Genomic DNA, 450,075 nt, shown 5'->3' on the forward strand with positions numbered 1-450,075 from the left:
GCTCCGACCAGCGCGACCGTGCTCAGGTGGATGCCGAAGATCTGCGGCGGCAGGTCGAACCACGGCACGCCCCAGGACGACACGTACCACCAGGCGTTCGGCCCGGTCGCGGCCAGCGCGACGATCACCATCAGCCCGGCGAAGAACGCCGCGCGGTTGCGTCGCGACAGCAGCACGGTCGTACTGGTCGAAAGCGCGGTGAGCGCGGCTAGCGGGCCGCCGATCGCGACCAGCATTCCGAAGTGGTGGGTGTGCTTGGTCGGTGCGAGCGCGAGGACCACAAAGGACAGTGCGCTGATGCCCAGCAGCCGCCGGCTCGGGCCGAGCGCGGCGCCGCGGATGTTGCCGCGGCGCAGCAGCACGACCACGCAGGTCGCCAGGCACAAGAAGACCAGCAGCACCGGGAAACGGCGGGTCATCGAGCCGTCCGGGCCGTCGCTGAACAGCATCGAGTACCGGTCCAGCTCGTCGTACCAGGCTCCGGTCGGGCCGAGCGAGGACCGCAGCCGCACCGATTCCAGAGCGCCGCGCAGCGTCTGGTCGCAGAAGATCAGCGCGAGGATCACCAGTCCGGCGGCGGCGATCGGGGCGATCACCGGGACCCAGCCGAACCGGCGGGCGTGCCGCAGCACGATTTTCGCCAGCGGCTTCAACCCGACCACGAACGGCAGCACCGCCATCAGCCCGTGCGGGTTCACCGCGACGCACAGCGCGGCGACGGTCAGGCCGATCGCCGCCGGGCCGAGCCGCCGGGTCGCGACCGCGCGTTCCACGCAGCAGATCGTGATCAGCGAAAGCAGCGCGACCAGGTTCTCCGGGCGCAGGCCGTTGTCGTAAGGCAGCCAGAACGCGAGGAAGACCGCGCCCGCCGCCCAGCCGGCCGCGCTGCTGATCCGTACCTGCCTGCCGAGCCGTGGCAGCACGCCCCGGCTGATCAGCATCCAGCAGGCGACGCCCATCAGCAGCGACGGCAGCCGCATCCACGGGGTCAGCGTGCTGATTTTGGTCATCCACGCGTAAATGTCGACGAACCAGGCCATCGGCGCGTCCGGCGCGGCGAACCAGCGGTAGTACTCGCCGATGTACCCGGCGTCGCCGCGGACTCGTGCCATGGTCGTGAAGTAGCCGTCGTCCGCGGTCATCGCGCCGATCAGCCACCAGACGACCAGCGTGCCGAGCACGGCGACGTCCAGGAACTTCAGTCGCCACCAGCCGCGCACGGCCAGCCGGGGCGCGCGCCGGCCGGTCATCCGGTCCATCCGGTACAGCGCGAGCACCGCGGCGAGGAAACAGAGGACGGACAGCACGATCGCGACCAGCTTGATGCCGGTCGCGCTGCTGGCCCACCGGTTGTCGACCTGCGCGGAAACCGACAGGCCGCTCGTTGCGTCCTGGTTGGTCAGGTCGGAGTAGATGCCGGTGACCTGCGGCCGGTGGTCGTCGGTGACGTCGACCATCCGGGTCCCGCCGACGGACGCGGTAGTGCGCTGGGCGTCGGTGTGCACGGTGATCAGGCAGTCGCCGGCGGGCAGTGGCGCCGCGCCGAGCTGCTGGCCCTGCGAGGACAGGGTGAGCTGCCCGTTGCCGACCTGCAGCGCCATCCCGGTGACCGTGCCGAGGCTGGAGTTCGGCGGGTTCGTGTTGAACAGGTTGGCGGTGCTGCCGGTGCGGTCGACCAGCGAACGAGCGGTCGCGCACGGCACCTTCGCGTCCAGCGAGATCGGCGCCTGCGCGGTCAGCGGTGCGGAGACCGCCTTGGTGCCCTGCGCGGTCGGCCAATCGAGCGTGGTTTGCTCCAGCGTGACGGGCAGCAGCGGGACCGCGATCGCGAGGATCGCGCCCGCGATGCCGAACACCGCGGCGAGCAGCCGCACCCGGCGCGCGGCAAGTTTCGTGCCGACAGCTTTCGGGGGTGCCGTGTCGGCTGCGACGGATTCGAGGTCGACCACGCCAGGCAGGCTATCCAAGAGCGGTCGCGCTTCCCGCTGGGGACTCACTCGCGGACGGCACCACCTGGTCGAAGCGCTATTCGCGCTCCGAATAACCACGGTGGGTAAGGGAATTGGCTCCGCCATTGCGGCGAACGGGTGACAAAGATCGTCTCGTCGCCCAGGTCGGCGGGCAGTTCGGCCGGGCCGTTCGCGGACCGGAAACAGGACGGAACTCGGTTATCGGAATCCTGCCGGTCGAGCTCGTGAACTCAGCTCGGCGAAAGCGTGAACGGCGGCGCGGAAACCGTCCAGCCGTAATCCGCGACCGGATTGCCCGCCACTGAAGTGCGCACGTGCTGACTGCGCCGGACGGCACCGCTGACCTCCGTCGCCGTGCTCGCCTGGACCGCGGCGATGTCCGCCGCCGAGAGTTCGCCGTGGAAGCGGTCGGCCGGTTCGGCGACCGACTGGCTGGTCGCGGCCGCCGTGTGCAGCGGGCCGAGGTCGCCGGACACGAGGTGCCGTTCGGTGGTTTCCAGGTGGGGCGCGTCGAGGGTGCCGGTGAACCGGCCGAGGGTGTGCTCGTCCGAGTTGGCCACGACCGAGCCCGCCGGGCCGAGGTCCACCGCGTCCGCGGACGTGCGGTCGAGCCGCGTGCCGGCCATCAGGTCGCCGGTGAACTGGCCGGCCAGGCCCGTCGCGGCAGCGGTATTGCTGCTGGACAGCGCGTCGACGCCGTTCGGCAGCCGGACGCCGTGGCGCATCGACTGGTCCAGGCTGGTGACCTCCCCGCCGGGGAACGGCTGGGTGCGGCGCAGGCCGAGGTCGTTGCCGGTCACGGCGCGGGCGGGCGTGCCGAGCCGCACGTCGTGCGTCTGGGACTGGCCGGCCGCGTCCGGGCCCAGTGTCTGGCCCAGTGCGGAGGAAGCGGAAACCGGCAGGTCGCGGGTGGCGACCGTCTCGTCGCGGGTGAACTGGAGGTCGGAGGTGGAGCCGTGCTGGTGCAGGTCGATCGGCAGTCCCGGGCGCGGGGTGTCCGCCAGCGCGGAGGCCGGGCCGGCGAGCAGCAGCGCGAGGGGTGCCGCACCGGCGGCCATCCGGGGCAGATATCCGGGCGTCCGCTTTGTGTGCTTGCCCATGTGCCGGACCCTACTGCGCCACCAGCGGAGACGCAGCTGACTTCCGGGTAGCTTCACCCACATGACCACCACTTCTGTGATCACCGGGGCCACCGCGGGCATCGGCGCCCAGTTCGCGCGCCGGCTCGCCGCCGAAAAGCACGACCTCGTCCTCGTCGCCCGCAACGAGGAACGGCTGGCCGAGCTGGCCGGGCAGCTGCGGGACCAGCACCGGGTCGAGGTGACCGTGCTGCCCGCCGACCTGTCCGAAGTGGACGGCCGGAACAAGGTGGCCGAGCTGCTCGGGCAGCGCCCGGTGGACTTGCTGATCAACAACGCCGGCTTCGGCCTGAGCGGCGACTTCTGGAAGATCCCGGCCGAGGACCTGCAACGCCAGCTGGACGTGAACGTGACCGCCGTGCTGCAGCTGACCCGCGCCGCGCTGCCCGGCATGGTCGAACGCGGCCGCGGCGACATCATCAACGTCTCCAGCGTCGCCGGCTTCTTCTCCGGTCGCGGTTCGACCTACACCGCCAGCAAGAACTGGGTCACCTCGTTCACCGAAGGCATCGCGATGTCGCTGCCGAAGGGCGTGCGGATGATGGCGCTGTGCCCCGGTTTCACGCACACCGAGTTCCACGAGCGCGCCGGCCTGCGCCCGGAAGGACCGAAGGCGTTCTGGCTCGACGTCGCGCAGGTCGTCGACGAGGCGCTGGCCGACCTGCGGCGCGGCAAGGTGATCTCGGTGCCGAGCCTGCAGTACAAGGCGCTGGTGGGCATCAGCGGACTGCTGCCGCGTCCGGTGCTGCGCAAACTGGCCGGCGGGTTCGGCAACCGCAACCGCACCTGATCCGGGGTAGGGCTGTCCCTACCCCGGTTATGGTCGTCCGCACCAGGGTTCCCGTCCGGTTTCCTTCTTAGGGTTTTCCCATGACGACTGGGGAAGCGGTGCGGCTGGAAGCAGTCCGCAAGGAATACGGCCGGGTCACGGCACTGGACGGGGTGAGCCTGTCGTTCCCGCGCGGCGGGTTCACCGCGGTGATGGGCCCGTCCGGGTCCGGCAAGAGCACTTTCCTGCACTGCGCGGCCGGACTCGACCGGCCGACCAGCGGTTCGGTCCTGCTGGACGGCGACGACCTGGCGAAATTCTCCGAAGCCCGGCTCACGAAACTGCGCCGGGACAAGGTCGGATTCGTCTTCCAGGCGTTCAACCTGCTGCCCGCGCTGACCGTCGAGCAGAACGTCGTCCTCCCGCTGCGGCTGGCCGGTCGCCGCGCGGACCGTCGGCAGGTCGCCGACATGCTCGGCCACGTCGGGCTGAGCGACCAGCGCAACCACCTGCCCGGCCAGCTGTCCGGCGGGCAGCAGCAGCGCGTGGCGATCGCCCGGGCGCTGGTCAGCCGTCCGGCGGTGCTGTTCGCGGACGAGCCGACCGGCGCGCTGGACACCCGCACCGCGGCGGAAATTCTTTCCCTGCTTTCGGAATCGGTGCGCGGCGGGCTGACCGTCGTGATGGTGACGCATGATCCGGTCGCCGCTTCGTATGCCGACCGGGTCGTGTTCCTCGCGGACGGTCGCGTCGCCGGCGAACTGGCCCGGCCGACCGCGACCATGGTCGCGGAACGGATGACGCACCTCGGCGCCTGGGCCGAGCGGATGTCGGTGGGCGGCCGCTGATGTTCACCCTTGCCCTGCGCACCTTGCGGCATCGGACCGGCGGCTTCGTCGCCGCTTTCGTGGCGGCTTTCCTCGGTGCGGTCATCGTTTCCGCTTGTGCCGGCTTGATGGAGACCGGGATCCGGTCCGACACGCCGCCGCACCGGCTGGCCTGGGCGTCGGCAGTCGTTTCCGGAAAACCGGATTTCGAACTGCGCAAGAGCGCCGGCAAACCGAAGACGCAGACCGTCGTGCTGCCCGAGCGGGTTCGGCTGGACCGTTCGATGGCGGACCAGATCCGGGCCACGCCTGGCGTGTCCGCGGTGGTCGGCGAAGTGAATTTCCCGATATCGCTGGGAAAGCAGCCGTTGACCGCGCACGGCTGGGAGTCCGCCCGGCTTCCCGGTCCCGCGCTCAGGGCGGACGAAGTCGTGCTGCCCGCTTCGACCGGTGCGAAAGTCGGGTCCACAGTGGACCTCGCGGTGCGCGGCTCGATCGGGCGGTACCGGGTCGCGCGCACGAGCGGCCAGCCGGACGCGTTCTTCGCCGACGATGTCGCCGATCAGCTGTCCGGCCACCCCGGCAAGGTCGACTATTTCGGCGTCGTCACCGACAATCCGGCCGCTTTGCGGCTCGGTGCCGACGTCTCGGTCCTGACCGGCGACGAACGCGGTCTCGCCGAATTCCCCGAAGCGCAGTCCAGCGGTGCCCGGCTGATCCCGTTGGCCGGCTCCATGGGCGGCCTTTCGCTGGCGGTCGCGGTGTTCGTCATCGCCAGCACGCTGATGCTTTCGGTCCGGCAGCGGCAGCGGGAATTGGCTCTGCTGCGCGCCATCGGCACCACGCCGCGCCAGCTGCGCCGCATGGTGCTCGGCGAAGCGCTGGTCATCGGAGTGCTCGCGACCGGGGCAGCAGCAGCCGCCGGTCCGCTGTTCGGCGGCTGGCTGTTCGGCAACTTCACTTCCGGCGGGTTCATCTCGCCCGCCGTCCAATACCACCAGGGCTGGCTGCCGATGCTTGTCGCGGCCGGCGCGACGCTGCTGGCGGTCGGGCTTTCCGCGCTGGTCGCGGGGTTCCGGGTGGGCCGGATCCGGCCCACCGAGGCATTGGCCGAAGCGGCCGTCCCGCGCCGCTGGCTGACGCCGGCCCGGCTGATCGTGGCCGCCCTGTGCTTCGCCGGCGGGACCGCGCTGGCCATTGTCACGCTCGCGGTGATGACCGGTCCGATCGCGGCGAGCACCGCTGGTCCGGCGGTGCTGCTGTGGGCGATCGGGGTCGCCATGATCAGCCCGGGCGTCACCAAACTGACCGCGATCGCGCTGCACGGCCCGGTTCGTCTGATCAGCGGCGTCACCGGCTGGCTGGCGATCACGAACACGCGCAACGCGGCGATTCGCGTGGCCGGCGCGGTCACTCCGATCATGTTGGCGGTCGGCATCGCGACGGCCAACATGTACCTGCAGACCACGACGACCGCGGCGGCGCAGGAGTCGTTCGCCGAAGACCTGCGTGCCGACGCCGTCCTCTCGGGTCCGACTGGCATCTCGCCGGAAACGCTCGACCGGGCCCGTCGGGCGGACGGAGTCGCGGCCGCCTCGCCGTACCTGCTCAGCCGCGGCTTCATCACCGAGCCGTTCGACGACAACCAGACCAAGAAGGGCTACCCGGCGATCGGCCTGACCGACGCCAGCACCAACGCCGCGACGGTTGTCCGCGGCGATCTCGCACACCTCACCGGCGACACGATCGCGCTCCCGGACACCGCCGAGGTGTCCCGCTCGGTCGGAGAATCGGTCACGCTCCGCCTCGGCGACGGGACCGAACGGCCGCTGCGCATCGTCGCGATCGTGCACCAGCGGCCGGACGCCGAGCAGCTCCTGTTGCCCGCCGACCTGCTCGCCGCGCACACCACCGCCGGGCTGCCCCGGCAGGTGCTGGTCCGGGCCGCGCCAGGCGTCGACCAGGCCCGGCTGGCGCAGAGCCTGACCGCCGCGACCGCCGGCCTGCCGGTCACCGTCGGCGATCGGGCGACGCTGACCGCCGCGGCCGCGAAGAACGACGAGACCGGCGTGTGGGTCAACTACCTGCTGGTCGGGATGGTCGTCGGCTACACGGTGATCTCGGTGGTGAACACCCTGGTCATGGCCACTTCGCGGCGGCGACGGGAGTTCGGCCTGCAACGGCTCGGCGGGTTCACCCGCGGCCAGGTGCTGCGGATGGCCGGCGCCGAAGGCGGCCTGATCGCCGCGATCGGCGTGCTGCTGGGCACCGTGGTGTCGGCGGGCGCGATCGTGCCGTTCAGCCTCGTCGCGACCGGACGGGTGCTGCCGACCGGCCCGTTGGCGATCTACCTGGTGATCGTCGCCGCCGCGGTGACGCTCGCTCTGGTCGCCGCGGTCGGGCCGGCATGGGTGGCGACCCGGGCGCGTCCGGTGACCGTCGTCGCGACCGGGGAGTGACGCGCGGAAGTTGTCGGTGCGGTGTGTAAGACTCTCGGCCGTGGCGTACCCCGGGTTGGATCAAAGTGCGAAGCTCGAACTGGCCAGGCTGGTCAACGAACTGGCCGTCGTGCACGGCAAGGTCACGTTGGCGTCGGGCAAGGAAGCCGATTACTACATCGACCTGCGGCGCGCGACCCTGCAGCACGCCGCGGCCCCGCTGATCGGCAAGCTGCTCCGCCAGCTCACCGCGGACTGGGACTACGTCGCGGCCGGCGGCCTGACTCTCGGCGCGGACCCGGTAGCGCTGGCCATGCTGCACTCCGCCGCGGCCGAGGGCGTCGTGCTCGACGCGTTCGTGGTCCGCAAGGCGATCAAGGAGCACGGCATGCAGCGCCGCATCGAGGGCGTGGAGGTCCGCGGCCAGCGAGTGCTGGCCGTCGAAGACACCTCGACCACCGGCGGCAGCGTGCTGACGGCAGTCGAAGCGCTGCGCGAAGGCGGTGCCACGGTGGTCGGCGTGGCGACCGTCGTGGACCGGGACACCGGTGCCCGCGAGGCCATCGAGAACGCCGGGCTCGAGTACCGGTACCTGCTGAACAAGGACGACCTGGGGTTGTAGCGACGGCGGCGGTAGCGCCCGAGCGGGCGTGACCGCAGTCACGCAGAATGGGTGCGTGACGAATCCGTACCTCGTGGTGTCCCCCTGATGAAAGGGGGTGCCGTGACCACGACCAGTGTGCAGCTCGACGACGCCACCCTTGTCGGTCGTGCGCGGGACGGCGACGTCCGCGCGTACGAGCAGCTCGTGCTGCGCTACCAGGGCTTGATGTTCCGGCTCGCGCTGAAAATGCTGCACCATCGCGGCGACGCCGAGGACGTCGTGCAGGAAGTGTTCCTCAGCGCGTGGCGCAAGCTGGTGCAGTTGCACGACGACCACGCGTTCGTCGGCTGGCTGTACCGCAGCACCACGAACCGCTGCCTCAATGTGATCCGAGCGCGGAAGCCGCAGGCTGACGTCGACCTCGAGCTGGCCGAATCGCCTCGACGGGATGCGCAGCCGGAGCACGCGGCACAGGTCAGCGGGCAACTGGAAGCGCTCAACTCGGCATTGCAGACGCTCACCCCGCAGCAGCGCGCCTGTTGGCTGCTGCGCGAGGTGCACGGCCGGTCCTACGACGAGATCGGCGAGATCGTCGGCGCGAACCCCACCGCGGTCCGGGGCCGGATCGCGCGGGCCCGTGCGCAGCTGGCGGAGGTGATGAAGGCATGGCGGTGAACGAGGACTACGCCCTGCCGTGCGGACGCGACATGGACACCGTCTGGGACCAGCTGGACCTGGACGCCGACGAGCACGCCCGGAACTGCGCGCACTGCCGCACCGCCCGGGAGGGCCTGCTGGCCCTGCGCTCGGCGACGCGGGAGCTGATCCAAGAGCCCGATCCGACGCCGCCGGACCTGGTCGGCCGGATCATGTCGGCGGTGCGCGCCGAGGTGCGGCGCGGCCAGATGCTGGACCTGCCCTCGACCGAACCCGGCGGGGTGGAGGTCAGCTCGCAGGCCATCGCGGTGGTGCTGCGCTACGCGGCCGATTCCGCCGGCGACGTGCGGGCGCGCCGGGTGCGGGTACACCAGGTCGGGGTCGACGATTCAGGAGCCGCGCAGGTCGCGGCCGAACTCACCCTCGCGGTGCGGCTCGGGAACACCGACGGGGCGGAAACGTTGGCCCGCGTACGGGAGCTGGTGTCCGCGGCCGCGACCGCGCGGATCGGCATCGAGCTGGTCAGCCTGGACCTGCTGGTGGAAGACGTGTACGAGGACGGGGAATGACCGCCGAATACGTGATCGCCGCCCCGGTGGTCGCGGGCGTCGCTGCCCGGGCGGCCGCCGAAACCGCCGGGGTGGTGCGGCTGGAGCCGGGCCTGCGCGGCCTCGCGACGGCCTTGGCGCGGGTCGCGCGGGACCGCTGGAAGGGCCTGGAAGCCGCGCCCGCCGAGGGCGTCCGGGTCCGGATGGCCGACGAACGGCTGACCGTGGAGGTGGACGTCGTCGTCTCCGCCGTCGACCAGGCCGCCGCGGTGGGCCAGGCGGTGCAGCGCTCGGTCCGGCGGGAGGTCGCCGAGCAGACCGGCCGTACCGTGGACGCGGTCCGGGTGTCCATTGTGGACATCGAGATGGAGGCGCGGTGACCGATCCGCGTACGCTCGCCGGAAAAGTCGCGGACGCGGTGGCCGGCATCGACGGGCTGCGTCCCGCGACCAACCTCGCCGCGGAGATCAGCTGGCTGCCCACCGACCCGTCCGGCGGCGCGGTCGACCTGACCGCGACCGAAGTGGAGGTCCGGCTGGTGGCCCTGCAATTGCCGTTGCCGCCGCTGCTGGCGCTCGCCGAGACAGCGGTGCGCGAGGCACTCGACGGCACGGAATGGGCGGACGCGCACGTGCGGCTGGTGGTCACCGAGCTGGCGGGCTCCGCGTTCGGCAGCTGAGCTTCGCTCGGCGGGTGAGGTTTCCTCAGCAGCGGCGCGACGGACCCGGTGCGCGATGCTGAAGTCCGTGAAGGGCCCCTTGCGGGAATCAGATTCCGGCAAGGAGCCCCTCACGGAGCGGCCACTGTTCGCGCGGTGAGGCTCCTGCCCGGCGGCGTGTTCGCTCGGTGAGCACTTTCCCTGCGGGAAACGGTTTTTCCGGGTGCGAATGGACCCTTCCCCGCCTTCTTCCTACCCGGAGTGATCCCTCCGCTACCGGCTGAGTGAACAGGTTGCTCCGGTGGGTCGAACATCACACGAGGTCACTCCTTTTCCCGCTCCCGACCCGGTGAACCGGAGTAACGTCGCTGGTAGGTGCACTGGAAGGGGGACGAAGGTGGACGCAACTCTCGCGCACATCCTCGCCGACGCCACGGTCGCCGTGCACATCGTCGCGCTTGCCTTCATCGGCTTCGGCGGCTTCCTGGCCTGGCGGTGGCCGAAGGTCATTTTCGTGCACGTGTTCTTCGCATTCTGGGGTGTGCTGGTCAATGTCACGCCGATTCCTTGCCCGCTGACCGCCCTGGAAGACTTTTTCCGGCACCAGCAGGGACTCGGAGACTTGCCCGGCGGATTCAACGCCTACTACCTCTACGGCACCGTCATCCCGCGCTCCCTGCTGCCCGCGGTCGTCGTGGTGGCGCTGACGGTGCTGGTGATCTCCTACGTCGGCGCCTACCACCGCTGGCGCGCCCGTCACCACGGTCCGGCGCACCGCGTGAGCCTGGGCTGAGCGAGAATCGTCCTTCGTGACGACGGAACAACCCGAAGCAGGGCCCACCGAATGGGGCAGCCGCGCGGAGGTCGGGGTCGGCCCGTGGGAAGGTCCTTGGCCGGACGACCCGCGCTACGACCCGGAACTGCTGGCCGAAGGCGATCGCCGCAACGTGGTCGACGCCTACCGGTACTGGCGGCGCGAGGCCATCGTGTCCGATGTGGACACCCGGCGGCATCCGTTCCACGTCGCGATCGAGAACTTCCAGCACGACCACAACATCGGCACCGTGGTGCGCACCGCGAACGCCTTCGCGGCGGCCGAGGTGCACATCGTCGGCCGCCGGCGCTGGAACCGCCGCGGCGCGATGGTGACGGACCGTTACCAGCACCTGCGTCACCACGAGGACGTCGCGGGCTTGCTGACGTTCGCCGAGTCGGCGGGCTTGGCTCTGGTCGCGGTGGACAACACGCCGGGCTCCGAGCCGGTGGAGACCGCGGAGCTGCCGCGCGAGTGCGTGCTGCTGTTCGGGCAGGAAGGCCCTGGCTTGTCCGAAGCTGCCCAGTCGGTCGCGGTGAAGGTGGTGTCGATCGCCCAGTTCGGCACGACCCGGTCGATCAACGCGGGCGTCGCGGCGGGGATCGTGATGCACGCCTGGGTGCGCCAGCACGCGGATCTTTCGAAGGCTTGGTGATGCGATGACCTCGGCGGAGCGGGCAGCGGCGGCGGAACGGGCAGTGCTCGCCCGGCACGTCCGTCGCCTCTGGGCACTGCCGGGTACCGCGCTGGGCCGCAGCGGCTGGCCGCCCACGTTCGGCCAACGCCTGCACTGGCACTGGAACTACTGGTGGCAGGCGCATCTGCTGGACAGCCTGGTCGACGCCCAGCTGCGCGCCCCGGACGAGCAGCGGGCGCGACTGATCAGCCGGTTCGTCACGACGGTGCACCGGCGGAACTTCGGCACCTGGGTCAACGACTACTACGACGACATCGCCTGGCTGGGCCTGGCCCTGCAACGAGTCCGCGAACTGCGCCTCGTGGAGTCCACTGTGGACGAGGCGCTCGCCGCGATCGGCCGTCGCCTGCACGAGGGCTGGACCGACGATCTGGGCGGCGGAATCTGGTGGCGGCGCGGCGATGCCTTCAAGAACGCCCCGGCCAACGGGCCCGCCGCGATCTTCCACGCCCGGGCAGGCGACCGCGATCGCGCCGCGGCGATGACGCGGTGGCTCACCGAGACGTTGGTGGACCCGGCGACCGGCCTGGTCTGGGACGGCATCCGGGCGGACACCGGCGAGCTGGTCACGTACATTTTCTCCTACTGCCAAGGCGTTTACCTGGGGGCTTGCCTGGAACAGGCCGCTTGGGACGAGGCCGCCCGGACGGTCCGCGCGGTCGCGGAACACGTTGCGCCGCAAGGAATCATGCCTGGCTCCGAGGGCGGTGACGGAGGGTTGTTCTCGGCGATCCTGGCCCGCTATCTGGCGCTGGCCGCGAAGACGTTGCCCGGTGCGGAGGCGGAAACCGCGGCCCGGCTGGTGCGCCAGTCCGCCGACGCCTGCTGGAGCGGGGCGGTAACGACCACGGGCGGCCCGTTGTTCAGCTCGGTGTGGGCGGACCCGGCCGGACTCCCGCCGGGGAAAGCGGAACGAGACTTGTCCGTGCAGGTCGGCGGATGGATGCTGCTCGAAGCGGCGGCGACGCTGGACTAGCGAGCGGGCAGCTCACCATCGGGCCGCTGGGCAGGTCGCTCCGGCAGTCGCGCGAAACCTCAGCACCCGCAGGAAGCCCGGTGCAGAAACCGGGGCGCCAACCGTACCGATTCCGGCCTGCGCTCCGGCTCCCGGCAGCGCGCGAGCAGCAACTGCACCGCCCGCCGCCCGATCTCCGAGATCGGCTGCGCCATCGTCGTGACGCCGGGCGAAACCGTGCGCGCCCAGTCCATGTCGCCGTAGCCGACGACCGCCAGCTCCGACCCGATCCGGATGCCGCGCCGGTGCGCCTCCCACTGCACCCCGATCAACATCGCCTCCCCGGCGACGATCAGCGCGGTCGGCGAAGGCCACCCGTCCAGCAGCTTCGATGCCGCTCGTGCCGCTCCGCCCGCCGAAGACTGTCCGCAGGCCACCAGTTCCGGGTTGTACCGCAGGCCGGCGCGGCCGAGGCCCAGCCGGTAGCCGAGTGCCCGTTCCTCGCTGACCGTCGTCCCCTCGGTGCCGGTGATCAGCCCGATCCGCCGGTGCAGCCGCGTCGCCAGGTGTTCCACCAGCGCGGACATCGCCTGGAAGTTCTCCGAACCGACCTGGTCCACGTCGTTGCGTCCGGCGACCCGGTCGACCAGCACGGTGGGCACCCCGGTCCGCACCAGCTGGTCGACGACCTCCTCGTCGCCAGGAGCGGGCACCAGCAAGACGCCGTCCACCCGATCGGCGCGCAGGGCGCGCAGGACCTCGGCTTCTTCCTGCACCGAATCGCCGGTGTCGGCCAGCAGCAGGTCGCAGCCCGCTCGCGCCGCCGCGCCGCGGATCGCGCGCAGCAGCTGGTCGTGGTACGGGCTGGCGTGCCTCCCCAGTGCCACCCCGAACCGATGGGTGACCGGCAGCTCCCAGTTCGGGACCGCCGGCGCCAAAACGGTCATGTCCCCGGCCCTTGTCGTCGTTACCTACCCAACGGTAGCCACTGTTGGGCGACTGACGAGAGGAAGCGAGACGATCGGGTCCCGAGAATCACTGGAGTGAGTGAATGGCCCACCGTGGCAACTACCGCCCGCAGCCGCAGGAAGCGCGGTGCCGCAAGGTCGGCGGCAACCGTACCGTCTCGGCCGGCCGGGACGGATCCGCCAAGCGGGCGAGCAGCAGCCGCACGGCCCGGCGGCCGATCTCCTCGATCGGCTGCGCCATCGTGGTCAGCGGCGGGTCCACCAGATCGGCCCACTCGACGTCGTCGTACACCACCACCGGCAGGTCCTGGCCGATCCGCAGCCCGCGCCGCCGCGCCTCGTGCAGTACGCCGACCATCATGCTGTCGTTGGCCACCACCAGCGCGGTCGGCGGATCCGGCAGCGCCAGCAGCGTGCTCAACGCGAGCCCGCCGCCGTCGCGCGACGACTGCCCGCAGGCCACCAGGTCCGGCGCCCAGCTCAGGCCGGACCGGCCAAGGCCCAGCCGGTAGCCGAGCACGCGTTCGTCGCTGGTGGTCAGGCCGGGCGCGCCGGAGATCATCCCGATCCGGCGGTGCCCGAGCGACGCCAGATGCGCGGTCAGCGCGGACGTCGCCTGGATGTTCTCCGACCCGACCTGGTCGATGTCGGTCCGGGTGGTCAGCCGGTCCATCAGCACGGTCGGCACGTCCAGCGAGACCAGTTCGCCGAGTACCGATCCGTCGCCCGGCGCGGGGGTGATCAGCAGCCCGTCGACCCGGCGCGAACGCAGCGCGCGCACCACGTCCCGTTCGGTGCCGGCGGTGTCGTGCGTGTCCGCGAGCAGCACGGTGTACCCGTTCGCCGACGCCTCCCGCTCGATCGCGTGCATCAATGCCGCGAAGTACGGGTTCGCGACCAGCGAGATCGCCATCCCGATCGACCGGGTGCCGCCGGTGACCAGCGAGCGGGCGATCGCGTCGCCGGTGTAGCCGGTGGTCTCGATGGCCCGCAGCACCGCGGCTTTCGTTTCCTCGGCCACCGCCCGGGTGCCGTTCACGACGTGCGACACCGTCGTGATGGACACGCCCGCCATTTCGGCGATGTCGCGCTGGGTCGGGCGGGCGGAACGGGGTCGCGGCATGTCAGTCCTTCACCAAGTGCTTCTGCGAGCAAGTTGGCAAGCGTTTGCGCAAACGCTTGCGTCCAGGCATGAGTCTGTCTACCTTGCCGTCCATCGGCAAGCTCGCACCTCGATTCGGAGGGCATGTCCATGAGACACCGGAGTCTCACCGCACTCGCACTGGCGGCTGTAGTCGCGGCTTCCACCGCCGGGTGCACGGTCGAGCGCCACTGGGGTGGCAGCTCGAAGACCGGCGGCAACGGCAAGGCCAAGGTCGGTCTGGTCACGAAGACCGACACCAATCCCTACTTCGTCGAACTGCGCAATGCCGCGGCCGCCGCGGCGAAGGCCAACGGTGCGGACTTCAGTGCGCTCGCCGGTCAGTTCGACGGTGACAACGACGGCCAGGTCCGCGCGATCGAGAACCTGATGCAGCAGGGCGTCAACACCATCCTGATCACGCCGAGCTCGTCCACCGGCGTGCTCAAGGCCATCAAGGACGCCCGCGACGCCGGCATCCTGGTGATCGCGCTCGACACCGCCACCGAACCGGCCAACGCGGTCGATGCCACCTTCGCCACCGACAACTTCGCGGCCGGCGAGCAGCAGGGCGCGTACGTGAAGGCGGCGCTCAAGGGCGCGGACCCGAAGTTGCTGATGGTCGACGGCACCGCCGGCAGCACGGTCGACACCCAGCGGCACGGCGGATTCCTCAAGGGCATCGGGCTCAAGGACGGCGCGCCGGAGATCCGGGGACGCGCCAATGCCAACGGCGACCAGAGCCTTGCCCAGCAGGGCATGGAGAACCTCCTCCAGCGCACCACCGACCTCAACGCGGTGTACACGATGAACGAGCCGATGGGCCGGGGCGCCTACGCGGCGTTGAAGGCTCGCGGCCTCACCGGACAGCTCACCGTCGGGTCGATCGACGGCGGCTGTGAAGGCGTGCAGAACGTCAAGGACGGCCAGTTCGCGGTCACCGTCATGCAGTTCCCGCGGAAGATGGCCGAACAGGGCGTGCTCGCCGCGGTCGAGTACGCCAAGACCGGCAAGAAGCCGTCCGGGTTCGTGAACACCGGCTCGATGGCGATCACCGACCATCCGATGCCCGGTGTGCCGAGCAAGGACACCGCCTGGGGCCTGCAGAACTGCTGGGGAGGAACGAAATGACCACCGTGCCGGTCACCAACCGCGAGCGGGAAACGCTCGGCGAGTTCTTCCTCCGCGCGCCCGCGGTCGGCCCGGCGCTCGCGCTGGTCGTGGCGATCGTGGTGTTTTCCCTTTCCACCGACACGTTTTTCGATCTGGACAACATGTCCACGGTGGTCCAGCAGTCGCTGGTGGTCGGCACGCTCGCGCTGGGCCAGACGCTGATCATCCTGATCGCCGGCATCGACCTGTCCAACGCGTCGTCGATGGTCGTGGCGACGCTGGTGATGGCGAAACTGGCCGCGGCCGGATCGAACGGTTTCTTCGCACTCGTCGTCGGCGTCGCGCTGACCATCGTGGTCGGCCTGTTCATCGGCACCTTGGCGACCCGGATCAAGCTGCCCGCCTTCATCATCACGCTCGGCACGTTCACCGGCCTGACCGCGGTGGCGAAGCTGCTCGCCGGCGGGCAGGCGGTCCCGGTGGCCGACGGACTGCTGACCTGGCTCGGCACCAAGCGGTACCTTTTCGGCGGCATCCCGATCACCTACGGCATGACGCTGGCGCTGATCATGTTCCTGGTCGTCTGGTACGCGCTGACGAAAACCGCGTGGGGCAAGCATGTTTACGCGGTCGGCAACGCACCGGAGTCGGCGCGGCTGTCCGGCATCAAGGTCAACCGCACGGTGCTTTCCGTCTACCTGGTCGCCGGCCTGTGCTTCGGCATCGCCGCGTGGCAGGCGCTCGGCCGCACGCCGAACGCCGACCCGAACCAGTTCCAGCTCGGCAACCTCGACTCGATCACCGCGGTGGTGCTGGGCGGCACGAGCCTGTTCGGCGGTCGCGGTTCGGTGCTGGGCACGCTGTTCGGTGCGCTGGTCGTCGCGGTGCTGCGCTCGGGCCTCACGCAGATGGGCGTGGACGGCAATTACCAGGACCTCGCCACCGGCGCGCTGCTGATCGCCGCCGTGGTGGTGGACCGGATCGCACGGAGGCAGCAGCAGTCATGACTACTTCGGAGCAGCCCACCCTCTCCGCGCGCGGCCTGGTCAAGCGCTACGGCCGGGTGACCGCCATCGACGGCGCCGACTTCGACCTCTACCCCGGCGAAGTGCTCGCCGTGGTGGGCGACAACGGGGCCGGGAAGTCCAGTCTCATCAAGGCATTGTCCGGAGCGGTGGTGCCCGACGAGGGCGAGATCAAAGTGGACGGCAAGACCGTCCACTTCAAGTCTCCGCTGGATGCCCGGCACTTCGGAATCGAGACGGTGTATCAGGATCTGGCGGTCGCGCCGGCGCTCGACATCGCGTCGAACATGTTCCTGGGCCGGGAAAAGCGGCTCAAGGGACCGTTCGGGATCGGCCTGCGCAAGCTCGACACCGGTGCCATGCGCACCGAGGCGCAGCGAATCCTCGACGACCTCGGGATCAAGGTCAAATCCATTACCCAGCTGGTGGAAACGCTCTCCGGCGGGCAGCGGCAAGGCGTGGCGGTGGCTCGCGCGGCGGCGTTCGGCACCAAAGCGGTGATCATGGACGAGCCGACTGCCGCGCTGGGCGTCGCGGAGTCGGCGAAGGTGCTGGAGCTGATCGGCCGGATCCGCGACCGCGGCCTGCCGGTGGTGCTGATCAGCCACAACATGCCGCATGTGTTCGAGATCGCCGATCGGATCCACGTGCATCGACTCGGCAAACGGGTCGCCGTGGTGTCGCCGAAGACGCACAGCATGAACCAGGTCGTCGGCCTGCTCACCGGTGCGCTGAAGCTGAACGACGACGGCGAAGTGGTCGAGGTCGCGTCCACCACCCACGCCGGGCTGACCTGACGTGCGAGTGCTGCTGGCGGGGTTGTGCACCGTCGATGTCGTCCAGCGGGTCGCGGCATTCCCGGAACCGAGCGAGAAGGTGCAGTCACTGCAGGTGGACGTCGCGGCTGGCGGGCCGGCGACGAACGCCGCGGTGACGGTAGCCGCGCTCGGCGGGCAAGCGATCCTCGTGACGGCGCTCGGCGCACACCCGCTGGCAGCGCTCGCCCGCGCCGATCTGGAAGCCCGCGGCGTCGATCTGGTCGACCTCGCTCCGCAGCGCTGCGAAGCGCCTCCGGTCAGTGCGGTCGTGGTGCGCGATCGAGACGGCGAGCGCACCGTCGTCTCGCGCAACGCGGCCGCGGACCCGCCGCTGGAATTGTCCGGCCTGGCCGCCCTTTTCGACGGCATTGACGCCGTTCTCGTCGACGGGCACCATCCTGAGCTAGCGCTTGCGGTGGCCGAAGAAGCCCGCCGACGCGAAGTTCCGGTCGTGCTCGACGCGGGCAGCTGGAAGCCGGTACTGGACCAGTTGCTGCCGCTGGTCCAGGTGGCCGCCTGTTCCGCGGGATTCCGTGCTCCCGCACCGAGTCTTGCCGAACGCGGAGTGCCGGTCACCATCGTCACCGCGGGCCCGGAGCCGGTGCGGTGGAGCACTACGGAAGACTCTGGGCAGGTCCCCGTGCCGCCCACCCGGGCGCGGGACACGCTGGGGGCCGGCGACGTGTGGCACGGTGCGCTCGCGTACGCGGTGGCAAGGCGGGACGGAGACGTTCCCGGCTGGATCGGCTACGCGAACGCGGTGGCCGCGGAGCGCGTACAGCACGTGGGTCCGCGGTCGTGGACCAAGGCGGTCGGGAAACTGGCCGGGAGCAGAGAAGAAGGAGTGCGATGACGGCGTTCGAGGACCTCCTGGCGCGGGCCGAGAAACTGGCGAAACCGCGGGAACGGCATGTGCTCGGCATCATCGGCGCGCCCGCTTCCGGCAAGACCACGCTGGCCTGGGCGATCGCGAACGCGCTCGGCTCGCGGGCCGCGGTGGTCGGGATGGACGGTTTCCATCTGGCCCAGGTCGAGCTGCAGCGGCTCGGCCGTACCGACCGCAAGGGTGCGCCGGACACCTTCGACGCGGCCGGCTACGTGCAGCTGATCCGCCGGCTCGCCGAAGGACGCGAGACGGTCTACGCGCCGGAGTTCCGCCGCGAGATCGAGGAACCGATCGCCGGTGCGGTCCCGGTCGCGCCGGAGGTGCAGCTGGTCATCACCGAGGGCAACTACCTGCTGCTGCAGGACGACCCGTGGAGCGGGGTGCGCCAGTACCTCACCGAAGCCTGGTTCCTCGCTCCGGACGAGCCGGAGCGGATCGAGCGGCTGGTATCGCGGCACCGCCGCTACGGCCGGTCGCTGGTCGAGGCCCGGCAGCGCGCGCTCGGCTCGGACCAGCGCAACGCGGACCTGATCGCGAACACCCGCGATCGGGCCGACCTGGTGCTGGAGAACCTGCCGCTGACGAATTTCGCACTCTGACCAGGTGATGTTCGAGGATCCGGCGACGACTGACCCGTACGCCGGCGCGGTCACCTGGGACCGGGCCGGCGCGCTGCGGGTCGCCGTGCTGTTCCCGCCGTACGTGCTGCTGGTCCGTGCGCATCTGCAGGGCATGGTCGAGCTGATCGACCAGTGCGCGGCGGAATCCGACGGCACCGGCATCGACGCCCGGCTGGCGCTGCCGGTCCGGCGGGTCCGCGACAGCAGGGACGAGTCCAGGCCAGACGCCGAGGTGCTGGCCGACATCCGGGCTCGGCAGGCGTGGGCGCTGTCGGTGCTGCCCGACCGCGGCGGCGTCGTCGAGCTGGCGACCGCGCAGGAGCAGTGGTGGTTCGGGCACGCGCTGCTGGACGTGAGCACCGCGATTCTGGCGCTGCTCGGGGAGTGGCTGCGCGGCAAGGACGTCGGCGGGCTGCCCTGCCCGGACGACGAGACGTGGGAAGTGTGGCACCGGCAGATGAACTGGCTCAACGCCCAGTTCGTCGATCCGCTCCGGCCGGCTGCCTGACCTTTTCCCGGCCGGGCTATAGCTGTCGCTGGTCCGTGAAGGGTCCCCTCACGGAATCTAGTTCCTTCAAGGGGTCCTTCACGGACCCCAGCGCGCCCGTGAAGGACCCCTTGACGGGCATCGCCCAGAAAATCGCACTAGGAGGCATCGATGGGGGTCCTGATCGTCACCGGCGGCAGCCGGGGCATCGGCGCGGCGGTGTGCGAGCTGGCCGCCGAACGCGGCTACGACGTGGTGGTGAACTTTTCCGGCGACCCGTCCCCGGCCGAACAGGTCGCCGAGCGGGTGCGGTCCCGCGGTGCGCAAGCGCTTGCGTTCCGGGCCGACGTGTCGGACGAACGGCAGGTCAGCGCCCTGTTCGAGGCGGCGGCCGAGCTCGGCCCGCTGGCCGGGCTGGTGAACAACGCGGGGGTTACCGGCAACACGCCGGGCCGGCTGGACGAGCAGACCGTCGAGACGTTCCGCCGGGTGCTGGACATCAACGTCACCGGCGTTTTCCTGTGCTGCCGGGAGGCGGTGCGGCGGTTGTCGACCCGCTACGGCGGTCCGGGCGGCGCGATCGTGAACGTCTCGTCCATCGCCGCGCGCACCGGGTCAGCGGGCGAGTGGGTGCACTACGCGGCGTCGAAGGCGGCGGTCGACACGCTCAGCGTCGGGCTGGCCCGGGAGGTCGCCGACGAGGGCGTCCGGGTCAACGTCGTGTCGCCCGGCCTGATCGACACCGGCCTGCACGTGGCCGCCGGGCTGCCGGACCGGCTGGAGCGGCTCAGCCCCGGCATCCCGCTGCGCCGTCCCGGCCAGCCGGAGGAGATCGCCGGCGCGGTGCTGTGGCTGCTGTCTCCGGAAGCGTCCTACACCGTCGGTTCGGTACTGGAGATCGGCGGCGGCCGCTGAATCTCGGGAAGTGAGACGCCCGGCGACGAGCAGATCACGATTGGCGCCGGAAGTCGGTCAACTCGGCGGTCGCCGTTGTCCCGGTGTGTCAGGCTGGAGCGAAGGGGTTGAAAGGACGGCCGGGAAAGTCATGCCCAAGCTCACGTCTGTGCACCATCTGGCGCTCACCGTGACCGATGTGGACCGCAGTGTTCCGTGGTACGTCCGGGTGCTCGACCTCGAGGAGAGCCACCGGCGGGAGGACCCGGAAACCGGGGTCCGCAAGGTCGTTCTCCGCTCGGCGGGCGACGGCTTCTCCGTGGTGCTGGTGCAGCATCCGATCGCCGTGCGGCCCGCGTTCGACGAGCGCCACACTGGTCTGGACCATGTCGCGTTCTCGGTGTCCTCCCGGGCCGAAGTGGCCGAATGGGAGAACCGGCTGCGCGAGTACGGAGTGTCGTACCTCCCCGCCACCGAATCGCACACCTTCGAGGGATCGTCGGTGATCGTGTTCCGCGATCCGGACGGCATCCAGCTGGAAATCTGGTCCGACCCGGCCTGAGCGATCAGGCGCGATCGTCGGCGGGCTCGTCCACCGGGCGGCGCATTTCCTGGCGGTAGCGCAGCACGCCGTACCCGGTGCCGACCACGAAGAACGCCACGCTCACCCAGAGCGCCGCGGTCTTGACCCACGGGATCGCATCCAGCAAACCGGCCCCGTAGTAGCCGAGCAGCACCAGCGTCGGCACCCACAGCAGACCGCCGGTGAAGGTGGCGAGCATGAAACGGCGCGCGTCCATCCTCGCCGCGCCCGCGATGAGCGGGGCCAGCGTGCGGATCCACGGGATCCACCTGGCCGCGACGATCGCGAAGAAGCCCCGTCGGTCGAGGAATGCTTGCGCCCGTTCGAGGTTGTGCCGGTTCAAGACCCGCCCGCCGCGGCGGGCGATCAGCGTGGTGCCGGCGCCGCGGCCGATGTAGTAGCCGATCTGATTGCCGACCACCGCGGTGAGCAGCGCGGCCGCGGACAGCAGCCAGGCGTTGACGTCCGATCCGTGCTGGGCGAGCACCACTCCCGCGCCGAACAGCAGGGAGTCGCCGGGCAGGAAGAGCCCGATGATGAGCGCGCATTCGATCAGCACGAAGGACAGCACGATGACCCAGACGAGCACCGGGCCGGCGGTGTCCAGCCAGCTCAGGCCGATCCCCGCGGCGTGCGCGGGCAGGGCGGCGTCGAGGTTCACGCGAAGAGCCTACGTGGCTGGGATCGGCTGCAGTACGCAACCATCGAATCCTCCGCATTCGGTGACTTTGGGTACGCCAAGGTAAACGAACCGTTCACCCGGATTGCCCAGAACAACGAACGGGCCGCCCGGAACAGTTCCCGGACGGCCCGTGCGCGTTTTCAGAACTGCGGCAGGGACTCGCCCTGCACCGCCTCGATGTCCAGCTCCACCTTGACGGTCGTGCCGATCGCGGCCACGCCGGCCCGCACCATCGCGCTGTAGTTGATCGCGAAATCGTTGCGGTGCAATTGCGTTTCGGCGTGGAACGCGGCGCGCACGCCGCCCCACGGGTCCGGCCCGTGCCCGGTGTAGCGCAGGTCGAGCGTGACTTCGCGGCGTTCGCCGTGCAGCGTCAGCACCCCGCGCAGCGCCCAGCTGTCCGTGCCGAGCTGGGACAGCCCGGTGCTTTCGAACGTGATGAGCGGATACGCGTCCGCGTCGAGGAATTCCCCCGAGCGCAGGTGGTCGTCGCGCATCTTGATGCCGCTCTCCAGGCTGCCCGCCTTGATCTCGGCGTGCACGGTGGACTTCTCCACCGGGCGGGCCACCTCGATCCGGCCGGCGACGTCCGGGAAGCGCACCTTGATGCTGGCGATGCCCATGTGCCGCGCGGTGGCGACCACCGAGGAGTGCATCGGGTCGATCGTCCAAGGCCCGGCGGGCGGCAGCTCGATCGCGCCGGAAACCGGCACCAGCGCGATGTCGCCGAGCAGGCCGGCCCCGTCGGAGCCGATCTGCACGGTGCGAGCCATCGGCGTGTACCCGGGGGCAGTGATCACCGCGGTGTAGACGCCCGGGGGCAGCGGATCGGTGACCACTGCCCCCTTCGCGTCCGTTACCTGCCGCGCGACCTGCCGGCCGTTGAGGTCGGTGACCGTGAGCACCGCGTTCTCGACCGGCCAGCCGCCGTTCGAACGCAGTTGCGCGCGCAGGCCCCCGCTCATGCGCGGTCGACCAGGTCGTCGAGCGCCTGCTCGTAGCTCAGCCGCACGTCGTGCTGGGCCTCGCCGTCGGCCAGCGTCACCTGGCTGGTGGCCGGCGGGTAGCCGCTGGCCACCACGGTGTACGAGCCGATCGGCAGGTCGCTGACCACATACCGGCCTTCGCTGTCGGTGCGGGCCACCGCCGAGACGTTGCCGTTCTCGTCGAGCACGGTGATCCGCGCGTCCGGCACGATCCGGTCGCCCTCGGTCCGCGCGACGCCCTGGAGCAGCACCGAGCCGGCCAGCTCCACGTCGTGGCGCAGGATGCCGCTGTCCGGCACGGTCAGCGTGACCGCGACCGGGCGGTAGTGCGGGCCGCTCGCGACCAGCGTGTACTGCCCGGCGCCGACGCCGCTGAAGGTGTAGACGCCGTCCGCGGCGGTGATGTACGCGCCGTTGACCTCGCCGCGCGAGTCGGTGAGCGTCACCGTCGCGTTGGCCAGCGGGTTGGCGGTGCCGATCGCTCGCACCACCCCGGTCAGCTCTCCGGAGCCGGTCAGGGTGACGTCCAGGTTGGCCGGGTGTCCGCCGACGATCACGCTGGACGCCTGCGGCTGGTGCCCGGGAGCGGACACGATCAGCACGTAGGTGCCCGGTCCCTGGGTCGGGATCGAGTAGCTGCCGTCGCCGTTGCCGGTCGCCCGCGCCACCTGACGGCCCTGCTGGTCGATCAGGGTGAGCGCGGCCGCGGCCACGTGGCTGCCGTCCTGCCTGCGCACATGCCCGGTGATCGGCAGGCCGCCGGTTCCGGTGGTCATGCCGAGCTCGGAATCGGCCAGCGAGTTGCTGATCGGCATCGGCTTGGCGTCTGCGATCGCCTGCGCGTCACCGTGGCCGTTGCCGTTGGTCAGCGAGTGTCGTCCGCCGACCCCGACCAGCGCCGGCTCCCTGGGCGACTCCTCGAACAGCGAGCCTGCCTTGACAGTCTCCTCCGCGGCCGGGGCCGCGAGCGCCGGCGTGCTCTCCTCGTCGAGATCCAGCAGCGCCTCGCCGCCCTCGACCGCAGCGGCGGCCGGGTTCATGCCGGCCAGCGGGATCTCCTTCATGAACAGCAGCACCAGGGTGGCCAGCAGCGCGACGCCGCCGGCGACCCAGAACACCGTGCTGATGGAGTCGGTGAAGCCGGTCAGGACCGGGATCTTCACCGCGTCCGGCAGCGACTGGATGACGCTGGTGTTGCTGGAAAGGTCGCCGATCTTGCTGCCCGCGCCGGCCGGCACGTGCCCGCCGAACGCCTTGGTGATGTTGCCCGGCAGCACGTTGAACAGAATCGTCAGGAACACCGCGACACCGGCGGTACCGCCGATCTGGCGGAAGAACGTGGCGGACGCGGTCGAGACGCCCATGTCCTTGCGCGGCCCGGCGTTCTGCACCGCGATGATCAGCGTCTGCATGCACTGGCCGAGGCCGAGGCCGATGATCAGCGCGGCGAGCAGCGGGTGCCACAACGCCGAGTCGTACTTCACGGTGGCGAAGAAGAACGCGCCGCCCGCGATCAGGATGGTGCCGATGACCGGGAAGATCTTGTAGCGCCCGGTCTTCGAGGTGATCCGGCCGGAGATGATCGACGCGGACATGATGCCGACCATCAGCGGCAGCATCAACAGACCCGACTCCGTGGGCGTGTAGCCCTGCACGACCTGCAGGTACTGCGGGATCATGGTGATCGCGCCGAACATCGCCACGCCGACGATCACGCCGCCGACGATGGCGACGGTGAAGGTCGAGTTCTTGAACAGCCGCAGCGGGATCAGCGCGGCGTCCTTCATCAGCTTCTCGATCACGATGAACAGCACGACGCCGACGCCGCCGATGATGTACATCCAGATCGACTTCTGGTCGCCCCAGCCCCACTTCTGGCCCTGTTCGGCGACGATCAGGAACGGCACCACGGCGACGACCATGGCGAGCGCGCCCCACCAGTCGATCTTGTGGGTGTGGCGGTTGTGCGGGACGTTCAGGACCTTCGCCACCACGAAGAACGCGATGACGCCGATCGGCACGTTGATCAGGAAGACCCAGCGCCAGCCGTGCAGGCCGGCAAGCGTGTCGAAGCCGGCGAAGAAACCGCCGAGCACCGGGCCGAGCACCGTCGAGGTGCCGAACACGGCCAGGAAGTAACCCTGGTAGCGAGCGCGTTCCCGCGGCGGGACGACGTCGCCGATGATGGTCATCGCAAGCGACATCAGACCGCCGGCGCCGATGCCCTGGACCGCGCGGAACGCGGCCAGCTGGTACATCGACTGGGCGAAGGTCGAGGCCGCCGACCCGGCGACGAAGATGGCGATCGCGGCGAGGTAGAACGGCTTGCGGCCGTAGATGTCGGAAAGCTTGCCGTAGATCGGCGTGGCGATCGTCGAGGTGATCAGGTACGCGGTGGTGACCCACGCCTGCAGGTCGAAGCCGTGCAGGTCGTTGGCGATCCGGACGATCGAGGTACCCACGATCGTCTGGTCCAGCGCGGCGAGGAACATGCCGCACATCAGGCCGCTGATGATCGTGACGATCTGGCGGTGGCTCAGCCGCGGAGTGCTGTCGCCTTCTGCGGCGGCAACGGCTCCCCCTCTCGGCTGAGGCTGTTGTTCAACGGTGGAAGTCATGTGTTCGAGGCCCCCTTGGCCTGTGCCGGAGCTGCGAAATCGGACAGCGCCGGGTTGTTCGTTTCGATACCGGTGTTGAGCCGCGCGAGCAGGTTGTGCAGCGTCTCGCGCTCCTCCTGGCTCCAATCGCCGAGCACCTCGGCCAGCCACCGGGCACGGTGCTTGCGGTTCTCGTCGAACACGCGAAGCCCTTCCGCGGTCGGGGCGAGCAGGCAGGCGCGGCCGTCCTCCGGGTCGGCCTGCCGTTCGACGAGTCCGTGCTGGACGAGCGAGCTCGACTGCCTGCTGATGGTGGAGATCTCCGAGTGCAGGAATTCGGCGAGCTTGCTGGTGCGTTGCGGGCCTTCGTGGACGAGGCAGAAGAGGATCGCGTACGCGGCCCTCTCGATCCCGTCCGGCCCGTGTTTGGCGACCTGGGACTTCGCCTTGGTGATCAAGCGCATGAACCGGACCAGCTCGTGTCCGAGCTGGTCGGCAAGGTCGAGTTCGGCCTCGGGCCTGACGGCGGAGTTAGGTGCCATGTGTGGATCTTCCTCGGGGTGGAGCAAACCATTGGTTGGCGACTGCAACTAGTTGCCGTTAGCAAGAGTGTGCCCGTACGGCGGTTTCTGCAAGCGCTCGACCCGTGGTTGTGTCACAACACACTTTAGTTGCCGCATGCAAGCAGATTTTAACCGGAGGGGTGACGTCCGGTTTCTCCTGGTTTGATTTCGCTGGTCACCGGGTCGCCCGGCGGGAACAGATCCGTCCCGGCGGGGTTGAAGTGGGTATGACCGACGACACAGCGCTGTACGACCTCATCGCGACGGCCCGCCAGGGCGTGCTCGCGACGCTCAAGCGGGACGGCCGCCCGCAGCTGTCCACGGTGACGCACTACTTCGACCGGGAGGAGCGGCAATTGCTGGTGTCGATCACGGAGACCCGGGCGAAGACGAAGAACATGCGCCGGGATCCGCGGGTCAGCTACCACGTGGCCGCGTCGAACGGCTGGTCGTACGCGGTGGCGGAGGGGCGGGCGGCGCTGTCGCCGGTCGCCGGGTCCGAGCACGACGCGACCGTGGAAGCGCTGATCGACCTGTATCGGAAGGTCGGCGGCGAACACCCCGACTGGGCGGAGTACCGGGCGGCGATGGTGGCGGACCAGCGGCTGGTGCTGACGGTGCGGATCGACCGGGTTTACGGCCTGGTCCGCTGAGGACCCGGTGCGGCGGGCGAGTGCTCGCCGCACCGGGCTTCGCGTCAGTCGGCCGGGCCGGACTTCGCTGTCGGTGCCGCCGCCTCGCCCGGCATTCCGGCTTCGATCCGGTCCGCGATCTCGTCGATCTGCTTCAGCAGGCTGTCGGTCGCCTCTTCCCCCAGCGCCGCGCGCATGTACAGCCCCTCGCCGACCAGGATCACCAATTCCGCGGTCAGCGGGTCCTCGATGTGCTCCAGCATCACCTCGCGGGTGCGCTGGAGGCACCGCTGCGACACCTCCGCCGCCACTGGGTCGTTCAGCATCAGCCGGAGCGTGGCCATCGTGGTGCGGTGCAGGGCTAGATCGCTGGTGACGTCGGTGATCGCCGAGCGCAGGTAATACCGCACTACGCCCTCCGGCGCGGTGCGCGCGCGTTCCAGGTCCTCCTCGGTCAGCCGCTCCAGGCGTTCGAGGAGGCCGTCGCGCAGGGCGTCCTTCGAGCCGAAGTGGTAGAGCAGGCCGCCCTTGGACACGCCGGCGTGCGCCGCCACCGCGTCGAGCGTGATCTCGACCGGGCCGCGGTCGGCCAGGATGACCTCGTACGAGCCGAGGATGCGTTCGCGAGCTGAGGGCTTGGGCATCGCCTTGACTATACCGTCCAGACGGTTTACCTTCTCTTCAGGATCGAAACTGTACCGTCTGGACGGTACAAGAAAGGAAGAGTGCGCCATGGTGCGGCGCGGTGGCCAGTGGTGGGCCTTGGCAGTGCTGGTGCTGCCGGTCCTGTTGATCAGCGTGGACACGACAGTCCTGGGCTTCGCCCTGCCTTATCTCAGCGAGGACCTCTCGCCCACCGGCGCGGAGCAGCTGTGGATCGTCGACGTCTACTCGTTCGTCCTGGCCGGATTGCTGGTCTTCATGGGCACGCTGGGCGACCGGATCGGCAGGCGGCGTCTCCTGCTGATCGGCGGCGCGGCCTTCGGGGCGGCTTCGGTGCTGGCGGCGTTCGCGACCTCGCCGCTGATGCTGATCCTCGCGCGGGCGCTGCTGGGAGTCGGCGGTGCGACGCTGATGCCGTCCACGTTGTCGTTGATCCGCAGCATCTTCACCGAGGACCGCAAGCGCCGGACCGCGGTCGCGATCTGGAGCGCGGCGTTCTCCGGCGGCATGGCGGTCGGCCCGGTGGTCGGCGGGTGGCTGCTGGAGCACTTCTGGTGGGGCTCGGTCTTCCTGATCAACGTGCCGGTGATGGTCCTGCTGCTGACCGCCGGCCCGCTGGTGCTGCCGGAATTCCGCGACCCGAATCCGGGCCGGTTCGACCCGTGGTCGGCGCTGTTGTCGCTGGCCACGATGCTGCCGGTGGTGTACGGCGTGAAGATCGCCGCGACCTCGGGCATCAGCCTGACCGCGGTGGCCGCGATCGTCGTCGGTCTCGCGCTGGGCGCGCTGTTCGTCCGCCGGCAACGGCGGCTCGAGCAGCCGATGCTGGACCTCGCCCTGTTCTCCGACCGCACGTTCGCCGGTTCGGTGATCACCAACCTGCTCGGCGTATTCGCACTGGTCGGGCTGCTGTTCCTGTTGCCGCAGTACCTGCAGCTGGTGCTCGGCCTGTCGCCGCTCGTCGCCGCGCTGTGGATGCTGCCCGCGACGCTCGCCGGCGTGGTTGGCGCACTGGCCGCGGCCTGGCTGGCCCAGCGCGTCCGAGTTCCGGTCCTGATCACCATTGGCCTGCTCTTCGGTGCGGCCGGCTTCCTGGTGTTGACCACCATCGGCACCGAGGCCGGAGTGGCCGCGGTAGTCGTCGCCTTCGTCCTGGTCGGCGGCGGCATCGCGCTGTCCGAAACGCTGACGAACGATCTGGTGATCTCCGCTGCTCCGGTCAACCGCGCCGGCGCGGCTTCGGCGATCTCGGAAACCGGCTACGAACTGGGCGGCGCCCTGGGCACCGCCCTGCTGGGCAGTCTCGCGGCGGCGGTCTACCAATCCGGCCTGCCCGCCACCGCGCCCGCCGCCGCCCGCGACACCCTGGGCGGCGCGGTGGCCACCGCGCACGCCTTGCCTGCCGTGGACGGTGCCGAGCTGCTGGCCACCGCTCGCGAGTCCTTTGTGACAGCGCTGCACACGAGTGCCTGGGTCGGTGCCGCCATCCTGCTGTACACCGCGGCGCAGGCGTACTTCCTGCTGGGCCGCCGCCGTAGCAGCGACCGCGACGGCGCGACTCCGGTCTGCCCGGAGGAAGCCGCGATGTGCTCGTGATCAGCGGCGAATCGACGCGGTGGCCCGAGGTTCGCTCCCGGGTCTCGGGCCCCGCATCCGGTTGTGCTCACCGCGGCTTGCTCGGCTCACCAGCCTGGCAAGACTGCGGATTTCGGCACGGGTTGTTGGCGGCCTGAGCGAGCTCGGCGGCCGCCGACACCGCCCCGTTCGCCAACGGAATGCTCCGCCGCGGAGTCGAAAACGTTGCGGACTCAGTGCTTCCGGTCACTGCGCGGCCATCCGATTCGACGCTGCCGCAGCGGCCCGGCGTGCGCAACGTTCGCAGTTGCCGCGCGGAAGCCTGTGTCTGTACCGTTTCCCGCGCCGCGGATCCGAGACCTCAGCCCAAATCGGCGCTGGCCGCCCGGAGTTCTTTCAGCGCGGTCAGGAGAAACTCGGCCGCATCCGCGTCCCGGTCGCTCTCCGACCATTTCGCAAATCCGCGCTTGAACGCCAGCACGCCAAGCTCGCTCGCCAGAGCCGCAGTAGCCCCCGTCACGCCACGCGCCGCTAGCGCGGTCGCCATCGCGTCGGCGAGGCCGACGCTCTTGAGCGCGTCCCGCGCCTGGAGTTCAGCACTCGCCGCGACGGCGGCCTTCAATCGCGGGGCCAGTTCCCGGTTCATCGGCCCCAGCGCGGTCGAGGCGCGGCGGAGGCCGGACGCGATGGCTTCGAGCGGGCTCGCGGTGGCGGGCGCCTCGGCGATGCCTTCGGCCAGCAACTGGCTCAACGTCTCCTGCCCGGCCACCAGCAGCTCGCGCTTGTCCGGGAAGTGCCGGAAGAACGTGCTCTTCGTGACGCCGGCCCGTTCGGCGATCTGCGCGACCGTCGTGGCGTCGTAACCCTGTTCGGCGAACAGGTCGACGGCGGCCACGACCAAGCGTTCGCGCGCTCCTGGCTCCCACCGTCCCATGCGATTCATTCTAAGTGATGAGACTGTGGTCCCATCACTCTGGTAGCGTATGACGGGACAAGAGTCCCATCACTTCAGGAGCACGTCATGCGCGTCTTTGTCACCGGGGCCACCGGGCTCATCGGTTCCGCCGTCGTCGGCGAACTGCTCGGCAACGGCCATTCCGTCCTCGCGCTCGCCCGGTCCGAGGCGTCCGCGGAGGCCGCCAAGAAGGCCGGTGCCGAGCCGGTTCGGGGTGCGCTCGCCGATCTGGACGTCATTCGCGACAGCGTTTCCCGGGTCGACGGGGTAATCCACCTGGCCTTCGCCAACGCCTTCACCAGTGCTGAAGCCCTCGCGCAGGCGGTCGCCGAGGAGACTGCCGCGCTCAAGGCGCAGGCTGAGGCGCTGGTCGGAAGCGACCGGCCGCTCGTCGCGGTATCGGGCACCCCGTACGTGCCGGGCCGGGCGTCTACCGAGGCCGACCCCCTCCCGACGGACGGCCCGGTCGGCGGTCGCGGCCGCACCGTTACCGAGGTGCTGGCGTTCGCGGACCGAGGTGTGCGGACCTCCGCGATCCGGTTGCCGCGCACCGTCCACAACGAGGGGACCGGCGGATTCGCCGGCCTGCTAACCAATATCGCCCGACAGACCGGAGTGTCCGGCTACCCGGGCGATGGCACCCAGCGCTGGCCCGCCGTCCACGCCCTCGACGCGGCAGTGCTGTTCCGGCTCGCCCTCGAACAGGCCGCGCCGGGCACCGCTTGGCACGCGGTCGACGACGAGGGCGACCAGGTCCGCGACATCGCCGGCGTCATCGGCCGGCGGCTCGGGCTGCCGGTCGAATCGGTGCCGGCGGAGACGTACGGGCCGCTCGGCCAGATATTCGCGGCGGATCAGCCTTCGACCAGCGCGCGCACCCGGCAGGAATCGGGGTGGGTGCCGAAGCACTCGAGCCTGCTGGCGGATCTGGAGAACATCCAGCCCTGACCGAGAAAGGAGGGCGGGTCCATGGTGCTCTGGCCATCCTCGTGGACCCATCAAGATCGGAACTAATATTCCGCACTGCGGACTTCTCGGTCTACCATGCGGATATGAGCAACGATGCCCTCCTCCAGCGGCTTCGGGACGACCTCGGCCCGGCCGCGGTGCTCACCGACGCTGACGTCACCGACGCCTACGCCCGCGACATGATGCCTCTCGCTCCCGTCGGCAAACCGCTGGCAGTCGTGCTCCCGGCGGACACGGCGGGAGTGCAGGCGACGGTCCGCGCCTGTGCCGAGGCGAAAGTCCCCATCGTGCCGCGCGGGGCGGGCAGCGGGCTGTCCGGCGCGGCCAACGCCATCGACGGTTGCGTGATCCTCTCGCTCACGAAGCTGAACGAGATCCTGGAGGTCGACGCGGGCAACCGGCTCGCCGTCGTCCAGCCGGGCGTGGTCAACCTCGACTTCCGGTCCGCGGTCGAAAAGCACGGTCTCTTCTACCCGCCGGACCCGTCCAGCTACGACTGGTGCACGATCGGCGGCAACCTCTCCACCAACGCCGGCGGCCTGTGCTGCGTGAAATACGGCGTGACCACCGACTCCGTGCTGGGCCTTGAGGTGGTGCTCGCGGACGGGTCGCTGCTGAAGACCGGCCGGCGCACCGTCAAAGGCGTCGCGGGCTACGACTTGACCAAGCTGTTCGTCGGCAGCGAGGGCACGCTCGGCGTGATCACCCAGGCGACCGTCTCGCTGCGGCCGCTGCCGCAGGCGCCGGCCACGCTGGTCGCTGGATTCAGCACTACCGAGGCCGCTGGCGAAGCGGTCGCGCGGGCGGTGCGCGAGGGCCTGGTGCCCTCCCTGCTGGAGATCATGGACGCGGCGTCGATCAAGGCGTCCGAGGCTTACCTGAACACGGATCTCGGCGCTGGTTCGGACTGTCAGGCTCTGCTGCTCGGCCAGTCCGACGCCGGCGGCGAGGCCGCGCGCCGCGAGCTGGCACTGCTCGAACAGATCTGCACCGACTGCGGGGCCGACCTGGTGTACGCCACGGACGACCTCGAAGAGGGCAAGATGCTGCTGCAGGCCCGCCGCGTGGTCCTCACCGCGCTGGAGACCTACGGGGTCTGGCTCACCGACGATGTCAGCGTCCCGCGCACCCGGATCGCCGAACTGATCCGCGGCTGCGAGCGGATCAGCGAGAAGGTCGGCCTGAAAATCGCCGTGGTCGGGCATGCCGGCGACGGGAACATGCACCCGACCATCGTCTACGCGCCCGATTCCGAGGAAGAGTTCGCCCGTGCCCAGCAGGCGTTCGACGAGATCCTCGAGGTCGGCCTGTCCCTGGGCGGCACCGTGACCGGCGAGCACGGCGTCGGCAAGATCAAGCGCGAGTGGCTGGCCCGCGAGATCGGGCCGGTCGGCATCCGCGTGCACCGCCAGATCAAGCAGGCGCTCGACCCGGAGAACCTGTTCAACCCGGGTTCGATGTTCTCGATGACCGACTGACCCGGTCGAAAATCCGTGAAGGGCCCCTTGCCGGAATCAGATTCCGGCAAGGGGCCCTTCACGGATCAAGCGGAGAAGCGCGCCGGCGGTCAGTCGCGCACGCGCGGGATGACCTGCGTGGCGTCACCCGAGTTGTCGTCCGGGCCGGCCTTCTTCTCGCGGCGGCCGCGCAGGAACTCGATGGCGATCGGCACCACCGACACCAGCACGATGACGATGAAGATCGCGTCGACGTTGTTGCGGATGAAGCCGATGTTGCCCAGCAGCGATCCCAGCACGGTGATGCCCGCGGCCCACAGGATGCCGCCGAGCACGGTGTAGGTGAAGTAGCGCTTCGGGTCCATCCGGCCGATGCCGGCGATCCAGGTGATGAACGTCCGCACGAACGGCACGAACCGCGCCAGCACGACCGCCTTCGGGCCGTGCTTTTCGAGGAAGCCGTGCGTCTTGTCGACGTACTCCTTCTTGAAGAACTTCGAATCCGGCCTGCTGAACAGCTTCGGCCCGGCGAAGTACCCGAGGTAGTACCCGGCGACGTTGCCCGCCAGCGCGGCCACCGTCACCAGCGCGCACACCAGCCACAGCGGCGCCTTGAGCGTGCCGTTCGCGATGAACAGGCCCGCGGTGAACAGCAGCGAGTCGCCGGGCAGCACCGGGAAGATGCTGCTTTCGATGAAGATGATCAAGCAGAGCACGGAGATGACCGGCACCGTCAGGCCGTTCAGCAGGTACTGCGGGTCCAGCCACGACGGCAGCAGGGACATGGTCGTCACTGTGTTCTGGGCGAGAATCACACCGAAAACGGTACAGGGTGACTCACGGTGGCCGCGCCGGGCAAGGATTCGCAGGTCATCGGTGTGGGATCGGAGTGAAGAACTCGGCCCGGAAGGCCGCCCGGAGAATGCCCGTCTGGGCAAAAGCGGGACCCGGGCTGGTCGGCGAGACAGGAGGGCCGGGAGGACCCGGTTCAGACCAGGGTGATCAGGCCGATGACCGATCCGGCCGCCAGCCCGAGCAGCACTGCCAGCAGCAACACCCAATACGCGGGCAACGGCCCGCTCTGCTGCGCGGGTACCGGTCGCTGCACCGTCGGGTCCGCGGTACCGACCGGCGGAATCGAGCCGGTTGTCCGGTTGGCCGCGTCCAGGGCGGCGCGTTCGCGGGCCAGCGAGTCCGCGCCGGCTCCGGACAACAGGCCGTAGTTGGGCGGCAGTTCCGTGGTCGGACCAGTCGCCGACGCCGCGGGTCCGGACGCCTGCACCGGACCGCCGAACGATCCGGTCCCTGTCGCGCCGAACGATCCAGTGCCCGCCGGCGGGGTGCCGCCGGCGGCGAACGATCCGGTGCCAGTGGTCGGCTGGCCGGGGCCGCCGCTCGCGCTGAACGATCCGGTGCCAGTGGTCGGCTGGCCGGGGCCGCCGCTCGCGCTGAACGATCCGGTCCCGGTCGCGTCGGCGGCCGGCCCTGGGCCAGTGGAACCCGGCCCCTCAGCCGGGCGCGGCACGGTGTGCGGAGCGAAGACGGCTTGTGCACGCAGTGCGTCCGCCAACAGCCGTTCCGGGTCCTTCGGCTCGCTCATTCGCTCCGTCCGCCTGTCCGACCAACTAGCTCGTCACCTACCCAAGGTAGCCCGGCCCACCTCGGCTACCCATTCGCCCCGGCGCAGGACGGCCGACGGGCGCAGGTCGTCGTCCAGTACCACCGCGTCCGCGGCCAGGCCGGGGCGCAGCGAGCCGGTGCGGTCGGCGATGCCCAGCAGTTCCGCCGGTCGCGCCGACGTTGCCCGGACGGCGTCCAGGACGTCGAGTTTGGCGCCCTTCACCAGGTTGCGGAAGGCGTTGTCCATGGTCAGCGTGCTGCCCGCCAGGGAACCGTTGTCCAGCGTGGCGACGCCGTCGTTGACGTTCACCTCGAGCCGGCCCAGCGTGTACCGGCCGTCGGCGGCGTCGGTGGCCGACATCGCGTCGGTGATCAGCACGGTCCGGCCGCGGCCGGCGTGCTGGGCGGCCAGCCGCACGACGGTCGGATGCAGGTGGACCAGGTCGCAGATCAGCTCGACGGTCACGCGTTCGTCGTCCAGCAGCACGCCGACCGGGCCAGGTTCGCGGTGGTGCAGCGGTCGCATGCCGTTGAACAGGTGCGTCGCGACGGTCGCGCCCGCGTCGATGGCCGGGACCAGCTGGTCGGCCACGCCGTCGGTGTGCCCGATCGCGGCGATCACGCCGGACTCGGCCAGCTGCCGGACCGCCTTGACGCCGCCGTTCAGCTCCGGGGCGAGGGTGACCATCCGGATCGCGCCGTGGCCCGCGCGCAGCAGCTTCTCGACCAAACCGGTGTCCGGTTCACGGAGAGTGTCTGGATCATGCGCGCCGCAGCGAGCGCGGGAGATGAACGGGCCTTCCAGGTGGATGCCCGCCAGGTCGCCCTCCTGCACGAGTTCGCGCAGCGCGGCGATCTGCTCGGTGAGCAGGTCGATCGGGTCGGAGACCAGGCTCGCCAGCATGGTCGTGGTGCCGTGCCGCCGGTGCGCGCGGATCGCGCCCCGGATCTCGTCCGGATCCAGTGTGGAGAACGAGCCGCCGCCCCCGCCGTGGCAGTGCGTGTCCACGAAACCGGGTACGACCAGTGCTCCGTCGACGTCCACCGTCGCGGTGTCCGGGCTGCTCGGCGGCGTGCCGGTGCCCACCGCGACGATCTGCCCGCCCGACACGGCGAGCCAGCCGTCGTCGAGTACGCGGTCCGGGGCCACGACGCGGCCGCCCGTGATGACGAAGTCTCCGGCGTGCTTCACGGGAGCCAGCATATATTGGTCTGGACCAGAGAGGGCGAAGCCGCGCGAGATTGGTCCGCCCAGGTCACTGTGGCGACTGCATCGCCTTCTGCAACGCCTCCAGTGCGCGGCTGGCGGTGGACTTCACGGTGCCCTTCGAAATGCCCGCGGCCTCGGAGATCTCCGCCTCGGTCAGCCCGCCGTAATAGCGCAGGACGAGCACCTCGCGCTGGCGCGGCGGAAGCTTGGACAAGGCGCTGACCACGGCCTGGTGCTCGCTTGACAGCATCGCCAAGCTCTCCGCGGACCGGGCGTTCACCGCGTGCGGCGGCACGTACTCGCGAGCGGTCTTGCGCCGCCGCAGCACGCTGCGCGACCCGTTGACCACCGCGGTGCGCAGATAACCGACCGCGGCCTGCGCGTCGCGCAACCGGCCCCAGTTGCGGTGCAGGCCGGTGAACGCCTCCTGTACGACGTCCTCGGCCGTGGCCGGTTCGTCGACCAGCAGGATGGCGAGCCGCACGAGCCGCATCCGGTGCTGGCGGTACAGGTCCTCCAAGGTGAGCGGCGCGGTCGGCGGCTGCACCGGGACCGGCCCGTCCATGGTCCGCAGGTGGCCGAGGGTCGCCTCGACGCTGCGTTCCGCGTTCCCCTCCAGCATGTATCCCCGCCTGTCCTCGACGTGTCCGGTCAGCAGGCCTGCGGGATGCTCGATCGTCACAGCGTTCACACAGGTACTGACGCGTGCCTAGCCTATCGGGTTGGCCACTGGCCGCCATCGCTCGCATGGTGCCTCCGAGCGCGGCGTCACGGGTAGCGTCTGCGGCGTCACCGTCGTGTTCACCCCGGGAGAAGCGCATGGCCTGGTACCTCGTCGAGATCCGCTACGTCCAGGAGAAGGTGGCCGACGTCCGGCCGCGGCACCGGGACTTCCTGAAAGAGCACGCCGAGGCCGGCCGGGTCGCGGTCGCCGGGCCGCTCGCCGACAACACCGGCGGCCTGATGCTGTGGCAGGCCGAGGACGAGACGGAGCTGGGCAAGCTGATCGACACCGACCCGTACGCGCTGGAGGGCGTGGTGGCCCAGCGCACCGTCCGCGAGTTCAAGCCGGTCCTCGGCGACTGGGTGCCGGCGCAGAACTAGAGCTCGAGGACGGCGGGCCCGCGGTCCACGCAGATCCGCACCCGCCCGCCGTCCGCGGCCGGCACCTCGCAGGTGCCGCAGAACCCTTGCCGGCACGAGTACGGCACGTCCGGCAGCACTTCGCGGAGCACGTCGAGCGTCGAACGGTCGGCGGGCACGTCCAGCGTGCGGCCGCTGCGGCGCAGCACGACCTGGAATGGCTTGCCGGCCACGATCGGCGGCGGCGCGAATCGCTCGTAATGGATCGCGGCGGCGTCGGTCCGGGCCAGGTCCACGCGGACGCTGGTGATCATCGGCAGCGGCCCGCAGCAGTACACCGACGCGCCGGCGGGCATCTCCTCCAGCAGTTCGGCGCCGGACGCCGGGATGCCGAACTCCTTGTCCGGCCGGATCCGCACCCGCTCGGCCGGGAGTTCGTCCAGGAACGGCATCGACTCGCGGTCCCGGCCGGTGTAGACCAGCCGCCAGTCCGCGCCGCTCGCCTCCGCGCGCTGGACCATCGGCAGGATCGGCGTGATCCCGATGCCGCCGGCCACGAAGTGGTAGGCAGGCGCGGCGACGAACGGGAACGCGTTGCGCGGCCCGCGCGCGGTCACCCGGGTGCCGGCGGTGAGCGCGTGCGCCTCGGCGGACGCGGAACCGAGCAGCCGCACGGCAATCCGGTAGTGCGACCGGTCCGAAGGGGACCCGCACAGCGAGTACTGCCGGACCGCGCCGGACGGCAGCACCAGGTCGAGGTGCGCGCCAGGACGCCAAACCGGCAGCGGGGCGCGGTCGGGACGGACGAGCCGCAGGCTCACCACACCGGCCGCCTCGGCCCGCGTCTGCTCGACGAGCAACGGAAGCCGCCGGTCCACTTCCCGCACCGGCGGCCGTCGCCGCCCGGAAAACTCCGCCAGCCACCGGTAAGCCGCGCTCACCGCGACCAAAGTGGACATCAGCCGGTCCCGCCTGCCGCTGCCGTCGAGGCGGGGCGGGAACTGCGGAGCGGTCATCGCGGCGCGTCGGCCGCCTGGGCCGCGGGAGAGCTCGCCAGGTACGCCACCGCTTGGTCGGTGTTCCCGGTTTCCGTGGGGTGATAAGACTTCCGGAAGTAGGGCCGGATCTCGTGCAGCAGCCCGCGCGGCCCGGGCAGCAGGCCGCGCCGGGACGCCCGCAGGTAGCCCCGCCAGCTCGCCCGGCCCGGCCGGGTCGGGTCGTTCTTCATCAGGAACCTGGTTCCGCGCACGAAAACCCACGCCAGCACCGGAGTCACCACGAGCATGCTGCGCACCCGCCGGACGTAGCGGCCGTCGAGATGGCAGAACAGGTCGTAGGCCACCGACCGGTGCTCCACTTCCTCCGCGCCGTGCCAGCGAAGGAGATCCAGCATCGTCGGGTCCGCGTGCGCGGCGTCGAGTTCCTTCGCGTCCAGCACCCACTGGCCGAGGAACGCCGTGTAGTGCTCGATCGCGGCGATCAGCGCGAGCCGTTCGATCAGCCATTCCCGGCTCGATCCGCGCCGGTCGCCGAGCAGCCGCCGGAACATCCATTCCATCTGGGAGAGGTAGGGCCGCACCGAAACCCCGGCGGATTCCAGGTGGCCGGCCGCACCGTCGTGCGCCTCGGCGTGCATCGCCTCTTGGCCGATGAAGCCGAGCACGTCCTCCTTGAGCCGCTCGTCGCGGATCAGCGGGACGGCCTGCTTGAACACCTCGACAAACCAGCGTTCCCCTTCGGGCAGCGCGAGATGCAGCACGTTGATGCTGTGCGTGGCCTGCGGCTGGCCGGGGATCCAGTGCATCGGCAGCTTCGAGAAGTCGAACTCCACGTCACGCGCGTGGAGCACGATCTGCTCGTGCTCGCCGGTCATGACCGGCCGCTCAGCTCGTAGTCGCTCGGGTCGACCTTGCGGGTTTCCAGCCAGTACTTCCAGGTGAAGCCCGGCCAGATGGTCCGGTTGACGCCCTTCGAGTCGAGATACCAGCTCTTGCAGCCGCCCTGCGTCCACACGCCCTTGACGAGCTTTTCCTGGATCTGCTCCTGGAATTCCTCCTGCACAGACGGGCGCACGTCCAGCGCGGCCGCGCCGCGGGAATCGGCCAGCCGGATCGCGTCCACCACGTAACGGGACTGCGATTCGATCATGAACACCACCGAGTTGTGGCCGAGCGCGGTGTTCGGGCCGAGCAGGAAGAACAGGTTCGGGAAGCCGGAGACGGTGATTCCCTTGTGCGTCTGGATTCCGTCGGTGGCCCAGGATTTGGCCAGATCGCGGCCATCGACGCCGGTGATGTCCAGGTACTCCAGCGCATCCGTCACCTTGAACCCGGTGCCGTAGATGATCGCGTCCACCTCGTGCTCGACGCCCGCGGTGTCGACGATGCTGTGCGCGCGGACCTCGGCGACGCCGTCGGTGACCACGTCGACGTTCGGCCGGTCCAGCGCGGGGAAATAGTCGTTGGACAGCAGGACGCGCTTGCAGCCCATGGTGTAGTCCGGGGTGACTTTCCGGCGCAGCGCCGGATCCTTGATGCCCTTCGCGATGTGCCGGCGTCCGATGACCTCGGCGGCCTCCATCAGCTTCGGGTGCCCGTTGAACCCGATCGCGCGGGATTCGAGCATCCAGTACAACGCGTTGCGGTAGAGCCGTTGCGTGCCCGGGACGCGCTTGAACAACTGCCTGGCCCAGCCCGGCATGGCGTGGTCCGGCTTCGGCATGATCCACGGCGGGGTGCGCTGGAACAGCGTCAGCTCGCCGACCTCAGGCGCGATCTTCGGCACGAACTGGACCGCGCTGGCCCCGGTGCCGATCACCGCGACGCGCTTGCCCGCGAGGTCGAATTCGTGGTTCCACTGCGCGGAGTGCCAGGTCTGGCCCTTGAACTTGGCGATGCCCGGCAGTTTCGGGATCTGCGGGATGTGCAGTCCGCCGACGCCGGCGACGAGGAACTGGGCGGAGAACTCGGTGCCGCCCTTGGTTTCGATCGTCCAGCGCCGCTCGCGCTCGTCCCAGTGCGCGCCGGTGAGTTCGACGCCGAACCGGATCTTGTCGCGCAGCCGGTAGGAGTCCGCGACCTTCTTGAGGTAGTCGAAGATCTCCGGCTGCGGCGAGAACGACCGGCTCCAGTCCGGGTTCTGCGCGTAGGAGAACGAGTACATGTGCGACTGCACGTCGCAGGCGCAGCCGGGGTACGAGTTGTCCCGCCAGGTGCCGCCGACCTCGTCGGCTTTCTCCAGGATCACATAGTCCCGGATCCCGGCTTTTTCGAGCTGGATCGCCTGGCCGAGCCCGGAAAAACCGGTGCCTACGATCACGACCTTGAACCGCTCGGTCATTTGTCGGCCTCCGCTGCGCTGGGGGTCTGGCGTGCTTGATGTTACCTCAAGTAACAGTTACTCGAAAGTACTCGCTACTCGCCAGTACTGCGTTAGGGGGTTTGCCCCGCGGCGACCGGCGGTTTCGTCCCTGATTGCCGCGTGCCGCCGCCGCGAAGCCCGAAAACCGTAGTCGACCTGGGAATACCCGATGGCAACCTGAATCGGAAACCGTGAATTCCCGCAGCCGGACAGCCGGTTCGGCACGATCGCGATCTCGGCGTCGTGCTGCGAATGTCTGCCGCTGAGCAAGCGGCGGATCGACCGGAGACCTAGTAAACGCCGCCGAGCTTCGAATGGTCCCAGCTCGCGATCTTCGTCGGGCGCAGAATCAGCCCGATCCGCTTCGGCGCCTGCCGCGCGATGAGCGCGCGCAGCTCGTCCGGCACCGGCGCGCCCGGCTCGGCCCCGGAGTACCGCATCATCAGCGCGGTGCCCATCTGCGTGACGGTTTCGATGTCCTCGACGATCTCGACATCCGCCTCGAAGGAGAGCCCGCGCAGCTGGTCGTACGACTCGCCGCTTTCGACCAGCACGGTCGCCTGCGGCAGCCGGCGGAGGTTCTTGCCCTTCTGCGAGCTGCCGTACGTCCACGTCGCGACCCCGCCCTCGTGCGGGTAGTACCAGAGGGCGGTGAGGTGCGGCCGGCCGTTCGGGCCGATCGAGGCCACGTTGATGACCTTCTGCTCGGTCAGGTAGGCCTGCACCTCGTCCGGTGTCATCCGGATCTGGTCGCGACGGGACATGGCGCTCCTCAGCTGTGCTTCGTGGCGGCGCGCCCGCCGTGGCCGGTGACCGACGATTCGTACGCGCCGCGCTCCTCGACGTCCTTCAGTGCGGCGCGGTCCGCGGCCGGCACCCGGGTCCGCGAGCCGAACTCGATGATCGGCGGCAGGAACGAGCGCAGCAGCTTCAGTCCGCCGACCCAGCGTGGCACGTGGATCGTCCGGGCGCGGCGCAGAATCCCGGCTTCCAGGTCGTCGAGCGCGACATCCAGCGGGTAGGTCTTGCCGATCAGCCCCGGCATCGACGAGCGCAGCTTGCCGAACACCGGGTGCGCGTCGGCGCTTTCCACCAGGTCGGTGCGGATCCAGGTGGGGTGCGCGACGCCGACCTTCACGCCGAGATGCGCGATCTCGGCGCGCAGGCTGTTGCAGAACGCTTCCACGCCTGCCTTCGCGGCGGCGTAGTTCGCCATGCCGGGTGCGTGCGTGATCGCGGCCAGCGAGGAAATGCCCAGCAGGTAGCCGCGGCGCTCGATGACGTGCGGGAGCGTGACCCGGAACGTGCGCCACACGCCGAGCAGGTCGACCTCGATGACCTTCTCGAACGCGGCTGGGTCCACCGAGCGGACGAAGCCGGCGGTGGCGATGCCGGCGTTCGCGATGACGATGTCGATGCCGCCGAAGTGCTCGACCACGCCCGCGGTGGCGCGTTCCAGGTCTTCCCAGCTGGTGACGTCGGCTTCCCACGCGTGCGCGTTCGGCCCGATCCGCTTGGCGACCGCTTCCTGCTCCTGCGCTTCCAGCCCGACGAGCGCCACCTTCGCGCCGCGCGCGGCGAGCCGTTCGGCCAAGCCGGCTCCGATCCCGCGGGCGGCTCCGGTGATGAGCACGACCTTGCCCTCGACCTGCTTCTGCTGAGCCACGGTGCCCTCCTGAGCCGGTTTTCGCCTGTCAGAAGGGCACCGTACCTCAACCTACCCCGGGTAAGCTACTGTTCGGTAAGTACTAGTTCGACGCTTCGCTCAGTGCGGTCAACTCGGCGGGCGTCAGCTCCAGCGACACCGAGGCGAGCAGGTCCACCAGCTGCTCCGGGGTCCGCGCACTGGCGATCGGCGCGGCGACCGTCGGCTGCTGGCGCAACCACGCGAGCGAGACGCTGGTGACCGAGACCTGGTTCGCGGCCGCGATTTCGTCCAGTGCGGCGAGGACGCGTTCGCCGCGCGCGTCCAGGTACTCCAGAGCGCGCGGAGCACGCGGGGAATCGCCCGGCTGGTCCTTCGACCGGTACTTGCCGGTGAGGAATCCCTTGGCCAGTCCGAAGTACGGCAGGGTGGCGAGGTTCTCCCGGGCGACCAGCGGGGCCAGAGTCCGCTCGTACTCGCGTTCCATCAGGTTGTAATGCGGTTGCAGGGCAACGTATCGGGCAAATCCGTTCCGGTCTGAAACGGACAGTGCGGAGGCGAGCCGGTCGGCCGTGAAGTTGGACGCCGCGAGGTAGCGCACCTTTCCCGAGCGCACGAGCTGATCGAACGCGGCGAGGGTTTCTTCCTGCGGGGTGTCCGGGTCGTCGGTGTGCGCGTAGTACAGGTCGATGTGGTCGGTCTGGAGCCGGCGCAGCGACGCTTCGGCCTGCTCGGCGATGTTCGCCGCGCCGAGGCCGGGCCGCTGCTCGTCGGCGCCGGGCTTGCCCGCCCCGACCTTGGTGGCGATGACCAGATCGTCGCGCCGGCCGCGGCGGGCCAGCCAGTTGCCGATGATCGTTTCGGAACCGCCCCCGCCGCCGTAGATATTGGCGGTGTCGAGGAAGTTGCCGCCCGCCGCGGTGTAGGCGTCGAGGACGGTGAAGGACGTGGGTTCGTCCGCGGTGAAGTTGAAGACGTTGCAGCCGAGGTTGAGGCCGAAGATGTCCAGATCCGTGGTACCGAGCTTGGTCATGCTTTCGAACCTAATCCGGTTCCGGGCGCGTTCGCGCCGGGAGACGGAGAAACGAAGGTGCTACCACCGATGCTACCTGAGGTAGGATAGTCGGTGTGAAGGTTAGCGTGAGTCTTCCGGAGGAGGATGTCGAGTTCCTCGACGCGTACGCGGCTGAGCAGGGCATCGAGTCGCGGTCGGCGGCGCTGCACGCGGCGGTGTCGGTGCTGCGGGCCGGGCAGTTGGCCGACGCGTACGAGGATGCCTGGACGTCCTGGGACGACTCGGGCGAAGCGGAAACCTGGGATGTCGCGGTCGGCGACGGACTGGAGTCCTGAGTCGTGCGACGGGGGGAAATCCGGTTCGTCCAGCTCGATCCGGTGCGCGGCGCGGAGGCGAGCAAGACCAGGCCCGCGGTGATCGTCAGCAATGACACGGCGAACTCCACCGCTCAGCGGCTGGGCCGCGGGGTGGTGACGGTAGTGCCGGTAACGTCCAATGTGGATCGGATCTACCCGTTCCACGTGTTCCTGCCAGCGGCCGAAACCGGGCTGCAGCGTGATTCCAAGGCTCAAGCCGAACAGGTCCGGTCGGTGGCGGTCGAGCGCGTCGGCCGTCGTTGCGGGAAGCTCGACCTCGAGTATCTCCGCCAGTTGGACAAGGCTCTGCGGCTGCATCTCGGGCTCTGATCCGGCGGCTGGGAGGAAAACCGGGCCTTCGTGCGTTGGGCACGATCATGGCTATCGAAGTGGGCAGGATCGGGATCTGGCGTCCGGTGTCGCAGATCGACGGCGCGTTCGCGGCCGAGGTGGAGAAACTGGGCTACGGCGCGATCTGGCTGGGCTCGTCGCCGGGCGGGGACCTGGCGATCGTCGACGAGCTGCTGGCCGCGACCGACCGGATCACCGTCGCGACCGGAATCGTCAACATCTGGGCGGACGCGCCGGAGGCCATCGCGAAGGCGTTCCACCGCATCAACGAACGACACCCGGACCGCTTCCTGCTCGGCGTCGGCGCGGGACATCCGGAGGCCACCCAGCAGTACGTGAAGCCGTACGCCGCCCTGGTCGACTACCTCGACCGGCTGGACGCGGCCGGCGTGCCGCAGGCGTCTCGCGTGCTCGCCGCGCTCGGCCCGAAGGTGCTGAAGCTTTCCGCCGATCGGGCGGCAGGCGCGCACCCGTATCTCGTGACCCCGGAACACACCCGCGCCGCACGCGAAGTGCTCGGCTCCGAGCCGCTGCTGGCGCCGGAGCAGAAGGTGATCATCGATACCGACCTCGACCGGGCGCGGGCGCTTGGCCGGGAGCGGGTGAAGATCTATCTCAAGCTGTCGAACTACGTCGCCAACCTGCGGAAACTCGGCTTCTCCGATGCGGATGTGGCAGGCGACGGCAGCGACCGGCTGGTCGACGCGCTCGCTCTGCACGGCGACGCCGCGACCGTCGCGGCGGGCGTCCGCGCGCACCTCGAAGCAGGTGCGGACCACGTGAACCTGCAGGTGCTCAACGAAGACCCGTTCCCGGCATACCGGGCGCTGGCGGCCGAGTTGCTCTGACCCGTTCGGGGACATCGGGACGAAATCCAGCCCGTCGCGCGTTGGCGACGGGCATGGGTATCGAATTGGGCAAGCTCGGCGTCTGGCGGATGGCGGCCGGGGTGGACGCGGCGTTCGCCGCCGAGGTGGAGAAGCTCGGCTACGGCACGATCTGGCTCGGCGGCTCGCCCGGCGGCGACCTCGCGATCGTCGACGAGCTGCTGGCCGCGACCGACCGGATCACCGTCGCGACCGGGATCGTCAACATCTGGGCGGACGCGCCGGAGAGCATCGCGAAGGCGTTCCATCGCATCGAAGGCAAACACCCCGGCCGATTCGTGCTGGGCGTCGGAGCCGGGCATCGCGAGCACACGCAGGAGTACAAGAAGCCGTACGTCGCGCTGGTCGAATACCTCGACGCGCTCGACAAGGCCGGAGTGCCGAAGGAATCGCGGGCACTGGCGGCGCTCGGTCCGAAGGTGATCGAACTCGCCCGCGACCGCACCGCCGTCGTGCACCCGTATCTGACGACCCCGGAACACACTCGCGCCGCGCACGAGAGCATCGGGTCCGCGGCATTGCTCGCGCCCGAGCAGAAGGTCGTCTTCGACACCGACCCGGAGCGGGCCCGGGCGACCGCCCGCGAGACGGTCGCCTTCTATCTCGGCCTGTCCAACTACACCGCGAACCTGCGCAAGCACGGCTTCTCCGAAGAGGACGTCGCCGGCACCGGAACCGACCGCCTGGTGGACGCGCTGGCGCTGCACGGTGACGGAAAAGCACTGGCAGCGGGCCTGCAAGCGCATCTGGACGCGGGCGCTGACCACGTCAGCGTGCAGGCGCTGGGCGCCGATCCGTTCCCGGCGTACCGGGCGATCGCGGCCGAGTTGCTCTGAATCGCTCCAGTCGGTTTCGTCTCGTACCGGGCGGGACCGGTCCGGCCGCCCGGTCCACCTCGTACGATGCCGGAAGAAGACCAGTCGTCCCGAGGAGGAACCGATGCCCATCGCCACCCCCGAGGTGTACGCGGAGATGCTTGACCGGGCCAAGGCGAACGAGTTCGCCTACCCGGCCATCAACGTGACCTCGTCGGAAACCGTGAACGCCGCGATCCGCGGGTTCGCCGAGGCGGAAAGCGACGGGATCATCCAGTTCTCCACCGGCGGCGCGGAGTTCGCGTCCGGGCAGAAGGTGAAGGACATGGTGACCGGCGCGACCGCGCTGGCCGAGTTCGCGCAGGTCGTCGCCGCCAAGTACGACGTCAACGTCGCGCTGCACACCGACCACTGCCCCAAGAACAAGCTGGACGGCTTCGTCCGCCCGCTGATCGAGATCTCGGCCGAGCGCGTCCGGGGCGGCGGGCTGCCGCTGTTCCAGTCCCACATGTGGGACGGGTCGGCGATCGACCTCGACGAGAACCTCGAAATCGCCAAGGACCTGCTGGCCAAGGCGGCCGCGGCGAACATCATCCTCGAGGTCGAGATCGGCGTGGTCGGCGGCGAGGAAGACGGCGTCGAGGCGGAGATCAACGAGAAGCTGTACACCGCCGAGGGCGACTTCGTGAAGACGGTCGACGCGCTCGGTTCCGGCGACAAGGGCCGCTACCTGCTGGCCGCGACGTTCGGCAACGTGCACGGCGTGTACAAGCCGGGCAACGTGAAGCTGCGCCCGGACGTGCTCAAGCGCGGCCAGGAAGTGGTGTCGGAGAAGCTGGGCCTCGCGTCCGGCTCGAAGCCGTTCGACCTGGTCTTCCACGGCGGCTCGGGCTCGCTTCCGGAGGAGATCCGCGAGGCGGTGTCGTACGGCGTGGTGAAGATGAACGTCGACACCGACACGCAGTACGCGTTCACCCGCCCGATCGTGGACCACTTCTTCAAGAACTACGACGGCGTGCTGAAGGTGGACGGCGAGGTCGGGAACAAGAAGGTCTACGACCCGCGCAGCTACCTGAAGGCCGCTGAGGCCGGCATGGCGGCGCGAGTGGTGGAAGCTACCCAGGCGCTGGGCTCCGCGGGCAAGAAGCTGGGCTGACCGATTTCCGGTGTGGCGGGGCCGTTTCGACGTTGTCGGAGCGGCCCCGTTCGCGATCGCGGCCCCGGTTGCCGCTTCCCCGTCGCGCCGGCTGGCGGGAACCGAATGAGGGAGGAACCATGGCCTACACCGGAGTAGTCACCACCGGCGGTCCCGCCGACGTGCGGGAAACCACCGGCCTGACCATCTCGAAAGTCTCGGTCGGCACGATCGACAACAACGCTTACCTGCTGCGCTGCCGCGCCACTGGCGAACAGCTCCTGATCGACGCCGCGGCCGACCCGGAGACGTTGCTGGCGCTGGCCGGCGACGGCGGGCTCGCCTCGATCGTGACCACTCATCAGCACTGGGACCACTGGATCGCGCTCGCCGAGGTCGCCGAGGCCACCGGTGCCCGTACCTACGCCGGCCGCGCCGACGTGGACGGGATCAAGGCGCGGATCGATGTCCCGGTGGACGACGGCGACGTCCTCCACGTCGGCGAGGCCGAGCTGACGGCACGGCATCTCGCCGGCCACTCGCCGGGCAGCATCGCGCTCGTTTACCGGGACCCGGAGGGGATTCCGCACGTCTTCACCGGCGATTCGCTGTTTCCCGGCGGAGTCGGGAACACCGAAAAGGACCCGGCGCGGTTCGCGTCGCTGATCGACGACGTGGAGAAGAAGATCTTCGGCGAGCTGCCGGACGAAACGTGGGTGTATCCGGGCCACGGCAAGGACACGACGCTCGGCGCGGAGCGGCCGAGTGTGCCGCAGTGGCGGGCTCGGGGTTGGTGAAACCGGCTATCCGGTAGCCGAAAGCGCCGCCGGGAATGCCCGCCCAGCAAGCGGATCCGGGAACGCGGCGTGATCGCGCACCGGGCCAATGCAGCGGGATGAGGCGGAACGCGCCGGGCAGCGCGGTCCTACGCCGCGTCGGCCCGCCGTTCCGTCCACCACTTGCGAGCCGGAGCTGCCCCGGCCCACAGCGCGAACACCGCCACCAAGGTCACCGCCGCCGTCCAGTACGCCGCCGGCGGCGCCGATTCGGTGTGCGCGTCGCCGAGCAGCCACGGCCGTAGCTGCGACTGCACCCAGAACGCGCCGTAACCCAGCCCGGTCACCAGAATCGCGCCGACGACCGCCGGACGTGCAGCCAGGAACGCCAGATCCACTGCCAAGCCGACGGCAAGCAGGTAGAACGGCACGGTCGAAACCGGGAAGCCCAGCGCCAGCAGCAGCACCCACATCACGGACCGGTACGCGACGTACGCGCCGGCCACGGTCAGCCCGGCCCAGCGGCGGCCGACGGTCTTGCGGGCGAGCACGATGATCAGCGCGGCGACGCCGATGCCCCACAACGGGTACACCCACTCCGGGATCGGCATCGTGAAGTGCAGCACCGCGGGCCGGTCGACCGGGTGGCCGATCTGGTTGGCGGCGAAGGAAAGCAGCGACGGCTCGGCCTCCGGCGTGCCGCGCTCCCAGGCGCGCAGGCCGATGATGCCGTACTCCTGCTGGCCGTTCGGGAAGAACGTGTTCTCCAGGAAGAACGCCCACAGCGCCAGCAGCACCCCGGTGCGGAACCGGCCGGGCGGGGACAGCCGCAGCCAGCCCAGGAGCACGCCGGCCTGCATGATGCCGGTGCCCAGGTAAAGCATCAGGTGCGACGGGCTCCACGCGGTCAGGTCGAGGCCGTTGACCCGGTGGTTGATCACGTCGAGCGGCGCCGCGACCAGGAACACGATCAGCCCGGCCTGCATGAGCCGAAGCGAGCGCCGGTCGCAGCCGAGGCCGGTGTAGCTGTGGATCGCCACCAGCACCACGATGATCACCGTGCCGACGGTGTTGATCAGGTGCGGCGGGGCGAGGTCGTCGCGCAGCCACTTGAAGTGCCACGACATGTCCCACGACGAGCCGAGCAGCTTGAACGCGAACGCGGTCAGCCACATCCCGTAACAGAACCGCAGCACCCAGTCCGGAGTCGGCTGTCCCGGGGCGCCGCGTTGCCAGTGCGTCGCGAAGAAAAGCCTGGTCTTGCCCACGGGTCCGCGCGGGATCGCGGGGCCGGCGACATCTTCAACCGCCTTCGTCATGCGCGTCATCATCCCTTGTCGGCAGGCTTGGGCAGGCAGGAAGGGGCAAAAACCCGGGTTCACCCCTACGGGTGGCGGGGCTGGCCCGCTCGCGTCCGGCACGGCAAGGTGTCGGCCCATGATGCCGAAACGGGCCGTCGCGGCCGTGCTGATCGCTGCCCTCGTGCTGGCCGGCGGAGGCGTGCTGACCAGCCTGTTCCTCTGACCCGCGAGGCCGTGGGCAGAATGGCGGCATGACGCACAACCTGCTGGGCCCCGACCCGACGCTGCTGCCCGAGCACACCGCCGCGCAGGCAGCGCTCGATTCGGGCACCGACCCGTCCGCCGTGGCCGCCGAACACCCCGACTTCAGCGAGGCGTGGGCCGTGCTGGCCGAGCGTTCGCTCGCTGGCGGCGAGACAGTCGCCGCGTACGCCTACGCCCGCACCGGCTATCACCGCGGCCTCGACCAGCTGCGCCGCGCCGGCTGGAAGGGCTTCGGCCCGGTGCCGTGGTCGCACCGGCCGAACCAGGGTTTCCTGCGCGCGCTCGCCGCGCTCGGCATCGCCGCCGGACGGATCGGCGAGACCGAGGAACACGAGCGCTGCAGGACCTTCCTCGCCGACTCCGACCCGGCCGCGGCCGAGGCGACCGGCCTGAAGTGACCCGGGTCCGGCCGTGCCCTCGAACCGACGGGCACGGCCGGGCATTGTGGCACCTTCGGGTGACAGCTGAGGTGTTGCCAATTGGTGACACCTACAACTGCGGCCATGCGAGGCACGGCCATGCTCACCCCCCGGATCCGCACCCTCGGCGCCGCGTTGCGCGAGGCCCGGATCGACGCCCGGTTCGGACTGCGCGAGCTCGCGCGGCGCATCGGCGTCAACCCCGCCCTGGTGTCGAACTGGGAACTGGGCCAGCGAATCCCCGCGCTGGAAGACGTCGCGGGCATCCTCGGCGCGCTCGGCATCGTCGGCGACGAGAAACAGCGGATCCTGCAGCTGGTGCGCGGCGCGGCGGAACCGGGCTGGTTCACGCCCGGCACCCAGTCCGAGCCGGACCACCTGGCCGGGCTGCTGGCCTGCGAGCGGGTCGCGACGTCGGTGATCGAATGGCAGCCGTTCCTGGTGCCGGGCCTGCTGCAGACCCCGGATTACGCCCGGGCGCTGTTCCTCGGCGACGGACTGCCGCTGAAGGAAGCCGAACGCCAGACCGAGGCCCGGATGACGCGCCGCCCGCTGGTGGTCGGCCCCGGCGCGATCCCGTTCGAGGTGCTGCTCGGCGAAACCGCGGTCCGCAACCCGGTCGGCAGCGCCGCGATCATGGCCCGGCAGCTGCGATTCCTGGCCGATCTGATGGCCACGTCGGCCAAACTGACGCTGCGTGTCGTTCCCGCCCACGGCGGCGCCCACCCCGGCCTGGCCGGACGGTTCTGCGTGTATGACATGCAGGCGGCCGCGCCGATCGTCTACTTCGAGCATCAGCGCTCAGGCGCGTTCATGCTGGACGAGGGCAGCCAGACGCACCACGATTCGGCGGACCGAATCCGGGCCAAGTCCCTGGACGAGCAGGCGTCGGCGATATTCCTGCAGCGCAGCGCGGAGCGGTTTCGCGACATCGCGCTGGGGCGGCCGCCGACCGAACCTGGAACTCGTCCGTGGGAGAGGCGAAGAGATCCACCGGCGGACCTGAACTAAGCCGACCGACCCGGACATCACGCGGGTGCCCCGGCCATCGCGCTACGAGACACGCCGATCCTCAACGGCGCAGATCTCGCTGGAGAAGAAGCGGCGAGGCATCGAAGCCCCACCGCTGATAGCCCGGTACCGCGCGCTCGGACGAATGCACCGTCACCCGTTCCAGCCCGAGTTCGGCCGCGAACGCAAGCGTCGCCTCGATCAGCTGACCGCCCAGCCCGCTATCTCGTTCCTCCGGCACGACGTACACGCATTGCACGTCACCAGAGGTCCGGGAGAACGACCGTGGGGTCGGCACGCGCGGGGTGATCGCGAGGAATGCCATTCCGAGCAACTGGTCTCCGCGTGCCGCGACGAAGCACCGGTGGCTGTCCTGGTGCGCGTGCGCCCACTCGGTGAACTCCTGGACGAACTCGGCCCGGTCCAGCTCCGGCGAGCCGTCCTGCTCGGCGACCCAGTGCCAGCGCAGGGCGGCGACCGCTGGGTAGTCAGCCGGGTCCGCTGAACGGATCGTCGGTGTGGCTTGCGCGGGAGACACGGTTCGACACCACCTGAGGAGAGGACCCGGCCGGCTGGGGGAGGGAGCCGGCCGGGTCCGGAGTCGGTCAGGCGGCGGCGAGGACGATGTCCCGGGGCGAAGCCGGCATCGACCCGACCACCCGGTTCCGGCCGCCGTTCTTCGCCGCATACACCGCGGCGTCGGCCGCGGCCATCACTTCTTCGATGCTCGCCCCGTCCAGCGGGAACGCTGCCACGCCGATCGACGCCGTGCGTCGCTCGATCGCGACTTCTTCGCCTTCGTTCGTCTGCGTCGGGATCACCAGCTCGCTGATCCGCTGCCGGATCCGTTCCGCCGTCACGATCGCGTCTTCCTTCGACGTCGAGGGCAGCAGCGCGACGAACTCCTCACCGCCGAACCGGCCCACCAGGTCGTGTGCCCGAGTCTCCTGTTTCACCACCGCGGCAACGGCTTTCAGCACATCGTCGCCGGCCAAATGGCCGTAGGTGTCATTGATCCGCTTGAAGTGGTCGAGGTCGATCATCAGCGCGCCGAAGCTGCCGTTGTCGCGCTCGGCCCGGGAAATCTCGCGCTGCGCGCCGTCCTGCCAGGTGGTCGCGTTCAGCAGCTGGGTCTTCTGGTCGGTGGTCGCGAGTTCTTCGAGCCGCTTGATCAGCATCGACCGCTGCAGCACGTACAGCGGGAGGATCACCAGCACGGACAGCAGCGGCTCCTGGCTCAGCACCATCACCAGCAGCCCGCCCACGCACAGCGTCGCCAGCTCGAGCAGGTTGTCGTCCATTCCGCCGAGACACGACTCGACCGTCGCCTTGGCCGGGTTGGCCAGGTACAGGCCGAGGCCGGTGAGCAGGGTGTTCACCGCGAAGTAGGTGAGCCCCGCGGAACACACCGCGGTGACACTCAGCGCCGGCACCGCCAGCGTGACTGTGCCGGCGGCGCACGCCGACAGTGTGGCGGTGGTGATGTTCGCGGCGACGCGGTGCGCCTCGCTGGGCCGGGTGCCGGACCAGCTGCGGAACGCGAGGTAGCAGTACAGCGTCACGCTCAGCGCGGCGATGAGCTGCCCTGGCAGCAGCACGCCGGCGGGCAGCAGCCATACCGAGGTCATGTTGACGTGCGGGCCGGCGGCCAGCGTGCGGCGTTGCCGTTCAAGCCGCCTGCTGAGTTCGGTCTGGAGGATGGCAACGACGGCGATCAGCGCGAAGGTTTTCAGGTGCCAGCTCGAGACATGTTGAGTGAATGTCGCGTGCACTGCCCAGCCGGTCGCGAGCGCCATCATCGTCAGCGTGACGGCGATCCACCGGCCCGGACGCTGCCAGAGCGCCCACTGGCCGGGACGGAGAGTGACGGAAGCTGCTGAAAGTTCACCTGAAGAGTGCATTTTCCCCCCAAAACCTTGCGCTAATGCCCGGTGACAATCTCCTCACCCTTAGTTTCAGCCCGTTTGCCGTCTGTCCACAAGAGCCTTCGGTGTGTACATTTTTCCCGAACACGCCGGAACGAAGGGTGACCAGCGATGCGCACAAAGGACCAGTGAACGACCTCAGGCACCGTTAGGTCGCACAGGTTGAGGCCACGCGCCGGACATGTCAGGCATGTTCGGCGCGTGCGCCCTCGCTCTTCGCCGCCGGCTCCTCGGTCCCCCCGGCGCTCGCCCGCTGCCAGGCGATCGCGAGCGGAATCGTGATCAGCAGCCCAGCCAAGCCGAAGATCCCCACCGTCGTCTGCGCGGTGAGGTGGTCCGTGAGCACCCCGCCGATCAGCGGCGTCACGCCCATCGTCGTGGTCAGTCCGGTGTTCGACAGCCCCATCGTCTGTGCCCGGCTCTCGTCCGGCACCGCGACCGTCAGCGAGGCAGTCGCCTGCAGCAGCGCGATCGTCCCGAAGCCGCCGGAGATCACGAACAGGATCAGCGAGGCCACCGGGCCCGGCTGCAGGAAACACCCCAACAGCGGGATCGCGGCGAGCGCGGTCATCGGCGCGATCAGCTTCGGCCGGATCGAGGCGGGCACCCATCGGGTGTAGGCGAAGGTGAACAGCACGCTGCCGATCGGGTCGGCGGCGAGCAGCAGGCCAAGCATCACCTTTCCGCCACCGGCGGACGCGACGTACGGGGCCGCGATGCCCTCGTACACCGGCATCAGCCCGGCTATCCAGGTGAAGATCATCAGCGAGCGCATCGCGCGGCTCGCGAAGGCGACCTTGCCGCCCGTGCTGAGCGAAGCGAAGAAGGGCTTGCGCTTGTCGCCGCTAGCCGCCGCGGGGCGCACCTTCAGACCGAAGCGCAGGCAGAGCGCGGAGATGACGAAGGTGGCCGCGTCGAGGGTCAGCGCCAGGCGCGCGTCCAAGGTCATCAGGAGTGCGCCGCCACCGGCGAAGCCGAGCAGCTGTGCGGACTGCACGGTCATGCTGCGGATGCCCATGCCGACGACGAAGCGGTCGCCTTCGAGCACCTGAGGCAAAAGCGCTAGCTGAGCGGCTTTGAACGGCGGATTCAGCAGAGAAACACCGCCGACGAGTACGCAGAGCGCCCAGAACGGCAGGCCGGGAATCGCGACACAGAGGATCAGGACAGTGCGGATCGAGTCGACGGTGACCATGACGGTGCGGCGGGGGAAGCGGTCGGCGAACCCGGTCAGGAAGATCCCGCCGAGCAATGACGGGAAGAAGGTCAGCGCGTAGGTGAGGCCGGTCAGCGTGGCCGAGCCGGTGTTGGCGAAGACCAGGACCGACAGCGCGACCCGGGCCAGCTGGTCGCCCGCGATCGACAGCAGTTCGCCGAACCACATCGCGCGGAACTCGGAGACTCCGAACACCTCGCGGTACGTGACCCGGTCCGGTGCTGTCGTCATGCGTGTTCTCCCCGCTGCAGTGTGCAGGCCGTGCCGCACTAGTGACCAACCGGTGACCGTAGATCCTCCTGGTCACGGGCCGGTCACACGAAGTGAGTTGTCAAGCTCAGTGTCCCGTGACTGTTGGTGATTCTCTAGGTTCTTTCGCCGGTATCCGACAGGTCACGGTCAGTTCTCCCAGTGTCCAGACGATAGCGCTCCGCACCCGCTTCGGGGCCTCGACCTGACCGCTGTGGTTCGCGCCACACCGGATGGCGGTTCGTCCGCGGAGTGGAACGGTCGCCGTCGCGGGTCTGGCCGGGCGTAGCTTCGCCCAGGTGACCGCCTTGCCGCAGTTCACGCTCGCCATCGTGGGCGCCGGACCTCGCGGGGTCGGCGTCCTCGAACGGCTGGCCGCGAGCGCCGCCGAACTGCTCGGCGAGCGCCGCGTCGAGGTGCACCTGATCGACCCGTTTCCGGCCGGTCCCGGCCGGGTGTGGCGGTATGACCAATCGCCGCTGCTGCGGATGAACTCGATGCCCGAAGACGTCACGGTGTTCACCGACGACTCGGTCCTGATGGACGGCCCGGTCCTGCCCGGTCCGTCGCTGATCGACTGGGTCCGGCAGGTGCGCTCCGGCACGCTCGAGTACCCGGTGCCCGACGACGTCCGCGCCGAGTTCGAGACGCTCGTCTCCACCGACTTCCCGACCCGGCGCCTGCAAAGCCGGTATCTGGAGTGGTTCTACCGGAAGGTGCGCGCCGAACTGCCGCCCGGGATCACCGTGGTGGAGCACCTCGCGAGGGCCGTGGGCATCGACGAGGACGACACCGTGCGGCTTTCCGACGGCTCGAGCGTCGCCGCGGACGCGGTCGTCCTGACCGTCGGCCACCTCGACGCGCTCCCGGACCGAGCCGAACGCGCGCTGGAATCGTTCGCCGGGCGGCACGGCCTGGCCTACTACCCGGCCGGCTACACCGCCGACGTCGACTATTCCGCGGTCCCGGCCGGAGAACCGGTGCTGGTACGCGGATTCGGGCTCGCGTTCGTGGACCTGATGCTGCTGCTCACCGAGGGGCGCGGCGGCCGGTTCGAGGACCTGCCGCGCGGCGGTCTGCGCTACCACCCCAGCGGTGCCGAGCCGGTGCTGCACGTCGGCTCGCGGCGCGGGGTGCCCTATCACGCCAAACCCGGCTACCGACTGCGCGGAAAACCGGTGCAGTTGCCCAGATTCTTCGACCGAAGGGCGATCGAGCCGCTGTCGCGTCCGCTCGATTTCCGGGCGGACGTGTGGCCGCTCATCGCGAAGGAACTCGCCTGGGCGTATTACACCGAACTGTTCACTGGACATCCGGACCGGGTGCGGGTCGATTTCGCGGTATTCGCGGACAAGTTCGCCGACCTGGCCTGGGGGACGGCCGAAATGGACGGATTGATCGCCGCTGCGGTCCCGGCGCTGGAGGATCGGCTCGACCTGGAGCGGCTGGACCGCCCGTTCGACCGGGAGCGGTTCGCCTCGGCGGAGGAATTCGGGAAAGCCGTGCGGAATTACGTCGAAGCCGATCTCTCCCGGCGTGCCGATGTGCACCACAGCGCGGATCTCGGCGCGTTCCTGGCGCTGCTGTCGGTGATCGGACAGCTGCCCGCTCTGCTCTCGACCGGACAGCTGACCGCGGCCTCCCAAGTGTCCGATATGGATGGCTGGTTCCACGGATTCTTCTCTTACTACGCAAGCGGTCCGCCCCCGCGCCGGCTCGCGGAACTGCTCGCGCTGGCGGACGCGGGCATCGTGTCCTTCTTCGGTACCGACGTGGTGATCGACGCGGACGAGCCGACTGGCACGTTCGTGGCGTCGAGCGCGAGCCACCCGGACACCGTCACCGCGCGTACGCTGATCGAGGCGCGACTCCCGGAGGCGAGTGTCCCGCGCGTGTCCGATCCGCTGTTGCGGCAGCTGCGTGACAGCGGTGCGCTGGCCGAGGAGACCGTGCCGGATGTCGCTGGCGAAACGCTGCCTTCCGGGCGGATCGCCACCACGCTCTGCGATTTCCGGCTGCTCGCCGCGGACGGCACTCCGCATCCGCGACGGTTCTCCGTCGGCCCGCACACCAGCGTTCGATCGGCGGCAGCGTTCACGAGACCGCGGACGAACGCGATCTCCTTCCGCCAGAACGACGCGCTGGCCCGGGAAATCCTGCGACTGGCTAACCCTTGACGGTCGGCGCGATCTGCTCGGCCCACTGCCACGGGGCACCGGTGTCGCCGGGCAGCGAGTTGAAGTACTCCCAGCCGTCGATGCCGCCGAAGTCCGAGTACTTCCGCACCAGGCCGCCAACGGTGTTCTTCAGCGTCGGCAGATCGACATAGCCGCTGCAGTTCGCCGGGTTGGTGACCGTGCCGGCGACGACCTTGCTGGCCGGCACGACGCCGTGGCCGATGATCCGGTCGTAGCCGGAGGTGTCGGCCAAGGAGCCCCAGCCGCAGTAGAACTGCGTGTTGAACCAGGAGATCTGATCGCCGCGCTCGCGGTAGAGCTGGTCGTAGTCGAGGCCGGAAAGCCCGCTGCCGCCGCTGAGTTCGGTCGCCACCGGAGCGAGGGTGATCAGAAAATTCGGGCCGAAGTCGCCGCGCAGCGCGTCGATCACCCGGTTCAGCGCGGCGTTCGACATCTGCTCTTCCACGTCGAGGTCGATGCCGGACAACCCGTGGTCACGGATCAGGTTGCGCAGCAACGGATAGTACGTGTCGAACTGCGTTTCCAGCCGTTGGAAGCTGCCCTTGGCCGCGCCGCCGACGAAAGCGAGCACGTGCACGCCTTTGCCTTGCATGGCGGCGAGATCGCTCCACATCTGGGCGAACTTCGGATCCGAGGGCGGATTGTCGTTCAGTGTCATCGTCGCACCGTCGTTGAGGTGCACCGCGCCGACGATCACGTCGGTGACGCCGGTGTTGTGCTCGGTGAGCCCGAGCGGGGACACGTACGACCCGTTATTGTGCGTAGTTTGGTAGTACACAACAACTCTGCGGCCGGTCGCGGCCGTCGCCGAGGTCGCTCCGCAGAGCACCAGGAACACCGCCAGCACCGCCGCCGTGATCTTCCTCATGACCGGAGACCATAAATCCGGCGGCGGCGCCCACGGTAGCCCCGGAAGGTCAGCAGCGGCCGAGCATGTCCGTCAGCGCAGACTTCTCCGCCGAGTTCACGGTAAGCTTGAACTTGTACTTGACCGCGACCCACATCTTGGCGTACGTGCACCAGTAGCCGACCGACGGCGGCTTCCACTGGTCCGGCGACTTGTCGCCCTTGGCCTGGTTGACGTTGTCGGTCACCGCGATCAGCTGCGGGTCGGACAGGTCGTTGGCGTAGGCCTGGCGCTGCGCCTGGGTCCACGACGAGGCACCGGTACGCCACGCGTCCGCGAGCGGCACCACGTGGTCGATGTCCACATCGGACGGAGAGCTCCAGGTCGCGTCGTCATACGGCGAGGTCCACGTGCCCGAGGTCGGGTAGCAGTCGGAGCCGACCTGGACGTTCGTGCCGTCGCGCTTGAGCACCAGCTCGCGCGTATTGCAGCTGTTGCCCTGGTCGATCCAGTGCGGGAACTTGTCGCGGCTGTAGCCGGTCTGCGAGCCGTCCGGCTTCACGGTCAGCTGGGTCAGCTCGCTCTTGGCGGTGTCCGCCGACGGGATGCCGGGCGGGGTGGCGTCCGCGACTCCGGCGGTGACCGCGCCGAACATCGCGACGGCGGCCAGAACCGTGAAGGAGTTGCGAGCTATGCGATTGGTCGGCATATTGCTGCCTCCGTGGTCAGGTACGGGACTTATGCACCTTTGACCACGAAAGTGGCGTATGCAACACCGTCAGGTGACACGAAACCGACCTTCAGTGAACGGAAAGTCACCGTGTGTCCGCTGGAGTCCGGATTTCGGTCAGTCGCGCGGGTCAGCCGCGAACCGCCCGGAGATCGACGGTGTGCCGGTACCAGGTCCGCCGCTTGATCTCGCGCTCGTTCGGAACACCTTCGGTGACCAGCGAAGACGTCGGCACGCAGCCAAGCTGGAATGCCCGGCCGCGGTAGGTCGAAGATCGTTTCAGCAGCCGGCCGCGGGTGATCCGGGCGGTCACGCCGGATTCGTTCGGCGTGACCTCTATGCCGGAAACTTCGCCGTCGAATGCCACCTGTTCGTCGCAATACGCCTGGCCCTTGACATGGCGCAGGGTGGCGTGCCCGAGGAGGACGCCGCCGGTGTCGTCGCGGACCAGCGCGATCTCGGTGTCATGGCCCTTCCAGGCGAGCGCGAACGCTTCGTCCGGGTCGGCGGGCAGCCGCCAGTGCGCGGCCGCCCGGGAGCCGGACTCGGTGGCGACGAACCCGACCGACACGCCGGGGAGCAGTTCGCGGCGCATGAGCCGCGCCACCACCGCGGCGAGGTCCGCGTCAGCGCCGAGGACGACCAGCCGGTCGTATTCTCCCAGCAAGGGGTCGATTTCCGCCTTGCCGGGGCGGGGTCCGGCGTGCGCCAGCGGGACATCGCCGAGCCGCGCGGCGAGGTCCGCCGCGGCGCTGCAAGCCACCACTATTCCGCGCACTCCGGGGTCCTCCGTTAAAGTCATGCACCGGCATTTACCAGCGCCACTCGTGTCCCCAAGCCGGGGCCACAATTTCCTGTTGCCGAACACCTGGAGTGTCACATGCCGGCCATCGTGCTCATCGGTGCCCAGTGGGGGGACGAAGGCAAGGGCAAGGCGACCGACCTGCTCGGCGACCGCGTCCACTGGGTCGTCCGCTACCAGGGCGGCAATAACGCGGGCCACACGGTCGTCCTTCCGAACGGCGAGAACTTCGCCCTGCACCTCATCCCGTCCGGGATCCTGACGCCGGGCGTGACCAACGTCATCGGCAACGGCGTGGTGATCGACCCGGGCGTGCTGCTGTCCGAACTGGCCGGCCTGGAAGAGCGCGGCGTGGACACCGGCAAGCTGCTGATCTCGGCCGACGCGCACTTGATCATGCCGTACCACGTGGCGATCGACAAAGTCACCGAGCGCTACCTCGGCAGCCGCAAGATCGGCACGACCGGCCGCGGGATCGGGCCGTGCTACCAGGACAAGATCGCCCGGGTCGGCGTCCGCGTGCAGGACCTGCTGGACGAGAAGATCTTCCGCCAGAAGGTCGAGGCGGCGCTCGAGTTCAAGAACCAGGTGCTGGTCAAGGTCTACAACCGCAAGGCGCTCGACGCCAACGAGGTCGCCGACGAGGTGCTCGCCGCGGGCGAGAAGTTCGCGCACCGGATCGCCGACACCCGGCTGCAGCTGAACCAGGCACTCGAGCGCGGCGAGACGGTGTTGCTGGAAGGTTCGCAGGGCACGTTGCTCGACGTGGACCACGGCACCTACCCGTTCGTCACCTCGTCCAACCCGACGTCCGGCGGCGCGGTTTCCGGCTCGGGCATCGGACCGGGCCGGATCACGACCGTGCTGGGCATCCTGAAGGCGTACACAACCCGCGTGGGGTCGGGTCCGTTCCCGACCGAACTCGACGACGAGTCCGGCGAATACCTGCGCAAGCAGGGCGGCGAGTTCGGCGTGACGACCGGCCGTTCCCGCCGCACCGGCTGGTTCGACGCGGTCATCGCGCGGTACGCGGTGCGCGTCAACGGGATCACCGACTACTTCCTGACCAAGCTGGACGTGCTGTCCGGGCTGGAGAAGGTGCCGGTGTGCGTCGGCTACGAGGTGGACGGCGTGCGGACGTCGGACATGCCGATGACCCAGACGGACGTGCACCACGCGGTTCCGGTGTACGAGGAGCTGCCGGGCTGGTTCGAGGACATTTCGAACTGCCGGACGTTCGACGAGCTGCCGGCCAACGCGCGGGCGTACGTGGAGCGGATCGAGGAACTGTCCGGTGCCCGGGTCTCGGCGATCGGGGTCGGTCCGGGCCGGGACCAGACGATCGTGCGGCACGAGTTCGCCTGATGCCTCGGTTTCGGGCGTTGCCGAGGGCAGTCCGAAGCCTTGCGGAGCTTGGTGTCCGTGAGGGGCTCCTTCCGGGACTCTGATTCCCGTAAGGGGCCTTTCGCGGACGTACCCAGCGTCCTTGGCACCGACGACGAGGGCCGGCGGCGTGTCTGGCGGGCCAGCTCAGCTCATCCGGTTCCGGAGCGTCGTTGACACCGACATCTCCTCCAAATCGAGTTCGCGCAACACCTTCCGCAGGACTTCGTCGTCCAGGCGGCCGGCGCGGTTCTCCTCGATCATCGCGGCGCGCTGGGTGATCAGAAGTTCCCGCCGCGCCTTGGCGAACTGTGCCTGCGGACTCGCGCGGCGTTCTTCTCCGGACAGGGTGATGGCCGCCTGCGCGAACCGGAAGCGGGTGTCGACCACGCGTTGCAGCCGTTCTTCGAGCCGTTTCAGTTTCTCCGGTTCGATGTCCAATGTGGAGAGCTGGGTACGGGCGAGTTCGCGAAGCCGTTCGTGCGCGGCCTTCTTCGCGACCTCCCGGGCGGCCAGTTCTTCGGCCTGGTCGCGCGCGTCCTCATCCGGGTCCTGGACTTTGAGCAGCCGGATCAACGGCGGCAGCGTGAGTCCTTGGATCAGCACGGTGCCGACCGCGACGGTGAACGCGAACAGCTGAATCTCCGCGCGGCCAGGCGTATCCGCCGGCACGCCGGTCGCGGCGGCGATGGTGACGACGCCGCGCATGCCGGTCCAGGAGATCACCGCCAGCGACCGCAGGGCGGGCGGATCATGGCTGGCACGGCGGAGAAGTTGCAGCGATCGCGGCAGATAGCTGGACAGGAACACGAACGGGATCCGGATCAGCATCGTCGCGAACAACACGATGATCGCGGACCACGCCAACGTCCAGTTGTCCCGCGCGGCGTGTTGCGCCCCGTCGAGGACGAAGGGCAGTTGCAGCGCCATGAGGGCGAACACGAATCCTTCGAGCAGGACGTCGATCGAGGCCCACACCGACCGGTCCTGCACTCGCGTCGCTGGTGACGCGCGAAGCGACCGATGTCCGAGGAACAGCCCGGCGGTGACAACGGCCAGCACGCCCGAGCCGCTGAACTCGGCGCCGAACGGATGCAAGTGCTCCGCGGTGACATAGGCGGCGAACGGCACGACGATCCCGAACGCCGATTCGAGCAGCGGGTCGTCCAGCTTCGTGCGGATGAGCTCGACGATCGCGCCAGCCAGCAAGCCGACCAGAATTCCGACGACCGACGCGACCGCGAAGACGGCGAAACCGTGCCCGAGCGAGCTGGCGGTGCCCACTACGGCGGCAAGCGCGACCTTGAAAAGAGTCAGCGCCGCGGCGTCGTTGACGAGGCTTTCGCCGGTCAAAACGGTCATGGTGCCGCGGGGCAGTCCTAGTTTCCGCCCGATCGCGACGGCGGTGACAGCGTCCGGCGGGGAGACGACGGCACCCAGGATCAGGGCGGACGCCCAGGGGAGGTCCGGCAGCAGCAGGTGCACGACGAAAGCGATCACGAACGCGGTGACGACGACGAGCAGGACGCCCAGGGCGACGATCGGCTGAAGTTTCGCTCGAAAGTGCGACACCGAACTTTCGAGAGACGTCGAGTAGAGGAGCGGCGGCAGGACGACGGTAAGGATCAGCTCCGGCTCCAGCTCGATCCTCGGAAGGCCCGGGATGAGCGCGACGGCCAGGGAAACCACGACGATGAGCAGCGGGGCGGAGAGGGCGAAGCGCCGGGCGATCGCGGTCAGGCCGAGCGAGCCGGCTAGGACGGCTACCAGCGTCAGGGTCTCCATGGGTCGCAGTCTGACTCATGGAACGGGGTGATCGGGGTGGGACTGGGGTCGTGTCGGGGTGATGGTGGGCTGGCGCGGAGTGGTGCGGCCGGTACCCCGAAGCCGGATTGCGCCGGTCTTCCGGCTTCGTATCGGCCGCAGGAGGGGTGCCTTGCCTGGGTTGGCCAGCTTGGTAGTGGCAGGTGCGGTGCGGTCGTGTCTTAAATAGACAGTCGCCGCCTGGTCGTGCCGGCACCGGTGCCGCCGGTGCCGGCACGACCAAGCGGGTCAGCTCAGTTCCTTGAGCTCCCGCTCCACCGCTGCCAGTTCTTCCGCCGACCCCTGCACCTTCGGGCCGGTGAACCACTTCCGTGCCGACAGGACCCACCACAGGGCTGCGCCGCCCAGGACGACCAGGAAGGCGATCGGGGTGTAGTTGAACGTGTCCACGGTGATGGGGCTTGCTTGGGGGAGCATGAAGAGCACGAAGATCACGACTACCCAGGCCGTCGCGACGATGCCGATCGGCTTGCCCCACCGGCCCAGGTTCCACGGGCCTTTCTCGAAGCTGTCGCCGCGCCGGACCCGGAGGAAGACCGGGATTACGTAAGCCACATACAAACCGACCGTCGCGATCGACGTGACTGCGGCGTAGGCCGTTGCGCTCCACAGGTACGGCAGCGCCAGCACCAGCGCTCCGCCGACGGCGAGCCACACCGCGTTCGTCGGGGTTTGGGTTCGCTTGTTGATGCTGTGCCAGATCTTCGAACCCGGGATCGCGCCGTCGCGGGCGAAGGCGTAGATCATGCGGGAGTTCGCCGTCACGGAGGCCATGCCGCAGAACAGTTGCGCTCCGATGCAGATCAGCAGGAGGAACTTGCCGGTGACTGCTCCGGTGGCGTCGATGAAGATCTGTGCTGGCGGGACTCCGGTCGCCGAATTGACCGCTCCGTCGTAGTTCTGGATCGCGAACGTCAGGCCGATCAGCAGGATCCATCCGGCGACCAGGGACACCAGGATCGAGTTGATGATGCCGCGCGGGCCGGCCTTCGCGGCGTTCTTCGTTTCCTCCGTCATGTGTGCCGAGGCGTCGTAGCCGGTCAGCGTGTACTGCGCGAGCAGCAAACCGAGCAAGAACACGTACGGCGCCGAACCCCAGCCGGTCTGGTTCACGAAGCTGCCGAATACGAAGGACGCTTGCTGGTGCTTCGCCGGTACGAACACGAGCACGCCGACGATGACCAGTACGCCCAGCAGATGCCACCACACGCTGACGCTGTTCAGCACCGCCACCACGCGCACGCCGAACGTGTTCAGCACCCCGTGCACCGCAAGAATGATCACCAGCAGCAGGATCGTGTGGCCGGGCGTCGCGCTGAAGCCCCACTGCAAATCCAAGAACGCGTTCAGGAACAGCGCCGCGCCGAAGTCGATGCCCGCGGTGACCGCGATCTGCCCGATCAGGTTGAACCAGCCGGTGAACCACGACCACGCCGGGCCGTTGCGGGTGGCCAGTTTCGCCGCCCAGTAATAGAGACCGCCCGCGGTCGGATAGCTCGAGCACACCTCGGCCATCCCCAGCCCGACCAGCACCACGAACAGTCCGACCAGCGGCCAGCCCCAGATCATCGCGGCTGGGCCGCCGGTTTTCATGCCGAAGCCGTACAGCGTCAGGCAGCCGGACAGGATGGAGATGATCGTGAACGAGACGGCGAAGTTCGAGAACGCCGACATCGTGCGTTTGAGCTCCTGCGCATAGCCGAGCGCGTGCAGGCGAGCGCTGTCTTCGTCGGGTTGTCCGGTCCGTTGTTCGGAGACATCCATCGGGCACCCACCTGAAAGGTATGTGGACAGACCATTGAGGGTGCGGAGAAGCTAGCTCTCCACGTTCGCGGGTGTCAAGGTTTCGCAGGTCGCTGACGGGAAGCTCCTCCGAACGGCGCATGCCGACCGGAATCGGGTAAAGGGTCATGGGGCCAGTATCTCGAACGCTTGTTCGACATTGCATCACTCGAACCGGTGGTCTGGCCGGAAGCCCGCTGCCGCCGTGTCGAAAACCGGCGACCGGCTCCGTCCCGGGCGCGAAAGCACGACGAACCGGAGGGCATCATGACGCTGCGGCGACTGGACAACATCGGCATCGTGGTCGAGGACTTGGCCGAATCCATCGACTTCTTCCTCGAACTCGGCATGGAACTCGAGGGCAAGGCAACAGTCGGCGGGCCGGTGGTCGACGCGATGGTCGGGCTCGACGGCGTGCAGTGCGACCTGGCCGTCGTCCGGACCGGGGACGGGCACGGGCGGCTGGAGCTGATGAAGTTCCACGCGCCGATTTCCCCCGCCGTCGACCACAACGCGCCGGTCAACGCGCTCGGCATCCGGCGCATCATGTTCGCCGTCGAGGGGATAGAGGACATCGTCGCGCGGCTGCGCGCCCGCGGTGCCGAGATGCTGGGCGAACTGGTGCGGTACGAGAACAGCCACCGGTTTTGCTATCTCCGGGGTCCTGGCGGTGTCATCATCGCGCTGGCCGAGGCCGTCCACCAGAACTGAAGAAGGGAACCCTCGCCATGGCTGTCGCCGACGATCTCGACCGAGCCACCGATTCGCAGTGGGACTGGGTCGCCGAGCAAACCCGCGCCTACCTCGCCACGAACGGCGCGGAAGGACACGAATCCCGCGGCCTGTTCACCCTCCTGCTCGCCACGACCGGCCGCAGGACCGGCCTGCCGCGGCGCACCTGCTTGATCTACGGCACCGAGGGAGACGAATTCGTTGTCGTCGGCTCGAAAGCCGGTGCCGACCACGATCCGGAGTGGGTCAAGAACTTGCGGACGAACCCGAGCGTCGGCGTGCAGGTCGGTTCGCGCCGGTTCACCGCACACGCGCGCGTCGCCTCGCCGGCCGAGCGCGAAAAGCTCTGGCCGAAAATGGCGCGAATGTTCCCGCTGTATGACGAGTACGCGGAGAAGACCGACCGGGTGATCCCGATCGTCGTGCTCACCCCGCAAAACTGAGCCAACGCCCGCCGGAGACGCGGACGTCCTCCGGCGGGCCGGGAAGGTCAGCGGAAGTCGCGCACTGCCTGCAGCGCGGTGTCCGGCTGGTCGGCGAAGAAGCCGTCGACGCCGGCCTTGAGGAAAGCCGCCTCCTCGGTGAATACGTCGCCGAAGTCGTCCGGGCTGGCCGACGAGCGCAAATTCACTGGCAGGAAAGGGTTTTCGTTGCGGAAGGTGTACGGCTGCACCTGCAGGCCGGCGCGGTGCGCGTCGGCGGTCAGCGTGGTCGGGTCGCCGAGGTTGCCCTTCGCGTCACGCGGGATGATCTGGCCCTTCTCCGGGCCGAGGTACGCCGCGTAGGTCGCGATCTCGCGCAACCCAGCCGGCGTGACCAGGTCTGCGTAGGTGCGCTTGTCGCCCTTCGCCACGAGGTCGGCGGGCGCGCCCTTGCCTTCGGTCAGCTGCAGCAGCGGCACCCGGACCTGCTCGCTCAGCTCCTTCAGGTTCGACACCTCGAACGACTGGATGATCACCGGCGCGTTCGGCCGGTTCAGGCGGTTGTGGTCGAGGATCGACACCAGCTTCGGCTCGGTCGGGTTCCCGATCGACGCGAAGTAGGTCGAATGCTTGACCTCCGGATAGGTGCCCAGCGGGCGGTGCAGCTCGCGGCCGAGGTCGCGGGTCAGGTCGAGCACTTCCTGATACGTCGCGATCCGGTAGCGGCCGTTGTACAGCTGATTGTTCGGCCGGTTCGCCGGGATCCGCTCTGTGGCGTAGAGCGTTTTCAGCTCGGCCAGCGTGAAGTCCTCGGTGAACCAGCCGGTCATCGACATGCCGTCGATGACCTTGGTGGTCTTGCGCGAGGCGAACTCGGGATGGTCGGCGACGTCCGTGGTGCCGCCGATCTCCGGCTCGTGCCGGGCGACGAGCTGGCCGTCCTTGGTCGGCACCAGGTCGACGTCGACGTAGTCCACGCCCATCCGGTAGGCGAGTTCGTACGAGGCGAGCGTGTGCTCCGGGCGGTAGCCGGGCGCGCCCCGGTGTCCGACGATCACCGGGCCATCGTGCCCGGGTCGGCGCGCGGCCGCATGCGCAGGCCCCGGTTCGCTCGCCCCGGCAGGGCCGAGCGCGAGGCCGGCGCTGCCGAGCAGCGCCAGTCCGGACAGGGCGAGCACGCCGAGACGGTTGCGGTTCATGGCGGGGACCCCTCTCTGCCGGACGGGCCGCCGTTGCCGGCGGTCCGCCATGACTCCGCGACACCCTCGCTGGCGCAAGCGTCGGACAGATGGCACCGGACGGGCGGAAAGCCGACAACCAGGTAAACCGTGCATAGAGTCCATTAACGACAGGTCGGACCCGGTGTCGGTGACGGCGCGCAGCCCGGCCGAAGCGCCCACCGTTACTCTGTCCGACGTGCGCGTACTGGTAATCGGCTCCGGCGCCCGGGAGCATGCACTCGTCCTCGCGGTGTCTGGCGATCCCGCGGTCACGGCGCTCGCTTGCGCCCCCGGCAATGCCGGCACGGCCGCGGTCGCGGAGCAGCTCGGGGTCGAGCCTGCCGAGCCGGAGGCCGTCGCCGCCCTGGCCAAGGAATGGAAAGCCGACCTCGTCGTGGTCGGGCCGGAGGTGCCGCTTGTCGCGGGCGTCGCCGACGCGGTGCGCGAAGCGGGCATCGCCTGCTTCGGGCCGTCCGGCGCGGCCGCGCGCATCGAGGGGTCGAAGGCGTTCGCGAAGGACGTCATGGCGGCCGCAGGCGTGCCGACTGCTCGCAGCGAGGTCGTCGACACCCCCGCCCGGCTCGACGCGGCTCTGCAGCGCTTCGGTCCGACCTGGGTGGTGAAGGACGACGGTCTCGCCGCCGGCAAGGGCGTCGTGGTGACCGAGGACATCGAGGTCGCGCGCAAGCACGCGCTGATGCTGCTCGACGGTGGCCACCCGGTCCTGCTGGAGTCCTTTTTGGATGGACCAGAGGCGTCGTTGTTCTGCTTCGTGGACGGCCGCACCGTGGTGCCGATGCTGCCCGCGCAGGACTTCAAGCGGGTCGGCGACGGCGACACGGGCCCGAACACCGGCGGCATGGGTGCCTACGCGCCGCTGCCGTGGGCGCCTGCGGACCTGGTGGACGACGTAGTCGCGCGGGTCGTGCAGCCCGTCGTGGACGAGCTCGCGGACCGCGGCAGCCCGTTCTCCGGCCTGCTGTACGCCGGTCTCGCACTCACCTCGGAAGGCCCGCAGGTGATCGAGTTCAACTGTCGCTTCGGTGACCCGGAGACGCAGGTGGTGCTCGCACTGCTGCGTACCTCGCTGGCTTCGGTGCTGTACGCGACGGCGACCGGCAAGCTCGCCGAGCTGCCGCCGCTGGAGTGGTCGGGCGGCGCTGCGGTCACTGTTGTGATCGCTGCCGACGGCTACCCGGGCAAGCCGCGTACGGGCGACGTGATCACCGGCGGAGAGATCGAAGGCGTACTGCACGCGGGTACGCGGCGTCGCGAAGACGGTGCGGTCATCTCGGCCGGCGGGCGAGTGCTGTCCGTGGTCGGCACCGGCAAGTCGCTGAAGGCGGCACGTAAGCACGCGTACGAGACCGTGGAGCGCGTACACCTCGCTGGCTCGCACCACCGCACGGATATCGCACTTCGCGCGGCGAACGGGGAGATAAGCGCTCCCGCCTGAGCACGTTCTCGCCGAAGTTCGCCTCGGGTTCACGCGCCGGTTGGTAACCTCGAAACGGATCCGTACGGTCACCGTCCGTATCACGGGAGGGGTTAGCGACATGCCGGGAAGCACACCGCTCACCGACCTGGCTTCGTCAGTGCCGGCTGTGCCGGGCGTGGCGGACATCGTCGTCGAGCCGGCCAAGCTGCTCGACGTCGCGCGGGTGGTCGAGGAGCAGGTCACCGCGCTCGAAGACAGGTTGCTCACCCGGCTCGGCGAGCTGCGGGTCGACGCACCGTCTTCGGACACCGTGAGCATGAATGCGGTGACGGCGTGGAACTCGGTGATCGCCGAAGGCGATCAGTCGTATGTGGCGCAGGTGCGCATGTATGTCGCCAACCTGCACAAGCTCGTCGGACAGCTGCGCGAAGCAGCGAAGACGTATCAGGCCAGCGAAGCGGACAAGGCGGCTGCGTTCGGGGACCGCGGTGCGCACGGCACCCACTAAGCCGATCCTCGCCGTTGTCGCGGTACTCGGCCTCGCGGGCTGCTCGTCGGGCAACGGCGGCACGGCGTACCCGGTCGAGCCCGCGATCAGCTCGCTGGCGCAGCAGTCGAAAGCCGCGGAACTGCCAGCCCGGCCGAAGGACCTTTCACTAGCGGACATCGACCCGTGTCAGCTGCTCGGCCAGGCACAGCTCGACGAGCTCAAGATCACCAGCGTGCCGCGCAAAGCCGCTGCCGCGCAAGACGGTCCCACCTGCGTGTTCGACTCGACCCAGGCTGAGCCGTTCCACGCGCTGCACCTGCGGATCGTCAACGCGGACGTGCAGGAATGGCTCACCGGCAAGCGCCGCAAGAACAGCATGACCACCGCGCCGGCCCCGGTCGAGGGCTATCCGGCGATCACGAACTACCGCGCGGCTGGCACGCCCGCCGACTGTGAAGTGCTCGTCGGCGTCGCGAAGGGGCAGACCATGGCGGCGCAGGAGTTCGCGATCACCACGGGCGCGTTCAGCCAGCCGCAGTTGTGCCAGCTCGCCACCCAGGCCGCCGGCCTGGCCGTGCAGGGCCTCAAGAACCGGACCTAGGGAGGGCGCGTGGAGATCTCCGAACTCGCGGGCAGGATCCGCGACCACCGTTTCGACGGGTGGACCGACACCGCCATCGCCGACGAGATCGAAAAGTTCGGCACTGGCGACGGAATCGCCAGCATCGGCACCGCGGTCGAAGCGTTGCAGCAGGTCGCGACCGCGCTCGCGGGCACCGATCAGACGCTGCGCGAACAGCTCGCGAAGCTCGGGGTGGATTGGCAGAGCGAGGCGGGCGGACAGGCCGGGCAGGTGCTGTCCGAGCATGCCGGTTTCTCTCAGGACGCCATGCAGAAGGTCGCGCACACCGCGGAAATGCTTTTCGCGCAAGGAGAAGCGTTCAGCCGCACCAAGTACAAGCTGCCGGATCCGGCCGCGGTGCGCAAAGGCGCGGAAAGCCTCACCCTGGTGGATTCGGTGGCGAGTTTTCTCGGCTTCGAGACTGACCACGCGGCGGCGGTGTCGGCGGCGGACAACGCGCGCAGCCAGGCGGTCGAGGCGCTGAACGCGTACGCCAAACAAAGCGGCGAAAACCTGTTGTCCACCGAGACGCTGAGCCAGCCGCAGTCGCTGACCATGGTCCAGCCTGGCACCGGCCCGAGCCCGGTGGACCGCGCGGCCGCCGCAGTCGACGTGACGCCGGACGGCGAAGTGAAACCCTCTGCGGCGTCGGTGAAATCGCAGTACGTCGCGCCGCAGCCGGTGAGCCACCTGGTGGATCCGCCGACCCCCGCTTACGGCACCGCAGCGCAGGCCCCGGCTCCGCCGGTCAGGCCGGCCGCGCCGGTCGTCGCGGCCAGTTACGCGCCGCCGTCTCCGCCGCCGGGTTGGGAGAACGCGCCCGCGCAAGGCGGGGTGCGTGGGCCGGACGCATCGCCTCGGCCGGTCGGCGGGACCACCGCGCCGGTGGAGCCGGGAATTCCGGGCGGCCCTGGTGGATCGCGGATGCCGGGCGGAACATCGGTGCGGCCAGGCGAGTCCGGCACGTTCCTGCCGACGGGGCCGCGCGGGTCCGGTCCGGGCAGCGGGCCGGACACCGGCCGCGGCTGGCCAGGTCCGGAGAGTTTCGGACGGCCGACCGGCGACCGGTCGGGAGGGTATCCCAGCGGGACGGGCAATTCTGGCTTCAGCGAGAGCGGAAACCCGGGCGGGGCTGGTAATTCTGGCTCAGGTTCGGGTGGAAACGCAGGCGGGACAAGCAATCTCGGCGGACAGCAGGGCGGAAGCCACACTGGCGGCGGTGATCAGGCGTTGCAGCGCGGCCGTCTCGTCGGCAGCGCGCCGACCCCGCCGTCGTCGCCGGCACCGGACCTAGGCGGTGGCCCCGCGGTGCCGCGCGGCGGCGGAGCGTCGGCCGGCGAGATGGGTGCCGGAGCAGCAGCATTGGGTGCTGGCGTGGCAGGCGGTGCGCTCGCCGGCGACCGGGAGCGGCCGGGCCGCAGCCAGGACGGGCAGTCGCGGGGCGGACCGGTCCGGCCGCTGCCGGTCGGCGAGTTGCCCGAGGAAGAGGCGGTAGCGCTGCGGAAAGCCGAGCAGGTCGCGCCGAAACCAGCGGCGGGCGACGCGAAGTTCCTCTCCCCGGCTGCGCCGCAAGAAGGCATCGAGGAAGCCGAGCACGTGCGCCGGTTCGGAGTGGACGACAAGGATCTGTTCGCCGACGGCCGGATGGTCACGCGCGACGTGATCGGCGACGGCACGGGAGAAGTGCGCTGACCGTGAGCCTGGTACTGACCGCTCTCGAATTCGACGTCCTGTGGGAATCGCTGGAGCTGGGCACCCGCCCGGCCGCGCTGGCGGTTCCGTCGCCGGGGCGTACGCACACCGAACGAGCCGAGCTGATCGACTCGGTGTGGGACTCCCTGGCGCAGCGGCGACTGGCGCGCGGACGGCGGCCGTCCGGCACCGTGCTCGACCAGTTGCACCTGCTGGCGAGCCCGCGCGAGGCGGTGGACGTCTGGGTGTGGGCCGACCGGGAAATCCACGGACGCGCGGTGAGCCGCGGCAGCCAGGCGGTGCTCGCGGTCGTCGAACGGGAAGAGGTGTGGCTGATCCCCGCCGATGCCGGCGCGCTCGCCGATGCCGTGGTGCCGGTCGCCGGAGCGCTCGACGCGGGCGTGGGCCAGTCGATCTCGGTGCCGCACGACACGCTCGTGAACGCCGATCTGGCCGCCGCGGGCGATCCGAAGTCACTGGTCACCGCGTTGGAGGACCGGGGCGTCGCACTGTGGGAGGCACAGGAACTCGCCGGAATGCTGATGGGCCAGGAGGCGCGCGGCCAGTTCTGCGCCGAGCGAGTGCTGCGGGACGGCACGGTGCGCCGCTCGCCGCAGGTGGCGGGCTTTTACGACACCGATTCCGGGCGGTATCTGTTCCAGCTCACCGAGGACGCGGACGGGCACGCGTGGGCGACGGTGAGCCCGGCGGACAACGCGGTGCTGATGGAACGGGTTCGGGAGTTGCAGGCCGGGATTTGAGTCTTTCGACGCGTTCTCGAAATCGATTCGCGCGGTCGGGACATCCTCGCCGATGCCGCGGTCGATGCGAGAGTCACGCGAACCGGTGACCGACTCCTGCGGGTGACATCAGTGCTGGTGACGTCCGAATTGCCGGTGTTCTCCGAGGCGCCGCGACCGCACGGGCACCCGCTGTTTGAGCAGCTGGTCGCGCGACGGGTGGAAGTCGGGGAGAACTGCACACGGCACGCGCCCGAAGTCTTAGAGTAAGCATGGGAACCGGCCGGGGCAGGGACGCGTCGAACTGGCCGGAAGCGAGTGTCGCGAAGGGGATGACGAACGGTGCCTGTCTACGATCCGGGTTCCATGGCCAACGCCGCCAAGGACGTGGAGAAGCTGAAGCACGAGTTCGAGAAGTCCAAGGGGCATCTCACCGGCGTCGACCACGAACCGGAAAGCCCGTTCGGCACGATGGGCGGCTCGCAGGGCGTGCACGGCGCGGTCGGCACGTTCAAGCAGGGTGTGCACAACGAGTTCGACTCGGCCGGGAAGCTGATGGAGGCGACCGGCTTCATCCTGCGCAAGGCCGCGGGCCTGATCCAGGAGACCGACCAGGTCGCGGTGACCGACCTGACCGTGCACGAGGACCGCTGAGCACGCACCGACACGGGTGAGGGGGCACGAACATGGGGATGATCGACTTTCCGCCGAACTGGCAGGGCATTGTCGACAAGGCCAAGAAGGTCGACGGCATCAATCCCGCGTCGATCGCAGCGGCAGGGAAGCAGTTCACCGACGCCGCGACTCAGGCGGGTGATCACAGCAACGCATTCAGCGCGGCGACCAAATCGCTGGGCGAAGGTGTGTGGAAAGGTCCGGCGGCGGACGCGTTCGTCGACTACGTCACGCAGATCACCAAGGCGGGCGACCAGGTACAAGCCCACCTGACCGACGTCGGCAACGACCTGAACAAGTTGTCCACTGACCTGGGCACGGTCAAGAGCAAGGTCACCGACGCGGTGAAGAACGCGCACGACGCGATCCAGAAGGTCATCGACTCCGAGACCGCGAAAGCGCAGGCCGCGCAATCCGCGCAGGCGGCGCACGACAAGGATCCCAAGAACCCGGCACCCGCCCAGTCCGCGGACGCGATCATCGCCGTCGCGAACACGCAGAATCAGCAAACGGCGACCGCTGCCGAGCAGACCATCGATCCGCTGCTGCAGCAGGCCGACCAGATGGTCAAGGACTCGCAGACCTTGATGCAGACGCAGATCAAGGGCGGCTACTCCGAGGTCCCGCTCCCTGGTTCCGACGGCACCGTGCCGCAGAGCACCGGCGGCCTGCACACCGGGCACGGCGGCGGTGGTGGAGGCGGCGGCGGTCACCACGGTGGTGGCGGCGGAGCGAGCGGTGGCGGCGGCGGCCTCGGCCCGAGTGGCGGCCCGCCCTCCTCGCCCCCGCCCGGCAACGTGCAGCAGTGGATCCAGGAAGCGATCCAGGCGCTGCAGGCCGCGGGCGTCAACGTGAGCGACGCGGACATCAAGAATATCTGGGCGATCATCCAGCACGAGTCCGGCGGCAACCCGAACGCGATCAACAACTGGGACTCGAACGCGGCGGCCGGCCACCCGTCCAAGGGCCTGATGCAGTGCATCGACTCCACGTTCAACGCGCACAAGCTGCCTGGGCACGACAACATCTACAACCCGGTCGACAACATCATCGCCGGCGTGCGGTACTCGCTCGACCGCTACGGCTCGATGTCGAACGTGCCGGGTATCGCGGCCATGGCGCACGGCGGCGCGTACCGCGGCTACTGACCTGCCTCCGGGCGGGCCTGTCGAGTTAGCCTGGCCGCATGGTCGACATCGGTGCTTTCGGCGGGCCCGCACTGCGGGCAGGCGTGCCTCCTTTCCATGTGATGGACGTGCTGTCCGCGGCGCAAGCGCGCCAGCGCAGCCACGGCGACCTCGTGTCGTTGTGCGCCGGGCAGCCGTCCGCGCCCGCTCCGGCGGCAGTCCGCCGGGCGGCGCAAGAGGCGCTGGCCAGCCAGACCCTCGGCTACACCGAGCAGCTCGGCATCCCGGAGCTGCGTGAAGCCGTCGCCGGGCACTACCGGCGCACTTACGGCCTCGACGTCGCCGCGCAAGACGTCGTGCTGACCACCGGTTCGTCCGGCGGGTTCCTGCTGTCGTTCCTCAGCGCGTTCGACCCGGGCGCACGGGTCGCGATGGCTCGGCCGGGTTACCCGGCGTACCGGAACCTGTTGAACGTGCTCGGCTGCGAAGTCGTCGAGTTCGCCACCACCGCGGACACCAACTTCCAGCCGACCGTCGAACTGCTGGACCAGCTCGGACCGCTCGACGGGCTGATCGTCGCCAGCCCGAGCAACCCGACCGGCACCGTGCTGCCGCCGGGCGAGCTGGCCGCGATCTCCGGCTGGTGCGCGTCGCACGGGGTGCAGCTGATCAGCGACGAGATCTATCACGGCATCTCGTACGGCAAACAGCTCGACTGTGCCTGGCAGTACGGCCACGAGGCGCTCGTGCTCGGCTCGTTCTCGAAGTACTTCGCGATGACCGGCTGGCGGCTGGGCTGGATGCTGGTGCCGCAGCGACTGCACCGCGCGGTCGACGTCCTGACCGGCAACTTCACCATCTGCCCGCCCGCGCTTTCCCAATACGCGGCAGTCGCGGCGTTCACGCCGGAGTCCTACGCCGAGGCGGACGCGCACGTCGAGCATTACCGGCGCAACCGCGATCTGCTGTTCGCTGGCCTGCGCGAGATCGGCCTCGACAAGCTGGCTCCGGCGGACGGCGCGTTCTACGCCTACGCCGACGTCTCCGACCACACCACCGACAGCCTGAGCTGGTGCCAGCGGCTGCTCGCCGACACCGGCCTCGCGATCACCCCGGGCATCGACTTCGACCCCGTCGACGGCGGTCGGTACGTGCGGTTCTCGTTCGCCGGAGCCACTGAGGACGTGACGGAGGGGGTGCGCCGGCTCGGCGGCTGGATCGGGTGAGGCGCAGCCCAGCTGTCCGTGAAGGGCCCCTTGAGGGACTTAGCTTCCGGCAAGGGCCCCTTCACGGACTTCCACGGCGACCAGGAGAGAGGGCTCAGGGGAACCCGGAGATACCCCTGAACGTTGGCTTCGGGTAGAGAGTTTCCGCTGCGCGGATGGCACGCTGGAGGGCACCGGGCCGACGCGGCACGGAAACGGCATCGGAGGAGCCATGTTCTGGAAGATTGTCGGAGCGCTCATCGTGGCCTGGATCGCTTTCATGGTGATCGGGTCGGTGATCGGCTTCGTGTTCAAGGCCGTGCTGTGGATCGGCATCATCGGCGGCGTGGCGTTCCTGGGCACCGCCGGGTACCGCGCGATCACGGGCAAGAAGTCCAAGCAGATCGGCCACTGAGCCTGCCGAAAGAGACCACGGCTCCCGCACCGGAGACAGTGCGGGAGCCGGTTTTCATTCCGCGACGGCCGCGCGAGCGGCTTCGGCGCCGTCCCACAGTTCGGCTCGCAGGCCGGCCGCGCGGGCGCCGTCGATGTTGATCTGGCGGTCGTCGAAGAACAGGCAGTCGGCCGGTTCGGCGCCCAGCTTGTCCACCAGCAGGCGGAAAATTTCGGCGTCCGGCTTGGCGACCTTCACGTCGCCGGAGAACAGCGTGTGCCTGAACAGGTTCGCCCACTCCTGCTCGCGCACCCAGGCACCGAACGCCGCGGGCGCGTTGGACAGCAGCGCCAATGAGGCCCCGGCCTCGGCCAGCGATTCCAGCAGTTCGAGCGAGCTCGGCGCGAGCTGGCCCCAGCCGGCGACGTCGAGCGCGGTCAGCTCAGCCGACAGCGCCTCGTTCACCGCCACGCCCAGCTGGTCGCCCAGCGACGTCCAGTACTCCAGGTCCGAGCAGCCGCGGTCGTACGATTCGCGCACGCTCCAGTAGGCCGGTTCGAACGCCTCGTGCGAGACGCCCATCGCGGCAGCCAGCTTCGGCAGCGCGGGGGTGCGGACGCTGAGCACCTCGCCGTAGTCGAACACGATCCAGTTCGTCACTCGAGTCCCCCGGGGGTCAGGCGCCGGCTTTGATCCGGCGCAGTGCTTCGGTGATGTCGGCCGAGGTCAGGTCGCGGTGCGTGACCAGCCGGACCTTGCCCGCCATCGGCAGGGCCTGGATGCCGAGCGAGCCCAGCCAGGACAACGCGGTCGGCACGTCCGGCACTCCGGCCAGCACGATGTTCGTGTCCGGCGTCCGCACCTCCCAGCCGTGCTCGGACAGCCCGGCCGCCATCCGCCGGGCGAATTCGTGGGTTTCGGCCAGGTCGTCGATTCGGTCCAGGCCGACCAGGCAGGCCGCGGCCAGCACGCCGCCCTGGCGGACGCCGCCGCCAAGCATCTGGCGCATCCGGCGAGCCCGCTCGACGAAATCCGCGCTGCCCGCGACGACCGAGCCGACTGGTGCGCCGAGGCCCTTGCTGAAGCACGCCGACACACTGTCGACGCCGACCGTCAATGCGGCGGGCGGCACTTGCAGCGCGACCGCCGCGTGCCAGATGCGCGCTCCGTCGAGGTGCACGGTGAGGCCGGCCTGTTTCGCGACCGACAGCAGTTGCGCGTGTTCGTCGGGCGGGGTGACCGCACCGCCCGCCGCGTTGTGCGTGTTCTCCAAGCACAGCAGCGTGGTGCGGAGCGTGAAGTACGGGCCGGGGTTGCCGATCGCGGCTTCCAGCGTTTCCGGCAGCGGACGTCCTGGCCCGGCGTCGTGTTCGAGGATGTCCGGCATCCCGCCGGCCAGCCAGGCGGCGGAGCCGAGTTCGTTGGTGAGCACGTGCGCGCCGCGGGTGGCGAGAAACCGGTCGCCGCGCTGCAAGTGGACGCTCAGCGCGATGAGGTTCGCCATCGTCCCGCTCGGCGTCCACAGTGCGGCCGGCATCCCGAGGATCTGCGCGGCCCGGCGTTCCAGCTCGGCGATCGTCGGGTCGGTGCCGATGACGTTGTCGTCGACCTCCGCCTCGGCCATCGCGGCCCGCATGACCGCATCCGGGCGGGTGACGGTGTCGGAACGGAAGTCGATCAGCTGCCCAGTGTTGGTCACAGTCCGATCACATCACACTGGTGCGGGCCGCATCAATGCGGCGGGGGGTGGAACGCGTGCCGCCGGACGTGCAACCGTGGACGCCCCCGGATCCGTCCCTTACTCGGACATGGCCAGAGCGGAGCTGCGAAGCGCGTGGACCAGCGCGACGAACAAGAGTTCGCGGAATATTTCGCCGCGAGGAGGGACGCCGTGCGCCGGACCGCGTACTTGATGTGCGGGGACTGGCACAAGGCCGACGACCTCGCGCAGACCGCGTTCGTCGCGCTGCACCGGAGGTGGAAGAAGATCAGGGACCGCGGCGCGACCGACGCGTACGTGCGCAAGACGCTGGTACGCGCCGTCATCGACGAGTCGCGGCGGCCGTGGCGGCGGGAGCGGCAGACCGAGGAACTGCCGGAACCGGTGGACGACGGTCCCGGCCTCGCCGAGCGCGTCGCGACCCGCGAGGACTTGCTGGCGGCGCTCAAAGAGGTGCCGCCGAAACAGCGGGCCGTGCTGGTGCTGCGGTTCTTCGACGGGCTGGACGTGGGGGCGGCGGCGACAGCGCTGGGCTGCAGCGAAGGCAATGTGAAGAGCCAGACCGCGCGCGGGCTGGCGAATCTGCGTCAGGTGCTGGACCGGGAGGTGGAGACCAATGGATGAGCGCGAGGCCGAGTCGTTGTTCTCCGGCGTTCCGGGCGAAGTGCCGGAGCCGACGTTCTCGGTGGAGGACGTGATTCGCCGGTCGAAGCGGGAAACTGTGCGCCGGCGCAACCGGATCACCGCTGGTGCGGGCGCGGTGCTCGTCGCGGCCGGACTGGGCACTTGGGGCATTGTGGGCGTTACCGGTGAAAAGTCTGCTTCGGTGGGCAGTTCCGCTGCCGCGCCCGCGCAACCTGGCGGACCGGCCGCACGTCCACTGAGTACTGGGGATTACTTCCCGGCTCAGCCGTCTCGGCAGGGAGACAGCGGAGACGGGAGGACCGGCCCTCGGGCCGAAGGCACCTCCGGGTGCGCACGGGTGGACTGGGAGCTCGCCATTGCCCTCGCTGGCGAGCTCCCAGGCCACTTGACCGCCGCACAGGCTTCCCCAAGCAGCGTCTGTACGACGGACTCGCGCGGCGCTGGGTTCCCGCTTCCGGACGGCAAGATCGCCGCAGCCCTGTTCGCGCGCGGCGCGGTGGTTTCGGTGCCCGCGCAGCCCTCCGGCGCGGTCGTCGTGCAGCAGGCAACCGCCAGCGGCGGGACGCTCGTGCTGGTCAGTGTGCCCGGCACGACCGGCCGCCCAGCGCCGTACGCGGCCGACCTGGCGCGCTTCGCCGCGGCGCTGGCTCCCCGGTTCTGACCGGCGGCCCACGGCGCGGCTGGCAGAATATCTGCCCATGACGGCAGCAGCGACGACTCCGAAGGGCGAGCGCCGGCGGGCCGCGCTCGTCGAAGCCGCTGCCGAACTGCTGGCCGAGGGCGGGTTCGACGCCGTGCGCCACCGGGCGGTCGCCGAGCGGGCCGGTCTCCCGCTGGCGTCCACCACCTACTACTTCGACTCGCTGGAAGAGCTGGTGACCGCCGCGGTCGAGCACCACGGGCAGACCGAGCTCGAGAACGGCCGACGGCAACTGGAGGAGCTGGCGACCCGCAACCGCGGTGTGCAGGCGACTGTCGACCTGGTCCTGGACCAGCTGCTCGGCCCGCCGCGCGAGGACCCGGTCGCGGACGCCGAGGCGGTCCTCCTGCGCTACGAACGCTTGGTCGCGACCGGGCGGCGGCCATATCTGCGACCGTTGATGCGGACCATGTCGCAGCAGCTGAGCGAACTGCTGACGGAGATCTTCTCCCGCTCCGGCACCCCGATCGGCGAGGAAGAGCTGGAGCGGCTGGTCGCGCTGGTGGACGGAGCCGTGGTCAACGCCCTGATCGCGGTCGACCCGGCACCGCGCGCCGCGGCGGGGCGGATGTTGCAGAACGCGCTGGCGCCGGACGCGCAAGGCCTGTCCGGAAAGTGACTTTCCGTGAAGGACTCCTTGCGGGACTCAGATTCCCTCAAGGGGCCCTTCACGGACGTCGGCCAAGCTCGCGTCGGCGGCGGATTTGGCCAGCAATGCCAGCATCGCGGCTTCCGCCCCGGCCGGGTCGTGCGCGGCGATCGCGTCCAGCACCTCGCGGTGGCTCGGCACCGGGTCGTCGGTAGCGCCGTGCTGGTGGACCAGCTTGTCCCGCTCCGCCAGCCCGATCGCGATGACCCGCTCGATCTGCAGCAAGAAATTGTTGTGTGCGGCGGTCAGCAGGCCCCGGTGGAAGGCCAGGTCCGCTTCCACGCTCGCCTCGGTGTCCGGCGCGGCCGTCATCGCGTCGAGCGCGGCGGTCATCGCGGCTAGGTCCTGCTCGGTCGCGCGCTCCGCGGCCATACGCGCGGCCGCGGGTTCCACCACGGCGCGCACCTCGGCCAACTCGTCCAGCAGACCGGCGTTTCCCCGGGCGGTGGTTTGCCAGCGCATCACGTCCGCGTCGAGGAGTTGCCAGTTCTCACGCGGCTGCACGAAGGTGCCGTGTTTCTGCCGCGCGTCGATCAATCCCTTGGCGGTCAGCACTTTCAACGCTTCCCGCAGCGCGGTCAGGCTGATGTCCAGCTCCTCGCGCAGCGCGGGGAGATCCAGCACCATCCCCTCGCGCCACTGTCCGGACAGGACTCGCGCGGCCAGTGTTTCCACGGTCTGGCCGTGCAAGCCTCGGGGCTTCACCGGAGCGGCAGCACGCAGGTCGGCGAGCCGGTGGGTACCGCGGTGACGGCGGCATTTCCCAGCTCTGCCAACGGGAAGACCGACAGTGCGTCGTCCCGGTTCGCGGCCACGTAGCACCTTCCGTCGGCCACCGCGAAGTTCCACGGGTACGCACCGCACGCCTGCTCGGCGGTCGCGTGCAGCGGGTCGCCGGCGAACTTGGTGATGCATTCCGGGCCGCGGTTCGACAGGTAGACGCCGGAATCGAGGACTTCCAGGTGGGCCACCAGGGAGTCGCCGCCGGCCACCGTCGACGGAGTGGCCGCGACGAACTCGAAGGCGCCCGGCGATGTTTCCCGCATGGTGATCAGTTCGCCGGAAAGTTCCGCGGCCACGTAAGCGATTCCGTCCGCGCCTCGGACCAGCTGGCGCGGCCCGGTTCCCGGCGGGAGCGGCGAAACCGCCAGCGGCGTCAGCTTTCCTTCCGGCGACAACGAGTAGCTGCGGATTTCGTCGGTGCCGAGGTCGACGGCGCTCACCACGGAGCTGTCCGCGGATGACACCGCCATGTGCACGTGCGGGCCCTCCTGCCGGTCCGCGCGCGGGCCGCTGCCGCTGTGCTGGACGAGGTCCGTGCGGCCGTCGATCCGGCCGTCCTCGCGCAGCGCGAACACCGCGAAACTGCCGGCACCGTAGTTGGCGCACAACAGGAATCGCCCGTTCGGCGTCACCGCGAGGTGGCACGGGCTGGATCCGCCGGAGTCGACCACGTCGAGCGCGATCAGCTCGTCGGCGACCGAAATGGACGTGATCTCGCCGTGCGCCGTTTCGTTGGTCGCGTAGACCATCGGCAGCGTGGGGTGCTGGGTCAGCCAGGTCGGCGACACCATCGGCAACGTCGATTCGAAGGTCAGCTCGCCCGCTTCGGAACGCCGGAAAACCGAGATGCCGAGACCTTTCCCGCCGGTTTCGGCGGTGCGGCAGCCGACGAGTACGACGTCGCTCACTAGTTCTCCCTCGCCAACGCGGCCACTCGGGCCCGGATGTCCTCGGCTGAACCACGGGTCAGCGCCGACCCGATCCCGCAGGCGACGGCGCCCGCTTCGAGCCAGCGTGGCACGTCCTCCAGCGCGATTCCACCCGTCGGCACCAAAGGCGCCTGCGGAAGCGCGGCCCGTACGTCCTTGACCCACTGGGGGCCGAGCGCGGAAGCAGGGAAAACCTTTACCGCGTCAGCACCTTCCTCCAGCGCGCGGACGATCTCGGTGACCGAACCGGTGCCCGGAAGAGCGGCGACACCGTATCGATGAGCGGTACGGAGCACCTCGGTGTGCAGCGACGGCGACACCAGGAACTGTGCGCCGGCCCGGATCGCCGCGGTGGCCGACGACTCGTCGAGCACGGTGCCGGCGCCGATGGTGGCGTCCGGATACGCGGCGGTCAGTTCTTCGATCGCGACGAGTGCGCCGGAGTTGGTCAGCGGGACCTCGACGGACTTCAACCCGGCGTCGAGCACCGCCCGGGCAGCCGCGACGGCGGACGCGGCGTCTGGGGTGCGCACGATCCCGACGACGCCCTGGCGGACCGCTTCGCGGGTGATCTCCCACCGGTATCCCATGCTGATCAGCGTAGCAGCGGAGCAATTAATTACTAATTAATCTTGCCTGGCGGCGAGGCGTCCGGCATGCTGCCGAGCATGCGTACCGCGGTGGTGACCGGGGCGGCGTCCGGGATCGGAGCCGCGACCGCCGGTCAGCTCAGTGCCGATGGCTACCGGGTGATCGGAGTCGATCTCGCCCCGGTGCCCGGCGGCGTGCAGGGCGACGTGACCGAGGACGAAACCTGGCGGCGGGTAGTCGAACTGGCCGGGGAAGTCGACGCACTGGTCAGCAACGCCTACCTGCCTACGCAGGGCGCTCTGCACGAAACCGGCCGCGCGCAGTGGCAGCGGCAGCTGGACGTGAATCTGACCGCGTCGTACCTGGCAGTGCGCGCCTGCCTGCCCTCGTTGCGCGCGCGACGCGGTTCGGTGGTCCTGGTTTCCTCGGTACACGCGCGATTCGGGTTGCCCGGACATCCGGCGTACGCGGCCAGTAAAGGCGCGCTGGTGTCGCTGAGCCGGCAGCTGGCGGTCGAGTACGCACCTGAGGTGCGGGTGAATTCCGTGCTGCCCGGCCCGGTTCGCACCGAAGCCTGGGACCGGATCAGTCTGGCGGATCAGGAACGCAGCGCTCGCGCGACGCCCGCTGGAAGGCTGGGCGATCCCGCCGAAGTCGCGACGGCGATCGCGTTCTTGCTTTCGCCGGCAGCCTCGTTCGTCACCGGCGCGGAGCTGACCGTCGACGGCGGCTGGTCGGCCGCGAAAGATTCCGCTTAGGAGGCGGCGTGCAGATCACCGGAATCGAAACCTTCCTGGTCGCACCGCGCTGGCTGTTTCTTAAAGTCAGCACCGACGAGGGCATCGCCGGCTGGGGCGAGCCGGTCGTCGAGGGCCGCGCCGAAACCGTCCGCGCTGCGGTGCACGAGCTGGCTGAGCTGCTGGTCGGGAAGGATCCGCTGCGCATCGAGGACCACTGGCAGGTACTGCGGCGCGGCGGGTTCTATCGCGGCGGACCGGTGTTCTCCAGCGCGCTGGCGGGCTTCGACCAGGCGCTGTGGGACATCGCCGGCAAGGCCCGGAGCGCGCCGGTGCACGAGCTGCTCGGTGGCCCGGTCCGCGACCGCGTCCGGGTGTATTCGTGGGTCGGCGGAGACCGTCCAGCAGGGATCTTCGACGCGGTGTCCGCACAGGTCGAGGCCGGTTTCACCGCGATCAAGATGAATGTCTCCGGTCCGATGGGGCCGATCGCGACACCCGCCGACTCGGCCGCGGTGCTGGCCCGGGCCCGCGAGGCTCGCGAAGCCCTCGGACCCGACCGAGACCTCGCGATCGACTTCCACGGCCGGGTTTCGCCCGCGATGGCGCGGCGGCTGGTGAAGATGCTCGAAGAAGTGCAGCCGATGTTCGTTGAGGAACCGGTGCTGCCGGAGCTGCCCGCTGAGGTGCTGGCCTCCGTGGTGGACGCGTCGACAGTGCCGATCGCACTGGGCGAACGACTGTTCTCGCGTTGGGAGTTCAAGCCGGTGCTGGACGCGGGCGTCGCCGTGGTGCAGCCGGATCCGTCGCACGCGGGCGGCGTCTCCGAACTGCGCCGGATCGCCGCGCTGGCCGAGGTCTACGGCGCGAACCTCGCACCGCACTGCCCGCTCGGGCCGATCTCGCTCGCCGCCGCCCTGGAGGTCGCGTTCGCGACGCCGAACTTCCTGATCCAGGAACAGAGCCTCGGGATGCACTATCACGACGGACGCGAGCCGGTCGCGTATCTCGCGGACGACTCTCTGTTCCGCTTCACCGACGGCTACGCCGCGCGCCCCACCGCGCCCGGCCTCGGCATCGAGGTGGACGAGAAAGCGGTCCGCCGCGCGGACGAGACCGGCCACGCCTGGCGGTCCCCGATCTGGCGGCTGCCCGACGGTGCCTTCACAGAGTGGTGACCGCCTCGCTGACCTGCACAGGTATCGTGACCGCGTGACGCTCAAGCCCAGCATTCCGAACGTGCTCGCCGCCCGCTACGCCTCGCCGGAGCTGGTGGCGCTCTGGTCGCCCGAACGCAAGGTCGTGCTCGAGCGGCGGCTGTGGCTCGCCGTGCTGCGCGCCCAGGCCGAGCTGGGCGTCGAGGTGCCCGATGGCGTGATCGAGGACTACGAGCGCGTCGTGGACCAGGTCGACCTCGAGTCCATCGCCGCTCGCGAGCGCGTCACCCGGCACGACGTGAAGGCCCGGATCGAGGAGTTCAACGCCCTCGCCGGGCACGAGCACGTGCACAAGGGCATGACCTCGCGCGACCTCACCGAGAACGTCGAGCAGCTGCAGCAGCTGCGCTCGCTCGAACTGGTCCGCGGCCGCGTCGCGGCGGTGCTGGGCCGGCTGGCCGCGCTCGCCGTCGAGCACTCCGACCTGGTGATGGCCGGCCGCTCGCACAACGTCGCGGCGCAGGCGACCACGCTCGGCAAGCGGTTCGCCACCGCGGCCGACGAGCTGCTGGTCGCGTTCTCCCGGCTGGACAACCTGATCGACCGGTACCCGCTGCGCGGCATCAAGGGCCCGGTCGGCACCGCACAGGACATGCTCGACCTGCTCGGCGACGAGTCCACTTTGGACCAGCTGGAGACGAAGATCGCCGAGCACCTCGGCTTCGGCAACCGGTTCGTCAGCGTCGGCCAGGTGTACCCGCGGTCGCTCGACTTCGACGTGCTGTCCGCCGTGGTCCAGCTCGCCGCCGCGCCGTCCAGCCTGGCCAAGACGATCCGGCTGATGGCCGGGCACGAGCTGGTCACCGAGGGCTTCAAGCCCGGCCAGGTCGGCTCGTCGGCCATGCCGCACAAGATGAACACCCGCTCCTGCGAGCGCGTCAACGGCCTCGCCGTGATCCTGCGCGGCTACTTGTCGATGATCGGCGAGCTGGCCGGCGACCAGTGGAACGAGGGCGACGTCTCCGATTCCGTGGTGCGCCGCGTCGCGTTGCCGGACGCGTTCTTCGCGCTCGACGGCCTGCTGGAGACCTTCCTCACCGTGCTCGGCGAATTCGGCGCCTTCCCGGCCGTGGTCGAGCGTGAGCTTGATCGCTATCTGCCGTTCCTCGCGACCACCAAGGTGCTGATGGCTTCGGTGCGCCGCGGCGTCGGGCGTGAGACCGCTCACGAGGCGATCAAGGAAAACGCCGTCGGCGTCGCACTGGCGATGCGCGAACGCGGCGCGGAAAACGACCTGCTGGACCGGCTCGCGGCCGATGAGCGGCTCCCGCTCGACCGCGCTGAGCTGGACGAACTCCTCGCCGACCGGATTTCCTTCACCGGGGTCGCCCCGCGTCAGGTCGAAGAGGTCGCGGCTCGGGTGGAAGAAGTGCTGAAGCGATTCCCGGACGCGGCGGGCTATGCGCCGCAGCCGATTCTGTGAGCGCGCGCACCTCGTCCACTTGCTGAGACGAGATTACTCGATCGAGCGAAGCTTTTAGTCTTCCCGCCGAACCCGGAAGCGCCCGGCCGCCCAACCCGGCCTGGCGCTTTCCTTTGCGCACCCCGGCTATTCAGGAAGAAGTCATGCGAAAGCTCATTGCCACGCTCGCCGCCGTCGCCGCCACCGCGGGCCTGACGGCGTGCGGGTCCTCCTCGGACGCCGCCGGGGCCACCCTGCGCGTCGGCACCCTCACCGACGCGCCGCCGAGCATCTACCTCGAGAACGGCCAGTTCACCGGGTACGACAACGAACTCCTGCGGGACATCGCCAAGCGCGAGGGCTTCCAGGTCGAGTTCGTCGGCACCGAATTCTCCGGACTGCTCGCCAAGGTCGCCAGCGGCCAGCTCGACATCGGCTCCTCGACGATCTCCGCGACCGCCGCGCGCAAGAAGACGGTGGCCTTCAGCAACGGCTACGACTCCAGCTTCACCACCGTCGTCAGCAAGAAGGGCGCCGCGCTGCCCGCCGCGAACTCGTTCGCGGGCAAGCGAGTCGGCGTCGTGCAGGGCTCGGTGCAGGACGAATTCGCCGGCAAGCTGGCCGGTGCGCAGGTCGTGCGGTTCCCGGACTACAACGCCGGATTCGCGCAGTTGAAGACCGGCAGCCTGGACGGCTGGGTGGTGCCGAAGGACATCGGCCAGAAGTACCTCGACCAGAACCCGGCCGTTCCGCTGGAGTTCGGTTACACGGTGGCGGACAAGGACACTCCGTCGGCGTTCGCGGTCTCCAAGTCGAACCCGGAGCTGCTGAAGAAGATCAACGACGGGCTGGCCAAGGCGATCGCCGACGGCACCGCGGCGCGGCTGCACGCCCAGTTCTTCAAGGAAGCACCGGTCGCCAAGGAACTGGAAAAGGGCGGGCCTGGCCTTCCGGTGGCGAATTCCTGATGCGCGGGCACACTGTGGGCATGAAAAAGCTGATCAGCACCGCAATCGCGGGGGTACTGGCGGTCGGGCTCGCCGCGTGCGGCGGCGGCAGCGGCGAGCAGACCCTGCGGGTCGGCACGCTGAGCGATTCCCGGCCGAACGCCTACCAGGAGAACGGCCAGTTCACCGGCTTCGACAACGAGCTGCTCAAGGACATCGCCGCCAAAGAGGGCCTGAAGCTGGAGTTCGTGTCGACCGATTTCTCCGCGTTGCTCGGCAGCGTGGCGAACGGCCGGTTCGACATCGGCAGTTCGGCCATCGCGCAGACCGACGAGCGCAAGAAGACGGTCGCCTTCAGCGACCCGTACAACTACCAGTCGCTCGGCATCGAGGCCAAGGCCGGATCTGGCGTAACCGATGAAAACTCGTTGGCGGGCAAGCGGATCGGCGTGGTGCAGGGCACTGTGTCGGACAGCTGGGTGGCCGCGAACGCACCGAAGGCGCAGGTTGTGCGGTTTCCGAACGACGCGGCCGCGCTGAGCGCGTTGAAGTCGGCGGCGGTGGACGGCGCGGTGTTCGACCAGGTCTCGGCCGAGGACTATGCGCGCAAGGACGCCGACCTCAAGGTCACCAAGGCGATCACCACCACGATTCCGCACGGGTACGCGGTGAAGAAGGGCAACGCCGAGCTGCTGGGCAAGCTGAACGACGGCATCAAGAAGGCCATCGCGGACGGTACCTGGCAAAAGGTGCACCAGGAGTTCGAGCCGAACATTCCGGTGCCGGCGGATTTCAAGACGAAGTAGCCTGATGGACCAATTCATCAACACCTTCTTCGACTGGGACTACATCTGGCAGGTCTTCCCGGACCTGCTCAAGACCGGTCTGCTGAACACGCTGATCCTCGCTGTGGCGTCCGCTCTGATCGGCACTGTGCTCGGCATGGTGCTGGCCGTCATGGGGCTGTCCGCGAAGCGCTGGTTGCGCTGGCCTGCCCGGATCTACACGGACATTTTCCGTGGCCTGCCCGCGATCCTGACCATCCTGGTGATCGGCCAGGGGATCGGGACGCTGGCTCGCGGGATCGTCGGGACCAATCCGTACCCGCTCGGCATCGCCGCGTTGAGCCTGATCGCCGCCGCCTACATCGGCGAGATCTTCCGCTCCGGCATCCAGAGTGTCGACAAAGGACAGTTGGAGGCCAGCCGCGCGCTCGGCATGAGCTACGCCAAGGCGATGCTGCTGGTGGTGATCCCGCAGGGCGTGCGCCGGGTGCTGCCCGCGCTGGTGAACCAGTTCATCGCGCTGGTGAAGGACTCGACGCTGGTGTACTTCCTCGGGTTCCTCACCTCGCAGCGCGAACTGTTCCGGATCGGCCAGGATCTGGCCGCGAACACCGGGAACCTGTCGCCGCTGGTCGCCGCCGGGTTCGTCTACCTGCTCATCACGGTGCCGCTGACGCACTTGGTGAACTACATCGACAAGCGGCTGCAGACCGGTCGCAAGGTCACGACGGAAAGCAACGAAATGCTCGCGGGCGGGGCGATATGAGTACGGCAGTGCGTTCTTCCTCGGTGGAGCTGCGCGACATCCACGTCAGCTTCGGCACGCTGGAAGTGCTGCGCGGGGTGGACCTGACGGTGCCCAGCGGCAGCACCACCTGCGTGATCGGCCCGTCCGGTTCCGGCAAGTCGACGCTGCTGCGCTGCGTGAACCGGCTGCAGGAACCGGACAGCGGCGATCTGCTGCTGGACGGGGAAAGCGTCATCGCGGCGGACCCGGACCAGCTGCGCCAGCGGGTCGGAATGGTGTTCCAGCACTTCAACCTGTTCGGCCACCGCACCGTACTGGACAACATCGTGCTGCCGTTGCGCAGCGTCAAGGGCCTGTCCAAAGAGGACGCGGTGGAGATCGCGCGGGCCCGGCTCGCCGAGGTCGGCCTCGCCGACAAGGCCCCGTACCGGCCGACCGCGCTGTCCGGCGGCCAGCAGCAACGGGTGGCGATCGCCCGGGCGCTGGCGATGGAACCGGAAGTGATGCTGTTCGACGAGGCGACCAGCGCGCTGGACCCGGAGCTGGTCAAGGGCATCCTGGACCTGATGGCAGGCCTGGCCGAGCGCGGTCTGACGTTGCTCGTGGTGACCCACGAGATGGGTTTCGCGCGGAGCGTCGCCGACGAGGTCGCCTTCATGGACGCCGGACGGATCGTCGAGCAGGGCACGCCGGAGCAGGTGTTCGAGACGCCGTCCAGCGCGCGGTTGCAGCAGTTCTTGTCGCAGGTGTTGTGACGGGATAATCCCAGCGTGTTCGCGTCGCGCACCGGGTAGCGTCGAAACCATGGCGACGATCTCGCAGCTCATCTACTACCCGGTCAAAGGCTGCGCTGGCATCTCCGTGCCGGCCACCGAGGCGACTGCGGCCGGGCTGGCGCACGACCGCGAGTTCATCGTCGTCGCCGAGGACGGAGACTTCCGCAGCCAGCGGAGGTTCCCGGTGATGGCTGCGATCAAGCCCCGGCTGACCGGCACGCGCCTGGAGCTGTCCGCGCCAGGCGTCGAAGACCTGGTGGTGGAGGTGCGCGAGGACGGTCCGCGGCACCCGGCGAGCACCTTCGGCTGGAACGGCGAGGGCGTGCACCAGGGCGCGGACGCCGCCGAATGGTTCTCCGCGGTGGTCGGCGAGCCGTCGGCCCTGCTGCGCGTGGCGCCCGGGCATGAGCGGGTGACCAGCGGCGAGACCGCCGGCACCGCGCGGTTCGCGGACGGGCACGCGATGCTGGTGGTCTCCGAGTCTTCCCTGGACGGCCTGAACGAGCGCATCGCCGAGAACGGCGGCGAGCCGGTGCCGATGGACCGGTTCCGGCCGAATCTCGTGGTGCGCGGCTGGCTGGAGCCGCACGCCGAGGACTCGGTGCGCCGATTGACGGCCGGCGGGGCGGAGCTGGGCTACGCGAAGCTGTGCGTCCGCTGCGCGGTGCCGATGGTGGACCAGGAGACCGGCGAGCGCTCCGGTCCGGAGCCGATCCGCACGCTCGCGAAGTACCACCGCGACCCCGACGGCGGCGTGCTGTTCGGGATGAAGGCCGCGGTGATCCGGCCCGGTCAGCTGGCGGTCGGCGACGCGGTGATCGTGCACTCCTCGGTCGGTCCGATCTTCAACACGGCGGCGGCGGAAGCGCCGTTGACCGCCACCGCGAGCCTGCCCGCCGAGTCGGTGTAGACCAGGTTCGCGCCGGGCGGCACGTCGCCGAAGGTCTGTCCGATCGTCGCCGGCACGGCGACGTGTTCGCTGTGCACGGTGACCGCGCCGGTCAGGCCGGTCAGCTCCAGGTCCGCGGGGGTGGCGGCGAGCTGCACGTTGCCGAAGTGGTCGACGGTCAGCACGTCTGAGACGAGTTTTTCGGGGAACGCGGCGACCAACGGGTCCGGCAGCCGCACGAGGTCCTCGACAGCGGAGCCGAAGGATCCCGGGTCCGCGCCTAGCGCGATACGCGCGGCGGTTGGTGCGAAGACGTCGCGGCCATGGAACGTTGCGGACACCGGGACACTGTCGATCGTGTACGCCGCGTACACGCCACCTAACGCCTCTGCGGCCGGGATAAGCAGGCCGTTGTCCGGGCCGACCAGTACGCCGTGCGCGGCGACCACCACGATGCCACGGCGGTCCGTGCCGACGCCTGGGTCGACCACCGCGAGGTGTACGGCTTCCGGAAGCGAAGGCACGGTCTGCGCGAGCACTGCCGCACCCGCGCGCACCTCCTGAGGCGGAACGAGGTGGGTCACGTCGAGAACGCGTACGTCGGGCGCTATCCCCGCGATGACCCCGTGGCACGCGGCGACGAAGCCGTCATGCAGCCCGTAGTCGGTCGTGAACGAGATCCAGCGGTAGGCCATGACCTGCATCATCCTCGCTGCCGAGGCCCGCGGGTTAGGGTGCAGCAGTGACGACGCTCGCCGATTACCCGAAGATCGCCGCCGGCAAGGTCCGGGACCTGTACGCGGTCGGAGACGACCACCTGCTCCTCGTGACCTCAGACCGCATCTCCGCCTACGACTTCGTGCTGGACACGCCGATCCCCGACAAGGGCCGCGTGCTCACGGCGATGAGCGTGTTCTGGTTCGAACAGCTGTCGGACCTGGTCTCGAACCATCTCGTCGCGTACGACGACGCGCGCATCCCCGCGGAGGTGCGCGGGCGCGCGCTGCTCGTACGCAGGCTCGAAATGCTTCCGGTCGAAGCTGTCGCGCGCGGGTACCTCACCGGCTCCGGGTACGCGGACTACCGGCGTACGGGGGCAGTGTGCGGTGTCGAGCTGCCTGCGGGCTTGGTCGAGGCATCGAAGCTGCCTTCGCCGATCTTCACGCCCGCGACGAAGGCCGCGATCGGCGAGCACGACGAGAACGTGTCGTTCGACGCCGTGGTCGCGACGATCGGCGCGAAGCGCGCGGAGGAAGTACGCGAGGCGACGCTCGCCATCTACCGCCGCGGTGCGGAACTGGCGGCGGAACGCGGAATCCTGCTCGCGGACACGAAGCTGGAGTTCGGGGTGGACGAGACGGGCGCGCTGGTGCTGGCGGACGAGGTGCTGACGCCGGATTCGTCGCGGTACTGGCCGGCGGACGGATACGAGGCGGGAAGGACGCAGCCGTCGTTCGACAAGCAGTACGTGCGCGATTGGCTGACCGGGCCGGAGTCTGGATGGGACCGCGCGTCGAACGAACAGCCGCCGCCGTTGCCGGAGGAAGTGGTGGAGGCGACGAGGAAGCGGTACGTGGAGGCGTACGAGCGGATGACGGGGTTGTCGCTGAAGGAGTGGCTGTAGGGAGGTAGCCGGCGAAGGCCCGGCCGAGGCCCCCAGGGAGAGAACCCCGAAAACTGTCAGCACCCCGTGACAGACTGCAACCATGACCACACCGTACGCAACACCGCGCGCGAGGGCGTTGGGCCTGGAGCTACGCGCGGCACGGGAGAGAAGAAGCCTGGGTGTAAGAGAGCTGGCCCGGTTGCTGGGGATGACGCCCGGCTTCGTGACGAACTGGGAACGAGGACTGCGGCTGCCGAAGCCGGAGGACATAGGGGCGGTACTGGCGCACTGCCGGGTGATCGGTGCGGACCGCAGGCGAATAGTGGAGATGGCGCGCGGAGCGCGAGAGCAGGACTGGATAGACAGCGGCGGAGAAGAGCCGTACCTGGAGTGGGAGCGCACAGCGGAGGCAGTGTTCGGCTGGGAGCCGGAAGTGGTGCCGCCGCTGTTGCAGACGAGCGCGTACGCGCGCGAGCTGCTGTACGCGCAGTACGCCGACGAGGTGGAGTCGCGGGTGGCCGGGAGGCTGGCCCGCCGTACGGTGCTCGAATCGGGAGTGCGGTGCGTGCTGGTGCTGGGAGAAGCGGCGCTGCGCAAGAGGGTCGGCGGCGCGCAGGTGATGACGGAGCAGCTGCGACACCTGCGCGCGGCAGTAACGGACGCCCGGGCCGACGTGCGCGTGGTCCCCGCGGGACGGCGGCCGGACCTAGGCCGGGCGTTCACGATCTTCGACTTCGCGGACCTGCCATCGATCGTCCACGAGCGGCTGCTGCGGGAGAGCGCGAGCAGCTCGAGTCCGGCGCGGGTGGCGAAGTATCGCGAGGTAGCCGGGATGCTGCTCGAAGTGGCACTGCCGAAGGCCGGAACGGAAGCCCTGCTGGACTCCGTGCTCCGGGGAAGGTAGCTGTGTTGATTGCCCCGGCTGTGTTTGATTGCCCCGGCTCCGCCGGGGCGGGCGGGAGCGCTTTTAAGTCGGCGTCTGGAGGGAGCGGCGCGCCCGGCCGGGGGGCCGGTCACGCCGCTCCCTCCAGACGCCGACGCGATCCCGCGGCTTGGGCGGGGGGAAGGGTGGCGGGGCGGTGGGGTGGGGTGGCGTGGGGGGCGGAAATGCGGCTGGGTGCGTTTCTGCTGGCACACTGGCGGTGTGCTTCTCCTCATCAGCGGCAGTTTGCGGGCTGGATCGGTCAACGCTGCTGTCATCGCGACTGCTGCCGGGTTCGCCCCGTCCGCTGTGTACGGCGGAATGGCGGGCCTGCCGCACTTCAATCCGGATCTTGATCGGGATCCGTTGGCTGGTGAGGTCGCCGCGTTGCGCGGGGCGATCGCCGCGGCGGACGGGGTGCTGTTCTGCACTCCGGAGTACGCGGGCGGGCTGCCGGGGGCGTTCAAGAACGTGCTCGACTGGACGATCGGCGGCGGGGAGATGTACGGCAAGCCGGTGGCGTGGATCAACGCGTCCTCGGTCGCCGCGCCGACTGGCGGCGCGGATGCGCATGAGTCGCTGCGGAAAACCTTGACGTACGCGGGAACCCGCATTGTCGACGAGGCTTGTGCGCGGATTCCGATTCCTCGGCACGCGGTCGAGGACGGGGCGCTCATCGACCCCGATCTGCGAGGTCGGGTCGCGGTCGCGGTGCGGCGCCTGGTCGAGGCGGCGAAACCCGCTACCCCGTGAGGCGGTGCGTCCAGCGGAGAACGCTGTCCCGGCAAGCCTCAGCCAGCACCCCGGCGATCGGCGTTGTCGCGCATGTCGGTAAGGCTGCCTGGCGGGCAAGGTAACTGTCCGCCGCATAAGTCTCACGCGTAGTTCACGGAGGCGTCAGGCGGTCGCCACACGGCTGCGGCGCAATGGAGGCGTGGATGCTCGCCTGCTGGTCTCGTTGTCCGGGGTCACTACGCGCACGCTGCACCGTGGTGCGCATCTGGCGGCCGAACTCGAACGCCGTCACGTCCCGCTCTCGATCCTGCATGTAGCGCGCACTGAGGACGGACCTGTGACGGCCTGGGTCCGTACGCGCGCCGAAGCAGGCGACTCCGTGTTGCTCAACGGCTACGACCACCGCGTCACGCCGACGCATCGCGCGGTGCACCTGGGGCGTAAGGCGGAGTTCGCGGCGCTCCCTGCGCATGAAGCGCGCCTGAGGCTCATCGCGGCGAAGGCGGCGCTCGACGCTACCGGTGTGGCTGTCGACGGCTTCGCGCCTCCGCGCTGGCTCGCGTCCGCTGGCACAGTGCAGGCACTGCGCGAGCACGGCTTCACGTTGTGCGCCGACCAGGCCGCTGTCCGCGACTTGGTGACCGGCGAAATCCGGCGCGCGCGGGTACAGGAGTTCTCGAGCCAGTCGCAGCGTACGGAGACGGTTCGCTGCTTCGCGCTGATCCTCGCGACTGCGCGCGCGGCCAGGCGCGGTGGACTCGTACGGCTCGGCATCGACGCTGCCGACCTGAGTCGGCCTGGCCTGAGGCAGGCACTGCTGGACGCGGTCGATGTCGCGCTGGAAAACCGCGCCTTCGGCAGCACGTACGGCTCGCTGCGGCACACCGCGGCGGCGTAGCGGCCACCCGAGAAGAATCCTTTCGAGGACCTACCGCCTCTAGTTGAGGTGTCGGCCATCCCGGCCGGCACGCCATACTGGAGGTCGAAGTGATTGTTGCCGGAATCGTCGTGGTCGCCTTGCTCGCTTGCACCTGCGCGGTCGCGCTGCGTCGGCGGAGCCGGTCCCGTGGCTGACTGGGCGAGCGAGAAGCTGGTTGACGCGGCCGTCGGCGGCGATGCCGAATCGATCGCCGCGCTGGTGTCCGGTTCTTATCCGCATGTGCGGCGGTTCGCGCACAGCCTGTGCGCCACCCAGGAAGACGCCGAGGATGCCGCGCAAGAAGCGTTGATCGTGCTCTACCGCAAGATCGGCACGCTTCGCGCGTCCGGTGCGCTGGCGGCGTGGATGTTCCGCATCGTCCGGCACGAATGCCTGCGCCGCGTCCGGCTGATCCGGTGGCGTCCGGAGCTGCCTTCCGCTGTGCCGTCAGCGGAAGACGCCGTGCTGCAGCGGCTCGAAGCCGAACGGATCGCGGCCGCGATCGCGGCGTTGCCGCCGGATCAACGGCAGGTCTTGATCATGCGGGACATCCAGGCCCACCCCGGGCGCATGGTGGCCGATGTCCTCGGCCTGAGCGTCGCCGCGATGAAATCCCGGCTGCACCGTGCCCGCGCGGCCATGCGGGACCACTTGACCTGTGGAAAGGAGCCGCGATGAACGACCATGGCACTTCCGTGCCGCGCCACCTGCTCCGCGGCCTGCTCGGATTCGGTGCGCTGGCCGCCGCCTTCGCGCTGCTCCCGGCGTTCGGCCCGGTCGGCCTGCTGCTCGCACCGGCCGGGCTGATCGCCCTGCGTGGCTGTCCGACCTGCTGGTTCGTCGAGTTGGCGGCGACGATCTCGGCAGGCCGGCTCCGCCGCGAATGCGTCGACGGCCGATGCGAACTCGTCCGTCCGGACTGAGCTCAGAGCTCGGTCGAAACGCCTCGGTCGAGCACCTTCACCTCGGTGCCTTCCGGCGCGAGGTGCTGGAACATCCCGTACGCCATCGCCGGGTTGGCGAGGATTGCCTCGTGGATCGGCACCGACCGGCGCGGCGCGACCGCGCGCAGGAAGTCCACCGCTTCGCCGAGCTTCAGCCACGGGGCGGCGGTGGGCAGGCCGAGCACGTCGACCTTTTGCTCGGGCACGAACAACGAGTCGCCCGGGTGGTAGAACGCGCCGTGGTCGATCAGGTAGCCGATGTTCGGGATCACCGGAATGTCGGCGTGGATCACCGCGTGCTCGCCACCGACGACCGACACCGCGGTGCCGCCGATCGTGAACGCGCTGCCCGGCTGGGCGACCTCGAACTCGAGGTGCAGGTTCTCGACCGTCTCGGCCGAGCCGGGGTCGACGATCAGCTTGGCGTCCGGGTTCGCGGCCAGGAGGGCCGGGAGGCGGTCGGCGTCCAGGTGGTCGAAGTGCTGGTGGGTGATCAGGACCGCGGACAGTTCACGCTCGGTCTCGAAGCCGGGCGAGAACGTGCCAGGGTCGATCAGGATGCGTTCGCTGGGGGTTTCGAGCAGTACGCAGGAATGTCCGAAATGGACGATCCGCATAGGGGTCTCCTTGTTTGGTCGTTCGAGTTCACCTTACGCCCGGGGGTCCGCCGCCCGGATGGCCCGTGAACGGCTCCTTGAGGTCCTTGGTGGCCCGTGAAGGACTCCTTCAGGGACTTGGATTCCGTGAAGGGGCCCTTGACGGACGCTGCTCGGACGCTGCTCGGGCGGGCGGGCGGGGGCAGGCGGTGCGTGCGGCGATGCCGGACCGATCGAGGACTTTCCGCCTCCCCGCTCGGGTGCCATGCTGGCCAGAGCCCGGGCAGCTGTTGGCAGTACGCCAGCAACCTCGTAGCCTGGGGGGTGAACCGAAGACGGGGAGACGCCGATGACCGCGGTCCAGCCGAAGCCGACGCACGTCGGTGAGACGTTCGATTCGCTCAGCCCGGCCACTGACGAGGTGGTCGGCACCTACCCGGTGAACACGGCCGAGGAGGTCAGCGCGGCAGTCGAGCGCGCCCGGGCGGCCGCGCGCTGGTGGGCCGACCTCGGCTTCGCCGGCCGCGCCGAGCGGCTGCAGCGCTGGAAGGGCGTGCTGACCCGGCGGCTGCCGCAGCTGTGTCAGGTCGTGCGGGACGAGACCGGCAAGCCGATCGCGGACGCGCAGCTGGAGAGCGTGCTGGCGATCGAGCACATCGCGTGGGCGGCTAAGAACGCCCGCAAGATCCTCGGCAAGCATCGCCGTTCGTCCGGTCTGCTGATGGCCAACCAGGCCGCGACCGTCGAATACGTGCCGCTGGGCGTCGTCGGCGTGATCGGGCCGTGGAACTACCCGGTGTTCACCCCGCTGGGCTCGATCGCGTACGCGCTGGCCGCGGGCAACGCCGTCGTCTTCAAGCCCAGCGAGTACACCCCCGGCGTCGGCAAGTGGCTGGTCGACGCGTTCGCCGAGATCGTGCCCGAGCAGCCGGTCCTGCAGCTGATCACCGGCTTCGGCGAGACCGGTGCCGCGTTGGTCGGCTCCGGCGTGGACAAGATCGCGTTCACCGGCTCCGCGGCCACCGGGAAGAAGATCATGGCCGCCGCCGCGAACACGCTCACGCCGGTCGTGATCGAGGCCGGCGGCAAGGACGCGCTGCTGGTCGACACCGACGCGGACCTCGAAGCGGCTGCCGACGCCACCGTCTGGGGTGCGTTCTCCAACTCCGGTCAGACCTGCATCGGCGTCGAGCGGGTCTACGTCCACGAACGCGTGGCTGACGAATTCGTCGCGAAGGTCGTCGAGAAGGCGAAGGACGTGCGCGCCGGCTCCGACGAGGATGCCCAGTACGGCCCGATCACCATGCCCTCGCAGCTCGCGGTGATCCGCCGGCACATCGCCGACGCCATCGAGCGCGGCGGGAAAGCGGTGGTCGGCGGAGTGGAAAGCGTCGGCGACCGGTACGTTCAGCCGACCGTTCTGGTCGACGTTCCGGAAGACTCCGAGGCAGTGCGCGAGGAGACGTTCGGGCCGACGGTCACCATCGCCAAGGTCCGCGACATGGACGAAGCGATCGAGAAGGCCAACGCGACCAAGTACGGCCTCGGCTCCACGGTGTTCTCCCGCTCGCGCGGCGCCGAACTGGCTGCCCGGCTGCGCGCGGGCATGACCTCGGTGAACGCGCCGCTGTCCTTCGCCGGCATCGCGTCGCTGCCGTTCGGCGGCGTCGGCGACTCCGGTTTCGGCCGGATCCACGGCCCCGAAGGGTTGCGTGAGTTCGCCCGGCCGAAGGCGGTGGCCCGGCAGCGGTTCACCGCTCCGCTCACGCTCACTTCCTTCTCCCGCAAGGAGTCGACCGACGCACTGGTCGCCAAGCTGGTCACCATCCTGCACGGCAAGCGCTAAAGGAGAACTGTGTCCGGCTTCGGCGATTTCCAGCACGAGATCTACTTCGCCGGGTTAGCGGGTCGGGTACCGGATTTGCCGATGGCGTACGCGGAGCTGGAATCCCGCGCGGCACAGGCGCTTCCGCCGTCCGTGCTGTCCTACGTGGCCGGTGGAGCGGGCGACGAGCGGACCCAGCGGGCGAACGTCGAGGCGTTCGAACGCTGGGGTCTGGTGCCGCGGATGTTCGTCGGGGCCAGCGCGCGCGACCTGTCGGTGGACCTGTTCGGCCTCAAGCTGCGATCACCGCTGTTCCTCGCACCGGTCGGAGTGATCGGCCTGTGCGCGCAGGACGGGCACGGCGACCTGGCGACCGCCCGGGCCAGCGCGCGAACGGGCGTGCCGATGGTCGCGTCGACGCTGAGCGTCGATCCGATGGAGACGCTCGTCCCTGAACTGGGGGACACTCCGGGGTTCTTCCAGCTGTACACGCCGACCGACCGGGAACTCGCCGCATCGCTCGTGCGGCGTGCCGAAGCGGCGGGTTTCCGCGGCATCGTCGTCACGCTCGACACCTGGGTCACCGGCTGGCGTCCGCGTGATCTGTCGACGGCGAACTTCCCGCAGCTTCGCGGGCATTGCCTGGCCAACTACTTCACCGACCCGGTGTTTCGGCAGCGGCTCGGCAAGTCTCCCGAGGACGACCCGGCGGCCGCCATCGGGTTGTGGGCGCAGCTCTTCGGCAACCCGCTGACCTGGGAAGACCTGCCCTGGCTGCGGTCTCTGACGAAACTGCCACTGCTGGTCAAAGGCATTCAGCATCCCGACGACGCGCGCCGCGCCATCGACGGCGGGGTCGACGGGATCTACTGCTCGAACCACGGCGGCCGGCAGGCCAACGGCGGTCTCCCGGCGCTCGACTGCCTGGCCGAAGTGGTCGACGCCGCGGACGGCACGCCAGTCCTGTTCGACTCCGGTGTCCGTTCCGGAGCCGACGTAGTCAAGGCGCTGGCCTTGGGCGCGACTGCGGTGGGTGTCGGCCGCCCGTATGCCTGGGGCTTGTCGCTGGCTGGCGAGGACGGCGTGGTCCATGTGCTGCGCACCTTGCTCGCTGAGGCCGACCTGATCATGGCGGTGGACGGCTATCCGACGCTGGCCCACCTCACTCGGGAAGCGCTGCGTCGGGTCGGGTAGTCGCGAGACTCAGACGAACAGCTAGCCAATCATCTCCGGACCGTCGCCACTGGCGGAGAATCCACAGTGGACGCTGAGCTCGCGAAGTGCGGTTACCGGGAAGAGCGTTCGCGCTAGCCTCGCCCATCCGGCAGATCGACGACAGCGTGGTTACCATCGGCGTCGTATGTGGTTGCCAGGAAAAGCCAGGCGGGTGCCCGCCTTGGTGTTCGCCGTCAGCGCGATAGTGCTCGTCGCGTTCGCAGCAGCTGCCGTCAGCACCTTCAATCAGGTCGACCTGCAGGTCTACCGCTTCGGCGCGGACGCAGTCCTCGGTGGTGGGGACCTTTACGGCACTCTCCCCGCCACGACAGCGGGTTCCATGCTGCCGTTCATCTACCCGCCGTTCGCCGCGATTCTCTTCTCTTCCTTGGCGCTCCCGCCGCTGTCTGTCGCGTCCATTTTGCTGGATTTTGTCTCCGTCGCGTCGCTCTGGGCCGTCCTGTACGCCGCAGTCCGCCGCCTGTGGCAGGGCTGGGATCGTTGCACCGCGGCAGTGACGGCGTCCGCGTTCACCGTTGTGGCGCTTGCCTTCGAGCCGGTACGCACGACCATTTCTTTCGGGCAGATCAACCTTGTGCTGATGGCGCTGGTCGCAGTCGATTGCCTCGCTCCCAACCCGCGCTGGCCGCGCGGAGTGCTCGTCGGCCTGGCCGCCGCGATCAAGGTGACTCCGGCGGGGTTCTTGCTGTTCTTCTTGCTCGCCAAGGATTTCCGCGCCACGCGAAACGCCCTGCTCGCCGGTGCCGGAGCGACGTCGCTCGGTTTCCTGGTGGCCCCGCGCGCCTCCGTCGAGTACTTCTTCGGCGGCGGCCTCACCAGCGCCGGCGGCTTCAGCGGCTCGCCCTACGCGACCAACCAGACCATCGAAGGCGCGCTTAACCGTCTCGCCCTGCCGCGCTACACCCACGACCTGCTATGGCTGGCTCTGTCCGCGTTCGTCCTGATCGCCGCCGTGATCGTCATGCGGCGCGTCGACGGCCCGCTCGCCTTCGTCGTCAACGCGACGGCCGTGCTTGTCCTGTCCCCGATTTCCTGGTCGCACCACTGGGTTTGGGCGGTGCCCGCAACGCTCATCCTCGCCGCCCGGGTCCGCACCCGCTATGGCGCCGCGGCGTTGATCGCGGGTGCCGCGGTCTTCATCGCCGCGCCGCACACCTTCCTGCCCTCTAGCGGGATGAGGGAACTCGCATGGGTACCGTGGCAGCACCTCGTCGGCGACTCCTATGTCATTCTCGCCTTGGGTTTCCTTGCGTGGCAACTGTTCACGCCGCAACTCGCCCGTTCCCCGGTGGAAGAACCAGTCTGCGTCGGTTAGCCGGAGCCGGGCCAGACCAGCGTCACCAGATCCCGGCCGGAAGACCCAAGATCTGGTGGCACCGCGGGATCCACGCCCATCTCCAGCAATGCCTGTTCGACGTCCCCGGCCGCGGACAACGGCAAGCACAATCGCCGCCGGGCGACGTCGACCAAGGTCGTGAACTTCGCGTACTCGGGCTCCGGCGGCCGTTGCCACGCCACGACTTGCGGCTCGATTCCCACTTCCGCGAGCGCCGCGAGACAGTCCTCGACCGTCGGTCCGGTCGGCCGTGCGATGCCGTGAAACCGTTGCCACAACGGATTTAGCTCGGTCAACGGATGCCGCGCGGCCAGCTCGACCACGACTCGCCGGCGCGCGGCCGCCGTCAGTGCTGCCGCGAACGGCGCGAGGTCGGGAACGTTGTAGACCACATTCCCGCACACCACGACGTCCGCCGTGCCAGCCTCCGCGGCGAGGTCGGGCCACCGGCCGGACAACAGCCGATGCTCCACCCCCGCCGCCCGTTCGGCGAACGCGGCGAGCAATTCGTCGTCGGTGTCCAGCGCCGTCACCGCGGTGACCTTCGACCGGCTGACCAGGGGCAGGCTCGCCGCCCCGGCCGCCGCGCCGATGTCGAGCACGGTTCCCGGTTCCCGCAACGCCTCGACGGCAAGCCGATGCGTCGCTCCGATCGGATCGGCGATCTGCCGGTCCGCCCGCCGCCGGAACACCTCGCGCGGCAGCACCCACGGCGATTCCGGCGGATCGATGGTGGCCGGGATCGCCCAGCTGGCCAGGAGATCCCGCCACCGCTGCAAAGCCGTCATGCTGCCGTCGAGCGCCCGAGAATCAGGTCAGCCGCCTTCTCCGCCACCATGATCGTCGGCGCGTTGGTGTTCCCGCGCGGCACCACCGGCATCACCGACGCGTCCACCACACGCAGGCCGTCGACGCCGCGGACGCGCAGCTCCGGGTCGACCACCGCGTGCTCGCCGCTGCCCATCGCGCAGGTGCCGACCGGGTGGTAGAGCGTCTGGGTGTTCTCGCGGATGTGCTCGGTGAGCGCCTCATCCGACAGCTCGTGCGTCGCCGGGAGGAACGGCCGGTCCAGGAACTTCGTCAGCGGACCCGAGCGGCCGATCTCGATCAGTGACCGCAGTGCCGAGCGCATCGCTTCGAGGTCGGCCGGTTCGGAGTAGTAGCCGGGGTCGATTTCCGGCTTCCACGCCGGATTCGCCGACTTCAACCGCAGCTGGCCGCGGCTGGCCACGTCGACCAGGGTGGCCGCGGACGTGAACCCCGAGCAGTCCGGTTCGCGCAGTCCGTTGTCGTAGAACAACGTCGGAGCCACGTGGATCTGCATGTCCGGCGCGGGCAGTCCGTCCCGCGTCGAATAGAACGCCCCGGCCTCGCCGATGTTCGACGCGAGCGGCCCGCGCCTGGTCAGCTGGTAGCGCAGGAGGCCGGCCGGCGTCGCGCCGTCGGTCAGGTCGGTGGTGCCCTTGGTCGACCAGATCACGCCGACCGCCGGGTGGTCGTGCAGATTCCCGCCGACGCCGGGCGACGCGGCGACCACGTCGATGCCCAGCTCGCGCAGGTGCTCGGCCGGTCCGACGCCGGACAGCATCAGCAGCTGGGGCGAGTTGATCGCGCCGCCGGAGAGCAGCACCTCGGCGTCCGCGCGGACGGTTCGCTCGACTCCCTTGTCCAGGTAGGAAACCCCGACCGCGCGAGTGCCCTCGAAGACGATCCCGGTGGCTTGCGCGTGCGTCCGGACGGTCAGGTTCGGCCGTTCCAGCGCCGGCCGGAGGTAGGCATCCGCCGTTGACCAGCGTCGGCCGCGCTTGCAGGTGACCTGGTAGAGCCCGGCCCCCTCCTGAGACTCGCCGTTGAAGTCGTCGGTGTGCTTCAGGCCCCAGGCGACCGCGTTGTCCACCCAGGCGTGCGACAGCTCGTGGGTGAACCGCCGGTCCTCGACGTGCAGCGGACCGTCCGTGCCGTGCAGCGGGCCGCCGAAGCGCTGGTTGCCCTCGGCGCGCTTGAAGTAGGGCAGCACGTCGTCCCAGCCCCAGCCGGTTGCCCCGTGCGCATCGCGCCAGCCGTCGTAGTCGGCGCGGTTGCCGCGGATGTAGATCATCGCGTTGATCGACGAGCAGCCGCCGAGCATCCGCCCGCGCGGCCAGTACGCCGGCTTGCCGGTGTGCTTCTGCTCGACGGTCTCGTAGTTCCAGTCCCACTTGGTCTTGAACAGCGAGGAGAACGCGGCCGGGATGTGGATCTCGTCCGCGGTGTCCTCGCCGCCCGCCTCGAGCAGCAGCACCCGCGCCGCCGGATCCGCGCTGAGCCGGTTCGCGAGAACGCAGCCCGCGCTGCCCGCGCCGACGATGACGTAGTCGAAGGAGTCCTGCACGGCCACGCTGCCTCCCGAGGTTGTTGACCACCTGTCAACTACACATCATGGCGCAGGTCACCCTACGCGCAAGTCCGCCGGGAAGCCGACCTCGCGCGACCGGGTGGCTCAGGTCTCGCCGCGGGCACCGGTCTGTCCGCCGCCCGGCCCCGTGAAGTACCCTGCTACTGCACCCACGACCTGCAGAAATAAGGAGCAGCCAGCCGTGGCTCGAGTCGTTGTCGACGTCATGCCCAAACCCGAGATCCTCGACCCGCAGGGCCAGGCGGTGGCGCGCGCGCTGCCGCGGCTGGGCTTCGCCGGGGTCGCCGACGTGCGCCAGGGGCGGCACTTCGAACTCGAGGTCGACGACGACGTCGATGACGAGACGCTGGCCAAGATGGCCGAAGGCTTCCTCGCCAACCCGGTGATCGAGCAATGGACGATCCGGCGGGTGGAGGCGTGAGCGCCCGGATCGGCGTCATCACCTTCCCCGGCACGCTGGACGACGGCGATGCCGCCCGCGCGGTCCGGTACGCCGATGCCGAAGCGGTTTCGCTGTGGCACGCCGACGCGGACCTCAAGGGCGTCGACGCGGTCGTCGTCCCGGGCGGCTTCTCCTACGGCGACTACCTGCGCGCCGGCGTGATCGCCCGCTACGCACCGGTGATGACCTCGGTCATCGAGGCGGCCCGCAAGGGAATGCCCGTGCTCGGCATCTGCAACGGCTTCCAGATCCTGTGCGAGGCGGGCCTGCTGCCGGGCGCGATGATCCGCAACGTCGGCCTGCACTTCGTTTGCCGCGACCAGTGGCTGCGGGTGGACAACAACACCACCGCGTGGACCACGCGGTACGAACAGGGCGCGGAAATCCTCGTGCCGCTCAAGAACAACGAGGGCTGCTACGTAGCCGACCAGTCCACTTTGGACATGCTGGAGGGCGAGGGCCGGGTGGCGTTCCGCTACGTCGGCGGCAACCCGAACGGCTCCCGCAACGACATCGCGGGCGTCACCAGCGAGAACGGCCGGGTGGTCGGCCTCATGCCGCACCCGGAGCACGCGATCGACGCGCTCACCGGCTCGTCCGACGACGGCCTCGGCCTGTTCTACAGCGCGGTTGACGCGCTCGTGAACGCCTGATCCGCACCAAGGTCCGTGAAGGGCCCCTTGCGGGAATCTGATTCCCGCAAGGGGCCCTTCACGGCTTTTACTTGCCGTGGTCGCTGGAAAGCCAGCGGTCCGTGCGCACCCGTACCAGCACCGCCTGTGAGCGGCGTCGGCCCCAGGCCGGATGCGTCGCTCACGCCAAACGCCGGCTTAACGGCGATCCCGCCCGCCTCGGCGGAGCCGAGGCAGACAACACCGACCTGACCGCCAACCGGCGTCACCCCCAGGCTCGAAAGATCATCCGCCTGGCGACAATGCCAGATTTCACTCCGGCATCCTCTTCAGCTGGCCGCCGCGACAAGCCGCGCGTACGGACCGTCCGCGGCCAGCAGGTCCTGGTGCGGTCCGAGTTCGGTGATCCGGCCGCCCTCGACCACCGCGACCCGGTCCGCCGCCGCGGCGGTGTGCAGCCGGTGCGCGATCGCGATCACCGTGCGGCCTTCCAGCACCGCGTTCAGCGACCGCTCCAGCTCCCGCGCCGATCCGGTGTCCAGCAGCGACGTCGCCTCGTCCAGCACCAGCGTGTGCGGGTCGGCAAGGACTACCCGGGCCAGCGCCAGCTGCTGCGCCAGCCCGGCCGGCACCGCGTACGCGCCCGACCCCAGCTTGGTGTCCAGCCCGTCCGGCAGCCCAGCCGTCCACTCCGCCGCGCCGGCGGACGCGAGCGCGTCGAGCAGCTCCTGGTCGGTCCACTCGCGGTCGCCGCGCCGGGCCGGCAGCGCCAGGTTCTCCCGCAGAGTCCCGGAGAACGTGTGGTGTTCCTGGGTCAGCAGGAGCACCTCGCCGCGCAACACGTCATCCGCCAGCGTCGACACCTCGGTGCCGCCGACGCTGACCGAACCCGATGTCGGCGCCGAGATTCCGGCCAGCAGCCTGCCCAGCGTCGACTTGCCCGCCCCGGACGGCCCGACGATCGCCAGCCGTTCGCCGCGCGGCACGCTCAGGTCGATGCCGTGCAGCACCTCGCGGTCCTCCGTGTAGCCGAACCGCACGTCGCGCACCTCGATGTCGCGCCCGCGTGGCACCGCGGTGACCTTCTCGGTTTCTTCGGCCGGCTGCACGCCGAGCACTCGCCGCGCCGCGGCCATCGCGACCTGCAGGTCTTCCAGCCAGAACAGTGCTTCGTTCAGCGGCGCGGTCATCGCCTGCGCGTACGCCAGCATCGTGGTGATCGTGCCCAGCCCGGCCCAGCCTTGCGAGTACGCGAGCAGGCCCAGCAACAGCAGCCCCGCGATCGGCAGCACGTAGCTGACCTCCAGCGACGGCAGCCAGCGCAGCTGCAGCCAGCGCATCCGGCGCTCGCCCAGCACCGCCTGGTCCAGTGCCCTGTGCCCGGTGCGCAGCCGCCGGTCGGTGAGGCTCAGCGCCTCGGCCGTCCGCGCGCCTTCCACCGTCTCGTGGGTCACCGACTGCAGATCGCCCCAGCGCGCGAGCATCCACTCCAGTGCCTTCGGGATCCGCCGCTGATACCAGACGTTCACCGGCAGTAGCACCGGAATCGCCACCAGCAGCGCGAGCGCCAGCAGCGGCGACGTCACGATCATCGCGACCGTCGTGAACAGCACCGTCACGATCGCGATCAGGATCTCCGGCGCGGCGAACCGGACCGCGTGGTCCAGCCGGCTGATGTCGCTGGTCGCGCGGCTGAGCAGGTCACCGGTGCCCGCCGCTTCGACGGTGCCGAGCGGCAGGTCCAGCGCGCTCGTGACGAACCGCTCCCGGGTCTGTGCGAGCACCCGCTCGCCGAACATCCGGCCGCGTAGCCGGGCGGCCTTCTTCGCCAACGCCTGCAGCACGAGCACCACTACGAACGCACCCGCCAGCAGGTCCACTCGCGTCGTGGTGCCGTGCCCGACCACGCCGTCCACCAGCTGGCCGAGCAGCTGCGGCCCGGCCAGCCCGATCACCGTGGCGAGCGAGAACAGCCCGAGCATCAAGGAGAACTCGCGCCGATGTTCGAGCGCGGTACGCCACGCCCAGCGCCGTACGTCGCGTTTCGACGCCAGCGGAAGCCGCGTCGTCATACCGTCACCGCCTTCGCGCTTACTACTTCGTCGGCCACATTCCTCCACAGTGGACTCTGGCTGAACACCACGGTGGTCCGGCCGGTCCGCAGTTCCTTGGCCCGCTGGGTGATCCGGGCCTCGGTATGCGCGTCGACCGCCGAGGTCGGCTCGTCCAGCAGCAGCACGTCCGCGTCCGTCGCCAGTGCCCGGGCCAGGCTCAGCCGCTGCCGCTGCCCGCCGGACACCTCGCGGCCGCGCTCGCCGATCACCTCGTCGATGCCCTTGGGCAGCGCCTCGATGATGTCGTCGGCGTCCGCGGCGTGCAGTGCGTCCAGGAGGTCGACGTTCCGTGGATGTTCCGGTGCGAGCTGCTCGCGCAGCACCCCGGAAAACCACAGGTCCTGGTTGTGCGCGTACACCACCCGGGCGCGCAGTTCGGTCAGCGAAACCCGATCGGCGGGCACTCCGCCGATCAGCACCTGCTCGCCTTCGTCCGGATCGGCGAACCGGGCCATTCGCTCGGCGATCGCCTCCGCCTCGGCACCCAGGTCGACCACAGTCAGTTTGCCCGGCGTGACCCGGATGCCGCTCACCGTGTCCACCAGCTCCAGCGGCCCGTCCGGCAACGGTTGCGGCGACGCCGGCTCCGCCATTTTCGGTTGCAGTGTCAGCAATCCGCACACCTTGCGGGCCGCGACCAGACCGGAGCTGAGCGCGCTGATCGCCTCGGTCGTGATGGTCACCGGCACTACCAGGAACGCCGAAACGCCGTAGAAGGCCACCAGCGAGCCGACACTGATCGTGCCGTCGAGCGCGAGCCGCGCCCCGAGCCAGATGATCGCGACCGTGACCAGGCCGGGCAGCAGCACCTCAGCGGCGGCGAGCCAGGACTCGCTGCGGCCGACCTCGATACCGGAGCGGCGGACCAGCTGGCTGGCGTCGCGGAACCGGCGCAGGAACCGCCGCTCGCCGCCGACGCCGCGCAGGATCCGCAGCCCGGACACGATGTCCGCGCCCAGCGCGTTCACGTCGCTCAGGTTCTCCCGCTGGGCGAGCTTGCGCTTTTGCAGCGGAGCCAGCAGCGGGCCGATGCCGACCATCGCCAGCGGGACGCCCACCAGCGCGATCGTGCCCAGCAGCGGTGAGGTGCCGAGCATCGCGACGCCGATCACCACGAACGTGACGATCGATCCGAACGAACGGCCGATGACCTCGAACGCGTTGCCGACCCAGTTCATGTCCGACGAGGTGACCGCGACGACGTTGCCGGTGCTGGCTGCCTCGCGCAGCGTCGCGCCGAGCCGCGTGGTGTGGTCGGTGACCACGCGCTGCGTCGTGCCCGCGCCGTGCAGCCACAGGCCGTAGGCGGCGAAGTGCAGTGCGGTGCCGAGCAGCGCCTGCACCACGCCGAGCACGCCCGCGAGCAGCGCCCAGCGCCACAGCGCGGGAGTGTCACCGGCCTCGATGGCGCTGATGCCGTGGCCGATCACCAGCGGCAGCAGCGCCATTGGCAGCGACCAGCCGGCCCCGGCGAGCGCCGCGCCGAGGGCAAGCCACGGCCGTGCCCGAAGGACCGCCAGCAGGTACCGCACCGGCGTCGGCCGGGACGGCAGACGGATGTCGGGAAAGGGATATGTGGCGGAAAGCACGATCACTGACGGTAAGCCGTCCGGTGCGTCCGGCGCGACTGATTTATCCCCGGTGAACGCCGGGCGGCCGGGGGATGCCACCTGCGGGTGTGACCCGGCCGACACGTAGTCTGGAGCCTGTGGCGAACCCTGACACGGACAGTCGGACAAACACTGTGACCAGCACTGTTGTTAGTACAGACACCACCGCAGCGGCCGCGGCGACCCCGGAAACGAGCCAGCCGTACGTCGAACTCGGCCTCGCCGACGACGAGTACGCGCGGATCCGGGAGATCCTCGGCCGCCGGCCCACCGACGCCGAGCTCGCGATGTACTCGGTGATGTGGAGCGAGCACTGCTCCTACAAGTCCTCGAAGAAGCACCTGCGCTACTTCGGCGAAACCGCCACCGACGAGATGAAGGCCAAGATGCTGGCCGGCATCGGCGAGAACGCGGGCGTCGTCGACATCGGCGACGGCTGGGCGGTCACCTTCAAGGTGGAGAGCCACAACCATCCGTCCTACGTGGAGCCGTATCAGGGCGCTGCCACCGGCGTCGGCGGCATCGTGCGCGACATCATGGCGATGGGCGCGCGCCCGCTCGCGGTGCAGGACGCGCTGCGTTTCGGCCCCGCCGACGCACCCGACACCAAGCGCGTGCTCCCCGGCGTGGTCGCGGGCGTCGGCGGCTACGGCAACTGCCTTGGCCTGCCGAACATCGGCGGCGAGCTGGTTTTCGACCCGTCGTATGCGGGAAACCCGCTGGTCAACGCGCTCTGCGTCGGTGCGATGCGCACCGAGGACCTGCACCTGGCGTTCGCGTCCGGCGCTGGCAACAAGATCATCCTGTTCGGCGCGCGCACCGGCCTCGACGGCATCGGCGGCGTGTCCGTGCTCGCCAGCGACACTTTCTCCGGCGACGAGTCCGCGGCCGGCCGGCGCAAGCTGCCGAGCGTGCAGGTCGGCGACCCGTTCACCGAGAAGGTGCTCATCGAGTGCTGCCTCGACCTGTTCCGCGAGAAGCTGGTCATCGGCATCCAGGACCTCGGCGGCGCCGGGCTGTCCTGCGCGACGTCCGAGCTGGCGGCGGCCGGCGACGGCGGCATGCACATCTACCTGGACCGGGTTCCGCTGCGCGCCACCGGGATGACCCCGGCCGAGGTGCTCTCGAGCGAATCGCAGGAACGCATGTGCGCGGTCGTCGCGCCGGAGAACGTCGAGGCGTTCATGGCGGTGTGCGCCAAGTGGGACGTCCTCGCCACCGACATCGGCGAGGTCACCGACGGCGAGCACCTCGTCATCACCTGGAACGACGAGATCGTGGTCGACGTGCCTGCGCACACCGTCGCGCACCAGGGCCCGGTCTATGACCGCCCGATCGAGCGCCCGGCGTTCCAGGACGGCCTGGTCGCCGACACCTCGGCGAAGCTGCCCCGCCCGTCGACGCCCGACGAGCTGCGCGCGGACTTCCTGAAGCTCATCGCGTCGCCGAACCAGGCGTCGAAGGAATGGGTGACCTCCCAGTACGACCGCTACGTGCGCGGCAACTCGGTGCTCGCCCAGCCGTCCGACTCGGGCATGATCCGGATCGACGAGGAGAGCAACCGCGGCGTCTCGGTGTCCACCGACTGCAACGCGAAGTTCGTCTACCTCGACCCGTACCGCGGCGCGCAGCTCGCGCTGGCCGAGGCGTACCGGAACGTGGCGACCGGCGGCGCGACCCCGGTCGCGGTGTCCGACTGCCTGAACTTCGGCGCGCCGACCGACCCGGGCGTGATGTGGCAGTTCGAGCGGGCCGTGCACGGCCTCGCGGACGCCTGCGTCGAGCTGGGCATCCCGGTCACCGGCGGCAACGTCAGCTTCTTCAACCAGACCGGTGACACGGCGATCCTGCCCACTCCGGTGATCGCGGTCCTCGGCGTGATCGACGACGTCACCCGCCGCATCCCTACCGGCATCGGCGCGGAAGCGGGCGAGACCCTGCTGCTGCTCGGCGAAACCCACGACGAGCTGGACGGCTCGGCCTGGGCCCGCGAGCTGCACGGCCACCTCGGCGGCGTCCCGCCGAAGGTGGACCTGGCCCGGGAGAAGCTGCTGGCCGAGGTGCTGGTGGCCGGTTCGCGCGACGGCATGATCTCCGCCGCGCACGACCTCGCCGACGGCGGACTGGCGCAGGCCCTCACCGAGACTGTCCTGATCGGACAGTGCGGGGCCCGGGTCTTCCTCGACCGCGACCAGGACCCGTTCGTGCAGCTGTTCTCCGAGTCGTCCGGCCGCGTCTTGGTGGCCGTCCCGCGCACGGAAGAGCTGCGGTTCACGGAAATGTGCACCGCCCGCGGCCTGCCGTGGCGCAAGACCGGCGTGGTCGACCCGGAGTCGGGAACGCTGGAACTGCAGGGCGTCACCGAGTTCACCACCCAGGAACTGCGCGAGGCGTGGGAGAGCACGCTGCCGGCGCTGTTCAACTGAGGCGCTAGCCGGCCGTGAAGGGAACATTGAGGGACTCAGAGTCCCTCAATGTTCCCTTCACGGCTTTGCGGCCTGGTCCGCCACCGCGACCCAGCTGTTGTTCCCGGACCGCGCCAGCTGCCACCCCTTCGGCAGCCGCACCTCGGCGTCGTCCACAAAGGACGTATCGGTGAACACCGCTTCCTTGGCGAACACCGTCTCCTTGAACGTCGTCCGCCCCGCGAACCGGGTTCCGGTGAAGTCTGCCCGCTCCGCGAACTCGGTTCCGGAAAACCACGCCCGGTCCTGAAAAACCGCGTCCCGGCAGTGAAAATTGCCTACCAGCCGCCCAGGACCGGTGCCCGCCGCGGTGAAAAACGCCGCCCCGGTGAACACGCAGCCGCTGAAATTGGTGCTGCTGTACAGCGAAGCGTTCCGCAGCAGCAGTCCGCCGATCCGGCGGCGGGAAAGATCGAAGTATTCCAGCGCCGCCCCGGTCAGATCGAGATCCGGTCCCGGGCCGGGCGCGTCAGCGGGCGGCAGCAGATCGCCGACCAGGCGTTGCGCGGTGAGCCGGACCTGCAGTTCGCGTTCTTCGTCCGGAGTGCCGGGGTTCCCGGAGTAACGGCCGTGCGAATACGGCCGCCGGAGGTAGGAGCACAGCACGTCCAGCACGGTCTGCCGGTACTCCGGGCGGCTGCGCGCCAGCCCGGCCAGTGCGTGCAGAGCGCCGACACGCACCTGGTCGGCGTCGTGGCCGAGCAGTTCCACCGACTTGGCGAACCGCTCGTCCGAGATCCGTTCCCGGTCGACGTCGTGCCGCTGCTGTTCGATCGTCTGCCGGGCCTCTTCGACCCGGCGGCGGCGATCGTTGAGCCACAGTGCGTACAGCGCCACCACTGCACCGCCGGCGAGCCCGCCAGTCTTCAGCGCGTCACTGCGGCTGGTGGCGGGGTCGGCGAGCAGCCAGCCGCCGACCCCGCACAGCAGAACCACGGACGCGACGAACGTCCACAGCAGAGGCGAACGCACGAATCAGAAGGCGAAAACGGTGAAGGAGCTGATGCAGAGGTTGCCGTTGTTCGGGTCGAGCAGCATCAAGCCGTTGGCCGTCTTACCGGACATCGAGCCGCCGAGCGTGGCGGTCGACAGGTACGGGTTCGCGTTCAGCTGCTTGATCGTGAGCTGCGGGTCGCTGCTCACCGCCTCGTCGATGTTCTTCTGCGCGGACCCACTGCTCTTGGCGCTGGCGCACAGCATCGCGGACGCACCGGCGCTGTCCTTGGCGTTGAGCTTGCCGATGAAGTTGTCGGCGAGCTGCTTAACCTGGGCGGTGTCCGCACCGCCGCTGCCCGGAGTACCGCTGTCGGTCGGCTCGGACGGGTCGTCCGACGGCAGCTGCGCCGACGACGAAGCCGGTGCCTGCTGCGACGGCACCGGAGCTTGCGACTGGTTCTGCGCCTGGTTGTCGCTCTTGTCCTTGCTCAGGAAGAAGCCCGGCGCGACGAAGCCGGTGATGCCCAGTGCGGCGACCAGCACGACCGCGACCGCGATGCCGATCCACAGCCCGGTCTTGTTGCCCTTCGGCGGCTCGCCGCCCGGGCCGCCGGGGTACTGGCTCTGGTCCCAGCCCTGCTGCGGGAACTGCTGAGTGCCCTGGTAGGGCTGCTGCGGGTACGGTCCGCCCGGGTACTGCTGCTGGGCGTTCGGGTCCCACGCCGGCTGTTGCTGCTGAGCGTTCGGGTCCCACCCCGGCTGCTGCTGCGCATTGGGATCCCAGGCCGGCTGCTGCTGGGCGTTCGGGTCCCACCCCGGCTGCTGCGGCACGCCGCCGGAGCCCGGCTGCTGCCAGCCCTGGCCGTACGGGTCCCCGCCCTGCCCGGGCTGCGGTGGGTAAGTCATCTTCGGTTCCGCCTTCCTGCTGCACCGACTCGCGCCGCGGTCTGACGCCCCGCCGGCCCTGGCGGTTCCGTCTCCGCCCCAGGTCTGCATTGTGCAAGGCGAGTGAAGCCGGCATAAAAGCGGCTCCCGGTCGCCGTGCCCGGAACTGGACGCGGCGACCGGGAGCCAGCGACCCGTGATCAGCCGTTGGCGAGTGCCTGGAGCCGGTCGTAGGCGCCGTTGAAGGTGTCCTGGTCGATCGGGCTCGAGGTGTACTGCCACACGGTGTAGTAGCCCCAGTTGTACGGCAGCGGTCCCGCCGTCGACGAGTACCGGGCGATCCACAGCGGCGCGGTGCTGGAGAAGTCGCCGTCGACGCACTGATTCCACCAGTTCGTCGACGTGTAGATGACCGGCCAGCGGCCGGTGAGGTCGTGATAGGTGTCGTGGAAGTCCTTGATCCACGCTGTCATCGCCGACGGGCTCAAGCCGTAACACGTTGCGCCGTAAGGGTTGTACTCGATGTCGAGCACGCCGGGCAGGGTCTTGCCGTCGCCGGACCAGCCGCCGCCGTGCGAGACGAAGTAGTTCGCCTGCGCCGCGCCGCTGGACGTGTCCGGCGTGGCGAAGTGGTATGCGCCGCGGATGAAGCCCTGGTTGTAGGAACCGTTGTACTGCTGGGCGAAGTACGGGTTCGTGTAACTCGTGCTTTCGGTGGCCTTGGTCCAGACGAACCGCTTGCCCTGGCCCCACCAATAGCCCCAGTCGACGTTGCCCTGGTATCCGGACACGTCGATGCCGTCCACCGTCGCCGCGACCTGGTTCGGGAGCGCGGTCGCGGGTTGCGGCTGCTGCGCGGCCGCCTTCGACGCCGGAGTGGATTGGTCGCCCTCGACGCGGCGGATCTGCGACCCCAGCACGTGGTTGTGTGCCTGGATGTCAGCGTTGACGGCGTTGATCTCCCGCGTCGAAAGCGGGGACTGGGCGCCTGCCGCGGTCGCCTGGGTCGCAGCGCCGAGCAGGAGCGCCACAACGGGGACGGTCAGCGCGGAAAGCAGTGCGGTGCGCCGGCCTCTTCGGGAAATGGACATCGTCGAATCCCTTCACGGATACCCTCGCGGAGGGCGGCTATGTGCAGGTAGCCGCCACGGGGGAGATTCTTGAGGACGGATCCGCGTTTGTCATCAAGTTCCGTGAAGATGAATGGACGGGTGGGTGATTTTCATCGGGGAGTGATGAGCAATTCGTGACGTTGTCGCGAACGTTCACCCGAATGCCAGATTGCGCAGCGCGGCCTGCGTTCCGTTGAGCCAGTTCTGGTCGCCGGGCAGCGCGCCGGCGTCCGCGAACTGCCAGATGGCCTGCTCCCGCCAGCCCGCGGGCAGCTCGCCGATCTGCGAGTTGTAGCGCGCGATCCACAGCGGATTCCCTCCGAAAGAAGGGTCGTTTCCGGTGCATCGTTTCCACCAGCTGGTGGACGTGTAGATAGTCGGCAGCCGTCCGGTGCGGGCGCGATAGGTGTCGGAGAACGAGCGGATCCACGCGACCATGCCAGCCGCGTCTTTGCCGTAACACGTGTCGCCGTAAGGGTTGTATTCCATGTCGAGCGCACCGGGCAGGGTCCTGCCGTCGCCGGACCAGCCGCCGCCGTGCGCGAGGAAGTAGTTCGCCTGGCTCGCGCCGTCGGACACGTCCGGGAGGCCGAAGTGATAGGCGCCGCGCACGATCCCGGCGTCATAGGAGCCGTTGTACTGCTGACTGAACTGCTTGCTGACGAACGTGGTGCCCTCGGTCGCTTTGACATACACGAACTTCGCGCCCGCCCCGACCGCGGCAGCCCAGTCGACCGGGCCTTGATGGCCGCTCACGTCGTGGCCGAGGTACTGGTCGTCTGTCGAGTAGCCGATCGGCAGCCCGAGCACGCCTTCGTGCTTTTCGATCTGCGAGCCGGCGTAGTTGTCCTCCGGGTTCGGCCCCGCCTCGGCCGGGGTGGCGAACGACGCGCCGGCGATGCCGGCGACCAGAACCGCGCTCCAGCGCAGCAGCAGACGACGCTTCACCTGGGGCTCCTTCACCGGACACGTGTACTCCTGCGCGTCACGATGCCCGGAAGATCAAGGTTCAGCGACTCGATGATCACTCTGGAGAGTGGTCGGCCCAGGTCAGCGGCGTTCTTCGGCGATCGCCTTGAGCAGGTGCTCGGCCGGGACCACTGCCGTGATCAGGTCGTGCGGGTTGATCGCGATCGGATGCCCGGCGAGCAGGTTGACGATGTCGCGGCCGAGCACCGCGCGGGCGAGCGGCCACTCGCGCGGCACGAGGGCCTTCGTGGTGTAGGCGGGCACCATGACCCGGCCGTCCGCGTTGTGGAAGCCGATAACCGTGCGCTGCAGCGGCGACATGGCGTAGACCAGCAGCGTCGAATCGAGGATGACGCGCGGCAGGTCTTCGGCGGGCCGGTGCTCGGCGCGGACCAGCTGCAGCAGCCGCTCGAGTTCGTTGCGAGGCTCCGGGAAACCGAGCGCCTTCGGCGAGGGCCGGTAGCGGTCGTTGGGGTGGAAGTCCTCGACGACCTCGCCGGTGCCGTTCACCGGGTACGCGCCGACGACGGCCCACGACGGCACCGGGCCGCGGGCGTCGAACGCCTCGTCGATGACGTACAGCCAGCTGTTCGGATTGGTCCGGGCGTTGGTGCGCATCTCGGGGGTGATCTCGGGTTTGCCCTGCGGTCCTTGGCGCGGGTACGCGTTGCGCCGGGCGCGCTTGCCTGCCGAAGTCCGGGAAACCATCCGATCTGCTTCGTCCCGCTGCGCCATCGCCGTCCTTCGGTGCCGGGTGCCTGAAAGTCCGTCTGCGATCACTCTACTGTTGAGGCATGGCCTCTTCGCGTTCGGTCGATCCCGCTCAGTTACGGGCGGCGGTGATGGCCGTTTCGGACTGGTTGCGAGGTGCCGGGCCGGATCCGGGCCGGCCGGCGATGGCCGCCGCGGTGCGCGCGACGCTGCGCACGCTCGCCCAGGACGCCCCCGGCCACACCGTCGAGGTACGGGTCCCGCCGTTCGCGGCGGTGCAGTGCATCGAAGGCCCGCGCCACACTCGCGGCACCCCTCCGAACGTGGTCGAAACCGACGGCCGGACCTGGCTCGAACTGGCCACCGGGCTGCTCGGCTGGGACGAGGCGGTGGCCGCCGCGCGGGTGTCCGCGTCGGGCAGCCGCGCGGACCTGTCGCACTGGCTGCCGGTCGTGCGGATCTGATTTTTCCGTGGGCAATCGCTTGCGGACAGTGTCGCCGAAGGCCCACACTCCGTAGAATCGCCCGGTGGACCGGCCCGTGCCGCCCTGTCCGGAGCGGTGCCCCACGTGTACTTTGGGTAGTCGGACCTAGTTTTGGCAGACGATCGAACGGCATCGAGCGGCGAGGAAAGGCCCAGGTCATGAACGCGGTGAACGCGTCCGCTGGCGAGCAGAGCCTCGGCCCGACGGCGCGCCGGATGATCCTCGGCTCGCAGCTTCGGAAGCTCCGTGAGGAAGCGGGCATCACCCGGCAGCAGGCCGGCTACAACATCCGCGGCTCGGAATCGAAGATCTCGCGGCTGGAACTGGGTCGCGTCGGCTTCAAGGAACGCGACGTCGCCGACCTGCTGACGATGTACGGCGTCGCCGACGAGAACGAGCGCAAGTCGTTCCTCGACATGGTCAAGCAGTCCAACGAAGCGGGCTGGTGGCGGAAGTTCGGCGAGACGGTGCCGAACTGGTTCACCGACCTCGTCGGTTTGGAGGAGGCGGCGTCCCGGATCCAGACCTGGGAGCCGTTGTTCGTGCCCGGTCTGCTTCAGATCGAGCAGTACGCCCGGGCGATCTTCAGTCATGGCCGGCCGGAACTCGCCGACGAACGCGTTGACCAGCTGGTAGCGCTGCGCATGCGGCGGCAGAAGATGCTGGCCCGTCCGGACGCGCCGCGGATCTGGGCGGTGCTCGACGAGTCGGTGCTGTTCCGGCCGATCGGCGGGCCGAAGGTGTTCAAGCAGCAGCTGGAGTACCTGCTCGAGGTGACGACGCTGCCGCACGTGTCGGTGCAGATCCTGCCGTACTGCCGGAGCGGTCTGTCCGCGGAACACGCGTTCTCGCTGCTGCGCTTCGCCGAGTCGGAGCTGCCGAACATCGTGTACGTCGAGTACCTGACGGGCGCGCACTACCTGGACAAGCGCGAAGAGATCGAGAAGTACAGCCGGGCGCTGGACCTGCTGGCCGTGGACGCGGAGACGCCGGAGCGCAGCCGGTCGCGGATCGCCAAGCGTAAGGCGGAGATCTAGGCCGTCGCTCTCGGGCTCCCTCTTGCCGGGTCGGGCATGAGCGCTGTCTCCACAGCGCGGCGTCCGGTCCGACTGCGAAACCGACTTCGAGTTGCCGCGACCTGCTGTTCGTCCCACCCCGCGTCTGGTTTCCCGCCGAACGGGGAACGAGTAGCCGAATTGAGAACAATCGCACCCGTTATTCATCACCGTGCGTGCATCAGTCCGGAAAACCCTTTCGCTGACCTGGTCGGACGTCACTCCCGTATCGACTCGGTACTTCACTTTCCGTGTCCGCCGTTCACTCCTCGCGCCCAGTGGCGGCGAGTCTCGGACACTCTGCGCTCAAGAATCCCGAATCTGCTGACGTTCAGTAGTGTGTAGCCCGTTCGGGTAGTGCTCGAATCACCTGACCGGGAACTTCTACTGAAACCGCTCGTCACGCAGTGAGAAATTTGCAGGAAATTCTGCACGTGCATTTACCGCTGCATGCGCGCGTGCTAGCGTCCCCATCACAGGCAGATGCACATGCAGATTCCTGAGCTTTCCCTCGTTCTTCTTGGAAGGTGGGCACCATGGCTGAACGGTTCGAGAACGGCATTCCGGCCGACCGCCTGACCGGCGCGCAGTGGCGCAAGGCCAGCTATAGCGGCGCGGTGGGCAACTGCGTCGAGGTCGCCCCGCTGACTTCCGGCGAGATCGCGATGCGGAACTCCCGTTTCCCCGAAGGCCCGGCGCTCGTCTACACCCGCGCGGAGATGGCCGCCTTCCTCGCCGGTGCGAAGGACGGCGAATTCGACGATGTCCTCGGCTGAGGCGAGCGTGGTCGGCTCCGGTTTCGACATCGAGCGCGGCCTGCGGCAACTGATCGCCCGTGGCTACCAGTTCGTCCACCCGACGAACGAGCTCGGCGAGGTGCAGGCCGTCGTCGGAGTGCGGGTGCACGACAACGTGGTTGATGTCGTCCGGCTCAACGCTGAGGACGACGTGGAGGCCGCCCGCCTTCCCGGCGGCGAGCAGAACATCTTCGAGCCCGCGTCGACGCTCTGGCGTTCGCGTGGCGAGGCCGGCCAGGTGATCGGCGAGGTGCTGGCGCTTCCCGAGCGACACTCCGACGCCGTCCCGGCCGCGAACGGCTGCTGGGTCCCCGGCCGCGGTGGCCGTTCGAAGTGGCTCGCTGCCCGCTGATTCGCTCAGTCGGCGCAGGTTCGCGGCGACGTGCTGGCTGTCCCGATCAGCCAGTCCGCCCGGGCCCTCGGCGTCGGCGAGGCCGCGGTACGCGAAGGTCCGCCGGCGTGCCGCCGAGAGGTTAGACCGGCTGGGCGTGTCCCGGCCTTCTGGTTCGTCTCGACTGACTCGCCCGGACTGGTCCGCGCGAGCGGTGCCGCCCAGCGTGCCGCCCACCTCGGCCCGCCGATCCGGCATCCCGCCGCGCCCCGGAGTTTCAGGCCCCGCACGAAGTGTCCCGATCCACTGCGTGCGGGGCCTGGTTCATTTCCGTCACGATCACCCGATCCGATCCGAGAGCACTGCTCGCGCAGACCTCCCCCGTAGTGGTCAGAACCACGTCACGGACCGGCTGGCCGCGCGGTCCAGCCCTTACACTGGTGGCGGCCCGCCCACGTCGTCCTGGGAGCTCCTCGGTGGTTTCCGACCCCTCCGTAAGTCCTGATCAACCCGAACCGGAACCTCGTGAGGAGTGTGGCGTCTTCGGCGTCTGGGCTCCCGGGGAAGAAGTCGCCAAGCTCACCTACTACGGCCTTTACGCCCTGCAGCACCGCGGGCAGGAGGCAGCCGGCATCTCGGTTTCCGACGGCTCGCAGATCGTCGTCTTCAAGGACCTCGGGCTGGTCAGCCAGGTCTTCGACGAGCAGGTCCTGCAGTCGCTGCAGGGCCACATCGCGGTGGGGCACTGCCGGTACTCCACCACCGGCGCCACGATCTGGGAAAACGCCCAGCCGATCTTCCGCACCACTGCCACCGGCAGCGGCCTGTCCTTCGCGCACAACGGCAACCTGGTCAACACCGCCGAACTGCACGAACGCACCGTCGCCGCCGGGCTCAAACCGCACGCCGGGCTCACCGGATCGTCCAGCGACTCCGACCTGGTCTGCGGACTCCTCGCGGCGACCGCCGCGGACAAGGGCATCGAAGCCGCCGCGATGGATCTGCTGCCCACCCTCAAGGGTGCGTTCTGCCTGGTCTTCTCTGACGAGAACACCCTCTACGCCGCCCGCGACCCGCACGGCGTGCACCCGCTGGTGCTCGGCCGGCTGGAGCGCGGCTGGGTCGTCGCCAGCGAGACCGCCGCGCTCGACATCTGCGGTGCGTCGTTCGTACGCGAGGTCGAGCCGGGCGAGCTGATCGCGATCGACGCCGAAGGGCTGCGCTCCTCGCGGTTCGCCAACCCGGAACCCAAGGGCTGCGTCTTCGAGTACGTCTACCTGGCGCGTCCGGACACCTCGATCGCCGGCCGCAGCGTGCACGCCACGCGCGTCGAGATCGGCCGCCGGCTCGCCGCCGAGCACCCGGCGGACGCGGACCTGGTCATGCCGGTTCCGGAGTCCGGCACCCCGGCCGCGATCGGCTACGCGCAGGGCTCGGGCCTGCCCTACGGCACCGGCCTGGTCAAGAACGCCTACGTCGGGCGCACCTTCATCCAGCCGTCGCAGACCATCCGGCAGCTGGGCATCCGGCTGAAGCTGAACCCGCTGCGCGACGTCATCCGCGGCAAGCGCCTGGTCGTGGTGGACGACTCGATCGTCCGCGGCAACACCCAGCGCGCCCTGGTGCGGATGCTGCGCGAGGCCGGTGCGCTCGAGGTGCACGTGCGGATCGCTTCGCCGCCGGTGCGCTGGCCGTGCTTCTACGGCATCGACTTCGCCTCCCGGGCGGAACTCGTCGCCAACGGCGTCGACCTGGACGGCATCCGCCGGTCCATCGGGGCCGATTCGCTCGGCTACATTTCGCTGGACGGCCTGGTCGCGGCCTCGGAGCAGCCGAAGAGCCGGTTGTGCACCGCCTGCTTCTCCGGCGAATACCCGATTCCGCTGCCCGACGACGCACTCATCGGCAAGCACCTGCTGGAAAGCATGGACGCGGCCGGTGGCGCGGCGACCCCGGTCACCGCGGCCGGGTACGGTGCCGAAGACGCCGTCCGGCGTCCGTGACCACAAGTCAATCGAGCATGTCCAGTAGGGAGTCCGCTTCCGTGAGCGAGTCCACGAGCGCCACGTACGCCGCCGCAGGCGTCAGCATCGACGCCGGCGACCAGGCCGTCGAGCTGCTCAAGCCACACGCCGAGCGGGCCACCCGGCCCGAGGTGCGCGGCGGGGTCGGCGGTTTCGCCGGGCTCTTCTCCTTCAAGCTCGACAAGTGGAAAGACCCGATCCTCGCGTCGTCCACCGACGGTGTCGGCACCAAAATCGCTGTCGCGCAGGCGCTCGACAAGCACGACACGGTCGGCATCGACCTGGTCGCGATGGTCGTCGACGACCTGGTGGTGACCGGGGCCGAGCCGCTGTTCCTGCAGGACTACATCGCGGTCGGCAAGGTCGTGCCGGAGAAGATCGCGGCGCTGGTCGGCGGCATCGCCGAGGGCTGCGTCCAGGCCGGCTGCGCGCTGCTCGGCGGCGAGACGGCCGAGCACCCGGGGCTGATGGGCGAGCACGACTACGACCTGTCGGCCACCGGCGTCGGCGCGGTCGAGGCGTCCGCGCTGTTGTCGCCGGAGAAGGTCCGCCCGGGCGACGTCGTGATCGGAATGGGCTCGTCCGGCCTGCACTCCAACGGCTACTCGCTGGCCCGGCACGTGTTGCTGGACATCGCACGGATGCCGCTGGGCGGGCATGTCGAGGAGTTTGGCCGCACGCTCGGCGAGGAACTGCTCGAACCGACCAAGATCTACGCGAAGGACTGCCTCGCGCTGGTCGCCGAGGCCGAGGTGCGCACGTTCGCGCACATCACCGGCGGCGGCTTGGAGGCCAACCTGGCCCGGGTCATGCCGCGAGGGCTGGTCGCCCAGCTCGAACGCGGCACCTGGACGCCGGCCCCGGTGTTCGCGGTGATCGGGCAGCGCGGCAAGGTCGAGCGCGCCGAGCTGGAGAAGACGTTCAACATGGGCGTCGGGATGGTCGCGATCGTGTCCGCCGAGGACGCGGACCGGGCGCTGGCGGTGCTGACCGCCCGGCACGTGCCCGCGTGGATCCTCGGCGACGTGCGGCCGGCGGAAGACCCGGACGGCCCGCGCGCGGTCCTGTCCGGCGACCACCCGCGGTTCTGAGCCCCGCGAAAAACCGGTTAACCGGTTCGCCGGGTACTTGAGACACTGAAGGCATGGCGGAGGACGTACGCGTCGGCGCCCGGTTCGTGATCCCGGGCGCCGAACTGCGCGAGCGGTTCTCCCGGTCGTCCGGACCGGGAGGGCAGGGCGTGAACACGACGGACTCGCGCGTCGAGCTGTCGTTCGACGTCGCGAGCTCCGCGGTGATCCCGTCCGCGCTGAAAGAACGCATCACGGCCCGGCTGGGCAGCCGCCTGGTCGACGGCGTGCTGACCATCGCGGCCAGCGAGTACCGGTCGCAACTGATGAACCGCGACGCGGCTCGCGAGCGGCTGGCGGACGTGCTGGCGAAAGCGTCCGCCCCGCCGCCAGCCAAACGGCGTCCCACCAAGCCTTCCCGAGGCTCGAAGGAACGACGCCTGGCCGCGAAGAAACGCCGCGGCGACGTGAAACGCGGCCGCGGCGGCCGGTTCGACGATTAGCTCAGCGACAGGTGCACGCATTCGCCGTCGACGTGAAATCCCGCTCGGCGGTACACCGTGCCGATTCCCACGTCGCCCGGAGTGAGGAACGCCGTGCGCACGCCGCGTTCATGCGCGCGCCGGGTGATGAGCGCGGTGATCGCCGCCGCGATACCCCGGCCGCGGTAGTCGGCGGCCACCGCGATGCCGCCGATTTCCGTGGTGGCGGCGACGATTTCCATCGCGATTCCGCCGCCGACGATCGTGTCGCCGTCCTCGGCCAGGATCGTGAGGCGGTCGCGGCTGCGTTCGATGTCGGCGTCGGAGACGTCGGGCGCTTCGCCGAACGCGACATTCTGCACCGATCGAAGCCGGCGGAGATCATCGTCGGTGGCTGGTTCGCGCAGCCGGATTCCTTGTGGCGCGGGAAGATTGACGCGGTCCTCGGCGGTACAGGTCATGACGGGCACGCGCCGTTCGAGGGTGAACCCGTGCGCGGTGAGCGCGGCCTCGACGGCCGGGGCGGATTCGGTGAAGAACTCCAGCCGGGGCAGCAGGTTTCGCTCCCGGTAGGCGGAAACCAGGGCGGTGACGTCGGCGGACGAGGGAGTCGCGCCGTCGTCCGGGATGGCGTAGTTGAGCATCGGGTGGTTCGTGTCCTTGGCGAAGGTGGCCAGGAACGGGCCGATCCGCGCGGAGTCGCGGCCGATCGGTGCGGTGGAGCGGACGTACGCCTGAAGCATCTGGGGTGGAAGCCTTTCGGAAGGAATGCCCAATCGGGGAAGTGGTGCTGCCCGGACGTCGCGACGCGCACCGCAGCGGAAGGCGGGCAGCACGAAACAACCGAACTGATCGGCACACCGGGCGCGGGGCGAACCGAGCCTGCGGGATCAGGCCAAGTCCCGGCCGGTGCAGGCCGGGGCGGAGCACATAGGCATTCCTTCGTCCGAAACGAACTTCCCGCTCATGCTCGCACCCCGCGCAACCGAATTACCGGCAGGTCCACAGTGGACTTACCGGAACGCGACCGCCCGTGCCCGGTCCACGATCCGCGCCAAGTGCAGTCCGCGTCGGACGTCGCAGGGGTGTGTCGTCGTCCCGCTGGCCACCATCGCGGCGAAATCGTCCAGCAGTGCCGTGTACGAGTCCGTCGCCGCGCCTCCGCGGCCCAGGGTGCGGAGGCCGTGGTCGCCGTAGACCGAGTACTCGACCACTGTCGGCTGGACCGGCATCCGCAGCGACAGCGTCGCGGTGCTCGTGATTCCGCCTTCGTGTTCCAGCAACAGCTGCCACAGGTCGTCGGGACCGCAGTGCGCGGCGAGGACGTCGATGATCGGGCCGAGCGCCGCGTCGAGCAGGTCGAACGCGTGCGGTCCGATGTCCGCCAACGCACCGGCCGTCGGGTCTTGCCGCCAAAGCGACGTCGCGTATTTCCCGGCGAGCAGCGCGCCGGACAGCCAGCGCACGTCACCGCCTCGCCAGCCGTCGGTGGACGTGACGCCGGCCAGCCAGTCGCGGGTCTGCTGGGCGAAGCGCAAGGTCAGCATCACCAGCGACGCGACGCCGGCCGAGGTCACCGCTTCGGCCAGGCGTTGCGCGCTGGCCAGGTCGGCGGCGATCGGCTTTTCCAGGATCAGGTGCTTGCCGGCTTCCGCCGCCCGGGTCGCCAGCTCCGCCTGCACGGCTGGCGGCACCGCGAACGCGAGGGCGTCGACTTGGGAAAACAGTTCGTCCAGGTCATTGGTCGGCACGGCGTCGTACGCCTGAGCCAGCTCGGCAGCGGCCTCCGGACGCCGGCTCCACACGGCGCTCAGCACCGTGCCTGGATGATCCGCCAGCCCGGGGGCGTGCACCGTAGTCGCCCACGGTCCGGTTCCGACGAGGCCGACGCGCAGCTGGTCCTGTCCCACGCCCGGAAGTGTAGGTGTGTCCGCAGTCGCTACCGGCGGGTGCCCGCGGTGCGTTAACGTCGACAGGTTCTTCGCCACGAACGGGGGAAGCCGGTGGGAATCCGGCGCTGACCCGCAACCGTGAGCGGCCCGCGCGGGCCGTGAGCCGGATCGCCCGTCGTGGTCCGATCGATGCGAGGTTCATCTGACATGCAGTTCGTGCACGCGCGGAACTGGGGACGAGTCGTCGTCGGCTGCGCTCTCCTGATCGCCACCGGTCTCGGCGGAGTGTCCTCCGCCTCGGCGACGGTGTCTGGCAAAGGCACCCCGGGCTACTGCCAGGACGACAACGGCGTCACCGTCATCGTCGACTTCCAGGGGCTCGGCGGCGAAACCCTCATCCGATGCGCTCCCGGCAAGCAGGAAAACGGCGTCACCGCGCTGCAAAACGCCGGGCTTGAGCTGACCGGCGCGGGCAAGTACGGCCTCGCGGTGCTGTGCAAGATCGAGGGCAAGCCCGCCGATCAGGCGTGCACCGGCATGCCGCCGGAGAGCGCCTCCTGGAGCTTCTGGACCGGCGAGCACGGCAAGTGGGCATCGGCGCAGGTCGGCGCGCAGAGCTGGAAGCCGCCGGCCGGGGCGTTCGAGGGCTGGTCGTTCGCGATGGGCAAGAGCTACGCCGAATACCCGCCGCCGCGGGTCGAGCCGGTGCGCAAGGCCAACGCGCCCGCTCCGGCGCCAGCGGCCGCGTCCGAGGGTTCAACCGGGTTCCCTTGGGGCCTGGTGATCGGCATCGCGGTCGTCGTCGTGCTCGCAGCGGCCGGCACGGTCATCGCGATGCGCCGCAGGCGTGCTGCGAACGACTGATCCGCGGGCGCTGCACCCCGGCGCATGGTGGGGGTGGGCGCTCGCGCTCGCTGTCGCCGCGAGCCGCACCACGAATCCGCTGCTGTTGGCGCTGGTCATCGCGGTTGCCGGGTTCGTCGTGGTGCTTCGTCGCGGCGACGCGCCGTGGGCTCTGGCGTTCCGGATGTACGCCTGGGTCGCCGGCGTGATCCTGGTGTCCCGTGTGCTGTTCCGGATCCTGATCGGGGGAGACGAAGGCGGGCACGTCCTGTTCACGCTGCCGACTATCCCGCTGCCGAAGGTCGCTGCCGGCATCCAGCTTCTCGGCCCCATCTCGGCCGAGGCGTTGCTGGGCGGCTTTTACGACGGCCTCCGGCTGGCCGCGATCGTGCTGTGCGTCGGTGCCGCGAACGCGCTGGCGAACCCGAAACGCCTGCTCAAAGCCGTTCCCGGAGCGCTGTACGAGGTGGGCACGGCGGTCACGGTCGCGCTTTCGGTCGCGCCGCAGTTGGTCGAGAGCGTCCAGCGAGTGCGTCGTGCGCGCCGGCTTCGGGCCGGTCGGACGCGTGGTTTGCGTTTCGTGAAGGGGATCTTCGTGCCGGTGCTGGCCGACGCTATGGACCGGTCACTGCAGCTCGCCGCGGCGATGGATTCCCGCGGTTACGGACGGCGCGGCTACCTTTCGCCGCGCATCCGGCTGCTCATCGCGACCTGCGTGCTGGCTGGGCTGGTCGGCGTCGCGGTGGGCGTGTACGGCGTGCTGGACGGGTCGTCGTCGTGGCTCGGCCTCCCGATGCTGATCGTCGGCCTCGGCCTGGCCGCCGCCGGATTCGTGGTGGGAGGACGGCAAATCCAGCGCACGACTTACCGGCCCGATCCGTGGCGGCTGCCGGAAACGCTGGTCGTGTTGTGCGGCGTCGCCACCGCGGTGCTGATGCTGGTGGCGGACCCGGTTTCGCTCGCTACCTCGGCCAGTCCGCCGACCTGGCCGGAGCTGCCGCTGCTGCCGACGGTCGCGGTGCTGCTCGGCGTGTTGCCCGCTTGGTTCGCGCCGCGTCCGGCGCTGGCGTCGGAGGTCGCCCAATGATCGAGTTCTCGCACGTCAGCGTCACCTACGACGGGGCGGACCATCCGGTGCTCCGCGACGTCAGCTTCGTCATCGAGGAGGGCGAACTCTGTCTCGTCGCAGGCCGGACCGGAGTCGGCAAGTCGACATTGCTGGGTGCGATGAACGGGCTTGTCCCGCACTTCACCGGCGGCGTGCTGTCCGGCCGGGTCGAGGTCGACGGCCGGGACACCGCGACCCATCCGCCGCGCGAGCTGGCGTCGGTGGTCGGCATGGTCGGGCAGGATCCGCTGGCCGGGTTCGTCACCGACACCGTCGAGGAAGAACTCGCCTACGCGATGGAGCAGCTCGCCATCGCGCCGGACGTGATGCGCAAGCGCGTCGAGGAAACCCTGGACTTGCTCGGTATCGCCGAACTCCGCAACCGCCCGCTTCGGACGCTTTCGGGCGGGCAGCAGCAGCGGGTCGCGATCGGCGCTGTGCTCACCGCGCACCCGAGCGTGCTGGTGCTGGACGAGCCGACTTCGGCGCTCGACCCGACCGCGGCCGAGGAAGTGCTGGCCGCGATCACCCGCCTGGTGCACGACCTCGGCACGACGGTCGTGGTCGCCGAGCATCGGATGGAGCGCGTCGCGCAGTACGCCGACCGCCTGCTTTACCTGCCTGGCGACGGCACCGTCGTGTCCGGCCCGCCGGCGGAAGTCTTCGCCGAGACTGACGTCGCACCGCCGATCGTGGAGCTGGGCCGGCTCGCGGGCTGGTCGCCGCTGCCGTTGTCGGTACGCGATGCCCGCCGTCTCGCCGGTCCGCTCCGGGACCGCCTGTCCAAACACCCCAATGCCACATTGGGTGCGTCAGATGCACCCAATGCCACATTGGGTGCACCGCATGCACCCAATGCCACATTGGGGCGCGCTGGGGAGGTGGTGCTCAAGGCGAATGGGGTGTGGGTCCGGTACCGCGGAGTGCACGCGGTTCGCGGTGTCGACCTCCAGCTGAACCGAGGCGAAGTCGTCGCGTTGATGGGCCGCAACGGCTCGGGCAAGTCCTCGCTGCTGTGGGCGCTGCAGGGCAGCGGACCCCGGTCGGCAGGCGTCGTGGACGTGCTCGGCGTGGACCCGAAGACGCTGCGGACCCGCGCCGCTCGCACCCGGGTCGGCCTGGTCCCGCAAACCCCGGCGGACCTGCTGTACCTCGATTCGGTCGCGGCGGAATGCCGCCAGGCCGACGCCGAATCCGGCGTGGAATCCGGTACCGCGCGCGCGTTGCTCGACCGGCTCGTCCCCGGGGTCGCCGACGAGACGAACCCGCGCGACCTGTCCGAGGGCCAGCGCCTGGCCCTGGTCCTCGCCGTGCAGCTGGCCGCCGCGCCGCCGGTCGTCCTGCTCGACGAGCCCACTCGCGGCCTCGACTACCCGGCGAAGCGGCACTTCGCGGCCATCCTCGCCGGCCTCGCCGCCGGCGGACACGCCGTCCTGCTGGCCACCCACGACGTCGAGTTCGTCGCGTCCGCCGCACACCGCGTCGTCGTCCTCGCGGAAGGTGAAGTGGTCGCCGACGGCCCGACCGCCGATGTTGTCGTGGCCTCGCCCGCCTTCGCGCCGCAGGTGGCCAAGATTCTCGCTCCGGAACCCTGGCTCACGGTCGAGGCAGTGGCAAGGGCGCTAGCGTGACCGACTTCCTCGGCCCAGCCGTCCGTATCCGGCACCGCTCAGCGCTAGTGCTGACCATCGCGGTCGTGCTCGGACTGGCGATGTTCTGCTGGCCATTGCTGTCGAGCGGTTCGGTCGGCACCTCCGCGCACGTGTCCGACGCGCCGTTCGTCTTCCTCGTGACGCTGCCCGTGCTGATCCTGATCGTGCTGGCCGAACTGACCAGCGGCGGTCTCGACGCGAAGGCGCTCGCGCTGCTCGGCGTGCTGTCCGCGGTGAACGCCGCGCTGCGTCCGCTGGGCGCCGGCACCGGCGGGATCGAGCTGGTGTTCTTCCTGCTCGTGCTGGCCGGCCGGGTCTTCGGCCCGGGATTCGGTTTCGTCCTCGGCTCGACGTCGTTGTTCGCGTCCGCTCTGCTCACCGGCGGCGTCGGGCCGTGGCTGCCGTTCCAGATGCTGGCGTCGTCGCTGGTCGGCCTCGGTGCCGGGCTGCTGCCGCGCCGGGTTCGCGGCCGGGGGGAAATCGCGATGCTGGCCGGCTACGGCGTGCTCGCCGCGTACTTCTACGGCCTGGCGATGAGCATGTTCACCTGGCCGTTCCTGGCGAACCAGACCGCGCTCAACTTCGTCCCGGGCGGCCCGCTCGGCGACAACCTGCACCGGTTCCTGGTGTTCACCGTGCTGACGTCCACGCTGGGCTGGGACACCGGCCGCGCGATCACGAACCTGACCGCGATCCTGGTGCTCGGTCCGGCGATCCTGATCGTGCTCCGCCGGGCCGCGCGCCGAGCCGCGTTCATTCGCTGACCGAGCGGCCGATCTTGTCCAGCACCTCCACGAACTGGGCCATCCCGGCCGCGTCCGGGAAGTGCGAGGTGTCGACGTCGTGCACCTCGAACCGGTTCTCCGGGGTGCCGTCGTCCGCCTCGGCGATCATCCGGTCCTGGAGGGCGAGCGGCACCACGTGGTCGCGCAGGTGCCGGACGTAATGCCGCGGCACTCGTCCCCATCGGGAAGCGGTGCCCCGAGAGTCGGTCGAGCCGCGTCCGAGGAGGTCGTCCGGGGCCATCGCGTTCAGCAGGCCGAAGAACTCGCCGTCGGTCGCGTCCGCGCACAGTGCTTCCTTGGCCGCGGCCAGCGCGGCGGCTGAGCCGGACCGCCAGTTGAACCGCATCGCCCCGATCACGGTGGGGTCGGCCGCGAGGAACCCGGCCAGCGCAATCGCCTGCGACGCCGTACCTTCCGGCGTCGCCAGGTACTCGTCGGGAGTGGCCAAGCCGACACAGCAGAAGGCGGCGTCGTAGACCAGCGCGGCCACCAGCTCTGGCACTTCTTCCGCGACCAGGGTGATCAGCGCGCCGCCGATGCTCGATCCGACCAGTACGACCGGACCCAGCTGGGCGGCTCGACGCACGACGGCCACGGTGGCCGCGACCTGATCCGCCACCGTCACCCCGGCCAGCGCCGACGGTTCGGCCGCGAATGCCGCGAGGTCCTGCGGGGCCTGGTAGGACAGCCGGAACTGCTGCTCCGGCTGCGGCACCCCCACCCCGCGGTATCCGTGCCGCACCAGCTCAGCGGGGGCGGCGGACACGCCGTTGGCACCGGCGGCGAAGACGAACGTCGAAGTCATGCCGCACAGTGAAACGGGCCGCGACCTGTTCGCGCCGCGGCGAAAGGTTGCGGACCCGATCAACGAAAGTCAGGCGTAGGAGTAGAACCCGCGGCCGCTCTTCTTGCCGAGCAAGCCGGCGTCGACCATGCGCAGCAGCAGCGGCGGCGAGGAGTACAGCGGCTCCTTGAACTCGGCGTACATCGAGTCCGCGATCGCCTTGATGGTGTCCAGCCCGATCAGGTCGGACAGCCGCAGCGGACCCATCGGGTGCGCCGTGCCCAGCTCCATCCCGCGGTCGATGTCCTCCGCCGAGGCGAAGCCCGACTCGATCATCCGGATCGCCGACAGCAAGTACGGCACCAGCAGCGAGTTCACGATGAAACCCGCCCGGTCCTGCGACCGGATCACCGTCTTGCCCAGCGCCGCGGTGGCGTGCTCCTCGGCCCGGCGGGCGGTTTCCTCGCTGGTCAGCAGCGAGGGAACCAGCTCGACCAGCGGCAGCACCGGCACCGGATTGAAGAAGTGGATGCCGACCACCTGCTGCGGACGGCCGGTGGCCATGCCGAGCTTCATGATCGGGATCGACGAGGTGTTGGACGCGAATACCGCGTCCTCGCGCTCGACGATCTTGTCCAGCTGCCGGAACACGTCGACCTTGGCCTGTTCCTGTTCCAGGATGGCCTCGATCACCAGATCGCGGTCCGCGAACTGGGCGATGTCGGTGGTGAACCGCAGCCGCCCGAGAGCCGCTTCGGCGTCCTCGGCGGCCAGCTTGCCGCTGCGGACGCCGCGTTGCAGCGACTTCTCGATGCGCGCCTTGCCCGCGTCGAGGGCGGGCTGGTTCACCTCGGTGACCAGCACGTCCAACCCGGATCGGGCATGCACCTCGGCGATGCCGGAGCCCATCAGCCCGGCTCCGACCACGCCTACTCGCGCTAAGTCTGACACCCGCACAACTCCTTAGTCACCCACTGGCAAGCACGGGAAAACGGGCAGCACACAACGCGCGAGGGCGTAGCCGGGCCGGTAAGCCCGATCCCACCCTCGCGTGTCGTGTGCCTGCGTCAACGGCGGTACTCGTCGTACCCGTCGTCGTACGGGTCCTCGTACCGGTTGTTGTCGTCCTCGTGCTTGTCCGAGGAACTACTTGACAGCTCGCGCTGCAAAGCATCGAAGTCGGTTTCGTGGGAGCTGTACTTGAGCTCGCGCGCCACCTTCGTCTGCTTGGCCTTAGCCCGGCCGCGCCCCATGGCTCGACCCCCTCGCACAGGGGCGGGGCGGCCGGGGGAATCGGCGGCCCCGCATCGTCTCGACAGTTCTTTCCTGCTCACACCGTACCGTGTCCCGGGGGTCCGGTGCGACGTGGCACGGTGTGCTCGTCGCGACAGTGTCCGCCGGACGCCGGTTACCGGCACGTCGGCGCCGATCAGTGCTGGTCGGCGTGCCACGATGCTCGGGTGCTCCGACCCTTCGCGGCTTATCTGCGGGTGTACGAACCTCTGCCCGCGCTAGGCGATCCGCCCGCGCAACAGCTGGTGGAGGCCGTTTCCGCGGGCGGGCTCAGCCGGATCGGGATCGGCGCCCGGGAACAGCTGATGTGGCTCAAGTCACAGATCGCTACGCCGAGCCGGCTGCTGCCCGCCGAACTGCGCGACGGACAGCCCGCGGCGAGCCTCAGCACCGACGTGCTGGTGCTCGATCCGGCCGACGTCCCGTCCGGCCACTCGGTCGAGGGGCCGTTCGTCTGCCCGCTCGAGCTGCGCGCCCGCTCGGCCGCCGCGCTGAGCACCTTCCTCGCCGACTCCGAGCCCGCGCTGCGGATCGCGATCCTGAACGCCGGCGGCGTGACCGCGGACCAGGCCCGGTCGCGGACGAAGGCGGCGATGTCCGACCTCAGCGCGACCGCCGCGCACATCCTCACCACCACCTGGACGGTGCCGCTGCCCTGGTTCTCACTGATCGACCCGGACGAACGCAAGCTCGTCCTCGGCTCCGGCCCGGACGACCCGGACCGGGAGGCGTCCTGGCGCACCCCGCTGTCCGCCGCGATCCAGCGGGCGTCCGACGCCGGCGAGCTGATCGAGTCGACATTCGGCGACTCCGGTCCCGGCCGGGTGCTCGCGCAGACCCGTCAGTGGCTGGAGAGCTTCGACCCGGGCTCGGTCGTCGAACTGGACTACGGCGGCCTCGTGCAGCTGTTCGCCGACTCGCTGCTCGACGCGGACTCCACCGCGGACGAGGTGCACGACATCCTGGACGCGCTGCGCACCGGCAACGTCGAGGAGCTGGCCGGCCTGTTTTCCCAGCTACGCGAGTTCTGGGGCGATATCGCGGCTAGGGAACACGCCAACTGACCCGCAGCTCGCCGACCGGCTGACCGCCGCCGAGCACCGGCGGGCGCACCAGGTCGGCGAGGTCTTCCGGCACCGCGACGCCCAGCCGGTCGAGTACCGCCATGGCCAGCGGCACCCAGGCCCGCTTGGCCCCGTCCGCGATCTTGATCGCGCCCGCGGTGCCATCGCCCAGCGCGAACGCGAGCACGCCTTCCGCGCCGCTCTTGGCCAGCAGCCCGGGGACGGCGCGCATCAGCCGGGTGTCCTCCCGGCCGGTGCCCGCGACCAGCCACGGGTGGGCGCGCATCGCGTCGGCGACCCGGCGCTCGTCCGAATCCGGCTCGGCTTGCACGAGCCGGCCGAACGCCCGGGCCAGGCCGGTCGGCGAGAAAGCGAACAGCGGCGCGCCGCAGCCGTCTACCCCGATGGCCGCGATCGGTTCGCCGGTCAGGTCCTCGACCGTCCTCGCGAGCTGGACCTGCAGTGGGTGGTCCGGTCGCTGGTAGCCGTCGGTCGGCCAGCCGTTCGCGACGCAGGTGGCGAGCATCGCGGCGTGCTTGCCGGAACAGTTCATGGTGATCTTGAGCGGCTCGTCGGCGGCCTGCCGGGCGTCCTCGCCGATCGGCAGCTCGGCCGGGCAGGCCAGCGCGTCCGGCGTGAGCCCGGCCCCGGACAGCATCGCGGCGACCCGCTCGACGTGTCCGGTCTCGCCGGAGTGCGACGCGCAGCCCAGCGCCAGGTCCGCGCCGTCGTAACCGAGCCCGGCGCGAAGCATCCCGACGCCTTGCAGCGGCTTGTTCGCCGACCTCGGGAAGAACGGGCTGGTCACGTCGCCCGCGGAGAGCCGGGCCGAGCCGTCCGGCGCGGTCACCACGAGACACCCGTGATGGACGCTTTCGACGAACCCGTTCCGGACGACGTCGACGAGGATCGGCTGGCCGGTCATTCCTCGGCGCGTCTCAGCTCGCTGTCCAGCAGCTGGTCGACGGTGGCCGCGCCGCTGCTGTAGCGCGCGGCGATCTCCGCGTTCAGCGTGTCCATCACGCCCTGGACCTGGCGGCGGAAGGTGGAGACGGACGCCTCCTCTGCCGCGTACGTTTCCAGCGCCTCGGCGAGCTTGTCGTCCGCGAGCGACCCGACGTCGGTGAGCCCGCTGTCGCCGATCAGCGCCTCCGCGTGCCTGCGGTGCTCGCCGGCCCGGGACGGTTCGAGCTGCTGATGTCTGCCCGAACCGGTGGCCGGCCCGATCGCGTTGTCGGACAGGATCGCCGCGAGCCGGTCGACGATGCTGTCCGCACCGCCGCCAGACGACCGCCGCTCCTGTTCGGCGCGCACGATGTCGATGCGGGCGTGCAGGAGCCGGCGCAGGTAAGAGAGGTCGGTCTCTTCCTGTGCGGCTTCGTCGCGCCGCTCGCGCAGCACCGGCAGCGGCAGGTCGCCTAATCCGGTGAGATATCCCGGGGCGAGGACGCGGTCGATCCGCCGGCGCCCGCCGGGACGCACTTCGATCACGGGCACATCCTGCTCCACATTCCCCGGCGACGCTACCGTCGCGTTCACTTCAGCTCCGCAGCCGCTGCGCCGCTTCGCGGCCGGGAGCAGCGTGTTCGCCCGGCACCGAGTCCGGATCGACGGTGGCCTGGACGATTCGGTCCCCGTCGCCGGCCAGCAGCTCCGCGCCGCCCGGCACCGACCGCTTGACCAGGGCGAGCGCGATCGGCCCGAGCTCGTGGTGCTGCGCGACGCTGCCGATCCGGCCGACCACGCGCTCGCCGAGCTTCACCGGGTCGCCGGTCTCCGGCGTGATCTCGGGCGAGCCGTCGAGGTGCAGCAGCGCGAGGTACCGCGGCGGGCGGCCGACGTTGTGCACCTTCGAGACCGTCTCCTGGCCGCGGTAGCAGCCCTTGGCGACGTGCGCGGCCGAGCCAATCCAGCCGACCTCGTGCGGGATCGTGCGCTCGTCGGTGTCGACGCCGAGGCGCGGGTGCCGGGACTCGACCCGCAGCGCGTCAAAGGTCCAGCTGCCGGCCGGCCGGGCGCCCGCGTCGGTCAGCCGCTGCCACCACTGGGTGAGCTGCGCGCGCGGAACGACGAGATCGACCGCGCTACGGGTCGGCCACGGCATCCGCCGCGCGAAACCGCCGTCGGGCAGCGGGACGACCGAGTACGGCCCGGCGTCCAGCTCGAACCCGAGCACGCTGTCGGTCTCCGGCCCGAGCACCGACAGCATGGCGAATTCCGCGGTGACGTCGCGGATTTCGACCTTGGACCAGAACTTCATCGCTTCGAGGTACTCGCGCAGGGTTTGCTTGCCGCCCTTGGGCAACGCGCTCGTCGCGACCGCGCCCGGGTCGCTGTCCAAGTAGACGGTTTCCCCGGTGTGGGCGAGCACGAAGTGGGCGTCGACATGGCCCTGGCTGTCCAGGACGAGCGCTTCGGTCCCGGTGTTCGCGGCCAGCTCGGTGACGTGCTGCGAGATCACCAAATGCAACCAGGACAAGCGTTCTTCGCCGGTGACGGCCAGGATTTCGCGGTGCGAGCGGTCGATCACGACCACTCCGCGAGCGGCGGTGCGCTGCTCGGCGAACGGATCGCCCCAATGCCACGGAACTCCCGCTTCCGGGTGGCCATCGGGCGCGGCGACCGCGCGGGGGATTTCGAGCAGCGGCGAGCTGTACGGCATAGCAGTAAGGGTAAGTGAGTACCGTGGGGAGATGCGCGTTCTCGCCTTCCTAGACGGTTCACTGGCCGACCCCGATGCCGCTCACCTTCGGGTGGACGACCTCGGCCTGCTGCGCGGGGACGGGGTGTTCGAAACCATCCTCGTAGCGGCCGAAAAGCCGCGCGAATTGGGCCCGCACCTCGATCGGCTCGCCCGCTCCGCGGCGATGCTGGACCTGCCCGCACCCGATCTCGAAGGCTTCGACCGAGCCGCGCAAGCGGTCATCGAGGCGTGGCAAGGCGGGCCGGAAATCGCACTGAAACTCGTGTACACACGGGGTGTCGACGGCGATCCGGCAGGCAAGCCGACGGCGTTCGCGATGGGCTTGGAGATCGAGGAGAAGGTGCTGCGGGCCCGCGCCGAGGGCGTCTCCGTGGTGACTCTCGAACGCGGCATCGACACCGAGCTGTCGTCCCGCGCGCCGTGGCTTCTGCTCGGCGCGAAAACGGTTTCCTACGCGATCAACATGGCCGCGCTGCGTGAGGCATCGCGACGCGGAGCACAAGATGTGATCTTCACCGCTACCGACGGATCGGTGCTCGAAGGACCGACCTCGACGGTGGTGCTGGCGAAGGACCGGACGCTGTACACGCCGCCGTCGACCATCGGAATCCTGCCGGGGACGACGCAGCACGCGCTGTTCCGCGGCGCGGAAAAGGCCGGGTGGACGGTGAAGGTGGAGCCGCTGTCGGTCGCCGACCTGCTGGCCGGCGAAGGGGTGTTCCTCGCGTCGTCGGTGCGGAAGGTGACCCGGGTGCACACTGTGGACGGGACGGTGCTTCCGGATTCGACCGCGCTGCAGGCGGAACTGCTGGCGGCTTACGAGAGCGAGTACTGATTCGCCTCGAGGTAGGCGATGTCGCGCAGGTAGAGCCGATCGTGGCCGGCCGCGAGGTGCTTCGCGAAGCCTTCGTGGCCGGCGGCGGCGCGGATGAACGCGGGGACGCGGGAGGCGTCGCCGACCCGGACGACCGTGTTCAGTCCGCCGGCGAATACCTGCCGATCTTCGGTCATCGGACCGGCTGTCCCGCCCGGATCACGACTGCGGACGGAGCGACGCCCTCCGCCCGGTACGCGCTGATCTTGTGGTGTCCGTCCAGCAGCAGCGGCCGCGCTCCGGAAAGCACCACCGCGACCGGCCGGTGCCCTGACCGGATCGCCGTCCGGTAGTACGCCACCCGCGCGTCGTCGTCGCCCGGCCAGGCGCGGAACGGGATCAGGCTGTCCGGTTCCAGTCGTTCCGGCCCGCTCAGCCGGTATTGCCCGTCGACGAGCAACGCCAGCAGCTCGCGGAGCGTCTCCGCCAGCGGACGGCGCACCTGTCCGGTCGCCAGCGCGATGCGCAGCGACTGCGGCAGTACCACCCGGCCCCCGGTGTTCAGCTCCAGGAAACCGGCGCCGCCGGTGATCGTTACCCGTTCCACGCTCAGAAGGACGTGTGAAACCGCGCCCAGGTTCCAGGGCGTGCTCGACCGAGTGCAGCCAGCGATCCTCGGCGGACGCTTGCGATCACCGGATATCCGCCGGTAATCGAGCGGTCGGACCGGAAGACCAGCGGAAACCCGTTAGGCGGCACCTGCATCGCCTCGGTGAGCGCGCCCTCGCTCGGCAGCTCCGAACTGGACACAGTGGACACTCGGCGTAACGGTGGCCCGGAAAGGCGGACCCCCACTCGTCTCCCGGAACCTCAGCCGACCACGCGGCGCAGTATCGCGGAGACGTGCGGCTGCATTTCCTGGCCCATCATCGCGCGTTCCTCGACATACCCGAGGTCGCCGTTCACCAGGCCGTAGAGCCGCTGTGCGGCGGTGACGTCCTTGGCGGTCGCGGTGCGGATGACCGCGTCCGTGCCGAGCTCCCAGGACGTCTGGTTGCGCGGCTTGCCGTAGAACAGCTCGACGATGCCAGAGCTGTGTGTGAGCAGCAGTTCCAGGGTGTCGTCCGCCTGCGGCCGCCAGAACCCGGTCTCCCGGGCGGCTGGGCGCAGCACGCTGCCGTCCTCGTTCAGCAGCCACGAGCGCGCCTCGTGGATGAGGAACGGGCGGCCGTCGTGGGCGACGGTGAGCTGCTGCGCGAACTTGATCGGCCCGTCGATCGTCGGGTAGTCGACCTCGCCCTCGCCGCGCCAGACGCCGACCATCGGAAGCAGCGCGAGGCATGCGTCGTTCAGGTCCGCGCCGAGCCGCAGGTTCGCCGTGTCGTTCGGGATCGGCAGGTCGTCCCACAACGGCAGGTTGCGGTCGCGCGTGCTCGCGGCGCGTTCCTCGGCGGCCGCGATCGCCTCGTCGCCACTCGTCATGCCGGTCAGCGCTGGTCGGCGTACAGCCGGTAGACGACGTAGACCGCGAACCACACGGTGGCGATGCCCGCGATGATCAACAGAGTCGTAAACAAGGTCTCCACGGCGAGGAGAATAGTCCGTCCCGGCTCATCTGGCCCCACGCAGGGTCGCCGCGGTGAGAACGGTCACCACCAGCAGGGATCACCGTCGTGAAGCCAACCCCGCCCGAACGCAGCGAAGGGAACTTCGAGGGACTCGGCGGTCCCTCAAAGTTCCCTTCGCGGAATGTGGATCAGGCGACCGAAATGGCCAGCTGGTGCAGGCCCGGTCCCTCCGCCTTGACATTCGCCTCGCCGTTGCCGGTGCGGTGCAGCGCGCGCACCGTCCAGGAACCGGCGGCCGCGTAGAACCGGAAGTCGCCGTCCGGGGAGGACACCACCTCGCCTGCGAAGTCGCCGCCGCCGTCGAGCAGCCGGACGAACGCGCCGCCGACCGGTCCGTCAGCGCCGGTGACCTTGCCCGCCAGCACGACCTGGCCCTTGGTGTCGAAGTCCGCCGGAGTCGCTTCCTGCGCCGGGGCGCTGCAGCCGTCTGCCATTACTTCGCTCCCAACTCGACCGGCACGCCAACCAGCGAGCCGTATTCCGTCCACGAACCGTCGTAGTTCTTCACGTCGCTCTGCCCGAGCAGCTCGTGCAGGGCGAACCAGGCGATCGACGAACGCTCGCCGATGCGGCAGTAGGCGATGGTCGCCTTGCCCTCGTCGAAGCCGGCCTCGGTGTAGAGATCCTTGATCTCCTGCTCGGACTTGAAGGTGCCGTCCTCGTTGGCGACCTTCGCCCACGGCACGTTCAGCGCGCCCGGGATGTGCCCCGGCACCTGGGACTGCTCCTGCGGCAGGTGCGCCGGGGCGAGCAGCTTGCCGGAGAACTCGTCCGGCGAACGCACGTCGATGTAGTTCTTCGCGCCGATCGACTGGACGACCTCGTCGCGGAACGCGCGCAGCGACAGGTCCTGCTCCTTGGCCTGGTACTCGGTGGCCTCGCGCTTGACCTCGTCGGCGTTCAGCTCGCGGCCGTCGAGCTCCCACTTCTTGCGGCCGCCGTCGAGCAGCTGCACGTTCTCGTGGCCGTAAAGCTTGAAGTACCAGTACGCGTACGCGGCGAACCAGTTGTTGTTGCCGCCGTAGAGGATGACGCGGTCGTCGTTCGAGATCCCCTTCTCGGACAGGAGCTTCTCGAAGCCTTCCTTGTTGACGAAGTCGCGGCGGACTCCGTCCTGCAGGTCCTTGCGCCAGTCGAGCTTCACCGCGCCGCGGATGTGCCCGTTGTCGTAGGCGGTCGTGTCCTCGTCGACCTCGGCGAACACCACGCCGGGGGTGTCCAGGTTCTCCTCGGCCCACTGAGTGGTGACCAGGACGTCTTCTCGGCTCATGGGAAGCGAACTCTCTTTCTGGATTAGTGCTTACGAGGACACGCGTGCGGGACGGAAACGCTGGACGAGCAGGTACACCTGGCATCCGAGGCAGAAGTTGAAGGCCGCGTTGAGGAACGCGGCGAACAGCGCGAACGCGGTCGCGACGATGCCGAGCGGCTCGACGCCGGCCACGAACCCGATCGTGCCGATCAGGGCGAACACGAAGCCGACCGTTTGCGCGAAGCGCAGCGGGGCCGCGTCCTCGCGTTCGGTCGTCGGCCCGAGCCGCGGTGCGACAGCCACGCGGTACAGCACCGAGTACGGAGACGGCTTGAGTCCGATGAAGGCACCGATCGCGAAGACCACGGTCTGTGCGGCGAGGAGCGGCCACCACTGCGTGACCAGCACGACGGCGAGCACCACCGTGGTCACGATCGCGGCGAACCTGGGGCCTCGAGGGTCTACGGCCGGTCCGGCGGACATGGTTCCTCCTGCTCGATCTTGCTGAGTGCGGGGGAGCGTGCGAACAGCACGCGACGAAGACAGGTGGGACGGGCGCGATTCAGCGCCAGCTGGTGCCGGACTGACACAAGCTGCTGCGCACGCGGCAGAAGTCGACCGCGCGGCGCTGCGTCAGGAGGGTGATGGGCAGCTCGTCCACAATTTGGAGGGTACCGAGGGTCGGGTGCGCTCGGAACCGTGTTCATTCCTTGGGACGAGGCCCGGGGAGTGGGATCGGCTGCGGTCTATCGGGGTGCCAGTAAGTCCGTGAAGGGCCCCTTGAGGGAATCAGATTCCCTCAAGGGGCCCTTCACGGACTGCAGGAGGCTTTTCCCGGCTGTGCGAGCGGGGCGCGGCGGGACTGGCGGCGGCGCGGTCAGCTGGCGGCGGGCACCAGGTGCGGGCGGAGCGCTTCCAGCAGCTCGGGGCCCCTCGGCACGCCGCCCACGCGCAGCAGCTCCCGGCCTTCCGGGTCCAGCGCGAGCGTGGTCGGCGTGCTGAGCACCGACAATGCCTGCGCGACCTCGGGACGTTCGGTGACGTCCAGGTCGACGTGGTGCAGGCCGTCGGTCTTCTCCGCGAGCGAGGAAAGAATCGCCCGCGTGTGCCGGCACGGGGCGCAGAACGTGGTGGAGATCTGCACCAAGGTGACGGCGGATCGCGGATCAAGGGCAGCGGCGACCGGGGCGGGAAGTGCGCTGGCGGTACGGGTCGCGGCGGCCGGTTTGGCCGCGCGGATCTTGCCGTTGCGGGCGCGCAGCAGCAGACCCGCGATCGCGGCGACGACGAGCGTCGCCAGCAGCACCCACATTCCGGTCACCGGGTCAGCCTCCGTGCATCGTCGAAAGGTCGGAGAAGTTCACGTCGTGCGCTTCTCCCTTGATGGTCACCGATCCGCTGTCCACCCGGACCGCGGTCGGGGTGACCGACAGCGGCAGCCTGGACGTGCTGATCGATGCCTGGAAGTTCGGCAGCAGAGCTTTCTGCACGGCATCCGGAACGACCGTGGTGCTCTGGTCATTCCCGAACTGCAGCCGGTGCGGGGTGATCGTGATCGACTTGCCCTTCAATTCGATCAGCGCGAAGCAGAAGATCTCCACCTTCTGCCCGGCCACCTGGACGTCGCCGGAGATGCGCAGGCCGGCGGCCGGGCTGTCGGCCGGTTCGCCGGCCGAGTTGGTCGGCGTCGGATCCGGCTCTTTGCCCTGCTCGGTGTCGCCGTACTTCACGTACGCCTGGGTGGACTGCTCGATCTTCAGGTTCTTGATCTTGTTCAGCGGCGCGACGCGGGCCAGATCGGCCGCCTTGATGGTGACCGCGCCGGTCAGCTTGCCGATCTTCACCGCCTTGGTGTTGCCGGACGTGAGGTCCGACAGCGGCGCGAGGACATCCTCCAGCTCGGCGCTCACTCGAACGTCGCGCAGTTCGTTGCCGACCGGCACGCCATCCGCGGAAACGGTGATGTGACTGTAGTCACCCGAGAGTGCCTGGACGGTGAACGGGAAGCCGTGGATGTTGACCGACGGATCGTCGGCAAGATTGAGCTGGGCGCGGGCCTTCTGCGAGATCATGTGCTCGGCGAACGCCGCCGCTCCGAAATCGGCACCGACCAGCAGAAGCACCAGCACTGTCAGCACGATGAGCCACCGCCGTACGCGCCTTCCGCGGCGTCCTTCGGCGGGGTGCGGGGCCGGTCGGTCGTCCCGGGTCACGGGCCTGCTCGCCATCGCGTCGATTCTCCTGTTCGGGTGGACTTCGTCGTGGGGCGGGTCACGCCGGAGCGATAAGCCCAGGTGTGATCGATCCAGCACGAGCTAGGTGCTCGCGTGTTCACCCGCTATTCTCACTTAGCACCGACCGACGCCACGTTTGAGGCGACCAACCTGAAGGCGGTGCGGCTCATGAGCCTGGACCTGCTGGTGCTCACGGCAGAAGCGGACGCTACCTCGGTACTGCCCGCGCTGGACCTGCTGCCGCACACCGTACGCGTCCGCGAGCCAGAGGTGACCGCCCTCCTCGACGCGGGCCACCGGGACGTCATCCTGCTCGACGCGCGCAGCGACCTCGCGTCCGCGAAGAGCCTGTCCCGGCTGCTCAAGGGCACGGATGACGAAGCGGGCACTCCGGTCATCGCGGTCATCGGCGAAGGCGGCCTGGTGGCGGTCAACGCGGAATGGCGCACGGACGACATCCTTCTTCCCACTGCCGGCCCGGCGGAGGTCGACGCCCGGCTGCGGCTCGCCACCACGCGCGACGGAGTTGGCACGCAGGTGGACGCTGAACTGCGCGTCGGCGATCTCGTTATCGACGAAGCCACCTACACCGCGAAGCTGCGCAAGCGCACGCTTGAGCTCACGTACAAGGAGTTCGAGCTCCTCAAGTACCTCGCGCAGCACGCCGGCCGCGTCTTCACGCGCGCGCAGCTGCTGCAGGAAGTGTGGGGTTACGACTTCTTCGGCGGCACGCGCACGGTCGACGTCCACGTACGGCGGCTTCGCGCGAAGCTCGGCCCGGAGCACGAGCAGATGATCGGCACGGTCCGGAACGTCGGCTACAAGTTCGAGCGGCCAGCCAAGGGCTCGAAGCCCGCGATCGCCGTTCCGTCCGATGCTTCGGAGCTCACCTCTCACTGACTTTCGCCGGTAGGGTCGATTCGTGGCTATCGACCTGAGCGGCTGGACTGCGACCCCGGACGACGCAGCAGTGCGCGCGGTACTGCTCGCTGCCAAAGCGGCGAACGGACGTCCGGAGGCCGACTCGACCGGTCCGCTGCCGCGCGAGTTCGACGGCGGGCTGCATCTCGTCGCGCGTCTCGACGGCGAGCCAGCCGGTTATGTCCACCTTGATGTCGAAGGCGATTCGCACGGCCACCAGGTCGCCGAACTGATCGTGCATCCGGCGTTCCGCCGCCGCGGGCTCGGTACCGCGCTCGCGCGGGCGCTGGCCGAACGTGCCGAGGACGGCTTCCGGGTGTGGGCGCACGGCGACCACCCGGGCGCGGCGGCGATCGCGGCGAGCCTCGGGTTCGCGCCGGTGCGGGAACTGCTGGTGTTGCACACGCCGGTCCGGAACTGGCCAGAGCCGGTCTTCCCCGCGGACGTCACGCTGCGGACGTTCACGCCGGGTCAGGACGAGCAGGCCGTGATCGAGGTGAACGCGCGCGCTTTCGACTGGCATCCCGAACAGGGCAGCCTCACGGTGGGCGAACTGCGCGAGACGGAATCAGCCGACTGGTTCGACCCGTCCGGGTTTTTCCTCGCGGAACGGGATGGCCAGGTCGTCGGCTTTCACTGGACCAAGGTGCACCAGGCGGTCGAGGGCGCGTTCGGGGGCGATCCGGCCGGCGAGGTCTACGTCGTGGGCGTCGACCCGCGAGCGCAAGGCGGAGGGCTGGGCAAGGCGCTTACGACGGCGGGACTGCGGCACCTCGCCGACGCGGGGGTGCCGCAAGTGATCCTCTACGTGGAAAGCGACAACGGACCCGCCGTGACCGTTTACGAGAAGCTGGGCTTCACCCGGTACGACGCGGATGTCCAGTACGCGCGGCAGCGCGGCGAAGGCACCTGAGAGCGCTCATACGACGCTGCCCGGAAGCCGGAGGACTTCCGGGCTTCCGGGCAGCGGTTCGGGCTCGAGAAACGGCCTCGTGGCCCGATCAGCGGTTCACCCGTGCGTAGCGGGCCGCGACGCGGGCGATCAGGTTCAGGACCAGCACCACGAGGATCAGCGTCAGCGCGCCTGCCCAAGCGCGGTCGAGCGCGGTGTCGTTCGGCTGTCCGGCTTCGTCGAATACGAACAACGGCAACGAGGCCTGCGGCCCGTCGAAGGGGTTGAAGTTGATCGCTTGCGCGCCGAACACCGTCAGCAACACTGGCGCGGTCTCGCCCATCACACGCGAAATCGCGAGCATGACGCCGGTGACGATGCCCGCCGTCGCCGTCGGCAGCACGACGCGCACGACAGTGACCCATTTCGCGACGCCCAGGGCATAGGACGCTTCGCGCAGCGTCGCCGGGACGAGCTTGAGCATTTCCTCCGTCGACCGGATCACGGTCGGCAGCATCAGCACGATCAGCGCGAGCGAGCCGGCGAAACCGGAGTACGGCTGTCCGAGGAGCACGATCCACAGCGCGAGGACGAACAGACCCGCGACGATCGACGGCAGACCGGTCATCACGTCCACCAGAAAGCTCACCACCCGGCCAAGCCTGCCGGTCGAGTACTCGACCAGATAGATCGCGACAAGGATGCCGAGCGGAGCAGCGATCGCGGTGGCGATGCCGACCTGCTCCAGCGTGCCGATGATCGCGTGGTAGGCACCGCCGTTCGCGTCCGATTCAGCGACCGAGCGCATCGAGTGCGTGAGAAAGTCGCCGTCGAATCGGTTGAGGCCGCGGAAGACCGTGTAGCCGAGCACGCCGACCAGCGCGAGCACCGCGAACAGTACGGTCGCCAGCAGCAGGTTCGTCATCAGCCGGTCTTTGGCGTGCCGGCGGCCTTCGATGAGCGCCGATACCGCGGTCAGCCCGATGACGTAGAGGACGGCCGCGATCAGGATGAACCCCGCGTACCCGCTCATCGGGGTGAGCAGGAACAACAGCGCGGTGGCGGCGACCGCGCCCACCGCCGTCGCGGCCTGACCGCGCCAAGTGAGCCGCGGCCTGGCCAACGGGTTGCTGGCCAGTGGCTCGTGCAGTCCGACGGTCATGCCTTCTTCTCCTTGTTCCCGCGCCGTACGATCGCGCGAGCGCCGAAGTTGACCACCAGCGTGATCGCGAACAGGATCAGGCCCGAGGCGATCAGCGCGCTCCGCCCGAGTTCGCCCGCGTCCCCGAATTTGTTCGCGACGTTGGCCGCGATGGTCGCTCCGGCCGGGTCGAGGATGTGGAAAGTGATTACGTTGCTGGAGGAGAGCACGAGAGCGATCGCGATCGTTTCACCGACCGCCCGGCCGAAGCCCAGCACGATCGCGCTGACCGTGCCGGAGCGCCCGTACGGCAGGACCGCCATGCGAATGGTCTCCCAGCGGGTCGCGCCGAGCGCGAAGGCGGCCTCGATGTGGTCGGTCGGGGTCTGGATGTAGACCTCCCGGCACAGCGCCGCGATGATCGGGAGCACCATCACCGCGAGCACCACACCGGCGGCGAACATCGACTTGCCGTAGGTGCCGTTGGAGGAAGCGAACAGCGGGATCCAGCCGAACCACTTGTTCAGGAACTGCGAGATCGGGATCAGCGTCGGGACCAGCCAGATCAGTCCCCACAGGCCGAACACGACACTGGGGACCGCGGCGAGCAGGTCGACGATGTAACCGAGCGGGCGCGCGATGGCCTTGGGCGCGTAGTGGCTGATGTAGAGGGCGACGCCGATCGCGATCGGCACCCCGATGACCAGCGCGATCAACGAGGTCATGACGGTGCCGAAAACCAACGCGGCGATCCCGAAGACGCCGGACTGGTCGGGGTCCCACTCCAGCGTGCTGAAGAAGTTGGACTTGCCGTGCTGCAGAGCGGGAAGCGCTTCGGCGATCAGGAACCCGCCGATCAGCACGAGCAACGCCAGGATGAACCACCCGGAACCCTTGGCGAGCCAGCGGAACAGCGCGTCGCCGCGGCGGGACGGATGTCGGGACAGATCCGCCTTCAAGTTCTCGGCGGTGGTGTTGGCAGTGATTTCGCGCTCCTCGTTTCTTCAGCGCGGCGGCCTCGCCGGACGGTGGTGTCCGGCGAGGCCGTGATGATGCGCTTGTCTGGTCTTACTTGAGCGAGTCGATCGCGGCCTGAACCTTGGTCTGCAGGTTGCTCGGCAGCGGGACGTAGCCCTGCTTGGTCAGCGGCGACTGGCCGTCGTTGCTGGCAAGGTAGGACAGGAAGCTCTTCAGCAGCGGCAGCTTCTGCCCGTCGTTGCCGCCCGCGCAGACGATCTCATAGGTCACCAGGAGGTTCGGGTAGGCGTTCTCGTCGGTGTTGCTGTAGTCGAACTCCAGCTTGAGGTCGTTACCCTGGCCGACGAGCTTCGCCTTGGAGAGGAAGTTCTTCACGTTGTCGGTCGTGAGCTCGACGAACTTGCCGCCGGCGTTGCCGACCTTGGCGTAGGGAATGTTGCTCTGCGTGGCGAAGGACAGCTCCATGTAGCCGATGCCGCCCGGGGTGCTCTTCACGCCCTGCGCGATGCCCTGCGTGCCCTTCGAGCCCTGGCCGCCGGCGGCGGGCCAGTCCTTGTTCGCCGGGTGCGGGAAGTCGGCCTTCGCCTCGTTGGCGAGGTAGTTCGAGAAGTTGAAGCTCGTGCCCGAGCCGTCGGAACGGTGGAAGGTCTGGATGCCCAGCGAGGGGAACGTGACGCCCGGGTTGTCCTTGGCGATCTCCGGGTCGTTCCAGTTCTTGATCGCGCCGGTGAAGATCTTCGCGAGCACGGAAGCCGAAAGATTGAGCGGCTTCGTCACGCCCGGCACGTTGTAGCCGATCGCGATGGGGCCCGGGACCATCGGCAGGTCGATGGCCTCACCGCTCTTGCAGCGTGCGTCAGCGGCCGGCTTGTCCTTGTCCGACAGCGGGAAGTCCGAGCCGGAGAAGTCCGTCTGGCCCTGCTGGAACTGCTGAACGCCCTTGCCGGAGCCGCCGCCCTGGTAGTTGATCGTGGCGCCGGCGCACTGGTTCTGGTAAGCCTTGATCCACTCCGACATGGCGTTCGACTGCGCAGTCGAACCGGCGGAGATCAGCGAACCCTTCGCGCACTTGATGTTCGACGTGGGCTGTGCGCTCGAGTTGCCCGAGGCCGCGTTGTTGTCGCTGCCGCACGCGCTCAGGAGCAGAGCACCGGCCGCGAAAACGCCGAACGCGGCGCCGTGCCGCTTGATATTCACGTGAGGATCCTCCAACACTGGCAAGAACTGTCCGCACGACGGTCCATCGCGCAAGGGCACGCTAAGCAATGGCGGTGGACTGAAGGAGGACCCCAGTTGAACGAGAGGTGAAAGGCCGTTAGATCAGGTCTCGAACCCATCACGGCAAACGCTCCGTAATAACTCCACGTCTCAGCGCGTTGTGACGCGCTTCTCAGTGTCCGCGGGCGCGCTTCGGACTGCCCTGTTCGAGGGATGACGGACGAGGCGAACACGCGTCTTATGTTCACCTTCCGTTCACTGTCTCCCCTTCGCCCGGACATCGCTCGCCCGTACCCTTGGAGGTCTAGCAGACCTGGAAAGAAGTGAGCGTTCACCGCACATGGCCAAGCGAATCGACGTCAAAGACCTGGACATCTACTACGGCAAGTTCCACGCCGTGGACAGCGTCACGCTGAACGTCCCGCCGCGGAACGTGACCGCGTTTATCGGGCCGTCGGGCTGTGGCAAGTCGACCGTGCTGCGCACGCTGAACCGGATGCACGAGGTTATCCCCGGTGCTCGGGTCGACGGCCAGGTGCTGCTCGACGGCGAGAACATCTACGCTTCGGCGGTGGATCCGGTGCAGGTGCGCCGCACCATTGGAATGGTGTTCCAGCGCCCCAACCCGTTCCCCACGATGTCCATTAAGGACAACGTGGTGGCCGGTCTGAAGCTCGGCGGCGTGAAGGGACGCAAGCAGCTCGACGAGATCGCCGAGCGCGCCCTGCGCGGTGCCAACCTGTGGAACGAGGTCAAGGACCGGCTGAACAAGCCGGGCGGCGGCCTGTCCGGCGGTCAGCAGCAGCGGCTCTGCATCGCGCGGGCGATCGCGGTGCAGCCGGACGTCCTGCTGATGGACGAGCCGTGCTCGGCGCTGGACCCGATCTCGACGCTCGCGATCGAGGACCTGATCGGTGAGCTGAAGAAGGAATACACGATCGTCATCGTGACGCACAACATGCAGCAGGCGGCGCGGGTTTCGGACCAGACTGCCTTCTTCAACCTGGCCGGGGTCGGCCAGCCGGGCCGGCTGATCGAGCTGAACGACACGGAAAAGATCTTCTCCAACCCGGAGCAGAAGGCCACCGAGGACTACATCTCGGGCCGGTTCGGCTGATCTGTCTCTTGTGGACGGCCGCTCCGGGAGTTTCCCGGGCGGCCGTCTTTCTTGTGCGGGAAACAGAAAGCCAGTTTTTGCTGGTCGGTAAGAAAAAACGCCGCCCGCGCGGTCGCGGACGGCGTTTGTCGTTGTGCTGTATCAGATCGTCAAGTCTTCGTCGTCGCTGCCGTAGCCGGGCATCCGGCCGGTGACCACGAAGATCATCCGCTTCGCGACGGAAACCGCGTGGTCGGCGTAGCGCTCGTAGAAGCGGCCGAGCAGGGTGACATCCACCGCGGACGCGACGCCGTGCGGCCATTCGCGGTCCATCAGCACGGTGAACAGGTGCCGGTGCAGGTCGTCGACCTGGTCGTCCGCGGCCTCAAGATCCTTCGCGGCGGACACGTCCTTGGTCTTGATGACGGCTTCGACCTGGCGAGCGAGCGCGACCGCGGCGCGGCCCATCTCGGCGAAGTACGGCTTGACCGCGTCCGGCAGCACCGGATCCGGGTGCCGGCGGCGAGCGGCCTTGGCGACGTGCAGGGCGAGATCTCCCATGCGCTCCAAGCTTTCCGCCGCGTGGATGGCGGCGAGCACGGTGCGCAGATCGGTGGCGACCGGGGCCTGCAGCGCCAGCAGCGCGTACGCCTGCTCCTCGCATTCGGCGCGCGCGTCGTCGACCTTCGCGTCGTCGCTGATCACCTGCTCGGCGAGGCCGAGGTCGACCTCCAGCAATGCCTTGGTCGCCCGCTCCATGGCGTCGGCCACCTGGACCGACATCGCGGCCAGGTTTTCGGCGAGCTGATCGAGTTCGACATGGTAGGCCTCACGCATGAGCAACACCCTACGGCGTGGACCGGCCGAATACCGCATCGCAGGGTGAACCGCGCGTGAACCCCGCCTAACGAATCCGAGCGGTCAGCCCTGGCTGGTATTGGGCTGCGAAGCGGCGTTGGCGGGTGGCGCACCAGCCGGGTTTCCGGCCGGTTTGTCACCGGGCAGCGGAGTGTTGTCGCGCACGGCGTCGAAGAGGTTCTTGTTCTTGTCCGGCAACAGGACCTCGTTGCCGCGCTTGTTCGCGGTGCCGACGGTGGGCACGGTGAGGAAGGTGATTTTGGACGAGTCCAGTCCGCGCATCGACTGGGCGAGCGTCATCATCTGCTGCACGCCGAGGTTGTCGCCGAAGGTGGCGCGCGCGAACGCGGTGATGAAGCCGGACAGCTTGCCCGGGTCGAGCACGACGTCGGACGACATGACCTTCTTCAGCAGCGCGCCGATGAACTCCTGCTGCCGCTTGATCCGGCCGTAGTCGGACGTCGGGTCGCCCTTGACGTGCCGGGCTCGCACGTAGCTCAGCGCCTGGTCGCCGGAAATGGTGACGTCGCCGGTCTCCGCGAGCACCTTGCCGAGCACCGTGTCGTCGATCGGCTTCTCGTTGTGCACGGTGACTCCGTGCACCGCGTCGACCATTTCCTTGAAGCCGTTGAAATCGATGCCGACGAAGTGGTTGATCCGCAGACCGGTGAGTTTCTGGATCACCTTCGTCATGCATTGCGGGCCGCCGACCGAGTAGGCGGTGTTGAGCTTCGCGATCTTCTGCTCGGGCACGACTTCGTCGGTGTTCTGCGACTTGGCCGGGTCCCAGCGATTGCAGTCCGGCCGGTCGATTTCCAGGTCGCGCGGGAACGAAACGACGACGACTCGTTTCCGGTCCGCGGGAACGTGCGCGACCATGACGGTGTCGGACCGGGCACCGGGGATGGCCGAGGGATCGCCGACATTTTCCTCCGCGGAGGCACCGTCCCGGCTGTCCGAGCCGACCATCAGGAAGTTCTCGTCGTTGGCCTGCGCCTCCGCGTTCTGGATGTCGGACGAATTCTCGTCGAGCGCGCTGACCTGCGTGAACTTGGCGTCGAACCAGTTGACAGCACCCCACGCGACGCCCGTTCCGACGAAGATGGCGACCGCGAGGACGATGAGCGCGATCCGGCCGATCCGCATGTTGCGTGCGATGTGCCGCTGTTTCTTTTCCTGCAGCCGGGTCTGCTCGTGCTGCTCTTCGCTCTCTTCTTCTTTGTCCTCTTTGTCGATCAGGACGACCCGCTGAAGCGCCGTGCGCGTCTGCTCGAGCAACGCCATCGAACGGGTGGTGAGCCGTTCGCGGCGTTCCCGTTTCTTCGCTTCCTCGGCCGCCGCGTCGTCGTGCGCGGCGGAGAACCGGGCGAGACTGTGGTCGATCTTGCGGCGGTACTGGGTCGCCTCGTCGATCGCCTCCATCTCGTCGGTCATGGTGAGCGGATCCATGTCCGCCCGGGCCGCGGCAGCCGATCGCGCCGGAGCACGCCGAGGCCGCTTCCCGGCGGCGGGCGTCACCCGGGTGCGCTCGGGATCGACTGGGCTGAGCTGCGTGCGCTCCGGGTCCTGACCGGGTTCCGGCTGTTCTTTCGAGTCGAGACCGATCCCCTTGACCGGCGTGAACTGAGTCCGGTCGGCGGCCTGCGGGTTGCCTTCGACGGCGGCGCTGGTCTGAGGCCGATCGGTTCCGGGCGCGCGGCGTTGAGGCCGGGCACCCGGGCCCCGCTCCGCTGCCGCGGGGCCGAGTTGAGTCCGCTCCGGATCGGCCGGGGCGTTGCCCCGCGCCCCGGACACCTGCCCGGGGCGTCCGGCTGGCTGGTCCGGTTCGAGCGCCGAACTGAGCCGGGTCCTCTCGGAGTCGGCCGTTCCGTTGCCGGCCGGGGTTTCGCTGCCCGACCCGACCGGACGGCGTCCAGCGTCGGGCAGCCGACGGCCGGTGGCGTCCGGACCGGGTTGACGCGGTCCGGCCGCCCCGGGCCGACGGGGTCCCGGTGAGTCGGGTCGGCCGGTGGCGTCGGAGCCGGGCTGACGGGGTCCCGGTGAGTCGGGTCGAGGACGACGCGGTTCCAAGGCGTCGAGCCCGTTGAGCTGAAGACCGTCCGGACCGGGTCGGCGGGGTCCAGCCGAACCCGGCCCCGCGACTGGCGTCCCACCGAGCGACTCGGCACCGTGCGGACGCCGAGGCCCCGGCGGTTCCGCCGACACCGTCGCACCGCGCCGAGGACGTGGGGGAGGCCCGTCCGGACGTCCGCGCCGAGGTCGCATACCTGGCTCCGGAGAACTCAAGTCCGGATCAGCTGAGTCCGGCCGCTCCGCGCCGGGCCGCGCCGGGCCCGCTTCCGCGGCACCATGGCCGATGCCCGCGCGACGGCCATTCGAGCGAGGCTCACCCGGTCGTCCAGCGGCACGTTCGTCAGCGATGCCGGGTCGCCCCTCGGCCCTGCTGGACCGTTCCCCGGCGATCTCCGGCTGTCCCCCGGCATCGCCGAACCGACCTGCTGGACCGTCGGCGCGCGACCCGTTCGATGGCACCGCAGGTCCGCCTCGGTCTCCAGGCCGAGGCGAACCGTCGCCGGTCCGATACGGCGCGGTCGCACGCCGCCGTCCGCCGCCAGGTGCGTCGTCTTGCGGTTCGAACGCGTCGAAGACCGGCCCGCCGAGGAGCGCGCGGCCGCCCACTCGAGCCGTGCGCGCGCCATTGGAGTCGCCGTTGCTCGGGTGCGGCCGGCCCTCGCTCTGCTCGGGTCCGCCGAATCGACCTTCGTGCGCGGGTGCTGCCGCGTCGGCTGGACCCCCGTGCCACCCGTTCGCCCGCTTCCCCGGCGCAGCGAAGCCGTCGCCAGTCTTGGCACCGCGGCTGCCCGGACGCTCGGCATCCGGTCCGGCTCCCTCGTCCGCCGGGCGGCTGTGCCGATTGCCCAGCCCATTCGCTTGCCCGTTGCCAGGCGTCGCGGTGCTGTCGGCGGTTCCTCCGCGCAGGCTTCCGAATCCGTTCGCGCCGTTGGCCGCCGATCCGTTTTCGACCGGCTCGCCATGCGGTGCGGCAAACCCGTTGGCCGAACCATTGGCTGACGGTCGGCCGTTGGCAGAACCGTTGGTTGCGGGCTCTCCGTGCCGACCGCCGAACCCGTTCGCGGACCCGCCCTCCGCGGGATCGCCATGCCGCCCGCCGGCCCCGTTGGCCCGTCGCCGACCAGGCCCGGCCGTCTCGCGGCCGTCCGCGCCCGGATGCCCGGCCTCGGGCTCAGCCCGCCGCCGCCCCGGCGCGCCTCGGTCGATGTCCGCGCGGCGACTGACTGGTTCCGCGTGCCGGGTGGGCGGATCCTCCGGAAAGGCTGGGCGTTCCCCGGTGTGCCGCGCGACCACGTCGGACACGCTGATGCCGCCATGCGTGTCCATCGAACGGCGGCGGCCGCCGCGAGGGCGGGCCGTGCTGTCGGAATGGCGACCGGTGCCGTGGGTGTCGTGCTCGTCGGGCACTCGGTCTCCTCTCGCACGTCAGGCGCCTGGCTGGGCGGCTCACCTTTGAACACCCGGCAGCTGCACCGGGTCTCCCAGGACTCGTCGTACCGGGGGAACTTTTCGTTATCGTACGGATACCCGCCGTTCGTGACGACACCCTCCCGCGAATTTCTTCACCATGCGTCGACGTGGTCCGCACTGAAGCGGACGAACAGGTGAAGATCGGGGGCAGTGAATGGAGTAACCGCGGAGCCGCGTTACTCAGAGTGCGTAACCACTCGGGACGTCTTACGGTCGTGGAAAGCGACCTTGTTGCGTCCGGCGCGCTTGGCGGCGTAAAGGAGGTTGTCCGCCCGGTGGAGCTGGCGCGACCCGGATCCGGTGCCGTGCGCGAGGCCGACGCTGATCGTCACCTGCAACCCGGACTGGAGTTCTGACCAGGGATGACGGGCGATCCTCGCGCGGGCCGCGTCGGCGATCCGCACAGCGTGCCGGTGATCGACTCCGGGCAGGACGAGAGCGAATTCTTCGCCGCCATATCGTGCGCAGAACGCGTCGGGCGGCAGCCCCTCTTGGAGCAGATCGGCGACCCGGCAGAGAACGCGATCGCCGAGAAGGTGACCGTATGTGTCGTTCACCGACTTGAAACGGTCGAGGTCGACCAGCGCGACGGCGACCGCGGCGGCCAGTTGAGGCAGCCGCTGGTCGAGATAACGACGGTTGTAGCTCGAGGTCAGGGGGTCGCGCAGGCTGCCCGCCCGCGCGATGTCCAGTGCGGACCGCAGGTGCTGATAGGCCCGTCGCCAGTCGCCGCGCGTCGCGAACCGGTCCGCGACCGACTCGTGCAGCGTGAGCAAGTCTGGCGCGGCCTCCCCCGTTCCGAGTTCGTCCTCCGCCGACACACCGACCTCCGCCACTTCATGGTTGTCGACTTATAGGAGCGGCGGCTTGAGTCATCGGTACGCGCGAAGATGAATTTCGCTCAAGTGGACGACGCACCTCCGGCGATGTCACGCTACGCAGTTTCCGGTCAGAGGGCGGAAAATGGCAGCTTGTCCTTGAGCTGGGAAAACTGATCACGAGCCCAGTAACTCGCGTCAGTCGCCGGATCGGTGATCCACTGTGTGTAATCGGCCCACGGAATCCAGCGCCAGCCGCCGACCTCCTCGGGGTTCGGTTCGGGGTCGTCCTCGGCCCAGGCGGCGAACACCGGGCAGAACTCGTTCTCGACGATTCCCTGGAACGGCGGCGTGCGATAGCGGTACTTCGGCAGCACGCACTCCAGGTCTTCGATCGCCGGCATTCCGAGCTCGTACGACGCACGCCGGCGCACGGCGTCTTCCAGCGCCTCGCCGGGCGCGGGGTGTCCGCAGACGCTGTTCGTCCACACGCCCGGCCACACCTTCTTGTGCAGCGCCCGCTGCGTGATCAGCAGCGCGTGGTCCGAACGGCGCAGGACATAACAGGAAAACGCGAGGTGCAACGGGGTGTTCGCATGATGGCTGGCTAGCTTCGGCCCGGTCTCCCCGGTGGGCACCCCGTCCTCGGTCACGAAGACGACGCGTTCGGTTTCCGTTTCAGTGCTGGTGTTCACTCCGGCTACTGAACACCACGTGCCCGTCGACGGATACCGCGAGGCGGGTGGCCGTTTCGACCGATTCGAGCGGCGGGCCTTCCTGGAACGGGTGATTCCGCAGTCTGGGTTCGGGGACGTGAGAGCTGGCCGACCTAGCCGACCTGTGGGTCACCGGCTGGCAAGGTGTTCGACGAGCAAAGAAGTGAGCGCTTCCGGGGCCTCTTCCGCTACCCAGTGCGACACGTCTTCCAGCATCTCGAACCGGTACGGCCCGGTGCACCAGTCCGCGGTGGCCAGCGCCGCGACGGAGCCGAACGCGACGTCCTCGGTGGTCCACACGTACATCGTCGGCACCGAAATCTTGCCGATCTTCCCGCCCGGCCGCCCAGCCCGGTACCAGTTCAGCGCGGCGGTGAGCGCGCCCGGCTCGGACAGCCGCCGCACGTACTCGTCGATCTTGCTCGGCGGGATGCGCCGGTCGAAGATCTCGCGCAACGCCTTGGCGTTGTCGGCCAGCATCCGCCGCTCGGTGGCCGGAGTCTGGCGCCATTCGGTCATGTACGCCGACCGCAGGTGCTGGTCCTCGTCGGTGCGCATCGCCTCGGCGAGCGCGCCCGGATGCGGTGTGGAGACGACGGCGAGGCTGCGCAGCCGATCCGGGTGCTCGTCGGCCGTCCACCACGCGACCGCGCCTCCCCAGTCGTGGCCGATCAGGTCGAACTGGCCCCAGCCGAGCGCGTCGGCGATCGCCACCACATCGGACACCAGCGTCGCGATGCCGTACCCGGCCGGACGCTCGGGCCGCACCGCGGGCGAGTAGCCGCGCTGGTCCGGCGCGACCGCGCGATAGCCGAGCACGCCGAGCGTCGCTACCTGGTGTTCCCACTCCACGGCGGCCTGTGGAAAGCCGTGCAGCAGCAGGACCGGGCGGCCGTCTCCGGGGCCTGCGGCGATGGCGTCGAAAGAGCCGGCTTCAGTCGGGATGGTCAGCTGGTCGATCACAGGACGCACTCTACGGACTGGGGCCGACATTTCGAGTCCGACGCTGTGATCTGAGCGACAAGGGAACAAATTAGTTGAGTCGACCGTTGGCAACTTTGCATGGCTTGGTCAGCACCCCAGAAGCTGGCCACAGTTGTCCGAAAGGGGATTCGACATGCTGATCCGGACCGACCCGTTCGCCCAGTTCGACCGCCTGACCCAGCAGTTCTTCAGCGGTGCCGGCACTGCCTCGCGCACCGTCCCGATGGACGCCTACCGCTCCGGCGACGAGTACGTGGTCCAGTTCGACCTGCCGGGGATCGCTCGCGACTCCATCGACGTGAGCGTCGAGCGCAACGTGCTGACCGTCCGCGCTGAGCGCGCCGGAGTCGCGGTCGAGGACGCGCAGGTCCAGGTGTCCGAGCGACCGCGCGGCAAATTCTCGCGCCAGCTGTTCCTCGGCGACACCCTCGACACCACGCGGATCGCCGCGGACTACATCGACGGCGTGCTGACTCTGCGCATCCCGGTTTCGGAGAAGGCCCAGCCGCGCAAGATCGCCGTCGGCGGCGCGCCGCAGGAGATCGACGCCTGAAAATCGCGACTTGTCCCCAGGTTGTCCACATGTGGATGATCTGGGGACAAGTGCTGTCTGGGCAGGTCAGCCGCCGGAGTGCATGTCTTCGGCTTCGGGGACGCAGTCGTCGTCCGGGTCGTCCAGCCAGCCGTGCGGGAGCGTCACTTTGCCGGGCGAACCCTGCCGACCGCGCGGGCCGGTCGCGGTGGCCGGGAAGGGGGCGTCGTGGTCGAGCTGGGCGATCAGGTCGTCCAGCTGGCTGAGGCTGGTCACCATCGCGAAGCCGCGGCGCAGCTCGGAGCCGACCGGGAAGCCCATCAGGTACCAGGCCATGTGCTTGCGGATGTCGCGCATCGCCTTGTCCGGGCCGTCGTGCTCGATCAGCAGTTCGGTGTGCCTCCGCAGGACTCGCGCGACTTCGCCGAGGTTCGGGCCGTCCGGGACCTCTCGTCCTTGGAACGCCGCCTCCAGCTCCCCGAACAGCCATGGCCGACCGAGGCAGCCTCGCCCGACGACGACGCCGTCGCAACCGGTTTCGGCGACCATGCGCAGTGCGTCGTCGGCGGTGAAGATGTCGCCGTTGCCCAGCACCGGGATGCTGGTCACTGCCTCCTTGAGCTCGGCGATCTTCGACCAGTCGGCCTGACCGGAGTAGCGCTGGGCGGCCGTGCGGGCGTGCAGGCTGACGGCGGCGGCACCCTCGGCTTCGGCGATGCGGCCAGCGTCGAGGAAGGTGCGGTGGTCGTCGTCGATCCCGACGCGGAACTTCACGGTGAACGGCACGCCGCCCTCGGCAGCGGCTTTCGCCGACTCGCGCACGATGTCCGCGAACAGCTTCCGCTTGAACGGCAGCGCCGCGCCGCCGCCCTTTCGCGTCACCTTCGCGACCGGGCACCCGAAGTTCGAGTCGACGTGATCGGCGAGTCCCTCGCCGACGATGATCCGCACGGCTTCGGCCATGGTCTTCGGGTCGACCCCGTAGAGCTGCATCGACCTCGGCTTTTCGTTCTCGCCGAAGGTCATCATGTGCATCGTGCCGGGGTGCCGTTCGACGACGGCGCGGGCGGTGATCATTTCGCACACGTAGATGCCCGCGCCGTACTCCTGGCAGAGCTGCCGGAACGCGACATTGGTGATGCCCGCCATCGGTGCGAGCACGACGGGAGGATCGACCTGGTAGGGGCCGATCTTCAACGCGGGTGTACTCAACGTGGCAGTCACGGCATCCATTGTCGCTTGTGACCTACCGCACACGCATTCGGGCAGCTCGGCCGATGGTGACCATCTCGTGTCCGAGCATGAGTAGTGCTACGGATCCGATCAAGGCGGCCTCTGGCCGACGCTGTCCGGTATGACCACGGATGCTGCAACGCTCCACCGCCTCGCTGGCGAACTGGACGACCTCGGCCGCCGCCTGACGCATGTCGGCACCGAGCTGCGCGCAGTGCGCCTCCCGCCGGAGACTGGCTCGGCGACGGCCGTCTCGACCGGACAGGCGACCGAGGAGACCACCCAAGCCGCGGCGGCAGCGACTCAGCCGACGGCGGGCCAGCCAGTCGCGCCGGGCTATCCGTCCGCGCCGGGTCAGGCGACCGCGCCGGGCTACCCTGCTGCGCCAGGCGTCGGCCCGTACCCGGGCTACCCAGCTGTGTATGGACCTCCGTTCCGCCCGGGCTACTACCCGTACGGAACGCCGTACCCCATGCCGCACCCGGCCGCCGCGCCCCACCCGTCGAAGCCTCACCCGGGTGTCGGGCAGTCGGCTGCCGGGCAGTTCGACGATGGGCGTCCCGTCGCCGAGCAGCCGGGCACCGGCCAGTGGACCGGGCAGCAAAGCGCCGCCGGAGCTGTGGCTGAGCACCCGGACGCAAGCCAGGCTGCAGCCGAGCAACGGGCGTACGACCAGCCCGTCGCCGGCTACCCGGGCTATGCCCCACCTGCTGCCGGAGCAGGACCGGAAACTCAGCCGCCAACCGGCTATCCGCTGCCGCATCCCGCCGCGCCTTACCCGCAGCCTTACGTCCCCGCGCCCACCCTCCGCGAGCGGCTGAGCCGGGAAGGTGCCGGTTCGCGGCTGCTCGCTTGGGTCGGTGGTGCGGTGACGCTGCTTGGCGTTGTGCTGCTGCTGATTCTCGCCATTCAACGCGGTTGGCTGGGACCGCTGCCGCGGGTGGCCGTCGGTGCCGCGTTCGGCGGGATCCTCGTGGCGACGGGTGCGTGGCTTCATCGCAAACCGGCCGCGCGCACCGGTGCGTTCGCCCTTGCCGCTACCGGCATCGCGACGCTTTACCTGGACACGATCGCTGCCACCTCCTTGTACGACTTCCTCCCGGTGCCCGCCGGAATCGCGGTCGGCCTGGCGATCGCGGTGGGCGGTGTTCTGCTTGCGGTCAAATGGGAATCCCCTCTGCTGGCGAATGCCGTGGTGGGTGCTTGCGGAGTGTGTGCGCCCATGATCACGTGGGGCTTCACGGATGAGCTCGTGACGTTCCTTCTCATGATCCAGATCGCCACGGTTCCTGTCCACCTCCGACGGGCGTGGTGGCCACTTTCGTTTACCGCGGCGATCCCGCCCTTGACAGCGGCACTGATCGGGATCGGGCTGCGCACCTTGACGATTCCGGCGATCATCGCGACCGGAGTCGTCAGCGCTGGGACTGCGCTGATCACGTTGCGACGAAACGATAATGAACCATACGCCTTGTCGGTCCTCGCGCTCGCTCCGCTGCCGATCCTGGTCTACGCGCTGCTGCTGCCGAAGCCGGAATCGGTGTTCCTGGCGGGGGGAACGGCTGTCGTGCTGCTCGTGACGTGGCCCATCGTGCGAGGGAACGCGGGGACCGTCGCGGGTATCGCCGGCCTCGTCGCCGCAATGCAAGCGACCCTCACCGAATTCGACGGCGGATCGATCCTGCTCGGGGAAGCGGTGGCGCTCGCGTTTGCCGCGAAGTTCACGCGAAATCGTTACGTGCTGGGTGGTTCCCTTGGCTTCGCAGTGATCGGCGGCCTGCTCGCGATCGGTTCGGACCTCAACCCAGTCATGTTGCTGGTCGCACGGGCCCATTCGACCGCTGTTCTGCTCACGGCGCTGACGGCGGCCGCGCTGCTTCTCGCTGCGGCGATCGCTTTGCCGTGGGCGGCAATTCGGCTCGACGTGGTGAAGTCGGCCAGCCTTGCTCCGTGGCTGCCCGCGGGCTTGGGCGCGCTCTACGGCGCCGCTGGGCTGGTGCTTGCCGCGGCCATGCTGGTCATTCCGGGCCGTGCGGGATTCCTGGTCGGGCACACGCTTGTGACGGTTTCGTGGACCGTGGCGGCCTTTGTCCTTCTCCTGCGCGGGATCGAAGTGATCGCATTGCGGATCACCGGCCTGGTGCTGGTCGCCGCGGCAGTGGCCAAGCTGGTGCTGTTCGACCTCGCGGCGCTGGACGGATTGGCTCGGGTGGGCGCGTTCCTCGGAGCCGGGCTGATCCTCTTGGCCGCGGGTGCGCGATACGCCAAGCTTGTCGCGTCGCGCTGATCTTCGGGATGTCCCCCGATCCGGCGAAGGAAAGTTCTCCGGATCGGGGTTTTCCCTTGCTGTAGCAGAAGAATTCTCTCGATGGTCGGGCGTGGGAAACGTCCGGCCGACGCGGCCGGACGGAAAAGCCGCGCGAAACTGTCGGTGCCTCGTGGTTACCTTGGACGCCTACCGAGGAGGCAGCGATCATGACCTACACCCACGACTCCAAACTCATTGACCGCGCTGGCGAATCCGTCGCATGGCTCAGCACTGTCACGCCGAAAGGCCGACCCGCGCCACGTCCGGTGTGGTCTGTCCTCGACGGCGAAGACATCTTGGTGTTCAGCAAGCCGGACACCGCGAAGCTGCGGCACATCGCCGCCAACCCTGAAGTCAGCTTCCATTTGAACAGCAATGATCAAGGCGGGAGCATCATCGTCGTCAACGGGCGGGCGCACGTGGACGAGGCCAAGGCCTCCGAGGCACCCGGGTACCTGGGCAAGTATCAGCGAAGGTACGCCGGCATCGGATACCCCGACGCCGCCGCGTTCGATGCCGACTACTCGGTCCGCATCCGGATCGTGCCGGAGAAATCCTGGGGATTCTGACGCAGGTGTCGTTGAGGCCGGAAGTCGAGGTGCAGGCAGAGCTGCCGTCCGCTAGCGGCTGCGGCGGACACAGAGGCCGGTGAGGACTGACGCGGACGAGCCGACGACGGGTGCTGGGTAAGGGAATCTTGGGCAAGCAACCGGGAAGACACCCGAGGAGGGGGCGGATGGAACGTCTTTGACCACGCGACGCCGTGGGTGTCGCTGAACGCGGGAGGGGCCGGATTCCGGGTTCGGCAGCCCTGCATGGGAGCGGATCGGGAGAGGTGCGCGCCCCGGCTTGGCCAGGCGGATCCGGCGTCGGGTTGATGGCCCGGGTTTTCGGCTGCGGGCGCGTTGGGTACTTCGCAGCGTGGCACCGTCGGATTCCGACGGCGATGCTTCGGCGACCACCGGTGGAGCCTGTCATGCCCGACGTACCCGATTTATCCGATCTGTCGTACAACGCGAGCGGCGCCGTTGGCTTCGGCACCACGCGGGCGGGTGCCCGCGCGTCGAGGGCGGGCGGTCGTGCTGGGCCAGACTGCGGTGCTGAGCCGGGACGTGATGGTGGTCCGGGCGATCGCGGCCGCGGTCGTTCGAATCGCGGTAGCGGGCCGGGCGGTGACGGTGTGCCAGGCCGTGACACCGAGCCGGACCGTGACACCGCGCTGCACCGTGACACCAAGTTGGATCGTGACGCCGAGCCGGACCGCGAGATCCGGTTGGGCCCTGGTGCGAAGCCGGAGGGCGGCAGCGGATTGGGCAGCGACACGGAGACGGGCCGGGAGGTCGCGGTGGGCAGCGAGACGCGGAGCCAGATGCTGCAGCGGAACGTCGGCGAGCTGCTGCAGGAGTTGCGGGTCGCGCAGGCGGGTGTGCAGATCCTGTTCGGGTTTCTGCTCGCGGTGGTCTTCACGACTCCGTTCCGTGAAGCCAGCGGGTTCGAGAAGGCGCTGCACCTGCTGGCAGTCCTGCTCACGGTCGCGTCAACGGCGTTGCTGATGGCGCCTGCGGCCTGGCACCGGGTGCTGTTCCGGTCCGGGCAACGGGGGGAGATCCTGCGCGTCGGCAACCGCGTGGTGCTGGTCGGGTTCGGATGTTTGGCGGGTGCGATCACGGTGACCGTCGGGCTCATCGCGAAGGTCGTCTACGGGCCGGTCGCGATGGGCCTGATCGGCGGGCTCGCGCTGCTGCTCTTCGGGCTGCTGTGGTTCATCGCGCCGGGGCTGCTCGCCGGCGACCGGCTGCGACGAGATGATCACTGAACGGCGTATGACCAGATCGGCGTTTGTCAGGCATCGGACAAAAACTCCATACCAGTAAAGGTGTTCATCAAGCCGTCGGCAGTCGTTGCCGCAGCGGTCGGGATCGCCACGTAGCTTCCTGGCTCGTGACTGACTCTTCCCGGCGGAACTTCCTGCGTGGTGCCGGCCTTCTCGGCGCGGGCGCGGCGGTGTCCGCTCTTCCTGGCCTGAACGGGGTCGCCGCGGCGGATCCCGTGGTTGCGCAACGGCCGGACGGTGACAGCCCGCGGTTCACGATCGCGGTCATGCCGGACACCCAGTACCTCTTCGACGAGGATCGGGGCGACTCGGCTCCGGTGGACGCTTCGCTGTCGTATGTACTGGAGCACGCGCGTTCCGACAACGTTGTCTTTCTCGCGCATCTCGGCGACCTCACGCAGAACGGGCAGGCGCAGGAGTTCGCGGGCATCAGCAGGTCGTTCCAGCGGCTCGACTGGGCGCGGTTCCCGTACAGCACGCTGGCGGGCAACCACGACGTCAACGGCTCCACCGACGATCAGCGAGGCCGGACGCCGTACCTGGACGCGTTCGGGCCGCAACGGCAGCGGAACTCGCCGACGTTCCGCGGCGCGTCCAAGGACGGGTACAACACCTACCACGTGTTCCGTGCCGCCGGCCGGGAATGGCTGGTGCTGGCGATGGACTGGCGGCCGTCCGCGGGCGGGTTCGCGTGGGCCAAGCAGGTGCTCGCACAGCATCCGCACCTGCCCGCGATCCTGACCATTCACGACCTGGTCTACGGCGACGATCAGGGCAAGGCGTTCCTGTCGGACTTCGGCCAGCACGTCTGGGACGACTTCGTCAACGAGAGCGACCAGATCTTCCTCACCCTCAACGGGCACTACTGGCCGCCGGCCCGGATGGTCAAGCGCAACGCCGCCGGGCACGACGTGCACCTGCACATCACGAACTACCAGGACCGCTACTACGGCGGCAGCGGCATGATCCGGCTGTACCAGTTCGACGTCGCTCGCGGGGTGATCGACGTCCGCACCTTCTCGCCGTGGCTCGACGGCAAGCGCGATCTCAGCGAGCTGCAGCGCATCGAGGCCGAGCGCAGCACCGACGTCGACTACTTCAGCATCGACATCGACTTCGACCAGCGGTTCGCCGGCTTCGCGCCGATTCCGGTGCCGCCGGCCCGGCCGGTGAAGCCGCAACTGGTGCCGGGCACCGTCGCTTACTGGCGGTTCGAGGGGGGACGGGCAGGGACTCCGGTGCCGGACAACGCGCTGGTCAAGGACCTCACTGGCAGGGGCAACGACCTGCGCCGTGTGACCGTGCCGGGCAGCGGGGCCGCCGCGCTGACCTACTCGGCGGACTTCGCGCTCCGTCAGCCGTCGCACGCGAGCCTCCGATTCGACGGTGCCCGCAATCCCAATCGCGGTGCGTACCTGCAGACGGTCGACAACGCGCCGATGAACAGCCTGACCTTCCAGCGCGGCTACACCTTCGAGGCGTTCATTCGCCTGCCGGACGACTTCCGCGACGGCAACCACGGCTGGTGCGGCATCTTCGCGCGGCTGGGCAGCGGCCGAATGGCCGGGAAGACTGGCGACGACCCAGACGAATCGGCCGCGACGCTCAGCCTTTCCGACGGTGCCGAGCTGCAGTGGGCAGTGTTCCCGTTGAACCAGGATCGAATCTCGACCAACTGGGGACACGAACTCCCGCTGGCGAAGTGGTGGCACGTCGCGGTCGTCAACGACGCCTCGCGCAGCACCCTGTACGTCGACGGCTGCCCGCTCCTGCGCAACCCGAAGACGCCGGCGAACGGCCTGGCGAACCCGGGCGGCAATTGGCTGGTCGGCGCTTCGTCCTACGGCGGCAAGGTGGAACGCAGCTTCTACGGCGAGATCGGCGAAGTTCGGATCGTCGACCGGCCGTTGGCACCGCGGGAGTTTCTGCTGGGCTGATCGGCCTCGGGAGCCAAACCAGGAAGCTCGGCGCGAGTCGAGGCAGTGCTGGCGCGGGGTGGCCTGGTGAGGCGGGGCTGGGAGCCCATCGGGCTAATCGTCGGGTGAGAACCGTCGGATTGTGACAGCGGGTACGTGGTTGGAGGCGGCGCAGCCGGAATGGCGAGGGCGGGCATTGGCGCGGGTGGAACTTCCCGGCCAATGCCCCATGCCCGGCGGCGTGGACCCTGGTCTGCACCTATGCGGGGCCAGCCTTCGGCGCGAACCCGAGATCGACGAAATCGGGGTTCGTCGGAACCCCGGGTGTGGCTGGTCGGCACCTGGCTCAGGGCCGGTCCGGGACGCAGCCTGGACCGGCCCCGACTTGCCTCGAATCCAGACCTACGCTGTTGCGAAGTCTGCCTCGAATCAGGCCCACGCTGACGCGAAGCTTGCCTCGATTCGACTCCCGAGGTCGCCGCGAAAGCCCGTCGCGCACGCACGCCGAGACCCCGGCCAGCCCGGGCCGGCCCCGGCTCGGCCTGCGGTTCAGGCGGTCAACCTGCCCCAGGAGTAGTCCTGCTTGGCCAGCTTCAGGTACACGAACAACTCCGTCGACACCACTCCCGCGATCGGCCGGACCTCGTCGCCCAGCACGGTCAGCAAGTGGTCGTCGTCGCGGCACAGGACTTCGGCCAGGAGGTCGAAGCGGCCTGAGCACAGGGCGACCTGATGCACGTCGCCGACCTTGGCCAGTTGCTGGGCTACCTCTCGGACGTCACCGTCCACCGTGATGCCGACCATCGCCCTCCGCGTCAGGTCGACGTGTTCTGGTGCGGTCACGGCGACTATCTGCACCATTTCCTCGCGGAGCAGCCGCTGGACCCGCTGCCGTACCGCGCCCTCCGAAAGACCTACCGCCTTGGCCAGTGCGGTGAACGATGCCCTGCCGTCTTCCTGCAACAACGCGATGAGCGTCCGGTCGGTCCCGTCGAGCGTTCTCGGCGCACGCGCTTCCTCGATTTTCGTACGGTTTTCGTCACCCATGCCGTCCCTCCCTGTGTTTCGGCATGTGATTCGTCAGACGCGCAGCGTATCGGCCCGAGCGCTAGAGCAGGAGCCCCTTTCCCGGTTTCTTCGCCGGATGGCGGAGCCGGTGTGTTCGCGCACGCCGAATGCCCTGTTCGGGCAATGGCGGGGTACGGTCTCGGGCCGCCGCCAGTAGGGAGGAATATTCCATGACCGAAGCCGTCGCCGCGCCTGTGGTGCCGGCCAAGGGGCTCCGTTCGCACGCACTGGGCATGGTGTCGTCGACGGTCATCGGCATGTCGTCGACCGCCCCCGCCTATTCGATCGCCGCGACGCTCGGGTTCATCGTGCTTGCCGGAACCGGGTTCAAGGCAGCCGCTTTCGTTCTGCTGTCGTTCGTGCCGGTGCTGTTCGTGGCGTTCGCGTTCCGCGAGCTGAACGCCGCCGAACCGGACTGCGGGACCAACTTCACCTGGGCCACCCGGGCGTTCGGCAGCCGGGTCGGCTGGATGACCGGGTGGGTCGTGCTGGTCGCGCAGCTGCTGGTGATGAGCAGCCAGTCCGCGCTGACCGGCCGGTACACCCTCCTGCTGTTCGGCTTGGACGACTTGGCGAACGACCGGGCGGTGACGACCGCGATCGGGGGCGCGTGGCTGCTCGCGCTGTGCTGGCTCTGCTATCGCGGCATCGAGGTCTCCGCCCGTGTCCAGTGGATCCTCCTCGGCATCGAACTCGCCGTCCTGGTGATCTTCTCCGTCGTCGCCCTCTCGCACGTCTACCACGGCACTGCGGGCCTGCAATCCGCCAAACCGAGCTGGGACTGGCTCTGGCCGAGCGGAGTCGGCCTCGGGCCAGCGGTTTCGGCGGTGCTGCTGGCGGTCTTCATCTACTGGGGCTGGGAGAGCTCGCTGTCGGTGAACGAGGAGTCGACGGACCCGCGGCACGCGCCGGGGCGGGCCGCTATCCTCTCGACCGTCCTGCTGGTGCTCAATTACCTTCTGGTGACCGTCGCGGCACTCGCGTTCGCCGGGGTCGGCAGCCAGGGGATCGGGCTGGCCAACGAGGCGAACGCGGAGGACGTGCTGGCCGGACTGGGCGGCGCGGTGTTCGGGACATCCGGGTTCGGCAAGGTCATCGGGTTGTTGATGATCGTGTCGGTTCTGACCTCCGGCGCGGCCACCAGCCAGGCGACGATCATGCCCGCCGCGCGCACCACGCTGTCCATGGCAACGCACGGCGCGCTGCCGAAGGTGTTCGCCAAGGTGCACCCGAAATACCAGACGCCTTCCGTGACTACCTGGGTGTTCGGGCTGCTGTCGCTCCTGCTCTACGTACTGCTGGCGTTGTGGAGCAAGAACGTGCTGGCGGATTCGGTGGACGCGGTCGGACTGACGATCGCGATCGAGTTCACGGTGACGGCGCTCGCGTGCGTCTGGGTGTTTCGCCGGACGCTGCTTTCCAGCGTGCGGAACTTCGTGATGCGTGGACTGCTGCCCTTCGCCGGCGGAATGTTCTTCTTGGCGATCCTCGTGCTCGCCGTCATCGCGTACGCGAAGCCGGATGCCGGGGAGACGACTGTGTTCGGCATCGGTGGCGTCGCGGTGATTGGGGTCGTGGCGATCCTCGTCGGGTTCCCGTTGATGTTCGCGGCGCAACGCGTGTGCCGTGACTTCTTCGCGGGACGTCGCCTGACGCGCGGCGTGGTCGCGCGCGACGGCGAGGTGATCGAGAGCTACCGGTAGTTCCTTACGTCTTCGGCAGCGCGCAGTAGGCGGCCACCGGCTGCGCGAACAGATCCTCCGTTACGGCCGGGTTGAGCGTCAGGCTGTATTCGTTGTCCGCGACGACCACCTGGCGCTCGCCGTCCGGGCTGCTGAGCCAGGTGCTTTCGTAGCCGAGCACGGCCCCGGTGTGCGTCCAGACCGGGCCGCACGGGGTCTGCGTCTGGCCGACGCCGAGACCGTATCGGCCGGCCGCGGGGTCGTGGCCCATCGGCACGGTCGTCTCCAGCTCCTCTTGTTGTGCCGGCGGCAGCAGCTTGCCGGCGAACAGTGCGCGTTCGAAGTCCGCCAGATCATCTACAGTGGACACCATGGCGCCGGCGGAACCGGTGGTCTGCACGTTGGACGAGGTGACGTCGCGGACCGGCGATGTCGAGCCGTGCACGTGGAAGTAGCCGTTGAGCCGCGGTGCCGGCAGTGTCGGGTCACTGGTCGGGAACGTGGTGTCGGACAGTCCGAGCGGGGTGATGATGCGGTGCGCGACCTCGACGGCAGGCGGGTTTCCGGTGGCCGCCTGGATCACCATTCCGGCCAGCACGTAGTTGGTGTTCGAGTAGTGCCAGGCGGTGCCGGGTGCAGCGGTCGGCTTGTTCGCCAGGGCGGCGTTGACCAGGTGCCGTGGTACGTACGGTTCATTCGGGTTCAGGTTGGCGGAGTAGCCCTGAGCGAACTGGCCGGCGAGGTAGTCCGGCAGGCCGCTGGTGTGGTTGAGCAGTTGCCGGAGGGTGATCTTGGTGCCGTCGTTGCCGTTCTTCGCGACGACACCGGGCAGCCATTTGTCGACGGTGTCGTTCAAGGACAGCTTGCGTTCGGCTTCCAGCTGGAGCAGTACGACGCTGACGAAGGCCTTGGTATTGCTGCCGATCCGGAACTTCGCGTGCGGATCGGGCGGAGCCTTGGCGAAGTAGTCGCCGAACCCTGATCTGGCGTACTCCGCGTCGTTTCCTTTGCGTGCCATGCCGATCGCGCCGATGACCCCGTCCGGGCCAGTCAGTTTGGCCAGTCCGGAAGCGAGCGCGCTTCCCGGCGCGGCCACGGCGACGCCGGCGGACAGTGTCGTCGCGGCCGTCATGAAGATGGCAATTACCTTGCTGCGCAACACTTTGCGAAGTTTCATGGGTTTTCCTCCCGAGTGCGGGCGAACTCTCGCAACAAGCGTAACGCTAACAGCGGCGCAAAAGATCTTCTTCAGTCTCTCGGGGGACAAGGAGCGTCGCGTGCCCGTTTCGGACTCCTACCAAAGGGGGACGCCCGACCAGATTGTAGTTCGAGGCAAGGGAATGGTGGTATGCGCCAGTGCACGGAACGGCCAGCAGATCACCTACGTGGATGTCGTCGGGAAGACAGACGTCTGCGAGGACATCGCCGGACTCGCAGTGTCGGCCGACCACTGTCATCGGCGTACGCGCTGCCTTCGTGCGACGGCCAACGAGACGCGCGGTATAGCGCGCGCCGTACAACCCCGGGCGCGGGTTATCGCTCATGCCGCCATCGACAGCGACGAAAGTGCGCGCGCCACGTTTGACCGCGCATACGCGGTACACGGTGATCCCGGCCGGTCCTACGATCGCGCGGCCGGGTTCGATTATCAGTCGCGGCAGGGGAAAATCGTGCGAAGAGCATTCGTACCCGAGCGCGACGCGTAGCCGTCGCGCGTAGCCGCCTAGGTCGAAGGACGCATCACGGTCGACGTACGGGACGGCGTGCCCACCTCCGAGGTCTAGCTCGCGCAAGGTGATGCCGTACTGATCGCGTACGCGGACAAGGACTTCGACCATCCGACGCGCGGCTTCTTCGTAACGGTCCACGCGCGACACTTGCGACCCGATGTGGCAGTGCAGGCCGCTCAGTCGCAGGCTTGGCTGTGAAAGTACCGCCGCGACAGCACGGTCGACGTTGTCGCGTACGTCGGCGCGCAGCGAGAAGCCGAACTTCTGCCCTTCGGTGCCGGTAGTGATCGCAGCGTGCGTGTTGCCGCTTACGCCAGGCGTCACGCGAATCAGGACGCGCTGCGCGCCTTGTGCGAGCGCGCCGAGCTGTTCGACTTCGTCCAGCGAGTCGAGCACGATGCGGTCGACGCCGTACTCGAGGGCGGCCTTCAGGTCTTCAGGTGTCTTCGCATTGCCGTGCAGCAGAATGCGCTCCGCAGGGAAGCCGACGGCGCGCGCGACGGCGATCTCGCCTGCCGAGCAAGTGTCGAGCGACAGTCCTTCTTCGGCGACCCAGCGCAATACTGCGCGCGTACAGAGCGCCTTGCTCGCGAATGCGACGTCTGCTTCCGGCAGTGCGCGACGGTACGCACGCGCGGTCTCGCGCACCTGTGCCTCATCGAGGAGGTAGGCAGGTGTGCCGAAGCGCGCGGCCAGGTGGCTGACCGGCGCGCCGGCGAAGAGGAGCTCGCCACCTTCGCCGAGTGTCGTGCCTTGCGGCCACAGGCCCGGTTCGAGATGGTCGGCGGCCTCGCAGCCGAGACTCGGGAGCAGCTCGCTGAGCGTCACGGTTACCTCCGGGCGATGTCGATCGTGCCGAACATCGCCAGCACACGGCGCCGCCGTGTGCCCGGAACGCCCCAGAAACGTCCCCCTGACGCTTCCGCCGGTACTGCTGATGCGTTCTTAACGCGCGAGTAACCTCGGCCACACGCCGGTTGAGCTGGTCTTTCGGGAGGCGTCAGTCGAGTCCCCAGCAAGACACGATGTCGTGCAACCGCTCCCGCTCGGCGGCGGTCAGCAACCGGCTCGGCGGCCGGACGTCGGGGCGGCACAGGCCGAGCTGAGAAAGCGCGTCCTTGACCACGCTGACGTTGTTCGCGTTGCTTTCCGCGGCGCGCATCTGCTCGAACGGACGGATCCGATCCCAGATCTCCATCGCGCCGGCGAAATCGTGGCTGCGCAGGCGGCGGAAGAAGTCGAGCGAGAGTCGCGGGGCGACGTTCACCAGGCCGGACGTGAAACCGGTCGCGCCGACGGCGAAGTAACCAGGGGCGGACAGTTCGGCGAGGCCCGCGATCCAGACGAAGCGCTCGTACCCAGCGTCTCGCGCGACAGTGCGGAAGCGCACTGGGTCCGGCACGGCGTACTTCACGCCGATGACGTTCGGCGCTGCCTCGGCGAGCTGCGCCAGGTCTTCGCCTTCGATGGCGGGGTTGCGCACGTACAGGACGACCCCGAGATCGGGCACTTCGTCCGCTATAGCGCGGTGGTAGTCGATCCAGCCCGCGCGCGACACGTACGGATGCACTGGCTGGTGGATCATCACCATGTCCGCACCGTTGGCACTCGCGTGCTTCGCCGCCTTCGCAGCCGTACGCACGTCATGTCCGACGCCAGCGAGCACGCTCGCTTCGCGTGCGGCCTTCGTGGTGAGTTCGAGGCACTGTCGCGTCTCTTGTTCTTCGAGCGCGTAGAACTCGCCGGTGTTGCCGTTCGGAGTGACGACCTCGACGCCGTTCAACACGAGCCGTTCGACGAGCCGCTCGTAGGTCTCGGCGTCCACGTCGCCGGCTGCGGTGAACGGGGTTACCGGGATCGCTACCACGCCGGCGAGTCGCCGGCGCTGTTTCTCGAAGGCCACGAGCAGATCCGATCTGATATATGATGTCTCGACGAGGTGGAGGGTAACACGAGGCGCCAGGACACTTGTCCCGCTTTATCGGATGAGTGTCCTGATGCCGGAGAAAACGGCAGGTGGAAGCTGGGCGCGCGGGATAATCTGGGCGGATGCCGGACGCGATCTTCGCTCACCCTCGACTAGCGCGGATCTACGACGCGTTCGACGGCGATCGCCGAGACCTGGCCGCGTACCTCCGCATCGCGGACGAGTTGGGGGCCTGCAAGGTGCTGGACGTCGGCTGCGGAACGGGCTGCCTGGCAGTCCTGCTGGCCGAGTCCGGGCGCACTGTCGTAGCGGTGGATCCAGCGGAGGCGTCGCTCGCCGTAGCGCGGGCCAAAGACGCCCGGGTGACTTGGCGGCACGGAGACGCGACGACTTTGCCCGAGCTGGACGCAGACCTTGCCGTCATGACCGGGAACGTCGCACAGGTGTTCCTGACCGACGAGGAATGGGCCGCCACGCTGCGCGGAATCCGGGCGGCGCTGCGGCCCGGCGGACATCTGGTGTTCGAGACCCGCCGGCCGGAGTTCCGCGCCTGGGAAAGCTGGGGTGAGTCCGTCCGCGTCCTCGACGTGCCCGGGGTCGGTGAGGTGGAGGAACGCCGCGAAGTCACCGAGGTGCGGCTCCCACTGGTCTCGTTCCGCTTCCGGTACACCTTTCTAACCGACAACACCATCCTGGCTTCGGATTCCACGATCCGATTCCGAAGCCAGGACGAGATCGTTGTCAGCCTGCACGAGCAGGGCTACCGGGTGCTGGACGTCCGAGATGCCGCTGACCGGCCTGGTCGCGAATTGGTTTTCCTCGCCAGGTGATCAGCCCCGCAGCGCGTCCAAAGCGAACGCCGCGTACATCGCCACGCCAGCCGCCATCGCCGGTTCGTGGAAACGGACCCGGTTGGAGTGGTTGTCCTCGGTCGTCGCCGGATCCGCGCCTGGCTCGCGCGCGCCAAGGAATGCGAACGCGCCCGGAACCCTTTGCAGCACATAGGAAAAATCTTCCGCTCCCATGATCGGCGCGGACAATTCCTCGACGTTCTCCGCCCCCAGCAGCTCCGCGCCGAGCGACAGCACGCGCGCGGCCACCGCCGCGTCGTTCACGGTCGGCGGGTACCCCGGGTCCACTCCGGCCGACACCCGGCACCCGTGCGCCGCCGCGACCGCCTCGCAGACCTTCGGCAGTTCCTCGCGCACGAACGCTCGCGTCGCGTCCGACAAGGTGCGAATGGTCCCCTCGAGCACCGCCGTCTCCGGGATGATGTTCGTCGTCGTGCCGGCCGCGATGCGGGTCACCGAGACCACCGCCGGGTCGAACACGCTAATTCGGCGGGACACCATCGTCTGCAGCGCGCCGACCATCGCCGCGGCGGCGGGCACCGGGTCGATCGCGTCGTGCGGGGCGGCGCCATGGCCGCCGCGGCCGGTGACCTCGACGCTGAACGTGTCCGCCGACGCCATCATCGGGCCGGGCCGCACCTGCAGGACGCCGCTCGGGCTGTTGGCGATCGTGTGCAGGCCGAAGGCGCTCGTCACGCGCGTGCCAGCCGCGTCCAGCACTCCTTCGTGGATCATGTGCCGTGCGCCGTGGTAACCCTCTTCGCCCGGCTGGAACATGAACACTACGGAGCCGGCGAGATCGTCCACCCGGGATGCGAGCAGCCGGGCCGCCGAGGCGAGCATCGCGACGTGCGTGTCGTGCCCGCAGGCGTGCATCGAACCGTCGACTTCGGACGCGAACTCCAGTCCGGTGTCCTCGTCGAGCGGCAGCGCGTCCATATCGGCGCGCAACAGCACCGCCGGGCCTGGACGGGAGCCGTGGAGTACGCCGGTGAGCGCCGTGGTGGTGCGGCCGTCGGTCAGTTCGATCGGCAGATCGGCCAGTGCGGCGCGGATCGCGGCTTGGGTCTTCGGCAGCTGCAGGCCCTGCTCAGGGTGCCGATGCACGGTGCGGCGAAGCTCCACGGTGCGGTCTTGCAGCTGCCGTGCGGCGTCGAGCAGCCCGGCGTGTCGCTGGCCGGGCAGGGTGGGGAGATCGGTGGGTCCGGTCATGGCTCGATAGTGGCACCTCGCACGCTTCAGGCGCACCGTGCGTGCGTTCCTCCGCGAGGCGGAATACGGTGTGCGCATGGCGGTGCAAGAGCCGGTCACGGGCTTCGCGATAGCGGTGGTCCGTGAGGACGGTCGGTGGCGGTGCAGTGCGCTTGATTCCTCGGCGCTTACGGAATTGGACGCGGCGATCACCGAGCTGGGGAAACTCCGCTCGACCGGGGCGGCATTCGGCCTGTTGGCCGTCGACGACGAGTTCTTCGTGATCGTCCGGCCCAGCCCTCGGGGACCCTCGCTGTTGCTGTCGGACGCCGCGGCGGCGCTCGACTACGACATCGCGGCGGATGTCCTCGACGTGCTGCGCGTCGATCCCCCGGACGAGGACGACGACGCGGTGTGGCCGGAGGGCGACCTCGACATCCTGGCCGACCTCGGCCTGCCGGGCGGGGAGCTGGAGGTGATCGTCGGCGAGGTCGACCTGTACCCGGACGAACAGCTCCAGATGATCGCCCAGCGCTGCGGCTTCGACGCCGAGTACTCGAAACTGCTGGATACGCTCTGAGACGGCCGGACGACACCGAGGCCGTGCGGGCCGCATTGAACGCGGCCCGCGCCCCCGGTGCCGACGTGCCCATCGGCGCGGTCGTCTTCGACCCGGATGGCCGCCCGCTCGCCGCGGCCCGCAACGCGCGGGTCGAGCTGGCCGACCCGACGGCGCACGCGGAGATCCTCGCGCTGCGCGCGGCGGCCCGCGAGTTCGGCGACGGCTGGCGGCTCGAAGGCTGCACGCTCGCGGTCACCGTGGAGCCGTGCACGATGTGCGCCGGCGCGCTCGTCCTCGCCCGCATCAGCCGGCTGGTGTTCGGGGCATGGGAGCCGAAGACGGGCGCGGTGTCGTCGCTCTGGGACGTCGTGCGCGACCGGCGGCTCAACCATCGTCCGGAAGTCAGCGGCGGCGTGCTCGAGGAGGAGTGCGCGGCCCTGCTCGAGGCGTACTTCGCGGACCGCAGGCAGGCCGAGGGCTAGCCCGGCGCACCCCCGCCGCGAGCCGGGAGGGGGGTCCGGTATTGTTCTCGGCGGTGGCGTGTCCGAGCGGCCGAAGGAGCACGACTCGAAATCGTGTGACGGTTAATCCCGTCCGTGGGTTCAAATCCCACCGCCACCGCTCGCGACGAACCCCGGCTGGGCACTCCAGCCGGGGTTCGTTCGTTCTTCCTCCGGCGTCCCCGGAGGAGCACCTTTGTACCTCTACGCGCGGCTGGTGTTTTTTGGCACCGGATCCGCCGACGCGATCCCGCAGCTGGGTCGAGGCGGTCCAAGAAGCGATGCCGAAGCATTGGTGACGGTCCTACGCTGGGGTTCATGAATCTTCCGCCAGTCGGCAAGACCGCAGTCGGGGTCGCGGCACTGCGCGCGTTGGAGAGCAGCCGGCCGGACCGATTGTTCGACGATCCCTATGCCGGCGCTTTCCTCGACGCCGGCCGCGACGTGCTCGCCGGTGATCAGGAGCGGCAGCGCGGCCTCGGTGTGGTGTTCGCTCAGCAGGTCGCGGTCCGCACCCGGTTCTTCGACGATTTCGTCGCGGGCGGGAGGCAGACCGTGCTCATCGCGGCTGGGCTCGACGCTCGCGCGTTCCGGCTCGACTGGCCGGACGGTGCGCGGGTGTTCGAGGTCGATCTGCCGGAAGTGCTGGCGTTCAAGGATTCCGTGCTGGCCAAGCAGGGCGCGCGGCCCCGGTGTGCGCGCACGGAGGTTCCGGCGGATCTGCGCGGCGACTGGGCGGCCGCGTTGACCGAAGCCGGATTCGACCGGGAACAGCCGACGGTGTGGCTCGCCGAAGGGCTGCTCGTCTACCTCAGCCGGGAGGAGGCGGAGCGGTTGCTCACGACGATCACGGAATTGTCCGCACTGGGCAGTCGGATCTCGTTCGAACATCGGCCGGACGGCGACCAGGACGGTCTGCTGGAGAAGGCGCGCGACATCGGCTGCGCGGTTACCGCGTTGTGGCGCGGCGGTCTTGGCGGCGACGCCCCGGAATGGCTGACCGCGCACGGCTGGGCGCCGGAGACGGTCACCGTCGCGGAGCTGGCGGTCAACTATGGCCGGGAACCCTTGGAGATCACCCGCGGCGGTTTCGTCTCCGCCACCCGGTTGGGGTAGAAGTCCTTTCTCCATAACGAGTTCTGCCCACTAGGGTAAGCCGGATGGGTGGGGGACTCGGGCCGGATTTTCGCAAGCTGTGGTGGGCCGCCACAACCAGTACGGCGGGCAGTGCGATCGGGACCGGGGCGATCCCGCTGGTCGCGATTCTGGTGCTGCACGCCGACGCGGCACAGGTGTCGTTGCTTGCCGCGGCACCGCGGCTCGCTGGAGCGTTGCTTTCGCTGCCGGTCGGCGCGGCGGTGGAGTTCCGGGCGAAACGGCCAGTGATGATGGCCGCGGATGTGTTGCGATTTCTGGCGCTGGCAAGCGTTCCGCTCACGATTGCGTTGAATATGGTCACTTTGCCGCAGTTATACGCGGTGAGCGTGGTGTCGACGGTCGCGCTGGTCACGTTCACCGCGGCGGCTGGTGCGCACCTGCGTGCGCTGGTCGCGAAGGACCAGCGCACGGCGGCGGCAAGCCAGCTCGAATCCGCCAACTGGCTCGTCAACGCGGGCGGACCGCCGCTCGGCGGGCTGCTCGTGTCCGCCGCCGGGCCTGGCCTGACCATGCTGTGCGACGCGATTTCCTATGTGGCGTCGGCGCTTTTCGTCCGGTCGATCCAGTGGCCGGAACCGCCGCCACCAGAGCGGGGCGGGGCCGGTCGGATCGGGCCGGACCTGGTCGCCGGTTGGCGGTACCTGCTCGGCCACCGCGAGCTGGCGCTGTTGTTCGGCAACGCGGTGCTGTTCGGGGCTGCGGTGCTGGCCGCGTCGCCGTTGGAAGTCGTGTTCATGCTGGACGAACTGGGTTACCGGCCGTGGCAGTACGGCCTGCTGGTCGGCCTGCCGTGCCTCGGCGGCGTGGCGGGCTCGTGGCTCGCGCCGCGCTTGTCGAACCGGTTCGGGCCGCGCCGGACGCTGTTCTGGGCGGGCCTCGGGCGGACGCCGTGGCTGCTGCCGATCCCGTTCGTCGGTCCCGGCCCCTGGGGGATGCTGGTCTTCCTGACCTGCGACACCTGTCTGCTGTTCGCCGCCGGGATCTTCAACCCGCTGTTCGGCGCGCACCGGATGGACGTCACCCGGCCGGACATGATGGCGCGGGTGGTCGGCGCGTGGTCGGTCGGAGGACGGCTGGCGTGGCCGCTGTTCATCGCGGCCGGAGGCGCGGTGGCGGCGCTCGCCGGGACGCGGATCGCGATTGGCGCGGTGGCTGTGTTGTGCCTGCTCAGCGTTCCGTTCCTGCTGTTCACTCCGGCAGAACCGGGACTCCGAACGGCTCCAGGAACGTCGTCGCTTCGCCGATCGCGGCGAGTCCGCGGGTGACTGCCTCGGCGATGGCGGCGCACGCCTCCCGCACCGCCTGGTCGGCCGATCGGTCGCCGGTCAGCGACGCCTCGATGGCCGGTGCGGCGGCCTCGGCGATCCGCAGCACTTGTGCGGAGGTCTGATTCGCCAGCCGGTCCAGCAGTTCAGCCAGATCGAAGCCGACCGCGGCGGTGCGGGCGGCGGCTTCGGCGGCCTGCCGGTAGTGCGCGTCGAGTTCGTCGGCGCTGCCCCGGAACTGGGCGGCCGGCTCGCCGCCCCACTTGCGTTCCGCGCGGTGCGCGCCGCGCTCGAACTCCAGCCGGGCCATCACGAGCACGTCGCGGCCGCTGGAGAGGGTGCGGGCGGATTCGCGGATGGACTGCGGCGAACAGTCCAGCTGGCGCAGCGCGGCGATCGGGTCCGGGGCACGGATCCCAGCGGCAGCGGTGCCCAACGACGCCAGCCCGGCGGCCGCCTTGTCCAGCGCCGGGTGCAGGAACGGCATCAACTGAGCAGCGCCGTCGCGATCGTCGGCGGCTGGTGGCAGCGCTGCGCGGCGATCCGCAGCAGCCCGGCGAGTTCGGACGTGGCATCGCCGAGCATCCGGGCGTCGACGTCCCGGGCGGCCAGCGCGGCCTCCCACTGGGCGGCGATTTCCCGGGCGGGCGCGGAAATTCCCCACGGCGTCGACTCCAGCCGCGCCTGTGCGAACCGGCCCGCTGCCTGGTCCGCGTCGACAGCCGCCCGGTCGAGCGCATCCGCGGCGGCGGTGAGCCGCTCGCTCGTCGAACCTGCCATCGGGACCTCCGCTTCCGGGAGGGCGCGAACCGCGGCTCAGCACCCTCTGCACCAGATCTAACCCCATCGGGGCGGCACCGGTCACTCGGCCGGGTGGGCACGATTCCACATCATGGCGATCCTTGACCGTGAGCACGCGGGTGCGCACAATCAGCGCTATGCCAGGGATCCGGGAAGCACGCAGCACCAACGAGGGCATCGCCGCCCTGCTGCTGCGCCGCGGCCGGCTCGGCTCTCCTCCCGCGTAGGCGATTCCACCGCCCCATCCGCCTCTTTCCCGGGAGTACCGCCATGTCTGTGGGCTTGCCTGCCCGCCTGCGCTCAGCCACCACGCCGGACGACGGAATATTCGAAGGACCGCGGGTCCTTCCCGACCGAGACGACCGGCCCTACGAACTTTTTCGCCTTCGCCCGCTCGGCCGGCTCATCGGGGCCGAGCTGTCCGGGGTCGACCTCGCCGAGCCGGTCACGCCGCGGCTGCGGGAGGAACTCAACCGCGCACTGCTGGAGTGGAAGGTGCTGTTCTTCCGCGACCAGCGCATCACCTCGCAGCAGCAGCGCGCGTTCGCCGCGAACTGGGGCGAGCTGGAGACCAACCCGTTCATCCCGCAGGGCGAGCACGACCAGGTCGTGCGGTTTACCCGCACCGCCGGGATGCCCGGGTACGAAAACATCTGGCACACCGACGTCACCTGGCGGCCGAACCCGGCGCTCGGCTCGGTGCTGCGGCTGGTCGAGGTCCCGCCGATCGGCGGCGACACGATGTGGGCGGACATGGCCGCCGCGTACGACAACCTGCCCGCCGAGGTCCGCGCGCGGATCGACGGGCTGACCGCGGTGCACGACTTCGTTCCCGGCTTCGCCCGGTTCACCGACCCGGAGCTGCTGGCCGGCTGGCAGGACGCGTACCCGCCGGTCGAGCACCCGGTGGTGCGCACGCATCCGGAGACCGGGCGGCGCACGCTGTTCGTGAACCAGGCATTCACCACGCACATCGTCGGCCTGGCGCGTGCGGAGAGCGACCGGCTGCTGCGGTATCTGTTCCTGCAGGCGCATACGCCGGAGTTCCAGGTGCGTTTCCGCTGGGAGCGGGATTCGGTCGCGTTCTGGGACAATCGGGCGACCCAGCACTACGCGGTGAACGACTATCACCCGCACGTCCGGATCGCCGAACGCGTCGCGATCGTAGGGGATCGACCCTGCTGAGCAGCTCCGTGCGCTGAAGGGCACTCGCGGGATTTGGATTCCGGCGACGAGCCCAGCACGGGGCTCATGGAGCGAGTCCGGGTTTTCCGTGAGCTGTCCTCAGTGGACGCAAAACCTGCTCGCGAGTGGCGAGGCGCTCCGCCTTCCTCCCTTCCGCGCTCCCCGCGCGGGCAAGGCGGTGCCTGCCCCGCCACTCGCGAGGCGTTCCCCGGGGCAAAACCGTGGAGCCGCGGTCGCGGGTGAATGCGGAAATTCCCGCGCCCGCGGCTTCTTCCCGGTGGTGGCACCGGCGCGCATTCGATCACGGTCAACCCCCATGTGACCGTGTCGCCTCTCCCCACGCGGTGCGACCCGTGAGCGGTGCGAAAGTGGTCTAGGCCACATTCGCTGTGCTCATCGGTAAAGTACTCCCGCCGGGTACCGGCTGACCCCGGTCTTGAGCTGCATTTAAGGCAGATGCGCCGTCCGGGTGACGCCGGCGAGGACGAGCTAGCCGCGGAGTCCCTCCACCGTAGCGATGCCGTCGCGCACCGTCACCTTCGTGTCGCGCTGCGCGGAGAGGCGGGCGACCCGGCTCAGCGCCTCATCGGCTTCGGCTCCGGTCAACGGTACGCATTCGTTGTCTTCGTCGCGGCGAACTGGCACCAATTCGACCCGGATCCGCTCGCCGAGCGCGCAGCCGACGAGCAGTCCGTCCAGATGCCGGCCGCGCATCGCGGGCCAGTCGAAGACCAGGTTGCCCAGGCTGTAGAAGATCGGACGGCCGCGGTAGACCTCCACCGCCTGCACGGTATGCGGGCCGTGGCCGACGACCAGATCCGCGCCCGCCTCGATGATCGCGTGCGCGTAGGTCACCTGGTACTCGGCCAGTTCCTCACCGGCGAAGCCCCAGTGCATGGACACCGCGACGTGGTCGGCTTCGGCGCGAGCCCGGCGGATGTCGGCGATCAGGAGTTCCAGGTCGGCGGGCACCGGCGTGGTGCGCACACGCGGAGGGCGGCCGGGGACGTCCAGCACCCGCGGATCCGGTTGGTACGACGTGTGCGCGCCCGCGGCGGCGACGCCGGGAGAGTCAGCCAGCGCTTCCTGCCCCACCGGCCAGCACAGCGACGTGTAGGCGAGGAAAGCGATCCGGCTGCCGTTGCGTTCGAGGATCGCCGGTGCGTGCGCCTCGGCGAGGTTCGCGCCCGCTCCGCAGTGCGCGATCCCGGCCCGGTCCAGTACGCCGAGACTGGCCATCGCGGCGGCCGGCGGATAGGTCACGTTGTTGGCCACCGAGACCACGTCGATCTCGGCGGCGGTCAGCGCGGCGACCATCTCCGGCGAGGAGTGCCGCCAGTTCGGCTTGTGCGGGATGTCCAGGCCATTCGAACCGGACAGCGGCCCTTCCAGGTTTACGAACCGCACGTCGGCACCGGTGAGCAGCGAGGTCAGCGGGCGAAACGCGGCGTCCGGGTCCGCCCGGCCCTGCAGGTTGACATCGCCACCGAGAACAAGAGTGATCAATCGCGTCAACCCGTCCAAAGGAGGAAATCCCGCCAGCTAGTCACGAATCGTTGCCCGTTCGTCTTCCTCTGCGTCGCTTGTTCGGGGGACGATGCCTCGACCGTTGACTTGTAGAGGGGACTGAGGGTGACCATATCCCGTCGTTCCACTGGGGGCCGCAGCACCGGTGGAAGAACATTGACCAAGGGTGCGATCGCGGTGTCCGCTGTCGCGCTGATGCTGGGCGGCGCTGTCCCCGCATCGGCGGCGCCGAGCGCGGACGCGCTGATCGCGGAGGTTTACGGCGGCGGCGGCAATTCGGGTGCCACGCTGACCAACGACTTCGTCGAACTCGCCAACCGCGGCAGCACCGCGCTCGCGCTCGACGGCTACAGCATCCAGTACCTGCCCGCCTCCGCGAGCGCGTCGAGCACCTGGCAGGTCACGAAGCTGACTGGTTCGGTCGCGCCCAACGGCCGCTACCTGATCGCCGAGGCGAAGGGCAGCGGCGGCACGGTCGCACTGCCGACCCCGGACGCGACCGGGACGATCGCGATGGCGGCGACCGCCGGCACGGTCGCGCTCGTGTCCGACAGTGCGCCGCTGACCTGCAAGACTGCCGCGGACTGCGCGGCTGACAGCCGGGTCAGGGATCTGGTCGGCTTCGGCGGAGCCGTTGTTCGCGAGGGCAATTCGGCGGCCGCACCGGGCAACTCGACCTCGGTCGCCCGCGCCGCCTCGCTCGCCGACACCGACGACAACGCCGCGGACTTCACGGTCGGCGACCCGACGCCCACCAACACCAAGGGCGAGACCACCGGCACCCAGCCCGGCGAACCGGGCCTGCCCGCGAAGATCCACGGCATCCAGGGCACCACGCGGATCTCGCCGTACAAGGACAAAAAAGTCGAGGACGTCACCGGCATCGTCACCGCGGTGCGTGGCTTCGGCTCGGCGCGCGGGTTCTGGATGACCGACCCGAAGCCGGACAGCGACCCGCGTACCAGCGAGGGCCTGTTCGTGTTCACCGGCTCCACCACCCCGGCGGTGGCCGCCGGCGACGCGATCACCGCGCAGGGCACGGTCAAGGAGTACTACCCGGACGCGCCGGCGACTTCCAACTATCAGTCGCTGACCGAGCTGGCCAGTGCACAGTGGACGGTCGGCTCGCACGGGAACCCGCTGCCCGCCCCGACCGTGCTGACCGCGGACCAGGTGCCGGATGTGCTGGCCCCGAACGCGGGCGGCAATATCGAACCGCTGCCGCTGGAGCCGTCGAAGTACGCGCTGGACTTCTGGGAATCGCACGAAAGCGAGATCGTCCAGATCTCCGACGCGCGCGTGGTCGGCCCGAGCAACAAGTACGGCGAGCTGTATGTGACGACGAAGCCGAACCAGAACCCGACGCCGCGCGGCGGCACTGTGTACCTCGGCTACGACAAGGTCAACACCGGGGTGCTGAAGGTACAGTCGATCATCCCATCCGCCGAGCAGGCGGCCCCGAAGGTCAACACCGGCGACGTCCTGACCGGCGTCACTTCGGGTCCGGTGGAGTACAGCAGCTACGGCGGCTACACGCTGCTCGCGACCAAGCTCGGTGCGGCGAAGGACAACAAGCTGCAGCGGGAAACCACTCGCAAGCAGCGGCCCGGCGAGCTGTCGGTGGCGACCTACAACGTCGAGAATCTCGCGCCGTCCGATTCGGACACCAAGTACGCGCAGCTCGCGCACGGCATCGTCGACAACCTCGCGACGCCGGATGTCGTTACGCTGGAAGAGATTCAGGACAACGACGGGGCGACCAACGACGGCGTTGTGGACGCCGACGCGACGCTGAAGAAGTTCACCGACGCGATCGTCGCCGCCGGTGGCCCGCGCTACCAGTGGCGGCAGATCGACCCGGTCAACGACAAGGACGGCGGCCAGCCGGGCGGCAACATCCGGGTCGGTTTCCTGTTCAACCCGGCTCGGGTGTCCTTCGTGGACCGGCCGGGCGGCAGCCCGACAGCGTCGGTCGGCGTGCTGTCCGACCACGGCAAGGCGCACCTGACGCAGTCGCCTGGCCGGGTCGACCCGGGCAACGACGCGTGGCAGGACAGCCGCAAGCCGCTGGCCGGAGAGTTCGTGTTCCGCGGCCGCACCGTGTTCGTGATCGCCAACCACTTCAACTCCAAGGGCGGCGACCAGCCGACGCACGGCCGCTACCAGCCGCCGACGCGCAGCTCCGAGGTACAGCGCCAAAAGCAGGCGACTGTGCTGCAGGGATTCGTGTCGCAGCTGCTCACCGCGGACCCGCGCGCCAACGTCGTGGTCGCCGGCGACCTGAACGACTACCAGTTCTCGCCCGCGCTGGCGAAGCTGACCGCGGGCGGGCAGCTGAAGGACCTCATCTCGACACTGCCGCCGGCTGAGCGGTACAGCTACGTGTTCGAGGGTCAGTCGCAGGTGCTGGACCACATCCTGGCCTCGGCCGCCCCGCGCGGCGTCGATTACGACGTGGTGCACATCAACGCGGAGTTCGCCGACCAGGCGAGCGACCACGACCCGCAGGTGGTGCGGTTCCGCCCGTCGAGCGGGAACGCGCTGCAGGACTGGGGTTACGACCTGCTGGACCAGCTCGACAAGTTCCTGGGCCGCACGGCATAGCGAGTGGACCGTGAAGGGAACATTCACAGACTCAGAGTCCGTGAATGTTCCCTTCACGGCTTTTCAGCGTTTTGCGCGCCAGCCGAGCCCCAGTACGGCCTGTACCAGCTCCTGATAGCTGGGCTTGACCTCTTCCAGGTACCTCTCCAGATACTGCGGCCGCGCGGTCGTCACCGGCTGCGGATCGTCCAGCGCCTCGACGAAATTCAGCCGCGCGACGTTGTGCAGCGCCATCTTCCACCACCGGTTCGCACGTTCGCGCATTTTCTCTTCCTGCGCCTGTGCGGCGGCGAGGGCGGCATGCGCGTCCGCCAGCTGCCGTTCGATCTCGTCCGCCCGGGCGAGTTCCCAGGCACGCAGGTTTTCCGCCGAACCGCGGGCGAGGCCCACGATCTCTTTGTACCGCAACGCGGCGCTGGCGTTCTCGGCGGTCATTGCGGGCCTCCCGCGGTCGGCTCGGTTTCCGGTCGCTGGAACGGGATGATGACTTCCGGCGCGCCGTGCGTGGTGCGGTCGAAGAACAACGCCCGGCCCGGCCGCGGCGACCAGTGCACGACCTGGCCGGCGGCGAACGGCGACAGGTCGTTGCCCTGTACGTCCAGCGCGGCCCAGGTGCCGATGTCGTCGGTGCCGCCGAAGCCGAGGGTGTCCTTGAGCCGGGCTACGCTGCGCCACCAGCCGATGGTGTGGATGCCGTGCGCCGGACCGTTCTTGAGCAACGTGCGCAGGTGGTCGAGGCCGCTCTTCAGCTGTCCGACCGCCTTGGCCTCCAGCGAAGGCAACGCCGCGTCGACCCCGTACAGCAGCAGGATATGCGGCGTCATCGATTCGACGACCGACTCCAGCGCCGGGGAGAGGTCTTCGACCAGCGTCGCGTCGTGGCCTTCGGCGACCAGCCGTTCTTTCAGGTCCAGCACCGCCGCCGAACTCGCTTCGATCGGGCAGTGCAGCAAGAACTTGACCTCACCGGGCGCCAGCTGGCGGGCCAGCGACCGGGCTGCGGAGTCCATTATGGACAGCGCTTCCGCGGTCGCGCCGCCGAGCACGGCGACGTTCCGGCCGGGCACCCGCGGCAGTTCGACGCCGCACGCCGCCTCGGTGACGTCGATCGACTGGCCCAGGATCGCCCGCGGCTGCGGGCTCGGCTTGAGCTCCACGAACGCCGGGAACTGTTCCAGTACCGGCGAATGCGCGCCGTCGAACAGCCGAGGCCGGGGGAACCGGCCGGAATAGCGCTCCCACAGGTCCTTCTGCAGCTCCACGAACACGTTGTTGCTGCTCGAGTCCGGCACGTGCGCCAGCTGGTTCCCGTGCGCCACGCCGGAATCGTGGTTGATCACCGCGTGCCACTTCGGCGCGGACACCGCTGCGTTGTTCGTCTCCGACAGCACCCGGCGCGCCTTCGGCATCGCGATCCGCAGCGTGCACTGCTCGAACACGGCCGGCTTGCCCCAGAACGCTTCGATGCCGGCCACGTCCTGGCTGGCCAGCACCAGGTGGATGCCCTGCGAACGACCTCGCCGCGCGATGTCTTCGAGCAGCTGGGTCGCCTGCGCGGTGACCTGGTCGCGGCCGGCGAACAGATACTGGAACTCGTCGATCACCGCGACGATCCGCGGCCAGTGCCCACCCGGATCCTGTTCGCGCAGGTCGGCCAGGTTGGTGACCTCGTGCTCCTTCGCCGCGGCCGAACGGCGGCGCAGCTCGTCGGCGAGGAACCGCAGCAGCGCCAAGCCGAACTCGCGGTCGGTGTTCACATTGACGCCGACCAGTTTCGCGTGCGGCAGCCAACTGGAGTCCTTGCGCCCGGGCGCGAGACCGGCGAACGAGACGCCTTCCTTGAAGTCCAGCAGGTACAACGCCAGCTCGTCCGGCGTGTACCGCGCCGCCAGGCTGCCGAGCAGCGCGTACAGGAAGTTCGTTTTGCCCGAACCGCTCGGACCGCCGATCAGCGCGTGCGGGCTCGCGTCGCCGATCACCACTTCGACGGCTTCGCCCTCATGGAACCCGATCGGCGCGCGCAGTTCGCGCGCGGAGCTTTCCTGCCCGACCTCGGTCGGCATCAGGTCGGCGAACGAGCGCGGACCGCCCTGCCTGGCGATCAGCGCTTCGGCGATGTGGTTGGCGGCGCGGATGACCTGCCCGGACGGCATCGGCGGATCCAGGTCCACCACCAGGTCGGTGCCGGTCATGCTGCTGACCGCGCGGCGCTCGTCCAGCAGGCTGAGCGTTTCGATGGACGCGCTGACCGCGGTCGGCACGTCGACCAGGATCAGGCTGATCCCGGCCGCGAGCGCGCCGCTGGCGACCCGCTTGAGGTCGCGCGCGCGTTCCGGTTCGAGGGTCTCGCCGTTGCCGTAGAGCACCGCGATCCGGTACGGCTCGAGCCGCTGCTGGGTGGCTTTTCGCAGCTCCCGCAACGAAGTGTGGCCGGCCTGCATCCCGGTGGCGTGGATCCGGCGGATGTGCCCGGCCAGCTCGTCGAGCAGGTCCTCCAACCGGGTCGGGTCATACAGCGACAGCGCGCTGGTGCGGCTGAGCGGGTACAGGTCGGGCAGGATCGCGGTCAGCTGGCCGACGTCCCACAGGTGGATTTTCACCGCGCCCGGCTCGAACGTCGACAGCACCCGCATCAGCAGACCCTGCACGATCCCGTCGACGATCGGGCGGGTCTTCGGCGCCGAGGTGATAGCCAGGTGCGATTCGTCCAGCAGCGGCACCGCTACGTCGAAGGTGCGGCTGATGTCGCGCCCGGCCGTGGTCGCCGAACCGACGCGCCACAGCTGCGGCGCGGTGATTCCCCGGCTCGACCCGACCCGCCCGAGCCAGTCCGCGGGCGGCCGGCCGGCCGGGCCTGGCGCGTACGCGGCGACCAGGTCGCGCAGCGCGCCGGGCCCGGCGCTCCAGTCGGTGTAGTAGGCGGCGCGGGTGCCGCCGAGCCGGGCGAACACCTCGTGCGCGGCCGGATGCCGGGCCCACTCGGTCTGCTGCGCCGGGTCGGCGTGGTCCATGCCGACCCGGACGATCTCCTGTTCCAGCGCCAGCCGGGCAACTTCGGCCTCGGCCGTTTCGCGCGCGCCCGCGGCGGCGCCGAGGACGAGCCCGATCTGTTGCCGGACCCGGTCCAGTGCGGTCTGTACCCGGTTGCGTTGCTCGGCTGCCTTGCTGGCCATTTGGTTCCTACAGACGTGACTGGTATCCGCCCACGAGATCGTCGGCGGCGGCTAGGCGGATGAAGAGACGGTCCAGTTCCTCGTCGGCTTGCGCCAGCTGCACGGGCAGCCACGGGTCGGCCTTGGCCTGCGCGTCGACAAGGGCGCGCCGGGCGTCGCCGAGCAGCGTCCTGGCCTGCTCGGCGTGCGCCCGCCCGTCGCCGACGCCCGCTCGCACGGCGGTGAGCAACTGGTGGATTTCGGCGAGTCCCGACATAGGCGCTAGAGCCGGGCCGAGTAGGAATCGGCCGACGAGATGCCGGCCTGGATGGTGCTCTGCATGCCGCTGATCCCGTGCAGCGCCTCGGCGAGCAGGCCGTGCGCCTGGTTAACCTCGTGCTGGCTGCTGCCTTGGGTCGCCTGCTGCAGCGACAGTTGCGCTTCCTCAAGCGCGCTGGCCGCTTGCTGCAGCGCGGCGATGCTCGCGGACGCCTTCTCGTTCGCGAGCGCGATACCAGCGCGGATTTCTTCCACTCCGGCCATGGGGGCGGACTCCTCGGTGCGTCATGGGCTGGAAACGACCACGTACAAACTTAGCGTGATCACGTGTCTTCGGTAAGTAAGTGGGAACGGGAGAATCGACAAGGCCCCGGACGCGATCGGCAGTCCGGGGCCAGTCAGGCGGCGGCTTCCGGCGGCGCGCAAGAGGCTTCGAAGACCCGTGTTTCAGCCTGTTGACCTGCGGGTTCTTCAGGTGCGCGCGATCATCCGCCACCGGAGTCAAAACGGTATTCGTGACACCGGGAAACCTCTCCGAACGGGTACGAACAAGTCCGCGGCGAAGCCTAGCGGGTAGAGCTGTTCGGCCGATCCCAGCCCCGCCGGTCCGGCCGCCGGTTGCGGACAGCTACCGTCTTTCTCGCCGTTCGGGGGCTTGCCCCGCGCACGGCCGCCGGTTCCGTTGCCTAGCGGGCACCCGCCGGGTTCGGGTCGTCGCCGAGATAAGTGCCGTAGCCCTCGACGACGAGCGGCCCGTCGAAGATCAGGACTTCGTTGACCAGACCGCCCTTCTGGTTGCGGTAGTTGATGACCAAAGAGCTGAGCCCGACGTAGACGCCGAGGACTTCGAAGCGCAGATCGGGAATCCGGCGCAGGCCCTCGGCCCAGTACGCGCGCAGCGCCGCTTTGCCGCGGATGATGCCGTCGCCGCCGAGCACCTGGATCGCCACCGGCGACCGGAAGACGACGTCCTCGGCGAAGTGCGTCATCAGGGTGTCCAGATCGCGGGCGTTCCACGCCCGCGCCCAGTGGTCGGCGAATTCTCGCGCTGCGCTGTGGTCCATGGGCGGAATTCTGCCAGCGCCGGGCAACTTCGTTTTCGTCCGGCCAGCGGGGCGGAGCCGGGTATTCCCGTTGCCGGACAAGGGCTTTCCGCTGGTTAGAGCCGCGCGGAGTCGGGTACTCCGGCGTACTCGGGCAGCTCGATGCCGTTGAGAGCGCGCTCGACCAGCGCGGTGAGCGCTGCCATGTCGGGCTCCTCGTGCGGTTCTGCGCCCGCGCGCATCCGCGCGTGCAACCGGCCGATCTCCTGGTTGGCCTCGACGAACGGGCGCATCCGCGTCTCGTACCGCGCGAACCCAGCCGCGGGCTCCCACTCGGCGGCGGCCAGTTCTCCGGCCAGCAGGTAGGCGCCGACCAGCGCCAGCCCGGTGCCCTGCCCGGACATCGGCGACGAGCTGAATGCCGCGTCGCCGATCAACCCCACCCGTCCGTCCGACCAGCGCTCCATCGCCACCTGGGCGACCTGGTCGAGGTAGAAGTCCGGGGTATCGTCCAGGTGCTCGAGGATGCGCGGGGCCAGCCAGCCGAGTCCGGCCAGTTGGGCGCGCAGCAGCCGCTTCTGTCCTTCGACGTCGCGGTAGTCGACGTCGAAACCGGCGGCCGGGAAGGTGAACATGGCCATCGCCCGGGTCGCGTCCCGGATCGGCCGCAGCGCGGCCGCGCGCCCGGACTCCGGTTCCTGGTATTCGAGCAGCCAGCGGTCCAGGCCGAACTCGTTGGGCACGCTGTAAAAGGCCAGCACCAGCCCGAGGTGGCGGAGGAACCGTTCGCGCGGCCCGAAGGCCATCGCGCGCAACGACGAATGCAGCCCGTCCGCTCCGACCACCAGGTCGAACCGGCGCCGTTCGCCGCTCTCGAGCCGCACGTCGACCCCGTCCGCGTCCTGGGCGAGTCCGGCGATCTGGTCGCCGAAGAAGTATTCGACTCCGTTCCGGGTGTCGTCGTAGAGGACCTGGGACAGGTCTCCGCGCAGGATCTCGATGTCCGCGATGAATCCGTCTCCGGCGTTGTCCTCCGCGCGGAAGGTCTCCACGACGTTGCCGTCGGCGTCGACGGTGTGCGCGCCAGCGGTGCCGGTGCACGCCGCGCGCACCGCCGATTCCAGCCCCATCCGCCGGATGACTTCCTTGGTCACCCCGCGCGCGTCCACCGCTTGGCCGCCGGGCCGCAATCTGGGCGCCCGCTCCACGACGGTCACCTCGGCCCCGCGCCGGCGCAGCCAATGCGCCAGCGCCGGCCCGGCGATGCTCGCTCCGGCCACCAACACCCTGCTCCCGCTCATCGCGGCCCCCCAACGGTCAGCGAATGACGGGTCGAAGTGTAGGGCGCGAATCGCGCCGGAGACGGGAAATTCCAGGCACCCGTGGGGCGTTTTCCGAGCACGTCGGCCGGGCAACCCCGGTGACCCGGGGCGACGGAGACCGGGCCAGCACCGAGTCACCTCCGGTTGTCGTCAGGCGAGCCCCCGGAGAGTCAGATCGAGGGCGTCGATGAGGGTGGTGCGGTTGCCGGGCCGCATGAGGGCTTCTTCGCTGCCGTTGGTGTCGGTGCTGGTGAAGGCGAGGAGCCGGCCGTTTCGGGTGAGGTCGTAGACGGTCAGCGGGGTGCTGCGGATGCGGTCGCCGTTGGGTCTGACGGCGGCGTAGAGCTTGTGCACGGCGGCGCGTTCGGCGCGGGTCAGGTGCCGCATCTGGTCGGCTTGAGTGGAGTCTTCGGAGAGCGGGTCGGCGTCGCGGCCGTCGAGGTAGGCCATCGGCACCCGCAGGTGGCCGATCCGGGCGGGCGGGTAGTCGGGCAGGGTGTCGACCAGGCTCGCCGCGAGTTCGCGTGGCGGGATCGGGTCGAGTTGGATCGAGTGGTGGTCGGTGATCAGCCGGACGGCGTCGCGGCCCGCGGAGGCGACGAACACCGCGCCGTTGTCGCCGGGTCGGTGGACGAACGCGGTCCAGGCGTACAGCTCCCGCTCGGGTGCGGCGAGCAGTTCCAACGTGGCCTGGAATCCCGGGGTCAGCCGTCCGTCCGGGGTGGCCAACCGCAAACCCTCGAACCGGGACATCGTGCGTTGTTCCAGCTCGCGAGAGAATTCGGCGGTCGTGTAGGTGTCGTCCGGGTCGACCACGGCGGGCAGCGTGCCCCCGCCGGCGTGGTTCCACGCGACGAAGAACGCCGGGCGCGGGATGCGCACCGGCCGGTCGAGGATCGTCATCGGCGCGCCTCAGCCGCCGATGGTCGGGGGTGTGGGCGGGAGCCCGGTGCGCGGGTCGCGCAGCCGGCCGTCCTCGTCGTCGACGAGGTCGAACGCGGAATCGTCTTCCAGCAGGTATTTCCGCTGGTGTTCCTTGTCTTCCTCGCCTTTGCCCTTGCCGCCCCCGGCACCCATGCCGCCCATCCCGGCCCCGCCGCGCGACCCCGCCGCGCCCCTCGCCCCGGCTGCCGACGAGCCACGACCCGCCGCGCCCTCGGCGCCCTCGGCAGCACCGCCGGTGCCCGCTCCTCCGCCCAGCCGTCCCGCAGCGCTCCCGCCGCGACCGCCCGTACCCGCGCCGCCACCGGACTCGAACGCCCCGCCGCCGCTGCCGAATCCGCCGGTCGGGCCGAACCCGCCGGCCACACCCGGCGACCACGAGTTCCCGCCGCCCGTCCCGCCCCCACCGGGGATCGAGGGCGAGGGAACCCAGCCCGCGCCCGGTCCGGTGCTCCGGCTCAGGTCCGGCGGCGTCCATCCCGCTGCAGTCGTGCCGTCGCCCGACCCGGCTCCCACCGGCTGGTTCGGCGGCTGATACGTCGGCACGTGACCGCCCGAACCCGGCCCGGAAGGCGTGCTGCCGGTACTGCCGGGATAGGACGGCGTGAAGGCGCTCGACGGCCCGCCGCCCGTGTCCGCAGGCCCGAACCCCGACCGGGAGCGACTGTCGGTTCCGTGCCGGTCGTCCGGGCCGCCGGTCGAGTTCGTGCCGGGCTTGGACAGCGTCACGTCGCCGTCGAACGCGCTCAGCTGGCCGTAGTCGGTGGCGAGCGTCTGCCCGCTGGTCTGGGCGTGCTGGGTGTAACCGTGGTAGCGGTCGAGATTCTCTTGGGCGGTCTTGTTGTACTGGTTGATCTGGTCCTCGGTGTCGGTGTCCCAGGGGGTTACCTCGTCCCACACGTTCTTGTGCGGCGGCGCACCCGGCATCGGCTGCAGACTCTGCTTCATCGCGTCGAACCCGTGCGCGAGATCGGTCAGGTTCTGCCCGTTGCCGGTGTAAGTCGACGCGGCGGCCGTGGTCGCGTCCGCGAACGGCCTGATCCGCGCCTGCGCAGCGTCAGCCCCGCCGCCGGTCCACGCCGACTCCAGCCCCGCGCTCAACTGCTGCACCCGGGCACCGGCCTCGTCGTGCTTGCCCGCGAGCTGGGTGGCCTGCTGCGCGCCCTGGTGCCAGCTCTGCGCGCCCTGACTGGCCAGGATCTTCGCCACCAACTCCGGGGCCGGGACCGCATTGTCGCCCAGGTTGCCGTGATAGAGGTCGCCGAACCAATGCGCCACGTCGCTGGCCCGGTCCCCGACCCAGTCCGCAGCGTCCTCCAGCGCGCCCCCGACCGCTTTCGCCACATCTCCGACCGTGTCGAAGAACGACATCACGCACCCGCCTTGCGCTTCAGGTTCGTGACCACCATGTCCGCCACCCGCGCCGACAACTCGCACGGATCAGCCCCACTGGCCCGCTTCGCATCGCTGGGAGTCAGCGACGCATCGACAGTCAACGCGTCCGAGATGCCCACGCTCACCTGACAGAACCCAGTCTGAGTGCCCGAGCTGAACGTCGAATTCGCGACAGCCGGAAACCCTTGAATGGGCGGCAGTTCCCGCCACACCTTCGCCTGCGGTTTCGTGTTCTGATACAAACCGCTGAGTCCTTCGTGCGTCTGCGTCACGTAGAAGACCGATAGTCCGGCACCGGAGTCGAGGTTGTCCCACTTGCACTCCGGGCCGATTCCAGCGAGGATGTCCGGCTTGCCTTGGGGTGCCGTGCCGAAGATCTGTGTGAGCTGCTCGGAGGTCAGCGCGTCCTGGCAGGGCTGCCCAGTAAGCACGGACTCGGGCAACGGGTGCTCAACCTTCGGGGCCCCGCTGTGTGGCAGGCCGGCAGCCGACGACGCTGGCGTGGTGCTCGCTGGAGCAGCCGTCGGACCCCCGGAGCATCCTGCGGCGGCCGACACAACCGCAGCCGCGCCCAGGGCAGCCATGAGCGTTCGGCGCGTCATCACGCGAACCCCCCGCTCTGCTTGCCGGCGTTCTTGACGTCCGCCCCGGCCTGCTCGTCCGACGCCTCGGTGATCCCCAGCGCCTTCTCCAGCCGCTTCACCAGTTCGTCGGCGTAGGCGAACTCCTGCTCGACCTGGTCTCTGCCCGTGACGAACACGCCCTTCGGCTCGCCGCCGTTGACCAGGCGCTGGTTGTAGCCGTTGCTGGTCGGCTCGTCCGCCGGAGGCGTGAGCCGAGTCAGCTGGTTCGCCTCAGACCGCATCTCGCGGAAATCTGCGCGGACGGACTTGGCCAGCTTGAGCATGGCCGCTGCGTCGTCGCGGCTCATCGTGAACCCCTGGCCGCCCGGCGAGCCGCCCCCGCCCGGAGAACCGCCGCTCATCGCGGCACCCGCAGCCGCTCCCGCGCCGAGAGCGTCATTGATGTTGAACACCAGCCCGTCGAGCCACCCCGACCCTTGTGCAGGTTGAGACACTGCGCCGACCCCTCCGATGACCTACGTCCGCCCCGCAGACAGTTTTCCAGCCTAGGGACACTTGCCTACTGGCACCGTAGCGGACCGATCACGCTGCGGTGGCCACTTCGCCGGAAAAGGACAACCTTCACTCAGGACGGTGTTCCTCGGGCTCATGCGCCTCGTCGCGCCTCTCGGCCCAGCCAGGGTCAACTGAGACTAAAAATGAGACTGAGACGGGAAATGCCGGGCACCCGTGGGATACCCGGCATTCGCCTTGTTACTGCGGCGGAGGATACAGGATTCGAACCTGCGAGGGCGTGAACCCAACACGCTTTCCAAGTCTGCTCGCGGGTGTTCACTGGGGGTCTTGGGTCGCGAAGCCCCAGGTCAGCGCGCTGCTCGCCAGTTGGGGAACCCGGGTGACCCGGTACGAATGAGACTAGAAGTGAGACTAGGCCAGACCTGCGTTCGGCTCCGGCGTCTCGCCGCCAGACGCCCGTACAGGGTACGCAGGAGCTCGGTGCGGACGTTCGATGCTGTAACAGATTCGTATCGCTGCTTAACGCTGGCGGGGTACTGACCGACGTGGTCATCAGGTGTGTGCCGCGAGATGGGAGCAGGATTCTTGATGGCTGGTGTACCACGGCCAAGGCCCTGCTACCTCGATCAACTCGAAAGATGCGGCGCACGTAACGGGCGCAGACGTTGGCGAAATGCTCGCGGTGACCGATACTACGAATGGGACGAGCTTCACGGGCACATCGAGGTGTACAACAGGCGCGGTCGACACCTCGGCGTCCTGGACGCCGTGACAGGAGAGACCATCAGCGACGCAGTCAGGGGACGGAGGATCGATGTCTGACACTGCCACCTTCATCGAGGAGTGCCTTGCTGGTCGTGCCCTGGCCACCGATGCCGACGACTGGGTCGATGCTTGGCATGATGCGCCTGATGCCTCAACGGCAGCTCGTATGAGCCTCTCGGACTTCCTCGGTATGACCGAAAGTGAGTACGCCCTGTGGGTGGAACGCCCTGAAGCGCTCCGCTTCATCATCGCTGGCCGTAAGGCTGGCGAGGCACCCGCGACCGCGGAGCTGCTCGGCGACCTTGTCGCGGCTGCTGCCCGGGCGGGTGATGACGCAGAGGCTGCGAGCGTCGTGCAGTGGCTTAAGAAGACTGGACGTCTGTAATTTAAATGGACCCGGTTTCGAATATAGCTGCTCTGCTTGTGGAAAGGTTCCAGCTTGAGCCGCCGGTTGATGTAAGGGGGCTACTGGAGGAGTTTGCTGACCTGGAGTACTGCGATTGGCCTTTCAATTGCGATGGAATTGCGATCCTGTCGGGCGCGAAGTCTCATCCCCTTGATAGGCCGAAAGTGTTTATTAAGGCCGACCAATATTACAGGCGGGAGCGGTTCACGCTTGCGCACGAGCTTGGCCATGTCGTCATACCCTGGCATGTGAATGCTGTTGATTGCAAGCCTATGGACGCGCAGGGGTCGACCGGTAGCGAAACATTCCTAGGTATGCATCATGAGTCGCAGGCAACGGAGTTCGCGTCCCGTGTGCTGCTCCCGGACAAGTTTGCCGCTGAGCTGGCTCCGTATTACGCTCCCCCGGCAGAAATATTGGAGAAGCTGGAGAAAGCCGACATGTCGGCGGCGGCCGGAATTCTCGCACTGCGTCGAGTATTGCCATCGGGGTATGTATTCATTCACCCGGACCTGGTCAGTGTGGTGCGAAGTAACGGGACGGCGTACTATGCAAACTCGACCGAGTTGAGGGCGGCTGCAATTAGAACCGGTACGACCTCGCATCAAGGTGTGACTATTAGGTGGTATCAGGTTGCGGAAGATTCTGAAGTAACTCTGAAGATCGAATCAAAGGCTGCCGCGAAGGGAGTCTTGCGAGAGATAGCCGAATCCGTGGTGGCAAAAGGGATTGGTCATACGGTTCAAGGCATTCAACAAAGCGTCGCTGGGACAATCGGTGCCGCGAAGTCTGGTGCTGTCCACCTCCGTTCCGCAGAGTCGTGGCTTGGCCTCTTGTTGCACAGGTTCTCGGCCAAGGCCGAGCTTGCCTCGGCTGTGGGGTCGAGCGGGTTCTATGACTACCTTAGTTTTAAGGCTCGCGAGTTGGCGGGCGACCTGCCTGGCAAGAATCAAAGCGGCGATCGTTAGATTTCGCCAGCCACTAGTTAGTGGAGTGCGTCCCGCATTTCGAACATGCTGCGCACTGTTGCAGATGCTCCGGCCTTTTCGAGGCTATCTTTCTTCGCTGGTTTGTTGACGTAGCCGACCGCCGGTGCGCCGACGGCCTTGGCGGCCTGGATATCGGTTACGGAGTCGCCAATAAGCAATGCTTCTTTGCTTGCGATGCCAGTGGTGGAAAGTGCGTGCAGGAGGCCGTACGGGTTGGGTTTCATTAGATCGGGTCGGCAAGGTATGCGACCAACGATGATCGCCATCCTGGTTGTCAGGTCAAATCGATTCAGGTAATCCTCGATGGCGGCAGGCGAGTTGTTGCTGAGAATTCCAACTTTTCTTCCGGATTTGAGTGCCGACTCAATCGACTCGATGCCGCCTGGTGTTGCTGACGCTGACTTGATCGCATCGCGCTCGGCTGCAACTAGCTCCTGTTCCATTGCTTCGACGGCCGACTGGCTGTGCCGGATTGATTCCTGCAAGACGGCTAAGGGGTCGTCGGTGTCGATTGGCTCGCTCAAGTGCTTCTCGAGTTGACGGGCGATTAGGCTTGCGGGCTTTCCTGCAAACACATCACAAACTGGTCCGTCGAAATCAAAGAGCACCAATTGTGAGCGATCAACGACGTCCTTGAGCAGGTTGTCTGCCACTACAGCTCCACATCCTTCGCGACTGAGTCCCACACGCTGTCAAACCATCGCTGTGCCTGCTCCACGTACTGGGTATCCACCGCGTCGGGGTCGTCGGACTTGGCGTAGTGGAACAGCACGGCATCTTTGCCCATCGGGTCGAAGATCTCGACCGGCTGTCCGGCGATGGCCACCGAGTGCTGGAGCACCGGGTAGAAGCCGAAGAACGCCTCCGACTGGTTGAGCAGGAACATCTTGAACAGCGGTGCAGCGTGGTAAACGCGAACCTGTGCCGTGGCTGTCTGGACGAGCCCGAGCGCTGCCAGCTCCTGGACGGTCTCGACAACGGCCTGGGTGGACCGCTGCACGATGCGTTCCGCTCGCTTCCGCACGTCTGGTGAGTCCTCCCCGTCCGGCGCGAGTGCCGGCAGTCCGAGTGGCTTGGACAGGTCGGGTAGCAGGATGCGAATCCGCAGGCTGTCCGGCTGGAGACGGCCCGAACGCACCTTGTCGAGCGGTTCACTGATCACCCCGTGCAGGGTCTCGCCGGAGAATCCGGCGAAGTCAATGGCGACGTCTCCGCCGCTGTCGAAGATGGCTTCTACATGCGGTCGTAGGCCAACGGACCGCTCCGTGCGTTGCCGCACGTACGACCCCTTGCCCTGGCGAGACAGCACTAGGCCCTCATCGCGCAGGATGCCGACCGCCTTCTGGGCGGTCATCGGCGCAACTCCGTACTTGGTGGCTAGGTCGGCATACGAGGGGAGCTTGTCCCCCGGCGCGTAGGTCCCGGTCAGGATCGCGGCCCGCAGAAACGCGGCTACCTGCTGAAACGGCGGGCGTGGGTCCTCTATGTCGATCTCGTCCATGTCGAAGAGCATAACCCCAACACTGCTAGCCCAACTAGGTGAATCATGTCTCCACACTAGGTCTGCTAGCAATGTTTGGTTGACTTAGCTAGTAGAGCTATGTGAGTCTCTGGTGGTCGCCAACGACACCAACCGAGAGGGACCCACGATGAGGACCGCACGAGTCACCACCCGCGAAGCGCAGGCCGTTGTGGACGGGCTGGGCGAGGGTGTTTTCGCTGTTGAGGGCTACTGCCCGGACGGTCTGACCGAGTCGGCTATCGACGCGTTGATCGCGTCGGTGGACGCGGAGCTGGCCGCCACCGAGGAAGCCGCGGCGATCCGCGTGCAGCACTCGTTCACCGATGCCCGCCGGGCGCACCGGGCTCGTCGCCGGGTGGAGGGTGCGGCGTTGCGGGCGGTGCCGGGCCGGTTCGAGGCCGTGGCTGCCGAGCCGCTGGGGGAGGCCGCGTGATGGCCGCCCCGTATTCGCTGACCAGTCAGTTCAGCCCCGGCGCGGCGGCTCACTCCGCCAAGAACGCGCCTGCCGCGCCGGGTCTCGCCAATCAGCCTTCTGACCGTTCGGAGAGGAACACCATGGTAGGCACCGGGTCCGCGTTCGTGACGGACGCGTACAAGGCCATCGCCGATCTGCTCAAGTCGTGCCCTGCGGCGAACGACTTCGTCTCGACCCGCTCGTCCTGGCTGTTCGCGATGGCCGACGCCTTGGAGGACGCGGACTTGTGCGAGGACGCGGACAGCACGCGGGAGACCGCGCTGTGCTTGGTCCGCAACGCGGTGTCCGAGGTTGGCGGGGTGATCGCGTGATCACCCGCAACCGGATGCGCCTGCCGGTCGTAGCGGTGGAGGCGGTCGTGTGCCCGAAGGGCGAGGCCGCGATCGACGGCGGGCGGCTGTCGACGCTGTTCACCTATGACGCCCGCGACCCGTTCGCGGTCACGCTGACCCTGACCGGCTACGGGGTCGACTGGGTGCTGGCGCGGACGTTGCTGGCTGATGGCGTGAACGCCGGGGCCGGCGAGGGCGATGTCTACGTCTGCCCGGACGTCCACGGCAAGCCGGTGGTGGCGGTGACGTTGTTCGGCGATACCGGCACGCTGATTCTCCGGTTCTCCCGCAGCGACATCGAACGCGTGCTGGACGCGATGGAGCGGATCGTGCCCGAGGGCAGCGAGTCCGGCCGGATCGACTGGTCCCGCGAGTTCGGCTGGCTGGTGTCGGGCGGTGAGGCCGCATGACCGGCAAGAACCTCTCGCCGCTGGCGATCGAGCGGCTGGCGATTCAGCGCTGGACCGAGGCCAACGGCCGGACCTGGGCCAAGGCCACCCCGCGCGAACGCGCCGCCTGGCTGGCCGAGACCGAACCCGCCATCCGCGAGGAACACGGCATCGCCGCCGATGCGGAGTGGCGCGGCGGGGACTGGCAGGCACCCGACCAAACCGACCTGTTCGACCTGATCTCCCGGAAGGAGGTGGCCTGATGTCCACGCAAACCCTGATGGTCCTCGGCGGCCTGGCGCTGGTGGGCGTGTTCAGCGTGTGGCGCGCCGGGCGCAAGTCCGCAGCGCGGAGCATGAAGGGCGTCCGTGAGGTCACCCGCATGACCGGCAACACCCTGCGGCTGATCCTGGCCACGCTGGTCATCGCCGGAGCCCAGTGGCTGGTGGTGGTGAAGATCGGCAACACTACCGCCACCTGGATCGTGCTCATCGTCCCCGCCCTGCTGGCCTCCGCGACGATCGTGCGGCTGATGGCGATCACCGAGGTCGTGCACACCACCCGGGGCGGTGGTCGGCGATGACCAGCACGGAACTCGCTGCGCAGGACGCGCGGCACGCGCCGCTCACCGACGCGGACAAGCTCGCCCAGGACGCCGCGACGGCGGCGCAGGTGCGGCGGCTGGCGAACCACCCGGACGTGGTGGCGCTGCGGGTGGAGAAGGTCCGCACGCAGGTGGACGCGGTGATCTGGCTGGGGATCTTCCTCGGCCTGGCGTTCACGATGGTCAACGTTCAGCAGTTCGCCGCCGCCGGTGCGCCGGTGTGGTCGCTGGGCTGGTTCGCCGGGTGGCTGCTGGACCCGATGGTGTCCCTCGTCCTCGTGGCGGTGCTGCGGGCGGAGCAGATCACCGCCCGCTACCAGGTGTCGACCGGGGTGTGGGCGCACCGGACGAAGTGGTTCGCGTTCCTGGCCACCTACGTCATGAACACCTGGGAGTCCTGGACCCGGTTCGACGTCGCCGGGGTCGCGCTGCACTCGGTGCCGCCGGTGCTGGTGTTCCTGGCCGCCGAGACCGCGCCGGTGCTGCGCGACAAGCTCACCGAAGCCGTCCTGGCCGCCGCCCACCACGCCCACGCCGGCCGAATCACCCCAGTTGCCGAGCAGGCGGGCGAAGACCAAGCCAGCGGGGTCCCGGCCGACCTGGCCAGCCCAGTAGAGCACGCGACTGACGCACCCGCAGAAGCAAAGCCGGTCCGGAAGCCGAGCAAGCCCGCCCGCAAGACGACCAAGGCCAAGACCGCGGGCCGCAAGCTGCTGGGCGACTACGTGGCCGACGCCCGCGCCGCGTGGACGCCGGGAACCGAGGTCACCCCGGCCTGGGTCCGCAGCGTCACCGAGTGCGGACGCGGCACCTCCTCCGCCGTCGCCGCCGCCCTGACCGCCGAACTCACCACCGCCACCGACCTGAAGGAAGCCGCCTGATGTCCACGACCGCCGACCACACCCCGTTCCCCAGCCACGACCACGAACGCCAGGGAGAGCAGCCCGTGAACACCCCCGCCGAACCGTCCGCGAACACCACCGCCGAAGAGTCCGCGAACGCCGCCGCGAACACCGCCATGGACGTCGCCTACACCCGCTCCGGGCATGCCGTCCCGGTGCACCCGGACACCGCCCGCAGCCCGGAGCAGCTCCCCGCCCAGGCCGCCGACGAGCGCGACGCCCGCGCCGGGGACGTCATCGACGCCGCCGACGCTCCGGCTGTGCCGGTGGACCCGCCCGCCGTGAGCCGGTCGTGGTGGGAGACCGCCGGGGACGCGACCGCGCGCCCGCTGGTGGCCAAGTGGCTGACCTCGGCCGAAGAGTTCAAGTCCCGGGCGCGGTTCGTCGTCCGCTACGCCGCGCACACCACCGCGTTCCACGCGCTGCGGGTGCCGTTCTACGTGCCGACCGCGTTCCTGCGCTCGTTCGGGGCGGTCGGGCGTCTGCTGGGCCGGTTGCACCATTGGGTGTTCGACGGGGAGTCCAAGCCGGTGCGGATGAACGCCCGCGACAAGCACGACGCGGACGTGTACATGAAGCTGCGCGAGGCCCGCAACGAAGCGGTGCGCCGCCGCATGTCCCCGGTGATGGTCGGGCTGGTCGTCCTGCTGGCGATCGTGTACCTCGCGATCACCTACGTCACCCCGTTCTGGAACTGGACGGTGCTGGTGACGGCGATGACCCTCATCGGGTGGTGGGGCGCTCCGGCGGACAAGCCGGTCGCCGGGCGCGCGGTGGACGGCGTCAAGACGCCGAAGCTCACGTCCACGATGATCGAGGACGCCCTGTGCTCGCTGGGCATCGGCGCGCTGAATCAAGCCATCTCGAAGGGCAAGCGCATCGAGTTCCCGAACCCGATCGCCCGCGACGGCGACGGCTGGCGCGCCGACGTCGACCTCCCGCTGGGCGTCACTGCGGGCGACGTCATCGCCAAGCGGCAGGAGCTGTCTTCCGCGCTGCGCCGCCAGATCGGCTGCGTGTGGCCGGAAGGGGACGCGAAGGTCCACGAAGGACGGCTGGTGCTGTGGGTCGGGGACCGGGACATGTCCAAGGCCAAGCAGAAGCCGTGGTCGCTGGCCAAGCCGGGCGCGACGGTCGACCTGTTCAAGGCCCAGCCGTTCGGCACCGACCAGCGCGGCCGCTGGGTCGAGATCACGCTGATGTTCGCCAGCATGATCATCGGTGCGGTGCCCCGGATGGGCAAGACGGTGTCGCTGCGGGAACTGCTCATCATCGCCGCCCTGGACCCGCGCGCGGTGCTCTACGCCTTCGACCTCAAGGGCACCGGCGACTTTGCGTCCGTCGCGCCGTGCGCGCACGCTTACGGCGTCGGCGACGAACCGGAGGATCTGGAGCGCATGGTCGCGGAGATGCGGGAGCTGCGCGAGGAGATGCGCCGCCGGATCAAGGTGATCCGCAGCCTGCCGGAGTCGGTGTGCCCGGACAACAAGGTCACCCCGGAACTGGCTGCCCGCAAGGACTTGCGGCTCGTGCCGATCGTGGTCGCGGTGGACGAGTGCCAGGTGTGGTTCGAGCACGCGAAGTACGGCGAGGAACTGGAGTCCATCTGCACCGACCTCGTGAAGCGCGGCCCGGCGCTGGGCATCATCACCATCCTGGCCACCCAGCGCCCGGACGCGAAGTCGCTGCCCACGGGGATTTCCGCGAACGCGATCCTGCGCTACTGCCTGAAAGTCCAGGGACAGACCGAAAACGACATGGTCCTGGGAACCTCGCAGTACAGGAACGGCGTCCGGGCGACGATGTTCGCCCGTACCGACCTCGGCATCGGCTACCTCGCCGGTGAGGGCGACGACGCCAGGATCGTGAAGTCGGTGTACAAGGACGCCACCGAGGCCAAGAAAATCGTCGCCGGAGCCCGCGCCCGCCGGGAGGCGATCGGCAACGTCACCGGCTACGCCGCCGGGGAAGAGGTCGACGTCGAGGCCGCCCGCCTGGACGCCCTGGCCGACGCCGTCGCCGTGTTCGGCCGCGGCGAGGACAAGCTGTGGTCCGACGTCATCGTGGGCCGACTGGCCGAGCTGCGCCCGAACCAGTACGGCGGATGGACCGCGCAGAACCTCGCCACCGCGCTCAAGCCGCACGGCGTCAAGCCCAAGCAGGTCTGGGCCACCGACCCCGAGACGGGCAGGGGAGCCAACCGCAACGGCTACACCCGCGACGCCCTCGCCGACGCCAAGAACAACCGACAGTAACCAGGAGGCAGGGCTAGGGGCGGTGCGCGTCCTAGACCGGATCGCCCCTAGACCTAGACCCCGCCCCTAGACACCCGCAGCCATTCTGACCAGGACTCTAGCGCCCTAGACCACCCCGCGCCGACCAGCGGAAACACCCGCAAACCCCGGCTAGCCGCCGACACCGCCCGGCCCTAGCCCTGGCCGAACGCACCCAAAAACAGACACTCAGAGTCACTATCCAAGGGGACCACCTTGACCACGCACACCACCGTCCGGACCGTCACGATCCCGTTCGCCGACTACCGCGCTCTCGTCGCCGACGCCGCCGCCTGGCGGCACCTGGCCGCCAGCCCGCACGTCGCGGAACTCCTCGCCGAATGGGTCGAGTGGGACCGCCGCCGCACCGCCCGCGAGACATCGAACGCCGTCTGCGCCGCCGGGAACTGGCGCACCAACGCCGCCGCCCCCAGCTACGCCGAACTCGCCCGCCGCCGCGCCTCGTTCGCCCGGCCCGCCCTGACACCGCAGCAGATCCGCGCCGCTGCCGCCGCTTCCTGGGCGCGGTTCGACGCCTGGGCCGCACGAGAGGAGGCCGCGTGATGGACACGCTCAACGTGCTCTCCCTCTTCGCCGGCATCGGCGGTCTGGACCTCGGTCTGGAACGCGCCGGGCTGGCGACTGTCGGCCAGGTCGAACTCGATCCGTTCTGCCGCACCGTGCTCGCCCGACACTTCCCGGAGGTCCCGCGCCATGACGACGTCCGCACCACGCCCGCCTGGTGGCGCTCCCGCCCTCGCCCTCGCGTCCACGTCGTCGCCGGCGGCTTTCCCTGCCAGCCCTTCAGCAATGCCGGGCGGATGCTCGGCATCGCCGACCCGCGATGGATGTGGCCCGCGATGGCAGCCGTCGTTCGCCTACTTCGACCCGACTACGTCCTCGTGGAGAACGTCGCAGCTCTCGTTCGAGATGCCGACGCTTTCGGCATCGTCCTCGGTGACCTGGCCGCGCTCGGGTTCGATGCGGAATGGGCACTGCTACACGCGTCGGCCTTCGGCGCACCGACCCCGCGTGAACGGCTCTACCTGCTGGCCTACCCCCCGAGCGTCGATGGGCAGCCACGGGATCTGCTGGAGCCGGGCCGAATCGGGGGATCACCGTTGGCAGCTGGAGGACTTCCTGGCCTCCCAGCACATCAGCTCAGGCGGGCGGCGCGTGACTGGCTGGCTCGTGAACCCCGAGTGGACCGACTGGTTGATGGGGTTCCCGACCAGGTGGACCGCCTCCGCGCGATCGGCAACGCCGTCGTCCCCGCCGTCGCGCAACACCTCGGGCAGCTGATCCTCGCCGACCACGCCGTCCGCGTCCCCGCCGCCGCACCCGTCGCAGCCTGAACGCCGCCAGGAAGGACCACCCATGACCACGCACACCACCGAACCGTCCACACCGGACGGCGCGGCTCTGCTCGACTCGCTCCGTGCCGCGCTGACCCGCTACGTGTCCTTGCCCAGCCCCGAAACCGCCGACGCCATCACGCTGTGGATCGCTGCGACCCACGCCCAACCGGCCTGGGCGCACGCCCCGCGGCTGGTGATCCGGGGCCCGGAGAAGCGGTGCGGCAAGTCCCGGCTGCTCGACATCGTCGAGGCCGCCTGCCACAACCCGTTCATCACGGTCAACAGCTCGTCGGCCGCGGTCTACCGGTCGGTGTCGAACGACCCGCCCACGATCCTGGTGGACGAAGCCGACACCATCTTCGGCCCGAAAGCCGACGGGAACGAAGACCTGCGCGGGCTGCTCAACGCCGGGCACCAGCGCAACCGCCCCGCCAAGCGCTACGACGCCACCAATAACCGCGTCGAGTCCATCCCCACCTTCGCGATGGCCGCCCTCGCCGGGATCGGCGCGATGCCCGACACCATCGAAGACCGCGCCGTCATCGCCCGGATGCGCCGTCGCGCCCCGAAGGAAACCGTCGCCCCGTACCGGCACCGCCGCGACCGGCCCGCCCTGCGCACCCTCGCCGACCAGCTCGCCGAATGGCTGCGCTCCGACCTGCCCGCCCTGGAATCCGCCGAACCGGAGATGCCCGTGGAAGACCGCGCCGCCGACACCTGGGAACCCCTCGTCATCGTCGCCGACCACGCCGGAGCCGACTGGCCCGGCCGCGCCCGTCGCGCCGTCCTCGCTCTCACCGCCGTGGACTCCGAGGACGGCTCCGAGACCGTCCGGCTCCTGGCCGACTGCCACGCCGCGTTCGGCGCGGCACCGGTCCTGACCACCGGCCAGCTCCTGGCCCGGCTCAACGCCGACCCGGAAGCCCCGTGGTGCGGGCACGGACCGACCGGGCTCACCCCCGCCAAACTCGCCAAGCTCCTGCGCGAGTACGGCATCCGCTCCGGCAACATCCGCCCCGACGACGGCCCGCAAGCCAAGGGCTACACCCGCGCCGACTTCACCGACTCCTGGGCGCGCTACTGCCCCGACCTCACCGACGCACAGGCCGCCGACGAACCCGCGCGGGACGGCTGTGACGCGTCACCGGCGGTCGTACCGCTCCGGCGCGCACGGTCCGCCTGACCACCCCCAGCGGGGTAGCCGTCCCAGCCGTCCCAAGCGTCCCCGCGCAGGTCAGCCCCGGGACGGCACCCGTCACTGGGACGGCACCAGCCGTCCCATCCCAGCAGCCTGGGACGGCTCAAGCCGTCCCACCCGACCAAGCCGTCCCGGGGCTGACCTGCGACGGGACGCTTGGGACGGCTGGGACGGCTACCCCCCTCAGCACCGACCAACTCGTTTGCATCCCTCACGAAGGGCTCCACCACCCATGGCTACCGCCGACGACATCACCCAGCTCGCCACCACCCTCGCCAAACTCGCCGAACGCCTCGCAGCCAACGAAGTCGATGCCGCTCGGCCCACGCCGCGTCCAATGCCGGCACGGGTCCTGCTGACCGTCGAAGAGGCCGCCGAACGCCTCGGCATCGGCCGGACATTCGCCTACCGCCTCGTCCGGACAGGGCAGCTCGAATCAGTCCAGATCGGCCGTCTCCGACGGATTCACGTGTCCGCAGTGGACGACTACGCCGCAACCCTTGTCCGCAACTCGATCCAAGACGCTGCTTGAGAGGGGACCCAATGCCGAGGAAGAAGCGCCCAGAGGGCACCCGTGCTGCGAACTTCACGAGCAGCGTCTATTTCAGCGAGACGGATGGGCACTGGCACGGCCGCGTCACCGTCGGCAGGAAAGACAACGGGAAGCCGGACCGTCGGCACACCATGTCGAAGGACGAAACCAAGGTCAAGAACAAGGTCCGCGAGTGGGAGAACGAGCGCGAAGAAGGGCGTGTTCGCAAGGCGGGCCAAAATTGGACAGTCGAAAAGTGGTTGAACCACTGGCTGAACGAGATCATGGCTCCACCGACGATCACCGAAAATGCTTGGGACGCGTACGAAGTCGCGTGCCGCGTGCATCTCATCCCGGGCATCGGCGCGCACCGGCTCCAGCGTTCTCACGCCGATGACAAGCTGGAGGCGGAGCACCTGGAGAAGCTCTACCGGAAGATGATGCGTGAGGGTTCCTCCGCAGGCCGCGTGCACCAGGTGCACCGGACAATCCGCACCGCGCTTAAGGAAGCGAAGAAGCGCAAAATCATCGCGGACAACCCCGCGGAACTCGCGCGCGCTCCGAAGGTGGAGGAGATCGAGACCGAACCGTACGAGGTCGACGAGATCCAGAGCATCCTGGAGAGCGCTAACAAGCAGCGCAACAGTGCCCGTTGGGCTATCGCGCTTGCCCTTGGGTTGCGGCAGGGTGAAGTGCTCGGGCTCCAGTGGTCGGATGTGAACTGGGACGGCTGGGACCGGCCGTGCGACGGACATGCGGTCTCGTTCTGCCCGGAGTGTTTCGAGCACCACGCCCCGGAGATCGGGGTGCGTCGGAACCGGCTCCGGCCGAAGTACGCGCACGGGTGCTCTGAGCCGTGCGGCCGGAAGTTCGCGGGCTACTGCCCGCAGCGGGTCGCGAAGCGCAAGGAAACGGCCGCCACGAAGTCGAGGGCAGGCAAGCGGTGGATCGGGCTGCCGAAGGAACTCGCGCTGCTCCTCGTGCGCCACATGGCGGCGCAGGCCCGGGAACGCGAGCTGGCCGCTGATCTGTGGGAGGAGGACGGGTACGTCTTCACCAAGCCGACCGGCCAGCCCCTCGTGCCGAACACCGACTACCACCACTGGAAAGCCCTGCTGAAGGAAGCGAAGGTGGGGGAGCGTCGCCTCCACGACGCCCGGCACACCGCAGCGACGGTGCTGCTGCTCCTGGAGGTCCCGGAGCGGACTGTGATGGCCATCATGGGGTGGTCCAGCACCGCGATGGCGGCGCGGTACCAGCACGTGACCGACCGCATCCGGCGCGGTGTCGCGCACCGGGTCAACGGGCTGCTGTGGGCTCCGCCGGCCGAGCTGAAGGAGGGAGGCGAGGAGGGGCCGAAGGTGGCCTAGCCGGGGTCAAATGAGACTAAAAATGAGACTAAGACGGGAAACGCCGGTCGGCCCGAAGCTGGACCGACCGGCGTTTCCGCTGGTTACTGCGGCGGAGGATACAGGATTCGAACCTGCGAGGGCGTGAACCCAACACGCTTTCCAAGCGTGCGCCTTAGGCCGCTCGGCCAATCCTCCGTGGGGAAGAATACCGGATGCCTCTCCGGCTCCTCGCAGGTGGTCGGACCTGCCCGAACGGCTCAGACTTCGGCGACCTCGACGACGTCGGCGACCACGATGGTGATGTTGTCCGGGCCACCGCCTTCGTTGGCCAGTGCGATGAGGCGCGGCACGGTTTCCTCGGGGGTTCCCTCGGCCAGCACGTCGAGGATCGCCGGTTCGCTGGCTCCCGCGGTGAGGCCGTCCGAGCAGAGCAGGTAGCGGTCGCCGGCCTGCGGCGTGAACTCCCAGACGTCCGGTTCGGCGGAGCCGGTGCTGAGCAGGGCCTTCATCAGCAGTGAGCCACGCGGGTGGTGGGCGGCGTCGGCGGCGCTGATGCTGCCGTCTTCGACCAGAGCTTGTGCCAGAGTGTGGTCGCGGGTGATGCGCTGCAGTTCTCCGTCGCGCAGCAGGTAGCCGCGGGAGTCGCCGACGTGTGCGGCGGCGAAGTGCGAGCCGTCGAAGAGCAGCGTGGTCAGGGTGGTGCCCATTCCTTGCGTGGCCGGGGTCTGCTCGGCCACCGCGGCCAGTTTCGCGGAGACTTGGTGCACGGCGTCGGTCAGGATCGCGGACAGGTCTTGTGCCGTGAGGTCCAGGGTGCGCAGTTCGGCGTCCAGCGATGCGAGCACACTGACCGCGGTGGAGCTGGCTACTTCGCCGTGCGGCTGGCCGCCGATGCCGTCGGCCACCACGAGCAGCCGCCCGCTGGCGTAGACGGAGTCCTCGTTGTTGCTACGTCGTCGCCCGAGGTCCGAGCCCGCGGAGTAGCGCAGGGTGAACCGGGTCTGCTCGGTGGCCATGTCCCCATGAAACCATTGGTTGACTGGGTTAACAAGCGAAACGATGGAAACCGGTGTCGTCGGCTATCGTGCTGGACATGGCAGACGACGCGGCGGTGAGTGCGGCCGACATCGCGCGCCTGGCGGGAGTGCGCCGGGCCGCGGTGAGCAACTGGCGACGGCGTCACGACGATTTTCCCAAGCCGGTCGGAGGCACGGCGAGCAGCCCGTTGTTCTCCTTGCCGGAAGTACAGGCGTGGCTGCGCGGGCGGGGCCGTCCGTTCGAGTTGGCCCCGATCGACGAAGCCTGGCAACGGCTGCGCGCGCTCGGCGACGACCTCGACCTCGGCGCCCGGCTGGCCGCGGTCGGCGAATACCTCGCGGACGCGGCGGAAGGGCCGGATGACGACCCGGAGCTGCTGACCCTGATCACCCGGCTCGCGGTGAACGGGGGTGCGGCGGAGACCTTCGAGCAGCTCTGCGACCGCTACTTCGAGGCGCACGCCCGCCGGCTGTCCACGACACAGCCGGAATACGCCGAGCTGATGGTGCGGCTAACCGGCGCGAAAGGGGCGACGGTGCTCGACCCGGCGTGCGGGTTCGGGTCGTTGCTGCTCGCCGCTGGGGCGACTCGCGCGAACGGGCAGGACAGCGACCCGGACGCGGCGCGGATCGCGGGCATCCGGCTGCGGCTGCACGGCGCGGACACCGAGGTGCACGCGGCGGATGCGTTGCGCGCGGACGCTTTTTCCGGGCGGCAGGCGGACGTCGTGCTGTGCGATCCGCCGTTCAACGAGCGTGGCTGGGGGCATGAGGAGCTCGTCGGCGATCCCCGGTGGGAGTACGGATTGCCGCCGCGCGGCGAGTCCGAGCTGGCGTGGGTGCAGCACTGCCTGTCGCACGTGAAACCTGGTGGCACGGTGGCGATCCTGATGCCCGGTGCGGCGGCGGGGAGGCGCAGCGGCAAGCGCATCCGGGCGAATCTGCTTCGGGCCGGGGCGCTGCGCGCGGTCTGCACGCTCGCGTCCGGCACCGATCTTTGGCTGCTCACCCGGCCAGCCGTCGGCCAGCAACCGCCGGCGACGGTGCTGATCGCGGACACCACGCCGGACGCCGTCGAGCAGGTCTGGCAGGCATATCTGGACGATCCGGAGAGCGGCGAGCGGATCATCGACCTGCTCGACGACGACGTCGATCTCAGCCCGTCCGGGCGACGCGGCCGCAGCGATTCGGGCGAGGCTTTCCTTTCCGCACAAAAGCTTTTCGCCGAGATCGGCATCAAGTTGCCGGTGCTGGAACCGGCCGCCGGGGAACCGGTGTTCACCACCGTCGGCGAGCTCGTGAAGGCGGGCGCGCTGCGGATCACGCACGCGCCGCCGCGCACCGCGGACGGCGACGAACCGGTCCTGACCGCCGACGACGTGCTGAACGGGCGCCCGCCGACCGGCCGGGCGGCCCCGGACGAAGCGGCGGTACTGGCCCAAAGCGGAGACGTGGTCGCGTCGGTGACCGGCGCGGTGATCGTCCACAGTGGACCTCCAGTGCGACTTGGCCCCGCGCTCTCCCGGTACCGGGTGGATCCGGAGTTGCTCGACGCGCGGTTCCTCGCCGGTTGCCTGCGCGCGGCCGACTTCCCGGTGCACAGTGCGTCGACCCGGATCGACGCGCGCCGGCTCAAGGTGCCTCGGCATCCGCTCGAGACGCAGCGGGTGTACGGCGGCGCGTTCGAGGCGCTCGCGGGCTTCGACCGGGCGCTGCGGCAAACCGCGGAAATCGGCCGCGACCTGGTGCGGCTAGGCTTTGCGGCACTTGCCGAAGGACGGCTCAAGCCCGGTGGCGGGTGAGCGCTGTGAGGGGGCCCATGCTCATCGCGGACCGCTACGAGGTCGAGGACCTGCCATTGGGCCGGGGCGGCATGGGCGCGGTGCATCGCGGTCTGGACCGGCGGCTCGGCCGGAACGTCGCGATCAAGCTGCTGCGGCTGCCCGGTGGCGACGAGGAACTGGAGGAACGCTTCGCCCGCGAAGCGCGGATCCTCGCCACGCTCGACCACCCCGGCGCGCCCACCCTGTACGACTTCGGCACGCACGATGACCGCTTGTTCCAGGTCATGCAGTTCGTCGAGGGCGTGGCGCTGGACGATCTGATCGCCGAGCACGGTCCGCTTCCGGTGCCCTGGGCAGCGGCGATCGCGGCGCAGGCGGCCGCAGTGCTGTCCGCGGCGCACGCGCGTGCGGTGTGCCATCGTGACCTGAAGCCGGCCAACCTGATGCTGTGTCCGGACGGCAGCGTGAAGGTAATGGACTTCGGACTGGCTGTGTTGCGTGAAGCGGACACTGCTCGCTTCACGCGCGCGGGCCAGCTGCTGGGCACGCCGTCGTACATGGCACCGGAACAGATCCAACGCGGGCATGCGGAGCCGCGAAGCGACCTGTACGCGCTCGGTTGCGTACTGCACGAGATGCTCACTGGCCGGCCGGTCTTCACCGGTCCGACGGCGTACGCGGTGTTCGACAAACAGGTGAACGAGCCGCCCCCAGTCGTCCACGGCGTACCGGCGGCGCTGAGTGCGCTTCTCGCTGCGACGCTCGCGAAGGATCCTGAAATGCGGCCGTCTGGCGCGGAAGTGTTGTACGCGCACCTCGTGCCCTTCGCACGGGACTTACCACCGTTGCCGGGCTTCTTGCACCCAGCAACGGTGGTGAGTCCTTCGCGGATGTACGCCCGCATGGTGGGGCTTAGCGGCCGGCGGTGACGCGCGTGCGCGGCTGGTCCGTGAGCGGAAGGCCGCGCTTCTGGATGCGGTAGTAGGTGAAGGCGTTCTGTGCGGCGATGCTCACGCCCAGCGTGACCAGGATCGTCGAGGACGCCGCGGCCTGGTCGACGCCGAATGCGCCCGAGAGGAAACTGAAAGCGACGCGTACGCCGACGGTGGCGACCCAGAGCACCACGGTGAGCGGCGTGCCCTTCACGAACGTGGTGCCTTCGCGTTCACTGAGCGTCGAGGTAGAGCTTCGCAGCACGCCGAACCCCGCGAGCAGCACGATGTCGATGCCGAGCATCAGGAGCGCGTCCGTGCCGAGGCTTTGCAGAGAGTCCCGGGCCAGGTAAACACCGAGCACGATCATCAGCGCGGGCAGCACCAAGAGCCGCTTCGGGGTGAGCAGCGTGCCGCGCATTTGACGGTAGACGACGCGGTAAAGGACCAGTGCGGCGATCGCGACATAAAGGACAATGGTGAGGCCGGTGTTCACGGCGATCCCTTTCGGATGCGGTCGGCTTTCCCCCGGCCGGCGGCGGGTGCCGGGGGTTCCCGGCGTGCTTCCAGCTTCTCCCGGACCAGGGCGGATTCCGTCGGCGCGCGGGCGGGGACCGGGTGGAACTCGTTCTCCACCCGAGGGTGGAGAGGTCAGATCGTGACCATGGAAAAGCAACCGGAAGGGGGGAATGGTCGTCTATCCGGGTGACCGGGTCCTACCGAATGCGACCCGACCGAAATGCGGGGGTACTGGATCGTGAAAAGGCTTCTGGCGGCGGTGGCGGCGGCTGCGATGGCGTTCGGGCTCGCGGCGTGCTCCGGCGGCGGTGCGACTGGCTCGGCGGCAGCGGGCGGAGTCTCCCCGGCGGCGGCGAACGTGCCGGTGAGCAGTTCCGCGCCGGCCAACAGTTCCGCTCCCGCGTCCACTCCGGCCAGCACCAGTTCCGCTCCGTCGACGCAGCAGACCACCCCGAAGCCCGCGCCCAAGCCGCAGCCGAAGGCCGACCCGGCACCGACCGCGGACGTGCCGTGCGCGGCCGCCGCGGCCGCCTCCGGCACCAGCGCCTGTGTGGACATCTCCGCGCACCGCGCCTGGCTGCTGCAAGACGGGAAGGTGATCGACGGTCCGGTTTCGATGCTGCCCGGCGGCAAGGGGCACGCGACGCCGACCGGCACGTTCCACGTGCTGTCGAAGGAAAAGGTGCACCTGAGCAAGGAGTTCGACGACGCGCCGATGCCGAACTCGGTCTTCTTCTACCCGGGCGACGCCTTCCACACCGGCAGTCTGAAGGTGTACTCGCACGGCTGCATCCACCTGTCGGCGGCGTCGTCGCTGCGGTTCTTCAACACGCTGCACGTCGGCGACGTGGTGCAGGTCATCCCCTGACCGGTCGAGGCCGAAGCGGCACGGTCGGGCAAATCTCACCCTCCTGAGGCAGCTGCGTCCCCCTTCTGAGCGATACCTCACGCTGAGAAGGGGGCGCAGACGTACGCCGCCCCGTTGGGCGGGCATCGGCTCGTCGGCCTAGCCCAGCGCCGTTCCAGACCTCCGTGAGCAGCCGCGCAGTCGACGGTCTCATCGAGCATGACGGCCATCCCGGCAAGCTGCGCCGCAGCACCGACGAAACGCGTCAGACCAGATCAGCCGGCCGAGTCCCGATCGAGGCCAGCGGCAGCCCCAGCGTCACCCGCTCCACGAGCCACCGGCTCGGCCGGTACCGCGGATCCCCGGTCGCCCGCTGCAATCCGTTGAGGATCCGCAGCACCTTCTCCGGTCCGATCAGATCGCCCCATGCCAGCGGTCCATGGGGGTAGCCCAAGCCGAGCCGCACCGCGGTGTCGATGTCCGCGGGCGCCGCCAATTCCTGGTCGGCCAAGTAGCAAGCCGTGTTGATGATCGACGCCAGCAGTCGTTGCGCGATCGGCGCGGCTCCGTCCCGGACCACCGTCACCGGTGTTCCGGTCGCGGCCAAAGCTCCCCACGCCGCACGGCCGCAGGCCGGATCCAGTCCGGGGTGGACAGACAAGGTGAACCGGGATTCGTAGCCCAGTGCGTCCACGCCGCACACCCGGGCGGCGGGCAGTTCCAGCCGGGCCGCGGCGTCCACAGTGGACTCGCCGCGCAGGGTTACCAGCAAAACCGTGTCCGGGTAGGCATCCGGGACGACGTCGACGCCAGCCGCTGCCAGCAGCCGGCCGAGGCGTTCGTCCTCGGCGTACACCGGCATGGCCGGCGCGGGCGGCGCGGCGGGCTCCGGCGGCACCTCCTGCTTTCCGTCGGGATACCGGTAGAACCCCTCGCCGGTCTTGCGGCCGAACAGTCCGGCCGCGACCCGCGGGCGGGTCAGCCAGGACGGGCGCAGCCGCGGTTCGCAGTGGAATCCGCTCCAGATGCTTTCCAGCACCGCGTGCGAAACGTCCAGTCCGGTCAGGTCGAGCAGCTCGAACGGACCCAGCTTGAGGCCGAGCACGTCGCGGGCGATCCGGTCGATCTCCGCGGGCTCGGCGAGCGATTCGGACAGGACCTGCAGCGCCTCGGTGTTCAGTCCGCGGCCGGCGTGGTTGACCAGGAAACCGGGCGCGTCCTTGGCCAGCACCGGTTCGTGCCCCCAGCCGCGCACCAGTGCCAGCGCTTCGCGGGGAAGCCAGTCCGCGGTGCGCGCTCCCGGCACCACCTCGACCAGCCGCATCAGCGGGACCGGGTTGAAGAAATGCAAACCGACCAGCCGGGACGGCTCAGCCAGCCCAGCGGCGATCTCGGTGACCGACAGCGAACTGGTGTTGGTGGCGAAAACCGTTTCCGGGCCGCAGACCTTCTCCAGGCCGGCGAACAGCGTCCGCTTCGTTTCGAGGTCTTCGCGAACTGCTTCGAGCACCAGGTCCACGTCGTCGGCGGGGGCGAGCGGGCCGTCCACCGGCACCAGCCGCTCCTTCGCCGCCCGGCCGGCTTCCTCGGTCAGCTTGCCCTTCGCGACCAGCTTGTCGAGCATCGAGCCGACCTGCTCGATCGCCGCGGCCACCGCTTCCGGCGCCGCGTCCGCGAGCTCCACGGTGACCCCGCCGGTCGCGGCGAGCTGGACGATCCCGCGTCCCATCACGCCGGTGCCGATCACCCGGATCCTGCCGACCTGGCCAGCCCATCCCGTCACGTCGAAACCCGCCTTCCCGTGCTGTCGTCACGGCGAACCTACCCCGGACTAGAGGCCGACGAAGTCCGCCATCTGACCAATCAGGTGCTCGAAATATGCGTCCGCGGGATCAACACTGCCGACGTACTGGCCGAACAGCTCGAAGCTGAGGGCGCCGAACAGCTGGGTCCAAGCCCCGATCGCGCGCATGACGATCTCAGCCGGCGCGTCGATTCCGAGGAGTTCGGTCAGCTGGTCGGCCTGTGCGCGCAGCTCCGGCGACATCGGCGCGGTGACCGCCGGCTCGTGCGGATGCGCGTCACGCAGCACCGCGATCAACGTCAACGCCACCCGGCCAGCCGGAGCGACGGTGTCCTGCGGGGCTCGGTAGCCGGGGATTGGCGAGCCGTAGATCAACGCGTACTCGTGTGGGTGCTCGCGGGCCCAGTCGCGGGTCGCGTGCCAGATCGCCCGCCACCGGGCGCGCGGGTCGCCGGTGCCGGGGTCGGCCTGTTCGGCGGCGTGGCCGATGGAGTTGTAGGCGTCGACGATCAGCGCGGTGAGCAGGTGGTCGCGGCTGGGGAAGTACCGATACAGCGCGGACGAAACCATCCCGAGCTCACGGGCCACCGCGCGCAGCGAGAGGCCGTGCGCACCGACCTCGGCCAGTTGGCGGCGGGCCTCGTCCTTGATCTCGCGGGTCAGCTCGGCGCGGACGCGTTCGCGGGCGGTTCGGGGCGCAGCAGTCATGCGATCAGTCTGCCTCAGCTGAGAGCGCTGCGCAAAATAGAGAGCACTGCTCTTGACGCGAGACGAGTCCAGGGTGTTCACTGTTCTCAACAGAGAGCGCCGCTCTCGAAACCGAGGAGGATCCCATGACCAGCCCCCGTTACGTCAAGCCGGGCAAGTCGACGAACATGTTCAACAGCGCGGTTCGCGGGCTCACCAAGCTCGGTGTCAGCGTGCTGGGCAGCCGGGTGCTCATCATCCGCGGCCGCAAGTCCGGCGAACCGCGCGAACTGCCGGTGAACCTCTTGCCGTTCGAGGGCAAGCAGTACCTGGTGGCGGCACGCGGCGAGACCCAGTGGGTGCGGAACCTGCGGGCCGCCGGCGAGGGGCAGCTGCGAGTCGGGCGGCGCACCGAGACCTTCACCTATCGCGAACTGGCCGACGACGAGAAGCCCGCCATCCTGCGCTCGTACCTGAAGCGCTGGGCGTTCGAGGTGGGCGTGTTCTTCGACGGCGTGAACGCTAAGGCCCCCGAGGAGAAGCTGCGCGAGATCGCGCCGGGCTACCCGGTGTTCGAGATCCGCACCCAGTGAATCAGCGCACCCGCTTCTTGAACGCGGTAGCCGCGATCAGCACGACGCCGACCAGGAACGCGATCAGTCCGATCAGGAACCAGAGTTTCTGCCCGGTCATGAAGCTGCCGGTGAGCACCCCGACGCCTTGCAGCACCCAGGTCGCGCCCACGAGCACCAGCACCACTCCGCAAGCCAGCGTGATCCAGCGCTTCACCACAGCCTCCAAGCCGACAAGTCCGTGAAGGGAACATTGAGGGAATCAGAGTCTCTCAATGTTCCCTTCACGGACAACGGCCGGGCCGAGAGGCGGGTTATCCGCGTCGGCGAGGTTGTCCGTTGCCGAACTGCTGGGCTTCGCCGAGCGAAGTGGCGGTCGCGGTGGAGCCGTCCACCTTCGCTACCACGGTCACGTTGTCGCCGGACTTTGGCGAACCGGTCTCGACCGTTGCGGTGTTCAGGACGTAGGTCTGCTTGTAGCCGTCCTTGCTGGTCAGCGTCACCGAAGTGGCGCTGATCTCAGTGATCGTCCCGGTCTGCAGGCGCTCCGTCACGTATCCGCCGGACGTGTCGGCGACGACGAAGTCGCCGTGCAAGGCGTTGCGCAGCGCCGCCGCGCCCCCGCCGCGACCGGCGAAGCCGCCTTGCCCGCCAGGCCCGCCCGGGCCGCCGGGACCGCCGAAGCCGCCAGGGCCCTGCTGTGCGGACGCGTTGTTGCCGCTGGTGCCCGCCCAGATCGCCAGCCCACCGCCCACCGCGATCACCGCCGCGACGCCGACCGCGATGGCGGTCTTGCGGCCGTTCCACGACTTCCCCGCCGCGGGACCAGGATTCGGACCGGCGCCGCCGGGTGCGGGAGCGGGCGGCTCTCCCCAGGTCGCGCCCTCTGCTGGATCGGTCGTCATGGTTTCCTCCGGAACTTCAGCGCTTGTCGGCATCGAGAGTCCGGTGCGCCGCTGTGCGGAAGCTGTGCCGGACGTGGGGGATGCCTGTGCACCCGGCTGGCCGGGACCCGGCGCACAGGAAACGCACAGCCATGGCACAGCTCGACCTGAAGTCCGGGCCCGAAGATGGCACGATGAGCAGTGTGAACGCCGCATCTGCCGGCCGGGGAAAGACCGAGCTGCGCCGCGCCGACGGCAGCCCGGTCCGGGTGCTGGTCGTCGACGACGAATCGACCCTGGCCGAACTCGTGTCCATGGCTCTGCGGATGGAGGGCTGGGAAGTGCGCAGTGCGGGCACCGGCGCCGAGGCAGTGCGGGTCGGCCGCGACTTCCGGCCGGACGCGGTGGTGCTCGACGTGATGCTGCCCGATTTCGACGGTCTCGAAGTGCTGCGCCGGATGCGTGCCGAGACGCCCTATCTGCCGGTGCTGTTCCTGACCGCGAAAGACGCGGTGGAGGACCGGATCGCCGGACTCACCGCGGGCGGAGACGACTACGTGACCAAACCGTTCAGCCTGGAAGAGGTGGCGCTGCGGCTGCGCGCGCTGCTGCGCCGGGCCGGCGGAGTGTCCGGGGCCACCGGATCGCAGCTGGTGGTCGGCGACCTGACGCTGGACGAGGACAGCCGCGAGGTGCATCGCGGCGGCGAGCTGGTGCCGCTCACCGCCACCGAGTTCGAGCTTTTGCGTTACCTGATGCGGAATCCGCGCCGGGTGCTGTCCAAGGCGCAGATCCTCGACCGCGTGTGGAGCTATGATTTCGGCGGCCAGGCCAACATCGTCGAGCTCTACATCTCCTACTTGCGCAAGAAGATCGACGCCGACCGGGAACCGATGATCCACACCATGCGCGGCGCCGGATATGTCCTCAAACCCGCCGCGGGCTGACCGCCGGGCCCGCGCCGGATCCCGGCCGTGGTCGTTGCGCCGCAGGCTGATCGCTCAGCTGGCGGCGCTGCTCGCGTTGGTCTGCCTCGTGGTCGGCGTGGTCACCGAGTTCGCGCTGCACGATTTCCTGGTCGGGCAGATCGACGTCCGGCTGGCCGCGGCGAGCGACCGCGGGCAGCACGGGCCGCAGCGAACGCCCGGGACCAACGGCCCGAAGACGCCGCCGGACCCGCTGCTCGCGGTCGGGCAGAGCGAGGGCACGCTGCTGGGACGCGTCCGCGGCGGCGCGATCGGCGCCTACGTGATCGACCAGAGCGCGGTGCTGGCCGGCCGGCCGTTCACCCGGGTGACCGACGAACAGGCACAGCAGCTGCTGGCCGTGCAGCCCAACGGCCGGCCGCGGACGGTCGACCTCGGCGGACGGCTCAATTCGTATCGGGTGCTCGCCATTCGTTCGCCGCGCGGCGAACTGGAGCTGGTCGGGCTGCCGATGTTCGGCGTCAGCGCGACGTTGTGGCGACTGGGATTCGTCTTCGGCGGGGTGGCGCTCGGCGGCATCCTGGTCGCCGGGTTCTTCGGCGCTATCACCATCCGGCGCACGATGGCCCCGCTCGACCGGCTCGCCGCGACCGCCGCCCGGGTGTCCGAACTGCCGCTGGACCGCGGTGAAGTGGCGCTGTCCGAGCGGGTGCCGGAGGTGGACACGGATCCGCGCACCGAGGTCGGCAAGGTCGGCTCGGCGATCAACCGGATGCTGGGGCACATCGCCGACGCGCTCGCCGCCCGCCAGGCCAGCGAGAGCCGGGTGCGGCAGTTCGTCGCGGATGCCAGTCACGAGTTGCGCACGCCGCTGGCCGCGATCCGCGGCTACGCCGAGCTGACCCGGCGCACCGGCGAACAGCTGCCGCCGGACGTCGCGTTCGCGATGAGCCGGGTGGAATCCGAATCGGCGCGGATGACGACGCTGGTGGAAGACCTGCTGCTGCTCGCCCGGCTGGACTCCGGCCGTCCGGTGGTGCACGAACCGGTCGACCTGTCCCGGTTGGTCGCGGATGCGGTCGCGGATTCGCACGTCGCCGGCCCGGACCACAAGTGGCTGCTGGAGCTGCCCGGCGAACCGCTGACCGTGCTGGGCGATTCCGGGCAACTGCACCAGATCGTGCTGAACCTCCTCGGCAACGCCCGGACGCACACGCCGGCCGGCACCACGGTCACCACCTCACTGTCCACAAACGACGGTTGGGTGACTTTGTCCGTTGTGGACGACGGGCCGGGAATTCCGCCGGAAATCCTGCCTGACGTATTCGAGCGATTCGCCCGCGGCGACACTTCTCGTTCGCGTGCGGCCGGCAGCACCGGACTGGGCCTGGCGATCGTCGCGGCGGTGGTGGCCGCGCACTCCGGCCGGGTAATGGTGAACAGCCGGCCCGGCCGCACCGAATTTCTCGCCTGGTTCCCGCAGTTGCGTGACGGTGGCAACATCCAGCAGTGAACGATTCACAGCCGGCGCACAGCCCTGGCCGTGAGAATGTCGTCATGACGACTGTCGTCGCGTCTGCCCCCGCACCCGCCACTGTGGACACTCCGCGCTGGGTGCGTCCCGCGGTAGCGGTGCTGCTGCTCGGCACTGCCGCGCTCTATCTGACCAACCTCGCGGTTTCCGGCTGGGGAAACGACTTCTACGCGATGGCGGTGCAGGCGGGCACCTGGGACTGGAAAGCCTGGTTCTTCGGTTCGCTCGACCCGGGCAATGTCGTCACGGTCGACAAACCGCCCCTTTCACTGTGGGTGATGGGGTTGTCCGGGCGGATCTTCGGGTTTTCGAGCTGGAGCATGCTGGTGCCGGACGCGCTGGCTGGAGTAGCCGCGGTCGGTCTGCTCTACCTCGCGGTGCGGCGGCTTTCCGGCCCGGTCGCCGGTCTGCTGGCCGGTTCGCTGCTCGCGCTCACCCCGGTGGCCGCGCTGATGTTCCGGTTCAACAACCCGGACGCGTTCCTGGTGCTGCTGCTCGTCGCGGCCGGCTATTTCCTGGTGCGGGCATTGGAGAACGCGAGCACGAAGTGGCTGCTGCTGGCCGGTGCGGCGATCGGGTTCGGGTTTCTCGACAAGATGCTGCAGGCGTTCCTGGTACTGCCCGCGTTCGTGCTGGCCTACCTGGTTGCCGCGCCGACTTCGCTCGGACGGCGGCTGTGGCAACTGCTCGCCGCGGCTGGTGCGGTCGTGGTTTCCGCGGGCTGGTGGGTGCTCGCGGTGGCGCTGTGGCCGGTCTCGGATCGGCCCTACATCAGCGGATCGACGAACAACAGCGTGCTGGAACTGGCGTTCGGATACAACGGGCTGGGCCGGATTTTCGGGCAGGGGCACGGCGGGGGCGGCGGTGCGGTGCGGCCGGATCCGTCGGCGGTGTCCGGTGCGCGCGCCGGAGCGGTCCACGGCTTCGGCGGGCAGACCGGGCTGACCCGGCTGTTCAGCGAGCAGTTCGGCGGTGAAGCTTCGTGGCTGCTGCCGGCGGCGTTGATCGGTCTCGTGGCCGGCCTCTGGTTCAGCCGGCGCGCGCCGCGTACGGACCGCACGCGCGCGGCGTTGCTGCTGTGGGGCGCATGGACGGTGGTCAGCGTTCTGGTGTTCAGCTATATGAGCGGGATCATCCACCCGTACTACACCGTCGCGCTCGCGCCCGGAATCGCGGCGACGGTGGCGATTTCGGCGACTGAGCTGTGGCGCGGACGCGAGTACCTCGCGCCGAGGGTGGTGCTCGCGGCGATGCTGGCGGCGACCGTGGCCTGGAGTTTCCTGCTGCTGGACCGGACGCCGAGCTGGCAGCCGTGGGTGCGCTACGCGGTGCTGGGGCTGGGGGTGGTCGGAGTGTTCGCCTTGCTGTTCGCCGCGGCCCGACGTGTGGTCGCGGTGCTGGCGGTGGTGGCCGCGTTGCTGGGGATGGCTTCCTTCACGGTCGCGACCGCCTCGACCGCGCACACTGGCGGCAGCCCGGCCTCCGGGCCGCAAACCGGGCGCAAGGGCCGGGTCGGCTTCGGTGGCCCGGCAACATCCAATGCGGAACTGAACCGGTTGCTGGCGACCGCGACGACGAAGTGGGCTGCCGCGGAAACCGGCGCGATGCAGGCCGCCGGGCTGGCGTTGAACAGCGGCAAGCCGGTGCTCGCGGTCGGCGGGTTCAGCGGCAGCGACCCGGCGCCGACGCTCGCCCAGTTCCAGCAGTACGTGGCGCAGGGGGAGATCCACTACTTCGTCGTGCCCCGCACCGGGCGCGGTGGCTCAGCCGACCGCGCCGGGCGAGCCGGCCCGGGAGGCTTCGGCGGCAGCCGCGGCACCTCCGCGAAGATCACCGCGTGGGTGGAGCAGACCTTCCACGCCAGCACGGTCGGCGGCACGACCGTCTACGACCTCACGCAAAAGTGACCGAGGTATTCGCCCCGCACAGCACCAAGCAGGGCAGTTCGGCCGGGATCCGCCCGGCGAGCCAGGCGGCCAGCGGCGCGGCGGCGGCCGGTTCGACGGCGAGCCGGAAGTCGCGCCACAGCAGGTCCCGGGCGGCGATGATCTCGGCGTCGCTGACCAGCACCGATGTGACCGCCGGCGAGTTCAGCAGGCCGAACGCCAGCTCGCCGACCCGAGTCGCGCCGAGCGCGGACGCGGCGACCGAGTCGATGGCGACGTCCACCGGCTCGCCGGCCGTGAGCGCCGAGTGCAGCGCCTGGCAGTGTTCGGGTTCCACCGCGAACACCTGGCGGCCGTCGGCTGCCAGAGTCGCGCCGGAAGCCAGTCCGCCGCCGCCCACTGCGACGGCGATGGCGTCCACGTCCGGCGCGTCCGCGACGATTTCCGCCGTCACGGTGCCCTGACCAGCGATCACGTTCGCGTCGTCGTACGCGTGCAGGTAGCGGGTGCCCGGCTGTTCGGCGACCGCCAGCGCGGCGGCCGCGGCCTCGGCGTAAGCCGAGCCATGCCGGACGAGCTTGGCTCCGGCTGCCTCGATGCCTGCGGCTTTCGCTTCGGGCACGTTGTCCGGCACGTAGATCACCGCGGGCACGCCAAGCGCGCGGGCCGCGGTCGCGACACCGAGACCGTGGTTGCCGCCGGACGCGGTGACGACGCGCTCCGGCAGCGGCCCGCTGAGCAGCGCGTTCACCGCGCCCCGGAGCTTGAACGACCCGGATCGCTGGAGGTGTTCCAGCTTGAGCATCAGCGGCCGACCGTCGATGTCAGTGCGTAACAGCGGCGTCCTCCGTACGTGTTGCTTGACCCGGATCGTGGCAGCGGTGACATCGGCGGCGGTGGGAGCGGTGCGCATAACGGTCATTCTCCTCCGCTCGCCTCCGCAGCGCGTGCCGCTCGGCGGGAAAACCGCAGCTTGCCAGGGCTAGACACGCGGTGCGAAGGCATTGTCGAGAGCTTGTCGATCTCGCTAAGCTCTCGCCGGACGGTGGGCGGCCGACCCGGCGCGTACCGCGACGAGTAGTACCGAAAGTAGTGACTTCCTGCTGGTGTCCCCGATAGGTGCACTTCTCGCCTCGGTCTCGTCCGGAGTCCTCGGGAACGGAAGGTGACGTGGATGGGGCACGGCTCGACCCGGTCGCGCGAATCCGGTGCACGGCTGCTCGGCCGGCTCGGCATCCGCAGTGTCCAGGCGAAGGTGACCGTGCTGGTCGTCGTCCCGCTGGTCCTGGTGCTGGCCGCTGCGGTACCGCTTGTGCTGGTGCTCGGCTCCACTCGCACGGCGCTGCTCGTCGGTGCCGCCGCGGTCGTCCTTTTCGGACTGGTCACCGCGTTCTCCGTGCTGACCGCGCGCGCGATCGTCCAGCCGCTGCGCCGGTTGTCCGGACAGGCGCGCTCGATCGCGGACTTCTCCGGTGCTGAGCTGGCCCAGGTCGCCGAGCCCGGCGCGGGCCCGCCGCAACCGCCGTTGCCCCAGCTGCACGCCGGAAGCGGCGACGAACTCGCCGAGCTGGCCGCCGCGTTCAACCGGCTCCGCAGCACCGCCGTCGCCGTCGTAGCCGGGCACGCGAGCGCTCGCCGTTCCGGGCTGCAGCTGCTGGCGGGCGCGGCCAAACGCACCCAGAACCTGGTCAGCGGCCAGCGCACGGTGCTCGACGAACTCACGCGCGCGGCCGACGATCCGGTGCTGCTCGCCGGGCTGCGCCGGGCCGACCACGCGGCACTGCGGCTGCGGCGGACCGCGGACGATCTGCTCGTGGTGTCCGGCAGCAGCGACGAAACGCGGGTCGGCGGTCCGATCGAGCTGGCCACCGCGCTGCGTTCGGCGGCCGCCGAGATCGACGACGAATCGCGGGTCCAGCTCGGCGAACCGGCCGAGGCGCTGCTCGCGCCGTCGCTCGGGATCGACCTGGTGCTGCTGTTCGCCGAGCTCCTGGAGAACGCCGCCTCGTTCTCGCCGCCGGAGTCGGCGGTCGAGGTCACTACGGAGTTCCGGGACAGTGGTGAGCTGCTGGTGACCTTCGTCGACCACGGCATCGGCCTGCCCGCCGACCGGCTGGCCGAAGCGAACCGGCGGCTCGCCGAGCCGGGCGAGGCGACTGGGCCACAGCTCGGGCTGGCGGCGGTCGCCCAGCTCGCGAAGCGGCATTCGCTGGGCGTCGAGCTGGCGTCCACTCCGGACGGCGGGGTGGCGGCTCGGGTGGCGGTGCCGCAGGCGCTGTTCACCCGGGACGTCGATTTCCAGCGCGGGCCCGGGCTTTTCGAACCGGGCCAGGTGCCGCAGCCGCGGCCGGATCAGCTGCCGGTGCCGTTGCCCGCCCCGGCGATCGCCGCACTGTCCACTCCGGCACCGGCCGGGTTCCGGTGGTTCATCGATCCGGAGCCGATCGACGACTCCGCCGCAACCGCGCCGGAAAGCCCGGAAACGCCGGCCGAGGAAACTCCGCAACCGGCTGAAGCCGTCGCGGACCAGCCGGAATGGCCAGACTCCGAAGCGAGCGAATTCGCTTCCCTCGCCGGGACTCTCGAAGTGCTGGACGGACCGGCGGCGGACGCGGCGGAGCAGGAGAACGCCGCGATGGCCGCGCTCGCCGCGGCCGAAGCGCTCGCCGAACCGGACGCCGAGGATCCGTCGCCGACGTACCAATTCACGGTCGTGCCGCCGGAAGCCCGCGACGGGGTGCTCCGCCGGGTCCCCGGCGCGCAGCTCGCGCCCGGACTCAAGATCCCGCAGATCGTCCGGACGCCGTTGCCCCGGCGTGCCTTGCGCGACCCGGCCGCCGAACGAGCCGCTTTCGACTCCTTCTCCGACGGAGTCGCCAAAGCACAGCAAGTCACCGCACAGCAGGCCGATCAAGGAGGATCATGACCGTTCCCGCCGCCGCGCAGAACTTCAACTGGCTGGTCAACCGCTTCGCACTGCACACCGCAGGGGCGATCGCCGCGCTCGCGGTGTCCGCGGACGGCCTGCTCATCGCCGCGTCGCAGGAGCTGGACCGGGCGGACGCCGACCGGCTCGCGGCCACCTGCTCGGCGATGCTCGCGCTGGCCCAGAGCGTGTCCGACAGTCACCCGCTCGGCTCGCCGGACAAGGTCGTGGTCGAGCTGGAACGCGGCTACCTGGTGGTGTGCACCATCAGCATCGGCTGCTCGCTCGGCGTGCTCGCCAACAAGCAGGCCAGCCTCGGCACGATCGCTTACGAGATGGCGATGTTCGCCAACCGCGCGTCCGAGGTGCTGACGCCGGCGCTGGTCGACGAGCTGAAGAACTCCGCCTTCGCCTGAGCGGGCCGGTACAGCCATGAAGATCCTCGTGCTCGGCGCGGCAGGCGCCGGGAAAACTACGACCGTGCAGACGGTTTCGGAGATCGCGCCGGTGCGCACGGACACCGGCGCGACCACCGCGGCACTCGATTTCGGCAGGCTGCGCACCGGCGGGCGGCAGCTGTACCTGTTCGGCGCGCCCGGACAGGCCCGGTTCTGGTTCCGCTGGCGGGACCTCGTCCAGGGTGCGGACGCCGCGCTGGTGGTGGTCGACCCGCGCCGGATCGCGGACGCCTACCCGGTGCTCGACGCGGTGGAAGGGCTGCGGCTGCCGTTCGCGGTCGGCGTCAACTGCTTCGACGGACTGCTCACCCGCCCGCTGCACGACGTGCGGTGGGCGCTGACGGTGCGCGACGGCGTCCCGGTGCACCCGTTCGACGCGCGCGATCCGGTGTCCGTGCGGGAGATGCTCGACCTGGTCGCGGCGGGCGTGGCCGAGGGGGCGGAGGCGGCGCAACCGAGTCCGCTATAGTCGTCTACGGGGACCCCCCGTGGCGTCCACCCTGTGAACTTCCCCAGGGCCGGAAGGCAGCAAGGATAAGCGGGCTCTGGCGGGTACGGGGGGAACCCGCTTTTTTTATGCCCTTTTCCGGCGAAGCCGGGTCAGAAGACCCCGAGCACGTCTTCCGGCGGCGTCGGCGACGCCAGCTCTTCCGCGTCCAGCACCGCGGCGGCCTTGCCCCGCAGCTGACGCAGCTCCGCGCCGTGCACCACCCGCGCGGGATACGGCGACGAGGCCGCGCGCCGGGTCAGCTCTTCGACCGGCAGTTCCTGCCGCGACGCGGCCAGCACGAGATTGCCGAACCGCCGCCCGCGCAGCACGCTGGGCTCGGCCAGCAGGACGACGTGCGGGAACACCTCGGCGAGCGTCGCGACGAACCGGCGCGCGAACGGCAGCCCCGGCCCGTCGGTGATGTTCGCGAGCATCGTCCCGCCTGGCCGCAGTACTCGCGCTACGTCGGTGACGAACTCGACCGTCGCCAGTCCGCCGGCGAGCGTCGCGCGTTCGAAGGCGTCGATCACGATCAAATCCGCCGACGCGTCGTGCCGGCTGCGCACTCCTTCGCGGCCGCCCTCGATGCGCACCCGCAGCTTCGGCACGCTGCGCAGCTCGAGCTGCTCGCGAACCAGCTCGATGAGCGGCTCGTCCGCGTCGAACACCAGCTGGCGGGAACCCGGGCGGGTCGCAGCGACGTAGCGGGGCAGCGAGCAGCCCGCACCGCCGACGTGCAGCGCGTCGAGCGGACCGGGCGGCAGGAAGTCGACGAGGTCGCCGAGCCGGCGCACGTAGTCGAACTCCAGGTTCGTCGGGTCGTCGAGATCGACGTAGGACTGGGCCACGCCGTCCACCGACAGCATCCAGGCGTTCGGCCGGTCGGCGTCGCGCAGGAGCTCGGCGGTCCCGAACCGCACCGGATAACTGCCCGGTTTCGGCCCGCTGGGAGTGCGGCCGCGACCGGTTCGGGAGTGGCTCACCGCAGTCACTGTAGTCTCGGGCTCGTGGCTCTCGCGCTGTACCGCAAGTACCGTCCGGCGACCTTCGCCGAGGTCGTCGGCCAGGAGCATGTGACCGAACCGCTGCGCACGGCGCTGGCGGCTGGGCGGATCAACCACGCGTACCTGTTCTCCGGTCCGCGCGGCTGTGGCAAGACGTCGAGCGCGCGGATCATGGCCCGCTCGCTGAACTGCGCCGAAGGCCCGACCCCGGACCCGTGCGGCAAGTGCAACTCGTGCCGCGCGCTCGCGCCGGAAGGGCCGGGCAGCGTCGACGTCACCGAACTCGACGCGGCCAGCCACGGCGGCGTGGACGACGCCCGCGAGCTGCGGGACAAGGCCTTCTACGCGCCGGCCGAATCGCGCTACCGGGTCTTCATCATCGACGAGGCGCACATGGTCACCACGCAGGGCTTCAACGCCCTGCTGAAGATCGTGGAAGAGCCGCCCGAGCACCTGATCTTCATCTTCGCCACCACCGAGCCGGACAAGGTGCTCACCACCATCCGCTCGCGCACGCACCACTACCCGTTCCGGCTGATCCCGCCGAGCTCGATGCGGGAACTGCTGGAACGCAACGTCGCGGCCGAGGGCGCGCAGGTCGAACCGGCGGTGTACCCGCTGGTCATCCGGGCCGGCGGCGGTTCGGCGCGCGACACCCAGTCGGTGCTGGACCAGCTGCTCGCCGGGGCCGGTCCGGAAGGCGTCACGTACCCGCGCGCGGTGTCGCTGCTGGGCGTCACGGACGTCGCGCTGATCGACGCGATGATCGACGGGCTCGCGCAGGACGACTCCACCAGCGTGTTCCGCACCGTGGAGAGCCTGGCCGACGCAGGGCACGACCCGCGTCGGTTCGCGACCGACCTGCTGGACCGGTTGCGCGACCTGCTGCTGATGCGCGCGGTCCCGGACGCGGGCGAGCGCGGCCTGGTCGCCGCGCCGGACGATGAGCTCAAGAAGATGACCGAGCAGGCCGAGCGGCTCGGCCCGGCGACCCTGTCTCGCTATGCCGACATCGTCCACAGTGGACTGTTGGAGATGCGCGGCGCGACCTCGCCGAGGCTGGTGCTCGAACTGCTGTGCGCGCGGATGCTGCTGCCGTCGGTCACCGAGGCGGAAAAGGCGTTGCTGGCCCGGATCGAACGGCTGGAACGGCGTCCGGCCGGCGTGGCTCCCGCGACCGGGGCGGCCCCGGTCGCCGCGGCGGCACCGGCCCCGGTCGCGTCGGAGAGCGGAGTCAGCGCGGCACCGGCGGCCAGTGCGGGCACCGCCGCACCGGCGCGGTTCCAGCGCCCTTCGCAGCGACCAGCCCAGTCGGAAGCGGCGGATGCGCCCAGCCCGGCCCCGGCTCGTCCACGGGAAGAGCCCGCCCGTCCGGCGGCGGAAGCGCCGGTCCGTCCGGCCGAACCGGTCGCCGAAGCCCCAGCCCGGCCTGCTCCAGAACCTGTGCCCACGCCGGAACCCGCGCCCGCCCCGGAGCCGCCCGCCCCGGAGCCGTCGGCACCGGAGCCGTCGGCCGCGACCGGCGGAGTGGACGCGGCCAAGGTCCGCGAGGTCTGGCCGCAGCTGCTGGCGTCCCTGCGCAAGCTGACCGGCGGACGTGCGCTGGAAGCCATGCTCACCCAGGCCGCGGTGGTGGACGTCGAAGGCTCGGCCGTCACGCTCACGCACAAGTCCGAACCGCTGGCGCGACGCCTGGGCGACAACGCGAACACCAGCAAGATCGCCGCCGTACTCGGCGAAGTGCTCGGCGGAGAGTGGCAAGTCCGCTGTGTGCACGGTGCCGCCCCGGCCGCGGCTCCCGCGCGCCCGGCCGCCCGGCCGCAGCCGCAGACCCCGGCTCCCGAGCAGCGTTCGTTCACCCGACCGTCCGCCGCGGCCTCGGGCTCGCCCGCTGCTCCGGCGCCGCCCGCGCCGCCGAAGCCCGCGGTGGAAGCGCCGAGCCGGCCGCGAGTCACCACGACCGAACCGGATATCCCGCTGCCGCCGGAACCGTCGGACGAGGAAGACGACGACATCTATTCAGAGGACTCCAGCCCGGTCCCGCCGCCTCCGCCGCCGCCCGCGGACGAGGACCCGGAGGAGATCGCGCGGAAGTTGCTCTCCGATCACCTGGGTGCCCGCCCGCTGGACTGAGCTCCAAAGCCAGGAACTTAAAGCGGCGCTATGAGTGCGGTTTCGCCAGGTCTGCCCAGCGTGAAGGGCCGGGGCGGCTCGGGCGGCGGGAGCGGGAGTTGTGGTCCGTGAAGGGCCCCTTACCGGACTTAGATTCCCTCAAGGGGCCCTTCACGGACCTGATGTAACGGTCACCTGAGACTCAAACAGGTATTAGGCGTGCAGCTGAAGTTCCTGGCATTGGGACTGAGCTGTCAGCGCACCAACCGGACCGTCAACGGCCGCTCGGTCGGCTGGGCGGCGGTCCGCACGGTCACCGTCCGGCTTGCCTCGTCCCAGCTCCAGTCACCGGGAGGACTCCAGCGTCCGTTCACCAGAACCGCGGACGGAGCACTCGCGTTGGTGAACCGGACGGTCCACGAACGCGCTGCCGGGCGGCCTGGGTACGAGCCGTGCATCGCGTCGACAGACAGCGTCGCCGACCGACTGTCCGTTGTGTACTGAAGGTTGGTCGTCGCGCCCTTCGCGGATGACTGTCCGTCGTCCTCGTACAGCGTGAACGCGCCGTTCCGCCCGTCGGCCACCGTGACTGTCGCGGCGGTCAGCGGATTGTGCTCGTCTCCGGTGACGTTTCCACTGCGCGTCACCATGATTCCGCCCGAGCGCACGAACACCGGCATCGTGTCCCAGCCGGTCGTGATCTGTGCGGTGCTGCCGCCGCGGTAGGTCTTGCCGGTGAAGTAGTCCGTCCAGTCGCTGCCGGGCGGGAACCACACGCTGGTGGTCGCGGTAGTGCCGGGACTGGTCGCGGGCGCCACCAGGACGTCCGGGCCGTACAGATACTCGCCGCCGGCTTGCGCGTACGCCTCCTGCTGGCCGGGGTACCGCAGGTACAGCGGCTGCACGATCGGCATTCCGGTCGCGGTGGCCTGCTGCGCCAGCGTGTAGGTGTAGGGCACGAGATCTTCCCGCAGGTTCAGGAATTTCGTCGCGGAAGCGTCCGCCGCCGCTCCGTACTGCCAGGGCAGCCGGTCGCTGTGGTTGGAGTGCAGCCGGTCGATCGGCTGGAATGTGCCGAGCTGCACCCAGCGTGCGTACAGGTCGTCCGGCAGCTTGGTGCTGCCCGGCTCGGTGCCGGGTTCCTGCAGGCCACGGGTGTGGCCGCCGATGTCGTGGCTCACCGACGCCAGTCCGGTCGCGGCGGATTCGCCCGGGGTGTAGCCGACTTCGTAGCCGAGCGTGGCCCAGTCGGAAATCGTGTCGCCGGTGAAGTGCAAGGTGGTGCGCTTGTCCGCCCACGGCCCGGTGGGCACGGCGGTCGGCGAGCTGTAGCCACCGGCTTGCAGCGAACCGTAAGCCCGGGAGAACGCGAAGCCTCGACCGCCGCGTTGCGCCGCGTCGTCGGCGTACTGCTGGTTGATCCACGCGTCCGGTGTCACGCCGGGCAGACTGGACTTCGAACCGTCGCAGCACCAGTCGAGCCACCAGACGTCGTTGCCCTGTTGCTCCATCGTCCGGTGCAGGCCGAGATACGCCTGCAGCTGGTCCGGATCACCGAAATCGAAGACGTAGCAGTCGTTTCCGCCGCCGCCGCAACTGCCGGGCCGCAGTTTGCCCTTCGCGGTCGCTTGCGCGGCCGGGAACTGCGGGTCGGAGGCGAGGATGCTCGGGTGGATGTTCAGTGTGGTGTGCAGGCCCTGGTCGTGCGCCCACTGGAAGAACGCCGCCGGGTCCGGGAACCGGGTCGGGTCGATTTCCCAGCCGTTCCAGCGGTTCGGGGTCTTGAAGTCGGTGTCGATCACGAGCATGTCGAGCGGGACGCCCTGGGAACGGAACTTCGGCACGATGGTCTGCTGGAAATCGGCCGCGGTGCGGTCGTAGTACTCGGAATACCAGACGCCATAAGCCCATCGGGGCAGCAAGACCGACGGGCCGGTCAGCTGCGCCAGTTCCTGCAGTGCGCGCGGATAGTCCTGGCCGTAGGCGAAGACGTAGCCGCCTTGGTAGGTCTGGCCGCCGTGTGCCGGACGTTGGGTGACTGCCTTGGTGCGCGGGTCGTACAGCGCGGACGCGGTGTCGTCGAGCAGAGACCAGCCGTCCTGGTAAAGGATTCCCGGTGCGGAGACGGCAGATCCGTCCACGCCGTCGAGGCCGCGCCGGTAGCCGCCGAGTGCCGCGTGCGGGGCGAGCAGCACCGAATGCGGCCGGGTGACGGCGACGGTGTCGAGATTGACGTGACAGCTGGTGGAATCGGGGCAGGAGAACGTCACGGTGTTGGTGCCGGCCTTCAGCTGGACCGGAATCGCCGTGGTGCGCCAGGAATTCCAGCTGCTGGTCGGAGGCAGCGTCAGCTTGGCCGGGGAATTGCCTGCCTGCAGCGTCAACGTGGTCGGCTGGGTTTGCCCGGCGGCGACGGTCGCGTCGGCGTAGCGGAGCTGCAGGTCGTACGCGCCGTCGGCGGGCACACCGGTCACGGTGAGCGCGTCGGTGGCGCCAGCCCGTTCCATGCCAGCGAGGAAGGCTTTGCCGGAGTAGCCGTCGTGGTCACTGGCCGGACGCGCGCCGCCGGACAACGCGCCCTGTTCAGCTTCGCAGAGTCCGCCGAAGCCGCATGGCACCGGCGCGGGCGGCACTGGCTGCGGGTAGGCGGCACCGGGGTTGACCACGGCGAGGCTGTCGACGTTGACGTGGCCCGAGTCGCCCGCGCCCAGCGCGACGGACACCTGATGCTGCCCTGCCGGCAGAGTCAGCGGGACCGTCGCGAGGGCCCAGGTGTCCCAGTCCGCGGTGGGCGGCAACGTGATGGTGCGCGGGTTCGCGCCGTCGACGAGGACGGACAGGGTGCGGGTGGTGTGCAGGCTGTCGCCGCCGGTCCCGTTGGCATACCGCAGATCCAGCTGGTAGTCGCCGGCATTCGGCGCGGTGGTGCGGAAGGCCAGGTTGTCGCCGGGGTCGCTGAACCCGGCCGCGAAGCCGCCCCCGGTGTAGCCACCGTGGTCGTTCGCCACGCCCGGCCCGGCGAGCTGCATTTCCTCGGCCTCGCACAGCGTGTCGAACGCGCAGACCGGCGTGAGCTTTCCCGCCCACGGCCGCGCGGTCACGTCCTGGCCTCCGGTGCGCAGCCGGACGGTGAGGTTGTCGTCGGAGAAGGCACCGGAATTGAGCTTGTACCGGAGCTGGACGGCGCTCGTCTGGATGGTCAGCCAGCCGTCGCGTTTCGTTGCGGTGTAGGGAGTCCGGCGAAAACTGTCGCGGCCGACCGCGTTGAACGTGCCGGCGTCGGCGAACGCGGAGTCGCCCGCGTATTCAGTCCGGATGAGAGTCGGTGAAAGGACTTCGAACCGCGCTTGCCCGGCGGTCACGGTTTGTGGCGCCAGGTCCGCCGCCGCGGCGGTCCCGGTCGACACGAGGGTGCCCGCCGTCGCCGCCGCGGTCAGCAGCCGCAGCAGTCGTCCTCGGAGTGATGTTGCCCGTCTGGCCACCGTTGCCTCCTTGACAGATCCCCGGCGACGGTAATTCGGGACCGATCAAGAAAGAAGGCGGCGGCGCAGGGCTGTCCGGTGTTCTGTCTTTCCCGTCTCTCGTTCGGCTCCGTCCGCGGACACCGTGCGCAGGGCGGCCGGCGCGAGCGCGAACCGAGTCGGCGAGCTTGCCGCGTCGACCGGTCCAGTTCGGCGGGCTTGCTGCTTCCCCGCGCGATACGGCAGTCCGGGAGGGGCTTCAGCCAGCCAGATACGCCTCGATCGCCTGCGCGATGGCCTGTGCGTAATGCTGCCGCCCCGCGGCCGAGGACATTTGCGCCGCCTCGTCCGCGTTTCGCATGTTCCCGCACTCCACCAGCACCGCCGGCCGGGTCGACAGGTTGAGCCCGCCGAGGTCGTTCCGCGGCGACAGGCCCGCCGAACCGATGTAGGTCGACGTCGGGAACCCGTCGTCGCGCATGCCGTCGCGCATCGTCCGGGCCAGCTTCATCGACGGCTCGCCCTGCGCGGCGTTCAGCGGCGGCGACGAATAGGCGACGTGAAACCCGTGCGCGGTGGGCGAAGTCGATCCGTCCGCGTGGATCGACACCACCGCGTCCGCGTTGGCGTTGTTGCCGATCTGCGCCCGTTCGTTGACGCACGGACCGACCCCGGAGTCGTTCGTGCGCGTGTACACGACCTTGATTCCCTTGGCGGCCAACGCGTTTCCGACTTCCTGGGCGACCGCGAAGGTGAACGCGTGCTCCGGGTAGCCGGAATTGGTCGACGTGCCGGTGGTGTTGCACGGCTTCGTGTGCCCGCGCCCGGCCGGCACCTGCCGGTTGATCTCGCCAGGATGCGACGCGTTGCCGCCGTTGTGCCCCGGATCGAGCACCACGACCTTGCCCGATCCGACGGCCGGCGCCGCCGCTGACGACGTGGCTGCAGCGGAGGAGGAAGGCAGCGGTGGCGCGCTTGACGCCGGACCCTGCGCGGACGAACTCGGCGCCGCCGATGTCGAGGGTGCCGCGGCGGAGGAGGAGGCGCCCGCGCCGCCGCCGGAACACGCGGTGAGCAGCATCAGGCCGGTCAGCACCGGGAGGGTCGTCGCACGCACAGCGACCACGGTGCCACAGGAGCGCCCGCTCGCCCGGCGCCGACGCGCCGGTCCCGCGGCCCGCCCCGCCGTCACCCGCGGCGGAGCGCGGCTAATCTGGGGTGGAACACCCGAAGCGGAAGGATCGAGTGATCATGGTGCAACCTGGCGGCGGCTTCGACCTGTCGCAGATCATGCAGCAAGCCCAGCAGATGCAGCAGAAGCTGGTCGAGGCACAGGAGGAGCTTGCCAACACCGAGGTCACCGGCACCGCGGGCGGCGGACTGGTCACCGCGACGGTGTCCGGCGACAGCCAGCTCAAGAGCCTGGTCATCGACCCGAAGGTGGTCGACCCGGACGACGTCGAAACCCTGTCCGACCTGGTGGTCGCGGCGGTGCGGGACGCGTCCGCCAGCGCGCAGAAGCTGACCGAGCAGAAGCTGGGTCCGCTCGCGGGCGGCCTCGGCGGCGGGGGCGGCATGCCGGACCTCGGCAGCCTCGGGTTCGGCGGCTGAGCTCTTGTACGAAGGTGTCGTCCAGGACCTGATCGACGAGCTGGGCCGATTGCCCGGCGTCGGTCCGAAGAGTGCCCAGCGCATCGCGTTCCACCTGCTGGCCGCCGATCCCGCGGACATCGCGCGGCTGCAGGACGTGCTGGGCAAGGTCAAGGAGGGCGTGCAGTTCTGCGAGATCTGCGGCAACGTTTCGGAACAGCAGACCTGCCGGATCTGCCGCGACGAGCGCCGCGACCTCACAGTCATCTGCGTGGTCGAAGAACCGAAGGATGTGCTGGCGGTCGAGCGGACCCGGGAGTTCAAGGGCCGCTACCACGTGCTCGGCGGCGCGCTGGACCCGTTGTCCGGCATCGGCCCGGAGCAGCTGCGGATGCGCGAGCTGCTCAAGCGCATCGGCGAAGCGGACGTCAGCGAGATCATCATCGCGACCGACCCGAACACCGAGGGCGAGGCGACCGCGACCTACCTGGTGCGGATGCTGCGCGACTTCCCCGGGCTGTCGGTCACGAGGCTGGCCTCCGGCCTGCCGATGGGCGGCGACCTGGAATTCGCGGACGAACTGACTCTGGGCAGGGCGCTGTCCGGGCGGCGTGCGTTGTGATTGCTTGGCCGTGAGGGCCTGTTGCAGGACTCAGAGTCAATGCGATGAGCCGTGAGGGGCCTGTTGAGGGAATCAGATTCCCTCAACAGGCCCCTCACGGACCACAACTCCCGCCGCCCGGCGCTGACCCCCGCCATCTGCCACCCCGACCCGCCCGCGGGATCGCGTCGGCGCCTGACGGAGCTGCGTGCACGGCCCCCCCGGGCCGGGTGCGCAGCTCCGTCAGACGCCGACTTGAAGGCGATCCCGCGCGCGCCGACGAAGTCGGCGCCATCCAACACAGACCGGCGCCAAAGACTCAGCAATAACCCAGCTGTGCCAGTGAGTTCACCACGATGTCGGACGGGTGGTACTTGTCCATCCAGGACTCGCCGCGTCGGTTTTGGTAGGTGTCCAGGAATTCCTGCAGCTTGTCGCCGCGCATTTCGGTCAGCATCACGTTCTCGCCGATGCCCACGTGCCGCTCGGTGCGCGCCCGGTGGACCGCGCACGGCAGGCCGAGGTAGCCGCATTCCTCTTGCAGGCCACCGGAATCGGTGACCACGTACTCGGCGCGCGCGACCAGCGGCAGGAACTTCAGGTAGCGCATCTTCGGCTGGGCGATGAACTGGTCGTCGAACAGCTCGTCCAGGCCCAGCGAGCGGATCTTCTCCCGCTCCGGCGCGCCGGCCAGGTACAGGATCGGCATTTTCCGGCTCTGCGCGCGCAGGATCTCCAGCACCTCGCGGTACTTGTCCGCGCGCGACACCAGTTCGAACCGGTGCAGCGTGGCCAGTCCGAACTTCTCCGGCAGGCCGGGCACGTCCAGCGGCTGGTCGATCACCTGGCGCATGGAGTCGATCGCGGTGTTCGCCTCGGTGTTCACCACCACACCGCGCGCGCCGCGCAGGTTGTGCACCTCTCGCTCGCTCGGCGAGAAGTGCAGGTCCACCAGCTTGCCGGCGATCTTCCGGTTCAGCTCCTCGGGCAGCGGCGACAGGATGCTGCCGGACCGCGTGCCCGCCTCGATGTGCCCGACGCGCGCCTTCAGGATCTTCTTGCCGATCAACGCCCCGTACGGGGTGGTGAACGTGTCGCCGTGCACCAGCACCAGCGGCGGACGGCCGTCCGAGGCGAGCCGGGTGCGCAGTTCGGCACGCCGGCCCCACGCCGTGCGCATCACCTGCGCGGCCCAGCCCGGCACCTGCGCGGGCGATTCGAGGTTGTGCGCGCGCTCGCGGGGCACGAACCACAGCGCGGGTTCCGGCAGCTGGAGGTCCGCGAGCACGTCCGCGACCTCGTCCACGTGCTGCGCGGTGAACCAGATCTCCGGTTTCGCGCCGCGGTCGGCGATGCGATGGAACACCGGCGCGATTTTGATCAGTTCCGCGGTGGTGCCGACAATGAAGGAAATCACCGTGGATTACCCAATCTCCGAGCCGGCTGCGGCCGGGTAAACAGAAGGTCAACGGTGCGGGCCAGGATGCTGCGCGGTCTGCCCCGCCCGGTACAGGGTAGCCTCGCCGGGGTGAGTGCGAATCCGCCCCTCCCGTCGCTCAGCGTCGTGATTCCGGTCTACAACGAACAAGACTGGATCGACCGCAGCGTAGGCGCGCTGATCGCATCCGCGGAGGCGGCCCGGTGGCCGGTCGAGGTGCTCGTCGTGGACGACGGGAGCACCGACGGCACTCCCGCGCGGCTCGCCCAGCTGCGCGACCAGCACGGCATCACCGTGCTCACTCAGTCCAACGGCGGCCGGTTCGAGGCCCGCCGCGCCGGGATGGCCAAGGCGTCCGGCGAATGGCTGCTGCTGCTCGACAGCCGGGTGATCGTGGACGAGAACAGCCTCGCTTTTCTGCGCGATCAGCTCACCGCGCATCCGGAACGCGCGGCGTGGAACGGTCACATCAACGTCGCGTCCGAGCGCAATCCCTACGCCGGCTTCATGTCCGGTCTCGTCGCATTCTCCTGGCGCAAGTACTTCGCGGACCCGAAGCTGACCTCGTTCGGCGTCGAGGAATTCGATCTGTATCCCAAGGGCACCGGCTTTTTCTGTGCTCGCCGCGATCTGCTGGAGGGTTCCGCGGCCGCTTTCGAATCGCTGTTCGACGACGTCCGGCTGGCCAGCGACGACACCCGGATGCTGCGCTGGATCGCCGAACGTGCGCGCATTCACCTGGCCCCGCAGTTCTCCGGGACCTACCACGGCCGCGATTCGCTCAAGAAGTTCTTCTCCCAGTCGTTCTTCCGCGGCACCACCTACGTCGACTCCTACCTCGGTTCCGCCGGGCCCGCCCGCACCGCGCTGTTCGGCGCGCTCGCGGTCGGCACGGCCGGGGTCGTGCTGGCGGCGAAGAAGCCGAAGACCACCGCCGCGCTCGGGGTCGCCGGGTCGGCCGCGGCCGCCGCGGTGGTGAAGAAGTGCGGGGCCAGCACCGCTGAGGCGCGTGCGGTCGGCACGTTGCTGCCGGTCTTCGCGGCCGGGTTCGGTTCGGGCGTGCTCCGCGGCTTGTTCCTGGCCTTGCGCGCCCGGCAGCGGCGCCGATGAGCGTGGCCGAGACCGGTGAGACGGCCAACGGGGTCGTCCGGGACACCCATCGCACCGCGGGCAAGCTCGGCGGTTCGCTGATCGCGGCGATCGCGCTCGGCTACCTCCTCACCGTCGCCTGCGCGCGGCTGCTGCCGCCGGACCAGTACGCCACCTTCCTCACCTTCTGGGGCCTGCTGATGGGCCTCGGCAGCGCGCTGTCCCCGTTGGAGCAGGAACTGTCCCGGCAGTCCGCGACGGCCGCGCTCACCGGCGGTCTGGCCGGCCGCGGCGCGCTGCGCGCGGTAGCCGTTTCGGCGGCGGCCGCGGCCGCGTTCGGGCTCGCCCTGCTCATCCCGCCGATCAACGAACGGCTGTTCCACGGCGCCTGGGAGCTCGCGCTGATCGTGCTGGCCGGCGGGGTCGCGTTCGCCTGCCAGTTCGGCGTCCGCGGGCTGCTGATCGGTCAGCACCAGGTCAAGCACTTCGCCGGGCTGATCGTCGCCGAGCCGGCGGTGCGCGCGCTGGTCCTCGGCCTGCTCGTGATCGCCACCGCGTACCAGTTGGTGCCGCTGGCGCTGGCGGTCGCCGCCGGCTCGTTCGCCTGGCTGCTGTTCATCCGGCAGGCGTGGCGGCTGCTGGACGTCCGCGCGGACGGCGACGGCTGGACGGTCACCGGCCGCCGGATGCTCATGCTGCTGCTCGGCGCGGCCCTCACCGCGAGCGTCATCACCGGCTACCCGGCGCTGGTCGGTCTGCTCGCCCCGGGCGGCGACCGCGACCGGATCGGCGCGGTGTTCGCCGCGCTGGTCATCGCCCGGCTGCCGCTGACCTTGATCGGGCCGGTGCAGTCGCTGGCCGTGCCGTTCGTGGTACGGCTCTCGGCCACCGCGGCCGGACGGCACCGGCTGCGCCGGGTGCTGCTGCTCGGCACGTTCGCCTCGCTCGCGCTGGCCGCGCTCGGTGCGCTGGTCGGCATGCTGATCGGCCCGTGGGCGGTGCGGTTCGTCAACGGGCCCGCCTACCAGGTGGACGGCTGGGCGGTCGCCGGGCTCGTGTGGTCCTCGGTGCTGCTGGTGCCTATGCAGTTGCTCACCGCGGTGCTCGTGGCGCGCGCACAGGCCCGCGGGGTGCTCATCACCTGGGCGGTGGTCGCGGCCACCGCGTCCGCGCTGTTGGTCGCCGTCCCGGGCGATACCGTTCTGCGCGCTGTAGTTTCGCTCGCCGCCGCGCCGATGGCCGGGCTCGCGGTCGTGCTCGTATTCGTCCTCGCTAATTCGTCGGCGGAAGCAACCGCAGACACGGGTGAAGCGTGTTCTTAGCGTCGCAGTAGTGTGACTTCCCGAGCCGCCGGGACCGGCGTGCGCCGGATGGCAAAAGCCGATCAGGTTTGGATTCGAATTCGATGAACGTTCTTCTGGTGCTCCTTGCATTCTGGGTGCCTGGGCTCGTCTTCGGGGCGGCGATCCGGCTGCGCGGATGGACGCTCGCCGCCGCGGCGCCGCTGCTGACCTTCGGGATCGTCGCGCTCGGCGTCCCGGTGCTCGGCAACGTCGGCATCCGCTGGTCGCTGCTCAACGTCGCGCTCTGGACGCTGGTGCTCGCCGCGGTCGGCTTCGGGCTGGCGTTCGCGGTGCAGCGGCTGCGGGCCCGGCGGCACCCGGACTGGGAGGCCGACGAGCTGCCGCGGCTGCCGCTGCGCGATCACCTCGTGATGGCGGGTGGCGTCGCCGCCGCGATGGTTGTGGGCGCCGCCACCTTCCTGCGTGGCACCAACGGGATCGCCAGCGTCCAGCAGGGCTGGGACGCGCCGTTCCACGGAAATCTGGTCCGCTGGATCGCCGAGCACGGCGACGCCCGGCCGTCCACTGTGGGCACCATCGCCAACCTGCCGAACCAGACCAACTACTTCTACCCGGACACCTACCACGCCTTGCTCGCACTGGTTTTCGGCAAGGGCGGGCTCACCATGATGCCCACGCTGAACCTGGCCGCGCTCGCGGTGATCTTCACCGTGCCGTTCGGGGTGGCCGCGCTGTGCCGGGTATGGGGCATGCCGGCGCTCGGCGCCGCCGCGGCGGCCGCGGTCAGCACGTGGTTCAGCGCCTTCCCGTACGACTCGCTGTGGCGCGGTCCGTTGTGGCCCTATGTCGCCGGGGTCGCGTTGATTCCGGCAATGCTGGCGCTTTCCCGTTACCTGCTGAAGCCGAACGGCATCGCGGGTCCGGTCGCGATCGGCGTCGGTGTGGCCGGGTTGTGCGGTCTGCACACCAGTGTCGTGTTCGTGGTCGTCGTCTATTTCCTGCTCATTCTGCTCACGGTTCTCTTCCGTTTCGAGAAGATAGAATGGCGGCGCAGCGCGCCTTCTCTGCTCGCGACCGGCGGACTGGCGATCGTGCTCGGCATTCCGCTGGTGCTGCCGTCGCTCTACAACGCGAGCGGGGTGACGAGCGCCTACTGGGCGCCGGAGACCACACTCGCCGGCGGGCTCGGCCAGACGCTCACGTTCTCCCCGATGTCGGACTTCCCGCAGTGGTGGGTCGGCGTGCCCGCGTTCGTCGGGATCGTGCTGCTGGTGCGGCGACGGCGGATGCTGTGGATGGTCGGCGCGTACGTCCTGTTCGGTGGCATCTTCATGCTCACCGTGTCGATCAACTCGCCGATCATGCAGACGCTGACCAGCCTCTTCTACAACGACCACTGGCGGATCGCCGCGCTCGTGCCGCTGGCCGGCGCGGTGGCGTTCGGCGAGTTCGCGCACAGCGCGGTCGCCTGGTTCGTTCGCAAGGCTCAGCCGCGGGTGAAGCTGAAGCCGGCCGCGCTCGCCGCGGTCGCGGTGGCCCTGCTCGCGCTCGTGTGCGGCGGCCTGAGCAAGGGCGGCTACCTCGGCCGCAACGCGACGCGGCTCGCGGGCGGCTACCAGGACGGGCCGACAGTGTCCAAAGCGGAGGAGGCCGCCTTCACCTGGCTCGGCCAGCACACCAGGCCCGGCGAGCGGGTGATGAACAACAAGGCCGACGGCTCGGCGTGGATGTACGCGCTGGCCGGCGTGCAGCCGGTGGAGTGGACCTTCTACGGTGCCGGGGCGAACACCAAAGCCTCCTACCTGAGCGCCTGGGTCAACGACATCGACAAGTACCCGGACGTCCGCAAAGACCTCACTGAGCTGCGCGTGCGCTACCTCATCCAGGGCAAGGGGATGGCCGCGGACAACGCGGTCGTGTCGTACGGCGTCACCCAGGTCAAGCCGGGACCGGAGTTCCGGGTGGTGTTCCACAACGAGGGCGCGACGATCTACGAGATCGCCGGACAGTCCGGCGCGACCGGCCCTACCACCGCGAACGGGGAGTGAGCGGTTATGGTGGCTGTCGTGTCCAGCACACCCGTGAGCACCCGACGCGTGCTCATCGTGATGCCGGCGCTCAATGAGCAGGACAGCGTTTCGTCGGTGCTCGCCCAGGTCAAGCAGTCGCTGCCGGGCATGGACGTGCTCGTGGTCGACGACGGTTCGACCGACCGCACCGCCGAACTCGCCCGCGCCGCCGGCGTCCGGGTGGCCCGGCTGTCGGTGAACTTGGGCGTGGGCGGCGCGATGCGCACCGGTTTCCGCTACGCCGTCGCGCGCGGCTACGACGCTGTCGTCCAGGTCGACGCGGACGGCCAGCACGACCCGGACGAGGTCGGCGCGCTCCTGCAGCTGCTCGACGAAGGAGCCGACATCGCGATCGGCTCCCGGTTCGCCGGCAAGGGCGCCTACCGCGCGGTCGGGCCGCGCAAGTACGCGATGGTCGTGCTGTCGATGGTGTTCAGCAGGCTGTCGGGCAGCAGGCTCACCGACGTGACGTCCGGGTTCAAAGCGATGGGCCCGCGCGCGATCCGGCTGTTCGCCGACTACTACCCGGCGGAGTATCTCGGCGACACGATCGAGTCGCTGGTGATGGCGATCCGGGCGAAGCTGTCCATCGTGGAGACTCCGGTCGTGATGCGCGAGCGGGCGGGCGGCAAGCCGAGCCACTCGCCGGTGAAGTCCGCGGTGTACCTGGGCCGCGCCGGGCTTGCCCTGCTGCTCGCGCTGGTCCGCCGTCGTCCGTCCGTCGATTCGTCCGACGCGGCGTAGGGAGGCTTCATGGCAGGCTGGCAGGTACTGAGCATCGTCATCGCGGCTCTCGTACTGCTCGTCGTCGTCGAGATGATGCGGCGGCGGAAGCTGCGCGAGAAGTACGCCGGGATCTGGCTCGTGGTGGCCCTCGGCGTAGTGGTGCTCGCGGTGGTGCCGCCGGTCGCGGAATTCCTGGCGCATCTGACCGGCGTCGCGACGCCGTCGAACTTCGTCTTCTTCCTGGCTGGCGTGGTGCTGGCGCTGGTCGCGCTGCAGCTGTCGACCGAAGTCGGGCATCTGGAGGAAGAGGTGCGGACCGCGGTCGAGGAGACCGCGTTGCTGCGCTGCGAAATGGACGACATCCAGCGCGCGCTCGAAGTGCGGATCGCGGACCTGGAGAAGCGGCTGTCCGCGCCGGACAGCGTCGACGCGCTGCCGGAAGAAGCGAGTTCCGCACGCACGCGCTGATCTCCGCGCTGCTCGCCGCCCCGCCCCGGTTGGGCGAGGTGCGCCTGCTCGCGATCGACGGCCCGTCCGGGGCCGGGAAATCCACGCTCGCCACGGCTGTCGTCTCGGCGTTGGGCCCGAGTGCCGAACTGGTCAGCACGGACGCCTTCGCCACCTGGGACGATCCCGTCGCGTGGTGGCCGCGGCTCGAGCACGGCGTGCTGACCCCGCTGGCGCACGGCCGGCCGGGCGAGTACCGCCGGATGGACTGGACCTCCGGAACCCCGCGACCCGGCGAGCTGGTACGGGTGGCCGTCCCGGAAGTGTTAGTGCTGGAAGGCGTGTCGAGCGGACGACGCGCGGTACGGCCAATGCTTTCGCAGCTGTGCTGGATCGAAGGCGGCACGGAAACGGAACGCCTGGCCAGAGCGGTCGCCCGAGACGGCGAAGCGGCGCGGGCGCACCTGCGCCGCTGGCAGCGGTTCGAGCGCGGCTGGTTCGCGGTGGACGGCACCCGCGCGGCGGCCGATCTACGGCTGCCCTGAGCCGCTGCGACCTTGCCTCCCAGCGCCCGTGTCCGTGAAGGGGCCCTTCACGGAATCCACGTCCCTCAGGGGCCCCTTCACGGAATCTGAGTCCCTCAAGGGGCCCTTCACGGAATCTGTGTCCCTGAAGGGCCCCTTCAGGGAACTCACGTCCCTCAAGGGGCCCTTCACGGACAGTCTCCACCGGCGCGCTCGACTGAGGCAGGTTCGAGCCCCGTAGCCCCCGAGGTGGTCTGAACCGGTCTGAAACTGGTCCGGACAACCGGATCCGATGCTCGACATCGCTTTCCAGCCTGCAAAAACACCGGCCGGGCGGCACTATTGTGCGAATTGCGCAACGGGCGGGAAATGCGGGTACTTTTGGGTTGTTTCCCTGCCCTTCCGGCGCTGGCGCCGACGCGTGCCGACGGCGTGTCGACGGCCTCGTCCGAGCCCGTCCGGACCGGTCCGGAACATCCACGGCACCCGGAACGTACCTCCGAGCGGCTAGGCCAATCGGGTGACCAAACCGCCACTCTTCGTACCAAACCGGCACGTTTGGTTACGCGGAGTGCACAATTGTCGACACGTTGCGGTCATTTTGGCCCTTACGTAGCGCGATCGTAACCTCACGTGCTTAAGCGGAGGCCGAGTTCCCGCTAGTGTCACCGAACACACCGGTCCGCACTGGTCTAGTCGACTGAGGCCGACGGTGATTTCGAGACACCGAACATTCCCAAGGGGTGCCAGATGCAGCAATTGCGGCTGACCCGAACGCGCCGGGCAGCTCTGATCGGGCTCGCCGGCGCGCTCGCGGTCTCGCTGACCGCGTGCGCGGAGTCGAAGCGGGACGAAGCCGGAGGCGGTGGCTCCGGAGGCACCATGGTCTTCGGCAACACCGGCAACCCGAAGATGTTCGACCCGATCTTCAACGACGAGGGCGAAACCTTCCGGATCACCCGGCAGATGCTGGACACGCTGATCCAGAACAAGCCGGGCACCGCCGAGCTGGCCCCGTCGCTGGCGACCAAGTGGACGCCGAGCAACGACGGCAAGACCTGGACCTTCGACCTCAAGCAGGGCGTGAAGTTCAGCGACGGCACCGCGTTCGACGCCAAGGCGGTCTGCTTCAACTTCGACCGCTGGTACAACATGAAGGGCGCCGCCGCCCAGAGCCAGATGATCTACTACGGCGACGTCTTCGAGGGCTTCGCCCACAACGAGGGCGACACCACCGGCACCCCGGTCTACAAGAGCTGCGAAGCCAAGGACGACCACACCGCGGTGCTCAACCTGAACCGCGCGAAGGGCGCCTTCCCGGCCGCGTTCACGCTGCCGTCGTTCGCGATCCAGAGCCCGGACGCGCTGAAGAAGTACAACGCGGACGACGTCAAGGCGTCCGGCACCTCGATCACCTACCCGGAATACGGGTACAAGCACCCGACCGGCACCGGCCCGTTCAAGTTCGAGAGCTGGGATCAGGGCAACGGGCAGATCACCCTGGTGCGCAACGACACCAGCACGATGCCGCAGCCGGCCAAGCTGGACAAGCTGGTCTTCAAGGTGATCCCGGACGAGAACGCCCGCAAGCAGGCGCTCAAGGCCGGTGACATCAACGGCTACGACTTCCCGGCACCCGCGGACTACGGGCTGCTGCGCAACGACGGCGAGCAGGTGCTCATCCGCCCGTCCTTCAACGTGCTCTACCTGGGCATCAACCAGAAGGGCAACCCGCTGCTCAAGGACCAGCGGGTGCGCCAGGCGCTGGCCTACGGCATCAACCGCCAGCAGTTCGTGAGCTCGAAGCTGGCCGAGGGTTCCGAGGTCGCGACGGAGTTCGTGCCCAAGGCGATCTCCGGGTACACCGACGACGTCACCAAGTACCCGTACGACCCGAACAAGGCCAAGCAGCTGCTCAAGGACGCCGGCGCCGACCACATGACGCTGAAGTTCTACTACCCGACCGAGGTCACCCGGCCGTACATGCCGAACCCGGCCGACACCTACACCTCGATCGCCGAGGACCTGAAGAACATCGGCATCACCGTCGAGCCGCACCCGGAGTCGTGGAACGGCGGCTACAAGGACGACGTGCAGAAGAACGGCAAGCAGGACCTGCACCTGCTCGGCTGGACCGGTGACTACAACGACGCGGGCAACTTCGTCGGCACCTTCTTCGGTCGCGCGAAGCCGGAGTTCGGCTTCGACAACCCCGACCTGTTCAAGGCTCTCGCCGACGCGGACGCCTCGCCGGCCGGCGACGCGCACGCCAAGGCGTACCAGGACGCGAACAAGAAGATCATGGACTTCCTGCCCGCCGTCCCGATCGCGTACCCGACCCCGGCGATCGTGGTCGGCCCGAAGATCAAGGGCGTGGTGGCCAGCCCGCTCACCGACGAACGCTTCGACAACGTCACGATCGGCTGACGTGCTCCGCTGAGCAGCCAGGCCAAGGGCAGGTGCTACCGCGCCTGCCCTTGGCCTCGTTTCCCGGGCTGTACACAAAGGACTCACCGTGCTCCGTTTTCTCGTGCGTCGGCTGCTACAAGCAATTCCGACGCTGCTGATTCTGTCCATTCTGGTTTTCGCCTGGTTGCGATCCCTGCCCGGCGGACCCGCCTCCGCCCTGCTCGGGGACAAGGCGACGCCGGAGAAAATCGCCAACCTGAACCACGTGCTCGGTCTCGACGAGCCGGTCTTCTTGCAGTACTTCAAATTCCTCGGCCGCGCGGTCACCGGTGACTTCGGCACGTCGCTGTCGTCGTCGCGGCCGGTGATGGACGAGATCACCACGTTCCTGCCGGCCACCATCGAGCTCGGCCTCTCGGCGATGCTGGTCGCGGTGTTCTTCGGAGTCTCGTTCGGCTATCTCGCCGCGCGGTTTCGCGGGCAGGTCATCGACAACCTGATCATCATCGTCACGCTGATCGGCGTCGCGGTGCCGATCTTCTTCCTCGGCTACATGATGCAGGACCTGCTGACCACGCCGTTCGGGCTGCCGTCGCAGGGCAGGCAGTCGCCGGGCATCGACGCCACCGCCGTCACCAATTTCGCCATTCTCGACGGGATCATGACCGGCGAATGGGACGCCGTCTGGGACGCGATCAGGCACCTGATCCTTCCCGCGCTCGCGCTGGCGACCATCCCGTTCGCGGTGATCACCCGGATCACCCGGGCTTCGGTGCTCGACGTGTTCAATGAGGACTTCATCCGCACGGCGAACTCGAAGGGCCTGACCCAGCCCGTCGTCCGCCAGCGGCACGTGCTGCGCAACGCGTTGCTGCCGGTGGTCACCACCGTCGGCTTGCAGACCGGCGCGCTGCTCGGCGGCGCGGTGCTGACCGAGCGGGTGTTCAACTTCCGCGGCATCGGCTTCCTGCTCGCGGAGGGCATCGAGAAGCGCGACTACCCGCGGTTGCAGGCACTGCTGCTGCTCGGCGCACTGGTCTACGTCCTCGTGAACCTGCTCGTCGACATTTCGTACGGGCTCATCGACCCGAGGGTGCGTGTGCGGTGAACACTCTGCTGAACAAGAAGAAAGAACCGATCGACAAGCTCGCCGCGACGTCGGCGGGCGGGCGGAGTCTCACCGCTGAGGCGTTCCGCCGGATGCTGCGCAGCCCGGTGGCGATCACCGGCGGCGTGATCACCTTGCTGTTCGTGCTGCTGGCGATCTTCGCGCCGCTGCTCGCGCCGAAGGACCCGCAGACCCGGTATTTGCAGAGCCAGGTGCAGCTCGGCCGCGGCATCATCCCGGGTGCCCAGCCCGGTTTCCCGCTCGGCGTGGACGATTTCGGCCGCGACTTCCTGTCCCGGCTGCTCGTCGGCGCCCAGCAGACGCTGCTGGTCGGCGTGCTCGCGACGGTGATCGGCGTGCTGCTCGGCGTCCTGGTCGGCGGGCTGGCCGGCGCGTTCGGCGGCTGGGTCGACACGGTGCTGATGCGCCTGGTCGACGTGCTGCTCGCGTTCCCGTCCCTGCTGCTGGCGATTTCGATCGCGGCGCTGTTCGCGAAGCCGAGCCAGTGGACGGTCATCCTGGCTGTGTCGATGATCGGCGTGCCGATTTTCGCCCGGCTGCTGCGCGGTTCGATGCTCGCCCAGCGCGAGGCGGACCACGTGCTGGCGGCGACCTCGCTGGGCGTGAAGCGGACGACGATCGTGTTCCGGCACATGCTGCCGAACGCGATCGGACCGGTGATCGTGCAGGCGACGCTGACCCTGGCGACCGCGATCCTGGAGGCCGCGGCGCTGTCGTTCCTCGGTCTCGGCGACCCGGACCCGACCCGCGCGGAATGGGGGCTGATGCTCGGCAACGCCTCGCGCCAGTTCCTCGACATCCGGCCCGAGCTGGCGTACTACCCGTTCGTCGCGATTCTCGTGGTGGCGCTCGGGTTCACCCTGCTCGGCGAGTCCCTTCGCGAAGCCCTCGACCCGAAGAACCGGCGGTGACCCCGTGGCACTTCTTGAAGTCCGCGACCTGAAGGTCGTGTTCCAGCGCCGGGGCGAGCAGCCGTTCACCGCGGTGGACGGCGTCAGCTTCGACGTCGAGCCCGGCCAGACCGTCGGGCTGGTCGGCGAGTCCGGCTGCGGCAAGTCGGTGACCTCGCTGGCGATCATGCGGCTGCTGGCCAAGCGCGGCAACACGGTCAGCGGTTCGGTGCGCTTCGAGGGCACCGACCTGCTGACGCTGTCCGAACGCGAGATGCGTGACCGGCGCGGCCGCGACCTCGGCATGGTGTTCCAGGATCCGCTGTCCTCGCTGAACCCGGTCATCCCGATCGGGCTGCAGATCACCGAGGTGCTGGAGCGCCACCGCGACATGCCGCGCAAGAAGGCGCGGATCGAGGCGGCGGAGCTGCTCGACAAGGTCGGCATCCCGGACCCGACGCGCCGGCTTTCCGAGTACCCGCACCAGCTTTCCGGTGGGATGCGGCAGCGCGCGCTGATCGCGATCGCGCTGGCCTGCCGTCCGCGGCTGCTGATCGCGGACGAGCCGACCACCGCGCTCGACGTGACGATCCAGGCGCAGATCCTCGCTCTGCTCCGGGAACTGGTGCAGGACACCGGCACCGCGCTGATCATGATCACGCACGACCTTGGTGTGGTCGCCGGGCTGTGCGACGAGGTCAACGTGCTCTACGGCGGCCGGATCGTGGAACGCAACGAACGGCACGCGCTGTTCGCTGAGCCGAGGCATCCGTACACGCACGGCCTGCTGGCCTCGATTCCGCGGCTGGACGAGGGCCGCGGCGAAAAGCTGGTGCCGATCCGCGGTTCGGTGGCCGACAACATCCCGTGGGACAGCGGGTGCGCGTTCGCGCCGCGCTGCCCGAACGCGATCGCGGCCTGCCGGGAGTCCTCGCCGGACTTGGTGCCGGACGGAAACGGTTTGCTGCGCTGCTTCAACCCGGTGGAGCGGGCTGTGGCGGCTGGAGGAGGGGTCCGATGACGACGGCCAACACCGACGAGGTGCTGCTCGAGGTCACCGACCTCAAGGTGCACTTCCCGATCAAGCGCGGCATCGTCGTGGACCGCACGGTGGGCCACGTGTTCGCTGTGGACGGTGTCGACCTGTCGATCCGGCGCGGTGAGACCTACGGCCTGGTCGGCGAGTCCGGCTGCGGCAAGTCGACCCTGGGCCGGGCGATCCTGCGGCTCAATGAGCCGACCAGCGGCAAGGTGGTCTTCGACGGCACCGACGTCGCCCAGCTCAAGGGCGAGAAGCTGCGCACGGCGCGGCGGCGGATGCAGATGGTGTTCCAGGACCCGATGTCGAGCCTGGACCCGCGTCAGTCGGTCGAGTCGATCCTCGTCGAGGGGATGCGCGCGCACGGCTTGGACAAGGACAAGGAGTCCACCGCGAAGCGGCTGCGCGAGCTGCTGGCCGCGGTCGGCTTGCCGGAGACCGCGCTGCGGAAGTACCCGCACGAGTTCTCCGGCGGCCAGCGCCAGCGCATCGGCATCGCCCGGGCGCTGTCGGTGGAGCCGGAGCTGATCGTCGCCGACGAACCGGTGTCCGCACTGGACGTCTCGGTGCAGGCGCAGGTGGTGAACCTGCTGGAGGACCTGCAGGAAGAGCTCGGTCTCACCTATTTGGTGATCGCGCACGACCTGGCGGTGGTCCGGCACATCTCCGACCGGATCGGCGTGATGTACCTCGGCTCGCTGGTCGAGGAGACGACGTCGGACGAGCTGTACCGCAATCCGCTGCACCCCTACACCCGGGCGCTGCTCTCGGCGATCCCGGTGCCGGACCCGGTGGTGGAGGACAGTCGCGAGCAGATTCTGCTGACCGGCGACCTGCCGTCGCCGGCCAACCCGCCGTCCGGCTGCCGGTTCCACACCCGCTGCCCGTGGCGGCAGGAGAGCCTGTGCGACACCGATCGCCCGCAGCTGCGGGAAATCGGCGCCGGACACCGGGTGGCCTGCCACTACGCGGAGGACATCCGCGACGGGCGGATCCAGCCGCACAAGGTGGAGCCGGAGCTGGTCGAGGCCAGTGCGCTGAACCCGGACCTCGGTCCGCCGGACGTCGGTTCGGCCGCTGAGATCCTCTGAGGCGAGGTGGCGTGGAAAGCCTCCTTGCCGGAAACTGTTTCCGGCGAGGAGGCTTTTCCGCGTTTCCGGGCCGCTGGACGAGAGGGAGCGCGCTGGTGACCATCCCGCCGCCGGAACCCGGGAATCGGCCCGCGAGGCTGGGGGTGGGCGACTGGGCGTTGCTCTTGCTGGCGGTCTTGTTCCTGGTGGGCGGCCCGCTGGCGATGATCGGCGGATCGAACGCCGATGCGACGGCCGTGCGGCTGCGCGAGTCCGGGACGCGGATCAATGGGTCCGTTGTGGACTTCAACGACGCGGCCAAGGGCTCCCGTTATCGCAAGATGACCGTGCGATACGCCGCTGCCGACGGAGCGACGTACACAGTGGTCGCCGACGTCGGAGCCGAGCAGCATCCGAAGGTCGGCGACCAGGTCACCGTCCGGGTGGATGCGAGCAGCCCGAAGAGTTCGATCGTCGAGGGCTACGAATCGCCGTCCAGCCAGCTGTTCAGCCTCGGGCTGATCTTCACCTCCCTCGGGCTGCTCCTCGGCGCGGGGTTCTTTGCCAGCAGGCGGTTTCTCGGGCGGCTGCGGAAGGAATACCCGGGCTTCTCCGGTTGAACTCTCAGGGCGCCAGGTCGATCGCGGCCCGGAACGAGCCGTCCATGTGGAATGGCGTCGAGTTGTGCTCATGCGTGACAAGCCAGCCGTTGTCGTTGCGCCGCAGGGTAAGCGTGGTGCGGAACCAGAGCGTGAATGGTTCGGGTGCGCCGCTGGGCACCGCGCTGAGCGTTGCCAGTGCGGTCACGACGGCGAGATCGCCGGAGGCGGTGATCTCCGGATCGTGGTACTCGTAGGCGACAGGACCGTCGAAGGTGCTCAGCCACTGCGCGACATAGTCCGCGGAGGCACCGGTCGTGCGCAGCGGCGGGGCGAGGTCGAACTTCACCGCGTCGGCGGCGTAAATGGCGACGATCCGGTTCGCGTCCTTCGCGTGCGTCGCGGCGGTGCGTTCGGCCAGCAGTTCGCGGATTTCGTTCTCAGCCATGAGGGGTTCTCCTTCGTCTCGGTGCGTTCGTCCGGGACGTCGAAGCCGCGAGCGCGGTTTCGACAGAAGGAGTAGAAACAACTTTCCGGGAGGTTTCCGATGAAGTATCTGGTCCTGATCTACGGCAACCCGGCGTCGCGCGCGGCGTGGGCGGGGATGACCGACGAACAGAAAGCTGAGGGCTTGCGCGCTTACCAGCGCTTCCACGAGGAGCTGGCGGGCACTGGCGAGCGGATCGTGTCCGAGCGGCTGGCCGCGCCGGAGCTGACGAAACAGGTGCACGTCCGGCCCGATGGGGTGAGCACGACCGACGGCCCGTTCGCCGAGATCAAGGAGCAGCTGGCCGGCTTCTACCTGCTGGAATGCGATTCGGAAGCGCGAGCGCTGGAGATCGCCGCCCGGATCCCGGAGGCCCCGTACGCGACCATCGAGGTGCGACCGGTGATGGGGCTGACCGGGGACGTGGACTTCGAGCTGTGATCGAGGACGTCCTGCGCGACCTGACTCCGCAGGTCGTGAGCGCGCTCGTGCGCCGCTACGGCGACTTCGGCAAATGCGAGGACGCCGTGCAGGAGGCGCTGCTCGCGGCCGCGGTGCAGTGGCCGCGAGACGGGGTGCCGGACAATCCGAGGGCCTGGCTGATCACCACGGCGTCGCGCCGGCGGATCGAAATGTGGCGCAGCGAAGCCGCTCGCATCCGGCGCGAGGAGACGGTGGCCGCGCTCGAACCGCCGGACCCGGAGCCGGTCGTCCAGGACGACACGCTCGCTTTGCTGATGCTGTGCTGCCATCCCGCGCTGACCCGGCCGTCCCAGGTGGCCTTGACGCTGCGCGCGGTCGGCGGCCTGACCACCGCCGAGATCGCCCGGGCGTTCCTGGTGCCGGAGCCGACCATCGGCCAGCGGATCAGCCGGGCGAAACAGAAACTGCGCGGTGCGGACTTCGTCCTGCCGCCGCCGGGCGAGCTGCCCGACCGCGTCGCCGCCGTGCTGCAGGTGCTGTATCTGGTGTTCACCGAGGGCCACACCGCCAGCGCGGGCGAGGCGGTAAATCGGGTCGAGCTGACCGCGGAAGCGATCCGGCTGACCCGGCAGTTGCACGCCCAGCTTCCCGAGGACGGCGAAGTCACCGGTCTGCTGGCGCTCATGCTGCTCACCGACGCCCGCCGCCCCGCCCGCACCGGCCCCGGCGGCGTCCCGATCCCGCTGGCGGACCAGGACCGCTCGCGCTGGGACGCGTCCGCGATCGCCGAAGGCAGCGCGCTCATCGAGCACGCGCTGAGCACCAGTGCAGTCGGGCCGTATCAGCTGCAAGCCGCCATCGCCGCGGTCCACGACGAGGCACCCACCGCGGACGCCACCGATTGGCCGCAGATTCTGCTCTTGTACGACCTGCTCCAGCAGCTGGCTCCCGGCCCGATGGTCACGCTCAACCGCCTGGTCGCGCTGGCCCAGGTCGAAGGCCCAGCGGCCGCGCTGGCCGAACTGGACGCGCTGGACCAGCTCGACCACTACCGGGTCGACGTGGTCCGCGCGCATTTGCTGGAGCTCTCCGGCGACGCGGCGGGTGCCCGCGCTTGCTATCAGCGGGCCGCTCGGCGCACGCTGAGCTTGCCGGAACGCGCGTATTTCGAATCGCGAGTTTTGCCGGATATGCCGGGAAAAGTCTGACCTGAGACGGACCCCGGCCCCGACTTCAGGCGGACGCTGCCGCACCCGACCCGCCGGTACCCTGCAAGTAGCTCGGTGCGAAAGGCGAGGGGGTTGGCGTGAACATCGACCACATCCTGGAGGCGATTCCTCCATTGTCGGTCTACCTGCTGGTGGGCCTGGTGGTCATGATCGAAAGCCTGGGCATTCCGCTGCCCGGCGAGATCGTACTGGTGAGCGCGGCTCTGCTGGCGTCGTCGCACAGCGGGCTGAACCCGTTGTGGATCGGTGCGCTGGCGAGTGCGGGCGCGATCATCGGCGACAGCATCGGGTACCTGATCGGACGCAAGGGCGGCAAACGCCTGTTCGCCTGGGCGGGCCGGAAGTTCCCGAAGCACTTCGGACCGGCGCATATCGCGAGCGCGGAAAAAATGTTCCACAAGCACGGCATGTGGGCGGTGTTCTTCGGCCGGTTCGTCGCGGTGCTGCGCATCCTGGCCGGCCCGCTCGCCGGTTCGCTGAACATGCATTACCCGCGCTTCCTGACCGCGAACGCGCTGGGCGGCATCGTGTGGGCGGGCGGCACCACGACGCTCATCTACTACTTGGGCGTGGTCGCCGACAAGTGGCTGAAGGGCTTCCAGTGGGCCGGGCTCGGCGCGGCGCTGGTGATCGGCCTGGTGGTGACGCTGATCCTGAAGAAGCGGATGGCCAAGCACGCGGAAGCGGACCTGGCGGCGACGAAGGCGGACGAGAAGAACGACGCGGTCGCCTGACCGACGACGAAAACCCCCGGCTGCTCGGTGCGGCCGGGGTTTTCGTGTTTGACGCGGCGGAACTTCGGCCGGTGAAGGCGGATGACCGCGTCAGGCTGGCATCAGCTCTTCCTCCAGCACGGCCGGCTTCTTCCGCAGCGATCCCAGCAGCACGCCGCCGATCACCACCGCCGCCGCGATCAGGGTCAGCGCCGTCGGCACCTCGCCGAGGATGAAGAACGACGCGGTCAGGCCGACCACCGGTACCAGCAGCGAGAACGGCGCCACCACGCCCGCCGGGTTGCGGCGCATCAACGTGGTCCAGATGCCGGAGCCGATGACGGTGCCGACGATGACCACGTACGCGAGCCCGATCAGGCCGATCACGCCGGTCTTCGTGCCGAGCGTGGTCAGCGAGTGCCAGCCGGCGCTCGGGCCTTCGAAGATTCCGGACAGCGCCAGCATCGGCAGCGGCGGCACCACCGACATCCACAGCGTCAGGTGCAGCGGGTTGTCCGGCTCTGCCTTGCGCATGCTCAGGTTGCCGATCGCCCAGCTCAGCGCGGCCAGCAGGGTCAGCAGTACGGGCACCAGCGCGGCCTGGCCGGACTGCTGCCACGCGATCGCGGCCATCCCGGCCACCGCCAGCAGGATCCCGGCCAGTTGCCGTCCCGAGACGCGTTCGCGCAGCAGGACCGCGCCGAGCAGCACGGTGAACGGCGCCGACGCTTGCAGCACCAGCGACGCCAGGCCGGTCGGCATCCCCAGGTGCATCGCGACGAACAGGAACGCGAACTGGCCGGTGCCGAAGCCGAGCCCGTACCCGAGGAGGTAGCGCAGCTTCACCCGCGGCCGCGGGACGAGGAACACCGTCGGGACGGCGATCAGCAGGAACCGCAGCGCGCCGGCGAACATCGGCGGGAACTGGCCGAGAGTGGCGTGGATGGCGATGAAGTTGAGGCCCCATAAGACGGCGACGAACACGGCGAGCAGACGGTCTCGGATGGGCATGCCTCAACTGTGCCGACTCTGACCGTGAAGCACTAGCGAGAATATCTGCACTGACTGTGTAGCAGTCCTTCAAATACACTGGTCGGATGGACTTGGGCCGGCTGAGGACGCTGCGGGAGTTCGCCGATCGGGGCAGCGTGACCGCCGCCGCCCTGGCGCTGCACTGCACGCCATCGGCGATCTCGCAGCAGCTGCGCGCGCTGCAGGCGGAGGTCGGCATCGCGCTCACCGAACCGGCCGGCCGCGGCCTCCGGCTCACCGACGCCGGTCGCGCCCTGGTCGCCCGCGCCGACGAGGTGCTCGCCGCGCTGGACCGGGCCGAATCGGAGCTGGACACCTATCGCAGCGCCCCGCGCGGGCGGGTGCGGATCGCGATCTTCCAGTCCGCCGGGCTGATGCTGCTGCCCGGCCTGCTGCGCCGGATCGAACGGCACGAGCACCTCGAGATCGACGTCCGCGACGTCGACATGGTCCCGTCGCAGGTCCCCGGCCTGGTCGCGGACTACGACGTGGTCGTCGCGCACCGCGACGAGCACGCGGCCGAGTTCGACTCCGAACGGCTCGACGTGGTCCCGCTGCTGCGCGAGCCCCTGGACGTCGCGCTCCCGGTCGGCCATCGGCTCGCTCGGCACCGCCGCGTCGGGCTGACCGACCTCGCCGACGAGCGCTGGATCTCAGTCGACCACGGCTTCCCGGTCGACGACGTCCTGCGCTCGCTGACTGTGCGCACCGGCGTCCGGCCGCAGATCGTCCAGCGGATCAACGACTTCCGGATCACCGAGCGGCTGGTCGCGGCCGGCCACGGCATCGCGCTGATGCCCCGGTACACCATGGACACTCGGCGCGGCAGCGGACTGGTCGGCCGCCCGCTGGCCGGCATCCGGGCGGCGCGGCTGATCGAGGTGGTGTGCCGGACCGGCGCGGCGGACCGGCCGGCGGTGGCGACGGTGATCGACGAGATGCACGCCGAAGTCGCGGAGCTGACGACTTGACCGGGTTTCCGGGCGGCCCCGTTCCCGGCAGCCGCCACCCCGGGGAAGGTCAGGCCGCTGGACTGGGCACTGGCGAAGTCGAGTTCCGCCGGATCCCGAACGTGATCGCGGTGCCGAGCAGCAGCGCGACCGCCAGGGACAGCGCCATGCTGAACCCAGGCTCGGCGATCAGCTGGCCGCCCGCGTAGCCGAGGATCGCGACGTACGACGTCCACAGCAGGACGCCCACCGCGGACGCGGTCAGGAACTCGGAGAACCGCCACTTCAGCGAACCGGCGAGCAGCGCGCCGACGGTTCCGCCGGAGGGCAGCCAGCGGGCGACGACCAAGACCGGACGCGGGTGCCGCTGCAGTCGCCCGTCGAGCCACTCCAGCCCGGCGGCCAGCTTGCGCCGGCGGGTGAGCCGGGACAGCACGCGCGCCCCGCCGAACCGGCCGAGGGCGTACAGGGCCTGGTCGGACAGGAGGCAGCCGACGCTCGCGACCGCGATCACGACCGCTAACGGAGTCCCATGCTGCGCGGCGGCGATGCCCATGCCGAGCAGCGTCACCTCGGTGGGCAGCAACGGCACCAGCGAGACGACGAACAGCAACACCAGTCCAGCCGTCGTAGTGTTCATCTCCGCCTTCCTCCCCTCCGCCGCCCTCAACCGAGTGGCGTCGCCGCCTGCCTCTCCCATGTAACCGCCGGCCCGGCGAAAATCAGTCCCAATCACCGGGTCCGCACAGCAAGACACAGCCAGGGCACAGACTTCGCCGAACCCGGACAGCAGATGTCAGGGTTCTGCCGCACGCTGGTGGTTCACTGACGGAAAGGGGACGAACCGAATGAGCGGGGAACTGGCCGGCAAGGTCGCGCTCGTGGCGGGCGGCACGCGCGGGGCGAGCCGGGCGATCGCGGTCGAACTGGGCCGGGCCGGGGCGTACGTGTACGTCACCGGCCGCACCACCCGGAGCCAGCGGTCCGAAGTGGACCGCCCGGAGTCCATTGAGGACACACTGGACCTGATCGAGGCGGCCGGCGGCAGCGGAAGCGCGCTACGGGTCGATCACCTGGTGAGCGACGAGGTCGCCGCGCTGGCCAACCGGGTGGAGGCCGAGCACGGCGGCTTGGACCTCCTGGTCGACGGCATCTGGGGCGGCGACCGCTACCTGGAGTGGGGCAAGCCGGTCTGGGAGCATTCGCTGGACTCGAGCCTGCGGATGATGCGGCTGTCCCTCGACGCCCACCTGATCACCAGCCACCATCTGTTTCCGCTGGTCATCAAGCGACGCGGACTCGTGGTCGAGCTGACTGACGGCACCGCCGAGTACAACCGGAAATACCGCGAGGGCACGTCTTTGCCGTACTACCTGGCGAAGGCGGCGATCAACGTGCTGGCCGTCGGCGAGGCCGCGGAGCTGACGAAGCACGACTGCACCGCGGTCGCGTTCACCCCCGGCTGGATGCGCTCCGAGGCGATGCTCGAAATCTTCGGCGTCACCGAGGAAAACTGGCGCGACGCGACCGAGCGCGAACCGCACTTCGTCATCTCGGAAACGCCGACCTTCTCCGGCCGCACCGTCGTCGCGCTGGCAGCGGACCCGGACCGGGACCGCTGGAACGGCCAGACCGTCTCCAGCGGCCAGCTGGCCAAGGTCTACGAGATCGACGACGTGGACGGCAGCCGCCCGGACGCTTGGCGCTACATCGAGGAGGTCCAGGAACCAGGCAAGCCCGCGGACACCGCCGGCTACCGCTGATCTGAAGTCCGTGAAGGGCTCCTTGCCGGAATCTGAGTCCGGCAAGGGGCCCTTCACGGACGGTTGCGGTCGGCGAGTGCCTGGCCGAACTCCGCGACCGCGGCCCGGATCTCCGGCGGGGTCCGGACCTCGACCCCGGGTCCGAGCGAAGTCAGCTGTCCGACCGCGACTTCGTCGCTCTCCAAGGCGAACTCGGCCTCCGCCCAGCCGTCCTCGGAAGGCGGCCCGAGCGACACGAGCACCTCGTGCACGTGCTCCGGCCCGAAAACCCGGCGCAACGCCCGCACCGCGGACGCGTCGAGCCGTGCGGTCACCCGGACCGGCAGCGGCATCTTCTCGAACTCCGCCGACGACGCGCGCCACCAGTCGGCGAGAGAGAATTCCTCCGGCCGGGCAAAGGTTTCGCCGTTCTCGGCGACCCCTTCCAGCCGGGACACCCGATACGTGCGGAAAGAAGCGTCGACCCGCGCCACCAGGTACCAGACCCCGGCCTTCAGCACGAGCCCCAGCGGATCGAGCGTCCGCCGGGCGACCTTGTCACGTCGCCGGTACCGGACGTCGAGCTGCCGCTGCGTCCACACCGCCTTCGCGACCGCGGGCAGTGCTGCCGCGTCGTCCGGCGAACTGAACCAGGCCGACGCGTCGAGATGAAACCGACCGGCGACTGTCCGGGCCTGTTCCTGCAGCTGCGCCGGCATGCTCGCGGACACTTTCGCGTGCGCGGCCGCCACTGCGGTGCCGAGACCGAGCCCGGCGAGCGCGTCCGGCACGTCCAAGGCGAGCAGCGCGACGGCCTCGCGCGAAGTGAGGCCGTCGAGCCGCGAACGCCAGCCATCGACCAGCCGGACGCCGCCGTACCGCCCTGGTTCGCTCCAGAGCGGTACGCCGGCTTCACGCAGGGCCGCGAGATCGCGGCGCAGCGTCCGTTCGGTCACGCCCAGTTCGTTCGCCAGCTCCCCGACGGTGCCCGCGCGCTTGCGATGCAGCGTGAAGAGCAGCGCGACCAGGCGCTCAGCTCGCACTCCCGCCTCCGCCTCCCGTCCGCCGCCCGCCCCAATGCCACATTGGGTGCATGTGACGCACCGAATGCCACATTGGGTGCGTCACATGCACCGAATGTGGCATTCGGGCCAGACTCAGCGGTTGGCCCGGTTCACCGCGCTCACCACGGCGCGCAGCGAGGCGGTCACGATCGACGGGTCGACGCCGATACCCCAGAACACCCGGTCCGAGATCGCGCATTCGATGTACGACGCGGCGCGGGAGTCGTCGCCCGGGCTCAGCGTGTGCTCGCTGTAGTCCAGGAGCCGCAGGTCGTAGCCCACCGTGGACAGCGCGTCGAAGAACGCCGCGATCGGGCCGTTGCCGCGACCGGTGATCTCGTGCTCGTCGCCCTCGACCTTCACGGTCGCTTCCAGGTCGTACTCGCCGTCGCCGGTGTCGGTGACCCGCTGCTTGATCAGCTCCAGCGGAGTCTTGGACTCCAGGTATTCGGCGGAGAACGCGTTCCACATCGTCGCCGGGTCGACCTCGCCGCCCTCGGAGTCGGTGTAGGCCTGGATGACCTTCGAGAATTCGATCTGCAGCCGGCGCGGCAGGTCCAGCTGGTGCTCGGCCTTCATGATGTAGGCCACGCCGCCCTTGCCGGACTGCGAGTTCACCCGGATCACGGCCTCGTAGGTGCGGCCGACGTCCTTCGGGTCGATCGGCAGGTACGGGACTTCCCACGGGTACTCGTCGACCGGAACGCCCTGCTTGTCGGCGGCGTCCTTCATCGCGTCGAGGCCCTTGTTGATCGCGTCCTGGTGGCTGCCGGAGAAGGCGGTGAACACCAGGTCGCCACCCCACGGCGAGCGTTCCGGGACCGGCAGCTGGTTGCAGTACTCGACGGTCCGCTTGATCTCGTCCATGTCGGAGAAGTCGATCTGCGGGTCGATGCCCTGGCTGTAGAGGTTCATTCCCAGCGCGACCAGGTCGACGTTGCCAGTGCGCTCGCCGTTGCCGAACAGGCAGCCCTCGATCCGGTCCGCGCCGGCCTGGTAGCCCAGTTCGGCGGCGGCGATGCCGGTGCCGCGGTCGTTGTGCGGGTGCAGCGACAGGATCACCGAATCACGGCGCTCCAGGTTGCGCGACATCCACTCGATCGAGTCGGCGTAGATGTTCGGCGTCGCCATCTCGACGGTCGCCGGCAGGTTCAGGATCACCGGCTTCTCCGGCGTCGGCTGCCAGATCTCGGTGACCGCGTTGCAGACCTCGAGCGCGTAGGACAGCTCGGTGCCGGTGTAGGACTCCGGCGAGTACTGGAACCGGAAGTCGGTGTCCGGCTGCTTGGCGGCCAGCTCGACCACCATTTCCGCGGCCGACGTGGCGATCTTCTTGATGCCCTCGCGTTCCTCGCGGAACACGACGCGGCGCTGCAGGATCGAGGTCGAGTTGTAGATGTGCACGATCGCCCGCGGCGCGCCCTCGAGCGACTTGAAGGTCCGCTCGATCAGCTCCGGACGGCACTGGGTCAGCACCTGAATGTGCACGTCGTCCGGGATCGCGCCCTCTTCGATGATCTCGCGGACGAAGTCGAAGTCGGTCTGCGAGGCGGCCGGGAAGCCGACCTCGATCTCCTTGTAGCCCATCCGGACCAGCAGGTCGAAGAACTTGCGCTTGCGGGCCGGCGACATCGGGTCGATCAGCGCCTGGTTGCCGTCGCGCAGGTCGACCGCGCACCACAGCGGTGCGCGCTCGATGCGCTTGTCCGGCCAGGTGCGGTCGGGTACCTCGATGTTCTCGACCAGGTCGTACCAGGGGCGGTAGCGGTGCACCGGCATGGACGTGCCGCGCTGCGGGTTCCACCCGGGCTGCCCGGCGGGCGCGGGGCGGGAAGGGGTGCGCACACGGGAGTTGGCGGTGCGAGGGTCGGTGCTCATAGCGGGGTAAATCTCCTGACGGGTTCGGTGCGGACGACCGGCACCACAAAGCCCCGCGACGAGGAGCCGGTCAGATCAGGCCCCGTCGCGGCAGCGAAGCAGGAGTTCACGCGCCACGTCCCCACTGTAACCACCCGCCGGGCGGAAAGGAAAGCCGGTGTCGCGATCGAACTGTTACGTCCCGTGGCGGGTACCTGTTACCAGCGGGTAGCGGGCCGCGATGTGACGTGTCAGACTGCCCGGCATGGGCGAGCACGCGGAAGAGTCGCAGAAAACCGAGACGGAATCGCGCCCCCGGCGCGCCCCGGTGAACTGGCGGCGCACCCGTGAGCAGGCCGTGTCGTTGGTGGCCTCGCTCGTGCGCTGGATCGGACTGCTGTTCGCGGCGGTCCTCGTGCTGCACGTGATCTTCGTGATCGGCTCGGCCAATCAGGGCAACGGCATCGTGTCGTTCGTGAGCAACTGGGCGGACGGCCTGTCGCTCGGCTTCAAAGACCTGTTCACGCCGAGTGACGGAAAGCTCCGGGTGCTGGTGAACTACGGCATCGCGGCGGTGTTCTGGCTGATCGTGTCCGGCGTGCTGGCGCGGGTGATCCGGCGGGTCGGCGGGGCCAGCTCCTGAGCGGTCCTCGCTTGCACGATCGATCTTGTGTCCGTGAAGGGCCCCTTGCCGGACTCTGATTCCCGCAATGGGTCCTTCACGGACTGCATCGCCCGCCGCTGCGCCCCGAGCGCTGCCGTCGCGTGCCGGTGCGTGGTCGTCCAGCACGCCTTTCCCAGGGCGCAAGAAGCCGCGGGGGTGCCAGCCCTCGGCCGGCGCCCCCCCCGCGGCGGTCTTGCCCTCCGGCTACTTCCAGCTGATCGATTCCTTGCCGTAATCCGTGTTCGGTGCCTGGTCCCGGCGGCTGCTGTCGTCGTAGGACGCGCCCTTCACCTCGGTACCGGCCGGCGCGAGCGCTAGCACGCAGCTGGTGTACGAAGCGCCCTTGGTCGTGAAGTCCTTGCCCGAGTTGCCGCTGTCGCACTTCTCGAACTTGCCGATCACCGACACGTGCGGGCCGTCCGAGCCGTCGGCGAGCTGGCCGTTCATCAGGCCCAGCGAGCTGTACGAGAAGTCCGTGCCGGACTCGTTCGTCACCTTCACCTGGATGTAGTACGGCGTCATGCCCTTGGCCTGATCGCCCAGCTTCAGCGGGGCGAGGTCGGCCTCGACGCCCTTGTCGATCCCGGTCACCGTGATGCCGATCGCGCCGTTCTTCTTCGACGCGGAGAACGGCACGATGGCCTTTTCGCCGATCTTGAGCTTCGTGCCCTGCTTCGTGAACTCGACGCCGCTGGTGCTGCCGCCGTCCGCGGGCGCGGAGCTGGAGGCGGGTGCCGAGCTGGACGAAGCCGGTCCGGCCGGACTGCTGGCAGGCGCCGGGGCGGCCTTGTCGTCCGAACCGGAACAGCCGGCCAGCGCGAGCGCTAACGCGGAAACGGCCAGCATTGCGGGCACCCCAGTACGCATTACGTTTCTCCTCGCGAAGTGCCCGCCGATCTCACGGGCCAGGACCGATGTGGTGCCACTCTGACCGCGCGAAGAACAAACCGGTTCCCGGGAATGCTCACGGATCGGTCACAGTGCGGGGGTGCCCCAGCGGTCGCCGAAAGCGAACTCGGAAAGCGGCAGCCGTTCCCGCGGCGCCCGTTCCCGCTCGACGCGCCAGGCCTCCGCGAGCACGGCCGCGTCGGCGGGAGAACCGACGGCGATCGCCACCCGCGCCGTCGCGTTGTCCGGCAGCCCGAACTCCGCGCGCACGGCGTCCGCGGAAAACCCAGCCATCTGGTGGGCGATCAGTCCCAGTTCGACCGCCTGCAGGACCAGGTTCTCGCTCGCCAGGCCCAGCCCGTAATCGGTGTAGGGGACCTCGCCCTTCTCGTTCGTAGTGACCGTCACACCGATCAGCAGCGCGCTCGCCCGGAACGCCCACGCCTGGTTTCCGGAGTTCAGCGTCGCGAGGATCCGCGGGTACACCGCGTCGCCGCGGCGGCCGGCCAGGTACCGCGCCGGCTGGGTGTTGCCGAACGACGGCGCCCACCGGGCAGCCTCGAGCAGGGCGGTCAGCTGGCCTTCGGTGATCTCGGCGGTCTCGTCGAAGGCACGGGGGCTCCACCGCTCGGCGATGGCCGACGCGACCGGGACGCTGGTTTCGGCTGGTTTGCGCACGTGTTGCACCGTAGTACGCGCCGGAGTGCTCTCCGTCACTCCGGCGGAAGGGCTTCGAACTTTTCCTCCGCGTCAAGGAAAATTTACTTCCGAACGGTCCGCGCGGGCGGTGACCGGCCACTCGACGGTAGGTCCGCCGGCTCTCGCGCCGGTAGGCTTTGCCCAAATGAAGGGCCGCGGGCGCTCCTAGGTGCCCTCCAGGAGACCGCCCCGGCCCGTCAAGGAGGTTCGGGCGTGGCCCTCGTGGTCCAGAAGTACGGCGGATCGTCGCTGGAAAGTGCCGACCGGATCAAGCGCGTGGCAGAACGGATCGTCGCGACCAAAAAGGCGGGCAACGACGTGGTCGTCGTGTGCTCGGCGATGGGCGACACCACCGACGAGCTGCTGGATCTGGCGCAGCAAGTGAACCCGGCTCCGCCGGAGCGAGAAATGGACATGCTGCTCACCGCCGGTGAGCGCATCTCGAACTCGCTGGTCGCGATGGCCATTTCCGCGCAAGGCGCGCAAGCCTGGTCGTTCACCGGTTCGCAGGCCGGCGTGGTCACCACCTCGGTGCACGGCAACGCGCGCATCATCGACGTCACCCCCAGCCGCGTCACCGAGGCGCTGGAGCAGGGCTACGTCGCGCTGGTCGCCGGGTTCCAGGGCGTGGCACAGGACACCAAGGACATCACCACGCTCGGCCGCGGCGGCTCGGACACCACGGCGGTGGCGCTGGCCGCGGCGCTGAACGCGGACGTCTGCGAGATCTATTCCGATGTGGACGGTGTGTATTCGGCCGACCCGCGGATCGTTCCGGACGCGAAAAAGCTCGACACCATTCCGTACGAGGAGATGCTGGAGCTCGCGGCGAGCGGATCGAAGATCCTGCACCTGCGTTCGGTCGAGTACGCCCGCCGCTACGGCGTGCCGATCCGAGTCCGTTCTTCCTACAGCGACAAGCCGGGCACCACGGTGACCGGATCGATCGAGGAGATCCCCGTGGAACAAGCGCTGATCACCGGCGTGGCACACGACCGCTCGGAAGCGAAGATCACCGTGACCGGCGTGCCGGACCACGCCGGCGCGGCGGGCCGCATCTTCCGGGTCGTCGCCGACGCCGAGATCGACATCGACATGGTGCTGCAGAACGTGTCCAGCACGTCGTCCGGCCGCACCGACATCACCTTCACGCTGTCGAAGGCCAATGGCGCCAAGGCGGTCAAGGAACTCGAGAAGATCAAGGCGGAGATCGGCTTCGAGTCGGTCCTCTATGACGACCACGTCGGCAAGGTGTCGCTGGTCGGCGCCGGAATGCGCTCGCACCCGGGCGTCACCGCGACGTTCTGCGAGGCGCTGGCCAACGCCGGCGTGAACATCGAAATCATCAACACCTCGGAGATCCGCATCTCGGTGCTGATCCGCGACGCGCAGCTGGACGAGGCCGTGCGCGCGATCCACGAGGCGTTCGAACTCGGCGGCGACGAAGAAGCCGTCGTCTACGCGGGGAGTGGTCGCTGATGGCATCGGGTCTTCGGATCGGCGTGGTCGGCGCGACCGGCCAGGTCGGCGCGGTCATGCGCAAGCTGCTCGACGAGCGGAACTTCCCGGTCGAGCAGATCCGCTACTTCGCTTCGTCCCGTTCTGCCGGGCGCACGCTGCCGTGGCGGGATCAGGAGATCACCGTCGAGGACACCGCGACCGCAGATCTGTCCGGTTTGGACATCGCGCTGTTCTCCGCGGGCGGCGCGACCTCGCGCGAGCAGGCCCCGCGGTTCGCCGAGGCGGGCGCGGTCGTGGTCGACAACTCGTCGGCGTTCCGGATGGACCCGGACGTGCCGCTGGTCGTCAGCGAAGTGAACCCGGACGCGATCAAGGAAGCGCGCAAGGGCATCATCGCGAACCCGAACTGCACCACGATGGCCGCGATGCCGGTCCTCAAGCCGCTGCACGACGAGGCCGGCCTGGTGCGGATGATCGCGAGCACCTATCAGGCGGTTTCCGGCAGCGGCCTGGCCGGCGTCGACGAGCTGGCCGCGCAGGTGAACGCGGTGGCGTCGCGCGCGGCCGCGCTGACCCACGACGGTTCGGCGGTCGAGTTCCCTGCCCCGGCCAAGTACGTCGCGCCGATCGCGTTCAACGTCCTGCCGATGGCCGGATCCATTGTGGACGACGGACTGTTCGAGACGGACGAGGAAAAGAAGCTGCGCAACGAGAGCCGCAAGATCCTCGGCATCCCGGAGCTGCGGGTGTCCGGCACCTGCGTGCGGGTTCCGGTGTTCACCGGGCACTCGCTGTCGGTGAACGTGGAATTCGAGCGGCCGCTGTCGGTCGAGCGCGCGACCGAACTGCTGGCGAGCGCGCCCGGCGTGCAGCTGGCGGACGTGCCGACCCCGCTGCAGGCGGCCGGCATCGACCCGAGCCTGGTCGGGCGCATCCGCACCGACCCGGGCGTCCCGGACGGTCGGGGCTTGGCGCTGTTCGTGGCGGCGGACAACCTCCGCAAGGGCGCGGCGCTGAACACCGTGCAGATCGCCGAGCTGGTGGCGCAGAACCGCTGAGTTTCGTGGGAAAACCGCCCGGTCCCTGGTGGGGCCGGGCGGTTTCGTTTCTTCTGCCGCGGCTTGATCGGCTTCGGCCCGAACGCGGCCCGGAATCTGTTGGAAGCCAAGGCAGCAGCGGGTTCTCAGTGCTCTCGTTGTCTGCCGCGCAGACCGGATCGGGACCCCGGCCTGCTTGGCGATCACCAGGGAAGGCGCGCCGCGCCGTCGGCACCGAACCTCCGCACCGGTGTCCCGGTTGTCCGGAAATCCGTTTGTCGAACGCGCTGTCGTGCCGGATGCTGAACCGGCAAACTTCAGTCGCGGAAAGGCAAAGACATGTACACGGCAGTGGACGGCTCGCGGGTCCCGATCCGGATGTGGGCGGATCCCGCATCCGTCGAAGACCAGGCGATGCGGCAGCTGCGCAATGTCGCGAACCTGCCGTGGGTGCACGGTGTCGCGGTGATGCCGGACGTCCACTATGGAAAGGGCGCCACCGTCGGCAGCGTGATCGCGATGCGCGACGCGGTGTCCCCGGCTGCCGTCGGCGTCGACATCGGCTGCGGGATGAGCGCGGTGCGCACCTCGCTGACCGACGCGGACCTGCCCGACGATCTCGGCAAGCTGCGCCGCCGGATCGAATCGGCGGTGCCGGTCGGGTTCGGTCTGCACAAGACGCCGGTCAACACGGCGAAGGTGCACGGCGTCGGCGGATGGGACGCGTTCTGGAAGTCGTTCGGCGACTTGCACGAAGGCGTCCAGGAGCTGCGCAAGCGAGCGCACCTGCAGATCGGCAGCCTCGGCGGCGGCAATCATTTCATCGAGGTCTGTCTTGAGCAGGGCGGCGCCGACGAGGGCCGGGTCTGGTTGATGCTGCACTCGGGTTCGCGCAACATCGGCAAGGAACTCGCTGAGCGGCACATGGCGATCGCCCGGAAGCTGCCGCACAACCAGGACCTGCCGGACCGCGATCTCGCGGTATTCGTGGCGAACACCCAGGAGATGGCGGCCTACCGGCGAGACCTGTTCTGGGCGCAGGACTACGCGGCCCGCAACCGGGCGACGATGGTCGCGCTGGTGAAGCTGGCAGTCGCGGAAGTCGTGCCCGGCACGACCTTCGACGACGCGATCAGCTGTCACCACAACTATGTCGCCGAGGAAACCTACGACGGCGTAGAGCTGCTCGTCACCCGCAAGGGCGCGATCCGCGCCGGCGCGGGAGACCTGGGAATCATCCCGGGCAGCATGGGAACCGGCTCGTACATCGTGCGCGGTCTCGGCAACACCGCGTCGTTCGAATCGGCCTCGCACGGCGCGGGCCGGCGGATGTCGCGGACGAAGGCGCGCAAGACGTTCACCGCCGCGGACCTCGCGGAGCAGACGTCGGGTGTCGAATGCCGGAAGGACACCGGGGTGGTGGACGAGATCCCGGCCGCGTACAAGGACATCGAGACGGTGATCAAGGCGCAGACGGACCTGGTCGAGGTGGTCGCGCACCTCAAGCAGGTGGTGTGCGTGAAGGGGTGAAGGAATCCCGTGGGCGAATCGCCCGGTTCGCCCACGGGAACCGCTACCCTGGGGATCATGAAAAGGTGGGGGACAGCCGCGGTGTTCGTCGCGGCGGGCGTACTGCTGACCGGATGCCAGGAAGTCGATTCGGCGGTCGGCAAAGCGGGCGAGGCGAAGGACAAGGCGTCTGCCTGCGTTGAGGCGCTGGGACTGTCGGACCTGAATCCGCTCGTGGACGCCGACAAGCTGAAAGCGCGCGCACACGACAAGGAACAACGCCTCCGGCAGCTGGCGACGGACGTCAAGGACGAGAACGTCAAGAACGCGCTGCTCGGAATGGCGGATTCGTATGTCCAGGTGCAGAAGGAACGCATCGAGGACGCCGGAGTGGTCGCGCGGTGGACGAAGCGGAACTTGGAGAAGCTGGACGCACTGAGGAAGGCGTGCACCTGACGGCCGCGGGTTGACGGAGCTGCCGTTTGGGCTGCGGGTTATGCGTGCGCCGGCCGCCCCCGCCTAACCCTGACCCACCTCACCGCCGGGCCCGAACCGCCGCGGCCAGTGCCGGGACCCGCGCCGAACTCCCTCTCAGCGACCACGCCAATCCCAGCCCCGCCAACGCGAGCCCGCCCAGCCCGGCGGCCGCGAAGCCCCATGCCGGGCTGGAGTGGTCGATGGCGAACCCGACCACCGGGCTGCCCGCCGCCAGCCCGATCCGGGTCGACGCGTCCTGCAGTCCCATCGCCTCGCCGCGCACCGCGGGCGGGGCCAGCGCGCTCACCGTCTCGGTGGTCGCCGCCAGCGTCGGCGCGCACAGCAGGTTCGTCGGGATCAACACCAGCATCAGCAGCCACCAGGGCTGCGTCGCCAGCCCGACCGGGATCACCAGCACCGCCAGCAGCAGCATCAGCACGCCCTGCGGCAGCGACTTCCGCACCGCTCCGTGCACGATCCCGCCGAGCATCGAGGCCGCGCACATCACCGCGATGACCAAACCGGTCCAGCCGATGTCGTCGTGCGCGCGCAGTGCCGCCAGTGTCGCGACCTCGGTGCCGACCAGGCAGAACAGCGTCCCGGCGGCGATCAGCAGGGTCGCCAGCAGCTTCCCGGTCAGCCACGACCGCAGCGGCGGACGGGTGGTTTTCGCGGGGGCGAGTTCGTCCTCGTTCCGGATCGGCGGGTTCAACGCGAAGATCAGCAGCGCGGTGGCTCCGAAGATGGTGCCGATCCCGGTCATCGTGAAGGTCGCCGACAGCTGCGAGATCGCCGCGATGCCGGCCGCCGGGCCGATCATGAACGAAGCTTCCACCAGGATCGTGTCCAGCGAGTACGCCGCCCGTCGCTGTCCGGCCGCTACCAGTGCGGTCAGGACCTGCCGGGCCAGCGAACCCGCGGGCACCGACAGCACGCCGGCCGGCAGCGCGCACACGACCAGCGCCCCGTAGGGCAGATGCGGTACCGCCGCCCAGAACGCGGTGGTCGAGATCCCGCACGCCGCGACCACCGGACGCAGGCCGTACCGGTCGATCATCCGGCCGATCACCGGCGCGCCCACCGCCATGCCCAGCGTGCTGGCCGCGCCGACGATGCCGGCCGCGCCGTAGCCGCGGCCGAGCCCGCTCACCACGTACAGGGTGAGCGTTACGCCGGTCATCGTCATCGGCAGGCGCGCGAAGAACATCAAGACCATCGAGGAGCGGACCCCGGGGACGGTCAGGACGCGGCGATACGGCTGAAAAGGCACGTACCCGATGAGAGCAAGAGTTGGTACGCGCGTGCAACTTCTTTTCGTCACACTCGGCCAGCGCCCAGCCCGCACCCGCCCCGTGTCCGGAGCGTGCGCCCCGGCCGGGTGCCGGGCAGGCGTTCGGGCAGGCGGAAAATGTGCTCGCGACCTGGGGGATAACTTCGACGGCGACGCTCAAAGCATTTCAGTCGAAGGCGCGGTGAACAATTTTTCACGTTCATGAGCCGAGCTGGTGATTCCCCCGATAGGGAGTAGGTATCCCCAGGAAAAAAGCGGATTCGGGCGGATCGGCCGACGGCGGTGCGTACGTGGGGGACACCCTCGGTCGGACCAGCGGTCTCGCCCGGCTCAACGGGGTGATGCGGTCAATCGATCACGAACTACACCTGTGTGGGTGAGCAATGCCGCCATTCGGGCACTGCGGCTACCATGAGTCAGATTCAGGTCTGCGGTCCGTGACCGTCGGAGCGATGCGCAAGCCATCCACGTTAATCAATTGCGGGCACATTCGGGTCCGTTGGATTCGGCACGTAAGGGTTAGAAAACCTCCCTATCTGGTGATCGGCTGGTGCTCGGCCGATACGGCGGGTATCGATTTATCCGTCAGGTCCCAGTGGCCAGGGAGGAAAAGAATGAAAAGCAAGATCGGGCGGATCATTGCTGTAGTAGCCGCCGGCAGTCTGCTGGCCGTCGGCACGTCGGGGATGGCCTCCGCTAGCCCCGCGGGCGGCAAGGGCTCTTCCGCAACCCAAGCCGTCGCCGCGCAGGTCCTGCAGATGCGCGACGATCTGACCAAGGTGGCCTACGCCGGCAACGTCGCGAAGACGCGCGCCGACCTCGACCGGCTCAGTCCGGTGCTCGCCGACCTCGCCGCGGGCAAGCGCTACCAGATCCAGTCCGAAACGCAGCAGCTCTCGTCGGCGGCGAAGGTCCGTGCGGACGAGTCCAACCGGCTGCTCGGCGACCCGACCGCGACGCCGCGCCAGCTCCCGCCGTTGCCGTTGCCGCCGATTCCGGACCTGCCCGGGCCGCTGAAGGTGGTAAGCGATCTGGTGAAGGCGTTGCTCGGCGCGATCACCGGCATTCTGGCCGGCCTGCTCGGATCGGTGCCGGTGCCACCGTTGCCGGTCCCGACCCCGCCGTTGCCGACCCCGCCGTTGCCGGTTCCGGCGCCGGCTCCGTTGCCGGTGCCCAAGCCTTGACCGGAGTGGAGCCCGGCTGAAAAGCCCGGAGCCTGGTGCGGATCGTCCGCACCAGGCTCCGTTCCATGTCCGGGCCAGAAAGGTCCATTCCAGCCGGCTGAGCCGCTCGCCATGCGGCTAGCGCGTTTACTCCTGCCGCTTGGCCAGCCCGAGCCGCAGCGCGCCCGCCATTTCCGCGATCGCCTCCCGGAAGCGCGTTCCGACCCCGGTGAAGTTGAGGAATCCGTGGATCAGGTCCTCCTGCCGGCTGACCGCCACCGGAACCCCCGCGGCGCGCAGTTTCTCGCCGTACGCCTCGCCTTCGTCGCGCAGCGGGTCGAATCCCGCGGTCACGATGTACGCCGGCGGGAGTCCACTGTGGTCGGACGCGACCAACGGCGACATCCGCGGATCGGCCTTGTCCGCGCCTTCGGGCAAGTAATGCCCCTCGAACCACACCATGGCCTCGTCGGTGAGGAAGAGGTCTTCGGCGAACAGGTCCCGCGACCGGCGCCGCGTCGTGAAGTCGACCGCCGGATAGATCAGCAGCTGGAACGCGGGCGCGGGGCCGCCGCGCCGGGTCGTTTCGAGCGCGACGACCGCGGCCAGGTTGCCGCCGGCGCTGTCGCCGCCGACGGCGATGCGGTCCGGGTCGGCACCGAGGTCGGCGGCTTTGGCGTGGGCGTAGTCGAACGCGGCGAGCGCGTCCTCGACCGGTCCGGGGAACGGGCTTTCCGGCGCGAGCCGGTACTCCACCGACAGCACGCGCACCCCGGCGTGCCTCGCGAGGAACCGGGCCGCGCTGTCGTGCGTGGCGCGGCTGCCGACCACCCAGCCGCCGCCGTGGAAGAACACCAGCAGGCCGGACGGTTCGGGCAGGCCGGCCGGTACATACAGGGTGGCGTCCAGGGTCGCGTCGCCGGACGGGATGGCGACATCGCGCGTCGCGACCGGCTCGATCCGCTTGCCGCCGACCAGGTGCTGGCCCAGCTCCAGCAGTGCGCGCGACTGCTCGACGGTCTCGTGGACGAGCGCCGCTCCGGAGAGTTTCTGCAGCCGCAGCAGCAGCTGCGCGTCGAGAGCGAGCTCCTGCCCGTCACGACGCAGCGGCGCGCCGGCTAGCAGCCTGCGCACCGGCCGCGGCAGCCAGAACACCAGCTGCGCGGCAGCGGCCTGGGCACGGACCTGGAGCGGAATCGCCATCGTTCCTCCTCGAACGCCGGATACGCTGAGGTTACTTGCGAGTAGGTACGTTAGTCCAGTTGGAGTGTGACTCAAGCCTCTGTCTCGGATCCTGGTCCTCCAGTTAGGTAGAGGGGTTAGCCTCGATCCTGTGAAGGCGGCTAAGACGGTCAAAATCCTCGGTATCGGCGGTTCCCTGCGAGAAGGCTCGCAGTCCGAGCGCGCGCTGCGCATCGCGCTCGCTGCCGCCGAGGAGCAAGGCGTCGTCACCGAGCTGATTCCCGGCCCGGAGCTGGTGCTGCCGTTCTACGACACCGCCAACACCGAACGCGACGAGCGGGCTGCGCGGCTCATCGAAGGCGTGCGGCGGGCAGACGGGCTGATCGTCGTCTCGCCGGGCTACCACGGCGGGCTCTCCGGCCTGGTCAAAAACGCCCTCGACTACATCGAGGATCTGCGCGAGGACGAGCGTCCCTACCTGCACGAACGCGCGGTCGGCCTGGCCGCGGTCGCCTACGGCTGGCAGGCCGCGGTCACCACGCTCGAACAGCTGCGCACGATCACGCACGCGTTGCGCGGCTGGGCGACGCCGCTGGGCGGTTCGATCAACTCCGCGGAGACCAAGTTCGACGAGACTGGCGGCGCCTCGGACGAGAAGAGCGTCCGGACGCTGCGGCTGATCGGCCAGCAGGTCGCCGAGCACGCACTGCTCCGGGTGCGCTGAGCCCCGATATTCCGCCGCGTGATCACCGCCATGTCCCGGCACCATTCCGGGGAAGCGCCATGTTGACCTTCCTGGGACGCTGACCAGCGTCCCCCGACTAGGAGGTACCGCCATGGCCGACCCGATCTACACCGCTGCCGCGACCGCACGAGGAGAAGGCCGCAACGGCGACGTGACTTCTTCGGACGGCGTGCTGGACGAATCGCTCGCGATCCCGAAGGAGATGGGCGGCCCCGGCGGTGACAAGACGAACCCGGAACAGCTGTTCGCCGCCGGCTACTCCGCCTGTTTTCTGAGCGCGCTGCAAGCCGTCGCGCGGCAGTCCAAGGTGACGCTGCCGGCCGCGACCGTGACCGGATCGGTCAGTGTTTACAAGCAGGAGGTCGGTTTCCAGCTGGGCGTGCGGCTCGACGTGACGCTGCCCGGCCTCGCGCAGGCCGACGCCGACCGGCTGGTCGAGCAGGCGCACCAGGTGTGCCCGTACTCCAACGCCACCCGCGGCAACATCGACGTGCAGATCGCCGCCACCGTCTGAGCCCGCGCGTTTCGGTGGTCCGGCCCCGGTGCCCGCAGTAGGTTCGCAGCCATGGTGCTGCACAAGGGGAAGCAAGACCGGGCAGATCGGAAGACCGGGACGAATCCGTTGTTCGCCGGAGACAATCCGGCGTTCGCCGCGGACTTCTCGATGCCGCGCGACCGGCTGCGCGACGATTCGCTGCCGCCGGACACCGCGCTGCAGCTGGTGCGCGACGAGCTGATGCTCGACGGCAACGCGCGGCTCAACCTCGCCACGTTCGTCACGACGTGGATGGAGCCGCAGGCGCGTGAGCTGATGGCGGAGTGCGTCGACAAGAACATGATCGACAAGGACGAGTACCCGCAGACCGCCGAACTCGAGCGGCGCTGCGTGAACATCCTCGCCGATCTGTGGCACGCGCCGGACCCGACCGACATCATGGGCTGCTCGACCACTGGGTCGTCGGAAGCCTGCATGCTCGCCGGGATGGCGATGAAGCGGCGCTGGTCGAAGCTGGGCAGGACCGGCAAACCGAACCTGGTGATGGGCATCAACGTCCAGGTGTGCTGGGAAAAGTTCTGCGAGTACTGGGAGGTCGAGCCGCGGCTGGTACCGATGGAGGGCGACCGGTACCACCTGTCCGCGGAGGAAGCGGTCAAGCTCTGCGACGAGAACACCATTGGCGTCGTCGCGATTCTCGGTTCGACCTTCGACGGCAGCTACGAGCCGGTCGCCGAGGTCGCGGCGGCGCTGGACGCACTGCAGGAGAAGACCGGCTGGGACATCCCGGTGCACGTCGACGGTGCTTCCGGCGCGATGATCGCCCCGTTCCTCGATGAGGACCTGGTCTGGGACTTCCGGCTGCCGCGCGTGGTGTCGATCAACACCTCCGGGCACAAGTACGGCCTGGTGTACCCGGGCGTCGGCTGGATCGTCTGGCGCGACAAGGACGCGCTGCCCGAGGAGCTGGTGTTCAACGTCAACTACCTGGGCGGCGACATGCCGACCTTCGCGCTGAACTTCTCCCGTCCGGGCTCGGAAGTCGCCGCGCAGTACTACACCTTCGTCCGGCTCGGCCGGGAAGGCTTCCGTGCGGTCCAACAAGCTTCGCGGGACGTCGCGATGTACCTGGCGGACCAGATCTCCAAGCTGGAGCCGTTCGAATTGCTCACCCGCGGCGACCAGTTGCCGGTGTTCGCGTTCACGACTCGCTCCGGCGTCACGGAATTCGACGTCTTCGACGTGTCCCGCCGCCTCCGCGAACGCGGCTGGCTGGTGCCCGCGTACACATTCCCGGACAACCGGACAGACCTCGCGGTGCTGCGCGTCGTCGTGCGCAACGGCTTCACCCACGACCTGGCCGACATGCTGCTCGCGGACCTGAAGCGCGTGCTGCCGGAGCTGCGCCGCCAGCCCGAGCCGCAGCATTCGCCGGAGGCCTCGACCGCCTTCCACCACTGACCGGGTTCTACTGACGGGTAATATGACGGGCATGGGCCTCGCCAAGGATGAACGCCACGCACTGAGCGACCTCTTCGAGGAGCTCGGCCCGGACGAGCCGACGTTGTGCGAAGGCTGGAAGACGCGGGACCTGGCCGCGCATCTGGTCGTGCGGGAGCATCGGCCGGACGCGATGCCGGGCATCGTGATTCCCGCGCTCGCCGGCTACACGCAGCGCGTGCAGGACGACGTCGCGGCCCGCTCCTGGCCAGAGCTGGTCGACCAGGTCCGCCGCGGGCCGTCGCGCTGGTGGCCGACGTCGCCCGGCAAGGTCGACGAGCTCGTGAACAGTGCGGAATTCCTGGTGCACCACGAGGATGTCCGCCGCGCTCAGCCGGGCTGGGAACCGCGGCCCGCCGACCCGTCTCGCGACGCGGCAGTGTGGCGGCTGATCCCGCGGATCGCCAAGCTGAACCTGCGGAAGTCGCCGGTCGGCGTGCTGCTGCGGACCCCTGGCGGCGAGACGGCGTCGGTGAAATCGGGTACGCCGGTGGTCACCGTGATCGGCGAACCGGTGGAGCTGCTGCTGTTCATTTTCGGCCGGGACGCGGTGCGGCTGGAGTTCGAGGGCGACGCCGCTGCGATCGAGCGGTTGAAGAACACTCCGCGCGGGCTCTGACCAGCGCAAGTCCGTGAAGGGCCCCTTGAGGGAAGTAGCTTCCCTCAAGGGGCCCTTCACGGACTACCGTCGAACGCGGCTCGGATCGATCAGCGCATTCCCACCGCCCGCAGGGCGAAGTACACCTCGATGGCGGTCTGCTTGATCGTCTCGGCGATCACCAGCGACCCGTGTCCCGCGTCGTAGCGGTAGAACTCGTGCGGGGCGTCGCGCTTGGCGAGGCGGGCCAGGTAGTTCTCGATCTGCCGGATCGGGCAGCGCGGGTCGTTGTCGCCGGCCAGGATCAGGACCGGGGCGGCGACGGCGTCCACGTAGGTGAGCGGCGAGCACTCCCGGTACACCGCCGGCACGTCCTCCGGTGCGCCGCCGAACAGGGCGCGGTCGAACGAGCGCAGCTGCTCCATCTCGTCCTCGTAGGCCGCCACGTAGTCGGCCACCGGCACGCCCGCGACTCCGGCCGCCCAGCGCGTCGGCTGGGTTCCCATTGCCAGCAGCGTCAGGTACCCGCCCCAGGACGCACCGTTCACCACGCACTTGTCCTTATCGGACAGTCCACTTTCGACGGCCCAGTCGTGGACCGCGGCGACGTCTTCCAGTTCGGTCAGGCCGGGGCGGCCCTCGATCGCGTCGCGCCAGGCCGAGCCGTAGCCGGTGGAACCGCGGTAGTTGACCTCGACCACCGCGAACCCGGCGTCCAGCCAGGTAGCTCGATAAGCCGAGAACCGGTCCTCGTCGGCCGCGTGCGGGCCGCCGTGCAGGGAGAAGACCGTGGGCAGTGGGCCGTCCGGGGCATCTGCCGGGCGGGAGACCAGCGCGTGGATCCGGCCGCCGACGCCCTCGACGAACGCGTCGGTCACCGGCGACGAACCCGGCGCGCGCTCACCCGGCGGGGCCAGCAGCACTGAATCGGTGCCGTCGGCGGTGCGGGCCCGGACCGCGGCCGGCTCGGCCGCACTGGACCACGAGTACTCGATGGTCCCGTCGGGCCGCACGCCCGCGCCGCCGATCCGGCCCGGCGGCGTGTCCACAGCAGACAGTTCGCTGGTCTCGAGGTCGTAGCGGTACAAAGAACTGCGTGCCTCGTGGAAGTGCACGACGAGCAGTGCGCGAGCGTCCGGGTACCAGTCGGCGACGACCTCGCCGGGCAGGTCGATCCGCAGTTCGGTCTCGGTGTCCGCTCGCACGTCCCAGACGAGCAGCTCCTCGCGGCCGCGGCGTTCGTGCAGGACGAGCACCCGCTGGTCGCCGGGCAGCGGCGAGAATTCCAGCGCTTGCAAGCCTTTCCCTGCGCCGTCCCACTTCTCCGCGACGGTTGTGAAGCCGTCGGTGGACAGCACGCGCAGCGCCGGGTGCCGGGAGTCGCCGTGCTCGGAGTGCGAGATGGCCAGCAGGCTTTCGTCGCGCGACATCGACGCGATGCCCGCGTCGTCCGAGTGCTGGTAGAAGCGCTCGGTGACACCGTTGATCTTGGCGAACAGCTCGCTGCCGTCATCGGTCGAGACGCCGGCGGCGATCACCCGGCTGCCGATCTCCAGCCCGGCCGGGTACCCGTCGTGGATGTCCGGCAGCGCCTTGACCGCGGCCGAGCTGTCGCCGTCGAACGGCTGGCTGCGCCAGGAACCGAACTCGTCGCCGTCGGTGTCGTCGAACCACCAGATGGCGGACCCGTCAGGCGCGGGGGTGGCGTGCAACGTGCCAGCGGGCCGGTCCGTGACGCGGCGGTGACTGTCGGTGCCGCGGTCCCAGGCGTAGACCTCCCACACGCCGCTGGCGTTGGAGACGTACACGTTGGCGTCCGGGTTGTCGCGGGCCCATTCGGGCACTGAGATCCGGGGCGCGTGAAACCGCGCTCGCCAGCGCTTTTCGGCTTCGGCGTCGTCGAACAGGCGGTCCGGGACCACCGCGGGCGGATTCTGGTTGCCTGACTGCGTGCTCACCCCTCGATCCTGCCACCAACCACCCGTACTCTGTGCGGGGTGCTGGAGGGTTATGCGCCGGGCTATGGCCAAGACGCGCTGTCGATGATGAGCAGTCGCAGTGCCGTTGACCGGGCCGCCTTCGCACATCCGCTGGTCGAGCCGGGTGCGTGCGTCGTGGACCTGGGGTGCGGGCCGGGTTCGATCACCGCCTCGCTGGCTCCGCTCGCGAAGGTGGTCGGCGTCGACATCCACCTGCCGGTACTGCCGGTCGGCTCCGCGGTGGACTTCGTCGCGGCGACCGCGTACGCCTTGCCGTTCGCCACCGGCTCGGTGGATGTGGTGTTCTCGCACGCGCTCTTCGAGCACTTGGCGAACCCCGGTGCCGCCTTGACGGAAATCCGCCGGATCCTCCGCCCCGGCGGCAAGCTCGCGCTGTCCACTTCGGACTGGAGCCGGGCGAAGATCCGTCCCCGCACCGCGAACGTCGACGCCGCCCTGCGCGGCCACTACCTGCTTCGCCGCCGTGCCGGAGGGGACCCGTTCGCCGGCCGGAACGTCGGCGCTTGGGTGGCTGCCGCCGGGTTCAGCGGCATCACCGAACGAACCCGCTTCCGCGAAGACCTGTCGTACCGTTCCTTGGCGCTCTACGTCGAGTCCCGCTTGGCGGAAGCACTTTCCGGCCCGCCTGCCAAAGACCACGACCAGCTGACGTCAGCTGCCCGGTCGGCGTGGTCTTGGACCCGCACCGCCGCGGTAGGCGATTTCCACCAATGCTGGCAAGAAGTAACCGCCACCCGCTAGCCCGCTCTCTCTCCCGCAACCAAGAACCAATGGCGACACACAACCGATGGGGGTCCAGGGGGCGAGCCCCCTGGCGGGGGCCTGGGGGTCCGACCCCCAGAGCAAAAACGAAGTAGGACCCGCACCTCCGCGCTTTCCGCGGACATACGGGCCCTACCTACCAGTCGGGGTGGCGGGATTCGAACCCACGACCTCCTCGACCCGAACGAGGCACGCTACCAAGCTGCGCCACACCCCGAGGTACTTCTTAGCGGGTCGAGGAGAAGTTTAGCGGATGGGTTTGGCGGCTTTGCGGGGGGCTGGCTTTTGGGGGTCGGCCGCTCCGGATCCGCGCGGGACCAGCGTCAACAGGCTTGCCTCGGGCGGGCAGGCGAAGCGGGCCGGGGCGTAGGGGGAGGTGCCTAGGCCGGCTGACACGTGCAGCCACATGCGGGCGCCCCAGCGGGATGCGCCTCGGGCTCGGCTTCGGTCCAGTTCGCAGTTGGTCACGATCGCGCCGTAGCCGGGGAGGCGGAGCTGGCCGCCGTGGGTGTGGCCGGCCAGGACCAGGTCGTAGCCGTCGGTGGCGAACGCGTCGAGCACTCGGGGCTCCGGCGAGTGGGTGACGCCGATGCGGACGGCCGCGCTCGCGTCGGCTGGCCCGGCGATGTCCGAGTAGCGGTCGCGGTGCAGGTGCGGGTCGTCGACACCGGCCGCGAACACGGCGCGACCGTCGACATCGACGGTGCGCCGGACGTGCGTGAGGTCGGTCCAGCCGTGCTCGACGAAGGCGGCTCGGAGGTCTCGCCAGGGCAGGTTGGAGCCGTGGACGCGCTTCTTCTTGCCGCGCGGCATGAGGTAGCGGGCGGGGTTCTTCGGCTTGGGCGCGTAGTAGTCGTTGCTGCCGAAAACGAACAGCCCCGGCCGGTCCAGCAGCGGCCCGAGCGCGCGCAGTACGGACGGGACCGCGGTGCGGTGCGAGAGGTTGTCGCCGGTGTTGACGACCAAGTCCGGCTCAAGCTCGGCCAGCGCGGCGACCCACCGCTGCTTGGCCTGGTGCCCGGGCAGCATGTGCAGGTCCGAGATGTGCAGGATGGTGAACGGCCGGGTCCCGGGCGCGAGAACGGGCAGTTCAGCGGTCCGCAACGTCCACCGGCGTCGTTCCAGCCCGACGGCGTAACCGAGGGTGGCTGCCCCGACGGCGACGGTCCCCAGAGCGAGGCGCTTCGCGGTGGTCCCGGACGTGCTGGAGTTACTGAGCGTGCTCACAAGATCGAGGATACGTGCTCGGCCGGAGGAGAGGAGGTCCGCCGGTTCGTTCAGTCGTGGAAGTTGACCTTCAGGCTCAACCCGGCGGATCGTGCCGGAAAGCCCGGTCGGCGTAGGACGCAGGTCTCAACGCCAGGCCCTCGACGGCACGTGCTGCTTGCCTTCAAACTGGACTAGACCAGAGTCGAGTCCTGCTCGGCTGGGCGGTAGCGGGGAGCTGGGTGTGGGATTTCTCTTCTTGCTCGCCGTGCTGGTGCTGCTGGCGGTACTGCCATGGCGTCGTGGTGCAAAACCTTGGGCGCTGGGCACAATTCTCGTCTTCTCGGCATCGCTCTTCCTCTACGGTCGCTGGTTCGCCGACGGCGCCGGTCAATGGCCGTTGCTCGCCTGGCCGATCATGCTTGGCCCCGGATGTCTGATCGCGATCGTGCGACTGTGGCGAGCGGAGCCGAAACGCCGGCCGTGAGCTAAGAGCTTGTCTCGGGTGGTGCCGGCCAAGCAGCCCGCTTGCCTGTCCGTGAAAGGCCCCTTGGGGGAATCAGATTCCGGCAATGGGCCCTTCACGGACAGCCGACCACATCGGCCGCCGAGGCTGCTCGGGCCGAGCTAGGCGGCGCGACCGCACTGCGTGCCGCACTCTAAGGATCGGGACCGGCGTTACGTTCTGGCGGTGTGGCTGAGCCCTGGATTGAGCGAAAGCCCCGGCCTGGGCAACGGCTGCCGGAAGGATTTTCTGACCTGCTGGCACCGGACGGGTAAAAACGGATCCAGGGTGCGCGAAGCCGATTCATAATCGACCCCGCGCACCCTGAAGTTTTTTCAGTTGGTGTACGCCGGATCCTCCGGCGGCAACGGCACAACCGGTTGACCGTCCATGATGTTCTTCATCGCGCCGAACCAGGTCTGCGCCGGTGTCTTCCCGCCGAACATGTTGCCGGTTCCGCAGGTGGACACATCGCCCACGCCGCCGTAGCAGAGCCCGCCGCTGCCGCCCTCGGGACGGAAGACCATGGCCGCGCCGGCCATCTGCGGCGTACCGGCCACGAACGTCGCTGAGCCGTTGTTCTGCGTGGTTCCGGTCTTGCCGACCAACGGGCGGTCCCAGCCGACCGCGCTCGCTGCGGCGGCGGACGTGCCACCCGGCTGGTCGTCCTTGCTCATCCCCACCGCCAACGTGTTCGCCAAACCCTCCGGCACGACCTGCTCGCACGCCGCTTCCTTGACCGGAACCGTTTTCCCGTCCCGGTCGGTCACCGAGATCAGCGGGGTCGGCGGGCACCATTTTCCGCCGCTCAAAATGGTTGCGGCGACGTTCGCCATTTCCAGGCCGCTGGTCGGGCTGAAGCCGAGGGTGAACGCACCGGTGCCCGGGTAATTGCCCTTGGGGCCGTATGCCTGCGCCTGGCTTTCTCGTTTGGCCGGGTCGTTCGACTTCGGGTCGACCTTGCCGCCGCCGGTGGTGCTCGCCATGGTTTCGCGCATGCCCAGCTTGATCGCCATGTCGATGCCAGGTCCGGTGCTGCCGATCTTGTCCTCCAGCGCCACGAACGCGGTGTTCGGCGAGGTCGCCAAGGCGTTCTGCAGCGAGGTCGAATCACCGTAATGACCGGCGTTCCCGACGCAGTACCAGTGCGTATTCGGTGCCCCGGTCGACGGACAGTGCGGCTGGCTGCCGGTGAACACATGCGACGTATAACTGTCGCCGACTGGAATGGTGCTGTAAATCCCCGCGATATGCTGATTCAGCACCGCCGCGGTAGTGAAGATCTTGTAGCTCGATCCCGCGCCGCCGGTGTTGAAGACGCCGGAAGGGAGCGCGTACGTCGTCTGTCCTTGATCCGCGTCGATGCCGTAATCCCGGTTCGCGGCCAATGCCACCACTTCGTGCCGGTCCTTCCCTGGCCGGACCAGTGACAGCGTGTTCGCCACGTTCTTCTGGGTTTTGCTGACCTGCGTTTCCGCCGAGACCTTCGCCTCGTGGTTGGCCTTTTCGTCCAGCGTGGTCTTGATCGTGTACCCGCCGGTGTACAGCTGGTCCTTCGACATCCCGGACTTGAGCAAATAGTCCTCGACGTACTGGCAGAAGAACCCGTTCTCCGGACCCGCGCCGATGCAGTTCGCGGCCGGTTTCGCGGGCGCGTCCGGCACGACGCCGAGCGGCTGCGCCTTGAACGCGTCCGCGTCCGCCTTCGCCAGCTTCTGGTTCGACACCATCCGGTCGAGCACCAGGTTGCGCCGCTTGGTCGCCTTGTCCGGGTGGTTCCACGGATCGAACACGATCGGGTTGTTCACGATGCCCGCGAGCAGTGCGGCCTGCGGGACGGTCAGCTTCTCCGGCGTCGTGTTGAAGTACGCGTGCGCGGCGGCTCCGACGCCGTAGATCTTCCGGGAGAACTCGACGATGTTCAGGTAGCCGGCGAGGATCTGGTCCTTCGACAGCTTCGTCTCCAGGTTGATCGCGATCCGGGCTTCCTTCAGCTTCCGCGACAGCGACTGCTCCTGCGCCTTGGCCTGCCCGTTCTTGTCGTTCCGATAGACGACGTTGATCAGGTAGTTCTTCACGTACTGCTGCGTGATCGTCGAGGCGCCCTGCGTGTCGCCGCCGGCGGTGTTGGAGACGGCGGCGCGCAGCGTCCGGCCCCAGTTCACCCCGTGGTGCTCGTAGAACGCCTTGTCCTCGGCCGACAGCAGCGCCCACTTCAGCGCCGGGTTGACCTGGTCCGGGCGCAGCGGGACGCGGTACTGGTCGTACAGCGTGGCGATCGGCTTGCCGCCGGAGTCGGTGATGGTCGTCACGAGCGGCGGCGGGATGTCGGCGAGGTCCGAGGACGTCTGGTCGACCGTCTCGCTCGCCTGGTTGGACACCACCCCCGCCGCGCCCACTACCGGGAACAGGATGCCGGCGACCAGCACTCCGGCCAGCAGGCACAGTCCGAGCAGTTTGAAAAGACCATCCGTTTTGCGCACGGACGCCAGGGTACTGAAAGGCCGTGTCGCCTTCGTGACCTCACGGCTCCGGCCGGTCGCGATACGGCCGTCCGGGGGTTGTGCGGGTCACAAACCGGACCCCGTGTGGCCGTCTCAGGTCACGGAATGCATGCTAGGTCTCGACGGAGGGAACCGAGGGGCCCTACAGTCCGTCAACGTCTCACGTAGACGCCGGCAGACGGAGCAGACCAGGTGGGAGCCTGGCTGGTCCGGAAGGCGGCAGCGGCACCGGGGAGGTGCCGTCACCGACGTGCGACGCAGTGGGTAACGCTCGCGGGGGTGGGAGCGGGAGCTTCGCCTTCGCTGGTGCCATACACCAGATGAGGGAGCTGGGGGTATGCAAACCAATCAGGTTGGCTGGCGGGTTGACGCTTCGTGCCGGGACGCTGATCCCGACGGATTGTTCGTGCGAGGCGCCGAGCAGAACCGGGCGAAAGCCGTGTGCATGGGGTGCCCGGTCCGCACCGAGTGCCTCGCCGAGGCACTCGACGGCCGGATTAATTTCGGGGTCTGGGGCGGGATGACGGAGCGGGAGCGGCGTGCGCTGCTGCGCCGCCGTCCGGACGTGACCAGCTGGACCGACCTGCTCGAAGCGGCCAAGCGCGACGCGCTCGCCGCCGCGGCAGGCTGACACCTGCTCGGGAGTGGCTGCGCCGTTCGGAACCGGCGCAGCCCACTCACGAGTTCAGCTTCACGCCGATGTCGCGCAGGCCGTCCAGGTCGTGCACGTCGCCGGCGAGTGCGGGCACCCGCACCAGCGGCACCTCCGGATGTGCCCGGGTGAACCGCGCGAGCAGCCGGTTCTCGCGTTCGGCCAGCTCCACCCGGTCGGCGTGCAGCCGCAGCACGGCCTCGGCGAGCGGTGCGTTCTGCACCGACTCGGCGGCGGCCAGCGCTTCGGTCGCGGACAACGGCGCGAGCACCGGGTGCGTCCGGTTGGCGACCAGGCCGGCCAGCGGCATCGATTCGCCGGCCAGCCGCTCCACGAAGTAGGACGCCTCGCGCAGCGCGTCCGGCTCCGGCGCGGCCACCACCAGGAACGACGTGCCCGACGAGCGCAGCAGCTCGGCGGTCTCGCGCGCCCGTTCGCGGAAGCCGCCGAACATGCTGTCGAACGCCTGCATGAACGCCGACGCGTCGGCGAGCAGCTGGCCTCCGATGATCGTCGACACCGCCTTCGCGAACATCGAGAACCCGGCGCTGACCACCTTGCGCAGGCCCCAGCCGCCGGCCTTCGCCGGACCGGTGAGCAGCCGGATCATCCGGCCGTCGAGCGCGGTGGACAGCCGGGTCGGCGCGTCCAGGAAGTCGAGCGCGGACCGGCTCGGCGGCGTGTCGACGATGATCAGATCCCACTCGCCGGTGGCCGCGAGCTGGCCCAGCTTCTCCATCGCCATGTACTCCTGCGTTCCGGAGAACGAGGTGGAAATGGTCTGGTAGAAGGGGTTCTGCAACAGCTGCTCGGCCCGTTCCGGCCCGGCGTGCACGCGCACCATGTCGTCGAAGGTGCGCCGCATGTCCAGCATCATCGCCCAGAGCTCACCCTTGGGTTCGAAGCCTTCGACCTGCACCTGCTTCGGCTGGTTGCCGAGTTCGCGCAGCCCGAGCGCCTGCGCGAGACGACGCGCCGGGTCGATGGTGAGCACCACGGTCTGGCGGCCGCGTTCGGCGGCCCGCAGCGCGAGCGCCGCCGCGGTAGTGGTCTTGCCCACTCCGCCGGAGCCGCAGCACACGATCACGCGGCTGGCCGGGTCGTCGAGGAGGGCGTCCACGTCGAGCTCGTCGGCGGGCATCACCGCACCCCCTGTTCCTGCAGAGTTTCGGCGAGTTCGTAGAGCGCGGCGACATCGACGCCGTCGGTCAGGTCGGGCAGCTCCAGCGTCGGCAGATCGGCCTCGGCGAGCTGTTCTCGGGCGCGTTGCTCGGCGGCGACTCGTACGGCGTGCTCCACGGTCTCCTCGACCAGCGCGTCCAGCGTCGTGTCCGGCAGGTTCAGCCCGGCCGACGCGAGCCCGGACCGGACGCGCTCGGCATCCACCCGGCCATCCGCGGCCGCGGTCACCGAGCGGGCGGGCAGCCGCGGCGGGCGGACCCGGTTGACCAGCACCGCGCCCGGTCGCAGATCCGCGCCGTCCAGTTCGGCCACCGCTTCGACGGCCTCGCGCACCGGCATCTCTTCCAGCAGCGTGGTCAGGTGCACCGCGGTCTCGCCGGAGTGCAGCAGCCGCACGACGCCGTCGGCCTGGCCGCGGATCGGGCCGGTCTTGGCGAGGTCGGTCAGCGCCTTGGTGACGTCGAGGAACTTGACCACCCGGCCGGTCGGCGGCGCGTCGACCACGACCGCGTCGTAGGTGTGCCTGCCGTCGGACTCGGTGCGCCCGACACACTCCTTGATCTTTCCGGTGAGCAGCACGTCGCGCAGGCCCGGCGCGAGCGTGGTGGCGAACTCGATCGCCCCCATCCGGCGCAGCGTCCGGCCGGCGAAACCGAGGTTGTAGAACATCTCGAAGTATTCGAGCAGGGCCGCTTCGACGTCGATGTGCAGCGCGCGCAGTTCGCCGCCACCGGGGACGGCCGCGATCCGCTGCTCCGCATACGGCAGCGGTTCGGTGTCGAAGAGCTGGGCGATGCCCTGGCGTCCTTCGACCTCGATCAGCAGCACCCGGCGGCCGTGGTGGGCGAGCGCGAGACCCAGCGCCGCGGCGAGCGTGGTCTTGCCGGTGCCGCCCTTGCCGGTGACGAAATGCAGCCGGGCCCTGCTGAGCTCGTCGGTCCAGCCGGCGGGGGGTGTGGTCACGACGTCAAGATTAAACCGGGATTCAGCTGGCCAGCATCATGACGCTGACCGCAGCGGCGACCGCCGCGACGACGATCCAGGTCACCACGCCGGGCAACACGGTCAGCGTGAGCACGGCCACCACGGCGAGCACGGTGAGGGTGACCGCGCCGGAGACCGCCACCTGGCCGGAACTGTTGACCCGGTCCCGGGTCTTGGCCATCACCACCAGCACGAGCGGCAGCCCGGCCGCGGCGAGCAGCCCGGTCGCGATGATCCGCCAGGTCTCCACGCGTCCACGCTAGCGATCCGGACCGGCGTTTTCCTCGTGTTCTTCCCGCACCCGACGATCGGGTGTGAACTGACCCACATCGGCCCCTGGTGACCAGGTGCGGGAACCGGCTTCCGCAGCGGGGGTCCGCGCCGCCCTTGCCTGCTTGGCTACGCTCCCGGGTCATGAGCGCGACCAAATGGGAGTACGCCACCGTCCCGCTGCTGATCCACGCGACCAAGCAGATCCTCGACCAGTGGGGCGAGGACGGCTGGGAGCTGGTGACGGTGCTGCCCAACCCGAGCGGCGAACAGCACGTCGCGTATCTGAAGCGGCCGAAGAGCTGAGGGGGCGGCGTTGACCTGGAGCGACCGGCTCGCTGAGCTCGGCATCGAACTGCCCGGAGTCGCCGCACCGCTGGCCGCGTACGTGCCGGCCGTGCGCTCGGGCTCGCACGTCTACACCTCCGGACAGCTGCCGTTCGTCGACGGCGCGCTTGCCGCGACCGGCAAGGTCGGCGCGGAGATCAGCCCGGAGGAAGCGAAAAGCTACGCCCGCACGGCGACGTTGAACGCGCTCGCCGCGGTGCACGCGCTGGTCGGCATCGACTCCGTTGTCCGCATTGTCAAGGTCGTCGGTTTCGTCGCGTCCGCGGAGGGCTTCACCGGCCAGCCCGCGGTCGTGAACGGGGCGTCCGAGCTGCTCGGCGAGATCTTCGGCGACGCCGGAGTGCACGCGCGGTCCGCGGTCGGCGTCGCCGAGCTGCCCATCGCGTCGCCGGTGGAAGTCGAACTGATCGTGGAGGTGGAGTGATGGACCCCGACATCGAACAGTCCCTGCACGAACTGCTCCTGCGGCTGGCCGGCCGAACCCCGGACCAGCTGCTGTGGCGATTCCGCGACTGGCTCGGCGAAGGCGCGATGGGGACGCTCGCGCGGACCCTGCCCAGGTCTTTGCTCAAGCACAGGATCGATCTGGACCAGGCGGAGTACCGCCTGCTCGTGGCCGGTCTGATCCCGCACGGTGCCGACTGGCACCAGGTGAGTTCCACCCTAGGGGTAGACGACGTCACCGAGACCCGGTACACATTCACGCAGAGTGCGCCCGAATGGGTGAACTCCGTCGACTCTGTGTCCGTCCTGCTCCACGCGACGTTGCGTGGACGCGCGGACGTGGGGGAAGTACGGCAGAGCTGGCGGCGCCTCGGCGCCTCCGGCGGGGGCGGGGCGAAGCGGGTCCTGCTGGTGACGGCGACTGCGGGACAGCCCCGGCTCACCGGTGAACTGCAGCGAGTGCTGCGGGTACTGGGAGACGAGGAGCCCAGCGTCGAGGTCATCCCGCCGCGCTTCGACCTTCCCGGGTACCACCGGGCCGCGCTCGCCGAATCCGAGCTGGTCTGCGTAGGCGCCGCGGGCGCCGGTCATCGACTTGTCGCCGCGTAACGCTCGTTGCCGCCAGGCGAGCTGGGAGGAGCAGAGCAATGGTGGAGGTTCACGACGGCCCGATGGACGGGTTCTCGGTGCCCCTGCGTCTGCATAACTTGTTGCTGGCCTTGGCGGGCCGCATCGACGACAGCGCCCTGACCGAAGCGCGCGAGCTGATCGCCCGCGCTCACATCGACGAGGCGGTGGAACTCACCACCGGCACGCTGATCGCGGGCCGGATCCCGGTGAGCGAGTCCGAGCAGCGTGAACTCGCGCTGGTGCTCGAGATGAGCCGTTCGGACGCCACCCTCGCCAACGACCTGCTGGTCGAGGACCACGAGCCGATGCACACGCACCGGTTCACCGGCGACAACCAGCCCGAGTTCGGCCTTGCCGAAGCGCTCGACCGCACCCTGCAGGTGCTGCCCGACGTGCGTTCGGTGCACGCCGTGTGGCGCAACACGCCGGCCGGCAGCGTGCCGGGCGCGCTGCCGCAGCGAGTGGTGCTGGTCGAGCTGGGTCCCGAGGGCAACCCGCCCGCGGTGGCCTTCCGCGTCGATACCGCGCTGCGCCGGGCGGGCATCCGCTCGGTCGTCGAGGTGAGCGGCCCGGGGATCCCGCAGTCGGACTACCACCAGGCCGCGGGCGCGGTGGCGACGCCGGTGTGGGTCACCGGCAGCACGCACTCGGCTCCCGACTACCGGCCCGAACCGGCCCCGCAGCGCGCTCCGGAACCGGCCCCAGCCCCGGAGCCGGTGCCGGAGCCGGTCGCGGAAGCGCCGAGCCGTCACGGGTACCGGCAGCCCGAGCCAGAGCCGGTGGCCGCGGAGCCGGTGATGCCGGCCGCGCCGGTGGTGCCGATCGTGCAGTCCGCTCCGGCACCGCCGGTCGCTGCGTCGGAGCCGGTCGTCCCGGAGGTCTCCTCCCCGGAGCGGCCGCGGACGGCTGGATCGGAGACTCGCGCCGAACGGACGTCGGACCTGACGCCGGCGGAGGTGGCGCAGTTGCGTCGCGCGCTGGCGGAGGACCCGGAAAAGGGGCGCGAGATCGCCGCGGGCAAGCCGAGCATGCACGAGGTGGTCGAGCTGCCGGCGCTGGACCTGGACGATCCGGCCCTGTCCGAGCGGGACCGGGCGCTGCTGCGGGAACTGCATGAGGAGCTGGCCGAGCGGGAACGCGCGGAGGCGGCCCGGTTGCGGTTGAACGGGGCGTCTCGGTCTGGCGGGGATTCGCCCTGGTCTGGCTGAGGTTGGGTTTGGGAAGCGGCGTGCTTGGGGAGACCCGGGGGCGCCGCTTTCTTTTTGTTCGCGGGGCGAGGGCAGGGTGGCACGCCTGGCTGGGGCGGTTCGGCGGCGGCGGGTGCTCCGCGTCCGTCGCTGCGAAGTGACACAACTAATCCGCGCCGCGTGCGTAATGGAAGGTATGTTGCCCGGGTGGAACGGCCGCGTGAATTCGTCTTCGACATCCCCGCTCGTCCGGGCATCGCGATCCGGGACAACGCGGACGGGCCGCCCGCGACGCCTAAGGACGCGGCGACCGTGATCCTTCTTCGGGACGTCGCCGGTGGCATCGAGGTGTTTCTCCAGCATCGCGTCAAGGGCATGGCGTTCGCCGGCGGGATGACCGTCTTCCCCGGTGGCGGGGTGGATCCGCGCGATGCCGATGCGTCGGTGGGGTGGGCGGGGCCTCCTGCGTCGTGGTGGGCGGAGCAGTTCACCTGCGACGAAGCGCTCGCTCGTGCGCTCGTGTGCGCGGCGGTGCGGGAGACGTTCGAGGAGTCCGGCGTCTTGCTCGCCGGGACCGCGGATGCGGTAGTCGCCGACGTCACGCCGTATCACGAGGCACGAAAAGCGTTGGAGTCCCGGGAGATCTCCCTGGCCGGATTCCTCGCCGAAGCCGGCCTGACGTTGCGGGCGGACCTGCTGTCCCCGTACTCGCACTGGGTTACCCCGCCCCAGGAGCAGCGGCGATATGACACTCGGTTCTTCGTCGCGAAGCTGCCGGAGGGCCAGCGCGCGGACGGTGCCACTTCTGAGGCGGCCGCTGCTGGTTGGCAGCCGCCGGCGGAGGCGGTTCAGGATGCGCGTGAAGGGCGACGCGGGCTGATGCCGCCGACTTGGCTGACGCTGGTCGAGCTGGCTGAGTTCACGTCCGCGGCCGCGGTGCTCCGCGAACCGCGCGAGATCGTCAAGACGGTGCCGACCCTGATCCGGGACGGCGAAAGTGTCCGCGTTGTTCTCGATCCTTCGGAGTCCTGAGTGACCGCCCCCGCTTACGGCGTGCTGCGCCGCGTTTCGGACACCGCTGCGGTGCTGCTGGAGAACAATCCGTCGACGATGACGTTGGAGGGCACCAACACCTGGGTGCTGCGCGCCCCCGACGCGGCTGCTTCGGTGGTCGTCGACCCGGGCTATCACGATCTGGACCATCTGCGGAAGCTGGTCGCGGTCGGGTCGGTCGAGCTGATTCTGCTGACCCACCATCACCTGGACCACGCCGAAGGCGCGCCGTGGCTGGCCGAGCAGGCCGGCGTGCCGGTGCGAGCGTTCGACGCGTCGCTGTGCCAGGGCGCGGAGCCGTTCGCTGACGAGGACGAATTCACCGCGGCCGGGCTGGAGTTCCGGGTGCTGCACACGCCCGGGCACACCGACGATTCGGTGTCGCTGCTGGTCGCCGGCCAGCTCCTGACCGGCGACACCATCCTCGGCCGGGGCACGACGGTACTGCACGATCTCGGCGACTACCTGCGCTCGTTGCGCAAGCTGATCGCGCTGCCGGACGGCACCCCGGGCCTGCCCGGGCACGGGCCGGAGCTGGCGGATCTGCCGTCGACCGCGCGGGAGTACCTCGCGCATCGGGAACAGCGCCTGGACCAAGTGCGTTCCGCCTTGCAGACGCTCGGCTCGGATGCCACGCCGCGGCAGGTGGTCGAGGTCGTGTACGCCGATATCGACCAGGCGCTCTGGGCACCGGCCGAGGCGAGCGTGCGTGCCCAGCTGGATTACCTGCGGACTTCTTCGGAGGACGGACGATGAGCAACGTCGAGGTCGAGTTCTACTGGCGGCCAGGCTGCGGATTCTGCGCGGCGCTGCGCAGGCCGCTGAAGGAAAGCGGCCTGCCGGTCCGGGAGATCAACATCTGGGAGGAGCCCGGCGCGGCCGAGCGCGTGCGCGCGGTGGCGAACGGGAACGAAACCGTGCCCACGGTGATCGTCGGCTCCACGGCGCTGGTCAACCCGACGTTCGACGAGGTCAAGGCCGCGGTGGCGGCCGAGTCCGCGGCCTGACGGCTCTGCCGGACGACCCCGGCCGGACGACCCGGCGTGACGACTCGGCCGAACAACCAGGTCTGAGCCCGCGCGGGGTTCGACGGACAGCGCGCAGGTTTCCTGCCCGCGTTGCTGAGCCGCCGAACTGCGGTCGGTGCCGGCGGACCTGGAATCAGCCTCGACGACATTCTGGCCGGACCGTGGTCAGCGCGGCAGCATCGGCATCAGGTAGTACCGAAGGCGCACCTCCTGCTCGTCCGCTGGCGTGAGCACACACGCCCGCATCCCCGGCTGCACTGCCAGCCGGACGCGTCCGCCGGAGAACGGAGCTAAGGCGTCGAGCAGGTAGCGGGCTTGAAACGACGGCGAGGTGCGGCCGCCGAAGACATCGGCCTTCAGGTGTTCCTCGGCTTCGCCGGTGTCTTGCCGGGCGCTGGCGAGGCGAAGATGCGCGTCTCCGACTTCCAGCGTCAGCGTGCGCCGGTCTTCGGAGTACACGCCGACCCGGCGGACGGCGGCCGCCAGTTCGTCCGCGCCGATCTCGATTTCGGTGTCCACCAGATCGGACGGGATCGCGTCCTCGGACAGGAAACCAGCGTCCAGCACCGCTGTCGTGACCGTGCCGCCCGGCCAGCTCAGCGCGAAGTGCCCGGCGTCGGCGTGCAGCCCGACCACCCCGTGGCCGTGCCGCGCGGCCTCGGTGAGCAAGCTGGCCGGGACGAGTACGTCGATCGGCTCCCGGACCGAGCGCAGTGGCAGCCGGGCGACCGCCATCCGGTACCGGTCCGAGGCGGTGAGACTTAGTTCGTCGCCGACGGATCGCACCCGGACGCCGGTGAACACCGGCAGCGGATCGTCCTTCGCGGCGGTGCCGGCGACCGTGCGCAAGGCGGTCGCCAGCGCGCTGCCGTCCACTTCGGACAGCAGTGGTGGAGCGGCCGGCTCCATCTGCAGATCCCGGTCCAGCAACGGCAATGCGAACCGGGCTCCCTCGACCCGGATCGCCAGCCGGCTGCCTTCCACCGCGAGCCGGACCTGGTCGACTTCCAGCATGCGCAGCGTTTCGGCGAACGGCGCGGCCGGGACGACCACTTCGCCGTCGAGGTGAGTGGTTGCCGGGCAAGGGAAACTGACGGCCAGGTCGCGGTCGTTGCCGGACACCACCAGGCCGTCGGCGCTCGCCCGCAGTCGCAGCCGAGACTGCCGCGACAGCAGCCGGGTCGCGGCGTTCGCGACCGCCGCCAGCGGCCGCACCAGAGTCGTCAGATCCATGCCCCGAAACGTAGCGATGACCACCGACAAAAAGCCGGTGGTCATCGCCCGAACGAGCTAATGGCCCAGGAAGAGATCAGGCCGCGACGAGGTCCGGATCCAGTGCGGTGGGGGCAGTCGCCCGCACGGTGTCGCGCAGCAGCCACACCACGCCGGCCAGCACGACCCCGGCCACGCCCGCGGCCAAGAACGCCGCCGCGGTACCGGAATGCTCGACCAGATATCCGCTCACCGACTGTCCTGCCGCCAAGCCCAGTGTGACCGCGGTGAGCACCCAGCCGAACGCTTCGGCCGCGGTGCCGCGCGGGGCGACGACCTCGATCGCGGCGGAATGCGTCGTCGACTGCGGCGTGATCATCGCGCCCGCCAGCAGCATCAGCAAGGCCAGCGCCCAGAGTGTCGAGGGAAGGGCAAGCAGCGCGACCAAGGCGCCGAACCCGCCGAGCAGCACTGGCAACCGCAGGCCGAGCCTGCGCGGCCACGGGTGCAGGCTGTAGGCCACCCCGAACGCCACCGAACTCAACGACCACGCCGACAGCAGCAGGCCGCTCAGCGACGCGTGCCCGGACTCCGTCGCGGCCGCCGGAACGGCGACCTCCACGAACCCGATCACCACGCCGAATCCGAGCGCGGCCAGCGCCAGAGTGCGCATCCCCGGGCTCGCCAGCGCACCGAGCAGCGGCGCGTTCGTCTTCGGTGCCGGACCCCACGCGCGCACGGTCGGGCTCAGCGCGAACAGCACCGCGCCGGTGACCATGGCGAGCGCGCCCGCGACCATGCCGGTGCCCGGCCAGGGCGCGGTGATCAGCAGTCCCGCGATGCCCGGTCCGAGGATGAAGAAGACCTCCATGCTGATCGCTTCGTAGGAGAACGCGGCATTGCGCGCCGACCCCTCGGGCAGCAGTTTCGTCCACAGCGCCCGCGAGGCCGAACCGACCATCGGCTCCGAAAGCCCAGTGGCGGCGGCCAGTGCGACCAGCGCGAAGGTTGCCGCGTGTGCCTCGATCGCGACGGCGAGCGAAGCCATCGACAACGCGAACAGGACGGCGGTGACCAGCAGCGGACGGGTCGGCCCGAACCGGTCGATCAATCGGCCCTGCACGACGGCGCCCACCGAGACCCCGGCGAGCGAACTCGCCGAGACCAAGCCGGCCGCGGCGAAGGAGCCGGTCTCGCGCTGCACGTAGAGCAGCGCGGAAATGCCGATCATCGCGATCGGGAGCCGGGCGAGCACGGACGCGATCACCGGGCCGCGCGAGCCCGGGGCGGTCAGCGCGGAGCGGTAGTCGGCGAGTGTGGTGCGGCCTTCGGAGTGGGCAGAGTGGGACACGCGTACAAGTATGCCGGAAATTGGTACGGAGGTACCACTTATTTTCGGTCATCTTGGTCACGCCCGACCGGGTGAGTACGCTCGCGCGATGCGCCTGCTGTTCTCCGCCGGAGCCGGTTACAGCCATCTCGCGCCGATGCTGCCGCTCGCCCTCGCCGCACAAGCGGACGGCGACGAGGTCGCCTTCGCGACCGGGCCGGAGGCGATGGGCCACCTTGAGCACACCGGCTTGCGGGCGGTCTCGATCGGGAAGCCCAGTGATCCCGCTGCCAGTGCCGCGAGGTGGCAGCGTGCTCGCGACGAGATGGCCGGGATGAATGCCGAGCAGCGGCTGTCGCACCTGATCGCTGAATACCTGGTTGGGCTTGGTGCGGCCGCCCGGCTCGACGACATGGTCGAGTTCGTTCGCGACTGGCGGCCGGACCTGGTCATCGCCAACCTCGCCGAGCGTGCGGCGGTGCTGGCCGCATGCCTGGTCGGCGTGCCGTACGCGATGCACGCGATCGGCCCGCCGAAGGCCGCGACAACGATGGCGCGCGCCTGGGAGGTCGCGGAGGGGTTGGCCCGCCAGCGCGGCCTGGAGGAACTTCCGCCGCGCGACGACGTGCCCTACCTGGACTTCTGGCCGGCCGCGTTGAGTCCGTCCGGGGTCGACTGGGAGTACCCGACGCGATGGCCGTTCCGGCCGGACGGCGTGGTGCCGGTGCCAGGTCCGCGTCCCGCGGCGCTCGACGGCCTGCGGTACGACCGCACGGTGTACGTCACGCTCGGCACCACGCACAATGCCCGCCCGGGCGTCCTGGAGGCGATGGTCGCCGCGCTGCGCGACGAGCCGGTGAACGTGGTCGTGACGATCGGCCGTGACGGCGACCGCTCGCGGTTCGGCGATCAGCCTGGCCACATCCGGATCGAGCAGTTCATCCCGCAGGCGCGGTTGCTGCCCTCGGTGGACGCGGTGGTCTGCCACGGCGGCTCCGCGACGGTTCTCGGCGCGCTCGCGCACGGAGTGCCGCTCGTGGTGCATCCGCTGGCAACTGACCATTTCGAGGTCGCTGACCAGGTCAGAGGTTCGAAAGCCGGAGTCGCGGTGGAATCCGCTGACGGAATCCGCGACGCGGTCCAAGCGGTGCTCGCCGACCGGCAGTATCGCGAGACCGCGTCGGCGGTGGCTGCGCAGATCGGTGAGATGCCTGCTTCGGAGGTCGTGTTGAGCAGGCTTCGGAGCCGCTGAGTCTCGATTTGGTAACAACGGATGGATTCCGTGTGAACTACTGCAACGAAATTACCGGCGCGGCGTCCTTGAGAGTGAATGGCCTTGAATTCGTGGTTTGCGGCCATGATGGTGGAACGACAGCCCATCCGGGTTGAACAGCGTTTGGGTTGAAGAACACCGCAGCACGCAGCTCCCTCCGGCATATGGGTCGGGGCCTGGTCCGGAGGGCGGGGAGCGCGGGTCGTCGGGGGATGATCCGCGCCAAGGCGAGAAGCCGGTGCGCCACGTCGGGGGTGGCGCCCGGCTTCTTGTCATTCTCGGGCACGGAAGCGCTGGCCGGGGCGGCGACACGGGGCGGCCAGCGGATGCCGCTCGTGTGGGGGACAGGTCGTCGTGGTCCGCGGTTCGAGGCGACCCCTCCCTTGAACTACCGTCGCCGGGGACCGAAGGTCAATCGGCGACCAGGAAACGCCGAAGGCCACCCCCAGCAGGAGGTGGCCTTCGAAAAACCCGCGCGGATTAACCCGCTCGGGGGAAGATCAGCGGGCGCGCCGGGCGAGCCGCTCCGGGTCGAGAATGAGCACGCTCTTGCCCTCGAGACGCAGCCAGCCGCGGTGCGCGAAGTCGGCCAGTGCCTTGTTGACGGTCTCGCGGGACGCGCCGACGTACTGGGCGATCTCTTCCTGCGTCAGGTCGTGGGTGACCCGCAGCAGGCCCGCCTCCTGGCTGCCGAAGCGCTGCGCCAGCTGCAGCAGCGCACGGGCCACGCGACCGGGCACGTCGGTGAAGATCAGTTCCGCGACCATGTTGTTGGTGCGGCGCAGCCTGCGGGCGACGACGCGCAGCAGCTGTTCGGCGATCTCCGGGCGAGTGGCGATCCACTGCCGCAGCGCCGGACGGTCCATGGTGACCGCGCGGACCTCGGTGACCGTGGTCGCGCCGGAGGTGCGCGGGCCCGGGTCGAAGATGGACAGTTCGCCGAACATGTCGGACGGGCCGGCGATCCACAGCAGGTTCTCGCGGCCGTCCGGGGACTTGCGGCCGATCTTCACCTTGCCGGACTGGATGATGTAGAGCCGGTCGCCCGGCTCGCCCTCGTTGAAGATGACATGGCCGCGGGGGAACTCCACGGATTCCAAGGTCTGGGCCAGCGCCTCCGCCGCTGCCGGCTCCACACCCTGGAAAATGCCCGCACGGGCCAGGGTTTCGTCCACCTCGGGTGCCTCCTCGTCGAGAAACGACACTCGCCTTCGCAGGTCGAAGGCGTGTCGCCGATCACTTTCGCGTCAGTCTAGGGTGTGCCGTCCGGATCGCTCGTCGGCTCGCCGCGCGCGGCGAGCCAGCCTGGGACGATCACGTCCGACTGAGCAGCCTAACTCCGCACCCGTCGCGCGCGTAGCTTGGCTGCCCGTCCGCTCAGGCGGCGGAGCCGGAACAGCTCCAGCGCCCGGCCGATCCCGTGCCCGTACAGCGCCCTGACCTCGTTCGGCTGGGCCTGCTCCAGGAACTCCTCGACCTCGTTCTCCTGCACCGCGACGTGCTTGAGGCGGCTTTCGACGCGCTCCATGAAGAGCGCGAAGAACATGATCACCAGTGGAACCAGAATCACGAACCACACGGTCATGCCGCACCTCCGCGGTTGTCGGCGACGCACACAGACATGAACTCCAGATCCTCGCTCGGGGCGGACTCTCGGCCCGCCGAGGTGGTGCTCTGGCGGCTCGGACGGCCACCGGCGGGTGCTCCCGACCGGCTCGTCCGACTCGCCCGTAGGCTATCGGGGTGCCCCCTGCTGTCCCGAACGGGCCCCGCGCGGACCGCGGCGAAAGCCGGCTCGCTCTGGTGAGACGCGCCCGGCGGATGAAACGTTGCCTTGATCAGGTGTACCCGGATGCGAAGGCCGAGCTGGACTTCACCAGCCCGCTGGAATTGCTGGTCGCCGTGGTGCTTTCGGCGCAGACCACCGACGTCCGGGTGAACCTGGTCACGCCCGCGCTGTTCAAGCGCTACCGTAGCGCCGCCGACTACGCTGGCGCCGACCGCGCCGAGCTGGAGGAATACCTCCGGACCACTGGATTCTTCCGGGCCAAGGCGAATTCGGTGATGGGTCTGGGCGCGGCGCTCGTGGAGCGGTACGGCGGCGAGGTGCCGGGCAAGCTCGAAGAGCTGGTCACCCTGCCCGGGGTGGGCCGCAAAACGGCGAACGTGGTGCTCGGCAACGCTTTCGACGTGCCAGGGATCACAGTGGACACTCACTTCGGCCGGCTCGTCCGGCGCTGGGGCTGGACCGCCGAGGAAGACCCGGTCAAGGTCGAGCACGCGGTCGGCGAGCTGATCCCGCGCAAGGAGTGGACGTCGCTGTCCAACCGCGTGATCTTCCACGGCCGGCGGGTCTGCCACGCGAAGAAACCGGCGTGCGGAGCGTGTCCGCTGCGCAAGGACTGCCCGTCGTTCGGCATCGGGCCGATCGAGTTCGAGGCGGCCGCGAAGCTGGTCAAGGGGCCGGAGAAGGACCACATCCTCGAGCTGGCGGCGCGAGGGTGACTGCAGTCACCAAATGGGCGCTCGGGGTCGCGGTGCTGGCGGTGGCCGCGCTGGTCGCGGTGCTCACCTTGCGCGGCACTGATTCGAACTCCGCGCAGCCGGCGACCGGCGACCTCGCCGGGGTGCGGGCCGCGGCGAAGCTGCGGGCGTGCCCGCCTGCCGCGGCGAAGGCGGTCGGGCAGCTGTCCGGGATCGAGGCGGACTGCCTCGGCGACGGGTCCCGGGTGGACGTCGGCAAGGTGCTCGGCGGCGGCCCGGTGCTGGTCAACGTGTGGGCGTCGTGGTGCCAGCCGTGCAAGACCGAGCTGCCGGTGCTCCAGCAGTACGCCGCCGAGCAGGGTGCGGTGCGCGTGGTCGGCGTGCAGGTCGCGAGCCCGGCCGCGGACGGGCTCAGCCTCTTCCGGCAGCTCGGCGTGCACCTGCCGTCGCTCTACGACGGCGACGGCCAGTCCGGCCCGATCCGCGCCGCGCTGAAGGCGCCCTCGACGTTGCCCGCCTCGTACCTGATCACCGCGGACGGCCAGGTCCGGTTCATCGCGAACCCGCGGTCGTTCGAGACCATCGACCAGGTGCGCGCCGCAGTGAAGGACTACTCATGACCACCGGACCGCTCGTCGAACCCGAAACCGTGCCGGAATGGCTGCGGCCGCTCGTGAAGGTGGCCGGAGAGGTCGACAGCCGCACGTTCACCCGGTTCAGCCCGCCGGACGACCTGCTCACCCGTGCCGCCGCGGTGCTGATCCTCTTCGGCGAACGGCCCGGCGGCGGCCCGGACGTCCTGCTGCAGCGCCGGGCGGAAACGCTCGGGGCGCACGCTGGGCAGGTGTCGTTCCCGGGCGGCGGTGCGGAGCACGGCGACGACGGCCCGGTCGGAACGGCGCTGCGCGAGGCGGAAGAGGAGACCGGCGTCGACCCCGCCGGGATCCTGCCGGTCGCGGTCCTGCCGGAGCTGTTCGTGCCGGTGTCGAAGTTCGCCGTGACGCCGGTGCTGGCGCACTGGCACACCCCGTCGCCGGTGCGCGCGGTCGACCCGGCCGAGACCGCGGCGGTCGCGCGGGTCTCGCTGGCCGACCTCGCCGACCCGGCCAACCGGTTCACGGTGCGCCGCGGCGACGCGTCGTGGCGCGGACCGGCGTTTAGCGTGGACGGTTTGTTCGTATGGGGCTTTACGGCCGGTTTGCTGTCCGTGCTTCTGTCTTTGGGCGGGTGGGAACGGGAGTGGGACACCGGCGACGTCCGCGAGCTTGACGTAGCGTGGGCCGAACATCGGGCCCGGAACGAGGCCCGGGGCGGCATGAGCGAGGAGTGACCGCGCGGTGAACTGGGTCGATGTCGTCGTCCTGCTGTTTGCTCTGCTGGCGGCGGTATCCGGCGCGTTCCAAGGCGTGATCGTGGCGCTGCCCGCGCTCGTCGGCGTCGCGCTGGGCGCGGTGGCCGGCGTGAAGCTCGCACCAGTCGTGATCAGCCTCTTCGAGAGCCCGGTCGCGAAGGTCGCCTTCGCGTTCGCGGTGATCGTGTTCCTGATCGTGCTGGGCGAGACGGTCGGCGTGTGGGCCGGGCGGCGGCTGCGGCAGAAGCTCAACCCGGTCAAGCTGGCCGGGGTCGACAAAACGCTTGGCGCGATCGTGCAGGCGGCCGCGGTGTTCGTGGTCGCCTGGCTGATCGCGAACCCGCTCACCACGGTGTCGGCGATTCCCGGGCTGGCGAAGGCGATCAACTCCTCGGTGGTGCTCGGCAAGGTCAACGACCTGATGCCGGCCGAGGCGCAGGGCCTGCCCGCGGATCTGCGGAAGCTGCTCGACGCGTCCGGGTTCCCGTCGGTGCTCTCGCCGTTCGAGAAGGCCCCGTCGGCCGACACCCCGCCGCCGGACACTTCGCTGAACGTTTCCGCGGTGGCCAAGCGCGTGCACCCGAGCGTCGTGAAGATCCGCGGCACCGCGCCGTCGTGCTCGCGTGCGCTGGAAGGCAGCGGGTTTGTCGTCGCGCCGCAGCGGGTGATGACCAACGCGCACGTGGTGGCGGGTACCGCCGAGGTCGGGATCGAGTCCACTTCGGGCGACTACCGGGCACGGGTCGTGTACTTCAACCCGGAGGTAGACATCGCGGTGCTGGCCGTGCCGGGGCTGAGCGCGCCGGTGCTGCCGTTCGCGCCGGAGAGCGCGAAGGCCGGCGACAACGCGGTGGTGCTCGGCTATCCGCTCGACGGTCCGTACACCGCGACGCCCGCCCGCGTGCGCGGCCGGATCAACCTGCGCGGGCCGGACATCTACGACGCGAACACCGTGCAGCGCGACGTGTTCACCATCCGGGGCACGGTGCGCAGCGGCAACTCGGGCGGTCCGATGATCACGCCGGACGGGGACGTGATCGGCGTGGTCTTCGGTGCCGCGGTGGAGGATCAGGAAACCGGGTTCACGCTGACCGCGGATCAGGTGCGTTCGGAGGTCGATGCTGCTCCTTCGCAGACTGCACGGGTCAGCACCGGGGCTTGTGCCAGCTAGCGGTGTGGTCCGGCAGAGGCCCCTTGCGGGACTTTGATTCCGTCAGGGGCCCCTTGCGGGACTTGGCGTCCGTGAAGGGGCCCTTCACGGACCAGCCGCTCAGCTCACGAAGTCCACAACGGACTTCGTGACCCGGTCCGGGTCCTCCAGATGCGGGAAGTGCCCGATTCCGGGCCAGATCCTCGGTTCGCTGTGCGGCCCGGCCCAATGCACCGATGACAGCGCGGTTTCCGGCAGAATGCAGGTGTCCTCCGCGCCGTGCAGCTGCAGCACCGGTGCCGTGATGCGCGAGCCGACCGCGTCGGCGAAACGCCTGCCCTCGCCGCGGAACTGCGCGCGGAATGCCCAGCGGTAGTACTCCAGCGCGGAGTGCGCGACGCCCGGCACGAGCATCGCCTGGCGGAACGGTTCGACGGTCTCGGCGAAGTCCGGCGAGGTTCGCCAGCTCTCGCCCGACCACCGGGAAAACAGGGCTTCCACCGCCGCCGCGTTGTCGCGGACCAGCCATTTCTCCGGTGCCATCGGCACTTGGAACCGGAAGAGGTGGCCGATCGCGCGGATCTGGCCGGGGCGTTTCGCCGCGGACTTGAACGCCAGCGGGTGGGCGGCGCCGATCGCGGTCACCGACGACACCAGCCGGGGGTGCAGCGAGGCGACCGTCCAGGCGAGCATTCCGCCCCAGGCGTGGCCCACCAGATGTGCCCGGCGGGCGCCGAGTGCCTTGATCAGTCCGCCGACATCGCCGGCCAGCGTCCACGCGTCATAGCCGCGCGGGGGCTTGTCGGAATCGCCGTAGCCGCGCAGATCTACCGCCACCGCACGGAACCCGGCGTCGGCGAGGGCGGGCAGCTGACGGCGCCAGGCCCACCAGAACTCGGCGAACCCGTGCAGGAGCAGTACCAGCGGGCCTTCGCCGCATTCCGCGACGTGCAACCGGATGCCGTTGGCCGAGACGTCGCGGTGCGTCCACGGCCCGTCGACGCGAACACTCGACGGGTCGGGCGTCAGCTCCACCACCTGCGCTGCCTCGGTCGGGGAGGACCGGCGTCAGCTCAGGGCCGACGACTCGTCGTCGTCGGACTTGCGCTTGAAGGCCGCGGCGGTCTCCTTGAAGCTGTCGATGGTGCGTTCCGGCGCGCGCAGCTTCTTCACCTTGCGCCAGCCGAGGAACGCGGTCGCACCGGTGGTGAGCAGCATCAGGCCGAACACCGTCGCGAAGGCCGGCCAGCGGATGCCCCACCAGTCCGAAAGACCCTCGGCGATCAGCAGGAACAGGAAGAACGTGCTGTAGAGAAAGACGGTGAGGGCGACCAGGAAGAAGACGGTCCCCTTGAGTGCCTTCTTCGCTTCCTGCGCCAGCTCGGCCTTCGCCAGCTCGATCTCGGCGCGGACCATGGTCGACAGGTGCTGGGTGGCGTCGCCGACGAGCTTGCCGATGGACTGCTCGGCAGCAGCGGCTTCCTCGTCGCTGGAGAGGGGCAGGTACGGCACGGCCCCCACGCCGTCGGGGCTGGTGCGCTCGTGTTTGGGGCTGCTCACCGGGTCATCGTGCCACGTGGCCGTTCGCTGGGCGCGACGGACTGGCGGGAGTGTCGGGATCAGGCCGCCTTCGCGTGCACCCGGCTGCGCCGCAGCAGCACCACCGCGGCCGCGAGCGAGGCGATCGCCGACGCGATCAGCACCGCCGCCTTGGCCACCTCGGCGGCTTCCGGCGGCAACGCGAGTTCGGCGATCAGCAGGCTGACCGTGAACCCGACGCCGCCGAGCAGCGAGAGCGCGGCGACGTCGCGCCAGCTCGTCCCTGCCGGTTTCTCCGCCACCCCCAGTTTCACCGCCAGCAGGCTCGCCCCGAAGATGCCGACGAACTTCCCCGCGACCAGTCCGAAGAGGACAGCCAGCGGCAACGCGGTGGTGAAGACCGTCGACATTGCCTCGCCGTTCACCGAAATCCCCGCAGCGAACAAGGCGAACACCGGCACCGCGACCGCCGCCGACCAGGGCTGCAGCCGGTGCTCCAGCCGCACCGCGGGCGCATCGTCCTCGTCCTCGTCCGGGCGGACGCGGGTCAGCAGCCCGAGCGCGACGCCCGCGATGGTCGCGTGGATGCCCGCCGAGTGCACCGCGGCCCAGGTGACCAGCGCGAGCGGCACGTACAGCCACGGCGAACGGACGCGTTTGTGCTGCAGGAAGGCGTACAGCCCGAGCGCGACGACCGCGACGCCGGCCGCCAGGAGATTGAAGCCGCTGGTGAACAGGATGGCGATGATCAGGATCGCGCCAAGGTCGTCCACCACGGCAAGGGAAAGCAGGAAGACGCGCGCGCTGCTGGGCAGATTGGACGCGGTCAGCGCGAGCACGCCGAGCGCGAACGCGATGTCCGTGGCCACCGGGATCGCCCACGCCCGGTCGACGCCCGGCGTGCCCCAGGCGATGCTGAGCGCGACGACCGCGGGCACGACCATGCCGCCGACCGCGGCGAGCACCGGCAGCACGGCTTGGCGCAGCCGGGACAGCTCGCCGACCACCAGTTCGCGTTTGAGCTCCAGTCCGGCGACGAAGAAGAACAGCGCGAGCAGTCCGTCCTTGGCCCAGTCGCCGACGGTGAGGTTGAGGTGCAGGAACTCCGGCCCGATCCGGAAATCGCGCAGCGCCTCGTACGAGCCGGCGAGCGGCGAATTGGCCCAGATCAGGGCGACCGCGGTGGCGGCGAGCAGGATCAGCCCGCCGGTCGTTTCGGTACGGAGGAAACGGGCGAACTCGGACACTGCGCGGGCTGGTGACACGGCACTCCTTGCGGGACGTCGAATCTGTCGCCGACCAGGCTTCCCGGCACACCTGGGAGCTAGCTTACCGTCCGCAGTCGCCGATTACTCGTCGTTGTGACCAAAGGCAATCCTCCGATCGACGCAGCGGAGCTGTCCTGCAGGTCGGGCGCTTGTGCTGCCCCGGTTGTCTAGTCCAACCGGGTACCCGTGTGTCGTTCACTTGTTCGGCTTCTAGCATGCCAAGGAAGAACAGCAACGCAGAGTGACAACAGGGACGAGGCGGTCGTGAGCAGCCCAATCGACGTCCGGCAGGACACCAGATTCTTCGGGCATCCGCGGGGGTTGGCGAACCTCTTCGGCGTGGAGATGTGGGAACGCTTCTCCTACTACGGGATGCAGGGCATCCTCGCCATTTACCTGTACTACTCGGCGGAAAAGGGCGGCCTCGGCGTCGACCAGAGCGCCGCGCTCGGCATCGTCGGCGCCTACGGCGGCACGGTCTACCTGTCCACCGTCGTCGGCGCCTGGATCGCGGACCGGCTGCTCGGCTCCGAACGGACGCTGTTCTACAGCGCCATCCTGGTGATGATCGGTCACGTCGCGCTGGCCGCGCTGCCCGGACTGACCGGTGTCGGCGTGGGTCTCGCCTGCGTCGCGCTCGGTTCCGGTGGGCTCAAGGGCAACGCGACCTCGGTGGTGGGCACGCTCTACGCGGAGGGCGACGAGCGTCGCGACGCCGGGTTCACGATCTTCTACATGGGCGTCAACCTGGGCGGCTTCATCGGCCCGCTGCTGACCGGGCTCGCCCAGCAGAGCGGCGGGTTCCACCTTGGCTTCGGCCTCGCGGCGCTCGGCATGGCGCTCGGCCTGATCCAGTATTCGGTCGGGCGAAAGAACCTGGGCGCGAGGGCGTCCGAGGTGCCGAACCCGTTGCCCGTCAAGCAGCGCGGGCTCGTGGTCGGTTTCGCGGTGCTGATCATCGCCGCGGTCGCCGCGCTGATCGTGTCCGGCGTGGTCACCCCGGACAATCTGGCCGACGTGGTGATCTACGTGGTCGTCGTGATCTCGGTGGTCTACTTCGTCGCGATCCTCTCCAGCAAGAAGATCACTTCGGACGAGCGCAGCCGGGTGCTGTCCTTCATCCCGATGTACATCGCCAGCGCCGCGTTCTTCTCGCTGTATCAGCAGCAGTCGACGGTGGTGTCGGTCTACAGCGACCAGCGGCTGGACCGCGACCTGTTCGGCTGGACGATGCCGGTTTCCTGGGTCAACTCGATCAACCCGGTGTTCATCATCGTGTTCGCGCCGGTCTTCGCGGCGCTCTGGACGAAGCTCGGCCCGAAGCAGCCGTCCACGCCGATGAAGTTCGTGCTCGGCACGATCCTGATGGGCGCGGCGTTCTTGCTGTTCCTGCCGATGGCGCACACCGGGGCGAACGGCAGCCCGCTGATCGCGCTGGCCGGCATCCTGTTCGTGTTCACCGTCGCCGAGCTGATGCTGTCGCCGGTCGGGCTGTCGCTCTCGACGAAGCTCGCGCCGAAGGCGTTCCGGACGCAGATGGTCGCGCTGAACTTCCTTTCGGTGTCACTGGGCACGGCGATGTCGGGCAAGCTCGCGCAGTCTTACGACCCGAAGAACGAGGTGCCCTACTTCAGCCTCATCGGCGGCACGGCGATCGTGGTCGGGGTTGTGCTGCTGGCGATGATTCCGTTCATCCGGCGGCTCATGCGCGGAGTGCATTAGCGCGACGCAGCCGCTCCGCCAGGGCGGTGGGGCGCGATCCGGGGTACTAGCCGACCGTCGTGCCGAACACCACCCCGACGAAGTACGTGACCACCATGGTGAGGGCGCCGACGCCGACGTTGCGCGCGATCGCGCGCCCCACCTGCGCGTTGCCGAGCCTCGCGCTCACGAACCCGGTGAGCGTGAGGCCGACGACCACCGCCAGCGCGCACGCCCACACCCGGATGTCGACCGACGCCCAGGCGATCGCCAGCAACGGCAGCAGCGCGCCGACCGAGAACGCCGCCAGCGACGCCCACGCCGCCTGCCACGGGCTGGTCAGATTGTCCGGGTCGATGCCCAGCTCGGCTTCGGCGTGCGCCTGCAGCGGGTCTTTTTCGGTCAGTTCCCGCGCGACCTGCTTCGCCAGCTCCGGCGAGAGCCCCTTGTCCTCGTAGATCTGCGCGAGTTCGCGCTCCTCGGCCTCCGGCATCGTTTTCAGCTCGTGCTTCTCGAGCCGCAGCAGCGCCCGCTCGGTGTCGCGCTGGGTGCTCACACTGACGTATTCCCCGCCGGCCATGGAAAACGCGCCGGCGACGAGCCCGGCGGTTCCGGCGGTCAGGATCGCGGTGCTGCTCGTGGTGGCCCCGGCGACGCCGACGACGAGGCCCGCGACGGACACGATCCCGTCGTTCGCGCCGAGAACCCCTGCGCGCAGCCAGTTGAGCTTGCCGCCGACGCCGTTGTGCGGTTCGTGCGCGTGCAGTTCGTCGCCCATTGTTTCGGTCACGCGCACAGTGAATCACGGAAATTAGGGCGGCGCGATATTTCCTCGGTCACGGTAATTCAGTTATGAAAGGCAATCCTCAATGAATTGTGCCTTGCCTGACCTGGCGAATACGCTGGCCGGATGGAACCCGAGTGGCGGACGCTGTCGATGGTGGAAGGCCGGCCGCTGGTCGGCGGGACCGGGCTGATCCGCGAGCGAGCGCGGGCCGAACACGGTCTGGCGTACGAAATCCGGTACCCGGCCGGGGTCGCGTCGGCGGAGCACAGCCACGACCACGACAGCATCGTGCACGTGCTGGAAGGGCGGGTGCGGGGCACCGTCGACGGCGTCTGGGGCGAGTTCGGGCCGGGCGATGTCGTGGTGCATCCGCGCGGGGTGCGCCATCACGTCGAAGCGGTGACCGACAGCCGGTGGATCGAGTTCGCCGCACCGTTGCCCGGGTGCTCGCCGGTGGAGCGAAAAGCGAAACGCCCGGGCCGTGCGGCCCGGGCGTTTCGAGGGGACTGAACTCAGCTGTCGAGCTCGGCCAGCGCCGCCTTCGCGGCTTCCAGCTCCGCTTCCAGCTGGGCGACCTTCGCCGCCTGCGCCTCACGGGCCGCGTTGATGACCTCGTCGATCGGGCCGGACAGGTCGTCGTGCAGCTCCTTCGCCGCGCGCGAGACCGCCGCGGCCGGGATCGCCAGGCCCTTCGCGACCCACTTCGCGCCGTTCTTCAGCTCGGCCTGCCACTCGCCGTCGGCGGTGCCGGTGACGGTGAGCGTGAGCTCGACGGTGCGGGTCTTCTTCGCCGTCGACGGGGTCGCCTTCGGGCGGCCGCGTTTCGGCTTCGGCGATTCGGCCGACGCCGGTTCGGGAGCCGGTTCCGTCGAAGCGGTCTCCGGCTCGGACGCGGCGGCGGGCTCAGCGACGGCCGGGGCCTCCGGGGTGCCGGCGGCCTGCGGCGCTGACGCCGCTGCCGTTTCGGCCGCAGTGTCCTCGTCGTGCGTCAAGGCTTCCACGGACATACGTGTCGTCTCCTTGCCCGGATGTGGGTTGGGTACGCGGGCATCGTAGAACATGCGTTCGATGCTCGCAGTTTGGGGTGAACATGCAGGAAGGGGCTCTCCCGGCCGGGAGAGCCCCTTCCTCGCGCGAAGAACTTACTCCTCCTTGCCGGACTTCAGCCCGGAGGAGATGAGGTCCATCACCGAGGAGTCGGCGAGCGTGGTGACGTCGCCGATCTGGCGGTTTTCGGCGACGTCGCGCAGCAGACGGCGCATGATCTTGCCGGAGCGGGTCTTGGGCAGCTCGGCCACGACCATGATCTGCCGCGGCTTCGCGATCGGCCCGATCTCCTTCGCGACGTGGTTGCGCAGCTCCTGCACCGCGTTGTCCCCTCCGTCCACGGCGTTGCCGCGCAGGATCACGAACGCGACGATGCCCTGCCCGGTCGTCGGGTCGGTCGCGCCCACGACCGCGGCCTCGGCGACCGTCGGGTGCGACACCAGCGCGGACTCGACCTCGGTGGTCGAGATCCGGTGCCCGGACACGTTCATCACGTCGTCGACCCGGCCCAGCAGCCAGACGTCGCCGTCCGCGTCGTACTTCGCGCCGTCGCCGGCGAAGTAGTAGCCCTGCTCGGCGAACCGCGACCAGTACGTCTCGCGGAACCGCTCGTCGTCGCCCCACACCCCGCGCAGCATCGAGGGCCACGGCTTGTCCAGCACCAGGTACCCGCCGCCGCCGCGGGCCACCTCGCTGCCGGTGTCGTCCACGACCTTCGCCGAAATCCCCGGCAGCGCCCGCTGCGCCGACCCCGGCTTCGCCGCGGTCACCCCGGGCAGCGGCGAGATCATGATCGCGCCGGTCTCGGTCTGCCACCAGGTGTCCACCACCGGCGTCGTGTTCGCGCCGATCTTCTCCCGGTACCAGATCCACGCCTCCGGGTTGATCGGCTCGCCCACCGACCCGAGCACCCGCAGGCTCGACAGGTCGTACTTCGCCGGAATGTCCTCGCCCCACTTCATGAACGTCCGGATCAACGTCGGCGCCGTGTAATAAATCGACACCTTGTACTTCTGGACGATCTCCCAATGCCGCCCCTCGTGCGGCGTGTTCGGCGTGCCCTCGTACACCACCTGCGTCACCCGGTTCGCCAACGGCCCGTACACGATGTAGGAGTGCCCGGTGATCCAGCCGATGTCGGCGGTGCACCAGTAGACGTCCTCGCCCGGCTTGTGGTCGAAGACGACGTTGTGGGTGTACGCGGTCTGGGTCAGGTAGCCGCCGGACGTGTGCAGAATGCCCTTCGGCCGGCCCGTGGTGCCTGACGTGTACAGGATGAACAGCGGATGCTCGGAGTCGAACGCTTCCGGGGTGTGCTCAGCGGACTGGCTGTCGACCAGTTCGTGCCACCACAGGTCGCGGCCCTCGGTCCACGGCGTCTCGCCTTCGAGGTCGCTGCCGGTGCGCTTGACGACGATGACCTTCTGGACGGTTTCCGCGCCCTGCAACGCTTCGTCGACGTTCGCCTTCATCGGCGCGGCCTTGCCGCGACGGTACTGCCCGTCCGACGTGATCACGATCTTCGCCGCCGCGTCGTCCACCCGCGCCCGCAGCGCCGTCGGCGAAAACCCGCCGAACACCACGCTGTGCAACGCCCCGATCCGCGCGCACGCCAGCATCGCGAAAATCGCCTCGGGCACCATCTGCAGCTGGATCGCCACCACGTCGCCCGCGCCCACGCCCAGCGACGACAACGCGTTCGCCGCCCGCGACACCTCGTCCTTCAACTCCGCGTACGTGATGTCACGAGTGTCGCCCGGCTCCCCGACCCAATGGATCGCCACCTGCTCCCCGTGCCCGGACTCCACATGCCGGTCCACGCAGTTGTACGCGACGTTCAGCTTCCCGCCCACGAACCACTTCGCGAACGGCGCATTGGTCCAGTCCAAAACCTGCGACCACTTCGTGTCCCACGACAGCCGCTCCGCCTGCGCCGCCCAGAACGCCTCCCGATCAGCGTCCGCGGCCGCATACAAATCCGCCTTCGCGTTCGCCTGACCAGCGAACTGTTCACTCGGCGGAAACGTACGGCTCTCCGTGAGCAGGTTGTCCAATGCTGGGGACTGCTCGGTCATGGTGCAAAGCCTCCTGTAGTGCGGACCCGCGGCGCAGGGAACGCTAGCGACGTTAGTCCGCCTACGACAAGGTTGCAGCCACGTTGCGCGGGTGGCGCCGGAAGGATTCCGGGACTGCTCAGCCGAGGCGGGCGAGCAGCCGGGCCCGCGCGCCCGGCCACTCGGCGTCTGTCATCGAGTAGAGCACCGTGTCGCGGCTCGTGCCGTCTGGCCGGATCCGATGCGCCCGGAGGATCCCCTCGCGCAGCGCGCCGAGCCGTTCGATGGCCCGCTGCGACCGGAGGTTGCGGACGTCGGTCTCCCACCCGACGCGCTGCGCTCCCCAGTCTTCGAAGGCGTTGCGCAGCAGCAGGAACTTGGCCTCTGTGTTGAGCGCGGTGCGCTGGAAGCCGGCGCCGATCCAGGTGTGCCCGATGGACAGGATCCGATGCTGGGCTACTACCTGGTAATAAGAAGTGGTGCCGGCGACGCGGCCGGAGGCAAGGTCGATCTGCGCCCACGCGCGGCGGTCCGGGTCGGCGAGCGCGTTCTTGATCATCGTTTCGGTTTCGCCGAGGTCGGCGGGCTGGCGCAGGCTCAGCCAGGCCCAGATTCCCGGATCGGAGCCGGCCTCGAGCAGGCCGGCCGCATGGCTGGCGGTCAGGGGTTCGAGCCGTACGTGGCGGCCGGTCAGAATGGGGTGCTCGGTCCAGGTCACCAGGTCACGCTACGACGGCAGGTGGACACATCCGAGTGCCATTTCTGGATCATTTTATCAGTCCACTTTCCGGCCGCTTATGCTCGCTGGACGATCGACGAGAGGGCGCGCATGGCCGAGGAGCGAGAAGAGCTCACCTGGGAGTTGTTCGGTTCGGCCAGCCGGGAGCTGGCCGAAGCGGTGGCCGCGGACGGGTTCGCGCCGGACCTCATCCTGTCCATCGCGCGCGGCGGGCTGTTCGTCGCCGGCGCGCTCGGGTACGCGCTGGACGTGAAGAACCTGCACGTGATGAACGTGGAGTTCTACACCGGTGTGGACCAGCGGCTGGACCTGCCGGTCATGCTGCCGCCGGTGCCCAACGTGGTGGATCTCACACACAAGAAGGTGCTGGTCACCGACGATGTCGCGGACACCGGCGCGACGCTGAAGCTGGTTCGCGACTTCTGCGCCGACCATGTCGCGGACGTGCGCTGCGCGGTGGTCTACGAGAAGCCGGCTTCGACGGTGAAATGCGAGTACGTGTGGAAGCGGACCGACCGCTGGATCAACTTCCCGTGGTCGGTGCTGCCCCCAGTGGTGGAGCGGTCGGGGCAGGTGCTGGACGCATGAGCGACCCGCTGAAGCCGCTGCTGGAGCTGGACGGCGTCGCGGCCGCCGCGAAGGCCGCGCAGGACGCGGTGTTCGCGGTGCACCGGTTGCCGGCAAACCTGCGAGGCGGCGCGGAGACCGCGGCCGAGGCGTCGGTCCGCGCGGCGCGGGCTTCGGCCGGGATCGACGGCGCGAACCCGGAGCTGCCTTCGGACGGCGCGGTGAGCGATCCGCTGCTGGCGGGTGCGCTCCGGGTCGCCGAGAAGCTGGAATCGCTGCTGCCGACGTGGCGGCGCGCGCCGTTGCAGGCGCTGGCCCGGCTGCACCTGCTGGCCGCGTCCGATCTGGTGTCCGATGTGGATCAGCTGGGCCGTCCGCAGCGCGGCGGCGAGCGGCTGGAGCTGTTGGCCCAGCTCGTTACCGGAGCGACTTCGGTGCCGGGGCCAGTCCTGACCGCGGTGGTGCACGGCGAGCTGCTCGCGCTGGCGCCGTTCGGTTCGGCGGACGGCGTGGTCGCCCGGGCGGCGGCGCGGCTGTCGATGATCGCGACCGGTCTCGACCCGAAGGCGCTGACCGTGCCGGAGGTGGCGTACTTCCGGCGAGTGCCTCGCTATGTCGAGCTGGCGCAGGGCTTCGCGAGCGGCACCCCGGACGGGGTTCGGGAGTGGCTGCTGTTCTGCTGCGAAGCGTTCGAAACCGGGGCGAAAGAAGCGCAGAGCATCTCGTCGGCCGCCGGCTGACGTCCTCGCGTGCCGTGAAGGGAACATTCCGGGACTCAGCGTCCGTCAAGGTTCCCTTCACGGACTTCTCCGGTGGCTGACTGACACATGTGCCGGCGGCGTTCTGTGGCGGATTGAGCCATGGTCGCCCAGGCTGGGGCGACTTACTGTTTCCCGCCATGACCAGGGACCTGCAGGGCCGCACCGCGTTGGTGACCGGTGGCGGCAGCGGCATCGGCCTCGCCTGCGTGCGGGCGCTTGCCGAGGCCGGAGCGAAGGTGCACGTGGTCGACGTCGCCGGTCCGGCGGCGGAGGCGGCGGCGGACGAGGTCGGCGGCCAGGCGCACGTCGTGGATCTGACCGATCCAGCGGAGCTGGCGACCTTGCCCTCGGACGTCGACGTGCTCGTCAACAACGCGGGCGTCCAGCACGTCGCCCCGCTGCCGGAATTCCCTCCGGAGCGGTTCGCGTTCATCCAGTCGTTGATGGTGACCGCGCCGTTCTTGTTGATCCGCCGGTGCCTGCCCGCGATGTACGCGCGGGGCTGGGGCCGGATCGTGAACATGTCCAGCGTGCACGGGCTGCGCGCAAGTCCGTACAAGGCCGCGTACGTCGCGGCGAAGCACGCGCTCGAAGGACTGTCCAAAGTGGCCGCACTGGAAGGCGCGGAACACGGTGTGACCAGCAATTGCGTGAATCCCGGTTACGTGCGGACGCCGTTGGTCGACGGGCAGATCCAGGCGCAGGCGGACGAGCACGGCGTCACGCCGGAAGACGTGCTCGAACAGGTGCTGCTGCGCCGGGCCGCGATCAAGCGGCTGATCGAACCCGCGGACGTCGCCGATCTCGTGGTGTGGCTGTGCGGCCGGCACGCCGGGCAGCTCACCGGCGCTTCCCTTCCGGTCGACGGCGGCTGGACCGCCGGCTAATCCCCTTTCCCCACAACGAAGTGGAGTCCATTATGGACAGTTCACGGAAGATGCTGCTCCGCGTCGCCGGTGCCAGCCTGGTCGGCACCACCATCGAGTGGTACGACTTTTTCCTCTACGCCTCCGCCGCCGCGCTGGTGTTCAACAAGCTCTTCTTCCCGACCGCCGATCCGCTCACCGGCACCCTGCTGGCGTTGCTGACCTATGCGGTCGGCTTCCTGGCCCGGCCGATCGGCGGGCTCGTGTTCGGTCACTTCGGCGACCGGATCGGGCGGAAGAAACTGCTGGTGGTGAGCCTGCTGATGATGGGCGGCTCGACTTTCGCGATGGGCCTGTTGCCTACCTACGCCGCGATCGGCGTGGTCGCGCCGCTCCTGCTGACGCTGCTGCGGCTCGTCCAAGGCTTCGCGCTCGGCGGCGAATGGGGCGGCGCGGTGCTGCTGGTTTCCGAGCACGGCGACGACCGGCGGCGCGGCTTCTGGGCGTCCTGGCCGCAGACCGGTGCTCCCGCGGGGAACCTGCTGGCCACGGCGGTCCTGGCGGTCCTGGCGTCGACCCAGTCGGACGCGACGTTCCAGGCGTGGGGCTGGCGCGTCCCGTTCCTGCTCTCCGGGGTGCTTGTGGTGATCGGGCTGTGGATCCGGCTCGCCGTTTCGGAATCGCCGGTGTTCGTCGCCGCGCAGGCCGCCGCGGACGAGCGCGAGCAGGCACCGATCGTCGACGTGTTCCGCGGGCACTTCCGCGCACTGGCGGTCACCTTCGGCGCGCGCATCGCGGAGAACGTGTCCTACTACGTGATCACCGCGTTCATCCTGGTCTACGTGACGACCGGGCTGCACCTGCCGAAGGCGACCGGACTGACCGCCGTCCTGGTCGCGTCCGCGGTGCACTTCGTGACGATTCCGTTGTGGGGACTGCTTTCCGACCAGATCGGCCGCAAGCCGGTGTACCTGTTCGGCGTCGTCGGAATGGCGGGCTGGTCGTTCGGCTTCTTCTGGCTGCTCGACCTGCGCACCACCGGTTCGGTGATCGGCGCGGCGGTGGTCGGGCTTCTGCTGCACGGCGCGATGTACGGACCGCAGGCGGCGTTCTTCGCCGAGCAGTTCCCGACGCGGGTCCGCTACACCGGTCTTTCCGTGGGCGGTCAGCTGTCGTCGATCGCTGCGGGCGCGGTCGCTCCGTTGATCGCTGTCGCACTCTTCGAGGCGTACCGCACTACGGTCCCGGTTTCGATCTACGTCGCCGCGATGTGCGCGTTGTCGCTGGTCGCGCTGCTTGTCGCGCGTGAGACTCGTGGCAGGTCGCTGCACGAGACGGCTGTCGAACAGCAGGCTTCAATGACAGCATGACGGGTGTGGACCCCACTGCCGAGGCGTACCGCCGGCTGCTCGAACTGCTCGCCGATGGAGCGAGCAGTGAGCAGCTGGCGCACGTCGCTGCCCGGGGCTTGTCGGCGGAGCAGGCGGCCGCGATCGGCTCGGCGACTGAGCTCGCGCTGCGCATTCGAGAGACGCTTAGCGAGCACCGGCGCCGCGAAGCCGAGCTGACCGCGTTGTTCGACACTGCGAGCGACCTGGCTGGGCTGCGTGATCCGGACGCGGTTCTGCGATCGATCGTCCGGCGCGCGCGGACGCTGCTGGGCGTCGACGTGTCGTACCTCAGCCTCAACGACGAGGCGAACGGCGAAACCTACATCCGCGTGACGGACGGGTCGGTTTCCGCGCTCTTCCAGCAGATCGCGCTGGGAATGGGGGAAGGTCTCGGCGGCCTAGTCGCGCAGACCGCGCGTCCGTACGCGACCGCGGACTACTTCGAGGACGAGCGCTTCCGCCACACTCGGCCGATCGACGCCGGTGTCCGCGAGGAAGGTCTGAAGGCGATTCTCGGCGTGCCGTTGGCGATCGGAGGCAAGGTTCTCGGCGTGTTGTACGCGTCCGACCGCTCGTCGCGCACGTTCTCCACCGCCGAGGTCGCGCTGCTGTCGTCGCTGGCCGCGCACGCCGCGATCGCACTGGACACCGCGCACTTGCTGGACGAGACGCGCTCGGCGGCCGCGGAGCTGAACGCCGCGAACGCGACCATGCGCCGCGCCGACGACGCGCACGACCGGCTGATGGACCTGGTGCTCGGCGGGGCCGATTTGCCTGCGGTAGCGGCGGAAGTCGCGGGCGTGCTGCGCGGTTCGATCGCGGTGCACGACGAGGAAGGCGCGCTGCTCGCCGGTGCGTCCATCGCCTTCGACCCGGTCGCGGTGGCGTCGTCCCGGGCCAGCGGCCGGGCAGTATCTACAAAGGACAGTTGGGTGTGCGCCGTGCGCGCGGGCCAGGAACTGCTCGGCAGCCTGACCCTGTCCGGACGTCCCGAGCTGGCTGGCGACGATCGTCGGCTGTTCGAACGGGCCGCGGTCGTGACCGCATTGTTGTTGCTGCTCCGTCGTTCCGTGGCGCAGGCCGAGGATCAGGTGCGCGGCGAACTGCTGACCGACCTGCTCACCACGCCCGCCCGTAACACGGGTGCGCTGGTCGCCCGCGCCCGCCGGCTCGGAGTCGACTTGTCGGCACCGCACGCGGTGCTGGTCGCGCACGCCTCCGGCATCTCCCGCCGAGGATTGGCGGCCGCCTGTGCGCGATACGGCGATCTGGTCGGCGTGCACGCGGAACAAGTCGTCGCGCTCGCCCCGGACCAACCCGCCGCCGGCCGGATCGCCGCCGAACTGAAGTCTGTTGTGGACTGTCCGGTCACGGTCGGCGCGGCGGGTCCGGCGCGCGGTCCGGAAGCCTTGGCGCAGGCATACCGCGAAGCTGTCCAATGCGTGAACACCCTGCTCGCGCTGGGCCGGGAAGGCGACGGCGCGGCGATGGCCGACCTGGGATTCCTCGGCGTCCTGCTCGGCAGGCACTCCGACCTGTCCGGTTACGTCACCGCGACGATCGGCCCGGTGCTCGACTACGACACCCGCCGGGGCACCGACCTTGCCGGCACACTGCGCGCGTACTACGCGGCGGGCGGGAATCTGGCGCGCGCCAAGGAAACCCTGCACGTCCACGTCAACACGGTGGTCCAGCGGCTGGAGCGCGTCGCGGTGCTGCTGGGCGAGGACTGGCGGGAACCCGAACGTTCGCTGGAGATCCAGATCGCCCTGCGGGTGCATCAGCTCGGCGGCTGACGGATTCCGTCCACGATCAGGTCGAACATCCGCCCGCGCTGCTCGGGGCCGCCGGGCAGCACCGGCATGGCGCACGCGCTGACCACGGTCACGACGACGTCCTGCGCTTGGAGATCGGTGCGCAGCGTGCGGTCCGCCGCCCCGGCATCCAGGATCAGCTGGACTGCCGTGGTCAGCTCGGCTCGGACCTGCGTCATGTCGACCGTGCCCGCTTCGATGATCGCGCGCAGGGTGTCCGCCATGTCGTGCTTCGTGCTGGCGTACTCGGCGAACCGGTCCATCCAGCGACGCAGGGCGCGGAGCGGCTTTTCGGTCGCGAGCAGCTTCGGTGCGCTCGCCACGACCTGCGCCAGCTCGTCCCGGTACAGGGCTTCGACCAGTGCTTCTCGGGTCGGAAAATGCCGGTAGAGGGTGCCGATGCCGACACCGGCGTCGCGCGCGATCCGCTCCAGTGTCACGGGCTCGTCGGCGGCACCGAATGCTTCGCGGGCCGCTGTCAGGAGCCGGGCACGGTTGCGTTCGGCGTCCGCGCGGGGGCGCCGGGCAGGACTCGACATGATGCGGAGGGTCCTCCGTTTCTGTTATCGTGGTGATACGGAGGCACCTCCGCATCCACTTCCACTATGCCATGGCAGGAGTCCTTCCTCATGACGGCAACCACCTCTCCCGGCGGCACCGCGCAGCTCGCGGGCCACGAGGTCGCGCGGATCGGCTACGGCGTGATGCAGCTCGGCCGCCCCGGCACCGACCGCGACAGCCAGCTCGAACTGCTGCGCACCGCGGCCCGCGCGGGCGTGAATCACCTGGACACCGCGCAGTTCTACAGCGACGGCCGGTGCAACGAACTGATCCGCGACGCGTTCCCTTCCGGTGGCCAGGTCGTGGTGACCAAAGTCGGCGCGGAACACGGCCCGGACGGGCTGCGGCTCGCGCAACAGCCAGCTCAGCTGCGCGCGCAGGTCGAGGCCAACCTGGCGTCCCTCGGCGTGGACCAGCTCGACGTGGTCAACCTGCGCCGGGCGGACATCGGTCCCGGCCTGATCGCGGAAGGCGACCAGGTCGTCGACCTGGACGACCAGCTCGCCGAGCTGATTTCCCTGCGCGGAGAAGGAAAGATCGGCGCGCTCGGGATCAGCAACGTCCGCGCGGACCTGCTCCGGCAGGCGCTGCCGGCCGGAATCGCCTGCGTGCAGAACTCGTACAACCTGCTGTCCCGGGACGCCGAACCGGTGCTGGACCTGTGCCGGGAGAACGAAATCGCCTGGGTGCCCTACTTCCCCCTCGGCTCCGCGTTCGACCTGGGCCAGGACGTGACCGGGCATCCGGTGGTCACCGGGATCGCGGGCGAACTCGGCGTCACGCCCGCGCAGGTCGCGCTCGCCTGGCTGCTGCGGAACTACTCGGGAACCTTGCTGATCGCCGGCACCGCGACGCCCTCGCACCTCCTGGAGAACATCGAGGCCGGCCAGGTGCAGCTGCCCGCCGAAGCGGTAGCTGCCCTGGACCGGCTCGGCTGACGCTCAGAAGACCAGCTCGGCCACCCGCCCCGCGTCGGCCAGGATGTTGATCTCCACGATGAGCCCGTCGGCCATGGTGAACGACAACACCGAAACCGGCTTCCCGTCGCGCAGCGCGATGATGCCGGGGCCGCCGTTGACAGTCGCGTACTGGGAAACCAAGCCGTCGTGCCGGAACTGCGACGCGTTGCTCGCGACCTCGGCCGCTCCGCGCACGACCTTCGAACCGAGGCCGCCGGTGTCGACGCGCAGCAGGGCGTCCGGGTGCAGGAGCGACACGAGTCCCTCGAAGTTGCCGCCGCGGGCGGCGGTGAGCCAGGCGTCCACGATCCGGCGCTGCTGGGTCCGATCCGGCGGACCGGCCGGTCGCACGCCCTGCACTCGCCGCCGCGCGCGGCTGGCCAGCTGCCGGACCGCGGCGGTGTTCTTGTCCAGCATCGTGGCGATCTCGTCGAACGGCACGGCGAACATGTCGTGCAGCACGAAGGCCAGCCGCTCGGCCGGATCAAGCGCCTCGAGCACCACCAGCAGCGCGAGCCCGACCGAATCGGCCAGGACCTCCTGCTCGGCCGGGTCCACGCCGTCGCCGGTCTCCACCACCGGATCCGGGACGCGGATGTCGAGCGGGTCCTCGCGCCGCGTCGCGCGGGAACGCAGCATGTTGAGGCACTGCCGGGAGACGATCGTGGTCAACCAGCTGCCGGTGTTGCGGACGTCCTCGCCGGACGAACGCGTCACCCGCAGCCAGGTCTCCTGGATCGCGTCGTCGGCTTCGGCGAACGAGCCGAGCATCCGGTAGGCCACTGCCCGCAACCTGGGCCGATGCTCTTCGAACTGAGCCGCCCAGAATTTTTCGTCCTGCACTGTCACATCTTCTCCTTCCGCCGGGTCCTACCTTCAGGACCCGCCGAAAACGACGGGCGTGACAGGAGGAGACGATCATGCAGGCGCGAATGACTCACCCGGTGAAGGTCCACCCGGCCGCCATGAAGGCGTTGTACGCGCTGAGCACCGCGACGCAGGACAGCACCGTGCCGGCGACCACGCACCACCTGATCCACGTGCGAGTCAGCCAGATCAACGGCTGCAGCGTCTGCGTCGACATGCACACCCGCGAGATGAAGGAAGCCGGCGAGAAGGACGAGCGCATCTGGGGCGTCGGCGCGTGGCGCGAATCGCCGTACTTCACCGACGCCGAGCGGGCCGCGCTGGACCTGGCCGAGCACGTGACGCGGCTGGCCGACTCGACCGACCCGGTGCCGAACGCGGTCTGGGACGCCGCCGCGGACGTCTACGACGAGAAGGAACTCTCGTCGCTGCTGCTGTCGATCGCCGGCATCAACGTGTGGAACCGGCTCAACGCCGCCATCCGCCAGCCGGTCGGCGCGTTCTGATCAGGGGGACCGCCGCCGGATCTCGCACACTCCGGCGAACGAAAAGGCCGTGAAGGGCCTCTTGCGGGAATCCAAGTCCCGCAAGAGGCCCTTCCCGGCCTAGCCGTGGGAAACGTCAGCCCGCGCGCAGGTGCAGCGAGTCCAGTGCCTTCCGCACGTGGCCGCCCGATGCCGCCAATGCCTCCGCCGAGCGAGCGACATCGCTGCCGGACAACAGATGCACCAGCGCCACCTTGAGGTCGCCGCCCGCCTCGGTGAGCGCGTCCGAACAGTCCGCCATGGTCATCCCGGTGGCTTCCTGCAGGATCCGGATCGTGCGCCCGCGCAGCTTCGCGTTGGTCGCCCGCATGCTCACCATCAGGTTCGAGTACGTCTTGCCCAGCTTGATCATCGTCGCGGTGGAAAACGCGGTAAGGATCAGCTTCTGTGCCGTGCCCGCCTTCATCCGGGTCGAGCCGGCGATCGCCTCCGGCCCGGTCGCGACCGCGATCAGCACGTCCGCCCCGGCCGGTTTGGCGGCCCGCGGGTTGGCCGAAACCAGCCCGGTGTGCGCGCCGATCCGGCGGGCCTCGGCCAGCGCGCCCAGCACGTACGGAGTCCGGCCGGAGGCGGCGAGACCGAGCACGAAATCGCCCGGCAGCACCGACGAGGCGATCTCCGCCGCGCCGGCGTCCTCGTCGTCCTCGGCGTTCTCGACCGCCTGCCGCAGCGCCTTCTCGCCGCCGGCGTGGTGAGCGACGAACCAGTCCGCGGGAACGTTGTACGTCGGCACCAGCTCCGCCGCGTCCAGCGTCGCCAGCCGCCCGGACGTGCCCGCCCCGACGTAGTGCACGCGTCCGCCGCCGCGCAGTGCTTCCACCGCGTAGTCGACGGCTCTCGCCAGCTGCGGCAGCACCGCGGCCACCGCGTCCGGCACCCGGCGGTCCTCGGCGTTGATGGCGCCGAGGATCCCCATCGTGGACATCAGGTCGATGTCGACGGTGCGCGGGTTCCGCTGTTCGGTCGGCGAATCGACGTGCACCGTCTGGCAGGGGACGGACATCGGGTTCCTCGCTTCTCGGTTCACTTGCCGGTTTCTCGCGGACGACGGCGACCGTCGGGCCTGACCCCGAGCCGGTGCGCGCCGACCGCGTCCCTTGTTGCGTCCAGAGCGCTGACCGACGCTTCCATGTGCCGCTGTGCGACCCCGATGAAAAGGCAGTCGATGACGGTCAGCTGTGCGATACGGCTCGCCGTCGCACCGGACCGGAAGGTGGTTTCGCGGGCCGCCGTGGTGAGCACGTGGTCGGCGACCTCGGTGATCGGGGACCGCGGGAAGTTCGTGACCGCGACGGTCACCGCGCCGTGCTCGCGCGCGACCCGCAGTGCCTCCACCGTGTCGGTGGTCGCGCCGGTGTGCGAGACGCCGACCGCGACGTCGCCGGGCTTCAGCACCGCGGCCGAGGTGAGCATGATGTGCGTGTCCGACCAGGCGAAGCTGACCCGGCCGATCCGGTGCAGCTTCTGCTGCAGGTCCGCGGCGACGAAAGCGCTTGCGCCCACGCCGTACACGTCGACCCGGCCTGCCTCGGCGACCAGGTCGATGACGGCCTGCAGCTCAGCCACGTCGAGCTGGTCCGCGGTCTCCTCGACCGCGCGCGCGTCGGCGAAGCTGACCTTGCCGATGACCGATGCGAGGTCGTCGCCGGGGCCGATCTCGCCGCCCAGGTTGCGCGAGGTGCGAGCCTCGGTGCGGGCAGTGTCCGCGGCGAGCGCGATGCGCAGCTGCGGGTAGCCGCCGACGCCGACCGCCTTGCAGAAGCGGGTGACGGTGGTCTCCGAGGTGTTCGCGGCCAGCGCGACCTCGGTGATGCTGCGCCGCGCGACCGCGGCCGGGTCTTCCAGTACGACCTTCGCGACCCGCTGCTCGGCGCGGGCGAGCCCGGGCAGCAGCGAGCGGATGCGCACCAACGGGCTCGCGTCCGCCTCGCGCGCCGTCTGACCTGCGGCGTGCTCGGAGGGTGCGGCGGCGACTACGGATTCCGCTTCATCCGCCGTCGGAAAGTTACTAACCGTTGGCATTTGCGACAAGGCTACCCACATCCTTCGGCAGAACCACAACCCGTCCGTGTCTGCGGACTTCGGTTTGCGATTAATCGTTGTCAAGAAAGTCGCCAACCGGGTCGCGGCCGTTAACGACTCGAAGCTAACGACTTGGCAACTAACTGTGTCGAGCGAAGGAGTGCTGTTCCACTGAGTGGGTCTAGTCGCGTCGCAATGCGCGGCCGAGTGGCTACCGTGCGCTCAATTCCCATCCGGAAGGGGTCAGTTCCGCCGGATTCCGCTCACCATCAAGCACGACTCGGCCGCGTTCGGTGACTTTCACACTGTCGACGGAAACTCCCCGTCCGGAGTAATTCGCATCGGTGCTGTAACGCCACCGGATCGAGGTAACGGCACTGGCCGGCACGTGCGCCGACACCTTCCACCAGGCGCGGTGCCCGTGTCCGGACAGAGCGGACACCTCGCCGGACGGCGCCCCCGGTCCCCACGCTCGCAGCGGAACCGGTTGCCAATTCACGCCGTCGGTGCTCGATTCGACCTGTAGCGGGTCGCTCGGGCCCTCGGTGTCGACGAACGCGGCAAAGGAAACGGAGAGTAAACCACCAGCGGGCAGCGGTCGGGTACTGAGCGTAGCCGTCCCGTTGTTTCCCAGGCCCGAGTACCAGGCGTTCGGGCCTTGCATCGGCCGCACCGCCATCGCCTTGGCGAGCGAGGTCGCCCACACCTGGCGGGCGGTGTTGATGGAGCCCCAGGTACGGGTGGGGTGCACGCGGTTGGTGAGCAGCAGGGCGAACGACCGCGACTCCGGGTCGATCACCAGCGTGGTGCCGGTGAAGCCGGTGTGCCCGGCGCTCACCGGCGAAGCCAGCGCGCCCATGTACCAAGGCTGATCGAGCTCGAAGCCAAGGCCGTGCTCATCGCCGGGGAAGCGCTGATTGTAGTTCGTGAGCATCTTGGTGACGGTGTCCGGCGCCAGGATGCGGTGGCCGCGGTAGCTGCCGCCGTTGAGGATGGCCTGGCAGAGCACCGCCAGGTCACCGGCGGTGGAAAAGATCCCCGCGTGCCCGGCGACGCCGCCGAGCGACCAGGCGTTCTCGTCGTGCACCTGGCCGCGCACGAGCCCGCGCGGCGGGGTGGTTTCGAACTCGGTCGCGGCGACGCGGTTCAGCTTCGATGCGGGCGGGTTGTATCCGGTGTCGACCATGCCCAGCGGCGCGGTGATCCGGTCGTGCACGACCTGGTCCAGCGGCTTGCCGGACAGCTTCTCGACCAGCAGGCCGAGGGTCAGCATGTTCAGGTCGGAGTAGAGGTACGTGCTGCCCGGTGCGTTCTTGAGCGGGCTGTCGAGGATCGCCTTGCGCCGCGACGGAATGTCCGGGTAGCCCGCCCACAGCGACGGGGACGGGTCGGCGTCGAAGCCGGAGGTGTGCGTGAGCAGCTGGAGCACGGTGACGTCCTGCTTGCCGTTGACGCCGAATTCCGGCAGGTACCGCACGACCGGCGCGTTGACGTCCAGCTTGCCCTGATCGGCGAGCTGCAGGGCGGCGATCGAGGTGAACAGCTTGGAGATCGACGCCATGTCGAAGATCGTGTCGTCGCGCATCGGGACCTGCTGGTCGGCGGGAAGTTCGGTGCCCTTGGCGTCGGCATACCGAAGTGCTTTGCCGACGGCATAGCGGTCTACCACCATGCCGTCGTGCGCGAGCAGGCCGACCGCGCCGGAGAAGTGCGGATGGCCGCTGGCGTCCGGCTGTGTCCAGCTCTTCAGGAACTGCTCGGCGGCGCGGATCGGCTGCGGGTCCAGGCCGACCTCGCTCGGGTCGCCGTCGCGCAGCCGCGTGCTCGGCGGCGCGAACCCGTGCTGCGGACGGTCGAAGCGCCCGGCGAAGCTGTCGTGCCGATTGTCGATGGTGGCTGCTCCCGCGGTGGAGGTCGCCGCGACCAGGACGGCCAGCGTCGCGACAAGCACTTTCCTAGCACGCATGACCGCTCTCCTCAGCGATAGATCAGGTGGGGACGGCGGCGGTGCGCGAAATCGGCGAGTTCGGCCCGCCACGCGCCGGTGATCTCGTCGACCCCGGCGCCTGCGTCGACCATGGTGCGCAGCCGCGCGGATCCGGACAGCTTGTCGATCGCCATGTCCGGCCGCCACCCGAATTTGTCCGGCGCTACGCGCTTCGCGGTCACGAACATCGACACGGTGGTGTCGATCGCGTCGAACGCGCGCGGATCGGTGACGCTCACTTCGACGCCACCGCACGGCTGATTGGCGAACTTGCCGAAGGTGGGCACGAAGTAGGTTTCGCGGAACGCTGCTCCCGGAAGGTGAAGCTTCTCCAGCTCTTCGCGCCAACGCCAGTCGAGGCCGGGCGCGCCGACGATCTCGAACGGCCGCGTCGTACCACGTCCTTCGGAGAACACAGTGCCTTCGAACATGCCTGTGCCGGGATACACCAGGGCAGTGTCCGGTGTGGGCATATTCGGGCTGGGCATGACCCAGCGCAGACCGGTATCCGCGAAGAAGGTGTCGCGCCGCCAGCCGCGTACCTGGACGACCTCTAGCTTCTCTAGGCGAACGCCTTCGCCGGGCAGGAACTCTGCCGAGAAGAACCTCGCCAGCTCGCCGACAGTCATGCCGTGCTGCTGCGCGATTGGCTTCAGCCCGACGCCGGACGAGAACTTCGGGTCGAGCACCGGCCCGGACAGCCGTCCGCCGATGGGGTTCGGCCGGTCCAGGACCACAAAGGACGCATTGACCTTCGCTGCGGCGACCATCGCTGTGTACAGCGACCAGATGTAGGTGTAGAAGCGCGCGCCGACGTCTGCGATGTCGAAGACAACAGTGTCCAGGCCGGACTTCTGGAACAGCGAAGCGAGCTTCGCCGCGTTAGCGCCGTACGCGTCGTACACCGGGATGCCGGTGCGCGGGTCGGTGTAGTCGCCTTCAGAGCCACCGGCTTGCGCGCTGCCACGAAAGCCGTGCTCCGGCCCGAAGGCCGCGACGGGTCGTACGCCCGCCGCGACCATCGAGTCGACAATGTGGTTGCCGTTGGCGAGCACGCCGGTCGGGTTCGACAGGACGCCGAACTTGCGCCCGGCGAGCGGCTGCCAGCCCTGCGCCGCGAACTGCTCGGCACCAGTAAGCACCTGCCGGTCCGGCGCGGCTTGCGCCACCGCCGAGCCGCCGGCGAGCACCGGGACGGCGAGCGCCGGAACGGCGAGGAAATTCCTGCGGTTGAGAGTCACCAGGTCAGCCCGTGTCCGAAGGGGTACTTGACGGTGTGCACGTCCGCCCCGGCCGGGATGTCGACCGGCAGCTTGCCGCTCGGCTTCGTCTCACCGAGCACGACCTTGGCCAGCGCCTCCAGCGACGGCGTGCGGTAGCCGTAGGTGGCGAGCCAGGTCGGCACCGGGTTCGCGTAACCGGCGTCGTACGGGATCTGCGCGGCGACCGCGACCACCGGCTTGCCGGTGTCCATCAACGCCTGCAAAAGCTTGCCCTGCAACGGGAAGCCGCCGAGATTGTTGGTGAGCACCACGACCACGTCGTTCTTCTTCGCGGCATCGGCGGCCTGCGCGATCTGCGCGTCGGTCGGCGTCTGCCCGGTGGCCAGCGCGGTGCCCTTGGTGCCGTGCGCGGTGAAACGGTCGGCCAGGTTCTGCGTCGTGGTCGCGCCCCAGCCGGTGACCAGCACCGACGACGGCTTCTGCTTGAGCGGCAGCAGGTTGGCGTCATTGGCGATCGCGGTGATCGACCGGTCCGCGATGCCTTGCGCGGTGGCCAGGTGTTCCGGCGTGCCGACCTTCTTCGAGACCTGCGCCGGGTTGTCGAACGGCGCGTACATGATGCCGCGCTTGATCTTGAGCTTCAGCACCCGCAGCACGCTCTCGTTGATCCGCTGCATCGGCAGGTCGCCGGACTTCACCGCAGCGAGCACGGACTTGACCGCGACGTCCAGATGCACCGGCATCAGCAGCTGGTCCACGCCCGCTTTCAGGGCGAGTACCGGGATTTCGGCGTCGCTGTGCAGCTGCCGGACGCCCTGCATCTCGAGCGAATCGGTGATCACGACGCCGTTGTAGCCGAGCTCGCCGCGCAGCTTCCCGGTGATGATCGGCTTCGACAGGGTGGCCGGTTCGCCGGACGGGTCGAGGCTCGGGAACTGGATGTGCGCGCTCATGATCGAGTCGATGCCCGCCGCGATCGCGGACTTGAACGGCGGCACGTCGATCGCCCGCCACTGCGCCTCGGTGCGCGTGATCTTCGGCAACCCGGTGTGGCTGTCGGTGGCCGCGTCGCCGTGCCCGGGGAAGTGCTTGGCGGTGGCGGACACGGTTTGCGCGGGCGGACCGGACTGCTGGTAGCCCTTGACCTCGGCAGCGACGAAGTTGCTGGCCAGACCGGGCTGGCCGGCGAACGAGCGGACGCCGATGACCGGGTTGGCCGGGTTGGAGTTGACGTCCGCGTCCGGCGCGAAATCCTGGTTGATGCCGACCGCGCGCAGCTCGTGGCCGAGGATCGTCGCGGCCTGAGTGGCGCTGCTGGCGTCCCGCCCGGCGGCGATCGCCATCGAGTTCGGGAATTCGGTGGCCGGCGCGCCCATCCGGGTGACCGTGCCGCCTTCCTGGTCGGTGCCGATCTGCAACGGGATGTGCGCGCCGCTGGCGATCGCGGCGCGCTGCAGGCCGTTGGACAGCTTCGCGACCTGCGTCGGGGTGTCGAAGTTGTCGCGGGAGTCGTTGTTGAAGTAGATGACCCCGCCGAGGTGATACTTCTGTACTGCCTGTGCGGCGGTGTCGACGCCGAAGTCGGTGCGGTTCTTCGGGTTCACCTCGTTCGCCGACTTGCCGTTCACCCAGGTGACGAACAGCTGCCCGACCTTTTCCGGAAGCGTCATGCCGCGCAACGCCCGGTTGGCGGCCGCGTCCACTTGAGCGGCGGAAAGCTGCGCCGGATCGGACGGCTGCTGCGGTTTCGGCGCCGCGGACGCCGAAGCGCTCAACCCCCCGACGGCGAGCACCCCGGCCAGCGGAACGGCGAACACCTGCATCCTCCGCGTGCGCGCGTGTCGGTTCGTCACGAAATTCCTCCCAGTGTCGCGTGCCGCCGCGGAGGGGACACGTGTGGTGAAGCGTCCACCGGGCAGCACCGGTATCCGGGAAGCTACTCACCGCGATGCGGGCTTGTCCATCGGCCGTGCGTTGGAACGGGAGGGTTCGACTGAGCGGATGTCCTCGGCACGGGTTAGCCCGCCGGTGACCTGACGGTTTGTTACTCGGCGGTTCAGTCTGGCGGTGGGCTTGAGTGCGGCTCGGTATCGGTTCAGGGGCCGGTTCGCGAGGCACCCGCACGCGCAAACTTCCTGCGAAATCTCGGTGCACACCGTTTTGCCGCCGTTCCGTCCGTGCTCGGTCGCACGCTTGCGTCCAGCCGCCAAGCTGTCCAGGGAACGTCATCGCCACGCTTCGCGTTTCCGGCTCTTCCCCAGTCGCGGCTGCCCGAGTGTTCGCGGAACCCTGTTAGCCGGCTGGCGGACTCGTCCGTGAAGGGCCCCTTGAGGGAATCTGAGTCCCTCAAGGGGCCTTTCATAGACATCCGCGAGCGATCTCGGGACCCCAGCCAGCTGAGACGCGCACTTAACCCTCGCCCCAACCCGGCCGCCGCCCAACCTGCGCCGGACCCCGGACATAACACTGGCGGCGCCCGTCAGCCAAGGGCCAGCGGGCGCCGCCAGTCAGCGCGAACATCTCGGGCGACCAAGCGTGCAACTCTGGTCGTACCTTCATGGACTCGGCGTCCGGCGTCCCGGTACGCAGTCCCTAGACGACGAGCCTCCCGCGGCGCGCTGCGCGTGGGTACCCGGAGTCCGCGCACGGAGGTTGCCCGGGGTGACAGAGGCTTCTCTTCTACCTCTGCCCTGGCCGAATCAACGTCCGCACCTACTTTCTACGCCGTGAGCCCGGTCACTTCAAGTGCGCGTACGGGTGCACCGTTACAGAGGCTCGATCCGGTGACGAAGCCACCCTCCGCAACGGCTCTTATCTGCGGAAACCGGATTTTCGGTACCGCCGTGCGGGTGCTCAGCCCTCTCTGTCCCGGGACCGGCGGCGCCGGCTGAGGCTGTACCAGGTCGCGCCCGCCGCCACCGCGCCCACGCCGAGCGCGACCATCCCGGCCGACTTCGCCGGGATCCGCGTGCGCAGCGACATCGGCCGTTCGAACGCGAGCACCGGCCAGTCCTTGTCCTCCGCGGTCCGGCGCAGCAGCTTGTCCGGGTTCACCGCGTGCGGGTGGCCGACGACCTCCAGCAACGGGATGTCGGTGCTGGAATCGGTGTAGGCGAAGCAGTCCGCGAGGTCGTACCCGTGCTCGGCGGCCTGTTGTTTGGCGGCGACCGCCTTGTTCTCGCCGTAGCAGTAGAAATCGACCTCGCCGGAGTACCGGCCGTCGACGATTTCCATCCGGGTCGCGACGCACCGGGTCGCGCCGAGCATTGCGGCCACCGGTGCGGCGACCTCCTCGCCGGTCGCGGAGAGGACGACGACGTCGTGCCCGTCTGCGAGGTGTTGTGCGATCAGATCGGTCGCTTCGATGTACACGAGCGGATCGACCACATCGTGCAAGGTTTCGCGGACGATCGCGGAAACCTGCGCTACATCCCAGCCCGCGCAGAGCGCGGACACTTCGGCGCGCATCCGCTCGGTCTTGTCCGCGTCCGCGCCGGCGAGAGAGAAAACCAGCTGCGCGTAAGCGCTTCGCAGCGCCGCGCGCCGGTTGATCAGCCCCTCGCGCAGCAGTGGCTTGCTGAATGCGAGCGCGCTGGACGAGGCGATGATCGTTTTGTCGAGGTCGAAGAAGGCGGCGACGCGCCGGGGTGCTTCTTCGCTGCGGAGTTCGGCCACGTGATCAGGATAAGCGAACCGGCCTTCGTTGTTGGCAGCACACCGGTCGTGGCGACGGCCGGAAAATCGATGACATCATCGCACTTCCGGCCTCGTCTGCCGTTATCGAATCGTATGTGTCACTCACACAGCGAACTCATAGCAACGAGAGTTACAGTGAGCTGACCCGGTCATAGAACCGGGACCGGTTCAGTCCGACCCCCCGGGGCTGAACCCCTGGCGGCCCTCGTCCCTCCCCCCTGGCGAGGGCCGCCTTCTATTCTTCAGTTTTCCTTGTCTGGCAACGGTTCTCGCCTCTTCCGCGTCCTGGTCGCGCACCTGCGCGGTCGCTGCCAGTTCGGTGGTCCGCGACTGGAGTTTGCCGTCCGCTAATAAATAGGTGATTCCTTTACTTGACCGGTTAGGGGACGGTCGGACGTCGCCTTTGCTATTTCGTTGGCCGGTTCTGTGCGGCCTGCCAGCGGCAATCGTTTTCTCGGCTGAATGCGCGGCATTGTCCGGGGTGGACTGACAGTCGGCGGACCGGCGGCCCGGTCGCCGGGCGAGTTGTCCACAACCCCCTGGTTGTCCACAGACCGGCGAGTCCGGCATTGCCGCGCCGACCTGCGGCGGGCGACCGTGGGAGTCCGGCCCGTCAGACCCAGGGGAGGGGACCATGGCCACCGCACAACCGCTCGTCGTCGCAGACGAAGGCACGGTGTTCGAAGAGATCCGCCGCGTCGCCGCTGTCGTCGGCTGCGAGTTCGACCACGCGACCGACCTCGCGACCGCGCGCGGACGCTGGACCCGTGCCCCGCTGGTGGTGGTGGACGAGGACGCGGCCATCGCCGATCGGCCGGCGTTGCCGACCCGCGAAAGCGTCGTGCTCGTCTGCAAGGGCGCCCCGGGCTTGGAAACCTGGCGGCGCGCCGCCGCGCTGGGCGCTCGCCGGGTGCTCAGCCTGCCTGACGACGAAGCCGACCTGACTGGCGCGTTCGCCGACGTCACCGAGGCTCCCGCTGAACATCCCGGCCCGGTCATCGCGTTCATCGGCGGCCGAGGAGGGGCCGGCGCGTCGGTGCTGGCCGCCGCCGTCGCGGTAGAAGCGGACCGCAGCACCCCGGCTCTCTTGGTGGACTGCGATCCATTGGGCGGCGGACTGGACTTGCCATTGGGCTTGGAACACGCAGAGGGCCTGCGATGGCCCGAAGTTCGCCTGTCCGGACGCGTCTCCGTTCCGTCCTTGATCGCGTCCCTGCCGACCCGAGGCACCCTTCCCGTGCTGTCCTGCGGCCGAGACGGCGAGGGCCCGACCCCCCGCGCGTTGTCCGCGGTGGTGACCGCCGGCCGCCGGGCTGGCCGCACCGTGGTGTGCGACCTGGCCCGGCAAGCGATGGAGACCACCGCCGCGGTAGCCGCGCTGGCCGACTTGATCGTCCTGGTGGTCCCGGTCGAATTCCGTGCCTGCATGGCAGCGCAACAAGTGCTGTCTCACCTTCGCCCGCACGCCACCCGCTTCGCGATTGTCGCAAGTGGACATCCGGTGGACGGCGTCTCGCCCGCGCGTACTGCGGCCCTGCTCGGCCCGCCGATGGTTGCCGAACTGCGCCCAGAACGCCGCGTCGCCGCCACCCTGGAATCCGGTGAGTTCGCCTTGCCGCCCAAGGGCCCGCTGGCCGCCGCCGCGCGCGCCGTCCTGGCCGAGTTGCGCGCTCCGTTCGTCGCCCAGGCCGCCTGACATGACCACCGAATTCGTGGAGCGAGTCCGCCACCGCTTGGCCGGCGACAGCCGTAACGCCGACGCGATCGCCGTAGCCGAAGCAGTACGCGCCGAAGCGGGAGGTGCGCTGAGCCACGACGCAGTGCTCGCGGCAGTCCGTCAGGCTCGCGACGAGTTCCTCGGCGCCGGACCGCTGGCCCCGTTGCTGGACGACGACACCACCACCGATGTCCTGGTCACGGCACCCGACGAGGTGTGGACGGACGGCCCGGCCGGCCTGATCCGCACCTCGATCCGGTTCGCCGACGAAGCCGCTGTCCGCCGCCTGGCTCAGCGCCTCGCGCTGGCAGCCGGCCGTCGTCTGGATGATGCACAACCGTATGTGGACGGTTGGCTCCCCGTCCGCCAAGGCCGTGTCCGCGTCCACGCGGTTCTGCCACCCATCGCAGCGAACGGCACCTGCCTTTCACTGCGTGTCCTTCGCCCCGCCGCGTACGACCTGGCCGCCCTCCAGGACGCTGGCACGTTCGACCAAGCCAGTGCGGCGGTCCTGCGCACAATCATCAAGCACCGGTTGAGCTTCCTGGTCACCGGCGGCACTGGCGCGGGCAAAACCACGCTCCTCAGCGCACTGCTCGGTGCGGTCGCCCCGACCGAACGCATCATCTGTGTGGAAGATGCCGGAGAACTGCGTCCGACTCACCCGCAGTTCGTAAGCCTGGTAGCTCGGCCCGCGAACGTCGAAGGTGCTGGCTCCGTCGAACTCCCGGAACTGGTTCGCCAAGCCTTGCGAATGCGGCCAGACCGACTGGTAGTCGGAGAAGTCCGCGGTGCGGAAGTGTGCTCCCTGCTCACCGCGCTGAACACCGGCCACGACGGCGGTGCCTGCACGCTGCACGCGAATTCCCCAGCGGAAGCCCCCGCAAGGCTGGAAGCCCTGGCCGCACTGGGCGGCCTCCCACGAGACGCCCTGCACAGTCAGCTGGCCGCGGCCGTCCGGGTAATCCTCCACCTGCGTCGGACGGACACCGGCCGCCGCCTGGCCGAGATCGCGATACTCCAGCGCTACCACGGAGAAGTGCGCACCCAAACCGTCTGGCGCGACGGCGGCTGGACACGTCACCGCGCGCTTTTCACCGCCCTGACCGACGCCGGAAACCAGACCGGTCCTTCGCGCGACGTGCTCTCCGCACGTCCGGTGACCAGATGATCTCCGCCTGGCCGTTCCTCTGCGCCGGATCGGGAATGCTCTGCTGGCCGACCACTCCCAGCCGGCTCGTCCCGGTCCGGAGAGTCCGTTTACCGGCCCTGCCACGGCAAGCGCTGTGGTTGCTCCCCGCTGCTGCCGTCCTGCCGCTAGCCGGAATCGGTGCCGCGATCGCGACCGTGCTGCTCACTTTCACGGCCCGCCAGGAATGGCGCAGCAGAAAGGAAACCGTCAAATCCCTGACTCGTGCAGAACGCACGGCGACCGTCCTGCGCACCATGACCGCCGAACTCCGAGCTGGCGCGCACCTCATCACCGCAGCCGAAGCCGCCGCCGACGCGGTCCCGGAACTGTCCGGAGAACTCCACAACCTGGCCACCGCCGCACGCTTAGACGGATCCCTCGAATCCACTGACCTTTCTGCGCTGGCACAAGCCTGGAACCTGACCCGGCGGCACGGCCTGCCCATCGCCGACGCGCTGGATGCCGCCCGCCGCGCGGTAGACGCGGAAGCTGCTTTTGCCCGTCGACTCCACGCCAAGATGGCTGGCCCGCGAATGAGCGCGACGGTCCTGACCGTACTGCCGGTCGGGTGCTTGGCCATGGGCCAGCTCATCGGTGCCAACCCGCTGGCCGTCCTGACCGAAACCGTGCTTGGACAAGCCTTTCTGATCGCCGGCGCAACTCTGCTCTGGGCCGGGACCGCCTGGTCCCGCTCCCTCACCAACCGCAAGGCGGCCCCATGACCGCACTGGCCCTGGTTCTGTCCGGAGCCGCACTCGTGCTCTGGCCCGGAACCTCAGTACCCCGACGTCTGCCGCAACCCCCATGCCCACGCCGCACTATTCGCCCGCAGATCTGGCACGCCGCCGCGGCCATCGCGACTGCGGTCTCGATCGCGATCGTCGCTGGAATCCCCGCCGGTCTCGCCGCCGGTGGCATCGGCTGGTGGCTTCTGCGCCGGTCTCGCCGCCCCGGAACGGCAGACGACTCAGCGCACCGGCTCAGCTCCGCGTCGGTCCTGGATCTCCTGGCGGCCTGCCTCCGCGCCGGAATGCCGATACCGATCGCCTTGGAAACCGTCTCTGCCGGCGCGCCCCCGGAAACTGGGAATGCCCTGTGCGCCACCGCAAACCTTCTCGCGCTCGGTGCCGAACCGGCACCTGCCTGGGCTCCGGTCCGCGCCCAGCCGGGATTCGCCGAACTGGCTGTAGCGGCCACCCGCACCGTGCGGTCCGGGGCAGCGCTCGCCTCGACCGCGGATGATCTGGCCCGCCGCCTGCGCGACGGACTGGGCGTCGAAGCCGAAGAACGAGCCGAACGAGCCGGCGTCGCTCTGGCACTGCCGGTGGGTTTGTGTTTCCTGCCCGCGTTCTTCGCCCTCGGCGTGCTGCCGGTAGTGCTCGGCCTTGCCGGGCGGATCGGTGGCCTGCTGTGACCCCATCAACCACAGAAAGGAAGCCAGCTCATGCGGTTCCTGCCCGGAGACGACGGCACCACCACCGTCGAATACGCGATCGGCACAGTGGCCGCGGCGGCGTTCGCCGTGGCGCTCTACGTCCTGCTCAGCGGAGACTCCGTCTCCGAGACCTTGGCCGGGCTCGTTCAACGAGCCCTGACAGCGGCCACCTGATGGCTGGCCGTCGCCGGGACAGCGGCTTCGTCACCGTGGAAGCCGCAGTTTCGCTAGGTGCGTTGACAGCGGTACTGGCTGTGCTGCTGGCCGGAACAAGCGCGATCGCCGGGCACCTCCGTTGCCTGGACGCAGCCCGCGAAGCCGCCCGCCTGACGGCGGCTGGACAACCAGGTGCCGCCGCCGCAGTGATCGAAACGATCGCTCCGCAAGGCGCTCGCCTGACCGTCCATCGCACCGGCGACGGCCTCACCGCCGAAGTGACCACCACAGCGTTGTCGGCGCTGCACCTCAGTGCGACCGCCTACGCCATCGCCGAACCAGGTACCGCCCCATGACCCGCGAATCGAACGACGCTGGCGTTGCCACTGTGTGGACAGCCTTGGCCGCAGCAGCGTTGATCGCCTTAACGGTCCTGGTGTGGTGGCTGGCAGCGGCAATTACTGCCCGCCACGGCACCGAAGCCGCGGCTGACCTAGGCGCACTGGCCGCGGCGGCCCACGCAGCGGACGGACCCACCACCGCCTGCGCCCGAGCCGAGGAGGTCGCTGACCACGAACGTGCGGTAATGATCAGCTGCCGCTGGCACAACCGCGATGCTTATGTGGAAGTCCGCGCCGCCACCGCGCCGATACCCGGACTGCCCGCCCCGACCGCGAAGGCTCGCGCCGGCCCGGCAGAAGCTCCGCCGTAGCGCGCCAAGTGCCTCGTGACCTGCGTGCCTGCGGGCCTGCCCGGCCCGTTCCCGCCGGGCTGGATCGAGCCTGACTGTGCTCGCGCCGGGATGCGGCCGGATTCCGGCCGGCGGCATTCTCGCTGGACTCGTGCCCGGCGACGGGTTTGGCCTGGTCGCGACCGCGCCGAGAGGTGGATCGGGGCTGGCCAAGCAGCGACCGTGCTTGCAGGCGGACGGGGGCTGGCCTGGTCGAGACCGTGCCGGGAGACGGATCGGGTCTGGCCCGGCAGCGACCGCTGCGGCCAGGTCGGCTCCGTTGCCGTTCCGGCCTGAGCTGACAGCGCCCACCGCCCGAGCCGACAGCCCGGCAGCTCGGGCGGCCGAGCCAGCCTGCGCTGCCGGACCGGGCCAGCGGGGCGGCTCCCACCCCTCCGCCCGCCTCGACCGAAAGGACTTGCAACCTGCCGCCCGGCCTCGTCGGCCAACCCGTCCGGGCCTGCCGGACACCGGTCCGGAACCGCTCATCGGCGTCCGAACGGCACGGTGCCGGGTGCCCGGAACCACCTGCCGACCGTCCGCGTCGACTGGCTCCGATAAGTGGCCAAGGACCGCGAGCAGCGGTCGGTGGCGCGCGTCGAGCGGTCGAAACACCAGGTCAGCGGCGTGTTCAACGGGATACGTCAGCACGCGTGCGAACGGGCGGAAAAGTGTCGAAGCCCGTGGTGGGGCCGTTTTGACGGGGTGAACGGCGGGGTCAGCGGCCGGTGATCGGCAGCCGGTTATCGGCCGGGCGGTGTGCTACCGGGCGTTCATCGCGCGGTAACGGCCGGTTGCCGCGCGGGCCTTCCCCGCAATGTGCAAGTTGCCGTTTAGTGAGACGTGCGCCACCACGGCCCCGACCCGGACGGCGCGAGACACGGACCTCGAAGGCAGGAAAGCAATGTTGGACGCGAATTGGCCGGACAGCTGGCGGAACGCCTTCCGCATCGAACTGCGTGCGGAGGCGATCGGCCTCGCCTGGCGCGGCTGGCCGGTGCTTCCGGGGGCGACCCCGGAGCAGATCACCGCGGAGGGGGACGACCTCACCTGGCGCCGCCCGGTGCCGGTGCGCGACGACTGGCGTGAGCTGGTCGGGTCGCACGCTCACCAGGTCGCCGGTTGGTTCACCGACCGGACGCACAGCCTGCTCGTGGCCACCGGCACCGTGCTCGACGCGGTCGAGGTCGACCAGGAACTGGGCAAGCGCGCGGCGCGGCTGCTGCGTGCGGTCGGGCACCCGGCGCCCATCGTCGCGATGCCGAACGGGCGCTGGTTGTTCCTCACTCAGGTTGCCAAGGCGATGCCGGCCGAGCTCGACGAGCGGGTTTCGGTGCAGTGGCATGGTGCGGGCAGCTACATCCCGCTGCCGCCGTCGCCGTTCCAGCACGGTGTCGTGCACTGGCGGGTGAAGCCGGAGGTGTGCGGCTGGCAGCTGCCGGACGCCGCCGAGGTCCAGGACGTGCTGGTGCGAGCCCTCGCCGCCGAGCACGCTGCGTCGCTGGTCGAGACCGCCGCCGCCTGATTCGGCGCGGCCAAGCGCTGCCGGAACGGTTCTATCCCGGGCGGCAGCACGCGAGACTCGAACAACAATTTCACGAACCACCGTGGCCGCACTGTTCCCCGTGCCGACGCAACGCCCCGAGCACGGCATCCAGTACGGTCACCGCCCCCGCCTTGTCCAGCGGATCGTTGCCGTTCCCGCACTTCGGCGACTGGACGCAGGACGGGCAGCCCGTCGGGCACTCGCAGGAGACGATCGCCTCCCGCGTAGCGGCCAGCCACGGGACGATAGCGGCATAACCGCGGTCGGCAAACCCCGCACCCCCGGGATGCCCATCGTGCACGAACACCGTCGCCTCCCCGGTGTCCTCGTGCCACGCGGTAGACACCCCGCCGATGTCCCAGCGGTCGCACGTAGCGAACAGCGGTAGCAGGCCGATCGCCGCGTGCTCGGCGGCATGCAGGGCACCGGGGACGCGTGCCGGGATCAACCCGGCACCCCCCGGTGTCCTGCAGGCGCCCCCGGTCCCCACCGACGCCACTTCCGACCCTGCGACCACCCCGCCCTCCGCTCCGGCCCCGGACCCCCGCCCGTGCGCCGGACTTCCCGAGACTTCGCCGGTTACCCCGACAACCGACGAGGTGCCCCCGGTCCCCACCGGTTTTCTCGACGCCCGGCCCAGAGCGGGCCCGGCCGTGACCTCGCTGCCTTCCGCGGCCGACGGGAATTCGCTCGTCGCGGCTGGCACATCGGCGGCCGTTGTCTCGGCAGCGGCGGAATCCGATTCGCCAGCGGCCGCGGTCTCGCCAGCGGTTGCCGCTGAGCCAAGCGCGCCAACCGGAGACTCCAGCAGTTCCGCGGAGACCGTGTACCAGACCGCTCTCGTGTGCAGACTCTGCTTCGGCAGGTCCAGCGGCGTGTGGTCCAGCACCTCACCTGACGGCCGCCGTCGCAGATAACCTACGACCTGCGACGTCACCGCGACCTCGCCCAGACACACCGTCACCTCGCCGTGCCGGCAGTGCGATTCCGTGGAGAGCACCGAAATGTCCACGATCTCCCGGGGCGAAGTCGTCCAGTCCGGGTCCTCCGCGTGCACCAGGGCCAGACCTGTCTCCAACTCCAGCTCGTCCACCACATACGACGAGCCCTGATGCAGATACACCGCCCCCGGATGGACGGCGTAGCACGCCGAACCCGGGTCCACCGTGCCCAGCATCCGGCCGGAATCCGCTTCCACCACGGCGATCTGGTCGCCGCCTGAGCCGCGGATGCCGACTTCGGCGTGCGGGCGGTCGCGGGACGTCCAGTACCAGCCGCTCGAACGGCGGCGCAGCAGCTTCTCCTCGGCGAGGTCCGAGAGCACGGCCCGGGCCGCTTCGCCGCCGAAGCCATCCAGTTCCGGTTCGGTGAGCGGTAGTTCGGCGACCGCGCAGGCCAGCTGCGGGCCCAGCACGTACGGGTTCGCCGGATCCAGCACGGCTGTCTCCACCGGGCGTTCCAGCAGCGCGGCGGGGTGGTACACGAGATAGGTGTCCAGCGGATCGTCGCGCGCGACGAAAACCACCAGCGCCTCGTCGCCGGAGCGCCCGGCACGGCCGGACTGCTGCCAGAACGACGCGAGAGTTCCCGGATAACCGGCCAGCACCACCGCGTCCAGGCCGGCGATGTCGACGCCCAGCTCCAGTGCGTTCGTGGTCGCCACGGCGAGCAGCCGGCCGGAAAGCAACGCCTGTTCCAGCGCTCGACGTTCTTCCGGCAGGTAACCGGAACGGTAGGCGGCCACGGTGTCCGCCAGTCGTGGGTCCACTTCGGACAGTAAGCGGCGAGCGCCGAGCGCGGTCAGCTCGGCACCGCGCCGCGATCGGACGAACGCCAGCGACCGGGCTCCTTCGATCACCAGCTCGGCGAGGATCCGGGCGGTCTCCGCCCCGGCCGGCCTGCGCACCGGGGCGCCGTTCTCTCCGGTGAGTTCGTCCAGCAGCGGCGGCTCCCACAGCGCGACCGTGCGCGCCCCGCGCGGTGAAGCGTCCTCGGTGACCGCAGAGCACGGCACACCGGTGAGCCGGGAGGCGAACGAAGCGGGCTCGGCGGTGGTCGCCGATGCCAGCACGAAGACCGGGGACGCGCCGTAATGCTCCGCCACTCGGCGCAACCGGCGTAACAACAGGGCAACGTGCGACCCGAAGACGCCTCGGTAACTGTGGCATTCGTCGACCACGACGTAGCGCAACCGGCGGAAGAACTGCGCCCATCGGGCGTGCGCCGAAAGAATGCCGCGGTGCAGCATGTCGGGATTGCTGAACACCCAGTTCGCGTGCGCTCGCACCCAGTCGCGCTCTGTCATCGGGGTATCGCCGTCGAAGGCGGCCGCACGGACGCCCGGCACGTCCAAAGAGGACACCGAGCGCAGCTGGTCCGCGCCGAGCGCTTTGGTCGGCGACAGGTACAGCGCGCTCGCCTTCGCATCGCAGGTCAAGGCGGTCAGCACCGGCAGCTGATACGCCAGCGACTTCCCGGACGCAGTGCCCGTCGACACCACGACGTGCGTGCCCGCCTGCGCCAGCGAAGCCGCGCTGACCTGGTGCTGCCACGGTTTCTCGACCCCGGCGGCCCGCAACGCGGCGACTACCGCGGAGGGCGCCCACTCCGGCCAGGGCGCGTGACCGGCCGCGCGCGCCGGCAGCCGCTCGACGTGCGTCACCGGGTTCTGGGTCGCCGGAATCCCTGCCGTGACCCGGTCCAGCAGCCTTCGTCCGCGCTCTCCCGCCACGGGGCGAAGCTTCGCACAGGGCACCGACAAAACCGGCCTCAGATCGATCCAGTGACCAATCACACAAGGTCACCGACCGTATCGTCATCAGGACTCGTTGCGGGCGGGTGGATCACTACCAATAGACTCCCGCAATCCACACCCACTGTGGCGAGCGTCATGTGAGACGTGCATTGCCTGCACGGCTAGCGTGTCCTTCGGCACAGATCCACGCCAGTGCAGGCGCGCCGGGTACGACGGGCCCGCGCTGGCCAAACGGCGTTCCCAGGAGGACGAATGTCCCGGCAGTTCCTCGCGGAGGGCGGCCTCACGCTCTCCGGGGGTGGCTACACCATCGTCGGTGTGGTCGCCGTGGTCGCCCTTGCCGCATTGGCCATCGGGTACGTCCTGCTCAAGGAGGTGCTGGCCGCGGGCCAGGGCACCGCCAAGATGCAGGACATCGCGAAGGCTGTGCAGGAAGGTGCGGCTGCTTACCTGAAGCGGCAGCGCAACACCCTCGCCATCTTCGGCGCGATCGTGTTCCTGCTCCTGTTCGCGCTCCCCGCGGACGACTGGAACGAGCGGATCGGCCGGTCGATCTTCTTCCTCGTCGGGGCAGCGTTCTCGTTCACCATCGGCTACCTCGGCATGTGGCTGGCCACGCAGGCGAACCTGCGCGTGGCGGCCGCGTCGCGGGAAGAAGGCGGCCGCGAGACGGCGATGCGCGTAGCGTTCCGCACCGGCGGCGTGGTCGGCATGATCACCGTCGGCCTCGGTCTCTTCGGCGCGGCGGTGGTCGTGCTCGTCTACACCGGCCAGGCACCGAAGGTGTTGGAGGGCTTCGGTTTCGGCGCCGCGTTGATCGCGATGTTCATGCGGGTCGGCGGTGGCATCTTCACCAAGGCCGCGGACGTCGGCGCGGACCTGGTCGGCAAGGTCGAGCAGGGCATCCCGGAGGACGACCCGCGCAACGCGGCCACCATCGCCGACAACGTCGGCGACAACGTGGGCGACTGTGCCGGCATGGCCGCGGACCTCTTCGAGTCCTACGCGGTGATGCTGGTGGCCGCGCTCATCCTGGGCAGTTCCGCGTTCGGCTCGTCCGGCCTGATCTTCCCGCTGATCGTGCCGGCCATCGGGGTGATCACCGCGGTGATCGGCGTCTACATCACGAAGGCGCGGGCCGGCGAAGGCGGCCTGGTCACGATCAACCGCTCGTTCTACATCTCCGCGGTGATTTCCGCGGTGCTGTCGGCGATCGCCGCGTTCGTGTACCTGCCGAGCAGCTTCTCCGACTTCGGCCCGAGCTTCGCGGGCAACAGCGGCAACCCGGCGGTCATCGCGACCGTAGCGGTGATCATCGGCATCGTGCTGGCCGCGCTGATCCTGCGGATCACCGGCTACTACACCGGCACCGAGCACAAGCCGGTGCAGGACGTCGGCAAGACGTCGGAAACCGGTGCGGCGACGGTGATCCTGTCGGGTATCTCGGTCGGCTTCGAGTCGGCGGTGTACACCGCTCTGGTGATCGCCGCGGCCGTGTTCGGCGCCTACCTGCTCGGCGGCGGCGTCGCGCTGTTCGCGGTGGCGCTGGCCGGAACCGGCCTGCTGACCACCGTCGGCGTCATCGTCGCGATGGACACCTTCGGCCCGGTTTCGGACAACGCGCAGGGCATCGCCGAGATGTCCGGCGACGTCGACGAGAAGGCCGCGCAGATCCTCACCGAGCTGGACGCGGTCGGCAACACCACCAAGGCCATCACCAAGGGCATCGCGATCGCCACTGCCGTGCTGGCGGCGACCGCGCTGTTCGGGTCCTACTCGGACGCGATCGCGAAGGCGGTCGGCACCACCGGTTCGTTCGTGGCGAACATCGTCAGCCCGGCGACCCTGGTCGGCGTGCTCATCGGCGCGGCAGTGGTGTTCCTCTTCTCCGGCTTGGCGGTCAACGCGGTTTCGCGTGCCGCCGGCGCGGTGGTGTACGAGGTGCGCCGCCAGTTCCGCGACATTCCCGGGATCATGGAGGGCACCACGCGGCCCGAGTACGGCAAGGTCGTCGACATCGTCACCCGCGACTCGCTGCGGGAACTGGCGACGCCGGGTCTGCTCGCGGTGTTCGCACCGATCGCGGTCGGCTTCGGCCTCGGCACCGGCGCGCTCGCCGGCTACCTGGCCGGCGCGATCGCGACCGGCACCCTGATGGCGATCTTCCTCGCCAACTCCGGTGGCGCCTGGGACAACGCCAAGAAGCTCGTCGAGGACGGCAACCACGGCGGCAAGGGTTCGGACGCGCACGAGGCGACGATCATCGGCGACACCGTCGGCGACCCGTTCAAGGACACCGCCGGTCCGGCGATCAACCCGCTGATCAAGGTGATGAACCTGGTCTCGGTGCTGATCGCGCCCGCGGTGGTGTCGCTGACGCTCGGCGGCGGCGCGGACACCACGTGGCGGATCGTGATCGCCGTCGTGGCGGTCGCGGTGATCGTCGCGGCGATCGTCACGTCGAAGCGGCGCGGCAGCGTCATGTCGGAAGCCCCGGCCGGGGCCAAAGCCTGACCATTGCTCCATTCGGGCCCGGCACGCATCCCGCGTGCCGGGCCCGTTCGCGTCCGGAAGGCGGGGCGAGTTGCGGACCACCGGTGGGTCGGTACGGTGCGGTGCGGGGACCCGGACGTCGGCGAAGAGGAGGTGTGGCCGGTGCGGCCGCGGTGGACCGGATTAGCCGCGCTGGCACTAGGAATCGGGATCGGCCTGGCCGGCTGCGGACAACCGCCGCCGAGCGCCGCGCAAGTTCGCCCCGGCGGACGAGCGGACACGGCGGTCCCGTCCGATCCCGCCGCGAGATGGGCCGACGGGTACTGCGGCGCGGTCACGCACTTGGTGCGCGCGCTGGCGACTCTGCCGGTGATCGACCCGAGTTCGCCCGCGCAGGCCGCTCGCACGTCGAGCCGGCTCTTGGCGTCCGCGTCCGACGGCATCCGCCAGACGGTCGGGAAGCTCGAGCAAGTCGGCCCCGCGCCGGTGTCCGGCGGGGAACCGGCGCGCACTGCGTTGCTCGGCCAGTTCACGTCCGCGCGCCAGCAGGCGGACCAGGTGCGCGGCAGGCTCGACGCGGCAGCGACTTCCGGTGCCACGAAAGCCGCGCTGAGCGACGCGCAGGCCGTAATCGACCAGCTTTCCCGGCTCGATGTCCTCCAGGGCCTGAACGCGACGCCTGCGCTCGCCGCGGCGGGCAAACGCGCGCCGGACTGCCAGCTGTTGGTGGTCCCGCCGGCGCCACGCTGAGTGGCCGGGAAAAACCTCGGCGTGACGCTCGCCTTCAATCGAACTTGTGTTCTATCATCGGCTGCGTGGATCGGACGATCTCGCTGTTCTCGGCGGAGGCGACCGGCCCGGGACTGCCCGACCTGGCCGGGCTGTTGTGCTGCCAAGGGCAGATCACCGGGTTCGGCCGGACCGCGGCGCGGCTGTCGGTGCTGGTCGAGGAGTCGTGGCGGGCCCGGGTGCTGGCGCGCGAGTGCCGGAGCCGGGGCGCGGACGCGCAGGTCGGCGTGGCCGAATGCGGCAGCCCGCAGGTGCGCACGTCGTTCCGGGTGGACTTGCTGGGGCTCGCCGACCGCTGGCTGCGGCCCGGGCACACCGGTCCGGCCGAGGACGATTCCGGCAAGGCGGTGCCGGGCGGCTTCCGGCTGAGCGGCGCGATGCTGCGGATGTGGGCGCTGGCGGCCGGCCGGCCGGAGCCCGGCGGCTACCTGCTGGGCGTCGATCCGCTGGCACCCGAGATGCACGAGGAGCTGCTGGCGGTGCTGGCCCCGCTGGGTGTGCAGGCGCGGCTGCTGGGGCCGCGGGCGGAGCAGCCGGCGGTGCGGATCAGCGGGCGGCGGAGGCTGGCCGGGCTGCTGGAGCTGATCGGCGAGCCGCCGGCCGGGGCGGAAGCGGCGTGGCCGGAGCTGCCGCCGGTCGGCGAGCGACGCGAACGGGCCCCGGGCGAGCCGCGTCGCGGCGAACCGGCCGGGAGCCAGTATTTACTGGAGGCGGTCGGTTAGTGACCGGTAATAAGGCCCCGTGCCAGGAACTTAAGACGGCGCTCAAGGTGTGGTTTCGCCGCGCCTGCCCAGGTTGAAGGCATCGCAGGGTCGGGACGGCTCAGGGCGGGGCCATGCGGGCAGTGGGACGTGGGGGCCTCTTGAGGGAATCTGAGTCCCTAAAGGGGCCCCTCACGGACTGAGAAAGCCCCCACCGCCGGGCTCGCGATGGGGGCCGGTCTCGCGGAGCGCTGTTACGGCTTCGGCAGGGTGCAGCCCTGCTGGTCGAGCGCGATCTCATTGGCCGCGGTCAGGCAGGCCGGGATCCCGTAGGTCTCTTCTCCGTACTTGTAGTCCGGGCGCACCGTGACGTTGCCCGACTCGTCGACCTCGCACGGGTTGTTCACGGTGCAGCGCTGGCCGTCCTCGTTGGCCGTGTTGTTCACCCCGATGACCTTGCCGGTGGCGCGGTCGACGATCGGCGAGCCGGACGTGCCGCCGATGGTCGCGCAGCCCGGCGTGTAGCGGATCGAGTCCTTCCAGACCCAGTCGCCCTCGTGCAGCTCGTGCACGAAACCGTCGATCGAGCAGGAGTAGATCTGCTTCCAGTAGCCGGACACGACGTCGATCCCGGTGCCCGCCTGCGGGTGGCTGTTCACCAGCTCCAGCGGCGGGACCTGGTACTTCTGCTGGATGCCCGCGTAGGTGTCGGTGAGCTGGTAGAGCGTGACGTCGGTGTCGGTCATCGTCGAGTAGACGACCTTCTTCGCCCGCACCGTGCCCACCGAGCTCTGCCCGTCCGGTGACATCAGCTGGAACGAGCGGTTCGAGCTTTGCCCGACGATGACCTGGCCCGGTTGGGGGAAACCGGATTCGAGGCAGTGCCCGTTCGTCAGCACCAGCGCGGGCGCGCTCATCGGCGTCGCGGCCGGTTTCACGACCGAACCGGAACAGTTGGACAGCGCTACGGCCCCGGTGAAGGTCGTCGTCGCCGCGCTCGCTTCGGGCGCGGTGACCAGCGCAAACGTCGCTGCGACGGCAATCGCGGCGCCTACCAGTCGGCGGATCATGGTGGGTTCCTTTCGGCTGAGGGGAGCACCAAGTGAACCGTTGTCCGCGCGAGACCCGCCACCGTCGAACGGAGGGTATCGGTGGTATGACCGGTTACCCTGCCGGGCACGTGTCGGACATCACGTGCTAGGTGTGGAAAGGAAACATCGCCGAGGTCAGCGGCGATCCGACGGGCAAGGACCCGGCGGCTCGTCGAGGCACCTCGGCGCTGCGCGGCCACCGGGGGCGTGCACACTGACAGGTCGAGACGCGGGCGCAGGACCCCAGGTACCGGGGTGAGAGTGCCGCCGCGGCGGCGCGGAGATGAGTGGAGAGCAGGACAGCGTGGCAGCAGCACGGACCAAGAAGAGCGGCACCGGGGGCAGCGGTGCCGGACTCCGGCGGCTGGTGATCGTCGAGTCGCCGACCAAGGCCCGCAAGATCGCCCCCTACCTCGGCGGCGACTACGTCGTCGAGTCCTCCGTCGGGCACATCCGGGACCTGCCCCGTGGCGCCGCCGACGTCCCCGCGCAGTACAAGGGCGAGTCCTGGGCGCGTCTCGGCGTCGACATCGACAACGACTTCAAGCCGCTGTACATCGTCACGCCGGACAAGAAGTCCAAGGTCACCGAGCTGAAGGGGCTGCTCAAGGACGTCGACGAGCTCTACCTCGCGACGGACCCCGACCGCGAGGGCGAGGCCATCGCCTGGCACTTGCTGGAGACCTTGAAGCCCAAGGTTCCGGTGCGCCGGATGGTCTTCCACGAGGTCACCGAGCAGGCCATCCAGGCCGCCGCCGCGGCCACCCGCGAGCTGGACGCCGACCTGGTCGACGCGCAGGAAACCCGTCGAATCCTCGACCGCCTCTACGGCTACGAGGTCTCGCCGGTGCTGTGGAAGAAAGTCATGCCGAAGCTGTCGGCGGGCCGGGTGCAGTCCGTCGCGACGCGGATCGTCGTGGAGCGCGAGCGCGAGCGGATGCGCTTCACGTCGGCGTCGTACTGGGACATCTCGGCGACGATGGACGCGGGTGCCGAGGCTTCGCCGCGCAACTTCCCCGCTCGCCTGGTGTCGGTCGACGGCGCGCGCTTGGCGACCGGTCGTGACTTCGACTCGAACGGCCAGCTCAAGGGCTCGACCGCGGAGATCCGGGTGCTCGGCGAGTCCGACGCGCGGGCGCTGGCTCAGGGCCTGCAGAACCGTGACTTCAAGGTCGCGAGCGTCGAGGAGAAGCCGTACACGCGCAAGCCGTACGCGCCGTTCATGACCTCCACGCTGCAGCAGGAGGCGGGCCGCAAGCTGCGCTTCACTTCTGAGCGCACCATGCGGGTCGCGCAGAAGCTGTACGAGAACGGTTACATCACCTATATGCGTACCGACTCCACGACGCTGTCGGAGTCGGCGATCACCGCCGCGCGCAGCCAGGCGACGCAGCTGTACGGCAAGGAATACGTCTCGCCGTCGCCGCGCCAGTACACCCGCAAGGTGAAGAACGCGCAGGAAGCGCACGAGGCGATCCGGCCGTCGGGCGAGGTGTTCCGGACGCCGGGCCAGGTCGCGAAAGAGCTGGACACCGACGAGTTCCGGCTGTACGAGATGATCTGGCAGCGCACCATCGCTTCGCAGATGGCGGACGCGAAGGGCACCACGATGTCGGTGCGCATCATCGGCACCGCCGCGACCGGCGAGGAGTGCACCTTCGCCGCTTCAGGCCGCACGATCACCTTCGCCGGCTTCCTGAAGGCATATGTCGAGGCGGTCGACACCGAGGCCGGCGGCGAAGCGGACGACAAGCAGAGCCGTCTGCCGGTGCTGACCAAGGACCAGGCCCTGACCGCGCCGGAGCTGTCCGCCGACGGCCACTCGACGTCGCCGCCCGCGCGCTACTCCGAGCCGAGCCTGGTCAGCAAGCTGGAAGAGCTGGGCATCGGCCGCCCGTCGACGTACGCCTCGATCATCAAGACCATCCAGGACCGCGGCTACGTGTGGAAGAAGGGCTCCGCCCTGGTCCCGTCGTGGGTCGCGTTCGCGGTGATCGGCCTGCTGGAGCGGCACTTCGAGCGGCTGGTGGACTACAACTTCACCGCCGGCCTCGAGGACGAGCTGGACCGCATCGCCAGCGGCGACGAGCACCGTGTCGAATGGCTGTCGAAGTTCTACTTCGGCGGCGACTTCGGCGTGGAGGGCTCGGTCGGCCGGCTCGGCGGGCTGAAGAAGCTGGTGGACGGCAGCGTCGAGGGGATCGACGCGCGCGAGATCAACTCGATCCCGATGTTCAGCGACGCCGACGGGCGGCAGGTCGTGGTGCGCGTCGGCCGATACGGGCCGTACCTGGAGCGTGAGGTCAACGGCGAGTCGCAGCGCGCGAACCTGCCTGAGGACCTGCCGCCGGACGAGCTGTCGGCGGAGCTGGCGGAGAAGCTGTTCGCGACGCCGCAGGAAGGCCGGGTGCTGGGCACCGATCCGGTCAGCGGGCACGAGATCGTGGCGAAGGAAGGCCGCTTCGGCCCGTACGTCACGGAGCTGCTGCCTGAGCCGGAGCTGCCTGAGGACGCCACCGCGGCGCAGAAGAAGGCCGCGAAGGCGAAGCTGCCGAAGCCGCGTACTGGCTCGCTGTTCAAGTCGATGTCCGTCGAGACGGTCACGCTCGACGACGCGCTGAAGCTGCTTTCGCTGCCGCGCGTGGTGGGCAAGGACCCGGAGTCGGGCGACGAGATCACCGCGCAGAACGGGCGCTACGGGCCGTACCTGAAGAAGGGCACGGACTCGCGCTCGATCCAGACCGAGGACCAGTTGTTCTCGATCACGCTGGAAGAGGCGCTGAAGATCTACTCGGAGCCGAAGCAGCGCGGCCGGTCCGCGACGGCGAAGCCGCCGCTCAAGGAACTGGGCGACGACCCGGTGTCGGGTAAGCCGATGGTGGTCAAGGACGGTCGCTTCGGCCCGTACGTGACCGACGGCGAGTACAACGCGACGCTGCGGAAGTCCGACAGCATCGAGGAACTCACCGCGGAACGCGCGGCCGAGCTGCTGGCGGAGAAGCGCGCGAAGGGCCCGGCGCCGAAGAAGCGCACGACGACGCGCAAGGCTCCGGCGAAGTCCACGGCGACGAAGACGACGGCGGCCAAGAAGACGACTGCCGCCAAGACCACCGCCGCGAAGTCGACTACGGCGGCTGCGAAGAAGGCGCCTGCGAAGCGGACTAGCACCGCGACGAAGACGAAGTAGCGCCGACTGGGCCGCCCGGAATTGCTCCGGGCGGCCTTTGTCGTGTTTGGGGGAGGGCGCGAATGGACGAGACGCGGCGCGCTCGCGTAGCGGTTTCGGTGGTCTTCGCGGTCTGCGGTGCGGCATTCGCGACGTGGGCGGCGAGGATCCCGGCGGCGCAGGCGAAACTCGGCATGGGCCCGGCAGAGCTCGGGATCGGGTTGTTCGGGCTCGCCGCCGGTTCGGTCGTCGCGCTGCTGGGCGCGGGGCCGTTGATCACGAAGATCGGCAGCCGCCGCGGGGTGGAATGCGGAGCGACCGTGCTGTGCGCGGGGCTGCCGCTGGTCGCGTTCGCGCCGGACGTGCCGTTGTTCGTTGCCGCGCTCGTGGTGCTGGGGGTCGGCAACAGCTTGCTGGACGTCTCGATGAACGCGCACGCCGCGCGCGTCGAAGAGGCTTATGGGCGGCCGATTTTCGCCGGTTTCCACGCGTTCTGGAACATCGGCGGACTGGCTGGCTCCGGCGTCGGCGCGCTGATGGAAACGTGGCGGGTGCCGATCGAAACGCACTTCACCGCGGTCGGCGCGGCGCTGCTCGCGCTGGGGGTGCTGGCGGCTTCCCAGTTCCTGCGGGGTGCGGATCGAGGACAGGGCGAGGCGGCGTTCGCTTTGCCCAGCAAGGCATTGATCCCGCTGGGGGTGATCGCGTTCTGCGGTTTTGTCGCCGAAGGCACGGTGAACGACTGGAGCGCGGTCTACCTCCGGGAGGTCGCCACGGCGAGCGCGGCGGTCGCGTCGCTGGGCTACTTCGCGTTCTCCATCACGATGATCGGCATCCGCACGGTGGCCGACCGGATCGTGGAACGCGTCGGCGGCGTGCTGTTCATGCGAGTGGCGGCCGCGGTGACGGTCTCGGATTCCTGCTGGTGGTGGCGGTTCCGGTGGCCGCGGTCGGGGTGGCCGGCTTCGCGGTGGTCGGGCTCGGCGTGTCCGGCATCGTGCCGCTCGCGTGGAGCGCGGCAGGGCGCAAAGAGCCCGCCGCGCCGGGCCGGGCGATCGCGGCCGTCGCGGCTTGCGGGTACCTGGGCTTTCTCGTCGGACCGGTGCTGGTGAGCGGGCTGGCCGGCGGGATCGGCCTGCACTGGACGCTCGCCGTGGTCGGCTGCCTGGTGGCCGCGGTGGCGGTGCTGGCCCCGACGATGCGGGTCGCGGCACCGGTCGCGAAGGGTTGAACGGACCGCTCGGCGCACCAGCAGGGTGATTCGAACAAAAGTTCGAGAAATTGTCGGTACCAGGGTGTTCAATGACGGGGTGAGCAGTTCAGCGCCCGTCGTCTTCGACGTCATCGACGAGGTCATCGGACCGCTGCGGGCCGAGATGCCGCAGCGGCCTTCGGTGATGGAGTTCTACGACCCGCACTTCGAGGTGCCGCCCGTGCTGGCCGAGGAGGAGCCCGCCGGGGCGGCGTCGGGCCGGAGCCTGGCCGAGGAGGTCCGCCAGTCGTTCGGGCCGATGCTCGGTGCCGGCCTGGCCGAGGAGGTGGAGCAGTACACCCGGTTCGTCGCCGGAATGGCCGCGGTGGGCCTGGCCGAGGAAGGCAGGGTCACCGCCGAGGCGGTCGAGCTCTACCGGGTGCTGCGCGGCGGCTTCATCCGCGGCGTGGTCACCGGGGTGTTCCCGGCGAGCGAGGAGCCGTGGGAGGTCCGGTTCTTCGGCGACGAGGACTTCACCACGGTGATGAGCAAACTGGGCCGCCGCGCGCGGCTGCGGTCCGGAATGCTCAGCGCCTTGCCCGGATGGGTCTTCGACGGGCTGCCGGACCGTCCGCCGGGCCCCGGCCCCGCGGTGCGGATCGAGACCGACGGCAGCGGCCTCATCCCGCCTTCGGCCGGAGGAGAACTGGACGTGATCCGCGCCGCGGTCGCCCGCCCGCGGCTGGGCACCGTGCTGGTGGACCTGGCAGTGCGAGACGCCGTGCTGGCCGAATATCCGCACGGAGCTTTCGGCCTGGTGGACAACGACCAGGGCAGATACCAGTTCCGAGCCGCCCCGAAAGGCGGCGGCGGGTGGGTGGTGACGTGGTCGCCGGCCACCAGGGGGACCGCGGAGGCGTGGATCGTGGAGGCGGTGCGGAGTCATGCGTGAGGAGGTGGGGACGGGGGCGGCGCGACGACGAAGCCGGGCGGGCGTTCGGGCGGCGGGCCGGTGCGGCTGGGGCCGAGGTGACGGCGGGCTGAGTCCGGTTCGCCTCGGCACCGGGGCGCGGGCCTCGGCGTCAGATCGAGCCGAGGTCCACCGTCACGGAAAAAGGTGCGGCTGCCTCCACCCTGCCGGTGTGGACGGGGCCGTCCCGGTAAGCGCGACTCGCCGGGTCGAGCACGTACGTGTACACGACCGGCATGCCGATTGCAGCTTGCTCGACTCGCCAGTAGAAGGGAATGCCTGCCTTGGCGTACTGATCAGTCTTGACGATCCGGTCGGTGGTTTCCGAGCCGGGTGACACCACCTCGACGACCAGCAGCACGTGTTCGGGCCGGGTAGGCGAGAGGTCGAGGGTCTCTGCGCGGTAGACCGTGACGTCCGGGCGGCGATTGGTCAGCGGGACGTCCCGGAGCCGCACATCGAAGTCGGTGTCGGCGTTCCAGTCCGGTCCGGCGGCGGCGTCGAGGGCATTGGCCAGCATCCGGGCCATCCGGTTGTGGCGCTTGGAAGCGCTCGGGCTCACGACGACCATCCCGTCTACGACTTCGATACCGGCGCACTGCTCGGCGGACCACGAGTCGTACTGCTCTGCGGTGATCTGCTTGTGCATCCAGGCGGGCGCGATCATCTCGGCAGTCATGGCGTACCTCCCCGGGCATGCGCGATGGCGTCAACTCGTCAACATGCAAAGTTCGCAGGCTGGCGAGATCAGGCTACCTGGCCGACCGAACTCGTCACGACCCCGGAAATCGGCCTCGCCCACCCCCCCGCTGCCCCGCCAGGGCCAGTCGGCCCCCGCACTGGAACCAGCCGTGCTGCGGCCATTGGGTGGATGCGGGACCCAGTACTCTCGCGCACACTGGACGCGGCGGACATTCCGTAGTGAGGTGATCACCATGAGCACGAGCGACGGAAACTCGTTCTTCGGCACCCCCGAACAAGACCGCGACGGCACTCTCGCCGGGGATCCCGTCGGGGAGCGGTTCGCCGATCCGTTGTCTGGCCTGGTCACCATGGGGGAGGGGCTGCCGGGGAGTGCGCCGCGGCCGTTGCCGACCGCTCAGCCGGTCGAGCACGACGCCGAGGCAGTCAAGCGGATGGTCGACGCCGCGCTGGCGGAGGAGTCCAAGAAGGTCGTCAAGACGCCCAACCCGATTCCGCCCGCCGACCGTCCGGATCTCGTGCCCGCCGCGCTGCTGCCGCGGCAGCGGACCTGGCCGACCAAGGCACCGCAGCTGCTGAAGAAGGTGCCGCTGCCCCGGCCGAAGCAGAAGGCGCCCGAGATCGCCGGCGACGACATCGAGGAAGAGCTCGCCGAGCGGCAGGGCCGGCGGCGCGGGATGCCCGCCGTCACCATGCCCTCGCTCGGCCGACCCTCTCGGAGTACCGCGGGCGTCGTGCTGGCGCTGGCGTTGCTCGTCGTGTTCGTGATCGTCGCGATCGAGCTGATCTCGAGCCTGGTGAGCAGCATCGCTGGGCTGTTCGGCTGACCCCTCCGGACGTCCCCAATCGCGGGGCGTGCCGTGCCCGAGACCGCGGCGAGCTACCCTGGCGACCACGGTCGGGGGATCCCGCAGCGGTCTCCTGACGCCGCCGTGACGAGTGGGGTGGGCGTATCAGCGAGGGCGTACGGACGGTGCCCGGCACCGGTCCGGGCGGGTCGGGAGAAACGTCCACGATCTACCGGGCCCGCCGAGTGCTGGCCATCAAACCGTTCCGCCGGCTCTGGGGCGTCACGTACCTGTGCAGCGTCGCGGACTGGCTCAACCTGCTGAACCTGACCAGCCTGAGCACCAAGCTGCTGGACAACTACTCCGCGCAGAACTACGCGTTCGTCGGCGTCGTCGTCACCGCGCTGCTGCCCGGGCTGCTGTTCGCGCCGATCGGCGGCCTGCTCGCGGACCGGTTCGACCGGCGCAAGATCATGGTCATCTGCGACCTGCTGCGCTGCGGTTTCCTGCTCTCGATCGCCATCGTCGGCGCTCCGTGGTGGCTCTTCGTCGCGAACTTCCTGGTCGGCAGCTGTTCGATCATGTGGATCCCGTCCAAGGACGCGGCGGTGCCGAACCTGCTGCGCCGCCCGGACCAGGTCGAGACCGCCAACCAGCTCGGCATGGTGATGACCTACGGCCTCGCCGTCATCACCGCGGCCGGCGCGAACGCGCTGATCCTCGGCGCGAACTCCACGTTCCACCTGTTCCAGGGCCCCGGCGTCGACCTGTACATCGCCAAGGTCGTCGTGGTCATCACCGGCCTGCTGTACCTGACCAGCGGCATCCTCGTCGCCACCCGGATTCCCGAGCTGTCCCTGCGCGACGTCCACTCGACCTCGCAGCAGAAGGTCAAGCGAGCCGACGAGGAGAAGTTCGGCTTCGGCGCGATGATGCGCGACGGGCTCAAGTTCGTCCGCAGCACCCCGCTCGTGCGTGGCCTGCTGATCGGCGCGTTCGGCGCGTTCGCGGCCGGCGGCGCGGTCATCGGCGCGGCCAAGCCGTACTCGTCGTCGCTGATGGGTGGCGATGCCGCGTTCAACCTGCTGATGCTGGCCGTCTTCATCGGTCTGGCCGCGGGCATGGCGCTGGCTCCGAAGCTCGCCCACCGGCTCCCGCACGACCGGCTGTTCGGCATCTCGATCGTGCTGGCCGGGATCGCGCTGGTGGTCGTCGCGCTGTCGCCGCACCTGTCGGTCTCAGTCGCCGCGGTCGCCTTCGTCGGCATCTGCGCGGGCACCGCGTTCCTGACCGGTGTCACGATCATCGGCTCCCGGGTCGAGGACGCGATCCGCGGCCGGATCAACGCGATCTACCAGGCGATGCTCAAGATCGTCCTGTTCGGAGCGACGGTCATCACGCCGGTGCTGATCGGCCTGGTCCGGCAACGCGACGTCACCGTCTTCGGCAGCGAGATCCGGGTCGACGGAACCCGCCCGGTCATCCTCGGCGGAGCGGTGCTCGCCATCCTGCTCGGCATCGTCGCCTACCGGCAGATGGACGAGCGGCGCACCGAAAAGATCTTCAGCGACCTGCGCAACGCGCTGCGTCGCAACCCGCGCCGGGTCAACGGCTTCCTGATCGCCGTCGAGGGCACCACTTCGGTCAACACCGCCGAGCAGGCGGCCCGGCTCGCGCACTGGCTCGACACCGGGGTCCGCCCGGTCGTGCTCAGCGCGGACCCGGCGCTCGGCGAACAGCGCTTCCGCACGCTCGTGTCGGACGCCGCCCTCACCGGGGTGCGCGCGCAGGCGCTGGTGGCCGCCGCGGTTCGGGCCGAGCTGGTGGAACGCCAGATTCAGCCGGCGCTCGACGCCGGCTCGGTGATCGTCATGGAACGCTTCGTCGACTCCCCGCTCGCCTCGCTGTCCGCGGCCGGCGAGCTGGACCGCGGCGAGCTGGAAGGGCTGGTCGACTGGGCCACCGGCCGGCTCCGCCCGGACCTCACCGTCCTGCTCGACGCGGCGCATCCAGAGCCGCCCAAGGGCGCGCGGGCACCGCTGCCGGATCACCTGTGGGTGCAGAAGCTGCTCGGCGAGATGGCCGAAGCCGACCCGGACCGGTATGTGGTGGTCGATGCCGAAGGCTCCGACGACGACGTGGCGCTGCGCGTCCGCGCCGCGGTCGAGTCGGTGCTGGTCGGCAGGCTGACCGGGCTGGCTCCGGCGGAAGCGGGCGAGACCGTCGCCGTCGAGCAGCCGGCCGAAGAGGCGGCGGCGGACGTGGTCGAAGCGGAAGCCGCCGAAGCCGAGCTGAAGCCGACAGTCGTCGAGGCCGAGGCGCTGCCGGCAGTGTCCAAAATGGAGGATCGGTGACCGCTCCCATCGGCGTCTGGACCGGGTTGGTCGGTCAGGAGCCGGCGGTGGAAACCTTGTCCACGGCAGCCGCCGCGGCAGCGAAGATCGTCGCGGGCGAAGCGGTCGCGCCGGCCGCGATGACGCACGCCTGGCTGCTCACCGGGCCGCCGGGGTCCGGCCGTTCGGTCGCGGCGCGCACGTTCGCGGCGGCTCTGCAGTGCAGCACTGGCACCGGATGCGGTGCCTGCCCCGGTTGCCGGACGACGATGGCCGGCACGCATGCCGACGTGCGCCTGGTCGTCCCGGAAGGGCTGTCCATTTCGGTCGCCGAGATGCGCGCGCTGGTCCAGGCGGCGGCCCGTCGGCCGACCACCGGCGAGTGGCAGGTCGTGATCATCGAGGACGCCGACCGGCTCACCGAAGGCGCGTCGAACGCGCTGCTCAAGGCGGTGGAGGAGCCACCGGAGCGCACCGTGTTCCTGTTGTGCGCGCCGTCGGATCACCCGGACGACGTGTCGGTCACCATCCGGTCGCGCTGTCGGCTGGTGCCGCTGCGGACGCCACCCGCGGAAGCTATCGCGCAGGTCCTGATAACCCGTGACGGCATCGACCCGGAACGCGCCGCCTGGGCGGCGGCAGTGTGCAACGGCCACGTCGGCCGCGCGCACCGGCTCGCCACCGACGAAGCTGCTCGTCAGCGGCGCGCCACTGTGCTGCGGATTCCGTTGGGGCTGCGTCGGCCAAGCGACATCTTCACCAGCGCGGACCAGCTCATCAGTGCCGCGGAAGCGGACGCCGGCGAGGAGAGCAAGGTCCGCGACGAGCAGGAACGCTCCGAGCTCCGTACCGCGATGGGCGGCGACGGCGTCGGCAAGGGCGTCGCCGGTGCCAAGCGTGCCGCGGAGGCGGCGGTGAAGCAGCTGGAGAAGCGGCAGAAGTCCCGTGCGACCCGGACCCAGCGCGACACGCTCGACATCGCGCTGGTCGATTTGGCGGGCTTCTACCGCGACGTCCTCGTCACCACCACGCGCTCCGGGGCCACGCTGACGCACCCGGACCACGCTGAGCAGGTCAACGCGGCCGCGGCGGCGTGGTCGCCGGAATCGACGCTGCGGCGGCTGGAAGCGGTGCTGGAGTGCCGGGAGGCGATCGGTTTGAACGTGAAGCCCCGGATCGCGGTGGAAGCCATGGTGACCACGCTCCGCCAGGGCTGAACCCCTGATACGAAAACGGCCCCCTCGCTGAGCGAGGGGGCCGTTTTCGTATCAGTTCCGCGGATGCGGCGACGGCTTGAACGGTGCCGGGTTGATCAGCGCCGGACGACGCCGCCGGTTCGGGAACGCGGCGACCATGACCACGCCGAGCAGCAACATTGCCGTGCCGGCCCAGAACAGCGGGACGGTGTTGTACGCGCCGTTGGTGTAAGCCAAGTGCTTGACCGGGCCTGGCGGCGTGGCACCGCCCTTGCCCGGCGGCGTGGTCGCGGCAGTGCCGCACACAACGCCACCGGTCGGCGCGTAGGCACGGGCGACCTGCTCGCCCAGCGACAGCTGCGCCAGCGATGACGGCAGGTTGTCGCCGGCCTGCTGCGGCAGCAGTTGCTTCAGCTTCTGCGTCGGCAGGACCTGCAAGTCGAGCAGCCGCGCGGCCGCGCCCAGCTGGTAGCCCTTGAACGGCGTGGTCGCCTCGGACTGCTTCGTGTCGAGGTTCGCGATGCTCAGCCGCAGCACGCCGAGGTCGAGCACCTTCCCGGTGGTGTCGCCGAGCTGCTGCAGACCCTTCTGCGCGGTCGCCACGAGGCCGCCGACCACCGGCACGTTGTCGAGCGCGCCGAACTGGTCGCTCAGCGGAGCGAGCGGCAGGCCGATCGGGATGTCCTTGGTCGGGTGCGCCGCGTCGAGCGTGTACAGCGTCTTGCCGTCGGCCGCGATGGTGATCACCGGGGCCTGGTAGTCGACCTTGGACGTCTTCGCGTCGCCGGTGGAGGTGACGGTGAGCGTCGGCTGGCTGGCCACCTTCAGGTTCAGCTCGAGCGGGGTGCCCTTGAGGATGTTGATGTCGGCGGCCTGCAGCGTGGACACCGACTGCACGGCCTTGTTCTTCGAGCCCGGGATGTCGACCAGCTTCACCTGCGAGCGCGAGGAGAGCGTGTTCGGCAGGCTGAGCAGGGACCCGGTGCCGGTGGCGGGCGTCTGACCGCTGCCGGGCAGCAGGCCGCCGAGTGCCTGCAAGCCGCTCTTCGGGTCGAAGCCCTGCGCGAGCTGCGTGCCTTGGGGCAGGTTCAGCCCGCCGCCGCCGATCAGCGGCACCTGCGGCAGCGTCGGGATGACGTTGAGCAGGGACAGGCTGGCGACGGACGTGCTGGCGTCGGCGATGGTGTCCACGCACGGGCCGAGCGAATCGCTCCACCGGGCGTGCGCGGTGCCGTTGAGCAGCCCGACGTTCAGCAGCGGGTTGGGCGGCGCGTTCAGGCCCCCGCTGATCTCCTTCGGGTTGTCCGGCAGCGCGGTCTGGACGAGGCTGCCCGGCGTCTGCGGGGCCTGGCCGCCGACCGACAGCCCGAACGGCGACGACTGCGCGATCGACTTCTCGTAGGACAGGTACGCCTCCGAGTTCGCCTGCGCGCTGGACAGGCCCATGCCGGCTTCGAGCGCCGACTGTTTGGGCAGCGTCTGGCCGAATCCGGGAAGGATGGTGCTCGTGGCGACCGAGTTGGGCAGCAGCCGCAGGACACCCAGCGCGGTGCCCGCGTCGCCCACCGCGTGCCCGAGCGGCTGCGGCCCGATGGGCGCGGACATGGGCGGCTGCGACGGGTTCACCGGCTGCGGGAGCGGTGTCGTCGGAATCTCTTGCGCACCGGCCGGCGCGGCCAGGAGCAGCAGCAACGCGGCAGTGGCGGGTACCGCCAGCGCACGGGGCAGTCTTGCCTGCATGTGCCGGGTCCTCCAGGTGATCGCCGGATCGGGGGCTGAGACCGAAGTCATAGGAGCCTAACGACGCGGCCCCCGCAAGGTGACGCACCGGCCTCCGCTACACTGATGGCCGTCGCCAAGCGACATGCCGCCTTAGCTCAGTCGGCCAGAGCGATTCACTCGTAATGAATAGGTCGGGGGTTCGATTCCCCCAGGCGGCTCGCAGGTCAGGCCCCATCCGAAGATCTTCGGATGGGGCCTGACTCGTCTGGTGGGTGACTAAGTGGGTGACTAAGACGCCTGGTCGGTGGGTGGCGAAAGCTCCGCAGGTTCACCCGTCGCGGGGAAAAGCTGGTCCATCGCGATCGCGCCCGACTCGACCACCGGGCGGATCTGCTTCCGGTAGACCAGCTCCGTCACGGCCGTGCTGCTGTGCCCGACCAGCCGCGAGATCTCCTCGATCGGCATACCGCCGTCCGAGAGGATCGAGACGAAGCTGTGGCGCAGCTCCCGCGGCGTCCACTGCATCGGGTTGAGCCCGGCCGCCTTGACTACGCGGCGGAAGTCCCGCCGGACGTTGTTGACGTCCCGCTCCGTGCCGACGTTGGTGGCGAACACGAGCCCCTGTTCGCGCCAGTCGTCGCCCGCTACCGCCTTCACCGCCTTCTGGGCCACCCTGTGGTCCTTCAGCGCCCTCACGGCCCGCTCAGGCAGCGCCAGCGTGCGCCGGGACTTCCGGGTCTTCGTCTCGCCCTTGGCGCGGACCGAACGCCACACCTTGATGTTCGGCGGGATCGCCGGCGTCGCGTTCGGCTTGCCCACCAGGTCCACGTGATCCCACGTGAGCGGGCGCATTTCCTCGGTTCGCGCGCCAGTCAGCAGCGACACTACGATGTAGGCCCGCATCGGAGACTCCTCCGCCGCCGTGAGCACCGCTTCCGCCTGCTTGAGCGTGAGCGCCTTCGACGGACGCCCGGCCCCCTTTCCCGCCGGTAGCTCATCGCACAGCAACACCACGTTGTGCTTGACGCGCTTGCCAACCTGCGCGCGGTTGATCGCTCGCCGGAGAATCGACCGGAGATTCCGCACGGTCGACGTCACCAGCACTTCCGCCTTTTCCGCGAGCCAGTCTTCTACGTCGTCGACTTCGAGCTTCACCAGCGGACGCGCGCCCAGCGACGGCACGATGTGGTTGTTGACCAGCGAGCGGACTGCCTTGACCGTGTTCGGGTCTCGCTGGCCCTGCGCGTAGCGCTTCAACCAGTCGTCAAGCGCCTGCGCGACCGTGTACCCAGCCGACGCGTTTACGGCACCCTTCTCGATGTCGTCGAGCAGTTCCTTCAGCTTGGCTTTGGCTTCCGTCTTCGTCTTGCCGCGCGCTTTCCGCACGATGCGCTTGCCGTCCGGCCCGAACCCGACGGTGACTTCTGCCGTCCAGCGTTGGCGCGACTCGTCCCAGTAGAGTCCGCCGTCCCCACGACTACGCCGCGTGGCCATAGCCGGTCACCTCCGCTTCGCTGATGAGAAGATCCACGTACTGCTGAATGGCTTTCGCTGGAATGAGCCGTGCCCGGCCCTGCTTCACGGACCCGAGGCGACCGGCGCGCAATTGCTCGTAGATCACCGAACGGCTCATGGAAAGCAGGCGCTTGGCCTCTTCGACCGTGTACAGGTGCCGCGCAGGAACCGCGGCCGGCGTGATGGCGGTGTCCATCGGGTGTGTCCCCTCGGGTCGTGCTGCAGGTCGGTGGAGGCGATGAACACGGGTGCTCCTCTCGGTAGGTGTCACTCGGGGTGTCACTCCGGTTTGGCCTGGTCAGACGGGGTGGAGTGACGGAGTGACAGGTGTGACAGTGGTGGGGTGGTCACGGGTGTCGCTCCCGCGCCGGGGGTGTGACAGCTGCGGAGGTGTCCCTCCCCGCTGTCACACCTGTTTGCGCTGGTCAGGTGCTGTCGGGGGACAGCGGGGACAGGTGTGACACCCCGGCGGTGTCCCCGTGGTCCCTGTCGCCGGGCGCGCTGTAGGTGCCACCGGGCGTCTTGTGCAGCTGTCCCGCGTCGGCCATGCGGGAGCAGGTCTTGCGGATGTTGTCCGGGCTGGCGTCGAGGGCTTCGGCGATCCGGGCGGGCTTGAGCGGGCCGTGTTCGCGCAGCACGCGCAGGATGTCCGCGCGGGTGTCGGCGACCAGGTGGTCGGCGGCGGGGCCGTCGAGCTTGGTCCAGGCGCCGGCGTGGGAGTCGAAGGTCATGGCGTAGTCGGTTTCTTCGACGTCGCGGCCGGTCACATGCAGCACGCCATCGGCTTGCCCGCGGGCGCGTTCGAGCACGAGGGTGGCGTCCATGGCGCCGGTGAGCCCGGCGGTTCCGGACACCAGGTTCTGCCAGTCGTCAGCGTCCTGTTTGCGGACGTGGTGAATGAGCAGAAACGGCACGCCGTAGTGGTCGGCGATCTCCTTGAACCGGGTGCCCGCGGCGTAGTCGGAGGCGTAGGCGGACGCGCCGGGCAGCACCGGGCCGCGCATTTTCTGCAGCGTGTCGATGATGACCAGCCGCGCCGTCGGGTTCTCCTCCAGCCATTCCCGGAGCACCTCGTCCCCACCGGCGTTCATGGTGGGGCACGAGGTTTCCAGGGTCAGCAGCGGCGACGGGCGGCCACCCGCGGCGATCTGCTGACGCCGGCGGCGCTGCAACCGGCGGCCGGTGTCCTCCAGCGCGCAGTAGAGCACCGGGCCGCGCTCCACTGCGATCGAGCCAAGCGCGGGTTCGCCGTTCGCGATGGACGCGGCGAGCCCGAGGGACATCCATGACTTCCCCAGCTTCGGCGCACCGGCCAGCAGGTTGACCCCTTCGGCGAGCAGGCCGGGGACGGCCCACTTGACCGGTGGGAACTCCTCTCGCATCAGCTCCGCATCGGTCCACCGGGTGCGGCGGGCGGGCGGTGTCGGGACGGCGGCCAGCGGCCGGGGCGTGGTCATGGCGGGTTACCTCCGTGGTGCAGGGTCAGGCCGCGGCGTGGGCCGGGTTCGCGGCATGGGCGAGCAGCGGCGCGAGGATCGCGGCGGCCAGTGGCGGCGGCACGGCGTCGCCGACCTGGCGGTACTGGGCTGATTTGGTGCCGCGCCACGGGTAGTCGACGGGGAACCCTTGCAGGACACCGGCTTCGGCGACGCTGACCCGGCGGCGGCCCTGCCCGTCGTACTCCAGGAACTCGACCGCGTTGGCCGCGCGGCCGAAGAAGATCGTTCCGGCGGGCTCGTCGATGCCCCGGACACAGGCGTTGTCCTGGGAGCCGTTGCGCATCACCCAGTGCCCGACCTTGCTGGTGATCGTCGTCGCGGGCTCGTCCGGCGTGCGGGTGGTCCTGGTGGCCAGGTCACCGCCGTCGGTGTAGTTCGACCGCAGCACCACGTCCGCTTGCCGGTCGGCGAGCGCTGCCAGCTGCTGGCGGTTGCGGAAGTTGCCGAACACCTCCGCCCCGCCGGTGTCGGTTCCCCCGGCGGTGACCGTCCAGGCGGGACGTTCGGCCAGGCCCCAGCCGAGCGCGTCGGCCATGGACACCGGCGGCGGCAGCAGGCTGCCGAACAGGTCCGCGTCCGAGTCGAACTCCCTGCCGCTGCGGTACTCCTGGTGGGTCGGCTCCGGCGGTGTCGCGGGCGCGGCGTCGCGGCGGGCGATCAGGATCGCGCGGCGGCGCGTCTGCGGGACGCCGTAGCGTTCGGCGGCCAGTACACCGCACCAGGCCCGGTAGCCCAGCTCCCGCAGCAGGCTGGCCGCGTGCTGCCACAGGGTCAGCACCGGCGGCACCTGCTCCAGGGCGATCCAGCGGGGACGCAGGGCGTGGGCGTACCGCATCGGCTCCGCGGTGAGCGCGGACCGCGCGTCGGCCCACTGGTGTTCCGCCGGGCGGCGGCCGCGGGCGAACGCGGTCATGCGGGCGAAGACGGCGTCGCGGTCCCGCTCACCGCCGCGCTTGCCCGCCATGGACCAGGCCTGGCAGGGCGGCGACATGACCAGGCCGTCCACCGGCCCGAACTGGCACGGGTCGGTGGCGGCCACGTCGGCCTGGACCCGGGTGTGCCCGGCGGCGGTCGCCGTGGCGCAGGCGTCCCCGTCATGCTCGATGCCGATCGCCGTTCCGATGTGACCGGCGTCGCGCAGGCCCTGGGACCAGCCGCCAGGGCCGGCGAAACCTTCGAGGATCTGCGTGCTGGTGCGGGTCATCAGGCCACCTTCCGGGGTCGCTTGGCACCGGCCCGCAGGCCGGACGTGATCGTGATTTCGGCCTCGCGCGCGCTGAACCGGCGCGTGCCGATGTGGCGTCCGGCGGCGGTCATCAGCGCCGCGCGCACCTCGTCTTCGGTGAGCGCGTCCCCGGCGACCAGCTGCCCAAGTGCGACGGCGGCGGCGTAGAGGGTCGCGTTGCGGCCGTCCGTGGCGTCGGCGACCTTGCCCGCCTCCGCCCGGACGGCGACGTCGAGGTAGCGGGAGCGCCGACCGGTGGCCGGGCGGATCGGTGCCACCGGCGCGGCGGGCAGCGGGGCGGGGGTGAGCCGCTCGACCAGCCAGCCGGGCAGCTCCGCCACCGCGCCGTCCCACACGTAGCCGTAGCGGCCGGCGTCGGTGACCGTGCCCGGGGCGACGACGTAGCCGCCCCACGCGCGGGTGTCGACCTTCCACCCGAGCCCCTGCCCGCGCTCCCCGCTGGTGATGCGCAGGACCACACCGGCCGGGACGCGGTAGTACAGGTGCAGCCCACCCGAGGGCGTCCGGACGGTGAGGGTGTCCCCGGGCAGCTCCTCGCCCGCTTCGTCGGCGACGACGGCGAGCACGTCCTCCCCGCACCGCGCCCCGGCGGCGGCCCACCGCGCGGGTACGCCCTCGCCGGGCTTGAGCGTGTCGAGGTCGAGCACGCACAGCCCGGACGGGCCGGTCGCGATGCCGATCCCGTAGGGGGCGTGGGTCCACGCGGCGCGGATCTTGTCCGGGTCGGTGGTGGCGCGCTGCTCCCAGGTGCGGTGCCCACCGGCGCACCGCCCGGTGCCGGGGCAGCCGTCTTCGGCGTGCCCGGCGGGGCGCTTGCCGCCGGGGCGGAGCGGGAAGACGTGCCAGCCGCGGCCGGCCGCGTCGAGTGCGGCGTCCACTGTGGTCGTGCTCATCGGTCCTCCTGCGGGTGGTCGTGGTCGGGGTTGCCGAGTCCGAAGTCCGGCGCGGCCGGGTCGGCGACCGCGACGTCGTCGAGTCCGCCGCGGGCGCGGGCGATGACGTCGAGCAGGTCTCCCAGCGACGTGCGCAGCGGGGTGCCCTCGGGCAGCGGCGCGACGGGCAGCCGGTCGACTCCCAGCCGCGCGGCCTGCTCGTCCGCCCACGCGTCCATCGCGGCTTCGTCGTCGTGGAAGTCCGGCGGCAGCGGGATATCCCGCAGCCGCGGGTGCTGCTCCAGCAGCCACGCCCGGCACTCCGCCCCGACCGTCAGAGCCGAGACGCCCGCGCCGGGCATCGCGGCCAGCTCGCGACGGGTGATGTGGGCGAGGATCGTGCGGAACGGCAACGCGTTCGACGGCAGGCGGTGCGTGACGGCGAGGATCGAGTACAGGTCAAACTCGCGGGTGTCCATCGTGGTCAGTGGCCTTTCGTGAGCTGGTGGACGGCTTCGCAGGTCGGGCACTTCGGGTTGGTGAACCAGGGCGAGCGGGCCTCGCCGGGCTCCAGCACCAGGCCGCACAAGGTGGTGATCCGGCCGGACCACCACGACCTGCTGCCGCGGTGCACGAGCGGTTTGCTGCTCATCACGTCTCCCGTCGTCGGTGACTGTGTGTGCCTGTTTTTGGGTAGGGTCGGCCGGCGCGGTGTCCTGGGAGGGAGCCGCGTCGCGGGGTGTTCAGGTGGTGGTTTCGGGCCGTGATCAGGGGGTTTGCGGGGGCGGGTCCCCTGCCTCCCTGGTCAGGGTCGGTGCTGGTCAGGTGAGGGAGGCAGGTCCGGGGAGGCGGTGAGGGAGAACTCCCCGGATCTCGCGGCCTCCCTTACTCGGTTCCCTCGGTCTCGTCGCCGTCCAACTCGCCCTCTCCGTCACGCTCCGCGATGGCGTCGCGGACGCGGGCGGCGGAGACCTGCATGACTCCGCCGGTCTTGTACGGCTTGGCCGACTCCGGCAGCGCGTCGTGCAGGTCGCTGTGAGTCCACTCGCCGTAGGTGCCGCGGTCGCGTTCGGTCAGCCGCTGCAACACCTCCTGCGTGCGCATCCGCGCTTCGGTGCCCAGCACGTCCGCGATGGCGGCGAGGTGGTCCACCGGACCGGCCGACTCCGCCGGGGCGTCGGCGGCCGGAAGCGCCGTCTGCTCGCGCAGCACCATGGCGCGCTTGGTGACCGCGTGCGCGTCCTTGGGCGAGACGTAGAACGACCGCAGCAGGCCGGGCTTCGCGGTAAAGCCCCGCGCCATGCAGGTGCCGACGTCGCCGGGACCCTCGTCGGTCTTCGGCGTGAGCCCCACTGCGGAGATGCCCGCCTTGTACGAACCGGTNCCGAGAACCGCGTCGTTGGCCATCTGGTCACCGATGGCGAAGCACGCCTTGTTGCTGGCCACCGACGTGATCTTGCGCGGCAGCGCGTCCTTCGACGGCTCCGGCGTGAGGAAGATCAGCGTGATGGCGTACTTGCGGGCGGTGCTCATCAGCTTGGACGCGACCTCGATCGCCTTCGTGCCGTTCTTGCCCATGAACAGGTTCTGGCACTCGTCGATCACCACCACCCGCGGGCGCAGCCGTCCGTCCTTTTCGGCCAGTGCNCGNGTCACCGCGCGGTCGGTGGCGTGCGCCTTGAGNGCCTTACCCCGCACCGAAAGGTCGTCNTACAGCTCGTAGAGCAGGTTCAGGCACGCGTCCACGGTCTCGTCNCCCGCNCCCGTGGTGAGCGTNCGCAGCCGCGGNNNCATCGGCTCGTAGTCGGTGTTCTCCGCCATGACCACGACGTCGATGTCCACCACCGGNTCCAGCATCGCGCCCAGCACCAGGTTGATCGCCAGCGTGGACTTCCCCGAGCCCATCATGCCGCCCAGGGCGTAGTTCGCCTCGAACAGCCGACCGCGCACCACGTCGCCCTTGAGCGTCACCCCGACCGGGACGCCGGTGAAGTAGTCGGCGGTGGCGTTGTCCAGGTCGGCCAGCAGCGGCCACGGGTCGACCGGCCCAGACAGCGCGCCGGGCTTGGCCACCCACAGGTCCAGAACGGACGGTTGCGGCTCGGTCGGCCACACCTCGCGCGGGTAGCGGACCAGGTTGTGCGCCAACGTGGTCTTGCGCTTGACGATCTCCTCCACCGGGCACGCCGGCGGCAGCGCCACCTGCGCGCGCCATCCCTTGCCGTCCTTGTGCGGCGGGTCGATGAACTTGATCCGCCACCCGTCCTTCACCGCGCGGTTGAACCCCGCGATGTTCAGGTTCTTCAGCGCGTTGAGGATGGTGTTCTCGTCCGGCAGCTCGTCCATCGCGTCGCCGTCGACGGGCGGGGCGAGCCACTGCGGCATCTCCCCGTGCGTGCGGCCCTGCTGGTACAGGTAGCCNACNCCCACNNCNGTNCCNNCGACCAGCAGNAACACCCCGTAGNTGGTCAGGAACCACACNACGAANGCGACCGCGTCGAACACCGCCGTGATCGGGGTCAGGATCTCGCCGATCTCGCCGTCGTTGATCGCCAGGATGATGCCCAGGACCAGCAGAAACCCAGTCACACCAACGGAACCGATGACGGCNGCCTTGATCCACTGACCCGGGGCGCGCAGCCAATCCATGGTCCGGTCGTGGCGGCGCTGCTTCTCCGCCACGTCNCGGGCCTCCCACTCCAACAGCTTGTCGTGNTCGCCCGCGGCTTCCGCGGCGCGCATCATCCGTTCGTAGCGGTTCGCGCCGTGCGTGTCCCGCCACCGCGTCACGACCACCTTGACCCCGGCGGCGGGGTACGCGATGCCGTGCCGGAACGCGGTCTTCGTCCTCTCGTGCGCGACCGCGTTGCGCGTGGCGCGGGCGACGGTCACCACGTCGCGGCCGTAGCCGCGGTAGCGGGCGATCGCCCGCGCCTTCTGCGACGTGAGTCGCGCGTACTCCTCGTCGGTGACGATCTCGCCNTCGATCACCTCGCCNTGCTCCNGNNNGACCGGNAGGTGNTGGACGGTGGCCAGCTCGCCGGCGGCCGGGGTCTGCTCGGTGTTGTCGTTCATCAGGTCCTCCGGCTCACTTGCGGTTGGGGTTGGCGTGCTCGTCACGCAGCCGGCGGGCGAACTTCGGCGCGCAGTGCAGCGTCTTGCGGATCGACTCCGCCGACTTCGGGTTGATCGCCACGTCGGGGTTGTCGATCGCGGCGGTGAACGCGGCGCGCAGGTCCTCGATCGACCGGGTCTTCGGTGCGCGCGGCGGCCGGGGCTTGCGGGTCGATTTCGGCTGGTCGGCAGGCGGATCGAGGGTCAACACCGGGGCGTCGACGATCGGGCCGTCATCGGCCCGCGGGGCCTGGTCATGCTCGGCGAAGAACGCGGCGATCTCCTCGTCGAGCACGTCGGCGGCGTGGGTGTCCGGGTCGACCACGGCGGCGAGTCGACGGCCGTCGAGGGTGTAGCGGCCCGGGGTGAACACCAGCCGCGCGTTGCCGTCGCCGTCGAGTTCGGCGACCGCGGTCCGGACGGCGGCGGCCCGGACCTTGGCGACCTTGCGCAGCGTCTTGCGTTCGATCCGGGCGGCGGCCCGCTCCGCCGCCGACCGCGGCGGCGAGGCCACGGCGAGCTGGTGGGCGATGACGCCGGCGACGGACACGATGCCCATCACCACCGCCGCGTCCCACCCGCGGCCCAGGCCGTGCACGACGTTCAGGCCGAACCCGACGGCGGCGAACAGCCACGTGCCGAGCTGCAACGCCCACACCGGCCGCTCGGGGTGGCGGTGGCGGGTGACCTCCACGGCGAACGCGAACGCCCACATGCCCAGCTCGGAGAGCGCCGGGAGCGGTGCACCGGTGGCGTTGCCGTAGACACCGACGCCGTAACCGGCCATCGCCGGGACGGCCATGCCCGCCGACACCAGGGCGAGCAGGTAGATCGGCAGCCGGACCCGGTTCGCCGACAGCCACCCCGTGACCGCCTTCCGCGCGGCTTTCCGGTTGGCCTGGCGGTTCTTGCGGCGCTGGTCGGCCAGCTTGACCGCGGCAGCGGCGTCGATCCGGCGTTGGTCGGCCACTGCGCTCTGCGCGCGCAGCTTGCGGTCCAGCGCGGCGTTCGCGTCCTGCCGCTGGATTTCCGCCTCCGCCGCGCGGGTGGCGCGGCGCTCGTCTGCCCAGCTCATCGGGTCACCTCCCGGCTCTCGTGGTCGGTCGTCTCGTCGGTGGTGGTCGGCGGCGCGGGGAGCTGCTTGCGCTCGGCCGCTTCGGTCTTCAGGCGGTTCTGCTGGCGGTGGTCGCGGATCTCGTGCGCCGCCCACCCTGCGGCGACGACCGCGGCCACCAGGGCGAACCACGGGGTGAACACCANGGCNAGGACCAGCGGTCCGACCGTGAAGGCCAGCTCACCGAAGTGCCAGACGGCCCACTCCATGNCCTGCTCCAGGCGGGTCCGCTGCTCACGCTGCACGTTCATCGGGGCACCTCCTGCCCAGTGGGGAAGNCGTGGGGGAAGAACTGGTTCACGCGCCGCCGCGGCGGCCGGGACGCCTGCCGGGTGGCGGCCTGGTCCAGCCGGACCAGCACACCGGCCAAGATCCGCTCGCAAACCACCAGCGGGATCCGCAGCAGGTGCAGGACCAGGAACAAGCACACCGTTCCGGCGAACCGGAGCAGGGCGAGGGTTCCGCGCTCCTGCAACACCTCGAACGTGTTCACGTGCGCTCACCACCCTTCGCCGCGTTGAAGTCGGCGGCCCAGCGCTGGCACCACGCGGTGAGCTGGTCGAGCGGCGCGGACCAGGTGATCGACGGGTCCGCCTCGAACGCCCGAGCCGCGGCAACGGCGGCGGCCTGGCTGGGCGTACTCAGCGGCAGCACGGTGATCGGCCCGTTGTGGCCGAAGTTCATCGCGGTCCACATGTCGAGGCGGATGCGGATGCTGTTGCCGTCAGCGGACATGCCCGGGATGACCGCGAGGTGCGGGCCGATCTGGACGAACGGCCGCGTGATCGAAACTCGCGTGCCGTTGACGTCGAGGTCGCAGTTCACCGCGGCGAGGCCGGAGCCGTCGAACACGTAGGTGTCGAGTTTGAGGTAGCTGGTCATCGGTTCCCCTCCTTGGCGGCGGCCTCGCGGCGCGCACGCTCGATCGCTTCCTGTTCGGCCTGCACGCGGCTGTGCCACGCGCCGGAGTCGTTCTGGCTCACGCGGCCACCCCCACCCGGTCGGCCTGCTCGCCCTCAAAGCAGGTCCAGCACTGCCGCGTGCTGGTCGGCACGCAGTAGTCCTGCACCTGCCCGCAGTCCACGCAGGTGCGGCGGGCCTCCATCGCGTGGTCCAGCTGCCCCGGCGCGGCGGTGCGCTTGACCGCGGCCAGCTCCACCGAGAACAGCTCCGCCACGGTCTCCCGGGCGAAGGGCTGGTGGTGGCGGAACACCAGCAGCGCCAACGGGTCCTGCCCGTTGGGCCGCAACCCGACCTCGCGCAGCTGGGCGCGGGTGAGCAGGGTCGAGGGGGCCTCGCCCCACCCGAACACCGGCAACCCGTCCCGCTCCCCGCGGCACAGGCACGCGTGGTGCGTGCGGCCGTCGAACACCGTGGTCACCGTCTGCCGGCGGTTGCGCGGGTTCACCGGGTGCCCCAGGCGATGCCGTCCAGCTCGTCGATGGCCAGCAGTCGCAGCTGCGCGGCGACGTCGAGGTAGACGCGGGCGCGGTCTCGCTTGACCGCGGTCGGCACGGTGTCGTTGGCCAGCAGGAACGCGGCGTTGGACATCAGCGACATGCCGAGCTCGTGCAGGCGGCCGCAGAGCTCGCGGGAGATCAGGCGGTTCAGCTCCGCCGGGGTGTAGGTGAAGACGACGGTCTCGCGGACCGGGGCGGTGGTGTCTACCATCTGGTGTTCCTCCGTGCGGTTTGATACGGTGACCGTTCAGTTGAACCGATGGGCGAGAGCCCGGCGAGGAGTTCGCATGTCGCGCCCGAGGTCTCCAGTGGCCAGGTCTGAGCCGCTCGCGCAGCAGATCGCCCGGAACGTTGAGAACGACATTGAGGCCGGCCGCCTCCGGCACGGGCAGCGCCTGCCGTCTTCTCGCGAGCTGGCGCGCGAGTGGGACGTGAGCGTCTTCACGATCAACGAAGCCATGGACTTGCTAGCCAAGAAGGGGTTGGTGGTGAGCAAGCCGAGGGCGGCCCGCACTGTGAATGCCCCAGCCCAGGAGGCCTCTAGCGAGGTCCGGCCCGTAGTGCCACAGGTGGTCATGATCGGTGGCTACGCTGGCAGCGGGAAGACAGAACTGGGGCGCATCCTGGCGCGCGAGACAGGGTGGCCCATGCTCGACAAGGACACCCTGACGCGGTTTGTGGTCGAGACGGCCCTTGAAATGCAGGGGCTATCGCGAAACGACCGGGAATCGGAAACATATCTGAGCAAGATCAGGCCAGCTGAGTATGACTCGCTACTTGAAGCTATGGCGGAGAACCTGCAATGCGGGAACAATGCGATCGTCACTGCTCCATTTATTCGTGAATTTGCGGATGAAAGCTGGATTCGGCAGCGCGAATTGCTGTGCCGTAATCTCGGTGCTCAATTGACGATCGTGTGGGTCTATTGTGATGCTGACACGATGCACACGTACGTGCGGCATCGAAATGCGCCACGTGACGCCACGAAGCTTGCCGACTGGGAGGCGTACATGAAAGGCGTCAACGTCGAGTTTCGTCCGCCAGTTCCGCATGTTGTTATTGACAATTCCGTCTCTGGCGGAGTCATGGCTGCGCAGGCGCGACAGCTTATTGACCAGCTCACATTGAATGGCAAAGGGAAATGATGCCTGCCGAGGTGAAGATTCTCGTAAGTGACGAGACGGACGACGTTGTCGGACATAGCGTCGTTGGCAGTCTTCCGGGCGTCGAAGTTGTGCCGTATGACCCGAACGTTGCGGAACTGACGTCGGGCCAATCGGATGCCGCTGTCCTGCTGCCGCCGTATCGCGGCAGTCATCGACCCATTCGGCTACTCGCGCAACTTGGGTCTCTTCGGATGGTGCAACTCCTGTCGGCGGGGGCTGATGAATGGTCGCGAGACGTGCCCAGCGAGATAGTGCTTGCGACTGCGCGGGGCGCGCACGCTGGCCCTGTCTCCGAATGGGTCTTGTCGGCCGTGCTTACGCAGTTTCGTCAATGGCCTGCACTTATTCGATTTCAGGACAAAGGCATGTGGGCGCACCGCCAATTTGAGGCGGACACTTTGGCGGGCAAGAAAGCGCTCGTTGTCGGTGCTGGCGCAATCGGTGGAGAGGTCGCGCGCCGCCTCAAGGTGTTCGGGGTGGAATCCACACTTGTCGCCTCGCGTGGCCGGGGTGACGTCCTTGGGGCAGAAGCGTTGCCGGAAATTGTCTCGGGACACGCCATTGTGGTGATCACGGCACCGTTGACGGAGGCGACGCGGGGCCTGGTCGGCCCGCGGTTCCTGAAACTGATGGACGACAACGCCCTCCTGGTCAACGCCGGTCGTGGCCAGATCGTCGACACGGACGCGTTGCTTGCCGAGCTGGCGTCGGGACGCTTGCGCGCGGCGCTCGACGTGACCGACCCGGAACCCCTCCCGGACGATCATCCACTGTGGGCACAGCGGGGCGCTGTGATCAGTCCTCACTCCGCGCGGACCGTTCCTGGAACCAACCGGCTGTGCTACGAGGTGGCTGCGCAGCAGGTCGCCGCGTTTCTGAGGGGCGAGCAGCCATCCAACGCTGTGCAGCACGGCTGAACCGCCGCACCGGCCCATCGGTCCATCCTCAAGCCAGCGGCTTCCAGCGGGGAGCTGAGCCGTCGCAACCGGCCTGATCGCGCGCTCTGAGAGCGCCGTACGCAGCCGAACTGGACGAGCATGGTGTGGTTGTACCCGCGGAACCGTCCTAGGTGCTCTGGGGGCCGGTTTTCGGAGGCGGGTTGACTCGGAGGTATGGCCCCGCGTTTTGGGGGAGTGACACCTGGGAGGTGTCGAGACTGTCACACCTGTCACTCTGTCACTCCACCACCTCTGACCTGCGGGTTTAGGTGTGACAGGTGAGTGACACCTTTGGTGACAGCATTTCTCCCACACTACTACTATGTCTCTCTAGTCACTGAGCAGCGAAAAGAGGCTGGAACAGCGGGGAGAGGGGGCGTGCTCCACTCTCCGCTGTTCCAGCCTCTTTCCGCTCGGGGTGGGTGACTAAGTGGGTGACAATCAGGGTGACTAACCCCGGACGTACACGGACGTTCGAGGACGGTGGACGTGCAGGTCAGAGCCTTGCGGCCAAGGTCAAAAAGTGACGAATTCCGCTCGTAATGAATAGGTCGGGGGTTCGATTCCCCCAGGCGGCTCCCAGGTCAGGCCCCATCCGGACGCTTCCGGATGGGGCCTGATTTATGTCGTGGATGTCTCACTGGGTGTCTAAGCCGCCTTGCTCGCGAGCGGCGCGTCGTCCTCAGGTTCACCCTTTCGGGGAGGTGCCGCGAGAACTTGACCAAGCTGGCCCGGGGTATCCGCTGGTGCCGCAGGGGCGGCCGTCGGATGCTCGCGCGCACCCGTCGGACGGTGTTCGGCGGGGAAGTCGGGGCGCCCAAGTTCACTCGACCGAGCGAGCCCGGGCGAGGGAGAAATCAGCCGCATGGCCGGGGGTCCGGGCCAGACGGACGATGCCCGCGCGGTTCGTCCCGGATTGACTGGGAGCCATGAAGAACGCGAGCGGCAAGGTGGCGGTCCTGGCGGCGGCGATCGCCGCGGCGGCCACGGTCTCGGCGTGCGGGGTGGACGACTCGCTCAAGGAGACCTCGAACGGCCATGTGAAGGAAGTTTCCTACGACACCGGGAAAGCCGGTAAGGACGACGCGGCGGCCCGGCTTCCCTCGTGGGTGCCCGATGACGCCCATTCGGTCAAGGAGGTCATCCGCACCACCGGGTCGGAGCGGCTCCTGCGGTACCAAGCGGGCGGTGCCGACCTGCCTGGCGCCTGCCAGCCGGGGCCGGCCGAAACGAAGCCGCCGACGCTGACCGCGAGCTGGTGGCCGAACGCCGAGCACCAGCGGATGAACAAGGTCTGCGACGGCTGGCACGTCGCGGTCGAAACCGACGGGGTCTTCGCCTACCGGGCGGAAACCGTCGCCAACGCGGACAAGTGAAAACGGCGAAGGGCCGCCCCGGGGTGCCGGGACGGCCCTTCGCCGTCCTTTGTGGTCAGTCGGACGGCAGCGTCAGCTTCAGCACGGTCGCAGTGGCTTGGCCGCGCGGCGTGCGGTAGCTGATCTCTTCGCCGGCCTTCGCGGTGGCCAGCGCCATGCCGAGCGGGCTGTCCGAAGTGATCGCGTCGGCGTTCTCGCCAGGCAGCGTCACGATCGTGAAGGCTTCCTCGTCACCGTCCGCGAACCGCAGCGACACGAGCGTGCCGTCCGGCAGCAGCGAGCTGTCGTAGGCGCCGTGCTCCAGCTTCGCGGAGACTTCAGCGATCTGCCGGTCCAGCCGAGCCGCGGCTTCGGCGCGGTCGATCACGTCCGCCTGGTCGGCGGCGTCCCCCGTGCGTTCCTGCTCGCCGGGCTGCGGCGAGAGTGCTTCGCGTTGCGCGCGCAGGTCCGCGATTTCCTTCTCCAGCTGGCGGCGTGCCGCCTCGCTGAGCCCCTTGTCCCCTGAGATCACCATGTCGGGCATTGTCCGCTGCCCGGACCGGGGTGGCCAATCCGGTTTTTCACCCGGCCGCCACGGTCGGGACGGCTGGCCTAGGATTCAGGGCTGCCGTCCTGGACTAAGTAACGAGGATCACCGTGAGCGCCGTGCCCGGCCGCAGCACCCAGCTGTCGCCCAACCAGCAGCAGAAGCAGGAACAGATTGTCGAGGCGGCCCGCATGGTCCTCGCCCGGGAGGGCCTGGCCGGCTGCACGGTGCGCGCGATCGCCGACGCCGGTCCGCTCACCAAGAGCGCGATCCATTACTACTTCGCCGACATCGATGTGCTCATCGACCGGGCGATGGCCGCGCACATCAACACTTTCGCCGCTGATCTGCGCAAGGTCGCGGAGAAGCACGACCACCCGCGCGAGCGACTCTTCGCGGTCACCGAGGCGTACCTCGCCGAGTTCGCCGGCAATCCGCGCGGGGCGTTCCTGTGGTTCGAGTACTGGATCGCGGCCGGTCGTGCGCAGCATCCGCAGGCGATCGACGCGATGCTCACGTCGATCACTGAGCTGCTGGTCGAACTTCTCGCTCCGCTGGGCATCGACGACCCGCGCGCCCGGGCCCGCGCGTTGCTCAACTACCTGCTCGGCGCCGTCGTGCAGCAGCGGGTCCGGCCGCAGTCGTTCGCCGGCCTCCGCGGCGATGTCGAGGCGCTCTGCTTCGCCGGATACCGCTGACGCCGCTTACGCTTCCGGCATGCCTCTGTTCTCCTTCGAGGGCGTCAGCCCTCAGGTCCACCCGGACGCGTGGATCGCCCCCACTGCCACCTTGATCGGCAACGTGACCGTCGAAAAGGACGCTTCGGTCTGGTACGGCGCGGTCATCCGCGCGGACTTCGGCCCGATCGTCATCCGCGAGGGCGCGAACATCCAGGACAACTCGGTGATCCACTCCGGAGCCGAACTCACCGAGGTGGGCCGCAACGTGACGGTCGGCCACCAGTGCCTCGTGCACGACTGCACGGTCGGCGAGCAGGCGTTGATCGGCAACGGTTCCACCGTGCTGGACCGTGCGGTCATCGGCGCGCGCTCGCTCGTCGCGGCCGGTTCGACGGTCACTCCGGGCACCGAGGTGCCGGAAGAGGTGATCGCGATGGGCAGCCCGGCGAAGAAGTTCGTGCCGCTCACCGATTCGGCACGGATGTGGGTCGAGCACAACGCGGGGATCTACCAGGAGCTCGCCCGGCGGCACGGCGGCAGCGTCAAGCCTCTCTAAAAGCAGTTCCCAGCGGCCGGACGCGGCGCGATGGGTGCACTAGACTGCCCATCGCAGCTGCGACTGGCGCCATTCAAGAGGTGGAGCACCACCGGGGAGCGACGACGAGGCCGGCACCGCGCGCCTGGGTGATGGCCAAAGCAGAGCCGGAGTACGCCCATGACACACCAGCCCGCCCTGTCCGCGCTCTCCGCGGCGGATCCGCAGATCGCCGGTCTCGTCGAGGACGAGGCGAAACGCCAGCACGACAAGATCCGTCTGATCGCCTCCGAGAACTACGTTTCGCAGGCGGTGCTCGAAGCCACCGGCAGCGTTCTCACCAACAAGTACTCCGAGGGCTACGCCGGCAAGCGCTACTACGAGGGCCAGCAGTACATCGACCAGATCGAGCAGCTGGCGATCGAGCGCGCGAAGGCCGTTTTCGGCGCGGACCACGCGAACGTCCAGCCGTACTCCGGCTCTCCGGCGAACCTCGCGGTGTACCTGGCCTTCGCGCAGCCCGGCGACACCGTGCTCGGCATGGCGCTGCCGGACGGCGGCCACCTCACCCACGGCTGGAGCGTTTCGGCGACCGGCAAGTGGTTCAACCCGGTCCGCTACGGCGTGCGCAAGGAGACCGGCCGGGTCGACCTCGACCAGGTCCGCGACCTCGCCCGGCAGCACCGGCCGAAGCTGATCTTCGCCGGCGGCACGGCCATTCCGCGCACCATCGATTTCCCGGCGTTCGCCGAGATCGCCCGTGAGGTCGACGCGGTGCTGGTCGCCGACATCGCGCACATCGCCGGCCTGATCGCGGGCGGCGCGCACCCGTCGCCGGTCGGCCACGCGCAGGTGATCACCACCACCACGCACAAGACCCTCCGCGGTCCGCGCGGCGCGATGATCCTGTCCGACGCGGAGCACGCCAAGGCAGTCGACAAGGCGGTGTTCCCGGGCCTGCAGGGCGGCCCGCACAACCACACCACCGCCGCCATCGCGGTCGCGCTCGGGGAGGCGCAGCAGCCGTCTTTCTCCGACTACGCGCACACGATCGTCGCGAACGCCAAGGCGCTGGCCGAGGCGCTCGTCGAGCGTGGCTACGACCTGGTGTCCGGCGGCACGGACAACCACCTGCTGCTGATCGACCTCACCAACAAGGCCGTGCCGGGCAAGCCCGCCGCGCAGGCGCTGGACCGTGCGGGCATCGAGCTCAACTACAACACCGTGCCGTTCGATCCGCGCAAGCCGTTCGACCCGTCCGGCATCCGGCTGGGCACCTCCGCGATCACCACGCGCGGGCTCAAGCCGGAGCACCAGGTGCAGGTCGCGGACTGGATCGACCGGACGGTCACCGCCGCGGCCGCGCAGCAGGACAGCGCGCTGGACGCGATCGCGGCGGAGATCCGCGAGTTCCTGCAGCCGTTCCCGATCCCCGGCTACACCGACTGATCCGCGTTCGAAGGGGCCGTCCGGACGGGCGGCCCCTTCACTGTTTCCGCTGGGTGTTGAGCCGGGCGGCTTGGCGGGTCAGGTACGCGTGCTCGGCGAGGTTCTGCGCCTTTTCCGCCGCCTCCCGATACAGCCGCGCGGCCGTCGCGAGATCGCCGTCGCGCTCGTGCAGATAGGCCGCGACCGCGTGGTACCTCGGCAGGCTGTCGTCCAGTTCGGCCAGCGCCTTCAGCCCGGCCCGCGCTCCGTCCGCCTCGCCGACCGCGACCGCGCGGTTGAGCCGCACGATCGGACTGCCCGTGAGGGCGAGGAGTTCGTCGTACCACTCGACGATCTGCACCCAGTCGGTTTCCTCCGCGGTCAACGCGTCGGCGTGCAGCGCGGCGATGGCGGCTTGTGCCTGGTACTCGCCGAGCTGGTCGCGGGCCAGCGCGGCCTGCAGGAGGTCGACGCCCTCGGCGATCAGCCGGGTGTCCCACGCGCTCCGGTCCTGTTCGGCGAGCGGCACCAGGTTGCCGTCCGGGGTGGTCCGGGCGGCGCGCCGGGCGTGGTGCAGCAGCATCAACGCGAGCAGCCCGGCCACCTCGGGATGGTCGAATCCGGCGGCGAGCTGACGGGTCAGCCGGATGGCTTCGGCGGCCATGTCCAGGTCTCCGGAGTAGCCCTCGTTGAAGACCAGGTACAGCACGCGCAGCACGGTCGCGACGTCTCCGGGAGCGTCGAACCGCACGCTCGACACAGTGCGCTTCGCCCGGCTGATCCGTTGCGCCATCGTCGCTTCCGGCACCAGATAGGCCTGCGCGATCTGTCGCGTCGTCAACCCGCCGACCGCGCGCAGCGTCAGCGCGACGGCGGACGACGGCGTCAACGAGGGGTGCGCACAGAGGAAGTAGAGCTGGAGCGAGTCGTCGACTGCGGACGCCGGGCCGGGCGGCGGTTCGGCGTCCACCGCGACTTCCCTTCCCCGGCGCGAGCTTTCCGCCCGCGTCGCGTCGAGGAACCGGCGCCACGCCGCCGCGATGAGCCACGCTTTCGGATCGCGCGGCGGATCGTCCCGCCACGCGTCCAGCGCGCGGATCAGCGCTTCCTGCACGGCATCCTCGGCCGACGCGAAATCCGCCCCGCGCCGGACGAGGATGCCGATCACCGCGGGCACGAGTTCCCGCAGCAACTCCTCGTTCATTCGGTCACCGAGGGCTTGACGCCGTAGCAAGGACGCAGTTCGAGCCACTCGTGGATCGGCTTGCCGCCCGCACCGGGAGCCGCGGACAGCTCGCCGGCCAGTTCGAGCGCGCGCTCGTAGCTGTCGACGTCGATGATCATCCAGCCCGCGATGACGTCTTTGGTCTCGGCGAACGGGCCGTCGGTGACCGGCGGGCGGCCCTCGCCGTCGTAGCGGACCCACGTCCCTTCCGAGGACAGCGCCTGCTCGCTGACGAACTCACCGGTCTCTTCCAGCCGCTTCGCGAAGTCGCGCATGTACTGGATATGGGCGGTGACCTCTTCGGGCGTCCACTGGTCCATGGGGACGTCGTTCACCGAAGCCGGCGCGCCGCGGTAGTGCTTGAGCAGCAGGTACTTGGCCATCGTGATTCTCCCTCAGTGCGGTCGTCGACCTGGTCGTGCCGGGGACGGAGCCGGTCCCGCGTTCTCGACATCGTCGCCCGGGAGACTAGCGTCACACCTTTATTTGCTTGATGAATGCAAGCTTTTGGGGAATGGTTGTGGCGAGCAAGTAGTTGATAGATGCAAGCAACTACTCCGGCACTGAGGGAGACCACCATGAGCGACACCGCCACCGCGGAAGGGGGCGCCACCACGAACGGACGGCTTTCACACCGGCAGATCCTCACTGTTCTGTCCGGACTGATGCTCGGCATGTTCCTGGCGGCCCTCGACCAGACCATCGTGTCCTCGGCGATGAAGACCATCGCCGACGAACTGCACGGACAGAGCCTGCAAGCCTGGGCCACCACCGCCTACCTGATCACCGCGACGCTTTCCACGCCGCTGTACGGCAAGCTGTCCGACCTCTTCGGCCGCAAGCCGATGTACCTGACCGCGATCTCGCTGTTCCTCGCCGGTTCGCTGGCGAGCGCGATGGCCGGATCCATGTACGAACTGGCCGCGTTCCGCGCGTTCCAGGGCCTCGGCGCAGGCGGTTTGATGTCGCTCGCGCTGGCGATCATCACCGACATCACCTCGCCCCGGGAGCGCAGCCGTTACCAGGGGTACTTCATGGCCGTGTTCGGCGTCTCGAGCGTCGCCGGCCCGGTCGTCGGCGGATTCTTCGCCGGCCTCGACTCGTTCGCCGGCCTCACCGGCTGGCGCTGGGTGTTCATGGTGAACGTGCCGATCGCGCTCGCCGCGCTGGTCGTGGTGAGCAAGGTGCTGAACCTCCCGCACACCCGGGTGGACCAGAAGGTCGACTTCCTCGGCGCCGGAGCGCTGACGCTGGGCTTGGTGCCGCTGCTGCTGGTCGCCGAGCAGGGTCGGGGATGGGGCTGGGGTTCGCCCGCGTCGCTGGCGATGTACCTGGTCGGCGCGCTCGGCGTGGCCCTGTTCATCCTGCAGGAACGCCGGATGGGCGACGCCGCCCTGCTGCCGCTGCGGCTGTTCCGCAACGGGGTTTTCCGGGTGTCGACGATGGTGACCGTGATCCAGGGCATCGGGATGTTCGGCGCGATGATGTCGCTGCCGCTGTACCTGCAGATCGTCAAGGGCGCGACGCCGACCCAGGCCGGGCTGCAGATGCTGCCGCTCACCCTCGGGATCATGGTCGCGAGCCTCGGCAGCGGACGGATCATCGCCCGCACCGGCCGGTACAAGGGCTTCGCGGTCGCCGGACTCGGCCTGATGGCCGCGGCGGTGTACTCGTTCTCGATGATCGGCGTGGACACCGCGCTCGGCGTGGTCATGGCCATCGCGTTCGTGCTCGGACTGGGCCTCGGCTCGACCATGCAGACGCTGACCCTGGCCGCCACGAACGACGTCTCGCCCCGGGACATCGGGGTCGCGACCTCGTCGGTCACGTTCTTCCGGCAGATCGGCGGCACGGCGGGCACCGCGGTGTTCCTGTCGATCCTGTTCAGCACGGTCGGCGACCGGATCGCTTCGGCGGTGCGCTCGGCGATGGCTTCGCCGGCCTACGTCGCGGCGCTGGCACAGCACCCGGAGTTCGCGCGGCAGATGGCAGGCGGCGGGCTCGACGTGAACGACACCTCGTTCCTGTCGAAGCTCGACCCGGTGCTGGCCCGGCCCATCCTGGAGGGTTTCTCCAGCTCGATGAGCACGGTGTTCCTGATCGGCGGCGCGGTGCTGACCGTCGGGTTCGCCCTGGTCTGGCTGCTGCGGGAGAAGCCGCTGTCGGACAAGTCGGCGATGCAGCAGCGCGCCGAGCAGGAAGCGAGCGAGCTGGCGCTGGCCGGCTGACCCCGGAATAGCCAAAGGGCCGTCCACCTCGCAGGTGGACGGCCCTTTTTTCGCGATGCGTCAGTGGTGCGCTTCGCCGTTGATCTCTTCCTTGGCGAGGCGGTCCGTCTCGCGCTCGTAGGAGCGGGCGATCTCGGCCTCGGCCTCGGCGCGGCTCACCCAGGACGAGCCCTCGACGCTCTTGCCCGGCTCGAGGTCCTTGTACACCTCGAAGAAGTGCTGGATCTCCAGCTTGTGGAACTCGTTCAGGTGGTGGATGTCCCGCAGGTGCTCAAGGCGCGGGTCGTTCGTCGGAACGGCGAGGACCTTGTCGTCCGGGCCCTTCTCGTCGGTCATCCGGAACATGCCGATCGCGCGGCAGCGGATCAGGCAGCCCGGGAACGTCGGCTCCTGGACGAGCACGAGCACGTCGAGCGGGTCGCCGTCCTGGCCGAGCGTGTCGTCGATGAAGCCGTAGTCGGCCGGGTACTGGGTCGCCGTGAACAGGGTCCGGTCGAGCTTGATCCGACCGGTCTTGTGGTCGACCTCGTACTTGTTGCGCTCCCCCTTGGGGATTTCGATCGTGACGTCGAATTCCACGGCCGCCCTCGCTGCTTCTCGAATACTCGGTTGTCCCCGCGCTCGCGGGCGGCAACCGTAATGACCTCGTTGACGTCACTAGTGTGGACTACGCCCCGTCGGCCGGTCGCGCCGATGTCGGCCAGACGGCATGTGACCTTGGCCCCTTCGGGGGCGGGTGAGAAGGAGTAGTGGGTGCCGGACAACGATCAGCCAACGTGGCCGACCGGGGACGAGGACACCTCGTCGTCCGGGGACCGGGCGACGACCCGCCTGCCCCTGCCCAAGCGCGACGCGGGGGCCACCGCGCAGCTTTCGGTGCCAAATGTCACACCGGGCGACGGGCCCGGATCCTGGTTCCGGCCGAGTGTCCCGGCGGAGCGGGTGCCCGGCCTGAACGCCCCGGCGGAACCTCGTGATCCGGATGTTTCGGGCACTCCGGATTCCGCACCGGCCCAGCCGAAGCCATCGGCGCCGTGGGTACCGGTGGAGGGCCCGACCCAGTTCGTGACCGGCGTGCCGCGACCGGGTGCCGCGGACTCGGAGGCGACGGTCCAGGCGGCCTCCGTCGAAGGGGACGCGGAGAAGACCGTGCAGGCTGGCCCGAGGGGCCGTGCTGGATCGGCTGGCGGGCCTTCGTGGGCAGCGGACACGGCTACGGCGGCAGGGGCGGTCGGGCCGGATGCGGCCAAGTCCGAGCCGGCGAAGCCGGTCTGGGCACCGGACTCGGCCAAGGCGGCTGCCGCTGCCGAGGGGACGGCCGAGCAGACCGTACGGGCCCAGTCGACGGGCGCGGCCCAGCCGCAGCAGAGCGGTCCGGCGTCGTCCGGTTCGGCGCAGGTGGGCGATCGTGCGGGTCAGCCCCCGGCTCCACAGCAGTCTTCGCCCGCGTGGCAGCCGGTGCGGAAACCGGGCAACTCGTTGTTCGACCCAGCCGGCGCAGCCGGTTCCGGCGAGGAACCCGGGCGGAAGCCGTTCCAGTCGGTGCCGCCCGCCGAGGCCACCGCCTCGCAGGAGTTCTCCGCGTTCCACGACGAGACCCCAGGGACCGGCGAAAACAACCAGGGCTGGGCCGCGTTCCGCCCGGCCGTCGCGCACGACCAGCAGAGCGACGAGCCGCCGAAGGAGGGCTGGACGGCGTTCCGCAGCGAGCCCGACGCGGCCGAATCGGCTTCCGGCACGGCGTCTGGTGCTGGTCAGCGTCCTTCCGGCAACCAGCCCGGCTCCAGCGCTGGTCAGCGCCCGGCTGGCAGCGAGCTCCCCGGCTCGTCCCGGACCGATTCGCCCAGCGAAAACCGCGCCGCATTCGCAAGCGCCGCCGGGTCCGCCGCGGCCGAACCGGCCTGGCCCGACGCCGAGGAGGAAGGTCGCGGCCGCCCTGGCGAGCAGAACCAGCCCGGCGTCCGATCCGGGGGGCAACCCGGTGCCGCTCAGCCCGGCGTCGAGAGCGCCGCTCAACCCGGCAGTGCCGCCTCCGGCCATTCCGGCGCTTCCGAGGCCGAGCCGTGGTCGCAGCGGATCGAGATCCCGGTCCGTCCCGGCCTGCCCGAGCCCGCGCCGGGCACTGTCCCGCCCGCCGGCTCCGGCGCGGTCCGGCCGATGCGGATCGATCCCTCCGGCGGCCAGTCGCCGGCGGAGGCGACCATCGGCATCCCGCGTCCGGCGGGCTGGCCGGCTTCGGCGCAGTCGCTGTCCGAGGCGACCGTCGGGTTCCCCCGTCCGCCCGAAGGGTTCCCTCGCGCCGACGAGCCGTACTCCGACTCCGCCCAGCGGCCGCAGAGCGCTGAGCAGCGGCTGAACCCTGAGCCGTCCGCCAGCCCGGCGGTGATCCCGCCGCAGGCCACCGGCGACGAAACGCCGCCCGAACCGCCGGTCGGGGCCACTCCGGCGGCTGGCGGCGGCGAGAAGAAGCCGCGCCGGAAGGTGCTGGTGCTCTCGCTCGTCGTGTTGCTCGTGCTGGCTGCCGCCGGGGGTGCTTCGGCAGTGCCCGCGGTCGCCAACAAGCTCGGTCTGCCGTGGGCGCCGAACGCGCCGAAGGGCAGCGACCCGGAACCCGCCGAAGCGACACTCGCCCTGCACGGCCCGGACACTTCCGGACCAGGCGCGTCGGCGAGCGGGGTCTCCTCGGCGCTCTCCGGGCCGGCCGGTGCGGGAGCGCTCGCACAGCTCAGCGGCAGCGTGATCGACCCGTCGACCGGCACCGTGCTGTGGGACCACTCGTCCAACACGCCGCTGACCCCGGCATCGACCACGAAAATCCTCACCGTCTCCGCCGCCCTGCTGGCGATGGATCCGACCAAACGGCTGACCACCAAGATCGTTCAGGGCGCGCAGCCGGGCACCGTCGTTCTCGTCGGCGGCGGAGACCCGACGCTGACCGCGTTGCCGGTCGGCACCGATTCCCCGCTGTACCCGGGCGCGGCGCACATCGACGACCTGGTCAACCAGGTCAAGAAGGCCGGCGGCGACATCAAGAAGGTCCAGGTCGACGTCAGCGCCTACAGCGGTCCGGTCACCGCCCCGGGCTGGGAACCGGGCGACGCCCCGTCGCTGTACGGGGCGCCGATCGTGCCGGTGATGGCCGACGGCGGCCGCGGCAACCCGAAGGCCGACGAGACCATGCGCGCCAGCAACCCGGCGACCGCGGTCACCCAGCTCGTCGCGGACAAGCTCGGCGCGACCTCCGGCGGCGTCGGCAAGGCACCGGACGGCGCGAAAGTGCTCGGCGAAGTGCAGTCGGCACCGCTGCCGGACCTCGCCTACGCGCTGCTGCAGATCTCCGACAACGTGCTCGCCGACGCGCTCGGCCGTCAGGTCGCCATCGCCACCGGTGGTGACCCGTCGTTCGCCGGCGCGTCCGCCGCGGTGAAGAAGGTGTTGGCAGACCACGGTTTCGACGTCAACGGACTGCAGCTGTTCGACACCAGCGGACTGTCCAATCAGAACAAGGTCCCGGCCCGGCTGCTGGCGCAGGTGCTCGCCGCCGCGGCGGGTCCGGACGGCAAGGACCCGAACACGCCGAAGCTGCGTCCGCTGCTGGCTGGGCTGCCGGTCGCGGGCAGCCCGATCGGCACGCTGTCCGGCCGCTACCAATCGGGACCGACCCAGGCGGGCAAGGGCTGGGTGCGAGCCAAAACCGGCACGCTCACCGGGGTCAACACGCTCGCCGGCTACGTGCTCGACAGCGACAACCGGGTGCTCGCGTTCGCGTTCATGTCCAACGGCTCGGACAAGAATTCCGGGCAGGCGGCGCTCGACGCGCTGGCTACCGCGTTGCGGGGCTGCGGCTGCAAATGACCCGCGCGGGCGACCCGAGCCGGCCCGGTACTGAGCCGACTCGCTGAACCCGTCTGGTTGAGCGGTACGCAACCCTCGACCGGCAGGTAGCGTCGGAGGGGTGAGCCAGGAAATCGACACCCCCCGGCGGCCGATGGTCGACTGGGACCGCGCGGCCGCCACCGGCGCGATGCTGGTGCGCGGCGGCCCGCAGATCGCCCGCGGCGAGGCTGACCGCGCGGTGGTCGACCTGCGGGAGCTGACCGCCGAGGCGGAGGAGCACGTCCGCGAGCTGACCGGGCTCGGCCGGGATCTGCCGCTGCTGCCCGGCACGGTGGTGGACCGGCCGGGCTGGGTCCGGTCCGCGGCGTCCGGCCTCGGCGTTCTCACCGGACGGGCGCTGCCCGCGGCTCAGGCCGGTCCGCTCGGGCCGATCCTGGCGTCCGGCGCGGGCGTGCAGACCGGCGTGGTGCTGGCGTTCCTCGCCTCCCGGGTGCTCGGCCAGTACGACCCGTTCGGCGGCAGCGAGAACCAGGGCGAGCTGCTGCTCGTCGCGCCGAACGTGGTGGCTGCCGAACGTGCGATGAAGGTGCCCGCCCGCGATTTCCGGCTGTGGGTCTGCCTGCACGAGTGCACGCACCGGCTGCAGTTCACCGCGGTGCCGTGGCTGCGCGACTACTTCGCGGACGAGGTGGAGCGGCTGGTGTCCGGTCTCGCGGACAGTTCCGCGGACGGTCTGGCCGAGCTGGTCGGCCGGCTGCCCGATGCGCTGCGCCAGCGAGGCAAGGGAGCCGGCATCGCGGAGTTGTTGCAGTCGCCCAAGGAACGCCGGGTGTTCGACCGGCTGCTGGCGTTGTCCACGCTGCTGGAAGGGCACGCGGACTACGTGATGGACGCGGTCGGCCCGCAGGTCGTGCCCAGCGTCGAGCAGATCCGCGCCCGGTTCACCGCCAGGCGCCAAGGCGGCGGTCTTTTCGACCGGATCCTGCGCGCCGTGCTGGGCCTCGACGCGAAGATCCGCCAGTACGAAGAAGGCGCGAAGTTCACCCGGCACGTGGTGGAAGCGGTCGGCATGGACGGGTTCAACAAGGTCTGGCGTTCGCCGAACACGCTGCCGACTCGCGCCGAGATCGCGGACCCCGCGTCCTGGGTGCGGCGCTTGCACGGGTGAGCGCGCTCGCCGCGGTCCGCACAGCGGTCCGTGATTTCCTCTCGACGGCCGCGATGCCCGGCGAAGTGTGCGTCGCAGTTTCAGGCGGTGCAGATTCTCTCGCGCTGGCTGAGGCGACGGCGTACGTCCTTCGGCACAGTGACGTCCGGACGCGCGCTCTCGTCGTCGACCATGGCCTGCAAGCCGCTTCAGCAGCCGTCGCGGCCGAAGCGGCGACAGTTGCGAAGGGTCTCGGCATTGACGTGACCGAGGTGCACGCAGTGCACGTCAGTGGCAAAGGCGGTCCCGAAGCCGCTGCGCGCGCTGCTAGGTATCACGCGCTGCGCGAAGCACTGCCGCACGGTGAAGGGCTCGTACTGCTCGGCCACACCCAGGACGACCAAGCCGAGACCGTGCTGCTCGGGCTCGGACGGGGCTCTGGGCCACGGTCGCTGGCTGGAATGCGTCCGCACGATCCGCCGTGGGGCCGTCCCCTGCTCGGCATCACGCGGGCACAGACCCTGCAAGCGTGCGCAGAGCTTGGTGTCGAGCCGTGGCACGACCCGCACAACGCCGATCCGCGCTTCACGCGTGTGCGGCTACGCAGTGAAGCGTTGCCGTTGCTGGAAGACGTTTTGTCGGGCGGTGTCTCCGCAGCGCTCGCGCGCACGGCGGCTCAGCTGCGCGAGGACACCGAGGCGTTGGACACACTCGCCGCACGGGTGTACGAGCGCGCGAGATGCGAAGACGAACTCGATGTGGCCGTGCTCGCGGCGGAGCCCGCTGCCCTGCGCAGGCGGGTTCTCCGCAGGTGGCTGCTGGACTCCGGGGTCCGCGAGCTGACCGACGCGCATCTGCGTTCGGCCGACGCGCTAGTGGCCCGCTGGCGCGGCCAAGGCGGAGTCTGGCTGCCGGGCAACTTGGAGGCTCGACGGCGGCGTGGCAGGCTTTCGCTTGCCGGACCCGAACCCACCACCCGAGGGGAATGACCCGTGTACGAGGGCGAGATCGCCTCCGTGCTCATCACCGAGCAGCAGATCAATGACAAGATCGCGGAGCTGGCGGCGAAAATCGCTGCCGACCACCCGGAAAACGGCCGAGGCGACCTCCTCCTGGTCGGCGTGCTGAAGGGCGCGGTCATGTTCATGACCGACTTCGCCCGTGCGCTTCCGGTGCCCACCCAGCTGGAGTTCATGGCCGTGTCCTCGTACGGGTCGTCGACCTCGTCGTCGGGGGTGGTGCGGATCCTGAAGGACCTGGATCGCGACATCGCCGGCCGGGACGTGCTGATCGTCGAGGACATCGTCGACTCCGGGCTCACCCTGTCGTGGCTGCTGAAGAACCTGGCGAGCCGGAACCCGGCCTCGCTCGAGGTCGTCTCGCTGCTGCGCAAGCCGGAAGCGTCGAAGGTCGAGGTGCCGGTCAAGTACATCGGCTTCGATATTCCCAACGAATTCGTAGTCGGCTACGGCCTGGACTACGCGGAGCGTTACCGGGACCTGCCCTACATCGGCACCCTGGACCCGCACGTCTACACCTCCGGTTAGCCCGGTTGGCCCGCTTCGCCGGCCGTCCGGCGAAGCGGGGGAACCCGGATGCGGCAAATCGCGTCATAGGTCTCGACCAGGTGCGTTAACCTATGCGAAGACCTGATTGCCATGCGGACGGGTGACTCGGCCAAGGTGCGGGCCGCTCGCGCGGGGGAACGGAGAGAGGGCAGATGGGCAACAGCAGCTCGGCGGATGCCGCGGCGTTCAAGAACGCCGCTGTCAGCGGCCAGGTCGGGATCGATCCCGACGCGGCGCAGACCGTGCTGAAGAAGATCCGGACCGGCCGGGACGCGATCGAGGCTCTCCTGAACAGCGCGGGCACGCTCGCGCAGCCGCCGAAGCTGGGCGCGAACCCGGTCGGCCAGGCGATCGCGACCAAGTTCGTGCAGCGTGCCGACGGCGGCGGCGACTCGTACTCCTCCGCTCTGCAGAACCTGCTCGGCCAGTACCAGGCCGCGGAGGAGGGCATCGTCGCGGCGATGGCCCGCTACCACGAGATCGACCAGTCCGCGGGTGACCCGTTCCGCAACAAGGCCTGACGTCCTAGGGGGATAAGCAAGTCATGGCACCGAACTACGACACCTCCGCTTCGGGCGGATCGGGTTACGGCAGCTCCGCCCCGACGGGCAGCACCACGCCGGGCGCCACGCCGGCCACCGGGGGGTACAGCTCGGCCTCGCTGCCCGCGCCGGGCTCGACCGTCGCGATGGGCCCGAACTCGGCCACCGACAGCATCGTCAACTCCGCGCGCAACAGCGCCGGCGGCTTCGAGATGGGCGGCGACCGCGCGATCGGCAACCCGCCGAACTGGCAGTCGCAGGAAAGCCAGCAGCTCTACCGGGGCGCGACGACCGACAACGAGCCCGCCACCGCCGAGGCGACCGGCCAGGCGTGGAAGAAGCACGGGACCGAGCTGAAGCAGGCGTCCAACGACCTGTACAACGCGATCACCGAGCTGGGCAACGTCTGGGTCGGCCAGGGTGCGGCGAGCGCGCAGGGCGCGCTGGTCGCGATCGCCAACTCGGGCACCCAGGCGTCCGACGCCGCGCACACGATGGCCGACCGGATGGCCCGGCAGGCCGCCGCGGCCGCCGAGGTCAAGAAGATGCCGGCCCCGCGTGACTACGACCCGAAGCAGGCCATGTCGGCCGCCCTCGCGGGCGGTCCGGCCGCGCTGGCCGCGGACCAGAAGGCGCAGGCGGACGCGGCGAACGACGTGAAGGCGCAGCAGGTCGCGTTCTTCAACGCCTACACCCAGGCGATGAGCGAGGTGGACAGCTCCACCCCGAGCTTCGGCCCGGACTCGCTCGGCATGAAGCCGACCGCGACGCACTTCAACGGCAACTCGTTCAACAGCGTCAACAACATCGGGCACACCGACGCTCCCGGCGCGCTCGGCGCCCCGGGCAGCTTCGGCACGGTCGGCGCGCACGGCGCGGCGGGTGCTGGCTTCGGCACGCCGGGTGCCACCGGTTCGCACGTCAGCGCGGACTCGGGCACCTACCAGGCGGCCGGCTTCGAAGGCGGCAGCCTCGGTGCTGGCGCGGGAGTCGGCTCCGCTGCGGCTCCGGCTCCGATCGCTCCGGCTCCCGCGCCTTCGGGCGGCAGCGGCGTCGGGTCCGCGCTCGGCCTCAGCACGCTCGGCGCGGGTGCCGGGTTCGCCGCGGGCAAGCTGGGCGAGGGCAACCGCAGCGGCTCGCGCAAGGACGAGGAAGGCAAGACCTCCGCGTCGTCCGAGCACCAGGGGCAGAGCGCCGCGTCGGCGATTCCGCAGCAGCCGCAGGGCATCGTCCCGGCCGGCGGCACCATCGGCCAGGCACAGGGCGGCATGAGCCCGATGGGCGGCGGCATGGGCATGGGCGGCGCGCACGGGGCGGCCGGCGAGCAGGAGCAGGAACACACGCACGCTTCGTTCCTGATCGAGCCGGACCCGGACGACGCGTTCGGTGCCAACGAGGCCACCCCGCCGCCGGTCATCGGCGCGTGGTCGGACGACGAGAACTGACGGCATTGCACCCGGGCGCGTGGCCAGACCGGCCACGCGCCCGCGGGCGTCCTGCGAACAACTCGGGGTAAAGGGGCTGGTTCGATGCCGAACGCGGAGCTGCTCGCGCCAATCGAGGCGGACTTCTTGTGGGAGTCGGCCGGGATGGGCGAGCTGCCGTATCCGCTGCGGATCCGTTCGCACGGCGCGACGCTGGACGAACGCTCGTCGCTGCGCGCCCGCACGCTCGGCGCGCTGGCCGACCGCGGGCTCGCCGACGACCGCGGCCGCCCCGCACCGCACGTCGAGGACTACTTCGGCATTCTCGCTTCGCCGGACGTCAGCCTGGACACCGTCCAGCTGCTCGACCCGAACGGCGAGCCGCTGCTCGCGGTCGCCGGCAGCGCGAACGGCCGGGCCCTGTTCGCCGTGCAGGACCAGCGCGGCCTGCACCTGCACCCGTGCGCGCCGGACGGGCTCGCCACGGCGATCGTCTCGCTGCTGCCGGGTGCCCCGCGAGGCACCGAGAAGTCCATCACCGTGCCGCTGGAGCAGCTGGTCGGCGCTTCCGGCGTTGACTTCATGCAGCGCCGCGGCAACCAGGTCGACGCCTCCGGGCGGGCCAGCGTGGACGAGGACCGCAAGGCGCTCGCCCGGCTGCACGCCCAGCAGCGGCTGCGCGGCGGCCAGATCGGCGCGAACGCCCGCAACCGGCTCGGCGGCCGCAGCCGCTCGACCGTGCTGAGCTGGTTCGACACCGAGACCGGCCGCTATTTCACGCAGGCGAGCCAGGGCCACGACGGCCGCGACTGGATCACCATCGCCCCGGCCGACCCGGCGACCCTGCGCCACCGGCTCGGCGAGATGCTGGCCAGCGTCTCCGACCAAACCAGCGCAGGCGCGTTCTGAGCGCCCCAATGCCACATTGGGTGCATCCGACGCACCGAATGCCACATTGGGTGCGTGAGATGCACCCAATGCCACATTGGGGCTCTTGAACACTGCGGCTCCGGCGCTACGCTGGGTCGGACACCGAATACCGGAGGGTGAGCAGCACCGGATGCACCAAGAGTTCTTCTCCCCGCTGGCCTTCGACTTCCTGTGGGAGTCGGCTGAACTGGGCGAGCTGCCCTACCCGCTGCGCGTGCGGTCGCACGGCGCGACCGAGGACGAGCGCGTATCGCTGCGGCACCGCGTCGACGCCGAGCTGAAGGCGCGCGGCATCCGGGATTCCCGTGGCCGGCTCGACCCCGACATCGAGGACTGGCTGACGCTGCTCGCGCGCGCCCCGCACTCGATCGACGCGCTGCACATCCCGCAGTTCGAGCACCCGCCGGTGGCGCTGCTCGCGGCCGGCGACGAGCGGACCGGAGTGGTCGCCATCCAGGACGCCGACGGCATCTGGCTGCGCGAGGTCGCGCCGGACGCGCTCGTCTCCGCGATCGTCGAACTGCTGCCGGGCGGGCCGCGCGGCAGTGAGGCGTCGGTCACGCTTCCCCTGGACGAGGCGCTGCACACGCCGCCGATCCGGGTCCCGGTCGCCGCGGGCGGCGGCGAGTCCGAGGAAAAGAGCGGTCGTCGGCCGAGACGTCAGTCACTCAGCGAGCGCGCGAACGTCGACCCGCGGGAGACCTACGGGCTCATCGCGGGCCAGCCGCGGCTGCGCGGCGGTCAGCTGGCAGCGAACAGCCGCTCGCAGCTCGGCACCCGGCAGCGGTCGCGGGTCCTGGGCTGGTTCGACACCGCCACCGGACGGTATCTGAGCTTGTCACGGCCCGGTTCGGACGGCCGCGAATGGGTCACCGTCGCGCCCGCCGACCCGGCGACGCTGCGCAGCAGGCTGGGTGAAATGGTGGCTTCGGTGGCGGTCGACACCCGCTAGCCCGGCAACCGGTCGGCCAAGACCGGGAACCCTCGCGCGGGATTGGCCGTTGACCTGCGAGAGGCTCACCAGGCTTCTCCGCCCGCCCGGACGGTACCCTGGTGGGACGGGCGCCCCAGGCGTCCACGGTTGTCAAGATCGCGATGGCGGGTATCACAGGAGCCGCCCAACCAGGGAGGGTCGAGGCCGCAAGGGCCGAGTCGTATGAACCGGAAGAGCGTGCTCAGGAACCCACTGCTGTGGATCGTCGCGGGGTTGCTGGCGTTGTTCGCCTACAACACGATCTTCGACAGCAATCGTGGCTACACCCAGGCTCCTATCTCGACGGCGATGAACCAGGTCGCCCAGAACCACGTCAAGGAAGCCAGCCTCGAGGACAAGGAGCAGCAGCTCAAGCTGCAGCTCACGTCCAAGATCGACGTCGACGGCGTCCAGACCGACCAGATCATCGCGCAGTTCCCCGCGAATGCCTCGCAGGAGATCTACGACAAGCTGATCGCCGCGAAGGCCGACGGGCAGCCCGTCAAGTTCACCACCAAGGTCACCCAGCAGAGCCTGCTGACCCAGATCCTGATCTTCGCGATCCCGCTGGCGCTGGTGCTCGGCCTGCTGATGTGGATGATGAACAACGCCCAGGGCGGCGGGAACCGCGTCCTCAACTTCGGCAAGTCGAAGGCGAAGCAGCTCAACAAGGACATGCCGAAGACGACCTTCGGCGACGTCGCGGGCGCTGACGAGGCCGTCGAAGAGCTGTACGAGATCAAGGACTTCCTGCAGAACCCGGCGCGCTACCAGGCACTCGGCGCGAAGATCCCGAAGGGCGTTCTGCTCTACGGGCCGCCCGGTACCGGCAAGACGCTGCTCGCGCGAGCCGTCGCGGGCGAGGCGGGCGTGCCGTTCTACACGATCTCCGGTTCGGACTTCGTCGAGATGTTCGTCGGTGTCGGTGCCTCGCGCGTCCGCGATCTGTTCGAGCAGGCCAAGCAGAACGCGCCGTGCATCATCTTCGTGGACGAGATCGACGCGGTCGGCCGCCAGCGCGGCGCCGGCCTCGGCGGCGGCCACGACGAGCGCGAGCAGACGCTGAACCAGCTGCTGGTCGAGATGGACGGCTTCGACGCCCGCGGCGGCATCATCCTCATCGCGGCCACCAACCGGCCGGACATCCTCGACCCGGCGCTGCTGCGCCCGGGCCGGTTCGACCGGCAGATCCCGGTGTCCGCGCCGGACCTGCTCGGCCGCAAGGCGATCCTCGAGGTGCACGCCAAGGGCAAGCCGATCGCGCAGGGCACCGACCTGACCGGGCTGGCCAAGCGCACCGTCGGCATGTCCGGTGCGGACCTGGCCAACGTGCTGAACGAAGCCGCGCTGCTGACCGCTCGCGAGAACGGGCACGTGATCACCGACGTCGCGCTCGAGGAATCGGTCGACCGCGTGGTCGGCGGCCCGGCGCGCAAGAGCCGGATCATTTCCGAGAAGGAAAAGAAGATCACCGCCTACCACGAGGGCGGGCACGCGCTCGCCGCGTGGGCGATGCCGGACATCGAACCGGTGTACAAGCTGACCATCCTGCCGCGCGGCCGGACCGGCGGGCACGCCCTGCTGGTGCCGGAAGACGACAAGCAGCTGATGACCCGGTCGGAGATGATCGGACGGCTGGTGTTCGCGATGGGCGGCCGCACGGCCGAGGAACTCGTGTTCCACGAGCCGACCACCGGCGCGTCGTCGGACATCGAGCAGGCGACGAAGATCGCCCGCGCGATGGTCACCGAGTACGGCATGAGCGCGCGCCTCGGCGCGGTGAAGTACGGCCAGGAGCAGGGCGACCCGTTCCTCGGCCGGTCCGCCGGACGGCAGGCCGACTACTCGCTCGAGGTGGCGCACGAGATCGACGAGGAGGTGCGCAAGCTCATCGAGACCGCGCACACCGAGGCGTGGCACGTGCTGAACACCTACCGCGACGTGCTCGACAACCTGGTCATCGAGCTCCTGGAGAAGGAGACGCTGCAGCGCAAGGACCTCGAGCGGATCTTCGCGACCGTCGAGAAGCGCCCGCACATCACTGTCTTCAACGAGTTCGGCGAGCGCACCCCGTCGGACAAGCCGCCGATCAAGACCCCGGGCGAGCTGGCGATGGAGCGCGGCGAGCCGTGGCCGCCGCCGGAGAAGGCGAAGCCCGTCCTGCAGGCCGCTCCGGCTCCGGCTCCGGCTCCGGTGGGCACCATGCCCGGCTCGGGCGAGCTTCCGGCCGCCCCGGCCTACCCGGTGCCGGACCCGAACGCCAACCCGTACGCCCCGCCGCAGGCCAACGGCGGCCGTCCGGCTCCCGGGCCGAACGGAACCGGTCGCTGGCCCCAGCCGTATGGTGGGCAGCAGCCGGGCGGTCCGGCGGGCGGCTACCAGCCCGGTGGCCCGGGCGGTGCGCAGAGCGGTCCGCCGAACTACGGGGCGCCTCCGGGCTGGACCCCGGCGACGTCCCCGGGCGGCCAGCCGTGGCGCCCCGCCGAAGACCGTCCGCGTGAGCAGGGCTGGTTCGCCGACGGCGCGAACGGCCAGCAGCCGGACGAGGGGCAGCATCGGCGTGACGTCGACGGACAAGACAAGCAGTAAAGACGGCTTCCGCCCGGTCTTCGATCAGGACCGGGCGGAGCGCGCGATCCGCGAGCTGCTGCTCGCCTGCGGTGAGGACCCGGATCGGGACGGTCTCCAGGACACCCCGGCCCGGGTCGCTCGCGCTTACCGGGAAATGTTCGCCGGCCTCTACCTCGATCCGGACGAGGTGCTGGCGCGGACGTTCGACGAATCGCACGAGGAGCTCGTGCTGGTCACGGACATCCCGATGTACTCGACCTGCGAGCATCACCTGCTGAGCTTCCACGGTGTCGCTCATGTCGGCTATATCCCGAACGGCGACGGCAAGGTCACCGGGCTTTCCAAGCTCGCCCGGCTCGTCGACCTCTATGCCAAGCGCCCGCAGGTGCAGGAGCGGCTCACCTCGCAGATCGCCGACGCGCTGGTGCGCAAGCTGGAGCCGCGCGGCGCCATCGTCGTGATCGAGGCCGAGCACCTGTGCATGTCGGTGCGCGGCATCCGCAAGCCCGGTTCGCGGACCACCACGTCGGCGGTGCGCGGGCTGCTGCGCTCGTCGGCGACGTCGCGTGCCGAGGCGATCGAACTGATCCGGGGGCGCCGGTGATTCCCCGGCCCGGCCGGTGCGCCGTGATGGGTGTGCTGAACGTGACGCCGGATTCGTTCTCCGACGGAGGCCGTTATCTCGACCTCGACCAAGCGCTGGAACACGCGCGCGAGATGTGGCATCGCGGCGCGGACCTGATCGACGTCGGTGGTGAGTCGACGCGGCCGGGGGCGTCCCGGGTGGACGCGGAGACCGAGGCCGCGCGGGTGTTGCCGGTGATCCGGCAGCTGGCGTCCGAGGGCATGGTGCTGTCGGTCGACACCACGCGGGCCGAGGTCGCGGAAGCCGCGGTGGCGGCCGGCGCGCGGGTGATCAACGACGTGTCCGGCGGGCTCGCCGATCCGGCGATGGGCCGGGTCGCCGCGGAGACCAAGGTGCCGTGGGTGCTGATGCATTGGCGCGGGCACAGCAAGGACATGAACGCACTGGCCACCTATACCGACGTGGTCGGCGAAGTGCGCGACGAGCTGCTGAAGCAGGTGGACGCGGCGATCGCGGCCGGTGTCGCGGAGAGCGAGATCGTGCTCGACCCGGGTCTGGGGTTCGCGAAGCACGCCGAGCACGACTGGGCATTGCTGCATGGGCTGGACCCGCTGCTGGCGCTGGGCTTCCCGGTGCTGGTGGGGGCGTCGCGCAAGCGGTTCCTCGGTCGGCTGCTGGCCGGGAAAGACGGTACCCCGCGGCCGCCGGACGGCAGGGAGATCGCGACTGCGGCGGTTTCGGCACTGGCTGCCGCGGCCGGCGCGTGGGGCGTGCGGGTGCACGAGGTCGGGGCTTCGCTGGACGCAGTGGCGGTAGCCGCGGCATGGAAACGGGGACGGGCCGATGGCTGACCGCATTACGCTCACCGGACTGCGCGTGTTCGGCCGGCACGGCGTGTTCGAGCACGAGAAGCGCGACGGGCAGGATTTCGTCGTCGACCTCGTGGCGTGGCTCGACCTCGGACCGGCCGCCGCGTCGGACGACCTCACGAAGACGCTGCACTATGGCGAACTGGCCGAGCTGGCGGCGGGGATCGTGGCGGGGGAGCCGTACGACCTGATCGAGAGCGTCGCCGGGAAGATCGCCGACGAAGTCATGCGCGACGACCGGCTCACCGCCGTCGAGGTGACGGTGCACAAGCCGTCCGCGCCTATCCCGCTGACGTTCGACGACGTCGCGGTTACGGTCCGGCGGGAACGGTGAGCCGCGCGGTCCTGTCGCTGGGCTCCAACCTCGGGGATCGCTTGGCTTACCTGCGCGGCGCGGTCGACGCGGTGCGGCCGGCGCTGGTCGCGGTTTCCGGGGTGTACGAGACGAAGGCGTGGGGGGTCGAGGACCAGCCGGACTTCCTGAACGCGCTGTGCATCGTGGACGACCCGGCACGGGACCACTGGGCGTGGCTGCGCGCCGGTCAGGCGGCCGAGCAGGCGGCCGGGCGGCTGCGTGAGCTGCGCTGGGGGCCGCGGACTCTCGATGTCGACGTGGTGACCGTGCAGGGTGTGCGGTCCGACGATCCGGAGCTGCTGCTGCCGCATCCGGGCACCCCGGAGCGGGCGAGCGTGCTGATCCCGTGGCTGGAGATCGACCCGGACGCCGAGGTGCCCGGGCACGGCCGGGCCGCGGACCTGCTGGCCCGGCTGCCGGAGAGCGACCGGGCGGGCGTGGTGCTGCGGCCGGAGCTGACCTTGGCCTGAGCCAGGCTTTGTCGTCCGCGAAGGGGACATTGAGGGAGCCGGACTTCCTCAATGTTCCCTTCGCGGAATGGAAGACGCGGTTACGCGGTCCGCAGCGCGGCCAGCAGGAACTGTATCTCCTCCTGGGTGCTCGGGATCGGCGGCCAGCCGTTGATGGTCGCCAGCAACTGCCAGTACCGCTCCGCACGCGGGTCCGCGCCCGCTCCGATCGTTTCGGCCAGCTGGGTGCGGAACGCCGGGTCGGCCGGGTCCTGGTCCGGCCGGGCCGAGGCGGTCGCGACCCGGTCGGCGAGCACCCGGCCGGACGGGGCGTCCGGAGTCGCGCCCGCGTCAAGCGCCGTGCGCGCTTCGGCGATCCATTCGAACCAGCTCTGCTGCTGCGCCTTCGTCGGTTGTTCGTACTCCCCGGCGGCGCGAGACTCGGCCTGGCGCTGGCTCATGGCCCGGATGAGCTGCCGGAAATCCTGGTCCCGGACGAGTTCGGCGAACTCGAGCCAAGCCTCCAGCTGTTCCGGAGACGGATCGTCTGGAAGATCCGGTTTCGCGGACCGCATCCTGGTGTAGAACTCGGTGTCGACGTCGAGTCCTTCGACCATCTCGTCCCAGAACTCGTCGACCAGCTGGCGCCGTTCCTCGTCGGACATCTGCGCGAGGTGATTCATCAGTTTCATTTCCTCCAGCTCGGAATCCCGTTTCAGCACCGCGCGCAGTACCGCGCGGCGCAGCCGCAGCTTCCGGATCTGCTCGTCCAGCGCGTCGACGTGGCTGGTGGCCAGCTCGTGCATGGTTGTCTCGCGCGACAGGGCGCGGGACACGTCGGGCAGGCCGACGCCGAGTTCGCGCAGGGTCCGGACCAGCTCCAGCCGGGCGAGCGCGTGCGCGTCGTAGAGCCGGTAGCCGGCACTGGTCCGCTGCGTCGGCGGAAGCAGGCCCTCGTCGGAGTAGAACCGGATGGTCTTCACCGGCAGCCCGGTGCGCCGGGACAGTTCGCCGATGGTGAAGACCGTGCCAGGCATGTCCGTCATCGTGGAGTCTCCAGTCACTGGAGAGTCAAGAGTGCCAGGGCGGAGGCGCGGCCGCCTGGCCGGTGCGGCCTGCTCGGTAGGCTGGCCGCATGCATTTCACGCGGTCCCGGGACCTGGTCGTAGCCGCGATCCTGGGCCTCGCGGTGGTCTACGTGCTGTTCCAGTTCGCCTACGGCAACCTCCCGCGGCTGCCGTTGCTGGCGGGGGCCACCTTCGCGGTGCTCGCCGCGGTCGAGGCGGGCCTGGCGTTCTCGGTCCGGTCCCGGGTTCGGGCCGGCCGGGTGCGCAGTGCGGTCGGGATCGCGCGCATGGTGGCGCTGGCCAAGGCTTCGTCGTTGGCCGGGGCCTTCCTCGGCGGCGGCTGGATCGCGGCGTTCGCCTATGTTTTCCCTCGACGTGACGAACTCGTTGCCGCGGTCTCCGACACTCGGTCCGCGGTCGTCGGCGCGGTGTCCTCGGCCCTGCTCGTAGCTGCCGGTTTGTGGCTGGAGCACTGTTGTCGGACGCCACCGGAGAACCATCGGGGGACGACCGGTTAACGCTTCGATGGCACCGCTCGAAGTACCGACTGGGTCTCATTCGGATCACTGGAAGGTACGGTGTCAGGCATGACTGGCGTGGGTGACGACTCGCACGGCCGCCGCCCTGGCAGGCCGTGGCTTGTCGTCGGATTGCTCCTCGCTGTCGGCGCCACCGTGGTTTTGGTGCTCAGCGACGACCTCCGGTACCTCCGGCTCGGCATCGTCGCGGCGCTCTGGGCTGCCCTGATCGGCGCCTTCCTCGCTGTTCGCGCCCGCAAGAACGCGGCGCACAGCGAGGAAGCGGTCGCCGAGGCGCAGGCGGTGTACGAACTGGAACTGGAACGCGAGATCGCGGCCCGGCGGGAGTTCGAACTCGAACTGGAGAGCGAAGCGCGCGAGGCCGCGCAGGCACAGTCGCGCGAAGAACTGGATGCGTTGCGTGCCGAAGTGGCTGCGCTGCGCGAAAGCTTGCAGTCGCTGTTCGGTGGCGAGGTGCTCCTGGAACGCGTTGCGCTCACCGCGCAGGCGACCCGGATGCGTGCGTTGAACGACGAGCAGCGGCTCGTTTCCGCGGGCTCGGAAACCAAGAACGGCAACGGGAAGAAGCCGGCGCAGCTGCTGGCCTCGAACAAGCAGGTGGTCGAGGTCGCCGAGCGGCCGACCGAATTGATGGACCGGGTGTTCGACTCGGCGCCGGCGGAGCAGCGGCGGGCACCAGCCAACGGGTCCGGGGGCACTGGTTCCGCCGGTGCGAACGGGTCGATCAGCGCTGGGCTCAACGGTTTCGACGCGAGCGGTGAACGGCAGACGCCGGCGCGCGGCCCGCACATGCCGCGGCTCAAGCCGAAACGGCCGGAGCCGGAGTCGCGTCCGGTGCCGGACACGCGGCCGCCGAAGTTCGCGGACGAGCTGGAATCGGGCGACAGCGGCGAATTCGTCGTGCCGGAGCGGGCCCCGCGAGGACGGGCGAATCTGGCGGATGCCTTCGGTTCGCGCGGCGGTCGCGCCGCGGAGCCAGGCGAGAGCCGATCGAATGTCGCCGACGCGTTCGCCTCGCGCAGTGAGGTGGCGCGCGAGTCGCGCAACGGTGCGGCGGATTCCCGTGGCGGGGAAGGGTTCGCGCGCAACGGAAGTGCCGGGCATGGGCCGAATGGCGCAGCCGGGCGCGGCGATGAGCGTAATGCGCCGGTGCGTGGTGCGGGCGACCGTGGTCCGCGCGACGCGGCGTATGCCGCCGCTGGCGACACCGGGGCCTACGACGTCCAGGAAGCGTTCGACGAGGACGACGAGCCGATTGATGCGGAGCCGCTGACACGCGGGCGGGACGGTTCGCGCGGTCCGGCAGGGAATCCGTTTGGCCGGGATGCTGCGCCGTCGAAGCCGCGGCCGCTGCCCCGGGAGGCGCGGGCCGACGGGCAGACCAAGCCGGTGCCGCGGCGGCCGCAGAACGAGGCCCCGGAGCCAGTTCAGCGGGGTAGGGCGGATTCCCAGCCGACGCGGACTGTCGCGCCGGTGAGCAGGCCGGAGCCGGTGCCTGCGGCTGCCCAGGAAGAGCAGCCGCGGCCCGCGCCGCGGTTGGCCGCTCGGCCGGCGGTTTCTCGGGCGGAGAGTCCCGGGTCGTCGGGTTCGGCGTTCGAGGCTACGAAGATTTCCCGGCCGGTTGAGCCGGCGGCCGGACGGCGGCATGCGGAGCCGGTCGCACCGGAGAAGGAAGTCAATGCTGAGCCGGCCACTCGGGCACCGTCTCGGCTGGAGCAGTTCTCCCGGTCGGATTTGTCGCCGTTGGCGGCGGAGACGCCCACTGGGCGCCATGGCGCTCCGGGCGGGGACGTCAATCCGACGTTGCCGGAGTCGGTCCGGAGCACGGCGAACAGCGGGGCGGGCGGGCGCCGGCGGCGGGCTGACGAGGCCGCGTCGACGGGTGCCGCGCCGGCTCCGGCTGGTGGCGGGCGGCGGCGTCGGCCGGAAGGCGAGCCGCCTGCTTGGGAGGCTTCCGCGGCTTCGCCGTCGGATGCTGGCTCGGCTGACGAGGGATCGGCGCATGGGCGGCGCGCGGTGGAGGCGGAGCCGGCCTCTGGCGGGAGCCATGCCGCCGGGCGGTCGGTGACCGAGTTGCTCGCGGCCAACGGAAAGAGCGAGGGGAGCCCTCGGCGGCGGCGTCGGGCTGAGGACTAGCGCGGCTTTCGGCCGGTGGTTGGGCTGAGGGCTGGTGCGGTTTGCGGTGGCGTGGCTGGGCTGAGGACAGCGCGCCCCTTCGTGGCGGCGTCGTTCCCGTGGCGGCGAAGCCGGATTGTGTCTGCGTTCAGATTTCCTGCCCGGCCGCATTGGCAACCAGCCAGCAAGCCCTCGGACGTCCACGCGAACTGGCTGCGCAGAGGGCTGAACCCCGTGCGTCGTCAGGCGTTGTCGGCGACGTCTGCGTAGGGTGACCGCGTGAACGGCACCATCCCTGCTGCTTCGACGGGTTCGGCGGGCCCGGTCGCACGGTCTCGGCATGTCACCGTGTTGTTGCCGGTGCTCGGGTTGATCGTGGTGGCGTTGTGCGGGCTTTTCCTCTTCGGGCTGGCCACCGCGCGGGTCGGATGGCTCGCCGTCGCCATTGGCGTTGTCGCGGCATTGGTGCCCGTCGCCGTGGTGGTCGCCGGGTTTCTCTGGGTGGACCGGTGGGAGCCGGAACCGGCCAAGCTGCTTCTGACCGCGTTCGCGTGGGGTGCTTGCATCGCGACCGTCACCGCGTTGCTGATCAATACCGGCGCGGAGGCGTTCGGGGATCTTCTTCTCGGCGGCGGCAACGGCAGCAAGGTCAGTGCCCTGGTATCCGCGCCGTTGGTCGAAGAAGCAGCCAAGGGCGTCTTCGTTCTCTTGATCTTTTGGCGGCGGCGCGAGGAATTCGACGGGATCGTCGACGGCGTCGTCTACGCGGGCTTCTCGGCCGCTGGGTTCGCCTTCACCGAGAACATCTACTACTTCGGCCGGGCGTTCGCGGATCACGGCTTCGGCAACGGCACCAGCAGTGGTGTCCTCGCCGCTTTTCTCATGCGCGGAGTGCTTTCGCCGTTCACGCACCCTTTGTTCACCGTGCTGACCGGCATCGGCTTCGGCATCGCCGCGCGCGCGAGTCAGCGCTGGTTGCGCGTTCTCGCGCCGATGGTCGGCTATGCCGCGGCTGTCTGCCTGCACGCGCTGTGGAACGGCGCGGCGACGCTCAACGGCGGGAAATCCTTCCTCACCCTGTATTTTCTCGTGATTCTCCCGCTGCTGATCGCGGCGATCTACCTGATCGTGCTGCAGCGCCGCAGAGAGCAGCGGATCGTCGCCGCCGCGTTGCCCCGGATGGCCGCTGCTCGGTGGATCGCGCCGGCCGAGATCGACTTGCTGGCAAGCTTGTCCGGGCGGCGGGCGTGGCGGAAGCAGGCCCGCAAGGAATCCGGCCGGGCGGCCGCGCGAGCGGTCGGCCGATATCAGGCGAGCGTGACCGAACTCGCATTCCTCCGCCGCACTCGGCTGCGCACCGAGCAGGACCGGCAGCGCCAAGCCGAATTGCTGCAGGCACTGCGGGACGCGCGGGCCGATGCGGTGCGATTGGCCAACAGCGGCGACAGTCGGTGAACATTCCCCGTCCGGGGTAGCTCGTCCGTGGCAAAAACGGCGTTCCACCGGGGGATCCGAGGCTGCTCGATCCCGGCGCGGGAGAACCCGAATAAGGTACGGGCGCGATTGGACGACCCGGGTGAAGCTGGTCACCCAGGTGCCGCGATCCCGCCGGGTCGGGGCTACTCTCGCGCCGTCGTCTGGTACCCGCGCCCACAGAGCGGGACTGGAACGAGCACTAGGAGTTTCGAGCCATGAGCGTCCACAGGCGCACGCCATGAACCGACCAGCCCGCCTCGCCGTGGGCGTCGTTTCCGCTGGCCGGGTGGGCAGCGTCCTCGGTGCCGCGCTGGCGCGGGCCGGGCACACTGTCGTTGCCGCATCCGGATTGTCCGCTGCCTCGCTGAACCGCGCCGAGCGGCTGCTGCCCGGGGTTCCGTTGCTGCCGCCCGACGAGGTCGTGCGGCGAGCCGATCTCGTGTTGCTCGCGTTGCCGGACGACGCGCTGGCGGGCACGGTCCGCGGTCTCGTCGCGACGGGATCCGTCCGCGCGGGCCAGATCGTCGTGCACACCTCGGGCGCGCACGGCATCGACGTGCTGGCGCCGGTCGCCGAAATCGGCGCGCTGCCGCTCGCGTTGCATCCGGTGCTCACCTTCACCGGCCGCGAGGAAGACCTGGAACGCCTTGCCTCGGCGAGCATCGGCGTCACCGCCGCTCCGGACGACGAAGCGGCCTGGAATGTCGGCGAAGCGCTCGCGGTCGAGATGGGCGCCGAGCCGGTGCGCGTCCCGGAATCCGCGCGTGCGCTGTATCACGCGGCCCTCGCGCACGGCGCGAATCACCTGATGACGCTCGTCGCGGACTGCACGGAAACCCTGCGCGACGCCGGAATCGGACATCCGGAACGACTCGCCGCGCCGCTGCTTTCGGCGGCATTGGACAATGTTCTCCGCCACGGGGACCGCGCCCTCACCGGACCGGTCCCGCGTGGTGATCTCGGCACCGTCCGCAAGCACCTCGACGTGCTCTCGGACCGGGCGCCGCAGATCGTCCCGGCCTACCGGGCGCTGGCCCGGCGCACGGCCGAGCTGTCCCGTGCCGCCGGTCTGCTGGACCCCGCGGCCGCGGGCGAACTGACCGATCTTCTCGCCGACCCCGCCGAAGGACAAACCCCGTGACGACACCGAAATTCCAGCGCGGAACGCTCAACACGTTCCAGCCGCCCGAGCACATCAGCCAGGTGAGCCGGGCGCTGCGCAGCGTCGGCCGGAAGATCGCGCTGGTGCCTACCATGGGCGCGCTGCACGACGGGCACCGCGAACTGCTGCGCCGGGCCAAGCGGCTGCCGAACACCGTCGTCGCCGCGTCGATCTTCGTGAACCCGTTGCAGTTCGGCGAGGGCGAGGACTTCGAGGCGTACCCGCGGCAGCTCGAAGCCGATTTGTCGACGCTGTCCGAGGCCGGGGTCGAGCTGGCGTTCACGCCGAAGGCGTCCGACCTGATCGACGAGAACGCCGTGATCACGCTGAACCCCGGTCCGCTCGGCGACCAGCTCGAAGGAGCCGCCCGGCCCGGGCACTTCTCCGGGATGCTCACCATCGTCGCGAAGCTGCTCAACGTGGTCCGCCCGGACTACGCGTTCTTCGGGGAGAAGGACTACCAGCAGCTGGTGCTGATCAAGCGGATGGTGAAGGACCTGAACATCGACACCCGCATCATCGGGGTGCCGACGGTGCGCGAACGGGACGGCCTCGCGCTGTCCTCGCGCAACGTCTACCTGACGCCGGAACAGCGCGAAGACGCGGTTGTGCTCTCCGCCGCGCTGTCGGCGGGGGCGCACGTCGGACGGGACGGGGCGGAGGCCGTGCTGGACCTGGCGCGGAAGACGCTCGCGGCCCGGCCGCAGGTGAAAGTGGATTATCTGGAATTGAGGGGAACCGATCTCGGGCCGGCGCCCGTCGACGGTGAGGCACGGTTGCTGATCGCTGCCCGGGTGGGGAGTACCCGGCTGATCGACAACGTGGGAGTGCTGCTCGGAAAAGCCGTGGAGCATCCGAGCGCGGATCCGGACGCAGGGGAATAGGGAGAGTCCACCATGTACCGCACGATGCTGAAGTCGAAGATCCACCGGGCCACCGTGACCCAGGCCGACCTGCACTACGTCGGGTCGGTCACTGTCGACGAGGACCTCATGGACGCCGCCGATCTGCTCGAAGGCGAGCAGGTGTCCATTGTGGACGTCACGAACGGCGCCCGGCTGGAGACCTACGTCATCACCGGCGAGCGCGGCAGCGGCGTGCTCGGCATCAACGGCGCCGCGGCGCACCTGGTGCACCCGGGCGACCTGGTCATCCTCATCGCCTACGGGCAGATGGACGACGCGGAGGCGCGCAGCTACCGGCCGCGAGTGATCTTTGTGGACGATTACAACCGGATCGTCGAACGCGGCACCGACCCGGCGCACGCGCCGGACGGCTCCGGCCTGCTCAGCGGCACGGTCACGCTGCCGGAGGAGGAGACGATCGCCTTCCCGGTGGCCGAAACCGCCGACGCGCGCCGGCTCGACGCGTTGCTGCACGCCGACAACTGACCGACCGCCGGGCGGCGATTCGCGAGCCGCAGTAAGGAAGACCTCGTTGCTGCTCACAGTCGACGTCGGGAACACCAACATCAACCTCGGCCTCTACCAGGGGACCGAGCTGGTCGGCGACTGGCGGATGCGCACGGACGCGCAGATGACCGCGGACGAGCTCGCGCTCACCATGCGCGGCCTGCTCGGTCCGCACGCGGACGCGGTCACCGGGATCGGCGCACTGTCCACCGTGCCCGCGGTGCTGCGCGAACTGCGGGTGATGCTCGGCCGGTACTACGCGCGAGTGCCGAAGGTGGTCGTCGAGCCAGGCGTGCGCACCGGAGTGCCGCTGCTGGTCGACAACCCGAAGGAAGTCGGTGCGGACCGGCTGGTGAACACCCTTGCCGCGCATCATCTGCACGCCACCGCGTGCGTGGTGGTCGATTTCGGCACGTCCACCAACGTCGACGCGATCTCGGCCCGGGGCGAATTCCTCGGCGGGGCGTTCGCTCCGGGCATCGAGATCTCGGTGGACGCGCTGGCCGCCCGTGCGGCCGCGCTGCGCAAGGTGGAACTCGTCCCGCCGCGTTCGGTGATCGGCAAGAACACGGTGGAATGCCTGCAATCCGGCATCCTGTACGGCTTCGCCGGCCAGGTCGACGGCCTGGTCCGGCGGATCGTGCGGGAGCTGTCTCACGACAACACGGACCCGGTCACGGTGATCGCCACCGGCGGGCTCGCGCCGTTGGTGCTCGGCGAGTCCGAGACGATCACCGAACACGTCCCGGACCTCACGCTGCTCGGTCTTCGGCTGGTGTACGAACGGAATGTGCGTTAGAGCTTGTCTCATGTGGTGCGCCGAACGGTCCGCTGGGCTGTCCATGAGGGGCCCCTTGAGGGACTTGGATTCCCTCAAGGGGCCCTTCACGGACAGACCGGCACACTGGCCGCCCAGGCATCACGACAGCACCACGTGAGACAAGCTTTCAGCCGACCTGCTCGGCCAGGTAGTCCTCGAAAGTGCGAACGCCGGTGTCCGCGTCGAGGTTGAGATTGCCGCCCGCGCGGTAGATCTTCCCCGCCGCGCCCGGAATGCGCACCGGCAGTTTCGGCCGGCGTTTGCCGGTGGCCCGCAAGTACTGTTCGACCAGTTCTCGCATGCTGTACACGGTGGGGCCGGCCAAATCGCGTACTCGTCCGGTCGGCTGGCCGAGCGCGAGCCGCGCGATCCGTTCCGCCACTTCGCGCGCGTCCACCGGCTGGAAACGGATCGCCGGCACTGGCACCATTGGCATTTTTGCCGCCGACCGCACGGCATTCAGGCAGAGTCCGTGGAACTGGGCGGCGCGCAGAATCGTCGAAGGCAGGCCCGCCACGATCTTTTCCGCTTCGTGCTTGCGGCGGAAATAGCCCAGCGGCACCGCGTCCGCGGCGATCACCGAGATGAAAACCAGGTGCCCGACGCCGGCGCGTTCGGCCGCGTGGACGAGATTCGCGGTGGCCACGTCGTCGCCCTTCGGGCCGCCGGCCAAGTGCACGACCACGTCCGCGCCGTCGACCGCGGGGGCCAGGCCCTCGCCGGTCATCAGGTCGCAGGCGAACTGGCCTTCGCCCTTCGCGCGGCGGCTCAGGACGCGGACCTTCGCGTCGCCGAGCGCGGGAACGACCAGACGGCCGAGGGTTCCGGTGCCGCCGGTGACCAAGATTGTCGTCATGACAGTTCCTCCGAGATAGGGTGCCGCTGGGGCTGGGGTCTTATGGGGGTTGAAACCGCCCGCGGCCGGAATGTGACAGAGCGGCTCCACCGGCCGGTTTGCGGACGGTGGTGGGGCGGGGAGGGGTGACCGGTGGACGAAAAGATCCTGCTTGCCGCTCGGTTCGAGGAGCACCGGCCCAGGCTGCGCGGGGTCGCGTTCCGGATGCTCGGCTCGCTCGCTGAGGCCGACGACGCGGTGCAGGAAGCCTGGCTGCGGGTAGACAGCGCGGACACCTCGGCCGTCGAGAACCTGCCCGCCTGGCTCACCACGGTGGTCGCGCGGGTCTGCCTGAACCTGTTGCGCGCGCGGGAACGCCGACGCGAGGACTCGCTGGACGCGCAGCCGTTCGATCGCGGTGACGATGGCACCGACCTCGCCGAGGAAGCCCAGCTGGCCGATTCGGTCGGGCTGGCGATGCTCGTGGTGCTCGACGTGCTCGGCCCGGCCGAGCGGATCGCGTTCGTGCTGCACGACATGTTCGCCGTACCGTTCGAGGACCTCGCGCAGATCCTCGACCGCAGCCCAGCGGCGGTCCGGCAGCTGGCCAGCCGGGCTCGACGTCGGGTGCGCGGCGGCGAGGCCGGGCCGGCCGACGCCGGCAAACGACGCGGAGTGGTCGAGGCTTATCTGGCCGCCGCCCGCGAAGGCGACTTCGCCGGGCTGCTGAAGGTGCTCGACCCGGAAGTCGTCCTGCACTCGGATACCGGCAGCGCGCCGGTGGTCCTGCGCGGCGTTCGAGCGGTCAGCAAGGGCGCGCTGCTCGCGTCGGAGGTCGCGCGCAGTACCCAGGTCGCGCTGGTCGACGGCGTGCCCGGTCTGGTGCTGGCGCCGCGTGGCAGGTTGGCGGTGGTGCTGACGTTCGCCTTCGACGGCGACCTGATCACCGGGATCGACGTGATCTCCGCGCCAGAGCGGTTGCGCGGGCTGCAGATCAGCGTCGGCTGAGCCTCAGTGCAGCAGCTTCAGCCCGACCACGCCGGCGACGATCAGCACCAGGCAGACGATCCGGCCGACGGTGAACGGGTCGTGCATCGCGAGCATCCCGTAGATCGCGGTGCCGACCGCGCCGATGCCGACCCACACCGCATAGCCGGTGCCGAGCGGGATGTCGCGCAGCGAATAAGCGAGACCGGACATGCTCAGCAGCAGCGCGACGCCGAACAGCACGCTCGGCCAGAGCCGGCTGAAGCCTTTCGACGCGCCGAGCGCGGCCGCCCAGACAGTTTCGAGAAAACCGGAGACGACGAGAACGAGCCAGGCCATGATCGAGAACCTTTCGCAGTGACGGATGCGTGCACTGCGCCGTCTTGTCGTCACCGGGTACGACGCGCTCGTCCGGGGCGGATCACCGCCACTGCCGAAGTTAGCATCGTCCGAGCACGCTGAGTGGTGATTTCGGTCGCCGTTCAGGACCGGCGGGCCCGGAAAACCGTCGTGGTCAGCGGATAGGCAAAGCCGTCCGGGGAGACTTCGGGCACCGACTCCAGATAGCCGCGAGCCTGGTCGAGGATCTCCATACGCTGGGTCGAATTAGCTACCAGCAAATGCGAATGGGTGGCCACCGTAGCCAGTAGCGAATCAATGGTGCGCCACTGGGAGTGCGGGAACTTCTCCTGTTCGAACTGGCCGAAGCCATCCGCCGCGAGTGTTTCCTCTCCGTCGGCGAACCCGCTGCTCACCCTCGTGCGGATCAACTGGGAAAACTCGACGACCCACGGCACCGACGCGTCCTCGTGGTTCCAGAGCGGCGCCACCACTCCGCCCGGGCGCAGCACCCGGCGGATCTCGGCGAACGCCGGTTCGAGATCGAACCAATGCAGCGCCTGCCCGATGAACACCGCGTCCATCGATTCGGCCGGCAGCGGGATGTCCTCCGCCTTTCCGGCCAACGCCGGCACGCCGGGCAGCAGCCGGGACAGTTCGGCGCGCATCCCCGGATCCGGTTCCACCGCGGTCGGGCAGAGACCGAGTTCGGCGAGACCCGCGGTCAATTTTCCGGTGCCGGCCGCGAGATCGAGCACCTCGCGCACCGGGCGGCCCGCGCCGCGCACGGCCCATTCGAGCGCCGCCGCCGGATAGTCCGGCCGGTGCCTGGCATACGCGGCCGCCTCGTCGCCGAACGAAGATGCCCGCCGGGCGTGCAGTTCCGGATCAGAGTGAGTCACGGGTAACCAGCTTAATACCGTGAGTGCCGGTTAAGGGGAATCCGGTTGACGTGGTTCACCAGCTAGTTCGTACCCTGTGCCCATGACCGAATTCCCCGCGTCCGACGCGTTGCCCGATGACGACCTGCCCGAACAGATGCGGGTGCGCCGGGACAAGCGCGACCGGATAATCGCGGAGGGCGCCGATCCTTACCCGGTGCAGGTTCCGCGCACGCACACTCTCGCGCAGATCCGGGCCGAGCATTCCGGTCTGGAGGCCGACGTCAGCACCGGCCAGACGGTCGGCGTCACCGGCCGGGTCATGTTTCTCCGCAATACGGGCAAACTGTGTTTCGCCACCCTTCGCGAGGGTGACGGCACGGAACTGCAGGCGATGCTCAGCCTCGCGAAGGTGGGCGCCGAGTCGCTCGCGTCGTGGAAGTCCGATGTCGATCTCGGCGACCACGTATTCGTTCAGGGCGAGGTGATCACGTCCAAGCGCGGCGAGCTTTCGGTGCTCGCCGACAGTTGGCAGATCGCGGCGAAGGCGCTGCGGCCGCTGCCGGTGGCGTTCAAGGAGCTCGCCGAGGAAACCCGGGTCCGGCAGCGTTATGTCGATCTGATTATGCGGCCCCGGGCACGCGACGTGGTGCGCACCCGCGCGGCCGTGATGCGCTCGCTGCGCGAGTCGTTTCATCGCCGAGGATTCACCGAGGTCGAGACGCCGATGCTGCAGACGGTGCCCGGTGGTGCCGCGGCCCGTCCGTTCATCACCCATTCCAACGCCTTCGACCTCGACCTGTACATGCGCATCGCGCCGGAGCTTTACCTCAAGCGGTGCGTGGTCGGCGGGATCGAGAAGGTCTTCGAGATCAACCGCAACTTCCGCAACGAGGGCAGCGACTCCTCGCACTCGCCGGAGTTCGCGATGCTCGAGTACTACGAGGCGTACGCGACTTACGACACGAATGCCGTGATGACCCGGGAACTCATCCAGGCCGCCGCGGAGAGCTCGCTCGGCACTCAGGTCGTCACTCTTGCCGACGGAAGCGAGTACGACCTTTCCGGCGAATGGACGACACTCGGCATGTACGAGTCGCTGTCGGAAGCGCTCGGCGAAGAAGTGACGCCGGATACGCCGGCCGAAGCGCTGCACAAGATCGCCAACGTGCGCGAGATCGAGGTCGATCCGAAGCTAGCGCACGGCAAACTGGTCGAAGAACTGTGGGAACATCTCGTCGGCGACGGACTCTACGAGCCGACATTCGTCCGGGATTTCCCACTGGAGACCTCTCCGCTCACCCGGCAGCACCGCAGCCGCCCGGGCGTTGCCGAGAAGTGGGACCTGTACATCCGCGGATTCGAACTCGCGACCGGATACTCCGAGCTGGTGGATCCGGTTGTGGAACGGCAGCGGCTCACCGAACAGGCCCGGCTCGGCGCGGCCGGCGATAGCGAGGCCATGCGTCTCGACGAGGATTTCCTCCGCGCGCTCGAGTACGGAATGCCGCCGAGCGGCGGTGTCGGAATGGGTATCGACCGGCTGCTCATGGCACTGACCGGGCTCGGTATCCGGGAGACCATCCTCTTCCCGCTCGTCCGACCCGAATAGCCGGACCCGCTCCGCCCGGACCGGATTTTCTCAATGCGGATTTGCTTCGGGCGGAGCGAGCGGGTATTAATGTGGGTGTCAAAGACTTCTGTTGCTCGGGGTTCGCCCCGAAACCAGATCATGTAGCCAGATCATTCGGGTAAGCCCCGCAGGAGGAATCAGATGGCACAGAAGGTGCTGGTCTCTCTGGTCGACGACCTCGACGGCAGTGAGGCGGAAGAGACCGTTGAGTTCGGTTTGGACGGTGTCAGCTACCAGATCGACCTTTCCGGCGAAAACGCCGAAGAGTTGCGGGACGCGCTGGCCCAGTACGTCGAGCACGCCCGTCGCGCGGGCGGCCGCAAACGTGCGCCGCTGCGTCCGGTCGCCGGCGGCAAGGCCCCGGCCCGTCCGGCCGCGGTCGACCGCGAGCAGAACCAGGCGATTCGCGCGTGGGCCCGCAAGAACGGTTTCCAGGTGTCCGACCGTGGCCGGATCCCGTCGGAAGTTGTCGAGGCTTACCACAAGAAGAACTGACCCGGGCATTTCCGGATCCGCAGGGGACGTGCGCGCGGCAGGCCTTCGGTTCGAGAACCAGAAGAACTGCCGCCAGTGTTCGCGGACTTCGCAGCCGCTCCGCCGAACGGCCGTCGGGAGTATTCCCGGCGGCCGTTTCGCGTACCCGGATTAGCGTTCGGGCGAGACGCCGGTCCGGCAAGGATCGGTGCGGGAATCCGGATCTCTTCCCGGGCCGCCCGGCCTGGCGGCGAATGGAAGACCGGCGACCCGCTCTCAGTTTCCCGGCTTTCCGTCGTCCGGGGTGCCCGACATCGGCCGGCGGGCCGAGCGCGCGTACTCCGCGGGCGTGCGTCCGGTGACGGTGCGGAAGTCGCGCGTGAAGTGCGGCTGGTCGCTATAGCCGAGCCGGGCCGCGAGATCCGCGTAATCCGGCGGCCGCGGACTGGCGAGCAACCGGGCGGCCTCGTTCAACCGGTAGATCCGGATCGCCCACTTCGGCGTTGTCCCGACGTGCTCGGCGAACAACCGCTGCACCGCTCGCACCGAGAGACCGAGCGCCGCCGCCAGATCCGAGACCTTGATGACCTCCGGATCCGCCGCGATTTTTTCCACCGCTTCCACCGCGACCCGAGCGGCGCGCGGAATCGTCGGCCGGGATGCGATCAGCAAGTTGTCGATTGCAGTGATCATTTGTGCGTCGGTCGTCGCCTTCCGGACGGATTCCCCGGTTCGCGCGGAGGCCGGGCCGAAGATCTCCGGCACGCCGGTGACGCGGTCGGCGAGAGCGCGCAGCGGGGCGCCTAGGAAGCCGCGAAAAGCGCCGGGCCGGAAACGCGCCCCGATCCCGTGCCCGCGTCCGGCGAGCCGGTGTGTGAAGAGTTCGTGCGCCGGGCCGTAAACGCCGGTGGCGCCGGGAAAGAACGTCAGATGCACGGACAGGTTGGGCAGTACCTGTTGCTCGTGCGGTTCGGTGAGGTCCCAGCGCAGCATCCAGTGGTGCTCGACGAGGTCGCGCAGTTCCTCGGCCGGCGGATGCCGGGTGAGCGTGAACTTGGTGCGCGCCGTCTGTTCGTCCACGATGCCGCTGGGGATCCGCCGCATCCTCGAAACGGTAGTGTGTCGCGAAATTTCAAGACGGTCGCAGGTGATCGTGCTTGGCTCGAATACATGTCTCAGCACGCTGAACTGCTCGCCCCGGCCGCGGCGGAACTAGTGCGCGTCGCGGCCGCCGCGCCATCGTCGACCGCACCCACCCACTGTGCCGACTACGACGTCCGCGGTCTCGTCAACCACTTGCTCTATTGGGGGCCGTGGCTCGACGCCGCGCTCCGGCGCGAGCCGTACGAGCCGCCGGCGCCCACCGAGGCCGAAGCTTCGCTCGCCGGCGACGATTGGCTGCCGAGGCTCACGAAGCTGACCGAGCAGCTGGTCTCGACGCTCCAGAAGCCGGAAAGCTGGACCGGCACCGTCAAATTCGGGCCGCGCGACCTCCCCGCCGCAGTGATCGGCGACATGGTGCTCGGCGAGTTCGTCTTCCACGCCTGGGACTTGACCAAGGCTAGCGGCACCGAGCTGAACTGCTCAGACGAGGCCGCGGAAGCCGTTCTCGCGTTCGCGCTCGGGATGGGCGAGCAGGCCCGCGCGGGCGGGGTCTTCGGACCGTTGGTCGAGGTGCCGGACGGCGCGCCGGTGCTGCATCGGGCACTCGGCGCGGCCGGCCGGAATCCGTCCGCCTGAATTTTTCACTCGATGGAGATCATCGACGACACGTGCGCGGGCAGCCGTCGCACTCGGCTTCCCCGGGCAGCAGATACGAGAAGCAACAGCTCTCTCGACGCCGCTCCCACGACCGGTGCCCCTCGGCGGTGCTCGCCGTGCGCAAGGTGGACGCCGAGGTCAGCGGGCGGTAGCGCGCGTCCAGCACGAGGGCAGCGTCGGCGACGCCGGCTCCCTCGGCCTCGGCTGTCCCGCCTTGTCGCCCAGCGCGCCACAGCGCGCTGTCCAGCGCGTCGGTAGCGGCTGCCCACAGCATGCGGCGACCCAGCCGGGTGCCGGGCGCGTACGCGCGTACGAAGCGCGCAGCGTGGCCGATGAACTGCGCGCGCAACACCGCTGCGAGCGCGCGTTCGTCGCGGACCACAGTGGCCTCGCGGCGCGCGGAGCCGGGGTCTGTGGGCAAGCAGTAGAAGGCGTCGCTCAGGACGGCCATGCCTTCGGGATGCGGCCGGTCCGGGCCGAGGCCGAACGCGAGCTGCTCCGGCTTCAGGGACGGCACGCGGCGCTCGTGGTGCAGCAGCAGCGCGCCGACGTACGCCGGGACGTAGAGGTACCAGGACATGACGTAGCTGGCCGCGGTCTGGGCAGGCGCACTGCCGTGCTGTCGCGTGAGCCAGCTGGTCAGCAGCGATCGCCACTCGTCGAAGAGCGCCGGCTCTTTCAGCAGGTCGGAGCAGCGGAGCCAGCCGTCCGGCACGTCCGTTCGCAGCTGGTAGCGGACACCGGCGCGGACCAGCGAGGACGCGAGACCGTCGCCGATCTCCAAGGCGTCGTCGCGCGAGCGTTGCGGGTTCAGCGGGTTCCCCTCCGTCCCGGGCGTGGTGTGGCATTAGGCGTGCCTAACCTTACAGAGGAACGGATGTTGCGCCAATCGGGTGGCACCGGGCAAGGCAACCCGGCCGAACCAGGCTGTTCGCGCTCAGCGGACAGGGGCACCCGGGCGGAATCCTGAACGGGTTCCGTACGTTCGGCAGGGTGTAAAGGTGCAGCGCAACCGGATGAGCAGAGGTGGCCGCGATGGTCACCAGCCGGGTGCGAACGGGCCACCGGAGGCCGTAGTGGTACGCAAGCGCGACCGCTTGGCTACTAGAGTGGTCTCACGGTGCTGTCCTCCGTGGGTGCGAACCACGGTAGTTAAGGGCCGCCGACGCAGCAGTCGAGGGAGTGCGCATGTTTGAGAGGTTCACCGACCGCGCGAGGCGGGTGGTCGTCCTGGCCCAAGAAGAGGCCCGGATGCTCAACCACAACTACATCGGCACCGAGCACATCCTCCTGGGTCTGATCCACGAGGGTGAGGGTGTCGCCGCCAAGGCGCTGGAGTCGCTGGGCATCGCCCTCGAGGGCGTGCGCCAGCAGGTCGAGGAGATCATCGGCCAGGGCCAGCAGGCACCGAGCGGGCACATCCCGTTCACGCCTCGGGCGAAGAAGGTGCTGGAGCTGTCGCTGCGCGAAGCGCTGCAGCTCGGCCACAACTACATCGGCACGGAGCACATCCTGCTCGGCCTGATCCGCGAGGGCGAGGGCGTCGCCGCCCAGGTCCTGGTGAAGCTGGGCGCGGACCTCAACCGGGTCCGCCAGCAGGTGCTGCAGCTGCTGTCCGGATACCAGACCGGCGAGAAGTCCACCGAGGGCAGCTCGGGCCGCGGCGAGGGCACCCCGTCCTCTTCGCTGGTGCTGGACCAGTTCGGCCGCAACATGACCGTGCTCGCCCGCGAGGGCAAGCTCGACCCGGTCATCGGGCGCGGCAAGGAGATCGAGCGGGTCATGCAGGTGCTGTCCCGCCGCACCAAGAACAACCCGGTGCTCATCGGCGAGCCGGGCGTCGGCAAGACCGCCGTCGTCGAGGGCCTCGCCCAGAGCATCGTCAAGGGCGAGGTGCCGGAGACGCTCAAGGACAAGCAGCTGTACACGCTTGACCTGGGCTCCCTGGTCGCCGGCTCGCGCTACCGCGGTGACTTCGAAGAGCGCCTGAAGAAGGTGCTCAAGGAGATCAAGACCCGCGGCGACATCATCCTGTTCATCGACGAGCTGCACACGCTCGTCGGCGCGGGTGCGGCCGAGGGCGCGATCGACGCGGCGTCGATCCTCAAGCCGATGCTGGCCCGCGGCGAGCTGCAGACGATCGGCGCGACCACGCTCGAGGAGTACCGCAAGTACATCGAGAAGGACGCCGCGCTGGAACGCCGCTTCCAGCCGATCCAGGTCGGCGAGCCCTCGCTCGAGCACACCATCGAGATTCTGAAGGGCCTGCGCGACCGGTACGAGGCGCACCACCGCGTCTCGATCACCGACTCGGCGCTGGTCGCGGCCGCCACCCTGGCCGACCGCTACATCAACGACCGGTTCCTCCCGGACAAGGCGATCGACCTGATCGACGAGGCCGGCGCCCGGATGCGCATCCGCCGGATGACCGCTCCGCCGGACCTGCGCGAGTTCGACGAGAAGATCGCCGACGTCCGCCGGGACAAGGAATCCGCCATCGACGCGCAGGACTTCGAGCGGGCCGCGCGCCTGCGCGACGAGGAGAAGCAGCTCCTCGGCCAGAAGGGCGAGCGCGAGAAGCAGTGGAAGGACGGCGACCTCGACGTCGTCGCCGAGGTGGACGACGAGCAGATCGCGGAGGTGCTGGCGAACTGGACCGGCATCCCGGTGTTCAAGCTCACCGAGGAGGAGACCACCCGGCTGCTGCGCATGGAGGACGAACTCCACAAGCGCATCATCGGCCAGGAAGACGCCGTCAAGGCGGTCTCCCAGGCGATCCGCCGCACCCGTGCCGGCCTGAAGGACCCGAAGCGCCCGTCCGGTTCGTTCATCTTCGCCGGCCCGTCCGGTGTCGGTAAGACCGAGCTGTCCAAGGCGCTGGCGGCGTTCCTGTTCGGCGAGGACGACGCGCTCATCCAGATCGACATGGGCGAGTTCCACGACCGCTACACCGCTTCGCGGCTCTTCGGTGCCCCTCCGGGCTACGTCGGCTACGAAGAGGGCGGGCAGCTGACCGAGAAGGTGCGGCGCAAGCCGTTCTCGGTGGTGCTTTTCGACGAGATCGAAAAGGCGCACCAGGAGATCTACAACACCCTCCTGCAGGTGCTCGAAGACGGTCGCCTCACCGACGGCCAGGGCCGCACGGTCGACTTCAAGAACACCGTCCTGATCTTCACCTCGAACCTGGGCACCTCGGACATCTCCAAGTCCGTGAGCCTCGGCTTCTCCTCCGGAGCGGACACGACCAACCGCTACGAGAAGATGAAGCAGAAGGTCAACGAGGAAATGAAGAAGCATTTCCGGCCGGAGTTCCTGAACCGGATCGACGACATCATCGTCTTCCACCAGCTCAACCAGCAGCAGATCATCGAGATGGTGGATCTGATGATCGGCCGGGTCGAGACGCAGCTCAAGGCCAAGGACATGGAGATCGAGCTCACCGAGAAGGCGAAGGCGCTGCTGGCCAAGCGCGGCTTCGACCCGGTGCTCGGCGCCCGGCCGCTGCGTCGCACGATCCAGCGCGAGATCGAGGACCAGCTGTCCGAGAAGATCCTGTTCGGCGAGGTCGAGCCGGGCCAGATCATCCTGGTCGACGTCGAGGGCTGGAGCGGCAACCCGGAGGACCGCGACGACGAAGCGCACTTCACCTTCCGCGGTGAGAAGCGCCCGTCCTCGGTGCCGGACGCCCCGCCGGTCAGCATCGGCGCGACGGAGAACGGCGAAGCCGAGAACGACTGATCGCTCGACGAGAAAGGGCGGCTCCCACCCGTGGGAGCCGCCCTTTCTCTATTGTCGAGACCATGGGGTCTTCGCGAATTTCGCGGCACGTCGGGGCGAGCACTGCACTGTCGCTGCTGAGCGATGCGCAGTTGCTTGACCGGCTGTCCGCCGCCGAGGTGCTGTCCGAGGGGATCGGCGGCACCGGCGCCAAGCTGGACGTAGATGGCGTGCCGGTGTTCGCGAAGCGGGTGCCGCTCACGGCGCTGGAACAGCGGCACCGGCATTCCACTGCGAATCTCTATGGCCTGCCTGCCTTCTGCCACTACGGCCTGGGCTCGCCGGAGGGTTCCGCCTGGCGCGAGCTCGCGCTGCATGTGATGGCGAACGGCTGGGTGCTCGGCGGCGAATGCGCGAACTTCCCGCTGCTGCACCATTGGCGTGTCCTGCCCGTCGCCTCCGGCCGCGTGCCGGACCGCAGCCTGGAAGAGGACGTGGCGTACTGGGGCGGTTCTCCCGCCGTGCGCCGGCGGCTCACTGAACTGCGGGACGCGACGGACAGCATTGTTTTCTTCTGCGAGTTCTTTCCGACCACTTTGCATCGGTGGCTGCCGACGAACCTGGACGCGGCTCCGCGTGTCGAGGAGCAGGTGCTCGAGACTGTCTCGTTCCTGCGCGCGCAGGGCGTCCTGCACTTCGACAACCACTTCGACAACTTCCTCACCGACGGGGAACGGTTGTACCTGACCGATTTCGGTCTGGCTTTTTCGCGGCGTTTCGAGCTGTCGGAAGAGGAGCGGGAGTTCTTCGAGCGGAACGTGGGCCACGATCACGGGTATGCGGCCATGTACCTGGTGAATTGGCTGGTGACCGAGCTGCACGGGACGTGGGACCGGGATGCCCGGCTGGCCGCGGTCCGCAAGGCGGCGCGGGGCGAACTGGAGCTGTCCGCGCCGGTTGCCGAGGTGGTGGCCCGCCATGCGGAGGCCGCGGTGGCGATGAACGACTTCTACTCGCGGTTGCAGGAGAACCGGGACGAGCCGTTTCCGGCCGCGGTGACGGGGCGGACCCGGCCGTGAAGGGCCCCTTGAGGGAATCTGAGTCCCGGAAGGGGCCTTTCACGGACATCCGTCAGCACCCAGCCAACTGAGACACGCTCTTCGCGGACTCTCCATAACGCGGCGCACGGTTTTCGAGGCATCCTGCTGTCCCGGAAGCCGAGGTCGTCCGCGGGCCGTGAGACGATGAGGCGGGGTTTGGGAGGGGATCTGCGTGGACGTCCTGTCTGTCGATTTCGGCACTTCGAGCACTGTCGGCGTGCTGGCCGCCTTCGGCCGCGGGCCGCGGGCGATCGAGGTCGACGGGTCCGTCACGATGTCTTCCGCGGTGTACGCCGAGGAGGACGGGCAGCTGGTCGTCGGGCAGGACGCGGAGCGGCGGGCCCGGCTCGACCCCAGCCGGTTCGAGCCCAATCCCAAACGGCGGATCGACGACGGCGAGCTGTTGCTCGGCGACCGCACCGTGCCAGTGGCCGACGCGTTCGCCGCGGTCTTGCGGCGGATGGGCGAGGAGGCCGAGCGGCAGCTGTCCGGTGTGCCGGGCGAAGTGCGGCTTTCGCATCCGGCCGGCTGGGGCGCGACGCGGCAGCAGACGCTGTGGGAGGCCGCGCTCAAAGCCGGGTTCGCCCAGATACGGCTCGTGCCCGAGCCGGTCGCGGCGGCCGCGCACTACGCGACATTGCGCGCGCAGGCACCGCGGAGCGGGCCGATCGCCATCTACGACCTCGGGGCGGGCACCTTCGACTGCGCGGTCGTCGGGGCGGACATGACGGTGCTCGCCGAGGACGGGCTGCCGGATCTCGGCAGCCTGGACATCGACCAGGCGCTGCTGGTCCACATCGGACGGTCGGTGTCGCACACCGATCCCGGTCAGTGGCAACGGCTGCTGCGGCCGCAGACCACGAGCGATCGCCGGCTGCGCCGGGTGCTGCTGCAGGACGTCCGCGACGCCAAGGAAAGCCTTTCCCGGCACGTGCACACCGAGGTGCCGATGCCGGATCCGTTCGGCGACGTGCTTGTCACCCGGGGTGAGCTGGAAGCTCTGGTGCGGCCGAATCTGTTGCGCAGCGCGGAAATGCTCGCGGCGACGATCTCCCGCGCCGGGCTGACGCCGGAACAGCTGGTCGGCGTGTACCTGGTCGGCGGGCCCAGCCGGATGCCGTTGCTGGCCTCGCTGGTGGGGTCGAAGCTCGGCGTGGTGCCGACCACCGAGGACCAGCCGGAGACGGCGGTCGCCTTCGGATTGCATCACGTGCGGGCCGAGGAGCAGGCATCGCAGTCCGGGCCGGTGGCGATCCCGCCTTCGCCGCCAGCCCCGTCGGTGCCGATACAGGCTCCGCCGGTTCCGACTCCGACGCGGGCTCCGTCCGCTGCGGCTCCGGTGCCGTCCGCGCCCGGTTGGCGGCAACCGCAGTCCGGGCCGCAGCAGCAGCCGCCGCAGCCCGCGATGCCGGTTCCGCCGCCTGGCGGCTGGCAGCGGCAACCGCCGAAGAAACGGTTCAGCCGGACCACGATGATCGCGTCGGCCGCCGCGGCCGTAGTGGTGGTTGTCGGGATCGTGCTCGCCGTGGTCCTTCTCCCTGGCACATCGCGGGACAGCCCGGAAGCCGCCGGCCCGGCGAGCAACGCCGGCAAGTCCGTGGAGCCGCCGGTCCCGGGCTGCCCGGACACCCGCCCGGCCCAGCCGGGCGAGAACGGCCTCACGCCGTGCATGCGCCGCCTCGCCGGGCCGACCATCCAAGCCCGCGCCTCCTGCTCGGACGACCCGGAGCTGGCGCACGCGCTGGGCGCGCTGCGCACCGCAGTGTGCCGCTTCCCGGACGGCACCCGGGTCGCCTTCCACGAAGGACTCACCCTCGACCAGATCGAGGCGAGCGCGCGCAAGGACATGGCGGGCACCGTCGCGTCGGCGACCTGGCAGGCGAAAACCGGGCTGTCCGGGCGCTACCTCGCCGGCATCGGCCCGCAGCTGGGGCTGCTGGTCTATCAGGCCGACACCATGGCGGTGGTCGGCACCGTCATGGATTCCAGCGCTTCGCACACGAGCCGTACCCCGCAGGACCTGGTCTGGTACTTCGAACGGACTGTCCGGCCCGGCGAGTGAGCCGAGCGGTTCAGTCGAGCGTGCCCGCCGAGACCGCGACGTCCTCGGAAACGGTCAGCGCCGTGTCCACCACGATCGCCAGCGCCCGCGCGATCTCGTCCAACGGCAGCACGGCTTCCTCCGGCACATGCACGAATCCGCCGCGCAGCCCGGGGAACTCCGTCGCGATCAGGTGCATCAGGCCGTAGAAGACCTGGTTGCACACGTACGTCCCAGCGGTGTAGGAAACCGCGGCGGGCACGCCGGCCTCCTGAATCGCGGCGACCGCGGCCTTCACCGGCAGCGTCGTGAAGTACGCCGACGGTCCGCCGGAAACCACCGGCACGTCGATCGGCTGCGCACCCGCGTTGTCCGGGATCCGCGCGTCGATCAGGTTGATCGCGACGCGCTCCGGCGACACGTGGTCGCGCCCGCCGGCCAGGCCGGTGCAGACGACCAGTTCCGGCCGGTGTTCTCCGATGGCGGCGCGCAGCGCGGGCAGCGCCGCAGCGAACTCGCACGGCAGCTCGACGGCCACCGTGTCCCTCCGCTGCGCCGCTGCCCGCGAAGCTGCCTGCCAAGAAGGATTCGTCGCCGCTCCGTCGAACGGCGCGAAGCCGGTCAGCAGAACGGTCATCCGTTGGCCGGCTTCAGGTCGCCGGGGTAGAGGTATTCCGGCGCCGGCTTGCCGTTGCCGTAGATCCACGCGTCGAAGAAGCCCTGCAGATCCTTGTGCCCCACTGCTTCGCAGTAGTGCTGGAACTCCTGCATGCTGGCGTTTCCGTTGTGATGCAAGCCGTTCCACGTCTTCAGCACCTGATCGAAGGCAGCCTGTCCCAGGTACTTGCTCAGCGCGTGCAGCATGACCGGGCCCTTGGAGTACACGTAGGTGAACTCGTTGCCCGGGCCCATGTCGTACAGCTTGCCCGCCCAGAACTGGTCCGAGGCCGCGGCGACGGTCTTGAGATACCTGGCGTCCAGGTCCTGTCCGTCCTTCGCCTGCGACCACAGCCAGGTCGCGTAGGACGCGAAGCACTCGTTGAGACAGACGTCCTTCCAGTGGTCGACGGCAACCGTGTCGCCGTACCACTGGTGCGCGTTCTCGTGCACGATCGTGGAGACGTTGCCCGCGCGGCCGGAGTAGATCGGCCTGCTCAGCGTCTCCAGAGAGAACCCGATCGGCTCGGCCAGGTAGATGCCGCCCGCGGCGTCGACCGGGTACTTGCCGAACTTCGACTCGAGGAAGTCGAGGATCTCCGGCAGCCGCGCGTCGGCCTGTTTCGTGGAGTCCGGTGTGCCCGGCGCGAACGCGCTGACGATCGGGGTGCCGTCCGCGCGCTGGCGCTTGTCGAAGGTCCACTTGTCGATCGCGACCGTGGTCATGTAGGGCACGGCCGGGGTGTCCTCGGACCAGACGTGCGTGGTGCCCGCCGCGGTTTTGTAAGTGCCCTTCTCGCGGCCGTTGGAGATCACGCCCCACTCGTCCGGAACCGTGATGGCCAGGTGGAACCGGGCCTTGTCCAGCGGGGTGTCGTTCACCGGGTACCAGGTGGTGGCCGATTTCGGCTCGCCGGCCACGAACGCGCCGCCGGACTTGGCGTACTGCCAGCCGTTCGCGCCGAGGTTCGGGTCTTCGATCGCCTGCGGGATGCCGTGATAGGCGATCTCGGCGCGGAAGGGCAGCCCGCGCAGCAGCGGGAAGCGCGGCGTGATCACGAGTTCGTGGTCGCCGGTGCGGCTGAACTTGGCGGGCAGGCCGTTGACCTTCACCGAGTCGACGGTGAGGCCCTTGAGGTCGAGGTTGAACGAGCTGAGCGACTGGGTCGCCCGTGCGTAGACCGTCTGCAGGCCGGTCAGCTGGTGGCTGTCCGGCGCGTAGGTGACCTTGAGGTCGTAGTCGGAGACGTCGTACCCGCCGTTGCCGTCCTGCGGGTAGTAGCTGTCCCCGCCCCCGTCCGAGCCGGGCGTCGGCCGTCCCCAGCCGTCCTGGCCCGCCGATGCGATGCCGGTGCCGAGCGTCAGTGCGGTGAGGGTGGCTGCGACGGTCACTGCCGGACGACGCCAGCGGTGCGGTGCTCTCATGGACACTCCTGTCTGCGTGTGGATCACTCGCAACGTAGCGCCGTGCGGGCGCGCCGTAACCGATGTCCGGTGAATTGTCCCGAAAGTCCACACTTCCGTCGGGCTCTGACACGGCGGGCTGTTCGTCTGGAAAGCTGGACCGGTGCGCGTGGCACTGCTGGGCCCGCTGCGAGCGGAGGGAGACGACGGCACGCCGATCGACATCGGCGGTGCCCGCCTTCGCATGCTCCTGTCCCGGCTCGCGCTGGACGCCGGCCGCGCGGTGCCGGTCGAGGCGCTGATCGACGGCCTGTGGGGCGCTGAGCCGCCGGCGGACGCCGCGAACGCGTTGCAGTCGCTCGTCTCACGGCTGCGCCGGGTACTGCGGCCGGCCGGGGTCGAGTTGGAGTCCGGCAGCGGCGGCTACCGGCTCGCGGTGCCGCCGGAGGCGGTCGACCTGCACCAGTTCGAGCGCTTGTCCGCGAAGGGCCGCCGGGAGCTTTCCGCTGGACGGGACAGCGCGGCCGCCGAATCGCTCTCCGCCGCGCTCGCGTTGTGGCGCGGGGCGGCGCTCTCGGACGTGCTGGACGCGCCTTTCGCCGCCGCGCCCGCCACGTTGCTGGACGAGCGGCGGACGGAGACCAGCGAGGACTGGTTCGAGGCGGAGATTCGGCTGGGCCGGCATTCCGAAGTGCTGGCCGAGCTGACCGCCGCGGCGCAGGCGCACCCGCTGCGGGAGCGGCTGGCCGGCCTGCGCATCCGGGCGCTCGCGGCTGCGGGCAGGCAGGCGGAGGCGCTGGCCGCGTACACCGCGATCCGCGCGACGCTGGCAGACGAGCTGGGCGTGGATCCGTCGGCTGAGCTGCAGGAAGTCCATCTTCGCGCGCTGCGCGGCGAGTATCCGCGGGTGGCGGTGCGGGTCGATCGGCTGCCGCAGCGGCTGACCAGCTTCATCGGCCGGACCGACGAGCTGAAACTGCTCGACGAGCTCCTGGAAGGGGCCCGGCTGGTCACCCTGGTCGGCCCGGGCGGGGCCGGCAAGACCCGGCTTTCGACGGAAGTGGCGTCGCGGCATCCGGCGCACGCGGCCGGCCGGGTGTGGTTCGTCCCGCTGGCCGGTGTGCGAGAAGCAGGCGACGTGGTGTCCGCGCTGCTCACCGCGCTGGAGGTGCGTGACGTGCGGGTGACCGACACCGAGGCGCGGCGTCGGCTGATCGATCCGATCGAGCACGTGGTGGAAGCGCTCAGCGGTGCAGAGGCGTTGCTGGTGCTGGACAACTGCGAGCACCTGGTGGACACCGCCGCGGCGCTCGCCGAGGAGTTGCTGCGCCGGTTGCCGTCGGTGCGGGTGCTCGCCACCAGCCGGGAGCCGCTGGCCATCACCGGAGAGGCGCTGTGCCCGCTCGGGCCGCTGCCGGTTCCGGACGAGACCGCGCCGCCCGCGGATGTCGCGACGCTCGATTCGGTTCGGCTGTTCCTGGACCGAGCGGTGGCGGTCCGCCCCGGATTCCGGCTCGACGAGTCCACTGTGGACGCGGTGCGGCAGATCTGCAGGCGGCTGGACGGAATGCCGCTGGCGCTGGAACTGGCCGCCGCCCGGCTGCGGTCGATGACGGCCGGGCAGATCGCGGAACGCCTTGACGATCGGTTCCGGCTGCTGACTTCCGGCAGCCGGACGGCGCTGCCGCGGCAGCGCACGCTGCGCGCGGTGGTGGAGTGGAGCTGGGACCTGCTCACCGAGGACGAGATCCGGCTGGCTCGCCGGCTGAGCGTGTTCGCGGCGAGTTTCTCCGAGGAAGCGGTGGAAAACGTCTGCGCGGACGAGGAGCTGCCTGCCCGCGACGTCGTGTACGTGCTCGGGTCGCTGGTCGAGAAGTCCATTGTGGACGCCGTGGACGCCGTGGGCGGCCGGTACCGGCTGCTGGAAACCCTGCGCGTTTACGCGGCCGAGCGGCTGGCCGAATCCGGCGAAGCGGACCGGCTGCGCGCGGCGATGGTCAAGTACTACGCGGAACTGGCCGAGCGCAACGAATCGTTGCTGCGCGGCCGGGATCAGCTCGACGCGATCGACGTGTACGAGCAGGAGAGCGACAACTTCACCGCCGGGCTGCGTACCGCGATCGAAACGGGCGACCCGCAATCGGCGGCCCGGCTGCTGTTCGGGCTGTTCTGGTACTGGAACATCGTCGGCCAGAACGAACGCGTCGCGGCATTCGTCGACGAAGTGCTCGAATTCGACGATCGGTTGCGGCCGGACCTGGCCGCGAGCCTGAGGCTGTGCCAGGTGCTGGTCCGGACGACGTCCGGGGCGAACGATCGAGCGAATGTGCGGGAGCTGCTCGAGGAATGCGTGCGGACCGGTGCGGTGGACGGGAATCCGTGGCTGTGGGTGGGTATGCCGATAGTGGCCTACATCAACGGCGAGAAGGAACTGGCGAAGCGGGAGGTCCGCCGCGCGGTCGAGCGGGACGACGTGTGGGGCCGAGCCGCCGGACGCTGGGCGGAAAGCTTCATCCTCGGGGATTGCGGCGACCTCGACGGCGCCGAGCGGGCGCGGGAACTCGCCTACCAGGGCTTCGCGGAGGTCGGCGACCGCTGGGGCATGGGCATGACACACGGCTTCCGCGCCGCGGCACTGTCCCAGGCCGGCGAGCACGAGGCGGCGATCGAGGGCTACACCGAGGGCCTGCGGCTGATGATGGAATTGCGGTCGCGGGACGACGTGGTGCAGCAATGGTGGCGGCTGGCGATGGAACGTTCGCGCGCGGGAGACCAGGACGGCGCGTGGCGTGAGCTGGAGGCCGCGGAACAGTACGCCGCCGCTGGGAGCCGCGGGCTCCGGATGATCATCATGATGGGCCGGTCCGAGCTGCTGATCCGGCAGAACCGGATCGCCGAAGCACGCACGGTGCACGAGGAACTGGCCCGGATGCCGCCGGCCTGGCCGGCCCCGGAGGGTTTCGAGGCGGAACTGATCGCCATCGTCGAAGCCACGCTGTTGCTGGCCGAAGGCCGTCCGGACGCCGCGGAACCGAAGGTGTTCACGGTGATCGAGGCGGCGGCGAATCGCGCGGACATGCCAGATCTCGCCGGCGTCGTGGAGCTGATGGCGCAGATCCGGCACCGTCAGGGCAGCCCGGAATCGGCGGTGCGGCTGCTGGCGCTGAGCGCGGTGGCCCGCGGCCGGATGGACCTGGGCAGCCCCGAGGTGCGGGCATTGATCGGGGCGCTGACCGAGGAGCTGGGGGCGCAGCGGTACGCGGACCTGTTGGCGGAGGCCTCGCGGACCTCGCGGGCGGAGCTGATCGACGCGGTGCGAGCGGAGCGCTCAAATCCGTGAAGGGCCCCTTGAGGGACATGGATGTCGTGAAGGGAACATTGAGGAACTCAGAGTCCCTCAATGTTCCCTTCACGGCTTCGAGCGGACAGTCTCAGACCCGCTTGCGGTAAGCCCACGTCGCGAGCGGGAAGAACACCGCGACCGCACCGGCCATCCAGGCCAGCGCGCCGGCCAGCGAACCGGCGATCGGACCGCCGTTGAGCAGGCCGCGCAGTACGTCGGACAGCAGGCTCACCGGGCTGATGTCCGCCCATGCTTTCAGCCAGCCCGGCATCGTCGAAGTGGCGACGAAGACGTTGCTGCCGAACGTCAGCGGCATGATGAACACGAACATCAGGCCCTGCGCCGCGCCGGGCGATTTCATCAGCATCCCGACGAAGACCGAACCCCAGCAGAAGCACAGACCGAACGCGATCGCCAGCAGGAGCGCCAGTACGAACTCGGCCGGGCCGGTTTGCACGCGGAAGCCCATCACAGTCGCCACGATCAGCAGCACCGCCAAGCACACCACGTAGCGCACGAGGTCGGCGAGCACCGCGCCGACCAGCGGGGCCGAGCGGGCGATCGGCATCGCGCGGAACCGGTCGAACACGCCCTTCGTGACGTCGGTGTTGAGCTGGACGCCGACCGTCAGCGAAGCCTGCAGGATGTTCATCACCATCACGCCCGGCACGAGCGTCTGCAGGTAGTTCTCGATCGAACCGCCCAGCGCGTTGCCGAACAAATAGGTGAACATCAGCAGGAAGATGATCGGCATCAAGGTGACGTCGGCCAGCTGCTCCGGGTTCTTCCGGATCTTCAGGATTCCGCGCCAGGCCAGTGAAAACGCGTGCCGCATGCCCTGGGTGAAGCTGATGTGCCGCGGTGGTTCCACGGCCAGTGCGGTCGTCACGACCGGCTCCCTTCGAGTTCTTGCTGCGGCTCCTCGGTGCGGTGCCCGGTCAGCGCCAGGAACACCTCGTCCAGGCTGGGCAGCCGCAGCGCCAGCTCGTCCGAGGTGATGCCGGCCGCGTCCAGCCGGCGGACCAAAGTGGACAGCAGTACCGGATCGGACACCGGTGCGGTCAGCAGGCCGGTCGCGTTGTCGCGGGCGGGCCGGGCGCCGGAAAGCTCGGCGAGAATGCCCTCGACCGCGTCCAGATCGGCCAGTGAAGTCGGGCGGACCTGCAGCGTCTGACCGCCGACCATCCGCTTCAGCTCGTCGGCGCGTCCGTCGGCGACGACGTGGCCGTGGTCGAACACGGTGATCCGGTCGGCCAGCTGGTCTGCCTCCTCCAGGTACTGCGTGGTGAGCAGTACCGTCGCGCCGTCGGCGACCAGACCGCGGACCACCGACCACACCTCGTTGCGGGCGTGCGGGTCGAGCCCGGTCGTCGGCTCGTCCAGGTACAGCACAGCCGGGCGGCCGACCAGGCTCGCCGCCAGGTCCAACCGGCGGCGCATCCCGCCGGAATAGGTGCGGATCGGCCGTTTGGCCGCGTCGGTCAGTTCGAACCGCTCCAGCAGCTCCGCCGCCCGCGCTCGGGCGTCGGCCCGGGACAGGTTCAGCAGCTTGCCGATCAGCACCAGGTTCTCGGTGCCGCTCAGGTCCTCGTCCACCGACGCGTACTGGCCGGTCAGCCCGATCAGGCTGCGCACCCGGACCGGGTCGCGCACCACGTCGTACCCGCCGACCGTCGCGTGCCCGGCGTCCGGTTTCAGCAGGGTCGCCAAGACGCGGACCGCCGTCGTCTTGCCCGCGCCGTTCGGCCCGAGCACCCCGACCACCTTCCCGAACGGGACCTCCAGGTCCACCCCGTCCAGCGCCTTCGTCTCCCCGAATTGCTTGACCAGGCCCTCGGCCCGGATCGCGTGCGACATGACGCCTCCTCCTGTGTCGCTCCCGGTCACTCTCGCGGGCGGCGCTGGCAGGACGCGCACACTTCGCTGACACGGACCTGTCAGCGGCGACGGCATACTCTTCGCTCATGGCGATGGCGGAGGACACGCGAACTCGGCTGGTCACGGGCCTGCTCGTGCTGGTCGGGCTGCCGCTGCTGACGGTGGCAGCGCTGCGGACGATCGGCTACGACGGCGGCTGGTACCTGACCGCGCTGATCGCGCTGACGCCGTACGTGATCGTCTACGGCGTCCTTTTCGCCGCACTCGCGCTGCTGCTGCGCCGCTGGTGGATCGGTGGGGTCGCGCTGGCGCTATCCGCGCTGCTGGCGGTCTACGTGGCGCCGCGCGTGGTGGCCGACGACCAGCCGGAGGCGCACGGCAAGACGGTGCGAGTGCTCGCCAGCAACCTCTACCTCGGCAAGGCCGACCCGGCGGCGATCGTCCGGCTGGTGCGGGAGCAGCGGGTGGACGTGCTGAACCTGTTGGAGATGACTCCGGCGGCGATGGCCGGGCTGGAGAAGGCCGGGCTGTTCCAGACGCTGCCGTACCGAGTGCTGCACCCGGCGTCCGGCGTGGACGGCTCCGGCATCGTGTCGCGCTACCCGCTCACCGAGGAGGACTACACCGGCGATTCCGCGCAGAAGCAGCCTGGTGCGGAGGCCGACCTCGGCGACGGCGTGACGCTGGAGATCGTCGCGGCGCATCCGCGGTCGCCGGACAGCGGGTACTACGAGTGGGACCAGGAGATGCGCGACCTTTCGCGGGCGATCGGCGAACACGGGCTGCGCGTGGTGGCCGGCGATTTCAACGCGACGCTCGACCACGCCGCGCTGCGCACCGTCCTCTCGCGCGGCTACGTCGACGCGGGCGAGGCGCGTGGCGACGGCTTGATCCCGACCTGGCCCGCGTCCACCGCGTTCGTACCGCTCGATCACGTGCTGGTGGACAAACGAGCGGCGATCAGGGATTACCGAGTGCTGGACGTGGCCGGATCGGATCATCGGGCGGTTTACGCGGAGGTGCAGCTGCCGTGATTTCTCTTCGGCCCGTCGCCGAGGCGGACGGTCGGCCGTTCCCGCTGCCGCAGCTCAAACGAGCTTGACCAGCGTTTCCAGCGCACCGGCGGCGATCGACACCCCGCGTCCGTGCCGGATCTGCGGCTCGCGCGGATTGATCCGGATCAGCGCGCCGGTGGCGGCGCTGGCGAGTTCGGCGTACCGGCGCACGGTCGGAACCGCTTGCCCGGCACCGATTTCGATCACCACCGCGTCCCGATGCGCGCGCCGCCAGCAGGTCAGCTCGTCCAGCTGCTCCTGACTCCGCTGCGGTAGCCAGTCGAAGTCGCCGAACATCAGGATGTTCGGCCGGGCCAGGCCGCCGCAGCGCGGACACGACGGAAGCGGCGGGCGGGCCCGCATGGTGGTCTCGTCGAGATCGACGGCGACCGTCGCGGCTGACCAGATCTCCCGCGAACACCCTGCCAGGCACTGCAGATGATGGATCGATCCGTGCGCCTCGGCCACGTGAACGAACCCAGCCGCCTGGAATTGCCCGTCCACATTGGACGTGTACACGCGCACACCGCCCGGCATCGACTGGCCCCGCTCCAGCAACAGCCGGAAGCCGTCATGCGGCACAGTCGCCCGGTACAGCGCGAGCCGGTGCCCGTAGAAACCCCAGGCCAGCTCAGGATCGGAAGCGAAATGCTGAGGGTCGGCCAGCTCCTCGAACCGCAGCCCAAGCCGGGCGTACGGCGGATACGCACGCCAAAACCCCTCGCCGCCGCGGAAATCGGGCAGTCCGGAGTCGACGCCCATCCCGGCACCGGCGCACACGAGCAGTGCGCCGGCCCCGCGGATCAGCTCGGCGGCTCGGGCGAGCTCGTCACTCACCCGGCTTCGACGCCTGCACGACCTCGAACTCCAGCAAGCTCGCGCCGGTCGCGACCGGGTTCTTGCGCTCGCCCGCGTGCGCCTCGCGCGCCGAGCCCTTCGCCCACGCCTGGTAGTGCTCCTCGGTCTCCCACTTCGTGTAGACGAAATAGCGGGTTTCCCCGGACACCGGGCGGAGCAGCTCGAAGCCGAGGAACCCCTCCTGGTTGTCGACGGAGTGCAGCCGGGCGGCAAAGCGCTTCTCCAGCTCCGGGCCGGCGCCTTCGGGGACCTCGATTGCGTTGATCTTGACGACTGCCATGCCGCAATTATGGCGCCTGTGTCTTTGGCGCCTGTGTCTTTGGTGCCGGCTTCGCCGGCGCGGGCGGGATCGCCTTCAAGTCGGCGTCTGGTTTGGGCGGCGCGCCCGGCCGGGGGCCGATCACGCCGCTCAAACCAGACGCCGACGCGATCCCGCGGGTGGGGCGGGTCGGGTGGGTCGGGTTTGACTGTTTCCTTAGGTCCGTGAAGGGCCCCTTGCCGGAATCTACTTGGGTTCTAGTGGTGGTTGCAACGCCTGAGTTGTTGAGGGGTTGCCGTGGCGGGGGTCCGGGAGGTTGCAGCGTCGCGGGGTCGGGGGAGGTTGGCGGCGGAACGCCGCCGGTATTTTGATCTTGTGGCGGAAGGCGTGGGCACTGTCGAGGCGTGCCGGGCTGTCGGGGTCGACCGGCGGACCGGGCACCGGTGGCGGCACGGGCGGCCGAGCCGGGCGGGGCGGACGGCCGTGCGGTCGCCGGCCCCGCCCTCGCGTCCGGCCCCCGTCGCCGATGCCCGCCCCGAGGCGCAGTCGCGGTTCCTGACGCAGCAGGAACGGCTGGCGATCGCCGACCTGCGCCGGGCAGGGGCCGGGGTCCGCGCGATCGCCCGGGAACTGGGCCGCGATCCCGCCACGATCAGCCGCGAACTGGCCCGCAACGCCCGTCCCGGCAGCCGCGGCTACCGGCCCTACGCCGCCCAGGCCCGCGCCGACGCGCGCCGCAAACGGCCCAAGACCGGCAAGATCGCGGCCTGTCCCGAGCTGCGCGACCTCGTGCAGGGCATGCTGCGCAAGAAGTTCAGCCCGGAGCAGATCAGCCAGCGGCTGCGCCGCGACCACCCCGACCGCCCGGAGCTGCACGTGACCCCCGAAACCGTCTACCAGGCCCTCTACGTCCAAGGCCGCGGCGAACTGCGCCGCGAACTGCACCGCGCGCTGCGCACCGGCCGCGCCGTGCGCAAACCCCGCCGCACCGGCGAAGCCCGCCGGCCCCGCTTCGCCGAACCCATGGTCATGATCAGCGAACGCCCCGCCGAAGCCGCCGACCGCGCCGTCCCCGGCCACTGGGAAGGCGACCTGATCATCGGCAAGGACGGAGCCTCCGCCATCGCCACCCTGGTCGAACGCGCCACCCGCTACACGCTCCTGGTCCCCCTGCCCCACGGCCGCGGCGCCGACGCCGTCCGCGACGCCCTCGTCACCGCCATGCACACCCTGCCCGACCACCTGACACGGTCCCTGACCTGGGACCAAGGCTCGGAAATGGGCCGACACCGCGAATTCACCATCGCCACCGGCATCCCCGTCTACTTCTGCGACCCCCACAGCCCCTGGCAACGCGGCAGCAACGAAAACACCAACGGCCTGCTGCGCCAGTACTTCCCCAAAGGCACCGACCTCTCCCTCCACAGCCCCGAACACCTCGCCGCCGTCGCCGCAGAGCTCAACTGCCGCCCACGCAAAACGCTCGGCTGGGACACCCCAGCCGAACGCCTCGCTACACTCCTCACCGAAACCAGCTAATCCAGCCTGTGTTGCGACGACCCCTCGAATCCGCCCTAAGTCCGGTAAGGGGCCCTTCACGGACCACGAACTCCCGGGACCGCCGCCCGCCCGGCGAAACCACACGCATAGCGCCGCCTCAAGTTCCTGGCATTGGCAGTCAGGGGCGCAACCCGCCGGGATAGAGGTTCGGTTTCGAGGGCAGTTGCGTTCCCTGGAACCAGTCGGTCAGGAAGCCGTGCAGGTCGCGTCCGGCGACCTTGGACACCAGCTGCTCGAACTGCGCCCAGCTCGCGTTCCCGTTGCGATGCTGGGTCACCCACTCGTGCAGCAGCGTCTCGAACGCCGGTTCGCCGAGCGCCCGGCGCAGTGCGTGCACGGCCAGGATGCCCTTGTCGTACACGCCCTGGAACAGGTGCTGCGGGCCCATGTCGACCAGCTTCTGACTCCAGAAATCCGCGCTGCCCTGGGTGAGCTCGATCGCCGCCCGGTACCGGTCGTCCAGGTTCTGGCCCTCTCGTTCGCCCCACATCCACTGCGCGTACGACGCGAAACACTCGTTCAGGCAGATGTCCGACCACGAGTCCAGCGACACTGAATCGCCGAACCACTGGTGCGCGTTCTCGTGCACCACGGTCAGGATTTCCGCCCATTTCGCGTAGGTCGGACGGGTCTGGGTCTCCAGCGAGAAATGGATGTTTTCGTCCAGGTAGATCCCGCCGGCCGCGCTCTGCGGATACTGGCCGAACTTGCTTTCCAGGAACGACAGCACCTCGGGCAGCCGGTCTCCGGTGGCGTCCCGGGACTCGGCGCCGGGCGCGTACCCGGAAACGATCGGGGTGCCGTCCGGCAGCGCGGACCGCTTCACGGTGAACTTGTCGATCGCGATCGTGGTCAGATAGCTGGCCACCGGGTTCGGATCGGACCAGGTCGTGGTGGTCTTGCCGTCCTTCGTGCCGGTGCCCTGCTCCCGGCCGTTGGACAGCACGGTCCAGCCGGCCGGCACGTGTGCGGTCAGCGTGAACGTCGCTTTGTCCCGCGGGGTTTCGTTGACCGGGTACCAGAACGACGCCGAATGCGGCTCGCCGACAAGGTACGCGCCGCCGTCTTCGGTGCGTGCCCAGCCGTTCTCCGAGCCGCCGTCGTGCGGGGTTTTCTCCGGAACGCCCGAATAGCGGACCCGGGCCCGGAACGTCGAACCGGACCGCAGCGGCCCGGCCGGGGTGACGACGAGTTTGCTCTTTTCCCGGCTGAACTTCGCGGCCTGCCCGTCGACGGTCACCGAGGCGACGTCCAGTCCGCGCAGGTCCAGGTCGAAGCGGCTGAGGTCCTGGGTGGCCTTGGCGGTGACCGTGGCGTCCCCTTCGAGCTTGCCGCTCGGCGGGTCGTAGCTGACGTCCAGGTGGTAGTCGAGCGCGTCGTACCCGCCGTTGCCGTCGTCGGGGAAGTACCTGTCGCCCGCGCTGTTCGCGCCCGGTGCGGGATGCATTGGCGGCGGTGGTGGCGGCGACGGCTCAGCAGGGCTGCACGCGGACAGCGCAAGCACGCCGGCGAGGGCGGTGACGGCGATCGGGCGGCTGCGCATTCGTTCACCCTAGGGCCAGGTTTGTGATGAAGTGGCAGTGAAAACCCGGGAGGACTAATGCGACCAGCGCTGATCGACTTCGGCGGCGACGAACGCACCGGCGTGTCGATACTGGTGCTGCACGGTCTGATGGGCCGCGCCCGCACCTGGTGGCCGGTCGCACAATGGCTCAAGCGATACGGCCGGGTGCGCGGCCTCGACGCGCGCGGGCACGGTCGCGCGCCGCACGTCGGGCCGTGGACCACCGAACAGTTCGCCGACGATATCGCGGACGTGCTAGGCGAAATCGGCCCGTCTGTCCTGATCGGCCATTCGATGGGCGGCCTGCATGCCTGGGCCACCGCGGCGAAGCACGCGGAGCTGGTGCGCGCGGTGGTGAGCGAGGATTTCGCGCCGGACCAGCGCGGCCGCACCGTCGAGACCTGGCGCGGCTACTTCGAGAGCTGGCCGACGCCGTTCGGCTCGATGGCGCACGTGCGCGAGTTCTTCGGCACCGCGGGTGAGTACTTCACCGAATGCGTCGAGGAACGCGAGGACGGCTACCACCTGATCGCGAACCTGGAGAACCTGTACGAGATCGCCGCCGAATGGGGCCGCCGGGACTACTGGTCCATTGTGGACGAAATCCGCTGCCCGCTGCTGCTGGTCGAGGGCGAGCACACCGCGATGCCGGCCGGGCAGCAGGCCGAGGTCGCGGCCCGGGTGCCCGGTGCGCGGCACCTGATCGTCGCCGGTTCGGCGCACCTGCCGCACGCCGAGGCCCCGGAGATCTACCGCGGCGCGGTGGAGGCGTTCCTGGCCGGCCTGTGACGCCTCACGCGCGCCGCCCTCGCTGGCACACGTGAGGCGTCCCCGGTCAGCGGGCGAGCTCGACGCGCCAGGCGGCGGTCGAGCGGTCCGCCGGCACGATCAGCGGCCAGACGTCCGAGCCGAGATAGCCGGATTCGTCACTGGCGCGTGCCGCGGTGCAGCTGTCGCGGGAAAGCCCGTGCTGGGCGGCCAACGCGGCGACCGCCCGCGCCGTCGCCGGGCCGAACACGCCGTCGGTCGGCACTCCGAACCCGGCCGCACGCAGGAACCGCTGTGCGGTCGCGACCTGCGGTCCGACGTCGCCCGGCTTGAGCAGCGGCCACTCCGGCGCGTCGAGGCGCGCGACGGGCACACCGAGCTGCTGGCCGACCGCCTGGCGCAGCTCCGGGAGCCGGTTGTAGAGCACCTGGCCGCAGCACTCGGTCGAGTTGAAATCGCGGTGGCCCTTGATGAACTCCGGCGTGATGCCGTACTGCTGCGCGATGTAGGCGATCAGCTGAACCAGCGAATTCCACAGCGCGACCGGCACGTCGACCGTGCTGTAGAGGCCCTCGTTCTCGATGCCGAGGCATTCGCTGTTGTGGTTGGCCACGTTCGCGCCCTGCACGTGCTGTGTGCCGCCGCGCAGGATCTCCAGGCTGCGGTGCCGGCCTTCGGTGACGAAGCCGCCGCGGCTGTTCGTGAACTGCTGGCCGGTGTCGATCCAGCCGCGCGTGTCCATGTGAAAGTTCTGGATGTCCCGCGAGATCTGCAGGGCGTGCGCCAGCGAGTAGTCGGTGTTGTTGCCGGGGTCGACGGTGTGGTGCACGACGATGTACGTCGGTTTGTGGTTCTCCACCACGATCGTGCCGGCCGCCGGCCGGGCGTTCCATTCGGTCGTGGAGTGGATGACCGGCGTGCTGGCGGCGCTCGCGGAACCGGCGGCGGCGAACCCCAGCGCTCCCGCGGCGGTGACGGTGAGACCGCCCTTCAAGACAGCACGACGCGTTGCTTCCCCCATGCGAACTCCTCCTCCGGAGTGCGACGACCAGGGAAAACTAACCCGGCACCCGGGCCGGGACAACTTTTTGCCGACTTTCGTCGTAGTGCGTCAGTGTTCCCCTGGCAACGCGAAGAGCCCGTCGTCGGTTTGCTCCAGCAGGCCGTCCACCAGCAGCGAGTCGAGGCATCGGTCGCGCTGGCCGGACTCGTGCCACACCAGGTCCAGCCGGGCTCGCTCCACCGGGCCCTCGCTGCCGCGCAGCACGTCCAGCAGCAGCCCGCGCACCTGCCGGTCGGTGCCGGCGAACCGCTGCACCGGCTTGGCCGGGCCGGCGTACTCCGGCCGGCCGTTGCGCTGCCACGCACAGTCGCCGTAAATCGGACAGTCCGCGCACTTCGGCGAGCGCGCGGTGCAGACCAGCGCGCCCAGCTCCATCAGGGCGGCGGAGAGCTTCGCCGCGGACGCGTCCTCAGCGGGCAGCAACGCGTCGACGTCTGCCATGTCCCGGGTGTTCGAGGCCGGACCGGCGTCGCCCGCGCCATGCACCGCGCGGGCGACGACTCGCCGGACGTTCGTGTCCACCACCGGCGCACGCTTGCCGTACGCGAACGCCGCCACCGCACGTGCGGTGTACGCGCCGATGCCCGGCAGCGCGAGCAGAGTGTCCACATCGGACGGCACGACGTCGCCGTGCTCCTGCGCGATGACGGTGGCGGCCGCGTGCAGCCGCAGTGCGCGCCGCGGATAGCCGAGCTTGCCCCAGGCGCGCACGACTTCGCCGGTGGTTTCGGCGGCCAGCGCCGACGGCACCGGCCACCGGGCCAGCCACTCCAGCCAGATCGGCTGCACGCGATTCACCGGCGTCTGCTGCAACATGATCTCGCTGACCAGCACGCCCCACGCGGAGCAGTCCGGTTCCCGCCAGGGCAGGTCCCGGCCTACCGCGTCGAACCAGTCGTTCAGTACCTCGGGGTCTACCGCCACCCCGTCATTGAATACGACCCGGGTCACTCGACCTCGGTCAGGCTCCCGGCCTTCACGTCGTAGACGAATCCGCGCACGTTGTCGGTGTGCAGGAGGAAGTCGCTGCGCCGGACCCGCTCGACCGAGGTGCGCACGCTGTTCTCCACCACCCGGAACGCCTCGACCGCCCAGGTCGGCCGCAGTCCGGTGGCCTCCTCGAGCTCGTCCTTGAACTCCTCGTCGGTGACCATCGACAGGCCGCAGTTGGTGTGCTGGACGATCAGCACCTCGCGGGTGCCGAGCTTGCGCTGGCTGAGCGCGAGCGACCGGATCATGTCGTCGGTGATGACACCGCCCGCGTTGCGCAGGATGTGCGCCTCGCCCTGCAGCAGGCCGAAGATCTCGAACACCCGGATCCGAGCGTCCATGCAGGTCAGGATCGACACCTGCAGCGAGGGCTTGGGGGAGGAGCGGTCGCCGGGGACGATGTTGCCGATTTCGTGGTTGCGCTTGAGCAGCACGTCGATGGCGGTCATGAGGCACCTTTCGGCTGTGCGGCCCCGCGTGAGCGGGCGGTTCGTTCCATGGAACCGGTCGGAGGCCGCGCACACAATGCGGTGGGCGCGAAATCACGCAACCGCTGGGAGTTCGCGCCTGTCCGGGGCCTTCGCGTTCGCGGTCAGCCGCCGAACCAGGGTTCGTCGACCGTCCGCGGCGGTGCCGAGGTGCGGCCGATGCGCAGTTCGGTGGGCAGCGTGATGACCTTCGGCCCGACTCGCTCGCCTGCGCTGAGCAGCAGCCGCCCGGCCACCTTGCCCTTCTCCAGCACCGGCTGGTGCACGGTGGTGAGCCCGGCGCGCTCGGCTTCGGCGATGCCGTCGAAGCCGGTGACCGTCAGGTCGAGCGGCACGCGCAGGCCGCGCCGCGCCGCCTCGGCGAGAGCGCCGAGAGCGAGGATGTCCGAGGTGCAGACCAGTGCGGTGACCTGCGGGTACGCGTCCAGCAGCTGCCGGGCGGCGGAGGCGCCGTCGTCCACGGTGTGGTCGAAACGCTCGACGACCGGCACGGTCGCCCAGTCGACGCCGGCCGCGGAGAAGGCCTGCGCCAGCGCTTCCAGCCGGGTGCGCTGCACGTGGAAGTGCGCACCGCTCTGCCGTTCGGCGCTGACGAAATCGTCGTTGCGCTCGCGGCCGAGTCGCATGCAGAGGATGCCGACCTGGCGATGCCCGAGCGCCACCAGGTGATCGGCGAGGCGGGTGACCGCGGCCGCGTCGTCCGGGCCGACTCGGTCCACCCCTTCGAGGCAGGGCTGGTCGATGATCACCGTCGGCACCGGCCGCTCCAGTACCGCGGCCAGGTGCGGATCGTCGTCCGGCACCGAGTAGACGACGAAGCCGTCCACGCCGGCGCGGTGCACCGCGGCCAGGTCTTCGCGACCGGGGCTGGCCGGTACGAGGTGCAGGCCGACGCCCGCGTCCTCGCAGGCCAGCGCGAGCCCTTCGAGCACGCCGACGGCGGCCGGGTCGCGGAAGGCGTAGGAGAGGTTTTCGGTGAGCAGCAGCCCGACCGCGCCCGCTTTGCGAGTGCGCAGCGAGCGGGCGACCGGGTCGGGGCCCGGGTAGCCGAGCCGGCGCGCGGTTTCCAGCACGCGGCGGCGGAGTTCGGGAGACAGCTGATCCGGGCGGTTGTAGGCGTTGGACACGGTGGTCCTGGACACCCCGAGTTCCGCCGCGAGCGACGCCAGTGTCGCCTGCCTCCGGGTGCGAATAGGACGGCCCATCCGCAAACCGTAACGGTTCAGATCGTTTTCCAGAAGCGACACCCCTGTGGTGAGTGTCTCGATCCACTGGGTGACGGCGCCGGGGTACGACCACCCGGTGGAGTGATGCTGGCCGTTCGGATGGGGTAAAGTGAATCTGACAACGGTTTCCATTAGCAGTACGACCCAGGAGAGCCCGATGACTTCCCGTCGCACCACGAGCGTCCTCGCCGCCGCGTCGGCACTGGCGGTGTTCGCGCTCGGCGCGTGCTCCAGTGCCTCCTCGACGGACTCCGGAACCGGCTCCGGCGAACAGGTCAAGGTGGTCGCCTCCACCGACGTGTGGGGCAGCGTCGTGTCCGCGGTCGGCGGCGACAAGGTCCAGGTCACGTCGATCATTCACGACCCGTCCGCCGACCCGCACTCCTACGAGTCCACCGCCGACGACGCGCTCGCGGCGAAGAAGGCGCAGCTCATGCTGGGCAACGGCGGCGGCTACGACGAGTTCTTCACCAAGCTCTCCGGCGAGGCCGCCTCGGCGAAGAAGCTGGTCGCCTACGACATCGCCGCGCCGGGCGAGGACAACGAACACGTCTGGTACGACCTGCCGGGCGTCGAGAAGGTCGCCGACCAGGTCGCGTCCGCGCTCGGCGAGATCCAGCCGGCCTCGAAGCAGACCTTCGAGAACAACGCCAAGACCTTCAAGACCCAGCTCGACAGCCTGATCAAAAAGGCGGGTGCGCTGGGAGTCGCGCACCCGGACGCCAAGGTCGTGGCCACCGAGCCGGTCGCGCACTACCTGCTGAAGACCGCGAAGGTCGCCGACGTCACCCCGAAAGCGTTCTCCGACGCCATCGAGAACGAGACCGACGTGCCCGCCGCGGCGGTCGCCGACTTCACCAAACTGATCAAGGAGAAGCAGGTGAAGGCGCTGGTCAACAACGTGCAGACGGTGACTCCGCTGACCAAGCAGGCGGTCGCCGACGCGAAGGCGTCCGGGGTCGCGGTGGTCGATGTGGCCGAGACGCTCCCGGCGAATGTCACGGGCTACATTGACTGGATGACGAAGGATGTGGACGCGCTGTCGGGGGCTCTGAACAGCTGATGTCCGTCCCGCTTCCCGACGCCGTTGCGGCGGTCCGCGTGCGCGGGGCCGGTCTCGCTTTCGGCGCCCGCACGCTGTGGTCCGGTTTGGACCTGACGGTCGAGCCGGGCGAATTCCTCGCCGTCCTCGGCCCGAACGGGTCAGGCAAAAGCAGTTTCCTCAAGGCGCTGCTCGGGATGCAGACGTTGTCCGCGGGCACCGTCGAGATCGCCGGCGGCCGCCCCGGCGGGGCGAACCGGAGGGTCGGTTACATCCCGCAGCAGCGCGCGATCGACGACTCGCTGACCCTGCGCGGGATCGACCTGGTCGGCCTGGGACTGGACGGGCACCGCTGGGGCCCCGGCCTCGCCGGGATGCGCGAGCGGAAACGCCGGGTCGCCGAGGCGATCGAAGCGGTCGGCGGCACGCGCTACGCGAAACAGCCGGTCGGCCGTCTGTCCGGCGGCGAGCAGCAGCGGCTGCGCGTGGCACAGGCGCTGGTCGGCGATCCGACCGTGTTGTTGTGCGACGAGCCGCTGCTGTCGCTGGACCTGGCACACCAGCGCGCGGTGAGCGAACTGATCGACGGACGGCGGCGCACCGCCGGTACCGCGGTGCTGTTCGTGACCCACGAGATCAATCCGGTGCTGCAGTTCGTCGACCGGGTGCTGTATCTGGTGAACGGCCAGTTCCGGATCGGCAAGCCGGACGAGGTGATGACCTCGGAGACGCTCTCGGAGCTGTACGGCACGAAGATCGAGGTGCTGCGCGTCGGCGGGCAGATCCACATCGCCGGGGCGCAGAGCGCGCTGTGCGAGGACGAACCGCACCACCACGAACAGGAAACGGTGGGCTGAGCCGTGGACGGCATGTTCGACTTCGCCAAGACCTGGGAGCTGATCACCGAGCTGGACAGCGTCCGGATCGCGTTGATCGCGGCCGCCGTGCTCGGTCTGCTGGCCGGGGTGCTCGGCCCGCTGATCGTGACCCGCCGCATGTCGTTCGCCGTGCACGGCACGTCCGAACTGGCCTTCACCGGCGCGGCGGGCGCCCTGCTGCTCGGCGTGGGCGTGGAATACGGCGCACTGGCCGGGGCGGTCGCCGCGGCGCTGCTGCTGGGCATCCTCGGCATCCGCGACGCCGACCGCGATTCGGTGATCGGCGTGATCCTGTCCTTCGGGCTGGGCATGGGTGTGCTGCTGCTGTCCTTTTACAAAGGACGGTCGGCGAACAAGTTCGGCATTCTGACCGGTCAGATCATCACCGTGGACAGCACGAACCTGACGGCGCTGGCGATCTCCGCGGTGGCGGTGCTGGCGGTGCTGGCGCTGATCTACCGGCCGTTGCTGTTCGCGAGTGTCGATCGCGCGGTGGCCGAGGCTCGCGGGGTGCCGGTCAAGACGTTGACCGTGCTGTTCGCGCTGCTGGTGGGCGTGGCGACGGCTCTGAGCGTGCAGGTGGTCGGGTCGCTGCTGGTGGTCGCGCTGATGGTGACCCCGGCGGCCGCGGCCGCGCGGGTGACGGCGAGCCCGTTGCGGGCGACGATCCTGTCGGTGGTGTTCGCCGAGGTGGCGGCGATCGGCGGGATCGTTCTGTCGCTCGCGCCGGGCAAGCCGGTGAGCGCGTTCGTGACGGCGATTTCGTTCTTCATCTACCTGGTGTGCCGGGTGATCGCCTGGGCTCGCGACCGGCGGCGCGGGGTGCGCGGCGGGACGGTCGCCGAGGCGGTGCCTGTTTCGGTTTGAGCCGTCCGTGAAGGGCCCCTTGCCGGACTTGGATTCCCTCAAGGGGCCCTTCCCGGACCAACGGCAGCGGGTCAGCGGACGGGATGTTGTGCCATCGCGGTCTTCACCGCGGCGACGAAACCGGGGTCGGTGAACGGCACCAGTCCGCCGTTGACGTTGCGCTCCACCGCCTGCAGCACCACCACACGCGAGTTCACGAACTGGTTCACCGCGTCGGCCTGCGACGTCTTGGGCGTCGAGTAGGCGAGGTAGGTCAGATCGCTGAACGCGCCTTCGAGGTAGCGCGACGAAGCGAGCGTGAACGAGTCGCCGTAGACGAGCGTCGGTTCGTCGATCATGCCGGTCAGCGGCGCGGTCTGGCGGTGCACCGGCTGGTCGATGCTGCCGATGTAGTTCCCCGCCCGGTTGGTGGCGCCATCCGGCTGGAGGTTGTACTTCGTGTTCGTCTTGGTGCCGGTTTGGCCAAGCAACAGCGGCAGGTCCGCGATTCCCTGGTACTGGCCTTCGGTCGGGGTTTTCCAGGTCGCGGTGACGCCCGGTTTCACGGCTTCGGCGACCGCGTGGGCGAGGACGATGCCGCCTTCGTCGCGCCAGTGCGTGTCGTTCGGGGCGTAGATCGGGCGGCCGAGCCGGGCCGCCTCCGCGGCGAGCTCCGGGCGCAGGTCCAGCGAACCGCCCGCGGTGGTGATCTTGTACCAGTCGTTCGGCGCGGCGGCGAGCGAGCACTCCTTGCCCGGGTAGCTGGCTGGCAGATACTCCGGCACCATCGTCGTCTTGTCTGGCGCCACCACGAACACGAACTTGCGGCCGGAGGCTTCGACCGCCGCGCGCAGCTCGTTGATCCGGGCCATCGTCGTGTCGATGTCCTGCGTCGGCGTGCACTTCGATTCGGCGTCGTAGCCGTAGTAAAGCCAGCCGTCGAGCCCCTGGACCACCTTCCGGTAGCCGCCCTGGCCCGAACTCGGCCCGCTCGGCGCCGACGGCCCGCTCGGCTGCTGCAGCGGCGGAGCGGGGATCGGACCGGAATTCGACGCGGAACCCTGGTCGAGCGGGGCCTCCTCGCCGAAGACGCCTCGGCTGATCCCCTTCGCCGCGTTGATCGCCCCGGCCCGGAAGGACAGCTGGTCGGTCGCCCAGTTGGGCAGCTTGGTGAAGAAGCTGAACCCGTCGGCGAGACTCGGGAACCCGGCGAGGCGGTGGTTCTCGATCTCGCTCGGCCGGACCCCGAACACCCACAGCAGGGTCGGCGTCGCGAAGAACAGCAGCGCGCAGATCAGCGCGGTCAGCTGGCGTTTTCCGTGCCGCGGGCGATGCAGCGCGTGCTCGCGGGGCAGGTAGGCCTCGTGGACGGCGGGCAGCGGAGAGGGCTCGGACACGCTCTTACGTTAGTCAGTTCGAGTGAGGCAGGTGCGAACAACTGCCGAAAAGTCAGCCGAGCATGAGGAGGACTTGCAACTCGCCGACGAGGAACCCGATCGCCCCGCCCACCGCGATCAGCTTCCATTCGTCCTGCCGGAACGCCGGCCGGAGCAGGCCCTCGAACTCCAGCGGCGTCAGCGCGAGCATCCGCTGCTCCACCATCTTCGCCACGTCCATCGCCTCGGTCAGGTAGCCCTCGGCGTAGCGTGCGGTCAACGGCAGCTCGGCCAGTGCCCGCTCCGCCGCGGCGTGCTTCATTTCCTGCAGCCGTTTCGTCCCGACGGCGAGCGCGACCACTGGTTTCGCCGCGCTGACCTGCGCGTCCACCGCGTGCCCGACAGCGCGTTCGACCATCGCCACCAGCCGGTCCGACTTCGGGCCGCGCAGCAGCGCTTCGAGCAGGTTCGGCACCGTCAGCACCTCGTTGGCGACCAGCTCGCCGTACTGCCGGGCCACTTCGGCGCGCCGCCGCTGGAACTTGCCCTGCAGGATCACCCGCCCCAGCCGCACCGGTTCCCGCGGCAGGAAGATCATCTTGATCGCCAGCCAGTCGGTGAACAGCCCGATCGCGCCGCCGAACAGCGGCAGTACCAACGGCTGCCGGGTGAACGCCCAGACCAGCGCCTGCACCACGCCGAGCACGAAGCCGAACACGATGCCGGCGCGGGCGATGAACGTCATCTCCGGCCGGGACGTTTCGCGGATCAGCCGGACCAGCAGCGCCCGGTCGCGGGTGAGCCGTTCGACGGTCATGTGCCGGACGTCGAGCACCTCGTCCAGGTTGTCGCGCACCTCGTCCAGGAACTCCTGGACCAGCTGCGGAGCGCTAGCTTGCACTTGCTTGATCAGTATTTCCTGGGCGATCGTGGGCATCACCTCCCACAGCCGCGGATGGTGCTGTTCGAGCACGTCGCGGGCGATCCCGTCGACCGCGCGCAGCAGCGGCTGTTCGAGCTCGCGGGTGATGATCGCCGGATCGACCCGGGCGAAGACCTCTTCGATGTCGAGCAGGTTCGAGGTGAGCAGGTCGGTCGCGATCGCCGCCATCCGGCCGCCGTGCTTGGGCACCACGCCCTGCCAGCCGAAGACCGGCTTGATCCCGACGAATTCGAGCGGCCGGAACATCATTTCGATGGCGACGCGCTTGGTCACGTAGCCGATCAGCGCGGCGACGAACGGCATCGAGGCGTACACCGGCCAGTGCCGCGCGAAGTCGTCCAGCACCGCGTCCACCGGGTCTCCCTCCCCGCTCGGAAGGAAACCGTATCGCGTGCGCTCGCTAACCGAGGAGCAGCAGCGCCTGCAGTTCGCCGACCAGTCCGCCGATCACCGCGCCGACCGCGATCAGCTTCCACTCGTCTTGGCGGAACGCGGGCCGCAGCAGCTGCTCGAACTCCAGCGGAGTGAGCCGGCGCATCCGGTCGACGATGGTGTTGCGCACGTCCAGCGCGTTCACCGCGTACGTCTCCGCATGCCGGATCGTGTCCGGCACCCGCTCGGCCGCCTTCTCGGCTGCGGCCTGCTTCATTTCCTGGAACCGCTTCGTGCCCACCGCGATCGCGACGAACGGCTTCACGACGCTCGCCTGCGCGTCGATCGTCTTCTGCACCTCGCGGCTGATCAGGCTGAACAGCCGGTCGGACTTCGGCCCGCGCAACACGGCTTCCAGCAGGTTCGGCACGGTGATGATCTCGCGGGCGATCATGTCGCCGTAGTCGGCGGCGACCTCGTCGCGGCGCTTCTGGAACACGCCCTGCCAGGTGTAGAAGCCGAAGAACCGCCGAGGCTCGCGCGGCAGGAAGATCATCTTGAGCGCGAGCCAGTCGGTGAACCAGCCGATCCCGAGTCCGAACAGCGGCAGCACGATCGGCGATTTCGTCAGCGTCCACACGAGCAGCTGCACACAGCCGAGGGCAAACCCGAACACGATGCCGGAACGGGCGATGAACCGCATTTCCGGCCGGGAGATGTCGCGGATCAGCCGGTTCAGCAATGCCTTGTCGCGCACCAGGTTCGTCACGACCATGTGCTTGAGGTCGAGCACGTCCTCGATGTTCTGCGAGATCTCGCGCATGATCTTGGTGATCGCCCGCGGCGCCTCGGCCTGGACGCGTTTCAGCAGCAGCTGCTGCGCACCCGAGGGCAGCATTTCCCACAGTCGCGGCTGATAGGTCTCCATGACCTCGCGGGTGACGTCCTCGACCACGCGCAGCAGCGGCTGCTCGATTTCCTTCGCGACCTGCGCCGGGTCGAGCCGGGCGAAGATCTCCCGCGGGTCGACCAGGTTGCTGGTGAGCATTTCGGTCGCGGTGCTGGCCATCCGCTCGGCGTTCGCGGGCAGCACGCCCTGCCAGCCGAAGACCGGCTTGATCCCGACGAATTCGAGCGGCCGGAACATCATTTCGATGGCGACGCGCTTGGTCACGTAGCCGATCAACGCGGCGATGAACGGCATGGAGACGTACACCGGCCAATGCTCGGCGAAAGTGTGCACGCGCGGACCCCTCCCGTATCGCTCACCGGGAACGGTAACCCGCGAGTTCCTTCCGCGTCCTCCGACCGTCCTCAACGGACGGCAGGGCCGCCGAGTCACCCCAGAATCAGCAGGACCTGCAACTCGCCGACCAGCCCGCCGATGATCGCGCCGACCGCGATCAGCTTCCATTCGTCCTGCTGGAAGGCCGGCCGGAGAATGCCCTCGAACTCCAGCGGCGTCAGCTGCTGCATCTTCTCGACGATCGTGTTGCGGACGTCGAGCGCGTCGGTCGCGTAGCTCTCGACGTGCTGCACGGTCTCCGACAGGTAGGCGATGACCTTCTCCGCGGCGGCCTGTTTCATCTGCTGGTACTCGCGTCCGCCGACGGTCAGCGCGACGAGCGGCTTCGCGAGCCCGGCCTGTGAGTCGATGGTCCGCTGGACTTCGCGGGTGACGAGCGCGAACAGCTTGTCCGCGCGCGGCCCGGTGAGGATGGCTTCGAGGACGTTCCGCACGGTGAGGACTTCTTCGGCGATCAACGCACCGTAGTCCGCGGCGACCTGCTTCCGGCGTTTCTGGAACATGCCCTGCCAGCTGAAAAAGAGGAAGCGGCGCTGCTCGCGTGGGTAGAAGATCATCTTGAGGGCGAGCCAGTCCGTGACGAAGCCTGTGACGAAACCGAAGACGGGCATGATGATCGGCTGTTTGGTGAGTGCCCAGGCGACGAGCTGGACGAGCCCGATCACGAACCCGAACCAGATCCCGCTGCGCGCGATGAACCGGAACTCCGGCGCGGCGACCTCGCGGATCAGCCGGCAGGTGAGCGATTTGTCCCGGACCATCGCGTTGATCAGCATGTCGTTGACGTCGAGGACCTCGTCGATATTGGCGGACACTTCGCGCATCAGCCGCTTCACGACTTCCGGCGCCTGCGCCCGGACCCGGTCGACGAGCACCTGCTGCGCGCGGCCGGGCAGCAGCTCCCACAGCCGCGGCTGGTAGGTCTCGAGTACTTCCCGAGTGACCTCGTCGACGGCCTTGAGCAGCGGTTCCTCCAGCTGCGCGACCATTTCCTCCGGATCGAGCCGGGCGAACACTTCGCGCGGGTCGAGGAGGTTCTTGGTCAGCAGGTCGACCGCGGTGGTGGCCATCCGCCGGGAGTTGGCCGGGATGACTCCCTGCCAGCCGAGGAAGGGCCGGATGCCGCGGAACTCAAGCGGCCGGAACATCATCTCGATGGCCACGCGCTTGGTCAGATAGCCGATCAGTGCCGCGATGAACGGCATGGTCGCGTACACGTGCCAGTGCGCGCCAAGGTCGGCGACGATGGCTTCCATGCGTGTCCCCGTTCGCCCGCGCAGTAGGTCGAGACAGGATGCCATGCGTGACGGCTGGTTTCGCGCTTTGTAATGCAGCCGTTTGGCGGTACGTGCTTGCGGTGCTCCGATCACTATGGTGGCCCGATGGTCGCGCCTCAAAAGCCGCAGCATCCCGCCTTCGCCCATGTTCGCAAGGGCTACGACCCGCTGCAGGTGGACGTCCGCCTCGCCGAGGTCGACGCCCGGGTGCACGAACTGACCCGTGAAGTCGCCGCGACCGCCCGGGGCCGCGACGAGGCGGTCGCGACGGCCGGCGAGCTGACCAAGGCCCTCACTACCGCCCAGCAGGAACTCTCTGAGGCGAAGGCGGCGCTGGTCCGAGTCACGTCGAGTCCCGCTGGTGCGGGCGCGATCTCCGAACGCGTCCGGATGATGGTGCAGCTGGCCGAGGAGGAGATCGCGGACCTGCGCCGCTCGGCGGAGGCGGACGCCGAGTCGACGCGCACCGAGGCGGACCGATACGCGCACGAAACCCAGCGCGCAGCGGACAAAGCGGCCAAAGAGGGAGAAGTGGAGCGGCAGCGGGTGCTGGCTTCGCTGCAGGCCGATTTCGCCGCGCGGACTGAGGAGCTGGAGTCCCGGATCGCGGCGGCCGAGCAGGACCTGGCCGCGCGGCAGGAGGAGCTGGCGGCCCGCGTCGCGGCGACGGACGCGGACATCGCGGCCCGGACGGCGGACCTGGAAGCGCGGATCAAGGCGGGCAACGAAGACATCGCGGCCCGCACCGCGACGGCCGACGCGGACATCGCCTCGCGTACCGAGGCGGCCAATCAAGACATCGCTTCGCGTACTGAAGCGGCCAATCAAGACATCGCCGCGCGCACTGCTGCGGCGGATCAGGACATCGAGACCCGAACCGCCGCGGCCAACGCGGAGATCGCGTCCCGGACTGAGGCAGCTGACCAGGCCCGTACGGAAGCCGACCAGACCGCCGCCGCTGCCCGCGCGGCAGCCGACGAAGCCGCCGCCACGGCCCGCGCGGAGGCCGACCAGGCCGCGCTGGCAGCGCGTACTGCTGCCGATGAAGCCGCGGCAGCCGCCCGCGCGAAGGCGGACGCCGAGGCGGAGGAAGCCCGTGCCGCCGCCGACGCCGAAGCCCACCGCGTCCGCACCGAAGCCGACGAAGCCGCAGCGCTGGCGCGAGCCGCTGCTGACGAGGAATCGGCCCGCCTGCGCGCCGAAGCCGACGCCGCGGCGGAGGCCAAAGCCGCCGAGGTGCGCGCTGAAGCCGACCGTCGCGCGTCGGAGGAGATCGCCGTCCGGAAGTCGCAGGCCGAAACCGCGCTCGCGGACGCGCTGCAGAAGCAGACCGAAGCGACCGAATCCCGGACGTTGGCGCTCGACTTGCGGATGAAGGTCGCCGACCGGATCGCCGCGACGAACCAGGCGGTCCAGGAGGCGCTTCGGTTCCTGGGTTCTTCGGAAGAGGAAGCGCCCGAGCCGCCCGCGGACTCCGCCGCCGCAGCTGCCGATGGCTCCCAGTCAACGCCCCCGCCGGCCGAGGCCGCGGCGGATGCGCAGCCTTCCGACGCGTCAGCACCACGAACCGGCAACGGTCACCGCCCCGGACGCCCCCGAGCAGGCCGATCCTGACCGGCCGGTGAAGGTCCTCGGCGGCTCTGTCTGGTAGCCAACGAGATCGATCGGTGCGGGGCCACGTGGTCTTTCCAGCAAAGGGTTTGACCGCTCGGCCTCGCCGACTAACCGCGCGACATCTCCCTCTCCGGTCGCATCACCCCACCGCTACCGCGAACAACTCTTCATCGATCCATCCGCGATCCCGCAGCGCGCGGCAAAACCGTTGGTACGAGTCCATCATCGCCGCTGCCTCCGCGAGGTCCGGCTCGATCAACGCCCCTGCCGGCGCGCCCGCGCCTGCCGTGCTCAGCCCACCTCCGGCACCTCCCGCCGCGGCAAGCAGCGCCGCGCCGTACCCCGTTTCGGCCTGAGCCGCGACCCGCAATCCGAGTCCGGTCACCGTCGCCCGGATTCGAGTCCACAGCGGACTCTTGCTGCCGCCTCCGGCCGCGAGAAGCGGTCCCTGTACCGGAACGCCCAGTCGCCGCAGGTGATCCAACGCCAGCCGCTCCAGGAAAGCGACTCCCTCCAGCCGGGCACGGTGCAGCTCGACCTCGTCGGCCGGGGTGCCGAGCACAAAGCCCGCTGCCTCGGAGTGTGCGAACGGAAAGCGTTCTCCCTTGCGGCGCAGCGGAAACGCCACCACGCGAGCCGGGCCGCGGGCGGCGGCGGCAGCGTCCAGCCGGGCCAGTCCCGGACTGTCCGAAACGGACTCGCCACCGGTGTTCGACGCGCCACCCGGCAACCACCAGCCGTCCGGATGCCGGTGGCTGTACATGACTCCGGTCGGGTCCGGAACCAGCGACTCCGTGACGCCTTTCAGGACGTACGTCGTCCCGAGAATCCCTACGAACCGCCCCGGCTCCACCGCACCCGCGGCAAGCTGCCCGGCACAGCCGTCGGTCATGCCCGCCACGACGAGGCAGCCGGCGGGGAGCCCGGCGACCGGCACGGAAACCTCGCCGAGCACGGTCGTCGGAGCGACCACTGGCGGCAGCATGTCCTCTGCCACGCCCAAACCGGCGAACACCTCGGACGGCCATTCCCCGGCCAGCGGGTCGTATCCGCTCTTGAGCGCGTGCGACCAGTCCGCGGCGACCGGGTGCCCGGTCAGGACCGCCGCGATCACCTCCGGCGTGTGCCGGACGCCGACCGTTTCGGTGTGCTCGGCCAGCCAGGCGATCCGCCCGAGTGCCGCGGTCGGCGAGACGCCCGAGCCCAGCCTCCGCCACCGGTCGGCACCGAGTTCCGCGGCTTTCGCATTGCTGTCCGCGCCCCGCCGGTCGTCGTACATCAACGCGGGCGTGACCGGCTCGCCCATCGCGTCGACGCCGACGATCGTGCCGGACGTCGCCGCGATCGCCACCGCGGAAACCTCCGCGCCGCGCTGGGGTAGCGCGGCGGTGAGCTCGGTCAGCACGGAACCGACCGCGGGCCACCACGCGGACGGATCCTGTTCGCTGCGGCCGTCGCCCGTCCGCACCGGCGCCGGAAGCGACGCCGATGCGGTGGCGAGGACCGAGCCGCCGCGCACCGCGAAGGCCCGAACCCCCGCGGTGGCGACGTCGATGCCGACCGAGACCCGCTCGTTCACGCCGTGCTGACCCTCTCTTCGACATCGTGCAGGCTGGCCTCATTCTCGATCGCCCGCTCGGTTTCCTCCGGCAGCTTCAGGAACCGGACCAGCACCGCGGCCACCAGGTACAACGCGGCGAAAATGATGACTACGCCAGCGGCGCCGGCCGGGCCGAGGAACAGCGACACGATCGCCGGTCCAACGAACGCCGCCGCTCCGGCGCCGAGGTTCAGCAACGCCATCGCGCCGCCCTTGTGCTCTGGCGCCAGCGAGGGAAGCAGCGCGGAGATCGGCACGAACCCGGCGAGCGTCGCCCCGTAGAGCGCGCCGACGATCAGCGCGAGCCAGTAGTACTGCGCGCCCATCGCGACCGGTACGAAGTACAGCAGCAGGATCGAGATCGCGCAGCCGATCGCGCCGAACCAGAAAATCGTGGTGCGCCAGCCGATCCGGTCGCTCAGCACGCCGAAGATCAGGTTGAAGAAGATGTTCGTCCCGTAGATCACCGACACCAGCAGCAGCCACCGGCTCTCCCCGAAGCCGATCTGCGAGATGAAGATCGTCGGGAAGAACACCAGCATGCCGAACTCGGGCGCGGTGTTGATGACCCGCACGATCATGCCGATGCCGACCCGCGGCTTCTTCCAGGCGATCGACACGCTGGACACCAGGCTCTGCACTGGTTTCACGTCCGGCGGCGCGAGGCGGCGGTAGCCGGTCCGCTGCCGGACGCCGAGCACCGCCACGAGGCCGCCGACGGCGAGCAGCGCGACCGCGACCCACAAAGTGCCGTAATGACCGAACATCGGATTGGTGAAGCTCGCGACGAGCGCGCCGAGCGTGGGCAGGCCGCCGGTGAAGGCGAAGTAGAACCAGCCGACCGCGGCGCCGAGCCGGGCGACCGGGGCCACCGCAGTGATCCACACCAGGAAGCCGAACGCGAACATCGGGTAGCCGAATCCCCTGATGCCGTAGCAGATCAACATCGCCGCGTAGTTCCCGCTGGCCAGGCCGAGCGTCAGGAACAGCACGTCGAACACCAGCCAGATGGCCAGCCCGACGATCATCACCCGCCGCGGTCCCCACAGTTCGGACAGCGCGCCGGAAAGCCATGACGCCAGCATGACCGCCACGCCGTACACGGTGATCACGTACGAGGCTTTGATTTCCGTGCCCGCGCCGTTGCCCGTCATGTACGGCGCGATGAAGCCGGACTCCACCCCGTCGCCGATCATGAACAGGAGCAGCCCGACATAGCCGAGGAACAGGGGCGCGGGCAGCCCCCACCTCGTGAGTAAGCGCCCGAAGCCCGACTTGGGCAACCCCGCTGTTGCCGACTCGTTCATACACGCCTCCATGACGTCGAGATCGAACGTATCATGGACCGTGTGAACTTCGCACGCAAGAGTGTTATGAAGTCGATCAGTCGTCGGGGTCTTCGGCGACCTGCACCTCGACGTGACTGCGCAGCTCGTCCGCGTAGTGCGGATCGGTGTCCGCGTCCACGATCAGCAGGTCGTAGTCGTCGAGCGGGGCGAGCCGGTGCAGCGCGGTGCGCTTCATCTTGCTGTGGTCCATCAGCAGCACCTTCTGCCGCGCGGCGGCGAGCATCGCCCGCTTGATCATCACGATCTCGGGCTCCTGATGGAACGTCATCGACGCGGTCATCGCCGAGGTCGACACGAAGGCGATGTCCACCGAAAGCCGTTCGATCGACTCGATGCTCTGCATGCCGAGGAACGAGTCGTGCGTGGGCGAGTAGTCGCCGCCGATGCAGATCAGCCGCAGCTCGTGCACGTTCTTGAGCACGTCGATCGCGGCGAGGTAGTTCGTGGCCACGGTCAGCGGCGTGACGTCGACCAGCAGCTTCGCCAGCGCGAGGGCGCTGGTGGAGTCGTCGAGCAGCACCGACATGCCGGGTTCCACGTGCTCCACCGCGTGCATCGCGATCAACCGCTTGGCGTCGACGTGCGCGTTCATCCGGTATTCGGCGTTGCTCTCGAATACCGTCGACGGCATCGCCGAGACCCCGCCGCGGTATTTCCGGACGAGGCCGCGCCGGGACAGCTCGTCGATGTCGCGGTGCACCGTCATCATGCTGACCCCGAGCAGGTCGACCAGCTCGCCGATGGTCGCCGAGCCCTGTCGGAACACGTGGTCGGTCAGCCTCTGCTGACGGTTCTCCCGGGGATGGCTGGCAGGTTTTTCGCTCGGCATGCCGTGATTATCGCGGTTCCACCGGGAGGTTGAAGCGCACCAGTGCGGTTCGGTCACCGCTCACCTCCAGTTCGGTGACGGCGGCGTTGTCCAGCCGGGGGAAGACGGTGCGATAGCGCTCCAGCGGGATGCCGAGCAGCTGGCAGAGAGTGAGCCGCAGCAGGGTGTTGTGGGCGACGACCAGCGCGGTTCCGCTGGTCGCGGCGGCGATCGCCCGGATCGCGCCGGCACCGCGCTCGGCGGCCGCGACCGGATCGTCCGCGCCGGGGAACGCGCCGGCGACCGGATCGGCGAGGAATTGCTCCACCGCGTCCGGGTTAGATCGCCGCACCTCGTCGCGGGTGCGTCCCTCGGCGATTCCGAAATGGGTTTCCCGCAGGTCGTCGATTATTTCCGGGCTCAGATCGAGCGCTTTGGCGGCCGGTTCCACCGTGCGGAGAGCGCGGTGCTGCGGGGAGCAGAACAGCGCGTCCGGTTTCACTCGGCAGGCGTACCCGGCCAGCGCGTCGGCCTGGCGGATCCCCTCGGCGGTCAGGGCTACCTCGCTGGTGCCCGCGTACCGGTTTTCCGCGTGCCATTCGGTCTGTCCGTGCCTGGCCAGTAGCAGCCGTGCGCCCACTCGCGTTCTCCTCGTGGTGTGAACACTCTTGCTAACTTCTCAATCTCGATGTTAACTTAACATTGCTCGTGTGAGGCGGGCTCGCGATCTGAAGGGATCTGGTGGATGACGCTCGACGCGGTGGTGTTCGACCTCGACGGTGTCCTGGTGGAAAGTGAACACCTCTGGGAGGAGAACTGGGTTGCTTTCGCCGCTCGTCACCAGGTCGAGTGGACGGCGGAGGACACGGCTTCGGTACAGGGCATGAGCGCGCCCGAATGGGCCGCCTATCTCGCGCGCCGGTGCGGTGTGCCGGACCGGGTGGACGAGGTGGAACGCGCGGTGGTCGACGGCATGATCGCCTCGATCGAAGCGGGGGAGGCGCCCTTGCTGCCGGGAGCGGACGCGATGGTGCGCGAGGTCAGCGAGCGGGTTCCGGTCGCGCTGGCGTCGTCGGCCGCGCGCCGGGTGATCGACGCCGTGCTTGAGAAGCACCGGCTCGCCGCGGAGTTCACCGCGACGGTCTCCAGCGCCGAGGTCGAACGCGGCAAGCCGAGCCCGGACGTGTACCTGGAGGCGGCCGCCCGGCTCGGCAAAACGGGCGGGGAATGCCTAGGGGTGGAGGACTCCAGCAATGGCATCCGGGCCGCGGCCGCGGCCGGGCTCACCGTGATCGCGCTGCCCAACCCCACGTATCCGCCGAAGCCGGACGCGCTGGAACTGGCGAGCGCGGTGGCCGAGAGCAATGACGACGTCCGGGTGAAGCTCCTGGCCTACTTGGCCGGAGAACCGGTTGCGGCGAGGGACTGAGCCATGACGACCTTGGGATCCGCGGACACGTTCAAGCGGCAGTGGCTGGACGGGTTCGTCACCGCATACGGCCGCACGGTCCGGAAGGTGCCCGACGCGTACGGCGTGGTCCGTCGCGCGGCACCGGCGAATCCGGGCAAGGTCGCGGTTGTGATCGGCGGCGGCTGCGGCCATTACCCGGCGTTCGCGGGTCTCGTCGGACCCGGGCTCGCCGACGGCGCGGTCGTCGGCGACGTCTTCACCAGCCCGAGCGCGGAGCAGGTCTACCGCACCGCGCGGGCAGCGGACAACGGTGCGGGCGTCCTCTTCGGGTTCGGCAACTACCAGGGCGATGTGCTCCACTTCGGGCTCGCCGCCCGTCGGCTGGCTGCGGAAGGCATCCAGAGCCGAACCATCCTGGTCACCGACGACATCGCGAGCGGCCCGGCGACCGAACCGGAGCGGCGGCGCGGCGTGGCGGGCGACTTCCTGGTGTTCAAGATCGCGGGTGCGGCCGCGGAGCGCGGCTACGACCTCGACGAGGTCCATGCGGTCGCGGCGAAAGCGAACGCGCGCACGCGGACGTTCGGCGTGGCGTTCGGCGGCTGCACGCTGCCCGGTGCCGACGCACCGCTGTTCACCGTGGCGGAGCAGGAAATGGAGCTCGGTCTCGGCATTCACGGCGAGCCGGGCGTCCGGACGGTGGGCCGGTTGTCCGCCGCGGAGCTGGCCGACGAACTGGTCGACGGCCTGCTGCCGGAACTGCCGCCCGGAGACGGCCGGGTCGTCCTGCTGCTGAACGGGCTGGGCCGCACCAAGTACGAGGAAATGTTCGTCACCTACCCCCGGGCGCACGAGCGGCTGGCGGAGGCCGGGCTCAGCCCGGTGCATTCGGAGGTCGGCGAGTTCGTCACGTCCCTCGACATGGCCGGGGTGTCGTTGTCGATCCTGGTGCTGGACGACGAACTGGCCGAACTGTACGCCGCGCCGTGCGACACCCCCGGCTACCGCACCAGCGGGGCCGCGCTGACGACGGTCGCCTTGGAGTCCACAGTGGACGAATTGCTGACCGAAGAGGCACCGGGAACCAGCCTGGTCGACCGGGTGCTCACCGCGGGCCTGCGGCGCATCGAGGAGAACGAAGCTGAGCTGGGGCGGCTCGATGCGGTAGCGGCGGACGGCGACCACGGCATCGGCATGACGCGCGGTATGCGCGCGGCAGTCGCCGCGGCGCGAAGGGAGCCGGACACGGTGGCTGGCGCGTTGCTGGCCGCTGGCACCGCATTCGCCGATGCCGCGGGCGGTGCTTCCGGTGCGCTGTACGGGGTGCTGCTGGCGGAAACCGGTGCCAGCCTGCGTGGCGTAGCGGCCAGGGAGATCACCACGGCGCAGCTCGCCGACGCGGTCGACAGGGCGGTTCGCGCGTTCTGTGAGCTGGGCAAGGCCGAGCCGGGTGACAAGACGATGCTCGACGCGATCGAGCCGTTCCGCGCCGCGCTGCGGGAGCAGGCCGGTTCGGAAGTAGCGCAGGCATGGCGGAAAGCGGCCAGTGCCGCTGCCGCCGCCGCGAAGGAAACCGCGCATCTGCGGCCGGCCAAGGGACGCGCGGCACGGCTCGCGCAACGAAGCCAAGGTCATCCGGATCCAGGTGCGATGTCGTTCTCGCTGCTGGTCACGGCCGTGGGCGAGGAGTTGGAAAGGAGCGCGGACTGATGCGCATCGTGGTGGCGGCGGACAACGCCGGGGTCGAGCTGAAGAACCAGTTGCGCGACCTGCTTCAGGCCGACGAGCGCGTCGCCGAAGTGACCGATCTTGGCGTGCCCGACGCGGCGGACGACCGGGCGTATCCGCTGCTGGGCCTGGCCGCGGCGGAGGCGATCGCGCGCGGCGAAGCGGACCGCGGCGTCCTCGTCTGCGGTACCGGGATCGGCATGGCGATCTCGGCGAACAAGGTTCCGGGCGTGCGAGCGACGGTCGCGCACGACTCGTACTCCGCCGAGCGGTCGATCAAATCGAACGACTGCCAGGTGATCACCTTCGGGGCGCGGGCGATCGGCCCCGAGGTGGCGAAGAAGATCGTGGCCGAGTGGGTCGGGTACCGCTTCGACCCGGAGTCGGCGAGCGCGACCAAGGTCGCGCACATCACCGAATACGAGAACGCCCACTGACCTGAGCGCCGGTCGTGGCGCACAATCGGCACAGAGCGAGTGAGGGAGCAGAGTTGCACATTCTCGCTGCGGGAGACCACTTCGTCAGTCCCGGCCTGCTGGCCGGAGCCGTCCGCGCGGAGCTCGGCGGCGACCACCAGGTCGCCGAGCTCACGCTGCCGTGGCCGGTTGAGCCGTTCGGGCCGGTCGGCACCGTGCTGGAGGCCAGCGGCACCGAGGAGCAAGTGATCGAAGCCCTCGCTGGCGCCGAGGCCGTCGTCACGCAGATGGCCCCGTTCACCAAGCAGGTGTTCGCGGCCGCGCCGAAGCTCAAACTCGTCTCGGTGTGCCGCGGCGGGCCGGTCAACGTCGACCTCGCGGCGGCCACCGAGGCCGGCGTCGCGGTCACTTACGCGCCGGGCCGCAACGCCGGCGCGGCGGCCGAGTTCGCGGTCGGCATGATTCTCGCCGCGATGCGGCGGATCTCGACCTCGTCCGCGGAATTGCTCGCCGGCACCTGGCGCGGCGACTACTACGCCTACGACCAGGCTGGGCTCGAACTGGCCGGCACCACGGTCGGGCTCGTCGGCTACGGCGCGATCGGCTCCCGGGTCACCAAGGTCCTCGTCGCGTTCGGCGCGAACGTCCTCGTGGCCGACCCGTACGCCGACCGCGCCGCCGTGGCGGCCGACGGAGCGCAGCTGGTCGAACTCGACGAACTGCTCAGGCAGAGCCGGGTCGTCAGCCTGCACGCGCGGCTCACCGAGGAGACCCGGCACCTCATCGACGCCAGCAAGCTCGACCTGCTGCCACCGGGCGCAGTGCTGGTGAACACCGCGCGCGGCGGCCTGCTCGACTACGCGCCGCTGCCCGAAGCCCTGCGTTCCGGCCGGCTCGGCGCGCTCGCGCTGGACGTCTACGACGTCGAGCCGCCACCCGCCGACTGGGCCCTGCGCGACGCGCCGAACGTGATCGCGACCCCGCATCTCGCTGGCGCGAGCCGGCAGACGGCGGAGCGGGCGGCCGCGATCGTCGCCGCCGAGGTCGGCCGGTACGCGCGCGGCGAGCAGCTGGCGAATCTGGCGAATCCCGAGGTACTGGAGCGGCGGCCGTGATCGTCGGGGTCGACATCGGAACGTCGCTCACCAAAGCCGTGGTGTTCGACGACGACGGCAGCTCGATCGCGAGCGCGTGCACGCCTTCGGAGGTGCACCACCTTCCGGGCGGCCGGGTCGAGCAGGACCTCGACCAGGTCGTCGGCACGGTCGCGACGGTGGTTCGCGAGGTGGCGGCCGCGCTGCCGGAACCGGTGTCCGCGCTGGCGTTGACCGGACAAGGCGACGGGCTCTGGCTTCGCGACGAGACGGGTGCGGCGGTGCACCCCGCCATCTCCTGGCTCGACGGCCGGGCGAACGCGGTGCTCTCCCAATGGCAGGCCGACGGGGTGGCCGCGGAAGTGTTCCGCCGCACCGGTTCCGGGATGTTCCCGGGTTGCGCGGCGGCCATCATGTCCTATTTGGACACCCAAGAACCCGCGGTGCTGGACCGCGCCGCAGTGGCCGGCTACTGCGTGGACGCGGTGCTGCAGCGGCTCACCGGCGAGATCACCGTGGACGTTTCGGACGCTTCGCTGCCGTTTCTCAACCCGGTCACCCGCGGCTACGACGACGCGGCGATCGATGCCTGCGGCCTCGGACATCGCCGGTCGCTGTTCGCGAAGCCGGCTCCGGCGAAGTCGGTCTTCCAGCTCGACCGTCGCGGTGCGGAATTGCTCGGGCTGCCGGTGGGACTGCCGGTCACCGCCGGGCCGTTCGATCTCCCGGCGAGCGCGATCGGCGCTGGGGTGCGGCGGCCGGGAGACGGCATTCTCACCGCAGGGACCACCCTCGCCTGCCAGGTGCTCACCGATGATCCGAGCTTCGACCCCGATGCGGAGCCGGCTGGCATGTTCCTCTGCACCCCGGACGAGGCGGAGTACCTGCATGCCATGCCCGCGATGGTCGGCACCGCAGGCATTGACTGGGCGTGTGCGGTGCTCGGCATCGACGTCGAGCAGGTCGATCCGCTGCTGGCGAGCAGCGAGCCAGGCGCTCGGGGCGTCCGCGCGTTGCCGTTTCTTTCGGTATCGGGAGAACGCGCTCCGTTCGTCGACGCCGGTGCGCGAGCCCAGTTCTCCGGCCTGAGCCTGGAAACCGGCCGCGCCGACCTCGTACGGGCCTTGTGCGAGTCGATCGCTTACGCCGCAAGGCATTGCTTCGAAGCAGCCGGGCTCTCGGGCCAGCTTTACGCCTGCGGCGGCGGGGTGCGCTCGCCCGAGTGGCTGCGCATTTTCGCCGATGTGCTCGGCCGTCCGGTCGTCATTCCCAGCGACCCCGGCGTCGGGGCGCGGGGTGCGGTGCTGACGGCGGCTGCCGCGCTGGGCATGCCCTATGATCGGGACCGCTGGGCCGCGAACTCGCGCACGGTGGAGGCGCGTCCCGAGAATGCGGCTCACTACGAGCGCGGTTACGCCGACTACCAGACCTCGCTGGCCGCGGCACGCGGACTCTGGGGGTTGTGATGATTCTGGAGCAAGAACGGGCAGCAGTCTGCGAATACGCCCGCCGCCTGACCGCGGACGGCTTGGTCGTGGGCACCTCCGGCAACGTATCCGCCCGCGCTGGCGACCTGGTAGCCGTGACCCCGACCGGTGTCGACTACGCGGACCTGACGCCCGCTGACATTCCGGTAGTGGATCTAGAAGGCACCCTCGCCGACGGCACCCTGAAGCCGACGAGCGAACTCCCGATGCACCTGGCTGTCTACACCCGCGCCGTTGACCCGGACCAGGTCCCGGTCAACGCCGTGGTGCACACCCACTCAGTCCACGCCACCGCAGTGTCCACTTTGGTCACCGAAGTCCCGCCGATCCACTACATGCTGGCGGCGATCGGACCCACCGCGCGAGTAGCGCCGTACGCGACCTACGGCACCACCGAACTGGCCGACGCAATGCTCAAGGCCTTGGACGCCCGTCGCGGCTGCCTGCTCGCCAACCACGGCACGATCACCTACGGCGATACGTTGTCGAGCGCGTACAGCCGCGCCCAGCAATTGGAATGGGTGTGCCAACTGTGGCTGGTGGCCCGTTCCGCCGGTACTCCGACGCTGTTGCCACCGGCGGAAATTGAGCAGGTCGTGGAGAAACTCAAGGGCTACGGCCAACGCTGAGGCGCGCGTCTGCGGGAGCCACTACTGAGCGGGTGGGTACCCGTCGGACTGCGCTTGCGGGTAGCCCGGCGGTACCGGTGCTCCCTGCCCCGGATAGCCGTTCTGCGGGAACGGGTTCGCCGGCCCGGGCGGAATCGGTGCACCCGGCTGCGCCGGATATCCGGCCTGGCCGGGGAACCCCGATGCCGGGTAGCCGATCTGCGAAGCGTGTCCTGGATATCCCGGTGGCACCGCCCATCCGGGCTGCCCGTAGCCCGTTGCGGGGCGCGGCGGAGTCGCATCCGGCAGCACCTTCGCCACCGGCGGCAGCCAGACCATGATCGCGACCAGTCCGGCGAGAATGGCAGTCGCGCCCACTTGGCCCCGGATGGTGTCGATCGTCCGGTGGAGCAATTCCGAGGAGGCGACAGCTGCGAGCAACGCCTGTGGAATCGCGAATCCCACGAGAATGCGCGCAGCTCGCACCCGCCGCAGTGCGAGCATAACCGCTCCGACCGCGGCCAGGACGCCGAGCACTGCCAGCAGGGGGTTGATGAAGCTGCGGCCATGCCACGAGTCGTTGATCATCCTGGCCGCCAAGGCCCAGATCACGACCAGTTCGCAGTAGCCGATCACACCCGCGATCAGCAAGGCGAGCAGACGCGCCGCCGGTTCCTCTGAGCCGTCGCTCCGTAGCCCGCTGAGTTGCGGTCCCCCGGCTGGTCCGGGCATGCCGGGATACGCCATGTTTTCTCCCTCAGTAGCCGATTCGTCGCGTTCAGTGTACGAGACGGGTGCGACATAAATCAGCCTGTTGTCCGCAGGTCGCGCCCGGCTAGGTCAGCGGGATCAGCGAACCCCATGCTGCTGACTGCGTCGAAGCGGGTTGCGAGCCGTTCTGATGCTGAATTCGAGTACAGGATGACCGATGCGAACGGCATCGGCAGGTAGTTGGGTCCGCCCGGGCAGCGGGGTGATGTCCATGGTGAGCAGCCGCCGCGGACCGGGATGTGTATCTGGGTACGGGATCACGTTCGGCGGCGCGGCCCGCTCAGACGGCTCGGTCATGGAGATCTCCTGCTGAACAACGGGCAACGCCTAACGGAGCCGGTCCAGGCCGGCCGCCGGCCAGGTCCAGCAATCAGAATTGGTAGTACAAGAAGGGACTGAACGTTCCGGTAGCCACCAGGATCGCCGCGTAGACCAAACCGGCCGTCATGACGCCGATCCGCAATGCCGTGGCGCGGCGTCCGCGTGAGGATTCCAGCAGCGGGCCGGTCACCGGATGTGCCGGCAGGGCGAACACCGCCAGCGCGAGCAGCAGGATCACCAGCCGCTGGTTGGTCAGGGTGCTTTGGACGACGTCGCCGAGTCCGCCGAAGTCCGGGATGAGCATGTGGCCGATCATCGACAGCGCGTGGCCGAGGTCGGCGGACCGGAAGAACACCCAGCCGAAGATCACCAGGATCAGGGTCAGGACGCGGCGGGCGATGCGGGCGACCGGGCTGGCTGGGGTGTCGCCGAGGCGGAAGCGACGTTCGATCACCAGAAGGGCACCGTGGTAGCAACCCCAGATCAGGAATGTCCATTGCGCTCCGTGCCAGAAGCCGGTGAGCACGAAGACAATGCACAGGTTCCGGTACGTCTTCCCGGCTCCGGCGCGGTTGCCGCCGAGCGGGATGTACACGTAGTCGCGGAACCAGCGCGACAGCGACATGTGCCAGCGCCGCCAGAACTCGGTGATCGTCACCGACGAGTACGGGCGCGCGAAATTCTCCGGCAGCCGGAAGCCGAGCATCCGGCCGAGGCCGATCGCCATGTCCGAATAGCCGGAGAAGTCGAAGAACAGCTGCAGCGTGTAGCCGACGGCACCGAGCCAGGCCGTCGTGAACGTCATCTGGTTCGACGGCGTCGAGAAACAGGCTTCGACCATGGGGCTCAGCGAGTCGGCGATGATCGACTTCTTGCACAACCCCAGCGCGAATCGCGGGAAGCCGGCCGCGATGTCGTCCAGCCGGTGCGATCGGTGCTGTGGCAGCTGGTCGGCGATCTCGCGGTAGCGCACGATCGGCCCGGCGACCAACTGCGGGAACATCGCGATGTAGGCGGCGAACGACACCGGGTTGCGCAGCGCGTGCCGCTCGCCGCGGTAGATGTCCACCATGTAGGAGATGTGGTGGAAGGTGTAGAAGGAAATGCCGATCGGCACCACTATGTTCGCGACGCCGATGTCCCCGCCGAACCAGTGCGCGACGGCAGCGATCTGCTGCGTCGCGAAACCGGCGTACTTCCAGATGACGAGCACCAGCACGTCCATCGTGATGACGCCGATCAGGATCCGCTTGCGGCGAGTGCCCCGGACGTCCCACGGACTGGGTTCCAGTGCCGGCCCGGCGAGGAAATTCACCGACATGCAGAGCAGCAGCAGGAACAGGTACGGCCCGGCACCGATGGTGTAGAAGAGCAGACTCGCGACCGCGACGATCCCGTTGCGCCAGCTTCGCGGGCACACCAGAACCGCGACCAGCACCGCGGGCATGAAGTACCACAAGAACAGCGGCGAAACGAACGACATCGGTGACGGACCCCCTCGGTTCCGGAGGAGACCTTAGCCCGAGCGGGTGGCCCTGCGCGGCGATGCCCGGCGGATCGCCGGACGCATCACAGCAAGTGCCAGATTTGCCGGGTTTTTACCGGTCGCCGCGCGATCCGGCACCGGCCGCATCGAACGCAGCCGCATCGGCACTCGGACAGGCGGCGGAAAGGCGTGCCTCAAGCCCTCGCTGACACCTGAGTGAAGTTGGCCCGATAAGCGGTAGGCGTCACGCCCAGCCGCGCCACTAGGTGTTTCCGCAGCGAGTCCGCGCTCCCCAAGCCGCTTTTCTCCGCCACCTGGTCCATCGGCAACCGCGTCGTCTCCAGCAGCTCCCGTGCGCGGTCGATTCGCTGGTGCAGCAGCCATTGCAACGGGCTCATCCCGGTTTCCGCATGGAACTGCCTGGTCAGGGTCCGTACGCTCGTCGCGGCGTGCTTCGCCAGGTCCGCCAAGGTGAGCGGCCGATCGAGCCGTTCCAGTGCCCAAGCCCGGGTCGGCGCGAGCGAGGTTCCGCGTTCGGGCGGCAGCGGTGTCTCGATGAACTGCGACTGGCCGCCCGGCCGGACCGGTGGCACGACCGCCAGTCGCGCGGCGGTGTTCGCGGCGGCCGCGCCGTAGTCGAGCCGGACCAGGTGCAGGCACAGGTCGATCGCGGCGGCCGCGCCGGCGGAGGTGAAGATGCCGTCGTCTTCGACGAAAAGCTGGTCCGGCTGCACCTGCACGGCGGGGAAGCGAGCGGCGAGATCGTCGGCCAGGCCCCAGTGCGTCGTGGCGCGGCGGCCGTCCAGCAACCCGGCCTGCGCCAGCACGAAAGCCCCGGTGCACAGGGACGCGATCCGGGTGCCGGACGCGGCGGCGGTTCGCAGCGCGTCGAGGACCGCGGGCGGAGCCAGTCCGCCGCCGCTGCCGATGGCCAGTACGGTGTCCGCCTCGCTCAGTGCGGCCAAACCGTCGGAGATGACGAAGTCCGGTCCGCCGACCGTTGGGGTCGGGCCGGGTTCCGCGGTGCAGACCCGCACCGAGTACTGCGCGATGTTGGCGAAGACCATCAGCGGGATCGATACGTCGAAACTCAGCACTGGCGGCACGACGACCGCCACTACGCGATGCATGGCCAGAACCTCCGGATTGCTGGCATTCCGGCCACTGTCGCACAGAACCGTCCGGCGGCACCGTGGTTTTCATGAAAACTCACGTGATCGTCGGTCGCGGGGCCGCCGCGACGAAAACCGCATTGCTGCTCGCCGAGGACGGCGAAAAGGTGCGCATGATCAGCCGTACCGGAGGCGGACCGGATCACCCGCTTGTCGAGAAGATCGCCGCGGACGCGACCGGCACCGATCGGCTCGCCGAATTGGCCGAGGGCGCGGACACGCTGTTCGCCACCGCGGTCCCGCCGTATCACCGGTGGCCGGAGGAGTTCCCCGCGCTGGCCGGGTCGATGCTCGAAGCGGTCCGCCGGACCGGCGTCCGATACGTCATGCTCGGCAATCTCTATGGCTACGGACCGGTGGACGGACCGCTCAAACCGGACTTCTCGCTGAAGGCGACCGGGCGGAAGGGCCGAGTCCGGGCGAAGGTGTGGGAAGACGCGGCGGCGTCTGGTGTGAAGGCCACCGAGGTGCGGGCCGGCCAGTTCTACGGTCCCGGCGCGTTCTCGGTGTTCAGCTTCATGGTCGAGCAGCAGGTCCTGGCCGGTCGGCTGGCGCTGGTTCCGCAGGAACTCGATGTGCCGCACAGCTATTCGTCGATCGACGACACCGCGCGCACGCTGGTCGCCGCGAGCCGCGACGAGGCGGCGTACGGCCGCGCCTGGCACGTGCCGACCGCTACCCGGTCGGTCCGGGAGCTGGCCGGCGAGCTCGCTGAGCTGGCCGGCGCTCCGACGCCCCGGCTGGAGGAGATGAGCGAGCGCGACCTGACGCTGCTCGCGTTCACCGATCCGTTCTGGGGCGAGATGCACGAGGTGCTCACCAAGCCGGGGAACCCGTTCGTCGTCGACTACTCGGAGACGGAAAAAATCCTCGGCGTGACCGCGACGCCGTCTCGCGACGTGCTGCGCGAACTCATCTGATCCACGGGGCGTTCGGTCCGCCAGACCCGGCGCCGGGCACCCTGCTCGGGTGCCCAGCGACCCGGGTCGAGGACTGTCCGCGGGTGAAGCTGGCGGGCTAGGCGCGGCCGGTGATCCGGCGCCGGCGGGCGACCTCGGCCAGCAGCACCCCGGCCGCCACCGAGGCGTTCAGCGATTCCACGCCGGCCGCCATCGGGATCGACACGGTGGCGTCGCAGGTCTCCCGGACCAGCCGGGACAGCCCGCGGCCTTCCGAGCCCAGCACGATGACCAGCGGGTCCGCGGCGAGGTCCAAGGAGTCGATGTCGACCGTGCCGTCGGCGTCCAGGCCGACGACCATCAGGCCGTCCGAAGCCCAGGCGCGCAGCTGGCGGGTGAGGTTCGTGGCGACCGCGATCGGCAGCTTCGCCGCGGTGCCCGCGCTCGTGCGCCACGCCACCGCGGTCATCCCGGCGCTGCGGCGTTCCGGCAGCAGCACGCCCTGCGCGCCGAACGCCGCGGCGGACCGGATCACCGCGCCCAGGTTGCGCGGGTCGGTGACGCCGTCGAGTGCGACGAACAGCGGGGTGCTGCCCGAATCCCGCGCGGCCTGCATCAGGTCGTCCGGGTGCGCGTATTCGAACGGCGGCACCTGCAGGCCGAGGCCCTGGTGCATGGCGCGGCCGGTCTTGCGGTCCAGCTCCTCGCGCGGGATCTCCAGGACCGAGATGCCCTTGTCGCCGGCCAGCCGGACGGCCTCGTTGACCCGGTCGTCGATGTCGATGTTCAGCGCGACGTACAGCGCGGTGCCCGGCACGTCCGCGCGCAGCGCCTCGACCACCGGGTTGCGGCCGGCGATCAGCTCCGGCCGATCCGCCTTCTTCTGCCGGGCCTGGTCGCGCTTGGTGGCGGCGTTCGCGGCGCGGTACGCCTTGTGCCCGGGCCGCTCCTCGGCCTTCGGCGTCGGGCCCTTGCCCTCGAGCGCCTTGCGCCGCTGACCGCCCGAACCGACGACGGCACCCTTCTTGGTGCCGGTCTTGCGGATGGCACCTTTACGCTGTGAGTTGCCTGCCATGAGTCCTCAATCTCTGCTGCCGCACGCGGAAGTCAGGAGTTCCTGACCGTCCACTGCGGACCGTTCGGGGTGTCTTCGACCGCGATCCCGGCCTCGACGAGCCGGTCGCGGGCGGCGTCCGCGCGGGCGAAGTCCTTCGCCGCGCGGGCCTCCTGGCGTTCGGCCAGCAGGGCTTCCACGAGCGTGCCCAGCGCCTCGCGGACGGGTGCGTCCGAATCGGCTTCGGGCCAGCTCGGTGCCAGTGGGTCGAGACCGAGCGCACCGGTCATCCCGCGGACCGTGCCGGCCAATTCGAGCGCCTTCGGGGTGTCGCCGCTGTCCAGCGCGGCGTTACCGTCCCGGACCGTGTTGTGCACCACGGCGAACGCGGCCGGGGTGGCCAGGTCGTCGTCCATCGCCGCGGCGAACTCCGGTGCGACCTCGCCGACCTCGACCGGACCGGCGGTCGCCGCCCGGCGCAGGAACGCCTCGATCCGCCGGTAGCCCTGGGCGGCCTCGGACACCGCGCCCTCGGAGTACTCGACGGTGGACCGGTAGTGCGGCTGCACCAGGTAGTAGCGCAGCTCCGGCGCGCGGTAGCGCTCCAGCATGGACGGGATCGAAAGCGTGTTGCCCAGCGACTTCGACATCTTCTCGCCGGACATCGTCACCCACGCGTTGTGCAGCCAGTACCGGGCGAACCCGTCGCCGGCCGCGTTCGACTGCGCGCGTTCGTTCTCGTGGTGCGGGAACACCAGGTCGACGCCGCCACCGTGGATGTCGAACTCGGCACCGAGGTAGTTCGTCGCCATCGCCGAGCACTCCAGGTGCCAGCCCGGCCGTCCGTCGCCCCACGGCGTCGGCCAGGACGGCTCACCCGGCTTCGCGCTCTTCCACAGTGTGAAGTCGCGCGCGTCGCGCTTGCCGCGGGTGGGCGTCTCGCCCTGCTGGACCTCGTCGAGCTGCTGGCCGGAAAGCCGGCCGTACTCCGGGAAGGACTTCACCGAGAAGTACACGTCGCCGTCGGCCGCGTAGGCGTGACCGCGTTCGATCAGCCGCTCCATGAGCTGGACCATCTGCGTGACGTGCCCGGTCGCGCGCGGCGTGACCGAGGGCGGGAGGCAGCCGAGGTCGGCGTACGCCTTTTCGAACGCCCGCTCGTGCGTCGCCGCCCACTCCCACCACGGCCGGCCGGCTTCGGCGGCCTTGGCCAGGATCTTGTCGTCGATGTCGGTGACGTTGCGGACCAGCAGCACGTCGAGTCCACTGTGGAGCAGCCAGCGGCGCAGCACGTCGTAGTTCAGCATCCCGCGGACGTGCCCGATATGCGGTGCGCCCTGCACGGTAGCCCCGCACACATAGATCGACGCCGTTCCGCTGCGGACAGGAGTGAACTCCCGAGGGGCACGGGTCGCGGTGTCGTACAGGTGCAAAGCCACGAGGTAAAGGGTACCGGGGCCCGCCTAGCTCACTGTGGGAGACGCCGCAGGACGTCAGAGCACGCCGTGCGCCCGCAGCGCCCCGAGCAGCGCGTCCGGCCTTTCCGCGGTCGGCGCCGGGTCCACCAGAGCGAACTCGCAGCCCACGGCACGGGCGGCACCGTCGGCCTCTTCGCTGTCGCCGACCATCAGCGTCTCCTCGGCGCGCGCGCCGAGGCGCTCCAGCGCCGCTTGGAAGATCTCCGGCTCCGGTTTCACGAAGCCGAGCTCGAACGACAGCACGAACTCGGCGACGTGCGCGTCCCAGCCGCGCTGGCTGAACGCGGGCCGGATGTCGAACGCGATGTTGCTCAGCACGCCCGCCTTCCGCCCGCTGGTCGCGACCGCCTTCAGCGCGGCCTCGGTGTCCGGGTACGGCGTCCACTGGCCGGGTGAGACGAGCTCCTTGTACAGCGCTTCGGCCTGGTGCCGGTGCGGGACGCCGGACAGCCGCAGCACCTCCAGGTACACCTTTCGGTGCAGCTCCGGGTCGCGGTCCCGGTTGTGCCAGGCGTAGAGGTGTTCCTCGTCCAGCTCGACCGCCTGCTGCACGGGCGCGGTCATCCGCCGCATCAGCTCGGTCTGGGCTTCGATGTCGAGCGTCTCGCCGTCTTCGCCCTGGACCTCGTCCAGCCAGCCGTCTCGCTGCTCGAGCCGGAAAAGAGTGCCGGAAAAGTCGAACAACACCGCGTTGATGGCCACGGTGTCACCCTATCGGGCATCCCGGGCGCAGCGCCGCCTCATTGTGGTGCCCGGCTCACCGGCCGCTGACTGCTCGCTCGCCGGGAAACCGAGGCCTGCCAGAGAATTCAGTCGGCCGGCGCGAACAACTCCATGAATTCCGGCGTCACGTTCAGCCGTACCTGCAAAATCGGCACGGCCTTGGTCACCGGATCACTGCGATCCGTCGAACGGGACCATTCCGCGAATGGCCCAGACCACTGTCGGCGGCGCCTCGAGTACCAGGATCGCGATGCCGTCGTTCTCGCTCAGTCGCGCAGCAGCAGTGCGGTCGCGAAAGCCGCGATGCCTTCTCCGCGGCCGGTGAGCCCGAGTCCGTCCGACGTCGTCCCAGCGACGCTCACCGGACCGCCGACCGCTTCGCTGAGCACCCGCTGTGCCTCGTCGCGGCGCTTCCCGACGCGCGGATGGTTACCGACGATCTGCACCGTCGCGTTGGACACCCGCCAGCCCTGTGCCTCGATCAGTCCGCGGGTCTCGACGAGCATGTCCGCTCCGTGTGCGCCGTCCATGCGGGGGTCACCGGTGCCGAACACCGCGCCGAGGTCGCCGAGGCCGGCGGCGGAGAGCAGTGCGTCGCACAGCGCGTGCGCGGCCACGTCTCCGTCGGAATGTCCGGCGCAGCCGTCGACGCCCGGCCACCGCAGGCCGGCCATCCAGCATTCGCGGCCCGGCTCGACCGGATGCACATCGACACCGTTGCCTACCCGAAGATCGGTCACAGGGGATCCTCCCGGTCTCCGCCTGCGACGAGCGCTTCGGCGAGAGTGAGCTCGAAGGCGCTCGAGACGCGCATCGCGTCCGGGTCGCCGGGGACGATGGTGGCACCTGCGGTGTCGGCGAGGCCGGGGTTCGCGGACGCGGCCAGCGCGGAGCGGAACGCCGGCAGGGAGAAGCCGATGGGGGTTTGCGCGGTGCGGAGGCCGTCGCGGTCCACCGTGGCGGTGACGATGCCGTCCGGGTCGGTGGTTTTCACCGTGTCCGACATCGGCAGCACCGGAACCGCGATCGACGCGCCGGCACGGACCGCGTCCACTACGTCACGCACCGTCCGTTGTGGAGTGAATGCGCGGAGCGCGTCGTGCACCAGCACGACCGCGTCCGGGGAAAGCGACGGCTCGACGGCGGCGAACGCCTGCCGGAGCGTGGCAGCGGGCACGACCCGGCACGGGAGGCCGTCCACCGCCTCCGAAAACGACTTCGCACACCGCTCGGGGGCTGCGACGAACACCAGGCTGATGCCTGGCGTGTCGAGCAGCCCCCGCACGGTGTGCGTGAGAAGTGCTGCACCATCGACCGCCGTGAGCGCGAGCTCGGGATCGGCCAGATGGTGCGCGACAGTCACGAACGCGACGCTGAGCACCTGTGGGTTCATCAGGTCGTGATCGTAGGGAACCGGTTGCCACGAGTGCGAACCGGAGGACCCGGGGTCAGACCGTCGCGGTCTCCAGGACCTCGTCGAGGAGCGTTTCCGCCTTGCCCTCGTCGGTGCCCTCCGCGAGCGCGAGCTCGCTGACCAAGATTTGCCGTGCCTTCGCCAGCATCCGCTTCTCGCCGGCTGAAAGTCCGCGGTCCTTTTCTCGCCGCCAGAGGTCGCGCACCACTTCGGCCACCTTGTTCACATCGCCGGAGGCGAGCTTCTCCAGGTTGGCCTTGTACCGCCGAGACCAGTTCGTGGGCTCTTCGGTGTGCGGAGCACGCAGCACGTCAAAGACCTTGTCCAGTCCCTCTTGCCCGACGACATCGCGCACGCCGACGATCTCGGCGTTGTCTGCGGGCACGCGAACCGTAAGATCCCCTTGCGCGACTTTGAGGACGAGGTACTTCTTTTCCTCGCCCTTGATCACGCGGGTCTCAATGGCTTCGATGAGTGCGGCACCGTGGTGCGGGTAGACGACGGTCTCTCCGACCTTGAAAACCATGTGTCCTCTGCCCCTTTCGCTGACTCCATCCTATCACGGCTGTCCGGCGGCCGCGTAGCGACCCGAGATCGAACGCGCAGGTCAGCGGCTTGGGCGGGGGTTGACAAACCGGATTTCGCCGTGCTCATGCAGGTGAACTGCGAGCCCTCCGCGCGGTACCGCGAGATCCTTTGTGGACAGTCAATCGGCCGGGAACCCACACCGGTTCCGCGCGTGCGGATGCGCCCGGCTAGTCTTCGACGGGACGAGGCCGTGAAAGGGAAGGACTCTGACGTGAGGCTGCAGAATCGCCGCGTGCTCGGCGCAGGCGTGTCGGCGCTCGGTGCCGCACTCGTGCTTGCCGGTTGCGGAGCCGGTCAGATCACTCAGACCGACACCCAGCAGCCCGCGGTCAACGGCACCTACGCGCAGGTGAAGACGATCGTGCTGCGCAACGTCGCGGTGCAGTATCCGGCGTCCGGACCGGGCTATCCGGCCGGCGCGAACGCGCCGCTCACGCTGACCATCGTCAACCAGGGCCAGAAGGACGACAAGCTGGTCTCGGTGAGCTCCGAGGGCACCACCTCGCCCGCACAGATCTCCGGGGACACCGCGATCGTCGCCGGCCACTCGCTCGTGATCGGCCCGGCGGACTCCGTCGAGCAGGGCGACTCGCAGGCGCCCGCGTCGCCGCAGAGCACGCCGGAATCCGGCGCGAACAGCGCCCCGAACTCCAGCTCGGCTCCGGCCAGCCCGGCGAACTCCAGCTCCGCTCCGAGCAGCGCGTCGAGTGCTCCGCAGACCGGCGCGAGCGGCGGCGTGTCGACGACCGTCGGCGAGGGCAAGGTCGTGCTGCAGGGCCTCAAGCAGCCGCTGTGGCCGGGCACGACGATCAAGGTGACCTTCGTCTTCCAGAACGCCGGCCCGATCGTGGTCGAGATGCCGGTCGCCGCGCCGGCACACGCGCGGTCCTGATCGCCGTTTTCGTCGGTGCCCGCGGTTAGCCTCGCGCCGTGGTGAAGAAGACCGGCACCGTTCACCGGTGCGCCGAATGCGGGTACGAGACGGCCAAGTGGGTCGGCCGCTGCCCGGAATGCCAGGCATGGGGCACGCTCGAGGAGCGCGGTTCCGCCAAGCCGGCGATCGCCCGGGTGGCGGCCGGTGCGCCGAGCGCGCCCGCCCGTCCGATCGCCGAGGTCGACGTCGAGGCGGCCAGGGCGAAGGCCACCGGCGTGTCCGAACTGGACCGGGTGCTCGGCGGCGGGCTGGTGCCTGGCGCGGTGGTGCTGCTGGCCGGCGAGCCGGGCGTCGGCAAGTCCACGCTGCTGCTCGAAGTCGCGTACCAATGGGCTGCCACCGCTGGACGTTCGCTGTACGTGACGGGTGAGGAATCGGCGGGCCAGGTTCGGCTGCGCGCCGAGCGCACCGGCAACGTGCACGGTGAAATGTTCCTCGCCGCGGAGAGCGATCTGTCCGCGATCCTCGGCCACGTCGACGCGGTCAAGCCGGGGGTGCTGATCGTCGATTCAGTGCAGACCATGGCATCTCCGCAGGCAGAGGGTGCGCCGGGCGGTGTCACCCAGGTTCGCGCGGTCACCGCCGGGCTGGTGGCGCTCGCCAAGGAACGCGGGCTGCCGGTGGTTCTCGTGGGACATGTCACGAAAGACGGCTCGGTCGCCGGTCCGCGGGTGCTCGAGCACCTGGTGGACGTGGTGCTTCAGTTCGAGGGAGACAAGCACTCCACGCTGCGGATGGTGCGCGGCATCAAGAACCGGTTCGGCGCGGCCGACGAGATCGGCTGCTTCGAGCTGACCGAAGGGGGCATCGTCGGGGTCCCGGATCCGTCCGGGCTGTTCCTCAGCCGTACCGCGGAGCCGGTACCGGGCACCGCGGTCACTGTCGCGATGGAGGGCAAACGGCCGCTGCTGGGCGAGGTACAGGCCCTGGTGTCGAGCAGCGGGATGCCCCAGCCGCGACGCGCCGTGAGCGGCCTCGATTCCGCGCGCGTCGCCATGGTGCTGGCCGTGATGGAGAAGCGCGGCCGGATGAAGCTGGGCGACAAGGACGTGTACGTCGCCACCGTCGGCGGCATGAAGATCACCGAACCGGCCATCGACCTGGCGCTGGTCCTCGCGCTGACCTCATCGCTGCACGACGTGGCGCTGTCGCCGCGCCTGGTCGCGGTCGGCGAAGTCGGGCTGGCCGGGGAGGTCCGGCGCGTGCCGAACGTCGCGCGCCGGCTGGCCGAGGCGGCCCGGCTCGGGTTCACGCACGCACTGGTGCCGCCTGATTCGGGCAAGCTCCCGGACGGGATCCGGGTGCTGGAAGTACCGGACGTGGCGAGTGCGTTGAACGCGGCCAATCACGCACAGTGACCGGCCGCGTCCGGTGGCTGCCCGGCCGAATCCGGAGGCGGGCGGATCCCTTCCCTGCACCAGCGCGGTCCGCAGTCCCGGCGATGCTCGGCGGGGCGACGGTGGACCCGCCGCCCGGGTCGGGGAAGGGATAGGCGAACTGCCCGCCCGGCGCGGACCGGGTCACCTGCATGCCCGTTGTTGCCCGCAGGTCCGGGCAGCGTTCACCAAATCGGGTGGTCGCTGAATTTCTCCAGGGTGCGCACCGACGGCCGCACGTACCAGAGCCCGGCGGCGTACCCGATCAGGCCGATCGCGAAGTTGGCGAACGTCGCCAGCAGTTCGGTGAAGCCGAACCGGGCGTGGCTGGACCAGAGATCGACCAGCGCGGACGTTGTCAGCGCCAGCAGGCAGCTGACCGACAAAGCGGTGAAGCACCAGGCGAGTGCGGTGCGGGTGCTGCGTGCGCGGGCGATCACCAGGTAATCGCCCTGGAGGCAGCGCCGCGCGGACAACACCACGACGGCGGTGCCGAGCACGCACATCGTGGGCAGCAGCAGCATGGCCGTGCCGAGCGGCGAGCGCGGCAGGCTTCGCCCGTGCAGCGTGCTGTTGATGAATGCGGTGAGCGCGAGAACGAGCAGTGTGCCGATCGCCAGCGAAACCCCGGTGACCACGGTGCCGAGGCGGAACCGGGCGGCGAACAGCGGCGGCAGCGGAGCGTACTCCGCGGCTTGCTGCCCGTAGTAGTGCTTCACCCGTCACCTCCGCGCCGCAACCCGAAATGAACGTGCAAATGCTCGTGAAGGCCACCTTAACGGAAGGTATTTCCGCCAAGGAGGTCTTCCCGGCACTTGTCACCAAGGCGTGCTAACGCTGGGCACGTCTGGGGCAAGTCCGTGAAGGGCCCCTTGAGGGAATCTGAGTCCCTCAAGGGGCCCTTCACGGAATCCGCACCGGGGCGCGAACGGGGGCGCGGGCGGTGGCTACGACTTTTCGGCCAGCAGGTTCGCGCACCGGATCAGGCCGATGTGCGAGTACGCCTGCGGGTGGTTGCCCAGCGAACGCTCCGCGACCGGGTCGAACTGCTCAGGCAGCAGACCGGTCGGGCCAGCCGCGTCGACGATCTGCGTGAACAGCTCCTCGGCCTCGTTGCGCCGCCCGGTGCACAGGTACGCCTCGATCAGCCAGGCCGCGCAGATGTGGAAGCCGCCCTCGCCGCCGGGCAGCCCGTCGTCCCGCCGGTAGCGGTAGACGGTGGACCCGCTGCGCAGCTCGGCCTCGATCGCCGTCACGGTCTTCTGGAACCGCTCGTCCGTCGGGTCGATGAGCCCGGTGAGACCCACGAACAGGGACGCGGCGTCGAGGTCGGTGCCGTCGTAGGCGGTGGTGAACGCCTGGACCTCTTCGTTCCAGCCGTGCTCCAGCACGTCGGCCTTGATCTGGTCGCGCAGCTTCGGCCAGGCGCCGGGCACGTCGCGGCCGTACTCGTCGCCGAGCCGCACCGCGCGGTCGATGGTCACCCAGCACATCACCCGCGAGTACACCCGGTGCCGCGGCACGTGCCGCTCTTCCCAGATGCCGTGGTCCGGCTCGTTCCAGCGCCGGGTGACCGCCTCGGCCATCGCCCGGACCATCTGCCAGTCCTCGTGGCGCAGTTCTCCGCGGACCTCGGCCAGCGTGGCGACCAGCTCCACCACCGGGCCGAACACGTCGAGCTGCACCTGGTGGTTGGCCAGGTTGCCGACCCGCACCGGGCGCGAACCGGCATACCCGGGCAGCGATTCGATCACCGCTTCCGCGCCGATGACCGTGCCGGCCAGCGTGTACAGCGGGTGCAGCCGCTCCGGGCCGGCCAGCGTGGCCAGCACGCCGTGCAGCCACCGCAGGTAGCCCTCGGCCTCCTCGTGCGAGCCGAGGTGCACCAGTTCGCGCACGGTCATCGCGGCGTCGCGGATCCAGCAGTAGCGGTAGTCCCAGTTGCGGACCCCGCCGATCTCCTCGGGCAGCGAGGAGGTCGCCGCGGCGAGCACGCCGCCGGTGTCGGTGTTGACCAGCCCTCGCAGGGTCAGCGCGGAACGGCGCACCAGTTCGGCTTGCACGGTGGGCAGCTTCAGCTTCGAGGCCCAGTCGCTCCAGTACCGCCCCGCTCGGTCCCGGCGGTCCACTTCGGTCAGTTCGTGCTCGCCGAGATCCGTCGTGCCGCACCGCAGTTCGAGCGCCACCGGGGCGTCCGGCGTCGGCTGCACGAGCGCGGTCGCGGTGTCGTGCAGACCGTCCGAGGTGATCGTCCATTCGACGCCGGGCGCGTGGAGCACGAACGGCTCCGCGGTGCCCAGCACCCGCAGCCCGTCCGGCTCGGCGACCAGCTTCACCGGGACACCGCCGAATTCGGGACGCGGCGCGAACACGACCTGCGCCACCGCCTCACCGGAGATGACCCGCACGAGGTCGGTGCGGTGCGCCGGGCTCTCCGGCTCCAGGTAGTCCGTGACGAGCAACCGGGACCAGCGGGTCTCGACCGTCATCGTGTTCGGCAGGTACCGCTGGCCCAGCGGCAGGCCGTTGCGGTGCGGTTTGATCGAGAAGTGCCCAGCCCCGGGCCCGCCGAGCAGGTCGGCGAACACCGCGGGAGCGTCCGGGCCGGGATGACACAGCCAGGTCAGCTTCGCGTCCGGCGTCACCAGCGCCACCGAGCGCTCGTTCGCCAGCATCGACAGCCGCTCGATCGGCGGCGCGGACTCGCCGTAAAGCCAGTTGCGCCGCTCTTCCAGCAGGAACGCGAGCACCGTCGCGACGTCGAGGGTGTCCGGCACCCGGTACTCGGCGAGCGATTCGCCCTCGCCGACCTTGACGCCCAAGTCCGGCCCGGCAAGCCGGGCGAACGCCTTCTCGTCGGTGACGTCGTCGCCGATGAACACCGCGGCGGTGGCCCCGACCTGGTGGCGCAGGGTGTCCAGGGCGTTGCCCTTGTCCGTCTTCACGACCGCGAGCTCGACGACCTCCTTGCCGTCGGTGGTCGTGACCCCGTCCCACTTCGCCGGACCCTCGTGCACGGCCGCGAGCACCCGCCGCCCGGCGTTGTGCTCCGCGCGGCGCACGTGCACCGCGATGCTGGCCGGCTTGACCTCCAGCGACACCCCGGGCACGTCGAGCACCAGCTGCTCCAGCTCGTGCTCGATCCGCCGGTGCAACGCCTTCGCGCTCTCGTCCAGCGCGTGGATGAACCCGATGTCGAACTCGGAGCCGTGGCTGCCGACCAGATTCACCTCGGCCGGCAGCCGCGACAGAGTCGCCAGGTCGCGCAGGGCACGGCCGGAAATCACCGCGGTAGTGGTTTCGTGCAGGCCGGCGAGAGATCTGAGCGCGCCGACGGACTCGGGCAGCGGCCGAGCCTCGTCCGGGTTCGCGGTGATCGGGGCCAACGTGCCGTCGTAGTCGCAGGTGACCAGCAGTCGCGGGGTACGGGCGATCTGCACGATCGCGCGCCGTAGCTCCGCGGGCAACGCCTCGGCGGTCAACACTCCTCCTCAGGAGGTCCAGCGCGGTACGGGGGGAGGGTCAGTCGGCCGGTTCTGCGCCCAGCGCCTGCAGGAACGAGCGCGCCCACCGGTCGACGTCGTGGGTGAGGACCTGGCGACGCATGGCGCGCATCCTGCGTCGGCCCTCGGCGGGGTCGAGCGTAATGGCAGCCTCCAACGCGTTCTTCACCCCGTCCAGATCGTGCGGGTTGACGAGGAAGGCGCTGGTCAGCTCTGCCGCCGCGCCGGCGAACTCGCTCAGCACGAGCGCGCCGCCCAGGTCGGGGCGGCACGCGACGTACTCCTTGCAGACGAGGTTCATCCCGTCGCGCAGGGGAGTCACCACCATGACATCCGCCGCGGAGAAGAACGCGGCCAGCTCGGTGCGGTTCACCGATTGGTGCAAATAGTGCACGACCGGGTGGCCGACCCGGGCGAACTCGCCGTTGATCCGGCCGACCATCTGCTCGATCTCGCCGCGCATCCGCTGGTAGTGCTCGACGCGTTCCCGGCTCGGGGTGGCCAGCTGGACGAACGCGACGTCGGCGGGTTCGAGGCGGCCCTCGTGCAGCAGTTCGTGCAGTGCCTGCAGGCGCAGGTCGATGCCCTTGGTGTAGTCGAGCCGGTCGACGCCGAGCAGGATCGTCTTCGGGTTGCCGAGGTCGCGGCGGATTTCCTTGGCCCGCTCGACCACGCCCTTGCTGCGGGCGAGCGTGTCGAGGCCGGCCGCGTCGATGGAGATCGGGAAAGCGCCGACCCGCACCGTGCGGTCGCCGACCTGCACCATGCCCGGCCGGGACCGGACGCCGACCGCGCCGCGGGTCGGCTCGAGGCCGACCAGCTGGCGGGCCAGCCAGAGGAAGTTCTGCGCGCCGCCGGGACGGTGGAAGCCGATCAGATCGGCGCCGATCAGGCCGCGCACGATCTCCGCCCGCCAGGGCATCTGCATGAACAGCTCGACCGGCGGGAACGGGATGTGCAGGAAGAAGCCGATCCGCAGGTCCGGCCGCAGTTCGCGGAGCATTCGCGGTACCAGCTGCAGCTGGTAGTCCTGGATCCAGACGGTCGCGCCGTGCGCCGCGACGGCCGCGCTGGCTTCGGCGAACCGGCGGTTGACCTTCACGTAGCTGTCCCACCAGGACCGGTCGAAGGCGGGCCGGGCGACGACGTCGTGGTAGAGCGGCCACAGGGTGGCGTTGGAGAAGCCCTCGTAGTAGTCGCGGACCTCGGCCGAAGTGAGCGAGACCGGGTGCAGGACCAGCCCGTCGTCGTCGAACTCGTCCACCTCGACGTCCGGTACGCCCGGCCAGCCGACCCAGGCGCCCTTGCGGGACCTCAAGAACGGTTCGAGTGCCGAAACCAGCCCGCCCGGGCTGGCGGTCCAGCGCTGTCCGCCGTCCGAGGTGCGTTCCAGGTCGACCGGCAGCCGGTTGGCCACCACGACGAAGTCCGCGGACGGTGCGCTTTTCCGCTCGGCGATCACGTCAGTCACTCCAGCTGCTCCCTCGTCATCGGCGGGTCGCGGCCCCACTGGAACCCTAGCGCGGCGGGAGCGGCCAGCCGGGGTGCAACTGGCTACTCCAGGCGTCGTTCGGTCGGCTCCATCGGCCCGGCGAGACGTGGTCCGGCGAGCCTGCGCTCGAGTCGGCCGAGTCCGGTCCGGACCGGCTGGGCGAGGTATTCGCCCAGTACGACGCCCGCGGCGAGGGCGAGCCCGATGGCGACCGCGGTCATC

At 69.5% G+C, this 450,075-nt stretch carries 439 protein-coding genes, 4 tRNA genes, 1 other RNA gene, 1 pseudogene and 3 riboswitches (2 of these 448 running past the window's edge); of the genes and pseudogenes, 248 read left to right on the plus strand and 197 right to left on the minus strand.

The window, feature by feature from the left end; all coding sequences use genetic code 11:
* Positions 1–1,949 carry the 5' portion of an arabinosyltransferase domain-containing protein gene (locus AMYBE_RS0134140; protein WP_020663886.1) on the minus strand. 1,249 nt of this gene lie to the left of the window's left edge, so 1,949 of the gene's 3,198 nt are visible here — the first part of the coding sequence; it begins with the start codon at positions 1,947–1,949; its stop codon lies beyond the left edge, outside the window.
* A 251-nt stretch (positions 1,950–2,200) separates the two neighbouring features.
* Complete coding sequence (locus tag AMYBE_RS0134145; protein WP_211226889.1) at positions 2,201–3,070, minus strand: hypothetical protein; 870 nt, start codon at positions 3,068–3,070, stop codon at positions 2,201–2,203.
* A gap of 61 nt (positions 3,071–3,131) precedes the next feature.
* On the opposite strand from AMYBE_RS0134145, the gene AMYBE_RS0134150 reads away from it, so the two are divergent.
* From AMYBE_RS0134150 to AMYBE_RS0134200, 11 genes are all read left to right on the plus strand, one after another.
* The gene (locus AMYBE_RS0134150; protein ID WP_020663888.1) at positions 3,132–3,899 is read left to right on the plus strand and encodes an SDR family NAD(P)-dependent oxidoreductase; all 768 of its coding nucleotides are present in this window, start codon (positions 3,132–3,134) and stop codon (positions 3,897–3,899) included.
* A gap of 80 nt (positions 3,900–3,979) precedes the next feature.
* Positions 3,980–4,726 (plus strand): ABC transporter ATP-binding protein, encoded by a 747-nt coding sequence (locus AMYBE_RS0134155; RefSeq protein WP_027928302.1) that lies wholly within the window; start codon positions 3,980–3,982, stop codon positions 4,724–4,726.
* Positions 4,726–7,164, plus strand: a complete 2,439-nt coding sequence (locus tag AMYBE_RS0134160; protein ID WP_020663890.1) for an ABC transporter permease — start codon at positions 4,726–4,728, stop codon at positions 7,162–7,164. Before AMYBE_RS0134155 ends, AMYBE_RS0134160 begins: the two co-directional genes overlap by 1 nt.
* A 40-nt stretch (positions 7,165–7,204) precedes the next feature.
* Complete coding sequence (pyrE, locus tag AMYBE_RS0134165) at positions 7,205–7,765, plus strand: orotate phosphoribosyltransferase (RefSeq protein ID WP_020663891.1); 561 nt, start codon at positions 7,205–7,207, stop codon at positions 7,763–7,765.
* A gap of 87 nt (positions 7,766–7,852) precedes the next feature.
* Positions 7,853–8,422, plus strand: a complete 570-nt coding sequence (locus AMYBE_RS0134170) for an RNA polymerase sigma factor (RefSeq protein WP_051124820.1) — start codon at positions 7,853–7,855, stop codon at positions 8,420–8,422.
* Positions 8,413–8,973 carry a hypothetical protein gene (locus tag AMYBE_RS0134175; RefSeq protein ID WP_020663893.1) on the plus strand — a complete coding sequence of 187 codons (561 nt, stop codon included), beginning with the start codon at positions 8,413–8,415 and terminating at the stop codon, positions 8,971–8,973. The genes AMYBE_RS0134170 and AMYBE_RS0134175 overlap by 10 nt, the downstream gene beginning before the upstream one ends.
* Complete coding sequence (locus AMYBE_RS0134180) at positions 8,970–9,332, plus strand: Asp23/Gls24 family envelope stress response protein (RefSeq protein WP_020663894.1); 363 nt, start codon at positions 8,970–8,972, stop codon at positions 9,330–9,332. The genes AMYBE_RS0134175 and AMYBE_RS0134180 overlap by 4 nt, the downstream gene beginning before the upstream one ends.
* Positions 9,329–9,631: a hypothetical protein gene (locus AMYBE_RS0134185; RefSeq protein ID WP_020663895.1), complete on the plus strand. Its 303-nt coding sequence runs from the start codon at positions 9,329–9,331 to the stop codon at positions 9,629–9,631. The genes AMYBE_RS0134180 and AMYBE_RS0134185 overlap by 4 nt, the downstream gene beginning before the upstream one ends.
* Before the next feature lie 376 nt (positions 9,632–10,007).
* Complete coding sequence (locus AMYBE_RS0134190; RefSeq protein WP_020663896.1) at positions 10,008–10,403, plus strand: DUF2784 domain-containing protein; 396 nt, start codon at positions 10,008–10,010, stop codon at positions 10,401–10,403.
* Positions 10,404–10,419: 16 nt separating this feature from the next.
* Positions 10,420–11,079 (plus strand): TrmH family RNA methyltransferase, encoded by a 660-nt coding sequence (locus tag AMYBE_RS0134195; protein ID WP_020663897.1) that lies wholly within the window; start codon positions 10,420–10,422, stop codon positions 11,077–11,079.
* Between the two features lie 4 nt (positions 11,080–11,083).
* Positions 11,084–12,097 (plus strand): glycoside hydrolase family 76 protein, encoded by a 1,014-nt coding sequence (locus AMYBE_RS0134200; RefSeq protein ID WP_020663898.1) that lies wholly within the window; start codon positions 11,084–11,086, stop codon positions 12,095–12,097.
* Positions 12,098–12,156: 59 nt separating this feature from the next.
* Here AMYBE_RS0134200 and AMYBE_RS0134205 read toward each other — a convergent pair whose 3' ends face one another.
* Entirely contained in the window at positions 12,157–13,023 is an 867-nt protein-coding gene (locus AMYBE_RS0134205) for a LacI family DNA-binding transcriptional regulator (RefSeq protein ID WP_020663899.1), read from the minus strand.
* 121 nt (positions 13,024–13,144) lie between these two features.
* Positions 13,145–14,167 (minus strand): LacI family DNA-binding transcriptional regulator, encoded by a 1,023-nt coding sequence (locus AMYBE_RS0134210; protein ID WP_020663900.1) that lies wholly within the window; start codon positions 14,165–14,167, stop codon positions 13,145–13,147.
* A gap of 129 nt (positions 14,168–14,296) precedes the next feature.
* Here AMYBE_RS0134210 and AMYBE_RS0134215 point away from each other — a divergent pair, with 129 nt between their 5' ends.
* The 8 genes from AMYBE_RS0134215 to AMYBE_RS0134250 all read left to right on the plus strand — a co-directional run bounded on the left by AMYBE_RS0134215 (position 14,297) and on the right by AMYBE_RS0134250 (position 20,590).
* Positions 14,297–15,316 carry a substrate-binding domain-containing protein gene (locus AMYBE_RS0134215; RefSeq protein ID WP_020663901.1) on the plus strand — a complete coding sequence of 340 codons (1,020 nt, stop codon included), beginning with the start codon at positions 14,297–14,299 and terminating at the stop codon, positions 15,314–15,316.
* Entirely contained in the window at positions 15,313–16,305 is a 993-nt protein-coding gene (locus AMYBE_RS0134220) for an ABC transporter permease (protein WP_020663902.1), read from the plus strand. The genes AMYBE_RS0134215 and AMYBE_RS0134220 overlap by 4 nt, the downstream gene beginning before the upstream one ends.
* On the plus strand, positions 16,302–17,120 hold the full coding sequence (locus AMYBE_RS0134225) for an ATP-binding cassette domain-containing protein (RefSeq protein ID WP_020663903.1): 819 nt from the start codon (positions 16,302–16,304) through the stop codon (positions 17,118–17,120). The genes AMYBE_RS0134220 and AMYBE_RS0134225 overlap by 4 nt, the downstream gene beginning before the upstream one ends.
* A gap of 7 nt (positions 17,121–17,127) precedes the next feature.
* The gene (locus AMYBE_RS0134230) at positions 17,128–17,994 is read left to right on the plus strand and encodes a PfkB family carbohydrate kinase (protein ID WP_020663904.1); all 867 of its coding nucleotides are present in this window, start codon (positions 17,128–17,130) and stop codon (positions 17,992–17,994) included.
* Positions 17,991–18,626 carry a nucleoside/nucleotide kinase family protein gene (locus AMYBE_RS0134235; protein ID WP_020663905.1) on the plus strand — a complete coding sequence of 212 codons (636 nt, stop codon included), beginning with the start codon at positions 17,991–17,993 and terminating at the stop codon, positions 18,624–18,626. Before AMYBE_RS0134230 ends, AMYBE_RS0134235 begins: the two co-directional genes overlap by 4 nt.
* Before the next feature lie 7 nt (positions 18,627–18,633).
* The gene (locus AMYBE_RS0134240; protein ID WP_020663906.1) at positions 18,634–19,155 is read left to right on the plus strand and encodes a hypothetical protein; all 522 of its coding nucleotides are present in this window, start codon (positions 18,634–18,636) and stop codon (positions 19,153–19,155) included.
* Positions 19,156–19,305: 150 nt separating this feature from the next.
* The gene (locus tag AMYBE_RS0134245; protein WP_020663907.1) at positions 19,306–20,049 is read left to right on the plus strand and encodes an SDR family oxidoreductase; all 744 of its coding nucleotides are present in this window, start codon (positions 19,306–19,308) and stop codon (positions 20,047–20,049) included.
* 130 nt (positions 20,050–20,179) lie between these two features.
* Positions 20,180–20,590 carry a VOC family protein gene (locus AMYBE_RS0134250; RefSeq protein WP_020663908.1) on the plus strand — a complete coding sequence of 137 codons (411 nt, stop codon included), beginning with the start codon at positions 20,180–20,182 and terminating at the stop codon, positions 20,588–20,590.
* 4 nt (positions 20,591–20,594) lie between these two features.
* On the opposite strand, the gene AMYBE_RS0134255 is transcribed toward AMYBE_RS0134250, so the two are convergent.
* From AMYBE_RS0134255 to AMYBE_RS0134270, 4 genes are all read right to left on the minus strand, one after another.
* Positions 20,595–21,272 carry a DedA family protein gene (locus AMYBE_RS0134255; RefSeq protein ID WP_020663909.1) on the minus strand — a complete coding sequence of 226 codons (678 nt, stop codon included), beginning with the start codon at positions 21,270–21,272 and terminating at the stop codon, positions 20,595–20,597.
* Between the two features lie 161 nt (positions 21,273–21,433).
* Positions 21,434–22,258, minus strand: coding sequence for a YceI family protein (locus AMYBE_RS0134260; protein ID WP_020663910.1), 825 nt, complete (start codon positions 22,256–22,258; stop codon positions 21,434–21,436).
* Complete coding sequence (locus AMYBE_RS0134265) at positions 22,255–24,897, minus strand: MFS transporter (RefSeq protein WP_020663911.1); 2,643 nt, start codon at positions 24,895–24,897, stop codon at positions 22,255–22,257. The genes AMYBE_RS0134260 and AMYBE_RS0134265 overlap by 4 nt, the downstream gene beginning before the upstream one ends.
* The gene (locus AMYBE_RS0134270; protein ID WP_020663912.1) at positions 24,894–25,418 is read right to left on the minus strand and encodes a MarR family winged helix-turn-helix transcriptional regulator; all 525 of its coding nucleotides are present in this window, start codon (positions 25,416–25,418) and stop codon (positions 24,894–24,896) included. Before AMYBE_RS0134270 ends, AMYBE_RS0134265 begins: the two co-directional genes overlap by 4 nt.
* 248 nt (positions 25,419–25,666) lie before the next feature.
* On the opposite strand from AMYBE_RS0134270, the gene AMYBE_RS0134275 reads away from it, so the two are divergent.
* On the plus strand, positions 25,667–26,092 hold the full coding sequence (locus AMYBE_RS0134275; protein WP_020663913.1) for a PPOX class F420-dependent oxidoreductase: 426 nt from the start codon (positions 25,667–25,669) through the stop codon (positions 26,090–26,092).
* A 44-nt stretch (positions 26,093–26,136) separates the two neighbouring features.
* Here AMYBE_RS0134275 and AMYBE_RS0134280 read toward each other — a convergent pair whose 3' ends face one another.
* Positions 26,137–26,715 (minus strand): TetR/AcrR family transcriptional regulator, encoded by a 579-nt coding sequence (locus tag AMYBE_RS0134280; protein ID WP_020663914.1) that lies wholly within the window; start codon positions 26,713–26,715, stop codon positions 26,137–26,139.
* Positions 26,716–26,803: 88 nt separating this feature from the next.
* On the opposite strand from AMYBE_RS0134280, the gene AMYBE_RS0134285 reads away from it, so the two are divergent.
* Entirely contained in the window at positions 26,804–28,330 is a 1,527-nt protein-coding gene (locus AMYBE_RS0134285) for an MFS transporter (protein WP_020663915.1), read from the plus strand.
* A 340-nt stretch (positions 28,331–28,670) separates the two neighbouring features.
* Here the strand turns inward: AMYBE_RS0134285 and AMYBE_RS0134290 are convergent, their stop codons facing one another.
* Positions 28,671–29,243 (minus strand): TetR/AcrR family transcriptional regulator, encoded by a 573-nt coding sequence (locus AMYBE_RS0134290; RefSeq protein ID WP_027928304.1) that lies wholly within the window; start codon positions 29,241–29,243, stop codon positions 28,671–28,673.
* A gap of 87 nt (positions 29,244–29,330) precedes the next feature.
* On the opposite strand from AMYBE_RS0134290, the gene AMYBE_RS0134295 reads away from it, so the two are divergent.
* Both AMYBE_RS0134295 and AMYBE_RS0134300 read left to right on the plus strand, forming a co-directional pair.
* A complete protein-coding gene (locus AMYBE_RS0134295) occupies positions 29,331–30,212 on the plus strand; it encodes an SDR family oxidoreductase (RefSeq protein WP_020663917.1) in 882 nt (293 codons plus the stop codon).
* A 104-nt stretch (positions 30,213–30,316) separates the two neighbouring features.
* On the plus strand, positions 30,317–31,711 hold the full coding sequence (locus tag AMYBE_RS0134300; protein WP_020663918.1) for an FAD-binding oxidoreductase: 1,395 nt from the start codon (positions 30,317–30,319) through the stop codon (positions 31,709–31,711).
* Between the two features lie 89 nt (positions 31,712–31,800).
* Here AMYBE_RS0134300 and AMYBE_RS0134305 read toward each other — a convergent pair whose 3' ends face one another.
* From AMYBE_RS0134305 to AMYBE_RS0134320, 4 genes and pseudogenes are all read right to left on the minus strand, one after another.
* Complete coding sequence (locus tag AMYBE_RS0134305) at positions 31,801–32,505, minus strand: DedA family protein (protein ID WP_027928305.1); 705 nt, start codon at positions 32,503–32,505, stop codon at positions 31,801–31,803.
* Positions 32,506–32,678: 173 nt separating this feature from the next.
* A pseudogene (locus AMYBE_RS46970) lies at positions 32,679–32,930 on the minus strand (hypothetical protein); the annotation flags it as partial.
* Positions 32,931–33,323: 393 nt separating this feature from the next.
* Positions 33,324–34,514 (minus strand): N-acetylglucosamine-6-phosphate deacetylase, encoded by a 1,191-nt coding sequence (gene nagA / locus AMYBE_RS0134315; protein ID WP_020663920.1) that lies wholly within the window; start codon positions 34,512–34,514, stop codon positions 33,324–33,326.
* Positions 34,515–34,566: 52 nt separating this feature from the next.
* Positions 34,567–35,142, minus strand: a complete 576-nt coding sequence (locus AMYBE_RS0134320; RefSeq protein WP_034289666.1) for a SigE family RNA polymerase sigma factor — start codon at positions 35,140–35,142, stop codon at positions 34,567–34,569.
* Between the two features lie 197 nt (positions 35,143–35,339).
* On the opposite strand from AMYBE_RS0134320, the gene AMYBE_RS0134325 reads away from it, so the two are divergent.
* Positions 35,340–35,624, plus strand: a complete 285-nt coding sequence (locus AMYBE_RS0134325; protein WP_020663922.1) for a YciI family protein — start codon at positions 35,340–35,342, stop codon at positions 35,622–35,624.
* On the opposite strand, the gene AMYBE_RS0134330 is transcribed toward AMYBE_RS0134325, so the two are convergent.
* The 6 genes from AMYBE_RS0134330 to AMYBE_RS0134355 all read right to left on the minus strand — a co-directional run bounded on the left by AMYBE_RS0134330 (position 35,621) and on the right by AMYBE_RS0134355 (position 41,641).
* Positions 35,621–36,619 carry a PDR/VanB family oxidoreductase gene (locus AMYBE_RS0134330; protein ID WP_020663923.1) on the minus strand — a complete coding sequence of 333 codons (999 nt, stop codon included), beginning with the start codon at positions 36,617–36,619 and terminating at the stop codon, positions 35,621–35,623. The two genes, AMYBE_RS0134325 and AMYBE_RS0134330, sit on opposite strands and share 4 nt — an antisense overlap.
* Positions 36,616–37,476 (minus strand): metal-dependent hydrolase, encoded by an 861-nt coding sequence (locus AMYBE_RS0134335; RefSeq protein WP_020663924.1) that lies wholly within the window; start codon positions 37,474–37,476, stop codon positions 36,616–36,618. The genes AMYBE_RS0134330 and AMYBE_RS0134335 overlap by 4 nt, the downstream gene beginning before the upstream one ends.
* A complete protein-coding gene (locus AMYBE_RS0134340; protein ID WP_020663925.1) occupies positions 37,473–38,942 on the minus strand; it encodes a flavin-containing monooxygenase in 1,470 nt (489 codons plus the stop codon). Before AMYBE_RS0134340 ends, AMYBE_RS0134335 begins: the two co-directional genes overlap by 4 nt.
* 311 nt (positions 38,943–39,253) lie before the next feature.
* Complete coding sequence (locus AMYBE_RS0134345) at positions 39,254–39,727, minus strand: pyridoxamine 5'-phosphate oxidase family protein (protein WP_020663926.1); 474 nt, start codon at positions 39,725–39,727, stop codon at positions 39,254–39,256.
* An 8-nt stretch (positions 39,728–39,735) separates the two neighbouring features.
* Entirely contained in the window at positions 39,736–40,629 is an 894-nt protein-coding gene (locus AMYBE_RS0134350; protein WP_020663927.1) for an SDR family oxidoreductase, read from the minus strand.
* 82 nt (positions 40,630–40,711) lie between these two features.
* Complete coding sequence (locus AMYBE_RS0134355; protein ID WP_020663928.1) at positions 40,712–41,641, minus strand: aldo/keto reductase; 930 nt, start codon at positions 41,639–41,641, stop codon at positions 40,712–40,714.
* Positions 41,642–41,748: 107 nt separating this feature from the next.
* On the opposite strand from AMYBE_RS0134355, the gene AMYBE_RS0134360 reads away from it, so the two are divergent.
* From AMYBE_RS0134360 to AMYBE_RS0134385, 6 genes are all read left to right on the plus strand, one after another.
* Complete coding sequence (locus tag AMYBE_RS0134360) at positions 41,749–41,958, plus strand: ribbon-helix-helix domain-containing protein (RefSeq protein WP_020663929.1); 210 nt, start codon at positions 41,749–41,751, stop codon at positions 41,956–41,958.
* A gap of 3 nt (positions 41,959–41,961) precedes the next feature.
* The gene (locus AMYBE_RS0134365) at positions 41,962–42,309 is read left to right on the plus strand and encodes a type II toxin-antitoxin system PemK/MazF family toxin (protein ID WP_020663930.1); all 348 of its coding nucleotides are present in this window, start codon (positions 41,962–41,964) and stop codon (positions 42,307–42,309) included.
* A 47-nt stretch (positions 42,310–42,356) separates the two neighbouring features.
* Positions 42,357–43,178: an LLM class F420-dependent oxidoreductase gene (locus AMYBE_RS0134370; protein WP_027928310.1), complete on the plus strand. Its 822-nt coding sequence runs from the start codon at positions 42,357–42,359 to the stop codon at positions 43,176–43,178.
* 53 nt (positions 43,179–43,231) lie between these two features.
* Complete coding sequence (locus tag AMYBE_RS0134375) at positions 43,232–44,053, plus strand: LLM class F420-dependent oxidoreductase (protein ID WP_020663932.1); 822 nt, start codon at positions 43,232–43,234, stop codon at positions 44,051–44,053.
* Between the two features lie 103 nt (positions 44,054–44,156).
* Complete coding sequence (fbaA, locus tag AMYBE_RS0134380; RefSeq protein WP_020663933.1) at positions 44,157–45,188, plus strand: class II fructose-bisphosphate aldolase; 1,032 nt, start codon at positions 44,157–44,159, stop codon at positions 45,186–45,188.
* Positions 45,189–45,307: 119 nt separating this feature from the next.
* Positions 45,308–45,964: an MBL fold metallo-hydrolase gene (locus tag AMYBE_RS0134385; RefSeq protein WP_020663934.1), complete on the plus strand. Its 657-nt coding sequence runs from the start codon at positions 45,308–45,310 to the stop codon at positions 45,962–45,964.
* Positions 45,965–46,092: 128 nt separating this feature from the next.
* Here the strand turns inward: AMYBE_RS0134385 and AMYBE_RS0134390 are convergent, their stop codons facing one another.
* Positions 46,093–47,262 (minus strand): hypothetical protein, encoded by a 1,170-nt coding sequence (locus tag AMYBE_RS0134390; protein WP_020663935.1) that lies wholly within the window; start codon positions 47,260–47,262, stop codon positions 46,093–46,095.
* Positions 47,263–47,495: 233 nt separating this feature from the next.
* Here AMYBE_RS0134390 and AMYBE_RS0134400 point away from each other — a divergent pair, with 233 nt between their 5' ends.
* A complete protein-coding gene (locus AMYBE_RS0134400; protein WP_020663936.1) occupies positions 47,496–47,906 on the plus strand; it encodes a DUF3151 domain-containing protein in 411 nt (136 codons plus the stop codon).
* Positions 47,907–48,011: 105 nt separating this feature from the next.
* Positions 48,012–48,938 carry a helix-turn-helix domain-containing protein gene (locus AMYBE_RS42885; protein ID WP_020663937.1) on the plus strand — a complete coding sequence of 309 codons (927 nt, stop codon included), beginning with the start codon at positions 48,012–48,014 and terminating at the stop codon, positions 48,936–48,938.
* Positions 48,939–48,999: 61 nt separating this feature from the next.
* On the opposite strand, the gene AMYBE_RS0134410 is transcribed toward AMYBE_RS42885, so the two are convergent.
* The 3 genes from AMYBE_RS0134410 to AMYBE_RS0134420 all read right to left on the minus strand — a co-directional run bounded on the left by AMYBE_RS0134410 (position 49,000) and on the right by AMYBE_RS0134420 (position 52,310).
* Positions 49,000–49,476, minus strand: a complete 477-nt coding sequence (locus AMYBE_RS0134410; RefSeq protein ID WP_020663938.1) for a GNAT family N-acetyltransferase — start codon at positions 49,474–49,476, stop codon at positions 49,000–49,002.
* A 67-nt stretch (positions 49,477–49,543) separates the two neighbouring features.
* A complete protein-coding gene (locus AMYBE_RS0134415; protein WP_020663939.1) occupies positions 49,544–50,737 on the minus strand; it encodes a GGDEF domain-containing protein in 1,194 nt (397 codons plus the stop codon).
* Positions 50,738–51,047: 310 nt separating this feature from the next.
* Positions 51,048–52,310 carry an MFS transporter gene (locus AMYBE_RS0134420; protein ID WP_020663940.1) on the minus strand — a complete coding sequence of 421 codons (1,263 nt, stop codon included), beginning with the start codon at positions 52,308–52,310 and terminating at the stop codon, positions 51,048–51,050.
* A 317-nt stretch (positions 52,311–52,627) separates the two neighbouring features.
* On the opposite strand from AMYBE_RS0134420, the gene AMYBE_RS0134425 reads away from it, so the two are divergent.
* On the plus strand, positions 52,628–54,505 hold the full coding sequence (locus AMYBE_RS0134425; RefSeq protein WP_034289678.1) for an FAD/NAD(P)-binding protein: 1,878 nt from the start codon (positions 52,628–52,630) through the stop codon (positions 54,503–54,505).
* Here AMYBE_RS0134425 and AMYBE_RS42890 read toward each other — a convergent pair.
* From AMYBE_RS42890 to AMYBE_RS0134440, 3 genes are all read right to left on the minus strand, one after another.
* Positions 54,495–55,394, minus strand: coding sequence for a glycosyl hydrolase family 18 protein (locus AMYBE_RS42890; RefSeq protein WP_020663942.1), 900 nt, complete (start codon positions 55,392–55,394; stop codon positions 54,495–54,497). The genes AMYBE_RS0134425 and AMYBE_RS42890 overlap by 11 nt on opposite strands.
* 49 nt (positions 55,395–55,443) lie before the next feature.
* Positions 55,444–56,028 carry an HNH endonuclease family protein gene (locus tag AMYBE_RS0134435; RefSeq protein WP_154676687.1) on the minus strand — a complete coding sequence of 195 codons (585 nt, stop codon included), beginning with the start codon at positions 56,026–56,028 and terminating at the stop codon, positions 55,444–55,446.
* 205 nt (positions 56,029–56,233) lie between these two features.
* Complete coding sequence (locus AMYBE_RS0134440) at positions 56,234–56,905, minus strand: hypothetical protein (RefSeq protein ID WP_154676389.1); 672 nt, start codon at positions 56,903–56,905, stop codon at positions 56,234–56,236.
* Between the two features lie 78 nt (positions 56,906–56,983).
* Between AMYBE_RS0134440 and AMYBE_RS0134445 the strand changes: the two genes are divergently transcribed.
* Entirely contained in the window at positions 56,984–58,270 is a 1,287-nt protein-coding gene (locus AMYBE_RS0134445; RefSeq protein WP_020663945.1) for an adenylosuccinate synthase, read from the plus strand.
* A 165-nt stretch (positions 58,271–58,435) separates the two neighbouring features.
* On the opposite strand, the gene AMYBE_RS0134450 is transcribed toward AMYBE_RS0134445, so the two are convergent.
* Positions 58,436–60,073 carry a Na+/H+ antiporter gene (locus AMYBE_RS0134450; protein ID WP_020663946.1) on the minus strand — a complete coding sequence of 546 codons (1,638 nt, stop codon included), beginning with the start codon at positions 60,071–60,073 and terminating at the stop codon, positions 58,436–58,438.
* 267 nt (positions 60,074–60,340) lie between these two features.
* A complete protein-coding gene (locus AMYBE_RS0134455; protein ID WP_020663947.1) occupies positions 60,341–61,876 on the minus strand; it encodes an amino acid permease in 1,536 nt (511 codons plus the stop codon).
* A 285-nt stretch (positions 61,877–62,161) separates the two neighbouring features.
* Here AMYBE_RS0134455 and AMYBE_RS0134460 point away from each other — a divergent pair, with 285 nt between their 5' ends.
* Together AMYBE_RS0134460 and AMYBE_RS0134465 are read left to right on the plus strand one after the other, a co-directional pair.
* Positions 62,162–62,605, plus strand: a complete 444-nt coding sequence (locus AMYBE_RS0134460) for a VOC family protein (protein ID WP_027928315.1) — start codon at positions 62,162–62,164, stop codon at positions 62,603–62,605.
* A gap of 17 nt (positions 62,606–62,622) precedes the next feature.
* The gene (locus AMYBE_RS0134465) at positions 62,623–63,069 is read left to right on the plus strand and encodes a nitroreductase family deazaflavin-dependent oxidoreductase (RefSeq protein WP_020663949.1); all 447 of its coding nucleotides are present in this window, start codon (positions 62,623–62,625) and stop codon (positions 63,067–63,069) included.
* Between the two features lie 47 nt (positions 63,070–63,116).
* Here AMYBE_RS0134465 and AMYBE_RS0134470 read toward each other — a convergent pair whose 3' ends face one another.
* Positions 63,117–64,247, minus strand: a complete 1,131-nt coding sequence (locus AMYBE_RS0134470; protein ID WP_020663950.1) for a glycerophosphodiester phosphodiesterase — start codon at positions 64,245–64,247, stop codon at positions 63,117–63,119.
* Positions 64,248–64,464: 217 nt separating this feature from the next.
* Between AMYBE_RS0134470 and purD the strand changes: the two genes are divergently transcribed.
* The 9 genes from purD (at position 64,465) to AMYBE_RS0134515 (ending at position 72,672) form a co-directional block, all read left to right on the plus strand.
* On the plus strand, positions 64,465–65,724 hold the full coding sequence (gene purD, locus AMYBE_RS0134475) for a phosphoribosylamine--glycine ligase (protein WP_027928316.1): 1,260 nt from the start codon (positions 64,465–64,467) through the stop codon (positions 65,722–65,724).
* 100 nt (positions 65,725–65,824) lie between these two features.
* Complete coding sequence (locus AMYBE_RS0134480) at positions 65,825–66,214, plus strand: PE domain-containing protein (protein WP_020663952.1); 390 nt, start codon at positions 65,825–65,827, stop codon at positions 66,212–66,214.
* Positions 66,195–66,797: a DUF3558 domain-containing protein gene (locus AMYBE_RS0134485; RefSeq protein WP_020663953.1), complete on the plus strand. Its 603-nt coding sequence runs from the start codon at positions 66,195–66,197 to the stop codon at positions 66,795–66,797. Before AMYBE_RS0134480 ends, AMYBE_RS0134485 begins: the two co-directional genes overlap by 20 nt.
* A 9-nt stretch (positions 66,798–66,806) precedes the next feature.
* The gene (locus AMYBE_RS0134490; protein ID WP_027928318.1) at positions 66,807–68,510 is read left to right on the plus strand and encodes a PPE domain-containing protein; all 1,704 of its coding nucleotides are present in this window, start codon (positions 66,807–66,809) and stop codon (positions 68,508–68,510) included.
* Positions 68,511–68,512: 2 nt separating this feature from the next.
* Positions 68,513–69,271: an ESX secretion-associated protein EspG gene (locus AMYBE_RS0134495; RefSeq protein WP_020663954.1), complete on the plus strand. Its 759-nt coding sequence runs from the start codon at positions 68,513–68,515 to the stop codon at positions 69,269–69,271.
* A gap of 321 nt (positions 69,272–69,592) precedes the next feature.
* On the plus strand, positions 69,593–69,904 hold the full coding sequence (locus AMYBE_RS0134500) for a hypothetical protein (protein WP_027928319.1): 312 nt from the start codon (positions 69,593–69,595) through the stop codon (positions 69,902–69,904).
* A gap of 38 nt (positions 69,905–69,942) precedes the next feature.
* Positions 69,943–71,073 carry a transglycosylase SLT domain-containing protein gene (locus AMYBE_RS0134505; RefSeq protein ID WP_020663956.1) on the plus strand — a complete coding sequence of 377 codons (1,131 nt, stop codon included), beginning with the start codon at positions 69,943–69,945 and terminating at the stop codon, positions 71,071–71,073.
* 38 nt (positions 71,074–71,111) lie between these two features.
* Entirely contained in the window at positions 71,112–72,278 is a 1,167-nt protein-coding gene (locus AMYBE_RS0134510; RefSeq protein ID WP_020663957.1) for a pyridoxal phosphate-dependent aminotransferase, read from the plus strand.
* A gap of 211 nt (positions 72,279–72,489) precedes the next feature.
* The gene (locus AMYBE_RS0134515; RefSeq protein ID WP_020663958.1) at positions 72,490–72,672 is read left to right on the plus strand and encodes a hypothetical protein; all 183 of its coding nucleotides are present in this window, start codon (positions 72,490–72,492) and stop codon (positions 72,670–72,672) included.
* A gap of 54 nt (positions 72,673–72,726) precedes the next feature.
* Here AMYBE_RS0134515 and AMYBE_RS0134520 read toward each other — a convergent pair whose 3' ends face one another.
* Both AMYBE_RS0134520 and AMYBE_RS0134525 read right to left on the minus strand, forming a co-directional pair.
* The gene (locus tag AMYBE_RS0134520; protein ID WP_020663959.1) at positions 72,727–73,311 is read right to left on the minus strand and encodes an HAD family hydrolase; all 585 of its coding nucleotides are present in this window, start codon (positions 73,309–73,311) and stop codon (positions 72,727–72,729) included.
* A 16-nt stretch (positions 73,312–73,327) separates the two neighbouring features.
* Positions 73,328–74,350, minus strand: a complete 1,023-nt coding sequence (locus AMYBE_RS0134525) for a threonine aldolase family protein (RefSeq protein ID WP_020663960.1) — start codon at positions 74,348–74,350, stop codon at positions 73,328–73,330.
* A gap of 135 nt (positions 74,351–74,485) precedes the next feature.
* On the opposite strand from AMYBE_RS0134525, the gene AMYBE_RS0134530 reads away from it, so the two are divergent.
* Genes AMYBE_RS0134530 through AMYBE_RS0134540 form a run of 3 tightly spaced genes read left to right on the plus strand, consistent with a single transcriptional unit; the run spans position 74,486 to position 76,335 of the window.
* The gene (locus AMYBE_RS0134530; RefSeq protein WP_020663961.1) at positions 74,486–74,995 is read left to right on the plus strand and encodes a SigE family RNA polymerase sigma factor; all 510 of its coding nucleotides are present in this window, start codon (positions 74,486–74,488) and stop codon (positions 74,993–74,995) included.
* Positions 74,988–75,677: a hypothetical protein gene (locus tag AMYBE_RS0134535; RefSeq protein ID WP_027928320.1), complete on the plus strand. Its 690-nt coding sequence runs from the start codon at positions 74,988–74,990 to the stop codon at positions 75,675–75,677. The genes AMYBE_RS0134530 and AMYBE_RS0134535 overlap by 8 nt, the downstream gene beginning before the upstream one ends.
* Before the next feature lie 37 nt (positions 75,678–75,714).
* Positions 75,715–76,335 carry a TetR/AcrR family transcriptional regulator gene (locus AMYBE_RS0134540; RefSeq protein WP_020663963.1) on the plus strand — a complete coding sequence of 207 codons (621 nt, stop codon included), beginning with the start codon at positions 75,715–75,717 and terminating at the stop codon, positions 76,333–76,335.
* Between the two features lie 27 nt (positions 76,336–76,362).
* On the opposite strand, the gene AMYBE_RS42895 is transcribed toward AMYBE_RS0134540, so the two are convergent.
* Genes AMYBE_RS42895 through AMYBE_RS0134555 form a run of 3 tightly spaced genes read right to left on the minus strand, consistent with a single transcriptional unit; the run spans position 76,363 to position 78,667 of the window.
* On the minus strand, positions 76,363–77,070 hold the full coding sequence (locus tag AMYBE_RS42895) for a FadR/GntR family transcriptional regulator (protein ID WP_051124824.1): 708 nt from the start codon (positions 77,068–77,070) through the stop codon (positions 76,363–76,365).
* Positions 77,067–78,056 (minus strand): lactonase family protein, encoded by a 990-nt coding sequence (locus AMYBE_RS0134550; protein ID WP_020663965.1) that lies wholly within the window; start codon positions 78,054–78,056, stop codon positions 77,067–77,069. The genes AMYBE_RS42895 and AMYBE_RS0134550 overlap by 4 nt, the downstream gene beginning before the upstream one ends.
* A complete protein-coding gene (locus AMYBE_RS0134555) occupies positions 78,056–78,667 on the minus strand; it encodes a bifunctional 4-hydroxy-2-oxoglutarate aldolase/2-dehydro-3-deoxy-phosphogluconate aldolase (RefSeq protein ID WP_020663966.1) in 612 nt (203 codons plus the stop codon). Before AMYBE_RS0134555 ends, AMYBE_RS0134550 begins: the two co-directional genes overlap by 1 nt.
* A gap of 78 nt (positions 78,668–78,745) precedes the next feature.
* Here AMYBE_RS0134555 and AMYBE_RS0134560 point away from each other — a divergent pair, with 78 nt between their 5' ends.
* The 8 genes from AMYBE_RS0134560 to AMYBE_RS0134595 all read left to right on the plus strand — a co-directional run bounded on the left by AMYBE_RS0134560 (position 78,746) and on the right by AMYBE_RS0134595 (position 86,190).
* A complete protein-coding gene (locus AMYBE_RS0134560) occupies positions 78,746–79,426 on the plus strand; it encodes an SDR family NAD(P)-dependent oxidoreductase (RefSeq protein ID WP_027928321.1) in 681 nt (226 codons plus the stop codon).
* 8 nt (positions 79,427–79,434) lie between these two features.
* The gene (dgoD, locus tag AMYBE_RS0134565; protein ID WP_020663968.1) at positions 79,435–80,583 is read left to right on the plus strand and encodes a galactonate dehydratase; all 1,149 of its coding nucleotides are present in this window, start codon (positions 79,435–79,437) and stop codon (positions 80,581–80,583) included.
* Positions 80,584–80,617: 34 nt separating this feature from the next.
* Positions 80,618–82,045, plus strand: a complete 1,428-nt coding sequence (gene purB / locus AMYBE_RS0134570) for an adenylosuccinate lyase (protein ID WP_020663969.1) — start codon at positions 80,618–80,620, stop codon at positions 82,043–82,045.
* Positions 82,046–82,188: 143 nt separating this feature from the next.
* Positions 82,189–82,992, plus strand: coding sequence for a substrate-binding periplasmic protein (locus AMYBE_RS0134575; protein WP_020663970.1), 804 nt, complete (start codon positions 82,189–82,191; stop codon positions 82,990–82,992).
* A 20-nt stretch (positions 82,993–83,012) separates the two neighbouring features.
* Entirely contained in the window at positions 83,013–83,777 is a 765-nt protein-coding gene (locus AMYBE_RS0134580) for an ABC transporter substrate-binding protein (protein WP_027928322.1), read from the plus strand.
* 4 nt (positions 83,778–83,781) lie between these two features.
* A complete protein-coding gene (locus tag AMYBE_RS0134585) occupies positions 83,782–84,522 on the plus strand; it encodes an amino acid ABC transporter permease (protein ID WP_020663972.1) in 741 nt (246 codons plus the stop codon).
* Positions 84,519–85,259: an amino acid ABC transporter ATP-binding protein gene (locus tag AMYBE_RS0134590; protein WP_027928323.1), complete on the plus strand. Its 741-nt coding sequence runs from the start codon at positions 84,519–84,521 to the stop codon at positions 85,257–85,259. The genes AMYBE_RS0134585 and AMYBE_RS0134590 overlap by 4 nt, the downstream gene beginning before the upstream one ends.
* A gap of 49 nt (positions 85,260–85,308) precedes the next feature.
* On the plus strand, positions 85,309–86,190 hold the full coding sequence (locus tag AMYBE_RS0134595) for an MOSC domain-containing protein (protein ID WP_020663974.1): 882 nt from the start codon (positions 85,309–85,311) through the stop codon (positions 86,188–86,190).
* On the opposite strand, the gene AMYBE_RS44430 is transcribed toward AMYBE_RS0134595, so the two are convergent.
* Positions 86,073–86,864, minus strand: a complete 792-nt coding sequence (locus tag AMYBE_RS44430) for an SAM hydrolase/SAM-dependent halogenase family protein (RefSeq protein ID WP_084470475.1) — start codon at positions 86,862–86,864, stop codon at positions 86,073–86,075. The genes AMYBE_RS0134595 and AMYBE_RS44430 overlap by 118 nt on opposite strands.
* A gap of 47 nt (positions 86,865–86,911) precedes the next feature.
* Here AMYBE_RS44430 and AMYBE_RS0134605 point away from each other — a divergent pair, with 47 nt between their 5' ends.
* The 6 genes from AMYBE_RS0134605 (at position 86,912) to AMYBE_RS0134630 (ending at position 91,274) form a co-directional block, all read left to right on the plus strand.
* Positions 86,912–87,793 carry a phosphoribosylaminoimidazolesuccinocarboxamide synthase gene (locus AMYBE_RS0134605; protein ID WP_020663976.1) on the plus strand — a complete coding sequence of 294 codons (882 nt, stop codon included), beginning with the start codon at positions 86,912–86,914 and terminating at the stop codon, positions 87,791–87,793.
* Between the two features lie 82 nt (positions 87,794–87,875).
* Positions 87,876–88,679 (plus strand): helix-turn-helix domain-containing protein, encoded by an 804-nt coding sequence (locus tag AMYBE_RS0134610; RefSeq protein ID WP_027928324.1) that lies wholly within the window; start codon positions 87,876–87,878, stop codon positions 88,677–88,679.
* A 240-nt stretch (positions 88,680–88,919) separates the two neighbouring features.
* Positions 88,920–89,450, plus strand: a complete 531-nt coding sequence (locus AMYBE_RS0134615; RefSeq protein WP_084470476.1) for an NADPH-dependent FMN reductase — start codon at positions 88,920–88,922, stop codon at positions 89,448–89,450.
* Between the two features lie 181 nt (positions 89,451–89,631).
* A complete protein-coding gene (locus AMYBE_RS0134620) occupies positions 89,632–90,330 on the plus strand; it encodes a DUF2334 domain-containing protein (protein WP_020663979.1) in 699 nt (232 codons plus the stop codon).
* Between the two features lie 168 nt (positions 90,331–90,498).
* Positions 90,499–91,029, plus strand: a complete 531-nt coding sequence (locus AMYBE_RS0134625; protein WP_020663980.1) for an RNA polymerase sigma factor — start codon at positions 90,499–90,501, stop codon at positions 91,027–91,029.
* Positions 91,026–91,274: a hypothetical protein gene (locus AMYBE_RS0134630; RefSeq protein ID WP_020663981.1), complete on the plus strand. Its 249-nt coding sequence runs from the start codon at positions 91,026–91,028 to the stop codon at positions 91,272–91,274. The genes AMYBE_RS0134625 and AMYBE_RS0134630 overlap by 4 nt, the downstream gene beginning before the upstream one ends.
* A gap of 2 nt (positions 91,275–91,276) precedes the next feature.
* Here the strand turns inward: AMYBE_RS0134630 and AMYBE_RS0134635 are convergent, their stop codons facing one another.
* A complete protein-coding gene (locus AMYBE_RS0134635; protein WP_020663982.1) occupies positions 91,277–91,912 on the minus strand; it encodes an MBL fold metallo-hydrolase in 636 nt (211 codons plus the stop codon).
* Positions 91,913–92,240: 328 nt separating this feature from the next.
* Between AMYBE_RS0134635 and AMYBE_RS0134640 the strand changes: the two genes are divergently transcribed.
* The 3 genes from AMYBE_RS0134640 to AMYBE_RS42900 all read left to right on the plus strand — a co-directional run bounded on the left by AMYBE_RS0134640 (position 92,241) and on the right by AMYBE_RS42900 (position 96,267).
* A complete protein-coding gene (locus AMYBE_RS0134640) occupies positions 92,241–93,737 on the plus strand; it encodes an aldehyde dehydrogenase family protein (protein WP_020663983.1) in 1,497 nt (498 codons plus the stop codon).
* Between the two features lie 9 nt (positions 93,738–93,746).
* Positions 93,747–94,910: a lactate 2-monooxygenase gene (locus tag AMYBE_RS0134645; protein ID WP_020663984.1), complete on the plus strand. Its 1,164-nt coding sequence runs from the start codon at positions 93,747–93,749 to the stop codon at positions 94,908–94,910.
* A gap of 193 nt (positions 94,911–95,103) precedes the next feature.
* Positions 95,104–96,267 (plus strand): glycosyltransferase 87 family protein, encoded by a 1,164-nt coding sequence (locus tag AMYBE_RS42900; protein ID WP_020663985.1) that lies wholly within the window; start codon positions 95,104–95,106, stop codon positions 96,265–96,267.
* Here the strand turns inward: AMYBE_RS42900 and AMYBE_RS0134655 are convergent.
* Positions 96,264–97,076 (minus strand): class I SAM-dependent methyltransferase, encoded by an 813-nt coding sequence (locus AMYBE_RS0134655; protein WP_020663986.1) that lies wholly within the window; start codon positions 97,074–97,076, stop codon positions 96,264–96,266. The genes AMYBE_RS42900 and AMYBE_RS0134655 overlap by 4 nt on opposite strands.
* Positions 97,073–98,665, minus strand: coding sequence for a GMC family oxidoreductase (locus AMYBE_RS0134660; protein ID WP_020663987.1), 1,593 nt, complete (start codon positions 98,663–98,665; stop codon positions 97,073–97,075). Before AMYBE_RS0134660 ends, AMYBE_RS0134655 begins: the two co-directional genes overlap by 4 nt.
* 199 nt (positions 98,666–98,864) lie before the next feature.
* Between AMYBE_RS0134660 and purS the strand changes: the two genes are divergently transcribed.
* A complete protein-coding gene (gene purS / locus AMYBE_RS0134665) occupies positions 98,865–99,104 on the plus strand; it encodes a phosphoribosylformylglycinamidine synthase subunit PurS (RefSeq protein ID WP_027928326.1) in 240 nt (79 codons plus the stop codon).
* A complete protein-coding gene (gene purQ / locus AMYBE_RS0134670; protein ID WP_020663989.1) occupies positions 99,101–99,778 on the plus strand; it encodes a phosphoribosylformylglycinamidine synthase subunit PurQ in 678 nt (225 codons plus the stop codon). The genes purS and purQ overlap by 4 nt, the downstream gene beginning before the upstream one ends.
* Before the next feature lie 308 nt (positions 99,779–100,086).
* Here the strand turns inward: purQ and AMYBE_RS0134675 are convergent, their stop codons facing one another.
* Together AMYBE_RS0134675 and AMYBE_RS0134680 are read right to left on the minus strand one after the other, a co-directional pair.
* Positions 100,087–101,829, minus strand: coding sequence for an ABC transporter ATP-binding protein (locus AMYBE_RS0134675; RefSeq protein ID WP_020663990.1), 1,743 nt, complete (start codon positions 101,827–101,829; stop codon positions 100,087–100,089).
* The gene (locus tag AMYBE_RS0134680; protein WP_027928327.1) at positions 101,826–103,460 is read right to left on the minus strand and encodes an ABC transporter ATP-binding protein; all 1,635 of its coding nucleotides are present in this window, start codon (positions 103,458–103,460) and stop codon (positions 101,826–101,828) included. Before AMYBE_RS0134680 ends, AMYBE_RS0134675 begins: the two co-directional genes overlap by 4 nt.
* A gap of 155 nt (positions 103,461–103,615) precedes the next feature.
* Here AMYBE_RS0134680 and purL point away from each other — a divergent pair, with 155 nt between their 5' ends.
* Positions 103,616–105,907, plus strand: coding sequence for a phosphoribosylformylglycinamidine synthase subunit PurL (gene purL / locus AMYBE_RS42905; protein ID WP_020663992.1), 2,292 nt, complete (start codon positions 103,616–103,618; stop codon positions 105,905–105,907).
* 57 nt (positions 105,908–105,964) lie between these two features.
* Here the strand turns inward: purL and AMYBE_RS0134690 are convergent, their stop codons facing one another.
* The 5 genes from AMYBE_RS0134690 to AMYBE_RS0134710 all read right to left on the minus strand — a co-directional run bounded on the left by AMYBE_RS0134690 (position 105,965) and on the right by AMYBE_RS0134710 (position 110,583).
* Positions 105,965–106,918 carry a pentapeptide repeat-containing protein gene (locus tag AMYBE_RS0134690; RefSeq protein ID WP_020663993.1) on the minus strand — a complete coding sequence of 318 codons (954 nt, stop codon included), beginning with the start codon at positions 106,916–106,918 and terminating at the stop codon, positions 105,965–105,967.
* Between the two features lie 3 nt (positions 106,919–106,921).
* Entirely contained in the window at positions 106,922–107,788 is an 867-nt protein-coding gene (locus AMYBE_RS0134695) for a hypothetical protein (RefSeq protein WP_020663994.1), read from the minus strand.
* A 179-nt stretch (positions 107,789–107,967) separates the two neighbouring features.
* On the minus strand, positions 107,968–108,858 hold the full coding sequence (locus AMYBE_RS0134700; RefSeq protein WP_020663995.1) for a lysozyme: 891 nt from the start codon (positions 108,856–108,858) through the stop codon (positions 107,968–107,970).
* Between the two features lie 174 nt (positions 108,859–109,032).
* A complete protein-coding gene (locus AMYBE_RS0134705; protein ID WP_027928328.1) occupies positions 109,033–109,827 on the minus strand; it encodes a lysozyme in 795 nt (264 codons plus the stop codon).
* A gap of 102 nt (positions 109,828–109,929) precedes the next feature.
* Entirely contained in the window at positions 109,930–110,583 is a 654-nt protein-coding gene (locus AMYBE_RS0134710; RefSeq protein WP_020663997.1) for a type VII secretion system-associated protein, read from the minus strand.
* 59 nt (positions 110,584–110,642) lie between these two features.
* Between AMYBE_RS0134710 and AMYBE_RS0134715 the strand changes: the two genes are divergently transcribed.
* The 7 genes from AMYBE_RS0134715 (at position 110,643) to arfB (ending at position 116,824) form a co-directional block, all read left to right on the plus strand.
* Positions 110,643–111,023: a sterol carrier family protein gene (locus AMYBE_RS0134715; protein WP_154676390.1), complete on the plus strand. Its 381-nt coding sequence runs from the start codon at positions 110,643–110,645 to the stop codon at positions 111,021–111,023.
* A 179-nt stretch (positions 111,024–111,202) separates the two neighbouring features.
* Positions 111,203–112,081, plus strand: a complete 879-nt coding sequence (locus tag AMYBE_RS0134720) for a helix-turn-helix domain-containing protein (RefSeq protein WP_020663999.1) — start codon at positions 111,203–111,205, stop codon at positions 112,079–112,081.
* 554 nt (positions 112,082–112,635) lie between these two features.
* Positions 112,636–112,875 carry a DUF397 domain-containing protein gene (locus tag AMYBE_RS0134725; protein WP_020664000.1) on the plus strand — a complete coding sequence of 80 codons (240 nt, stop codon included), beginning with the start codon at positions 112,636–112,638 and terminating at the stop codon, positions 112,873–112,875.
* Positions 112,862–113,248 (plus strand): hypothetical protein, encoded by a 387-nt coding sequence (locus AMYBE_RS0134730; protein ID WP_020664001.1) that lies wholly within the window; start codon positions 112,862–112,864, stop codon positions 113,246–113,248. Before AMYBE_RS0134725 ends, AMYBE_RS0134730 begins: the two co-directional genes overlap by 14 nt.
* A 455-nt stretch (positions 113,249–113,703) precedes the next feature.
* The gene (purF, locus tag AMYBE_RS0134735; RefSeq protein ID WP_020664002.1) at positions 113,704–115,230 is read left to right on the plus strand and encodes an amidophosphoribosyltransferase; all 1,527 of its coding nucleotides are present in this window, start codon (positions 113,704–113,706) and stop codon (positions 115,228–115,230) included.
* A gap of 41 nt (positions 115,231–115,271) precedes the next feature.
* Complete coding sequence (purM, locus tag AMYBE_RS0134740) at positions 115,272–116,342, plus strand: phosphoribosylformylglycinamidine cyclo-ligase (protein WP_020664003.1); 1,071 nt, start codon at positions 115,272–115,274, stop codon at positions 116,340–116,342.
* Positions 116,343–116,395: 53 nt separating this feature from the next.
* A complete protein-coding gene (gene arfB, locus AMYBE_RS0134745; RefSeq protein WP_020664004.1) occupies positions 116,396–116,824 on the plus strand; it encodes an alternative ribosome rescue aminoacyl-tRNA hydrolase ArfB in 429 nt (142 codons plus the stop codon).
* Here arfB and AMYBE_RS0134750 read toward each other — a convergent pair.
* Together AMYBE_RS0134750 and AMYBE_RS0134755 are read right to left on the minus strand one after the other, a co-directional pair.
* Complete coding sequence (locus tag AMYBE_RS0134750; protein WP_020664005.1) at positions 116,821–117,546, minus strand: GNAT family N-acetyltransferase; 726 nt, start codon at positions 117,544–117,546, stop codon at positions 116,821–116,823. The two genes, arfB and AMYBE_RS0134750, sit on opposite strands and share 4 nt — an antisense overlap.
* A 270-nt stretch (positions 117,547–117,816) precedes the next feature.
* Positions 117,817–118,713 (minus strand): Gfo/Idh/MocA family protein, encoded by an 897-nt coding sequence (locus AMYBE_RS0134755; protein WP_020664006.1) that lies wholly within the window; start codon positions 118,711–118,713, stop codon positions 117,817–117,819.
* 47 nt (positions 118,714–118,760) lie between these two features.
* Positions 118,761–118,885: riboswitch (cobalamin riboswitch) on the plus strand.
* Between the two features lie 17 nt (positions 118,886–118,902).
* Between AMYBE_RS0134755 and AMYBE_RS0134760 the strand changes: the two genes are divergently transcribed.
* Genes AMYBE_RS0134760 through AMYBE_RS0134775 form a run of 4 tightly spaced genes read left to right on the plus strand, consistent with a single transcriptional unit; the run spans position 118,903 to position 123,062 of the window.
* The gene (locus tag AMYBE_RS0134760; RefSeq protein ID WP_020664007.1) at positions 118,903–119,559 is read left to right on the plus strand and encodes a hypothetical protein; all 657 of its coding nucleotides are present in this window, start codon (positions 118,903–118,905) and stop codon (positions 119,557–119,559) included.
* Positions 119,543–120,625, plus strand: coding sequence for an energy-coupling factor transporter transmembrane component T (locus tag AMYBE_RS0134765; protein WP_020664008.1), 1,083 nt, complete (start codon positions 119,543–119,545; stop codon positions 120,623–120,625). Before AMYBE_RS0134760 ends, AMYBE_RS0134765 begins: the two co-directional genes overlap by 17 nt.
* Positions 120,622–122,277, plus strand: coding sequence for an ABC transporter ATP-binding protein (locus AMYBE_RS0134770; RefSeq protein ID WP_020664009.1), 1,656 nt, complete (start codon positions 120,622–120,624; stop codon positions 122,275–122,277). Before AMYBE_RS0134765 ends, AMYBE_RS0134770 begins: the two co-directional genes overlap by 4 nt.
* A complete protein-coding gene (locus AMYBE_RS0134775) occupies positions 122,274–123,062 on the plus strand; it encodes an ECF transporter S component (protein WP_020664010.1) in 789 nt (262 codons plus the stop codon). The genes AMYBE_RS0134770 and AMYBE_RS0134775 overlap by 4 nt, the downstream gene beginning before the upstream one ends.
* Here AMYBE_RS0134775 and AMYBE_RS0134780 read toward each other — a convergent pair.
* The 3 genes from AMYBE_RS0134780 to AMYBE_RS0134795 all read right to left on the minus strand — a co-directional run bounded on the left by AMYBE_RS0134780 (position 123,052) and on the right by AMYBE_RS0134795 (position 125,120).
* Positions 123,052–123,888 (minus strand): alpha/beta hydrolase, encoded by an 837-nt coding sequence (locus AMYBE_RS0134780; protein WP_020664011.1) that lies wholly within the window; start codon positions 123,886–123,888, stop codon positions 123,052–123,054. The two genes, AMYBE_RS0134775 and AMYBE_RS0134780, sit on opposite strands and share 11 nt — an antisense overlap.
* Positions 123,889–123,957: 69 nt before the next feature.
* Complete coding sequence (locus tag AMYBE_RS0134790; protein ID WP_084470264.1) at positions 123,958–124,818, minus strand: 3-hydroxybutyryl-CoA dehydrogenase; 861 nt, start codon at positions 124,816–124,818, stop codon at positions 123,958–123,960.
* Positions 124,819–124,934: 116 nt separating this feature from the next.
* Positions 124,935–125,120 carry a DUF3073 domain-containing protein gene (locus AMYBE_RS0134795; protein WP_020664013.1) on the minus strand — a complete coding sequence of 62 codons (186 nt, stop codon included), beginning with the start codon at positions 125,118–125,120 and terminating at the stop codon, positions 124,935–124,937.
* 207 nt (positions 125,121–125,327) lie between these two features.
* Between AMYBE_RS0134795 and AMYBE_RS0134800 the strand changes: the two genes are divergently transcribed.
* Complete coding sequence (locus AMYBE_RS0134800) at positions 125,328–126,224, plus strand: DUF8083 family protein (RefSeq protein ID WP_020664014.1); 897 nt, start codon at positions 125,328–125,330, stop codon at positions 126,222–126,224.
* Here AMYBE_RS0134800 and AMYBE_RS0134805 read toward each other — a convergent pair.
* Genes AMYBE_RS0134805 through ygfZ form a run of 3 tightly spaced genes read right to left on the minus strand, consistent with a single transcriptional unit; the run spans position 126,205 to position 128,886 of the window.
* Positions 126,205–127,149 (minus strand): asparaginase, encoded by a 945-nt coding sequence (locus AMYBE_RS0134805; RefSeq protein WP_020664015.1) that lies wholly within the window; start codon positions 127,147–127,149, stop codon positions 126,205–126,207. The genes AMYBE_RS0134800 and AMYBE_RS0134805 overlap by 20 nt on opposite strands.
* Positions 127,146–127,715: an RsiG family protein gene (locus AMYBE_RS0134810; RefSeq protein WP_020664016.1), complete on the minus strand. Its 570-nt coding sequence runs from the start codon at positions 127,713–127,715 to the stop codon at positions 127,146–127,148. Before AMYBE_RS0134810 ends, AMYBE_RS0134805 begins: the two co-directional genes overlap by 4 nt.
* Positions 127,716–127,764: 49 nt before the next feature.
* Positions 127,765–128,886, minus strand: a complete 1,122-nt coding sequence (gene ygfZ, locus AMYBE_RS0134815; protein WP_020664017.1) for a CAF17-like 4Fe-4S cluster assembly/insertion protein YgfZ — start codon at positions 128,884–128,886, stop codon at positions 127,765–127,767.
* Between the two features lie 31 nt (positions 128,887–128,917).
* Between ygfZ and AMYBE_RS0134820 the strand changes: the two genes are divergently transcribed.
* Positions 128,918–129,763 carry an aminodeoxychorismate lyase gene (locus AMYBE_RS0134820; protein WP_027928332.1) on the plus strand — a complete coding sequence of 282 codons (846 nt, stop codon included), beginning with the start codon at positions 128,918–128,920 and terminating at the stop codon, positions 129,761–129,763.
* Here the strand turns inward: AMYBE_RS0134820 and AMYBE_RS45940 are convergent.
* The 9 genes from AMYBE_RS45940 to AMYBE_RS0134870 form a co-directional block, all read right to left on the minus strand.
* Positions 129,745–129,939 (minus strand): hypothetical protein, encoded by a 195-nt coding sequence (locus AMYBE_RS45940; protein ID WP_020664019.1) that lies wholly within the window; start codon positions 129,937–129,939, stop codon positions 129,745–129,747. The two genes, AMYBE_RS0134820 and AMYBE_RS45940, sit on opposite strands and share 19 nt — an antisense overlap.
* A complete protein-coding gene (locus AMYBE_RS0134830) occupies positions 129,936–130,349 on the minus strand; it encodes a hypothetical protein (protein ID WP_020664020.1) in 414 nt (137 codons plus the stop codon). The genes AMYBE_RS45940 and AMYBE_RS0134830 overlap by 4 nt, the downstream gene beginning before the upstream one ends.
* 2 nt (positions 130,350–130,351) lie before the next feature.
* Positions 130,352–130,597 (minus strand): 5-oxoprolinase subunit C family protein, encoded by a 246-nt coding sequence (locus AMYBE_RS44435; RefSeq protein WP_084470267.1) that lies wholly within the window; start codon positions 130,595–130,597, stop codon positions 130,352–130,354.
* A 15-nt stretch (positions 130,598–130,612) separates the two neighbouring features.
* Entirely contained in the window at positions 130,613–131,224 is a 612-nt protein-coding gene (locus AMYBE_RS0134835) for a heme-binding beta-barrel domain-containing protein (protein ID WP_020664021.1), read from the minus strand.
* Positions 131,225–131,498: 274 nt separating this feature from the next.
* The gene (locus AMYBE_RS0134845) at positions 131,499–131,804 is read right to left on the minus strand and encodes a DUF1416 domain-containing protein (RefSeq protein WP_020664023.1); all 306 of its coding nucleotides are present in this window, start codon (positions 131,802–131,804) and stop codon (positions 131,499–131,501) included.
* Entirely contained in the window at positions 131,804–132,640 is an 837-nt protein-coding gene (locus tag AMYBE_RS0134850) for a sulfurtransferase (RefSeq protein WP_020664024.1), read from the minus strand. Before AMYBE_RS0134850 ends, AMYBE_RS0134845 begins: the two co-directional genes overlap by 1 nt.
* A gap of 30 nt (positions 132,641–132,670) precedes the next feature.
* Complete coding sequence (locus tag AMYBE_RS0134855; RefSeq protein WP_020664025.1) at positions 132,671–133,105, minus strand: DUF4395 domain-containing protein; 435 nt, start codon at positions 133,103–133,105, stop codon at positions 132,671–132,673.
* 394 nt (positions 133,106–133,499) lie between these two features.
* Entirely contained in the window at positions 133,500–133,943 is a 444-nt protein-coding gene (locus AMYBE_RS0134865) for a TlpA family protein disulfide reductase (protein ID WP_020664027.1), read from the minus strand.
* A 4-nt stretch (positions 133,944–133,947) separates the two neighbouring features.
* Positions 133,948–134,850, minus strand: a complete 903-nt coding sequence (locus tag AMYBE_RS0134870; RefSeq protein ID WP_027928333.1) for an LmeA family phospholipid-binding protein — start codon at positions 134,848–134,850, stop codon at positions 133,948–133,950.
* A 174-nt stretch (positions 134,851–135,024) separates the two neighbouring features.
* Between AMYBE_RS0134870 and AMYBE_RS0134875 the strand changes: the two genes are divergently transcribed.
* Together AMYBE_RS0134875 and mshD are read left to right on the plus strand one after the other, a co-directional pair.
* A complete protein-coding gene (locus AMYBE_RS0134875) occupies positions 135,025–135,756 on the plus strand; it encodes a winged helix-turn-helix transcriptional regulator (RefSeq protein ID WP_027928334.1) in 732 nt (243 codons plus the stop codon).
* Positions 135,757–135,778: 22 nt separating this feature from the next.
* Positions 135,779–136,690, plus strand: a complete 912-nt coding sequence (mshD, locus tag AMYBE_RS0134880; RefSeq protein WP_020664030.1) for a mycothiol synthase — start codon at positions 135,779–135,781, stop codon at positions 136,688–136,690.
* A gap of 88 nt (positions 136,691–136,778) precedes the next feature.
* On the opposite strand, the gene pstA is transcribed toward mshD, so the two are convergent.
* The 3 genes from pstA to pstS all read right to left on the minus strand — a co-directional run bounded on the left by pstA (position 136,779) and on the right by pstS (position 139,985).
* Positions 136,779–137,831, minus strand: coding sequence for a phosphate ABC transporter permease PstA (pstA, locus tag AMYBE_RS0134885; RefSeq protein ID WP_020664031.1), 1,053 nt, complete (start codon positions 137,829–137,831; stop codon positions 136,779–136,781).
* Positions 137,828–138,769: a phosphate ABC transporter permease subunit PstC gene (pstC, locus tag AMYBE_RS0134890; RefSeq protein ID WP_020664032.1), complete on the minus strand. Its 942-nt coding sequence runs from the start codon at positions 138,767–138,769 to the stop codon at positions 137,828–137,830. The genes pstA and pstC overlap by 4 nt, the downstream gene beginning before the upstream one ends.
* Positions 138,770–138,878: 109 nt before the next feature.
* Positions 138,879–139,985 (minus strand): phosphate ABC transporter substrate-binding protein PstS, encoded by a 1,107-nt coding sequence (gene pstS / locus AMYBE_RS0134895; RefSeq protein WP_020664033.1) that lies wholly within the window; start codon positions 139,983–139,985, stop codon positions 138,879–138,881.
* A 361-nt stretch (positions 139,986–140,346) separates the two neighbouring features.
* Here pstS and pstB point away from each other — a divergent pair, with 361 nt between their 5' ends.
* The gene (gene pstB, locus AMYBE_RS0134900) at positions 140,347–141,123 is read left to right on the plus strand and encodes a phosphate ABC transporter ATP-binding protein PstB (protein WP_020664034.1); all 777 of its coding nucleotides are present in this window, start codon (positions 140,347–140,349) and stop codon (positions 141,121–141,123) included.
* Between the two features lie 141 nt (positions 141,124–141,264).
* Here the strand turns inward: pstB and phoU are convergent, their stop codons facing one another.
* The 5 genes from phoU to AMYBE_RS0134930 all read right to left on the minus strand — a co-directional run bounded on the left by phoU (position 141,265) and on the right by AMYBE_RS0134930 (position 148,000).
* Positions 141,265–141,939 (minus strand): phosphate signaling complex protein PhoU, encoded by a 675-nt coding sequence (gene phoU / locus AMYBE_RS0134905; protein ID WP_020664035.1) that lies wholly within the window; start codon positions 141,937–141,939, stop codon positions 141,265–141,267.
* Positions 141,940–142,023: 84 nt separating this feature from the next.
* Positions 142,024–143,409, minus strand: coding sequence for an LCP family protein (locus AMYBE_RS45265; protein WP_027928336.1), 1,386 nt, complete (start codon positions 143,407–143,409; stop codon positions 142,024–142,026).
* Positions 143,410–145,679: 2,270 nt separating this feature from the next.
* A complete protein-coding gene (locus tag AMYBE_RS0134920) occupies positions 145,680–146,339 on the minus strand; it encodes a GGDEF domain-containing protein (protein ID WP_020664038.1) in 660 nt (219 codons plus the stop codon).
* A 113-nt stretch (positions 146,340–146,452) separates the two neighbouring features.
* The gene (gene idi, locus AMYBE_RS0134925) at positions 146,453–147,016 is read right to left on the minus strand and encodes an isopentenyl-diphosphate Delta-isomerase (protein ID WP_020664039.1); all 564 of its coding nucleotides are present in this window, start codon (positions 147,014–147,016) and stop codon (positions 146,453–146,455) included.
* 150 nt (positions 147,017–147,166) lie between these two features.
* A complete protein-coding gene (locus AMYBE_RS0134930) occupies positions 147,167–148,000 on the minus strand; it encodes an alpha/beta fold hydrolase (RefSeq protein WP_020664040.1) in 834 nt (277 codons plus the stop codon).
* A 154-nt stretch (positions 148,001–148,154) separates the two neighbouring features.
* Between AMYBE_RS0134930 and AMYBE_RS0134935 the strand changes: the two genes are divergently transcribed.
* Positions 148,155–148,574, plus strand: coding sequence for an Hsp20/alpha crystallin family protein (locus AMYBE_RS0134935; protein ID WP_020664041.1), 420 nt, complete (start codon positions 148,155–148,157; stop codon positions 148,572–148,574).
* Positions 148,575–148,640: 66 nt separating this feature from the next.
* Here AMYBE_RS0134935 and dusB read toward each other — a convergent pair whose 3' ends face one another.
* Positions 148,641–149,786, minus strand: coding sequence for a tRNA dihydrouridine synthase DusB (dusB, locus tag AMYBE_RS0134940; protein ID WP_027928337.1), 1,146 nt, complete (start codon positions 149,784–149,786; stop codon positions 148,641–148,643).
* A gap of 121 nt (positions 149,787–149,907) precedes the next feature.
* On the opposite strand from dusB, the gene AMYBE_RS0134945 reads away from it, so the two are divergent.
* The 4 genes from AMYBE_RS0134945 to AMYBE_RS0134960 all read left to right on the plus strand — a co-directional run bounded on the left by AMYBE_RS0134945 (position 149,908) and on the right by AMYBE_RS0134960 (position 155,865).
* Complete coding sequence (locus tag AMYBE_RS0134945) at positions 149,908–152,073, plus strand: DUF2339 domain-containing protein (RefSeq protein ID WP_020664043.1); 2,166 nt, start codon at positions 149,908–149,910, stop codon at positions 152,071–152,073.
* Positions 152,074–152,261: 188 nt separating this feature from the next.
* The gene (locus AMYBE_RS0134950) at positions 152,262–152,663 is read left to right on the plus strand and encodes a TIGR03667 family PPOX class F420-dependent oxidoreductase (protein ID WP_020664044.1); all 402 of its coding nucleotides are present in this window, start codon (positions 152,262–152,264) and stop codon (positions 152,661–152,663) included.
* A gap of 776 nt (positions 152,664–153,439) precedes the next feature.
* On the plus strand, positions 153,440–153,910 hold the full coding sequence (locus AMYBE_RS0134955) for a DUF6328 family protein (RefSeq protein WP_027928338.1): 471 nt from the start codon (positions 153,440–153,442) through the stop codon (positions 153,908–153,910).
* 125 nt (positions 153,911–154,035) lie between these two features.
* Positions 154,036–155,865 (plus strand): LamG-like jellyroll fold domain-containing protein, encoded by a 1,830-nt coding sequence (locus AMYBE_RS0134960; RefSeq protein WP_020664046.1) that lies wholly within the window; start codon positions 154,036–154,038, stop codon positions 155,863–155,865.
* Positions 155,866–156,393: 528 nt separating this feature from the next.
* On the opposite strand, the gene AMYBE_RS0134965 is transcribed toward AMYBE_RS0134960, so the two are convergent.
* Complete coding sequence (locus AMYBE_RS0134965; RefSeq protein WP_020664047.1) at positions 156,394–156,891, minus strand: Lrp/AsnC family transcriptional regulator; 498 nt, start codon at positions 156,889–156,891, stop codon at positions 156,394–156,396.
* Between the two features lie 191 nt (positions 156,892–157,082).
* Between AMYBE_RS0134965 and AMYBE_RS0134970 the strand changes: the two genes are divergently transcribed.
* Complete coding sequence (locus tag AMYBE_RS0134970) at positions 157,083–158,615, plus strand: APC family permease (protein WP_020664048.1); 1,533 nt, start codon at positions 157,083–157,085, stop codon at positions 158,613–158,615.
* A 4-nt stretch (positions 158,616–158,619) separates the two neighbouring features.
* On the opposite strand, the gene AMYBE_RS42910 is transcribed toward AMYBE_RS0134970, so the two are convergent.
* From AMYBE_RS42910 to AMYBE_RS0134985, 3 genes are all read right to left on the minus strand, one after another.
* Positions 158,620–159,771 (minus strand): serine hydrolase domain-containing protein, encoded by a 1,152-nt coding sequence (locus tag AMYBE_RS42910; protein WP_020664049.1) that lies wholly within the window; start codon positions 159,769–159,771, stop codon positions 158,620–158,622.
* Positions 159,772–159,817: 46 nt separating this feature from the next.
* On the minus strand, positions 159,818–161,152 hold the full coding sequence (lysA, locus tag AMYBE_RS0134980) for a diaminopimelate decarboxylase (protein WP_020664050.1): 1,335 nt from the start codon (positions 161,150–161,152) through the stop codon (positions 159,818–159,820).
* Positions 161,153–161,324: 172 nt separating this feature from the next.
* On the minus strand, positions 161,325–162,227 hold the full coding sequence (locus tag AMYBE_RS0134985) for a dihydrodipicolinate synthase family protein (RefSeq protein WP_020664051.1): 903 nt from the start codon (positions 162,225–162,227) through the stop codon (positions 161,325–161,327).
* Positions 162,228–162,373: 146 nt separating this feature from the next.
* Here AMYBE_RS0134985 and AMYBE_RS0134990 point away from each other — a divergent pair, with 146 nt between their 5' ends.
* Positions 162,374–163,081 carry a class I SAM-dependent methyltransferase gene (locus AMYBE_RS0134990; RefSeq protein ID WP_020664052.1) on the plus strand — a complete coding sequence of 236 codons (708 nt, stop codon included), beginning with the start codon at positions 162,374–162,376 and terminating at the stop codon, positions 163,079–163,081.
* On the opposite strand, the gene AMYBE_RS0134995 is transcribed toward AMYBE_RS0134990, so the two are convergent.
* Complete coding sequence (locus AMYBE_RS0134995; RefSeq protein ID WP_020664053.1) at positions 163,082–164,314, minus strand: M20 metallopeptidase family protein; 1,233 nt, start codon at positions 164,312–164,314, stop codon at positions 163,082–163,084.
* Between the two features lie 76 nt (positions 164,315–164,390).
* On the opposite strand from AMYBE_RS0134995, the gene AMYBE_RS0135000 reads away from it, so the two are divergent.
* From AMYBE_RS0135000 to AMYBE_RS42915, 5 genes are all read left to right on the plus strand, one after another.
* Positions 164,391–164,873, plus strand: a complete 483-nt coding sequence (locus AMYBE_RS0135000; RefSeq protein ID WP_020664054.1) for a tRNA adenosine deaminase-associated protein — start codon at positions 164,391–164,393, stop codon at positions 164,871–164,873.
* A 23-nt stretch (positions 164,874–164,896) separates the two neighbouring features.
* Positions 164,897–165,337 carry a nucleoside deaminase gene (locus AMYBE_RS0135005; protein WP_020664055.1) on the plus strand — a complete coding sequence of 147 codons (441 nt, stop codon included), beginning with the start codon at positions 164,897–164,899 and terminating at the stop codon, positions 165,335–165,337.
* A gap of 52 nt (positions 165,338–165,389) precedes the next feature.
* A tRNA-Ser gene (locus AMYBE_RS0135010) sits at positions 165,390–165,476 on the plus strand.
* Between the two features lie 197 nt (positions 165,477–165,673).
* Positions 165,674–166,471 (plus strand): SAM-dependent methyltransferase, encoded by a 798-nt coding sequence (locus AMYBE_RS0135015; RefSeq protein ID WP_020664056.1) that lies wholly within the window; start codon positions 165,674–165,676, stop codon positions 166,469–166,471.
* Between the two features lie 44 nt (positions 166,472–166,515).
* Positions 166,516–167,778 carry an MFS transporter gene (locus AMYBE_RS42915; RefSeq protein WP_020664057.1) on the plus strand — a complete coding sequence of 421 codons (1,263 nt, stop codon included), beginning with the start codon at positions 166,516–166,518 and terminating at the stop codon, positions 167,776–167,778.
* Here the strand turns inward: AMYBE_RS42915 and AMYBE_RS0135025 are convergent.
* A complete protein-coding gene (locus AMYBE_RS0135025) occupies positions 167,702–168,265 on the minus strand; it encodes a hypothetical protein (protein WP_020664058.1) in 564 nt (187 codons plus the stop codon). The two genes, AMYBE_RS42915 and AMYBE_RS0135025, sit on opposite strands and share 77 nt — an antisense overlap.
* Positions 168,265–168,558 (minus strand): hypothetical protein, encoded by a 294-nt coding sequence (locus AMYBE_RS42920; protein ID WP_020664059.1) that lies wholly within the window; start codon positions 168,556–168,558, stop codon positions 168,265–168,267. The genes AMYBE_RS0135025 and AMYBE_RS42920 overlap by 1 nt, the downstream gene beginning before the upstream one ends.
* A gap of 291 nt (positions 168,559–168,849) precedes the next feature.
* Between AMYBE_RS42920 and AMYBE_RS0135035 the strand changes: the two genes are divergently transcribed.
* Positions 168,850–169,764 carry a TauD/TfdA dioxygenase family protein gene (locus AMYBE_RS0135035; RefSeq protein ID WP_020664060.1) on the plus strand — a complete coding sequence of 305 codons (915 nt, stop codon included), beginning with the start codon at positions 168,850–168,852 and terminating at the stop codon, positions 169,762–169,764.
* Positions 169,765–170,253: 489 nt separating this feature from the next.
* Here AMYBE_RS0135035 and AMYBE_RS0135040 read toward each other — a convergent pair whose 3' ends face one another.
* A complete protein-coding gene (locus AMYBE_RS0135040; RefSeq protein WP_027928341.1) occupies positions 170,254–171,270 on the minus strand; it encodes a CapA family protein in 1,017 nt (338 codons plus the stop codon).
* A gap of 216 nt (positions 171,271–171,486) precedes the next feature.
* Between AMYBE_RS0135040 and AMYBE_RS0135045 the strand changes: the two genes are divergently transcribed.
* Positions 171,487–173,895, plus strand: coding sequence for an endonuclease/exonuclease/phosphatase family protein (locus AMYBE_RS0135045; protein WP_051125032.1), 2,409 nt, complete (start codon positions 171,487–171,489; stop codon positions 173,893–173,895).
* 63 nt (positions 173,896–173,958) lie between these two features.
* Here the strand turns inward: AMYBE_RS0135045 and AMYBE_RS0135050 are convergent, their stop codons facing one another.
* The 10 genes from AMYBE_RS0135050 to AMYBE_RS42925 all read right to left on the minus strand — a co-directional run bounded on the left by AMYBE_RS0135050 (position 173,959) and on the right by AMYBE_RS42925 (position 183,106).
* The gene (locus AMYBE_RS0135050) at positions 173,959–174,330 is read right to left on the minus strand and encodes a hypothetical protein (RefSeq protein WP_020664063.1); all 372 of its coding nucleotides are present in this window, start codon (positions 174,328–174,330) and stop codon (positions 173,959–173,961) included.
* Positions 174,327–177,068, minus strand: coding sequence for an FtsK/SpoIIIE domain-containing protein (locus AMYBE_RS0135055; protein ID WP_020664064.1), 2,742 nt, complete (start codon positions 177,066–177,068; stop codon positions 174,327–174,329). The genes AMYBE_RS0135050 and AMYBE_RS0135055 overlap by 4 nt, the downstream gene beginning before the upstream one ends.
* A 7-nt stretch (positions 177,069–177,075) precedes the next feature.
* Entirely contained in the window at positions 177,076–177,324 is a 249-nt protein-coding gene (locus AMYBE_RS0135060) for a hypothetical protein (protein ID WP_020664065.1), read from the minus strand.
* A 5-nt stretch (positions 177,325–177,329) separates the two neighbouring features.
* Positions 177,330–177,590 carry a hypothetical protein gene (locus AMYBE_RS0135065; protein ID WP_020664066.1) on the minus strand — a complete coding sequence of 87 codons (261 nt, stop codon included), beginning with the start codon at positions 177,588–177,590 and terminating at the stop codon, positions 177,330–177,332.
* A gap of 422 nt (positions 177,591–178,012) precedes the next feature.
* A complete protein-coding gene (locus tag AMYBE_RS0135070) occupies positions 178,013–178,390 on the minus strand; it encodes a YybH family protein (RefSeq protein ID WP_020664067.1) in 378 nt (125 codons plus the stop codon).
* A 95-nt stretch (positions 178,391–178,485) separates the two neighbouring features.
* A complete protein-coding gene (locus AMYBE_RS0135075; RefSeq protein ID WP_027928344.1) occupies positions 178,486–179,670 on the minus strand; it encodes an FAD-dependent monooxygenase in 1,185 nt (394 codons plus the stop codon).
* A gap of 171 nt (positions 179,671–179,841) precedes the next feature.
* Positions 179,842–180,594, minus strand: coding sequence for an ESX secretion-associated protein EspG (locus tag AMYBE_RS0135080; protein WP_020664069.1), 753 nt, complete (start codon positions 180,592–180,594; stop codon positions 179,842–179,844).
* A gap of 9 nt (positions 180,595–180,603) precedes the next feature.
* Positions 180,604–182,004, minus strand: a complete 1,401-nt coding sequence (locus AMYBE_RS0135085) for a hypothetical protein (protein ID WP_020664070.1) — start codon at positions 182,002–182,004, stop codon at positions 180,604–180,606.
* Entirely contained in the window at positions 182,004–182,630 is a 627-nt protein-coding gene (locus AMYBE_RS0135090; RefSeq protein ID WP_027928345.1) for a DUF3558 family protein, read from the minus strand. Before AMYBE_RS0135090 ends, AMYBE_RS0135085 begins: the two co-directional genes overlap by 1 nt.
* Positions 182,630–183,106: a hypothetical protein gene (locus tag AMYBE_RS42925; RefSeq protein ID WP_154676394.1), complete on the minus strand. Its 477-nt coding sequence runs from the start codon at positions 183,104–183,106 to the stop codon at positions 182,630–182,632. The genes AMYBE_RS0135090 and AMYBE_RS42925 overlap by 1 nt, the downstream gene beginning before the upstream one ends.
* A gap of 610 nt (positions 183,107–183,716) precedes the next feature.
* On the opposite strand from AMYBE_RS42925, the gene AMYBE_RS46975 reads away from it, so the two are divergent.
* Genes AMYBE_RS46975 through AMYBE_RS44450 form a run of 3 tightly spaced genes read left to right on the plus strand, consistent with a single transcriptional unit; the run spans position 183,717 to position 185,267 of the window.
* Positions 183,717–183,950, plus strand: coding sequence for a colicin E3/pyocin S6 family cytotoxin (locus AMYBE_RS46975; RefSeq protein ID WP_084470270.1), 234 nt, complete (start codon positions 183,717–183,719; stop codon positions 183,948–183,950).
* Positions 183,943–184,278 carry a hypothetical protein gene (locus AMYBE_RS0135100; protein WP_020664073.1) on the plus strand — a complete coding sequence of 112 codons (336 nt, stop codon included), beginning with the start codon at positions 183,943–183,945 and terminating at the stop codon, positions 184,276–184,278. The genes AMYBE_RS46975 and AMYBE_RS0135100 overlap by 8 nt, the downstream gene beginning before the upstream one ends.
* A 5-nt stretch (positions 184,279–184,283) precedes the next feature.
* Positions 184,284–185,267, plus strand: coding sequence for an ImmA/IrrE family metallo-endopeptidase (locus tag AMYBE_RS44450; protein ID WP_084470272.1), 984 nt, complete (start codon positions 184,284–184,286; stop codon positions 185,265–185,267).
* 17 nt (positions 185,268–185,284) lie between these two features.
* On the opposite strand, the gene AMYBE_RS44455 is transcribed toward AMYBE_RS44450, so the two are convergent.
* The gene (locus tag AMYBE_RS44455; protein ID WP_169515292.1) at positions 185,285–185,941 is read right to left on the minus strand and encodes an HAD family hydrolase; all 657 of its coding nucleotides are present in this window, start codon (positions 185,939–185,941) and stop codon (positions 185,285–185,287) included.
* A complete protein-coding gene (locus AMYBE_RS0135105) occupies positions 185,941–186,789 on the minus strand; it encodes a GntR family transcriptional regulator (protein WP_027928346.1) in 849 nt (282 codons plus the stop codon). Before AMYBE_RS0135105 ends, AMYBE_RS44455 begins: the two co-directional genes overlap by 1 nt.
* Before the next feature lie 148 nt (positions 186,790–186,937).
* Here AMYBE_RS0135105 and AMYBE_RS0135110 point away from each other — a divergent pair, with 148 nt between their 5' ends.
* The 12 genes from AMYBE_RS0135110 to AMYBE_RS0135165 all read left to right on the plus strand — a co-directional run bounded on the left by AMYBE_RS0135110 (position 186,938) and on the right by AMYBE_RS0135165 (position 196,243).
* Entirely contained in the window at positions 186,938–187,243 is a 306-nt protein-coding gene (locus AMYBE_RS0135110; RefSeq protein ID WP_027928347.1) for a hypothetical protein, read from the plus strand.
* A 122-nt stretch (positions 187,244–187,365) separates the two neighbouring features.
* Positions 187,366–187,596 (plus strand): hypothetical protein, encoded by a 231-nt coding sequence (locus AMYBE_RS0135115; RefSeq protein ID WP_154676395.1) that lies wholly within the window; start codon positions 187,366–187,368, stop codon positions 187,594–187,596.
* The gene (locus AMYBE_RS42930) at positions 187,593–188,027 is read left to right on the plus strand and encodes an SsgA family sporulation/cell division regulator (protein ID WP_020664077.1); all 435 of its coding nucleotides are present in this window, start codon (positions 187,593–187,595) and stop codon (positions 188,025–188,027) included. Before AMYBE_RS0135115 ends, AMYBE_RS42930 begins: the two co-directional genes overlap by 4 nt.
* The gene (locus tag AMYBE_RS0135125) at positions 188,024–188,269 is read left to right on the plus strand and encodes a hypothetical protein (RefSeq protein WP_020664078.1); all 246 of its coding nucleotides are present in this window, start codon (positions 188,024–188,026) and stop codon (positions 188,267–188,269) included. Before AMYBE_RS42930 ends, AMYBE_RS0135125 begins: the two co-directional genes overlap by 4 nt.
* Positions 188,269–188,589, plus strand: coding sequence for a hypothetical protein (locus tag AMYBE_RS0135130; RefSeq protein ID WP_020664079.1), 321 nt, complete (start codon positions 188,269–188,271; stop codon positions 188,587–188,589). The genes AMYBE_RS0135125 and AMYBE_RS0135130 overlap by 1 nt, the downstream gene beginning before the upstream one ends.
* Complete coding sequence (locus AMYBE_RS0135135) at positions 188,586–189,491, plus strand: hypothetical protein (protein WP_020664080.1); 906 nt, start codon at positions 188,586–188,588, stop codon at positions 189,489–189,491. Before AMYBE_RS0135130 ends, AMYBE_RS0135135 begins: the two co-directional genes overlap by 4 nt.
* Positions 189,491–191,767: an FtsK/SpoIIIE domain-containing protein gene (locus tag AMYBE_RS42935; protein WP_020664081.1), complete on the plus strand. Its 2,277-nt coding sequence runs from the start codon at positions 189,491–189,493 to the stop codon at positions 191,765–191,767. Before AMYBE_RS0135135 ends, AMYBE_RS42935 begins: the two co-directional genes overlap by 1 nt.
* Before the next feature lie 234 nt (positions 191,768–192,001).
* Positions 192,002–192,349 carry a hypothetical protein gene (locus tag AMYBE_RS0135145; RefSeq protein ID WP_020664082.1) on the plus strand — a complete coding sequence of 116 codons (348 nt, stop codon included), beginning with the start codon at positions 192,002–192,004 and terminating at the stop codon, positions 192,347–192,349.
* A complete protein-coding gene (locus AMYBE_RS0135150) occupies positions 192,349–193,140 on the plus strand; it encodes a DNA cytosine methyltransferase (RefSeq protein WP_020664083.1) in 792 nt (263 codons plus the stop codon). Before AMYBE_RS0135145 ends, AMYBE_RS0135150 begins: the two co-directional genes overlap by 1 nt.
* 22 nt (positions 193,141–193,162) lie before the next feature.
* Complete coding sequence (locus AMYBE_RS0135155) at positions 193,163–194,326, plus strand: DUF3631 domain-containing protein (protein WP_020664084.1); 1,164 nt, start codon at positions 193,163–193,165, stop codon at positions 194,324–194,326.
* A 247-nt stretch (positions 194,327–194,573) separates the two neighbouring features.
* Positions 194,574–194,873 (plus strand): helix-turn-helix domain-containing protein, encoded by a 300-nt coding sequence (locus AMYBE_RS0135160; protein ID WP_020664085.1) that lies wholly within the window; start codon positions 194,574–194,576, stop codon positions 194,871–194,873.
* An 11-nt stretch (positions 194,874–194,884) separates the two neighbouring features.
* Positions 194,885–196,243 (plus strand): tyrosine-type recombinase/integrase, encoded by a 1,359-nt coding sequence (locus AMYBE_RS0135165; protein ID WP_020664086.1) that lies wholly within the window; start codon positions 194,885–194,887, stop codon positions 196,241–196,243.
* Positions 196,244–196,335: 92 nt separating this feature from the next.
* Here the strand turns inward: AMYBE_RS0135165 and AMYBE_RS0135170 are convergent.
* A tRNA-Ser gene (locus AMYBE_RS0135170) sits at positions 196,336–196,420 on the minus strand.
* 62 nt (positions 196,421–196,482) lie between these two features.
* Positions 196,483–197,241: a PP2C family protein-serine/threonine phosphatase gene (locus tag AMYBE_RS0135175; protein ID WP_020664087.1), complete on the minus strand. Its 759-nt coding sequence runs from the start codon at positions 197,239–197,241 to the stop codon at positions 196,483–196,485.
* 77 nt (positions 197,242–197,318) lie between these two features.
* Between AMYBE_RS0135175 and AMYBE_RS0135180 the strand changes: the two genes are divergently transcribed.
* Together AMYBE_RS0135180 and AMYBE_RS0135185 are read left to right on the plus strand one after the other, a co-directional pair.
* Positions 197,319–199,064 (plus strand): HsdM family class I SAM-dependent methyltransferase, encoded by a 1,746-nt coding sequence (locus AMYBE_RS0135180; protein WP_027928348.1) that lies wholly within the window; start codon positions 197,319–197,321, stop codon positions 199,062–199,064.
* A gap of 17 nt (positions 199,065–199,081) precedes the next feature.
* Positions 199,082–199,975: a serine/threonine-protein kinase gene (locus tag AMYBE_RS0135185; RefSeq protein ID WP_020664089.1), complete on the plus strand. Its 894-nt coding sequence runs from the start codon at positions 199,082–199,084 to the stop codon at positions 199,973–199,975.
* On the opposite strand, the gene AMYBE_RS0135190 is transcribed toward AMYBE_RS0135185, so the two are convergent.
* Positions 199,959–200,474, minus strand: coding sequence for a hypothetical protein (locus AMYBE_RS0135190; protein ID WP_020664090.1), 516 nt, complete (start codon positions 200,472–200,474; stop codon positions 199,959–199,961). The two genes, AMYBE_RS0135185 and AMYBE_RS0135190, sit on opposite strands and share 17 nt — an antisense overlap.
* 261 nt (positions 200,475–200,735) lie before the next feature.
* Here AMYBE_RS0135190 and AMYBE_RS0135200 point away from each other — a divergent pair, with 261 nt between their 5' ends.
* The gene (locus AMYBE_RS0135200; protein ID WP_027928349.1) at positions 200,736–201,365 is read left to right on the plus strand and encodes a L,D-transpeptidase; all 630 of its coding nucleotides are present in this window, start codon (positions 200,736–200,738) and stop codon (positions 201,363–201,365) included.
* A 244-nt stretch (positions 201,366–201,609) separates the two neighbouring features.
* Here the strand turns inward: AMYBE_RS0135200 and AMYBE_RS0135205 are convergent, their stop codons facing one another.
* Complete coding sequence (locus AMYBE_RS0135205) at positions 201,610–203,127, minus strand: 3-hydroxyacyl-CoA dehydrogenase (RefSeq protein WP_027928350.1); 1,518 nt, start codon at positions 203,125–203,127, stop codon at positions 201,610–201,612.
* Between the two features lie 48 nt (positions 203,128–203,175).
* Positions 203,176–203,856: a TetR/AcrR family transcriptional regulator gene (locus AMYBE_RS0135210; protein WP_020664095.1), complete on the minus strand. Its 681-nt coding sequence runs from the start codon at positions 203,854–203,856 to the stop codon at positions 203,176–203,178.
* 125 nt (positions 203,857–203,981) lie between these two features.
* Between AMYBE_RS0135210 and AMYBE_RS0135215 the strand changes: the two genes are divergently transcribed.
* On the plus strand, positions 203,982–204,428 hold the full coding sequence (locus AMYBE_RS0135215) for a nitroreductase family deazaflavin-dependent oxidoreductase (RefSeq protein WP_020664096.1): 447 nt from the start codon (positions 203,982–203,984) through the stop codon (positions 204,426–204,428).
* A gap of 1 nt (position 204,429) precedes the next feature.
* On the opposite strand, the gene AMYBE_RS0135220 is transcribed toward AMYBE_RS0135215, so the two are convergent.
* Both AMYBE_RS0135220 and AMYBE_RS0135225 read right to left on the minus strand, forming a co-directional pair.
* Positions 204,430–204,624 (minus strand): hypothetical protein, encoded by a 195-nt coding sequence (locus AMYBE_RS0135220; protein WP_027928351.1) that lies wholly within the window; start codon positions 204,622–204,624, stop codon positions 204,430–204,432.
* Between the two features lie 97 nt (positions 204,625–204,721).
* Complete coding sequence (locus tag AMYBE_RS0135225) at positions 204,722–205,312, minus strand: hypothetical protein (RefSeq protein ID WP_020664098.1); 591 nt, start codon at positions 205,310–205,312, stop codon at positions 204,722–204,724.
* A gap of 173 nt (positions 205,313–205,485) precedes the next feature.
* Here AMYBE_RS0135225 and AMYBE_RS0135230 point away from each other — a divergent pair, with 173 nt between their 5' ends.
* From AMYBE_RS0135230 to AMYBE_RS0135240, 3 genes are read left to right on the plus strand one after another with little or no spacing between them, the layout of a single operon-like run.
* Positions 205,486–206,238, plus strand: coding sequence for a response regulator transcription factor (locus tag AMYBE_RS0135230; RefSeq protein ID WP_027928352.1), 753 nt, complete (start codon positions 205,486–205,488; stop codon positions 206,236–206,238).
* A complete protein-coding gene (locus AMYBE_RS0135235; protein WP_027928353.1) occupies positions 206,213–207,730 on the plus strand; it encodes a sensor histidine kinase in 1,518 nt (505 codons plus the stop codon). Before AMYBE_RS0135230 ends, AMYBE_RS0135235 begins: the two co-directional genes overlap by 26 nt.
* 44 nt (positions 207,731–207,774) lie before the next feature.
* Positions 207,775–209,658, plus strand: coding sequence for a glycosyltransferase family 39 protein (locus AMYBE_RS0135240; protein WP_027928354.1), 1,884 nt, complete (start codon positions 207,775–207,777; stop codon positions 209,656–209,658).
* Here AMYBE_RS0135240 and AMYBE_RS0135245 read toward each other — a convergent pair.
* Positions 209,645–210,550: a serine/threonine dehydratase gene (locus AMYBE_RS0135245; protein ID WP_020664102.1), complete on the minus strand. Its 906-nt coding sequence runs from the start codon at positions 210,548–210,550 to the stop codon at positions 209,645–209,647. The two genes, AMYBE_RS0135240 and AMYBE_RS0135245, sit on opposite strands and share 14 nt — an antisense overlap.
* A gap of 261 nt (positions 210,551–210,811) precedes the next feature.
* On the opposite strand from AMYBE_RS0135245, the gene AMYBE_RS42940 reads away from it, so the two are divergent.
* The 4 genes from AMYBE_RS42940 to ffs all read left to right on the plus strand — a co-directional run bounded on the left by AMYBE_RS42940 (position 210,812) and on the right by ffs (position 213,595).
* Positions 210,812–212,563, plus strand: a complete 1,752-nt coding sequence (locus AMYBE_RS42940; RefSeq protein WP_020664103.1) for a HAMP domain-containing sensor histidine kinase — start codon at positions 210,812–210,814, stop codon at positions 212,561–212,563.
* Positions 212,560–212,979: a roadblock/LC7 domain-containing protein gene (locus AMYBE_RS0135255; RefSeq protein ID WP_020664104.1), complete on the plus strand. Its 420-nt coding sequence runs from the start codon at positions 212,560–212,562 to the stop codon at positions 212,977–212,979. Before AMYBE_RS42940 ends, AMYBE_RS0135255 begins: the two co-directional genes overlap by 4 nt.
* A gap of 16 nt (positions 212,980–212,995) precedes the next feature.
* A complete protein-coding gene (locus AMYBE_RS0135260) occupies positions 212,996–213,490 on the plus strand; it encodes a GTP-binding protein (protein ID WP_020664105.1) in 495 nt (164 codons plus the stop codon).
* Between the two features lie 5 nt (positions 213,491–213,495).
* Positions 213,496–213,595, plus strand: an RNA gene (gene ffs / locus AMYBE_RS43730) — signal recognition particle sRNA small type.
* Between the two features lie 26 nt (positions 213,596–213,621).
* On the opposite strand, the gene AMYBE_RS0135265 is transcribed toward ffs, so the two are convergent.
* Positions 213,622–214,494, minus strand: coding sequence for a spermidine synthase (locus AMYBE_RS0135265; protein WP_084470477.1), 873 nt, complete (start codon positions 214,492–214,494; stop codon positions 213,622–213,624).
* A 24-nt stretch (positions 214,495–214,518) separates the two neighbouring features.
* On the opposite strand from AMYBE_RS0135265, the gene AMYBE_RS0135270 reads away from it, so the two are divergent.
* Positions 214,519–216,648, plus strand: coding sequence for a DNA polymerase III subunit gamma and tau (locus tag AMYBE_RS0135270; RefSeq protein ID WP_020664107.1), 2,130 nt, complete (start codon positions 214,519–214,521; stop codon positions 216,646–216,648).
* A gap of 233 nt (positions 216,649–216,881) precedes the next feature.
* On the opposite strand, the gene AMYBE_RS0135275 is transcribed toward AMYBE_RS0135270, so the two are convergent.
* The gene (locus AMYBE_RS0135275) at positions 216,882–220,109 is read right to left on the minus strand and encodes a TIM-barrel domain-containing protein (protein WP_020664108.1); all 3,228 of its coding nucleotides are present in this window, start codon (positions 220,107–220,109) and stop codon (positions 216,882–216,884) included.
* A gap of 238 nt (positions 220,110–220,347) precedes the next feature.
* Positions 220,348–221,214 (minus strand): N-acetylmuramoyl-L-alanine amidase, encoded by an 867-nt coding sequence (locus tag AMYBE_RS42945; RefSeq protein ID WP_245573314.1) that lies wholly within the window; start codon positions 221,212–221,214, stop codon positions 220,348–220,350.
* Positions 221,215–221,339: 125 nt separating this feature from the next.
* Here AMYBE_RS42945 and AMYBE_RS0135285 point away from each other — a divergent pair, with 125 nt between their 5' ends.
* Together AMYBE_RS0135285 and recR are read left to right on the plus strand one after the other, a co-directional pair.
* A complete protein-coding gene (locus AMYBE_RS0135285; RefSeq protein WP_027928357.1) occupies positions 221,340–221,699 on the plus strand; it encodes a YbaB/EbfC family nucleoid-associated protein in 360 nt (119 codons plus the stop codon).
* Between the two features lie 4 nt (positions 221,700–221,703).
* On the plus strand, positions 221,704–222,300 hold the full coding sequence (gene recR, locus AMYBE_RS0135290) for a recombination mediator RecR (protein WP_020664111.1): 597 nt from the start codon (positions 221,704–221,706) through the stop codon (positions 222,298–222,300).
* Between the two features lie 298 nt (positions 222,301–222,598).
* Here the strand turns inward: recR and AMYBE_RS0135295 are convergent, their stop codons facing one another.
* The gene (locus AMYBE_RS0135295) at positions 222,599–223,696 is read right to left on the minus strand and encodes a UDP-N-acetylglucosamine 2-epimerase (RefSeq protein WP_020664112.1); all 1,098 of its coding nucleotides are present in this window, start codon (positions 223,694–223,696) and stop codon (positions 222,599–222,601) included.
* Between the two features lie 111 nt (positions 223,697–223,807).
* Between AMYBE_RS0135295 and AMYBE_RS0135300 the strand changes: the two genes are divergently transcribed.
* The 12 genes from AMYBE_RS0135300 (at position 223,808) to AMYBE_RS43580 (ending at position 237,033) form a co-directional block, all read left to right on the plus strand.
* Positions 223,808–224,827, plus strand: a complete 1,020-nt coding sequence (locus AMYBE_RS0135300) for a glycosyltransferase family 2 protein (protein WP_020664113.1) — start codon at positions 223,808–223,810, stop codon at positions 224,825–224,827.
* Positions 224,824–226,128 carry a hypothetical protein gene (locus tag AMYBE_RS0135305; RefSeq protein ID WP_027928358.1) on the plus strand — a complete coding sequence of 435 codons (1,305 nt, stop codon included), beginning with the start codon at positions 224,824–224,826 and terminating at the stop codon, positions 226,126–226,128. Before AMYBE_RS0135300 ends, AMYBE_RS0135305 begins: the two co-directional genes overlap by 4 nt.
* 83 nt (positions 226,129–226,211) lie before the next feature.
* Entirely contained in the window at positions 226,212–228,158 is a 1,947-nt protein-coding gene (locus tag AMYBE_RS0135310; RefSeq protein WP_020664115.1) for a DUF6541 family protein, read from the plus strand.
* 6 nt (positions 228,159–228,164) lie between these two features.
* Positions 228,165–228,923, plus strand: a complete 759-nt coding sequence (locus AMYBE_RS0135315) for a glycosyltransferase family 2 protein (RefSeq protein ID WP_020664116.1) — start codon at positions 228,165–228,167, stop codon at positions 228,921–228,923.
* A gap of 9 nt (positions 228,924–228,932) precedes the next feature.
* A complete protein-coding gene (locus AMYBE_RS0135320; protein WP_020664117.1) occupies positions 228,933–229,373 on the plus strand; it encodes a DUF2304 domain-containing protein in 441 nt (146 codons plus the stop codon).
* A 29-nt stretch (positions 229,374–229,402) separates the two neighbouring features.
* Complete coding sequence (locus AMYBE_RS0135325; protein WP_020664118.1) at positions 229,403–229,897, plus strand: uridine kinase family protein; 495 nt, start codon at positions 229,403–229,405, stop codon at positions 229,895–229,897.
* Between the two features lie 729 nt (positions 229,898–230,626).
* Entirely contained in the window at positions 230,627–232,303 is a 1,677-nt protein-coding gene (locus AMYBE_RS0135330; protein WP_020664119.1) for an ABC transporter substrate-binding protein, read from the plus strand.
* An 88-nt stretch (positions 232,304–232,391) separates the two neighbouring features.
* Positions 232,392–233,393, plus strand: a complete 1,002-nt coding sequence (locus tag AMYBE_RS0135335; protein WP_020664120.1) for an ABC transporter permease — start codon at positions 232,392–232,394, stop codon at positions 233,391–233,393.
* Positions 233,390–234,325 (plus strand): ABC transporter permease, encoded by a 936-nt coding sequence (locus AMYBE_RS0135340; RefSeq protein WP_020664121.1) that lies wholly within the window; start codon positions 233,390–233,392, stop codon positions 234,323–234,325. Before AMYBE_RS0135335 ends, AMYBE_RS0135340 begins: the two co-directional genes overlap by 4 nt.
* Positions 234,326–234,329: 4 nt before the next feature.
* Positions 234,330–235,325, plus strand: coding sequence for an ABC transporter ATP-binding protein (locus AMYBE_RS0135345; RefSeq protein WP_020664122.1), 996 nt, complete (start codon positions 234,330–234,332; stop codon positions 235,323–235,325).
* Positions 235,322–236,434 (plus strand): ABC transporter ATP-binding protein, encoded by a 1,113-nt coding sequence (locus AMYBE_RS0135350; protein ID WP_020664123.1) that lies wholly within the window; start codon positions 235,322–235,324, stop codon positions 236,432–236,434. Before AMYBE_RS0135345 ends, AMYBE_RS0135350 begins: the two co-directional genes overlap by 4 nt.
* 95 nt (positions 236,435–236,529) lie before the next feature.
* Positions 236,530–237,033 carry a DUF3592 domain-containing protein gene (locus AMYBE_RS43580; RefSeq protein ID WP_169515294.1) on the plus strand — a complete coding sequence of 168 codons (504 nt, stop codon included), beginning with the start codon at positions 236,530–236,532 and terminating at the stop codon, positions 237,031–237,033.
* 4 nt (positions 237,034–237,037) lie between these two features.
* Here the strand turns inward: AMYBE_RS43580 and AMYBE_RS0135360 are convergent, their stop codons facing one another.
* Positions 237,038–237,460, minus strand: a complete 423-nt coding sequence (locus tag AMYBE_RS0135360) for a YybH family protein (RefSeq protein WP_020664125.1) — start codon at positions 237,458–237,460, stop codon at positions 237,038–237,040.
* 99 nt (positions 237,461–237,559) lie between these two features.
* On the opposite strand from AMYBE_RS0135360, the gene AMYBE_RS0135365 reads away from it, so the two are divergent.
* From AMYBE_RS0135365 to AMYBE_RS0135375, 3 genes are all read left to right on the plus strand, one after another.
* Positions 237,560–237,940: a YciI family protein gene (locus AMYBE_RS0135365; RefSeq protein ID WP_020664126.1), complete on the plus strand. Its 381-nt coding sequence runs from the start codon at positions 237,560–237,562 to the stop codon at positions 237,938–237,940.
* Positions 237,937–239,130 carry an RNA polymerase sigma factor gene (locus tag AMYBE_RS0135370; RefSeq protein WP_020664127.1) on the plus strand — a complete coding sequence of 398 codons (1,194 nt, stop codon included), beginning with the start codon at positions 237,937–237,939 and terminating at the stop codon, positions 239,128–239,130. The genes AMYBE_RS0135365 and AMYBE_RS0135370 overlap by 4 nt, the downstream gene beginning before the upstream one ends.
* 98 nt (positions 239,131–239,228) lie before the next feature.
* Complete coding sequence (locus AMYBE_RS0135375; protein WP_020664128.1) at positions 239,229–239,885, plus strand: DedA family protein; 657 nt, start codon at positions 239,229–239,231, stop codon at positions 239,883–239,885.
* 90 nt (positions 239,886–239,975) lie between these two features.
* Here the strand turns inward: AMYBE_RS0135375 and AMYBE_RS0135380 are convergent, their stop codons facing one another.
* Positions 239,976–240,875 (minus strand): EamA family transporter, encoded by a 900-nt coding sequence (locus tag AMYBE_RS0135380; RefSeq protein WP_020664129.1) that lies wholly within the window; start codon positions 240,873–240,875, stop codon positions 239,976–239,978.
* Positions 240,876–240,961: 86 nt separating this feature from the next.
* On the opposite strand from AMYBE_RS0135380, the gene AMYBE_RS0135385 reads away from it, so the two are divergent.
* Complete coding sequence (locus AMYBE_RS0135385; RefSeq protein ID WP_020664130.1) at positions 240,962–241,867, plus strand: LysR family transcriptional regulator; 906 nt, start codon at positions 240,962–240,964, stop codon at positions 241,865–241,867.
* Between the two features lie 49 nt (positions 241,868–241,916).
* Here the strand turns inward: AMYBE_RS0135385 and AMYBE_RS42955 are convergent, their stop codons facing one another.
* The gene (locus AMYBE_RS42955; protein ID WP_020664131.1) at positions 241,917–242,486 is read right to left on the minus strand and encodes a DedA family protein; all 570 of its coding nucleotides are present in this window, start codon (positions 242,484–242,486) and stop codon (positions 241,917–241,919) included.
* 208 nt (positions 242,487–242,694) lie between these two features.
* Between AMYBE_RS42955 and AMYBE_RS0135395 the strand changes: the two genes are divergently transcribed.
* On the plus strand, positions 242,695–243,609 hold the full coding sequence (locus AMYBE_RS0135395) for an SDR family oxidoreductase (protein WP_020664132.1): 915 nt from the start codon (positions 242,695–242,697) through the stop codon (positions 243,607–243,609).
* Between the two features lie 53 nt (positions 243,610–243,662).
* On the opposite strand, the gene AMYBE_RS0135400 is transcribed toward AMYBE_RS0135395, so the two are convergent.
* Complete coding sequence (locus AMYBE_RS0135400; RefSeq protein ID WP_020664133.1) at positions 243,663–244,631, minus strand: helix-turn-helix transcriptional regulator; 969 nt, start codon at positions 244,629–244,631, stop codon at positions 243,663–243,665.
* A gap of 114 nt (positions 244,632–244,745) precedes the next feature.
* Positions 244,746–246,530: a 2-isopropylmalate synthase gene (gene leuA / locus AMYBE_RS0135405; RefSeq protein ID WP_027928362.1), complete on the minus strand. Its 1,785-nt coding sequence runs from the start codon at positions 246,528–246,530 to the stop codon at positions 244,746–244,748.
* Between the two features lie 244 nt (positions 246,531–246,774).
* On the opposite strand from leuA, the gene AMYBE_RS0135410 reads away from it, so the two are divergent.
* On the plus strand, positions 246,775–247,152 hold the full coding sequence (locus AMYBE_RS0135410) for a hypothetical protein (RefSeq protein ID WP_020664135.1): 378 nt from the start codon (positions 246,775–246,777) through the stop codon (positions 247,150–247,152).
* A gap of 225 nt (positions 247,153–247,377) precedes the next feature.
* On the opposite strand, the gene AMYBE_RS0135415 is transcribed toward AMYBE_RS0135410, so the two are convergent.
* Both AMYBE_RS0135415 and AMYBE_RS0135420 read right to left on the minus strand, forming a co-directional pair.
* On the minus strand, positions 247,378–248,040 hold the full coding sequence (locus tag AMYBE_RS0135415; RefSeq protein WP_027928363.1) for a PDZ domain-containing protein: 663 nt from the start codon (positions 248,038–248,040) through the stop codon (positions 247,378–247,380).
* Positions 248,041–248,148: 108 nt separating this feature from the next.
* A complete protein-coding gene (locus tag AMYBE_RS0135420; protein WP_020664137.1) occupies positions 248,149–248,739 on the minus strand; it encodes a nitroreductase family protein in 591 nt (196 codons plus the stop codon).
* 234 nt (positions 248,740–248,973) lie between these two features.
* Between AMYBE_RS0135420 and AMYBE_RS0135425 the strand changes: the two genes are divergently transcribed.
* The 4 genes from AMYBE_RS0135425 (at position 248,974) to AMYBE_RS0135440 (ending at position 253,223) form a co-directional block, all read left to right on the plus strand.
* A complete protein-coding gene (locus AMYBE_RS0135425) occupies positions 248,974–250,239 on the plus strand; it encodes an aspartate kinase (RefSeq protein ID WP_020664138.1) in 1,266 nt (421 codons plus the stop codon).
* A complete protein-coding gene (locus AMYBE_RS0135430; RefSeq protein ID WP_020664139.1) occupies positions 250,239–251,279 on the plus strand; it encodes an aspartate-semialdehyde dehydrogenase in 1,041 nt (346 codons plus the stop codon). Before AMYBE_RS0135425 ends, AMYBE_RS0135430 begins: the two co-directional genes overlap by 1 nt.
* A 318-nt stretch (positions 251,280–251,597) precedes the next feature.
* Positions 251,598–252,788 carry an RtcB family protein gene (locus AMYBE_RS0135435; protein WP_020664140.1) on the plus strand — a complete coding sequence of 397 codons (1,191 nt, stop codon included), beginning with the start codon at positions 251,598–251,600 and terminating at the stop codon, positions 252,786–252,788.
* 57 nt (positions 252,789–252,845) lie between these two features.
* Positions 252,846–253,223, plus strand: coding sequence for a hypothetical protein (locus AMYBE_RS0135440; protein ID WP_027928364.1), 378 nt, complete (start codon positions 252,846–252,848; stop codon positions 253,221–253,223).
* A gap of 79 nt (positions 253,224–253,302) precedes the next feature.
* Here AMYBE_RS0135440 and AMYBE_RS0135445 read toward each other — a convergent pair whose 3' ends face one another.
* The gene (locus tag AMYBE_RS0135445) at positions 253,303–254,460 is read right to left on the minus strand and encodes an MFS transporter (protein WP_051124830.1); all 1,158 of its coding nucleotides are present in this window, start codon (positions 254,458–254,460) and stop codon (positions 253,303–253,305) included.
* Positions 254,461–255,149: 689 nt separating this feature from the next.
* Here AMYBE_RS0135445 and AMYBE_RS0135450 point away from each other — a divergent pair.
* Positions 255,150–255,719, plus strand: a complete 570-nt coding sequence (locus AMYBE_RS0135450; RefSeq protein ID WP_020664143.1) for a hypothetical protein — start codon at positions 255,150–255,152, stop codon at positions 255,717–255,719.
* A gap of 126 nt (positions 255,720–255,845) precedes the next feature.
* Here AMYBE_RS0135450 and AMYBE_RS0135455 read toward each other — a convergent pair whose 3' ends face one another.
* Entirely contained in the window at positions 255,846–256,901 is a 1,056-nt protein-coding gene (locus AMYBE_RS0135455; RefSeq protein WP_020664144.1) for an alpha/beta hydrolase, read from the minus strand.
* 154 nt (positions 256,902–257,055) lie between these two features.
* Between AMYBE_RS0135455 and AMYBE_RS0135460 the strand changes: the two genes are divergently transcribed.
* The 4 genes from AMYBE_RS0135460 to AMYBE_RS0135475 all read left to right on the plus strand — a co-directional run bounded on the left by AMYBE_RS0135460 (position 257,056) and on the right by AMYBE_RS0135475 (position 260,240).
* Positions 257,056–257,604, plus strand: a complete 549-nt coding sequence (locus tag AMYBE_RS0135460) for an NADPH-dependent FMN reductase (RefSeq protein ID WP_027928365.1) — start codon at positions 257,056–257,058, stop codon at positions 257,602–257,604.
* Between the two features lie 112 nt (positions 257,605–257,716).
* Positions 257,717–258,139: an organic hydroperoxide resistance protein gene (locus AMYBE_RS0135465; RefSeq protein ID WP_020664146.1), complete on the plus strand. Its 423-nt coding sequence runs from the start codon at positions 257,717–257,719 to the stop codon at positions 258,137–258,139.
* Between the two features lie 51 nt (positions 258,140–258,190).
* On the plus strand, positions 258,191–259,582 hold the full coding sequence (gene gad / locus AMYBE_RS0135470) for a glutamate decarboxylase (RefSeq protein WP_020664147.1): 1,392 nt from the start codon (positions 258,191–258,193) through the stop codon (positions 259,580–259,582).
* A 31-nt stretch (positions 259,583–259,613) separates the two neighbouring features.
* Positions 259,614–260,240 (plus strand): TIGR03085 family metal-binding protein, encoded by a 627-nt coding sequence (locus AMYBE_RS0135475; RefSeq protein ID WP_020664148.1) that lies wholly within the window; start codon positions 259,614–259,616, stop codon positions 260,238–260,240.
* Positions 260,241–260,329: 89 nt separating this feature from the next.
* Here AMYBE_RS0135475 and AMYBE_RS0135480 read toward each other — a convergent pair whose 3' ends face one another.
* Entirely contained in the window at positions 260,330–262,177 is a 1,848-nt protein-coding gene (locus AMYBE_RS0135480; protein ID WP_020664149.1) for a S9 family peptidase, read from the minus strand.
* Positions 262,178–262,216: 39 nt separating this feature from the next.
* Here AMYBE_RS0135480 and AMYBE_RS0135485 point away from each other — a divergent pair, with 39 nt between their 5' ends.
* Entirely contained in the window at positions 262,217–262,960 is a 744-nt protein-coding gene (locus AMYBE_RS0135485) for a class I SAM-dependent methyltransferase (RefSeq protein ID WP_020664150.1), read from the plus strand.
* Between the two features lie 164 nt (positions 262,961–263,124).
* On the opposite strand, the gene AMYBE_RS0135490 is transcribed toward AMYBE_RS0135485, so the two are convergent.
* Both AMYBE_RS0135490 and AMYBE_RS0135495 read right to left on the minus strand, forming a co-directional pair.
* Positions 263,125–263,198 (minus strand) — tRNA-Pro (locus AMYBE_RS0135490).
* Positions 263,199–263,227: 29 nt separating this feature from the next.
* Positions 263,228–264,208, minus strand: a complete 981-nt coding sequence (locus AMYBE_RS0135495; RefSeq protein ID WP_020664151.1) for a metallophosphoesterase — start codon at positions 264,206–264,208, stop codon at positions 263,228–263,230.
* A gap of 223 nt (positions 264,209–264,431) precedes the next feature.
* On the opposite strand from AMYBE_RS0135495, the gene AMYBE_RS0135500 reads away from it, so the two are divergent.
* Positions 264,432–264,674: a hypothetical protein gene (locus AMYBE_RS0135500; RefSeq protein ID WP_020664152.1), complete on the plus strand. Its 243-nt coding sequence runs from the start codon at positions 264,432–264,434 to the stop codon at positions 264,672–264,674.
* Between the two features lie 353 nt (positions 264,675–265,027).
* On the opposite strand, the gene AMYBE_RS0135505 is transcribed toward AMYBE_RS0135500, so the two are convergent.
* Positions 265,028–267,175: a transglycosylase domain-containing protein gene (locus AMYBE_RS0135505; RefSeq protein WP_020664153.1), complete on the minus strand. Its 2,148-nt coding sequence runs from the start codon at positions 267,173–267,175 to the stop codon at positions 265,028–265,030.
* Positions 267,176–267,533: 358 nt separating this feature from the next.
* Between AMYBE_RS0135505 and AMYBE_RS0135510 the strand changes: the two genes are divergently transcribed.
* Positions 267,534–267,827 (plus strand): WhiB family transcriptional regulator, encoded by a 294-nt coding sequence (locus AMYBE_RS0135510; RefSeq protein ID WP_020664154.1) that lies wholly within the window; start codon positions 267,534–267,536, stop codon positions 267,825–267,827.
* A gap of 46 nt (positions 267,828–267,873) precedes the next feature.
* Here AMYBE_RS0135510 and bagB read toward each other — a convergent pair whose 3' ends face one another.
* The 3 genes from bagB to AMYBE_RS0135525 are packed head-to-tail and all read right to left on the minus strand — an operon-like array spanning position 267,874 to position 270,264.
* Positions 267,874–268,989 carry an ATPase BagB gene (bagB, locus tag AMYBE_RS0135515; RefSeq protein ID WP_020664155.1) on the minus strand — a complete coding sequence of 372 codons (1,116 nt, stop codon included), beginning with the start codon at positions 268,987–268,989 and terminating at the stop codon, positions 267,874–267,876.
* Positions 268,989–269,993 carry an ATPase BagA gene (gene bagA, locus AMYBE_RS0135520; RefSeq protein WP_020664156.1) on the minus strand — a complete coding sequence of 335 codons (1,005 nt, stop codon included), beginning with the start codon at positions 269,991–269,993 and terminating at the stop codon, positions 268,989–268,991. Before bagA ends, bagB begins: the two co-directional genes overlap by 1 nt.
* Positions 269,994–270,015: 22 nt before the next feature.
* Positions 270,016–270,264 carry a hypothetical protein gene (locus tag AMYBE_RS0135525; protein ID WP_020664157.1) on the minus strand — a complete coding sequence of 83 codons (249 nt, stop codon included), beginning with the start codon at positions 270,262–270,264 and terminating at the stop codon, positions 270,016–270,018.
* Between the two features lie 164 nt (positions 270,265–270,428).
* On the opposite strand from AMYBE_RS0135525, the gene sp36 reads away from it, so the two are divergent.
* From sp36 to AMYBE_RS0135560, 7 genes are all read left to right on the plus strand, one after another.
* Positions 270,429–270,590, plus strand: a complete 162-nt coding sequence (gene sp36, locus AMYBE_RS45270; RefSeq protein ID WP_020664158.1) for a Sp36 family protein — start codon at positions 270,429–270,431, stop codon at positions 270,588–270,590.
* 10 nt (positions 270,591–270,600) lie between these two features.
* Positions 270,601–271,056: a RidA family protein gene (locus AMYBE_RS0135535; protein ID WP_020664159.1), complete on the plus strand. Its 456-nt coding sequence runs from the start codon at positions 270,601–270,603 to the stop codon at positions 271,054–271,056.
* The gene (locus AMYBE_RS0135540) at positions 271,056–271,685 is read left to right on the plus strand and encodes a hypothetical protein (protein ID WP_020664160.1); all 630 of its coding nucleotides are present in this window, start codon (positions 271,056–271,058) and stop codon (positions 271,683–271,685) included. Before AMYBE_RS0135535 ends, AMYBE_RS0135540 begins: the two co-directional genes overlap by 1 nt.
* Positions 271,686–271,723: 38 nt before the next feature.
* Positions 271,724–272,914: a hypothetical protein gene (locus AMYBE_RS0135545; RefSeq protein ID WP_020664161.1), complete on the plus strand. Its 1,191-nt coding sequence runs from the start codon at positions 271,724–271,726 to the stop codon at positions 272,912–272,914.
* A 186-nt stretch (positions 272,915–273,100) separates the two neighbouring features.
* Positions 273,101–273,925, plus strand: coding sequence for an NUDIX hydrolase (locus tag AMYBE_RS0135550; protein WP_020664162.1), 825 nt, complete (start codon positions 273,101–273,103; stop codon positions 273,923–273,925).
* Positions 273,926–274,702: an MBL fold metallo-hydrolase gene (locus AMYBE_RS0135555; RefSeq protein ID WP_020664163.1), complete on the plus strand. Its 777-nt coding sequence runs from the start codon at positions 273,926–273,928 to the stop codon at positions 274,700–274,702. It abuts the gene before it with no gap.
* Positions 274,699–274,953 carry a glutaredoxin domain-containing protein gene (locus AMYBE_RS0135560; RefSeq protein WP_020664164.1) on the plus strand — a complete coding sequence of 85 codons (255 nt, stop codon included), beginning with the start codon at positions 274,699–274,701 and terminating at the stop codon, positions 274,951–274,953. Before AMYBE_RS0135555 ends, AMYBE_RS0135560 begins: the two co-directional genes overlap by 4 nt.
* 186 nt (positions 274,954–275,139) lie before the next feature.
* Here AMYBE_RS0135560 and AMYBE_RS0135565 read toward each other — a convergent pair whose 3' ends face one another.
* Together AMYBE_RS0135565 and AMYBE_RS0135570 are read right to left on the minus strand one after the other, a co-directional pair.
* Complete coding sequence (locus AMYBE_RS0135565) at positions 275,140–276,207, minus strand: DNA polymerase III subunit beta (RefSeq protein ID WP_027928367.1); 1,068 nt, start codon at positions 276,205–276,207, stop codon at positions 275,140–275,142.
* A gap of 76 nt (positions 276,208–276,283) precedes the next feature.
* Positions 276,284–277,537, minus strand: a complete 1,254-nt coding sequence (locus AMYBE_RS0135570) for an MFS transporter (protein WP_020664166.1) — start codon at positions 277,535–277,537, stop codon at positions 276,284–276,286.
* Positions 277,538–277,625: 88 nt separating this feature from the next.
* On the opposite strand from AMYBE_RS0135570, the gene AMYBE_RS0135575 reads away from it, so the two are divergent.
* On the plus strand, positions 277,626–278,768 hold the full coding sequence (locus AMYBE_RS0135575) for a glycosyltransferase (RefSeq protein ID WP_020664167.1): 1,143 nt from the start codon (positions 277,626–277,628) through the stop codon (positions 278,766–278,768).
* A 521-nt stretch (positions 278,769–279,289) separates the two neighbouring features.
* Here AMYBE_RS0135575 and AMYBE_RS0135580 read toward each other — a convergent pair.
* Together AMYBE_RS0135580 and AMYBE_RS0135585 are read right to left on the minus strand one after the other, a co-directional pair.
* Positions 279,290–279,964 (minus strand): Crp/Fnr family transcriptional regulator, encoded by a 675-nt coding sequence (locus AMYBE_RS0135580; protein ID WP_009084463.1) that lies wholly within the window; start codon positions 279,962–279,964, stop codon positions 279,290–279,292.
* 158 nt (positions 279,965–280,122) lie between these two features.
* Positions 280,123–280,374, minus strand: a complete 252-nt coding sequence (locus AMYBE_RS0135585) for a hypothetical protein (RefSeq protein WP_020664168.1) — start codon at positions 280,372–280,374, stop codon at positions 280,123–280,125.
* 236 nt (positions 280,375–280,610) lie between these two features.
* Between AMYBE_RS0135585 and nth the strand changes: the two genes are divergently transcribed.
* Genes nth through AMYBE_RS0135605 form a run of 4 tightly spaced genes read left to right on the plus strand, consistent with a single transcriptional unit; the run spans position 280,611 to position 283,795 of the window.
* A complete protein-coding gene (gene nth, locus AMYBE_RS0135590; protein WP_027928368.1) occupies positions 280,611–281,294 on the plus strand; it encodes an endonuclease III in 684 nt (227 codons plus the stop codon).
* The gene (locus tag AMYBE_RS0135595) at positions 281,291–281,893 is read left to right on the plus strand and encodes a TlpA family protein disulfide reductase (protein ID WP_020664170.1); all 603 of its coding nucleotides are present in this window, start codon (positions 281,291–281,293) and stop codon (positions 281,891–281,893) included. The genes nth and AMYBE_RS0135595 overlap by 4 nt, the downstream gene beginning before the upstream one ends.
* On the plus strand, positions 281,890–282,603 hold the full coding sequence (locus tag AMYBE_RS0135600; RefSeq protein WP_020664171.1) for an NUDIX hydrolase: 714 nt from the start codon (positions 281,890–281,892) through the stop codon (positions 282,601–282,603). The genes AMYBE_RS0135595 and AMYBE_RS0135600 overlap by 4 nt, the downstream gene beginning before the upstream one ends.
* 7 nt (positions 282,604–282,610) lie before the next feature.
* Positions 282,611–283,795, plus strand: a complete 1,185-nt coding sequence (locus AMYBE_RS0135605) for a MarP family serine protease (RefSeq protein ID WP_020664172.1) — start codon at positions 282,611–282,613, stop codon at positions 283,793–283,795.
* 99 nt (positions 283,796–283,894) lie between these two features.
* Here the strand turns inward: AMYBE_RS0135605 and AMYBE_RS0135610 are convergent, their stop codons facing one another.
* The 3 genes from AMYBE_RS0135610 to nhaA are packed head-to-tail and all read right to left on the minus strand — an operon-like array spanning position 283,895 to position 286,578.
* Positions 283,895–284,809: an alpha/beta fold hydrolase gene (locus AMYBE_RS0135610; RefSeq protein WP_027928369.1), complete on the minus strand. Its 915-nt coding sequence runs from the start codon at positions 284,807–284,809 to the stop codon at positions 283,895–283,897.
* Positions 284,810–284,842: 33 nt separating this feature from the next.
* A complete protein-coding gene (locus AMYBE_RS0135615) occupies positions 284,843–285,334 on the minus strand; it encodes a phage holin family protein (RefSeq protein ID WP_020664174.1) in 492 nt (163 codons plus the stop codon).
* A gap of 59 nt (positions 285,335–285,393) precedes the next feature.
* Positions 285,394–286,578: a Na+/H+ antiporter NhaA gene (nhaA, locus tag AMYBE_RS0135620; protein ID WP_034287520.1), complete on the minus strand. Its 1,185-nt coding sequence runs from the start codon at positions 286,576–286,578 to the stop codon at positions 285,394–285,396.
* Positions 286,579–286,845: 267 nt separating this feature from the next.
* On the opposite strand from nhaA, the gene AMYBE_RS0135625 reads away from it, so the two are divergent.
* Positions 286,846–288,303, plus strand: a complete 1,458-nt coding sequence (locus AMYBE_RS0135625; RefSeq protein ID WP_020664176.1) for a peptide MFS transporter — start codon at positions 286,846–286,848, stop codon at positions 288,301–288,303.
* A 46-nt stretch (positions 288,304–288,349) separates the two neighbouring features.
* Here AMYBE_RS0135625 and AMYBE_RS0135630 read toward each other — a convergent pair whose 3' ends face one another.
* Positions 288,350–289,060 (minus strand): VIT1/CCC1 transporter family protein, encoded by a 711-nt coding sequence (locus AMYBE_RS0135630; RefSeq protein WP_425386965.1) that lies wholly within the window; start codon positions 289,058–289,060, stop codon positions 288,350–288,352.
* A gap of 132 nt (positions 289,061–289,192) precedes the next feature.
* On the opposite strand from AMYBE_RS0135630, the gene AMYBE_RS42960 reads away from it, so the two are divergent.
* The gene (locus AMYBE_RS42960) at positions 289,193–289,579 is read left to right on the plus strand and encodes a cupin domain-containing protein (protein ID WP_020664178.1); all 387 of its coding nucleotides are present in this window, start codon (positions 289,193–289,195) and stop codon (positions 289,577–289,579) included.
* A 2-nt stretch (positions 289,580–289,581) separates the two neighbouring features.
* Here the strand turns inward: AMYBE_RS42960 and AMYBE_RS0135640 are convergent, their stop codons facing one another.
* The 3 genes from AMYBE_RS0135640 to AMYBE_RS0135650 all read right to left on the minus strand — a co-directional run bounded on the left by AMYBE_RS0135640 (position 289,582) and on the right by AMYBE_RS0135650 (position 292,888).
* Positions 289,582–290,076 carry a DUF6319 family protein gene (locus tag AMYBE_RS0135640; protein WP_020664179.1) on the minus strand — a complete coding sequence of 165 codons (495 nt, stop codon included), beginning with the start codon at positions 290,074–290,076 and terminating at the stop codon, positions 289,582–289,584.
* A 135-nt stretch (positions 290,077–290,211) separates the two neighbouring features.
* On the minus strand, positions 290,212–292,191 hold the full coding sequence (gene acs / locus AMYBE_RS0135645; RefSeq protein ID WP_020664180.1) for an acetate--CoA ligase: 1,980 nt from the start codon (positions 292,189–292,191) through the stop codon (positions 290,212–290,214).
* A gap of 118 nt (positions 292,192–292,309) precedes the next feature.
* Complete coding sequence (locus AMYBE_RS0135650) at positions 292,310–292,888, minus strand: GNAT family N-acetyltransferase (RefSeq protein WP_020664181.1); 579 nt, start codon at positions 292,886–292,888, stop codon at positions 292,310–292,312.
* 111 nt (positions 292,889–292,999) lie between these two features.
* Here AMYBE_RS0135650 and AMYBE_RS0135655 point away from each other — a divergent pair, with 111 nt between their 5' ends.
* From AMYBE_RS0135655 to AMYBE_RS0135675, 5 genes are all read left to right on the plus strand, one after another.
* Positions 293,000–293,497 (plus strand): phosphoribosyltransferase, encoded by a 498-nt coding sequence (locus tag AMYBE_RS0135655; protein WP_020664182.1) that lies wholly within the window; start codon positions 293,000–293,002, stop codon positions 293,495–293,497.
* Positions 293,494–294,216, plus strand: coding sequence for a Fic family protein (locus tag AMYBE_RS0135660; protein ID WP_020664183.1), 723 nt, complete (start codon positions 293,494–293,496; stop codon positions 294,214–294,216). Before AMYBE_RS0135655 ends, AMYBE_RS0135660 begins: the two co-directional genes overlap by 4 nt.
* Before the next feature lie 158 nt (positions 294,217–294,374).
* Complete coding sequence (locus AMYBE_RS0135665) at positions 294,375–295,124, plus strand: 3-hydroxybutyrate dehydrogenase (RefSeq protein WP_020664184.1); 750 nt, start codon at positions 294,375–294,377, stop codon at positions 295,122–295,124.
* Positions 295,125–295,156: 32 nt separating this feature from the next.
* Complete coding sequence (locus tag AMYBE_RS0135670) at positions 295,157–296,473, plus strand: MFS transporter (protein WP_020664185.1); 1,317 nt, start codon at positions 295,157–295,159, stop codon at positions 296,471–296,473.
* Entirely contained in the window at positions 296,470–298,290 is a 1,821-nt protein-coding gene (locus AMYBE_RS0135675; RefSeq protein WP_020664186.1) for a helix-turn-helix domain-containing protein, read from the plus strand. Before AMYBE_RS0135670 ends, AMYBE_RS0135675 begins: the two co-directional genes overlap by 4 nt.
* Here the strand turns inward: AMYBE_RS0135675 and AMYBE_RS0135680 are convergent.
* On the minus strand, positions 298,275–298,847 hold the full coding sequence (locus AMYBE_RS0135680) for a TetR/AcrR family transcriptional regulator (protein ID WP_020664187.1): 573 nt from the start codon (positions 298,845–298,847) through the stop codon (positions 298,275–298,277). The two genes, AMYBE_RS0135675 and AMYBE_RS0135680, sit on opposite strands and share 16 nt — an antisense overlap.
* 90 nt (positions 298,848–298,937) lie before the next feature.
* Between AMYBE_RS0135680 and AMYBE_RS0135685 the strand changes: the two genes are divergently transcribed.
* The gene (locus AMYBE_RS0135685; RefSeq protein WP_020664188.1) at positions 298,938–299,807 is read left to right on the plus strand and encodes an aldo/keto reductase; all 870 of its coding nucleotides are present in this window, start codon (positions 298,938–298,940) and stop codon (positions 299,805–299,807) included.
* 3 nt (positions 299,808–299,810) lie between these two features.
* On the opposite strand, the gene AMYBE_RS0135690 is transcribed toward AMYBE_RS0135685, so the two are convergent.
* On the minus strand, positions 299,811–300,671 hold the full coding sequence (locus AMYBE_RS0135690) for a sigma-70 family RNA polymerase sigma factor (protein ID WP_020664189.1): 861 nt from the start codon (positions 300,669–300,671) through the stop codon (positions 299,811–299,813).
* A 77-nt stretch (positions 300,672–300,748) separates the two neighbouring features.
* Between AMYBE_RS0135690 and AMYBE_RS0135695 the strand changes: the two genes are divergently transcribed.
* Entirely contained in the window at positions 300,749–301,201 is a 453-nt protein-coding gene (locus tag AMYBE_RS0135695; protein WP_027928372.1) for a carboxymuconolactone decarboxylase family protein, read from the plus strand.
* Between the two features lie 115 nt (positions 301,202–301,316).
* Here the strand turns inward: AMYBE_RS0135695 and murQ are convergent, their stop codons facing one another.
* From murQ to AMYBE_RS0135730, 6 genes are all read right to left on the minus strand, one after another.
* Complete coding sequence (gene murQ / locus AMYBE_RS0135700; RefSeq protein ID WP_020664191.1) at positions 301,317–302,243, minus strand: N-acetylmuramic acid 6-phosphate etherase; 927 nt, start codon at positions 302,241–302,243, stop codon at positions 301,317–301,319.
* 20 nt (positions 302,244–302,263) lie between these two features.
* On the minus strand, positions 302,264–303,262 hold the full coding sequence (locus tag AMYBE_RS0135705; RefSeq protein WP_245573316.1) for a MurR/RpiR family transcriptional regulator: 999 nt from the start codon (positions 303,260–303,262) through the stop codon (positions 302,264–302,266).
* Between the two features lie 211 nt (positions 303,263–303,473).
* Positions 303,474–305,228 carry a serine hydrolase domain-containing protein gene (locus tag AMYBE_RS0135715; RefSeq protein WP_034287528.1) on the minus strand — a complete coding sequence of 585 codons (1,755 nt, stop codon included), beginning with the start codon at positions 305,226–305,228 and terminating at the stop codon, positions 303,474–303,476.
* Between the two features lie 11 nt (positions 305,229–305,239).
* Entirely contained in the window at positions 305,240–306,490 is a 1,251-nt protein-coding gene (locus AMYBE_RS0135720; protein WP_020664194.1) for an exo-beta-N-acetylmuramidase NamZ family protein, read from the minus strand.
* Positions 306,487–308,295, minus strand: coding sequence for a glycoside hydrolase family 3 protein (locus AMYBE_RS0135725; RefSeq protein ID WP_020664195.1), 1,809 nt, complete (start codon positions 308,293–308,295; stop codon positions 306,487–306,489). The genes AMYBE_RS0135720 and AMYBE_RS0135725 overlap by 4 nt, the downstream gene beginning before the upstream one ends.
* A gap of 1,030 nt (positions 308,296–309,325) precedes the next feature.
* Positions 309,326–310,147 carry an HAD family hydrolase gene (locus AMYBE_RS0135730; protein ID WP_020664196.1) on the minus strand — a complete coding sequence of 274 codons (822 nt, stop codon included), beginning with the start codon at positions 310,145–310,147 and terminating at the stop codon, positions 309,326–309,328.
* A gap of 655 nt (positions 310,148–310,802) precedes the next feature.
* Here AMYBE_RS0135730 and ssd point away from each other — a divergent pair.
* The 8 genes from ssd (at position 310,803) to AMYBE_RS0135765 (ending at position 316,923) form a co-directional block, all read left to right on the plus strand.
* On the plus strand, positions 310,803–311,864 hold the full coding sequence (gene ssd, locus AMYBE_RS0135735) for a septum site-determining protein Ssd (RefSeq protein ID WP_020664197.1): 1,062 nt from the start codon (positions 310,803–310,805) through the stop codon (positions 311,862–311,864).
* 1 nt (position 311,865) lies between these two features.
* Positions 311,866–313,056, plus strand: a complete 1,191-nt coding sequence (locus AMYBE_RS0135740; protein ID WP_020664198.1) for a TadA family conjugal transfer-associated ATPase — start codon at positions 311,866–311,868, stop codon at positions 313,054–313,056.
* Positions 313,053–313,799, plus strand: coding sequence for a type II secretion system F family protein (locus AMYBE_RS0135745; protein WP_020664199.1), 747 nt, complete (start codon positions 313,053–313,055; stop codon positions 313,797–313,799). Before AMYBE_RS0135740 ends, AMYBE_RS0135745 begins: the two co-directional genes overlap by 4 nt.
* On the plus strand, positions 313,796–314,491 hold the full coding sequence (locus tag AMYBE_RS0135750; RefSeq protein ID WP_027928374.1) for a type II secretion system F family protein: 696 nt from the start codon (positions 313,796–313,798) through the stop codon (positions 314,489–314,491). Before AMYBE_RS0135745 ends, AMYBE_RS0135750 begins: the two co-directional genes overlap by 4 nt.
* Positions 314,492–314,521: 30 nt before the next feature.
* Positions 314,522–314,686: a DUF4244 domain-containing protein gene (locus AMYBE_RS44460; RefSeq protein ID WP_020664201.1), complete on the plus strand. Its 165-nt coding sequence runs from the start codon at positions 314,522–314,524 to the stop codon at positions 314,684–314,686.
* On the plus strand, positions 314,686–315,024 hold the full coding sequence (locus AMYBE_RS0135760) for a TadE family type IV pilus minor pilin (protein ID WP_020664202.1): 339 nt from the start codon (positions 314,686–314,688) through the stop codon (positions 315,022–315,024). Before AMYBE_RS44460 ends, AMYBE_RS0135760 begins: the two co-directional genes overlap by 1 nt.
* Entirely contained in the window at positions 315,021–315,380 is a 360-nt protein-coding gene (locus tag AMYBE_RS44465; protein WP_084470279.1) for an Rv3654c family TadE-like protein, read from the plus strand. The genes AMYBE_RS0135760 and AMYBE_RS44465 overlap by 4 nt, the downstream gene beginning before the upstream one ends.
* Before the next feature lie 922 nt (positions 315,381–316,302).
* The gene (locus AMYBE_RS0135765) at positions 316,303–316,923 is read left to right on the plus strand and encodes a bifunctional DNA primase/polymerase (protein ID WP_020664203.1); all 621 of its coding nucleotides are present in this window, start codon (positions 316,303–316,305) and stop codon (positions 316,921–316,923) included.
* 70 nt (positions 316,924–316,993) lie between these two features.
* Here AMYBE_RS0135765 and AMYBE_RS0135770 read toward each other — a convergent pair whose 3' ends face one another.
* Positions 316,994–319,675: a DEAD/DEAH box helicase gene (locus tag AMYBE_RS0135770; protein WP_020664204.1), complete on the minus strand. Its 2,682-nt coding sequence runs from the start codon at positions 319,673–319,675 to the stop codon at positions 316,994–316,996.
* Between the two features lie 276 nt (positions 319,676–319,951).
* Here AMYBE_RS0135770 and AMYBE_RS0135775 point away from each other — a divergent pair, with 276 nt between their 5' ends.
* From AMYBE_RS0135775 to AMYBE_RS0135785, 3 genes are all read left to right on the plus strand, one after another.
* Positions 319,952–322,213, plus strand: coding sequence for a sodium-translocating pyrophosphatase (locus tag AMYBE_RS0135775; protein ID WP_020664205.1), 2,262 nt, complete (start codon positions 319,952–319,954; stop codon positions 322,211–322,213).
* A 141-nt stretch (positions 322,214–322,354) separates the two neighbouring features.
* Positions 322,355–322,942 (plus strand): hypothetical protein, encoded by a 588-nt coding sequence (locus AMYBE_RS0135780; protein WP_027928375.1) that lies wholly within the window; start codon positions 322,355–322,357, stop codon positions 322,940–322,942.
* A gap of 65 nt (positions 322,943–323,007) precedes the next feature.
* A complete protein-coding gene (locus AMYBE_RS0135785; protein ID WP_020664207.1) occupies positions 323,008–323,703 on the plus strand; it encodes a hypothetical protein in 696 nt (231 codons plus the stop codon).
* 233 nt (positions 323,704–323,936) lie between these two features.
* On the opposite strand, the gene AMYBE_RS0135790 is transcribed toward AMYBE_RS0135785, so the two are convergent.
* Complete coding sequence (locus AMYBE_RS0135790) at positions 323,937–324,752, minus strand: trypsin-like serine peptidase (protein WP_020664208.1); 816 nt, start codon at positions 324,750–324,752, stop codon at positions 323,937–323,939.
* A gap of 304 nt (positions 324,753–325,056) precedes the next feature.
* Between AMYBE_RS0135790 and topA the strand changes: the two genes are divergently transcribed.
* The 4 genes from topA (at position 325,057) to AMYBE_RS0135805 (ending at position 330,083) form a co-directional block, all read left to right on the plus strand.
* Entirely contained in the window at positions 325,057–327,960 is a 2,904-nt protein-coding gene (gene topA / locus AMYBE_RS0135795; protein ID WP_020664209.1) for a type I DNA topoisomerase, read from the plus strand.
* A gap of 62 nt (positions 327,961–328,022) precedes the next feature.
* Positions 328,023–329,051: an MFS transporter gene (locus AMYBE_RS42975; protein WP_245573318.1), complete on the plus strand. Its 1,029-nt coding sequence runs from the start codon at positions 328,023–328,025 to the stop codon at positions 329,049–329,051.
* Positions 329,042–329,170 (plus strand): hypothetical protein, encoded by a 129-nt coding sequence (locus tag AMYBE_RS46755; protein ID WP_020664210.1) that lies wholly within the window; start codon positions 329,042–329,044, stop codon positions 329,168–329,170. Before AMYBE_RS42975 ends, AMYBE_RS46755 begins: the two co-directional genes overlap by 10 nt.
* 64 nt (positions 329,171–329,234) lie before the next feature.
* Positions 329,235–330,083 carry an ESX secretion-associated protein EspG gene (locus tag AMYBE_RS0135805; protein WP_020664211.1) on the plus strand — a complete coding sequence of 283 codons (849 nt, stop codon included), beginning with the start codon at positions 329,235–329,237 and terminating at the stop codon, positions 330,081–330,083.
* Between the two features lie 130 nt (positions 330,084–330,213).
* Here the strand turns inward: AMYBE_RS0135805 and AMYBE_RS0135810 are convergent, their stop codons facing one another.
* Positions 330,214–330,780 carry a Uma2 family endonuclease gene (locus tag AMYBE_RS0135810; protein ID WP_020664212.1) on the minus strand — a complete coding sequence of 189 codons (567 nt, stop codon included), beginning with the start codon at positions 330,778–330,780 and terminating at the stop codon, positions 330,214–330,216.
* A 256-nt stretch (positions 330,781–331,036) separates the two neighbouring features.
* Here AMYBE_RS0135810 and AMYBE_RS0135815 point away from each other — a divergent pair, with 256 nt between their 5' ends.
* The 3 genes from AMYBE_RS0135815 (at position 331,037) to AMYBE_RS0135825 (ending at position 335,141) form a co-directional block, all read left to right on the plus strand.
* Positions 331,037–331,630: a hypothetical protein gene (locus AMYBE_RS0135815; protein ID WP_245573320.1), complete on the plus strand. Its 594-nt coding sequence runs from the start codon at positions 331,037–331,039 to the stop codon at positions 331,628–331,630.
* A 146-nt stretch (positions 331,631–331,776) separates the two neighbouring features.
* Positions 331,777–333,945, plus strand: a complete 2,169-nt coding sequence (locus tag AMYBE_RS42980; protein ID WP_020664214.1) for a bifunctional MFS transporter/dTMP kinase — start codon at positions 331,777–331,779, stop codon at positions 333,943–333,945.
* Positions 333,942–335,141, plus strand: coding sequence for a DNA polymerase III subunit delta' (locus tag AMYBE_RS0135825; RefSeq protein WP_020664215.1), 1,200 nt, complete (start codon positions 333,942–333,944; stop codon positions 335,139–335,141). The genes AMYBE_RS42980 and AMYBE_RS0135825 overlap by 4 nt, the downstream gene beginning before the upstream one ends.
* A gap of 51 nt (positions 335,142–335,192) precedes the next feature.
* On the opposite strand, the gene AMYBE_RS0135830 is transcribed toward AMYBE_RS0135825, so the two are convergent.
* Entirely contained in the window at positions 335,193–336,860 is a 1,668-nt protein-coding gene (locus AMYBE_RS0135830) for a hypothetical protein (protein ID WP_020664216.1), read from the minus strand.
* A 126-nt stretch (positions 336,861–336,986) separates the two neighbouring features.
* On the opposite strand from AMYBE_RS0135830, the gene AMYBE_RS0135835 reads away from it, so the two are divergent.
* Positions 336,987–337,060, plus strand: a tRNA-Thr gene (locus AMYBE_RS0135835).
* A 70-nt stretch (positions 337,061–337,130) separates the two neighbouring features.
* On the opposite strand, the gene AMYBE_RS0135840 is transcribed toward AMYBE_RS0135835, so the two are convergent.
* The 12 genes from AMYBE_RS0135840 to AMYBE_RS0135910 all read right to left on the minus strand — a co-directional run bounded on the left by AMYBE_RS0135840 (position 337,131) and on the right by AMYBE_RS0135910 (position 347,873).
* Positions 337,131–338,336 carry a tyrosine-type recombinase/integrase gene (locus tag AMYBE_RS0135840; RefSeq protein WP_020664217.1) on the minus strand — a complete coding sequence of 402 codons (1,206 nt, stop codon included), beginning with the start codon at positions 338,334–338,336 and terminating at the stop codon, positions 337,131–337,133.
* Positions 338,320–338,553, minus strand: a complete 234-nt coding sequence (locus tag AMYBE_RS0135845; RefSeq protein ID WP_020664218.1) for a helix-turn-helix domain-containing protein — start codon at positions 338,551–338,553, stop codon at positions 338,320–338,322. Before AMYBE_RS0135845 ends, AMYBE_RS0135840 begins: the two co-directional genes overlap by 17 nt.
* A gap of 229 nt (positions 338,554–338,782) precedes the next feature.
* Positions 338,783–339,814 (minus strand): AAA family ATPase, encoded by a 1,032-nt coding sequence (locus tag AMYBE_RS0135850; protein ID WP_020664219.1) that lies wholly within the window; start codon positions 339,812–339,814, stop codon positions 338,783–338,785.
* Positions 339,815–339,839: 25 nt separating this feature from the next.
* Positions 339,840–341,060, minus strand: a complete 1,221-nt coding sequence (locus AMYBE_RS0135855) for a DNA cytosine methyltransferase (protein ID WP_020664220.1) — start codon at positions 341,058–341,060, stop codon at positions 339,840–339,842.
* Positions 341,060–341,995: a bifunctional DNA primase/polymerase gene (locus tag AMYBE_RS0135860; RefSeq protein ID WP_020657268.1), complete on the minus strand. Its 936-nt coding sequence runs from the start codon at positions 341,993–341,995 to the stop codon at positions 341,060–341,062. The genes AMYBE_RS0135855 and AMYBE_RS0135860 overlap by 1 nt, the downstream gene beginning before the upstream one ends.
* The gene (locus AMYBE_RS0135865) at positions 341,992–342,453 is read right to left on the minus strand and encodes a hypothetical protein (RefSeq protein WP_020657267.1); all 462 of its coding nucleotides are present in this window, start codon (positions 342,451–342,453) and stop codon (positions 341,992–341,994) included. Before AMYBE_RS0135865 ends, AMYBE_RS0135860 begins: the two co-directional genes overlap by 4 nt.
* A 5-nt stretch (positions 342,454–342,458) precedes the next feature.
* A complete protein-coding gene (locus AMYBE_RS45545) occupies positions 342,459–342,626 on the minus strand; it encodes a hypothetical protein (protein ID WP_020657266.1) in 168 nt (55 codons plus the stop codon).
* A gap of 233 nt (positions 342,627–342,859) precedes the next feature.
* Entirely contained in the window at positions 342,860–345,049 is a 2,190-nt protein-coding gene (locus tag AMYBE_RS42985; RefSeq protein WP_020664221.1) for a zonular occludens toxin domain-containing protein, read from the minus strand.
* Between the two features lie 13 nt (positions 345,050–345,062).
* Positions 345,063–346,163, minus strand: a complete 1,101-nt coding sequence (locus tag AMYBE_RS0135880) for a hypothetical protein (RefSeq protein WP_020664222.1) — start codon at positions 346,161–346,163, stop codon at positions 345,063–345,065.
* 528 nt (positions 346,164–346,691) lie between these two features.
* Positions 346,692–347,084 carry a hypothetical protein gene (locus tag AMYBE_RS0135895; protein ID WP_020664225.1) on the minus strand — a complete coding sequence of 131 codons (393 nt, stop codon included), beginning with the start codon at positions 347,082–347,084 and terminating at the stop codon, positions 346,692–346,694.
* Positions 347,085–347,181: 97 nt separating this feature from the next.
* Positions 347,182–347,610 (minus strand): RRQRL motif-containing zinc-binding protein, encoded by a 429-nt coding sequence (locus AMYBE_RS0135905; RefSeq protein WP_020664227.1) that lies wholly within the window; start codon positions 347,608–347,610, stop codon positions 347,182–347,184.
* The gene (locus tag AMYBE_RS0135910) at positions 347,607–347,873 is read right to left on the minus strand and encodes a hypothetical protein (RefSeq protein ID WP_020664228.1); all 267 of its coding nucleotides are present in this window, start codon (positions 347,871–347,873) and stop codon (positions 347,607–347,609) included. The genes AMYBE_RS0135905 and AMYBE_RS0135910 overlap by 4 nt, the downstream gene beginning before the upstream one ends.
* Positions 347,874–347,970: 97 nt before the next feature.
* On the opposite strand from AMYBE_RS0135910, the gene AMYBE_RS0135915 reads away from it, so the two are divergent.
* From AMYBE_RS0135915 to AMYBE_RS0135925, 3 genes are all read left to right on the plus strand, one after another.
* Positions 347,971–348,807 carry a P-loop nucleotide/nucleoside kinase family protein gene (locus AMYBE_RS0135915; protein ID WP_020664229.1) on the plus strand — a complete coding sequence of 279 codons (837 nt, stop codon included), beginning with the start codon at positions 347,971–347,973 and terminating at the stop codon, positions 348,805–348,807.
* Entirely contained in the window at positions 348,807–349,745 is a 939-nt protein-coding gene (locus AMYBE_RS0135920) for an NAD(P)-dependent oxidoreductase (RefSeq protein ID WP_245573322.1), read from the plus strand. Before AMYBE_RS0135915 ends, AMYBE_RS0135920 begins: the two co-directional genes overlap by 1 nt.
* Before the next feature lie 950 nt (positions 349,746–350,695).
* Entirely contained in the window at positions 350,696–351,142 is a 447-nt protein-coding gene (locus AMYBE_RS0135925; RefSeq protein ID WP_020664231.1) for a hypothetical protein, read from the plus strand.
* A gap of 55 nt (positions 351,143–351,197) precedes the next feature.
* Here AMYBE_RS0135925 and AMYBE_RS0135930 read toward each other — a convergent pair whose 3' ends face one another.
* On the minus strand, positions 351,198–351,656 hold the full coding sequence (locus AMYBE_RS0135930; RefSeq protein WP_027928379.1) for a GreA/GreB family elongation factor: 459 nt from the start codon (positions 351,654–351,656) through the stop codon (positions 351,198–351,200).
* Between the two features lie 122 nt (positions 351,657–351,778).
* On the opposite strand from AMYBE_RS0135930, the gene AMYBE_RS0135935 reads away from it, so the two are divergent.
* The 3 genes from AMYBE_RS0135935 (at position 351,779) to AMYBE_RS0135950 (ending at position 354,332) form a co-directional block, all read left to right on the plus strand.
* Positions 351,779–352,366, plus strand: coding sequence for a TetR/AcrR family transcriptional regulator (locus AMYBE_RS0135935; protein ID WP_020664233.1), 588 nt, complete (start codon positions 351,779–351,781; stop codon positions 352,364–352,366).
* Between the two features lie 19 nt (positions 352,367–352,385).
* Entirely contained in the window at positions 352,386–352,904 is a 519-nt protein-coding gene (locus AMYBE_RS0135940) for a gamma carbonic anhydrase family protein (RefSeq protein WP_020664234.1), read from the plus strand.
* A 49-nt stretch (positions 352,905–352,953) separates the two neighbouring features.
* A riboswitch (ZMP/ZTP riboswitch) is annotated at positions 352,954–353,041 on the plus strand.
* Positions 353,042–353,063: 22 nt separating this feature from the next.
* Positions 353,064–354,332: a serine hydroxymethyltransferase gene (locus AMYBE_RS0135950; protein ID WP_020664235.1), complete on the plus strand. Its 1,269-nt coding sequence runs from the start codon at positions 353,064–353,066 to the stop codon at positions 354,330–354,332.
* A 37-nt stretch (positions 354,333–354,369) separates the two neighbouring features.
* Here the strand turns inward: AMYBE_RS0135950 and AMYBE_RS0135955 are convergent, their stop codons facing one another.
* Together AMYBE_RS0135955 and AMYBE_RS0135960 are read right to left on the minus strand one after the other, a co-directional pair.
* Entirely contained in the window at positions 354,370–355,515 is a 1,146-nt protein-coding gene (locus tag AMYBE_RS0135955) for an RNA polymerase sigma factor (protein WP_020664236.1), read from the minus strand.
* A complete protein-coding gene (locus AMYBE_RS0135960) occupies positions 355,512–355,919 on the minus strand; it encodes a YciI family protein (RefSeq protein ID WP_020664237.1) in 408 nt (135 codons plus the stop codon). The genes AMYBE_RS0135955 and AMYBE_RS0135960 overlap by 4 nt, the downstream gene beginning before the upstream one ends.
* A gap of 195 nt (positions 355,920–356,114) precedes the next feature.
* On the opposite strand from AMYBE_RS0135960, the gene AMYBE_RS0135965 reads away from it, so the two are divergent.
* Positions 356,115–357,764 (plus strand): MDR family MFS transporter, encoded by a 1,650-nt coding sequence (locus AMYBE_RS0135965; protein WP_020664238.1) that lies wholly within the window; start codon positions 356,115–356,117, stop codon positions 357,762–357,764.
* 60 nt (positions 357,765–357,824) lie between these two features.
* Here the strand turns inward: AMYBE_RS0135965 and AMYBE_RS0135970 are convergent, their stop codons facing one another.
* Positions 357,825–358,343 (minus strand): inorganic diphosphatase, encoded by a 519-nt coding sequence (locus AMYBE_RS0135970; RefSeq protein WP_020664239.1) that lies wholly within the window; start codon positions 358,341–358,343, stop codon positions 357,825–357,827.
* Between the two features lie 174 nt (positions 358,344–358,517).
* Here AMYBE_RS0135970 and dacB point away from each other — a divergent pair, with 174 nt between their 5' ends.
* The 13 genes from dacB (at position 358,518) to folK (ending at position 373,036) form a co-directional block, all read left to right on the plus strand.
* Positions 358,518–361,619, plus strand: a complete 3,102-nt coding sequence (dacB, locus tag AMYBE_RS46500) for a D-alanyl-D-alanine carboxypeptidase/D-alanyl-D-alanine endopeptidase (RefSeq protein WP_020664240.1) — start codon at positions 358,518–358,520, stop codon at positions 361,617–361,619.
* A gap of 133 nt (positions 361,620–361,752) precedes the next feature.
* Positions 361,753–362,769: a zinc-dependent metalloprotease gene (locus AMYBE_RS0135980; protein ID WP_034287540.1), complete on the plus strand. Its 1,017-nt coding sequence runs from the start codon at positions 361,753–361,755 to the stop codon at positions 362,767–362,769.
* Between the two features lie 53 nt (positions 362,770–362,822).
* Positions 362,823–363,737 carry a tRNA lysidine(34) synthetase TilS gene (gene tilS, locus AMYBE_RS0135985; protein WP_211227045.1) on the plus strand — a complete coding sequence of 305 codons (915 nt, stop codon included), beginning with the start codon at positions 362,823–362,825 and terminating at the stop codon, positions 363,735–363,737.
* Between the two features lie 3 nt (positions 363,738–363,740).
* Positions 363,741–364,295, plus strand: a complete 555-nt coding sequence (hpt, locus tag AMYBE_RS0135990; protein ID WP_020664243.1) for a hypoxanthine phosphoribosyltransferase — start codon at positions 363,741–363,743, stop codon at positions 364,293–364,295.
* A gap of 173 nt (positions 364,296–364,468) precedes the next feature.
* Entirely contained in the window at positions 364,469–364,837 is a 369-nt protein-coding gene (locus AMYBE_RS0135995; protein WP_020664244.1) for a hypothetical protein, read from the plus strand.
* Positions 364,838–365,004: 167 nt separating this feature from the next.
* Complete coding sequence (locus tag AMYBE_RS0136000; RefSeq protein ID WP_020664246.1) at positions 365,005–366,303, plus strand: hypothetical protein; 1,299 nt, start codon at positions 365,005–365,007, stop codon at positions 366,301–366,303.
* Between the two features lie 84 nt (positions 366,304–366,387).
* A complete protein-coding gene (locus tag AMYBE_RS0136005; RefSeq protein WP_020664247.1) occupies positions 366,388–367,191 on the plus strand; it encodes an ESX secretion-associated protein EspG in 804 nt (267 codons plus the stop codon).
* Between the two features lie 151 nt (positions 367,192–367,342).
* The gene (locus AMYBE_RS0136010; RefSeq protein WP_020664248.1) at positions 367,343–368,164 is read left to right on the plus strand and encodes an ESX secretion-associated protein EspG; all 822 of its coding nucleotides are present in this window, start codon (positions 367,343–367,345) and stop codon (positions 368,162–368,164) included.
* A 204-nt stretch (positions 368,165–368,368) separates the two neighbouring features.
* Positions 368,369–370,774 carry an ATP-dependent zinc metalloprotease FtsH gene (ftsH, locus tag AMYBE_RS0136015; protein ID WP_020664249.1) on the plus strand — a complete coding sequence of 802 codons (2,406 nt, stop codon included), beginning with the start codon at positions 368,369–368,371 and terminating at the stop codon, positions 370,772–370,774.
* The gene (gene folE, locus AMYBE_RS0136020) at positions 370,746–371,360 is read left to right on the plus strand and encodes a GTP cyclohydrolase I FolE (RefSeq protein WP_020664250.1); all 615 of its coding nucleotides are present in this window, start codon (positions 370,746–370,748) and stop codon (positions 371,358–371,360) included. Before ftsH ends, folE begins: the two co-directional genes overlap by 29 nt.
* A gap of 26 nt (positions 371,361–371,386) precedes the next feature.
* Complete coding sequence (gene folP, locus AMYBE_RS0136025; protein WP_020664251.1) at positions 371,387–372,193, plus strand: dihydropteroate synthase; 807 nt, start codon at positions 371,387–371,389, stop codon at positions 372,191–372,193.
* A complete protein-coding gene (folB, locus tag AMYBE_RS0136030; RefSeq protein WP_020664252.1) occupies positions 372,186–372,545 on the plus strand; it encodes a dihydroneopterin aldolase in 360 nt (119 codons plus the stop codon). The genes folP and folB overlap by 8 nt, the downstream gene beginning before the upstream one ends.
* On the plus strand, positions 372,542–373,036 hold the full coding sequence (folK, locus tag AMYBE_RS0136035) for a 2-amino-4-hydroxy-6-hydroxymethyldihydropteridine diphosphokinase (RefSeq protein WP_020664253.1): 495 nt from the start codon (positions 372,542–372,544) through the stop codon (positions 373,034–373,036). The genes folB and folK overlap by 4 nt, the downstream gene beginning before the upstream one ends.
* Positions 373,037–373,116: 80 nt before the next feature.
* Here folK and AMYBE_RS0136040 read toward each other — a convergent pair whose 3' ends face one another.
* The gene (locus AMYBE_RS0136040; protein ID WP_020664254.1) at positions 373,117–374,061 is read right to left on the minus strand and encodes a helix-turn-helix domain-containing protein; all 945 of its coding nucleotides are present in this window, start codon (positions 374,059–374,061) and stop codon (positions 373,117–373,119) included.
* Between the two features lie 89 nt (positions 374,062–374,150).
* On the opposite strand from AMYBE_RS0136040, the gene AMYBE_RS0136045 reads away from it, so the two are divergent.
* The 7 genes from AMYBE_RS0136045 (at position 374,151) to AMYBE_RS0136075 (ending at position 381,585) form a co-directional block, all read left to right on the plus strand.
* Complete coding sequence (locus tag AMYBE_RS0136045; protein WP_020664255.1) at positions 374,151–374,600, plus strand: DUF3180 domain-containing protein; 450 nt, start codon at positions 374,151–374,153, stop codon at positions 374,598–374,600.
* A gap of 69 nt (positions 374,601–374,669) precedes the next feature.
* Positions 374,670–376,757, plus strand: a complete 2,088-nt coding sequence (locus AMYBE_RS0136050; RefSeq protein WP_020664256.1) for a DUF6779 domain-containing protein — start codon at positions 374,670–374,672, stop codon at positions 376,755–376,757.
* A gap of 327 nt (positions 376,758–377,084) precedes the next feature.
* Positions 377,085–378,191 (plus strand): PrsW family intramembrane metalloprotease, encoded by a 1,107-nt coding sequence (locus tag AMYBE_RS0136055; RefSeq protein ID WP_027928383.1) that lies wholly within the window; start codon positions 377,085–377,087, stop codon positions 378,189–378,191.
* Positions 378,192–378,399: 208 nt separating this feature from the next.
* Positions 378,400–379,353, plus strand: coding sequence for a Rossmann-like and DUF2520 domain-containing protein (locus tag AMYBE_RS0136060; RefSeq protein WP_425386966.1), 954 nt, complete (start codon positions 378,400–378,402; stop codon positions 379,351–379,353).
* The gene (gene panC, locus AMYBE_RS0136065) at positions 379,350–380,258 is read left to right on the plus strand and encodes a pantoate--beta-alanine ligase (protein ID WP_020664259.1); all 909 of its coding nucleotides are present in this window, start codon (positions 379,350–379,352) and stop codon (positions 380,256–380,258) included. The genes AMYBE_RS0136060 and panC overlap by 4 nt, the downstream gene beginning before the upstream one ends.
* Positions 380,259–380,270: 12 nt before the next feature.
* The gene (panD, locus tag AMYBE_RS0136070) at positions 380,271–380,765 is read left to right on the plus strand and encodes an aspartate 1-decarboxylase (RefSeq protein WP_020664260.1); all 495 of its coding nucleotides are present in this window, start codon (positions 380,271–380,273) and stop codon (positions 380,763–380,765) included.
* Between the two features lie 46 nt (positions 380,766–380,811).
* Positions 380,812–381,585: a type III pantothenate kinase gene (locus tag AMYBE_RS0136075; RefSeq protein WP_020664261.1), complete on the plus strand. Its 774-nt coding sequence runs from the start codon at positions 380,812–380,814 to the stop codon at positions 381,583–381,585.
* A gap of 148 nt (positions 381,586–381,733) precedes the next feature.
* Here AMYBE_RS0136075 and AMYBE_RS0136080 read toward each other — a convergent pair whose 3' ends face one another.
* Positions 381,734–382,462 carry an SDR family oxidoreductase gene (locus tag AMYBE_RS0136080; protein ID WP_020664262.1) on the minus strand — a complete coding sequence of 243 codons (729 nt, stop codon included), beginning with the start codon at positions 382,460–382,462 and terminating at the stop codon, positions 381,734–381,736.
* 132 nt (positions 382,463–382,594) lie between these two features.
* Here AMYBE_RS0136080 and AMYBE_RS0136085 point away from each other — a divergent pair, with 132 nt between their 5' ends.
* A complete protein-coding gene (locus tag AMYBE_RS0136085; RefSeq protein WP_020664263.1) occupies positions 382,595–383,449 on the plus strand; it encodes a sigma-70 family RNA polymerase sigma factor in 855 nt (284 codons plus the stop codon).
* Between the two features lie 3 nt (positions 383,450–383,452).
* Here AMYBE_RS0136085 and AMYBE_RS0136090 read toward each other — a convergent pair whose 3' ends face one another.
* Together AMYBE_RS0136090 and AMYBE_RS0136095 are read right to left on the minus strand one after the other, a co-directional pair.
* Entirely contained in the window at positions 383,453–383,767 is a 315-nt protein-coding gene (locus tag AMYBE_RS0136090; RefSeq protein ID WP_020664264.1) for a DMT family transporter, read from the minus strand.
* Positions 383,768–383,800: 33 nt separating this feature from the next.
* Positions 383,801–383,862: riboswitch (guanidine-III (ykkC-III) riboswitch) on the minus strand.
* 48 nt (positions 383,863–383,910) lie between these two features.
* Complete coding sequence (locus AMYBE_RS0136095; RefSeq protein WP_020664265.1) at positions 383,911–384,669, minus strand: class I SAM-dependent methyltransferase; 759 nt, start codon at positions 384,667–384,669, stop codon at positions 383,911–383,913.
* Between the two features lie 82 nt (positions 384,670–384,751).
* Between AMYBE_RS0136095 and lysS the strand changes: the two genes are divergently transcribed.
* Together lysS and AMYBE_RS0136105 are read left to right on the plus strand one after the other, a co-directional pair.
* Entirely contained in the window at positions 384,752–386,260 is a 1,509-nt protein-coding gene (gene lysS, locus AMYBE_RS0136100; protein WP_020664266.1) for a lysine--tRNA ligase, read from the plus strand.
* Between the two features lie 162 nt (positions 386,261–386,422).
* Positions 386,423–386,776, plus strand: coding sequence for a histone-like nucleoid-structuring protein Lsr2 (locus tag AMYBE_RS0136105; protein ID WP_020664267.1), 354 nt, complete (start codon positions 386,423–386,425; stop codon positions 386,774–386,776).
* A gap of 255 nt (positions 386,777–387,031) precedes the next feature.
* Here AMYBE_RS0136105 and AMYBE_RS0136110 read toward each other — a convergent pair whose 3' ends face one another.
* Positions 387,032–387,859 carry a helix-turn-helix domain-containing protein gene (locus AMYBE_RS0136110; protein ID WP_020664268.1) on the minus strand — a complete coding sequence of 276 codons (828 nt, stop codon included), beginning with the start codon at positions 387,857–387,859 and terminating at the stop codon, positions 387,032–387,034.
* 66 nt (positions 387,860–387,925) lie between these two features.
* On the opposite strand from AMYBE_RS0136110, the gene AMYBE_RS0136115 reads away from it, so the two are divergent.
* A complete protein-coding gene (locus AMYBE_RS0136115) occupies positions 387,926–388,495 on the plus strand; it encodes a TIGR03086 family metal-binding protein (RefSeq protein ID WP_027928385.1) in 570 nt (189 codons plus the stop codon).
* Between the two features lie 19 nt (positions 388,496–388,514).
* On the opposite strand, the gene AMYBE_RS0136120 is transcribed toward AMYBE_RS0136115, so the two are convergent.
* The gene (locus AMYBE_RS0136120; protein ID WP_020664270.1) at positions 388,515–389,300 is read right to left on the minus strand and encodes a (2Fe-2S)-binding protein; all 786 of its coding nucleotides are present in this window, start codon (positions 389,298–389,300) and stop codon (positions 388,515–388,517) included.
* Between the two features lie 404 nt (positions 389,301–389,704).
* Here AMYBE_RS0136120 and AMYBE_RS0136125 point away from each other — a divergent pair, with 404 nt between their 5' ends.
* From AMYBE_RS0136125 to AMYBE_RS0136135, 3 genes are all read left to right on the plus strand, one after another.
* Complete coding sequence (locus AMYBE_RS0136125; protein ID WP_020664271.1) at positions 389,705–392,254, plus strand: ATP-dependent Clp protease ATP-binding subunit; 2,550 nt, start codon at positions 389,705–389,707, stop codon at positions 392,252–392,254.
* 62 nt (positions 392,255–392,316) lie between these two features.
* The gene (locus tag AMYBE_RS0136130) at positions 392,317–393,312 is read left to right on the plus strand and encodes a BUD32 family EKC/KEOPS complex subunit (RefSeq protein ID WP_020664272.1); all 996 of its coding nucleotides are present in this window, start codon (positions 392,317–392,319) and stop codon (positions 393,310–393,312) included.
* 193 nt (positions 393,313–393,505) lie between these two features.
* Positions 393,506–395,395, plus strand: a complete 1,890-nt coding sequence (locus AMYBE_RS0136135) for an Hsp70 family protein (protein WP_020664273.1) — start codon at positions 393,506–393,508, stop codon at positions 395,393–395,395.
* 10 nt (positions 395,396–395,405) lie between these two features.
* Here the strand turns inward: AMYBE_RS0136135 and pcp are convergent, their stop codons facing one another.
* On the minus strand, positions 395,406–396,011 hold the full coding sequence (pcp, locus tag AMYBE_RS0136140) for a pyroglutamyl-peptidase I (protein WP_020664274.1): 606 nt from the start codon (positions 396,009–396,011) through the stop codon (positions 395,406–395,408).
* Positions 396,008–397,456 (minus strand): M1 family metallopeptidase, encoded by a 1,449-nt coding sequence (locus AMYBE_RS0136145; RefSeq protein ID WP_034287546.1) that lies wholly within the window; start codon positions 397,454–397,456, stop codon positions 396,008–396,010. Before AMYBE_RS0136145 ends, pcp begins: the two co-directional genes overlap by 4 nt.
* A 142-nt stretch (positions 397,457–397,598) precedes the next feature.
* Between AMYBE_RS0136145 and AMYBE_RS0136150 the strand changes: the two genes are divergently transcribed.
* Complete coding sequence (locus AMYBE_RS0136150) at positions 397,599–400,775, plus strand: AfsR/SARP family transcriptional regulator (RefSeq protein ID WP_020664276.1); 3,177 nt, start codon at positions 397,599–397,601, stop codon at positions 400,773–400,775.
* 91 nt (positions 400,776–400,866) lie between these two features.
* Here the strand turns inward: AMYBE_RS0136150 and AMYBE_RS0136155 are convergent, their stop codons facing one another.
* Both AMYBE_RS0136155 and AMYBE_RS0136160 read right to left on the minus strand, forming a co-directional pair.
* Complete coding sequence (locus AMYBE_RS0136155; protein WP_020664277.1) at positions 400,867–401,667, minus strand: ABC transporter permease; 801 nt, start codon at positions 401,665–401,667, stop codon at positions 400,867–400,869.
* Positions 401,664–402,635: a daunorubicin resistance protein DrrA family ABC transporter ATP-binding protein gene (locus AMYBE_RS0136160; RefSeq protein WP_020664278.1), complete on the minus strand. Its 972-nt coding sequence runs from the start codon at positions 402,633–402,635 to the stop codon at positions 401,664–401,666. The genes AMYBE_RS0136155 and AMYBE_RS0136160 overlap by 4 nt, the downstream gene beginning before the upstream one ends.
* Positions 402,636–402,742: 107 nt before the next feature.
* Here AMYBE_RS0136160 and AMYBE_RS0136165 point away from each other — a divergent pair, with 107 nt between their 5' ends.
* Entirely contained in the window at positions 402,743–403,690 is a 948-nt protein-coding gene (locus AMYBE_RS0136165) for an endonuclease/exonuclease/phosphatase family protein (RefSeq protein WP_020664279.1), read from the plus strand.
* Positions 403,691–403,744: 54 nt separating this feature from the next.
* On the opposite strand, the gene AMYBE_RS0136170 is transcribed toward AMYBE_RS0136165, so the two are convergent.
* Both AMYBE_RS0136170 and AMYBE_RS0136175 read right to left on the minus strand, forming a co-directional pair.
* Complete coding sequence (locus AMYBE_RS0136170; RefSeq protein ID WP_020664280.1) at positions 403,745–404,548, minus strand: SIR2 family NAD-dependent protein deacylase; 804 nt, start codon at positions 404,546–404,548, stop codon at positions 403,745–403,747.
* The gene (locus AMYBE_RS0136175) at positions 404,541–404,849 is read right to left on the minus strand and encodes an antibiotic biosynthesis monooxygenase family protein (protein WP_020664281.1); all 309 of its coding nucleotides are present in this window, start codon (positions 404,847–404,849) and stop codon (positions 404,541–404,543) included. Before AMYBE_RS0136175 ends, AMYBE_RS0136170 begins: the two co-directional genes overlap by 8 nt.
* 321 nt (positions 404,850–405,170) lie before the next feature.
* Here AMYBE_RS0136175 and AMYBE_RS0136180 point away from each other — a divergent pair, with 321 nt between their 5' ends.
* The gene (locus AMYBE_RS0136180; RefSeq protein WP_425386914.1) at positions 405,171–406,367 is read left to right on the plus strand and encodes an IS30 family transposase; all 1,197 of its coding nucleotides are present in this window, start codon (positions 405,171–405,173) and stop codon (positions 406,365–406,367) included.
* Between the two features lie 139 nt (positions 406,368–406,506).
* Here the strand turns inward: AMYBE_RS0136180 and AMYBE_RS0136185 are convergent, their stop codons facing one another.
* Positions 406,507–407,931, minus strand: coding sequence for a M1 family metallopeptidase (locus tag AMYBE_RS0136185; RefSeq protein WP_027928387.1), 1,425 nt, complete (start codon positions 407,929–407,931; stop codon positions 406,507–406,509).
* 57 nt (positions 407,932–407,988) lie between these two features.
* Here AMYBE_RS0136185 and AMYBE_RS0136190 point away from each other — a divergent pair, with 57 nt between their 5' ends.
* Entirely contained in the window at positions 407,989–408,741 is a 753-nt protein-coding gene (locus tag AMYBE_RS0136190) for an alpha/beta fold hydrolase (RefSeq protein WP_020664283.1), read from the plus strand.
* Between the two features lie 46 nt (positions 408,742–408,787).
* Here AMYBE_RS0136190 and AMYBE_RS0136195 read toward each other — a convergent pair whose 3' ends face one another.
* The 4 genes from AMYBE_RS0136195 to AMYBE_RS0136210 form a co-directional block, all read right to left on the minus strand.
* Positions 408,788–409,741 carry a peptidoglycan recognition protein family protein gene (locus AMYBE_RS0136195; protein WP_027928389.1) on the minus strand — a complete coding sequence of 318 codons (954 nt, stop codon included), beginning with the start codon at positions 409,739–409,741 and terminating at the stop codon, positions 408,788–408,790.
* 90 nt (positions 409,742–409,831) lie between these two features.
* A complete protein-coding gene (locus tag AMYBE_RS0136200; protein ID WP_027928390.1) occupies positions 409,832–410,707 on the minus strand; it encodes an HhH-GPD family protein in 876 nt (291 codons plus the stop codon).
* A gap of 23 nt (positions 410,708–410,730) precedes the next feature.
* Positions 410,731–411,222 carry a beta-class carbonic anhydrase gene (locus AMYBE_RS0136205; RefSeq protein ID WP_020664286.1) on the minus strand — a complete coding sequence of 164 codons (492 nt, stop codon included), beginning with the start codon at positions 411,220–411,222 and terminating at the stop codon, positions 410,731–410,733.
* Positions 411,223–411,365: 143 nt separating this feature from the next.
* Positions 411,366–412,466 (minus strand): LacI family DNA-binding transcriptional regulator, encoded by a 1,101-nt coding sequence (locus AMYBE_RS0136210; RefSeq protein ID WP_027928391.1) that lies wholly within the window; start codon positions 412,464–412,466, stop codon positions 411,366–411,368.
* 178 nt (positions 412,467–412,644) lie between these two features.
* Here AMYBE_RS0136210 and AMYBE_RS0136215 point away from each other — a divergent pair, with 178 nt between their 5' ends.
* Genes AMYBE_RS0136215 through AMYBE_RS0136225 form a run of 3 tightly spaced genes read left to right on the plus strand, consistent with a single transcriptional unit; the run spans position 412,645 to position 415,274 of the window.
* A complete protein-coding gene (locus AMYBE_RS0136215; RefSeq protein ID WP_020664288.1) occupies positions 412,645–413,550 on the plus strand; it encodes a metal ABC transporter solute-binding protein, Zn/Mn family in 906 nt (301 codons plus the stop codon).
* A complete protein-coding gene (locus AMYBE_RS0136220; RefSeq protein ID WP_020664289.1) occupies positions 413,550–414,386 on the plus strand; it encodes a metal ABC transporter ATP-binding protein in 837 nt (278 codons plus the stop codon). The genes AMYBE_RS0136215 and AMYBE_RS0136220 overlap by 1 nt, the downstream gene beginning before the upstream one ends.
* A gap of 3 nt (positions 414,387–414,389) precedes the next feature.
* Positions 414,390–415,274 carry a metal ABC transporter permease gene (locus tag AMYBE_RS0136225; protein ID WP_020664290.1) on the plus strand — a complete coding sequence of 295 codons (885 nt, stop codon included), beginning with the start codon at positions 414,390–414,392 and terminating at the stop codon, positions 415,272–415,274.
* Between the two features lie 71 nt (positions 415,275–415,345).
* On the opposite strand, the gene AMYBE_RS0136230 is transcribed toward AMYBE_RS0136225, so the two are convergent.
* The 4 genes from AMYBE_RS0136230 to AMYBE_RS0136245 all read right to left on the minus strand — a co-directional run bounded on the left by AMYBE_RS0136230 (position 415,346) and on the right by AMYBE_RS0136245 (position 420,506).
* Positions 415,346–416,650, minus strand: coding sequence for an alginate O-acetyltransferase AlgX-related protein (locus tag AMYBE_RS0136230; protein WP_020664291.1), 1,305 nt, complete (start codon positions 416,648–416,650; stop codon positions 415,346–415,348).
* A gap of 52 nt (positions 416,651–416,702) precedes the next feature.
* Positions 416,703–417,926: a DUF445 domain-containing protein gene (locus tag AMYBE_RS0136235; protein WP_020664292.1), complete on the minus strand. Its 1,224-nt coding sequence runs from the start codon at positions 417,924–417,926 to the stop codon at positions 416,703–416,705.
* A 46-nt stretch (positions 417,927–417,972) separates the two neighbouring features.
* Positions 417,973–419,148, minus strand: a complete 1,176-nt coding sequence (locus tag AMYBE_RS0136240) for a DUF445 domain-containing protein (protein WP_051125040.1) — start codon at positions 419,146–419,148, stop codon at positions 417,973–417,975.
* Positions 419,149–419,282: 134 nt separating this feature from the next.
* Complete coding sequence (locus AMYBE_RS0136245; RefSeq protein WP_020664294.1) at positions 419,283–420,506, minus strand: DUF445 family protein; 1,224 nt, start codon at positions 420,504–420,506, stop codon at positions 419,283–419,285.
* Between the two features lie 126 nt (positions 420,507–420,632).
* Between AMYBE_RS0136245 and AMYBE_RS43585 the strand changes: the two genes are divergently transcribed.
* A complete protein-coding gene (locus AMYBE_RS43585) occupies positions 420,633–422,141 on the plus strand; it encodes a coiled-coil domain-containing protein (RefSeq protein ID WP_020664295.1) in 1,509 nt (502 codons plus the stop codon).
* Positions 422,142–422,280: 139 nt separating this feature from the next.
* Here AMYBE_RS43585 and AMYBE_RS0136255 read toward each other — a convergent pair whose 3' ends face one another.
* The 4 genes from AMYBE_RS0136255 to AMYBE_RS0136270 form a co-directional block, all read right to left on the minus strand.
* Positions 422,281–423,720, minus strand: coding sequence for an FGGY-family carbohydrate kinase (locus tag AMYBE_RS0136255; protein WP_020664296.1), 1,440 nt, complete (start codon positions 423,718–423,720; stop codon positions 422,281–422,283).
* Positions 423,717–425,048, minus strand: a complete 1,332-nt coding sequence (locus tag AMYBE_RS0136260; protein WP_020664297.1) for an MFS transporter — start codon at positions 425,046–425,048, stop codon at positions 423,717–423,719. Before AMYBE_RS0136260 ends, AMYBE_RS0136255 begins: the two co-directional genes overlap by 4 nt.
* Positions 425,049–425,124: 76 nt before the next feature.
* Positions 425,125–425,919: a DeoR/GlpR family DNA-binding transcription regulator gene (locus AMYBE_RS0136265; RefSeq protein WP_020664298.1), complete on the minus strand. Its 795-nt coding sequence runs from the start codon at positions 425,917–425,919 to the stop codon at positions 425,125–425,127.
* Between the two features lie 7 nt (positions 425,920–425,926).
* Positions 425,927–426,538, minus strand: a complete 612-nt coding sequence (locus tag AMYBE_RS0136270; RefSeq protein ID WP_020664299.1) for a histidine phosphatase family protein — start codon at positions 426,536–426,538, stop codon at positions 425,927–425,929.
* A gap of 105 nt (positions 426,539–426,643) precedes the next feature.
* Here AMYBE_RS0136270 and AMYBE_RS0136275 point away from each other — a divergent pair, with 105 nt between their 5' ends.
* The 6 genes from AMYBE_RS0136275 to AMYBE_RS0136300 are packed head-to-tail and all read left to right on the plus strand — an operon-like array spanning position 426,644 to position 432,663.
* The gene (locus AMYBE_RS0136275) at positions 426,644–427,327 is read left to right on the plus strand and encodes an HAD family hydrolase (protein WP_020664300.1); all 684 of its coding nucleotides are present in this window, start codon (positions 426,644–426,646) and stop codon (positions 427,325–427,327) included.
* Between the two features lie 3 nt (positions 427,328–427,330).
* Positions 427,331–429,019: a dihydroxyacetone kinase family protein gene (locus AMYBE_RS0136280; protein WP_020664301.1), complete on the plus strand. Its 1,689-nt coding sequence runs from the start codon at positions 427,331–427,333 to the stop codon at positions 429,017–429,019.
* Positions 429,019–429,474 (plus strand): ribose-5-phosphate isomerase, encoded by a 456-nt coding sequence (locus AMYBE_RS0136285; RefSeq protein WP_020664302.1) that lies wholly within the window; start codon positions 429,019–429,021, stop codon positions 429,472–429,474. The genes AMYBE_RS0136280 and AMYBE_RS0136285 overlap by 1 nt, the downstream gene beginning before the upstream one ends.
* A gap of 53 nt (positions 429,475–429,527) precedes the next feature.
* The gene (locus AMYBE_RS0136290) at positions 429,528–430,568 is read left to right on the plus strand and encodes a 2-hydroxyacid dehydrogenase (RefSeq protein WP_020664303.1); all 1,041 of its coding nucleotides are present in this window, start codon (positions 429,528–429,530) and stop codon (positions 430,566–430,568) included.
* Positions 430,565–432,013 carry an FGGY-family carbohydrate kinase gene (locus AMYBE_RS0136295; protein WP_020664304.1) on the plus strand — a complete coding sequence of 483 codons (1,449 nt, stop codon included), beginning with the start codon at positions 430,565–430,567 and terminating at the stop codon, positions 432,011–432,013. The genes AMYBE_RS0136290 and AMYBE_RS0136295 overlap by 4 nt, the downstream gene beginning before the upstream one ends.
* A complete protein-coding gene (locus AMYBE_RS0136300) occupies positions 432,013–432,663 on the plus strand; it encodes a class II aldolase/adducin family protein (protein ID WP_027928392.1) in 651 nt (216 codons plus the stop codon). Before AMYBE_RS0136295 ends, AMYBE_RS0136300 begins: the two co-directional genes overlap by 1 nt.
* A gap of 21 nt (positions 432,664–432,684) precedes the next feature.
* On the opposite strand, the gene AMYBE_RS0136305 is transcribed toward AMYBE_RS0136300, so the two are convergent.
* The 3 genes from AMYBE_RS0136305 to AMYBE_RS0136315 form a co-directional block, all read right to left on the minus strand.
* Positions 432,685–433,389 (minus strand): YML083C domain-containing protein, encoded by a 705-nt coding sequence (locus AMYBE_RS0136305; RefSeq protein WP_154676401.1) that lies wholly within the window; start codon positions 433,387–433,389, stop codon positions 432,685–432,687.
* Positions 433,390–433,783: 394 nt separating this feature from the next.
* On the minus strand, positions 433,784–435,217 hold the full coding sequence (locus tag AMYBE_RS0136310) for an MBOAT family O-acyltransferase (RefSeq protein WP_020664307.1): 1,434 nt from the start codon (positions 435,215–435,217) through the stop codon (positions 433,784–433,786).
* 197 nt (positions 435,218–435,414) lie between these two features.
* Positions 435,415–436,350: a GlxA family transcriptional regulator gene (locus AMYBE_RS0136315; protein WP_020664308.1), complete on the minus strand. Its 936-nt coding sequence runs from the start codon at positions 436,348–436,350 to the stop codon at positions 435,415–435,417.
* Positions 436,351–436,421: 71 nt separating this feature from the next.
* Here AMYBE_RS0136315 and AMYBE_RS0136320 point away from each other — a divergent pair, with 71 nt between their 5' ends.
* Entirely contained in the window at positions 436,422–437,312 is an 891-nt protein-coding gene (locus tag AMYBE_RS0136320) for a Rossmann-fold NAD(P)-binding domain-containing protein (protein WP_211226892.1), read from the plus strand.
* A 97-nt stretch (positions 437,313–437,409) separates the two neighbouring features.
* Here AMYBE_RS0136320 and rlmB read toward each other — a convergent pair whose 3' ends face one another.
* From rlmB to AMYBE_RS0136355, 6 genes are all read right to left on the minus strand, one after another.
* The gene (rlmB, locus tag AMYBE_RS0136325) at positions 437,410–438,366 is read right to left on the minus strand and encodes a 23S rRNA (guanosine(2251)-2'-O)-methyltransferase RlmB (protein WP_020664310.1); all 957 of its coding nucleotides are present in this window, start codon (positions 438,364–438,366) and stop codon (positions 437,410–437,412) included.
* Positions 438,367–438,398: 32 nt separating this feature from the next.
* On the minus strand, positions 438,399–439,784 hold the full coding sequence (gene cysS / locus AMYBE_RS0136330) for a cysteine--tRNA ligase (RefSeq protein ID WP_034287550.1): 1,386 nt from the start codon (positions 439,782–439,784) through the stop codon (positions 438,399–438,401).
* Between the two features lie 54 nt (positions 439,785–439,838).
* Complete coding sequence (locus AMYBE_RS0136335) at positions 439,839–440,525, minus strand: HAD family hydrolase (RefSeq protein WP_020664312.1); 687 nt, start codon at positions 440,523–440,525, stop codon at positions 439,839–439,841.
* Positions 440,526–440,812: 287 nt separating this feature from the next.
* Positions 440,813–441,286 carry a 2-C-methyl-D-erythritol 2,4-cyclodiphosphate synthase gene (gene ispF, locus AMYBE_RS0136345; protein WP_020664313.1) on the minus strand — a complete coding sequence of 158 codons (474 nt, stop codon included), beginning with the start codon at positions 441,284–441,286 and terminating at the stop codon, positions 440,813–440,815.
* Positions 441,283–441,939, minus strand: coding sequence for an IspD/TarI family cytidylyltransferase (locus tag AMYBE_RS0136350; protein WP_034287553.1), 657 nt, complete (start codon positions 441,937–441,939; stop codon positions 441,283–441,285). Before AMYBE_RS0136350 ends, ispF begins: the two co-directional genes overlap by 4 nt.
* A gap of 55 nt (positions 441,940–441,994) precedes the next feature.
* Positions 441,995–442,486, minus strand: coding sequence for a CarD family transcriptional regulator (locus tag AMYBE_RS0136355; protein ID WP_009084200.1), 492 nt, complete (start codon positions 442,484–442,486; stop codon positions 441,995–441,997).
* 273 nt (positions 442,487–442,759) lie between these two features.
* Here AMYBE_RS0136355 and AMYBE_RS0136360 point away from each other — a divergent pair, with 273 nt between their 5' ends.
* Both AMYBE_RS0136360 and radA read left to right on the plus strand, forming a co-directional pair.
* A complete protein-coding gene (locus tag AMYBE_RS0136360) occupies positions 442,760–443,440 on the plus strand; it encodes a copper chaperone PCu(A)C domain-containing protein (protein ID WP_020664315.1) in 681 nt (226 codons plus the stop codon).
* Between the two features lie 41 nt (positions 443,441–443,481).
* Positions 443,482–444,840, plus strand: a complete 1,359-nt coding sequence (gene radA / locus AMYBE_RS0136365) for a DNA repair protein RadA (protein ID WP_425386967.1) — start codon at positions 443,482–443,484, stop codon at positions 444,838–444,840.
* A gap of 203 nt (positions 444,841–445,043) precedes the next feature.
* Here radA and AMYBE_RS0136370 read toward each other — a convergent pair whose 3' ends face one another.
* From AMYBE_RS0136370 to AMYBE_RS0136385, 4 genes are all read right to left on the minus strand, one after another.
* Positions 445,044–445,577 (minus strand): hypothetical protein, encoded by a 534-nt coding sequence (locus tag AMYBE_RS0136370; protein WP_020664317.1) that lies wholly within the window; start codon positions 445,575–445,577, stop codon positions 445,044–445,046.
* Between the two features lie 228 nt (positions 445,578–445,805).
* Positions 445,806–448,340: a trehalose-phosphatase gene (otsB, locus tag AMYBE_RS0136375; RefSeq protein WP_034289766.1), complete on the minus strand. Its 2,535-nt coding sequence runs from the start codon at positions 448,338–448,340 to the stop codon at positions 445,806–445,808.
* A 40-nt stretch (positions 448,341–448,380) separates the two neighbouring features.
* The gene (locus AMYBE_RS0136380) at positions 448,381–449,832 is read right to left on the minus strand and encodes an alpha,alpha-trehalose-phosphate synthase (UDP-forming) (protein ID WP_020664319.1); all 1,452 of its coding nucleotides are present in this window, start codon (positions 449,830–449,832) and stop codon (positions 448,381–448,383) included.
* An 83-nt stretch (positions 449,833–449,915) separates the two neighbouring features.
* On the minus strand, positions 449,916–450,075 hold the 3' portion of the coding sequence (locus tag AMYBE_RS0136385) for a threonine/serine exporter family protein (RefSeq protein WP_020664320.1). The gene runs 1,346 nt beyond the window's last position; the window shows 160 of its 1,506 coding nt (coding positions 1,347–1,506); its start codon lies off the right edge, out of view; its stop codon occupies positions 449,916–449,918.

The organism is Amycolatopsis benzoatilytica AK 16/65 (genome assembly GCF_000383915.1).
Classification (GTDB): Bacteria; Actinomycetota; Actinomycetes; order Mycobacteriales; family Pseudonocardiaceae; genus Amycolatopsis; species Amycolatopsis benzoatilytica.

Coding starts and splice junctions, on each gene's coding strand:
- AMYBE_RS0134145 (WP_211226889.1), bottom strand. CDS start 3,070: ATGGGCAAGCACACAAAGCGGACGCCCGGATATCTGCCCCGGATGGCC.
- AMYBE_RS0134150 (WP_020663888.1), top strand. CDS start 3,132: ATGACCACCACTTCTGTGATCACCGGGGCCACCGCGGGCATCGGCGCC.
- AMYBE_RS0134155 (WP_027928302.1), top strand. CDS start 3,980: ATGACGACTGGGGAAGCGGTGCGGCTGGAAGCAGTCCGCAAGGAATAC.
- AMYBE_RS0134160 (WP_020663890.1), top strand. CDS start 4,726: ATGTTCACCCTTGCCCTGCGCACCTTGCGGCATCGGACCGGCGGCTTC.
- AMYBE_RS0134170 (WP_051124820.1), top strand. CDS start 7,853: ATGAAAGGGGGTGCCGTGACCACGACCAGTGTGCAGCTCGACGACGCC.
- AMYBE_RS0134175 (WP_020663893.1), top strand. CDS start 8,413: ATGGCGGTGAACGAGGACTACGCCCTGCCGTGCGGACGCGACATGGAC.
- AMYBE_RS0134180 (WP_020663894.1), top strand. CDS start 8,970: ATGACCGCCGAATACGTGATCGCCGCCCCGGTGGTCGCGGGCGTCGCT.
- AMYBE_RS0134200 (WP_020663898.1), top strand. CDS start 11,084: ATGACCTCGGCGGAGCGGGCAGCGGCGGCGGAACGGGCAGTGCTCGCC.
- AMYBE_RS0134205 (WP_020663899.1), bottom strand. CDS start 13,023: ATGACCGTTTTGGCGCCGGCGGTCCCGAACTGGGAGCTGCCGGTCACC.
- AMYBE_RS0134210 (WP_020663900.1), bottom strand. CDS start 14,167: ATGCCGCGACCCCGTTCCGCCCGCCCGACCCAGCGCGACATCGCCGAA.
- AMYBE_RS0134215 (WP_020663901.1), top strand. CDS start 14,297: ATGAGACACCGGAGTCTCACCGCACTCGCACTGGCGGCTGTAGTCGCG.
- AMYBE_RS0134220 (WP_020663902.1), top strand. CDS start 15,313: ATGACCACCGTGCCGGTCACCAACCGCGAGCGGGAAACGCTCGGCGAG.
- AMYBE_RS0134225 (WP_020663903.1), top strand. CDS start 16,302: ATGACTACTTCGGAGCAGCCCACCCTCTCCGCGCGCGGCCTGGTCAAG.
- AMYBE_RS0134235 (WP_020663905.1), top strand. CDS start 17,991: ATGACGGCGTTCGAGGACCTCCTGGCGCGGGCCGAGAAACTGGCGAAA.
- AMYBE_RS0134240 (WP_020663906.1), top strand. CDS start 18,634: ATGTTCGAGGATCCGGCGACGACTGACCCGTACGCCGGCGCGGTCACC.
- AMYBE_RS0134245 (WP_020663907.1), top strand. CDS start 19,306: ATGGGGGTCCTGATCGTCACCGGCGGCAGCCGGGGCATCGGCGCGGCG.
- AMYBE_RS0134250 (WP_020663908.1), top strand. CDS start 20,180: ATGCCCAAGCTCACGTCTGTGCACCATCTGGCGCTCACCGTGACCGAT.
- AMYBE_RS0134260 (WP_020663910.1), bottom strand. CDS start 22,258: ATGAGCGGGGGCCTGCGCGCGCAACTGCGTTCGAACGGCGGCTGGCCG.
- AMYBE_RS0134265 (WP_020663911.1), bottom strand. CDS start 24,897: ATGACTTCCACCGTTGAACAACAGCCTCAGCCGAGAGGGGGAGCCGTT.
- AMYBE_RS0134270 (WP_020663912.1), bottom strand. CDS start 25,418: ATGGCACCTAACTCCGCCGTCAGGCCCGAGGCCGAACTCGACCTTGCC.
- AMYBE_RS0134275 (WP_020663913.1), top strand. CDS start 25,667: ATGACCGACGACACAGCGCTGTACGACCTCATCGCGACGGCCCGCCAG.
- AMYBE_RS0134280 (WP_020663914.1), bottom strand. CDS start 26,715: ATGCCCAAGCCCTCAGCTCGCGAACGCATCCTCGGCTCGTACGAGGTC.
- AMYBE_RS0134285 (WP_020663915.1), top strand. CDS start 26,804: ATGGTGCGGCGCGGTGGCCAGTGGTGGGCCTTGGCAGTGCTGGTGCTG.
- AMYBE_RS0134290 (WP_027928304.1), bottom strand. CDS start 29,243: ATGGGACGGTGGGAGCCAGGAGCGCGCGAACGCTTGGTCGTGGCCGCC.
- AMYBE_RS0134295 (WP_020663917.1), top strand. CDS start 29,331: ATGCGCGTCTTTGTCACCGGGGCCACCGGGCTCATCGGTTCCGCCGTC.
- AMYBE_RS0134300 (WP_020663918.1), top strand. CDS start 30,317: ATGAGCAACGATGCCCTCCTCCAGCGGCTTCGGGACGACCTCGGCCCG.
- nagA (WP_020663920.1), bottom strand. CDS start 34,514: ATGCTGGCTCCCGTGAAGCACGCCGGAGACTTCGTCATCACGGGCGGC.
- AMYBE_RS0134320 (WP_034289666.1), bottom strand. CDS start 35,142: ATGCTGGAGGGGAACGCGGAACGCAGCGTCGAGGCGACCCTCGGCCAC.
- AMYBE_RS0134325 (WP_020663922.1), top strand. CDS start 35,340: ATGGCCTGGTACCTCGTCGAGATCCGCTACGTCCAGGAGAAGGTGGCC.
- AMYBE_RS0134330 (WP_020663923.1), bottom strand. CDS start 36,619: ATGACCGCTCCGCAGTTCCCGCCCCGCCTCGACGGCAGCGGCAGGCGG.
- AMYBE_RS0134335 (WP_020663924.1), bottom strand. CDS start 37,476: ATGACCGGCGAGCACGAGCAGATCGTGCTCCACGCGCGTGACGTGGAG.
- AMYBE_RS0134340 (WP_020663925.1), bottom strand. CDS start 38,942: ATGACCGAGCGGTTCAAGGTCGTGATCGTAGGCACCGGTTTTTCCGGG.
- AMYBE_RS0134345 (WP_020663926.1), bottom strand. CDS start 39,727: ATGTCCCGTCGCGACCAGATCCGGATGACACCGGACGAGGTGCAGGCC.
- AMYBE_RS0134355 (WP_020663928.1), bottom strand. CDS start 41,641: ATGACCAAGCTCGGTACCACGGATCTGGACATCTTCGGCCTCAACCTC.
- AMYBE_RS0134370 (WP_027928310.1), top strand. CDS start 42,357: ATGGCTATCGAAGTGGGCAGGATCGGGATCTGGCGTCCGGTGTCGCAG.
- AMYBE_RS0134375 (WP_020663932.1), top strand. CDS start 43,232: ATGGGTATCGAATTGGGCAAGCTCGGCGTCTGGCGGATGGCGGCCGGG.
- fbaA (WP_020663933.1), top strand. CDS start 44,157: ATGCCCATCGCCACCCCCGAGGTGTACGCGGAGATGCTTGACCGGGCC.
- AMYBE_RS0134385 (WP_020663934.1), top strand. CDS start 45,308: ATGGCCTACACCGGAGTAGTCACCACCGGCGGTCCCGCCGACGTGCGG.
- AMYBE_RS0134390 (WP_020663935.1), bottom strand. CDS start 47,262: ATGACGAAGGCGGTTGAAGATGTCGCCGGCCCCGCGATCCCGCGCGGA.
- AMYBE_RS0134400 (WP_020663936.1), top strand. CDS start 47,496: ATGACGCACAACCTGCTGGGCCCCGACCCGACGCTGCTGCCCGAGCAC.
- AMYBE_RS42885 (WP_020663937.1), top strand. CDS start 48,012: ATGCGAGGCACGGCCATGCTCACCCCCCGGATCCGCACCCTCGGCGCC.
- AMYBE_RS0134415 (WP_020663939.1), bottom strand. CDS start 50,737: ATGATGGCGCTCGCGACCGGCTGGGCAGTGCACGCGACATTCACTCAA.
- AMYBE_RS0134420 (WP_020663940.1), bottom strand. CDS start 52,310: ATGACGACAGCACCGGACCGGGTCACGTACCGCGAGGTGTTCGGAGTC.
- AMYBE_RS42890 (WP_020663942.1), bottom strand. CDS start 55,394: ATGAGGAAGATCACGGCGGCGGTGCTGGCGGTGTTCCTGGTGCTCTGC.
- AMYBE_RS0134435 (WP_154676687.1), bottom strand. CDS start 56,028: ATGTTCGGCGCGGTCACCGCCGGAGTCGCGGACGCCACCCCGCCCGGC.
- AMYBE_RS0134440 (WP_154676389.1), bottom strand. CDS start 56,905: ATGACTTTAACGGAGGACCCCGGAGTGCGCGGAATAGTGGTGGCTTGC.
- AMYBE_RS0134445 (WP_020663945.1), top strand. CDS start 56,984: ATGCCGGCCATCGTGCTCATCGGTGCCCAGTGGGGGGACGAAGGCAAG.
- AMYBE_RS0134450 (WP_020663946.1), bottom strand. CDS start 60,073: ATGGAGACCCTGACGCTGGTAGCCGTCCTAGCCGGCTCGCTCGGCCTG.
- AMYBE_RS0134455 (WP_020663947.1), bottom strand. CDS start 61,876: ATGGATGTCTCCGAACAACGGACCGGACAACCCGACGAAGACAGCGCT.
- AMYBE_RS0134460 (WP_027928315.1), top strand. CDS start 62,162: ATGACGCTGCGGCGACTGGACAACATCGGCATCGTGGTCGAGGACTTG.
- AMYBE_RS0134465 (WP_020663949.1), top strand. CDS start 62,623: ATGGCTGTCGCCGACGATCTCGACCGAGCCACCGATTCGCAGTGGGAC.
- AMYBE_RS0134470 (WP_020663950.1), bottom strand. CDS start 64,247: ATGAACCGCAACCGTCTCGGCGTGCTCGCCCTGTCCGGACTGGCGCTG.
- AMYBE_RS0134480 (WP_020663952.1), top strand. CDS start 65,825: ATGCCGGGAAGCACACCGCTCACCGACCTGGCTTCGTCAGTGCCGGCT.
- AMYBE_RS0134505 (WP_020663956.1), top strand. CDS start 69,943: ATGATCGACTTTCCGCCGAACTGGCAGGGCATTGTCGACAAGGCCAAG.
- AMYBE_RS0134510 (WP_020663957.1), top strand. CDS start 71,112: ATGGTCGACATCGGTGCTTTCGGCGGGCCCGCACTGCGGGCAGGCGTG.
- AMYBE_RS0134515 (WP_020663958.1), top strand. CDS start 72,490: ATGTTCTGGAAGATTGTCGGAGCGCTCATCGTGGCCTGGATCGCTTTC.
- AMYBE_RS0134535 (WP_027928320.1), top strand. CDS start 74,988: ATGGATGAGCGCGAGGCCGAGTCGTTGTTCTCCGGCGTTCCGGGCGAA.
- AMYBE_RS0134540 (WP_020663963.1), top strand. CDS start 75,715: ATGACGGCAGCAGCGACGACTCCGAAGGGCGAGCGCCGGCGGGCCGCG.
- AMYBE_RS0134555 (WP_020663966.1), bottom strand. CDS start 78,667: ATGGGATACCGGTGGGAGATCACCCGCGAAGCGGTCCGCCAGGGCGTC.
- AMYBE_RS0134560 (WP_027928321.1), top strand. CDS start 78,746: ATGCGTACCGCGGTGGTGACCGGGGCGGCGTCCGGGATCGGAGCCGCG.
- AMYBE_RS0134575 (WP_020663970.1), top strand. CDS start 82,189: ATGCGAAAGCTCATTGCCACGCTCGCCGCCGTCGCCGCCACCGCGGGC.
- AMYBE_RS0134580 (WP_027928322.1), top strand. CDS start 83,013: ATGAAAAAGCTGATCAGCACCGCAATCGCGGGGGTACTGGCGGTCGGG.
- AMYBE_RS0134585 (WP_020663972.1), top strand. CDS start 83,782: ATGGACCAATTCATCAACACCTTCTTCGACTGGGACTACATCTGGCAG.
- AMYBE_RS0134590 (WP_027928323.1), top strand. CDS start 84,519: ATGAGTACGGCAGTGCGTTCTTCCTCGGTGGAGCTGCGCGACATCCAC.
- AMYBE_RS0134595 (WP_020663974.1), top strand. CDS start 85,309: ATGGCGACGATCTCGCAGCTCATCTACTACCCGGTCAAAGGCTGCGCT.
- AMYBE_RS44430 (WP_084470475.1), bottom strand. CDS start 86,864: ATGGCCTACCGCTGGATCTCGTTCACGACCGACTACGGGCTGCATGAC.
- AMYBE_RS0134610 (WP_027928324.1), top strand. CDS start 87,876: ATGACCACACCGTACGCAACACCGCGCGCGAGGGCGTTGGGCCTGGAG.
- AMYBE_RS0134630 (WP_020663981.1), top strand. CDS start 91,026: ATGAACGACCATGGCACTTCCGTGCCGCGCCACCTGCTCCGCGGCCTG.
- AMYBE_RS0134635 (WP_020663982.1), bottom strand. CDS start 91,912: ATGCGGATCGTCCATTTCGGACATTCCTGCGTACTGCTCGAAACCCCC.
- AMYBE_RS0134640 (WP_020663983.1), top strand. CDS start 92,241: ATGACCGCGGTCCAGCCGAAGCCGACGCACGTCGGTGAGACGTTCGAT.
- AMYBE_RS0134655 (WP_020663986.1), bottom strand. CDS start 97,076: ATGACGGCTTTGCAGCGGTGGCGGGATCTCCTGGCCAGCTGGGCGATC.
- AMYBE_RS0134675 (WP_020663990.1), bottom strand. CDS start 101,829: ATGACGACGCGGCTTCCGCTGGCGTCGAAACGCGACGTACGGCGCTGG.
- AMYBE_RS0134695 (WP_020663994.1), bottom strand. CDS start 107,788: ATGACTTACCCACCGCAGCCCGGGCAGGGCGGGGACCCGTACGGCCAG.
- AMYBE_RS0134700 (WP_020663995.1), bottom strand. CDS start 108,858: ATGTCCATTTCCCGAAGAGGCCGGCGCACCGCACTGCTTTCCGCGCTG.
- AMYBE_RS0134710 (WP_020663997.1), bottom strand. CDS start 110,583: ATGGCGCAGCGGGACGAAGCAGATCGGATGGTTTCCCGGACTTCGGCA.
- AMYBE_RS0134715 (WP_154676390.1), top strand. CDS start 110,643: ATGGCCTCTTCGCGTTCGGTCGATCCCGCTCAGTTACGGGCGGCGGTG.
- AMYBE_RS0134720 (WP_020663999.1), top strand. CDS start 111,203: ATGAACGCGGTGAACGCGTCCGCTGGCGAGCAGAGCCTCGGCCCGACG.
- AMYBE_RS0134725 (WP_020664000.1), top strand. CDS start 112,636: ATGGCTGAACGGTTCGAGAACGGCATTCCGGCCGACCGCCTGACCGGC.
- AMYBE_RS0134730 (WP_020664001.1), top strand. CDS start 112,862: ATGTCCTCGGCTGAGGCGAGCGTGGTCGGCTCCGGTTTCGACATCGAG.
- arfB (WP_020664004.1), top strand. CDS start 116,396: ATGGCGGAGGACGTACGCGTCGGCGCCCGGTTCGTGATCCCGGGCGCC.
- AMYBE_RS0134750 (WP_020664005.1), bottom strand. CDS start 117,546: ATGCTTCAGGCGTACGTCCGCTCCACCGCACCGATCGGCCGCGACTCC.
- AMYBE_RS0134760 (WP_020664007.1), top strand. CDS start 118,903: ATGCAGTTCGTGCACGCGCGGAACTGGGGACGAGTCGTCGTCGGCTGC.
- AMYBE_RS0134770 (WP_020664009.1), top strand. CDS start 120,622: ATGATCGAGTTCTCGCACGTCAGCGTCACCTACGACGGGGCGGACCAT.
- AMYBE_RS0134780 (WP_020664011.1), bottom strand. CDS start 123,888: ATGACTTCGACGTTCGTCTTCGCCGCCGGTGCCAACGGCGTGTCCGCC.
- AMYBE_RS0134795 (WP_020664013.1), bottom strand. CDS start 125,120: ATGGGGCGCGGCCGGGCTAAGGCCAAGCAGACGAAGGTGGCGCGCGAG.
- AMYBE_RS0134805 (WP_020664015.1), bottom strand. CDS start 127,149: ATGACCGGCCAGCCGATCCTCGTCGACGTCGTCCGGAACGGGTTCGTC.
- ygfZ (WP_020664017.1), bottom strand. CDS start 128,886: ATGCCGTACAGCTCGCCGCTGCTCGAAATCCCCCGCGCGGTCGCCGCG.
- AMYBE_RS0134820 (WP_027928332.1), top strand. CDS start 128,918: ATGCGCGTTCTCGCCTTCCTAGACGGTTCACTGGCCGACCCCGATGCC.
- AMYBE_RS45940 (WP_020664019.1), bottom strand. CDS start 129,939: ATGACCGAAGATCGGCAGGTATTCGCCGGCGGACTGAACACGGTCGTC.
- AMYBE_RS0134835 (WP_020664021.1), bottom strand. CDS start 131,224: ATGACGAGTGGCGACGAGGCGATCGCGGCCGCCGAGGAACGCGCCGCG.
- AMYBE_RS0134845 (WP_020664023.1), bottom strand. CDS start 131,804: ATGGCAGACGGCTGCAGCGCCCCGGCGCAGGAAGCGACTCCGGCGGAC.
- AMYBE_RS0134850 (WP_020664024.1), bottom strand. CDS start 132,640: ATGAGCCGAGAAGACGTCCTGGTCACCACTCAGTGGGCCGAGGAGAAC.
- AMYBE_RS0134855 (WP_020664025.1), bottom strand. CDS start 133,105: ATGTCCGCCGGACCGGCCGTAGACCCTCGAGGCCCCAGGTTCGCCGCG.
- AMYBE_RS0134870 (WP_027928333.1), bottom strand. CDS start 134,850: ATGGCGAGCAGGCCCGTGACCCGGGACGACCGACCGGCCCCGCACCCC.
- AMYBE_RS0134875 (WP_027928334.1), top strand. CDS start 135,025: ATGAGCCTGGACCTGCTGGTGCTCACGGCAGAAGCGGACGCTACCTCG.
- pstA (WP_020664031.1), bottom strand. CDS start 137,831: ATGACCGTCGGACTGCACGAGCCACTGGCCAGCAACCCGTTGGCCAGG.
- pstB (WP_020664034.1), top strand. CDS start 140,347: ATGGCCAAGCGAATCGACGTCAAAGACCTGGACATCTACTACGGCAAG.
- phoU (WP_020664035.1), bottom strand. CDS start 141,939: ATGCGTGAGGCCTACCATGTCGAACTCGATCAGCTCGCCGAAAACCTG.
- AMYBE_RS45265 (WP_027928336.1), bottom strand. CDS start 143,409: ATGGATCCGCTCACCATGACCGACGAGATGGAGGCGATCGACGAGGCG.
- AMYBE_RS0134935 (WP_020664041.1), top strand. CDS start 148,155: ATGCTGATCCGGACCGACCCGTTCGCCCAGTTCGACCGCCTGACCCAG.
- dusB (WP_027928337.1), bottom strand. CDS start 149,786: ATGGATGCCGTGACTGCCACGTTGAGTACACCCGCGTTGAAGATCGGC.
- AMYBE_RS0134945 (WP_020664043.1), top strand. CDS start 149,908: ATGACCACGGATGCTGCAACGCTCCACCGCCTCGCTGGCGAACTGGAC.
- AMYBE_RS0134950 (WP_020664044.1), top strand. CDS start 152,262: ATGACCTACACCCACGACTCCAAACTCATTGACCGCGCTGGCGAATCC.
- AMYBE_RS0134965 (WP_020664047.1), bottom strand. CDS start 156,891: ATGGGTGACGAAAACCGTACGAAAATCGAGGAAGCGCGTGCGCCGAGA.
- AMYBE_RS0134970 (WP_020664048.1), top strand. CDS start 157,083: ATGACCGAAGCCGTCGCCGCGCCTGTGGTGCCGGCCAAGGGGCTCCGT.
- AMYBE_RS42910 (WP_020664049.1), bottom strand. CDS start 159,771: ATGAAACTTCGCAAAGTGTTGCGCAGCAAGGTAATTGCCATCTTCATG.
- AMYBE_RS0134990 (WP_020664052.1), top strand. CDS start 162,374: ATGCCGGACGCGATCTTCGCTCACCCTCGACTAGCGCGGATCTACGAC.
- AMYBE_RS0134995 (WP_020664053.1), bottom strand. CDS start 164,314: ATGACCGGACCCACCGATCTCCCCACCCTGCCCGGCCAGCGACACGCC.
- AMYBE_RS0135000 (WP_020664054.1), top strand. CDS start 164,391: ATGGCGGTGCAAGAGCCGGTCACGGGCTTCGCGATAGCGGTGGTCCGT.
- AMYBE_RS0135015 (WP_020664056.1), top strand. CDS start 165,674: ATGAATCTTCCGCCAGTCGGCAAGACCGCAGTCGGGGTCGCGGCACTG.
- AMYBE_RS42915 (WP_020664057.1), top strand. CDS start 166,516: ATGGGTGGGGGACTCGGGCCGGATTTTCGCAAGCTGTGGTGGGCCGCC.
- AMYBE_RS0135025 (WP_020664058.1), bottom strand. CDS start 168,265: ATGCCGTTCCTGCACCCGGCGCTGGACAAGGCGGCCGCCGGGCTGGCG.
- AMYBE_RS42920 (WP_020664059.1), bottom strand. CDS start 168,558: ATGGCAGGTTCGACGAGCGAGCGGCTCACCGCCGCCGCGGATGCGCTC.
- AMYBE_RS0135035 (WP_020664060.1), top strand. CDS start 168,850: ATGTCTGTGGGCTTGCCTGCCCGCCTGCGCTCAGCCACCACGCCGGAC.
- AMYBE_RS0135045 (WP_051125032.1), top strand. CDS start 171,487: ATGCTGGGCGGCGCTGTCCCCGCATCGGCGGCGCCGAGCGCGGACGCG.
- AMYBE_RS0135050 (WP_020664063.1), bottom strand. CDS start 174,330: ATGACCGCCGAGAACGCCAGCGCCGCGTTGCGGTACAAAGAGATCGTG.
- AMYBE_RS0135055 (WP_020664064.1), bottom strand. CDS start 177,068: ATGGCCAGCAAGGCAGCCGAGCAACGCAACCGGGTACAGACCGCACTG.
- AMYBE_RS0135060 (WP_020664065.1), bottom strand. CDS start 177,324: ATGTCGGGACTCGCCGAAATCCACCAGTTGCTCACCGCCGTGCGAGCG.
- AMYBE_RS0135065 (WP_020664066.1), bottom strand. CDS start 177,590: ATGGCCGGAGTGGAAGAAATCCGCGCTGGTATCGCGCTCGCGAACGAG.
- AMYBE_RS0135070 (WP_020664067.1), bottom strand. CDS start 178,390: ATGGACCACAGCGCAGCGCGAGAATTCGCCGACCACTGGGCGCGGGCG.
- AMYBE_RS0135075 (WP_027928344.1), bottom strand. CDS start 179,670: ATGAGCGGGAGCAGGGTGTTGGTGGCCGGAGCGAGCATCGCCGGGCCG.
- AMYBE_RS0135080 (WP_020664069.1), bottom strand. CDS start 180,594: ATGACGATCCTCGACCGGCCGGTGCGCATCCCGCGCCCGGCGTTCTTC.
- AMYBE_RS0135085 (WP_020664070.1), bottom strand. CDS start 182,004: ATGTCGTTCTTCGACACGGTCGGAGATGTGGCGAAAGCGGTCGGGGGC.
- AMYBE_RS0135090 (WP_027928345.1), bottom strand. CDS start 182,630: ATGACGCGCCGAACGCTCATGGCTGCCCTGGGCGCGGCTGCGGTTGTG.
- AMYBE_RS46975 (WP_084470270.1), top strand. CDS start 183,717: ATGGCTGGTGTACCACGGCCAAGGCCCTGCTACCTCGATCAACTCGAA.
- AMYBE_RS0135100 (WP_020664073.1), top strand. CDS start 183,943: ATGTCTGACACTGCCACCTTCATCGAGGAGTGCCTTGCTGGTCGTGCC.
- AMYBE_RS44450 (WP_084470272.1), top strand. CDS start 184,284: ATGGACCCGGTTTCGAATATAGCTGCTCTGCTTGTGGAAAGGTTCCAG.
- AMYBE_RS0135105 (WP_027928346.1), bottom strand. CDS start 186,789: ATGGACGAGATCGACATAGAGGACCCACGCCCGCCGTTTCAGCAGGTA.
- AMYBE_RS0135110 (WP_027928347.1), top strand. CDS start 186,938: ATGAGGACCGCACGAGTCACCACCCGCGAAGCGCAGGCCGTTGTGGAC.
- AMYBE_RS0135115 (WP_154676395.1), top strand. CDS start 187,366: ATGGTAGGCACCGGGTCCGCGTTCGTGACGGACGCGTACAAGGCCATC.
- AMYBE_RS0135125 (WP_020664078.1), top strand. CDS start 188,024: ATGACCGGCAAGAACCTCTCGCCGCTGGCGATCGAGCGGCTGGCGATT.
- AMYBE_RS0135130 (WP_020664079.1), top strand. CDS start 188,269: ATGTCCACGCAAACCCTGATGGTCCTCGGCGGCCTGGCGCTGGTGGGC.
- AMYBE_RS0135135 (WP_020664080.1), top strand. CDS start 188,586: ATGACCAGCACGGAACTCGCTGCGCAGGACGCGCGGCACGCGCCGCTC.
- AMYBE_RS42935 (WP_020664081.1), top strand. CDS start 189,491: ATGTCCACGACCGCCGACCACACCCCGTTCCCCAGCCACGACCACGAA.
- AMYBE_RS0135150 (WP_020664083.1), top strand. CDS start 192,349: ATGGACACGCTCAACGTGCTCTCCCTCTTCGCCGGCATCGGCGGTCTG.
- AMYBE_RS0135155 (WP_020664084.1), top strand. CDS start 193,163: ATGACCACGCACACCACCGAACCGTCCACACCGGACGGCGCGGCTCTG.
- AMYBE_RS0135160 (WP_020664085.1), top strand. CDS start 194,574: ATGGCTACCGCCGACGACATCACCCAGCTCGCCACCACCCTCGCCAAA.
- AMYBE_RS0135165 (WP_020664086.1), top strand. CDS start 194,885: ATGCCGAGGAAGAAGCGCCCAGAGGGCACCCGTGCTGCGAACTTCACG.
- AMYBE_RS0135175 (WP_020664087.1), bottom strand. CDS start 197,241: ATGGCCACCGAGCAGACCCGGTTCACCCTGCGCTACTCCGCGGGCTCG.
- AMYBE_RS0135180 (WP_027928348.1), top strand. CDS start 197,319: ATGGCAGACGACGCGGCGGTGAGTGCGGCCGACATCGCGCGCCTGGCG.
- AMYBE_RS0135185 (WP_020664089.1), top strand. CDS start 199,082: ATGCTCATCGCGGACCGCTACGAGGTCGAGGACCTGCCATTGGGCCGG.
- AMYBE_RS0135210 (WP_020664095.1), bottom strand. CDS start 203,856: ATGACTGCTGCGCCCCGAACCGCCCGCGAACGCGTCCGCGCCGAGCTG.
- AMYBE_RS0135215 (WP_020664096.1), top strand. CDS start 203,982: ATGACCAGCCCCCGTTACGTCAAGCCGGGCAAGTCGACGAACATGTTC.
- AMYBE_RS0135225 (WP_020664098.1), bottom strand. CDS start 205,312: ATGACGACCGATCCAGCAGAGGGCGCGACCTGGGGAGAGCCGCCCGCT.
- AMYBE_RS0135230 (WP_027928352.1), top strand. CDS start 205,486: ATGAGCAGTGTGAACGCCGCATCTGCCGGCCGGGGAAAGACCGAGCTG.
- AMYBE_RS0135235 (WP_027928353.1), top strand. CDS start 206,213: ATGTCCTCAAACCCGCCGCGGGCTGACCGCCGGGCCCGCGCCGGATCC.
- AMYBE_RS0135240 (WP_027928354.1), top strand. CDS start 207,775: ATGACGACTGTCGTCGCGTCTGCCCCCGCACCCGCCACTGTGGACACT.
- AMYBE_RS0135245 (WP_020664102.1), bottom strand. CDS start 210,550: ATGCGCACCGCTCCCACCGCCGCCGATGTCACCGCTGCCACGATCCGG.
- AMYBE_RS42940 (WP_020664103.1), top strand. CDS start 210,812: ATGGGGCACGGCTCGACCCGGTCGCGCGAATCCGGTGCACGGCTGCTC.
- AMYBE_RS0135255 (WP_020664104.1), top strand. CDS start 212,560: ATGACCGTTCCCGCCGCCGCGCAGAACTTCAACTGGCTGGTCAACCGC.
- AMYBE_RS0135260 (WP_020664105.1), top strand. CDS start 212,996: ATGAAGATCCTCGTGCTCGGCGCGGCAGGCGCCGGGAAAACTACGACC.
- AMYBE_RS0135285 (WP_027928357.1), top strand. CDS start 221,340: ATGGTGCAACCTGGCGGCGGCTTCGACCTGTCGCAGATCATGCAGCAA.
- AMYBE_RS0135305 (WP_027928358.1), top strand. CDS start 224,824: ATGAGCGTGGCCGAGACCGGTGAGACGGCCAACGGGGTCGTCCGGGAC.
- AMYBE_RS0135310 (WP_020664115.1), top strand. CDS start 226,212: ATGAACGTTCTTCTGGTGCTCCTTGCATTCTGGGTGCCTGGGCTCGTC.
- AMYBE_RS0135315 (WP_020664116.1), top strand. CDS start 228,165: ATGGTGGCTGTCGTGTCCAGCACACCCGTGAGCACCCGACGCGTGCTC.
- AMYBE_RS0135320 (WP_020664117.1), top strand. CDS start 228,933: ATGGCAGGCTGGCAGGTACTGAGCATCGTCATCGCGGCTCTCGTACTG.
- AMYBE_RS0135330 (WP_020664119.1), top strand. CDS start 230,627: ATGCAGCAATTGCGGCTGACCCGAACGCGCCGGGCAGCTCTGATCGGG.
- AMYBE_RS0135350 (WP_020664123.1), top strand. CDS start 235,322: ATGACGACGGCCAACACCGACGAGGTGCTGCTCGAGGTCACCGACCTC.
- AMYBE_RS0135360 (WP_020664125.1), bottom strand. CDS start 237,460: ATGGCTGAGAACGAAATCCGCGAACTGCTGGCCGAACGCACCGCCGCG.
- AMYBE_RS0135365 (WP_020664126.1), top strand. CDS start 237,560: ATGAAGTATCTGGTCCTGATCTACGGCAACCCGGCGTCGCGCGCGGCG.
- AMYBE_RS0135380 (WP_020664129.1), bottom strand. CDS start 240,875: ATGCCCATCCGAGACCGTCTGCTCGCCGTGTTCGTCGCCGTCTTATGG.
- AMYBE_RS0135385 (WP_020664130.1), top strand. CDS start 240,962: ATGGACTTGGGCCGGCTGAGGACGCTGCGGGAGTTCGCCGATCGGGGC.
- AMYBE_RS42955 (WP_020664131.1), bottom strand. CDS start 242,486: ATGAACACTACGACGGCTGGACTGGTGTTGCTGTTCGTCGTCTCGCTG.
- AMYBE_RS0135395 (WP_020664132.1), top strand. CDS start 242,695: ATGAGCGGGGAACTGGCCGGCAAGGTCGCGCTCGTGGCGGGCGGCACG.
- leuA (WP_027928362.1), bottom strand. CDS start 246,530: ATGAGCACCGACCCTCGCACCGCCAACTCCCGTGTGCGCACCCCTTCC.
- AMYBE_RS0135410 (WP_020664135.1), top strand. CDS start 246,775: ATGGGCGAGCACGCGGAAGAGTCGCAGAAAACCGAGACGGAATCGCGC.
- AMYBE_RS0135415 (WP_027928363.1), bottom strand. CDS start 248,040: ATGCGTACTGGGGTGCCCGCAATGCTGGCCGTTTCCGCGTTAGCGCTC.
- AMYBE_RS0135430 (WP_020664139.1), top strand. CDS start 250,239: ATGGCATCGGGTCTTCGGATCGGCGTGGTCGGCGCGACCGGCCAGGTC.
- AMYBE_RS0135435 (WP_020664140.1), top strand. CDS start 251,598: ATGTACACGGCAGTGGACGGCTCGCGGGTCCCGATCCGGATGTGGGCG.
- AMYBE_RS0135440 (WP_027928364.1), top strand. CDS start 252,846: ATGAAAAGGTGGGGGACAGCCGCGGTGTTCGTCGCGGCGGGCGTACTG.
- AMYBE_RS0135445 (WP_051124830.1), bottom strand. CDS start 254,460: ATGGTCTTGATGTTCTTCGCGCGCCTGCCGATGACGATGACCGGCGTA.
- AMYBE_RS0135450 (WP_020664143.1), top strand. CDS start 255,150: ATGAAAAGCAAGATCGGGCGGATCATTGCTGTAGTAGCCGCCGGCAGT.
- AMYBE_RS0135455 (WP_020664144.1), bottom strand. CDS start 256,901: ATGGCGATTCCGCTCCAGGTCCGTGCCCAGGCCGCTGCCGCGCAGCTG.
- AMYBE_RS0135465 (WP_020664146.1), top strand. CDS start 257,717: ATGGCCGACCCGATCTACACCGCTGCCGCGACCGCACGAGGAGAAGGC.
- gad (WP_020664147.1), top strand. CDS start 258,191: ATGGTGCTGCACAAGGGGAAGCAAGACCGGGCAGATCGGAAGACCGGG.
- AMYBE_RS0135475 (WP_020664148.1), top strand. CDS start 259,614: ATGGGCCTCGCCAAGGATGAACGCCACGCACTGAGCGACCTCTTCGAG.
- AMYBE_RS0135510 (WP_020664154.1), top strand. CDS start 267,534: ATGCAAACCAATCAGGTTGGCTGGCGGGTTGACGCTTCGTGCCGGGAC.
- bagB (WP_020664155.1), bottom strand. CDS start 268,989: ATGCCCGCCGACGAGCTCGACGTGGACGCCCTCCTCGACGACCCGGCC.
- sp36 (WP_020664158.1), top strand. CDS start 270,429: ATGAGCGCGACCAAATGGGAGTACGCCACCGTCCCGCTGCTGATCCAC.
- AMYBE_RS0135540 (WP_020664160.1), top strand. CDS start 271,056: ATGGACCCCGACATCGAACAGTCCCTGCACGAACTGCTCCTGCGGCTG.
- AMYBE_RS0135545 (WP_020664161.1), top strand. CDS start 271,724: ATGGTGGAGGTTCACGACGGCCCGATGGACGGGTTCTCGGTGCCCCTG.
- AMYBE_RS0135560 (WP_020664164.1), top strand. CDS start 274,699: ATGAGCAACGTCGAGGTCGAGTTCTACTGGCGGCCAGGCTGCGGATTC.
- AMYBE_RS0135565 (WP_027928367.1), bottom strand. CDS start 276,207: ATGGATCTGACGACTCTGGTGCGGCCGCTGGCGGCGGTCGCGAACGCC.
- AMYBE_RS0135575 (WP_020664167.1), top strand. CDS start 277,626: ATGCGCCTGCTGTTCTCCGCCGGAGCCGGTTACAGCCATCTCGCGCCG.
- AMYBE_RS0135585 (WP_020664168.1), bottom strand. CDS start 280,374: ATGACCGTGTGGTTCGTGATTCTGGTTCCACTGGTGATCATGTTCTTC.
- nth (WP_027928368.1), top strand. CDS start 280,611: ATGAAACGTTGCCTTGATCAGGTGTACCCGGATGCGAAGGCCGAGCTG.
- AMYBE_RS0135600 (WP_020664171.1), top strand. CDS start 281,890: ATGACCACCGGACCGCTCGTCGAACCCGAAACCGTGCCGGAATGGCTG.
- AMYBE_RS0135630 (WP_425386965.1), bottom strand. CDS start 289,060: ATGGGCGACGAACTGCACGCGCACGAACCGCACAACGGCGTCGGCGGC.
- AMYBE_RS42960 (WP_020664178.1), top strand. CDS start 289,193: ATGGAACCCGAGTGGCGGACGCTGTCGATGGTGGAAGGCCGGCCGCTG.
- AMYBE_RS0135640 (WP_020664179.1), bottom strand. CDS start 290,076: ATGTCCGTGGAAGCCTTGACGCACGACGAGGACACTGCGGCCGAAACG.
- acs (WP_020664180.1), bottom strand. CDS start 292,191: ATGACCGAGCAGTCCCCAGCATTGGACAACCTGCTCACGGAGAGCCGT.
- AMYBE_RS0135655 (WP_020664182.1), top strand. CDS start 293,000: ATGGCCGAGGAGCGAGAAGAGCTCACCTGGGAGTTGTTCGGTTCGGCC.
- AMYBE_RS0135660 (WP_020664183.1), top strand. CDS start 293,494: ATGAGCGACCCGCTGAAGCCGCTGCTGGAGCTGGACGGCGTCGCGGCC.
- AMYBE_RS0135665 (WP_020664184.1), top strand. CDS start 294,375: ATGACCAGGGACCTGCAGGGCCGCACCGCGTTGGTGACCGGTGGCGGC.
- AMYBE_RS0135670 (WP_020664185.1), top strand. CDS start 295,157: ATGGACAGTTCACGGAAGATGCTGCTCCGCGTCGCCGGTGCCAGCCTG.
- AMYBE_RS0135675 (WP_020664186.1), top strand. CDS start 296,470: ATGACGGGTGTGGACCCCACTGCCGAGGCGTACCGCCGGCTGCTCGAA.
- AMYBE_RS0135680 (WP_020664187.1), bottom strand. CDS start 298,847: ATGTCGAGTCCTGCCCGGCGCCCCCGCGCGGACGCCGAACGCAACCGT.
- AMYBE_RS0135685 (WP_020664188.1), top strand. CDS start 298,938: ATGACGGCAACCACCTCTCCCGGCGGCACCGCGCAGCTCGCGGGCCAC.
- AMYBE_RS0135695 (WP_027928372.1), top strand. CDS start 300,749: ATGCAGGCGCGAATGACTCACCCGGTGAAGGTCCACCCGGCCGCCATG.
- murQ (WP_020664191.1), bottom strand. CDS start 302,243: ATGTCCGTCCCCTGCCAGACGGTGCACGTCGATTCGCCGACCGAACAG.
- AMYBE_RS0135705 (WP_245573316.1), bottom strand. CDS start 303,262: ATGCCAACGGTTAGTAACTTTCCGACGGCGGATGAAGCGGAATCCGTA.
- AMYBE_RS0135715 (WP_034287528.1), bottom strand. CDS start 305,228: ATGCGTGCTAGGAAAGTGCTTGTCGCGACGCTGGCCGTCCTGGTCGCG.
- AMYBE_RS0135725 (WP_020664195.1), bottom strand. CDS start 308,295: ATGCAGGTGTTCGCCGTTCCGCTGGCCGGGGTGCTCGCCGTCGGGGGG.
- ssd (WP_020664197.1), top strand. CDS start 310,803: ATGGCCACCGCACAACCGCTCGTCGTCGCAGACGAAGGCACGGTGTTC.
- AMYBE_RS0135740 (WP_020664198.1), top strand. CDS start 311,866: ATGACCACCGAATTCGTGGAGCGAGTCCGCCACCGCTTGGCCGGCGAC.
- AMYBE_RS0135745 (WP_020664199.1), top strand. CDS start 313,053: ATGATCTCCGCCTGGCCGTTCCTCTGCGCCGGATCGGGAATGCTCTGC.
- AMYBE_RS0135750 (WP_027928374.1), top strand. CDS start 313,796: ATGACCGCACTGGCCCTGGTTCTGTCCGGAGCCGCACTCGTGCTCTGG.
- AMYBE_RS44460 (WP_020664201.1), top strand. CDS start 314,522: ATGCGGTTCCTGCCCGGAGACGACGGCACCACCACCGTCGAATACGCG.
- AMYBE_RS0135760 (WP_020664202.1), top strand. CDS start 314,686: ATGGCTGGCCGTCGCCGGGACAGCGGCTTCGTCACCGTGGAAGCCGCA.
- AMYBE_RS44465 (WP_084470279.1), top strand. CDS start 315,021: ATGACCCGCGAATCGAACGACGCTGGCGTTGCCACTGTGTGGACAGCC.
- AMYBE_RS0135765 (WP_020664203.1), top strand. CDS start 316,303: ATGTTGGACGCGAATTGGCCGGACAGCTGGCGGAACGCCTTCCGCATC.
- AMYBE_RS0135775 (WP_020664205.1), top strand. CDS start 319,952: ATGTCCCGGCAGTTCCTCGCGGAGGGCGGCCTCACGCTCTCCGGGGGT.
- AMYBE_RS0135790 (WP_020664208.1), bottom strand. CDS start 324,752: ATGATCCGCCGACTGGTAGGCGCCGCGATTGCCGTCGCAGCGACGTTT.
- topA (WP_020664209.1), top strand. CDS start 325,057: ATGAGTGGAGAGCAGGACAGCGTGGCAGCAGCACGGACCAAGAAGAGC.
- AMYBE_RS42975 (WP_245573318.1), top strand. CDS start 328,023: ATGGACGAGACGCGGCGCGCTCGCGTAGCGGTTTCGGTGGTCTTCGCG.
- AMYBE_RS0135810 (WP_020664212.1), bottom strand. CDS start 330,780: ATGACTGCCGAGATGATCGCGCCCGCCTGGATGCACAAGCAGATCACC.
- AMYBE_RS0135815 (WP_245573320.1), top strand. CDS start 331,037: ATGAGCACGAGCGACGGAAACTCGTTCTTCGGCACCCCCGAACAAGAC.
- AMYBE_RS0135830 (WP_020664216.1), bottom strand. CDS start 336,860: ATGCAGGCAAGACTGCCCCGTGCGCTGGCGGTACCCGCCACTGCCGCG.
- AMYBE_RS0135840 (WP_020664217.1), bottom strand. CDS start 338,336: ATGGCCACGCGGCGTAGTCGTGGGGACGGCGGACTCTACTGGGACGAG.
- AMYBE_RS0135845 (WP_020664218.1), bottom strand. CDS start 338,553: ATGGACACCGCCATCACGCCGGCCGCGGTTCCTGCGCGGCACCTGTAC.
- AMYBE_RS0135850 (WP_020664219.1), bottom strand. CDS start 339,814: ATGACCACGCCCCGGCCGCTGGCCGCCGTCCCGACACCGCCCGCCCGC.
- AMYBE_RS0135855 (WP_020664220.1), bottom strand. CDS start 341,060: ATGACCCGCACCAGCACGCAGATCCTCGAAGGTTTCGCCGGCCCTGGC.
- AMYBE_RS0135860 (WP_020657268.1), bottom strand. CDS start 341,995: ATGAGCACGACCACAGTGGACGCCGCACTCGACGCGGCCGGCCGCGGC.
- AMYBE_RS0135865 (WP_020657267.1), bottom strand. CDS start 342,453: ATGGACACCCGCGAGTTTGACCTGTACTCGATCCTCGCCGTCACGCAC.
- AMYBE_RS45545 (WP_020657266.1), bottom strand. CDS start 342,626: ATGAGCAGCAAACCGCTCGTGCACCGCGGCAGCAGGTCGTGGTGGTCC.
- AMYBE_RS0135880 (WP_020664222.1), bottom strand. CDS start 346,163: ATGAGCTGGGCAGACGAGCGCCGCGCCACCCGCGCGGCGGAGGCGGAA.
- AMYBE_RS0135895 (WP_020664225.1), bottom strand. CDS start 347,084: ATGACCAGCTACCTCAAACTCGACACCTACGTGTTCGACGGCTCCGGC.
- AMYBE_RS0135910 (WP_020664228.1), bottom strand. CDS start 347,873: ATGGTAGACACCACCGCCCCGGTCCGCGAGACCGTCGTCTTCACCTAC.
- AMYBE_RS0135920 (WP_245573322.1), top strand. CDS start 348,807: ATGCCTGCCGAGGTGAAGATTCTCGTAAGTGACGAGACGGACGACGTT.
- AMYBE_RS0135925 (WP_020664231.1), top strand. CDS start 350,696: ATGAAGAACGCGAGCGGCAAGGTGGCGGTCCTGGCGGCGGCGATCGCC.
- AMYBE_RS0135930 (WP_027928379.1), bottom strand. CDS start 351,656: ATGGTGATCTCAGGGGACAAGGGGCTCAGCGAGGCGGCACGCCGCCAG.
- AMYBE_RS0135940 (WP_020664234.1), top strand. CDS start 352,386: ATGCCTCTGTTCTCCTTCGAGGGCGTCAGCCCTCAGGTCCACCCGGAC.
- AMYBE_RS0135950 (WP_020664235.1), top strand. CDS start 353,064: ATGACACACCAGCCCGCCCTGTCCGCGCTCTCCGCGGCGGATCCGCAG.
- AMYBE_RS0135955 (WP_020664236.1), bottom strand. CDS start 355,515: ATGAACGAGGAGTTGCTGCGGGAACTCGTGCCCGCGGTGATCGGCATC.
- AMYBE_RS0135960 (WP_020664237.1), bottom strand. CDS start 355,919: ATGGCCAAGTACCTGCTGCTCAAGCACTACCGCGGCGCGCCGGCTTCG.
- AMYBE_RS0135965 (WP_020664238.1), top strand. CDS start 356,115: ATGAGCGACACCGCCACCGCGGAAGGGGGCGCCACCACGAACGGACGG.
- AMYBE_RS0135980 (WP_034287540.1), top strand. CDS start 361,753: ATGGTCGACTGGGACCGCGCGGCCGCCACCGGCGCGATGCTGGTGCGC.
- tilS (WP_211227045.1), top strand. CDS start 362,823: ATGCCCGGCGAAGTGTGCGTCGCAGTTTCAGGCGGTGCAGATTCTCTC.
- AMYBE_RS0135995 (WP_020664244.1), top strand. CDS start 364,469: ATGGGCAACAGCAGCTCGGCGGATGCCGCGGCGTTCAAGAACGCCGCT.
- AMYBE_RS0136000 (WP_020664246.1), top strand. CDS start 365,005: ATGGGCCCGAACTCGGCCACCGACAGCATCGTCAACTCCGCGCGCAAC.
- AMYBE_RS0136005 (WP_020664247.1), top strand. CDS start 366,388: ATGCCGAACGCGGAGCTGCTCGCGCCAATCGAGGCGGACTTCTTGTGG.
- AMYBE_RS0136010 (WP_020664248.1), top strand. CDS start 367,343: ATGCACCAAGAGTTCTTCTCCCCGCTGGCCTTCGACTTCCTGTGGGAG.
- ftsH (WP_020664249.1), top strand. CDS start 368,369: ATGAACCGGAAGAGCGTGCTCAGGAACCCACTGCTGTGGATCGTCGCG.
- folP (WP_020664251.1), top strand. CDS start 371,387: ATGGGTGTGCTGAACGTGACGCCGGATTCGTTCTCCGACGGAGGCCGT.
- folB (WP_020664252.1), top strand. CDS start 372,186: ATGGCTGACCGCATTACGCTCACCGGACTGCGCGTGTTCGGCCGGCAC.
- AMYBE_RS0136040 (WP_020664254.1), bottom strand. CDS start 374,061: ATGACGGACATGCCTGGCACGGTCTTCACCATCGGCGAACTGTCCCGG.
- AMYBE_RS0136045 (WP_020664255.1), top strand. CDS start 374,151: ATGCATTTCACGCGGTCCCGGGACCTGGTCGTAGCCGCGATCCTGGGC.
- AMYBE_RS0136050 (WP_020664256.1), top strand. CDS start 374,670: ATGACTGGCGTGGGTGACGACTCGCACGGCCGCCGCCCTGGCAGGCCG.
- panD (WP_020664260.1), top strand. CDS start 380,271: ATGTACCGCACGATGCTGAAGTCGAAGATCCACCGGGCCACCGTGACC.
- AMYBE_RS0136080 (WP_020664262.1), bottom strand. CDS start 382,462: ATGACGACAATCTTGGTCACCGGCGGCACCGGAACCCTCGGCCGTCTG.
- AMYBE_RS0136090 (WP_020664264.1), bottom strand. CDS start 383,767: ATGGCCTGGCTCGTTCTCGTCGTCTCCGGTTTTCTCGAAACTGTCTGG.
- lysS (WP_020664266.1), top strand. CDS start 384,752: ATGACCGAATTCCCCGCGTCCGACGCGTTGCCCGATGACGACCTGCCC.
- AMYBE_RS0136105 (WP_020664267.1), top strand. CDS start 386,423: ATGGCACAGAAGGTGCTGGTCTCTCTGGTCGACGACCTCGACGGCAGT.
- AMYBE_RS0136110 (WP_020664268.1), bottom strand. CDS start 387,859: ATGCGGCGGATCCCCAGCGGCATCGTGGACGAACAGACGGCGCGCACC.
- AMYBE_RS0136115 (WP_027928385.1), top strand. CDS start 387,926: ATGTCTCAGCACGCTGAACTGCTCGCCCCGGCCGCGGCGGAACTAGTG.
- AMYBE_RS0136125 (WP_020664271.1), top strand. CDS start 389,705: ATGTTTGAGAGGTTCACCGACCGCGCGAGGCGGGTGGTCGTCCTGGCC.
- AMYBE_RS0136130 (WP_020664272.1), top strand. CDS start 392,317: ATGGGGTCTTCGCGAATTTCGCGGCACGTCGGGGCGAGCACTGCACTG.
- pcp (WP_020664274.1), bottom strand. CDS start 396,011: ATGACCGTTCTGCTGACCGGCTTCGCGCCGTTCGACGGAGCGGCGACG.
- AMYBE_RS0136145 (WP_034287546.1), bottom strand. CDS start 397,456: ATGAGAGCACCGCACCGCTGGCGTCGTCCGGCAGTGACCGTCGCAGCC.
- AMYBE_RS0136160 (WP_020664278.1), bottom strand. CDS start 402,635: ATGTCGCACGCGATCCGGGCCGAGGGCCTGGTCAAGCAATTCGGGGAG.
- AMYBE_RS0136165 (WP_020664279.1), top strand. CDS start 402,743: ATGGCGATGGCGGAGGACACGCGAACTCGGCTGGTCACGGGCCTGCTC.
- AMYBE_RS0136175 (WP_020664281.1), bottom strand. CDS start 404,849: ATGGCAGTCGTCAAGATCAACGCAATCGAGGTCCCCGAAGGCGCCGGC.
- AMYBE_RS0136185 (WP_027928387.1), bottom strand. CDS start 407,931: ATGCGCAGCCGCCCGATCGCCGTCACCGCCCTCGCCGGCGTGCTTGCG.
- AMYBE_RS0136190 (WP_020664283.1), top strand. CDS start 407,989: ATGCGACCAGCGCTGATCGACTTCGGCGGCGACGAACGCACCGGCGTG.
- AMYBE_RS0136195 (WP_027928389.1), bottom strand. CDS start 409,741: ATGGGGGAAGCAACGCGTCGTGCTGTCTTGAAGGGCGGTCTCACCGTC.
- AMYBE_RS0136205 (WP_020664286.1), bottom strand. CDS start 411,222: ATGACCGCCATCGACGTGCTGCTCAAGCGCAACCACGAAATCGGCAAC.
- AMYBE_RS0136210 (WP_027928391.1), bottom strand. CDS start 412,466: ATGGGCCGTCCTATTCGCACCCGGAGGCAGGCGACACTGGCGTCGCTC.
- AMYBE_RS0136215 (WP_020664288.1), top strand. CDS start 412,645: ATGACTTCCCGTCGCACCACGAGCGTCCTCGCCGCCGCGTCGGCACTG.
- AMYBE_RS0136220 (WP_020664289.1), top strand. CDS start 413,550: ATGTCCGTCCCGCTTCCCGACGCCGTTGCGGCGGTCCGCGTGCGCGGG.
- AMYBE_RS0136240 (WP_051125040.1), bottom strand. CDS start 419,148: ATGCCGTTCATCGCCGCGTTGATCGGCTACGTGACCAAGCGCGTCGCC.
- AMYBE_RS0136245 (WP_020664294.1), bottom strand. CDS start 420,506: ATGGAAGCCATCGTCGCCGACCTTGGCGCGCACTGGCACGTGTACGCG.
- AMYBE_RS43585 (WP_020664295.1), top strand. CDS start 420,633: ATGGTCGCGCCTCAAAAGCCGCAGCATCCCGCCTTCGCCCATGTTCGC.
- AMYBE_RS0136260 (WP_020664297.1), bottom strand. CDS start 425,048: ATGAACGAGTCGGCAACAGCGGGGTTGCCCAAGTCGGGCTTCGGGCGC.
- AMYBE_RS0136265 (WP_020664298.1), bottom strand. CDS start 425,919: ATGCCGAGCGAAAAACCTGCCAGCCATCCCCGGGAGAACCGTCAGCAG.
- AMYBE_RS0136275 (WP_020664300.1), top strand. CDS start 426,644: ATGACGCTCGACGCGGTGGTGTTCGACCTCGACGGTGTCCTGGTGGAA.
- AMYBE_RS0136280 (WP_020664301.1), top strand. CDS start 427,331: ATGACGACCTTGGGATCCGCGGACACGTTCAAGCGGCAGTGGCTGGAC.
- AMYBE_RS0136285 (WP_020664302.1), top strand. CDS start 429,019: ATGCGCATCGTGGTGGCGGCGGACAACGCCGGGGTCGAGCTGAAGAAC.
- AMYBE_RS0136300 (WP_027928392.1), top strand. CDS start 432,013: ATGATTCTGGAGCAAGAACGGGCAGCAGTCTGCGAATACGCCCGCCGC.
- AMYBE_RS0136305 (WP_154676401.1), bottom strand. CDS start 433,389: ATGGCGTATCCCGGCATGCCCGGACCAGCCGGGGGACCGCAACTCAGC.
- AMYBE_RS0136310 (WP_020664307.1), bottom strand. CDS start 435,217: ATGTCGTTCGTTTCGCCGCTGTTCTTGTGGTACTTCATGCCCGCGGTG.
- AMYBE_RS0136315 (WP_020664308.1), bottom strand. CDS start 436,350: ATGCATCGCGTAGTGGCGGTCGTCGTGCCGCCAGTGCTGAGTTTCGAC.
- AMYBE_RS0136320 (WP_211226892.1), top strand. CDS start 436,422: ATGAAAACTCACGTGATCGTCGGTCGCGGGGCCGCCGCGACGAAAACC.
- rlmB (WP_020664310.1), bottom strand. CDS start 438,366: ATGGCAGGCAACTCACAGCGTAAAGGTGCCATCCGCAAGACCGGCACC.
- AMYBE_RS0136350 (WP_034287553.1), bottom strand. CDS start 441,939: ATGAACCCACAGGTGCTCAGCGTCGCGTTCGTGACTGTCGCGCACCAT.
- AMYBE_RS0136355 (WP_009084200.1), bottom strand. CDS start 442,486: ATGGTTTTCAAGGTCGGAGAGACCGTCGTCTACCCGCACCACGGTGCC.